The sequence below is a fragment of the Chryseobacterium turcicum genome, from assembly GCF_021010565.1.
Taxonomy (GTDB): Bacteria; Bacteroidota; Bacteroidia; order Flavobacteriales; family Weeksellaceae; genus Chryseobacterium; species Chryseobacterium turcicum.
Map to the genome: position 1 here is coordinate 173,015 of NZ_JAJNAY010000001.1, position 409,486 is coordinate 582,500.

376 protein-coding genes, 9 tRNA genes, 2 rRNA genes, 3 pseudogenes and 1 riboswitch (2 of these 391 cut by a window edge) are annotated in these 409,486 nt (G+C 33.6%); of the genes and pseudogenes, 211 read left to right on the forward strand and 179 right to left on the reverse strand.

Features of this window, described 5'->3' with window-relative positions:
- A protein-coding gene (locus tag LO744_RS00855; RefSeq protein ID WP_230666452.1) for an endonuclease III domain-containing protein crosses the window boundary here: on the reverse strand, positions 1 to 598 show its 5' portion. The gene continues 23 nt to the left of window position 1, outside the view; the window shows 598 of its 621 coding nt (coding positions 1-598); its start codon is at positions 596 to 598; its stop codon lies off the left edge, out of view.
- Positions 599 to 631: 33 nt separating this feature from the next.
- On the opposite strand from LO744_RS00855, the gene bcp reads away from it, so the two are divergent.
- Entirely contained in the window at positions 632 to 1,081 is a 450-nt protein-coding gene (bcp, locus tag LO744_RS00860) for a thioredoxin-dependent thiol peroxidase (protein ID WP_230666454.1), read from the forward strand.
- A gap of 89 nt (positions 1,082 to 1,170) precedes the next feature.
- On the opposite strand, the gene LO744_RS00865 is transcribed toward bcp, so the two are convergent.
- The 5 genes from LO744_RS00865 to LO744_RS00885 are packed head-to-tail and all read right to left on the reverse strand — an operon-like array spanning position 1,171 to position 5,386.
- Positions 1,171 to 1,710 (reverse strand): GNAT family N-acetyltransferase, encoded by a 540-nt coding sequence (locus LO744_RS00865; protein WP_230666456.1) that lies wholly within the window; start codon positions 1,708 to 1,710, stop codon positions 1,171 to 1,173.
- On the reverse strand, positions 1,673 to 2,341 hold the full coding sequence (locus LO744_RS00870; RefSeq protein ID WP_230666458.1) for a hypothetical protein: 669 nt from the start codon (positions 2,339 to 2,341) through the stop codon (positions 1,673 to 1,675). The genes LO744_RS00865 and LO744_RS00870 overlap by 38 nt, the downstream gene beginning before the upstream one ends.
- A 33-nt stretch (positions 2,342 to 2,374) precedes the next feature.
- Positions 2,375 to 3,454, reverse strand: coding sequence for a mannose-1-phosphate guanylyltransferase (locus LO744_RS00875; RefSeq protein ID WP_230666460.1), 1,080 nt, complete (start codon positions 3,452 to 3,454; stop codon positions 2,375 to 2,377).
- 2 nt (positions 3,455 to 3,456) lie between these two features.
- On the reverse strand, positions 3,457 to 4,047 hold the full coding sequence (locus LO744_RS00880; protein ID WP_230666462.1) for a SprT-like domain-containing protein: 591 nt from the start codon (positions 4,045 to 4,047) through the stop codon (positions 3,457 to 3,459).
- A gap of 1 nt (position 4,048) precedes the next feature.
- Positions 4,049 to 5,386: a TolC family protein gene (locus LO744_RS00885; RefSeq protein ID WP_230666464.1), complete on the reverse strand. Its 1,338-nt coding sequence runs from the start codon at positions 5,384 to 5,386 to the stop codon at positions 4,049 to 4,051.
- A 183-nt stretch (positions 5,387 to 5,569) separates the two neighbouring features.
- Here LO744_RS00885 and LO744_RS00890 point away from each other — a divergent pair, with 183 nt between their 5' ends.
- The 3 genes from LO744_RS00890 (at position 5,570) to LO744_RS00900 (ending at position 7,036) form a co-directional block, all read left to right on the forward strand.
- A complete protein-coding gene (locus LO744_RS00890; RefSeq protein ID WP_230666466.1) occupies positions 5,570 to 6,814 on the forward strand; it encodes a bifunctional folylpolyglutamate synthase/dihydrofolate synthase in 1,245 nt (414 codons plus the stop codon).
- A gap of 42 nt (positions 6,815 to 6,856) precedes the next feature.
- Positions 6,857 to 6,931 (forward strand) — tRNA-Val (locus LO744_RS00895).
- A 30-nt stretch (positions 6,932 to 6,961) separates the two neighbouring features.
- Positions 6,962 to 7,036: transfer RNA gene (locus LO744_RS00900), tRNA-Val, on the forward strand.
- Positions 7,037 to 7,077: 41 nt separating this feature from the next.
- Here the strand turns inward: LO744_RS00900 and LO744_RS00905 are convergent.
- The 5 genes from LO744_RS00905 to LO744_RS00925 form a co-directional block, all read right to left on the reverse strand.
- On the reverse strand, positions 7,078 to 7,965 hold the full coding sequence (locus LO744_RS00905) for a glycosyltransferase family 2 protein (RefSeq protein WP_230666468.1): 888 nt from the start codon (positions 7,963 to 7,965) through the stop codon (positions 7,078 to 7,080).
- A gap of 4 nt (positions 7,966 to 7,969) precedes the next feature.
- Entirely contained in the window at positions 7,970 to 8,935 is a 966-nt protein-coding gene (locus tag LO744_RS00910) for a glycosyltransferase family 9 protein (RefSeq protein ID WP_230666470.1), read from the reverse strand.
- A gap of 2 nt (positions 8,936 to 8,937) precedes the next feature.
- A complete protein-coding gene (locus tag LO744_RS00915) occupies positions 8,938 to 9,357 on the reverse strand; it encodes a SufE family protein (RefSeq protein ID WP_230666472.1) in 420 nt (139 codons plus the stop codon).
- A 111-nt stretch (positions 9,358 to 9,468) separates the two neighbouring features.
- Positions 9,469 to 10,575 (reverse strand): glycosyltransferase, encoded by a 1,107-nt coding sequence (locus LO744_RS00920; RefSeq protein WP_230666474.1) that lies wholly within the window; start codon positions 10,573 to 10,575, stop codon positions 9,469 to 9,471.
- Positions 10,575 to 10,799 carry a uroporphyrinogen decarboxylase gene (locus LO744_RS00925; protein WP_230666476.1) on the reverse strand — a complete coding sequence of 75 codons (225 nt, stop codon included), beginning with the start codon at positions 10,797 to 10,799 and terminating at the stop codon, positions 10,575 to 10,577. The genes LO744_RS00920 and LO744_RS00925 overlap by 1 nt, the downstream gene beginning before the upstream one ends.
- Before the next feature lie 151 nt (positions 10,800 to 10,950).
- On the opposite strand from LO744_RS00925, the gene LO744_RS00930 reads away from it, so the two are divergent.
- A complete protein-coding gene (locus LO744_RS00930; protein ID WP_230670442.1) occupies positions 10,951 to 13,482 on the forward strand; it encodes an ATP-dependent Clp protease ATP-binding subunit in 2,532 nt (843 codons plus the stop codon).
- Between the two features lie 137 nt (positions 13,483 to 13,619).
- Complete coding sequence (locus tag LO744_RS00935) at positions 13,620 to 15,407, forward strand: T9SS type A sorting domain-containing protein (RefSeq protein WP_230666478.1); 1,788 nt, start codon at positions 13,620 to 13,622, stop codon at positions 15,405 to 15,407.
- 48 nt (positions 15,408 to 15,455) lie between these two features.
- Here the strand turns inward: LO744_RS00935 and LO744_RS00940 are convergent, their stop codons facing one another.
- Complete coding sequence (locus LO744_RS00940) at positions 15,456 to 15,983, reverse strand: hypothetical protein (protein WP_230666480.1); 528 nt, start codon at positions 15,981 to 15,983, stop codon at positions 15,456 to 15,458.
- 158 nt (positions 15,984 to 16,141) lie between these two features.
- Here LO744_RS00940 and mnmA point away from each other — a divergent pair, with 158 nt between their 5' ends.
- Both mnmA and LO744_RS00950 read left to right on the forward strand, forming a co-directional pair.
- Positions 16,142 to 17,329, forward strand: coding sequence for a tRNA 2-thiouridine(34) synthase MnmA (gene mnmA / locus LO744_RS00945; protein ID WP_230666482.1), 1,188 nt, complete (start codon positions 16,142 to 16,144; stop codon positions 17,327 to 17,329).
- Positions 17,330 to 17,555: 226 nt separating this feature from the next.
- Positions 17,556 to 17,759, forward strand: coding sequence for a hypothetical protein (locus tag LO744_RS00950; RefSeq protein ID WP_079463457.1), 204 nt, complete (start codon positions 17,556 to 17,558; stop codon positions 17,757 to 17,759).
- Between the two features lie 56 nt (positions 17,760 to 17,815).
- Here the strand turns inward: LO744_RS00950 and LO744_RS00955 are convergent, their stop codons facing one another.
- The 3 genes from LO744_RS00955 to LO744_RS00965 form a co-directional block, all read right to left on the reverse strand.
- Positions 17,816 to 18,559 (reverse strand): LytR/AlgR family response regulator transcription factor, encoded by a 744-nt coding sequence (locus LO744_RS00955; RefSeq protein WP_230666484.1) that lies wholly within the window; start codon positions 18,557 to 18,559, stop codon positions 17,816 to 17,818.
- 64 nt (positions 18,560 to 18,623) lie between these two features.
- On the reverse strand, positions 18,624 to 18,896 hold the full coding sequence (locus LO744_RS00960; protein WP_230666486.1) for a 2TM domain-containing protein: 273 nt from the start codon (positions 18,894 to 18,896) through the stop codon (positions 18,624 to 18,626).
- Between the two features lie 23 nt (positions 18,897 to 18,919).
- Entirely contained in the window at positions 18,920 to 19,216 is a 297-nt protein-coding gene (locus LO744_RS00965; RefSeq protein ID WP_230666488.1) for a 2TM domain-containing protein, read from the reverse strand.
- 209 nt (positions 19,217 to 19,425) lie between these two features.
- Between LO744_RS00965 and LO744_RS00970 the strand changes: the two genes are divergently transcribed.
- Complete coding sequence (locus LO744_RS00970) at positions 19,426 to 21,249, forward strand: T9SS type A sorting domain-containing protein (protein WP_230666490.1); 1,824 nt, start codon at positions 19,426 to 19,428, stop codon at positions 21,247 to 21,249.
- 41 nt (positions 21,250 to 21,290) lie between these two features.
- Here LO744_RS00970 and LO744_RS00975 read toward each other — a convergent pair whose 3' ends face one another.
- The 4 genes from LO744_RS00975 to LO744_RS00990 all read right to left on the reverse strand — a co-directional run bounded on the left by LO744_RS00975 (position 21,291) and on the right by LO744_RS00990 (position 26,297).
- Positions 21,291 to 21,590, reverse strand: coding sequence for a 2TM domain-containing protein (locus LO744_RS00975; RefSeq protein WP_230666492.1), 300 nt, complete (start codon positions 21,588 to 21,590; stop codon positions 21,291 to 21,293).
- 5 nt (positions 21,591 to 21,595) lie between these two features.
- Positions 21,596 to 22,909 carry a 2TM domain-containing protein gene (locus LO744_RS00980; RefSeq protein ID WP_230666494.1) on the reverse strand — a complete coding sequence of 438 codons (1,314 nt, stop codon included), beginning with the start codon at positions 22,907 to 22,909 and terminating at the stop codon, positions 21,596 to 21,598.
- A gap of 200 nt (positions 22,910 to 23,109) precedes the next feature.
- The gene (locus LO744_RS00985; protein WP_230666496.1) at positions 23,110 to 23,757 is read right to left on the reverse strand and encodes a hypothetical protein; all 648 of its coding nucleotides are present in this window, start codon (positions 23,755 to 23,757) and stop codon (positions 23,110 to 23,112) included.
- Positions 23,758 to 24,074: 317 nt separating this feature from the next.
- Positions 24,075 to 26,297 carry a TonB-dependent receptor gene (locus LO744_RS00990; protein ID WP_230666497.1) on the reverse strand — a complete coding sequence of 741 codons (2,223 nt, stop codon included), beginning with the start codon at positions 26,295 to 26,297 and terminating at the stop codon, positions 24,075 to 24,077.
- Between the two features lie 265 nt (positions 26,298 to 26,562).
- Between LO744_RS00990 and LO744_RS00995 the strand changes: the two genes are divergently transcribed.
- Positions 26,563 to 27,066 carry a superoxide dismutase family protein gene (locus LO744_RS00995; RefSeq protein ID WP_230666499.1) on the forward strand — a complete coding sequence of 168 codons (504 nt, stop codon included), beginning with the start codon at positions 26,563 to 26,565 and terminating at the stop codon, positions 27,064 to 27,066.
- A 71-nt stretch (positions 27,067 to 27,137) separates the two neighbouring features.
- Here the strand turns inward: LO744_RS00995 and LO744_RS01000 are convergent, their stop codons facing one another.
- Entirely contained in the window at positions 27,138 to 29,267 is a 2,130-nt protein-coding gene (locus tag LO744_RS01000; protein ID WP_230666502.1) for a carboxy terminal-processing peptidase, read from the reverse strand.
- A 144-nt stretch (positions 29,268 to 29,411) separates the two neighbouring features.
- Here LO744_RS01000 and surE point away from each other — a divergent pair, with 144 nt between their 5' ends.
- The 4 genes from surE (at position 29,412) to LO744_RS01020 (ending at position 32,461) form a co-directional block, all read left to right on the forward strand.
- Entirely contained in the window at positions 29,412 to 30,182 is a 771-nt protein-coding gene (gene surE, locus LO744_RS01005) for a 5'/3'-nucleotidase SurE (RefSeq protein WP_230666504.1), read from the forward strand.
- An 81-nt stretch (positions 30,183 to 30,263) separates the two neighbouring features.
- Positions 30,264 to 30,929 (forward strand): GNAT family N-acetyltransferase, encoded by a 666-nt coding sequence (locus tag LO744_RS01010; protein ID WP_230666506.1) that lies wholly within the window; start codon positions 30,264 to 30,266, stop codon positions 30,927 to 30,929.
- Positions 30,930 to 31,111: 182 nt separating this feature from the next.
- A complete protein-coding gene (locus LO744_RS01015; protein WP_230666508.1) occupies positions 31,112 to 32,149 on the forward strand; it encodes a GMP reductase in 1,038 nt (345 codons plus the stop codon).
- 12 nt (positions 32,150 to 32,161) lie between these two features.
- Positions 32,162 to 32,461: a GNAT family N-acetyltransferase gene (locus tag LO744_RS01020; protein WP_230666509.1), complete on the forward strand. Its 300-nt coding sequence runs from the start codon at positions 32,162 to 32,164 to the stop codon at positions 32,459 to 32,461.
- 40 nt (positions 32,462 to 32,501) lie between these two features.
- On the opposite strand, the gene LO744_RS01025 is transcribed toward LO744_RS01020, so the two are convergent.
- Positions 32,502 to 33,386: a pirin family protein gene (locus LO744_RS01025; RefSeq protein ID WP_230666511.1), complete on the reverse strand. Its 885-nt coding sequence runs from the start codon at positions 33,384 to 33,386 to the stop codon at positions 32,502 to 32,504.
- A 119-nt stretch (positions 33,387 to 33,505) separates the two neighbouring features.
- Here LO744_RS01025 and LO744_RS01030 point away from each other — a divergent pair, with 119 nt between their 5' ends.
- Both LO744_RS01030 and LO744_RS01035 read left to right on the forward strand, forming a co-directional pair.
- Complete coding sequence (locus LO744_RS01030; RefSeq protein ID WP_230666513.1) at positions 33,506 to 33,862, forward strand: winged helix-turn-helix transcriptional regulator; 357 nt, start codon at positions 33,506 to 33,508, stop codon at positions 33,860 to 33,862.
- 590 nt (positions 33,863 to 34,452) lie between these two features.
- Positions 34,453 to 35,949 (forward strand): tetratricopeptide repeat protein, encoded by a 1,497-nt coding sequence (locus tag LO744_RS01035; RefSeq protein WP_230666515.1) that lies wholly within the window; start codon positions 34,453 to 34,455, stop codon positions 35,947 to 35,949.
- A 60-nt stretch (positions 35,950 to 36,009) separates the two neighbouring features.
- Here the strand turns inward: LO744_RS01035 and fabG (LO744_RS01040) are convergent, their stop codons facing one another.
- The 4 genes from fabG (LO744_RS01040) to LO744_RS01055 all read right to left on the reverse strand — a co-directional run bounded on the left by fabG (LO744_RS01040) (position 36,010) and on the right by LO744_RS01055 (position 40,453).
- Positions 36,010 to 36,753 (reverse strand): 3-oxoacyl-[acyl-carrier-protein] reductase, encoded by a 744-nt coding sequence (fabG, locus tag LO744_RS01040; RefSeq protein ID WP_066675951.1) that lies wholly within the window; start codon positions 36,751 to 36,753, stop codon positions 36,010 to 36,012.
- 107 nt (positions 36,754 to 36,860) lie between these two features.
- Positions 36,861 to 38,333: a WG repeat-containing protein gene (locus tag LO744_RS01045; protein WP_230666517.1), complete on the reverse strand. Its 1,473-nt coding sequence runs from the start codon at positions 38,331 to 38,333 to the stop codon at positions 36,861 to 36,863.
- Positions 38,334 to 38,339: 6 nt separating this feature from the next.
- The gene (gene rsmI, locus LO744_RS01050) at positions 38,340 to 39,017 is read right to left on the reverse strand and encodes a 16S rRNA (cytidine(1402)-2'-O)-methyltransferase (RefSeq protein ID WP_230666519.1); all 678 of its coding nucleotides are present in this window, start codon (positions 39,015 to 39,017) and stop codon (positions 38,340 to 38,342) included.
- A 2-nt stretch (positions 39,018 to 39,019) separates the two neighbouring features.
- Positions 39,020 to 40,453, reverse strand: a complete 1,434-nt coding sequence (locus LO744_RS01055) for a hypothetical protein (protein ID WP_230666521.1) — start codon at positions 40,451 to 40,453, stop codon at positions 39,020 to 39,022.
- Between the two features lie 60 nt (positions 40,454 to 40,513).
- Between LO744_RS01055 and LO744_RS01060 the strand changes: the two genes are divergently transcribed.
- The 6 genes from LO744_RS01060 to LO744_RS01085 all read left to right on the forward strand — a co-directional run bounded on the left by LO744_RS01060 (position 40,514) and on the right by LO744_RS01085 (position 49,180).
- Positions 40,514 to 41,104 carry a thymidine kinase gene (locus LO744_RS01060; protein ID WP_230666523.1) on the forward strand — a complete coding sequence of 197 codons (591 nt, stop codon included), beginning with the start codon at positions 40,514 to 40,516 and terminating at the stop codon, positions 41,102 to 41,104.
- A 60-nt stretch (positions 41,105 to 41,164) separates the two neighbouring features.
- Positions 41,165 to 43,612 (forward strand): bifunctional UDP-N-acetylmuramoyl-tripeptide:D-alanyl-D-alanine ligase/alanine racemase, encoded by a 2,448-nt coding sequence (locus LO744_RS01065; RefSeq protein ID WP_230666525.1) that lies wholly within the window; start codon positions 41,165 to 41,167, stop codon positions 43,610 to 43,612.
- Positions 43,613 to 43,614: 2 nt separating this feature from the next.
- The gene (locus LO744_RS01070; protein ID WP_230666527.1) at positions 43,615 to 45,771 is read left to right on the forward strand and encodes a patatin-like phospholipase family protein; all 2,157 of its coding nucleotides are present in this window, start codon (positions 43,615 to 43,617) and stop codon (positions 45,769 to 45,771) included.
- 5 nt (positions 45,772 to 45,776) lie between these two features.
- Positions 45,777 to 46,184, forward strand: coding sequence for an rRNA maturation RNase YbeY (gene ybeY, locus LO744_RS01075; protein WP_230666529.1), 408 nt, complete (start codon positions 45,777 to 45,779; stop codon positions 46,182 to 46,184).
- Positions 46,185 to 46,381: 197 nt separating this feature from the next.
- Positions 46,382 to 48,244, forward strand: a complete 1,863-nt coding sequence (gene mnmG / locus LO744_RS01080; protein ID WP_230666531.1) for a tRNA uridine-5-carboxymethylaminomethyl(34) synthesis enzyme MnmG — start codon at positions 46,382 to 46,384, stop codon at positions 48,242 to 48,244.
- Positions 48,245 to 48,358: 114 nt separating this feature from the next.
- Positions 48,359 to 49,180, forward strand: a complete 822-nt coding sequence (locus tag LO744_RS01085) for a class I SAM-dependent methyltransferase (RefSeq protein WP_230666533.1) — start codon at positions 48,359 to 48,361, stop codon at positions 49,178 to 49,180.
- Between the two features lie 759 nt (positions 49,181 to 49,939).
- On the opposite strand, the gene LO744_RS01090 is transcribed toward LO744_RS01085, so the two are convergent.
- A complete protein-coding gene (locus LO744_RS01090) occupies positions 49,940 to 51,130 on the reverse strand; it encodes a phosphoglycerate kinase (RefSeq protein ID WP_230666535.1) in 1,191 nt (396 codons plus the stop codon).
- Positions 51,131 to 51,745: 615 nt separating this feature from the next.
- On the opposite strand from LO744_RS01090, the gene LO744_RS01095 reads away from it, so the two are divergent.
- The 11 genes and pseudogenes from LO744_RS01095 to tsaB all read left to right on the forward strand — a co-directional run bounded on the left by LO744_RS01095 (position 51,746) and on the right by tsaB (position 62,412).
- Positions 51,746 to 53,326 (forward strand): DUF4139 domain-containing protein, encoded by a 1,581-nt coding sequence (locus LO744_RS01095; protein ID WP_230666537.1) that lies wholly within the window; start codon positions 51,746 to 51,748, stop codon positions 53,324 to 53,326.
- Between the two features lie 27 nt (positions 53,327 to 53,353).
- The gene (gene rpiB / locus LO744_RS01100) at positions 53,354 to 53,788 is read left to right on the forward strand and encodes a ribose 5-phosphate isomerase B (RefSeq protein ID WP_074230553.1); all 435 of its coding nucleotides are present in this window, start codon (positions 53,354 to 53,356) and stop codon (positions 53,786 to 53,788) included.
- Positions 53,789 to 54,026: 238 nt separating this feature from the next.
- Positions 54,027 to 54,839 (forward strand): hypothetical protein, encoded by an 813-nt coding sequence (locus tag LO744_RS01105; RefSeq protein WP_230666539.1) that lies wholly within the window; start codon positions 54,027 to 54,029, stop codon positions 54,837 to 54,839.
- Positions 54,840 to 54,978: 139 nt separating this feature from the next.
- Positions 54,979 to 55,236: pseudogene (locus tag LO744_RS01110) on the forward strand (thrombospondin type 3 repeat-containing protein); the annotation flags it as partial.
- A 582-nt stretch (positions 55,237 to 55,818) separates the two neighbouring features.
- Positions 55,819 to 57,969: a ribonuclease R gene (gene rnr, locus LO744_RS01115; protein ID WP_230666541.1), complete on the forward strand. Its 2,151-nt coding sequence runs from the start codon at positions 55,819 to 55,821 to the stop codon at positions 57,967 to 57,969.
- Positions 57,970 to 58,222: 253 nt separating this feature from the next.
- A complete protein-coding gene (locus LO744_RS01120; protein WP_230666543.1) occupies positions 58,223 to 58,903 on the forward strand; it encodes a LysE family translocator in 681 nt (226 codons plus the stop codon).
- 67 nt (positions 58,904 to 58,970) lie between these two features.
- Positions 58,971 to 59,894 (forward strand): S66 peptidase family protein, encoded by a 924-nt coding sequence (locus LO744_RS01125; protein WP_230666545.1) that lies wholly within the window; start codon positions 58,971 to 58,973, stop codon positions 59,892 to 59,894.
- A complete protein-coding gene (locus LO744_RS01130; protein ID WP_262908581.1) occupies positions 59,884 to 60,312 on the forward strand; it encodes a YraN family protein in 429 nt (142 codons plus the stop codon). Before LO744_RS01125 ends, LO744_RS01130 begins: the two co-directional genes overlap by 11 nt.
- A 79-nt stretch (positions 60,313 to 60,391) precedes the next feature.
- Positions 60,392 to 61,144 carry an SDR family NAD(P)-dependent oxidoreductase gene (locus LO744_RS01135; RefSeq protein ID WP_230666549.1) on the forward strand — a complete coding sequence of 251 codons (753 nt, stop codon included), beginning with the start codon at positions 60,392 to 60,394 and terminating at the stop codon, positions 61,142 to 61,144.
- 149 nt (positions 61,145 to 61,293) lie between these two features.
- On the forward strand, positions 61,294 to 61,614 hold the full coding sequence (locus tag LO744_RS01140) for a hypothetical protein (RefSeq protein ID WP_230666551.1): 321 nt from the start codon (positions 61,294 to 61,296) through the stop codon (positions 61,612 to 61,614).
- A 114-nt stretch (positions 61,615 to 61,728) separates the two neighbouring features.
- On the forward strand, positions 61,729 to 62,412 hold the full coding sequence (tsaB, locus tag LO744_RS01145) for a tRNA (adenosine(37)-N6)-threonylcarbamoyltransferase complex dimerization subunit type 1 TsaB (RefSeq protein ID WP_230666553.1): 684 nt from the start codon (positions 61,729 to 61,731) through the stop codon (positions 62,410 to 62,412).
- A gap of 13 nt (positions 62,413 to 62,425) precedes the next feature.
- Here the strand turns inward: tsaB and porW are convergent, their stop codons facing one another.
- From porW to LO744_RS01170, 5 genes are all read right to left on the reverse strand, one after another.
- A complete protein-coding gene (gene porW / locus LO744_RS01150) occupies positions 62,426 to 64,981 on the reverse strand; it encodes a type IX secretion system periplasmic lipoprotein PorW/SprE (RefSeq protein WP_230666555.1) in 2,556 nt (851 codons plus the stop codon).
- An 86-nt stretch (positions 64,982 to 65,067) separates the two neighbouring features.
- A complete protein-coding gene (locus LO744_RS01155; RefSeq protein WP_230666557.1) occupies positions 65,068 to 65,622 on the reverse strand; it encodes a Maf family nucleotide pyrophosphatase in 555 nt (184 codons plus the stop codon).
- Positions 65,623 to 65,722: 100 nt separating this feature from the next.
- Complete coding sequence (locus LO744_RS01160) at positions 65,723 to 66,241, reverse strand: KdsC family phosphatase (RefSeq protein WP_230666559.1); 519 nt, start codon at positions 66,239 to 66,241, stop codon at positions 65,723 to 65,725.
- 24 nt (positions 66,242 to 66,265) lie between these two features.
- Positions 66,266 to 67,021, reverse strand: coding sequence for an SIMPL domain-containing protein (locus LO744_RS01165; protein WP_230666561.1), 756 nt, complete (start codon positions 67,019 to 67,021; stop codon positions 66,266 to 66,268).
- A 28-nt stretch (positions 67,022 to 67,049) separates the two neighbouring features.
- Positions 67,050 to 67,802: a Rossmann-like and DUF2520 domain-containing protein gene (locus LO744_RS01170; protein ID WP_230666563.1), complete on the reverse strand. Its 753-nt coding sequence runs from the start codon at positions 67,800 to 67,802 to the stop codon at positions 67,050 to 67,052.
- Between the two features lie 168 nt (positions 67,803 to 67,970).
- On the opposite strand from LO744_RS01170, the gene LO744_RS01175 reads away from it, so the two are divergent.
- The 5 genes from LO744_RS01175 to lepA all read left to right on the forward strand — a co-directional run bounded on the left by LO744_RS01175 (position 67,971) and on the right by lepA (position 72,769).
- Entirely contained in the window at positions 67,971 to 68,522 is a 552-nt protein-coding gene (locus LO744_RS01175; protein ID WP_230666565.1) for an RNA polymerase sigma factor, read from the forward strand.
- Positions 68,523 to 68,540: 18 nt separating this feature from the next.
- Positions 68,541 to 69,260, forward strand: coding sequence for a hypothetical protein (locus LO744_RS01180; RefSeq protein ID WP_230666567.1), 720 nt, complete (start codon positions 68,541 to 68,543; stop codon positions 69,258 to 69,260).
- A 7-nt stretch (positions 69,261 to 69,267) separates the two neighbouring features.
- Positions 69,268 to 69,780 carry a hypothetical protein gene (locus LO744_RS01185; RefSeq protein ID WP_230666569.1) on the forward strand — a complete coding sequence of 171 codons (513 nt, stop codon included), beginning with the start codon at positions 69,268 to 69,270 and terminating at the stop codon, positions 69,778 to 69,780.
- A 93-nt stretch (positions 69,781 to 69,873) separates the two neighbouring features.
- A complete protein-coding gene (locus tag LO744_RS01190; RefSeq protein ID WP_230666571.1) occupies positions 69,874 to 70,884 on the forward strand; it encodes a hypothetical protein in 1,011 nt (336 codons plus the stop codon).
- An 88-nt stretch (positions 70,885 to 70,972) separates the two neighbouring features.
- Positions 70,973 to 72,769 (forward strand): translation elongation factor 4, encoded by a 1,797-nt coding sequence (lepA, locus tag LO744_RS01195; RefSeq protein ID WP_230666573.1) that lies wholly within the window; start codon positions 70,973 to 70,975, stop codon positions 72,767 to 72,769.
- 482 nt (positions 72,770 to 73,251) lie between these two features.
- On the opposite strand, the gene LO744_RS01200 is transcribed toward lepA, so the two are convergent.
- Entirely contained in the window at positions 73,252 to 73,602 is a 351-nt protein-coding gene (locus tag LO744_RS01200) for a hypothetical protein (protein WP_230666575.1), read from the reverse strand.
- 64 nt (positions 73,603 to 73,666) lie between these two features.
- Positions 73,667 to 74,302 carry a DUF1579 domain-containing protein gene (locus LO744_RS01205; RefSeq protein ID WP_230666577.1) on the reverse strand — a complete coding sequence of 212 codons (636 nt, stop codon included), beginning with the start codon at positions 74,300 to 74,302 and terminating at the stop codon, positions 73,667 to 73,669.
- A gap of 123 nt (positions 74,303 to 74,425) precedes the next feature.
- Between LO744_RS01205 and LO744_RS01210 the strand changes: the two genes are divergently transcribed.
- The 13 genes from LO744_RS01210 (at position 74,426) to LO744_RS01270 (ending at position 83,947) form a co-directional block, all read left to right on the forward strand.
- On the forward strand, positions 74,426 to 75,121 hold the full coding sequence (locus LO744_RS01210) for an NUDIX hydrolase (protein ID WP_230666579.1): 696 nt from the start codon (positions 74,426 to 74,428) through the stop codon (positions 75,119 to 75,121).
- Positions 75,122 to 75,646: 525 nt separating this feature from the next.
- Positions 75,647 to 75,982, forward strand: a complete 336-nt coding sequence (locus tag LO744_RS01215; RefSeq protein ID WP_230666581.1) for a hypothetical protein — start codon at positions 75,647 to 75,649, stop codon at positions 75,980 to 75,982.
- Between the two features lie 3 nt (positions 75,983 to 75,985).
- Complete coding sequence (locus LO744_RS01220; RefSeq protein ID WP_230666583.1) at positions 75,986 to 76,840, forward strand: hypothetical protein; 855 nt, start codon at positions 75,986 to 75,988, stop codon at positions 76,838 to 76,840.
- 3 nt (positions 76,841 to 76,843) lie between these two features.
- Positions 76,844 to 77,914 carry an adenylosuccinate synthetase gene (locus tag LO744_RS01225; protein WP_230666585.1) on the forward strand — a complete coding sequence of 357 codons (1,071 nt, stop codon included), beginning with the start codon at positions 76,844 to 76,846 and terminating at the stop codon, positions 77,912 to 77,914.
- A gap of 129 nt (positions 77,915 to 78,043) precedes the next feature.
- Complete coding sequence (locus tag LO744_RS01230) at positions 78,044 to 78,457, forward strand: ADP-ribosylation/crystallin J1 (protein WP_230666587.1); 414 nt, start codon at positions 78,044 to 78,046, stop codon at positions 78,455 to 78,457.
- A 2-nt stretch (positions 78,458 to 78,459) separates the two neighbouring features.
- Entirely contained in the window at positions 78,460 to 79,275 is an 816-nt protein-coding gene (locus LO744_RS01235) for a TIGR02452 family protein (RefSeq protein ID WP_230666589.1), read from the forward strand.
- The gene (locus LO744_RS01240; RefSeq protein WP_230666591.1) at positions 79,272 to 80,183 is read left to right on the forward strand and encodes an ADP-ribosylglycohydrolase family protein; all 912 of its coding nucleotides are present in this window, start codon (positions 79,272 to 79,274) and stop codon (positions 80,181 to 80,183) included. Before LO744_RS01235 ends, LO744_RS01240 begins: the two co-directional genes overlap by 4 nt.
- Entirely contained in the window at positions 80,173 to 80,685 is a 513-nt protein-coding gene (locus LO744_RS01245) for an O-acetyl-ADP-ribose deacetylase (protein WP_230666593.1), read from the forward strand. Before LO744_RS01240 ends, LO744_RS01245 begins: the two co-directional genes overlap by 11 nt.
- Before the next feature lie 111 nt (positions 80,686 to 80,796).
- Positions 80,797 to 81,483, forward strand: coding sequence for an SIR2 family NAD-dependent protein deacylase (locus tag LO744_RS01250; protein WP_230666595.1), 687 nt, complete (start codon positions 80,797 to 80,799; stop codon positions 81,481 to 81,483).
- A complete protein-coding gene (locus tag LO744_RS01255; protein WP_230666597.1) occupies positions 81,483 to 82,448 on the forward strand; it encodes an ADP-ribosylglycohydrolase family protein in 966 nt (321 codons plus the stop codon). Before LO744_RS01250 ends, LO744_RS01255 begins: the two co-directional genes overlap by 1 nt.
- A gap of 10 nt (positions 82,449 to 82,458) precedes the next feature.
- A complete protein-coding gene (locus LO744_RS01260) occupies positions 82,459 to 83,001 on the forward strand; it encodes an RNA 2'-phosphotransferase (protein ID WP_230666599.1) in 543 nt (180 codons plus the stop codon).
- Positions 82,998 to 83,201, forward strand: a complete 204-nt coding sequence (locus LO744_RS01265; protein WP_230666601.1) for a hypothetical protein — start codon at positions 82,998 to 83,000, stop codon at positions 83,199 to 83,201. Before LO744_RS01260 ends, LO744_RS01265 begins: the two co-directional genes overlap by 4 nt.
- Positions 83,198 to 83,947, forward strand: coding sequence for a metallophosphoesterase (locus tag LO744_RS01270; protein WP_230666603.1), 750 nt, complete (start codon positions 83,198 to 83,200; stop codon positions 83,945 to 83,947). Before LO744_RS01265 ends, LO744_RS01270 begins: the two co-directional genes overlap by 4 nt.
- Before the next feature lie 30 nt (positions 83,948 to 83,977).
- On the opposite strand, the gene LO744_RS01275 is transcribed toward LO744_RS01270, so the two are convergent.
- The gene (locus LO744_RS01275; protein WP_230666605.1) at positions 83,978 to 84,862 is read right to left on the reverse strand and encodes a cupin-like domain-containing protein; all 885 of its coding nucleotides are present in this window, start codon (positions 84,860 to 84,862) and stop codon (positions 83,978 to 83,980) included.
- Between the two features lie 452 nt (positions 84,863 to 85,314).
- Between LO744_RS01275 and LO744_RS01280 the strand changes: the two genes are divergently transcribed.
- Positions 85,315 to 88,071, forward strand: coding sequence for a TonB-dependent receptor (locus LO744_RS01280; protein WP_230666607.1), 2,757 nt, complete (start codon positions 85,315 to 85,317; stop codon positions 88,069 to 88,071).
- A gap of 66 nt (positions 88,072 to 88,137) precedes the next feature.
- On the opposite strand, the gene LO744_RS01285 is transcribed toward LO744_RS01280, so the two are convergent.
- Positions 88,138 to 88,635 (reverse strand): DinB family protein, encoded by a 498-nt coding sequence (locus LO744_RS01285; RefSeq protein ID WP_230666609.1) that lies wholly within the window; start codon positions 88,633 to 88,635, stop codon positions 88,138 to 88,140.
- A gap of 131 nt (positions 88,636 to 88,766) precedes the next feature.
- Between LO744_RS01285 and LO744_RS01290 the strand changes: the two genes are divergently transcribed.
- The 3 genes from LO744_RS01290 to feoB all read left to right on the forward strand — a co-directional run bounded on the left by LO744_RS01290 (position 88,767) and on the right by feoB (position 92,096).
- The gene (locus LO744_RS01290; RefSeq protein ID WP_230666611.1) at positions 88,767 to 89,684 is read left to right on the forward strand and encodes a GLPGLI family protein; all 918 of its coding nucleotides are present in this window, start codon (positions 88,767 to 88,769) and stop codon (positions 89,682 to 89,684) included.
- 182 nt (positions 89,685 to 89,866) lie between these two features.
- A complete protein-coding gene (locus LO744_RS01295) occupies positions 89,867 to 90,124 on the forward strand; it encodes a FeoA family protein (protein WP_230670445.1) in 258 nt (85 codons plus the stop codon).
- Positions 90,111 to 92,096, forward strand: coding sequence for a ferrous iron transport protein B (gene feoB / locus LO744_RS01300; RefSeq protein ID WP_230666613.1), 1,986 nt, complete (start codon positions 90,111 to 90,113; stop codon positions 92,094 to 92,096). The genes LO744_RS01295 and feoB overlap by 14 nt, the downstream gene beginning before the upstream one ends.
- A 58-nt stretch (positions 92,097 to 92,154) precedes the next feature.
- Here feoB and LO744_RS20365 read toward each other — a convergent pair whose 3' ends face one another.
- Positions 92,155 to 92,277, reverse strand: coding sequence for a hypothetical protein (locus LO744_RS20365; RefSeq protein WP_262908584.1), 123 nt, complete (start codon positions 92,275 to 92,277; stop codon positions 92,155 to 92,157).
- Between the two features lie 60 nt (positions 92,278 to 92,337).
- Between LO744_RS20365 and LO744_RS01305 the strand changes: the two genes are divergently transcribed.
- The 3 genes from LO744_RS01305 to LO744_RS01315 all read left to right on the forward strand — a co-directional run bounded on the left by LO744_RS01305 (position 92,338) and on the right by LO744_RS01315 (position 96,340).
- On the forward strand, positions 92,338 to 93,321 hold the full coding sequence (locus LO744_RS01305; protein ID WP_230666615.1) for a DUF4421 family protein: 984 nt from the start codon (positions 92,338 to 92,340) through the stop codon (positions 93,319 to 93,321).
- Between the two features lie 133 nt (positions 93,322 to 93,454).
- Entirely contained in the window at positions 93,455 to 94,837 is a 1,383-nt protein-coding gene (gene glmM, locus LO744_RS01310; RefSeq protein WP_230666617.1) for a phosphoglucosamine mutase, read from the forward strand.
- Positions 94,838 to 94,957: 120 nt separating this feature from the next.
- Complete coding sequence (locus LO744_RS01315; RefSeq protein WP_230666619.1) at positions 94,958 to 96,340, forward strand: tetratricopeptide repeat protein; 1,383 nt, start codon at positions 94,958 to 94,960, stop codon at positions 96,338 to 96,340.
- Positions 96,341 to 96,482: 142 nt separating this feature from the next.
- Here LO744_RS01315 and LO744_RS01320 read toward each other — a convergent pair whose 3' ends face one another.
- The 3 genes from LO744_RS01320 to LO744_RS01330 are packed head-to-tail and all read right to left on the reverse strand — an operon-like array spanning position 96,483 to position 98,445.
- Positions 96,483 to 97,367 (reverse strand): DMT family transporter, encoded by an 885-nt coding sequence (locus tag LO744_RS01320; RefSeq protein ID WP_230666621.1) that lies wholly within the window; start codon positions 97,365 to 97,367, stop codon positions 96,483 to 96,485.
- A complete protein-coding gene (gene aat, locus LO744_RS01325; RefSeq protein WP_230666623.1) occupies positions 97,354 to 98,007 on the reverse strand; it encodes a leucyl/phenylalanyl-tRNA--protein transferase in 654 nt (217 codons plus the stop codon). The genes LO744_RS01320 and aat overlap by 14 nt, the downstream gene beginning before the upstream one ends.
- A 60-nt stretch (positions 98,008 to 98,067) precedes the next feature.
- Positions 98,068 to 98,445, reverse strand: a complete 378-nt coding sequence (locus LO744_RS01330) for a DUF3127 domain-containing protein (protein WP_230666625.1) — start codon at positions 98,443 to 98,445, stop codon at positions 98,068 to 98,070.
- Between the two features lie 173 nt (positions 98,446 to 98,618).
- Here LO744_RS01330 and LO744_RS01335 point away from each other — a divergent pair.
- From LO744_RS01335 to LO744_RS01355, 5 genes are all read left to right on the forward strand, one after another.
- Positions 98,619 to 98,700: transfer RNA gene (locus LO744_RS01335), tRNA-Leu, on the forward strand.
- A 10-nt stretch (positions 98,701 to 98,710) separates the two neighbouring features.
- A tRNA-Gly gene (locus LO744_RS01340) sits at positions 98,711 to 98,783 on the forward strand.
- An 8-nt stretch (positions 98,784 to 98,791) separates the two neighbouring features.
- A tRNA-Leu gene (locus tag LO744_RS01345) sits at positions 98,792 to 98,873 on the forward strand.
- 530 nt (positions 98,874 to 99,403) lie between these two features.
- Complete coding sequence (locus tag LO744_RS01350) at positions 99,404 to 100,984, forward strand: helix-turn-helix domain-containing protein (RefSeq protein ID WP_230666627.1); 1,581 nt, start codon at positions 99,404 to 99,406, stop codon at positions 100,982 to 100,984.
- Positions 100,985 to 101,537: 553 nt separating this feature from the next.
- Positions 101,538 to 103,658, forward strand: a complete 2,121-nt coding sequence (locus tag LO744_RS01355; RefSeq protein WP_230666629.1) for an autotransporter outer membrane beta-barrel domain-containing protein — start codon at positions 101,538 to 101,540, stop codon at positions 103,656 to 103,658.
- A gap of 248 nt (positions 103,659 to 103,906) precedes the next feature.
- Here the strand turns inward: LO744_RS01355 and LO744_RS01360 are convergent, their stop codons facing one another.
- The 3 genes from LO744_RS01360 to LO744_RS01370 are packed head-to-tail and all read right to left on the reverse strand — an operon-like array spanning position 103,907 to position 105,797.
- Positions 103,907 to 104,359 carry a GNAT family N-acetyltransferase gene (locus LO744_RS01360; RefSeq protein WP_230666631.1) on the reverse strand — a complete coding sequence of 151 codons (453 nt, stop codon included), beginning with the start codon at positions 104,357 to 104,359 and terminating at the stop codon, positions 103,907 to 103,909.
- Entirely contained in the window at positions 104,352 to 104,975 is a 624-nt protein-coding gene (gene yihA / locus LO744_RS01365; RefSeq protein WP_230666633.1) for a ribosome biogenesis GTP-binding protein YihA/YsxC, read from the reverse strand. The genes LO744_RS01360 and yihA overlap by 8 nt, the downstream gene beginning before the upstream one ends.
- 60 nt (positions 104,976 to 105,035) lie before the next feature.
- Entirely contained in the window at positions 105,036 to 105,797 is a 762-nt protein-coding gene (locus tag LO744_RS01370; RefSeq protein ID WP_230666635.1) for an alpha/beta fold hydrolase, read from the reverse strand.
- A 269-nt stretch (positions 105,798 to 106,066) separates the two neighbouring features.
- On the opposite strand from LO744_RS01370, the gene mraZ reads away from it, so the two are divergent.
- The 20 genes and pseudogenes from mraZ (at position 106,067) to LO744_RS01470 (ending at position 127,428) form a co-directional block, all read left to right on the forward strand.
- On the forward strand, positions 106,067 to 106,525 hold the full coding sequence (gene mraZ, locus LO744_RS01375) for a division/cell wall cluster transcriptional repressor MraZ (protein WP_230666637.1): 459 nt from the start codon (positions 106,067 to 106,069) through the stop codon (positions 106,523 to 106,525).
- Between the two features lie 21 nt (positions 106,526 to 106,546).
- Entirely contained in the window at positions 106,547 to 107,440 is an 894-nt protein-coding gene (rsmH, locus tag LO744_RS01380; RefSeq protein WP_230666639.1) for a 16S rRNA (cytosine(1402)-N(4))-methyltransferase RsmH, read from the forward strand.
- A gap of 72 nt (positions 107,441 to 107,512) precedes the next feature.
- Positions 107,513 to 107,878, forward strand: coding sequence for an FtsL-like putative cell division protein (locus LO744_RS01385; RefSeq protein WP_230666641.1), 366 nt, complete (start codon positions 107,513 to 107,515; stop codon positions 107,876 to 107,878).
- Positions 107,862 to 109,853, forward strand: coding sequence for a penicillin-binding transpeptidase domain-containing protein (locus LO744_RS01390; RefSeq protein WP_230666643.1), 1,992 nt, complete (start codon positions 107,862 to 107,864; stop codon positions 109,851 to 109,853). The genes LO744_RS01385 and LO744_RS01390 overlap by 17 nt, the downstream gene beginning before the upstream one ends.
- A 72-nt stretch (positions 109,854 to 109,925) precedes the next feature.
- The gene (locus LO744_RS01395) at positions 109,926 to 111,386 is read left to right on the forward strand and encodes a UDP-N-acetylmuramoyl-L-alanyl-D-glutamate--2,6-diaminopimelate ligase (RefSeq protein WP_230666644.1); all 1,461 of its coding nucleotides are present in this window, start codon (positions 109,926 to 109,928) and stop codon (positions 111,384 to 111,386) included.
- 50 nt (positions 111,387 to 111,436) lie between these two features.
- The gene (locus LO744_RS01400; RefSeq protein WP_230666646.1) at positions 111,437 to 111,814 is read left to right on the forward strand and encodes a four helix bundle protein; all 378 of its coding nucleotides are present in this window, start codon (positions 111,437 to 111,439) and stop codon (positions 111,812 to 111,814) included.
- 36 nt (positions 111,815 to 111,850) lie between these two features.
- Positions 111,851 to 113,092 (forward strand): phospho-N-acetylmuramoyl-pentapeptide-transferase, encoded by a 1,242-nt coding sequence (gene mraY / locus LO744_RS01405; RefSeq protein ID WP_230666648.1) that lies wholly within the window; start codon positions 111,851 to 111,853, stop codon positions 113,090 to 113,092.
- Between the two features lie 64 nt (positions 113,093 to 113,156).
- A complete protein-coding gene (murD, locus tag LO744_RS01410) occupies positions 113,157 to 114,485 on the forward strand; it encodes a UDP-N-acetylmuramoyl-L-alanine--D-glutamate ligase (RefSeq protein WP_230666650.1) in 1,329 nt (442 codons plus the stop codon).
- A 72-nt stretch (positions 114,486 to 114,557) separates the two neighbouring features.
- Complete coding sequence (locus LO744_RS01415) at positions 114,558 to 115,796, forward strand: FtsW/RodA/SpoVE family cell cycle protein (RefSeq protein ID WP_230666652.1); 1,239 nt, start codon at positions 114,558 to 114,560, stop codon at positions 115,794 to 115,796.
- A 73-nt stretch (positions 115,797 to 115,869) separates the two neighbouring features.
- On the forward strand, positions 115,870 to 117,030 hold the full coding sequence (gene murG / locus LO744_RS01420) for an undecaprenyldiphospho-muramoylpentapeptide beta-N-acetylglucosaminyltransferase (protein ID WP_230666654.1): 1,161 nt from the start codon (positions 115,870 to 115,872) through the stop codon (positions 117,028 to 117,030).
- Positions 117,031 to 117,199: 169 nt separating this feature from the next.
- Positions 117,200 to 118,558, forward strand: a complete 1,359-nt coding sequence (gene murC / locus LO744_RS01425; protein ID WP_230666656.1) for a UDP-N-acetylmuramate--L-alanine ligase — start codon at positions 117,200 to 117,202, stop codon at positions 118,556 to 118,558.
- Positions 118,559 to 118,758: 200 nt separating this feature from the next.
- Positions 118,759 to 119,142, forward strand: coding sequence for a GxxExxY protein (locus LO744_RS01430; protein WP_230666658.1), 384 nt, complete (start codon positions 118,759 to 118,761; stop codon positions 119,140 to 119,142).
- An 86-nt stretch (positions 119,143 to 119,228) separates the two neighbouring features.
- Positions 119,229 to 119,351 (forward strand): annotated as a pseudogene (locus LO744_RS01435) (GxxExxY protein); the annotation flags it as partial.
- Between the two features lie 86 nt (positions 119,352 to 119,437).
- Positions 119,438 to 119,560 (forward strand): annotated as a pseudogene (locus tag LO744_RS01440) (GxxExxY protein); the annotation flags it as partial.
- Positions 119,561 to 119,653: 93 nt separating this feature from the next.
- Positions 119,654 to 120,574 carry a cell division protein FtsQ/DivIB gene (locus LO744_RS01445; protein ID WP_230666662.1) on the forward strand — a complete coding sequence of 307 codons (921 nt, stop codon included), beginning with the start codon at positions 119,654 to 119,656 and terminating at the stop codon, positions 120,572 to 120,574.
- Between the two features lie 118 nt (positions 120,575 to 120,692).
- Positions 120,693 to 122,078: a cell division protein FtsA gene (gene ftsA, locus LO744_RS01450; protein WP_230666664.1), complete on the forward strand. Its 1,386-nt coding sequence runs from the start codon at positions 120,693 to 120,695 to the stop codon at positions 122,076 to 122,078.
- Between the two features lie 82 nt (positions 122,079 to 122,160).
- A complete protein-coding gene (ftsZ, locus tag LO744_RS01455; RefSeq protein WP_230666666.1) occupies positions 122,161 to 124,071 on the forward strand; it encodes a cell division protein FtsZ in 1,911 nt (636 codons plus the stop codon).
- 176 nt (positions 124,072 to 124,247) lie between these two features.
- Complete coding sequence (locus LO744_RS01460; RefSeq protein ID WP_079463379.1) at positions 124,248 to 124,694, forward strand: GatB/YqeY domain-containing protein; 447 nt, start codon at positions 124,248 to 124,250, stop codon at positions 124,692 to 124,694.
- Between the two features lie 470 nt (positions 124,695 to 125,164).
- Positions 125,165 to 125,575 carry a BrxA/BrxB family bacilliredoxin gene (locus LO744_RS01465; RefSeq protein ID WP_191178923.1) on the forward strand — a complete coding sequence of 137 codons (411 nt, stop codon included), beginning with the start codon at positions 125,165 to 125,167 and terminating at the stop codon, positions 125,573 to 125,575.
- 329 nt (positions 125,576 to 125,904) lie between these two features.
- Complete coding sequence (locus LO744_RS01470) at positions 125,905 to 127,428, forward strand: GH3 auxin-responsive promoter family protein (RefSeq protein WP_230666667.1); 1,524 nt, start codon at positions 125,905 to 125,907, stop codon at positions 127,426 to 127,428.
- A gap of 32 nt (positions 127,429 to 127,460) precedes the next feature.
- Here the strand turns inward: LO744_RS01470 and LO744_RS01475 are convergent, their stop codons facing one another.
- The 16 genes from LO744_RS01475 to LO744_RS01550 form a co-directional block, all read right to left on the reverse strand.
- Positions 127,461 to 127,865 carry a hypothetical protein gene (locus tag LO744_RS01475; RefSeq protein WP_230666669.1) on the reverse strand — a complete coding sequence of 135 codons (405 nt, stop codon included), beginning with the start codon at positions 127,863 to 127,865 and terminating at the stop codon, positions 127,461 to 127,463.
- Positions 127,866 to 127,881: 16 nt separating this feature from the next.
- Positions 127,882 to 128,220: a hypothetical protein gene (locus LO744_RS01480; RefSeq protein WP_230666671.1), complete on the reverse strand. Its 339-nt coding sequence runs from the start codon at positions 128,218 to 128,220 to the stop codon at positions 127,882 to 127,884.
- 4 nt (positions 128,221 to 128,224) lie between these two features.
- On the reverse strand, positions 128,225 to 129,211 hold the full coding sequence (locus tag LO744_RS01485) for an endonuclease/exonuclease/phosphatase family protein (RefSeq protein WP_230666673.1): 987 nt from the start codon (positions 129,209 to 129,211) through the stop codon (positions 128,225 to 128,227).
- A 70-nt stretch (positions 129,212 to 129,281) separates the two neighbouring features.
- Positions 129,282 to 130,274, reverse strand: coding sequence for an endonuclease/exonuclease/phosphatase family protein (locus tag LO744_RS01490; protein ID WP_230666675.1), 993 nt, complete (start codon positions 130,272 to 130,274; stop codon positions 129,282 to 129,284).
- A gap of 6 nt (positions 130,275 to 130,280) precedes the next feature.
- On the reverse strand, positions 130,281 to 131,012 hold the full coding sequence (locus tag LO744_RS01495; protein ID WP_230666677.1) for a rhomboid family intramembrane serine protease: 732 nt from the start codon (positions 131,010 to 131,012) through the stop codon (positions 130,281 to 130,283).
- 4 nt (positions 131,013 to 131,016) lie between these two features.
- A complete protein-coding gene (mutL, locus tag LO744_RS01500) occupies positions 131,017 to 132,798 on the reverse strand; it encodes a DNA mismatch repair endonuclease MutL (protein WP_230666679.1) in 1,782 nt (593 codons plus the stop codon).
- A gap of 184 nt (positions 132,799 to 132,982) precedes the next feature.
- A complete protein-coding gene (locus tag LO744_RS01505; RefSeq protein ID WP_230666681.1) occupies positions 132,983 to 133,837 on the reverse strand; it encodes a YoaK family protein in 855 nt (284 codons plus the stop codon).
- A gap of 36 nt (positions 133,838 to 133,873) precedes the next feature.
- A complete protein-coding gene (locus LO744_RS01510; RefSeq protein WP_230666683.1) occupies positions 133,874 to 134,371 on the reverse strand; it encodes a hypothetical protein in 498 nt (165 codons plus the stop codon).
- Between the two features lie 146 nt (positions 134,372 to 134,517).
- Positions 134,518 to 135,927, reverse strand: a complete 1,410-nt coding sequence (locus tag LO744_RS01515) for a sensor histidine kinase (protein ID WP_230666685.1) — start codon at positions 135,925 to 135,927, stop codon at positions 134,518 to 134,520.
- 3 nt (positions 135,928 to 135,930) lie between these two features.
- Positions 135,931 to 136,638, reverse strand: a complete 708-nt coding sequence (locus LO744_RS01520; RefSeq protein ID WP_230666687.1) for a response regulator transcription factor — start codon at positions 136,636 to 136,638, stop codon at positions 135,931 to 135,933.
- 147 nt (positions 136,639 to 136,785) lie between these two features.
- Positions 136,786 to 137,067 (reverse strand): hypothetical protein, encoded by a 282-nt coding sequence (locus LO744_RS01525; protein ID WP_230666689.1) that lies wholly within the window; start codon positions 137,065 to 137,067, stop codon positions 136,786 to 136,788.
- 11 nt (positions 137,068 to 137,078) lie between these two features.
- Positions 137,079 to 138,149, reverse strand: a complete 1,071-nt coding sequence (locus tag LO744_RS01530; RefSeq protein WP_230666691.1) for a type I restriction endonuclease — start codon at positions 138,147 to 138,149, stop codon at positions 137,079 to 137,081.
- A 13-nt stretch (positions 138,150 to 138,162) separates the two neighbouring features.
- Positions 138,163 to 138,495 carry a YegP family protein gene (locus tag LO744_RS01535; RefSeq protein WP_230666693.1) on the reverse strand — a complete coding sequence of 111 codons (333 nt, stop codon included), beginning with the start codon at positions 138,493 to 138,495 and terminating at the stop codon, positions 138,163 to 138,165.
- Between the two features lie 119 nt (positions 138,496 to 138,614).
- Positions 138,615 to 139,280 carry a response regulator gene (locus LO744_RS01540; protein WP_230666695.1) on the reverse strand — a complete coding sequence of 222 codons (666 nt, stop codon included), beginning with the start codon at positions 139,278 to 139,280 and terminating at the stop codon, positions 138,615 to 138,617.
- A gap of 10 nt (positions 139,281 to 139,290) precedes the next feature.
- Positions 139,291 to 140,970 (reverse strand): tetratricopeptide repeat-containing sensor histidine kinase, encoded by a 1,680-nt coding sequence (locus LO744_RS01545; RefSeq protein ID WP_230666697.1) that lies wholly within the window; start codon positions 140,968 to 140,970, stop codon positions 139,291 to 139,293.
- 65 nt (positions 140,971 to 141,035) lie between these two features.
- Positions 141,036 to 141,218 (reverse strand): hypothetical protein, encoded by a 183-nt coding sequence (locus LO744_RS01550; RefSeq protein WP_230666699.1) that lies wholly within the window; start codon positions 141,216 to 141,218, stop codon positions 141,036 to 141,038.
- A 374-nt stretch (positions 141,219 to 141,592) separates the two neighbouring features.
- Here LO744_RS01550 and LO744_RS01555 point away from each other — a divergent pair, with 374 nt between their 5' ends.
- Positions 141,593 to 142,468 (forward strand): hypothetical protein, encoded by an 876-nt coding sequence (locus tag LO744_RS01555; RefSeq protein ID WP_230666701.1) that lies wholly within the window; start codon positions 141,593 to 141,595, stop codon positions 142,466 to 142,468.
- Positions 142,469 to 142,498: 30 nt separating this feature from the next.
- Here LO744_RS01555 and msrA read toward each other — a convergent pair whose 3' ends face one another.
- The 10 genes from msrA to LO744_RS01605 form a co-directional block, all read right to left on the reverse strand.
- Complete coding sequence (gene msrA, locus LO744_RS01560; RefSeq protein WP_394799520.1) at positions 142,499 to 143,059, reverse strand: peptide-methionine (S)-S-oxide reductase MsrA; 561 nt, start codon at positions 143,057 to 143,059, stop codon at positions 142,499 to 142,501.
- A 383-nt stretch (positions 143,060 to 143,442) separates the two neighbouring features.
- The gene (locus LO744_RS01565) at positions 143,443 to 144,408 is read right to left on the reverse strand and encodes an ROK family protein (protein ID WP_230666705.1); all 966 of its coding nucleotides are present in this window, start codon (positions 144,406 to 144,408) and stop codon (positions 143,443 to 143,445) included.
- 81 nt (positions 144,409 to 144,489) lie between these two features.
- A complete protein-coding gene (locus LO744_RS01570) occupies positions 144,490 to 145,698 on the reverse strand; it encodes a PepSY-associated TM helix domain-containing protein (protein WP_230666707.1) in 1,209 nt (402 codons plus the stop codon).
- A 45-nt stretch (positions 145,699 to 145,743) separates the two neighbouring features.
- A complete protein-coding gene (locus LO744_RS01575; RefSeq protein ID WP_230666709.1) occupies positions 145,744 to 147,861 on the reverse strand; it encodes a TonB-dependent receptor in 2,118 nt (705 codons plus the stop codon).
- Positions 147,858 to 149,066: a PepSY-associated TM helix domain-containing protein gene (locus LO744_RS01580; protein ID WP_230666710.1), complete on the reverse strand. Its 1,209-nt coding sequence runs from the start codon at positions 149,064 to 149,066 to the stop codon at positions 147,858 to 147,860. Before LO744_RS01580 ends, LO744_RS01575 begins: the two co-directional genes overlap by 4 nt.
- 131 nt (positions 149,067 to 149,197) lie before the next feature.
- Complete coding sequence (locus LO744_RS01585) at positions 149,198 to 151,333, reverse strand: TonB-dependent siderophore receptor (protein WP_230666712.1); 2,136 nt, start codon at positions 151,331 to 151,333, stop codon at positions 149,198 to 149,200.
- Positions 151,334 to 151,489: 156 nt separating this feature from the next.
- Positions 151,490 to 154,564 carry a preprotein translocase subunit SecA gene (gene secA / locus LO744_RS01590; RefSeq protein ID WP_230666714.1) on the reverse strand — a complete coding sequence of 1,025 codons (3,075 nt, stop codon included), beginning with the start codon at positions 154,562 to 154,564 and terminating at the stop codon, positions 151,490 to 151,492.
- 117 nt (positions 154,565 to 154,681) lie between these two features.
- Positions 154,682 to 154,903 carry a DUF2795 domain-containing protein gene (locus LO744_RS01595; protein WP_027382805.1) on the reverse strand — a complete coding sequence of 74 codons (222 nt, stop codon included), beginning with the start codon at positions 154,901 to 154,903 and terminating at the stop codon, positions 154,682 to 154,684.
- Positions 154,904 to 155,042: 139 nt separating this feature from the next.
- Entirely contained in the window at positions 155,043 to 156,065 is a 1,023-nt protein-coding gene (locus LO744_RS01600; RefSeq protein ID WP_230666716.1) for a GDP-mannose 4,6-dehydratase, read from the reverse strand.
- Positions 156,066 to 156,154: 89 nt separating this feature from the next.
- Positions 156,155 to 156,970 carry a T9SS type A sorting domain-containing protein gene (locus LO744_RS01605; RefSeq protein ID WP_230666718.1) on the reverse strand — a complete coding sequence of 272 codons (816 nt, stop codon included), beginning with the start codon at positions 156,968 to 156,970 and terminating at the stop codon, positions 156,155 to 156,157.
- A 100-nt stretch (positions 156,971 to 157,070) separates the two neighbouring features.
- Here LO744_RS01605 and LO744_RS01610 point away from each other — a divergent pair, with 100 nt between their 5' ends.
- Together LO744_RS01610 and LO744_RS01615 are read left to right on the forward strand one after the other, a co-directional pair.
- Entirely contained in the window at positions 157,071 to 157,868 is a 798-nt protein-coding gene (locus LO744_RS01610; RefSeq protein WP_230666720.1) for a DUF2797 domain-containing protein, read from the forward strand.
- Between the two features lie 23 nt (positions 157,869 to 157,891).
- Entirely contained in the window at positions 157,892 to 160,591 is a 2,700-nt protein-coding gene (locus LO744_RS01615) for an AsmA family protein (RefSeq protein WP_230666722.1), read from the forward strand.
- Between the two features lie 32 nt (positions 160,592 to 160,623).
- On the opposite strand, the gene LO744_RS01620 is transcribed toward LO744_RS01615, so the two are convergent.
- Positions 160,624 to 160,968 carry a hypothetical protein gene (locus LO744_RS01620; protein ID WP_230666724.1) on the reverse strand — a complete coding sequence of 115 codons (345 nt, stop codon included), beginning with the start codon at positions 160,966 to 160,968 and terminating at the stop codon, positions 160,624 to 160,626.
- A 162-nt stretch (positions 160,969 to 161,130) separates the two neighbouring features.
- On the opposite strand from LO744_RS01620, the gene LO744_RS01625 reads away from it, so the two are divergent.
- Positions 161,131 to 161,322: a hypothetical protein gene (locus LO744_RS01625; RefSeq protein WP_230666726.1), complete on the forward strand. Its 192-nt coding sequence runs from the start codon at positions 161,131 to 161,133 to the stop codon at positions 161,320 to 161,322.
- A gap of 133 nt (positions 161,323 to 161,455) precedes the next feature.
- Entirely contained in the window at positions 161,456 to 162,499 is a 1,044-nt protein-coding gene (locus tag LO744_RS01630; RefSeq protein WP_230666728.1) for a PA0069 family radical SAM protein, read from the forward strand.
- Positions 162,500 to 162,552: 53 nt separating this feature from the next.
- Here LO744_RS01630 and LO744_RS01635 read toward each other — a convergent pair whose 3' ends face one another.
- The 6 genes from LO744_RS01635 to LO744_RS01660 form a co-directional block, all read right to left on the reverse strand.
- Complete coding sequence (locus LO744_RS01635; protein WP_230666730.1) at positions 162,553 to 164,202, reverse strand: DNA repair protein RecN; 1,650 nt, start codon at positions 164,200 to 164,202, stop codon at positions 162,553 to 162,555.
- A gap of 71 nt (positions 164,203 to 164,273) precedes the next feature.
- The gene (gene porD, locus LO744_RS01640; RefSeq protein ID WP_230666732.1) at positions 164,274 to 165,173 is read right to left on the reverse strand and encodes a type IX secretion system protein PorD; all 900 of its coding nucleotides are present in this window, start codon (positions 165,171 to 165,173) and stop codon (positions 164,274 to 164,276) included.
- A gap of 38 nt (positions 165,174 to 165,211) precedes the next feature.
- Complete coding sequence (coaBC, locus tag LO744_RS01645; RefSeq protein ID WP_230666735.1) at positions 165,212 to 166,414, reverse strand: bifunctional phosphopantothenoylcysteine decarboxylase/phosphopantothenate--cysteine ligase CoaBC; 1,203 nt, start codon at positions 166,412 to 166,414, stop codon at positions 165,212 to 165,214.
- A 171-nt stretch (positions 166,415 to 166,585) separates the two neighbouring features.
- Positions 166,586 to 166,909: a DNA-directed RNA polymerase subunit omega gene (locus LO744_RS01650; RefSeq protein WP_066675352.1), complete on the reverse strand. Its 324-nt coding sequence runs from the start codon at positions 166,907 to 166,909 to the stop codon at positions 166,586 to 166,588.
- Positions 166,910 to 166,951: 42 nt separating this feature from the next.
- A complete protein-coding gene (locus LO744_RS01655) occupies positions 166,952 to 167,947 on the reverse strand; it encodes an outer membrane protein assembly factor BamD (protein ID WP_230666737.1) in 996 nt (331 codons plus the stop codon).
- 97 nt (positions 167,948 to 168,044) lie between these two features.
- Positions 168,045 to 168,674: a TetR/AcrR family transcriptional regulator gene (locus LO744_RS01660; protein ID WP_230670448.1), complete on the reverse strand. Its 630-nt coding sequence runs from the start codon at positions 168,672 to 168,674 to the stop codon at positions 168,045 to 168,047.
- A 94-nt stretch (positions 168,675 to 168,768) separates the two neighbouring features.
- On the opposite strand from LO744_RS01660, the gene LO744_RS01665 reads away from it, so the two are divergent.
- From LO744_RS01665 to LO744_RS01680, 4 genes are all read left to right on the forward strand, one after another.
- Complete coding sequence (locus LO744_RS01665) at positions 168,769 to 169,395, forward strand: TatD family hydrolase (RefSeq protein WP_230666739.1); 627 nt, start codon at positions 168,769 to 168,771, stop codon at positions 169,393 to 169,395.
- Positions 169,388 to 170,113 (forward strand): tRNA threonylcarbamoyladenosine dehydratase, encoded by a 726-nt coding sequence (locus tag LO744_RS01670; protein ID WP_230666741.1) that lies wholly within the window; start codon positions 169,388 to 169,390, stop codon positions 170,111 to 170,113. The genes LO744_RS01665 and LO744_RS01670 overlap by 8 nt, the downstream gene beginning before the upstream one ends.
- Complete coding sequence (rnpA, locus tag LO744_RS01675; protein ID WP_230666743.1) at positions 170,113 to 170,490, forward strand: ribonuclease P protein component; 378 nt, start codon at positions 170,113 to 170,115, stop codon at positions 170,488 to 170,490. The genes LO744_RS01670 and rnpA overlap by 1 nt, the downstream gene beginning before the upstream one ends.
- A gap of 134 nt (positions 170,491 to 170,624) precedes the next feature.
- A complete protein-coding gene (locus LO744_RS01680; RefSeq protein ID WP_230670451.1) occupies positions 170,625 to 171,236 on the forward strand; it encodes a DUF4126 domain-containing protein in 612 nt (203 codons plus the stop codon).
- A gap of 261 nt (positions 171,237 to 171,497) precedes the next feature.
- On the opposite strand, the gene LO744_RS01685 is transcribed toward LO744_RS01680, so the two are convergent.
- Positions 171,498 to 172,247: a nitrilase-related carbon-nitrogen hydrolase gene (locus LO744_RS01685; protein WP_230666745.1), complete on the reverse strand. Its 750-nt coding sequence runs from the start codon at positions 172,245 to 172,247 to the stop codon at positions 171,498 to 171,500.
- A gap of 99 nt (positions 172,248 to 172,346) precedes the next feature.
- Here LO744_RS01685 and LO744_RS01690 point away from each other — a divergent pair, with 99 nt between their 5' ends.
- From LO744_RS01690 to LO744_RS01705, 4 genes are all read left to right on the forward strand, one after another.
- On the forward strand, positions 172,347 to 172,784 hold the full coding sequence (locus LO744_RS01690) for a DUF6646 family protein (protein ID WP_230666747.1): 438 nt from the start codon (positions 172,347 to 172,349) through the stop codon (positions 172,782 to 172,784).
- A gap of 105 nt (positions 172,785 to 172,889) precedes the next feature.
- Positions 172,890 to 174,236 carry an RIP metalloprotease RseP gene (rseP, locus tag LO744_RS01695; protein ID WP_230666749.1) on the forward strand — a complete coding sequence of 449 codons (1,347 nt, stop codon included), beginning with the start codon at positions 172,890 to 172,892 and terminating at the stop codon, positions 174,234 to 174,236.
- An 80-nt stretch (positions 174,237 to 174,316) separates the two neighbouring features.
- Positions 174,317 to 174,390: transfer RNA gene (locus LO744_RS01700), tRNA-Asn, on the forward strand.
- A gap of 1,409 nt (positions 174,391 to 175,799) precedes the next feature.
- Entirely contained in the window at positions 175,800 to 176,210 is a 411-nt protein-coding gene (locus tag LO744_RS01705) for a hypothetical protein (protein ID WP_230666751.1), read from the forward strand.
- Between the two features lie 251 nt (positions 176,211 to 176,461).
- Here LO744_RS01705 and LO744_RS01710 read toward each other — a convergent pair whose 3' ends face one another.
- The 3 genes from LO744_RS01710 to LO744_RS01720 form a co-directional block, all read right to left on the reverse strand.
- The gene (locus tag LO744_RS01710) at positions 176,462 to 177,031 is read right to left on the reverse strand and encodes a hypothetical protein (protein ID WP_230666753.1); all 570 of its coding nucleotides are present in this window, start codon (positions 177,029 to 177,031) and stop codon (positions 176,462 to 176,464) included.
- Positions 177,032 to 177,082: 51 nt separating this feature from the next.
- Positions 177,083 to 177,622, reverse strand: a complete 540-nt coding sequence (locus tag LO744_RS01715) for a hypothetical protein (protein ID WP_230666755.1) — start codon at positions 177,620 to 177,622, stop codon at positions 177,083 to 177,085.
- Between the two features lie 103 nt (positions 177,623 to 177,725).
- The gene (locus LO744_RS01720; RefSeq protein WP_230666758.1) at positions 177,726 to 178,013 is read right to left on the reverse strand and encodes a helix-turn-helix transcriptional regulator; all 288 of its coding nucleotides are present in this window, start codon (positions 178,011 to 178,013) and stop codon (positions 177,726 to 177,728) included.
- A 163-nt stretch (positions 178,014 to 178,176) separates the two neighbouring features.
- On the opposite strand from LO744_RS01720, the gene LO744_RS01725 reads away from it, so the two are divergent.
- The 7 genes from LO744_RS01725 to LO744_RS01755 all read left to right on the forward strand — a co-directional run bounded on the left by LO744_RS01725 (position 178,177) and on the right by LO744_RS01755 (position 181,390).
- Positions 178,177 to 178,842, forward strand: coding sequence for an SH3 beta-barrel fold-containing protein (locus LO744_RS01725; protein WP_230666760.1), 666 nt, complete (start codon positions 178,177 to 178,179; stop codon positions 178,840 to 178,842).
- A 2-nt stretch (positions 178,843 to 178,844) separates the two neighbouring features.
- Positions 178,845 to 179,084: a hypothetical protein gene (locus LO744_RS01730; protein WP_230666762.1), complete on the forward strand. Its 240-nt coding sequence runs from the start codon at positions 178,845 to 178,847 to the stop codon at positions 179,082 to 179,084.
- A 12-nt stretch (positions 179,085 to 179,096) separates the two neighbouring features.
- Positions 179,097 to 179,576 (forward strand): hypothetical protein, encoded by a 480-nt coding sequence (locus LO744_RS01735; protein ID WP_230666764.1) that lies wholly within the window; start codon positions 179,097 to 179,099, stop codon positions 179,574 to 179,576.
- Positions 179,576 to 179,869 carry a hypothetical protein gene (locus tag LO744_RS01740; RefSeq protein ID WP_230666766.1) on the forward strand — a complete coding sequence of 98 codons (294 nt, stop codon included), beginning with the start codon at positions 179,576 to 179,578 and terminating at the stop codon, positions 179,867 to 179,869. Before LO744_RS01735 ends, LO744_RS01740 begins: the two co-directional genes overlap by 1 nt.
- Complete coding sequence (locus tag LO744_RS01745; protein WP_230666768.1) at positions 179,829 to 180,200, forward strand: hypothetical protein; 372 nt, start codon at positions 179,829 to 179,831, stop codon at positions 180,198 to 180,200. Before LO744_RS01740 ends, LO744_RS01745 begins: the two co-directional genes overlap by 41 nt.
- A 105-nt stretch (positions 180,201 to 180,305) precedes the next feature.
- Positions 180,306 to 180,713: a hypothetical protein gene (locus LO744_RS01750; protein WP_230666770.1), complete on the forward strand. Its 408-nt coding sequence runs from the start codon at positions 180,306 to 180,308 to the stop codon at positions 180,711 to 180,713.
- Between the two features lie 20 nt (positions 180,714 to 180,733).
- Complete coding sequence (locus tag LO744_RS01755) at positions 180,734 to 181,390, forward strand: hypothetical protein (RefSeq protein ID WP_230666772.1); 657 nt, start codon at positions 180,734 to 180,736, stop codon at positions 181,388 to 181,390.
- Positions 181,391 to 181,946: 556 nt separating this feature from the next.
- On the opposite strand, the gene LO744_RS01760 is transcribed toward LO744_RS01755, so the two are convergent.
- The 10 genes from LO744_RS01760 to LO744_RS01805 all read right to left on the reverse strand — a co-directional run bounded on the left by LO744_RS01760 (position 181,947) and on the right by LO744_RS01805 (position 192,773).
- Positions 181,947 to 182,525 carry a hypothetical protein gene (locus LO744_RS01760; RefSeq protein WP_230666774.1) on the reverse strand — a complete coding sequence of 193 codons (579 nt, stop codon included), beginning with the start codon at positions 182,523 to 182,525 and terminating at the stop codon, positions 181,947 to 181,949.
- A 4-nt stretch (positions 182,526 to 182,529) separates the two neighbouring features.
- Positions 182,530 to 182,781, reverse strand: a complete 252-nt coding sequence (locus tag LO744_RS01765; RefSeq protein WP_230666776.1) for a hypothetical protein — start codon at positions 182,779 to 182,781, stop codon at positions 182,530 to 182,532.
- Between the two features lie 5 nt (positions 182,782 to 182,786).
- Positions 182,787 to 183,278 carry a hypothetical protein gene (locus LO744_RS01770; RefSeq protein ID WP_230666778.1) on the reverse strand — a complete coding sequence of 164 codons (492 nt, stop codon included), beginning with the start codon at positions 183,276 to 183,278 and terminating at the stop codon, positions 182,787 to 182,789.
- Positions 183,278 to 187,528, reverse strand: a complete 4,251-nt coding sequence (locus tag LO744_RS01775) for a tape measure protein (protein WP_230666780.1) — start codon at positions 187,526 to 187,528, stop codon at positions 183,278 to 183,280. Before LO744_RS01775 ends, LO744_RS01770 begins: the two co-directional genes overlap by 1 nt.
- A gap of 128 nt (positions 187,529 to 187,656) precedes the next feature.
- Positions 187,657 to 187,920, reverse strand: coding sequence for a hypothetical protein (locus LO744_RS01780; RefSeq protein WP_230666782.1), 264 nt, complete (start codon positions 187,918 to 187,920; stop codon positions 187,657 to 187,659).
- Between the two features lie 15 nt (positions 187,921 to 187,935).
- On the reverse strand, positions 187,936 to 189,126 hold the full coding sequence (locus LO744_RS01785) for a DUF6371 domain-containing protein (protein WP_230666784.1): 1,191 nt from the start codon (positions 189,124 to 189,126) through the stop codon (positions 187,936 to 187,938).
- Entirely contained in the window at positions 189,126 to 190,472 is a 1,347-nt protein-coding gene (locus LO744_RS01790) for a DUF3987 domain-containing protein (RefSeq protein WP_230666786.1), read from the reverse strand. The genes LO744_RS01785 and LO744_RS01790 overlap by 1 nt, the downstream gene beginning before the upstream one ends.
- Positions 190,426 to 190,776 (reverse strand): hypothetical protein, encoded by a 351-nt coding sequence (locus LO744_RS01795; RefSeq protein WP_230666788.1) that lies wholly within the window; start codon positions 190,774 to 190,776, stop codon positions 190,426 to 190,428. Before LO744_RS01795 ends, LO744_RS01790 begins: the two co-directional genes overlap by 47 nt.
- On the reverse strand, positions 190,766 to 191,032 hold the full coding sequence (locus LO744_RS01800; protein WP_230666791.1) for a helix-turn-helix domain-containing protein: 267 nt from the start codon (positions 191,030 to 191,032) through the stop codon (positions 190,766 to 190,768). The genes LO744_RS01795 and LO744_RS01800 overlap by 11 nt, the downstream gene beginning before the upstream one ends.
- Before the next feature lie 427 nt (positions 191,033 to 191,459).
- Positions 191,460 to 192,773, reverse strand: coding sequence for a tyrosine-type recombinase/integrase (locus LO744_RS01805; RefSeq protein WP_230666793.1), 1,314 nt, complete (start codon positions 192,771 to 192,773; stop codon positions 191,460 to 191,462).
- A 369-nt stretch (positions 192,774 to 193,142) separates the two neighbouring features.
- Between LO744_RS01805 and LO744_RS01810 the strand changes: the two genes are divergently transcribed.
- Positions 193,143 to 193,216, forward strand: a tRNA-Asn gene (locus tag LO744_RS01810).
- Positions 193,217 to 193,447: 231 nt separating this feature from the next.
- Positions 193,448 to 195,973 (forward strand): DUF5686 family protein, encoded by a 2,526-nt coding sequence (locus LO744_RS01815; protein WP_230666795.1) that lies wholly within the window; start codon positions 193,448 to 193,450, stop codon positions 195,971 to 195,973.
- A gap of 68 nt (positions 195,974 to 196,041) precedes the next feature.
- On the opposite strand, the gene LO744_RS20435 is transcribed toward LO744_RS01815, so the two are convergent.
- From LO744_RS20435 to LO744_RS01830, 4 genes are all read right to left on the reverse strand, one after another.
- Positions 196,042 to 196,206 carry a bacteriocin-like protein gene (locus LO744_RS20435; RefSeq protein WP_394799503.1) on the reverse strand — a complete coding sequence of 55 codons (165 nt, stop codon included), beginning with the start codon at positions 196,204 to 196,206 and terminating at the stop codon, positions 196,042 to 196,044.
- Positions 196,207 to 196,395: 189 nt separating this feature from the next.
- Positions 196,396 to 196,653: a 50S ribosomal protein L27 gene (rpmA, locus tag LO744_RS01820; protein WP_034677604.1), complete on the reverse strand. Its 258-nt coding sequence runs from the start codon at positions 196,651 to 196,653 to the stop codon at positions 196,396 to 196,398.
- A 28-nt stretch (positions 196,654 to 196,681) separates the two neighbouring features.
- On the reverse strand, positions 196,682 to 197,059 hold the full coding sequence (gene rplU / locus LO744_RS01825; protein ID WP_230666797.1) for a 50S ribosomal protein L21: 378 nt from the start codon (positions 197,057 to 197,059) through the stop codon (positions 196,682 to 196,684).
- A 79-nt stretch (positions 197,060 to 197,138) separates the two neighbouring features.
- Positions 197,139 to 198,032: a GLPGLI family protein gene (locus LO744_RS01830; RefSeq protein ID WP_230666799.1), complete on the reverse strand. Its 894-nt coding sequence runs from the start codon at positions 198,030 to 198,032 to the stop codon at positions 197,139 to 197,141.
- Positions 198,033 to 198,107: 75 nt separating this feature from the next.
- Between LO744_RS01830 and LO744_RS01835 the strand changes: the two genes are divergently transcribed.
- The 5 genes from LO744_RS01835 (at position 198,108) to LO744_RS01855 (ending at position 202,631) form a co-directional block, all read left to right on the forward strand.
- Positions 198,108 to 198,650, forward strand: a complete 543-nt coding sequence (locus LO744_RS01835; protein ID WP_230666801.1) for a hypothetical protein — start codon at positions 198,108 to 198,110, stop codon at positions 198,648 to 198,650.
- 1 nt (position 198,651) lies between these two features.
- Positions 198,652 to 199,746, forward strand: a complete 1,095-nt coding sequence (locus tag LO744_RS01840) for an acyltransferase family protein (protein ID WP_230666803.1) — start codon at positions 198,652 to 198,654, stop codon at positions 199,744 to 199,746.
- A 74-nt stretch (positions 199,747 to 199,820) separates the two neighbouring features.
- Positions 199,821 to 200,402: a tRNA-(ms[2]io[6]A)-hydroxylase gene (gene miaE, locus LO744_RS01845; protein WP_230666806.1), complete on the forward strand. Its 582-nt coding sequence runs from the start codon at positions 199,821 to 199,823 to the stop codon at positions 200,400 to 200,402.
- 7 nt (positions 200,403 to 200,409) lie between these two features.
- A complete protein-coding gene (locus LO744_RS01850; protein ID WP_230666808.1) occupies positions 200,410 to 201,027 on the forward strand; it encodes a DUF502 domain-containing protein in 618 nt (205 codons plus the stop codon).
- Between the two features lie 227 nt (positions 201,028 to 201,254).
- Positions 201,255 to 202,631 carry a tryptophanase gene (locus LO744_RS01855; protein ID WP_230666810.1) on the forward strand — a complete coding sequence of 459 codons (1,377 nt, stop codon included), beginning with the start codon at positions 201,255 to 201,257 and terminating at the stop codon, positions 202,629 to 202,631.
- A 140-nt stretch (positions 202,632 to 202,771) separates the two neighbouring features.
- Here LO744_RS01855 and LO744_RS01860 read toward each other — a convergent pair whose 3' ends face one another.
- Positions 202,772 to 203,971, reverse strand: coding sequence for a PQQ-dependent sugar dehydrogenase (locus tag LO744_RS01860; RefSeq protein ID WP_230666812.1), 1,200 nt, complete (start codon positions 203,969 to 203,971; stop codon positions 202,772 to 202,774).
- A 109-nt stretch (positions 203,972 to 204,080) separates the two neighbouring features.
- On the opposite strand from LO744_RS01860, the gene LO744_RS01865 reads away from it, so the two are divergent.
- From LO744_RS01865 to LO744_RS01880, 4 genes are all read left to right on the forward strand, one after another.
- Positions 204,081 to 204,452, forward strand: coding sequence for a BlaI/MecI/CopY family transcriptional regulator (locus LO744_RS01865; protein WP_230666814.1), 372 nt, complete (start codon positions 204,081 to 204,083; stop codon positions 204,450 to 204,452).
- A gap of 2 nt (positions 204,453 to 204,454) precedes the next feature.
- The gene (locus tag LO744_RS01870; protein ID WP_230666816.1) at positions 204,455 to 206,038 is read left to right on the forward strand and encodes a M56 family metallopeptidase; all 1,584 of its coding nucleotides are present in this window, start codon (positions 204,455 to 204,457) and stop codon (positions 206,036 to 206,038) included.
- 154 nt (positions 206,039 to 206,192) lie between these two features.
- Positions 206,193 to 208,184 (forward strand): excinuclease ABC subunit UvrB, encoded by a 1,992-nt coding sequence (gene uvrB, locus LO744_RS01875; RefSeq protein WP_230666818.1) that lies wholly within the window; start codon positions 206,193 to 206,195, stop codon positions 208,182 to 208,184.
- A gap of 153 nt (positions 208,185 to 208,337) precedes the next feature.
- Positions 208,338 to 208,712, forward strand: a complete 375-nt coding sequence (locus tag LO744_RS01880; RefSeq protein ID WP_230666820.1) for a VOC family protein — start codon at positions 208,338 to 208,340, stop codon at positions 208,710 to 208,712.
- 66 nt (positions 208,713 to 208,778) lie between these two features.
- Here the strand turns inward: LO744_RS01880 and LO744_RS01885 are convergent, their stop codons facing one another.
- The 4 genes from LO744_RS01885 to LO744_RS01900 all read right to left on the reverse strand — a co-directional run bounded on the left by LO744_RS01885 (position 208,779) and on the right by LO744_RS01900 (position 211,685).
- On the reverse strand, positions 208,779 to 209,033 hold the full coding sequence (locus LO744_RS01885) for a DUF3820 family protein (RefSeq protein ID WP_230670454.1): 255 nt from the start codon (positions 209,031 to 209,033) through the stop codon (positions 208,779 to 208,781).
- A 15-nt stretch (positions 209,034 to 209,048) separates the two neighbouring features.
- On the reverse strand, positions 209,049 to 210,149 hold the full coding sequence (locus LO744_RS01890) for an AI-2E family transporter (RefSeq protein ID WP_230666822.1): 1,101 nt from the start codon (positions 210,147 to 210,149) through the stop codon (positions 209,049 to 209,051).
- Entirely contained in the window at positions 210,146 to 210,880 is a 735-nt protein-coding gene (locus LO744_RS01895) for a beta-carotene 15,15'-monooxygenase (RefSeq protein WP_230666824.1), read from the reverse strand. The genes LO744_RS01890 and LO744_RS01895 overlap by 4 nt, the downstream gene beginning before the upstream one ends.
- A gap of 70 nt (positions 210,881 to 210,950) precedes the next feature.
- The gene (locus LO744_RS01900; RefSeq protein ID WP_230666826.1) at positions 210,951 to 211,685 is read right to left on the reverse strand and encodes a hypothetical protein; all 735 of its coding nucleotides are present in this window, start codon (positions 211,683 to 211,685) and stop codon (positions 210,951 to 210,953) included.
- 46 nt (positions 211,686 to 211,731) lie between these two features.
- Between LO744_RS01900 and LO744_RS01905 the strand changes: the two genes are divergently transcribed.
- The gene (locus LO744_RS01905) at positions 211,732 to 212,709 is read left to right on the forward strand and encodes an aminodeoxychorismate synthase component I (RefSeq protein WP_230670456.1); all 978 of its coding nucleotides are present in this window, start codon (positions 211,732 to 211,734) and stop codon (positions 212,707 to 212,709) included.
- Complete coding sequence (locus tag LO744_RS01910; RefSeq protein WP_230666827.1) at positions 212,693 to 213,319, forward strand: aminotransferase class IV; 627 nt, start codon at positions 212,693 to 212,695, stop codon at positions 213,317 to 213,319. Before LO744_RS01905 ends, LO744_RS01910 begins: the two co-directional genes overlap by 17 nt.
- Before the next feature lie 190 nt (positions 213,320 to 213,509).
- On the opposite strand, the gene menD is transcribed toward LO744_RS01910, so the two are convergent.
- Positions 213,510 to 215,186, reverse strand: a complete 1,677-nt coding sequence (gene menD, locus LO744_RS01915; RefSeq protein ID WP_230666829.1) for a 2-succinyl-5-enolpyruvyl-6-hydroxy-3-cyclohexene-1-carboxylic-acid synthase — start codon at positions 215,184 to 215,186, stop codon at positions 213,510 to 213,512.
- 87 nt (positions 215,187 to 215,273) lie between these two features.
- On the opposite strand from menD, the gene LO744_RS01920 reads away from it, so the two are divergent.
- The 4 genes from LO744_RS01920 (at position 215,274) to LO744_RS01935 (ending at position 221,546) form a co-directional block, all read left to right on the forward strand.
- Positions 215,274 to 216,224, forward strand: coding sequence for an isopenicillin N synthase family dioxygenase (locus tag LO744_RS01920; protein WP_230666831.1), 951 nt, complete (start codon positions 215,274 to 215,276; stop codon positions 216,222 to 216,224).
- Positions 216,225 to 216,397: 173 nt separating this feature from the next.
- Positions 216,398 to 218,494, forward strand: coding sequence for a prolyl oligopeptidase family serine peptidase (locus tag LO744_RS01925; protein WP_230670459.1), 2,097 nt, complete (start codon positions 216,398 to 216,400; stop codon positions 218,492 to 218,494).
- Positions 218,495 to 218,853: 359 nt separating this feature from the next.
- Positions 218,854 to 220,980 carry a methylmalonyl-CoA mutase gene (scpA, locus tag LO744_RS01930; protein ID WP_230666833.1) on the forward strand — a complete coding sequence of 709 codons (2,127 nt, stop codon included), beginning with the start codon at positions 218,854 to 218,856 and terminating at the stop codon, positions 220,978 to 220,980.
- A 65-nt stretch (positions 220,981 to 221,045) separates the two neighbouring features.
- The gene (locus LO744_RS01935; protein ID WP_230666835.1) at positions 221,046 to 221,546 is read left to right on the forward strand and encodes a hypothetical protein; all 501 of its coding nucleotides are present in this window, start codon (positions 221,046 to 221,048) and stop codon (positions 221,544 to 221,546) included.
- Positions 221,547 to 221,597: 51 nt separating this feature from the next.
- On the opposite strand, the gene LO744_RS01940 is transcribed toward LO744_RS01935, so the two are convergent.
- Genes LO744_RS01940 through LO744_RS01950 form a run of 3 tightly spaced genes read right to left on the reverse strand, consistent with a single transcriptional unit; the run spans position 221,598 to position 224,840 of the window.
- Complete coding sequence (locus LO744_RS01940; RefSeq protein WP_230666842.1) at positions 221,598 to 222,758, reverse strand: FtsX-like permease family protein; 1,161 nt, start codon at positions 222,756 to 222,758, stop codon at positions 221,598 to 221,600.
- Between the two features lie 5 nt (positions 222,759 to 222,763).
- Entirely contained in the window at positions 222,764 to 223,411 is a 648-nt protein-coding gene (locus LO744_RS01945) for an ATP-binding cassette domain-containing protein (RefSeq protein ID WP_230666844.1), read from the reverse strand.
- Positions 223,404 to 224,840, reverse strand: a complete 1,437-nt coding sequence (locus LO744_RS01950) for a DUF4836 family protein (protein ID WP_230666847.1) — start codon at positions 224,838 to 224,840, stop codon at positions 223,404 to 223,406. The genes LO744_RS01945 and LO744_RS01950 overlap by 8 nt, the downstream gene beginning before the upstream one ends.
- Before the next feature lie 852 nt (positions 224,841 to 225,692).
- Between LO744_RS01950 and LO744_RS01955 the strand changes: the two genes are divergently transcribed.
- The 4 genes from LO744_RS01955 (at position 225,693) to LO744_RS01970 (ending at position 228,716) form a co-directional block, all read left to right on the forward strand.
- On the forward strand, positions 225,693 to 227,084 hold the full coding sequence (locus tag LO744_RS01955) for an RtcB family protein (protein ID WP_230666849.1): 1,392 nt from the start codon (positions 225,693 to 225,695) through the stop codon (positions 227,082 to 227,084).
- Positions 227,085 to 227,169: 85 nt separating this feature from the next.
- On the forward strand, positions 227,170 to 227,868 hold the full coding sequence (prfH, locus tag LO744_RS01960) for a peptide chain release factor H (RefSeq protein ID WP_230666858.1): 699 nt from the start codon (positions 227,170 to 227,172) through the stop codon (positions 227,866 to 227,868).
- Positions 227,855 to 228,367 carry a tetratricopeptide repeat protein gene (locus LO744_RS01965; RefSeq protein ID WP_230666860.1) on the forward strand — a complete coding sequence of 171 codons (513 nt, stop codon included), beginning with the start codon at positions 227,855 to 227,857 and terminating at the stop codon, positions 228,365 to 228,367. The genes prfH and LO744_RS01965 overlap by 14 nt, the downstream gene beginning before the upstream one ends.
- A 25-nt stretch (positions 228,368 to 228,392) precedes the next feature.
- Positions 228,393 to 228,716, forward strand: a complete 324-nt coding sequence (locus tag LO744_RS01970) for a hypothetical protein (RefSeq protein ID WP_230666862.1) — start codon at positions 228,393 to 228,395, stop codon at positions 228,714 to 228,716.
- On the opposite strand, the gene LO744_RS01975 is transcribed toward LO744_RS01970, so the two are convergent.
- Entirely contained in the window at positions 228,703 to 229,608 is a 906-nt protein-coding gene (locus LO744_RS01975; RefSeq protein ID WP_230666864.1) for an IS1595 family transposase, read from the reverse strand. The genes LO744_RS01970 and LO744_RS01975 overlap by 14 nt on opposite strands.
- A 184-nt stretch (positions 229,609 to 229,792) precedes the next feature.
- On the opposite strand from LO744_RS01975, the gene LO744_RS01980 reads away from it, so the two are divergent.
- The 3 genes from LO744_RS01980 (at position 229,793) to LO744_RS01990 (ending at position 231,681) form a co-directional block, all read left to right on the forward strand.
- Positions 229,793 to 229,975: a hypothetical protein gene (locus tag LO744_RS01980; protein ID WP_230666866.1), complete on the forward strand. Its 183-nt coding sequence runs from the start codon at positions 229,793 to 229,795 to the stop codon at positions 229,973 to 229,975.
- 79 nt (positions 229,976 to 230,054) lie between these two features.
- A complete protein-coding gene (locus LO744_RS01985; protein WP_230666868.1) occupies positions 230,055 to 230,687 on the forward strand; it encodes a hypothetical protein in 633 nt (210 codons plus the stop codon).
- Position 230,688: 1 nt separating this feature from the next.
- Positions 230,689 to 231,681, forward strand: a complete 993-nt coding sequence (locus LO744_RS01990) for an enolase C-terminal domain-like protein (RefSeq protein ID WP_230666870.1) — start codon at positions 230,689 to 230,691, stop codon at positions 231,679 to 231,681.
- A 78-nt stretch (positions 231,682 to 231,759) separates the two neighbouring features.
- Here the strand turns inward: LO744_RS01990 and LO744_RS01995 are convergent, their stop codons facing one another.
- The gene (locus LO744_RS01995) at positions 231,760 to 232,047 is read right to left on the reverse strand and encodes a cytochrome C (RefSeq protein ID WP_230666872.1); all 288 of its coding nucleotides are present in this window, start codon (positions 232,045 to 232,047) and stop codon (positions 231,760 to 231,762) included.
- A gap of 28 nt (positions 232,048 to 232,075) precedes the next feature.
- Complete coding sequence (locus LO744_RS02000; RefSeq protein WP_230666874.1) at positions 232,076 to 232,369, reverse strand: c-type cytochrome; 294 nt, start codon at positions 232,367 to 232,369, stop codon at positions 232,076 to 232,078.
- Between the two features lie 296 nt (positions 232,370 to 232,665).
- On the opposite strand from LO744_RS02000, the gene meaB reads away from it, so the two are divergent.
- Positions 232,666 to 233,661 carry a methylmalonyl Co-A mutase-associated GTPase MeaB gene (meaB, locus tag LO744_RS02005; RefSeq protein WP_230666876.1) on the forward strand — a complete coding sequence of 332 codons (996 nt, stop codon included), beginning with the start codon at positions 232,666 to 232,668 and terminating at the stop codon, positions 233,659 to 233,661.
- A 92-nt stretch (positions 233,662 to 233,753) separates the two neighbouring features.
- Here the strand turns inward: meaB and LO744_RS02010 are convergent, their stop codons facing one another.
- Positions 233,754 to 234,299: a DUF4251 domain-containing protein gene (locus tag LO744_RS02010; RefSeq protein WP_230666879.1), complete on the reverse strand. Its 546-nt coding sequence runs from the start codon at positions 234,297 to 234,299 to the stop codon at positions 233,754 to 233,756.
- 105 nt (positions 234,300 to 234,404) lie between these two features.
- On the opposite strand from LO744_RS02010, the gene LO744_RS02015 reads away from it, so the two are divergent.
- Both LO744_RS02015 and LO744_RS02020 read left to right on the forward strand, forming a co-directional pair.
- Positions 234,405 to 235,208, forward strand: a complete 804-nt coding sequence (locus LO744_RS02015) for a M48 family metallopeptidase (RefSeq protein WP_230666880.1) — start codon at positions 234,405 to 234,407, stop codon at positions 235,206 to 235,208.
- A gap of 114 nt (positions 235,209 to 235,322) precedes the next feature.
- Positions 235,323 to 235,634, forward strand: a complete 312-nt coding sequence (locus LO744_RS02020) for a hypothetical protein (protein ID WP_230666882.1) — start codon at positions 235,323 to 235,325, stop codon at positions 235,632 to 235,634.
- 37 nt (positions 235,635 to 235,671) lie between these two features.
- On the opposite strand, the gene LO744_RS02025 is transcribed toward LO744_RS02020, so the two are convergent.
- The 10 genes from LO744_RS02025 to LO744_RS02070 form a co-directional block, all read right to left on the reverse strand.
- The gene (locus LO744_RS02025) at positions 235,672 to 236,310 is read right to left on the reverse strand and encodes an outer membrane beta-barrel protein (RefSeq protein ID WP_230666884.1); all 639 of its coding nucleotides are present in this window, start codon (positions 236,308 to 236,310) and stop codon (positions 235,672 to 235,674) included.
- Entirely contained in the window at positions 236,294 to 237,109 is an 816-nt protein-coding gene (locus tag LO744_RS02030) for an ABC transporter ATP-binding protein (protein ID WP_229982849.1), read from the reverse strand. The genes LO744_RS02025 and LO744_RS02030 overlap by 17 nt, the downstream gene beginning before the upstream one ends.
- Positions 237,109 to 237,861, reverse strand: coding sequence for an MlaE family ABC transporter permease (locus LO744_RS02035; RefSeq protein WP_066675213.1), 753 nt, complete (start codon positions 237,859 to 237,861; stop codon positions 237,109 to 237,111). The genes LO744_RS02030 and LO744_RS02035 overlap by 1 nt, the downstream gene beginning before the upstream one ends.
- A gap of 103 nt (positions 237,862 to 237,964) precedes the next feature.
- Positions 237,965 to 239,335, reverse strand: a complete 1,371-nt coding sequence (locus LO744_RS02040) for an exopolysaccharide biosynthesis polyprenyl glycosylphosphotransferase (protein WP_230666890.1) — start codon at positions 239,333 to 239,335, stop codon at positions 237,965 to 237,967.
- A 34-nt stretch (positions 239,336 to 239,369) separates the two neighbouring features.
- On the reverse strand, positions 239,370 to 239,999 hold the full coding sequence (locus LO744_RS02045; RefSeq protein ID WP_230666891.1) for a 7-carboxy-7-deazaguanine synthase QueE: 630 nt from the start codon (positions 239,997 to 239,999) through the stop codon (positions 239,370 to 239,372).
- 6 nt (positions 240,000 to 240,005) lie between these two features.
- Positions 240,006 to 240,890: a bifunctional 5,10-methylenetetrahydrofolate dehydrogenase/5,10-methenyltetrahydrofolate cyclohydrolase gene (locus LO744_RS02050; protein ID WP_230666892.1), complete on the reverse strand. Its 885-nt coding sequence runs from the start codon at positions 240,888 to 240,890 to the stop codon at positions 240,006 to 240,008.
- Positions 240,874 to 241,212, reverse strand: a complete 339-nt coding sequence (locus tag LO744_RS02055; RefSeq protein WP_230666893.1) for a type II toxin-antitoxin system RelE/ParE family toxin — start codon at positions 241,210 to 241,212, stop codon at positions 240,874 to 240,876. The genes LO744_RS02050 and LO744_RS02055 overlap by 17 nt, the downstream gene beginning before the upstream one ends.
- Positions 241,202 to 241,420: a hypothetical protein gene (locus LO744_RS02060; protein ID WP_230666894.1), complete on the reverse strand. Its 219-nt coding sequence runs from the start codon at positions 241,418 to 241,420 to the stop codon at positions 241,202 to 241,204. The genes LO744_RS02055 and LO744_RS02060 overlap by 11 nt, the downstream gene beginning before the upstream one ends.
- 41 nt (positions 241,421 to 241,461) lie before the next feature.
- Entirely contained in the window at positions 241,462 to 243,102 is a 1,641-nt protein-coding gene (pgi, locus tag LO744_RS02065) for a glucose-6-phosphate isomerase (RefSeq protein WP_230666895.1), read from the reverse strand.
- 248 nt (positions 243,103 to 243,350) lie between these two features.
- The gene (locus tag LO744_RS02070; protein ID WP_230666896.1) at positions 243,351 to 244,262 is read right to left on the reverse strand and encodes a DUF4349 domain-containing protein; all 912 of its coding nucleotides are present in this window, start codon (positions 244,260 to 244,262) and stop codon (positions 243,351 to 243,353) included.
- A 204-nt stretch (positions 244,263 to 244,466) separates the two neighbouring features.
- On the opposite strand from LO744_RS02070, the gene LO744_RS02075 reads away from it, so the two are divergent.
- Complete coding sequence (locus LO744_RS02075) at positions 244,467 to 245,825, forward strand: acyl-CoA dehydrogenase family protein (RefSeq protein ID WP_230666897.1); 1,359 nt, start codon at positions 244,467 to 244,469, stop codon at positions 245,823 to 245,825.
- Positions 245,826 to 245,913: 88 nt separating this feature from the next.
- On the opposite strand, the gene LO744_RS02080 is transcribed toward LO744_RS02075, so the two are convergent.
- The 3 genes from LO744_RS02080 to lon form a co-directional block, all read right to left on the reverse strand.
- Positions 245,914 to 246,291 carry a DoxX family protein gene (locus LO744_RS02080; RefSeq protein ID WP_230666899.1) on the reverse strand — a complete coding sequence of 126 codons (378 nt, stop codon included), beginning with the start codon at positions 246,289 to 246,291 and terminating at the stop codon, positions 245,914 to 245,916.
- A 110-nt stretch (positions 246,292 to 246,401) separates the two neighbouring features.
- Positions 246,402 to 247,514 (reverse strand): AI-2E family transporter, encoded by a 1,113-nt coding sequence (locus LO744_RS02085; protein ID WP_230666901.1) that lies wholly within the window; start codon positions 247,512 to 247,514, stop codon positions 246,402 to 246,404.
- 75 nt (positions 247,515 to 247,589) lie between these two features.
- On the reverse strand, positions 247,590 to 249,998 hold the full coding sequence (gene lon, locus LO744_RS02090; protein WP_230666904.1) for an endopeptidase La: 2,409 nt from the start codon (positions 249,996 to 249,998) through the stop codon (positions 247,590 to 247,592).
- A gap of 258 nt (positions 249,999 to 250,256) precedes the next feature.
- Here lon and LO744_RS02095 point away from each other — a divergent pair, with 258 nt between their 5' ends.
- The 15 genes from LO744_RS02095 to LO744_RS02165 all read left to right on the forward strand — a co-directional run bounded on the left by LO744_RS02095 (position 250,257) and on the right by LO744_RS02165 (position 267,981).
- Positions 250,257 to 252,398, forward strand: a complete 2,142-nt coding sequence (locus LO744_RS02095; protein WP_230666906.1) for a peptidylprolyl isomerase — start codon at positions 250,257 to 250,259, stop codon at positions 252,396 to 252,398.
- 128 nt (positions 252,399 to 252,526) lie between these two features.
- Complete coding sequence (locus LO744_RS02100; RefSeq protein ID WP_230666908.1) at positions 252,527 to 253,477, forward strand: MlaD family protein; 951 nt, start codon at positions 252,527 to 252,529, stop codon at positions 253,475 to 253,477.
- A gap of 11 nt (positions 253,478 to 253,488) precedes the next feature.
- Positions 253,489 to 254,820, forward strand: coding sequence for a (Fe-S)-binding protein (locus LO744_RS02105; RefSeq protein ID WP_230666910.1), 1,332 nt, complete (start codon positions 253,489 to 253,491; stop codon positions 254,818 to 254,820).
- An 83-nt stretch (positions 254,821 to 254,903) separates the two neighbouring features.
- Complete coding sequence (locus tag LO744_RS02110; protein WP_230666912.1) at positions 254,904 to 255,689, forward strand: (Fe-S)-binding protein; 786 nt, start codon at positions 254,904 to 254,906, stop codon at positions 255,687 to 255,689.
- Between the two features lie 31 nt (positions 255,690 to 255,720).
- Positions 255,721 to 256,851, forward strand: a complete 1,131-nt coding sequence (locus LO744_RS02115; protein WP_230666914.1) for a hypothetical protein — start codon at positions 255,721 to 255,723, stop codon at positions 256,849 to 256,851.
- Positions 256,852 to 256,875: 24 nt separating this feature from the next.
- Positions 256,876 to 257,364 carry a hypothetical protein gene (locus tag LO744_RS02120; protein ID WP_076562001.1) on the forward strand — a complete coding sequence of 163 codons (489 nt, stop codon included), beginning with the start codon at positions 256,876 to 256,878 and terminating at the stop codon, positions 257,362 to 257,364.
- A gap of 173 nt (positions 257,365 to 257,537) precedes the next feature.
- Positions 257,538 to 258,677, forward strand: a complete 1,140-nt coding sequence (locus LO744_RS02125) for a glycosyltransferase (protein ID WP_230666916.1) — start codon at positions 257,538 to 257,540, stop codon at positions 258,675 to 258,677.
- Complete coding sequence (locus tag LO744_RS02130) at positions 258,674 to 259,936, forward strand: MATE family efflux transporter (RefSeq protein WP_230666918.1); 1,263 nt, start codon at positions 258,674 to 258,676, stop codon at positions 259,934 to 259,936. The genes LO744_RS02125 and LO744_RS02130 overlap by 4 nt, the downstream gene beginning before the upstream one ends.
- A 356-nt stretch (positions 259,937 to 260,292) precedes the next feature.
- A complete protein-coding gene (gene asnB / locus LO744_RS02135; RefSeq protein ID WP_230666920.1) occupies positions 260,293 to 262,194 on the forward strand; it encodes an asparagine synthase (glutamine-hydrolyzing) in 1,902 nt (633 codons plus the stop codon).
- A 34-nt stretch (positions 262,195 to 262,228) separates the two neighbouring features.
- Positions 262,229 to 262,735 (forward strand): hypothetical protein, encoded by a 507-nt coding sequence (locus LO744_RS02140; protein WP_230666922.1) that lies wholly within the window; start codon positions 262,229 to 262,231, stop codon positions 262,733 to 262,735.
- Positions 262,736 to 262,825: 90 nt separating this feature from the next.
- Complete coding sequence (gene serS, locus LO744_RS02145) at positions 262,826 to 264,094, forward strand: serine--tRNA ligase (RefSeq protein ID WP_230666924.1); 1,269 nt, start codon at positions 262,826 to 262,828, stop codon at positions 264,092 to 264,094.
- Positions 264,095 to 264,457: 363 nt separating this feature from the next.
- Positions 264,458 to 265,099: a hypothetical protein gene (locus tag LO744_RS02150; RefSeq protein ID WP_230666926.1), complete on the forward strand. Its 642-nt coding sequence runs from the start codon at positions 264,458 to 264,460 to the stop codon at positions 265,097 to 265,099.
- A 150-nt stretch (positions 265,100 to 265,249) separates the two neighbouring features.
- A complete protein-coding gene (locus tag LO744_RS02155; protein ID WP_230666929.1) occupies positions 265,250 to 265,906 on the forward strand; it encodes a hypothetical protein in 657 nt (218 codons plus the stop codon).
- Between the two features lie 117 nt (positions 265,907 to 266,023).
- Positions 266,024 to 266,626, forward strand: a complete 603-nt coding sequence (locus LO744_RS02160) for a porin family protein (RefSeq protein ID WP_230666930.1) — start codon at positions 266,024 to 266,026, stop codon at positions 266,624 to 266,626.
- A gap of 449 nt (positions 266,627 to 267,075) precedes the next feature.
- Positions 267,076 to 267,981 (forward strand): hypothetical protein, encoded by a 906-nt coding sequence (locus tag LO744_RS02165; RefSeq protein ID WP_230666933.1) that lies wholly within the window; start codon positions 267,076 to 267,078, stop codon positions 267,979 to 267,981.
- A 75-nt stretch (positions 267,982 to 268,056) separates the two neighbouring features.
- Here the strand turns inward: LO744_RS02165 and LO744_RS02170 are convergent, their stop codons facing one another.
- The 9 genes from LO744_RS02170 to LO744_RS02210 all read right to left on the reverse strand — a co-directional run bounded on the left by LO744_RS02170 (position 268,057) and on the right by LO744_RS02210 (position 277,923).
- Positions 268,057 to 269,073 (reverse strand): alpha/beta hydrolase fold domain-containing protein, encoded by a 1,017-nt coding sequence (locus LO744_RS02170; protein WP_230666935.1) that lies wholly within the window; start codon positions 269,071 to 269,073, stop codon positions 268,057 to 268,059.
- Positions 269,074 to 269,084: 11 nt separating this feature from the next.
- Positions 269,085 to 269,846 carry a sulfite exporter TauE/SafE family protein gene (locus tag LO744_RS02175; RefSeq protein ID WP_230666938.1) on the reverse strand — a complete coding sequence of 254 codons (762 nt, stop codon included), beginning with the start codon at positions 269,844 to 269,846 and terminating at the stop codon, positions 269,085 to 269,087.
- Positions 269,837 to 270,289, reverse strand: coding sequence for a FixH family protein (locus LO744_RS02180; protein ID WP_230666940.1), 453 nt, complete (start codon positions 270,287 to 270,289; stop codon positions 269,837 to 269,839). The genes LO744_RS02175 and LO744_RS02180 overlap by 10 nt, the downstream gene beginning before the upstream one ends.
- 10 nt (positions 270,290 to 270,299) lie before the next feature.
- Positions 270,300 to 271,754: a cytochrome c oxidase accessory protein CcoG gene (ccoG, locus tag LO744_RS02185; RefSeq protein ID WP_230666942.1), complete on the reverse strand. Its 1,455-nt coding sequence runs from the start codon at positions 271,752 to 271,754 to the stop codon at positions 270,300 to 270,302.
- A 93-nt stretch (positions 271,755 to 271,847) separates the two neighbouring features.
- Positions 271,848 to 272,726: a c-type cytochrome gene (locus tag LO744_RS02190; protein ID WP_230666944.1), complete on the reverse strand. Its 879-nt coding sequence runs from the start codon at positions 272,724 to 272,726 to the stop codon at positions 271,848 to 271,850.
- Positions 272,727 to 272,736: 10 nt separating this feature from the next.
- Positions 272,737 to 272,934, reverse strand: a complete 198-nt coding sequence (locus LO744_RS02195; RefSeq protein ID WP_230666946.1) for a cbb3-type cytochrome oxidase subunit 3 — start codon at positions 272,932 to 272,934, stop codon at positions 272,737 to 272,739.
- 18 nt (positions 272,935 to 272,952) lie between these two features.
- The gene (gene ccoN, locus LO744_RS02200) at positions 272,953 to 275,211 is read right to left on the reverse strand and encodes a cytochrome-c oxidase, cbb3-type subunit I (RefSeq protein WP_230666948.1); all 2,259 of its coding nucleotides are present in this window, start codon (positions 275,209 to 275,211) and stop codon (positions 272,953 to 272,955) included.
- Positions 275,212 to 275,216: 5 nt separating this feature from the next.
- The gene (ccoS, locus tag LO744_RS02205; RefSeq protein WP_230666950.1) at positions 275,217 to 275,438 is read right to left on the reverse strand and encodes a cbb3-type cytochrome oxidase assembly protein CcoS; all 222 of its coding nucleotides are present in this window, start codon (positions 275,436 to 275,438) and stop codon (positions 275,217 to 275,219) included.
- A gap of 109 nt (positions 275,439 to 275,547) precedes the next feature.
- Positions 275,548 to 277,923, reverse strand: a complete 2,376-nt coding sequence (locus tag LO744_RS02210; protein WP_230666952.1) for a heavy metal translocating P-type ATPase — start codon at positions 277,921 to 277,923, stop codon at positions 275,548 to 275,550.
- 90 nt (positions 277,924 to 278,013) lie between these two features.
- On the opposite strand from LO744_RS02210, the gene LO744_RS02215 reads away from it, so the two are divergent.
- The 11 genes from LO744_RS02215 to LO744_RS02265 all read left to right on the forward strand — a co-directional run bounded on the left by LO744_RS02215 (position 278,014) and on the right by LO744_RS02265 (position 287,989).
- On the forward strand, positions 278,014 to 278,727 hold the full coding sequence (locus tag LO744_RS02215; RefSeq protein WP_191178812.1) for a Crp/Fnr family transcriptional regulator: 714 nt from the start codon (positions 278,014 to 278,016) through the stop codon (positions 278,725 to 278,727).
- Between the two features lie 59 nt (positions 278,728 to 278,786).
- Positions 278,787 to 279,602, forward strand: a complete 816-nt coding sequence (gene panB, locus LO744_RS02220) for a 3-methyl-2-oxobutanoate hydroxymethyltransferase (protein WP_191178811.1) — start codon at positions 278,787 to 278,789, stop codon at positions 279,600 to 279,602.
- Positions 279,602 to 279,931 (forward strand): hypothetical protein, encoded by a 330-nt coding sequence (locus LO744_RS02225; RefSeq protein ID WP_230666954.1) that lies wholly within the window; start codon positions 279,602 to 279,604, stop codon positions 279,929 to 279,931. Before panB ends, LO744_RS02225 begins: the two co-directional genes overlap by 1 nt.
- 7 nt (positions 279,932 to 279,938) lie before the next feature.
- Positions 279,939 to 280,616, forward strand: a complete 678-nt coding sequence (locus LO744_RS02230; protein WP_230666960.1) for an RluA family pseudouridine synthase — start codon at positions 279,939 to 279,941, stop codon at positions 280,614 to 280,616.
- Positions 280,617 to 281,043: 427 nt separating this feature from the next.
- Positions 281,044 to 281,144: riboswitch (TPP riboswitch) on the forward strand.
- Positions 281,145 to 281,201: 57 nt separating this feature from the next.
- Complete coding sequence (gene thiS, locus LO744_RS02235; RefSeq protein WP_191178808.1) at positions 281,202 to 281,408, forward strand: sulfur carrier protein ThiS; 207 nt, start codon at positions 281,202 to 281,204, stop codon at positions 281,406 to 281,408.
- 11 nt (positions 281,409 to 281,419) lie between these two features.
- Complete coding sequence (gene thiC, locus LO744_RS02240; protein WP_230666962.1) at positions 281,420 to 283,231, forward strand: phosphomethylpyrimidine synthase ThiC; 1,812 nt, start codon at positions 281,420 to 281,422, stop codon at positions 283,229 to 283,231.
- Positions 283,228 to 283,815, forward strand: a complete 588-nt coding sequence (locus LO744_RS02245) for a thiamine phosphate synthase (RefSeq protein WP_230666964.1) — start codon at positions 283,228 to 283,230, stop codon at positions 283,813 to 283,815. The genes thiC and LO744_RS02245 overlap by 4 nt, the downstream gene beginning before the upstream one ends.
- 714 nt (positions 283,816 to 284,529) lie before the next feature.
- Positions 284,530 to 285,144 (forward strand): thiamine phosphate synthase, encoded by a 615-nt coding sequence (gene thiE, locus LO744_RS02250; protein WP_230666965.1) that lies wholly within the window; start codon positions 284,530 to 284,532, stop codon positions 285,142 to 285,144.
- Between the two features lie 26 nt (positions 285,145 to 285,170).
- Positions 285,171 to 285,947 (forward strand): thiazole synthase, encoded by a 777-nt coding sequence (locus LO744_RS02255; RefSeq protein ID WP_230666967.1) that lies wholly within the window; start codon positions 285,171 to 285,173, stop codon positions 285,945 to 285,947.
- 92 nt (positions 285,948 to 286,039) lie between these two features.
- Complete coding sequence (thiH, locus tag LO744_RS02260) at positions 286,040 to 287,158, forward strand: 2-iminoacetate synthase ThiH (protein WP_230666969.1); 1,119 nt, start codon at positions 286,040 to 286,042, stop codon at positions 287,156 to 287,158.
- A gap of 120 nt (positions 287,159 to 287,278) precedes the next feature.
- Complete coding sequence (locus LO744_RS02265; protein WP_230666971.1) at positions 287,279 to 287,989, forward strand: HesA/MoeB/ThiF family protein; 711 nt, start codon at positions 287,279 to 287,281, stop codon at positions 287,987 to 287,989.
- Between the two features lie 212 nt (positions 287,990 to 288,201).
- Here the strand turns inward: LO744_RS02265 and LO744_RS02270 are convergent, their stop codons facing one another.
- The 3 genes from LO744_RS02270 to LO744_RS02280 are packed head-to-tail and all read right to left on the reverse strand — an operon-like array spanning position 288,202 to position 293,398.
- Positions 288,202 to 290,331, reverse strand: a complete 2,130-nt coding sequence (locus LO744_RS02270; RefSeq protein WP_230666973.1) for an outer membrane beta-barrel protein — start codon at positions 290,329 to 290,331, stop codon at positions 288,202 to 288,204.
- 55 nt (positions 290,332 to 290,386) lie between these two features.
- On the reverse strand, positions 290,387 to 292,513 hold the full coding sequence (locus LO744_RS02275) for a TonB-dependent receptor domain-containing protein (RefSeq protein ID WP_230666975.1): 2,127 nt from the start codon (positions 292,511 to 292,513) through the stop codon (positions 290,387 to 290,389).
- Between the two features lie 36 nt (positions 292,514 to 292,549).
- A complete protein-coding gene (locus LO744_RS02280) occupies positions 292,550 to 293,398 on the reverse strand; it encodes a DUF5694 domain-containing protein (protein WP_230666977.1) in 849 nt (282 codons plus the stop codon).
- Positions 293,399 to 293,567: 169 nt separating this feature from the next.
- Here LO744_RS02280 and LO744_RS02285 point away from each other — a divergent pair, with 169 nt between their 5' ends.
- From LO744_RS02285 to LO744_RS02295, 3 genes are read left to right on the forward strand one after another with little or no spacing between them, the layout of a single operon-like run.
- Positions 293,568 to 293,915 (forward strand): hypothetical protein, encoded by a 348-nt coding sequence (locus LO744_RS02285; RefSeq protein WP_230666979.1) that lies wholly within the window; start codon positions 293,568 to 293,570, stop codon positions 293,913 to 293,915.
- Positions 293,912 to 294,928, forward strand: a complete 1,017-nt coding sequence (locus LO744_RS02290; protein ID WP_230666982.1) for a sensor histidine kinase — start codon at positions 293,912 to 293,914, stop codon at positions 294,926 to 294,928. The genes LO744_RS02285 and LO744_RS02290 overlap by 4 nt, the downstream gene beginning before the upstream one ends.
- Positions 294,915 to 295,598, forward strand: a complete 684-nt coding sequence (locus tag LO744_RS02295) for a LytR/AlgR family response regulator transcription factor (RefSeq protein ID WP_230666984.1) — start codon at positions 294,915 to 294,917, stop codon at positions 295,596 to 295,598. The genes LO744_RS02290 and LO744_RS02295 overlap by 14 nt, the downstream gene beginning before the upstream one ends.
- 10 nt (positions 295,599 to 295,608) lie before the next feature.
- Here the strand turns inward: LO744_RS02295 and LO744_RS02300 are convergent, their stop codons facing one another.
- Positions 295,609 to 296,469, reverse strand: a complete 861-nt coding sequence (locus tag LO744_RS02300; RefSeq protein ID WP_230666986.1) for an AraC family transcriptional regulator — start codon at positions 296,467 to 296,469, stop codon at positions 295,609 to 295,611.
- 110 nt (positions 296,470 to 296,579) lie between these two features.
- Here LO744_RS02300 and LO744_RS02305 point away from each other — a divergent pair, with 110 nt between their 5' ends.
- Entirely contained in the window at positions 296,580 to 297,704 is a 1,125-nt protein-coding gene (locus LO744_RS02305) for an acyltransferase family protein (protein ID WP_230666988.1), read from the forward strand.
- Between the two features lie 76 nt (positions 297,705 to 297,780).
- On the opposite strand, the gene LO744_RS02310 is transcribed toward LO744_RS02305, so the two are convergent.
- Together LO744_RS02310 and LO744_RS02315 are read right to left on the reverse strand one after the other, a co-directional pair.
- Positions 297,781 to 300,048 (reverse strand): aconitate hydratase, encoded by a 2,268-nt coding sequence (locus LO744_RS02310; protein ID WP_230666990.1) that lies wholly within the window; start codon positions 300,046 to 300,048, stop codon positions 297,781 to 297,783.
- Between the two features lie 314 nt (positions 300,049 to 300,362).
- Positions 300,363 to 303,143 carry a bifunctional aconitate hydratase 2/2-methylisocitrate dehydratase gene (locus tag LO744_RS02315; protein WP_230666992.1) on the reverse strand — a complete coding sequence of 927 codons (2,781 nt, stop codon included), beginning with the start codon at positions 303,141 to 303,143 and terminating at the stop codon, positions 300,363 to 300,365.
- Positions 303,144 to 303,495: 352 nt separating this feature from the next.
- On the opposite strand from LO744_RS02315, the gene LO744_RS02320 reads away from it, so the two are divergent.
- From LO744_RS02320 to LO744_RS02355, 8 genes are all read left to right on the forward strand, one after another.
- Complete coding sequence (locus LO744_RS02320) at positions 303,496 to 304,263, forward strand: WG repeat-containing protein (RefSeq protein ID WP_230666994.1); 768 nt, start codon at positions 303,496 to 303,498, stop codon at positions 304,261 to 304,263.
- Positions 304,264 to 304,526: 263 nt separating this feature from the next.
- The gene (locus LO744_RS02325; protein ID WP_230666997.1) at positions 304,527 to 306,659 is read left to right on the forward strand and encodes a TonB-dependent receptor; all 2,133 of its coding nucleotides are present in this window, start codon (positions 304,527 to 304,529) and stop codon (positions 306,657 to 306,659) included.
- A gap of 277 nt (positions 306,660 to 306,936) precedes the next feature.
- A complete protein-coding gene (locus LO744_RS02330) occupies positions 306,937 to 307,683 on the forward strand; it encodes an HU domain-containing protein (protein WP_230666999.1) in 747 nt (248 codons plus the stop codon).
- Between the two features lie 6 nt (positions 307,684 to 307,689).
- Positions 307,690 to 308,217 (forward strand): acyl-CoA thioesterase, encoded by a 528-nt coding sequence (locus tag LO744_RS02335; protein WP_066678163.1) that lies wholly within the window; start codon positions 307,690 to 307,692, stop codon positions 308,215 to 308,217.
- A gap of 52 nt (positions 308,218 to 308,269) precedes the next feature.
- Positions 308,270 to 309,199: a 2-hydroxyacid dehydrogenase gene (locus LO744_RS02340; RefSeq protein ID WP_230667000.1), complete on the forward strand. Its 930-nt coding sequence runs from the start codon at positions 308,270 to 308,272 to the stop codon at positions 309,197 to 309,199.
- Between the two features lie 127 nt (positions 309,200 to 309,326).
- The gene (locus LO744_RS02345; protein WP_230667001.1) at positions 309,327 to 310,589 is read left to right on the forward strand and encodes a serine hydrolase domain-containing protein; all 1,263 of its coding nucleotides are present in this window, start codon (positions 309,327 to 309,329) and stop codon (positions 310,587 to 310,589) included.
- Between the two features lie 25 nt (positions 310,590 to 310,614).
- The gene (locus LO744_RS02350) at positions 310,615 to 312,387 is read left to right on the forward strand and encodes an Ig-like domain-containing protein (protein WP_230667002.1); all 1,773 of its coding nucleotides are present in this window, start codon (positions 310,615 to 310,617) and stop codon (positions 312,385 to 312,387) included.
- On the forward strand, positions 312,387 to 312,845 hold the full coding sequence (locus tag LO744_RS02355) for a heme-binding domain-containing protein (RefSeq protein ID WP_230667003.1): 459 nt from the start codon (positions 312,387 to 312,389) through the stop codon (positions 312,843 to 312,845). Before LO744_RS02350 ends, LO744_RS02355 begins: the two co-directional genes overlap by 1 nt.
- 8 nt (positions 312,846 to 312,853) lie before the next feature.
- On the opposite strand, the gene LO744_RS02360 is transcribed toward LO744_RS02355, so the two are convergent.
- The 5 genes from LO744_RS02360 to LO744_RS02380 all read right to left on the reverse strand — a co-directional run bounded on the left by LO744_RS02360 (position 312,854) and on the right by LO744_RS02380 (position 317,123).
- Positions 312,854 to 313,372 carry an NUDIX hydrolase gene (locus tag LO744_RS02360; protein ID WP_230667004.1) on the reverse strand — a complete coding sequence of 173 codons (519 nt, stop codon included), beginning with the start codon at positions 313,370 to 313,372 and terminating at the stop codon, positions 312,854 to 312,856.
- Positions 313,372 to 314,283, reverse strand: a complete 912-nt coding sequence (gene xerD, locus LO744_RS02365; protein WP_230667005.1) for a site-specific tyrosine recombinase XerD — start codon at positions 314,281 to 314,283, stop codon at positions 313,372 to 313,374. Before xerD ends, LO744_RS02360 begins: the two co-directional genes overlap by 1 nt.
- 14 nt (positions 314,284 to 314,297) lie before the next feature.
- Complete coding sequence (locus LO744_RS02370) at positions 314,298 to 314,729, reverse strand: deoxycytidylate deaminase (RefSeq protein ID WP_230667006.1); 432 nt, start codon at positions 314,727 to 314,729, stop codon at positions 314,298 to 314,300.
- 36 nt (positions 314,730 to 314,765) lie between these two features.
- On the reverse strand, positions 314,766 to 315,533 hold the full coding sequence (locus LO744_RS02375; protein WP_230667007.1) for an enoyl-CoA hydratase-related protein: 768 nt from the start codon (positions 315,531 to 315,533) through the stop codon (positions 314,766 to 314,768).
- 102 nt (positions 315,534 to 315,635) lie between these two features.
- On the reverse strand, positions 315,636 to 317,123 hold the full coding sequence (locus LO744_RS02380; RefSeq protein WP_230667008.1) for a catalase: 1,488 nt from the start codon (positions 317,121 to 317,123) through the stop codon (positions 315,636 to 315,638).
- 108 nt (positions 317,124 to 317,231) lie between these two features.
- Here LO744_RS02380 and LO744_RS02385 point away from each other — a divergent pair, with 108 nt between their 5' ends.
- The 5 genes from LO744_RS02385 to LO744_RS02405 all read left to right on the forward strand — a co-directional run bounded on the left by LO744_RS02385 (position 317,232) and on the right by LO744_RS02405 (position 321,929).
- Complete coding sequence (locus tag LO744_RS02385) at positions 317,232 to 318,182, forward strand: LysR substrate-binding domain-containing protein (protein ID WP_230667009.1); 951 nt, start codon at positions 317,232 to 317,234, stop codon at positions 318,180 to 318,182.
- A 231-nt stretch (positions 318,183 to 318,413) separates the two neighbouring features.
- The gene (gene metK, locus LO744_RS02390) at positions 318,414 to 319,694 is read left to right on the forward strand and encodes a methionine adenosyltransferase (RefSeq protein WP_230667010.1); all 1,281 of its coding nucleotides are present in this window, start codon (positions 318,414 to 318,416) and stop codon (positions 319,692 to 319,694) included.
- A gap of 81 nt (positions 319,695 to 319,775) precedes the next feature.
- Entirely contained in the window at positions 319,776 to 320,264 is a 489-nt protein-coding gene (locus tag LO744_RS02395; RefSeq protein WP_230667011.1) for a hypothetical protein, read from the forward strand.
- 183 nt (positions 320,265 to 320,447) lie between these two features.
- Positions 320,448 to 321,035: an RNA polymerase sigma factor gene (locus tag LO744_RS02400; RefSeq protein WP_230667012.1), complete on the forward strand. Its 588-nt coding sequence runs from the start codon at positions 320,448 to 320,450 to the stop codon at positions 321,033 to 321,035.
- Between the two features lie 198 nt (positions 321,036 to 321,233).
- Positions 321,234 to 321,929, forward strand: coding sequence for a YjjG family noncanonical pyrimidine nucleotidase (locus tag LO744_RS02405; protein ID WP_230667013.1), 696 nt, complete (start codon positions 321,234 to 321,236; stop codon positions 321,927 to 321,929).
- 49 nt (positions 321,930 to 321,978) lie between these two features.
- On the opposite strand, the gene trpS is transcribed toward LO744_RS02405, so the two are convergent.
- The 9 genes from trpS to ileS form a co-directional block, all read right to left on the reverse strand.
- Complete coding sequence (gene trpS, locus LO744_RS02410; RefSeq protein WP_230667014.1) at positions 321,979 to 322,947, reverse strand: tryptophan--tRNA ligase; 969 nt, start codon at positions 322,945 to 322,947, stop codon at positions 321,979 to 321,981.
- A 79-nt stretch (positions 322,948 to 323,026) separates the two neighbouring features.
- Positions 323,027 to 323,887, reverse strand: coding sequence for a hypothetical protein (locus tag LO744_RS02415; protein ID WP_230667015.1), 861 nt, complete (start codon positions 323,885 to 323,887; stop codon positions 323,027 to 323,029).
- 1 nt (position 323,888) lies between these two features.
- Positions 323,889 to 324,599 carry a hypothetical protein gene (locus LO744_RS02420; RefSeq protein WP_230667016.1) on the reverse strand — a complete coding sequence of 237 codons (711 nt, stop codon included), beginning with the start codon at positions 324,597 to 324,599 and terminating at the stop codon, positions 323,889 to 323,891.
- Between the two features lie 11 nt (positions 324,600 to 324,610).
- Positions 324,611 to 325,255: a SanA/YdcF family protein gene (locus LO744_RS02425; RefSeq protein ID WP_230667017.1), complete on the reverse strand. Its 645-nt coding sequence runs from the start codon at positions 325,253 to 325,255 to the stop codon at positions 324,611 to 324,613.
- An 89-nt stretch (positions 325,256 to 325,344) separates the two neighbouring features.
- A complete protein-coding gene (locus LO744_RS02430; protein ID WP_230667018.1) occupies positions 325,345 to 325,983 on the reverse strand; it encodes a lipoprotein signal peptidase in 639 nt (212 codons plus the stop codon).
- Complete coding sequence (locus LO744_RS02435; RefSeq protein ID WP_230667019.1) at positions 325,983 to 326,177, reverse strand: DUF2683 family protein; 195 nt, start codon at positions 326,175 to 326,177, stop codon at positions 325,983 to 325,985. Before LO744_RS02435 ends, LO744_RS02430 begins: the two co-directional genes overlap by 1 nt.
- A 54-nt stretch (positions 326,178 to 326,231) precedes the next feature.
- Positions 326,232 to 326,477, reverse strand: a complete 246-nt coding sequence (locus tag LO744_RS02440; protein ID WP_230667020.1) for a DUF6576 domain-containing protein — start codon at positions 326,475 to 326,477, stop codon at positions 326,232 to 326,234.
- 88 nt (positions 326,478 to 326,565) lie between these two features.
- Positions 326,566 to 326,946, reverse strand: a complete 381-nt coding sequence (locus LO744_RS02445) for a TraR/DksA family transcriptional regulator (protein ID WP_230667021.1) — start codon at positions 326,944 to 326,946, stop codon at positions 326,566 to 326,568.
- A gap of 59 nt (positions 326,947 to 327,005) precedes the next feature.
- Positions 327,006 to 330,395, reverse strand: a complete 3,390-nt coding sequence (gene ileS / locus LO744_RS02450; RefSeq protein WP_230667022.1) for an isoleucine--tRNA ligase — start codon at positions 330,393 to 330,395, stop codon at positions 327,006 to 327,008.
- Between the two features lie 423 nt (positions 330,396 to 330,818).
- On the opposite strand from ileS, the gene LO744_RS02455 reads away from it, so the two are divergent.
- Together LO744_RS02455 and LO744_RS02460 are read left to right on the forward strand one after the other, a co-directional pair.
- Complete coding sequence (locus tag LO744_RS02455) at positions 330,819 to 332,111, forward strand: phenylacetate--CoA ligase family protein (RefSeq protein WP_230670462.1); 1,293 nt, start codon at positions 330,819 to 330,821, stop codon at positions 332,109 to 332,111.
- A gap of 85 nt (positions 332,112 to 332,196) precedes the next feature.
- Positions 332,197 to 332,805 carry a hypothetical protein gene (locus LO744_RS02460; protein WP_230667023.1) on the forward strand — a complete coding sequence of 203 codons (609 nt, stop codon included), beginning with the start codon at positions 332,197 to 332,199 and terminating at the stop codon, positions 332,803 to 332,805.
- A gap of 37 nt (positions 332,806 to 332,842) precedes the next feature.
- Here the strand turns inward: LO744_RS02460 and LO744_RS02465 are convergent, their stop codons facing one another.
- Positions 332,843 to 334,087 carry an NAD(P)/FAD-dependent oxidoreductase gene (locus tag LO744_RS02465; protein ID WP_230667024.1) on the reverse strand — a complete coding sequence of 415 codons (1,245 nt, stop codon included), beginning with the start codon at positions 334,085 to 334,087 and terminating at the stop codon, positions 332,843 to 332,845.
- Positions 334,088 to 334,172: 85 nt separating this feature from the next.
- On the opposite strand from LO744_RS02465, the gene LO744_RS02470 reads away from it, so the two are divergent.
- From LO744_RS02470 to LO744_RS02510, 9 genes are all read left to right on the forward strand, one after another.
- On the forward strand, positions 334,173 to 335,690 hold the full coding sequence (locus LO744_RS02470) for an HAL/PAL/TAL family ammonia-lyase (RefSeq protein WP_230667025.1): 1,518 nt from the start codon (positions 334,173 to 334,175) through the stop codon (positions 335,688 to 335,690).
- Between the two features lie 83 nt (positions 335,691 to 335,773).
- Positions 335,774 to 336,505 (forward strand): 3-oxoacyl-ACP reductase FabG, encoded by a 732-nt coding sequence (gene fabG, locus LO744_RS02475; protein WP_230667026.1) that lies wholly within the window; start codon positions 335,774 to 335,776, stop codon positions 336,503 to 336,505.
- Between the two features lie 132 nt (positions 336,506 to 336,637).
- Positions 336,638 to 337,858, forward strand: coding sequence for a beta-ketoacyl-[acyl-carrier-protein] synthase family protein (locus LO744_RS02480; protein WP_230667027.1), 1,221 nt, complete (start codon positions 336,638 to 336,640; stop codon positions 337,856 to 337,858).
- A gap of 7 nt (positions 337,859 to 337,865) precedes the next feature.
- Entirely contained in the window at positions 337,866 to 338,120 is a 255-nt protein-coding gene (locus LO744_RS02485; protein WP_230667028.1) for an acyl carrier protein, read from the forward strand.
- A gap of 117 nt (positions 338,121 to 338,237) precedes the next feature.
- Complete coding sequence (locus tag LO744_RS02490) at positions 338,238 to 339,122, forward strand: LpxL/LpxP family acyltransferase (RefSeq protein ID WP_230667029.1); 885 nt, start codon at positions 338,238 to 338,240, stop codon at positions 339,120 to 339,122.
- 302 nt (positions 339,123 to 339,424) lie between these two features.
- On the forward strand, positions 339,425 to 340,963 hold the full coding sequence (locus tag LO744_RS02495) for a phytoene desaturase family protein (RefSeq protein WP_230667030.1): 1,539 nt from the start codon (positions 339,425 to 339,427) through the stop codon (positions 340,961 to 340,963).
- Between the two features lie 70 nt (positions 340,964 to 341,033).
- Positions 341,034 to 342,710, forward strand: a complete 1,677-nt coding sequence (locus LO744_RS02500; protein WP_230670465.1) for a C45 family autoproteolytic acyltransferase/hydolase — start codon at positions 341,034 to 341,036, stop codon at positions 342,708 to 342,710.
- A gap of 237 nt (positions 342,711 to 342,947) precedes the next feature.
- A complete protein-coding gene (locus LO744_RS02505) occupies positions 342,948 to 344,039 on the forward strand; it encodes a hypothetical protein (RefSeq protein WP_230667031.1) in 1,092 nt (363 codons plus the stop codon).
- A gap of 26 nt (positions 344,040 to 344,065) precedes the next feature.
- Entirely contained in the window at positions 344,066 to 346,078 is a 2,013-nt protein-coding gene (locus LO744_RS02510; RefSeq protein WP_230667032.1) for an FG-GAP-like repeat-containing protein, read from the forward strand.
- A gap of 63 nt (positions 346,079 to 346,141) precedes the next feature.
- Here LO744_RS02510 and LO744_RS02515 read toward each other — a convergent pair whose 3' ends face one another.
- The 22 genes from LO744_RS02515 to LO744_RS02620 all read right to left on the reverse strand — a co-directional run bounded on the left by LO744_RS02515 (position 346,142) and on the right by LO744_RS02620 (position 361,673).
- Positions 346,142 to 347,311 (reverse strand): DUF2062 domain-containing protein, encoded by a 1,170-nt coding sequence (locus tag LO744_RS02515; protein WP_230667033.1) that lies wholly within the window; start codon positions 347,309 to 347,311, stop codon positions 346,142 to 346,144.
- Positions 347,312 to 347,315: 4 nt separating this feature from the next.
- Positions 347,316 to 347,792 (reverse strand): hypothetical protein, encoded by a 477-nt coding sequence (locus LO744_RS02520; protein WP_230667034.1) that lies wholly within the window; start codon positions 347,790 to 347,792, stop codon positions 347,316 to 347,318.
- A gap of 89 nt (positions 347,793 to 347,881) precedes the next feature.
- Positions 347,882 to 348,253, reverse strand: a complete 372-nt coding sequence (locus LO744_RS02525) for a 3-hydroxyacyl-ACP dehydratase (RefSeq protein WP_230667035.1) — start codon at positions 348,251 to 348,253, stop codon at positions 347,882 to 347,884.
- Positions 348,254 to 348,258: 5 nt separating this feature from the next.
- Positions 348,259 to 348,876, reverse strand: a complete 618-nt coding sequence (locus tag LO744_RS02530) for an outer membrane beta-barrel protein (RefSeq protein WP_230667036.1) — start codon at positions 348,874 to 348,876, stop codon at positions 348,259 to 348,261.
- Between the two features lie 7 nt (positions 348,877 to 348,883).
- Positions 348,884 to 349,519, reverse strand: coding sequence for a hypothetical protein (locus LO744_RS02535; protein ID WP_230667037.1), 636 nt, complete (start codon positions 349,517 to 349,519; stop codon positions 348,884 to 348,886).
- Positions 349,485 to 350,111, reverse strand: coding sequence for a LolA family protein (locus tag LO744_RS02540; RefSeq protein ID WP_230667038.1), 627 nt, complete (start codon positions 350,109 to 350,111; stop codon positions 349,485 to 349,487). Before LO744_RS02540 ends, LO744_RS02535 begins: the two co-directional genes overlap by 35 nt.
- A 167-nt stretch (positions 350,112 to 350,278) precedes the next feature.
- Entirely contained in the window at positions 350,279 to 351,037 is a 759-nt protein-coding gene (locus LO744_RS02545) for a polysaccharide deacetylase family protein (protein ID WP_230667039.1), read from the reverse strand.
- Between the two features lie 18 nt (positions 351,038 to 351,055).
- Entirely contained in the window at positions 351,056 to 351,730 is a 675-nt protein-coding gene (locus LO744_RS02550; protein ID WP_230667040.1) for a hypothetical protein, read from the reverse strand.
- 10 nt (positions 351,731 to 351,740) lie between these two features.
- The gene (locus tag LO744_RS02555) at positions 351,741 to 352,802 is read right to left on the reverse strand and encodes a beta-ketoacyl synthase N-terminal-like domain-containing protein (protein WP_230667041.1); all 1,062 of its coding nucleotides are present in this window, start codon (positions 352,800 to 352,802) and stop codon (positions 351,741 to 351,743) included.
- A complete protein-coding gene (locus LO744_RS02560; protein ID WP_230667042.1) occupies positions 352,799 to 353,998 on the reverse strand; it encodes a beta-ketoacyl-[acyl-carrier-protein] synthase family protein in 1,200 nt (399 codons plus the stop codon). Before LO744_RS02560 ends, LO744_RS02555 begins: the two co-directional genes overlap by 4 nt.
- Before the next feature lie 80 nt (positions 353,999 to 354,078).
- Positions 354,079 to 354,336 (reverse strand): phosphopantetheine-binding protein, encoded by a 258-nt coding sequence (locus LO744_RS02565; protein ID WP_230667043.1) that lies wholly within the window; start codon positions 354,334 to 354,336, stop codon positions 354,079 to 354,081.
- A gap of 155 nt (positions 354,337 to 354,491) precedes the next feature.
- On the reverse strand, positions 354,492 to 355,031 hold the full coding sequence (locus tag LO744_RS02570) for a 3-oxoacyl-ACP synthase (protein ID WP_230667044.1): 540 nt from the start codon (positions 355,029 to 355,031) through the stop codon (positions 354,492 to 354,494).
- Between the two features lie 21 nt (positions 355,032 to 355,052).
- Positions 355,053 to 355,340 carry a type II toxin-antitoxin system RelE/ParE family toxin gene (locus LO744_RS02575; protein WP_230667045.1) on the reverse strand — a complete coding sequence of 96 codons (288 nt, stop codon included), beginning with the start codon at positions 355,338 to 355,340 and terminating at the stop codon, positions 355,053 to 355,055.
- Positions 355,337 to 355,588 (reverse strand): addiction module family protein, encoded by a 252-nt coding sequence (locus tag LO744_RS02580; RefSeq protein ID WP_230667046.1) that lies wholly within the window; start codon positions 355,586 to 355,588, stop codon positions 355,337 to 355,339. Before LO744_RS02580 ends, LO744_RS02575 begins: the two co-directional genes overlap by 4 nt.
- A gap of 39 nt (positions 355,589 to 355,627) precedes the next feature.
- Positions 355,628 to 356,776: a beta-ketoacyl synthase N-terminal-like domain-containing protein gene (locus LO744_RS02585; RefSeq protein WP_230667047.1), complete on the reverse strand. Its 1,149-nt coding sequence runs from the start codon at positions 356,774 to 356,776 to the stop codon at positions 355,628 to 355,630.
- Positions 356,777 to 356,836: 60 nt separating this feature from the next.
- A complete protein-coding gene (locus LO744_RS02590; protein WP_230667048.1) occupies positions 356,837 to 357,259 on the reverse strand; it encodes an acyl-CoA thioesterase in 423 nt (140 codons plus the stop codon).
- Between the two features lie 82 nt (positions 357,260 to 357,341).
- On the reverse strand, positions 357,342 to 357,722 hold the full coding sequence (locus LO744_RS02595; protein ID WP_230667049.1) for a GxxExxY protein: 381 nt from the start codon (positions 357,720 to 357,722) through the stop codon (positions 357,342 to 357,344).
- 157 nt (positions 357,723 to 357,879) lie between these two features.
- Complete coding sequence (locus LO744_RS02600; RefSeq protein WP_230667050.1) at positions 357,880 to 359,142, reverse strand: ABC transporter permease; 1,263 nt, start codon at positions 359,140 to 359,142, stop codon at positions 357,880 to 357,882.
- A complete protein-coding gene (locus LO744_RS02605) occupies positions 359,132 to 359,884 on the reverse strand; it encodes an ABC transporter ATP-binding protein (RefSeq protein WP_230667051.1) in 753 nt (250 codons plus the stop codon). The genes LO744_RS02600 and LO744_RS02605 overlap by 11 nt, the downstream gene beginning before the upstream one ends.
- A 1-nt stretch (position 359,885) precedes the next feature.
- The gene (locus tag LO744_RS02610; protein ID WP_230667052.1) at positions 359,886 to 360,881 is read right to left on the reverse strand and encodes a BtrH N-terminal domain-containing protein; all 996 of its coding nucleotides are present in this window, start codon (positions 360,879 to 360,881) and stop codon (positions 359,886 to 359,888) included.
- A gap of 2 nt (positions 360,882 to 360,883) precedes the next feature.
- On the reverse strand, positions 360,884 to 361,288 hold the full coding sequence (locus LO744_RS02615; protein WP_230667053.1) for a hypothetical protein: 405 nt from the start codon (positions 361,286 to 361,288) through the stop codon (positions 360,884 to 360,886).
- Between the two features lie 178 nt (positions 361,289 to 361,466).
- Positions 361,467 to 361,673, reverse strand: a complete 207-nt coding sequence (locus LO744_RS02620; protein WP_230667054.1) for a hypothetical protein — start codon at positions 361,671 to 361,673, stop codon at positions 361,467 to 361,469.
- 114 nt (positions 361,674 to 361,787) lie between these two features.
- Between LO744_RS02620 and LO744_RS02625 the strand changes: the two genes are divergently transcribed.
- Entirely contained in the window at positions 361,788 to 364,700 is a 2,913-nt protein-coding gene (locus LO744_RS02625; protein WP_230667055.1) for an insulinase family protein, read from the forward strand.
- A 129-nt stretch (positions 364,701 to 364,829) separates the two neighbouring features.
- Positions 364,830 to 365,378: a hypothetical protein gene (locus LO744_RS02630; RefSeq protein ID WP_230667056.1), complete on the forward strand. Its 549-nt coding sequence runs from the start codon at positions 364,830 to 364,832 to the stop codon at positions 365,376 to 365,378.
- Between the two features lie 159 nt (positions 365,379 to 365,537).
- Here the strand turns inward: LO744_RS02630 and LO744_RS02635 are convergent, their stop codons facing one another.
- The 6 genes from LO744_RS02635 to LO744_RS02660 all read right to left on the reverse strand — a co-directional run bounded on the left by LO744_RS02635 (position 365,538) and on the right by LO744_RS02660 (position 372,584).
- A complete protein-coding gene (locus LO744_RS02635) occupies positions 365,538 to 365,804 on the reverse strand; it encodes a hypothetical protein (RefSeq protein WP_230667057.1) in 267 nt (88 codons plus the stop codon).
- 88 nt (positions 365,805 to 365,892) lie between these two features.
- The gene (locus LO744_RS02640; RefSeq protein ID WP_230667058.1) at positions 365,893 to 366,336 is read right to left on the reverse strand and encodes an ABC transporter permease; all 444 of its coding nucleotides are present in this window, start codon (positions 366,334 to 366,336) and stop codon (positions 365,893 to 365,895) included.
- 64 nt (positions 366,337 to 366,400) lie between these two features.
- Positions 366,401 to 366,832 carry a hypothetical protein gene (locus LO744_RS02645; protein WP_230667059.1) on the reverse strand — a complete coding sequence of 144 codons (432 nt, stop codon included), beginning with the start codon at positions 366,830 to 366,832 and terminating at the stop codon, positions 366,401 to 366,403.
- A complete protein-coding gene (locus LO744_RS02650) occupies positions 366,832 to 367,971 on the reverse strand; it encodes a beta-ketoacyl-ACP synthase III (RefSeq protein ID WP_230667060.1) in 1,140 nt (379 codons plus the stop codon). Before LO744_RS02650 ends, LO744_RS02645 begins: the two co-directional genes overlap by 1 nt.
- Positions 367,972 to 367,973: 2 nt before the next feature.
- Entirely contained in the window at positions 367,974 to 368,888 is a 915-nt protein-coding gene (locus LO744_RS02655; RefSeq protein WP_230667061.1) for a dialkylrecorsinol condensing enzyme DarA, read from the reverse strand.
- A gap of 42 nt (positions 368,889 to 368,930) precedes the next feature.
- Positions 368,931 to 372,584 (reverse strand): MMPL family transporter, encoded by a 3,654-nt coding sequence (locus LO744_RS02660; protein WP_230667062.1) that lies wholly within the window; start codon positions 372,582 to 372,584, stop codon positions 368,931 to 368,933.
- A gap of 190 nt (positions 372,585 to 372,774) precedes the next feature.
- On the opposite strand from LO744_RS02660, the gene LO744_RS02665 reads away from it, so the two are divergent.
- The 7 genes from LO744_RS02665 (at position 372,775) to topA (ending at position 389,152) form a co-directional block, all read left to right on the forward strand.
- Positions 372,775 to 373,767 carry a hypothetical protein gene (locus tag LO744_RS02665; protein ID WP_230667063.1) on the forward strand — a complete coding sequence of 331 codons (993 nt, stop codon included), beginning with the start codon at positions 372,775 to 372,777 and terminating at the stop codon, positions 373,765 to 373,767.
- Positions 373,764 to 374,903 (forward strand): EpsG family protein, encoded by a 1,140-nt coding sequence (locus LO744_RS02670; RefSeq protein ID WP_230667064.1) that lies wholly within the window; start codon positions 373,764 to 373,766, stop codon positions 374,901 to 374,903. Before LO744_RS02665 ends, LO744_RS02670 begins: the two co-directional genes overlap by 4 nt.
- A gap of 16 nt (positions 374,904 to 374,919) precedes the next feature.
- Positions 374,920 to 375,957, forward strand: coding sequence for an acyltransferase family protein (locus LO744_RS02675; protein WP_230667065.1), 1,038 nt, complete (start codon positions 374,920 to 374,922; stop codon positions 375,955 to 375,957).
- 344 nt (positions 375,958 to 376,301) lie between these two features.
- Positions 376,302 to 381,122: a PKD domain-containing protein gene (locus tag LO744_RS02680; protein ID WP_230667066.1), complete on the forward strand. Its 4,821-nt coding sequence runs from the start codon at positions 376,302 to 376,304 to the stop codon at positions 381,120 to 381,122.
- Positions 381,123 to 381,728: 606 nt separating this feature from the next.
- Positions 381,729 to 385,175: a T9SS type A sorting domain-containing protein gene (locus LO744_RS02685; RefSeq protein ID WP_230667067.1), complete on the forward strand. Its 3,447-nt coding sequence runs from the start codon at positions 381,729 to 381,731 to the stop codon at positions 385,173 to 385,175.
- A 214-nt stretch (positions 385,176 to 385,389) separates the two neighbouring features.
- Positions 385,390 to 386,535, forward strand: coding sequence for a hypothetical protein (locus tag LO744_RS02690; protein ID WP_230667068.1), 1,146 nt, complete (start codon positions 385,390 to 385,392; stop codon positions 386,533 to 386,535).
- Between the two features lie 46 nt (positions 386,536 to 386,581).
- Positions 386,582 to 389,152 (forward strand): type I DNA topoisomerase, encoded by a 2,571-nt coding sequence (gene topA / locus LO744_RS02695; protein ID WP_230667069.1) that lies wholly within the window; start codon positions 386,582 to 386,584, stop codon positions 389,150 to 389,152.
- 217 nt (positions 389,153 to 389,369) lie between these two features.
- On the opposite strand, the gene LO744_RS02700 is transcribed toward topA, so the two are convergent.
- Together LO744_RS02700 and LO744_RS02705 are read right to left on the reverse strand one after the other, a co-directional pair.
- Positions 389,370 to 390,344 (reverse strand): nitrilase family protein, encoded by a 975-nt coding sequence (locus LO744_RS02700; RefSeq protein WP_230667070.1) that lies wholly within the window; start codon positions 390,342 to 390,344, stop codon positions 389,370 to 389,372.
- A gap of 19 nt (positions 390,345 to 390,363) precedes the next feature.
- On the reverse strand, positions 390,364 to 391,197 hold the full coding sequence (locus tag LO744_RS02705) for an AraC family transcriptional regulator (protein ID WP_230667071.1): 834 nt from the start codon (positions 391,195 to 391,197) through the stop codon (positions 390,364 to 390,366).
- A 259-nt stretch (positions 391,198 to 391,456) separates the two neighbouring features.
- Here LO744_RS02705 and LO744_RS02710 point away from each other — a divergent pair, with 259 nt between their 5' ends.
- The 17 genes from LO744_RS02710 to LO744_RS02790 all read left to right on the forward strand — a co-directional run.
- Positions 391,457 to 392,527, forward strand: coding sequence for a formimidoylglutamase (locus LO744_RS02710; protein WP_230667072.1), 1,071 nt, complete (start codon positions 391,457 to 391,459; stop codon positions 392,525 to 392,527).
- 187 nt (positions 392,528 to 392,714) lie between these two features.
- On the forward strand, positions 392,715 to 393,716 hold the full coding sequence (locus LO744_RS02715; protein ID WP_230667073.1) for a glycosyltransferase: 1,002 nt from the start codon (positions 392,715 to 392,717) through the stop codon (positions 393,714 to 393,716).
- A gap of 106 nt (positions 393,717 to 393,822) precedes the next feature.
- Positions 393,823 to 394,953 (forward strand): glycosyltransferase family 4 protein, encoded by a 1,131-nt coding sequence (locus tag LO744_RS02720; protein ID WP_230667074.1) that lies wholly within the window; start codon positions 393,823 to 393,825, stop codon positions 394,951 to 394,953.
- Positions 394,954 to 394,983: 30 nt separating this feature from the next.
- The gene (locus tag LO744_RS02725) at positions 394,984 to 395,826 is read left to right on the forward strand and encodes a polysaccharide biosynthesis/export family protein (protein ID WP_230667075.1); all 843 of its coding nucleotides are present in this window, start codon (positions 394,984 to 394,986) and stop codon (positions 395,824 to 395,826) included.
- A gap of 3 nt (positions 395,827 to 395,829) precedes the next feature.
- Positions 395,830 to 398,319, forward strand: a complete 2,490-nt coding sequence (locus LO744_RS02730; protein ID WP_230667076.1) for an exopolysaccharide transport family protein — start codon at positions 395,830 to 395,832, stop codon at positions 398,317 to 398,319.
- A gap of 205 nt (positions 398,320 to 398,524) precedes the next feature.
- Entirely contained in the window at positions 398,525 to 399,418 is an 894-nt protein-coding gene (gene porG / locus LO744_RS02735) for a type IX secretion system protein PorG (protein WP_230667077.1), read from the forward strand.
- Between the two features lie 6 nt (positions 399,419 to 399,424).
- Complete coding sequence (gene uppS / locus LO744_RS02740; RefSeq protein WP_079465575.1) at positions 399,425 to 400,174, forward strand: polyprenyl diphosphate synthase; 750 nt, start codon at positions 399,425 to 399,427, stop codon at positions 400,172 to 400,174.
- Positions 400,175 to 400,202: 28 nt separating this feature from the next.
- Positions 400,203 to 402,740 (forward strand): outer membrane protein assembly factor BamA, encoded by a 2,538-nt coding sequence (gene bamA, locus LO744_RS02745; protein ID WP_230667078.1) that lies wholly within the window; start codon positions 400,203 to 400,205, stop codon positions 402,738 to 402,740.
- 4 nt (positions 402,741 to 402,744) lie between these two features.
- Positions 402,745 to 403,290: an OmpH family outer membrane protein gene (locus LO744_RS02750; RefSeq protein ID WP_230667079.1), complete on the forward strand. Its 546-nt coding sequence runs from the start codon at positions 402,745 to 402,747 to the stop codon at positions 403,288 to 403,290.
- 73 nt (positions 403,291 to 403,363) lie between these two features.
- Positions 403,364 to 403,867, forward strand: coding sequence for an OmpH family outer membrane protein (locus LO744_RS02755; protein WP_230667080.1), 504 nt, complete (start codon positions 403,364 to 403,366; stop codon positions 403,865 to 403,867).
- A 69-nt stretch (positions 403,868 to 403,936) separates the two neighbouring features.
- Positions 403,937 to 404,422 (forward strand): acyl-CoA thioesterase, encoded by a 486-nt coding sequence (locus tag LO744_RS02760; RefSeq protein WP_230667081.1) that lies wholly within the window; start codon positions 403,937 to 403,939, stop codon positions 404,420 to 404,422.
- Positions 404,423 to 404,432: 10 nt separating this feature from the next.
- Complete coding sequence (gene rfbD / locus LO744_RS02765; RefSeq protein ID WP_230667082.1) at positions 404,433 to 405,293, forward strand: dTDP-4-dehydrorhamnose reductase; 861 nt, start codon at positions 404,433 to 404,435, stop codon at positions 405,291 to 405,293.
- 1 nt (position 405,294) lies between these two features.
- Positions 405,295 to 405,978, forward strand: coding sequence for a hypothetical protein (locus LO744_RS02770; RefSeq protein ID WP_230667083.1), 684 nt, complete (start codon positions 405,295 to 405,297; stop codon positions 405,976 to 405,978).
- 1,136 nt (positions 405,979 to 407,114) lie between these two features.
- Positions 407,115 to 408,631: ribosomal RNA gene (locus tag LO744_RS02775) — 16S ribosomal RNA — on the forward strand.
- A 298-nt stretch (positions 408,632 to 408,929) separates the two neighbouring features.
- Positions 408,930 to 409,003, forward strand: a tRNA-Ile gene (locus LO744_RS02780).
- A gap of 86 nt (positions 409,004 to 409,089) precedes the next feature.
- A tRNA-Ala gene (locus tag LO744_RS02785) sits at positions 409,090 to 409,163 on the forward strand.
- Between the two features lie 221 nt (positions 409,164 to 409,384).
- A 23S ribosomal RNA gene (locus LO744_RS02790) occupies positions 409,385 to 409,486 on the forward strand; it runs 2,659 nt beyond the window's last position.
- The 16S and 23S rRNA genes sit together here with 2 tRNA genes alongside, the layout of an rRNA operon.

Sequence of the window (409,486 nt, forward strand, 5' to 3'; positions counted from 1 at the left end):
TGATGAAATCTTTCTCTCCTTTTCCTCTTGCCGGGGAGTATTCTCTTCCATAAAAAATAATCTGTAAGTGAAGTTTATTCCAAAACTCTTCTTTCCATAATTTTTTGGCATCTTTTTCCGTTTCTACTACATTTTTCCCGGAAGTGAGCTTCCATTGCGTCATTAATCTGTGAATGTGTGTATCGACCGGAAAAGCAGGAAATCCGAAGCCTTGGCTCATGACTACAGAAGCTGTTTTATGCCCTACTCCTGCCAATTCTTCAAGTTCTTCATAGGTTTGAGGGACAACTCCATCATGTTTTTCCAAAAGTTGCTCTGCCATTTTTTTCAGATTCTTAGCTTTTGTATTCGAAAGTCCGATTTCTTTGATGAGTTCTTTAATTTCAAAATCCTTCAGTTTTGCCATTCTCTGTGGTGTTCCTGCTACCGCAAAAAGCTCTGGAGTTACCTCATTTACCTTCTTATCGGTAGTTTGCGCTGAAAGTGCAACAGCAACCATTAGCGTATAAACATCTGTATGGTCTAAAAAAATAGGAACAACAGGATATAATTTTTCCAATTCTTCCTGAACGAGTGTAGCTCTTTGCTTTTTTGTCATTTAACCATTAAATTTGAACAAAAATAAATCATTATGTTGAAAGTTGGAGACAAACTACCACAATTTGAAGGAATAAATCAGGACGGAGAAACCATTAATTCTGAAAAATTGCTTGGAAAAAAATTAGTCATTTTCTTTTATCCTCAAGCCAGCACTCCGACTTGTACTGTTGAAGCGTGTAATTTAAGCGATAATTATTCGGAATTGGAAAAAGCAGGATTTCAACTTTTGGGAATTAGTGGAGATTCTGTAAAAAAACAGAAAAACTTCCACAGCAAGTTTTCTTTTCCTTACGATTTAATGGCAGATGAAAACCGTGATGTTATTGAGAAATTTGGCGTTTGGAAGGAGAAAAAAACGTTTGGTAAAACCTATATGGGAATCGTGAGAACCACTTTTATTTTCGATGAAAATGGAATTTGCACACGAGTAATTGAAAAAGTAACTTCTAAAACGGCGGCGGCGCAGATTTTGGAGGGATAAGTCTTAAACACGAATTGCACGAATGTTTTCACTAATTTCACAAATATCTTGTGCTAATTCGTGAAAACATTTGTGATTTTAGTGTTTAGCTATTCTGTTTCGTAATACATCAACTCTTCCGGGTCATTTGGGATTGTCACCATTTTTTGGAATTTTAATCCTAATCTTTCAATTAATTTTTGAGACGAAAAATTGTCTTTTGAAGTGATTGCCGAAATTTTATGTAACCCAAACTCTTCCATTCCTAGAGTTTTTAATTTCTGAGCAGCTTCAAACATCAAACCTTTACCTTCATATTCTTCAAGGATAGAAAACCCAATATCTACAACATCCAAGCCTTCTCTTTCAAAGATTCCCACACTTCCGATTTTAGTTTTATTTTCTTTTAAAAGAATAATAAAATTACCAAAACCTAATTTTTCTATTTGCGGTAAAAATTTAGATTTAATGTAATTTTCGGCATCAGAAAGAGAATTGATATTTTTATTCCCAATAAACTTTATAAAATTAGGCATATTATAAAGCTGAAAAATAATATCAGCATCATCTACAGAAACAGGACGAATCAAAACTCTTTCTGTTTCGTAGAAATTATTTTCTTTTTTTGGCAGGTTGCTTTTTAGGCTCATTTTTAGGTTCTTCTTTCTTTTCTATTTTTAAAAGACGTGGGTTATTTGTACAGTTTTTAGTATAAACTTCGATGTAAGTTCCGTTATCTTTAATATCTGAAATTACCCCCGTAGATTTATTGACCGTTAATGTAAAATGTGTTTTCTGATAAGGACATTCTTTTGAAGTAATCTTTCCTAGATTAAGATAATAATTGGTTTTATCTTCGTTGTAATTGGCTGCAATATCTACGAATTGCTCATCGATAAAATAGCCTTCTAAAACAGCCGACAACGCAGCTTCTTCAACATTGTCAATCTTTCCGATAAACTCTTTTAATTCCTTTAAATCAGTTAAATAACTTATCTTTCCTCCTACAGAAGAAACAATATAATAAAAACTTTCTTGTCCCGGCCTGAAATTAAATCCCACAAATTGAGGAAGATAATCCTGTTTGGTTCCTGAGACTTTTACTTCTTTATTTTTGCCATAGCTGTTATTAACCAATACCCAAAAATCAACTTTGCTATTGGGAATAATTTTGCCCAAAACACTATCAATATTTGAGAATTTCTTCTTTTCCTGAGAAAAAACAGAGATTCCCAAAAAGAAAAAAATAAAAAGAAAAGTAAAAGTTGTAATTTTTTTCATAGCTTGAAATGCGGACAGAAACTATGCCAATAGTTACATAAATTTCTCTCCTTTTTTAAGGCTTTTTAAATCTAAAACGTATTCTTTAATGTGCTGATCGTGCTCTCTCGGGCAAATTAGCAATACTTTATCTGTATCTACAACGATAAAATCTTTCAAACCGTCTATTACAACTGCTTTATTGTTTTTCACATGAACAATATTCCCTGTAGAATTGTAGGTAAGCACCGTTTTGATATTGACTGCATTTTCATTTTGGTCTCTATCGCTGTTTTCGAAAACTGAAGTCCATGTTCCAAGGTCACTCCAGCCTAAATCAGCAGGAATTACATGTACATTTTTAGCTTTTTCTAAAATCCCGTTATCTATTGATATTTTCTGAATTTTAGGATAAATAAGTTCTATACAGCTTAGTTCAGCTTCAGCATTGTATTCACAAGCTGTAAACTGCTGAGTCATTTCCGGAAGAAACGTTTCAAAAGCTTTATGAATAGATCTTACATTCCATATAAAAATTCCGGCATTCCAAAGGAAATCTCCACTTTCAAGGAAGCTTTTAGCAATTTCAAGAATCGGTTTTTCGGTGAATGTTTTAACTTTATAATAGTCTGAATCTTTTTTATCAACAAACTGAATATATCCATAACCCGTATCTGGTCTTGTCGGTGTAATCCCTAAAGTCACCAAATAATCATGAGTTGATGCAATATTAAATGCCAATTCTACTTTCTCTAAAAAGACATCTTCTTTTAAGATTAAATGATCTGCAGGAAGCACAATCATCGTAGCATTGGGATTAATTTCAGCAATCTTATTTGCCATGTACAGATTACAAGCTGCGGTATTTTTCATCAGAGGCTCTCCTACCACATTCTCCTCAGGAATTTCTGGTAACTGCTGATGAGAAAGCGCTACATACTCTTTGTTGGTTATTACAAATATATTTTCGTTAGGAATAGCTTTACTGATTCTGTCATACGTCTGCTGAATCATGGTACGGCCAGTTCCTAGAATATCCTGAAATTGTTTGGGGAATTTTTGTGTGCTCAGAGGCCAGAATCTACTACCGATTCCTCCTGCCATAATCACACAGTATTTATCTGATTTTAACATATTTAACTGCATTTTTTCACCCTGGCCAAAGGTTTGAAAGAATATTTTCGTCCCGTAACCAAATTCACACAAAGATAGTTTTTTTTAATAAGACCTTCCAACAAATACTTTTCGCTTCGATAGATGAAATTTTCGCCCTTATAAAGCTTTTCTACATAAACCTCATCATCATCTTGATTTTCAATATGAAAATATTTTACCAAATCTGGGCTTGCCATAAAATTGGCTTTTGGAGATTGCGAAAATTTAATAATAATGGGTTTTAAATCTTCTTCATAAACACCTACACTTTCCAAAAGCATTTGCCTGAAGGTATGTTTCCATTCGGTACCGTGAGGAGCAATTCTCCTTCCGAATTTCTCGAAAGCAATAAGATGAGCCAACTCATGGGTTAATACAAAAAAGAAAAGTTGCGGAGCTAAAGTAGAATTGATGGTAATTTCGTGCGAATGATCACGTAATTTCCGGTAATCCCCAAGCTTCGAATTTCGATTTCTAGTAACTTTTATGTGAATAGAATAATCTGAAAACCATTTCCTTAAATACAAAAGTGTATTTTGAGGTAAATATTTTTCTAAAGACTGAATAGACATGTTACAAAGTTAGCGGAATCCCTGAATAGAACCTCAATAATTTAAGACTGAAAAGATAATTAAATTTTGCCTGTTCCACAGAACCTTGCGCATTGGCATAATTGTTTCGGGCAATATTCAAATCATAAATTGTCGTACGGCCTGCTGTGTAACTTTTGTCTGCAAAATCCATCGCCAACTTGGTGCTTTTTGCAGCTTCTTCTGCCGCAAGATATATTTCATAGTTAGCATCTGCATCAAACTGAGCTTGCTGTACACTTTGTCTTAACGTTTGTTTTTGTTGGTCTAAGGTAGTTTTAGCAATATTTTCATTAATTTTTGACTGCTCTACCTGAAGTTTTGTAATCCCTTTATTGAAAATCGGGATATTTAGACTCACTCCACCTTGTTGCCCAAAGTTATCCTTGTACTGCTGGAAAAAACCAGGCTCTTTTGCGGCATTTCCAAATTCATCATACCTTTTATTCAATAAATTCCTATAAAAAGTTCCAACTCCTACACTCGCAGTAAGGGTTGGCCAGAAAGACGTTTTGGTGACTTCTGTCTGAGCTTCCGCCGATTTTATTCTTATTTGCGCAGCTTTTATCTGTGGTTGACTTTCGTAAGCGATATTTAGCACATCATCTACAGAAATTAACTGAGGAGTCAATTTATCCTCAACTTCCACATCTTCCACGTCAAAATCTTTGTAATCTTTTAACTGAAGTAACTGTGCCAAAGCAAACAAACTTCTTCCAACATTAATTTCTGCCGTTTTTAAATTTTGCTTTTCTCTTGCCCAAGCTGCTTCTGCTTCCGCCATAATCGTTTGAGCCGTAGTTCCTACTTCAGTCGTTATTTTTGCTCTGTCATACTGCTTTTTTGCATTTTCTGTGGCACTTTGAGAAATTTTCACAATTTCCTTGTTCAGTAAAGTCGTTAAATATTGCTGAGCAATCTGAAGCGAGATATCATTTTTAATGTTTTCAATATCATACTGACTTGCTTCTACATCAAACTGAGATTTTCTGATTGTTTTTTCAAGCCTTCCATTATTGTAAATTAAAATATCAGCTCCAATGTTTGCCGAATTACTGAATTGATCGTTTCGGATACTTGTCGTTCCTAAAGAAGCTTGTCCGAAACTCACATTATTTCCCATGCTTGCGCTTACAGAAGGAAGATAGTTTTTTTGAGAAATTTTAAGATTAGAATCCTGAATCTGTTTTGAATATTCATTCTGTATCACCTGAAGATTGTGCTTTACCGCATAGTCTACACATTCACGCAAAGACCATTTCTGCTGAGCATTTAATCCCGCAAAGGCTAATCCCAAAACAATCGTCAAAACTTTTTTCATAAGGAAATATTTTATTTTTTTTCAAATGGAGTAGCTATCTTTAAGAGCATTTTTCTACGAGAAAGTCTTTAAACAACGATTCCTTGGTTGGCTTTTTTAGCATTAGACGCTAAGATTACAAAAAAGTTACAGATTTAGAAAATTATTGTTTCATTTTAATGAAAGTTTTGAGAATTTTGTACCATGACAAACGCACAATATCAGGAAGCCGTAGAATGGCTTTTCGTTCAGGCGCCAAACTATCAAATAGATGGAGAGAAAGCGTACAAACCCGGACTTGAAAATATAACAAGACTCTGCGCTTTTTTTGATAATCCACAAGATAAAATAAAATGCATTCATATTGGCGGAACCAACGGAAAAGGGTCTACCAGCAACATGTTGTCTTCTGTTCTTCAGGAAGCAGGCTACAAAACTGGTTTGTACAATTCGCCACATCTTATTGACTTTACAGAACGTATAAAAGTTGACGGTAAAAACTGTGACAGAGAATTTGTCTACGATTTTATTTTAAAACTACAAAAACTTCCGGAAGATATCCTCCCTTCTTTTTTTGAATTTACGACCATTATGGCATTTGAATATTTTGCTCAGCAAAAAGTTGACTTTGCGATTATTGAAGTTGGTTTGGGCGGAAGATTAGATTCAACTAATATTATTAAACCTCTGATTACGGCAATTACGAATGTGCAACTCGACCATCAGAATATTCTTGGAGACACCATTGAAGAAATTGCCTATGAAAAAGCAGGAATTATAAAAGCTGACACCCCAATAGTTTTTGGAGACGATAATGAAACAGTAAAAAACATCATTAAAATCAAAGCAGCTAAAGAAAACGCTCCGTTTATTGATGCTACTTTATTAAAAACCGAGCTAAAATCTGATTTGAAAGGTAACTATCAAAATAAAAACATTAAAGTCGTTGTAGGCTTAATTGAAGGATTGAGAAAACTAAACTACCCTATCTCAGATGAAAATATTGAAAACGGACTTTTAACCGTTCATCAAAACACCGGATTTATCGGTCGTTGGTTTGAATTTTCCCAAAATCCTTTGACTATTTGCGATACAGGACACAATCAGGCCGGTTTAGAGTCTGTTTTTGAGCAGTTAAATTCTATTGAAAAACACAAGCATATCGTTTTAGGTTTTGTGAATGACAAAAAAATAGATGATGTAATGACTCTACTTCCTGAAAATTCTAAATTTTATTTTGCAAAACCATCCATCAACAGAGGAAGACATCCTAAAGATTATGAAGATTTGTTGATTGACGCAAAAATTTTTTATAAAATTTTTGATTCGGTACAAGAAGCCTATCTTTCTGCAAAACAACAATGTACAAAAGAAGAAATGATTTTTATTGGTGGAAGCAACTTTGTTGTTGGAGATTTTTTAGAAAAAAATTTGGAGAATTGCGAATAAGTCGTATATTTGCACCACTCTAAACAACGATAACGTTGCAAGGGGCGATTAGCTCAGTTGGTTCAGAGCATCTGGTTTACACCCAGAGGGTCGGGGGTTCGAATCCCTCATCGCCCACAAAGGTTCCTAAAACCTTTAAAAAATTTAGGGCTCTTAGCTCAGTTGGTTCAGAGCATCTGGTTTACACCCAGAGGGTCGGGGGTTCGAATCCCTCAGGGCCCACAAAAACTCTCAGATTTTTCTGAGAGTTTTTTATTTTACTATTATCTCATTTTTTGCAGAAGCAAAGTCAGTTTGTAAATATCTAAATATTTTACATTCGGATTCTCAGACAGTAAATTTTTGAGAATTATCTTTTTAACTAATCCTTTATATAAAAAAATAAAAAGTTTAGAAAAACCAAGATTCTTTATTTTTCTTGCCATCCTCAACACTTTAATATCCTTAATATAATTTTCATTTTCCACGAGTTGAGAAAGCTGAAACAAAGAATTCATAGCAGTTTCTGTTTTAGATAAGAAAACCTCATTGGGAGTATCGTCAACATGAATTACAGGATTGTTTATTGCTGAAAATTTTACATGATTCAGTTCCATTTTTTTGGCAAAAACATAATCTTCGTAACCATAATTGGCTAAAGTTTCATCAAATTGAAATTTTATAAAAGTATCTCTCTGAATAATAAAATTGACTGTTTTAAAAACAGAAAAATCTGAGGTTCGGTCACCAGAAAAAATTTCTCTTTCTACAGAATATTTGTTTCGTAACGTTTTTGAATAAGCAGAATCTATTTTGAAATTACCGTAAATAACTTCTACTCCCCTATTCTGCTCTATTTCCTGTAAATAATTTTTAAGAAAATCAGTGGTATCGATTTTAGCATCACAGTCCAAAAAAAGCAGATAATCTCCTTTTGTATGCTTTAAAAATAAATTTCTAATCTTAGATCTTCCAATATTTTTATCGAGGAAAATAAACTGATTTGCGTAAACTGAAGCTTCTTTGTAGATTTCATTGAAATGATTGTCTGAAGCATCATCAATAAGGATAATTTCGGCTTCTATTTGATGCGTTTGAATTTCTTTTCGAAGAGCAGCAACCAGATTCCTTATATCAAAATTATAAACCGGAATACACACAGAAATCTTCATTCTGCTATATTTTTTCTATAATCTGTTGCACATTAATTTCCTCCAGACACGCCCAATCGCCACGGTAACATTCTTTATCACCAAAAACCGAACAAGGCCTACACGTAAGGTCATTAATCTGAACAACATCATTTTCGCTTTGTCCGAAACCTAAAAATCCGGCATACGGATGAGTTGACCCCCAAACCGAAATACAACGAGTTCCTACAATACTGGCTAAATGCATATTAGCTGAATCCATAGAAATCATTACTTCAAGTTGAGAAATCCTGTTCAGTTCTTCTGAAAGATTAAGTTTTCCTGCTAAACTTTGAGTATTTGGGATTTGTCTTTCCCAGCTTTCAAGAGTTTCGGTTTCTTTTTTTCCTCCTCCGAAAAAGTAAATGGTATGTTTTTCTGCTAAAATTTTTACAAGCTCAAAAGATTTTTCCAAAGGAAGCATTTTTCCTGTATGTTGAGCAAAAGGTGCAAAACCAATTCCCAATTTCTGAGTAAATTTTGGTCTTAACTGATGTGAAAGCTCAACCTTAAACCCCATGTCACGAAAAACATCCGCATAGCGTTCTACTGTTCTTTTAAGTTGAATTTTATCTAAATTCCAAATATCAGTCAGGTTTTCTTTTTCCTCTTTCCCTTTGTTGATTTTAAAAACCTTTAAACCTTTTCTTACATAAAATTTATTTAATATTTTAGAACGGATAACATCGTGTAAATCAGCAATATAATCTGGATTATAGCGCTTTAATAATTCTTTTCCCAATCGTCTTATTCCAAAAAAACCTTTATACTCATCAAGGTCAATCCCATGGAATATAACATTCGGAATATCAGCAAATAAGCTCTCAAAATTATTTCGTGAAACTATTACAATTTCAACGTCAGGGTTTTGTTCTAAAAACTCACGGAAAACAGGCACTGTCATAGCGACATCACCAAAGGCGGAAAAACGGTATGCTAAAATTCTGGTCACAACTAAGATTTCAGTTGATATGCGACTGCATAAAATTTAATTTGCTTTGTCATCGCCATCAATCCATTAGCTCTGGAAGGCGACAAAAACTCTTGTAGCCCGATTTCAGAAATAAATTCAAAATCAGAATCCAGGATTTCTTGGGTAGAATGACCGCTGTAGATGCTTACCAGTAAAGAAACGATTCCTTTTGGAAGAATTCCGTCTGAATCTGCATTGAAAAATAATTTTCCATCTTTAAATTCAGCATCAATCCACACCTTACTTTGACAACCTTTAATCAAATTTTCATCGATTTTTTTATCTTCTGAAAGTCCTTTCAGCTCTTTACCCAAATCTATGATATACTCATATTTCTGCTCCCAATCTTCAAGAAAAGCAAATTCGTCGATTATTTCCTGCTGTTTTTCTTTAATAGTCATTCTAAACAATTAATTTCCGCAAAGATAACCAATTTTAAAAAGATGATTAAGCATGAAGATTTATTTGTAATGATTTTAAACGCCAAACTAAACCGATTTTTTTTAGCTTAATCAAAGAAATTTTTGAGATGCTTTTTCAAAAACCTCAAGCAATTTTACTTCTTCATTTTCCCAGCAAAGAATATTTGCCGATTTTTCAAGCTCATTTTGATAATTTTTTCTGCCTTTATCTAAAACTTTTTGAATTGCCAAGGCTATACTTTTGGGTTGATGATTTTCAATAATCTCACCTACATCAAACTGTTTTTTAATATTCAACATTTCCGGAAGACCTGACATAATCAAAGGAACTCGCGCCTGAATACAATCTAAAACCTTATTTGGAAGTGAATAAAGGTAACTTTCGCCCCCATTTTCTTCAATACTCATCCCAATATCTGCCGTAACCGTAATTTTTCTTAAATCTTCGGGCAATAATTTTCCTAAAAACTGAACTTTATTCTGAAGATTTTCTTTGATAACTAAATCTTCATATTCTTTTTTCATGGGGCCGTCGCCTGCAATTTTAAAAATAACATTTTCGAGATGATGCATCGCCAAAATAGCCTTATCAATTCCCCGAAAAGGGTTAAGCGCACCTTGATACAAAAGTATTTTTGGATTATTTTCTGGAATTTCTATTGAAAAATCAATTTTTCTTGGCGCATTCTGTACCACAACAGGCTCAATTCCATATTTATTCTGAAACCAACTTGCATAACTTTTACTTGCCGTAATCATGAATTTTAAATTCGGAACAATTTTATTCTGAAGATAACGCCATAATTTCTGAGACATTTTTCCTTGAACAGCGGGCATTTCAGAGAAAATTTCATGACTGTCGAATACTAAAGGAATATTTAATTTTTTAGCTAAAAGATAATTGGGTAATAAAGCATCCAAATCATTGGCAAGAAGAATCGTATGCTGATTTGCTTTTTCATAGAGTTGCCAATAAAGCAGCCAATTAAACTCAAAATAAGCAGTCTTTAAAGTTTTAGAAAGAATATTTATTCTCGAAAAAGGATAAGGACGTATCATTGCCTCTTTCCCACCCCAGTCGTTACCTATCAATTCAATTTCATAGCCATTTTCATGAAGTGTTTTACAAACTTTTTCAATTCTTTGGTCGGTATAAAGGTTACTGAATGCAGAAATTAATATTTTTTTTCGAGTCATTATTTCTTTTTTGCAATCAGTAAATGATACACCTGCACAAAACAAATAATTCCGTTGGGAATAATAACCGGCCAGAGCATTCCGCTGAAAATTCCGTAGATAACAAAACAGAAGCAGCCAATAAAATTAACAATCCTAATTTTTCTTAAATCTTTAAGAATAAAACTCAAAACGATAAAAATTGAAGCGGCGTAACCAATGTATGTAGCAATCTCAGTACTCATGAGGAAAATTTAATGATAACAAACTTAGTCATTTTCAATAAGATAAAAAATATTTTTCTGCCATAAAGTCATTAATTGTTTTTTGGTAAAATATTTGTAATTTAGTTATTGAATATAAAGCAATTCTGCTTTTATTCTAATGAGATACATTATGGATTATAAGTTTTCACAAGGTTTGAGCCAAGTGTTCAAGCAAAGCAAAAATGAAGCTAAGCGGCTGAAAAGTGAATTTCTTAATACAGAACATCTACTTTTAGGTATTATAAAAACAGAAAACTCTGCAAAAGAAATCCTTCAAGGGCTTAATGCCGATTTAACACAGATTAGAAGAAAAATTGAAACTCTAAATACAGCAAGTCTAAATCCTATTTCTGAGGAAGTTACCAATATTTCATTCACCAAAATGGCAGATCATTCCATTAAGCGTGCAGAGTTAGAATGCAGACAATATAAAAGCAACGAGATCAATACCGTTCACTTGCTTTTGGGCATTTTATATAAATATGAGGATCCTACGTCAAGTATTTTGGGAGCTTACGACATTGACTATGAAGGAGTTTCAAGAGAATATCAAACAATGCTTAAAAATTCGGGACAGACGCCTCAGAATTCAGCTTACGATGATGATGACGATAAAGAAGAATTTGAGCAGATGAGAAAACCTACAGGAAACTTGGGTTCTTCGAAAAGTAAAACTCCAACCTTAGATAATTTTGGTAGAGACCTTACTTCTTTGGCAAGAGACGGAAAGCTAGACCCTGTAATCGGTCGTGAGAAAGAGATTGAAAGAGTTTCTCAGATTTTATCAAGAAGAAAGAAAAACAATCCGTTGTTGATTGGTGAGCCTGGTGTTGGTAAATCTGCCATCGCTGAAGGTTTGGCTTTAAGAATTCAACAGAAGAAAGTTTCTAGAGTTCTTTTTGGTAAAAGAGTGATCACTTTAGATTTGGCAAGTTTAGTTGCCGGAACAAAATACCGTGGTCAATTTGAAGAGAGAATGAAAGCCATCATGACGGAACTTGAAAAAAACCGTGATGTCATTTTATTCATTGACGAGCTACACACCATTGTTGGTGCAGGAAGCTCTACAGGAAGTTTAGATGCTTCGAATATGTTTAAACCGGCTTTAGCAAGAGGTGAAATTCAATGTATTGGTGCGACAACTCTTGATGAATACCGTCAGTATATTGAAAAAGATGGCGCTTTAGAAAGAAGATTCCAAAAAGTAATGGTGGAGCCTACTTCTATTGATGAAACGATTCAGATTTTGAATCAAATCAAAGATAAATATGAAGAGCACCATAATGTTGTCTACACTGAAGAAGCTATTTTGGCGTGTGTCAATCTGACAGCAAGATATATTACAGATCGTTTCTTACCAGATAAAGCGATTGATGCAATGGATGAAGCAGGATCTCGTGTTTACATCAAAAACATGAAAGTTCCTACTGCCATCATCGATTTTGAAAAGAAAATTGAAGACATCAAAGAATTAAAACAAAAAGCTGTAAAAGCTCAGGATTATCTGGAAGCAAGAAAGCTGAAAGATGAAGAAGAGCGTTTGCAAATGGAGCTTAATTCTGCTCAGGACCAATGGGATAAAGATGTAAAAGAGAAAAAAGAAATCGTATCTGAAGAAAGTGTTGCCGAAGTAGTTTCTATGATGAGCGGTGTTCCTGTAACGAAAGTTGGGAAAAACGAGCTTGATAAATTAGCCGGAATGGATGCCAATCTAAACGGAAAAGTTATCGGTCAGGAAGACGCTGTGAAAAAAGTAGTAAAAGCGATCCAAAGAAACAGAGCCGGATTAAAAGATCCAAACAGACCTATTGGAACATTTATTTTCTTAGGAACAACAGGTGTTGGTAAAACGGAACTTGCAAAAGTAATGGCAAGAGAACTCTTTGATTCTGACGAAGCATTGATCAGAATTGATATGAGTGAATATATGGAGAAATTTGCTGTCTCAAGATTGGTTGGTGCGCCTCCAGGATACGTTGGTTACGAAGAAGGTGGTCAATTAACTGAAGCAGTAAGAAGAAAGCCTTATGCAGTTGTTCTTTTAGATGAGATTGAAAAAGCGCATCCTGATGTATTTAATATCTTGTTGCAAATCTTAGATGAAGGTCATGTAACGGACAGTTTAGGGAGAAAAATCGACTTTAGAAATACAATCATCATTCTTACCTCAAACATCGGAACAAGAGATATTAAAGACTTTGGTGACGGTGTAGGTTTTGGAACGAATGCTAAGAAAACCAGTTCAGACTCAAGAACGAGAAGTACGATTGAAAATGCACTTAAAAAAGCATTTGCTCCGGAATTCTTAAACAGAATTGATGATATTGTCATCTTCAACTCTCTTCAGAGAGCTGATATTTCTAAAATTATCGACATCGAATTGGGTAAATTGTATTCTAGACTTGAAAAACTAGGTTATAAAGTAGATTTAACTACCGAGGCCAAAGATTTCATCTCTGAGAAAGGTTGGGACAAAGACTTTGGCGCAAGACCATTGAAGAGAGCTATCCAGAAGTATATTGAAGATTTATTGGCAGAAATGCTGGTTAACAAACAATTAACTGAAGGTGAAACAGTAACTTTAGATGTAAATGAAGCTAAAGATGCCTTAGAAGGAAAAACTTCAAAGCCCAAAAAACCGGCTGAGAAGTCACAATCTTAAAATAATTAACTTATTATAAATGAAAGCATTGGGAATTTCCCGGTGCTTTTTGTTTTTATAACAATTCATTATGATAATTCACAACTGTTTGTATATTTGTATAAACCTTTAATAATCATAAAAATATAAAGTTGAAGATGAGACCAAAAAATCTACTATTTATCTTATTCTCCTCAAGTCTTTTTGCACAGAGTTTTAATTACGAAAGAGAATGGGCTACATATTTCGGAGGGACTAACACCTATCTTACAGGAATTTATGAAGACAACTCATCTAATATCTCCGCAGATGTCATCACTACTTATCTAAATCCTACCGGAGGAAGTACTCCTGTTTCATATTATAATCAGTTTGTAACTTCTGGAAATCAAACATATATAGGCAACAATCCTAATAATTTATATGGGAAATTTTCATCTCCAGGAAACCTTTTACAAGCAGAATATAAAATATATTATTTGCCCACATCAAGGCAAGCCACCTATTTTAGAGATAATCTTGGAAACAGATATGATATTGAACATAACATTACTGCTTATACAGCACTTCCATCGGGAGTATGGCTACCCAACAATAACGAGTCAACTGATGTAATTTTTGCTAAATACGACGCCAATAATAATCTTTTATGGAAAACCTACATTCCCGGCACCGGAGATTTTCACAATTTTGAAGTAGACAGCAACGGAAATATTTATATCGTAGGTTATACTAAATGGCAGACCTTGGCAGATTTTGGCACTTTTCAACCGGATTTTAAAACTGTTTATGATGCCTCTGGGATACTTTTATCCAATACCTATATTCTAAAATTAAATCCTCAGGGTCAAAAATTATGGGCAACATACACGCCTTCCAGTTCAATAACCGGGATAACAGTTTACGAGAATAATCTTTATATTATTGGAAACAATGATTTAAATACAACAGAAGCAACATTATCCACTCCCAACACTTTTCAAATTGCAAAAGCAGGACAGTTTATTTCAAAAATTGACGGAATGACCGGACAAAGAATTTGGGGAACTTATTATGGTACACCAGGAAATATGATTGATGCAGGTCTTTCTGATATAAAAGCCGACGAAACTGGGGTATACGTAACAGGAATGACTTTTGGTATAATGGGTGATAGTTATTATGCTACAGAAGGAGCCTATAAATCTCAGACAGCCGATGGCTTTGATATGTTTATTACAAAATTTAATCTTACAGGAAACAGAGTTTGGAGCACCTACATAGGAACTAATGGTTACGATTCTTACTCCGGAGACAGAGGACTTGATGTAAAAAACGGCAAATTGCTTTTTACAGGATTACATCAGGGAAATTATAATATTGCAACCGCTGGAGCTTTTATCAGCACAAAACCTAATCCCAATAGCGAGGATTTATTTTTTGGCACTCTAGATACCAATACTGGAAATCCAGATTTTATTTCTTATTACGGAGGTACTACAACTAATCCTTTGGAAGGTGCTGATGTGAGGTGTAGCTTTTCAAAATCATCCAACGGATTTTACCTGTATGGATCAACATATCGAAACAACGGTTTTACATCACCAAATGGTTATCAGCAGGGAATTATATATCCACAGGGAGTTACAATGGGGCGTTCCGGATATGTTGCCAAGTTCAATCCAAAACTTCTCTCTACCTCTGAAGTAAATTCGTCTGAAGATTTTGTCCTCTATAACAATCCAAATAACGGAAATTTCAGTTTAAAAGGCTCTGTATTAAATAAAGAACCACATATTATCAGTATTCACGATATGTCTGGAAGGTTAATTTATACTAGAACTTTTCAAAAAAGCAAAGAAGAGCATTTTAACCTTGAAAATCAACTTTCTAAAGGAAATTACATTCTATCAATAAAAAAGTCAGATAAAACTTTAGTAAAAAGCTTCAAATTAATAATTAAATAGTAAAGCAAAAGCATCAGAAAAATCTGATGCTTTTTTTATTTAAATCTATTAAAGTCCCACCACAAAACCTACACTAGGAATTAATCCGCCAGAAAAAACACTGCTGTTTTCTTTATACAAGACATTGTACATCAAACCAATTTGCATGAAAGAATTATTCCCGATTTGCTGCATATAACCACCACCTAAATACAAGGCAGTTTCCTGCTGATTATTTTTGTAATCGTAATATTTATCTTCATAATTGATGAAAAAATGCTGCATGCTTCCACTTACATAGAAAGACCTTGCAAAATAATAATTTACAAAAGGGCCAAAACCAAACATCGTAGACTTATAAAAATCTGACGTTTGCCATGATACACTTCCTACCAAACCGGCTTCTAAATCGTTTGTTAAGCGATACCCGACTCTTGGAGCAACTTGTAGATTAAAGTAAGAATTGCTTCCAAAACCTACGCCTAAACCGCCTCCGAAAGTCCATTTATTGGGTTCAGCGGTTGGTTTTCCTACTGCAATTTGAGAAAATGATAATCCGGAAATAAGAATCATTGAAGAAATAAATAGCTTTTTCATATTAAATATTTTTTTTTGTGAAATTTATCAAATATCATTTTGGTGATACTATCGTTTTTATCGATGTATAAAATTATCATTTTTTTTGTGAATAGTATTATTGTAATTTTGCCGCTCAACTAAGAACTCCCGTTAAGAGTTTCGTAAAATTGAAATATATGAAAGTAGTAGTAGGCCTCTCTGGAGGTGTAGATTCGAGTGTTACCGCATATTTGCTACAACAGCAAGGTCATGAAGTAGTCGCTCTTTTTATGAGAAACTGGAACGACGCATCGGTAACTTTAGAAGATGAATGTCCGTGGATTGAGGATAGTAATGATGCTTTAATGGTTGCTCAAAAACTGGGAATTCCTTTTCAGGTAATCGATATGAGCGAGCTTTATAAAGAACGTATCGTTGATTATATGTTTGAAGAATATCAGAAAGGAAGAACTCCAAATCCTGATGTTTTGTGCAACAGAGAGGTAAAATTTGATGTTTTTATGAAGACGGCAATGTCTTTAGGTGCCGATAAAGTGGCTACAGGACATTACGCAAGAGTAGATTCTACTTTTGACGAAAACGGAAAAGAAATCTTTCATTTGTTAGCAGGAAAAGACAATAATAAAGATCAGTCGTATTTTCTTTGTCAGCTGAATCAGGAACAATTATCTAAAGCCTTGTTTCCTATTGGTGAACTGACGAAGCCTGAAGTAAGAGAAATTGCTCGAGAAATGGAATTGGTAACCGCTGATAAAAAAGATTCTCAGGGACTTTGTTTTATCGGAAAAGTAAGCCTTCCACAGTTTTTACAACAACAATTGGTTCCTAAAGAAGGTGAAATTGTAGAAATTTTCAAAGACTCTCCCCTTTTCGCAGCAGAAACTCCAAGTTTTTCAACTAAAGAAGAAGAATTAGAATTTTTAAGCCAGAAAATCAATTATAAAAAAGCCGACGGAAAAGTGATTGGAAAGCATCAAGGTGCCCAATTTTTCACAATCGGACAAAGTAAAGGGCTAGGAATCGGCGGACATAAAGAAAGTTGTTTTATCGTATCGAGAGACATGGAAAACAATATTATTTTCGTTGGTGAAGGTCACAGCTTCCCAGGATTGCATAAAAAAGCGCTGAAAATTGATAATTCTGAACTGCATTGGGTACGTGAAGATCTAAGATTAAAAAATGGTGAATCGATGGAAGTAATGGCGAGATTCCGTTACAGACAAGAGCTTCAGAAAGCAACGATTTATCAGTTTGAAAATAGTTTTTTTGTAGAATTTGAGAAGCCTCAATCTGCGATTGCAGAAGGACAGTTTGCAGCTTGGTATATCGATGAAGAACTTTTAGGAAGCGGCGTGATTTCGTAATTTAGTCCTGAATTTTAAGATATTATTTTTAACGCAAAGATTTTAATTTTTAAGCTTATTATTTTAAAGAGCAAAAAGTGGCGACAGGTCGCTGATGAAGCTTGAATAAAACGAGTGCCTTATAAAAAAGGACATTATTTGTCAAAATCAAACTTTGGAAAAGTTTTTTGTAACATATTTCAGATTATACTACTTACTCAGTATAAAACAATTAAAAATATACATTATGAAAACGACTTTAAAAAATCAGTATGCTTACGTTAATCAAATTTTAATCGCAGTAGTATCTGCAACTTTAGGCTACAACCTTTATCAGGAAATTGTACATCCCGAAAATTCAAGATTAACATTAAGTATTATCTTGGTAGTTTTAACTTATATTATGGTTGAAAAATACGGTTATAAACCAGAAAAGGAAATTCAGAAATAATGATAAATATAGAGGTTTGAAGAGATTCAAACCTCTATTATTTTTAATTCTCCTCATTAATTAACCAGCCATTCTTTAAAATCTTTTACCCTTTCACGACTCACCGTAATTTCTTCTTTTGGCTGAAAATTGAGCTCCACTTTATAATTGGGTGACGTATGAATATTTTTAATGTAATCTGAATTCACAATAAACTGCCTGTTGACACGGAAAAACTTCTTATCATCAAGCACATCAGTCAATTCATCTAAAGTAAATTCTGAAGAATAAACCCGATCCTGAGTCTGCAGATAAACAATTTTATTTTCACTGAAAAAGCAGCTTATTTCTGGTGTTTGTACAATTTTTAGATTATAACCAATCTTTACCAAAATTCTCGAAAGTATTGTTTTTTCCTTTTTTATTAATTGCTTAATTTCTTGTGAATTCACCAACAGATCTGAAGGTAAAAATGATTTGAATTTTTCGATTGCTCCGGCAAGATCTTCTTCCATAATAGGTTTTAAAAGATAATCAATACTGTTGAGTTTAAAAGCCTTCAATGTGTACTGATCAAACGCCGTGGTATAAATAATAAAAGCTTTAGTAGAAACTTTCTCAAAAATATCAAACGATAGACCATCTCCCAAGACAATGTCTGAAAAAATAAGTTGCGGATGCTCATTTTCTGCAAACCAATTCACCGCTTCTTCTACAGATTCAAGGTTGGCAACCAATTGCAAATCAGGAAAAAGACTCAACATTCTTTCCAGTTTTCTTGCTGCCGGTTTTTCGTCTTCGATGATGACTGTTTTAATCATTTTTTGGTTTTAGTTTAATTTTAAATAAAAATAATTAAATCTTTCCTTTATCACAAAAGGGATGTTAAAAATCTACTGGTTTTTTATTTTTTCTAAGTTCTTCTTCCATAATTTTATTTTCCCATTCAGCATCAAAAGCAAAAAGATTAACCGCTTTTATGCCTAAAATGATTGCCCAAATAATCAGAATAATTGATACATGAAAAACATGATCTGTTCCCGAATATTTTATAAAATGTCTGATAGTAATAAATCCGGAAACGATAAAAAACCACATACAGTTTTTATAAAATGATTTTAAATCTTTCACTCTTTTTTGTGCGCTATTATAGTCCATTTTATTAATTTTCAAAGGGTTAATCACAATGATTTCAAGTTTTTTCTATCCTCCTCCATCAATTCTTGTATTTTTTTCTCTTCCCAATTTTTACCGATTCCAAAAGTGTTTACTGCATGGATGGTAAGCCCCAAACCCCATCCCAACATTGGCCAGTAAAACCATAAATATTCAGGTGATGTTAAAAGATTTACAATCAATAAAAAAGGAATAACCATACAATAAGAAGTAAGATTACCATAGAAACCTTTTAGATCTTTTACTCTTTTTGCTGCTTTTCTGTACGCTAAATTTTCTTTGTTTAATGATAAATTTTCCATGATTTTTTATTTTTTAAATTAATATTTATTTGTTTTCTTGAGACAAATGTAGAACAGATTACTGCATCAAATCAATTTAATATGACCGAGCTGTAGAATTTAATAACTGAACTGTAAAAATGAAATATGAACAGATTAATAAACAAAAATTATTAAATCACATTTAGAAGATTTTTATATATTTACACCACCATCAAACGAGAATATATATGAAACAAACATTACTAAAAATAACCAGTATTTTATTATTTACAATTTCATTAAATTCAGTTTCAGCACAGGAATACGAAAGAATTTGGGGAACGTATTTTGGTCCTGCAGGTAGTGATATTACAGGGGATTATGCTCCTCAGGGAATTATTCTCGATTCTCAAAAAAATATGCACTTAAAAGGGGATGTTTTCTCTAATAGTCAATATACTGCTTCTTACTATAATCAATTTGTTATTGCCGGAGGTGGAAATTATTATACCTCAACAAACCAAATAAATAATGGTTTTAGTACCCGAATTACACCTACAGGAGCGGTTGATTATTTTGGTTATCATGCTTACCATGCCACTGCATTTAATCAGGACCTCGAATTATTAATGGCAATTGACAATCAAGACAACAAAGTTTACAGATATTTGGGAGCTTCAACATCTACTATCAATCCAACAACAGGTACATGGTTACAGTCAAATCCTCAAACGTCTTTGAAGCAAATGCTCGTGAAAAAATCACCCAACGGATCGATACTCTGGGCAACATATTTACCTGATGATACTTTCTATGCTAATGTGATAACAGATTCTGCCGGAAATATTTACATTACAGGATCAACCATTCAGCAAAATATAAGCACACCGGGTGTTTTTCAGGAAGATTTTGATGTAATTTATTCTCAAGGAAATATTCAGAGAAATTATTATTTAACTAAACTAAATTCAAATGGAGAGCTCATCTGGTCAACCTATTTTCCTACCGGAATCATTTCTATGAAGTATTATGACGGTGCACTGTACATGATAACAACAACCAATACCAATCAATCACTCAATACAATAGCTACTACAGGAGCATTTCAAACAAATACTTCAACTTTTTCTATCACAAAAATAAACGCTCACAACGGACAAAGAGTATGGGGAACGTATTATGGTCCTTCAATAGGAACATCTCTTAGTTTTTTATATGATTTGTCTGTAAATGAAACGGGAATCTATATTGCAGGTACCGATTATAATTGGAACAACTCCCATTTTTTTGCAACACAGAATGCTTATAAAACACAGGTAACAGGTGGTTCAGATTTATTTCTTTCTAAATTTTCGCATAATGGAAATAGAGTTTGGAGTACTTATTTTGGAGGAAATGGTGATGATTTAAATATTTTCGATAAAGTAATTGATCTCAACGGACATGAAATATTCATCTCAGGAATTACAATGGGATCAACAGATAATATTGCTACTCCGGGATCTTATCAAAGCGCGCCTCAAAGTTTAGCCAGTAATATGACCAATAATTTCTTTGCTAAATTTAATTCTTCAGGAAATTTAGATTGGTGTTCTTACTATGGGGGAAGTTCAACAAATACTCCTTATCTGAAATCTATCAATGTAAAATATGATAATAATTCTTTGTTTCTTTTCGGAAATACCAATTCTAACGTTGGCTATACAACAGAAGGAGCTTTTATGCCCTATAGAAACCCAAGTACAACAACAGAAAACACAGGCTATATTGCAAGATTAAATAATAAAAACGAGCTATCTCTTGAAGAATCGAATACTAAAAAAGACTTGATTTTGTACAACAATCCAAATAACGGAAAATTTAGTATTTCCGGAAGTATCTTACACAATGAATCATGCTCCATCGCAATTTATGATATGTCTGGAAAGCTTATCGTTAAAACGAATTTGGACCGTAAAAAAGAACACCAATTTGATTTACAAAGTCTTTTAACCTCAGGAAATTATTTAGTACAAGTGAATAATCAAAAAGGAGAAAAACTCCAAGTATTCAAAATGACCGTAAAAAAGTAATTTAATGACTAAAAAAGCCAGCATTTTTCAATGCTGGCTTTCTATTTATTTTTATCCATTAACTCTTTGATTTTCTTTTCTTCCCATTTTTTGGCAAAGTTAAATCTGGGCAGAAAAACAAATAATGCATGAGCCAAAAGACCTACACCCCAAAATGCAGCTGTAATGAAATTTTTAAACTGAAAATAACTCTCATTTGGTTTTAAATTAATGTAATTATAATAAACAATCAAAAGGTTTACAGCTACATAAGAAAATAAATGTCCGTAGAAACCCCTCAATCTTTCTACCTGTCTTTTTGCCTGTTGATAATTGATATCATTTTCGTCAAATTTTTCCATTGTTTCTATTTTTTCTGTTTATCCATAATTTCCTGGATCTTTTTTTCCTGCCAAGATGTCCCGATTCCAAATACCTGAAAAGCATGAGAAGCCACACCCACACCCCATCCTAAAAGCGGCCACCAAAACCAATAATAATGATTTTGAGTATAAATGTTTACAAAAATAAGGAAAGGAATAACCGTGCAGTAGGAAATAAGATTTCCATAAAAACCTTTAATTTCTTTTACTCTTTTCTTTGCTCTTTCGTAAGCTTTATCTTGGCTTTTTGTATCGAAGCTTGCCGGATTTCGTTTTTCAGATAATATCGGAAGTTTTACTTTAAAATAATCTTCAGATTTTTCTATAAAAACATTCTTTTTCGTCAATAAAGAATATCGCTGAACAATATTCGCCAAACCAATCCCTGCGCTTTCTTTAAGCTGCTCTCTTACCTGCAAATTGTTTTCTATGCACAAAGTATCATTTTCAGAAAAAACCTTAATTAATAAGGGTTTTGAAGATGTTGCGAAGTTGTGTTTAATACTATTTTCTAATAACAATTGAAGCGAAAGAGGAACTACAAACCTTCGCATGTCTTCTTTTTTAACATTAAATTCGAAATTTACGCTGTCTTCAAAGCGTGTTTTCAGCAATTGACAGTAGATTTTTGCAAATTCAATCTCATCTTCTACGGTAACCAATTCTTTATCCTTTTGTTCTAAAACATATCGGTAAATCTTTGACATTGAAGCGGTAAACTTCTGAGCCTGGCTAGGATTTTCGTCTATTAACGAGCTTAAAACATTTAAAGAATTAAACAAAAAATGCGGATCGAGCTGATTTTTAAGACTTTCAAATTGTGCATTGGCAGATTTTGCAATCAACTTCTGCTCTACCACTTCTTTTTTAGAAGATTTTTTAAGCTCTTCCATAAAGCCTTTTGCATGAAGAAAAGCCGAAATCAATAAAGCAACATTGATCATAAACCAATTGATGAAATTGTATTTTCCGGAGAAAAACACTTCCGCTGTAGCCGCCTTTTGAATCACCACAACATTGATATAATTACAGAAATACACCAAAATAAAATTGGCAATAAGAATTGAAACAATGCTTAAAATTGCTCTTTTCGTTGTCGCTTCAGACCACGGAAATTTTTTGTTGAGTAAATCATTAATCAAGCCATTTCCGATTCCTATTACAAAAGAATACATCGCCGAAATAAGCAAGGTTAGCGAAAAATTCTCGATATTTTTTTCTTCTGTAGAAAGGAAAAAGAAAATCAGAGAGGTTACCAGAGACACCCAAAATAAAATGATAAAATCTTTACGTTTCATTGGTCAATTTATGTTTCAAAAGTAGTTTTTAGTTATCAATAATAGTATATGATTCAGTTTTTTAAGTTTAGAATCTCTTTCAACAATTTAAATATTGAGTTAATATTCTCGCAGATTAAGCAGATTTTTCAACTTTTATCTGCTTGATCTGTAAAATCTGCGAGAGCTATAATATCTCAGTGTATTTTAAAAATTAAAGATTATTTTGTCGGCTGATTAATAAAATATTCAGCTTCTTCTTTCCCCCAATTTGGATCTAAGTTTGTTTTCGGTTTAAACGAATTAAATTTTTCTAAAGCGACTTTAAACATTTCCATGCCTTTTGTTTTGCTTCCACCGTACTGTTCTGGTGTAAAATAAATATCTTCCGCTTTGATAAGCGTTACTCTTGGATTATTTGGGTTCAACTTTTCAGCTTTCGTAAGTTCTTCCTGAGCTTTCATTCCAAAAGTCATGTATCTTTCCTGTGGATTGACCATCATTTTCAAAGAATAAATCATTTTTTGAAGCAAATGGATCTCTGAATTTTCTTTGTCAACACTTTCTGCCGCATCAATATATTTTTGTGCTTGATCAGCAACAGCATCCAAATCCTGCATCTTTCCTTCTCTCATCAACACTCTTCCTTTTTGGATGTAAGAAAAAGCAGCATAATAATTTGGAAGCCATTTTGTGGTTTCTTTTTCAGCGATTCTCTGAAAATCGTTTGCTAAAATCTGGAAATCTTCCGGTGTTTTGCAAGCCTCAATTTTAGCGATTTTTTCTGTCATTATTTTTTCATAATTAGCCTGAGCAAAAGATAATAAACTCATACAAGCTAAAGCAAAACTTAAAATGTATTTTTTCATAGTTTCTAAATGGTTTTAATGTTATTTTTTTATTTAAAATTAATTTATTCTGATATTCCGTTTGTAGTAAAATTTCTTTTTAACGCAAAGCCCGTGATTTTTTTTTAATGGTTTGAAAATATTTACCATTCGCAAAGACGTTTGACTTCATAGAATCTTCGATTTCACTCAGCTAAGACTGAAAATATTTTTAAAGAGTTCAGAAAATGAAAATCTCAGATTTTCAATCTTATGTGTTCTTATCAACGTTATTATTTTAACTAAAACTAATGTGACTCATGTGTCTAAAACCTTTTGTTACTTTTGCGGTTAAAAATTTAAAGGTTATTATTAATTGCATCCTGAGTTTTATCGACTCCGAAACTGATAAACATTCCTACAAAAACAAACTTATTAACCGGCGGAACAACTGCAGAACTTCTAGATCCGTTTTGTGAGAAATTGTAGCCATAAACATTTTTAGTTCCTAAAATATTTGAAACACTTAAAACGAAAATAGTAAATGCTTTTGAATCTTTTTTACCTAAATTCGGAAGATAATTAAAGCTTACATTCAGAGCGTTATAGTCTTTCAGTCTCCCTTCATTTCTTATAACATTCACATCATTTTGTGTTACAATGTCGTAAAAAGGTCGTCCTTTAGCATAAGTATAAGAAAGATTGACTCCGGTTTTCCATTCTGGGATAAATCTTTTGGCAACTACTGAAAGCGTGTGTTCTGCTGCAAAATTGGGCTTTAAACTTACCGGATAATTCAGAAAGTCACGTTTAGAATCCAAGAAAGAATAACTGATCCAATAGTCTATATTTTCGAATGTTTTTTTGTCTCTCCAAAATACTTCAAGCCCTTTTGCAAAACCATTTCCATTGTTATTGAAAGCAGTTTGCACTTGCTGATTTTGGTTAGAGTCCGGAACAATATTCTGTGTTTTTATTAAATCGTCATATTTTTTATAAAAAGCTTCAAACCTCAAACTTCTTCCTTCCGTAGATCTTTGAACCTGAAAAATATAATGTTGCGATTTTTGAAAGCCTAAATTTGCAGATGAGTTAATGTATTTACTTTCAGGGTTTTGAAAGAACAATCCGTATGCGAAAGAAGTGGTCCAGTCTTTTGCCAAGCGATACGCCAAAGCAAAGCGCGGTGCAATATTGTTTTTATTCAGGTAAGAAGAATTTTCAGCTCTTACTCCGATTTTTGCCGATAAATTGTTGTTGAAACCTAAATCTGTTTCCACAAAACCTGAAGAAATCAAATCGCGGTAATTTTTATTGACTTCTCCGAAATTTAGCTTTTCATTCGCATAATTTAATTCAAAACCACCTCGCAAAGCACTTATTTTATTGATTTTTCGGTCTACAATTGCTTTAAAATTGATATAATCTCCGTCATTGAGTAATCGTGTTTTTTCTGACTCCGTTTGATTGGTTTCTGTAGAAAAATCTAAATCGGACTGATTATAAGAATAGGAAGCACTTGTATTAAAAAGATACCGCCCGAATTTCTGCTTAAAAGACAAATTATGATAGGTATTTTCGCCTTTTAATCTTACCAAAGCAAAATCGTATCCCGGTTCTAAACTTTCTGTTTTTACACTCATTTTATTGCTATCAAACATTCCGTAATATTTGAAAAATCCGCCAGACTTTGTTTTGATTCTAAAATTAGCATCTGCGTTTAACCCTCGTGGTGCATCAATAAAATCGGTATTAAAATTAAAAACGTCCTGCATCAAACCTAAATTGGAATATCCTAAAGTCGCTCCATAAGAATGACTTTTATTTTCACCTAATTTTTGGAAACCTCCGTTTAAAAATATTGGCGACACACCAAAATCGTAAGAACTCTGATCGGGAAGGTCTACACTTTCAAGCATCAAAGCTCCGGAAAGCGCTTGTCCGTACAAAGCAGAATATCCACCACTCGAAAAAATGTTTCCTTTAAAAAGTGATGTATTAAAACGGTCTCTTCCTGCAATTCCGGGAATTGAACTGGAAAAATAATTGTTGATTAAACTTCCATCCATAAAGATTTTAGTTTCGGTTCCTGTTCCGCCACGAACGAATAAACCTTCCGTTTCGCCTACTTTCTGCACTCCTGGCAGATAATTTAGAGCGGAAGAAATTTGTCCATCGGCTCCTGCAGTGGTATAAATATCGATTGGCGTCAATAAGGCGGTCGCTCTTTTTCTGTCGCTTGCTTCGATAGAACCTGCGGAAACAACCACGGCATCTATTTCGTTAATTTGCTCTTTTAGTTCTGTATTTACAGAAATTTCTTTATCCTCAATTAAAATAGGTTTTTGAACTTCATTGTATTTTGGATGTACGAAAGTCAGGATATGATTACCTTTTTCAGATGTTTCGAAAGAAAAATTACCTTCCTGATCTGTTGTAGCTCCGTCGTAGGTGTCTTTTAGAGTAACATTGATTTCACCTACTCCTTTATTTTTAAAAGTTACCTTTCCCGTAATTTTTGTCTGAGAAAAACTCAGAGCAAAAAAGAAAAAAGAGATTAGAAATAATAGTTTTGTTTTCATGGCAGTTTTAATTCGAATCAAAAGTAGGATGAATTTTAATAGCTTTAAATTTTTTGTTACTGAGCTGTAGAATTTAGAAACTGAATCGCTTTTTTGATTTTATTCAAGAAAAATAGACTCTAAAAATATCAAAGTTTTGATTGCTCCATTTTTTCTAAATCAAGTTCGGTATCAAGATTGTAATCTATCTATTTAATCATTTCAAATCATAAACTATTCTGAAATAGTTAATTAAATTTATTAACCAACCTTTAAATATTAATTTATGAAACTACAAACATTAACATTACTAGCAAGTTGCGTTTTATTGGCAGCTTCTTGCAGTTCTAGTAAAACCTACAATGTTCTGGCAAAAAGTGAAACAAAAACAGGCGGAACTGCAAAATTTACCCAAGATGGAAATGAAGTGATTATGAATTTAGAAGTAACCCATCTCACACCGGGAATTCACGCAGTACACATTCATGAAAAAGGTGATTGCTCTGCTCCTGATGCAACTTCTGCAGGTGGGCACTGGAATCCTTCACAAAAAGATCATGGGAAATGGGGAAACTCTAGCTTTCATATGGGTGATATCGGAAACCTTGTTGCCAACAGCGAAGGAATAGCAAAATTGACTTTTAAAACCGATAAATGGTGCCTCGATTGTGTAGACGAGCAAAAAAACATCATCGGAAAAGGGATTATTATTCATGCCGATGAAGATGATTTTAAAACTCAACCTACGGGAAATGCAGGCGGAAGAGTGGGATGTGTAGAAATAAAATAATCTTCTCTGCACTTTGAACAAAAAAGCGGCGCTAATCGATGATTAGCGCCGCTTTTTTTAAGTAATTGATCTTAGCCTTTAGCTTTCATATCTGCAACGATATTCATCGCTTCCTGCAGGTAAGAATCCTTTCTAAGATTTTTGATCCACATTTCAGATTTCTTTTTGAAAACTTCATCCTTTTTCTCTCTTTCGATTTCCGCAGGATACATTTCAAATTTTAATCCGTTATCAAATTTCGTTAGTTTTTTGAACTTTTCAATTTGAGACTTTCTATGTTTCATCAAGTCATTAAACTTATTGATATTTAATGTAATCGTTTCTTCTTTGTCTAATTGTTCTCTCCATTGAGCAGACTCTAATAGCAACTGATAGTTTGTATTTTTTGCCATTCTATCATTGCTTGCATTTTCTAAAGCTTTCACATCAAAGTAGCTCAACTTCTGGAAAGTAGCACTCGGAATTTTGTCCCATGCTAAAGCAAAATCATCATATCTTTCCCCAATTTCTGCATAAGTAAAGAAGTCTTTCATCTTAATATCAGAAACAATTCCTTTTCTTTGGTTAGACTCACCTGTTATTCTGTAGAATTTCTGAATCGTCAGTTTTAAAGATCCAAAATCATCTTCTGAGTTTAAAAATCTGTTTAGATCTACAAAAGTTTGTACCGTTCCTTTACCATAAGATTGAGGCGAACCTACAATAATTGCTCTTCCGTAATCCTGCATTGCACCTGCCAAAATCTCTGAAGCCGAAGCTGAAATTTCGTTTTGCATAATTACTAAAGGACCCGTCCAAATTGGAGTTTCCTGCTTATTTTTTAACGTCTGAATTTTTCCGTTTCCATCTTTTACCTGAACATAAGGACCTGCATTCATAAATAATCCCATGATGTCACCAACTTCAGTTAACGAACCACCACCGTTATTTCTAAGATCTAAGACAATTCCTTCAATATTCTGAGCCTTTAGCTTAATGATTTCATTTTTGATGTCATCAGAAGCATTTCTTCCTTTTTCATCTTCAAAATCTGCATTAAAGCTTGGAAGGTTGATAAATCCGTATTTTTTTCCGCCTGGTGAATTGACAATAATACTTTTTGCAAAAGTATCTTCTATCGCCACTTCTTCACGAATCATTGTAACTTCTACAATGGTTTTATCTTTTTTCTGAACCGTCAAAGTAACCGGAGTTCCTTTTTCACCTCTGATTAATCGTACTGCCTCATCAGAAAGCATTCCTACAACGTTTACGTGGTCTTCTTTAGGATTAGATTTTACTTTTAAAATTTTATCACCATCAGACAATTTTTTAGATTTCCAAGCTGGCGCACCAATCGTCAATGCTCCTAAATAAAGATTTCCTTTTTTCTCCTGAATAATAGCCCCAATTCCGATTACTTTTCCTTTAAACTGAGTATCAAAATCTTCTTTGTCTTTCGGAGAATAATAGTTGGTATGTGGATCAAAAACTTCTGTATAAGCGTTCATATACACCGAAAACCAATCCATTTTCTTTCTCTTTTTGAATCTGGTAAATGTTTCTTTCACCAAATCTTTTACTTCATCTGTCGCTTTTGTCAACTTTTGTTGAGGCGTAAGAATCTCAAGCTTAATGGTATCTTTCAGCTTAAATTTCTGTACAGAATCTTTCTTTTCTTTCTGAGCTTCTTCTTTGCTGTTCATCGATTCAATTTCCTGAAGGATATTGTATTTGATGAATTTTTTCCACTCGTTGTATTGCTCTTTTTGATCAGCAGGAACTTTCTTCAATTTAGACTCTAAAGTAAGCGTTTCGTCTTCATTTAGATTAATTGGCTTGCTGAAAATCTCCTGTGTTAATTTATCAATTTCATCTACTCTTTGATACAACCTGTCAATCGTCAGTTTATAAAACTGCAAATCTCCCTGATTGATATAATCATCAAGTTTGGTTTCATGTTTACCAAATTCTGTCATATCAGACTGAAGAAAATATCTTTTTCCAGGATCAATCATTTCAAAATAATGCTTGTAAACATCTTTTGAATAGGCATCATTAATAGGTTTTGGGCTGTAATGTAAATATGAAAGTGTGTTTTTAACGCTCACCATTATCGTCTGCATTTTCTCATCGTCATTCTTTGGCGAGTTGAAACAAAACATAAGACTTGTTAATGGAATAAAGAGTAGAAATTTATTTAGTTTAAAATTTTTCCACATAAATCTGTAATATATTTTTATTTAAATTCTTTAAAATCATTTAATAAGTAGCATTTATTGAATGACTGTTACAAACTATCAAATTTAATACCTTATTTACAATTATCAATTAGTTTTAAGTAATTTTGTTAAAATTAAATTTTTATGGAAAAACCACTTATTCTGGTAACAAATGACGATGGTATTACAGCTCCGGGTATCAGAAATCTTGTAGAATTTATGAATGAAATAGGAGACGTAATCGTGGTTGCTCCCAACTCGCCACAAAGCGGAAAAGGTCATGCAATTACCATAAACTCTACCTTAAGCTATGAAGAAGTACAGCTTGAAGGTCCACAAACCGATTATTCGTGCAGCGGAACTCCGGTAGACTGTGTGAAAATGGCTTTAGATAAAATACTTCCAAGAAGACCGGATATTGTAGTTTCTGGGATTAATCATGGTGCCAATTCATCTATCAATGTAATTTATTCGGGAACGATGTCTGCAGCGGTAGAAGGTGGTGTAGAAGGGCTTCCTTCAATCGGATTTTCACTTCTAGATTTCAGCTGGGAAGCAGATTTTACACAAGCTAAAGAATATATTCAGGAAATTGTAAGAAAAACTTTGGAAAACCCTATGCCTAAAGGTGTTGTTTTGAATGTAAATATTCCGAAACTTCCAAAAGAAGAAATTAAAGGAGTAAAAATCTGCAAGCAAGCCAATGCAAAATGGGAAGAAAGCTTTGACGAAAGAATCAGTCCTCATGGCAAAAAATACTATTGGTTAACAGGTCATTTCAACAATATGGATAAATCAGAAGATGCTGATGAAACCGCTTTGGCAAATGGATATATCTCAATTGTTCCGGTAAAGTTTGATATGACCGCTTACGAATACATGAATACTCTTCGTGAAGTAATGGATTTTAAGTAATGTCAACTTGACTATAATGCTTTTTTAAAATAAAAACTTTGCATTAAAAACTTAATGATTACTATCAAATCCATTTGAACAATGTACAAAAAACTAGATAATCCTGTCTATCATTCACTTAATGAATATCATGAAAAGTTTTGCTTAAACTTTGGAGATTCTAAATTTTACAACCCGGAAGTTGCTGCTTTTGGAGGTTCATTAAACATTGCAAAAGAAAATGACATCACAGAATATTCAAAAATCTGTGATGACTTTCTTATTTTCGGACTTAAACCTGAATTGGGCAATTTTAAAACCGAAATATCTCAGCTTATTTGTGACCAATACGTTTTAGAAAATAAAATTGAGCTTGATTATACCGAAGAAATTATCGAGCTTCAGAGCGAAAATCACGAGGAATTATTAGCTTTTGTTAAGACATTTTATCCGTATTATTTCAAAAACAGAATTCCGGAATTAGGACGATATTTCGGAATTTTTAAAGATGATAAGCTCGTTGCTGTCACAGGCCAAAGAATGCAGATGAACGATATGACAGAAATAAGTGCCGTAATCACGGATACAGATTACTTGGGAAAAGGCTTTGCAAAACAGTTGGTCGCTTTTGTTTCAAATACCATATTTGAAGATAATAAAACTCCTTTCCTGCACGTTGCTGAAAACAATCTCGGAGCAAAGAAACTTTATGAAAAGCTTGGCTTTGATTGGAGAGGCAAAATAAATTTATGGGGCGTGAAAGTTTAAAACCTTATATTGTTTTTCCCACAGATTACGCAGATTTTCACAGATAATTGCGCATAAAATATGTGTTGACCTATTAAATCTGTGGGAGAGATATTTTTCTCACAAATAAATTATAAAATCATTTCTTTTAAGCTTTTCTATCAATCTTTTCACTAAATTTATTTCAATTAATTTTCCAAATTATGCGAATAGAATATGATATAAAGCTTGGTTTTAAAGACGTTATGTTTAGACCTAAACGTTCTACCCTAAAATCTCGTTCAGAAGTAAATTTAAACCGTGAGTTTACTTTTCTTCACACCCAAAAAAAATGGAAAGGCACACCCATTATCGCCGCCAATATGGATACGGTAGGAACTTTTGAAATGGCTGTAGAGCTGGCTAAAGATGAAATCATCACAGCTATTCATAAACACTACACCATTGAAGAATGGAGTCAGTTTCTTAACAACCAGCCTGAAAATATTTATCAATACATCGCTTTAAGCACAGGAACCGGTAAATCTGATGAGGAAAAAATAAAAACCATCCTCGAAAACCATCCAAAAATAGAGTTTCTCTGCATTGATGTTGCCAACGGATATTCTGAGCATTTTGTTGAATTTGTAAAGAAGGCAAGAGCCAATTTCCCCGATAAAATTATTATTGCAGGTAATGTGGTGACTGGTGAAATGGTAGAAGAACTTCTTTTAGCAGGTGCAGATATTATCAAAGTAGGTATTGGTCCCGGTTCTGTATGCACCACGAGGGTGAAAACTGGTGTTGGATATCCTCAATTATCAGCAATAATTGAGTGTTCTGATGCTGCACATGGTTTGAAAGGTCATATTATTGCCGATGGAGGTTGCAAAGTTCCTGGTGATGTAGCCAAAGCATTTGGTGGCGGAGCAGATTTTGTAATGCTCGGGGGAATGTTTGCCGGCCACGATGAAAGTGGTGGTGAGATGATTGAAGAAAATGGCAAAAAGTTTAAGCAATTCTACGGAATGAGTTCTAAAACAGCAATGGACAAGCATTCGGGAGGTGTTGCAGAATACAGAGCTTCGGAAGGTAAAACCGTGAAAGTAGCTTATAAAGGTTCTGTTTCTGAAACGGTGAAAGATATTTTAGGCGGAGTGCGCTCCACCTGCACTTATGTAGGCGCTTCTACCTTAAAAGAACTGTCAAAACGAACTACTTTTATCAGAGTTCAGGAACAGGAAAATCAAATATTTAATTAATAAATTTAAAACATGATGGAAATAAAACACATTCAGGACAATGAAAAAGGCAGATTTACAGTCAATGTTGACGGCAATGAAGCAGGTTATTTAAAATATGACATTATGCCCAATGGAAGCCTTAAAGCTAACGGAACATTGGTCTACGATGATTACAGAGAACAGAAACTGGGAAGACCTCTTTTCGATGCTTTAGTTGACTATCTAAAATCTGAAAACAAAAAAGTATTTCCTACTTGTCCCTACGTAGTTTCTATGTTTAAAAAACATACTGAACTATCAGATTTATTGGATAATGATTATAAAAATTAGTCATAAAAAAGGTCGGAAATTTCCGACCTTTATTCTACAATTAAACTAGATAACCAAACTTACCTGAGCTGAAATCTTCAAAAGCTTTTGCAAGTTGTTCTTGAGTGTTCATTACAAACGGACCGTAATGCGCAATTGGCTCATTCAATGGCTCACCACTCATCATCAAAACGATGGTATTATCTGATAAACCTTCTAAAGAAAAAGTTTCGCCATTATCATTTTCAAACATCGCAAAGGTATTTTGCTCTAAAATCTCGTCATCATTTACTTTTATACTTCCTTCAATTACCAAAATTGCGGTATTATAATTTTTAGGAAAAGTAAAATCTCCTTTACTACCTTTCTCTAATCTTGCATTAAACAGATTGATTGGTGAAAATGTAGTTCCCTTACCTTTTTGGCCTTGATATTCTCCAGCAATTACATCTACATAGCCTCCATTTTCCAAAGGAACTTTAGTCATTGTATCAAAATACAAATCTTGGTATTTAGGCTCTGTTTCTTTGTCTTTTACAGGTAAATTAACCCACATCTGAACCATTTGAAGATTACCCCCCATTTTAGACCACTCTTTTTCATGATGTTCTTTGTGTAAAATTCCTGAACCAGCGGTCATCCATTGTACATCGCCTTCGCCAATAACACCGTGATTGCCCAAGCTGTCTCCATGCTCTATTTTTCCTTTATAAGCTAAGGTTACGGTTTCAAAACCTTTGTGTGGATGCGCTCCTACTCCTCTCGGAATTTCTCTTGCATCAAAATGAATATCAGCATTATAGCCTACCGCGAAAAAAGGGTCCATTCTTCTTCGCGAAATTTTATTTCCAATAAAAGAGGTGGTATAAAATGCATCTCCTACCCAAGTGAAAGTTTCTGGCTTTAAAACAGTTTCTATTCTTCGTATATTTTTTGTTGTTTCCATTTTTATAAACTTTAATTATTTTTTGATTAATTTTATTACACAAATTTATGGCTAATAGCATATTTTAGCCCTATCTGTTACCTTTTGGTAAGTACTAACTTTTTGGTAACTAATCGTATATGAAAAAAATAAAAAGCGACCCGCCCGACTGCACCCCCAACCTTCTTGCCATGAGAGATACATTGGAAATTTTAGGTGGAAAATGGAAATTGCTTATTTTGCATTACCTCACTGCAAGAGAAGATTCTCTGAATACCTTTAATAAAATTGAAAAAGATATCGAGGGAATTTCGGCAAAAGTTTTGTCTAAAGAGCTTAAAGATTTAGAAGCTAATCTTCTCATCACAAGAACGGTGCAAAAAACAAAACCTGTTACCGTAAAATATTCTATTTCAGAATATGGAAAAACGACAGAAAAGGTCATAAAAACACTTGTAGAATGGGGCAAAAACCATCGTACCCAATTAATTGATTAATAACAATAATAAATAAAAACATCTGATAAACCCTTTAAACAAAGGTTTATATAAATAGAGGGCAAAATGAGGGGTAGATATTTTGCTCTTGTTTTCGCTTTTTCTTCTATTTGTACCGTTCAAAAAAAAACTAGAATCCGAATGATGGAGAAAAATTAATCTCCGGAGATTTTTAAACCTATTGAGTTTAAAATCTTCGGGGATTTTTTATTTTGTAAATTTAATTTTATAATAAAATATGACTCTTTTCCTACTCCTCATTTATCAAAAGTTTAATCAATTTATAAGTTGTAATAAGTAATTTATTCTGCATCGGTTTTTAATTTAAAATGAATTTAAAAACCATATATCCTAAGGTACATTGAGTGTAAACAGTAAACTTCTTTTATTTTTCAGTAAAAAAGGAGAATTATTTTTTATTAATTTATTGAAATTAAGCTGGCTGGCGCCGTTTATATTTCAATAACTCACTTTATAATGGCACAATAGTTGTGCAAAAAATATTTCGTTAAAAAAAGACCGAAACACCCATGGATAGGACGTTTTGTTCATTTTGTGATTTAATAAATTAATAATACCAAATTATTTAAATGGGTTACTTCCATTCTTTCAAATATTTATTTAGTTTTATTCTTTTGAGCAATTGTTATTATGCTCAAAGCCAGTCTGATGTTGATTTTTTGGTAAAACAAATCAACACGATTCATTTATCCGGACAATCTGACCAAGTTTTTGAAGCTTCGCAGAAACTTATTAAATTATCTCATATTTCAAAAAATGATAAAGGACTATCGTATGGCAATTATTTTTTAGCGTCATATCATCACGACCATGCCAATTTCAAACAAAGTATTGATTATGCAAAAGAAGCACAAAAATATTCTTCTTATCTAGAGAGTAATCAATCCCATGCTGCTAATATTTCGTCCTTATTAGGGGGAAATTACCTACTTCTCGAGCTTTATACCTTATCATTTAAGAATTACAGAAAAGCGCTTGAAATCTTAAAAAATAAAGAAAATAAAACAGCTTCAGATTCTCTTATAGAAAGCACTGTTTATTCTCATTTGAGCTATATCTACGATAATATAAATAAGCCCGACTCTACGTATTATTATTTACGGAAAGAAGCTAAAATTCTTAAAAGAATCAATTTACAGAACGCTTACATTCAAAAAGGTTGTTCGGGTTTAGGCTTCGGAAATTATTATCTAAGTCAGAATAAAGAAGATTCTGCACAATATTATTATAACAAGTCGTTAGACTATTTTAAAAATAAGATACATCCTTGCAAAACGGAATCGTTAATAGGTCTAGGAAATCTATATACGGCTCAAAAAAACTATCCTAAAGCCCAAACTTTCTATGATTTGGCTTTAAAGAGTTTTAATCTGCATCATTTTCCTGATATTTTAAGCGAATTATACAAGAAAATTGCAGAGTTGAAAATCTCTCAGGGCAATCTAGAAGAAGCAAAATACTATCAGAACCTTTACCTTCAAACCCACAAGAAGCTGGATGACAGAATGAAAAAAGAAAGAGATTTTGTTCTGAGCGAAGCTATGAAAGAAGAAAAAATAAAGCACAATCTTGAAGTAAAAAAAACTCAGAGAACGACTTTTATTATTATCTCTTTAATGGTTTTAATTGCTGTATTTATTATTATTTATCTTCTTAAAAAATCAAAATCTAAGAATCTGGAATCTATTGAAATCACAAAAAAACTGATTAAAGAAAAAGAAATCACAGAACAAGAAACCCATAAACTGAAACTACAGGTAAATGAAGCCTTCGAAGAGATTATACAGCTCGCCAAAGATAATAGCCCTTCATTTTACACAAGATTTCAGGAAGTGTATCCCAAATTTCAGTCTAAAATGCTTTTGCTTAATGAAAACCTGAAACCCAGCGAGCTCACTTTTTCAGCGTATGTTTATCTTGGGTTTACTACAAAAGAAATTGCAGATTATACTTTTAAAGCCATAAAAACAATAGAAAACAATCGTTATAATTTTAGAAAAAAAATCAACCTTTCTCCTGAAAAAGACCTTCAGGTATGGCTTAGAAACTACATCGATACAGAATAATAAAAAAATCCCTTCCATAAAGCTTATGAAAGGGATTTTATATTTTAGAATAAAATTTTCTTAAGTCAACATTCCTCCGTCAACGTTTAAAACCTGACCTGAAATATAAGAAGACATTTCGCTTCCGAAGAAAACACAAGCATTCGCTACATCTTCAGGCTGTCCTCCTCTTTTCAAAGGAATTCCTTCTCTCCATCCCTGAACGGTTTTTTCGTCTAAAGCAGCCGTCATTTCAGTCTCAATAAATCCTGGTGCAATAGCGTTACAACGGATGTTTCTAGAACCTAACTCTAAAGCAATAGATTTTGTAAATCCAATAACTCCAGCTTTTGAAGCCGCATAGTTTGCCTGTCCTGCATTACCTTTCACCCCTACTACAGAAGTCATATTGATGATAGAACCTGATTTAGCCTTCATCATTGGCTTAATTACTGCTTTCGTAAGGTTGAATACAGAATCTAAATTTACTTTGATAATCGTATCCCAATCGTCTTTTGACATTCTCATTAATAAGTTGTCTTTGGTAATTCCTGCATTGTTTACCAAAATATCGATTTTACCAAACTCAGCCATCACATCATCTACCAATTTTTGTGCAGCATCGTAATCTGATGCATCAGACTGATAACCTTTAATCTGAGTAACAGAACTTAAAGCAGTTTCCAATTCTTTCGCTTTTTCTACAGAACCGGCATATGTAAATGCTACTTTTGCACCTTGTTGAGCAAAAATTTCAGCAATTCCCTTTCCGATTCCTCTTGTAGCTCCGGTAATTAGCGCTACTTTTCCTTCTAATAGTTTCATATAATGATTATTTATTTTAAAAATCCAAATAACTTGAGTGGTTTAAAATTATTCAGTTTGCAAATATATAGATTTTGTTTTTGCGAATTTTAGCTCAAATTTATATTCTAAAACATCAATTTTTCTTCTGAAGAACTAAAATCAAGCACTTCCGATTCTTTATCTTTTATAAGCGTAAGCTTTTTGTTGTCTGCAGAATATTTGTCGTAAATCACCTCTTTTAGAGGCTCATTTTTAAGATTGGTAACCCCAAATTTATCTCCTTTTTGTACCACCACTTCATTTCCTGAAAGAAAACTTACAATATCATCATAGATAAAAGGAACAATCTCATTTCCTTCCTCATCAAGCATTCCGTAAAGGTTTTCTTTATTTTTACAGATGATTGCAGGATAAAACTGAAATGGTTTTATAGAAACAATATCTTTAATCGGTGTGTAAGATTTTTCTTTTGGAGAAAACTTATAATAAACTTCGTCTTTTTTAACAATTACATTATTAAAGAAGATTTTCTCAATCTGAAATCTTTCATCCAAAACACTTTCAAAATTCTTATCTAAAAGTCTTTCTTCGTTATCCTTGCTTACAAAAACATAATCTTCACCCTTTATTTTAAAACCTTCTACCACATCATATTCTTTAGGTAAAATAACTTCTCCATTTACTTTAATAACAGCAATTTTAGGGTTTTGAGCGTCTTTCAGCGTTTTAAAAATACCGTTAAACAAATGATTTACATAATGGTATTCGGTAGGGAAAACCGTTTTTTCTGCTTTAGAAAAAACGCTTACTTTATTGTCTTTAATAAGGTAAATATAATTTCTCCCTACAAAAGCCTGTTCGTAGATATTTTCTGCTAAAACCTGCTCATTTTCATCTACAATTCCATACTTATTTTTAGAAATATTTTTCGTGATTAAAAAAGGATAGCCATTAATATCTTCGATGTAATGATTTGAAAATTGACTCACCGTTTTACCATCGATATCAATCACATCTCCAGTTTTAGTACCGGTTTTCAAATAGACTTTTCCTTTGTAAAACTTTAAGTTTTCCTTGAATTCTCTATCAGAAACCTGTTGACCGTCAAAATTATAAATAAACCAAAGTTTATCTTTTTTAATGAAAAATCTACTGTCGTTTGCGAATTCTATTTTATCCTGATCCGGAATAATCTGTTTTCCATTGTAGTCATAAACGCCATCTTTTCCATCTTTTGATATAATCAAACGGTCTTTATTTTCCCAAGTTCTATATTTAAATTGATCTAAAGGAATCAGTTGATTTCCCTTTCCGTCAATTAAAGCTGTTTTTCCGTTTGCTTCACCCTCTTTTACTTTCAAAATAAATCGTTCTTTCGAAAGACGGAGAATTTCACTTTTAAAAGGATAATTAAAAGAAATCTCTCCTAGAGAATCTATTATAGAAATACTTCCTGTATAAGGATCGGTAATAATTCCGTACCCATTGGTATAAAAGCGTACCTCTTTCCCAACTTGTTTAGACAACAATATCTCTTTATATTGATTGCTCTGTGCCGAAAAAATACCTGAAAGCAGAATGAAAACTATTTTTTTCAATGAAATTTACTTTAAAGAATTATTTACAATCAGCACAATTTCTCCTTTTAAAGTTTTGCTTTTAGAGAACTCAATTAATTCATCGATAGTTCCCCTCTTAGTTTCTTCAAATTTTTTCGAAATTTCTCTACTCAAGCTCGCTCTCGTCTCTTCACCGAAAAATTCTTTGATTTGCTCCAAAGTCGTATTTATCTTGTGCGGACTTTCGTACAAAACGATGGTTTTTTTCTCTTCTGCAAGCTGTTTCAGCTTTGTTTGTCTGCCTTTTTTTGGAGGAAGAAATCCTGCAAAAAGAAATTCATTATTTGGCAAACCCGAAACCACCAAAGCTGGTATTAACGCAGTTGCACCGGGAAGACAAATCATTTGAATATTGTGATCTGATCCTGCTTTCGCCAATAAATAGCCGGGATCTGAAATTCCAGGAGTTCCTGCATCCGTAATAATAGCAACGTTTTGACCGTTTTTAAGATCAGCAATCACTTTTTCTGTTGCCTGATGCTCATTATGAAGATGGTAAGACCTTAAAGGTTTTGAAATCTCAAAATGCTTCAATAAAACTCCCGAAGTTCGGGTGTCTTCACATAAAATATAGTCTACTTCTTTCAGCATTTTAACCGCTCTGAAAGTCATGTCTTCAAGATTTCCGACCGGTGTCGGAACAAAATATAAAATACCGCTCAAAATTATAAAAATTTATTTTCTACCAATACCCAAAGTCTTTGGGCATACTCATCTACTTTATCCCATTTTCTGTCATAATACAGCTCGCTAAGAAACTCTTTTGCCTCCTCGATGTCTTTGCATCTGTTCAATTCAGAAATTGATGCATTCAAATCGGTCTGGCTTCCGTTAAAAAGCACCTTTGTAAAAGCAATTCTGTCATTCAGATCAAGTCTAAATTCCGGTCTTTGCTTTTCCGCTTCCATAAATTGGGTCGGGATATTTGTTTTTATCAAACTTCCTGTATCTTCTTTTATAACTGGAATCTCAACTTTTTCATGCGGAGTTTCTCTTTCTAAAGGATCATCATCAAATAAAGTTTGAATTGATTTTAAACCTCTTATATTAGCAAGTTTTATTTTTTGATTCTGATGATATTCATCCAGATTTTCAAAACTTTCGTCAGATTTCGGAACTTCTGTTACTCTATCAGATTTTGGTTTATCAATATCTAAGATTTTTCGTCTGTCAGAGTCTTCCGTTTTCAACTCCACTTCTTCTTCAGCAACGTCATTATCTTTTTTAATTTCGCTTAAAATAGATTCTACGTTTGAACTTTCACTGATAATCTCATCATTTTCATGATTAAAGATTGACGAATATTCAGTTTCTGCTTCTTCAATCAAAATTTCATCTTCGTTGTTTTCAGTTTCAAAAACATCGGTAATAATTTGATTTTTGCCAGATTCATTTTCAGAATTAGAATTTTCTTCTTCAATAATTTCGCTTAACTGATTAGTGAAAACTACTTCTTCCTTGGTAACTTCCTCATTAAAGATTTCTTCATTAAAATCATCATCACTTTCCGGCTGAGAATCTTCCAAAATCCTATCTTCATCTACAAAACTCAAAACACGATTTGTATTTTCTGAAGACTCATCTTCATCAATTTCATTGAGCTGATTATTGAAAACAGCTTCTTCTTCCAATTCCAAATGATCAGAAATTTCATCGGAAACAAAATTTTCGTTGGCTTCCGGCTGATTTTCTTCAGCTAAATTGACAATAATTTCGTGATAATCGCTTTCAATAATTTCATTCAACTGATTATTAAAAATAGCTTCCTCTTCTTCCACTTCAAATTTAGTTTCAGCTTCAGAAAAAGATTCATTTCCTATTTCGTTCAGTTCATTATTAAAAATCGCTTCTTCTTCGGTCACCAAATAATTTGAAACCAAAGATTCATCTTGTTGAAAAACGGAAAAATTTGAATTTTCTCGTTGATAATCTCCCAGATTTTTATCCAACAACTTCAAAAAAGCAATTTTTTCCACTAGATCATTCAAGAGATCATGTTTCGAAATCAGTTCATCAACATTGTTTATTCTGCCCAAAATATCAATGATATTCTTGGATTCAAAAAAAATCTTATCCTTTAAATCTTGAATGTTCTGCATCGTAGATTCTTATTAAAATTGCTTACTTTTGATGTTAAAATATTACGGCTAATTTAACAAATGTTTTTAGAAAATACAATTAATCATTCCAAACAAAGTGGTTGGATGGAAGTTATTTGTGGCTCAATGTTTTCCGGAAAAACCGAAGAGTTGATCCGAAGACTGAGGAGGGCAGAAATGGCGGGGCAAAATGTGGAAATTTTTAAACCTAAAACCGATACGAGATATTCTGATGAAGATGTCGTTTCGCACAACAAAAACAAGATTCGCAGTACTGCGGTAGAAAACCCTAATGAAATTATTTTATTGGGGTCAAATTGTGATGTAGTGGGAATAGATGAAGCTCAGTTTTTTGACGAAAGCATTGTAGATATTGCCAATCAGTTGGCAAATAGCGGAATTCGTGTGGTCATCGCAGGGTTAGATATGGATTTTCTGGGACGACCTTTCGGGCCAATGCCTCATTTGATGGCAACGGCTGAATACGTTACCAAAGTGCATGCAATTTGCAGAAGAACAGGAAATCTCGCCAATTACTCAATGAGAACTTCTGAAGGAAAAAATTTGGTAGAACTCGGAGAAACAGAATCTTATGATGCGGTAAGCCGAAGAGTTTTTGTGGATGAAGTGTTAAACAAAAAAGATAATTAAGTATATTAGATTTTTAGAATTCAGTAATAAAATTTGAATTAATAAGGAGAAAAGGCACCAATGAACTATACAGTAAATCAAATTGCAGAAATCACCAATGCTAAAGTTATTGGTGAGGGAGAATTATTAATCAAAAATATCGCTTTTGATAGCAGAATTATTTATTCTACTAAAAATGCTGCGTTCATTGCCATCAACACTCCAAAAAATTCTGGGGAAAAATTTATTGAATCGGCAATTGACAGAGGAATCAATGTTATTATTTCTGAACATCACTATGCTCAGTTTGAAAATGTAACCTGGATTATTATTGAAAATTCAGTAGAATTTCTTCAAAAATTAGCACAATATCATTTCAAAAATTCTTCTATAAAATCTATTGGAATTACGGGAAGTAATGGAAAAACTATTTTAAAAGAATGGCTTTATCAATGTCTTTGGAATGAGTTTCCGACCGTAAAAAGCCCTAAAAGTTTTAATTCTCAAATTGGTTTACCCCTTTCTTTGCTTCAAATAAGTAATGCTCACGAGCTAGGCATTTTTGAAGTCGGTATTTCTAAACCAGATGAAATGATTAACCTGGAAAATATTTTTCAGCCTCAAATTGGCTTACTGACCCATATAGGAACTGCACATCTTGCCAATTTCAAATCTGAAGAAGAACTAATTGATGAAAAAATACAGCTTTTCAAAGATTCTGAAGTCATTATTTACAACGGTGATAATACTTTGGTTGACAAAAAATTAAACGATTTATATTCAAGTAAAAAATTAATTTCTTACGGGCTTTCAGATTCTAATCAGGTTTACTTTAAAAATAGCATCTCAAAAGATGAAAAGTTTACCATTCAATACTTCAATGAAGAAATTTCCTTTCCTGTTCATCAAAGAGATGAAGCGACTTTAACGAATGTTTTAGCGCTGATAACTATTTTGAAGGAATTAGGTATAGAAAATCAAAATATCATAGAAAAAATCAATGCTTTGAAATCTGTCGAAATGAGACTTGAAGCGATTGAAGGAATTAAAAACAATATTGTCATTAATGATTCTTTTAATCTAGATTTAGACTCTCTTAAGACTGCCCTTCAATTTTTAAATGAATATAAAAAACCTAAAAAATCTTTGGTTCTAACCGATATTGTCGGTGTTAATTCAAATTCACAAGAGTTGTATGAAGAAGTTTCAGAATTGGTTAATGAGCAAAAATTTGATTCTGTTTTCCTAATTGGTGACGAAATATCAAGATTTAGTGATTTATTTAAATCTAAAACTCATACTTTCATTAATACTCAGGAGTTAATTGACAGTAAATATCTTACAGAAATCGAAAATCAAATCATACTTCTCAAAGGAGCAAGAAAATTTGAGATTGAAAAAATCAAAGATGTACTTGAGCTTAGAAAACATGATACGGTTTTAGAAATCAATCTTAATGCACTTTTGCATAACATTAATTATCATAAATCTTTACTTAAACCAGCCACAAAAATGATGGCAATGGTAAAAGCAAACTCTTATGGATTAGGAAGTTATGAGATTTCAGAATTTTTACAGCATCATCATATTGATTATCTGGGCGTTGCTTTTGTGGATGAAGGGGTTGAGCTTCGAAAAAAAGGAATTACTGTTCCTATTGTTGTGATGAATCCTGAACAACACAGCTATGAGACCGTGATTCAATATAATTTAGAACCGGAAATATACAGTTTTCGTGTTTTAGAATTATTTTATGAAGCTCTTCAAAAGTCAGGGTATGATAAAAACTACCCTATTCATATTAAGCTGGAAACAGGAATGCATCGTCTTGGTTTTAAAGATTTTGAATTAGATGATTTAATTGAAATTTTAAATAAAACAACCCTAAAAGTTCAAAGTGTTTTCAGTCATCTTTCATCTTCTGATATGCCGACTGAGAAAGAATTTACTTTACATCAGCTGGAAACTTTTGAGAAAAACTCATCGTACTTAATTAAAAAATTAGGATACACTCCTATTCGACATATTCTCAATTCTTCAGGAATTACAAATTATACTCACCATCAATATGACATGGTAAGAATTGGGATAGGAATGCTTGGAGAATCACCTAATAACGAAATACAAAAACAGCTACATTCTGTGGTAAGCTTTAAAACGGTAATCTCACAAATTTCTTTAGTAGAAAATGGAGAATCTGTAGGATACAGCAGAAGATTTAAAGCAAATCATCCTACTAAAATAGCTACAATTCCCGTGGGTTATGCAGATGGAATTCCTAGATTAATAGGAAACCAAATCGGAAGCGTAGGTGTAAATAAAACTTTAGCTCCTATTGTGGGAAGCATTTGTATGGATATGATGATGATTAATGTAGACCATATTCCCAATGTAAAAGAAGGTGATAAAGTGACCGTTTTCAATGCAAAACCAAGTCTTAAAGAATTTGCAGACTATTGCAAAACCATAACTTATGAAGTATTAACCTCCATTTCACCACGTGTAAAACGGATTTATATAAAAGATTAACTATGAGAAAACTCCTCACTTTTCTATTCGCATTTCAAATGCTTTTGATACAGTCTCAGGTAAAGAAAGATTTGGTGATTCCCAAAAATCCTAGAATAGGACTTTCACTTGCAGGTGGTGGAGCGAAAGGTTTTTCACATGTAGGAGTTCTCAAAGTATTAGATTCTTTAGGCGTAAAAGTAGATTATATCTCGGGCACAAGTATGGGTGCTATCGTTGGAGGTTTATACGCTTCCGGATATTCTGGTAAAGAGATTGAAAAAATAGTAATGGATACCGATTTCTATTCATTAATCAGAGATCCTAAATCAAGAAAAGAAAGTACTTTTTTTAATAAATCTGTCGACAAATATCTTTTTTCTATTCCTTTAAAAAACGGGAAAATAACCCTTCCCTCTTCTATCAGTTCGGGGCAAAAGAATGTTTATCTTTTGAAAGAGCTTTTTAAAAATGTTTCCAACGTCAATGATTTTTCAAAACTTCCTATTCCATTTATGTGTGTTGCCACCAATCTCGAAAGTGGAAATATGCAGATTTTGGAAAGTGGTGATTTGGTACAATCGATTATGGCAAGTTCTGCCTTTCCATCATTAATGGATCCTGTGAAAATTGGAGACAGCATTTATATCGACGGAGCGATGACTGTTAATTATCCTTCAAAACCTTTAAAAGATAAAGGAATTGATATCGTAATTGGAGTCGATTTAAATCAAGATTTATCTAAGAGAGAAGATTTGAATAATATCATTTCTATTTTGAATCAGGTCATAGATTTCGGCATTCAGAAAGATACAAGAAGACAGTATAAATATACTGATATCAATATAAAACCTAACCTTACCGGAATGACTGCTACAAGCTACGACGACAAGAAAAAAATTCTTGATAGCGGCTATGTAGAAGGATTAAAATATGCTGCGGTATTAGACCAACTACCAAAACGGGAATTTGACCGCCTAAGACAAGCTGTAAACCCTATATATTCTAACGTCTACAAGATTGACAGTATATCGATTGATGGTGGTAAAATATACGGTAAAAACTATGTTCTCGGTAAAATGGGTCTTCGTCTACCATCGATGCAAACGTATGGAAGCATAAACAAAGGTTTAGACAAATTAGTTGCCACCAACAACTACCGCTTTATCAATTATGACATCGTTACCGAAAATAATTTTAACTATTTGAAATTATATGTCACCGAAGATGATGCCCGACATTTTCTGAAACTAGGACTTCATTATGACGAAATTTTCAAAACCGGACTTCTACTCAACTATTCAGCCAAAAGGCTTTTATTCAAAAATTCAACCCTTTCTTTAGATGTCATTGTAGGAGATAAACCGAGATATTATTTTAACTATTTTATAGACAACGGGTATATTCCTGGCTTTGGTATTTACTCTTCGGGAATGAGTTTTGATTTAAAAAACAATTTAAACATAAATACAGACAAATGGGAATGGCTCCGCAATGAAGTCTACATTCAATCGGTATGGAAAGATAAATTTGCAATCGGAACAGGAATGAGCCATGACTATTTCGAAGCAGAAATTAATGGCTTAAATAAACGCTACAACCGCTTCCTAAATCCTTATGTATTTCTAAAAAGCGATACTCAAAATGATAGAGATTTTCCTACAAAAGGGTTCTACCTTAACGCTGAAGGAAAAGTTATTGATTTATTAAAATCTGAAGTTGACAAGAGGCTCATTCAGGTAAAAGCTGATCTAAGAATTAATCTTCCGATTACAAAACAATTAAGTTACCACCTCAATCTTTATGGAGGAATTACCATTGGTGAAAATCTTCCAGAATATTATCAATACAGATTAGGAGGAATGTTTGAACAGAATATCATCAATTTCAAAAATTTTTCAGGATTTTATTTTGCACAGCTTAATACCAATAATGTAGTTTCAGTTTCAAATGATTTACAATTTAAATTTTATAAAAACTTATTTTTGAGCGGAAATTTTTCTTTCGCCAATCTTTCAGACGACATCAGTTTTGAAGATGCTGTAAAAGTAAATTACAGTTCAGTAGGAGCAACTTTAGGATATAAATCTCCGTTTGGACAAATAAAACTAAACTTCAGTCATTCATTAAAAAATAACCAAAAAGGCATATTCAGTGTTATATTAGGGCACTGGTTTTAAAAAAAATGATACAATTCTTTTACGAAAATTTACCCGAGTCGGTAAATACAGAATACACAACTTGGCTGGAAGACATCATTCTTTCAGAAGGCAAAAAATTGGGAGAAATCAATTATATTTTTTGTGACGACGAATATTTATTAAAAGTCAACCAAGATTATCTACAGCACGATTACTACACAGACATCATCACTTTCGACTATGTGAAAGGCAAAACAATAAGCGGAGAGATTTTCGTATCTTTGCAGCGCATTTTAGATAATGCTTCTACTCTATCCAAAAATTATGAAGAAGAACTCAGAAGAGTCTTAGCCCATGGCATTCTTCATCTTTCTGGATATAAGGATAAAACCGAGGAAGAAGAACAGCTAATGCGAGACAAAGAAGATTTTTATATTGCAAAATATAATTAAATCTTTTTAGAGCTTATTCCCGCTCTCCGCACTCGCTATTTTCTTTTTTCAAAGAAAATGAGCTCAAACAAATGCTGCGATCGGGGCTAAAAACAAACCCCATTACAAGCAATTTTAGCTTGCTAATTTAAATAATGTTTCACGTGAAACATTTATACAAAAGATTAAAATTTAAGGCTTAAAACAAGCAATAAAATATGATTTCAGAAATATATGATGTAATTGTAGTCGGGGCAGGTCACGCAGGTTGTGAAGCTGCTGCTGCTGCTGCCAATTTAGGTTCAAAAACTTTATTGGTTACAATGAATATGCAAACCATTGGGCAAATGAGTTGCAACCCGGCAATGGGAGGAATTGCCAAAGGACAAATCGTAAGAGAAATAGATGCGATGGGTGGTTATTCAGGAATTATTGCAGACAAATCTGCAATTCAATTTAAGATGCTTAACCTATCAAAAGGTCCCGCAATGTGGTCTCCAAGAACACAAAATGACAGAATGCTTTTTGCAGAAGAATGGCGTTTCGCATTAGAAAATACACCAAATCTTGATTTCTTTCAGGATATGGTAAAAAGTTTAATTATAGAAAATAATAAAGCAGTTGGTGTGGTAACTTCTTTAGGAATTGAAATCAGATCCAAATCTGTTGTATTAACAAACGGTACTTTTCTAAATGGTTTAATTCATGTTGGAGATAAACAATTAGGAGGTGGAAGAATGGGTGAGCCAAGAGCTTTTGGTATCACCGAACAATTGGTTTCTTTAGGTTTCGAAGCTGGAAGAATGAAAACCGGTACTCCACCGAGAGTAGATGGAAGAAGTCTCGATTATTCTAAAATGGAAGAACAAAGAGGAGATCTAAATCCTCAAAAATTCAGCTACTTAGACAGCCCTAAGTTAACCAAACAATTAAGCTGTCATATCGTTTATACCAATGAAGCAGTACACGATATTTTACGTGAAGGTTTTGATAGAAGCCCAATGTTCAATGGTACAATTCAAAGTTTAGGACCTAGATATTGCCCGAGTATTGAAGATAAAATAAATCGTTTTGCAGAAAGAAACAGACATCAACTATTCGTAGAACCAGAAGGATGGAAAACTGTAGAAATCTATGTAAATGGTTTTAGTTCTTCTCTTCCGGAAGATATACAAATCAAAGCAATGAAGCATATTCCAGGATTTGAAAATGTAAAAGTATTCAGACCAGGCTATGCTATTGAATATGATTACTTCCCTCCTACTCAATTAAAGCATACTTTAGAAACAAAATTAATTGATCATTTATATTTTGCAGGTCAGATAAACGGTACAACCGGTTATGAAGAAGCTGCAGGACAAGGCTTAATGGCTGGTATTAACGCACACAATAAAGTTCATGAAAAAGATGAATTTATCCTTAACAGAGATGAAGCATATATTGGTGTCTTAATAGATGATTTAATTACAAAAGGTACTGAGGAACCTTATAGAATGTTTACCTCAAGAGCCGAATATAGACTTCTTTTAAGACAAGATAATGCAGATATTAGATTAACTGAAAAAGCATATCACTTAGGTTTAGCAAAAGAAGAAAGATTAAAAAGAGTTGAAGAGAAAATAGCTAAAAGTCAGGAACTTGAAACCTTTTTACGAGAAACTTCTTTAAAGCCTGGAATCATTAATCCTATTCTTGAAAGCATGGAAAGTAATCCTGTAGATCAAGCATACAGAGCATCACAATTCCTTACAAGGCCCAATATTACGCTAGAAAAACTAGATGAAATTGATACAATTAAAGAATTTACTTCAAAATATAATGACGAAGTAAGGGAACAAGCCGAAGTAAACATTAAGTATAAAGGCTATATCGAAAAGGAAAAAGAAAACGTTGCAAAGCTTAATCGCTTAGAAAATGTAAAGATTCCTGAAGATTTCGATTATTTGAAGATATCAAGTTTATCTGCAGAAGCTAAACAAAAAATGAATAATGTGAGACCAAAAACGGTAGCACAAGCCGGAAGAATAAGTGGCGTCTCACCAGCCGATATCAACGTTTTACTAATCTATTTAGGGCGTTAAATACAAAATGTTTCACGTGAAACATTTATAAAATAAAAGCGAAAATTAAGGTATTTATGAGCTTATTTCAAAACTCAGAATACCTTAATTTTTAATTTAAAAGAATATAACTCAATGAAAATAAAAGATTATTTTCTTACTCAGGAAATATTTGAAATAAAAGAAACAGAGACAAAGGGAGTTTTCAAAACCTCCCCTATTCCATCGAATATTTCTAAATATTATGAAAGTGAAGATTACATTTCTCATCATCAAGATTCAGGAAGTTTAAAGGAAAAATTGTATAAATTTTTACAGTCTTTCAATTTACAATATAAAAAAACAATTCTTTTAGACAGAATTAAGAAAGGATCAAAAGTATTAGATTACGGTTGTGGAGCCGGAGAGTTTGTAAAATATATTGAAAACGATTTTGAAACTTTTGGCTTTGAACCAGATGCAGATGCTAGAAAAGCTGTAAAAGATAAAATTTCAAAAGCTACAATCCTGGATAATATCAATACAATTGAAGATTATAGTTTAGATGCAATTACACTTTGGCATGTTTTCGAGCACGTGGAAAATCAGGATGAAATGCTCGAAATTTTTAATAGAAAATTAAAAGAAAAAGGATTATTAATAATAGCTGTTCCCAATCCTACTTCTTACGATGCAAAACATTACAAAGAATATTGGGCTGCATATGATGTACCAAGACATATTTATCATTTCTCCAAAAATGGTATGGAAAATTTAATTTCTAAAAAACCTAATTGGAAGATGAGAAAAATAAAACCTTTGGTATTAGATGCCTACTACATCTCTATGTTGAGCGAAAAATACAAAAAATCTCCCCTATTTTGGCTAAAAGCTATCATCTACGGAACGATTTCTAACGTAAAAGCCCTTTTTTCTAATGAATTTTCAAGTTTGATATACATTATCGAAAAAAAGTAGAAAATCGATTTTTAAGGTGTTTCTTAAGGTCAATTTTCATCAATTTTAGCTTAAAAAAATAAAACTCAGGATAATTTCTTGAGTTTTTATTTTTTTAAGCCACTCCCCTACTCTAAAATTTAATTTTATATTTTCAAATAATTCGACTTTTTAAAAAATAAAGATTTCAATTCTAAAAATATTAATAAAATGTTAGTAAATGGTATAATTAGTAAAAAGAAAAAATACTTTATAGCTAAAACTAACCTCATGAGAATCGCATAGATTTTTTTTTATTACTATTTATACAGGATAACAGAAAGAAAATAGTACAATTTGAAAAAAGAAAATTCGAATAAAATTGAATTTTACTTTGCTGAGAAGATTACACCGAATAACAAAATATAGCAATAGTTTCGATTTCAAATTAAGCCTCTGAGAATCGCATAGAAATTTTTTAGTTGATACTTATACAGTACAAGAGATAGAAAATAGCACAAATCAAAAAAAAAAAATATAGCTAATTTAATTTTTGATAATACTTGAAAAGATTGTCAGGTTTATAGAAATATAGCTTAGTTGAAAATTCAAACAAAGCCTCTGAGAATCGCATAGAATTTTTTTAATCGACAACAATACAGTATATCAGATAGAGAAAGACATAAAATTTTTATCGTAGTTCACAAAAAAGAATGAAATACCTAAAAAATCAAATCAATCTAAAATTGGAAAAGAAAAAGTCTGCTATTGTATAGCAGACTTTAAATATATTTTATAGGTTTAGTTATTTATAGCAGCAACACCAGGAAGTTCAAGTCCTTCTAAACTTTCAAGCATCGCTCCTCCACCTGTAGAAACATAACTTACTTTTTCACCATAACCAAACTGTTTTACAAAAGCAACACTGTCTCCTCCACCTACAAGAGAAAAAGCACCAAGTTTCGTTGCTTCAGCAATACTATCTCCTAAAGCTATAGTTCCACCAGCAAAATTCGACATTTCAAAAACACCTATGGGTCCATTCCAAAGAATGGTTCTAGAATTTAACAATACATCATTAAATTGATCTCTAGATTTCATACCTGCATCAAGTCCCATCCATCCTTCAGGAATTTCGTAAATATCAACTTCTTTTCTTTCAGTATCATTATTGAAATCTTCAGCAATAATGGCATCCGACGGAAGATATACTTTTACATTATGCTCTTTTGCTTTTCCTAAAATTTCAAGCGCTAGAGGTAATTTATCTTCTTCAACTAATGAATTTCCAATTTTACCACCCAAAGCTTTGATGAAAGTAAATGCCATTCCACCACCAATAATCAAATTATCTACCGCAGGTAAGATATTTTCTATAATGGTAATTTTAGTTGAAACTTTAGAACCACCTAATATAGCTGTAATAGGTTTTTCACCACTTTTCAGTACTTTATCGATTGCCTGAAGCTCTTTAGCCATTAATAAACCGAAGAATTTAGTTGAGTTAAAAAATTGAGCAATCACCGCAGTGGAAGCATGAGCTCTATGAGCAGTACCAAAAGCATCGTTTACATAAGCATCTCCTAGTTTAGAAAGTTTCTCTGCAAAAGCTTCATCTCCATTTTCTTCTTCATTATGAAAACGTAAATTCTCTAATAATAGAATTTCTCCGGTTTTAAGTTCTGAAGCAGCTTGCTCAGCCTTCTCTCCTACACATTCTTCAACAAATTTTACTTCCTGGCCCAATACATTAGACACTTCATCAACAATATGCTTTAAAGAAAACTCATCTTTAACCTCTCCCTTAGGTCTTCCTAGGTGAGCCATCAAAATTACAGAACCGCCATCTTTAAGAATTTTATCAACTGTAGGTTTCACAGCCATAATTCTCGTATTGTCTGTAACTTTAAGCTGATTATCCTGCGGAACGTTAAAATCTACTCTTACCAGAGCTTTTTTTTCCTTAAAATTGAAATCATTGATTGTTTTCATATCTAAATCTATTTTTTTTTCAAATGGAATCGCCATGATGAGTCAAAATCCTGAGTTTTTCGGGCTCAGAACAAATTCATCAATTATTTTAAATTTTTGTTTGACAAATGTAAGATTTTAAAGTCTCGCAAAAAATCGAATCTTTTAAAAGTTTTCAAAAAATTCTAAACAAACGTAGCACCCACCAATCAACACTATCATCTTTTTTTTTAAAAGAAAGAATGAATAATGTTGTTGTGTATTGTTAGTTTCGGGGATAACTTTGATGCTAAAAGTTGATAACATCTAATTTTTAGGTAATTCAGATTTAATTAACAAAATAAAATGCTGAAAATCTGTATTTTCGGGTAGTTACTAACAATTCTTGATAACTTTTCCACTATACTAAATCTTGATAACTGATTTATGGAAAAACTATAGAATACTCTTATAAAAGTTTTTGAAAATTTTTAACGAAATATTTGGAAGCAACTTTCATTAAGAATTTTTTTTTAGAAAAAAAAGATTAGTTTTAAGAAAGTTTTCCACACTTATTAACAATGCTTTTAACATTTTGTTAGAATTTAACTAACAATTGTGAAAAACTCAAAAAATGATAAAAAATAATTTAAAAATATGCTGAAAATCAATATATTAACTTTTGTAATGATTGTTTATAACTGTTTCGGACAAGAAAATTACACTGTGACGACTTCAAAAATTAAAGAAGCTAAAATCTATTCAAACGGTGGAATGCTCAGACATTTTTTTTCTGCAGAGGTCTCTACAGGGAAAAATTTTATCATTATCAAAGAATTTGGAAGAAATAATGGGATGGACATTTCATCTTTTAAGCCAGATAAAAAAATTAATCTTATCCGCTACGAATCTTATAACAATAACCCTTCGCAGTATGCAGAAAAAATAGGAAAAAGTAAGAATGTTGAATCTGTAAATGATAGTATTGAGTTTTACAAGAAGACTAACAAAAAAATTGAGCAGGATCTTACTCTTACCAGAAATTCTATAGGGATTGTTCAAAAAAATCAAACATTAGGAAATCCTTCTTCTGCTGAAATTTTAAAAATGATCGAATTCAATCAAGCTACTCTCAAAAATTTATACAACGAAGAGATTGATTTACAGGCAATTATTGCTAAGAACCAGTCAAGAATTTCAATTTTAGAGAATAAAAGATATGTCTCTTCAAAAAATGATGAAACTTCTAATAGCAATATCATCGTTCTTCAAATTACAAGTGATAAAAAGCAAACAATTAATTTTGAAGTAAATCAAGTAATACAAAATGCAAATTGGAGACCTTATTATATTATTAAATCAAATGGAATTAAATCACCATTGAAAATTTCTTATAAGGCCAAAATTCAACAAAATACTGGTTTGGAATTTAAAAATATTCCAATAAAACTAATCAACGGAAGTTTTAGTTCAGAAGATAAACCTTATGAACTAGACCGTTGGTTTCTGAGAACAGAGCGGGATTATTATGTTTCTAATCAGGCATTTCAAAGACCGAAGAGTAATGAGAAAACTTCTAACGTAGCCGAATATGCAGTATTGGGAGACTCTAGATCAAGAATTTCACAGAGAACGATGAAAACTGAAATTTCCTTAGATAAGAATATCGTACTTCCTTCAGATGTTGAAGTGACAGAAGATTTAAGCGAGTTTGAGGCAACTACTCATTATAAATATTTTTCAACTCCAAAATTAGAAAATAAGACTTTTCTTCTGGCTTCTATAAAGGATTACTCAAAATATAATTTCTTACCTGGAAGTGCAGATATTTTTATGGAAGATATGCAGATTGGTACCGTGAATATTGATACTAATCAGCTTACGAGCGAGATGCTGATTAGTCTTGGTACCGATCCTAATATTCTAACGAAAAGAGAACTTGTTAAAATAGAAACTAAAAATTTAGGTGAAAAAGAAAAGCTGCAAAATTATGCTTACGAGATCACAATTAAAAATAATAAAGACACTGCTATTAATCTTGAACTAAAAGATCAGATTCCGCTTTCAATGGCTGAAAATATAAAAATAGAAGTGACTAATCCTGATCATGCAGATTATGATAAAAGCACAGGTTTCTTAATCTGGAATTTTAATATAAAACCTAATGAAACAAAGAAGATTAAATTTGGATTTAACGTAACTTTGCCAAAAGATTTAATGACTGCAGATATAAAATAAAAGTAAAAATAAATTTAAAAGTAAAAAATGAAAAGAAAAATTGCTATTGCAGCGGATCATGCAGGTTTTGAGTATAAAGAATATTTGAAACAGCAGTTACAAGACGAATTTGAAATTCAGGATTTTGGAACCCATTCTCTTGAAAGTGTAGATTATCCTGATTTTGTACATCCTGCAGCTTCTTCTGTTGAAAATGGAGACAATGAACTAGGAATTTTAGTATGTGGAAGCGGGCAAGGCGTACAACTTTCTGCTAATAAACATCAGGGAATTCGTTGTGCACTCTCTTGGATGCCAGAAATTGCGGCCTTATCTAAACAACATAATAATGCCAATATGGTTGCATTACCTGCAAGATTTGTAGCTAAAGAATATGCTTTGGAAATTGTTAAAACTTTTTTGAATACAGAATTTGAAGGAGGAAGACACCAAAACAGAGTAGATAAAATAGCATTCTGCTAAATTGATAAAGGCTTGTAAATCAGATTTCAAGCCTTATTTATTTTTTATTTTATATATTTGCACTGTCCAACAAGATTTACCAAACTGTTGATTCCTCTAAAATTTCAGATATTTTTACTAAAGATTATCAGAAAATTTTTCTCCTTTCTTCTCCATTTTTGTTTTAAATTTAACTTAAACTTTCATTGTAGATTTTCTAAATGAAAACTTATATTTTTGAGTAAAGAATTTTAAAATTTTGATAAAATTTGTATTTTCATTTTTAATGTTGTTGAGTTTTTTGTGTTTTCGGGCACAAGAGCAAGACACTGTAAATATTGATGAAATTAAAGATGTTGTACTTTTAGGATTTAAATCTAAATTTGATTGTGAGAGATATTATAATCAAGAAAAAGAGATTTATGAAAAACAATTTAAAGAACTCGAATCAGTAAATCTTGAACTTCTTTTTAACGAATTCTCTAAGCTAGAAATTTTTAACGAAATTAAAATAAACCCGAGAAAAATTCTAATTCTAAATCCTGAAATAACGATAATAAATGTTTCTTGTGGTTTAGATTCGGATATAAATTGCCCTCGATTTGAAAACAATATTCTGTTTGATCTTTATCAGAAATTTTGGAATAAAAAGAATTATGAAAAATTTCAAAAAGTTTTTAAAAATAAAAGTATAATTCCTCTTATTGGAATACCCTTTATGTCTTTTAAAGATAATATGATTAATAAAAATAATTTTCTTAAAAGTAATCGTATTAAGCTTGTTTATGAAGGTGTTTATACTGATTTGAATAGTAAGAAAACAAAATTTTACTATTCTTCAAATGAAAAGCGTGTAGAAAATTTAGAATTACATAAAAGTAAGGATTCAAATAAAATATTATCAGAAAATTATATTCATTTATATGTAAAATTATTGCCTTACTCAAATGATAATTTTCCTAATACGTATAACATTTATATCAATATTTCTAATGAAGAAAATAAAGCTTTCGAAAGAATTTTTTTATATCAATTTAAAGATAGAAAGTGGAAATTATTAAAGAATAAATAAATTATAAATTACAAAGATGAAATTTTATTATACATTCTTTTTCCTTTTTATTTTTCTGTGTTGCAGTTCACAGGAAATTATTGACAAAGAATCTTTCAAAAAATGTAAGCAAGAATTCAGCAAAAAAATCTGTCTTTCTGATGAAGATGGAGACGGTGTTTTATTTTATTTAGACCTTTGCCCGAAAGAAGCAGGATCTGCAGAAAATAATGGTTGTCCGTGGCAAAATATTGACGGTGATGAAGTATTAGATAAAGATGATGCTTGTCCTTCAGTTGCTGGACCTCCAGAAAATAATGGTTGTCCGTGGCCGGATACAGATGGAGATGGTATTTATGATAAAGATGATGCTTGTCCTACAGTTCCAGGGCTTGCAGAAGAACAAGGCTGTCCCAAAAAAGTTTACCAACCTTATAGGTATTCAAAAGAAGAATTAGAGAAAGTAAAAAAGATATTTTTAGAAGAAACTAAAAATATCAATTACGAAAAGCTGGCAGATTTTATTTTTAGTAAAATAAATTTAAACTCAGTTAAACACAAAATCATAACTCTACAAATTGCAAGTTTTTCACAAATGGGGGGATGTGGGATGGATGAAACTGACTATTCTCCTGTCAATTTAAAAGTAAATTTAGCATCAGAATTATTTTGGAATGAAAATAATTTTAGAAAATTTGTAAATAAATTTCCTTCGAAAATTGTATTTCCATACAGTGAAAATGAAGATGTAAATAAAAAAGTACAGTCGTATAAAAAGATTTATTCTAAAAAAAATGACGAAATAACTTTTTACAACGCAAAAAATAATTTTAAAGAATTAAATAACAAGCAAATTAATCCTTATAAAAGTTTTCATATAGACATTTTCTTTGAAGAAAACGATGAAATTTTTATCAAGATCAATGAATATTCAGAATTAAAACGAAAATATTTCCGATTGAAAGCAAAAGGAAATATCTTTATAGAATTAAATTAAAAAATGGCAAAAAAGAAAAAATATATAAGCGAAAAAAATGATCATAAATTAATGGAAATCGGAAGATTAATCATGAGATTTATGAATCAAAATCAAACCAAATTATACAACTACAAACAAATCTCAGACGGTGTAGACCATAAAAATCCCAGACAAAGGGAAATGGTGATTCAGGCTTTACACAAGCTTTTATCAACCCAGAGAATTAAAGAAACCGAAAAAGGAAAATTCAGTATTAACTTAAAAATTGAAGGAACTTTAACGGGAACCATCGATTTTAACCAATCTGGAAATGCTTACGTTACGGTAGAAAATATGAAAGATGATATTTTCATCCACTCAAAAAACGTAAAGGATGCATTACAGGGCGATAAAGTATTGATTGTTACTTACAATTTTAAAGGTAAAAAACTGGAAGGCTCTGTTTTGGAGGTTTTAGAACGAAAAAGATCAGAATTTGTAGGAACTTTTCAATTGGTTGCTCATAAAGAATTTGGGTTTGTAGTTTGTGATAAAAAAACAATAAACACAGATATTTTTATCCCGAAAGGGAAAATAAATGGTGCTGAAGATGGCAATAAAGTCGTTGTAAAAATGACGGAATGGAAACCTGGAGACAAAAATCCTGAAGGAGAAATTTTGCAGGTTTTAGGAAATCCGGGAGATCACGAAACTGAAATTCACTCTATTCTTGCAGAGTATGGTTTGCCGTACGAATTCCCTGAAGAAGTGGAAAGAGATGCCGATAAAATCGACCGCAGCATTACCGCTGAAGAAGCCGCAAAACGTTGGGATATGCGTGATGTTTTGACCTTTACCATTGACCCGAAAGACGCCAAAGATTTTGATGATGCATTATCGATGAGAAAGCTAGAAAATGGAAACTGGGAAGTTGGAGTTCACATTGCAGACGTTTCTCATTATGTAATTCCCGGGACTATTTTGGATGATGAAGCGTACGAAAGAGCGACGTCAGTTTATTTGGTAGACCGTGTGGTACCGATGCTTCCAGAAGTTTTGAGTAACGATGTTTGTTCGCTTCGTCCGAATGAAGATAAATATACTTTCTCAGCTGTTTTTGAGCTAAATGATAAAGCAGAAATTCAGAAAGAATGGTTTGGAAGAACGGTTATTCATTCAGACAGAAGATTCTCTTATGAAGAAGCTCAGGAAAGAATTGAGACTAAAGAAGGCGATTTACAAGAAGAGATTAATATTCTTGATGATTTAGCAAAAATTATGCGTGCTGCACGTATCAAAAACGGGGCAATTACCTTTGACAGAAGTGAGGTTCGATTTAATTTAGATGAAAATAATCAGCCGATCGGCGTTTACTTTAAAATCAGCAAAGATTCAAATCACTTGATTGAAGAATTCATGCTTTTGGCGAATAAAAAAGTGTCAGAATTTGTCTCACTGAAAAAAGGAAGTCCAAGTGGAAATACCTTTATTTATAGAATACACGACGATCCGGATCCTGCGAAATTGGAAGCTTTAAGGGATTTTGTTTCTACTTTTGGATATAAGATAGATTTGGCAAACACCAAAAAAGTCGCTGAATCGTTGAATACTTTATTGAAAGATGTGAAAGGAAAAGGCGAAGAAAATATGATCGAAACTTTGGCGATGCGAAGCATGAGTAAGGCGGTTTATTCTACCGAGCCGATTGGTCACTACGGTTTAGGATTTGATTATTACTCGCATTTCACCTCTCCTATCCGTCGTTATCCCGATTTGCTTGCCCACAGATTGCTACAGCATTATTTGGATGGAGGAAAATCTCCAGATAGATATGAGCTGGAAGAAAAAGCAAAACACTGTAGTGCAAGGGAACGTTTGGCAGCCGATGCAGAAAGAGATTCTATCAAATTTATGCAGGTAAAATTCATGGAAAAACATCTGGGAGAAACTTTCACGGGAGTTATTTCAGGAGTTGCAGAATTTGGTTTCTGGGTTCAAATTCCTGAAAATGGTGCTGAAGGTTTAATTAAATTGCGAGATTTAATGGATGATTCTTATACGTATGACAAAACTACACACGCAGTGTACGGATCTCGTACAGGAAACAGATATCAATTGGGAGATCAGTTACAGATTAAAGTTGTAAAAGCTAATTTAATTCAAAAACAACTTGATTTTAAGATTGTGGAGTAATTTCAACATTTAAAATCATTACATATAAAAAGATCACATTTTGTGGTCTTTTTTTGTTTTAAATAAGGAGAAAAATTAAAAGGTACTGATTATTATTTGCTCTTTAAATTGACGTATTTTTTAGAAATTGATGCCTTAAAAAAAATATTTAATGCATAAACAGATATTTTGTTAAAATTAAAACCTGATATATCCTCTTTTTAAACTTAAATAAAAATATAATCTTTAAATTTGGAATTGAAACAATTTTTAAATGTTTGAACTCATATTTTCTGCCATAGGTTTAGGCTTTATGCTGAGTCTCGTATTTATCGGGCCTATATTTTTTCTGTTGATTGAAACCAGTTTTACAAGAGGTCCGAAGCATGCTTTAGCACTAGATTTTGGTGTTATTACGGCAGATTTATTATGTATTATTGCAGCCTATTACGCCAGTGCAGATATTGTTGATCTTATCGACAAGCATCCAGGATTTTACAGAATTACCTCTATACTTATCCTCACCTACGGAATTATCATGATGGTCACCAAAACCAAGATGCATATGCCCGGGGAAGAAAAAATAATCAGCCAGAATTACTTTAGAACTTTTATCAATGGTTTTTTACTAAACCTTTTGAATGTTGGGGTAATTCTTTTTTGGTTGGTGACAGTGATTGGGGTAAGAAACCAATATCCAGATACAGAAACGTTGATTCTTTATTTAACCATTGTTATTGCCACCTATCTTTTGATTGATTTTGCTAAAATTTTTCTGGCGAAACAGTTTCATGACAGGCTTACGCAAAAACTGGCAAATAATATTAGAAAAGGAGTTGGCGTTGTTTTAATTATTTTCAGTTTTTTCATATTTCTTCAGAGTTTCAAAATGTTTAATCAGTTTGACAAACGATTAGAAGAAGCTGAGAAAAAGGAATTAAAATATAGAAAATAAAAAAATAGATACGCTTAACGCAATAATAATGAGTAAGATTTATTTTAAATAAAATAATGATTCGTCTATGAAAATATTTCCCAAATCACTTAAAAAAGGCGACAAAATAGCTATCATTTCTCCTGCAGGTTCTGTAGAGCCAACTCAATTGGAAAAAGGGATAGAAATGATTAAAGCTAAAGGTTTTGAACCTATTTTAGGCGAAAATCTTTATACCAAATTTTCTAATGGCTATAATTATGCAGGGACTGAAGCGGAAAGACTAAATGATATCAATTGGGCTTTAAATGATTCTGAAATTTCTGCAATCTGGGCTTCAAGAGGCGGTTATGGTTGCCAACATTTAGTTCAAGGTTTAAACTTAAAAGAGTTTACCAAAAATCCGAAATGGTATATTGGGTATTCTGATAATACAGTGATCCAAAGTTATTTGTTTAAAAAAGGCTTTGCTTCCATTCACGGACAAACGATTAAAACTTCGAGTTTTGGAGTAACTGAGGAAAGCTATGATTTACTTTTTGATATTTTAGAAGGTAAAAAGCCAAAATACAGCTTAGAATCGAATCAATTTAATAAACAAGGAAATATTGAAGGCGAATTGATTGGAGGGAATTTAGCCCTCATTTATGCGCTTTTGGGAACTAAATATTCATTTGATTTTAAAGATAAAATTTTATTCATCGAAGATATTGGGGAAAACTTCTATGCCTTAGATCGAATGATAATGAGCCTTGAATTGGCCGGAGTTTTTACAAAAATAAAAGGTTTAATTGTTGGCGGAATGACCAATATGGGAGACGAAAAAGACAACAAACAATACGAAGAAAGTTTTGACGAGTTTGCCTATAAACTTATCTCAGAAAGAATTTCAAAGTATAATTTTCCTGTCATTTTTGGTTTCCCTAATGGACATATCAAAGATAATCGACCGTTGATTATTGGAAGTGAGATTAAGATGAAGGTTGAGGATAAGGTAAAGGTTGCGTTTTAAATTCACTCTTAAACTCCCAAAACTCTCCCACTCTCAAACTCAAAATATGGCAGATCACAACGAACTTGGTAAGAAAGCAGAAAATGTAGCCGCCGAATATTTACAGAAAAAAGGCTACAAAATTCTGGTGCGAAACTTTCGTTATCAAAAATCTGAAATAGATATTATTGCCGAAAAAGAGCATCAGATTATCGTAGTTGAAGTAAAAGCAAGGTCAACCGATTTTTTTATTCTTCCGCAGGAAGCGGTTACAAAAGGGAAGATAAAATCTATTGTTACTGCTGCTGATCATTTCATGGAAGAATTTAATAAGAATCAGGAAGTAAGATTTGATATTATTTCTGTGCTTCCCGACAAAAAAGGAAACTTAATTATAGAACATATTCCAGATGCTTTTGAAGCATTTGATGCAAATTAGCTTCTTGCTTTTGGCAGATAGTTATTTGCTTTTAACAAAATTAGCCAGAAGCTAAAAGCTAATGGCAAACAGCAAAATTATGAAAACAATACTCATCACCGGAGCTACTTCAGGTATAGGAAAATCTACTGCAGAACTTTTAGCAAAACAAGGAAACAGAATCATTATCTGTGGAAGACGACCAGAAGCATTAGAATCTGTAAAAGCTGAATTATCTGTATTAACCGAAGTGTTTAGTTTAAAGTTTGATGTTAGAAATCTTGAAGAAGTTGAAAACGCAATTGCATCACTTCCAGAAGAATGGAAAAATATTGATGTATTAATTAATAATGCAGGAAATGCACATGGTTTAGAACCTCTTTCCGCAGGAAGTACTCATGATTGGGATTCTATGATTGACGGAAACGTAAAAGGTCTTTTATACGTTTCTAAAACGCTTATTCCGATGATGAAAGAAAGAAATTCGGGACAAATTATTAATATCAGTTCGGTAGCGGCAAGGCAAACGTATGCAAATGGCGTGGTTTATTGTGCAACTAAAAAAGCCGTTGATGTGATTTCTGAAGGAATGAGAATTGAATTGACGGAATTCGGAATCAGAGTCACCAATATTCAGCCGGGAGCTGTAGAAACAGATTTTTCTTTAATAAGATTTAAAGGCGACCAAGAAAGAGCCGCAACCGTTTATGCAGGTTATGAAGCTTTAAAAGCAGAAGATATTGCCGATGCAATTGCCTATTGCATTAATGCTCCACAACACGTTACGGTTTCTGATATGACCATTTATCCAAGTGCACAGAGCGAACCGAGAACAATTTACAGAAAAGGGTAATTGGAATTTGAGAATGGTTTAATTTGAGAATGTGAAAATGAGACTCTTCCCTATTCTATTGTTCTTTTGCTTTGCTTTTGGTTTTTCTCAGGAATATTCAAAAACAGGAAAAACAACTGCTTTCTCAAACGGCAAAACTTGATTCTTTAATGCAAAATAATGATTCAAAGATTCTAGATTTGTTTGCTATTGATGTTTCTTTCGGTCATTCTAATGGCTGGATTCAGAATTTAAATGACTTTAAAAAAGATTTTTCTTCCAAAAAAGTGGTTTATAAAGAAATAAGGCAAACCGAAGTTTCTGAAATTAAAAAGTTTAAAAATACATTCAGCATCAGAAGGAAAATAAAGGTTTCAGGGTTGTATCAAAGTGAAGATTTTGAGATGAAATTATCGCTTCTTGAGATTTGGATTAAAGATAAATCTATGTGGAAATTGTGGAGCCGACAAAGTGTGGAAATAAAGCCATAAATTTGCAAAAATTCAAATGGATTTTTTATAAATGTTTCAACTTGTAAATAATTCTTACAAGTTTGTTAATCATTACTGTTCAGAATTTCCGAACAGCTCAAAATAATCAAAAAAATGAAAATATTATACCTCGAAACTTCCTCCAAAAACTGTTCAGTAGCCATTTCTGATGATGAAAAACTACTTTGCTCAACTGAAGAAGTTTCAGAAAACTATAAACAGAGCGAATCGCTCCACACTTTTGTAGAATGGGCTTTGGAAGGCGCCGAACTTACAATGAAAGATATTGATGTCGTTTCTTTAGGAAGAGGTCCGGGTTCTTATACTGGTCTTAGAATTGGTGCGGCTTCGGCAAAAGGTTTTTGCTACGGACTTAAAATTCCTTTGGTTGCCGTTAATTCTATGGAAAGCATGGTAGAGCCTTTTTTAGGACAAAACTATGAATTAATCATCCCTTTGGTCGATGCAAGACGAATGGAGGTTTATACCGCTGTTTATAACGGAATTTCAGGTGAAGAGCTCAGTCAGACTGAAGCTAAAATTTTAGATGAAAATTCTTTTGAAGAATTTAAAGATAAGAAAGTTCTTTTTGTGGGTGATGGAGCATTAAAAGCAAAAGAAGTATTGCAACTTCCGAATGCAGAATTTAATACTGAAATCTATCCTTCTGCTCAGTATTTAATAAAGAAAACGTTAGAAAAAATAAAGAATGAAGACTTTGAAGATATTGCTTATTTCGAGCCTTTTTATCTGAAAGATTTTCATGGTGTAAAGAAAAAAAGTAAAAGCGAAGAATAATCTTCGCTTTTTTTTATTTACTCATTGGTTTCACTTCACCAGAGGTTTGCTGTAGCTTTTGCATAGAATTATTTACTGCTTTTTTCGGAATATTGTTATTATTCTGAGGAGGAGTATTTTTCATTGGCTGAGCAGCTGAATCACTAGTAATGAAATTACTGGTTTGAGATTGCTGAATATTATTAGCTTGTCCCGGGCCGTTAAATGGACTATTAGGAGTCTTATTTCCCTTATTATCCGTCGCTTGGAATGCAATATCGCTTTTCAGATAATTGAGCATTTCTTTAGCTTTAATTCCTTCAGGAGTTTTAGCATAATTCAAAATAATTTGTTCAAGCTGGAGAATCATTACTTCTTTTCCACCTGTTTTTCCTGCATTGAAGGCATTCAAAAGATTCAGTTTAGGAATTAATGCATCTTTAGGAAACTTGAGAATTACCTGTTCTATTTTGCCCTGACTTTCTGCAAATTTTTCAGATTCATACAGTGCAAAAGCCATTTTATATTCGTTTTCAACTTCTTCAGATGATTTTACGAAGGTATTATTTTTAGGATTTCTTGCAAATTCTGCAAAAGAAGAATAAGGATAGTCGGTTAATAAAATCTGTTTTGCGCGGGCTGAAGCCTGAGGGTCTTTCTCATAATTCATCGCAAAAATTTCATATAATGCCTGAAGCATTACCTTCTCCTCTGGTTTTACATCAACCAAATCATAAAGCGTTTTTGTTGCTAAAGGCGTATTGGTAAAATAATTCTGATACATCACGCCAAGGCCTAATGAAGCGGTATCTCTATCCTTTTTTAGCTGAGATAATTTACCGGCATCTGCAGGAATTTGCTCAATATAAAAAGAAGGCTCAAAACGTCTCGGATTGGGAGCTGAAGTAACTCCTAAAGCTTCATTTTTCATATCTTCCAGTGAAGCCATCTTTTTAGAAAAACGCCAGTTATCAACCAATGCACGGTCTCCCCAAACTTGTTTAAAGGTAGAGGTACCTTTGCTTACGGTACCGGTGTTTCCAAAATAAAAGCCTTTGGCTGTAACCCCAAAATCTTCGAAAGAATTTGAACTGTTTGCAAAAAGAGAATTGGCGTTGTAATCTCCGGTATCAAAACCTTTGCTTCTCTCAGCACGCCTTCTTTCCTGTTCTTCTTTTTCTTCTCTTATTTTTAGTTTGTCAATATATTTTGCAAAATAATCAGTTTTCTGTACATCGGTCATTTTTGCCAAAGAAAGAATACTGTCATTTTTCTTAATTAAATAATAGTTTTTAGAGATTTTTTTAATGTAGCCTGATTGATCTTGCAGTAAGATTCTCGAAGGTTCGTACGTCATAGAAGCCAACGCAGAATCGTAGTAAGCTCCGGCTCCTATATAATCGTTTTTATCTAAATAATTTTTACCAATCTCGTAGTAAGCCAAGCCTCTCACCTGCCCATCAGAAACTTTTTCGAGCAATGATTTTCTGAAAAACTCCTGCGCTTCTTTTTTCTTACCCGCTTTGTTGGCCATTAGACCTAAAGCATAATAAAATTCGTTTTTTCGAGACCCATAAGTTCCTTTTTTACTTATTTTTTCGAGATAATCTTTCGCGCCTTCATAATTTCCTTTTCCGTTGAATGTTTTGGCAATTTCAATCTGAGATTTTACCTCAAACTCAAAATCATTAGCATATTTATAAGCAGCTAAAAAGCTTTCTCTTGCCAAATCTTGTTTTCCTTGTTCTTGTAAAACTTGACCTCGTAAAAATGCAATTCTGCTTTTTAGTTTTCTGTTTCCGTTCAGTTCAAAAGCACGGTCTAATTCTTTGATAGATTCTTCTTTTTTTCCGGCATCCAAAAGAGATTCAGCATAATAAATACTCAATAATTTATCATGATCCTTGCTTAATTTTTCACCTTTAAGTTTATTGAAAATTTCGTCAGATTTATGATAGTTTTTAATTTGAGAATAAGCTAAAGCTTCATAAATATGTGCTAACGGAAGCCTTTTGTCTTCTTTCATATGGGTGAAAACATAGTTTAAAGCATCCAAAGCTTTAATTGATTTTCCCTGATAAATTCTAGACTGAGCCAAAATAATATAAGCATCAAAAATAGTTTTGTTTTGCTCCTCTCCTTTTCTGATGACCGAATATTTATTAATGGCTTTTAAAGCTTTTGCTTCAGCAATTTCCAAAACACTAGCTCCTTTATTTTGTTCCTGATTATTAGGGGCTTGAGGTTTGTTCCCGGGCATTCCCGGTGCGCTTCTTGCATTTTGTTGCGGGCGGTTTACTTCCGCCATTTTCATAGAATTTTCTGCAAACACTGAAGATTGTCCCAAATCACTTCCTAGAGGTTGTTCTTCGTAGGTTAGTATAGGAATATATGGCGCATAAAAATTGTCTTTATGGGCTTTGTCTCTTTCTGTAAACTCACTGTTTAAAGCATCTTTGGCATTAAACAAGGTGTTGTAATATGTTGAAAATCCTTTCAAAAACTTTGATCTCGCTTCTGGTTTTTTCACTTTCGTGCCACAGGAAACGACGATAATCGCTACTAAAAGAAATACTATATTTTTTTTCATTATTTTAATATAACTCGCTAATTTACTTTTTATTATCAGCAGTTTGATGATTTTGTAAAAATAATAAAATTTTATTTTGAAAATACTTATAATTTTCGCAATATTTTATAAACTAAATGAGTTGGAAGTCCCATAATGGTATAAAAGCTTCCGTTTATTTTTTTGATTTTTGCCATTCCCAACCATTCTTGGATGCCGTAACTTCCTGCTTTATCGAATGGTTTGTAGTTTTTAATGTAAAAATCGATTTCCTCATTAGAGATTTCCTCAAATTCTACATCTGCAACATCCGTTTCTGTGATGGTTTTATCTAAAGTTTTAATCGTAATTCCTGTGTAAACCTGATGTGTTTTTCCTGATAATGACTGAATCATTTCTTTTGCCTCCATTTCATCTTTTGGCTTCCCAAGAAATGTGTTTTCATTGGTAACAACCGTATCGGCAGTCAATAAAACTTCATCTTTTTGAAGAATTCTGAATGCATTGGCTTTTAATTCAGATAAATAAGCTGCGGCTTCTTCTATTTTTATATGTTCAGGTAAAATTTCTTCACAGTCAATTTTTACAACTTCAAAATCAAAACCTAAATTTGATAGTAGCTCTTTCCTTCTCGGAGATTGCGATGCTAAAAGTATTTTCATTGATATTTATAAATGATAAACAGTTAATGGTAAATGATATTTTATATTTCAAAAAAATAGATGATTGATTGTAAGTCTTTTATCTTTTCTTTCATCTCTATTATACAGATTGGGTATTATCATCGTGCCATTTTCCCTGAACTTTCATTACCTGCTCAATAACATCGCGTACTGCTCCACTTCCACCTTTGGCTTGTGAAATATAGTCTGCAATTCCTTTGATTTCGGGAACGGCATTTTCAGGACACGTTGCAATTGCTGAATTCTGCATCATGTGAAAATCAGGAAGGTCATCTCCCATCGTTAGAATTTCTTCATTTTTAAGATTATATTTAGCTTTAAAAGCTTCATAATCTACCATTTTATCATGAGACTTTGCATAGTAATCCTGAATACCCAAATAATTGATTCTGTGTCTTACCATTTCGTCATTTCCACCTGTGATTACTCCAATTATATAATCGTTTTTTAAAGCTTTTACAACAGCATAACCATCCAAAACATTCATTACCCGGCTCATATTTCCACCTGGCATTAAATAGACACTTCCGTCTGTGAATACGCCGTCTACATCAAATACAAATGCTTTTATATCTTTTAATTTCTCTTTATAACTCATTTTAAACTTTAAAAATATTTTTATTTAGTCGAGATTGTAAGTAAGTCTTACAGTAATTCTCGCTGATTTTTCTTTACTTGAAGTGTCAAAATTTCCACCATAACTATCTTCATCGGTAGAACCTTTTGCTGTAATTTGGAAGACTCCCATAGAAGCATCTTTTAGCTTTCCTAAATCTCCGTCTGCACTTTTTACAATTTTTTCTGCTCTTTGTTTGGCGTCTTTTGAGCCGGCTTCTATTAAACTGTGTTTCAGAGATGCAAGGTCAGAATAAGTATATTGTGCCGAAGAGGGCTCAAATTGTACACCGCTATTGATTAATTCTGCTGTTTTATCAATCACACTTTCAATCTTCTTCATCAAAGCTGGGTTTTTCTTAGCTCTGAAAAACACACTTTGAGTAGCTTTGTAGCCATCAAAAATATCTTCAGATTTTTCAGCCCCGTCTGCTTCTTTTGTCGTCACTGTACGGTAAGACCTTGAAAAGTTTACTCCGCCAAAAGCAAACTCTCCTGCTTTAAACCCTTTGCTGTAGAAAAATGCCTTTACTTTTTCTTTATCCTGCGAGATTAAATTGTAGGCTTCTTTTGCGTCCATTGCACTGGCGTCGAAACTTCCACCCCAACTTATTTCGTCGGAAATAAAATCTTTAGAACCAAGACCTGTAACGGATATTGTATCTTGTTTTAAATTTCTGTTTTTAAAACTTGAGCCTAAAACAAAAGCGGTGATAACGATGGCTGCTCCAATGATGAGGGAACGGATAATGTTTGTATTCATTTTTTTGGTTTTCCTCAAAGTTAAAACTTTATGGCAATTGATACATTTTTTTAATCGATTGATTCATTGTTTTATAAATCTCTAAACTTTCATCTTTTAATAACTGCTCGTGTAATTCTAAAACTCTTTGGTCATTTCTTACGGCTGGTCCTGTTTGTGCTGATTTGGGTTCTATTTCAGAGATTTTCTGAACGGTTTCATTAATTAAAGGCAAAAAATAATCAAACGGAATTTCCTGAGCATCTGAAATTTCTTTAGCTCTTGCAAAAAGATGATTCACAAAATTGCAGGCAAAAACTGCTGTTAAATGAATGTATTTTCTCTTTTCATGAGAACTTTCCATTACATTTTCAGAAATTTTGGAAGCTAAATCTGTTAAAGTTTTCTGGTCTTCTTCATTTTCAGTTTCAATAAAAAAAGGAATTTTTTTGTAATCTAAATCTTTAGATTTTGAAAATGTCTGTAAAGGATAAAAGCTTGATTTTCTGTACTCCCCTATTAATATTTCTTTAGGAAGCGAGCCTGAAGTATGAGCAACCAAAGCATTTTTTTTAATAATAATTTTAGAAACATCTTCTACAGAACTATCACTTACGCAAATAATATATAAATCTGCATCTTCCAGTTTTTGTGTGGAATAAGGGATATTTAATTCTAAAGAAATTTTTTGAAGTTCTTTTTCATTTCTCCCAAAGATTTGGGCTAAAGAAATACCATTTTGAGTGAAAGCTTTTGCCAAATGATAGGCAACATTCCCAGAACCGATAATGACTGTTTGCATAAAACAAAGATAAGAGTTTTTAGTTTTGGAAGGAAAGTTGAATGATAATGGATGTTTTCGAATAAATATTATTGATATAAATCTTAAAAGTTAATATATTGGACTCAAAATTGAATAAGTAATTTAACTTTTAGATATTTTTGTAATCCAAAACAATGAAAGCATCTTATGAAGATTAAAGACGCAGAGATTATTGCGCTGATGCAAGACCCACGAACACTCGAAAAAGGTATTCGCGTGTTGATGGATGCTTATCAAAGTAGATTATATTGGCATATCAGACGTATTATCGTAGACGGAGACCTTGCTCAGGATACTTTACAGGAAACATTTATTAAGGCATACCAAAACTTTCATCAGTTCAAGAATGACAGCCAGCTGTACACTTGGCTCTACAGAATTGCAACCAATGAAGCTTTGCAACAGATTAATAAACTGAAAAAAATGCAGAAAACCGATGAAGATCCTGAATATTACATGCAGAATCTGGTTGCTGATAATACACATAGTGATGCCGAAGAAATTCAAATTTTTTTACAAAGAGCCATACAAAGCCTGCCCGAAAAGCAGAAACTGGTATTTATGATGCGGTATTATGATGATTTGCCTTACGAAGAAATATCTAAAATTGTTGATATGTCGGTAGGGACTTTAAAAACAAATTATCATTACGCCAAACAGAAAATAGAAGAATATATCAAAGAAAATTACGAAAGATAATTTTTGAGAAAAAAAATCATGAAAAATTTTGATCTAGATAATTTAGAACGCAAAAACATTTATAAAACTCCTGAAAATTTGTTTGAAAATATTCAGGAAAAGGTGTTGAGCGAAAGAAAAGGTTTTGATCTAGATACCTTAGAACGCAAAAATATTTATAAAACTCCTGAAAATTTATTTCAAAATATTCAGGATAAAGTATTGAGTGAAGTAAAAGATTTTAATTTAGAAAAATTAGAACGCAAAAACATTTACACGGTCTCTGAAAATATGTTTGAAAATATTCAGAACAGAGTGATGAGTGAAATTAAAAAGGATAAAAAAGCACCAATTTTCAAACTGAATTGGGCTTATGCAGCTGCCGCATCTTTAGCGCTTATTTTTGGAGTCACATTTGTGTATGAAATAAACTCAGATTCTTCGGCAAATGGAAATATAAAAGACAGTTATGCTAATAGTATAACATTGCCTAAGAAAGAAAGTCAGATAGCTTACGAAACTTTAGCCTCAGATTTAACTTCGGTAGAAAATCCGAATCAAAGAATTGATAAACAGGTGAGTATAAAACCAATGGTTTCGCAGGTCATTCATAATGATTCAAGAAAGCAGAATAAAAAAGCAGTAAAAACTGCCAATGAAATCCATATGAATGAATATTTAGAATCGCTTAACAATTCGGAAATAGCAGAATTGGCAAACAATTCTAGTCAGGATGTTTATTTAGATTTATATAATTAAAAGAAAGATGAAAAAATTATTATTTACACTTTTTATTTTCTCAAGTTTTGGGCTCAGTGCACAAATCAAGGATTATGATTGGAAGAAAATGAATCCCGATCAGCGAAAAGAGGTAATAAACAATCTTTCGCCGGATGAAAGAAAAGCGCTTCTTACCCAGTTCAGAAATAATATGGTTGTTGATATGCTGGATGTTGCGCCACAAGATAAAGCAGAGTTTACTGCGATGTACAACGAATATTTAGATAATCAAAAACATATAAAGAGCCAATTTGATTCAAATTTTGATCCCGAAAAACTTTCAGAAGATGAAGCAAAAGTAAAACTGCAGCAAAGTTTTGAAGTAGGTCAAAAATTATTTGATAACAGAAAAAAATATGCAGAAAAAATGCAAACGGTCATTCCTTGCCAAAAGGTCTTGAAGCTTTTTCAATCTGAAGGCATGATGAGAGATAAAATGAATGAAAAAAAGCCTCATGGTGATAAAAGAAATACTTCAGGAGCAAAGCAAGCTCCATAATAGTTTATTTTTTTAATGTTAGACGACCCTCGCGATTGATTGTGAGGGTCGTTTAATTTTCAAGAAAAGCCTATTTTTGCGAAAAAAATAATTATGAAAAAAATATTTTTGATTGTATTATCTTGTATGGCAATCTTATCATTTTCTCAGGCTACAGAAGCCATTAAGTTTAAAGGCAATATTAGTAGATTTAGTGATATCACTTATAAAGGTTTTAAGGTTCTAGATCAAAGGCAAGATAAATCAATTGGAATGATACCTTTTGGTGAAAATAAAGAAATGAAGGAGGTGGTTTTTCCTACAACTCCACAAAATGATTTTAAAGCTTGGTATGATAGAGGAAATACTTTAGGAGGAAATAATGAATTGGTTCTTATTTTAAAGAGATTGAAACTTTCAACAGGAGAAAGTGATGGAAAAAAAACACTAGGAAAAATGGATTTTTCTGCTCAAATATTCCAAAAAGAAGGAGACAAATACAAGTTTCTATATAAAAAAGATACTGTTTTTACTTTTCAAGATAAAGAAGTTTCAGAATTGATGGTGAAAAATATTCCAACAATTTTTTCTATTTTTATTAAAAAAGCTTACACTTTAGAACCTATTCAAAATGCAGTCACATTAAATGATCTTTCTGATTATGAGTTATTTAGAAAAAGTAATTATGAAGCCTTTAAAAATGAACAGTTAAAGGATGGAGTATATTTAGATTTTACCTCATTTTTCAATCAAAGTCCGGTACAAGGAAATTATGTTTTGGAAAAAAACGATAAAGGAGAAGTTGTGAAAGCAATAAAAGTTGAAAATGGTAAAAAAGAAAAAATATCTACTTATAAAATGTTTTCTTATGTTGAGAATGGTAAGGCTTACAAAAAAACAATGTCAGGCTTCATAGAAATCAATAAAAATGAAAATGGATTTTATATCATAGCAAACAGAGGCGATATTTTTCAGGCGCAATACAGCAATACTTATGGGATGTTTGGTTTAATAGGTGTGGTTGCTGGTTCTATCGACCAAGCTGTTAAACAAAAGAAAATGAAAAATAATGATAAAAAAGAAATTTACATAGATCCTTTGACGGGAGAATATGACTTTTCTTAGGAATAAATTAATTAATTTCATTGCTTAGAGATTAAGAGAGACAATTTGTCTCGCATTTTATTATCTTTGCAAATTACATAGTTCTTAAATGAAAAACATACGAAATTTTTGCATAATCGCTCATATCGACCACGGTAAATCTACTTTGGCAGACCGTCTTTTGGAGTACACCAACACAGTGACCCAAAGAGAATTACAATCTCAGACGCTTGATGATATGGATTTGGAAAAAGAACGTGGGATTACGATTAAATCTCACGCCATCCAGATGGATTATGAGCTTAATGGCGAAAAATATATACTAAACCTTATCGATACACCGGGACACGTAGATTTTTCTTACGAAGTTTCCCGTTCAATCGCTGCTTGTGAAGGTGCACTTTTAATTGTAGATGCTGCGCAAAGTATTCAAGCACAAACGATTAGTAATTTGTATTTGGCTTTAGAAAATGATTTAGAAATTATTCCAATCCTTAATAAAATCGATCTTCCGTCTGCTAATCCTGAAGAGGTTACCGATGAGATTATGGGGCTTATAGGATGTAAATATGAAGATGTTCTTCGTGTTTCTGGGAAAACCGGTGAGGGTGTTCATGATTTATTGGAGCAGATTGTAAAGAGAGTTCCACCACCAGTAGGAGATCCGAAAGCTCCGCTTCAAGCGTTGATTTTTGACTCAGTTTACAACCCGTTTAGAGGTATTGAAGCCTATTTTAAAGTTGTAAATGGAAGTATTTCCAAAAACGAAAAAATAATGTTTTTCGCAACAGGAAAAGAATATGGAGCTGATGAAGTTGGAACTTTAAAATTGAAACAAGTACCGAAAAAAACCATAGAATGTGGTGATGTAGGTTATATTATTTCCGGAATTAAAGATGCCCGCGAAGTAAAAGTGGGAGATACCATTACTTCTTTTGTGAATCCTGCAGATGGTCCTATCGATGGTTTCGAAGAAGTAAAGCCAATGGTTTTTGCCGGAATTTATCCAATTGAATCAGAAGATTTTGAAGAACTAAGATTTTCGTTGGAGAAATTAAGGCTGAATGATGCTTCTTTAGTTTTCGAACCTGAAAGCTCTGCGGCTTTAGGTTTTGGTTTCCGTTGCGGATTCTTAGGAATGCTTCACATGGAAATTGTACAGGAACGTTTGGACAGAGAATTCAATATGGATGTAATTACAACCGTTCCCAACGTGTCTTATTTAGGATATTCTAAAAGAGAACCTGAAGTTCCAATTTTGATTAATAATCCTTCTGAAATGATTGATCCCAATCTTTTAGACAGAGTAGAAGAACCTTATATCAAAGCTTCAATCATTACTAAATCTGATTTTGTTGGATCTGTAATGACACTTTGTATTGAGAAAAGAGGAGAGATTGTAAATCAATCTTATTTGACGGCTGATAGAGTAGAATTAACGTTCAATATGCCTTTGGCAGAAGTTGTTTTCGACTTTTATGACAGGCTGAAATCTATTTCTAAAGGATATGCTTCATTCGATTATTCGCCAATCGGAATGCGTGCTTCGAAATTGGTAAAAATGGATATCTTGATCAACGGAGATATGGTAGATGCTTTATCTTCATTGATTCACGATTCTAATGCGTATTACATCGGTAAAAAAATGTGTGAGAAACTTCGTGAATTGATTCCGAGACAGCAGTTTGATATTGCTGTTCAGGCAGCTTTAGGAGCGAAAGTTATCGCAAGAGAAACGATTAAAGCGCTTAGAAAAGATGTTACCGCAAAATGTTATGGTGGTGATATTTCAAGAAAACGTAAACTTCTTGAAAAGCAGAAAGAAGGTAAAAAGAAAATGAAGCAGATTGGTAGAGTAGAAGTACCACAATCGGCATTTATGGCTGTTTTGAAGCTGAATGATTAGGAAGTTAAAAGAGCCAAGTAAAAAGATAAAAGTAAAATCCGCAGATGTTTTCTGCGGATTTTTTTATTCAACAAATCCTTCATGAAGCATTTTTCTTATAATATTTTCATCAACAGAAATTTCGATTTCATTTGATTCGGCAGTTCCAAATTTGATTTTTGCTTTTCTTTTTTCTCCCTTTTTAAAATATGGACAAGAATAAATTAATATCTCATCAGGTTTTAATTCAAAATATGAAATTTTTTGTAATTCGCTTCCCCGAAATATGTAATTACTATTTCTTACATATCGAAATTGAGTATTATTTAAAATCCAAAGATCAACACTTTTAGCATCGGTAGGAATTTTTAAAACCTTAGTGGATATATTTTTTATAATTACAGGAAAAGCCTTGTATCTCTTTATTTCGTTCGTTTTATAATATTGTTTATAAAGAGGAATTGTATCTTTTTCTCTGACAAGAATTGATAAATTTTTACTGTTTAAGAAGGCTGCAAAAACTTCGTTAGTTTCGAGAATTTTAATCTTTTCTGTTTTGAAGAAAGATTGTTGTGACAGCTCAATAGAATCTTCAATTTTTTTTCTTGTTTTTGAATATCATCATTATAAGGTGTCGCTGGCGGCTTAATATATTTGTAATATTTTACTACAATTTGAGGACGAATTTCACCAATATAAATCAGTGATGTGCCTCGGTGAGTTAAATTTTCATTAAACTCTTGAAAAGTCAGTTTCTCATCTTTCGGGAAATCCAAAACAATATTTTCCGTCAGGTTTTTTTCTTCTTTGCAAGCTGTCAGTAATACAATTAAAATCAAAAGGAATTTATTCATTCAAAGCTTTTTCTAAGAATTTTGAATATACAAAAAAACCGCTTCAACTGAAACGGTTTAGATTTTACTTTTTCGTAAATTTTATTTCCATTGTTTTATACTCTTTACCTGTTTTAGAATCAGGGCCGTACATTTCTAATGTTTGATGGGTGTCATCTACAAAAGTGTAGACTTCCCTCATATTACAGTCTTTTCCGGGTCTTGTAGGGTCTGTCATTTTTCCTTTAAATTCGATTGATTTTTTGTCTGCATTCCATTCGCCTTCCATGTTCATAATACCGGTTCCCATGTTATCAATCCAGGTGCTTACAAATTTCTTTTTAGCATTGTCATAACCCGTAATACTCATTCCTTCGAAAGGCATTCCCATAAAATTTCCTTTATGTTCGCTGGTTTGATAGCGACCATCAAAAATCATTTTATTGCTTGTTGTTGATGTGCTTGTCATAGGTTTACCGCCATCTTCCATCCACATTGTGTTTTCTCCAGACCAGACTCCGTCAGATTTTGCCAGCATTTTTTGCATGTCTCCGGGTGTTGCAAATTCCATCCATGCTTTGTTTACGGTGGCAGAATCTACAGGTTTCCATTCTTCATTGGCAATTGAGTCGTTTCCACTTGACGTTTTTACATCAATTTTTGCTTTATCACAAGCTATAAACAGAAAAGCAGTGCATGCTGCGAATAATAAATTTTTCATAATAGATTAGTTTTAAGTTGATTATAAAATTAATAAAAAATAGTATCTGAAAAATTATTATTTTATTCTTGAAATTGATATTTCTAATGATTACTTTTGTGTACTCATAACGCAAATTAAATTATGGATTCTCCAAAAAAACTACAGGACATTAAAGTTGCTGTTGATGCCGTTATTTTCGGATATTTTGATAAAAAAGATCTTCAACTTTTGTTGATTAAAAGGAATATTGATCCCTTCAAAGGAGGTTGGGCGCTTCCAGGCGGTTTGGTTTTAGATGACGAAAACCTCGATGATGCTGTAAAAAGAGAACTACAGGAAGAGGCAGGCATAAAACCCGATTTTCTGGAACAACTCTATACATTTGGTAACGTAGGTCGGGATCCCAGAAATAGAGTGGTTTCTGTGGCTTATTTGGGCTTGGTGAATCCTTCTTATCATGAATTATTTGCAGATTCTGATGCTGAAGATGCGCAATGGTTCAGTGTTAATCAGCTTCCAAAATTAGCTTTTGATCATCAAACGATAATTGATATTGCTTTAAAAAGATTGAGAACAAAAATTCAGTATCAACCGATTGGTTTTAATCTTCTCAATGAAGAATTTGTATTTTCTGAGCTTGAAAACCTTTATAAAACTATTGTTGGTCAGGAAATCGATCGTCGAAATTTTAGAAAAAAAATTATGAGTTACGGGCTTTTGAATGAAACCAATAATTTAAAAAAAGAAGGAAGTGGAAGACCGGGAAAATTGTTCACTTTCAATCAGGAAAAATATAAAGAATTGGAAGAACAGGGATTTTATTTTGAAATCAAATAGCTTTTTAAACACGAATGACACAAATATTTTTCACTAATGATTTTTGTGTTATTGTCATTCATAATGAAGCGAAACGGAATGAAAATATCAAAACATGAAAATAGATTCTTGCTTCGTCAGAATGACAAATTTTGTGAATAATCTTAATACAATTCCGTATTTAAACATCAATAGGAACGGACTTTAGTCCGTTTTTCAATTCAAAGTATATCAAATTGGCTTTAGCCAAAACTTAAGTATAAAATAATCAAATGTGTCATTTGTGAAAAACACTTGTGCTATTTGCATTTAAATAAAATAAATTTTAATTACTGAAAATCAATCAGTTGTCTTTATTCGTGTAAAATTAACGCAAATAAATTTGGTTAGTAAAATTATATTGTTTTACATTTGTGTAACAATAACGCAATTATGAAATGCACTTTAGAAAAGTTTCAGAAAAAAGATTAATAATTCGAAAAGAATTAAGGCAAAACTATGCAGTTTTAAATTAGTGTGAAATAAACGCAAATAAGAAAATGAGCTATGGAAGAAGACTTAAAACCCAGATTCATCGAGTCATTACAAAGAAATAACGACAAGATAAGAGAAGATCGAGCCCGAACTATCGGAGAAGATTCAGAGTTGATATACAGGCGAAAAGTAGAAGACATCGAACTGAAAATAAAAAGACTGGAAAGAGAACAAGAAGGTCTTATCGACATTAGTCCGTTAGATAAAAACAGTTTAACATTCGCAGATTTTCAGCCGGAAACATTTGTTCAGAGAGACATTGAATTATCATTAACAATAAGAAATTTAAATATTCAACTAGATGTTTCGGTAAAAAGGTTTGAGTATTTATTTGGCAAAAAATTTTAAGTTATGGGAAGTACAAGATATGACATAGACGCTCGTTTTGACAGAGCCAGAAAAGAAGGATATGCATCAAAATCTGCAAGTGAAATTTTTACGCAGAATGCAAAAAGAAGAGCACACGAATCTATGAATCCTAATGGAATTTCTTTTAGGGAATCAAGAGATTCTTCAGTACACCCGAATTCTGTTCCAATTATTTTGGGATTAGACGTTACCGGAAGTATGGGGCATATTCCCCATGAATTAATTAAAGAAGGTCTTCCAAAATTAATGGGTGGAATCATCCAAGGCGGTGTTCCCGATCCTGCACTTTTATTCTTGGGAATTGGCGATCATGAATGTGACGGTTATCCTTTGCAAGTTGGGCAATTTGAATCTGGAGACGAAGAACTGGATATGTGGTTGACAAGAACTTATATAGAATCTGGAGGTGGCGGAAATGCCGGAGAAAGTTATCTGCTTGCTTGGTATTTTGCCGCTTTTCATACCAGAACTGATGCTTTTGAAAAAAGAAATCAAAAAGGATTATTGTTCACTGTGGGTGATGAACCTTGTTTGAAAACGCTTCCCGCTTCTGCAGTCAGAGAAATTATGGGAACGGGGCAGCAGACTTTCAAGCACACTGAATTATTGGTAGAAGCTCAAAAGAAATATGAGGTTTTTCACATCAGTGTTTTGCATTCCGGACAGGCAATAAATGCAGATAAAGGCTGGAAAGATCTTTTGGGGCAAAACTGTTTGTCTATTGAAGATTACAGAGATGTTCCGAATGTAATTAAAGAAGTAGTTTGTAACAGATTTAAAGATCAATTTAGTAAAACTAAAGATTTAGGTGGTTTTAATAACATTCAAATGTTTTAAAAAATGAAAACAGCACAACTCATTATAGGCTTAGGTTTTGGTGATGAAGGGAAAGGAATCACTACAGATTTTCTGGCTCGGCAAAATCCTGAGTCTGTAGTTATTCGTTTTTCTGGCGGTCAGCAAGCGGCGCATACTGTGATGATTGATGATAAAAAGCATGTTCATTCGAGTTTTGCGAGTGGTGCGTTGCGAGGTTTGCCATCTTATATTACAGAACACTGTACAATTCATCCTACTTTTTTATTTAATGAAAGGGAAGAATTAATTCAAAAAAACGGAAATATTGAGTTGCATATTCATCCTTTGGCAAAAGTAACGACGCCTTTTGATGTTTTTAGCAATAGAAAAAATGTCAAAAATTTAGAACACGGAACCTGTGGAAAAGGAGTGGGCGCAACGATGAAAAGAAACGAAAGTCCATTTAAATTATTTGCCGCAGATTTAATCGCTCCTCAATCAATGTTGATTGAAAAGCTAAAAGGAATTGCCAATTATTACGGTTTTGAAGAAGGAGAAGAAATACAAAATGCATTACAAGATTTTTTAGAAGCAATTGATAAAATTGAATGGAAAATAGAAGGTTATGATTATTTAAAATCATTTAGCAATCTTATTTTTGAAGGCAGCCAGGGAGTTTTATTAGATATGGATCATGGTGTTTTTCCGAATGTAACGTATGCGCATACAACTTCAAAAAATGCCTACGAAGTTTGTAAATTGTTGGAGATTAAAAATATTGAAATGTTTTATGTGACAAGATCTTACTCAACCCGTCACGGAAGCGGTTGGATGAGCAATGAAAAGGAAATAGTATTAAACAACAATGAAGAGGAAACCTGTATTTTTAATGAATATCAAAAGGAATTGCGCTTCGGAGATATAGATTATGATTTGCTAAATTATGCGTTAAAATTGGATGAAGCTTATGTTTTTGCTCAAAAGAAAAATTTGGTGGTGACTTGTCTAGACCAACTGGATGAAGAATTTAAAATAGAAAATCTAAAGGTAAAATTTGATAAGGTTTTTGGATCTTATTCTCCATATTCGAAGGATTTTAAAAGAATTAATTGATAAAGTTAAATAATTAAACGTAATAGCTAATTCAATAGGAATGGGCTTCAGCCCATTTTAAAATGAAAAAAATAGGAAGGCTTTAGCCAAAACTTAAATAAAAAAAATAATAATAAAAAAAGCACAGGAATGAAAACTATAACATTATTCAGACCAGTCGGCGAGAAAGAAATGATTTTAATTATCGAAACTCATTACAAAAAATTTCCTCCGAGATTAGAATGGCAACCGATTTTCTATCCAGTTTTAAACGAAGAGTATGCGTCCGAAATTGCAGAAAAATGGAACACGAGAGACGAAGCAGGAAACTATCTTGGTTTTGTAACCAAATTTGAAGTGCTGGAAGATGATGTGAAAAAATATCCTGCTCAAAATGTAGGAGCCAAAAATCATAATGAATTATGGGTTCCTTCAGAAGAATTAGAAGTTTTTAACCAAGCAATTATAGGGAATATTGAGGTTGTAAAAGTATTTATAGGGAAAGATTTTAAAGAATCTGTAAATACTGATATAGAGAAATTATTAGTAAACATAAAAAACTAACGATGACAAATAAAGGAATGGCAAAAGATACATTAGATATCTTAGCTAAGAAATATTATATAAACGAACACAACGAAAAAATAAATATAGAAAATGAACTAGAAACTTCCACAAAAGGAACAATTTTGTTTTCATCAGAAGAACTTTCTGAAATAGTGAAAAATGAATTTCCAGAAACTAATTTTGAAACACAGTTTGAAGTCTGGAAATGCAGTTCAGTAAAAGCAATTTTACAATTAGCTGAAGAAGAAAATCAAGAAAAACTGATGTGTCTGAATTTTGCATCAGCAAAAAATCCGGGAGGCGGTTTCATCAATGGAGCAGAAGCTCAGGAAGAAAGCTTGGCGCGAACTTCTGGATTGTATGAAAGTTTACTTCAGGGCTGGAAATATTACGAAACTCATCGCGCTATGGAATCTTGTTTTTACACCGATACGATGATTTATAGTCCGAAAGTTCCAGTTTTTAGAAAAGATAAAGGTGAATTGTTATTAAAACCTATTTTCTGTAATTTCATCACATCTCCGGCAGTGAACGCAGGTGTTGTTAAGAAACAAGAACCAGAAAAGGCTCATGAAATTTTCGGAGCAATGGATATGAGAACAGATAAAATGCTGGCTTTGGCTCTACATCAAGGAAATGAAACCTTAATTTTAGGAGCTTGGGGATGTGGCGTTTTTAAGAATAATCCGAAAGAAATTGCAGAGTTATTTAAAAAGTGTCTTCAAGGAAAGTATAAAAATAAATTTAAGAGAGTGGTTTTTGCAATTCTCTCGAAAAAGGAGGAAATGATACAACCGTTTGAAGAAATAAAATGAAAACAGATAAACTCTCACATGCTTCGAAATCACTTACAGGAATTTCCATAGGTGACGCTTTTGGTGAAAGTTTTTTCGGAGAAGAAAGCGTAATGAAGACTTATATCCATCAAAGAATTTTGCCTGAAACATCTCTTGATTTTACGGATGATACTATTATGTCAATTGCAATTTTTAAGTCTTTAGAAAAATATGGAGAAATTAATCAGAATTTTCTAGCAGAAGAGTTTACAAAAAATTATTACTTAGATATAAACAGAGGATATGGACCTTCGATGCATCAATATTTCAGAGCTGTAAAAAGTGGAGAAAACTGGAAGAAAGTTTCTTATTCTAAATTTGAAGGACAAGGTTCGATGGGAAATGGTGGAGCAATGAGAGCTTCGGTAATAGGAGCTTATTTTTACGATGATTTGAAATTATTAAAAATAAATGCGGAGCTTTCATGCGAAGTCACTCATGCAAACAAAGAAGCTATAGAAGGCACAAAAACAATTGCTTTGGCTGCTGCTTTTGCAGTTCAGGAAAAATTAGGAATCTCAATATTCACTCCAGAAAATTTCATTCAAAAAATTCAAAATGAATTGGAAGATTCTGATATGAAAAGCAAATTGAATAAAGTTCTTCACTTGAATGGAAATCCAAGCGTTGAATTATTGGTAAAAACTCTAGGAAACGGAATAAAAATGACCGCTCAAGATACAGTTCCGCTTGTTGTTTGGATGCTTTCAAGATATCGACATAATTTTGAAGAATGTCTTTGGAAGACCGTTTCAGCATTGGGCGACAGAGATACAACCTGTGCCATGGTTGGAGGAGTAAGTATTTTATGTTGTGATGAAAATACGATTCCGGATTGGACAAAAAACATAGAAAACTGGCCAAAAAGCAAATATTATGAAAATTGAATTAACAAAAGGCGACATCACCAAAATAAAAGCAGACGCTATCGTCAACGCTGCTAATTCATCCTTGCTTGGAGGAGGCGGAGTTGATGGAGCAATTCATCGTGCAGGCGGACCTCAAATTTTAGAAGAATGTAAAGAGATAAGAAATAGGCAAGGAAAATGTAAAACAGGAGAAGCTGTGGAGACAACAGCTGGAAATCTTTCTGCAAAATATGTCATTCACACAGTGGGGCCGATTTGGAATAATGATGAAGAGAAATGTTCGAAACTATTGGCAAACTGTTATAAAAATTCATTGAAATTAGCTGAAAGCCTTGATGTAAAAACGATTGTTTTTCCCAATATCAGCACAGGAGTTTATAGGTTTCCAAAAGAATTGGCTGCAAAAATTGCTATTGAAGAAATTAGAAATTTTGAATCAAAGATTGTTGAGAAAGTTATTTTTGTATGCTTTGATGAAGAAAATGAAGAGATTTATAAAAAATTATTAGACAGTAATTAAATGTTCTGATTCAGAATTGTCTCGCAGATTAATTTGATTTAGTGTAATGTTAATATAAAAAATCTGCATAATTTGCTAAATCTGCGAGAGATTTAAATTAAGATTAAACAAATGAAAAAACTAACCATATTAACTGGCGCCGGAATCAGTGCCGAAAGCGGAATAAAAACATTCAGAGACGGAGATGGTCTTTGGGAAAATCATAGCATCACAGATGTGGCAAGTCCCGAAGGATGGCGTAAAGACAAAGCTTTGGTTTTGGAATTTTACAACCAGAGACGCCGCCAAATTCATGAAGTGGAGCCAAATGATGCACACAAACTAATAGCCGATTTAGAAAAACATTTTGATGTTCAGATTATCACGCAAAATATCGATGATTTGCACGAAAGAGCCGGTTCTACCAATATTCTTCACATTCACGGAGAATTGTTAAAATCTTGTTCTTGCAATAATAAAGGACTTATTTATGACCAAAAAGACGATATTAATATCGGAGATAAGGCAGAAGACGGAGCTCAATTGCGACCTTTTATCGTTTGGTTTGGGGAAGATGTTCCCTTGATGAAGGAAGCGACAGAAAAAGCAAGTGAAGCAGATATTTTCTTGGTTATCGGAACTTCATTGCAGGTGTATCCGGCTGCAGGATTGCTTCACGACATTAAAGATGATTGTTTGTTGATTGTTATCAATCCCAACGAAACAGGTTTCGGATACGGACAAAGAGCTGTTGTCATGAAAGAAACCGCCACAAAAGGAATGAAACTCTTGTTTGATAAGCTTGTAAATTTAGCATAATGGAAAATGTAGTAAAAGCGGGAATTTTCGGAGTTTGTATTGGTGATGCTTTGGGTGTTCCTGTGGAATTTAGAAGTAGAGAACAATTGAAACGTTCACCAGTTACAAAAATGAGAGCTTTAGGAACTCATCATCAACCTTTGGGAACTTGGAGTGATGATAGTTCTTTAGCCTTATGTCTTGCAGAAAGTCTTTGTAAAGATTATGATTTGGAAGATATCGCGACAAAATTTTTGCAATGGTACAATGCGGAAATCTGGACTCCGCATGGAAGGGTTTTTGACATTGGGATTGCAACCTCGCAAGCTATTCATAGAATAAGCAAAGGTGTTTATCCCACTTTATGTGGTGGTACAGGTGATTTCGACAACGGTAATGGTTCTTTAATGAGAATTATGCCATTATTATTCTACATTAAGGATTTTCCAATTGAAAAACGTTTTGATATTGTCAAAGATGTTTCTTCAATCACACATGGTCATATTCGTTCTGCGTTGGCATGTTTTATTTATTTGGAATTGGCTTTAGAAATTCTGAAAGGAAATGATAAGTGGGAAGCATACAAAACGATGCAGAAAACGGTTTGGAATTTTTTAAATGAAAATCCTATTTGTTCTCAAAATGAAATGGATAAATTCCACAGAATTTTAGAACTAAAAGTTGGGGAATATGATGTAGCTCCTCTACATACTTTGCAAGAAGGTGAAATCAGTTCAAGCGGCTATGTTCTTCACAGTTTAGAAGCCTCATTATGGTGTTTTTTAAACTCAGAAACTTATTCAGAAGCGGTTTTGAAAGCGGTCAATTTAGGAGAAGATACCGATACAATCGGAGCAATTACGGGAGGTATTGCAGGAATTTATTATGGCTTTGAAAATATTCCTCTAGATTGGATTGAAGAATTGGTGAGGAAAGATGATATTGAAAATGTATGTAACAAATTAGAAAACAAATTAATGAAATAAAAATACGATTATGAACGAAAAACATAAGAAAAAAACAAGCAAATTTCTGAGCTACGTTCTCAGACATCATCCCGAATTGATTAATTTGAATTTAGACGAAAACGGATGGGCAAATGTTGATGAATTGATTGCAAAATCAACTAACGATTCTCAAGGTTTTACTTTCGAAGAATTGGATGAAATTGTAGAAACAAACGACAAAAAAAGGTTTATTTTTAATGAAGATAAAACCAGAATCAGAGCTAATCAAGGGCATTCAATTGATATTAATCTGGCTTTAATTTCTCAACAGCCTCCTGAATTTTTGTACCACGGAACGGCTCAATGTAATATTGATTCCATTTTAGAAAAAGGAATTGAAAAAAGAAGCCGACAACATGTTCATCTGAGTCAGGATAAAGAAACTGCAAACAAAGTTGGAATGCGCCACGGAAAACCCATTATTCTAACCATCAATACACAAAAAATGTTTGAAGATGGAATAAAATTTTATCTTTCTGAAAATAATGTATGGCTGACAGATTTTGTGGATGCAAAATATATTTCGCAATGACAAGTCAAGAATTTGAAGAAGAGGTAAAAGGCTTTTCTATTAAGAAAGATGATTTAAAAGAAAAAGTTGATGAGCTATTTGGTAATGGGGCAGGAACAATACATATTTTATACTTCATTGTTGAGCATAAGAACTGTAAATTGATAGAAGCAATGGAAATTATTGAATATAGCCCAAATTATTATAAAAGATTTAAATGAAAAGAACATTAGTTATAGGTGACATTCACGGTGGATTCAAAGCTTTGAAACAGGTTTTGGAAAGAGCGAATGTCACGGAAGATGACACATTGATTTTTCTTGGAGATTATGTAGATGGTTGGAGTGAATCGTCTCATATTATTCAGTTTTTAATAGAACTTTCAGAAAAACAAGAATGTATTTTTATTAAAGGAAATCATGATGTTTGGACTGAAGATTGGCTGTCTTTAGGAAGTGCTCCCGATATTTGGCTTTTCAACGGAGGACAAAGTACGGTTGATAGCTATTCTGAATATTCTCTGGAAGAATTAGAAATTCATTTGGCGTTTTTTGAAAAAATGAAAAATTTTTATACTGATGAAGACAACAGATTGTTTATTCATGCGGGATATTCATCTATGCATGGTCCGGAAAAAGAGGTGTATTCAAGCAATTATCGTTGGGATAGAACGCTTTGGGAAACCGCTGTTGGCATGGATAGAAAATTAGAGAAAAACTCAAAATTGTATCCGAAAAGATTGCTTCTATATAAAGAAATTTTCATCGGTCATACTCCGACTTTACATTTAGGAATTGATAAACCCGTCAACAAAGCCAATGTATGGAACCTTGATACAGGCGCAGCTTTTACAGGAGCATTGTCGATTATGGATATCGATACCAAAGAATTCTGGCAAAGTGACATTCTTCCATCTTTATATGCTAATGAAAAAGGAAGAAATAATTATATAGTCAAATTAAAATAAAAAATACGCTCCAATTTGAAGCGTATTTTTCTATTTTTTAGGTAATCCTCTTTTTAGAGCATAGTGGGCTCTTTCAACCGCTTTTTTCTCTTTCCAATCCATATAGCGTTTTTTGTAACGCCCTTTCATAAAGTTGTCAAAATTTCTTTGAACGGTAAGATTCCACAAAGAATTAGCTTTTACGGCCCAAGATTTATCCCATGCACGAAGCGAAAGTGAGAAACTGCCATCCAGATATTTCATCCAGTGCCACCATCCGGTTGGCATGAATAGGGTGTCACCGTGCTCTAAGAAACATTCAATACCTTCTACACCGTCTAATGCAGGGAATTTTTCAAAATCAGGATTTGAAATATCATAATCCTCCAAAGCATAAGTAGCGTAAGGTAATTTGTACAATCTGTCTTTCCATTTATATTCAAAAAGCAAAACATGTTTTCTTCCATTGAAATGGGTATGAAAAATGTGAGCTAAATCAATATCAAAATGTAAAAAAGTGACCGAACCTTTTCCTCCAAAAAACATAGAAGGATATTTATCTAGAAAACCACCCATCAATTCTTTCGGCGGGATGTATTCATCAAGTAATTTCGAAGCATGTTTAATAGGGTCGAAAAAGAAAATTCGTAGATCGGTAGGCTCTCTTTGAATGAGGTCTATGTAATCTGCAAATTTCATCTCAGTAGTCGGTGTATTAATAGGAGCTGCAGGATCAGCTTTTTTGCTGTCATACAAAGGAACTGTAATATCTCCTACCACTTCTTTCACATAATCCATCGTCCATTTTTGATAGGCTGGCCATTTTCTGGCCATATTTTTTATCACCACCGGCTTTCTTGGGATCAGATATTTCTCGCGGAACTCTTCTTGAGTAATATCGTCAACAATATCTATAGGCTTTAGAATAACCCCCATTTTTGTAAATTTTATATTACAAAATTATTAAATATTTACTTACGGAAAATGATTTAAGATGTTTTTAATCTATGACCTTAATCACATTTTTATTAAGTCGAAATAAAAATTACATGAATTTGAATTGTTTAAACTGTATTTTTTAAGCTAAATTCTTGTTTTTATTCATGTATTTGTGAATTTACAGTTGTTTTTTTGAAGGTACTGTCATAAAAATATGTTAAGATTTAAAAGAATGGAAAATCAATACAATTTATCACTATGTTTGTAGGTATAAAAATGAGATTTAAATATTTCAATAAAATTATATCTCTAAAAAGTGTAACAAAAGACATTAATAAATAACTAATTACTTAAATAATAAATTTTGAAATCGCTGTGAATGCTAAATACCCTCATCAATTAATGTTCGGCGATTCCAAATACTCTTTAAAAAATATAAAAATATTGATATGAAAAGACAAATTTACCTTTTTCTGATGGTCTTTTTCTCGGTGATAACGTTTGCTCAAAAAACAGTTTCTGGGAAAATTACTGATGAAGATGGGGTGGCAATACCAAGCGCAAGTGTAACGATTGAAGAACCCGGAAAAGACGCAATTCTTGCCTACGGAATTACCAATTCTAAAGGAGAATATAAAGTTTCTTTTACCTCTTCAGAATCAAATGTAGATTTAAAAGTAAAAGCCTTTAACCAAAAGCCTTTAACCAAGCAAATTACGAACAGCGATCAGACGCTTACATTCAAATTGCAGTCTGAAGCAACTGAAATAAAAGAAGTACAGCTAAAAACAAAGATGATTACATCGAGAGGTGATACTATTGCTTATGATTTGAAAGCTTTCGACCATAAGAACGATCGTACTTTGGCAGATGTAATGAGAAAAATTCCAGGAATTGAAGTGAAAACTGACGGAACAATTCTCTTCCAAGGGAATGCCATTAATAAATTTTATGTTGAAGGTAAAGATTTGATGGAAGGTGGCTATGGTACCATTACAAACTCATTACCAAAAGATGCAGTCGCAAAGCTTGAAGTTTTAGAAAATCACCAGCCTGTAAAAATGTTACAAGGGAAAATTCCTTCTGATGCTGCAGCAATTAACATTAAACTAAAAAAATCGGTTACAATGACCGGTCGAGGAGAAGTAGGCTCCGGATTTGGTGATCCATGGCTTTGGAATTTGAAATTAACCCCAATGTTTTTCAGTAAAAAGCAGCAATGGGTTGTTAATTACAAGACCAATAATATGGGAGAGCAAGTAGAAAATGAAGGAAATATATTAGCTTTTGGAAGTTCTTGGGAAGGAAGAAGAGGAAATGCTTCACAAAATACATGGTTGAATGTAGAAACGGCAAATACACCTAATCTTCCAGTTAAAAGATATTTATTTAATAATGTACATTACCTTTCTGCAAATTATTTAACGAATATTGATAATAAAAAAGAATGGGAACTGAAAGCAAATGCAAATTATACAAATAATTCTGTTGAAAGGGAAGATCAGGTGGAAACTATTTTTTCAAACGGTTTGTCTACAGTTAATACTTCTACCAGAAATAATTTTTATACAGATAAGTTGAAGGGAGAATTAATTTTTACTAAAAATGCTAAAAAAGGATTTTTTAAAAATACAACCACTTTTTCTCAATTTTGGAATGCTGACAGAGCTGTAGCGTTAAGGAATAACGGTATTGGAAATCAAGCTACAGAATCTCCTACATCTTCATTTCAAAATTCATTGAGTACTATTATTCCATGGAAAGAAAAGATGGTTAATTTAAAATCTTATATTAATTATCAGGATGACAGACAGACTTTAGAGGTTTCACCTGCAAGTTACATGCAGTTTCCATATCTGAAGCCAAAGGCTAATGAGAATGATCCTGATGAATATGGATTCATCAATTTTGCACCTGGAACAAGCGCTATTCAGAATTTCAGAATTAAGACTTTGGATACTTCACATTCTGCAAACATTAGTTTCACGACAAAAGGGTGGACTTTTACTCCACAAATTGGGGTAGACTTCTCAACAGATAAATTAAATACAAACTTTGATGGTTTGGCAGTACCGACTGGGCCAGGTGATGTTCAGCCTGATTTTTCAAGTTCTGTTTATGAAAATAACTTGACTTTTACGGAAACAGTTCCATCAGCTTCTGTGGGAATTAATTATAAATCAGACGCATGGAGCATATTTGCTAATGTACCAGTAAACCTAAATAATATTAAAGCGGAAGATGATTTAAGGAAAGTTTCAAAATCTTTAAATAAGACAACTTTTACACCGAATGCTTTTATTCAGTATTCATTTGCTTCTTTCTTTAAAGCAAGTTTAAGTGGAAATATAAGTAATAATTTTGGAGATATTCAAAGTGCTTACGCAGGATATATGTTGCTGAGCCCTTCTGGTTTCAATGTGATGGATGCTAATAACCCGATCCCAGAAATTAATACAAAATCTGCAGGTTCAAGATTAGAATACAGAAATCCGCTGAACAATTTATTTTTTAATGTAAATTATAGACTCAGCGATACAAAAAGAAACTTATTATCTTCTCCAGTTTTAGATCCAACAACAGGATTTACTTTAATTCAATATAAAAATCAGGACAATAGCTCTACAAGCAATAGTTTTAGTGGTGAGATAGGAAAATACTTTCCAAAATTTAAATCGAATATTTCATTAAATTATAGAAATTCAAATACTGTTTCGGATGCATTTTTTAGTAATACTGAATATGAAAAACAATACGAAAGCAAAAACAATAGCCAATCTTATGGTCTTAAATTCAACAATACCTACTTCAGTTGGATGAGCATAGATTATAATGTAAGCATTTCTAGAACTAAACAAGAAAACATAGGGCTTCCTGAAGGAAGAAAGTTTGCTCCAAATAAAGGATTCAACCATAATCTATCAGCTTTCATTTATCCGTTAGAGAATCATAGTATAGGCTTCAATTGGGATCAGGTAAACTCAAGTGATGGTACAAGAAAGTTTGATAATGCATTTTTTGATCTTTCATATCAGTTTGCATGGTCTGCAAAGAAAATTGACTTTGAATTGAAATGGATGAATATTGCAAATCGAAGAGTATTCGAAACATATAATATTCAAGCTTCAAAAAATGCAGTAGAATATACAAGGATTCAACTTCGACCAAGCCAAGTAATGTTTACAGTAAAATTCAACTTTAAATAAATGATAAAAACCAATCTCCTCGAGATTGGTTTTTTGTTTTAAAATCTTACAAAGATTTATTGTAACCTAAAAATTAGGGTTATCCGCTGTAGGGCCATAACTTCCCGGTAGTTCAATATCATTTAGTCTGTAATACACTCCCAGTTGTGCTCTGTGATGCGAAATCTGATTTAAACTGTGGCGAATGGCTTCATATTTTGTCCATGATGCCAGTTCATGACCATCGTTTTTCAAGGCCCATCTTGGTTCTAAATCATCTTCAGAAGCTTTATCCAGTGCTTCCATACTTGTTGTATGGTTTTCTTCTAAAACGTTTAAAAGTTCGTCTTTTGTGTTGAAGTGCTTAGGTTCCATACCGCTTTTGGCAAAATCAAGTTCGGAGGAATTGAGCATAAATCCCGGCCAGCCAAAAACTTCCGTAATATGGGTGGCAAGGTGCATCATTTTCATACTTTTAGGATGCGGTTTGTACTCATTTTTATCATTTGGAAAGATTTCTAAAAATCGTTTTGTCGTTTGATACTCAGCATTAAGCTCGTTTTTTAATTGTTTCAAAGTATCCATATTTATTTTTGTTTAGGTAAGCTTAAATTTAAAACTTTTAAAAGAGCTAAAAACTTTTTTTTGATAAAAGATGAAAAAAATCTGTAACAAAAAACAACTAATGCGAACTAATTGAGTAAACCTTTTATATAATGAAAAATATATTTTCAATCCTATTTGTTGCCGTTTTTGCTTTTGCAAATGCTCAGGAAACAGCAAACCGATTTTTTTATGAATTGACTTTTAAGCCGAAAAAGGATTCTACAAAAATTGATAAAGTAATTGCTACTTTAGATATAACAAGTAAAAAATCAATCTATCAAGATTACACAGTGGCAGCTCAGGATTCTATTATTAAATTAGCTGTTGAGGAAATGGAAAAGACTAAATCTTTTAAAGATATGTCTAAGCTTATTAAAATGCCAAAATTTTCATACAAAATTGTGAAGACATATCCTGAAATGAAAGAGCAATTTATAGATAGAATAAGTATGAACTTATTTGGTTATGACGATAATATAAAATTTAATTGGAATATTCTTCCTGAAAAAGAAAAAGTAGGAGAATATAATACCCAAAAGGCGACAACCGATTTTGCAGGAAGAAAGTGGACTGCTTGGTTCAGTACAGATATTCCTTTTCAGGATGGACCTTATAAGTTTTATGGATTGCCTGGATTAATTGTTAAGATTGAAGATGCAGAAAAAGATTATTCTTGGAAATTAAGTGGTAATAAGAAAATTGAAAATTACGAAGAATTATCTTATTCAGAAAAAATTAACGCAAAGTATGGAATGTCAAATTCGGTAACTCCTACAACTAAGGAAAAGTTTGAAAAAGCATATGCTACATTTAAAAAAGATCCAATGGGGGAGTTTCGCCAGAAAATTACTCCAGAAATGTCTAGCATGAAAATGCCAGGATCTGATATAACAATTGGAGAAATGATGAAAAAACAAGAGAAAATTGCAAAAGATTTCTTTAATTCTAATGATAATCCTATCGAGAAATCAAATTCTGTAAGTGTGGGTACTCTTGAAAAAGTAGGTAAAGAAAAAGATAAAAAATAACATTCATTTCAACTTAATTATATTTAAAATAATCCCAAATGCAGTGATGTGTTTGGGTTTATTTTGCGAGATAATTGAAGAAACGATAATTCTAACTGCCTTTAAATATGAAAAGTAGCGTTATTTAGATTAAATTTAAATAGTTATATTTGCAATCACAAAAAATAAAGGTCTTGAAGGATATTCAATTACATACATTAAGCAGTTTTCCAAAAAATAAAATTGGTAAAATTATAGGCTATGATAATGATAATCTGAGCATGCCAACCAAAATTATAGAAATGGGGCTTCTTCCGGAAACTCTGTTTAAAATCCTTTATCAGGCGCCGTTTAATGGGCCGCTTTACATAGAATTTGGCGACGAAAAAAGTCGTATTGCTCTGCGTAAAGAAGAAGGAGATTTCATCATTGTAGAAGATTTGATTAATGCAGGAAAATAACAAAAAACAGATACTTTTAGTAGGAAACCCGAATGTAGGAAAATCAACCGTTTTTAATGCGCTATCAAACAAAAAGCAGAAAACGGGAAACTATGCTGGTGTTACGGTATCAAGCCATTCAGGGAACTATTCTTATAAAAACGAAGAAGTTGAAATTGTAGATCTTCCCGGATCTTACAGTATTTATCCGAGCTCTGAAGACGAGGCTATTTTCTCTGAATTTTTGATTGATGGGCAAAAAAAATATTCCGGAGTTGTTTATATTTTGGAGGCATTAAGCATCAAAAGAGGGCTTTTGTTATTCCAGCAGATTCAGGATTTAGGAATTCCAATGATTTTGGTTTTAAATCAGATTGATCAGGCTGAAAGAAGAGGAGTTCATATTGATGTTGACAAGCTTTCTCAGGCATTAAATATCAAAATTATTCAGACCAATGCAAAAGAACAGATAGGAATAGAAGCGATTAAAGAAGCCGTTTTTACCAATGATTTTGTAAAATCTGAAAAGTCAAGTTTTGAAATTCCTGCAGAGCATAAAAATATTTTAGATAAAAATGTAGAGAATGATTATCAGGCTTGGGTGAATCTTACACTTGCAAAAAAGTCAGATTCAGACTCAAAAAACATAGTTCCGAAAAGATTACAGGTTCAGGAAACGGTAAGACGTTACCAGAATATAGATAAGATTTTAGCGGATATTATTACTACAAAAGCTCAGTTTAAAGAACTTTTAACCGAGAAATTAGACAAAGTTCTTGTTCATAAATTCTGGGGTTATGTCGTTTTCTTGTTTATTCTTTTAATTATATTCCAATGTGTTTATTTTTTGGCAGAATATCCAATGAACTGGATTGACGAAGCTTTTGCTTGGCTTTCTGGCTTTGCAGGAGAACATCTTCCGGAAGGGCCAATTAATTCGTTGGTTTCACAAGGAATTATTCCTGGTCTAGGTGGAATTATCATCTTTGCTCCACAAATCGGAATTCTTCTGTATTTCCTTTATTTACTGGAAGATTCGGGCTACATGGCAAGAGTCGTTTTCCTGATGGACAGGCTTTTAAAACCATTTGGCTTAAATGGAAAAAGTATTGTTCCTTTAGTTTCGGGAACGGCTTGTGCAATTCCGGCAGTAATTTCTACAAGAAATATTGAAAATTTAAAGGAAAGATTGCTCACCATTTTGGTAACTCCGTTTATGACTTGCTCTGCAAGACTTCCGGTGTACAGCATTATTATTGGGTTGATTATTTCAGATAAAACCATTTTGGGAATTCAATATAAAGCTTTAGTGCTTTTAGGAATGTATCTATTAGGATTTTTCGTAGCTTTATTATCGGCTGCAATTCTTAAAAACTTTATTAAAGAAGATGGTAAAACATATCTTGTGATGGATTTGCCGACCTATAAAAAACCACTTTTTGGGTATGATTTTAAACTGGTTTTAGGAAAAGTCTGGGACTTTATTACCGGAGCCGGAAAAATTATCTTTATTGTAAGTATCATTATTTGGGTCTTGAGTTATTTCGGACCGAAACAAGCTCCAGATGAGTTTGTTGCAAGCGATGTTCATCTAGATCATTCTTATTTGGCTAAAATGGGGAAAGCTATTGAACCAGCAATTGCACCGCTTGGTTACGATTGGAAAATGGGAGTGGGAATCCTGACGAGTTTCGTAGCCAGAGAAGTTTTTGTGGGAACAATGTCTACTTTATACAGTTTGGATGACGATGCGCCGGAAGGAAAAGTAATTGACAAAATGAGACACGATATAAAACCGAATGGCGAGAAAGTTTTCAATTTTGCAACGGGGGTTTCGGTGTTGTTGTTTTATGCATTTGCAATGCAGTGTGTTTCTACACTGGCAGTAGTCTACAGAGAAACCAAAAGCTGGAAATGGACTGGCTTTCAGGTGGCAATGATGACCGGTTTGGCATATTTTGTGTCGTTGATAGCTTATCAAATATTAAAATAATGGATACTTCATTAATTTTTCAATATATCATAATCGCTCTTTTGGTGGCTTTTGCCTGTTATTCTTTATATAGATTTATCAGGAAGAATTTTTCACCTAAGAAATTCAGTTCCAAAAGATCGGGTTGCGATAAAGATTGCGGATGTTCGTAGAAAATGTGAATTATTTGTAGTAATTTCATATTCTAAAAGAAAACTTCAATTTGAATTCAAAAGCAGTCTCTGTTTTTTTACTAAGTCTCTTGAGTTTTTATTTAAAAGCACAAACAGACAGTACAAAAATTAAGTCTTACGCTGATCAGGTAATGATTCGTGTAAATCTTGATACGAATATAGAAAACTATACTTTTTCAGAAGGAGGCGAAGACAATTTAAAGCAAACTATACTTGCCATCAATAACAAAACAAAGGCTTCCTTCTCTGTTGATTATAAAATCATAAGTGCAACGCTATCTTTTGCTCCACGGTTTTTCCCAGGAAATAATGATAATGAAAGAAAGGGAAACAGCTCTTATACCGATTTCAGATTTCGGTTTTTTCCTGAAAGATTTGTACAGACCGTTTATTATAAAAATGTAAAAGGTTTTTATATTGAAAATATGCAGGACCTTCTTCCGGGTTGGCAAGAAGACAGAGATTCTTATATTCAATTTCCAGATTTGAGGGTTCAGACTTTTGGTGGTTCTACAGCTTACATTTTAAAGAAAGGTTTTTCGCTAAAAAGCCTTTACACACAAGGTGAATGGCAGAAAAATAGCATTGGTAGCTGGGTTCCGTTTTTAGATTATGATTTTACGATTTTCAGGAATACCATTAATGGGCTAAAAAGTAAAGAGTATCAATATAATTTCGGTGCAAACATCGGATATTTTTACAATTGGGTGATTGCCGAAAAAGTGAGTGTTGCCCCATACTTAACCGTAGGCTTGGGTGGAAAATTGACAAGTTTTAAAGATACTTTAGAAAATGGATCAAAAGGGCCTAAGCAAAATGAACAATATCTAACAGTAAAAGGATCCGGAGGTTTGCGTATAGGGTACAATTCAGATCGTTTTTTGTTTGGTGGAATGCTCAATTTTAATGCTACAGCATATAATGAAAAAGAAAATTCTACCGTTGAAAATAACAATACCTATGGGCTTCTTTATATAGGATACCGCTTTCCGCCTCCGAAGGTTGTAAAAAGAAATTACGATAAAATTAAGAAAAAGATTCCTATCTTATAAGTTAACTGTCTTTTGAGTATCTTTGCAAACGCAAAAAATTAAAATATAGATAATCTTTTTTTTCTAAAGATTTAAAAATAAAAATGCATTTTGCGTACAAGTTAATCACTAGAAAAATAAAAATATTAATTAAATGTCATTAATAAAAAGTATTTCAGGAATTCGCGGAACAATTGGCGGAAAAGTGGGCGATAATTTAACACCACTTGATGTTGTAAAGTTTGCTTCTGCTTTCGGAACCTGGCTTCAAAATCAAAAAAATAAAAAAGATTTAACACTAATCATCGGTCGTGATGCAAGAATTTCTGGCTCGATGGTCAACTCTTTAGTGACAGCAACGTTGCAAGGATTGGGAATTAATGTAATAGATTTAGGACTTTCTACAACCCCAACGGTTGAGATAATGGTTCCTGAATTAAAAGCAGACGGTGGAATTATCCTTACCGCTTCTCACAACCCAAAACAATGGAATGCGCTGAAATTATTAAATGATAAAGGTGAATTCATCAACGGAGAAAATGGTGCTGAAGTGTTAGCTTTGGCTGAAAATGAAGATTTTAACTATGCAGAAGTTGATGATTTGGGTTCTTACGAAACAAGAGACGATGCTTTTGATATTCATATTCAGCAGATTTTAGATTTACCAATGGTAGATGTTGAAGCGATTAAAGCTAAGAAATATAAAATCGTTTTAGATGCTGTAAATTCTACAGGTGGAATTGCCATTCCAATGCTTTTAGATAAATTGGGTTGCGAAACCGTAAAATTATATTGCGAACCAAACGGACAGTTTCCTCACAATCCTGAACCGTTAAAAGAGCATTTAGGAGATATTTGTGAGCTTGTAAAGAAAGAAAATGCAGATTTTGGTGTTGTTGTAGATCCAGATGTTGACAGATTGGCTTTGGTTGACGAATTGGGTGAGATGTTTGGCGAAGAATATACTTTGGTAGCCATTGCAGATTATTTGTTGAAAAACAAAAACGGGGTAGCGATTTCAAATCTTTCTTCTAGCCGCGCTTTGAGAGATGTAGCGCAAACTCACAACTCAGAATACTTCGCAAGTGCAGTAGGAGAGGTGAATGTGGTAAACTTAATGAAAGAAAAGAATGCGGTAATCGGTGGCGAAGGAAACGGTGGAATTATCTATCCAGAACTTCATTACGGAAGAGATTCTTTGGTTGGTGTTGCTTTGTTTTTGACGCATTTGGCAAAAGAAAACAAAACAGTATCAGAATTAAGAGCGGGCTATCCAAGCTATTTTATGGGTAAAAAGAAAATTGAGCTTACTCCGGAAATTAATGTAGATGATCTTTTAACTAAAATGGAAAAAGAGTATCAAAATGAAGAGATTTCTACCATTGATGGTGTAAAAATAGATTTTGAAAACAATTGGGTTCACCTTCGTAAGTCGAATACAGAACCAATTATAAGAATCTACACAGAGGCCAAATCTCAGGAAGAAGCCGATAAACTGGGTGATGATATGATCGCAAAGATCAAAAGTTTGATTTAATTTTTAAATTAAATTCATCATTCTAAAAAAATTATTTATTAACTTTATAGTAATAAGATTTTCAGAAGCGAGTATTTGTACATCTCATATCTCTGGTCTTAAATCTTAAACTCGTTTATATTGGAAGAATATTTTGGAAATGAACTGGTAAAAAAGTTCGAAGAAATGATGGAAAATAATGATGAATTCTACTTCGATACAGAAGAGTTAGAAGACATCATTGTTTATTACTTGGAGCTTGGAGATTTTAATTATGCCGATATGGCGGTTAGTTTTGGTCTTAAACTCCATCCCAACTCTTTAGAAATCAAGATTAAAAAATTGGAGGTTCTACTAGAGTGGGAAGATTATAATATGGCGAAAGAATTAATCGACGAGTTAAAAGGCTCTTCTATGGAGCACACAGACTTTTTGGTTTGCTACGCCAAATATTATTCGAATTTGGGAAATCCTAAAAGGTCCATCGAAATCTGTAAAAAAGCCCTAGAATTGGGGGAAGAAGAAAATTTCCTCAACAATTTTATTGCAGATGAATATGTGAATCTTGGAGATCCCTTTAACGCACTTAAACATTATCAGCAAGCACTCAAAGAAGATCCAATTGATGAATATTCATTGGAGAATGCGATGGTCTGCTTTAATGATTTGAATAAGGGTGAGGAAGCAATTGCTTTTCTGAACGGTTATCTTGATGATTTCCCGTATTCAGAAGTGGCATGGAGCGAGTATGGGCAATATTATTTCAATAGAAAAAACTACGAAGAGGCCATTAAAGGTTTCGATTATATGTTGGCAATCAACTCCAGCGCAGTTGGAGTGTATGCGAGCAAAGCAGCCTGTTATGAAGCTTTAAATCAATATCAGAAAGCAATCGAGGTGTATGAAGAAATGTTGGAGTTGGAATATACAAAAGCATTTACTTTTTATAAAATCGGATTGTGCCAAAAAGCTTTAAAACAGCCGATAGTTGCTTTAAATTCTTTCCAGAAATCATTAAGAGAAGACCCTCAGTTTTATCTTGCGATGATGGAACAGTCTTACCTTTACGAAGAAATGGGTGGGATGCCGGAAGCGTTACACTATGCAAAAGAAGCAACATTATTGAATGACAGTAATCTAGATTATCAGAAAAGATTAGCATTTTTATTCATCGATTCTGGTAAATTTGAAGAAAGTCTTTCTTGTTTAAAAAAATTGATAGATGCAGAGCCTTCAAGGTTTTACAACTGGTATGCATATTCTGAAGTTTTGATGTTGGTAGGTGAGTATGAAGAGGCCGTAACGGTGCTTAATGCCGCTTTAAAACATCATTACAGAGCAGAATTGTTTTATCAATTAAGCAACTGTCAATTTATTCTTAAAAATAATGAGCTAGGTAGTGAAGCGCTAGAAAAAGCGTTAGAACTTGATGCTTCATTGATTACAGATATGCAGAAAAAATATCCGTACATCAAAGATGAGGTGAAAAAAGCAAAAGCGAAAGTTAAAAAGAAGAATTTATAGCCTGAAAGTTGGATAATGGAAGCTTTATATTTTAAATCTTCCTAAAATCGATTTTCAACATTTAATTTACATAATAAAATCCCGCATCACTGCGGGATTTTTATGTTTAGAATAATATTCGTGCATTCGTGGCAATTCTAATCTATTTTTTCACCCCTGTTTTAGCTCTTAAAAAGATTAATCCAGCAATTATGACACCTGTTCCTGAAAATTGTAAATAAGTGAGTTTTTCACCGTCTAAAATACCCCAGATAATAGCCACAATCGGCATTAGCAACGTAACAGTAGATGCAAAAAGTGGAGAGGATACTTTTAGTAATCTATAATTCATCATCATGGCCAATCCGGTTCCGAAAACAGAAAGTAAGCTTACAAACCCTAATCCAATCATATTTTGTTTGGTAAATGTAAATTCAGAAACAAAACCTGTAGAAAGTAAAGCGATGGCTGAAGGTATAAATAGGATGAAAGAAAATACAAAAGCCGATAAAACGGTAGAAGATACCTCCATTAATTTTGATTTTACAGTCGTTGTGCTCATTGCGTAACACAATGTAGCTAATAAAAGTAAGAGAATAGGAAATAATTTAAACTGAGCATTGTCGCCACCACCAAATGCGAGCAGGCAAACTCCGGTAAAGCTTATAAAAATTCCTGTCATCTGTCTTCTTGTTGTTTCAAATTTCCAAACTAAAGCTCCAACGATAATGACGAAAATAGGCATCATCGAATTGATAATTCCTGCAATACTGCTGCTGATTTCTGTTTCGGCAATAGGAAATAAGAACATGGGAATGAAATTACCTGTAAAAGCTGCTAAAATAAGCCATTTCAAATGTTTTTTAGGGAAAAGTTTATATTTTGAAATAGCAATAGGCATTAAGATAATTCCAGCAATTAAAACTCTTAAAGCTCCCACCTGATAAGGGCTGAAATGGTCTAAGGATTTTTTAATTAAAATAAATGAAGAGCCCCAGATGATGCTTAGTAAAATCAGAAGAAGCCATTTTTCTTTATCTGCGTTCATTGTTTTTGTGTAAAATTTTCAAAAAATCTTTTTTAGGAATCATTCTCGCTCCCAAACTTTCCAGATGGTCGGTGTGAGACTGACAGTCAATGAGTTCGAAGTTATTTTTATGGGTTTCTATAAAATGAATAAACCCTGCTTTGGAAGCGTTGCTCACCTTTGCAAACATACTTTCGCCACAAAATACTTTTCCTATTTGTATGCCGTAAAGTCCACCAACGAGCTCGTTATTTTGCCATACTTCTACACTTCGGGCAAGCCCATAACGGTGAAGAGTGTTAAATGTTTCCATCAGTTCATCAGAAAGCCAGGTTCCTTCCTGCCCTTTACGGCTGATTTCCTGACAATTTTTTATCACCTCTTCGAAGTTTTGATTTTCGGTAATGGTAAAAACTTTTTTGTCTAAAATTTTTCTCATCGACTTCGAAACCTTCAATTCTTCTGGAAATAACACAAATCTCGGGTCGGGGCACCACCAAAGAATTTCCTCTCCCGGATTAAACCAAGGAAAAATTCCGTTCTGATAAGCAAACCAAACCCTTTCTATAGACAAATCGCCACCAAAAGCAATAATGCCTTCGTGGCCGTCATATTGTTCCGGGTCGGGAAATGAAATTGTGTTTTCGTCTAATCGTACCATTATGATGAAAAAAAATCCCACTTTTCAAAAAGCGGGATTGGTATTTGATTTTATTTCTTATTAAAAAGGTAAATCATCGTCATCGTCACTTGCAAAAGGATTTTCGTTAGAAACCGGAGTTGCAGAATGAGAAGGCGCAGCTTGTGTAGGTTCTGAACCATTATCTAAAACTTTTTCTACTCTCCATCCTGTAATAGAGTTGAAATATTTAGTTTCTCCTTGTGGCGAAACCCATTCTCTACCTCTGATGTTGATTCCTACTTTTACATTTTCTCCTTCTTTCAATGTGTCCAACAAATTTATTTTATCTTGTAAAAATTCGATGTTGATTGGCTGCGGATATTGTTCTTGTGTAAGAATAACCATTTCTCTTTTTTGAAAACCACTTGCAAATGTTTGAACTTCAGTGATTTTCTTTACCGTTCCTTGTAATTCCATATCGTAAATATTAACGGTGTAAAAGTAATAAAATGAAATTTAAAAAGAAGGGTTTCAAATAAATTTCACAAAAATTTAATTTTTTTTTCAAAAAGATTTGGAGGTAAAGAAAAATGTCCTATATTTGCACTCAGAAAAACGAAAGAAGTTCTTTAAAATAACTCAATAATAATGCGGATGTGGTGTAATTGGTAGCCATGCCAGACTTAGGATCTGGTGCCGTGAGGCGTGGGGGTTCGAGTCCCTTCATCCGCACTACTTTATTGCGAAAATAGCTCAGCTGGTAGAGCACAACCTTGCCAAGGTTGGGGTCGCGGGTTCGAGTCCCGTTTTTCGCTCACATCACGCCCTGGTGGTGGAATTGGTAGACACGCAGGACTTAAAATCCTGTGCCTTCGGGTGTACGGGTTCAAGTCCCGTCTGGGGTACATAGAAAGACTGTTAATCATTGATTAACAGTCTTTTTTGTTTTTAAGAATAACCAACAAGGGGGTTAAATTAAAGTTTCTATTATATAATTTCCAAGTTTTCTCAATTTCATTCAACACACTAATTCACTTTTCTTTTACAATATTGCGTCTTAAAGTTAAGAATTGTACAATTTTTTTGATAATCTAAACAGCTTTGGTTTTTGAAAGTTCCTTTTAAAATTGAATACAAGACTCCAATTACATCAAATGGATGAGTTTCTTATTTTTTTCCTTGACTTTTTAATACAATTCTTAAAAAAGCTTAATCCTTAAATTTTAAACTTTTTTCTTTTGAAAATCTACAGGTGTGTGGTAAGTGTGTGGTGCTTTAATATGGCTGTGTTACTTGTGTGTGGTCTTCTGTTTTAAAATTTTCGCTTTATTGTGTTCCTTTATATAGTTTTTCTATAATTCATGGATTTACTTGATATTGATTCGGTATTTCTTAAGATTAATTGAAAAATTTATGGTAAGTAAAACACAATTGGATGATGAAAATATTAAAATTTGCAACTTTTTTGTATGCATTGATTTGCTTTGGGCAGAATAGGGTGAGTGAGGAAGTCTATCAATCAACAATTGATAGATATCAAAAGCCGTTTAAAATTTCTGATGAAAATAAAGGTCAAGGAAAATTAAGTCTTTCTAAAACTGAAGATGAGATTTCTAAGAGTTGTATGCATTTTTTCATAGGCTATTACTTTAATGGAAAATTTAGTAATAGTATTTTTTACGCCAAAAAAGCAGATGTATTATTTTTAAAAAGTAATAAAGTGGAAGAACATTTTATTGCCTCTTATTATTTATCTCTTTCTTATCAAAAATCAGGGTTTATTCAAAAAGCGGCGCAATATCTAAATGAAGCTGAGAAAACGGCTAAAAAACTTGGCAATCCTTATTATATTGCCATGGCTTTGAAGCTGAGGGCTACCTTTTTAGAAAACGAAAAAAAATTTAAAGAGGCAATACCTTATCATATATCTTACAATGCTTCTTTTCAGGAGAGTTTGAAAAAAGATTCTCACCATTCAATTTCTGAATTTACATTTTCAAAATGCTATTTGGCTTTCGATTACCTTATGATGGGTAATCTAGAAGGTGCAAAAAAGCAAATTTTACTTTTTGAATCGAGTAACGATATTTCGCAAATTTCCAATGAATTAAACTGGAGGTCTGAAATATATTATGTTTGTAAGGCTGTTATTGCGGCTAAAGAAAATGATAAAATAAGCGCGGCAAATTATTTTGATAAAGCAATTGATATTACTAGGAACAATGGAATGGATGACCGACTAACAGCCATATTAGAGCAGCGTTTAAAGCTCAATATTGATGCTTCTGAAACAAGAGAAAAGCTGTTTGCTGAATTTATAAAATGTAGAGACAATTCCAGAAAAGAAATCTTTAAAGTGGTTAATCAGGAGATGAATGGGCAAGGCGTCATTTTGGAACGGCAAAAAGAATATAAATACATTTTCATTGGTGTTGCGCTCTTTTTATCAATGGGTGTTTTACTATTTAAAAGAAGAAAAAGGAAAAAACAGAAAATATACTTTGAAGAAATTATAAAAGAGCTTGAAAGTAATAGAGAAAAGGCGAGCTCCATTGTAATAAAGGAAGAAATAAATAATGATATTGCTTCAGATTATTCCGATTCTAAATCACAAATTATACCTGAAACAACAAAAACAGATTTATTAAAAAAATTGGAACGCTTCGAGAAAGGAAATGCTTTTACGACTAAAAACTTTACCGTAAGCTGTTTGGTCAGTATTTTAGATACGAACCCGAAATACATCGTCAGTATTATAAAAGAACATTATGGGAAAACGTTTAATGAATATATTAATGATTTAAGGATTAAATATATTTTAGAATATTTACACGACAACCCAGAAAGTCTCAAATACAAGCTTACTTACCTTTCAGAGTTGGGAGGATTTTCTTCCCACAGTTATTTTACAAAAGTATTTACCAAGAAAAATAAAATTTCACCCTCAAAATTTATATTGGCTTTAAATGAAAAAAATATAAATGAAGAAAAAATAGACCGGAAAAAGGATGCTTAAAAAGTGAAGATTTATAGTTTTTTTACTAAAAAAAATCTGATTATCACAAATAAATAATCAAATTCATTAAAAGTGAATTTTGTTTAAAAATAATTTCAACTATTTGATTTTTAGCTAGTTGTTTGTTTTGTTGTCTTGTAAAATTCCAGAATTGTACCAGCTATTGTTTAGGAATGTAGGCGTTTATGCTCTTATGTTTGCAGTCTCAATGTTTGAACACAAAGAAAAATAATTTTAAAAATTCCCATTGTTATTTCTCTAAACATTGTACGATTCTAAAAACACCGTTTTATTATCCGGAGATAAAATAGTTTTAAAAATGAAAAATTTATTAAAAAAAACAGAAATGCTGAAAAAAAATATTTCGAACAAAAAAGCATGATTATTTAACTAAATGCTTATCACGATGAGTTTTATAAAAAACTTATTCTAAAACTAGACTGCCTACATTTTTGCAACTTTATTTCCTTCTTGTACTAGTTGGCGGCTAAACCATGAGACTCAAAGCTTGAGAAATATGTCTTTTGAGTAAAATTTTTTAAACACAGAAAAAATGAAAAAGCAAATATTTACAATATTGTTATTTTCTTCTGTACTTGCTTATTCGCAAGTCGGAATAAATACAGAAACTCCAAAAGCTACTTTGGATGTAACAGGTAAGCCTTCGGATATTTCTAAAATTGATGGTCTTATTGCCCCTAGACTTACTGGCTTAGAGCTTAAAGCTAAAGATGCTCTCTATGGTGCTGAGCAAAATGCAACTCTAATATATGTAACGGAGGCTTTAGTTGCTTCTGATACGAGTTCTAAAACAGCAAATGTGACGAGTATTGGATATTTTTATTTTGATGGAAATATCTGGCAAAAATTAACGGCAGCGAGTACGGGCAATGCCGGGAATGATTGGTCTCTTTTGGGTAACAGTGGTACAAACACCGATGTGTCTTCAGGTGTTCCAAATTTTATAGGAACCACCGATGCTGTAGATTTTGTGGTAAAAACAGACAATACAGAAAGAGAACGGATTTATAAAGCTGTTAATGCTGACAATTCTATCAAAAAAATTACAGGAGGAGACTTGAATGTGAACGGAATTACTGTAGGAAGAGGAAAGGGTAATAATTCTAATAATACAGTTGTCGGTTTACAGGGATTATCAGCAAATACAACGGGAGGTTTCAATACAGGCTTGGGTAGTTATGTATTGAGTGGTACTACTACGGGAACATCTAATGTTGCAATAGGTCATAGTTCTTTGTATGAAAATACAACAGGAGGAAGTAATGTATCTTTAGGAGCAAGCAGTTTGGTTTATAATACTACAGGAGGATCTAATGTCGCTATAGGTAAAAGTGCTTTGTCGAATCCACTTAATAAAACAGGAAGTCATAACATTGCAATTGGTACAACAACGGCAAATGCTCTAGAAGATGGTACAACGAATAATATAGCAATTGGTTCTCGCCAGCAATTAGCTAATGCAACAGGGAGTAATCAGCTTAATATTGGAGGTGTGATTTTTGGAACTGGACTTACGGGGAATGAAATAAACCCTGCCGGAAATATAGGAATTGGAACGAGTACTTTGAATCCCTATGCAAAACTGGACATTTCATCAAACAATCAAGGGATATTAACACCAAAGGTTAATCTTACAAGTATTACAATGGATTTGAATCCGGATGGGGATAATAATATAAGTAACCAGCCGGCAGGGCTATTGGTTTATAATAATGGAACAGCTTTGTCAAAGGGATATTATTTCTGGAACGGAACTGAATGGAGGGCTATTGATAGTAGTTCTGCAATATCTCCGTCAATTACTCAACTGCTTTGTTCGTCTGCCATTTTATCACCTTCTTCCTATACGGTGGGACAAGAATATACAGGAAACCTAAAAATTACCTATAGCGGAGGAAATGGAGGTTATTACTCTTCAGGAACTTCTGTTACTGTAAACGGTCTGGTTTTTACTTTGCGACCGGGTAAATTAGAATATGGTTCAGGGGAATTGGTATTCTCGGTTACATCTGCAGCTCCCACAGGACCTGTTTCAAATGATACAATGAATTTACCATTGAATTCAAGTCTTATTCCTTTTCTTACAGCGACTCAATCTTGTGCAGCTACAATCTTCAATCAAACTACGGCAGAAATAAAAACTATTGCAGCAGTGGGGTATGCAAGTCTTACTACTGATGCTAATGGAGCTATAGGACATACGTTTAGGCTAGCTACGCCAGATGGTCTTTATGCTATACGGGTATGGTTTAGAACAGCTACTCCTACAACATCGGCAAGACCACATGTACAGGTTTATAATAACTCTGGGCAATCAAAAACTTTGTACTGGAATTATAATACAACTTATGGGGGAAACATAGCTCAAACCGGAATATTACCGGTTCCTAGTGGAGTATGGGGTGGAGAAGAGGATCAAGGTAACAATTGGTATACACAAACGACAGGAAACGATATTAACTGGGGAAATGAAGGAATTATGGATGGTAATAATAATGGTCCTGAGTATAGAAGATATTCTTGGATTGATAACTCTGCAAATACCAAAGTGCAATATTCTGCTTACATTTATGCAGGGGCGCCTAACGGAGGGTCTACACGCCCTGATCAAACTAAGATATATATCAAAATTGAGCAGGTTACAGCACCATAAATAGATTAATTTCAAGTTTGAATTATTCCGAAAATTTAGAAACCATCTTCTTGGTTTTAAGCATAGTTTTTTTTCCATTAAAATTTGTGTTTTTCTGTGCCATAGGTATTGGTTTGCCTATGGCGCTTTTTTTAAAAAGACTGTTTTAATACGAATTAAAGCAAAACTAATCATCATTTTTTAAGTTTTTTATAATGAAAGCCAGAGTTTCTAAAACCCTGGCTTTTTATATGATGATGTAATCAGATTTATTTTCTAAACATTTCCGTATGCGGAATATTATCTTCCAAATATTTCTTGTCGGTTTCTTGAAATCCAAAACCAGAATAAAATCGCAAAAGATAGTCTTGTGCAGAAATTCTTACTTCAGAAGTTTTAAAGCGGTTTTCTATCGTTTCAACGGCATATTGTATCAATTGTTTGCCTAAGTTTTTTCCTCTTCCGTTTTCGGAGGTTAAAACTCTTCCTATAGAAGTTTCTTCGTATTTTATTCCTTTGTCAAAAATCCTGCAGTACGCCAATACGGTATGGTCTTCACGTTCTGCCCAAAGATGAAGTGCTTTTTGGTCGTATCCATCCAAGTCAGGATAAGGAGTGTCTTGCTCAACAACAAAAACATCTACTCTTGCTTTGATAATTTCATAAAGCTCAGGAGTAGTTAGTTCTTCAAAGCTTTTTATTTTCCAAACAATATTATTCATTAAAATTAACGCTATTATTTTCTAGAAACTCATTGGTGGTCTGTATGAAATTTAATATTTCATTACATCCAGCTTTCTTTTCGGCCGATGTAATATACAGTTCAGGTAGGTCTTCCCAGGTTTTATGCAACTCGATTTTATAATCTTCAACATTTTTTATGGCAATGTTGGGTTTCAATTTATCAGCTTTTGTGAAAACAATTGAAAACGGAACACCACTTTCACCACACCACTCGATAAATTCTAAATCAATTTTCTGTGGGCTGTGACGTGAATCTACCAAAACAAACAGATTTACAAGATTGTTTCTGTTTAAAATATAATTGTTGATTAGTTTTTCAAAATCTCTTCTCTGAACTTTTGATACTTTTGCGTATCCATAACCCGGTAAATCGGTAAGATACCAGTTTTCATTGATCAAAAAATGATTGATAAGCTGGGTTTTCCCTGGCGTACCTGATGTTTTTGCTAAATCTTTTCTGTTCATCATCGCATTGATTAATGATGATTTTCCTACATTTGATCTTCCTATGAAAGCATATTCCGGCAAATTGGGTTCTGGGCATTCCTGCCATTTTCCGCTGCTTTTTACAAAATCTGCTGTTTTTATAACCATTTTCTTGATTTTTTATTTAGAAAAATAAACCATTAAGAAAAGTCTTAATGGTTTATCGTTTTATACTTTGTCTTTTACCCAGTCGTAAAGAATTTCATTAAACTCATCGGGTTTTTCCATCATTGCTGCGTGCCCACATTTATCAATCCAGAATAAATCAGAATTTGGAATAAATTTGTGCATATCAATAGCTACTTCTGGCGGAGTTACATTGTCCTGTTTTCCCCAAATCAGACATGTTGGTCTTGAGATTTTAGGGAGGTCGTTGAGCATGTTGTGTTTGATGGCGCTCCTTGCTAGCATCACCGTTTTAATTCCTTTCATTCGGTCATTTACTACGCTGAAAACTTCATCTACCAACTCTTCAGTAGCTACCGAGGGATCATAGAAAACTTCTTCTGCCTTCTTTCTGATGTATGAACGGTCGTTTTTTCTTGGGAAACTGTCACCGAAAGCTCTTTCATATAAGCCCGAACTTCCTGTCAGTACAAGATTTTGTACAAGGTCTGGACGTGCTAAAGTTAAAATTAAACCTACATGGCCTCCCATAGAATTGCCTACAATGGTAACTGGTTTTCCAATATTGGTTTCTATAAATTTGATTACATATTTTGCAATCGTGGTGAGATTGGTATTGAGTACCGGCAAATCATAAATAGGTAATTGAGGAACGTAAACCTTAAATCCTTTTTCTGAAAAAAAATTCACCATTTTATCAAAATTACTCAATCCTCCCATCAGCCCATGCAAAAGCACAAGCGGGTGACCTTCTCCAGCCTCTATAAACGTATATTTCTTTTCTTTTTTTGTAATAAATCTCATAATGCCTCTCTAAGCCTTGCAAAAATACAAATTAAACACCAAAAAAATTTTGATATAACTAATATAAACTAAAAATAATATATGAAGACTATTGTTATGGTGTTTTTTACAATTCTTTTTGCTATGCCCTGAATACAATAGGACTTGCGCTAAATGGGGTAGGCTATTTTATCTCTCTGATATTCAATATTTAGTAAACTTATTAACATTAAGTCAAAAAGTGGGAAAAAGTGGGAGGATTTGGAAAAATATTTATAATTTTGTCCCAAATGAGGAATTTCATTGGAACATATGAATGCAAAATAGACGACAAGGGTCGCTTAAAAGTTCCTTCATCTCTTATAAAGCAGATGGAAGACTTTGAGGATAAAACCTTTGTGGTAAAGCGTTCTGTGTTTCAACCATGTCTTGAGGTTTACCCAATGAAAATGTGGGATAAGCTGATGGATAAGATAAATAAGCTGAATAAATTCATCAAAAAAAATGCTGATTTTATCAGAATGTTTACCGCCGGAGTGAAAACTGTGGAGCTGGATAGTGCTGGTAGACTGCAGATTTCGAAAGATCTTACCCTCTTTGCCGGTCTTCAGAAAGATATTGTGGTGACGAGTGCGGGAGAACTTTTTGAAATTTGGGATAAAGAAGCATATGAAAAGGTAATTGCAACCAATGAAGATGATTTTGCAAGCCTTGCAGAAGGAGTGATGGGAGCTTTTGATGAAGAATAATTAATTAAACACAAATATAACATGTATCATAACCCCGTTTTATTGAAGCAAAGTGTGGATGATTTGGTGACGAATCCTGACGGTATTTATGTTGACTGTACATTTGGTGGCGGTGGACATTCACGCGAAATTGTAAGCAGGCTTTCTGAAAAAGGAAAGCTATACGGTTTTGACCAAGATTTAGATGCGCTCAAAAATAATATCGATGATCCGAAATTTACATTAATCAATCAGAATTTCAGATTTCTTGAAAACTCTCTTTTAATGTATGGAGTGTCTAAAGTTGATGGTGTTTTAGCAGATCTTGGAGTTTCGTCTCATCAATTTGATGCAGGCGAAAGAGGCTTTTCTACGAGAAGCAATGCGCCGCTTGATATGAGAATGAATGTCATGCAGAGTCTTGATGCCAAAAAAGTAATCAATGATTATGAAGAAGAGGCTTTAGCGGATATTTTTTATTATTATGGTGAGTTGAGGGAAGCGAGAAAATTAGCTCGTGACATTGTTCATCACAGAAAAATTAAGACAATTGCAACCACTGAAGACCTGAAGAAACTGTTCAGTTACCTTCCGCCACATAAAGTGAATAAATTTTATGCGCAATTGTTTCAGGCAATAAGAATTGAGGTTAATCAGGAGCTTGATGTATTGAAGGAAATGCTGGTGCAGTCTTATAATGTTTTAAAACCGGGAGGTCGATTGGTGGTGATTTCTTATCATTCTCTGGAGGATCGTTTGGTGAAAAGGTTCTTGAAAAACGGAATGTTTGAAGGCGAGCCGCAACGTGATATCTATGGGAATTACGAAAAAACATTCGAGTTGGTAAAAACCAAAGCGATTATTCCTGATGATAAAGAAATTGAAGAAAACTCAAGAGCGAGAAGTGCTAAAATGAGAACAGGAATTAAATTATAAATAATGAGCAATGGGTAATAAGTAATTTATTAATAATTACACATTACTAATTACCTATTACTAAATAAACAAGTGGAAAAAAGAACAACAAATCGCCCTCAGAAAAGACTCACTTTTATAGATATTATAAAAGGAAACTTTCTGAATCGTGATGAAATAAAAATTCATTACAAATTTTTCTTGTTGTTGTTTATTTTAATGATGGCGATGATTTATAGCAATCATTTAGTCAATAAAAAAATAAAAATTGTTAACGCTTTAAAAGAAGAAACAGAAGAGTATAAATCGAGAAATGCTTACGCACAAAGCAAGCTCATAAAAGTAAAAATGGAATCTCAATTGGGCAAAGAAGTCGCCGCAGATTCGCTAATGACTTTAGAAAGTCACCCTCACAAATTGTTAATAAAATTAGACAGTAGTGATGCAAAAACAAAATGATTACGATAACAAAAGAAAAAAAACACTGCGATGGGGTTACCTCTTCGCAACTGTTGCTTTATGTGTATTCGTGATGTTTTTGGCTAGAATAGTTGTTCTTCAAAATACCAACGTTCAGGAAATTAAAGACGATTATATCAACAGCAATTACCGTACAGCAACTTTAAAGGCAGCTCGCGGAAATCTATTTGCTTCAGATGGATCTATTTTGGCAACTACGGTGATGCGTTATGATATTTTTCTTGATTTTAAAACGATAAAAGATACAGTTTACAGCAATAATATTGGTGCGTTGACAGATTCTTTAAGTAAAATGTTCGGAAAACCGAGAGCTGATTTCAGAAAAAGATTCGACGAACAGAAGAAAAAGAAAAATCAATATTACTCTTTAGTGAAGGGGTTAGATTTTGACCAATACGATAGAATTAGGAATTTTCCGATTTTTAAAAGAGGAAAAAATAAAGGCGGATTTATTGTTGACAGAAACTATAAAAGAGAACTTGCAACTTCAGAAATTGGTTCCGGAACAATAGGAATCGACAATGGGGTAGTAAAAGCTGGTCTTGAAGGTGCTTTCTCAAAATATCTTACCGGAACTGATGGAAGCAGATTAGAGCAAAGAGTTAACTCTTCTCAATGGAAACCAATTGATTTTTGGAAAGTAAATGAACCTACTGACGGAAAGGATGTTTACACAACTTTAGATCTTAGAATTCAGGATATTGCACATTCGGCATTAGAAAAACAGCTGATCAACTTTGAAGCAAAACACGGTACGGTAATCGTGATGGAGGTTGAAACAGGTAAAGTGAAAGCTTTGGTAAATTTAAGACAAACCGAACCGGGAGTTTACGAAGATGCTTACAATTATGCTTTAAAAGATAATATCGAGCCGGGTTCTACTTTTAAAACCATCTCACTTTTGGCAGCAATGGATGATGGTTTTATTGATGAAAATACAACGGTAGATGTTGGAAATGGAGTTTGGACCTATGCAAAACAGAGGATTTCTGATGGTCATGGTGGTGGAACTTACGATATCAGTGATGTTTTGGCAAAATCTAGTAACGTAGGAACTGCAAAGCTAATCACAAAATATTACGCAGAAAAGCCTCAAATTTTTCTTGATCATTTAAGAAGATGGAAACTATTTGATAAAATGGAAATTGAGCTACCGGGAATTACAAAGCCAAAAATAGTAACTCCGGAAAATAAAAGATGGAATGCAGCAACGTTGGCATCAATTGCTTACGGATACTCATCAAATATTAATCTTTTACAGTTAACAACTTTCTATAATGGGGTTGCCAATAAAGGGAAAATGGTAAAACCTCTTTTCATTGATAAAATAATGAAAGATGGGAAAACAATTTTTCAGGCGAAAGAAGAAGTAATTGTAAAGAAAATGGCATCAGATAAAGCAATTCAGATGATGACCAGTGCTTTAACAAAAGCGGTAGAAAAGGGAACAGGTAGAAGTATTTTTACTCCAAACCTAAAAATGGCAGGAAAAACAGGAACAGCAAGATTTGAATATTGGCTTCCTGGTCCAATGAAATATAGAGCTTCATTTGCTGGGTTTTATCCGGCAGATAATCCTAAGTATACTTGTTATGTGATGATTAGCGAGCCTAATACCGCAAAAAGTTTTTATGGGGGAACGGTTTCAGCACCGGTTTTTAAAGAAATTGCCGGAAAAACTTTCTTAAAAACACCTCAGAATATTGAGAAAGAAATGCTTGTCGACAGAAAGGTAAACCTTAATAAAATGGTGGAGCCTAATGTAAAAGTTACCGTTAGCAATAAGAAAATGCCAAGCATCGTTGGTTTAATCGGTAAAAACGTAATTCCACAATTAGAAAATTTGGGATATCGTGTAGACTTTAAAGGAGTGGGAAAAATTAAAGAACAATTCCCATTAGAAGGTACAACGATAAGCAAAAATCAGAGAATATATTTGTCTCTGCAGAATTAAAATAAAAAAAAAGAGTCCTGAAAGGACGATTTAATAAAGGATAGGTAATCCTATCAAATAAAAAACAAAGCAATGCAATTAGTTGAATTATTAAACAGAATTCCAGTTTTAGAAAGTCACGGTAATAATGATCGTGAGGTTTCTGCATTGGTTTTCGATAGTAGAAAAGTTTCCGAAGACTCATTGTATATTGCAGTAAAAGGAACAATTGCAGACGGACATTCATTTATTGCATCTTCTATTGAGAAAGGAGCAAAAACGATTGTTTGTGAAGAATTACCGAAAGATTTAGATGAAAATGTTACTTACATTAAAGTAAAAGACTCGTCTAAAACTTTAGGCCATCTGGCTTCCAATTTTTATGGAAACCCATCTCAAAATCTAAAACTAATTGGCGTTACAGGAACTAATGGAAAAACGTCTGTTTCTACTTTGCTTTTTGATGTATTTAAAAACTTAGGGTATACTTCAGCTTTATTGTCAACGGTAGAAATTAGAATTGGAGAAGAAATTATTCCTGCGACACACACAACGCCGGATGTGATTACCATCAATCAGATTTTAGCTAAAGCGGTGGAAGCAGGATGCGAGTTTGCTTTCATGGAAGTAAGCTCACACGGAATTTCTCAGAACAGAACGGAAGGTTTACATTTCAAAATTGCAGGATTTACCAATTTGACACACGACCATTTAGATTATCATAAAACGTTTGACGAATATTTGAAAACGAAAAAACGATTTTTTGATGAATTAAACGACGGAGCTATTGCCATCACCAATGTTGATGATAAAAACGGAAATGTGATGTTGCAAAATACCAAAGCAAAGAAAAAATCTTATGCTTTGAAAACAATTGCAGATTATCACGGAAGAACCTTGGAAGTTGATTTTAACGGAATGCTGTTAAACTTCAACGGAAAAGAATTCTGGACAACTTTGACTGGAAAGTTCAATGTTTACAATTTGCTTCTGGTTTTCGGAATTGCTTCAGAATTAGGCTTTCAGCAGGATGAGGTTCTTCAGGCAATTAGTGTTTTGAAAAGAGTTTCCGGAAGATTTGAAACCTTCAAGTCTGATGGTGGAATCTTCTTCATCGTAGATTACGCACACACACCAGATGCACTTGAAAATGTTTTAGACAGTATCAACGATATCAGAACTAAAAACGAAAGATTAATCACTGTTTTCGGTTGTGGAGGCGACAGAGATCACTCAAAAAGACCTGAAATGGGAAATATTGCTTCAAAGAAATCTACGTTGGCAATCATCACTTCAGACAATCCACGAACGGAAAATCCTACTGTCATTATTAAAGAAATTGAAGCAGGTGTTGAGCCTCAAAACTTCAGCAAATACACTTCAATTCCCGACAGAAGAGAAGCGATAAAAATGGCAATAAAATTTGCCGAGCCGAAAGATATTATTCTCGTAGCCGGAAAAGGTCACGAAAATTATCAGGAAATCAATGGTGTAAAGCATCATTTTGATGACAAAGAAGTAATCAGTGAGCTCTGGAAGCTTATGAGTAAATAAGATGAAGGATTGAAAGATTTAATTCATTTAAGAATTTAAAAAATTAAAAGATGACAAAAAATTTCGAAGATTTTCCTGTTTATCTGAAAAGTTTAGAATTAATTGAAAAAGTCTATCAATTTCTAAAATCTAAGGGTTTAGAAAAAGAATTTGAATTTAATAATCAAATTAAAAGAGCAAGTTTTTCAGTATCAAATAATATTGCAGAAGGCTCAGAATATAATAATAACAAGCAGTTTATTAAATATTTGAAAATTGCAAAGGGCAGTTGTGCCGAAGTTAGGAGTATGATGATTGTAAGTAAGAAATTGAAATTGGGAGAAGAAATTTTAGCAGATGAAATAATTAATCTGTCAAGAGAAGTATCATCTAATATTTCAAATTTTATTAAATATTTAAGTGTAAATATTGAAAAACCACAATCTTAAAATCTTTAAATAAATTAAATTTTTAAATCCAAAAGAATGCTATACTATCTATACGAATATCTAACAAGTCAAGGCATCCACATCCCCGGAATGGGAATGTTGAGGTACATTTCGTTTCGTGCAGGGATGGCAGTTTTGCTTTCACTAACGATTGCTTTGGTTTATGGGAAAAGTATCATCAATTATCTGCGAGGAAAACAGATGGGCGAGCTGGTGCGTGATCTTGGGTTAGACGGGCAAAAGCAAAAAGAAGGAACACCTACAATGGGAGGTTTCATTATTATTATTGCGACATTAATTCCGGTTTTACTGTTTACAAGAATTACCAATATCTACATCGTTCTTTTGATTATTACGGTAATTTGGATGGGAGCGATTGGTTTTATAGATGATTATTTAAAGAAAATAAAGAAGAATAAAGACGGATTAAGCGGGAAATTTAAAATTGTAGGTCAGGTTGGTTTAGGGCTAATTATCGGAGTTACAATGTATTTTCATCCCGATATTACGGTTAAAAGAAAATATGCAGATGCAAAAGTAGTCAACAGAAACAATGTTGAACAAAACTTTTCTCCTACAGAAAAAATTACGGTTTCTACCGTTCCTTTTACCAAAAATAATGAGTTCGATTACAGCGGAATATTATTTTGGATGAACGATAAAGATGCTCACGAATGGGCTTGGATTGTTTTTATTCCTATCGTTATTTTTATCGTTACAGCAGTATCAAACGGAGCTAATATTACTGATGGAATTGATGGGCTTGCCGCAGGAACGAGTACGATAATTCTGTTGGCACTTGCCTTTTTTGCATACGTCTCCGGAAACATCATTTTCGCAGATTATCTCAATATTATGTTCCTTCCGAATATGGGAGAAACCACCATTTTTGCCGTCGCCATGGTAGGTGCGGTAATTGGGTTTTTCTGGTATAATACCTATCCGGCTCAGGTTTTTATGGGCGACACGGGAAGTTTAATGCTGGGTGGTGTGATTGCTGTTTTAGCAGTTATTTTAAGAAAAGAATTGATGATTCCTGTATTGTGTGGGATTTTCTTAATTGAAAATGTCTCGGTAATGCTTCAGGTGGTTGTCTTTAAGTATAGAAAAAGAAAATTTGGGTTAGAATATGCCCAAAATAATAGATTATTTAAAATGTCTCCTTTACATCATCATTATCAGAAAGAAGGTTTTCACGAAAGTAAAATCGTTAACAGGATGATTATTATTGGTGTTATGTTGGCAATTGTGTGTCTCATTACATTGAAGATGAGATAAAAAATTAATTTAAAAATTGAAAGATTTAAGCATTAAATCTTTCAATCTCTAAATATAAAATTATATGAAAATAGTTGTTTTAGGAGGTGGCGAAAGCGGTTGTGGAGCTGCTTATTTGGCGAAGAAAAAAGGTCTGGAAGTATTTCTTTCAGATAAAAGTGCCATTAAAGAGCATTACAAACAATTTTTGACAGAAAATAATATTGAGTTTGAAGAGGGAAATCACAATGAAGAAAGAATTCTTAATGCAGATTGGATTGTAAAAAGCCCCGGAATTCCGAAAAAGACAGAAATAATCAATAAAATTCACCAGAAAGGTATTAGACTTTCTTCTGAAATAGAGTTTGCTTCAGAATTTACAGATGCCAAAATTATTGCCATCACAGGAAGCAACGGAAAAACGACAACGACGTCTTTAATTTACCATATCCTGAAAAACGACGGATTAAACGTAGGTCTAGGCGGAAACATTGGTCACAGCTTTGCAAAGCAGGTTGCCGATGAAAATCATGAATATTATGTTTTGGAAGTAAGTTCTTTCCAGCTAGATGATATTCAGAATTTCAGACCTTATATTTCTTTATTGCTGAATTTGTCTAAAGATCACCTCGATCAGTACAATTACGACTATGAAGAATATGCTTTGGCGAAATTCAGAATAACTGAAAATCAGGAGAATGATAATTTTTTCATCTACAATAAAGATGATGAAATGAGCAAAAATATTCTTGAGAAACTTGAAATTAAAGCGAAAATGATTCCTTTTTCAATGAATGAAAAATTGACTGAAGGAGGTTTTGTTGACGAAAATCAATTAGTAATCAAGCTAAAAGACGAGTTCTCTATGAAAGTTGACGAATTATCTTTATTGGGAAACCACAACGTAGCCAATAGTTTAGCCGCTTCAATTGCAGGTAAAATATTGGAAATCAATAATGAAAGTATCAGAAATTCTCTGATGACTTTTCAGGCAGTAGAGCATAGATTGGAATTTGTAGCTGAAATTGAGGGAGTAAAATATATCAATGACAGCAAAGCAACCAACGTAAATGCAGCATATTATGCTTTAGAAAGTATGAAAAATCCTACCGTTTGGATTGTTGGAGGCGTAGATAAAGGAAATGACTATGCCGAAATTGAAGATTTAGTTAAAAGAAAAGTAAAAGCAATTGTTTGCTTAGGTCTTGATAATGAAAAAATTATCGATTTCTTCAAAAACAAAAAAGAATTGATTTACAGTACTTCAAGTATGGAAGAAGCAGTAAAAGTATCAAAGTCATTATCAAAAAGCGGAGATACGGTTTTACTTTCACCTTGTTGTGCAAGTTTTGATCTTTTCAAAAGCTATGAAGACAGAGGCAATCAGTTTAAAGAGCAAGTGCTAAAAAATTAAGAATTAACAATGAATAGTTAAAAGTGAAAAGAAAAATTTTCATTATTAATTTTTCATTATTCATTTAATAACATGAACGAACAGAATATAGAAAACAGATTTGAATTTCTAAAGGGCGATAAAGTACTTTGGATGGTCATTCTTATGATCTCCATCTTCTCTATTTTCCCGGTATATTCTGCAAGTTCAAACCTTGAATATATTGTGAATAATGGGACCACCACTGGTCACGTGATGAAGCATATGTTCTTTGTGGTTTTAGGTTTGGCCATCATGCGATTGGTAGGAACGGTGAAGTACGAATACATGGGTAAGCTCAGCAGTATTATGTTGGGTTTAATGATTGTTTTGTTGATTGTAACAATGTTTACAGGGCAAACCATTGACGGAGCGAGTGCTTCAAGATGGCTGAAAATCCCGGGAACACCGATTTCATTTCAACCGTCGTCTTTTGCTTTTTTAATGTTGATTATTTATCTGTGTCGATATTTAACCAAGAAAATTACCCGAGAAAGACTTCCTATTGAGAATGTAATGTACATTTTTGGGCCTATTTTACTGGTTTTTGTGCTGGTCGCAAAAGATAATGGTTCTACGGCATTGATGATTTTAATGGTTTCGGTAATCGTTTTAGTAATCGGACAGCTGCACTGGAAATATATTGCAGGATTTATTTCGGCATCATTTATAGCGATTGCATTATTTTTATTAATTGCCTTAAATACCAATATGATTGGCGGAAACCGTGTTCATACATGGATGAGCCGTATCGAAACTTTCACATCAAGCAAAGCAAAATCTGCTGATGTAGATGATGAGAGTATAAAAGCAAAAAACTACCAGGTTATGCAGGCGAAAGCCGCCATCGTTCATGGTGGAATTACTGGAATGGGACCCGGGAAATCTGCTTTAAAACAAATGCTTCCGCAATCTGCATCCGATTTTATTTTTGCAGTAATTGTAGAAGAATATGGTTTAATAGGAGCCGGATTTCTCATCTGTATGTATCTGATTATGATTGTCCGGATTGTAATGATTGCGAGTAAAATGCCCGCATTTTTCGGCTCATTGCTCGTGCTCAGTCTCGGGGTGATGATTTTTATTCAGTTAGCCGTAAATATTGCCGTTGCTGTGAATTTGATTCCGGTTACAGGGCAGCCATTGCCGCTGATTAGTTACGGAGGAACATCGATGCTGGTAACCTACATTCAGCTTGGAATTATTTTAAATATAAGCTCAAGAATTCAGATATATGATGAAGAAGGAATGGGCAAAAAACAAAGCATTGTCGAAATAAACGACATTGCTTAAAGTCCTGAAAGGAAGATTTAACAAAGGATAGGATGCAATCCTATCAAAATAGAATCAATTAATTGATAATAAAATGAACAATCAATCAGCAAACAGCCAAAAGCCAAAAGCCATCCGCGTATTATTATCTGGAGGCGGAACGGGAGGACACATCTTCCCGGCAATTGCTATTGCAGATGAAATCAAAAGAAGATTTCCAGATGCTGAGTTTTTATTCATTGGAGCCAACGGAAAAATGGAAATGGAAAAAGTTCCACAAGCTGGTTATAAAATTGAGGGAATTGATATCGCAGGAATCGACAGAGGAAATATGCTATCTAATTTAGGTTTGCCTTTCAAAATTTTGAAAAGTTTATCTAAATCGAAAAGAATTATAAAAAGTTTTGCTCCCGATTTTGCAGTAGGAACAGGTGGCTTTGCAAGTGGACCAGCTTTGTATGAAGCAAGCAAAATGGGAATTCCGATTTTTATTCAGGAGCAGAATGCACATGCAGGAGTAACGAATAAAATTTTAAGTAAAAAGGCAAAAGCTGTTTTTACAGCTTATCCTAAAGTGGAAGGTTTTCCGGCTGAAAAAATAAAATTTTTGGGGAATCCGATTCGTGAGAATATTATTTCAGGAATGCAGGAAACATCTTCAGCTAAAGAAAAATTAGGTTTAGATAAAAATAAATTGACTATTCTCTCCGTGGGTGGTTCTTTAGGCTCAAGAACATTAAACAACGGTTGGAAAGAAAACCTTGAAAACCTGAAAGAAAAAGGCTATCAGTTAATCTGGCAAACCGGAAAATTAGATTATAAAGATATTGTTGATAGTTGTCAGTTGTCGGTTGATGGAAAATCTGACAACCAACAACCAACAACTGACAACCAAATTCAAATCAAAGAATTTATCAAGGATATGGAAACGGCTTATTCTGCAGCAGATGTCATTGTTTCCCGAGCAGGAGCGATTGCAATTTCAGAATTAGCGGTTGCACAGAAACCTGTTGTTTTGGTGCCTTTCCCTTTTGCGGCGGAAGACCATCAAACAAAAAATGCGATGAATCTGGTTGAAAAAAATGCAGCCAAAATGGTAAAAGATTCTGAAATGCAGGAGAAATTCTGGAATACATTATCAGAAATCTGCGAAAATGAAAACGTAAGAAAAGAAATGTCTGAAAATCTGAAATATTTTGCCAAACCCAATGCGGCAAAAGAGATTGTAGATGAGATTTTTAAAGAGATTAAGTAATATTAATGTTTGTCATTCTGAATGTAGTGCAGCGAAATGAAGAATCTAAATTGAGATTCCTCGTTCCTCGGAATGACAAAATGATGTTTAAAATAATAAAATAGAGATAAAAACGAATGAGAGGTTGTTAAATTTCAAATCTCAAACTTCAAATCTCAAATAAAACAGAATGAACAATTTAAAAACATATCAAAATTTTTACTTCGTGGGAATCGGAGGTATCGGGATGAGTGCTTTGGCGCGTTATTTTCATGCTTCGGGCAAAACAGTTTTGGGCTATGATAAAACCAATACAAAATTGACAACTGCTTTGATGAGCGAGGGAATTGATATTGTTTTTGAAGATGGTATTGACGAAAAAATTACGTCGCTTCAGAAAGAAGATACATTGGTGATTTATACTCCGGCAATTAAAAAGCTGGATATTTTAGATTATTTTAATGAACATCAATTTGAAGTTTTAAAGCGTGCTAAAGTTTTAGGTTTAATTACTCAAAACACAGATTGTATTGCAGTGGCAGGAACTCATGGAAAAACCACTACTTCAACTTTAGTAGCGCATTTGTGTAAAGAAGCAAACTTGCCTTTTTCATGTTTTTTAGGCGGAATTTCTGAGAATTTTAAATCTAATTTTCTATATAATGGTTCGCAGTATTCTGTGGTTGAAGCCGATGAATATGACAGAAGTTTCCTTAGCCTTTCTCCGGATTGGGCAGTGATTACTTCTACAGATGCCGATCATTTGGATATTTACGGTGATAAAAATACAATTGAAGAGGGTTTTAGACAGTTTGCAGCTTTAGTTCTGGAAGATAAGCAGCTTTTTGTAAGAAAAGGGATTGAAATAGGAAGAGCGCATAAAACGTATGCAGTTAATGAAGAAGCTGATTATTACTCAGATAATCTTCGTATGGATTATGATAAAATCTATTTCGATTTTCATACGCCAACAGAAACGATAAAAGATTTTGTTTGGGACGTTCCTGGAATTCACAATGTAGAAAATGCAACGGTTGCCTTGGCTATTCTTCATAATTTAGGAGTTGACTTCGACACTTTAAAAAAAGCAATTGCCAATTTTAAAGGAATTAAAAGAAGATATACAAAGCATATTTATCCAAGTGGTAAGATTTATATTGACGATTATGCACATCATCCGACTGAAATCAATGCAGTGATGGGTTCAATTAAAACGTTTTATCCGGATAAAAAATTATTGGTGGTTTTTCAGCCGCATTTGTTTAGCAGAACACGTGATTTTGCAGATGGTTTTGCAGAGAGTTTAGATAAGTCTGATGAATTGATTTTATTGGATATTTATCCGGCAAGAGAACTTCAGGAAAATTTTGAAGGCATTACTTCAAAATGGCTTTTAGAGAAAGTGAGTTTAGATAAAAAAGAGGTTTCTGATTTAGCAGAAGCTTTCAATAAAATAAAAGAAAAAGAATTTGATATTTTGCTTACCGTAGGTGCCGGAAATATAGATACGCTGTATGACCCGATTTGCGAGTGGCTGAGCGGGAAATAATTAGTTGAACACAGAGAACACAGAGGTATTTTTTATAATGCGAAAGAGGTTTCACAGAGCCGCTTCGCTTATAAAAGCATGAAAGTGACAGTTTTTACTATTTTATTCCTCTTACAAGCGAAGCGGCTTTGTGAGACTAATTAATAGGGTAAATTATAAAAACTTTGTGAACTTAGTGTTCAAAAAATAAAAACACCCAAATGAATGAAAATGAAATTTCCGCAATAGTAGTTGATTCAGGATTGAAAATTAACAAAGCACTAGGAGCCGGTTTATATGAAACGGTATATGAGCAGTGTCTTGAATATGAGTTGAAAAATAGAGGATTATTGGTTGAAAGACAAAAATTTCTTTCAATACAATATGAAAATTTAGAGGTTAAGAATGCTTTTAAAATTGATTTGCTAATTGAAAATAAGGTTGTTATCGAGATTAAAGCTCAGGAAGCTTTAGATAATTTTCACAATGCTCAATTATTAAATTATTTAAAATTGGGAAATTACAGATTAGGCTTATTATTAAATTTTAATTCTAAACTGTTTAAAACGGGAATTCAAAGAGTAATAAACGGATTTATAATATGATTGTTCAGCTTCTACAAGCGAAGCGGCTTAGTGAAACAAAAAAAAGAGATTAATAGAAAGAACTTTGTGAACTCTGTGTTCAAAAACAAAAAACAAGTTTATTAAATTATTTAAAATTAGGAAATTACAGATTAGGCTTATTATTAAATATTAATTCTAAACTGTTTAAAACGGGAATTCAAAGAGTAATAAACGGATATATAATATGATTGTTCAGCTTCTACAAGCGAAGCGGCTTAGTGAAACTAAAAAAGGAGATTAATAGAAAGAACTTTGTGAACTCTGTGTTCAAAAACAAAAAACAAGTTTATTAAATTATTTAAAATTGGGAAATTACAGATTAGGCTTATTATTAAATATTAATTCTAAACTGTTTAAAACGGGAATTCAAAGAGTAATAAACGGATATATAATATGATTGTTTAGCTTCTACAAGCGAAGCGGCTTAGTGAAACAAAAAAAAGGAGGTTAATAGAAAGAACTTTGTGAACTCTGTGTTCAAAAAAATAAAATGAAAAACAAGTACAGAATTTTAAAAATTGCCATCACAGTAATCATTCTTGGGTTCCTGCTGAGTTTCTCTTTGAAGAAATTTGGGGGTCAGAAGATTACGGACAATAAAATTTCTGTAAAAATGAATGAGAAAACTCCCGTATATTTTATTGATGAAAAAGATATTCGTGAGATTGTCAATAAAGAAAATCCATCAAGGAAAGTCGGAGATTTAAATATTCCGGAGCTGGAAAAGAAAATAAATGCTCTTCCTTCGGTTGACAGTGCGAATGTGTATTTAAATTTAAATGGAAAACTGAATTTAGATATCAAACAACGAGTTCCGGTTTTTAGGCTTAATTATAATGGAAAAGATTTTTATGTGGATGAAAAAGGCGTAGAATTTCCTATTTCCAGAACTTATTCTCATCCATGCATGCTGGTGACGGGTGATGTGAAAAAAGAGGAGTATGAAAAACTGGCTGAGTTGGTTGATAAAATTGACAAAGATGATTTCAGTAAAAAATATTTCATTGGAATCTCAAAATATAAAGACAGTTATAATCTTCTGACCAGTGAAGGAATTTATCGAGTGGAGATAGGAGATTTAGATAATATTGAATTAAAAGTAAAAGGTTTTAAAACTTTTGTAGAAAAATATCTGGTGTTTCAGGACCCGCAAAAATATAAGATGATTTCGGTAAAATATCAAAATCAGATTGTAACAACGCTGAATCCTTATTTTAAAGAAAATGATAGTATTTTAAAGGCGAGTCATAAAGATTTGGTAAAAGCTCCGGTTGCAGTTTCTTCCGTTAAAAAAGCAGAAATCAATCTAAAGCCGACAGTGAAAAAAGCGAGTTCGACTTCTTTAAAACCGAAAGAAAACACAAAACCAAAAGCGGTCGTCAAACCGAAAGCTAAGGTTAAAATAGAATAAAAAAAAGTCCTGAAGGGACGGATTAACAAAGAATAGGATAAAATCCTATCAAAATAAAATAGCAATTAAAATTGCCAAATATTAAAAAAAGTTGAATTAAATCAAATCAATATATACAATGGAAAATCAAGAGTATTCAGTAGGTCTTGACATCGGGACAACCAAGATTGTCGCCATTGTCGGAAGGAGGAATGCACACGGCAAGATAGAAATTCTCGGTGTCGGGAAGGCAAAGAGTCTAGGAGTTCATAAAGGTATTGTGAATAATATTTCGCAAACCATCAACTCTATTAAGGCAGCTGTGGCAGAAGCACAATCCAGTTCCGGAGTTCCTATTCATAAGGTCACTGTGGGGATTGCAGGGAAGCACATTCGCTCATTGCAGCACTCAGATTATATTATGCGCGAGAAGCCGGATAAATTTATCACAGACGACGACATCGAGGCATTAAAAGACCAGGTAAAAAAATTGGTAATGTTACCGGGAGAAGAGATTATTCATGTTCTTCCGCAAGAATATAAAGTAGATTCTGAAGGTGAAATTCAGGAGCCTGTTGGAATGCACGGAAAACGTCTGGAAGCCAACTTCCACGTTGTTGTAGGACAAATGGGAAGCATCAGAAACATTGCAAGATGCGTAAGAGAAGCTGGTTTAGAGATGGAGGCGCTTACTTTAGAGCCTTTAGCATCTTCTGAAGCTGTTTTGACTAAAGAAGAAAAAGAAGCAGGAGTAGCGATTGTAGACATCGGTGGTGGTACTACAGATATTGCTATTTTTAAAGATAATATTATTCGTCACACTTGTGTTATTCCTTACGGTGGTGGTATCATTACTGAAGATATTAAGGAAGGATGTTCCATTATAGAAAAGCACGCCGAGCAATTAAAGGTTAAGTTTGGTTCTGCAGTTCCTGAGTTGGAAAAAGACAGCACATTTGTAACGATTCCGGGACTACACGGTAGACCCGATAAAGAGATTTCTCTTAAAACTTTAGCACAGATTATCAATGCGAGAGTGGAAGAAATTTTGGAAATGGTCAATACAGAATTGAAAGCTTATGGAGCTTTCGAACAAAAGAAAAAACTGATTGCAGGAATTGTTTTGACAGGGGGTGGTTCAAATTTGAAGCATCTTCGTCAGCTGGCAAATTATACGACAGGTTTTGATAGTAGAATTGGTTTTGCAAATGAATACGTTGCGAATGATAAAAATCAGTATCTTAAAGGCCCGGAATTTGCAACTTCTATCGGTTTATTGATGGAAAGTTTAAAGATTAGAGATAAGAAAACAATTGCTGTAGAAGAAGAGGTTGAAGCTGAAGTTGAGAACAAAATTGAGCAAAATGTAGAGGAAATTAATAATAATGCTGAATCTCAAACTCTTGTAACACCTCAAGTAGAGGAAGAGGTTAAAGTTCCTGTACAAACATCAAGATCTTCGAAACCAACATTCGGACAGTCGCTGATGGAGAAAGTTAAAAAATTCTTTGAAGAAGTAGAATAAAAACTATAAATGATGCATGATAAGCGATGAATGATATTTTCATCAACGATCATAATCGATTATCAATTAGAAAAAATTAAATATGGAAAATATAGGCACACAAGGATTTTCATTTGATCTGCCAAAAGGAAATTCTTCGATCATCAAGGTTATCGGTGTAGGGGGCGGTGGAAATAACGCCCTAAAACACATGTACGAGAAAGGTATTCACGGGGTAGATTTCGTGATTTGTAATACCGATGCACAGACTTTAGATAATAATCCGGTTTCAAACAAAGTTCAGTTAGGAATTACCATTACTGAAGGTCTTGGAGCGGGTGCAGATCCTGAAGTAGGAGAAAAAGCGGCTATCGAAAGTATCGAAGAGATTAAAGCAGCAATGGGCCAAAATACCAAAATGGTATTCATCACTGCAGGAATGGGTGGTGGTACCGGTACCGGTGCAGCGCCAGTTATTGCTAAAGTGGCCAAAGATATGGGAATTCTTACGGTAGGTATTGTTACTGTACCTTTCAGTTTTGAAGGGAAAAGAAGACTTGATCAGGCTGAATTAGGACTTGATAAATTAAGAAATAATGTTGATTCATTAATTGTAATCAACAACGATAAATTAAGACAACAATTTGGTAACCTTGGGTTCAAACAAGGGTTCTCAAAAGCCGATGAAGTTTTAACTAATGCCGCAAAAGGAATGGCTGAGGTTATTACAGGTTATTTTGATGTAAACATTGACTTTAGAGATGCTAAATCTGTGCTTCAAAATTCTGGTACGGCATTGATGTCTACTGGTACAGCTTCAGGTGAAAATAAAGCCGAAGAAGCTGTAAGAAAAGCATTAGATTCTCCATTATTGAATGACAACAAAATTACAGGCGCAAGAAATGTACTATTGTTGATCAGAAGTGGTGTAGAAGAAGCTACCATGGACGAAATCGGAATCATCATGGATTATATCCAGAAAGAAGCAGGTCACACCGCTGATATTATCTTCGGGGTTGGTGCTGATGAAGAATTAGGTGATGCGGTAAGTGTATTGGTGATTGCTACAGGTTTTTCAAATGATAACCAAAAGTTTTCGGGTCCTACAGAGAAAATCAGAATTAGTTTAAATGATGCTTTGGAGGCTCCAAAATCTTCTCCTTTCAAAACAAGAGATGAGAGAGAGGTTGCACCAGAGCAAGGATATGACTTTGGAGGGAAAAATCTTTTCAGATTAGATGACGAAGATCATGACGGGCCACGTTTTAAAATGTCGTCATCTGAAAAAAAAATGATTATTGAGGATGAAAATGTAAAAACTGAAAGAAAGTTCTCTGATAGAGAGGAAGATACGTCAGAAAGCCATACTCAGGTTTGGAAAAATGAAGAATTAGACAATAATAACGATTCTCATTTGTTTTCTTTTGATGATGACCCTAATGATTTAGAAATTCAGTCTTTCTCTTTTGATTTTGAAAATAAGAGAGAAGAACCTACTGATAATTCTTTCAGCAATAGCTATTCTGACGAAAAAAAAGTTGAGTTTAACTTTACTGTTAATGAACCTCTTGTTGAGTCTAACTATGATTTTGGCCAGCCAAAAAACGAACTTGAATCTTCAGTAGTAATCGAGAGAAAAATAGAAGAAACCTTTCAGACAATGGAAACCTTCTATCAGACTCCTGAGCAGCCAAAAGTAGAAGAAAGATCACCCTTCCAGACTAGAGCAGAAATAGAAACACAGAAACAAGCCGATTCTGAATTTACTTTCGTCAATAAACCTGCAGAACAGGAAAGAGTGGTAGAGAGAAGAAATAAATTAAAAGAATTTAATTCTCGTTACCAGAATTTCGATATTGTGAATGAATTTGAATCTGTACCAGCCTTTAAAAGAAAAAATATTTCGATTGACGGTTCCAATGCGTCAGATCAAAATATCAACACGTATTTGTCTGATAACAACGGAAACATGCAGATCAGAGAAAATAGATTTTTAAATAAAGATGTAGACTAATTCAATTTGAAAATGGGCTAATTTGAGAATTTTAAAATTAGCGAGTTGTTAAAATAAAACAATTTTGTTGAGCTAAGCGAGTTTGTAATATGTTGATAATCATTTTTTAATTAAATGTTATCAAAGCATCAAGCATTTTCAAATTAATCCATTTTCAAATTTTCAAATTAATAATAATGAGTTTAGAATTAATAATAAGCGAAGCAATAAAAACAGCAATGAGAGCTAAAGACAGAGTGGCTTTAGATTCTTTGCGTGCTGTAAAATCTCAGATATTATTGCTGAAAACGGAAGCTTTAGGAGCTGAGGTTTCACCTGAACAGGAAATTGCAATTTTGCAGAGAATGATCAAACAACGTAAAGATTCTTACGAGCAGTTTACCGCTCAGGGAAGAAATGATTTGGCAGAAGTAGAAGAAGCTCAGATGAAAGTCATTGAGAAATTTTTACCTGCACAGTTATCTTCTGAAGAATTGGAAGCTGAAATTAAGCAGATAATTTCTGAAACAGGAGCTGAATCTATTAAAGATTTAGGAAAAGTAATGGGAATTGCTTCAAAAAATTTAGCCGGAAAATCTGATGGAAAAAGTATTTCCGAGATGGCTAAGAAGCTACTTTCATAAAGTTTCGGGGTTCGGGTTTTCAGTTTCGAGTTAAATTCTCGTACCACGTATCTCGCAACAATTAGGATATTCAACCTTTGCATATCGATTTGATTAACGAAGCCCGGAACTTTATGTTTCGGGCTTCATTTATTGTAAATACTTTATCGATGTTTTGTTATAAATTCTAAAAACTGAAGAGCAAACAAAGATAAAGGTGAGGGAATTAGATTGACAGTAGATCTTCTCTAATGTCTTGAACTATAAATTCAATAAGTTTTTTTTCATGGAAATAGCTTTTAGAACCATTGCAAATCTATCAAAAAAATAACAATATGTGTGTAATAAATTTAATTAATATTAAAAATTATTATTTTATTCTTATATGTTAATCGGGATTTATTTTGTTTATTAAATACTTAGATAGTTTTTATGAATTGTAAACACATTAGAAATGTTGTAAATTTGTAAACACTTAAAAAAAATAAGAAATGTATCCAACAGATTTAGTTATGCCTATGAAGGCTGAGCTTACAGATAAAGGTTTCGCAGATTTAGCAACTCCTGCACAGGTAGAAGATGCTTTAAAGCAATCAGGAACTACTCTTTTAGTAATCAATTCTGTATGCGGTTGTGCAGCTGGAGCTGCAAGACCAGGAGTTGTTTATTCTTTAACAGGAGAAAAAAAACCTGATCATTTAACGACTGTTTTTGCAGGTTTTGATAAAGAAGCGGTAGAAGCTGCAAGAAAGCACTTAGCTCCTTTCCCTCCAAGTTCACCATGTGTGGCGCTTTTCAAAGACGGAGAGTTGGTTCATATGCTTGAGAGACATCATATCGAAGGTAATCCTGCAGGAGCAATTGCTGCTAACTTACAGGCTGCATACGACGAGTATTGTTAATCTAACAATAATAAAGTTTATAGAGAAACCATTGCAATTTTGTGATGGTTTTTTATTTTATAATAATATCACTTCCGGAGTTGATGATTAAAAATACGAATGGCTAAACATTGGGTTGAGGTATTAATGATCATATTACACGGTAAAAATTAGGGAACCTTATCGTGGAATATGCTTTTATAAAAATTGATACTACTAATTTTCTTTAAAACTGTGTTTTATTTTGATAATGAGGTTTTTATGTTCTATTTTGTTGTTTTTTAATGTTTTAAATAAGATATAAGGGTTAAAAATTCTGATGGAATATAAAATTTATTATATTTGTCTTAATGGCAACGAAAGCACTTTTCAATACGGTAGTTAATTGGTTTATCAAGCAAAGGATAGATCAGATTCAGAATTTTATGGATTATCCTATCGATACCCAGAAAGGAATTCTGTTTTCTCAATTATTCCATGCAGAAGACACCGAATATGGCAAGAAATATGGGTTTAATTCGATATCAAGTTATCAGGATTTTAAAAATAAAGTTCCTATCGTTTCTTATGAAGAATTTGAGCCGTATGTAGAACGTGCAAGACAAGGGCATAAAGATGTAAGCTGGCCGGGCTACATCAAGCATTTTGCTAAATCTTCGGGCACAACTAATGCCAAAAGTAAATTTATTCCTATCTCTGCTGAAAGTCTGGAATACTGCCACCTGAAAGCAGGAAAAGATATGGTGTCAATCTATGCCAATAACCATCCTGAAAATCAGCTTTTCACCAATAAAAATTTGCGTCTTGGCGGTAGTTCTGAATTGTATGCCGATTTTAATACAAAATTTGGTGACCTTTCGGCCATTTTAATTGATAACCTTCCTTTTTGGGTAGAAATTACCACAACTCCGAGTAAAAAAGTTTCGTTGATGGGAGAGTGGGAAAGCAAGCTTAAAGCCATTGTTTCTGAAGTTAAAAATGAAGATGTAGGAAGTATTTTAGGCGTTCCCAGCTGGATGATGGTCCTTTTACAAAGAGTTTTAAAAGAAACGGATGTAAAAAGCGTTTCTGAACTTTGGCCAAACCTGGAAGTTTTCTTTCACGGCGGAATTAGCTTTAAACCCTATAAAGAGCAGTATAAACCGATTATCGGAAAAGATATCAATTACTATGAAATCTACAATGCTTCTGAAGGCTTTTTTGGAATTCAGGACAGATCAAATAGTGATGAAATGCTTCTAATGCTCGATTATGGAATTTTCTATGAGTTTATTCCTATGGATGAGTTTTACCATTCTAATCGTAAGGTAGTGAGTCTTGAAGGGGTAGAAGTAGGAAAAAACTACGCAATGGTAATTACCACCAATGGCGGACTTTGGAGGTATTTAATTGGAGATACGGTGGTTTTCACTTCAATCAGTCCTTTTAGAATAAAAATTACGGGTCGTACAAAACATTACATCAATGCCTTTGGGGAAGAGCTGATGATTACTAATGTAGAATCTGCGTTATCTAAAGCTTGTTCGGAAACTAAATCTTCAGTTACTGATTTTACCGGAGCTCCGATTTTTATGAAAGAAAATGAGGGGGGTGCCCACGAATGGATTTTTGAATTTAGTGAGCATCCTGAAAATTTAGAAGTGTTTACTGATATTTTTGACCGTCATCTTAAAACCATTAATTCAGATTACGAAGCCAAAAGATACAATAATATTACATTGAGAAAACCGGTGGTTCACATCGCTAGACCCAATCTTTTCTATTCCTGGCTTGAATCTAAGGGCAAACTGGGCGGACAAAACAAAGTTCCGAGATTGAGTAACGACAGAGAGTATATTGATCCTTTATTGGAGCTTAATAGAGTAAGAGTATAAAAAAACCGCAGAATTTCTGCGGTTTTTATGTTTTATTTCTTTAAATCTTCTTTCAGCTTTTTCGCACCGTCTTCTACTTTCTGAGCGCCTTTTGAAGCAGCATCTTTTACACCTTTGCTCACATCTTGAGCTCCCGATTTTAAGTCTTTTCCTACTTTATGGGCTTCGTCTTTAATATCTTTACCGGCTTTACTGATGTCTTCTTTTGCTTTTTGAGCCGTATTGTCTATTTTGTTACCTGCTTCATCTACGGTATTTTTAATATCGCTTTTCGCTTTATCTATTTTTGAAGTATCTACCAATCCGGTACCGACTTCTGTAGTCGTTGTAGTCGTTACAGATCCGTCAGGATTTTCAGTTTTTTCAGTTGTTGATGATTTTGTGCATGCAACAAATAGTGTAGACACAGCTACTGCTGCTAAAATGTGCTTTTTCATAGTGTATATTTTTTAATTATTCTGTTGTTTTTGTTTCAATTGATTTATTTTCAGCTGCTTTTAGTTTTTTCTCAGCTTCTGCTTTCTTTTTATTCTCTTTTTCAAGTTCTAGGGTAATTCTTTTTTCTTCCTGTTGCAATTTTAATACCTCTTTTAAAGAATCCTGATATTTCTGCGAAGACATTCGTATTTGTCTTGCAATATCTACAGAAGTAGCCCCTGGCGAAAAAGAATCTATTGCGGTCGTATCGTATTTAATTTTTAATTCCTGAGTGGTATCTACAACTGGTTCGCGTTTAGAACAGGCAAGTGTTAATAAAGATAAAATTAGACTGGCAAAAACTACATTTTTCATGCAACTAATTTAATAGAAATTCGGCAATTACAGGATAGTGATCCGATAATTTTACAGAATAATCTACCTTATAGCTTTTAGGAATAATGCTGCTCGATGCAAAAATATAATCTATTCTCAAAGGAAATTTATAATCATGGAAACTTGTAGAGCTGCCATTTCCGGCTTTTACAAATACATCATCTAAGTTTTTAACCAAATTATAATATTCCCAAGAATTAGGAACCGAATTAAAATCTCCCGCAAGAATCACAGGATAAGGGGAATGATCAACCGCTTTTCTGATTTTTCTTACCTGATCTTCGTGTGTTTTGAAAGTAGGAATCAGTCTTGAAAGTAAGGCTTCAATTTTATTTTTTTCTTGCTTCTCAGAGTTTTTGTCCTCCATTCCAAGCATATTTTTATTGAGTCTGAAAGGTTCCAGATAAACATTGATAACCCTTACTATTTTACCATTAATATCAATGTCTGCATAAAAAGAATTGCCTTTAGAATCGTCATTGATTAAATCTCCCTGTCTAATAATTTTATGTTTGGTTTTTAATATCACCGAAGGATATTTTATCAAATCACTTCTTACCGCTCTGTTGGTATCTTTTTCCTGAACCAAAATAATATCGGCATTTTGATCCGTAATATATTTTTTTACCTTACTCCAACCTGAGCTTCCATATTTTACATTAAATGTTAAAACTTTTAGGTCTGTTTTTGCGGAATCGATTTCGTTGTTTTTCGGTGAAAAGTTGACCCATCGTCTTACAGGATTATAAAAAATAAATGTTGAAAGAATAAAAACGAGTGCTATTTTCTTCTTTTTAATAATCCAAATTAGGGTAAATATCAGATGGGCAAAAATTAAATAAGGAAAACCGAGCGAAAGAAGATTGAGCTTGCTGAAATAATTGGGTGGTATCCAGGCATTCGCAAATGTACTAAGTAATAATATTAAAACTCCTAGATGGATGAAAAGTAAAAAAGGAAACCGCTTCATGAAACTCAAAATATCTGTTGAGTAACAAAAATTCTGCCAATCAGTGATTTATGAAATTTGAATAGCGATTTTAATCTATTTTGAAAGTAGCTATCACCGGAAAATGATCAGAAAGATTGACCGAATGGTCAACAGTATAGCTCACTGGTTTTATAGATTCTGAAGTGAAAATATAATCTATTCTTAAAGGATATTTATAATCGTGAAAGCTTGTTCCGCTGCCTCTTCCTACTTCATAGAAAGCATCTTTAAGGCCAGTTCCCAAGTGATAATATTCATAAGAGTTGGGAACAGAGTTTAAATCTCCTACTAAAATTACAGGATAGGGAGAATCTTCAATATTTTGGCGTATGGTTGCTATTTGTTCCTGATGTTTTTTAAACGTAGGAATTAATCGCTTTACAATACTTTTTACTTTTTGCTCGTCTTGCTCACTATTTCCGTTGAGTTTGACCATGCTTTTTTCAAATTTGAAAGGTTGAAGATAGGTATTGATGATGCGGTAGGTTTTTCCTTTGATTTCTATATCGGTTAATTCTACAGAAGCATTGAAGTCTTCATTGTACATGCCTGCAAATAACTCTTTATGAAATACTTGTTTGTATTTTGAGTAGGTCCCAACGATTGGGTTTTTATATTTTTTTTCTAAATTATTAAACTGATACTCGTAATCTGCATCTTCCTGAATTAATACAATATCAGCATTTTGTTCATTAATAAATTTCTCAATGTTTTCTGGACCAAATTTCCCCCCTTTTACATTGAAAGTAACAATTTTAAGATTTGCTGTTTCTTTACTTTCAGAAGAATAATTAACCCATCTTTTGACAGGATTCAAGAAAAATAAACCTAAAAACATAAAGACAAATGCTCTTTTTTTCCAGCTAAAAATCCAGAAAAAAGTGAGTAAAATATATCCGACTACCAAAATTGGAAAACCTAAAGGCAATAAATTAAACCAAGGGAAAATTTTTGGTGGAATATAAGCATTCAGTAAAACTCCTGTTAGCAGCAGTAATAATCCTAAATGTAGAATGAGAAATATTAGTCGGAAAATTTTCACAATCTGTTATTTGAATCGGTATAAATGTCTTTTCCAAATAAGAGCTAAAATAAATCCAACGATTGCACCTCCTACGTGAGCTAAATGCGCAATTCCCCCAACATTTCCGGTAACACCTAATGCTATAGAAACAACAATGACTACTGGTAGTACATATTTTACTTTTACTGGAACGGGAATAAACATGATGCCGATTTTTGCTTCCGGATATAAGGTAGCAAAAGCTGCGATAACCCCGAAGATTGCTCCGGATGCACCTACCATTGGTACTGAAATAATATCTTTTAAATTTTCTATTAATCCTTGTTGAACTAAAACAGCTTCTGGGTTTCCTCTAAATTGAACAGATTCTCCAGCTAGATAACTATTAATATCAAACCCAAAACTCTCTAAACTTCCTTTTATTTGTTCGACTTCAACAAAATTCCATAAATTGAATAAGAAAAAGGCACCCAGCCCACTTAAAAAATACAGAATTAAAAACTTTTTGTCACCCAAACTTTGTTCTAGTATGGGGCCAAAGCTAAACAGTGTCAACATATTGAATAAAATATGCATAAAACTTCCATGCATAAACATGTGAGTGATGATTTGCCAAGAGTGAAAAAAGGGCGAGAATGGATAGAACGCCGCTAAATATGCATTTACTTGATTGTTATTTAGAAGAGTCACTACAATAAATACAATAACATTTATTATAATCAAACCTCTGGTAAGTGGGGGTATATTATTAAACATCTATTTAAAATTTATTTTTAAAATCATTAAACGGAATTTCATAAAAACATCTTTTCCCGTTGGGTAAAAACTCAGGGAAACCAAGTGCTGTAAAATCTTTAATTAGCTGTTCGGCATCAATTTTATAGATAAAATCAAAACGTGATTTCGAATGCATTTTGTTCCATTTGTTTTGGTAAAACTGCATAAATTCTTTTTCGTTTTTATATTCTAAAATCTCAAAAAGACTTTCTAAAAACGTCATCACCTGAGATTCTTTCAAACCTTCAGGCACCGCTTCAATTCTTAACACATTTTCGTGAGCAATGTGCATATCAAAACCAATTTCGGGAAGATATTTATTAATTGATTTATACTTGGCCTTCTCGGTTTCATTCATGTGGTATTCCAACGAAAACAAAAGAGATTGACTGTTGTTTGTAGCTTTTTTAGATTTTTTATTATTTTCTGTTACCAAAAGACGGTGCATTCTGCCTAAATCAAGCATTAATGTGCGGTCTCCTTTATTGAAAAGCCAATATCCATTAGGAAGGCGCATTAAATCTTCGTCAAAGTCTTCATCTTCAAAAAGATTGATTTTTGAAGGTTCCGCAGAGATATTCTGATGGTACATTTCTGTAAGGTTCTGAATTTCTGCTTTTATAGACTGTCTTTCTTCTAAAAAAGGATTGTAATTGCGGTCAACAATAATTTCCGGCATTTTAAGGGTTCCGATATTATTGCTTTTGCTCGGAAAACTTTGATGCATTATCGCATCAAGTTTTGGGTCTCTTTCAAAATCAAGACTTGGTGCTACATTGTAAATTCCTAAAGAACGTTTGATGGTAGAGCGGAGTAGGGCGAAAATAAGATGCTCATCTTCAAATTTTACTTCCGTTTTTTGTGGATGAATATTAACATCAATCTTTTCAGGGTCTAATTCCAGGAAAAGAAAAAACGTAGGAATATATCCAGGTAAAAGCAATCCTTCAAAAGCTTCTTGAACGGCTTTGTTGAAATACGGACTTTTAAAAAATCTTCCATTTACAAAAAGGAATTGTTCGCCACGTGTTTTTTTAGATCCTTCAGGTTTTGCTACAAAACCATGAAGTTGGCACCATAAAATATCTTCTTTAATAGGAATCAGTTGTGGATGTAGCTTTCTGCCGAAAATATCGACAATTCGCTGCATCTGAGTTCCTTTTCTTAATTTAAAAATCGGTTCGTCATCATGAAAAAGAGAAAACTCTAAACCTTCATGAGCGAGTGCAACACGCTGAAATTCATCAATAACGTGTCGGAATTCAATATTATTATTTTTAAGAAACTTTCTTCTTGCAGGAACATTATAGAAAAGATTTTTAACTAAAAAATTAGAACCTTCCGAGGTTTGCACCGGCTCCTGAAACTGGAAAACTCCGCCTTCAATGTAAATATTGGTTCCTAAAGCTGCGTCTTTAAGTTTAGTTTTTAATTCTACCTGAGAAACAGCAGCAATAGAAGCCAAAGCTTCACCACGGAATCCCTTAGTTGCTATTTTAAAAATATCTTCAGTTCCTCTTATTTTTGATGTAGCGTGTCTTTCAAAAGACATTCTTGCATCGGTCTCAGACATTCCTTTTCCATCATCAACTACCTGAATAAGGTTTTTCCCCGCATCTCTTACAATCAGCTCTATTTTTGTTGCTCCCGCATCAATAGAATTTTCCAAAAGTTCTTTTACAATAGATGCAGGACGCTGCACCACCTCACCGGCTGCGATTTGGTTGGCTACATGATCGGGTAAAAGTTGAATAATATCTGACATAAATGAGTATGAACTTACAAAAATAAGCAAAGCAAACAAGATTTAAAATAATAAAACCCTGAATTAAGATTAAGTTATCCCGAACTTTTGCACAATTTTATTAACAAAAAGCCTCTGTTTGAAAAAACAAACAAAGGCTCCAAACTAAGTATATGCAATTTGTGCTGCTACTTTAAAATAATTGCTACATCATTTTTTCTTCTAAAATCAATTTAGATTTTTCCGGTCGTTTTTGTTTTACGACGACTTCGGCGCTTCCGTGTATTCTGTCGTATAAATAAGCCATCAGATTAGGCTTTTTATAAATCTTTGAATATCGGTAGTTGGTGTAGAAATGTCTTAGGTGAATTTTGTAAAGATCATACCCGATAACGACCACCAAACAACTACTGATGACATAAAATACACTGAATTCAAGATAATAATACGTTAAACCCGAAAATACAGCGCCCATCACATAAGCAAGCATTACGCTTGATAAAAGCTTTGCTCTTGCAATCAACTCAGGGTCTTTTCTGTATTTTTTGTGCGTAAACATAGACATTAGAATCCCCAAGTCGGTGGTTGTTCCGGTAAGATGGGTAGTTTTTACCAAAAAGTTTGAGATACTCGCCGTTAAACCATTCTGCAAACCCGTTGCAAAAAGCATTAAAGCGACTAGGTATTCTGCTTCTTCCAGCGTTTTCTGATAATAAAACTGACCGTAAATTCCTACTGCTAAAAGACATAAAATCTCAATAACAATAGGCATTGCGTGAGCAAAATACTTACTTTTTTTATTGAAGTTGATAACGAAAAAGTTGGCGGTAAAACTTCCGAAAAAGAATAAGAAGATCCAGGCTCCGACAACCGCAACCTGATTCCAGTTTCCTTTGCTTATTTCTGCTGCAAAAACAGCATAATGCCCTGTTACGTTTGAGGTAAATGAGAGAAATATTAATAGAGATGCAATATTTATAGTTCCTGCCGTAAAAGCAGTCAGCGTCCCCAGTTTTATGTTGTCTCCCAACGTCCTGCTGTTACTATAATTTCTTAACATTTTAATTAAATTTTAAATAGTGATACATTGAGAGTATTAAACTTCTACAAAGACTTCTGCAAGTCTGCCTCTTTCAGGCATAAACTCCGGAGTTCCCAATACCATTTCATGAGAAACCAATTCTTTACACTTTTTGAGGTAAGGATTTAAATCAAATTTTCCTTTGGTATTTTTATTTTTAAGCGAAGGCGAATAGTAGGCTTCTGTAATTTCTTCAGCTTCTACATAATTGTTGAATGCTCTCTGGAAGCTTCCTGAAAAAACATCGCAAACAACCTTGTGTACTAATTGCGGATACTTGTTAACAATAATTCCGTAGGCATCACAAAATTCCTGCGTTCTTATTTTGCTGAAAATGTTAGATTTTGTGGTGAAGAGAAGATCTCTGATAGAATCTCCCATGTCGTAACCCGATACCAGTAAAATTTTGTACTGAGTGTCATTTTCCTCTGCGTTTTTCTCTTTTAAAACTCTTTTTAAAATATTTAAAGATTCAAGAGAATAATCTGTTGCTATTAAAATGGTTTTGATCATATCTTTAGATTTAGTTATGTACTGTCTTTTTGATAATACAAAACTATATCTGTAAGATTAGAAGCTCTTTGGAACGAAATTAAAATGTAATTAAAGAGATTAAAATGAGATTAGAATTTCATTTAAAGAAAAGCTTCTTTTTGAAGCTAAGATGGGTTTTCTTCCTTCTGAGTACCGTAAATAGTAGGAAAACGCATTTGTACCGTAGTTCCCTGATTTTCGTGTGAGCTCACCAACAATTCTCCGTTGTGCATTCTCACAATATTTCTGGCAAGAGGAAGACCGATGCCATAACCTTCGTAATTTCGGGTATTGGAAGCCCGGAAAAAAGGATCATAGATTTTATTCATTTCAGATTCTGGAATACCGATTCCATTGTCTTTTATAATGATGTAAAGGTCTGTATCTGTAGCTCCCAACGACACTTTTACCTGTTGATGATTAGAATATTTGCAGCCGTTATTGATAATATTTGCAACTGCAAGATGAAGAAGCTGTTCATTCCCCTGCACTTTCAGTTTTTTAGGGTTATCAGGAAGCATACTGATGTCTAAGAAAATATTGTTTCGGGAATCTATTTTTTTTAAAGTCTCGATAACATCCCATAAAAGTTGGTCAATTCTTACTTTATCGATTTTTTGAATTCTACCGTCAAATCCGGTTTGGGCGATTAATAAAAGTGCTTTTATTTTTTTATCAAGCTTTTCGGCTTCGTCTAAAATAATCTCGAGCGTTTCTTTATACTCTTCTGCAGTTCGGTTGATAGAAAGTGCCACATCAGCTTCACCCATAATCGATGTAAGCGGCGTTCTGAGCTCGTGTGAAACGTTTCCAATCAAATGGTTTTGAGTTTCAAAAGAAGTCTCAATTCTGGTCAACATCGTATTGAATGTTTCAACCAATTCATTAAGTTCTTTGTTGCCTGGTTGAGGTTCTAGTCTTAAATGCAGGTTTTCAGAGCTGATTTCTTTTACTTTTCCAGTGATTTTTAAAATCGGTCTGAATAAGGTTTTAGACAAATAAAAAGAGAAAATCATGCTGAAAAATATCGAAAGAATCATACATGTGATCAGTGTTCTTTTTAAAAAACCAAGATAATGTACGACGTAGTGGTTTTTGGCTGAAGCAATGGCGATGTAATCTTTGTTTTGATATTTGAAAGTCTGACCGATATAATAAAATTCAGAATCGTTGTAATTGGCTTCACCAGATCTGATTATATTTTTAAAAAATGTGTCCGGAATATGTACTTCGTGGGAGATTTTTTTGAAATTTGAATCTGCCGGAATGGCAAAAACATAGTCTCTTTCCATCGGAAGTTCTTCGTCATTCCTGCTATTGAGAATGTAGTTTTCAGGAAGATCGAGATGTTCTTTGCTTTTCTCAATCTGTACAATTGTGGTTGTACGTATTTTTAACAATTCATAAAACCTTTGATGCGAAAAATTAACAATAGAAAAGTACACCGATCCCCCAAAAATCAAAATAACGGTTGTAAAAACAGCCATCAAAAGGATCATTGTTTTAGTTTGATTGGTAACGACTCTATTAAACATTTTCTAAGGTTTTTTTAAAACATATCCCATTCCTATTACGGTGTGGATGAGTTTGCTATCTTCTTGGTTATCTATTTTTTTTCGTAAATAATTGACATAAACATCCACAACATTAGTTCCCAGTTCGTAATTAACTCCCCAAACGGCATCTAAAATTTCGGCTCTTGAAATTACTTTTTCGGGATTATTGAGGAAATACATCAGAAGTTTATATTCTGTAGATGTTAAAGAAACCTCTTCATTGGCACGAATTACTTTTTTGGTGTAATCATTCACTATTAAATCTGAAGCCTGAAAAACATGCTCGTTATCAATTTCGTTTTCGGCAGCGTTTGGGGTATTAATTGGGCTGCTTCTTCTAAGCAGAGATTTTACACGGGCTACCAATTCGATAAACTTAAAAGGCTTTACGAGATAATCGTCGCCGCCATTTTCTAAGCCCAAGACAATGTTTTCTGAAGTTCCCAATGCGGTTAAAAAAAGAATAGGAACACTTTTGTTGGTTTTTCTGATTTCTTTGCAGACATCCAGTCCGTTCATTTCGGGCAACATAATATCGAGAATGACCAAATCGAAATCATTTTCCTGCACCAAACTGACGCCAGTGCGACCGTCAAATGCTACAGAAATTTCATATCCTTTTTCCTGAAGTCCTTTTTTAATAAAAGAGACTACGCTGGTTTCATCCTCAATCAGAACAATTTTTTTCATAAAAATAGTGAACTTCACAAAAATAGGAAAAAGATTATAAACGGGAAATTCTGTTTTTTGATTTTAGCTCAACAAAAAAGACGAATGTAAAATTCGCCTTTCGCTATATATGGAATGTGTTTTTAGTTTTTATTTGAAAATAGGATATTAATTACAGCCTGAGCAATATGATCTGTCTACATATTGTTTGCTGCTTCCGGTGTAATAATAGCAGCCGCCTCTTTTTCCAACATATAAAGTACGACCGTTATAAGTACAATCTTTGCTTGTAGAAGCAGTTGTAGTTCTTTTCTTTTTACTTTTTTTGCTATTCTTTTTAGGTTTTGTATTTGAAAATTCTGTTTTAGCAGTTGAATTTTCTTTGGCTAAAAAGTTAGCAGGTAATAATAATCCTAAACCTAAAAGGCTTGTAAATAGTAGCTTTATCATGGTTCTTAGTTTTATGAATAATTTTCTAATGTCTGATGTAGCTGCTCCCTGTAATTATATATTTCATCCAGGTTATTTAGCAACACTTTTTCTCCGGCATCTTTTCCGTTATGGAATGTTTCCAGATATTTATTTGCGGTATTAAAATGCAATCTGCAAAGAGGTTTTCGATTATTGTCATCCAGTAAAATCCCGAAATAGGACAAGGTATCTCTGTAAGCAATTCTTACAGAAGGAATTTTTTCTCTCAAAATAGCTTTTACAATCTGAAATCCTTCCAGTTCTTCTTCGGTAGTTACAATTTTAGAATCATTATTTTCATCGATTGATGGTGATGTTTTTATATCATCATCCTGCTTTTCAATTTGCTCATTAATGCTCAGTGCAGATTTTAGTCTGAAACTAATAGATTCGTTAATAGAAGTTGTTAATGCTTTTTTTGCATATTCTTTAAACGAAATCATTCGGTTTGCAGTTAAAGGTTTTTCAAAAAATCGGTTAACTAATAGTTTCACTAATTCATCAGACGGATTTTCTATTTCTTTTTCAAATTCTTTTCTGATGGCCTTGATGTATTTTAATGCTTCTGCAGAATCCAGAATACTTTCGAGGTTGTAATCTTTCTTGGTAAAGCTTTCCAGAATTTTAATCGAACTGTCTTTTAAGTCTTCAATATTGATGGTGAAAAACGGCTTTTCATCCATAATATTAGGCTTTTCAAGATCTGTATAAAAGTTGTAGACAATTCCGTTGGTGAGAACGCCGAATCTTGTTTTTGAAACATGATAATATCTGTGAAGTTGAGAATTGTGTGCATCAACATTTTCCTTCCAATGTTTGCATTCAATAATAAATATAGGTTCATCGTTGTTTTTGATAACGTAATCTACTTTTTCACCTTTTTTGGTACCAATATCACAAACATGCTCGGGAACAACTTCTGTAGGATTGAAAATATCATACCCCAAAATCTGTATAAAAGGCATTACAAAAGCGTTTTTTGTAGCTTCTTCTGTGCTGATTAGCTCTTTTAGGCCGACCACTTTTTGGTGTAGTTGTTCTAATTTAATTTTAAGATCCATAGTGTTATTATTTTTAAAGAGTTTCATCAACAATCTCTGCAGTTGGAGCATTCGTTTTTACAGAAGAAATTCCGATTTCCATGCTCGATTTTGAACTGTAATATTGGCTTTTTCCAATGATTTCACCGTTTCTTGCTTTCAGAACGAAATAGCTTTTATCATTTACAGCAACTCTTCTATCATACCTTGAATCATCTTGTGAATTGATTTTTACAGATTCAATTCCTTTATGACAGTTTGCTTTTATAGTGTAACCTTCACTGGTTAGTATAATTTCACCGTTTTCGGCTTTCAGATTAAATTGATATTCATCGTTTTTTCTTTTGCTGATCGTAAATTTTCCCATAATTGATTTTGTTTAATACCCCAAAAGTATAAACCTTTCAAAACCAATCCTTACGGGAAACCGTAAAACAAAAAACCTTTCAAAATATTGAAAGGTTTAGAATGGCTAATTAAGATGGGTTATATAATTCCTAAATCTTTGCAGAATGCAACCAATTGTTCATTATTGCTTATTCCCAAATCTTCTTTCAGGGTATTGAGCTTCTTTTCAATACTGCTCAAACTGTTGGGTTTTATATTATTGTTTTGTAGAAATACCGGAATGTTTTTTTGTAAAACCCCTTGAGAAAGTAGTGAGACTAAAGTAATATCGTAGTTGGTGAACTCATAATTATTTAATGTCTTTACGTCTTGTTTAAGGTCTAGGGAAAGATAATTTTCATTGTTATAAACGGAAGCAATTGCTTTTTTTAATTCTTTAGAATCGTGTCTTGCTTTTCGCACATAGCCGTTTATGCCATAATCATTAAAAAGCGAGTCGATTATTCCGGATTTATGTTCGGCGGAAAAAACAATAATTTTTAAATCAGGTTGCTCTTTTCGGATGGCTGAGATTAACTCGCGACCGTCTTTTAATGTTTGAGGATGATGGTCTTCTTCATAATAAAGATCGGTGATGAGCAAATCATACGGTTTTTTTTCGCGAATGGCTTTCTGAGCTTTTGATAAGGCATCATCACAATAGTAGACGTACTCAAAATTATCAATTTTGAGATCTTCTAAAGTTTTTTGCACTGAAATATTGATACTTTCGTGATCTTCGGAAATTAAAATTTTTTTAAACATTTTTATATTTTTAAGAAACGGGAAATGATATGTTAATCTTAAGCCCTTTTTCGGTTTTGGTTTCAAAAGTAATTTTTCCGTTGATGTTTTCTATACGGGAAACCGTATTTGATAGACCATTTTTAAAAATTAACTCATCAGAAACCCCAATTCCGTTATCTGTGTATTGAATATTAATTTGATTATTTATTCTTTCAAACTTAAAAATAACATTGCTTGCCTCACTGTGCTTTTTCATATTGACCAACAGTTCACGAATGACTTGGTAAACGTCAGCTTGAGTGGAATTGGTCGTGTCTTTCCAAGTTTCTTTTTGATTTCCAACGGTGAATGTATTGATTTTCTCATTTTTAAAAGAAGCGACTAATTTTGAAATTTTTTCGTGGAAAGCTTCATCGTGAGAATCAGGATTTTCGTAGGAGATATCTCTAGATTTTTCATAAACAAATTCCAATTCATCAAGCGCCTGTTCTTTATTGAAATCGTCTTGATTTTCAATTTTTGTCATCACCTGATAAATTCCGTTGGCAACGACGTCGTGTACTTTTTTGGATGTTTTAAGCTGTTGTTCTTTTAATTTGTTTTCAGATTCTAGTAGTAGTCTTTGTTTACGTTTTCTGTACCAAATTATTCCTGAAATTCCTGCAATTAAAGCTAAAATAGAAATACTATAATTTAAAATTTGCTGTTTAATAATCTGGTATTTTTTTTCAGAAATATCTTTTTGTAATTTTAAATTTTGTGCTTTATTTTCTTCAGTTTCAAAACGAATTAAAGCAAATTGATTTTTTGCAGAATTTCTTGCTAATGTGAGACTGTCATTAAGTGAAGTAAATTCGTTAAAGTATTTTACATAATCATTAGGATTTTGAATTATTAAGTTTTGTAATACTTCTAATTGATCGTCAGGATTTTTCATTTGCTTTGTCACTCTATATCTATCATTCGAATACATTCGTGTCTTATTAATATCCTTATTGTGGTAGTATTCTACAAAACTTGCCAAGACATAATTTTGTCCACTTACATCTTTTTCTTGTTTTCTTATCTTATACGACTCTTCATAGAGTGGTATGGGATTATAGTTATTATTGATTAAGTAATTTGCTTTTGCATAATTGTTTATAACACGAGCATAATCAACTTTATTAATTTTCGCTTTTTTACTTTTAAGAATATATTTAAAATGATTTAAAGCTCTGAAATATTCTTTTTTTTGTAAATATGAATTACCAATATTATTAAAATACGCTAATTTAGTAATAGTGTCATTTGATAATTTAATTGCTTTACCATAAAATTCTATAGCTTTATCATATTGTTTTAAATTTTCAGATACTATTGCTAAACAGTTATAGTTTGAAGAGAGTATTTCTAAATTTTCATTTTTTTTAGGAGACAAAATTTTATTTGCTTCGATAGATACTTGTTGGCTTCCATAGTAGTCGCCTTGGTTAGACATAATAATTGCCATATTTACTAACGATTTTCCAGCCATTAATGAATCTTTATTAATTAAAAACTCTTCTTTTGCAGAGTTATAATATTTAAATGCAACCTCTTCATTTGTCGCCTCTTTAGCCAAAACATAATTCTTATTAATTACGGTTTTTAGGGGAGTTTCGTTTTTTTCTACATCTTTACATGAGAAGATAAGATAAAGAATACTAAAAAGATAAAGTCGTTTCAAGTGTTATTAATTTAGCACTAAAATAAAAAAAAGAGCCGTAAGAAACGACTCTTATAAAAATTAAGTTATAATGGTGGTTTTTGACCACTTCCTCCACTTGTATCTCCTGGATCAGTTCCGGTTCCCGGATCAAATCCGGTTCCTCCTGAGTTTTGTACCGTTATCGGATCTTGGTTGTTATTATTGCAGTTTGTTGTATTTCCGTTTGAAAAAGCTAATCCCAGTAGCATCAATATAAGTTGTAACATTGTTGTAAAAATTTAAAATTTTGCATAAGTGTTCTTCCTTGCGAAACAGATCACAAGCAGTGGAACACGATTAAAAAATTGAAGCGCTTCTAAATTTTTGGGAAGTAAACCTTCAAAAACGGAAGAGAAACATCTGCTTCCCAACCCGGAGTTTTCTTCCGTTTTATCAGGTGATATTAGAAATCAGTTTTGTAGATTTGTTTTTGTAATTGTTTGTTTGTCACTGATTTCTGAGGCAAAGATGAGGCAAAGAACAGAGCTAGGGTTAGAAAGTTTTTGGAAAGTTTTTGGAAATTTTTTATGCTTTGATATACGGGAAACCGTAATGCTATTTTGTAAAAACTGCTTATTTTTTCACCATAATAACCATGAGTATGTCAAAATTTTTACTTGAAAAAAAGAAACTAATTGAAGATGTATATGAAAAAGCCGCAAAAGAGACTACAGAAACGTCTTTCAGTGGGATTTTGCTACATCTTGAGCAAGTTTTAAAAGATGATTTTGAATCATTGAGTTACAAAAGTTTTGAAAATTATTACAAAGCTTTGGTAGAGAATGGTGAAGATTATAAAATTAAACCTTCAATTTTAGATAATTTGAGCAACTATTTAGGATTTGATAGCTTTAATGATTATTGCTCTGGCTGGAAAAGTTTTGAATACAAGATACATCAGGCATTATCAAACTTGGTGATAACTGTTATAAACAAACCAATCATTAAGATGCCCGAATTTCTTACCAAACAAAGTAATTTAGGGATTTTGGGAGTACTTTTAGTAGGTGGTTTTTTTGCAGGAAATAAAATTGTAAATAATCAGCCTGTAATTATTTCTAAAGAAAGTGAAACCGCAAATATTTCTAAAGAAAATGCTCAGATTTTAGGAATTGTTCATATTCCGGTTAAAATGGAAAGTACTTTGTCTCAACAGTCACCAAGTATGTCTGTAAAGCAACAAAACTGTATGTATTGGGATGACAAAGAATATAAACTAGCCTACTGTGATGATAAAAACCCACAGATAGAATTGAAGCCGATAAATGAGACTCTCGTAGCATACTTCCAGAGAATTACTAGAAAAGATACTTTAACGGTAGACAATGCGTATGGAAAAGTTTGGTACTCTAAGCATAAAGGAAATGTTGAGTTTTTTACGAGCGATGGAGTAGATCCGAATAATGGAAGAGAATTAAGAAAAGCAACAGAATATATCATCGATAAATATGGCGGAATACAAGAAGAAGCGCAATAAAAAAAGCGAAGAAAAATCTCCGCTTTAATCTTATAGTAAATCTGTTTCCAGCATTCCTAATTCTCCGAAATATTTTTTGAACTTCTGAATTTTTGGCCCTACCACTGCGCTGCAATAAGGCTGTGTCGGGTTTTCATTATAATATCCCTGATGGTATTGTTCTGCTGGCCAGAATTTTTCAAAAGGTGTTAATTCTGTAACGTAAGCTCCTTGCCATCTTTCTGATTCCTGAGAGGTTTTAATCGCTTCTTCAGCCTTTGCTTTTTCAGCCTCGTCTTTATAATAAATGACTGAGCGATACTGAGTTCCGATGTCATTTCCTTGTCTGTTCAATTGAGTCGGGTCGTGAAGGAAGAAAAATACATCCATTAATTGTTCGTAAGAAATAATTGCAGGATCATACGTAATCTGCACCACTTCAGCATGACCGGTTTCTCCTGTACAAATTTCTTCATAAGTAGGATTTGCCTTATGGCCACCAGAATAGCCTGAAACTGCAGATTCTACGCCTTTTAAAATATTAAAACAGCTTTCTACACACCAAAAGCATCCGCCACCAAAAGTGATCTGCTGTAGATTATTTTTATCCATTTTTAAGTTGATTGTTTTGTTTAAATGTTCTTTTTTTGAAACTTTAATAAGCCTGAAAAAGGAAATCAAAATTATGAAAAAGTTTCTCATTTAAATAAGGTTTTAGTTTTTAAGAATAAATGATAACAATAGATTTCACAAATCATCAGTAAGAAATCTGGATGTGTTTTTTTACCGCAAAGCTTAATTTGAAAGTATCATTAAATAAGCCAGGAAAAACCACTGAATCTATTTGCCACGAATGCACGAATATTTTAAGTAGATTAAGAAAACAGTCGTGCATTCGTGGCTAAAAATATTTTCAGAGGAATTAAAAAATCTGTGGGAACTAGAAACAAAAAAAGCACCCAAAAGGATGCTCAATATTTTAAATTTAATTCAGATTATTTTTCCCAAACCAAAGCACTTGCACCAAGAATGGCTGCATCTGCTTCATCCAGTTCACTGAAAACCAATCTTACTTTGCTTCTGAAAATAGGAAGTAGATTTCTTTCCATATGAAGTTTGGCAGGTTTTAAAATGAAATCTCCAGCTTTTATTACTCCACCGAATAATAAAATCGCTTCAGGAGAAGAAAACATGACAAAGTTGGCCAAAGCCTCACCCAATTTCTGACCGGTATATCTGAAAACCTCAACCGCAACAGGGTCTTCTTTTAATGCACATTCGTGCACGGTTTTAGAATTGATAGACTCTTCCGGGTATTGATTAAGCATAGAATCCGGGAATTCTGCTCTCATTTTTTTTGCGGTAATGGCAATTCCTGTCGCCGAAGCATAAGCTTCTAAGCTTCCTTCAGAACCTGTGCTCCAGTGTTTTCTACCACCTGGCTTTACAATGGTGTGTCCCAATTCTCCTGCAAAACCGTCGTGACCGTAAATTAAATTTCCGCCAGAAACGATTCCGCTTCCTACACCTGTTCCCAGAGTAATCATGATAAAATCTTTCATCCCTCTTGCAGCACCGTACATCATTTCACCTAAAGCTGCTGCATTGGCATCGTTGGTCATTTTGCAAGGGCTATTAAATTTTGCAGTCATTAAGTCGGCAAAATTGATAATCCCTCTCCAAGGAAGATTGGGAGCGAGTTCTATTGTTCCTCTGTAATAGTTTGCGTTGGGAGCTCCCACACCGATACCTTCAATTCCACCTTCACAATGTTCATCAATCAATGGCTGAATCTGCTCGTGAAGAGCATCAACAAATTCTTCTGGTGTACCGTATTGGTCTGTTGGCAAAGAGCCTTTGGTTAAAATCTGACCTCTGTGATTGACGAGACCAAACTTAGTATTGGTTCCACCGATATCGATACCTAATGCAACCTGTTTTGACAAATCTACTACTGACATTTTCTTATTGTATAATTTCGAGGCAATAAATTTATAAAAAAGATTGTATTAATAGTTATTAAACCTAATTTATTTGAAAACTCAGATTGCTTTTTTTGCCTTTTTTCTTCTTCCCCACCAGATTAAAAATCCGGTTACAGGAAGTGAAGCACAAATTAAACTTACAATAAATGCAATGATTTTGGTTGGAAGCCCCAAAATAGATCCTACGTGAATATCATAATTGGCGGCAACCGTTTTTTCACCAAAGTTTTTGTCTTCGTGATTGTAAGTATGTAAAAGTTCACCCGTATTTTCATCAAAAATCAAACTACTGTTTTTGTGATAAGAATAAGAAAGGTGTTTTACAAAAACGGAGAAATTAGGATGCTCATGATCATCCATATGTGGATGCCCCAAATCGATTGCAAATCCGTAAGAGTCTGGATATTTTGCTTGAGTGGTAGAAATAACTTTATCTAAAGTAGTTTCGTTTCTAAGTTCTATCGGAGCTTTGGTTGTGATGTGCGAAAAGTCTGGATACACTGTATTTCCTCCGGAAAAAACAAAATAAATCATCATCTGAACAACAAGGAAGGCATAAAACAAACCGGTAATCGAAAAGATTAAAGCAAAAATAGAGGCGTAAAAGCCTAAGATATTATGAAGGTCGTAATTCTTCCTTTTCCAGCTTTTTATATTTTTCCATTTGAATGAAAAACGTTGTTTTCTTGCGGCTTTATTTTTTGGCCACCACAAAATAATCCCAGAAATCAACATAATGATGAAGATAATCACGGGAATTCCGACAACATATTTTCCCCAGTCTTGTTTTAATAAAAAGCTCCAGTGAATAGATTTTACGATTTGAAAGAAGCCCATTTTTTCGTCATAAACCTTTAAAACTTTTCCGGTGTAAGGGTTTACATATGCAGATTTGTAGATAGGAAATTCATCAAAATAATTCCAGGCTTCAGTGTTGTGCTCATACCACCAGAACTGGTAAGACATTTTTTTGTCTATCGGTACATTGACCCAATGAATTTTGTATTTTTCTTTCATCTGCTCATCTACCATTTTTTCTAAAACACGAATCGGCAGAATCTGTTTTTGTGCAATATTTTGCTCGTTGTGATAGATAACATCTTGACGGGTAAAATTTTCAACCTCATCTTTGAATACAAACAAAGTTCCGGTGATGGAAACAATAAATATAATCAGACCGATAGACAAACCAAACCACAAATGCAGTTTACCTGTCCATTTTTTGAAAAGACTCGGTTTCTTTTTAGGGTGGTGTTTTTTCTTCATAGAAAATTACAATGTGTAAATTTAAAATACGTTTATTCAAATCAATTAAAATCTATATTCGACCATGAAGGTTCCTCTCATTCCCAAAGCATTTACAAATTCAGAATCTCTGGCATTCCACCATGCAATTGCAGGCTGATAAGTAGTATTGAATAGGTTTTCTATTCCTAAAGAAAGCTTCCAGTTTTTATCGATCTCGTAATTTGATTTAAAATTAATAATCGTGTATTCCGGAACTCTTCCTTCGCCATAAGCATACAGACCTGTTTTTGAGTTAGGGCTGAATCTGTCTTGCTCAAAAGAATGAAGCATATCAAGACCTAAAGAAAGAGATTGGGTAGGTTTTACCTGAACATAGGCCAAAACTTTTGGTGCCGCAATTCTGCTGTTGTTTACTTTTGCAGAGTAATCACCATCGTCTTTAAGCGAAGTAATCCCTTCTAACCAGCTATAACTTCCACCGAAGTTGATCCATCTTGCAGGTGTAAAATGTAAGAATCCTTCAACACCATACACCACTTCAGGAGACCTTTGAATCGTAAAAGCTCTGTCTGCACCTTGTACAAAAGACGCTCCCAATTTTGAGGTACTTACGTAAGATGTTACTTCATAATTTAACCAATTCGAAATCTGTCCGGTAGCGCCAAATTCATAATTGTTTACAATAATTGGTTTGGCTTCTATTTGGGCTAGACTGCTTTGTGTAGAGGTTCTTAAAATTCTTCCAATCTCGTTGATAGAGTAAGATTGAGAGAAGCTTCCGAAAAGGTTGATTTGATTGTTAATATTATAACGAAGACCAATATTCCCAACCAAGGCATTGTATTTTAAATCTCCTCCGGTTACAAAAATACTTTTAGTGAAGGTTCCGTCACTTTTTACTGAAGAAAGTGTGTTGAAATCTCCTACATTTACTGTCATATTTTCGTATCTCAAGCCTCCTTTTATCGTTAATTTTTTCAGTAAATCAATTTTTAATAAAAGGAAAGGTGCGGTATTGATCATATCCATATCCGGTGTCCAGTATCTTCCGTCTTCAAGCTTTTGTACGGTTTTATCGTTGAGTAAATCCAGACCATAGATTACTTCAGCCTGAGAATTTGTGGCAGACCAAAGTTGGGTATCAAAATTGATTCTGGCGCCCATTTTTTTAGAAATAATATTCGATTGTCCGCCTCCGAAAAAGGTATCGCTATACCCGTAAACTGTTCTGAAATCCTGCATATAAGCATTAACATTCAATGCAGTAGAACCCCAAAAAAGATTTTTGTTGTCGTAGTTTATTCTGTAATTATGATTTCGCGGAGTTCCTTGCGGAGTAGTTTCTAAGCTTTTACCTTCACCTTCACCGATGGTTGGTGTAACGCCGTATTTTCCGGTTTTTATACCTAAATTTAAATCAGATTTTGAGGCATAACCCATGTAAGAAACTTCAATTCTTTGGTCATCATTAATATCATAACCCAATTTCAGCAATGCATTGTAATTATTCATTTGTGCTGTGCTGTAAGTGGGGCTTAGCAATACGCCATCACCATCTTTTGCATCACCGGTTCTTTCATACGCCAAAGAAGCTACATAATCGAATTTTTTGATTTTACCAGATAAAAGCTGGTTTGCTCTGAAGCCTAAAGTTCCACCGTAAGGCTGCCCGGTAATACCGACCTGAGAAATTCCCGATATTTTTTTATCTGTTTTATTTCTTTTAGTGATATAATTGATGATACCACCATCAGCACCATTTCCGTAGATTGATGAGGCTCCTTTTATAACTTCAATTCTTTCTATTGCCGAAGGATCGATAGATTTGATGTCTCTTGCACCGTTTCTAAGCGGAGTAGATTGAGGAATACCGTCTATAAGTACCAAAACCTGTCGACCTCTCAAGGTTTGCCCCGAATTAGAAGTCTGCCCAGAGCTTGGTCCTAAACTTGGTACGGTATATTGTAGGATATTAGAAATGTCTGAATTAACAGTCAATTGCGACTGAATCTGTTTTTCGCTAACAATTGTAATAGAGCTAGGTATTTCTTTGATGCTTTCCTTTTTTCGGGAAGCTGTAAGTACCACTTCATCTACATTTTTTACTTTTAAACTGTCTTTTTCCTGTGCAAAAACAGCGATTGTGCTAAGGCAAGCTACTGATAAAAGAGCCTTTTTCATAATGTTTTCTTTCCTTGTTTTTTACGTTTTCCCCACCATACCAAAAAACCGGTTATCGGTAATGAAGTGCAAATTAATCCTGTGATAAACCATAAGATTTTGCCGAAAATCCCGAAATATGATCCTACATGAATGTCATAATTGGCATTGGCGTATTTCTCAGCATTCGTTAGTTTCTGATGAGGTTTGTTCAATAATAGTTTTCCCGAATATTTATCGTAGAAAAGTTGGTTTCTTTCGCTATATCTGCCGTCTTGACCATATACAGTAACCGGAATGTTTTCCAGCTCTTTTCCTTTTTTGTTTTTTCCGTTTAATGGAATTCTGAAACTTGAAGACTGGCTGTATACTTTTTGAGTTTGAAGAATCGTAAGATCAAAAACCGAGTTGTTTTTTGTTAAAAGTGAATCTGGTGATTGTATAGCCTTTTCTTTTGGAAGTTCTAAGCTACCTGATAATGCAAAATTAAATGAGTTTTTCAGCCAAGGGTAAGCAAAATATAATCCCGAAAGGCTTAATAATAAAGCAATAAACGAAGCATAAAATCCTAACACATTGTGAAGGTCATAATTTTTGCGTTTCCAGGTTTTTACATTTTTCCAGTCGAATGAAAAACGACCTTTCCGCATTTTTTTGTTTTTTGGCCACCAAAGAATAATCCCTGTAATAAGCATGATGATAAACAAAACAACCGGAATTCCGACCACATATTTCCCCCAATCTGATTTTAAAAGTAAACTCCAGTGGATTGACTTCAAGATAGGGAAGAGGTCATATTTTTCGTTATAAATTCCTAAAATAGTACCGTTGTACTGATTAACATAGATGAGTTTATTGATTTTTACTTCATCAAAATAATTCCACGCCTTTTTGTCTTTCTCGTAAAAAGTAAATTTGTAAGATTTGTTTTTATCTAAAGGTATTTCAACTGCGCTTACCGGATATTTTTCATTGAGTTCCAAAGAAATTTTTTCTTTTAAAACTTCAATAGAAAGAGGTTTTTTATTTTCCGTTTCTGCTTTTACATAAATGGCTTCTTTTCTAAACTGATTCTGAATTTCATCTTTAAAAACATACATCGTTCCCGATAATGAAACAATGAAAACAATGAGGCCTACAGATAAGCCAAACCATAAGTGTAATTTGGCTGCCCATTTTTTATAGACACTCGGTTTCTTTTTATGATGATGATGCTTTTTTTTCATGAAATTTTTAAGAATGCGTAAATATAAGTCTTTCTGTTTTTATTTAGATTGATTCTATTTAATGCTGATTTTATCTAAATAAATCTGCCAAACTTCACTTGTAGTTTGGCAGTATTTTATGCAATTTTAAATTAGAACTTGTAGTTTAAGCTTAGAGATAAAGTTCTCAATCTCTGAGGGGTTACTGTAGACCATCCAGAGAAATATTTTTTATTAGCAATATTATCTAGTTTAAGAATGATGCTGTATCTTTCTTCTGTGTATGAAAGTGAAGAATTCATGATGATATAACTTGGAAGTGGGAATGCTCCCGCATTACCCCTGTTAAGGGTATAAAATCTACTTGCCGAATTCCCTCCGAAACCGATACCGAAGTTTTTCAGAGAACCGTCTTGTATTTTATATGTTCCCCAGAAGTTGATGAGATTTTTGGGCCCTGCATCTTCTGTTCTGTGACCAGGATATCCTTCTTCTCCTTTTACAACATTACTATCATTATAACTGTATCCTGCGATAATATTCATTCCCGGAATTGGGCTACCCAAAATACTCACTTCGAAACCTTTGCTGTCAACTTCACCTCCTTGGTTAACATTGGTGCCATTACCCATCACTTTATTTTTTACATTAATGCTGTAATAACTTGCTGTAATAGAGAATTTATCACCTGCTAAGTTGGCTTTTGTTCCCACTTCCCACTGATTGGCATGCTCAGGTTCAAAATAACGAAGCTCGTTGCTCAAAACATTTCCAAGATTATCAGTTATCTGTACCGGAGAAGGATCAACATTTTTAAATCCATTCATATAATTTCCGAAAATCGATACTTTGTCTGGAATAGGCTGATAAACCAAGCCTAATTTAGGTGAGAAAGTTGTTTTGTCTTTAGAGTCTTCAGTGGCATATGCACTTGCTCTTCCTGTAAAATGGTCCATTCTTAAACTTAACATTGCTGATAGGTTGGGTAAGATGTTTACCACATCAGAAATATAAGCACTGTATATTTTTGCTTCTGCATGACCTATTTCTTGTCCTGCTCCAGCTAATGCATTGTCAACGGCAGATTTGGTTAAAAACTTATCTTTAGTATCACTTTGGGCAACGATATTTACGGTACCATAGTCAATCCAGCCAGTTCCTCCTTGAATAAAATCTCTTTGGAAATAATCTAAACCTACGAGTAGTTTATTTTTAACATTTCCTAAGTTGAAAGTGCCTACGAAATTTTGCTGAATGCCTGTTGTATTGGTTTCACCTCCTACATCAGAAATGAATCTTGTGAAATCTTTCCCGTTAGATTGATCCCATAGGTATTGATAATATCCGTCAGTTTTTGAATTACTTCTTGAGAAAATGGTTTTTGATGTCCATTTATCAGATATTTTATAGTTGGCAGAGGCTTGTAGATTAAAGGTTGTATTATTAATCGTTAAATCATCACTGGTATAAGATTTTTTATAATTTTCTTTAAAAACTCCGATTGAATAAAAAGTTAGCGGATTATATCTATTTAAGAAAAGCATTGGTGCATTAGCAGACTCGCTTTTTTTGATTTCCGTGTTTACATAAAAAGTAAGCTTATCGTTAGCAATAAATTTAATAGAAGGAGCTACATAAAAAGATTCGCTAAAACCTGCATCTTGAAAAGTATTTTGTTTTTGATAAGCAGCATTTACTCTTGCAAATAAGTTTTTACTAAGCGGTGTATTTACATCGGCTGTCACTCTGTTTAGACCATAACTTCCGTTAATATAATTTACTTCACCTCCAAAATGATGATATGGTTTTTTGGTGATTACATTAATCAATCCACCATAAGAAATTACACTTCCTCCATATAATGTTCCAGATGGGCCTTTGATGGCTTCAATGGTTTCAGTTCCGGCAAGATCTAGTGTTCCGTTTGTGAGAGAAGGCATTCCGTTAGTTAAACTTGGCTGTAACGAAAAGCCTCTCATGGTATAATATTCTCCACCGTCATTTCCTCTTCCTGTAGATTCCCAAAGTCTGGCAATCCCAGTGACGTTTTTTAAAGCATCATTAAAGTTGGTAACAACCTGCTCTTTAATTACATTCTTATTGACAATATTATAAACCTGGGGATTTTCAATTTCCTTTAAAGGCATTTTGTTTACCGACTCTCTATCTCGAGTAATGTATCCTTGTACAATGACTTCATCGATTTTATTAGTTTTAACGGTATCTTTTTCTTGTGCAAAAATAAATACAGTTGATAATAATGAAGCTGAGATTAATAATTTATTCATTGTAATACCTAAATTTTCTGCAAATATATTCTTTTTAATTATTCTAAATAAAAGAATGAATTAATATTTATCATATTTTTTAATAAGTATTATTCTATAAATAACAAAAACCCACTTCAAATGAGGTGGGTTTTTGTGAAATCTATAATTTGTCTCTTATGCGGGAATTTCTCCTCTGTATAAGAATGAAATAATTTCTTTATTCATCTTGTCTACCATTTCGCTGAAAAGGTGGAAAGATTCTTGTTTGTAAATTACCAATGGATCTTTTTGTTCGTAAACAGCTCCTTGAGAAGATTTTCTCAAATCGTCCATTTCACGAAGGTGAAGTTTCCAGTTTTCATCAATGATTGATAAAGTGATATTCTTTTCAAAATCATTAATCAGGCTGTCACATTGTGAATCGTAAGCTTCTTTTAAATCGGTAACGATTGTTAACGTTTTTACACCATCGGTGAAAGGAACCTGAATCATTTTAAACATAGAACCTTGATTTTGATATACATTCTCAATAATTGGGAACGATTTTTCTTTCAACAAGTTCAGTTTCATATTATAATCATCCTGAGCTGCTTTGAATAGAATATTGGTAAGTTCCGGAATTTGTTTTGATTTAAAATCATTTTCAGAAACCGGAGATTCCATCGTGAAGTTTTTAATGATTTCAAATTCAAAATCTTTGTAGTTTCCTGTTGCTTTAGCTTTGGTTACAATAGAATTTGAAACATCAAAAATCATATTCGTAATGTCATACTTCAAGTGATCTCCGAACAATGCGTTCTTTCTTCTTTTGTAGATTACGTCACGCTGCTTATTCATTACATCATCGTATTCCAAAAGTCTTTTTCTTGTTCCGAAGTTGTTTTCTTCTACTTTTTTCTGAGCTCTTTCGATAGATTTAGAAATCATAGAATGCTGAATTACTTCCCCATCTTTATGACCCATTCTGTCCATCATTTTAGCGATTCTTTCAGAACCGAATAAACGCATCAAGTTGTCTTCCAAAGAAACGTAAAACTGCGAACTTCCAGGGTCTCCCTGACGTCCCGCTCTACCTCTCAACTGTCTGTCAACACGTCTAGAGTCGTGTCTTTCTGTTCCGATAATTGCTAAACCTCCCGCTTCTTTTACTTCTTTAGAAAGCTTAATGTCGGTACCACGACCTGCCATGTTGGTTGCAATAGTTACAACGCCTGGCTGACCGGCTCCGGCAACGATTTCTGCTTCTTTTTTGTGAAGTTTTGCATTCAACACCTGGTGTGGAATTTTTCTTAACTGAAGCGCTTTTGAAAGTAATTGTGAAATTTCAACAGAAGTTGTACCCACCAATACCGGTCTTCCCGCTGAGGTTAGTCTTTCAATTTCTTCAATTACAGCGTTATATTTTTCTCTGTTGGTTTTGAAAACCAAATCTTGTTTGTCATCTCTTTGAATCGGACGGTTGGTAGGAATTACCACTACGTCTAATTTATAAATCTGCCAAAGTTCTCCAGCTTCAGTTTCTGCTGTACCCGTCATCCCCGCAAGTTTGTTGTACATACGGAAATAGTTCTGAAGAGTAACCGTTGCAAAAGTCTGCGTTGCCGCCTCAATTTTTACGTTTTCTTTCGCTTCAATTGCCTGGTGTAAACCGTCAGAATAACGACGACCTTCCATAATACGGCCAGTTTGCTCATCCACGATTTTTACCTCTCCATCGATTACCACATACTCGTCATCTTTTTCAAATAAGGTATAGGCTTTCAATAATTGGCTCATAGTGTGAACGCGCTCAGACTTTTCAGCAAATTCAGCAAATAATCTTTCTTTCGCTTCAAATTCTTCTTCTTTAGATAAATTTTTAGCTTCTACTTCTGCAATTTCAGTTCCGATATCTGGAAGAACGAAAAAGTTAGCATCAGAGTTTCCTTGAGACATGTAGTCTACACCTTTGTCTGTAAGGTCAACCTGATTGTTCTTTTCTTCAATTACGAAGTATAAATCTTTATCTACAATCGGCATCTCACGGTTGTTGTCAGCCATGTATTGAGCTTCTGTTTTTTGAAGCAATGCACGGTTTCCACTTTCCGATAAGAATTTAATTAATTGTCTGTTTTTTGGCAAACCTCTGTAAGCCTGAAGTAATTTGAATCCTCCTTCTTTAGTGTTTCCTGCAGCGATTAATTTTTTAGCTTCATTAAAAATAGCAGAAACAGTTTTTTTCTGTACTTCAACAATTCTATCAATAGAAGGCTTTAAAATATCAAATTCTTGTCTGTCTCCTTGAGGAACAGGTCCCGAAATGATTAATGGTGTTCTTGCATCATCTACCAATACAGAGTCTACCTCATCCACAATCGCGAAGTTTAGTTCTCTCTGTACCAATTCTGTAGGCGAAGTTACCATGTTGTCTCTCAGGTAATCGAAACCAAATTCGTTGTTGGTTCCATAAGTAACATCTGAGTTGTATGCTTTTCTTCTTCCGTCAGAATTCGGTTGGTGATTATCAATACAGTCGATAGACATTCCGTGGAATTGGTACAATGGTCCCATCCAAGCCGAGTCTCTTTTCGCAAGATAGTCATTCACCGTTACTACGTGAACACCTCTTTCAGGAAGTGCATTTAAGTAAATAGGAAGTGTTCCTACCAAAGTTTTACCTTCACCGGTTGCCATCTCAGCAATTTTTCCGCTGTGAAGAATTACACCACCAATAAACTGCGTATCGTAATGCACCATATCCCAAACTACGGGCGTTCCGGCTGCATTCCATGAGTTTTTCCAAACTGCCTGATTTCCTTGTATTTCAACAAAATCTTTTCCAGCAGCGGCTAATTGCTTATCCCAATCTGTTGCGGTTACACGAATTTCTCCGTTTTGAGCCCATCTTCTTGATGTTTCTTTAATCAAGGCGAAAGCTTCCGGAAGAACTTGCAAAAGAACTTTTTCTTCAATTTCGTAAGAATCTTTTTTCAAAGCTTCTATTTTAGAAAAAAGCGCTTCTTTCTCATCAACATTGGTAGCGTTTTTTATTTGCTCTTTAATTTGTTCTATCTGCGCTGTGATACTGCTTGTCGCTTCTTTAATTTTTGATTTAAATTCAGCGGTTTTATCTCTCAAACCATCATCAGATAATTCTCCAACGCTTGGCTCAACAGCTTTGATTTTTGTTACAACTTTTTTTACTTCCTTTAGGTCCTGCGCTTTTTTGTCTCCCAAAAACCCTTTAAGAACTTTATTTAAAAAACTCATAGAATTTGATTTAAGCTCAAAGCTTATTGCTTTAAGCATATTAAAATTACACGCTTTGGTGTGTGTTATATATTTAAAAAAGCTTTAAGTATACTACCTAAAGCTCAATGCTTTTCATTAATATTCGTCTTCGTTCCAAAGATAATCTTCATCTGTTGGATAGTCGCTCCATATTTCGTCGATAGCATCATAAATCTCTCCTTCATCTTCAATTGCCTGAAGGTTTTCTACCACTTCCATTGGTGCACCAGTTCTGATTGCGTAATCAATCAATTCGGCCTTTGTCATCGGCCAAGGTGCGTCGCTTAAATATGAAGCTAATTCTAATGTCCAGTACATAATTTATTATTTTTTGCAAAAGTATAAAAATAGGTTATATTATAAACTTTTTTTATGACTTGATTTTCAATTCTTTTGTTAATTTTTATCTATATTTTACTACAAATGCCTGTATACTTGCAATCGCAGTAGATTGATGTCATTTTCTCAAAAACCATTCCACAAATTTTTTTGTGCCATTTTGGAAGTTGGTGGTAGGGTTGTAACCGATTAAATTTCGTGCCTTGGTAATATCTGCGCTGGTTTTTTGCACATCACCGGGCTGTAATGGCAGTATTTTTCTAATGGCAGTTTTATTAAGATTTTTTTCAATTTCTGACAGCATTTCCGATAACGTGACAACTTCGTTTTCTCCTAAGTTGATGATTTCATAGATTCCTGAGCTTTTCTCAAGATAAACCACTGATTTTAATATCCCGTCAATAATGTCATCTATATAAGTATAGTCTCTGGCTGTGTTTCCGTCACCATAGAAAGGGATTTCATTATTTTCTGAAATGAGTTTTGTGAATTTGTGAATCGCCAAATCAGGTCTTTGTCTAGGCCCGTACACTGTAAAAAATCTCAGCTGAATCATGTCTATTCCATAGAGACTGTGGTAAACATGCCCTAATATTTCACCGCATTTTTTTGTTGCTGCATATGGCGAAATAGGTTGGTCTACATTATCGGTTTCACAAAAAGGAATTTTTTCATTGTTTCCATAGACGCTTGAAGATGAGGCGCAAATGAGTTTTTTGATGCTAAATTGGTTGCACAGCTCCCAAAGATTCATCGTGCCACGTATATTGACTTCTTCGTACTCTAAAGGTCTTTCAATAGACGGTCTCACGCCAGCAAGAGCGGCTAAGTGTATGATTACATCAATTTTATGATTTTGAAATATATTTTCTAATCCTTTTTTATCTCTGATATCCTGAAAATATAAAGTGTAATATTCTGATGTTGAAATGGAAATTAGATGTTGAATATCGTTTTCTTTTTCAGAAAATTCAAAATCAAGGTTTTTTTCAAGAGAATCTAAAGTATTTTTAATTTTTATCTTATAATCGTAAAAATTATCAAAATTGTCAATGTTTATGACAGAATGTCCTTCTTTCAATAATTTTTCTATCAAATGAGAACCAATAAATCCACTTCCTCCTGTTACGAGATAAATCATTTGTTAAATTTGTTTTACAAATATATCTATAAACTAAAAAGAATCTCAGCTTTTGCTTGAGATTCTTTTTTTTAACTATAAATTTTTTATTACTTGATGATTATTTTTTGGGATACAGAAGCTCCGCCTTCTTCAATATTTAGAATATAAATTCCTTTTGACAAGTTAGAAACGTTTATTTCGCGTGTAATAATCTTGTTTATCATTAATCTTCCTGTTTGGTCGAAGATTTTTACGTTTTTATCAGCGTTTTTAGTGGAAGTAATGAAGATTTTGCCTTCAGTAACAGAAGTAGGATAAATATTAAATTCTTTTTTGATGTTTTCGCGAATTGCCAGACTGGTAGCGGTTCCCGTAAGCTTTATATCGTCAACCCTGAAGCCTGCATTAGAATCTAAAACATTAGTTATTCTTATTCTCAAATTAGCTGTTGCTGGGATTGTTCCGGCGGGGCTTATTAAAACCCAATTAGATGTTGCTGTTCCGGTGGGTCTTGTATAAGTTAGCGGTGTCCAAGTTGTACCATCTGCGCTTACCTCAATTGTAAGTTCGTTGTTTGCAGCGTTTGTGCTTTTATAGTGACCAAGTGTCATGGCAATACCCGTGTAGTTTGTGGTATTAATTCCTTCTACGATTAATGTTTTTACAGGGTTTCCTGAAAGTGTCGTTACATTTCCTAGATATCCACAACCATTTCCGCTTGCTCCGGTATACCCCTCTGATGGAGCAGATGTTCTTACATCAGCAGTACCAGAATAAACAATAGGGCTGCTGTTTTGAAATCCCGAATAAGCTGTTAACAAAGTGGTTGCTGTAGGATTTCCAAAGTTTTCTGAATAAATCGTGGCTTGTGCAAAAAGCAAAGATGTCAGTAAAATCGACAAAAAAGAGTACATTTTTTTCATTGTGTGTTTTTTTTTTTTATTAGTAGTTAAAGTACGAAATTGTTTTTAAATACCTGAAAAAAGTTTACATTTATATCTTTAACAAATAAATTTTTTTGAAATGTACTTTTCCGGACAAATATTGAAAATGACAACCCATGATGCGCAACCGATACAATATTATCTCAATCTTTCAGGAGATCTTATCCATATGAATGAATTGCTTGGAAAAGAATTAACGATAAAACATACCGGTTTTCAATGTGTAAATTGTGGATTAAATAAAACGATTTATAGAATGGGTTTCTGTAAAAGCTGCTTTTTCGAAAGTCCTTATGCGAGCGATACCATTATTCGTCCTGAGCTTTCTACAGCCCATTTAGGAATTGGTGAGAGAGATTTAGAAGTAGAAAAACAAATCCAATTGCAGCCACATACCGTATATTTAGCTTACACGGGTGATGTGAAAGTGGGAGTGACGAGAAATACACAAATTCCTACAAGGTGGATTGATCAAGGCGCAACATTTGCTTTACCGATTGCAAGAACAGAAAACCGCTACGAAGCCGGAATGATAGAAGTGGCCTTAAAAGAACATCTTTCAGACAAAACCAACTGGAGAAAAATGCTGCAGGATGATTTTGAAGGGGAGATTGATTTGGTAGATTTTCAGCAGAAAATAAAAGAATATTTTCCTGAGGATTTTCAGAAATTTTACTCTGAAGGTGAAGAGATGTGGAAGTTTGATTACCCGTTTGAGAAACCAGAAAAAGTAACTTCATTCACTTTAGACAAAAAGCCTGAGTTTACAGGTAAATTAATTGGAATTAAAGGACAGTATTTGAGTTTTGAAGGAGGGTATTTTATGAATGTGAGAGGGCATGAAGGATATGTGATTGAGTTGACTGTGAAAAATTAATATAATGTATTAAATATTAAATCATGAAAAAACCTTGGGTTAAAAAGCTTTTAATAGGTCTGGGAATTTTATTTGGAATCGTTTTGATTGCCAATTTCGGACTTAATATATGGCTTAAAACCCAACTTCCTGATTATATCAAAAAAAATACAGAGTACAAAGTTTCTTATCAATCTTTAGATGTTGATCTGGGAACCGGAAATATTTTTGCAACCGGAATAACGGTTAATAATAAAAACCCAAATAATACTGAGGTGATTGGTCTTCAGGGTACTATTGATACACTGAAGATTAGTCGTTTTGGTATTTATGATGCGTTGTTTAATAAGACCATAAGTTCTTCAGATTTACTGCTTTCAAAGCCTAATCTCAATATTATCCTTGCCAAGCCCAAAGATCAGAAAACGGGCAAAAAAACAAATCCAGTAAATTTTGAAAATATCAGAATTAATAAAGGAACAATCACTGTTTTTAAATATACCAAACAGAAATTCGTAGGCGTAAACGAGCTTGATTTGTTTGTTGAAAATCTTCAGATGACAGAAGAATCGGTAGAAAATAAACTTCCGGTTGTTTTTGATCGTTACAGTATTCGAGGTAAAGATTTTTTCTTCCAGCCGGACGATATTTACACCTTGAAAATTGATAATATTACCACAACAAACGGACAAATGTCGGTTGAAAACTTTCAATTAACACCGATTATCACATTTGAACAGTTTAAAAAATTATACCCTCAAAAACCTCAAATGATTCAGTTCAGTATTCCTAAAATGAATTTTAAGGATATTGTTCTGAAAAAAAATAAAGTTTCTCTTGCCAACGCAGACTTCCAAAGTCCTTTTCTGAAAGTGTATAAAACCGGATTTGTGGCATCTAAAAAAACTGAGAAAAAGAGAAATTTTGAGCTCAATTTAGAAGACATAAAATTAAGCAATGCTAAAATTCAAATTGTAAAACCAAACGAAACCGATTTATTTTATGCTGAAGATTTAAGTGTAAATGTCAATAAACTAGAATTTACCAAAGAAAGTTCGCAGGAAGTAATTCCTGTGCTTTATAAAGATTTTAAAATTGCAGGAAAGGGAATTTATTATAATGATCAGCAGGATGTTTCTATAGAGAATTTTAGTTTAAATCCAAAAGGCGGACAAATACGAAATATTGTTGCAAAACCTACCAATTCGCCAAAAATGGCAATGGATTTTAAAACAAATCTCATTCAGTTTGCGATTAACGATTTTAAATTTGTTGATAAAAAATTAAATCTTGATGTAAAAGATGTTTTAATTGACGGTCTCAACGGAAAAATTACTGAAGGAAAAGTGATTGCCAAGAAAAAAACAACCGTTGAAGGAATTCAGTTCCCGATTGTTGTGAGAAAAATTTCACTTAAAAATTCAAATATTACTTACGAAAGCAAAAAGCAACCGTTAACATTTAATGATTTAAATGCAACTGTAAATCAGCTTGAATTGGTTGAAAACAATGCCAAAAACGGGATGGCTGTCAAAGTAAAAGATTATGCTTTAACCACCAAAAACTTTGTTTACAAAACCGAATTCTACAAGATGAATGTTGGCGCTTTAGCTTTAAATAAGAATAAGATTGAAATCAATCAGTTTGCGATGATTCCTTTGGTTTCAAGGGCACAATTTATACGAATGATTCCTGTTGAAAGAGATTTATATGATATTAAAGTGAACCAGATTTCTGCATTGGGAAACTGGGATCTTTTTTCTGAAAACAAATCTATCAATGCGACAAACGTTACCATTAATTCAGCGAATGCCAATATTTTCAGATCTAAAATTCCTGCAGATGACCCTAAAATAAAACCTCTGTATTCGAGAATGTTGAGATCAATTAAAATTCCGATGTATGTTGCCAATCTTCAACTGAAAAATTCTTTGTTGGAATACGAAGAAGACACCCCAAAAAGCGACGGGCCGGGAAAACTGACATTCAGTAATTTTAATATGAATGTTAAAAACCTGAATTCTGCCAAAATGAAAGGGAAACCAACCAACGTACAAATAGACATCAACTGTATGTTTATGAAGTCATCTCCTTTGTCTGTAAATTGGGGATTTAATACAGCAGATCAAAGCGATCATTTTACCATTGCTGGAAACCTCGATAATATTCCTGCAACGGCGCTGAATTCGTTTGTTGTTCCTTATATGAGTATTTCTGCGACAGGCACCATTCAGCAGATGCTTTTTAATTTTAAAGGAAATCCGAAAGGAATTGGCGGAACATTCAATATTAAACACAAAGATCTTAAGATTTCTATTTTAGATAAAAAAAGCAAAGAGAAGAAAAGGCTTTTGAGTGCCGTTGCCAATGTTTTTATCAAATCAGATTCGGGTAAATTTCCGGAATCTGTGGTTGTGGAAGGAGTGGAAAGAGATCCTACAAAATCATTCTTCAATATGTTTTGGAAAGGTGTTGAGGATGGTTTAAAGAAAACGTTGGTCGGAATTAATGTTGACAAAACTAAAAAAACAGTAGAAGGAGCTGTGAAAACGGTGCAAGAGGTGAAGTCTAGTGTAAAAGAGGTGAAAAAATCGGTACGGCAAGCCAAGAAAGACGTCTCCAAAGAAATGAGCACATCAAAAAGTAATGTTTCTGAGCAGAAAAATGATCCTGAAAAGCCAAAAGAAAAAAAGGGTTTGTTTAAAAAAGTATTTAAGAAAAAAGAAACTCCCGAAACTGAATGATTTCGAGAGTTTGTATATAAGATTAGTTTGATTTAATATTCATCACTTTCATGAACCGGAATATCTCGTAAAAAAGTATCAAATTCTTCTCCGGAATAATTGCTTTCGGCACCGTAAGAATCAATAATAATTCCTAAATTCTTGTGATTGTCCTGCAAAACATACAAAGCAACATTGTCATCAGGGTTGCTGTCACCTTCAAAACGATAGGTTTTCAGAATAGACAACTCTTCAGGAAGGTAGTTTTTTTCAGAATTATCATATTTCATTTGGCATTGATCATTCATTCTAAATTCTTTGTGAATTCCCCTTTTTCTCAAGGTTTCCATGACCTGACTCAGGGTCGACATTTGATCATTGTTTTCTGAATTTTCCATAATAATATTTTTATTTGTTACTACAATTATTAAACCATACTTAAGGGGGGAAATTTTAATTCAGTTTTAACAAAATACATCAATAGATTAACGAAAATTGTTATGATTCAAATATAAAAAGGTACACTATTTGATATCTTACAATTCAAAATCGTAAAAAACATGAAAAAAGAAGTAGGAGTTTTACTGGCGGGAGGAGTCGGTCTTTTGGCAGTATTAAGTTTTATAAGCGTAAAGAAGATTTTAGGTAAAAAACATAAAAAGTACAACGAATACTATTCAGATCATCACAGACATTTTGATAAAAAAAATCATGATGATGATCATGGTATTGAGTTCTACGCCCTTAAGTAAGAAGTAATAAATAGATATAAATTTTTTCAAAATCCGGCATCCAATTTTTTTTGGTGTTGGATTTTTTTTGTGGAAAAATTGAGTGTTAAAATTGAGTGTTTTTAATCGAAAGGTTTATAATTTTACGTGATTAATGCAAAACGAAAATATCATAAAAGGTCAAGGTGCTCAGCGAAATGTAATCAACCGTTTCGACAGATTTACTTTTGAGCCTGAAGATGAAGATTTCGAAACCATTAAAACTTCTTTTACCGAAGTTTTTCCAAAAACCATTGTCAATCAGGTGAAAAGCCAAGATTTACCGATGGAATATTCTATGAATCCTTACCAAGGTTGTGAGCATGGTTGTTCTTATTGTTTTGCACGACCAACACACGAATATTGGGGTTTCAGCGCCGGAATTGATTTCGAAAGAAAGATTATGGTGAAGAAAAATGCTCCCGAATTATTAGAAAAATTTTTCAAAAAAAGAGGCTACAAACCAGAACCCATTTTAATGTCGGGAAACACCGATTGTTATCAACCTGCCGAAAGACAATTTGAAATTACCAGACAATTATTGCAGATTTGTCTTGATTACAGACATCCTGTAAATATTCTTACAAAAAATGCGTTAGTGCTTCGAGACTTGGATATTTTAAAACCAATGGCTGAGCAAAATTTAGTTTCTGTGTCGCTGAGTATTCCGACAATGAATGAAGATTTGCGCAGAAAAATGGAGCCTCGAACTAGTTCGACAAACAATAAACTGAAAGCGATAGAATTACTTTCTGAAAATAATATCCCTGTTAATGTTATGGTTGCGCCAATTATTCCGGGGTTGAATAGCGATGAGCCTTTAAGTATTTTAAAATCTATTTCAGATGCTGGGGCTCAGAGTTTTGGCTATACTTTGGTCAGGCTTAATGATACGGTAGAGCCTGTTTTTGTAAAATGGATTGAAACTCAGTTTCCGGATAGAGCCCAGAAGGTTTTAAACTTAATCCGTTCTATGCGTGGTGGAAATCTAGGTGACAAAAGCTATTTTGAAAGACAGAAAGGCAGCGGAAATATTGCAGAGATGATTCACAATACGTTCAAAATCGGAAGAAAAAAGTTTTTTGATGGGAAAGAATTTCCTAAACTTTCTACAGAAGGATTTACAGGAACGAAAGAACAACAATTGAGATTGTTTTGAGAATAAAAAAGACCTCTAAAAAAGAAGTCTTTGTATTTTATGGTAAGAATCTATTATCCAATTAATTCTTTTGCCTGTGTTAATGCGGCTTCGGTGATTTTACTTCCGGAAAGGAGCTGTGCAATTTCATTCAGTTTTTCTTCGTCGTTTAGAGGAATAATCGTTGACTGGGTTTTTCCGTTAACGTCCTGTTTTACAACTTTATAATTGTCATTACCTTTTGCGGCAACCTGTGCTAAATGAGAAATAACAATCAATTGCATGTCTTCAGACATTTCACGCATTAGATTTCCGATTTCTTCGGCTACTTTTCCTGAAACTCCGGTGTCGATTTCGTCTAAAATTAAAGTGGGAAGCTCGTCACTTTCAGCAATAATCTTTTTCACAGCGAGCATTACACGAGATCTTTCACCTCCCGAAATAGCAGTTTGAATAGGTTTTAATGGAAATCCTGAATTTGCTTGAAATAAAAGCTGAATGTTTTCTTTCCCAAACTGATTGTATTCGGCAGCTTCGCTGATTTCAATATCAACTTTAGCTTTTTCAAGTCCAAGTTTTTTAAATAAATCTTCTGCTTTTTTAATGAATACGGGGACGCTTTTCTTTCTGTTTTTTGAAAGTTTTTGGCTTAAAGCTTCCAGAGATTTTTCTTTTTTAGAAATGTTTTCAAGGATTTGTACAATGTAAGCTTCAATTTCTACCGTTCCTTTTTGTTCACCCGAAAGCTGATTTCTGATTTCTTTTAAATCTTCAATATCAGTAACATTGTGTTTAAGGAAAAGACTGTTTATTTTATTATTAAATTCTAAAAGCTGTGCTAGCGTTTCAGGATTGATTTCAATATTTTCGGCTTCATCTTCAAGTTCTGCAATGATATCCTTAATTTCTACAAAAGATGTTTCAAATCTCTCGTTAAGTTCTGCGAAATTGGTTGAAACTTCTGATATTTTCGAAAGTTTAGATTTTGCATCATTAAAAAAGGAGAAAATTCCTATTTCTTCCTGATGAAATCTCGACAAAAGCTGAGCTAGGTTTTCTGAAATCATTCCTGCATTTTCCTGCATAGAAAGCTGGTTCTGTAAATCTTCATAGTTTACATCATCCATTTTCAGGTCTTCAAGCTCATTCAAAAGAAATTGCTTATAATCACTTTCTTTCGTGCTTTCTGAAAGTTGAGTTTGAAATTTTTTTAGCTGAGTTTTTAAATTTTGGAACTCAGAAAAATCCTGCTGATAATTCTCAATCAGGTTTTTGTTATCAGAAAGTCCATCGATGATTTTAAACTGATATTCTGAAGTGAAAAGATTAGAGGTTTCAAACTGAGAATGAATATCGATTAGCTGAGAAGTCAGTTCTTTCAAAATATCCAAAGTCACCGGAACATCATTGATAAATGCCCTTGATTTTCCTGAAGGTAAAATTTCACGTCTGATAATGGTCTGATGCTCGTAATCGAGGTCATTTTCGATAAAGAATTTTTTAAACTGATTATTCAGTTCAAACTCTGTCTCAACGATGCTTTTATCTTCTGTTTTTGAAATTGATTTGATATCTGCTCTTTCTCCCAAAATCAACCTGAGGGCACCTAGAATAATCGATTTACCTGCGCCAGTTTCACCGGTAATTACCTGTAAACCATTTTTTAAAGACACATCGAGAGCATCAATAAGAGCAAAGTTTTTAATGTAAATTCTTGAAAGCATAGGTCAAAAGCAGATTACGTTTGTTACTGCAAATATAAAATTTAGAAGTCAGAATTAAAAAATTAAAACCCCTACTTCCATTTATTCCACTTAGATTCGGTATTCTTTGGAGAGAAAATAATCATCTGCTGTTTCAAAGTCCCGATGTTTATGGGTCCATTATTTCCAGAATTGAAAATATTGAATATCTCATCCGCTTTATTATCCATAAAAAGATTAAAGAAATAATTCTGCTGGAAAGAGTTTTCGTAGGTTTTCAGCTGTATTAAGGCATCAAAAATAATTTTCTTAGCTTGTGTTTGGTCTTGATTAAACAATCCGTCTAAACCAGCTCTGTGATACGTATAAATGGTAGAACGAAGTTGGCTCATATTAGGATTAAGAATTTCTCCAATTAAAATAGAACGGCTCCTAGGCTCATTAATCTGATTCCAACCTTCGTAATTTCTGTTTTGAGAATTTTGGGCAATCTGTTGTGCTTTTGAAAACCACTGAGTTCCACCCATTGACTGGAAGCTGTCTGCATCGTACCCTAAAATAACATAGACATAAAAACTGATGACATCAATTAAGTTTTTTCCCGAAAACTGTCTTTCGTTGAAAATAAGGTTTTCGTTTTCAACATATTCAAAAGCAAATCTGTTATCCTTAAGATTTAAAAGGGGAGATTCGTATGAACTGTTAAAAACAGGACGCACTGCCTGAATAACTATAGCGCCTTTATATTTGTTTCCGTCTCGTTCGCTGAGAACTATTGCAAAATTTGATTTTATTTTTTCAAAATTCTGAAGTTTTTTACCTGTCCAGCTTGTATTATTGATAAAATCTCTGAGACTTTTTTCCAAAGCTTTATAGACTTGTGTATTGCTTCCACCTAAGCTCTGAGAGTTTATCTGAACTGTCGCCAGAAGTTCCTGGGAAAAACTGAAATTGAATACAACGAGAAAAAAGAGTATGATTATTTTTTTCATTTGACAAATTAAAAGTTGAAAACGGAAATTTATAACATTTATTTTAAAAATTGAGCTTCAATACAATCGAGAATATCTTTAGCGACATTTTCTTTTGATTTTAAATCAAATTCCATTTTTTCTGTTGGTGTGAAAATCTTTATTTTGTTGGTGTCGTTTTTAAATCCAGCCCCTTCATCACGGAGTGAATTTAGAACAATCATATCCAGATTTTTCTTGGCGAGTTTTCCTTTAGCATTTTCTTCCTCATTTTGAGTTTCCAAAGCAAATCCTACCAAAAACTGATGCGATTTTTTCTCACCCATTGTTTTCAGAATATCTGGGTTTTTGATTAATTCAATCGTAAAAGTATCTTCATTTTTTTTAATTTTTTCTGAAGCTATTACTTTCGGCGCATAATCTGCAACTGCAGCACTCGCAATCCCAATATCGATGGTTTCGTAATATTCAAAAACTTTATCGAGCATCTCTTTTGCTGACGTAACGCGGTGTAAATCTATATTTTCATGTTTCTGTTTCAAAGAGCTAGGTCCTGAAATAAGAATCACTTTTGCACCTCTTTTTGCTGCTTCTTCGGCTAATGAAAAGCCCATTTTTCCTGAAGAATGGTTTCCTATAAAACGAACAGGGTCAATGGCTTCATACGTCGGTCCAGCTGTGATTAGTACTGTTTTTCCTTGTAGACATTTTTTTTTGTCAGAATTAAAGAACTCCTCTAATGTTGTTACGATGGTTTCGGGCTCTGCCATTCTTCCCTGGCCGACTAATCCACTTGCCAATTCTCCACTTTCGGCGGGAATTACAGTGTGGCCAAATTCTTCAGCAAGCTTAAGGTTATTTTTGGTTGAAGGATGTTGATACATGTCTAAATCCATTGCTGGAGCAATAAATACCGGGCATTTTGCCGACAGGTATGTTGCAATCAAGAGATTGTCACAAATCCCGTGAATCATTTTTGCTAAAGTATTGGCTGTACAAGGTGCTACAATCATTACATCTGCCCAAAGTCCCATTTCAACATGGCTGTTCCAGGTTCCATTATCACCGTAAAAATCACTGTAGACAGGTTTTTTGGAAAGGGTAGAAAGGCTTAGTTTGGTTACAAAATGTTCTGCATCAGGAGACATAATTACCTGAATTTCGGCTCCTTTTTTCACTAAATCTCGGATGAGGAAATGAATTTTATAAGCTGCTATTCCGCCAGAAACGGCAATCAGAATCTTTTTCCCTGAAATACTCATGTAGATTTTTTTAAAGGACTAATTTACTGATTTTTTCAAGAATGTCTTTATCTTAATGGTCTGCATTTTATCTGCCATTAAGAATTTAAGCAGAAACGATATATACAAACAACAAAAATCATAGAAGAAACGAATCTTCTATGATTTTATATTTTATAAGAATGAAATTTATTATTTTCTTTCTTCAGTCTTTCTGAAATAAATATCACCGTCTAACCATTCTTGGATAGCGATAGATGTTGGCTTTGGAAGCTTCTCGTAATGTTTTGAAATTTCGATTTGTTCTCTGTTTTCGAAAACTTCTTCCAAAGTAGAGTTGTGAACAGCAAATTCGTCTAATTTATTGTGTAATTCAGTACGGATTTCTGCATTGATTTGTTCTGCTCTTTTCCCCATGATCACAATAGCTTCATAGATTGAACCTACTTTATCTTCAATCTTATCTTTATCGTAAGTAATAGTATTTACTTCTGCTTTTGTATCTTTTACGCTCATTTTGAGAAAATTATTTTAATTATAAGATGGCAAATTTACGAATTATCTTTGGATTTTGAAAGTCGCCGCAGGAGGAGGTGTGTGTAACGCCGCACTGTCTCTCTGAATCTGCATTGCTTTCTTCTCGTTAGCGATTTGTTCTTTAAATTGCTGCTCTATTTTACTCTGTTCTGCAAGCTTAGCGGCAATTTTTTTCTGCTTTGCCGTAAGTATTGCCATTTTTTCTTCCATTTGTTTCTTAGCGACAACAAAATCTTTTTTCTCTTTTTCGAGTTTTTGTCTTAAATCTAAAGCCGTTTTAGAATATTCTGTATCTGGAAGTTCTTTTTCGACCTGTTTGGTAAAAGCCAATGCACTTTCGATACGCTCGCCTTTTAGTTCATAATTTGAACCTACAGCTAAATTATAACGTGCTTTCATCATGTAATCGTAGATTTTCGGACGAAGCTTTGTACTTGGGAAATCATCCAAAACATTTTCAAAAGTAGTTACAGTTGCTTTGTAATCTCCCATTTTGAAATATTGCTTAGCATTTTCGAAAGCCTTGAATTCTAATTTATAAGAAAGCTCATCAATCATTGTGTTGATGTTTTTTGATCTTTCAGAATTAGGATACGCGTTCAAAAATTCCTGAAGCTCATTAATTGCCAATTCTGTACTCGTTTGATCTAAGTTATAATCCATAGATCCATTGTAGTAACATAATGCAGACATATAAGCCGCCTCTTCTTTTCTGTTATCCTGAGGGAAACTTACCGAGAAGTTTTTAAACTGATTTCCTGCCAGTCTATAGTTTTTATCATAATAATTGGCATATGCAGAATTGAAAACCACATTGGGCGCATCATCTGTACCTGCTACCAAATTTGGAAGTCTGTCATAAAGTGCCAATGCGTTTTTCCATTTCTTTTTAGCAAAATTTTCGTTTGCAGCTTTAAGAATAAAGTTTTTGTCTGCACTTCTCAGCGCTTTTTCCTGCTGACTTTTGCATGATGCTAAAACAGCAATAGCGAAAATACCTAAAATATACTTTTTCATATAAAATGTAACAGTTTTCGGGTTTACCGACCTATTAATTTGCAAAAATATAACTTTTTTGCTAAAAGATTTTTTTTTATGATTATTTAACGTAAAATTAGTCTGCTGAGTAGCCCAAAACAGCAAAAGTATTCATTAAAAGATTCATTCTTACCTTTTTTTCAGCTTCTTTGGTGTATGATTCATCATCTTTGTGAGGTACATACAGTTCATAGAAATTCTTATTTCTGATGACAAATAAAGTAGAACCAATAATGGTTGTAAGAATATCCTCAGGTTTTGGTGTAAAGGTGAAAACTCCCGAAGTAACTCCTTTTTTGATGACTTCATCAAGTTTTTTTACAAAAAGCTGATAAAAATCTAGAAGTTCATCCTTAAGATTTTCTGTGTGTCGAAGTTCCTGTGTAACAAAACCATGGAAATAATTGTATCTGAAAAGTTGGCTTACGATATATTTTATCATTTCTTTCATCTGCATTTCTGGTCTGCCGTCTTTTATGGTATCAGCAAATTCTGAAAAATTTTCTCTTGTTTTTAGTACCCGATATTGATAAAGATAAGACATCATTTTTTCTTTAGAACCAAAATAATAAGAAATCATAGCCACATTGATGTTAGCCTTGGTGCAAATATCTCGTACAGATGTTCCCTCATATCCCTTCTTAGCGATAAGTTCTTCGGCAATATCAAGAATATGAATCTGTTTCTCAGAAAACTTTTTTCCCATAATCACGTTTTCAGTAAAGTTAAGACTTTTTAACATATCAGTAAACAGTTGTTTAAGAATTTTAATTCTTGCCTTAATTGTAGTATTTTTGAATATGGATTTTTTTGATTTTCATCATCATAAAAAAAATATAAGCCACGGAATTTACAATCTAGAATACGATGAAGCTTTACCGGAATTTCTTTATTCCATAGGAATTCATCCTCAAGATATTCAGTTGGAGAATATTGACAATCAATTTAATTGGTTGAATTCTAATATTGTTGAAAACTGTTTTGCAATTGGTGAATGTGGTCTTGATGGTTTGATTTCTATCGAACCAAAAATACAGGAACAGGTTTTTAAAAAGCAAATTGAAATTTCTAATGAGTTTAAAAAGCCTTTGATTATTCATTGTGTAAGAAAATTTTATGAAGTAATTTCTTTCAAGAAAATGGCAAATCAACCGATGATTATTCACGGATTTAACAAAAAACAGAGCATTGCTGATGATTTGCTTAAAAATAAATTTTATTTGAGTTTTGGAAAAGCTGTTTTGTATAATCTATCTTTGCAGAATGTTTTAAAGACAACTCCTTTAGAAAAAATATTTCTGGAAACTGATAATGAGGATTTTAATATTCAAGAGTTATATCTAAAAGTTTCAGAATTGAAAGGGATTTCTTTAGAAAAACTTAATGTACAGATTTTAGAAAATTTAGAAACGATTCAGCATGGATAAAGTTTGGCTTGAAAGAACAGAATTACTGATAAAAGAAGAAGGTGTTGAAAAATTAAACAAAGCAGCTGTTTTGGTTGTGGGTTTGGGTGGAGTAGGTTCTTTTGCCGCTGAGTTTTTAGCCAGATCCGGTGTCGGGAAAATGACAATTGTAGATGGTGATACTGTAGATATTACGAATATTAACAGGCAGCTTCCTGCTCTGCATTCTACTGTAGGAAAACATAAAGTAGATGTTGTTGCAGAAAGATTGATGGATATCAATCCGAATCTTGAGTTGATAAAAGTGAATGAATTTTTAAATCCTGAAAGAATGGCAGAAATTCTAGATGGTGGAAATTTCGATTATATATTAGATTGTATTGATAGCGTTAGCCCGAAAGTATCATTAATTATTGCGGCAAGACGCAGAAAAATAAAAATTGTAAGCTCGATGGGAGCCGGCGGAAAATCTGATCCTTCTAAAGTTATCGTTCGAGATATTCACAAAACTCAGCATTGTCATCTTGCAAGAGAAGTCAGAAAAAGACTTAAAAAAGAAAAAATTGATAAAGGAATACGTTGTGTGTTTTCAGATGAAATTCAGGATGAAGATAGCTTGAAAATGACCGATGGAACCAATTATAAAAGATCTTTTTATGGAACCATCAGTTTTCTTCCTGCAATTTTTGGACTGTACGCTGCTGCAGAAGTTATCAACCACTTACTGAAGAAAGATTAATGTCAGATTTTAAATATCCAAAACAAGAAAAGCTCAAAAAAGATACCGAGATTACTTTACTTTTTGCAAAAGGTAAATGGAGAAGTTGCGGAAATTTGCGAATTATCATTCTTAAAAACCATCAGGATTTACAAAATGAAAATGTAAAACTAGGAGTTTCGGTTTCTAAAAGATATTTTAAAAAAGCGGTGCACAGAAATCGTATAAAAAGACTTTTGAGAGAATGCTACCGTTTAAATAAAGACCTTTTTAAAGCAAGTTTTGGTGAAAAAACTATCGCTATGATGTTTTGGGTTTCGAATGAGCTTCCTGAAAAATTTCAGGTGGTAGAGGCAGAATTTATCAAGCTTTGTGAAGCTCAGAAAAAACAGCAATAAGATTTGCAATTAATCATTTTATTGTTACTATGAATATTGCGATTCTTTGGAGTGCAATTTTTTTTGTTTGAATAAACTGTAATTAGTTATCGATGTGCGTATTTTTTGTAGCTTTAAACAAACAATTGATGACCATGCTAGACCAAATTCCTTATCTTCCCTATGTTCTGAGTGCATTTATCGGAATCGGACTTGCTGCGGCAACCGGTTTTAGAGTATTTTTACCAATGTTTGCGGTGAGTTTAGCTTCTTATTTTCAATGGATTCCCATGAATGAAAGTTTTGAATGGCTTTCCGGTCTTCCGGCGTTAATTACCACAGGAATTGCCACTTTAGCAGAAATTTTAGCCTATTATATTCCAATTGTTGACCATTTACTCGATACCGTTTCTGTTCCGATGGCAACGATTGCAGGTTCTGTACTTTTTGCGAGTCAGTTTGCTGATTTAGGAACGTTTCCACAATGGGGATTGGCTTTGATCGCAGGAGGTGGAACTGCAGCAACAATCAGTTCGGGGTTTGCAGGAATTCGAGCTGCTTCTACTGCAACAACCGGAGGTTTGGGAAATCCTGTTGTAGGAACTACCGAAACAGCAGGTGCCGGGATTATGACTGTTTTGGCAATGGTTGCTCCGGTAATAGCAGCTTTTCTGGCAATTTTGATTGTAATTGCTGTGGTGATTTTAGCTAGAAAGGCTTTGAAGAAATTACGAAAACGAAAGGAAGTCTCGAATAGTAAGGTTTAAAAGTGATTAGATTTAAATGAAGATAGTTTATCTCGCTGATTTTGCTGATTGAGCAGATTTTTTTTTCTTTTTTATGTAAATCCGTTTTCACTAATATTCGATAATTTAACGCAAAGGCAAACAAAGAATATTAAAATTTGACTGTTTTACAAACTAAAGGGCGTAAACTTAGCAAAGAAATACAAAAAGATATAGAATATGAGAAATTGCGGACAAGCATTTCTTTTTATCTTCTTAATCTGCGAGAAATAAAACATCACATTATTTAATTTCAAAACAATCTCTATCATTCAAAAACTGAAAATGATTTCTGAAATCTTTAAGCTCTTCTAAATTTAACTCTGCTGAAACCAGATTTCCATTCTTCTGAGAAATTTCTTTGCCATCTGCAAAAAAACAATGGGAACTTTCCTTGTAAAAAAGATCATTTCCATCGGTTCCTATTCTGTTTAAACCGAATACATATGACAGATTCTCAATAGCTCTTGCTTTCAGTAAATGTTCCCAGGCTCCAACTCTTTTTTCCGGCCAGTTGGCAACATATAAAATAGCGTCATAGTCATCATTGTTTCTCGCAAAAACCGGAAATCTCAAATCATAGCAAACCTGCAACAGAAACCGAATTCCAAGATGTTCTACAATAGCTCTTTCTTTTCCCGGGGTATAGATTTTATCTTCACCTGAAAAGGAAAATAAATGCCGTTTATCATAAAATGTTACTTCAGAATTGGGTTTCACAAAATACATTCTATTAAAAAACTGATTGTCAACTTTTATAGAAGCACTTCCCGAGAATGCTGCGTTTTTCTCTTTTGAAATTTTCTTTAAAAATGCTAAAGATTCTTCATTTTTATCTGAAACTTCAGCAGCATCCATGCAAAATCCTGTAGAAAACATTTCTGGGAGAAGAAATAAATCTGCTTCTTGATTTTGTAGTTGGTTTTCAATTAATTGAAAGTTTTCGTTTTTGTTTTTCCAGATGATATCCTGATTTAAGCCTATAATTTTCATATTTCTATTTCAAAACTTGTATAAAATTACTGTTTTTAAATGGTTTCGGTTTTATATTTGCTGCAAATTGTGATTAGTAATAATTTAAAATTAAAGTCTATGAAGAAATTGGTTTTTATGTTGATGGTTTTTACCGGAGTGGCAGTCAGTGCACAAGCTTATACGGGAAAAGGCGACCAGAAAGTTAATTTAGGATTCAATGCATGGGGGTATGGTACTGGGATTTCCGCAACTTATGATTATGGTTTAAACCAACTTATATCTGTCGGAGCTGGTGCAAATGCTTATTTTGATGGTTACAAAGACAACAATAAAGACAATAGGGTTTTTATATTTGGAAGGGTTAATTTCCATTTAAGGGAAGCTTTAGAACTGCCTGAAAAATTAGATATTTATCCTGGAGTTGATTTGGGAGTGCTCGGAAGAGACTTTGGCATTGGTGCTCACATTGGCGCTAGATATTTCTTTACAGAAAAAGTGGGTGTTTTCGCAGAGGTGGGAAATAACGGAAGTCTGGGAGTTTCTTTCAATTTTTAAAAATTAGCCATAATATATGACAAAGCTTCTCATTTAGAGGAGTTTTTTTGTTTGGCATCCTTTTGATAATTATTACCTTTGCAAATTAAAATCTAAAAACAATTAATGGAATTAGCAATTAAGATCTTTCAATTTATATTAAGCATCTCTATCTTAGTAATTCTTCACGAGCTTGGGCATTTCTTACCCGCAAAATACTTTAAAACCAAAGTAGAAAAATTTTATCTTTTCTTCGACCCTTATTTTTCTATCGTAAAGAAAAAAATCGGTGAAACTGAATACGGAATTGGATGGCTTCCTTTTGGAGGTTATGTGAAAATTGCCGGAATGGTAGACGAAAGTATGGATACTGAGCAATTGAAGCAACCTGCACAACCGTGGGAATTCAGAGCTAAACCGGCTTGGCAGAGATTGATCATTATGATGGGTGGAGTTACCGTAAACTTCTTCTTGGCTTGGATTATTTACGGATGTCTTTCTTTCTTTAATGGAGAGACTTCTTTTGATACTGCTAAGGTCAATGCTCCGATGAATTATACGAGTGTTGCTAAAGGAATGGGTTTTCAGGATGGAGATAAAATCTTGAAGGTTGACGGAAAAACTCAGAATAATCTTGATAAACTAGCCTTAGACGTTCTTTTGAGTGACGAAATTACTGTTTTGAGAAACGGAAAAGAAGTGACTTTCCCTACGAATGATGATGGTAAAGCAATGGCTTTCAAAGATGAAAATCCTAGAGCATTTCTTACGCCAAGATTTCCTGCGGTAATTGATTCTATTTTTAATCCTAAAACGGCGCAAGCTGGTTTAAAGGTAGGTGACCAAGTGGTTGCTGTCGATGGAAAGAAAATTTCTTATTATGATGAATTTCAGGAGACAGTAAGAAACAACGCTGGAAAAGACCTTAAAGTAGACGTAATGAGAGGTGATGCAATTCAGCCGCTTGTTTTATCGGTATCTAAAGAAGGAACTTTAGGTTTGGCTTCTTATAAGCAATTGACTAAATTCTATGAAACAAAACATTTTACTTTTATAGAATCTATCGGAAGAGGTTTCACAAGAAGCATTGAGAGTTTGACTTACCAAGTGAAACAGTTTAAATTAATCTTCAACAAAAAAGTACAAGGATATAAAAAAGTTGGTGGGCCATTGGCAATCATCAAAAATATGCCTGTTGATAAAGCAAATGATGGAAGCGTATCTATCGACTGGACGGCTTTCTGGAGCTTTACGGCAATGTTCTCTGTTTGGTTAGCGTTCTTAAACTTAATTCCAATCCCGGGATTAGATGGTGGTCACGTTATTTTTACGTTGTATGAAATGATTGTTGGTAAACCAGTTCCGCAGAAAGTTTTAGAAAATGCTCAAATGGTTGGGGTTATCTTCCTGTTAGGCTTAATGTTACTGATTTTTGGAGCAGACATATTTAAAATTATCACCAATAAATTTTAAAATTTTTGAAAAAATAAATAAAAAAACTTGCGTGGTTCAAATATCAATCCTATATTTGCACCACTCTAAAAGAGGAACATTCCTCCTTAGCTCAGTTGGTTAGAGCATCTGACTGTTAATCAGAGGGTCCTTGGTTCGAGCCCAAGAGGAGGAGCCTGATAATCAAACACTTATAGAAATATAGGTGTTTTTTTATTTTACTACTTACAACAAATTAACAACAAACATTACTGGATAATCTTAGATACACAATTATTAAAATATAATTGAGCTTTTTGAACCTTTGAACCTTTTAAATACTAACAGCTTCATTATTAGCATTTAACGAATGTTTCAAAAGTTCATTTAAGTTCAAAAGGTTCATTCATTACGTTTGCTTCATCAAAAACCTAAGCAAGTTCATAAAAACGGATTTCCGTTACTTTTAAATATACGAATTTGGTACATTTTGATAAACCTGCAAATCTGCACTTTTATAATATCGTTTTTGGCGACATTTAAACACACGGGATTCCGGGTATTTAGTTTTCCATAAAGTTGTGGGAAACCTGCTCCACATAATTGTGGCTGAGGTTGTTCATAACTCTATTATTAACCTCATCAAATACGACTGTCCAAAATTGGACAAACGTTTGCTTGCCCAAAATGGCAAGCATTCTTTTAGCTCGTCCAATTCGTCCGATTTTGACCTGCTACGAATAATTTTCGTAGTAGCTTTTTAGGCGTTCAGTTCGTTCGATTCTGATAATATCTAAATGGTGAGAATTCAGCCTATTTAAAAAATGTTGTAAGTGATGTTGTAAATATTTTCTGAATATTATAATCTTCAAAATTATGATAATGAAGAAAATTAGATTCACTCCTCTCAATGACGACTGATTTACGCGCGCGTATGGACTCCGATAATTCAACGAGGAAAATTCTTCCTTTTTTTATTTTACTCCGGATTGATAAAAATATCAAAACGATCATTGCGCGCGTAGTGACTGCCCAAAAACCTTCAATATCCCATAAATACGGAAATATCCGCTTTTATGAAATCTCATTCACGCGCATACGTGTAGTGATAGGTAAAAAATCTCTGAACGGTAATAAAATCAGGATTCCTCACACATGCATAATGACTTCCAAAAAATCGGATGAAACCTAATAAACATTCGATTTCCTTCGCACGCGTTGTGACCTCGAAAAAATCTTGCCGACCCTGATAAAACAAGGAAATCATGTATTCATACAAAAGTGGCATTTACGCGCACGTTATGACCTGAATAAAATCTTCACAGCATCATTTCGCGCGCGTACGTTGTGATATGGAAAAAATCTTCAGAGCTTTATTTTAACCGGTTCCATACATGTAAGAAAACTTACTTTTATCTCGCGTGTATTGTGACTTCCAAAAAATCTAAAGAAGTACCATAAATACGGGAAAAGTCGTTTTTATGAAATAGGTGTTTTCAAGGATGCTCGCGCCTGCGTGTATGACCTCCCAAAAACCTTTAGAATGCACTGAGCGCAATTTTGCTTTCAGTGTGCTAAATCTCTTTTTAATTGTATTTTTGCTGTATGGATATATTAATAACAAAAGAATCAATGCAGAAGATTAAGACAACCGTTTTATCTGAACTGCCATTAAATGATGATCGAAAATCTTTTCTGGATAGTAGATTAACAATTGATAATCTTTTTATTTCCCTAAATAGTTTTACTACAAATCAAGAATATAACGCAAACTTATTTGTAGAGCTTAATTCGCCTGATTTTGGCACTGCTGAAGGATTTGTGAAATACGCAAATAATCGAATCGTATTAGCTGCAATGGCTGAAACTGTTGAAGCTGATAAAGAAATGAGGCTATCTCTTAATGGTCTATCAAATGAAGATCAAACAAATATTCTTATCGAGTTAAAAACAGATCCTGAAATCGATATCAAAAATTCTCTAATTTCCGATACATTAGAAGATAGATTGCTTTAATTCCAAAAAATTTTAGTAGCGAAAGAGGACAGCGGAAAATTCCGCTGTCCTAAATTTCTTTTTTATGGACTCTAAAAACCTATCATATCGATTCCTTAAAATTATGGAACCGGTTAAAGGGGTGTGCGGAAATATCCGCAGACTTATGTTCTTTTTATGGAGTCCGATAATTCAACCAAAGCTAATTTACTTCCGTTAAGAAGGTTTGGACATTTTTGTCCAGAAGTCCAAACATGGAGTCCGATAATTCTTTACTCATACTCTCTCCGGGATATTATTCCGTCATTAAACCATTTTTCATCCCTGATTTTTGCTGCTTTAAGTAATCTTGCGTATTTCTTTGTGGGAACGCCTTTGTAATGTGTTTTAAGATGCTTATTAAACATTACATTAAATGGGTATTCACTGAGGGCAAAATCATATTCTCTTTGCTGCTTAGAGTAGGTTTGTTTTTCATAAAAAAGATCAGGAAAAGCAGTTCTATGAGCAAAAACACCATTAAAAAGGTGCAATTTCCTGCCTGTTTTACCCGTTTTTGGGCAAATAAAGAACCATAAAAGACCATTTCCGAGGTTTGAAGGCTTAGAAATCAGCTCAATATTATAAGCTTTGCTCTCTCCGTTTCCTAAAACGTATGATATTTTTATCAATCCTGAAAACTCTCTCACAACAATTTCAAATCCGATAGATCCAGTTTTAGAACCGTTCACTTTGAAATTTAAAGTTCCAATATTATACGTATTCGGCAATAAAATTTTATTTGCAATCAAGCTTTTAATTGTCAACTGCTTTACGGTTTCAACTGTATCTGTAAATCTCATAGGTTATATTGAGCCTAAATTATTAAGGAACTTTGTATTTTATATTAACTATTACCATTCTTCGGACTTTGATAAATAATCTTTCAGATCAGTAACGAATTTATTTACGTTAGTGTTTGATACTTCAAAATAATTTTTCAGGGAAATCTTTCCTGTCTTATCAAATATTGATTTTCCAGAGAATGAGTTACCGCCGGTGAGATAAACTGCGCTGCTTGTCGGCTTGGTCGGGTCGAAATGATCTAATATAGGTTTAACCATTATTTTACCGTCCTTAAAATTCAATTCATAGACTATCATCATCAAAGACATAAGTGAGCCTCCTATTCTGGTGCCAGGTGCAGTGGTTCTGATTTTAATAAAAGAATATTCCACCTCATTTAATCCATCGCTTTTTAAATTCTCAAATTTTGTTTGAACAAAGATTTTAGTTTTATCAAATAGCTGCTTTTGGCTCATTTCCGGATATTCCAATACAATGTAATTTTTAGAATCATCATCTTTATTTACGAAGTTATTCGGAGTTAAAATAAATTCCTGAGCAATAGCCATATTAAAAGTAAACAGCGAAAGCAATAATAATTTTTTCATGTTACAAATTTTGCTCTAAAATAATGCTTTTCATTTACTGAGAATTACGGTTTTCTCCATCTGTGAAAAAAAAGTTCTTTTCGAGGCTACATTTTTCTACATTTCATACATTATCCGGATCGTCAACTATAATTTCACCAATATTTTTATAGGTTCCATCCTCTCTCTGAACGAATATTTTTTCAGATAGCTTCTTTTTAGTTGGAATGAATAAATCCCGAACATCTACATCTAATGTTTTCGCAATTGAAAGAAGTAATTCTTTTCGAGGCAAACTATCACCTTTTGTAAGATTTGTTATTGATGCCTCAGTAACATTTACCAATTCGGCTAATTTTTTACCGGTCATGTTTTTTTCTTTCAAAATTTCTCTAAGTCTTAAAATCTGCATGAATAAAGTGTTTGTTGTTGTGCAAAGATATAAAATTATAGTTAAAGTATAATTATTTTGAAAATAATTAAAGTTTTATTTGGTAGTTATTATAGTTTGTCTTACATTTGTATCAAAGAAAAGATAGTTACACTATAATTTAACAACTTAAAAGTAAGAAATAATGGCAACAATATCAACTTCAAGAGCAGAAAAAATCGCAAGAAACATTAACGCAATGGACGTGAATTTTAGCTACAGCGATGATATGAGAACTTACAGATTCTTTTCAAAATTAGAAAAGCAACTGAGAGAAATTCTTTCTACACTTTCTCAAGAAGATAAATTAATGATCGCTCAATTATGTAACGATGCTGAAGCCGCATTTTTCGGACTTAACAAAGAAGAATTAACAAAAACAGAAGATATGAAAACACCTACTACATCATTCAGAAAAACAGTAATGCTTAGAGCTTACCACATTATGGCCACAACTGGTAAAGAATGGGCTATCTGTCTAAAGAAGGCTTGGCAACTTTACCGCCTCAACAAAGAAATGCACAAAGGCGAAGTTACTTTCTACTTTGAGAAAAAAGATGGTTCGCTTAGAAAAGCAGTAGGCAGTTTGAAAATGGATTCTATCAACTACGAATTTAAAACAGACAATCAGCCGAAAGTAACAACTTTTACATATTTCGATATCGAAGCAAATTCTTTCAGAAGTTTTAAAATTGAAAACTTCATGATGGTAGAGCAGCCGAGAACCCCAGAAGTGAAAGCAACTGCAGTTCTAAAGAAAACACCTGCGAAATTAATTAGAATCAGAAGAACACACCTTAAAAGCGCATAGAAATGGAAAAACACCAGTGTATTATTATTGAAATGCAGAACGGGGCTTATTTATCTTATCTCAAACTTTGTGAAAGTCTAAAAGAAGCCCCCAGAGCTGAAATATACGATCAGATAAACGATTGCAAAGACAGTAAAAAACTATATCAAATTACAGTCTTTATAGAGAATGAAAGAAAAGCATTCGAAAATAGAACGCCACCAAAACACGCAAATTTCTTCACTAAATTATTTAAACTTTAAAAATATAAGATCATGAATACAAATACATTACCTACAAATACAGCGACTCAAAAAAGATTAAGCGCATATCAAAGTGAAATCAAGCCAATTTATAATAATGCTCAATTCTCTTTCTCAATGTTGGTATTTTGTCAGCAATTAATTACTTCGCTTTATGATTGCAAGTTAACCACAAAAGCAGAATATGATCAGTTTATGGTTGATATGTTTTATTCTTCAAAAGCAATAGATGAAAATCTGCAATCAAAGTACATGACAGATTCAATAATTGAACTTACAATTTTACTTTCAGAAGCAAAAACGCTTTACGAAATGGGTTCACTCTCTTACAGCGAATATCTATCAATGTTTTTAACTGTTAAAGGCAAATTTCAACAGAAATTCAAGCTGTTATCAAAAACATACTTAGTCCACCTTAGTGAAATGAGCAAGGCTAATTCAAGTCGTATTAATAAACTACGGGCATCTTTTGCCACACTAAACGATAACTAATGAAAAAAGCTTCAAAAATATCTGAGTACAAAAGACTATCTGCAATTATTGAAGCGAATAAAAGCCATTACGATAACGATTTGATTGATTTAAAAGAGTATTACACAAATTTTATAACCGTTATTGAGTACATAGACTGGCTTTTAAGTAAAATCATTTTGTTTTACAATCGGTATGATGATATAGAAATATCTGTCCCGGCACTGCGTGAAATTATCAGCTCACTAAACGATCACCTAAATAAAATAAATCATGAATCAGACAAAAAATATCTCAAGAGAAGAAAGTATTGATATTATACATGATAATATTCTTTTTACAGCATTCAAAAGACAGCTAATTGATGTATCAAATTTAATAGGCGGCACGAATCAGCATAAAACCGAAATACTAAACATGACAGTATTTGAAACGCTTCTTTTTAAGATGATGACAAAAGATGAAATGATACAAAATTTAGAGAAGCAAATTTGCGAATTATTGAAAAAGGTTTTTGAAAAGCGGATCAACCTTTATTCATACAGTCAGATAATTAACATCGATCAGCTACAATTAGCAGAAGAGATATACAATGAATGGATAAAAGCCTTAACAACTTTTAGAAACAATCATAAAGCAGCTTAAAAACATTTTGCCCTTTGAACCTTCATAATAATTTTTTAATCAGTCTTGCAGGCGTTGAGAATAATAGAATTACAAAGGGCAATTTTAATCAAAAAATAAGAAATCATGACAGTTCAATTCACAACACATAGAGGCGATAAAGTAGCCTTAAAAATGGTTAATGGCAATCAGATCAAAGTTTCCCTTAAAAACACAAACACGTTTCTCAATGAGAGTGATCTTACAAAATTAGAACAATCGATTTATAAAATACAAAAGAATTTTGACGCCGTATATTTTGCTGATCTGCAGACTTGCCGACGTACGTATTCAAAAAAAGTAATAGAGAAGTTTTCAGATGAAAGACTTTTTTCATTAGCCAGGTTTAACGATAAAAATCCTCCATACTTTAAAACTTTCACTCTAAATCTAAGAACTGAATTATTTAAACGTCACGGATTACCGAAAGCAAATTACAAATTGACTTTTAAGCAGAAGTCATTTCTTTTTGCAAATGGACTCAAAAGAAACTAATAATCACTAAAATAAAACTTATGAATATTTTAATAGGCTGGTGCCAAGATTGCAAAGGCATCAAAATCGCAATGCCGGATTCGTATAAGAAGAATAGAGCAAGCTTTGAAATTATCGATGATTTAAAAGGCGATTGTGGCGATGATCTCACAACATCAAAGACAGTTTTTAATCGTATAAGCAAGCAAAATGATTTAATAATCAGAACAATGTCTCTCGATGAATTTTCAAAATGGAACGCGCATATTTGTGGCTGTACAAAGATTTGTAAAAAAGTAAAAACCTTTGATGATGCATGTTTGATTTTAGGCATCGAAAATACGATACCAGATTATTCATTTCTACCTCAATTAATAAAAGTTAGAATGATAGCCATGTATAAACTTATCATTGTCACAAAGGCATTAAATGAAGGTTGGGAACCTCAATATGAAAATCAAAAAAATTACTGCGCTTATTATCCAACCGGCTTTTATAATTCAGATCAAGAATTTCCTCATCATCATGAATTCGGGTGCGATGATTCTTATAAAATTTCAAACATAGATTATAACGGCGGTGTTCTGTTAATGTTTAAAGATTTTGGTCTGGCGGATTATGCAGGCGTACAATTTAGAGACTTATATTTGGATTTATATCAATACCCAGAATCATACTTGAATCGTTATCAAAAATAATCTATAAAACCCTTTTCAAGCGAGAAGGGTTTTTAATTTTTCCCATTCAGGACATAATTAAATACATATCATTTGTTATGTAACATATTTAGAAGTGGGATTTTAGCACTACTGAGTTTTTGATGAGGTATTCACCAAATTAGGTGAAAACTCTAATACGGGAAATTTCATACGTTCACCATAAGGGTGAACCCTGACTATAATTTGTCGGTCTTTTTGAACTTCTGAACCTTTATAGGCTTAAATGCATGAATAACAGTGTTTTAACAAAATTATAAAAGTTCAATTGATGTCAGAAGGTTCATTTGCAACTGTGGAGAACCTCAAATTCTATACGTGTAACTTTAGATTCACACATTTTCAAAATCAAATTAACAGTTTAATTTTCACGTTAGAAATTAACGTATTAGTTTAATTGTACAATTTTTTATGTACATTTTAGATGCACGGATTTACGGGTATGTAAAAACTACCCTTGCCCAATTTTGGGCAGGCGTAAATATTCCGACAATTATTTACAAAATAAAAACCTCCCATTTCTGAGAGGCTTAATAACTTAATTTGAATCGTATCTTAAATTATTGGGAACATAGGCAGTTCCATCAATATTAAAGCGAATTAACCACGCTGAGGTAACTTGACCGATCTTTGTATGCTTTCTCAAATCTTCTGAAAATTGGTTCAAATCTTCTGCTAATTTTAAATGTCGGTTGTAGAGTTCAATATCCTTTTCTTCGGAAATAAAATAACTGTGTAATCTTTCGATTTCTTCTTCAGCACCTTCTTTGACAAGTATCTTTCCTTTTTTGCAATATACGTATGGAGAAAATATTGTGTTTCTTAATCCAGGATACAACGTTGAGAATAAACCAATATCTTCAACCCACGAAATATGCTCTTCTAATTGCTCCTTTTTTCTGAGCTTTTCACTTCTGGTGGATGCAATTTTTTCAATTGTATTTTCTGAAAAAGCCGATTGAATAAGAGAATTTATTTCATCATCTGTGAGCTCAACTTCTTCCTCTTTCCATAGTTCAAGAATATCTGTCATTACTGTTACAGTTCTCGTAATATTACTTGTATCGTCTGCAATCTTTAGATTGTTTGATGCTATTTTGATTTTTTGTGATTTCATTATTTTATTTTTTGTTTTTTAAATAATCTTTAACGTCTTCAAGATTGATAAGTGATTTTACATCTTGATTTTCAGGGTTCGTGTTCTGATTATTTATTTCATTTTGAAATTCTGTTAAGGCTTCCGGATTGTCTGCGAAATGTTTCCGGATATTTTCCATCATTTCGTTTTTTGGTTCCGCGCCTGCTTCTTTTTTCGGTTCTGGCTTTGGCGGCCACTCATCGAGATTAATAAATTTTGAATAATCTGCAATCATTGTTTCTATTTTTTATAAATTTTAATATTTCCTGAATGTTTTATATTGCTGTTTCCATAGCTGTAAATACTTACTGAAGCATTTGGCGTGCTGACAATTTCAATTTCTGCATCATCTAACAGATTAATTTTCAATATTGCATGATCGAAAACGGTTATAGTTGCCTTTGATTTATGTCTAATAATAACCTCAGCAACCGTAAATCCTGCATAAGAAAGACTCACATCTGAATCCCCAAAAAAAGCCGTTTTCAATTTTGGAACTGTGACAGTTTTAAATATTGCTTTATGATCAGTAAAAAGCCCATAAGGATTACTTTCACCCTTAAATTTTCTTAATGTTTCCAGATTGGGGAAATCGTTTTGTATTGCCCAATCGTCACCATCAAAGTACATTCTGCAAAGATTTTGTATAGAAGAATCTTTTTTCATTTCCTCGTGCCACGGCTGACAAATTTTATTATTAGCCGCCATCTTAATTATTTCTTTTGTTTTCATTATGGTACACCTGCTAAGGATTTTTTCATTTTAGAGTTCATTTCTGTAAGAGTTTTATCAATTGTATGTAAACGTCTTGTATTGATCTCGATTTGAGAAAGTAGGGCTGTTTGAGCTCCTGCAATTACGTTATGCGCTTTTGCTACTTGCAGCAAAGCAACAATGTTGATTCGCATTGCGTTAAATTGCGCTTCCAATGCTCCGGCGGTTTTTTCTGTCATTCCCTTAATTGAGCCTTTGATTCCTTCTGGGGTTGCCATATCCAAATCTTTGAAAATCTCGGAATAAGCTTCTATAAATTCCTTTCCTTTGGTGGAAGCTGTAAGAACTTGCGCTCTCAGATCATCAATTTCATCTTTTGTAAGTCCGTTAAATGTTCCATTTCCATCTTTGTCAAAACCTGCAGCCTTCAGAATATTATCATAAATCGGAGCCATCTGAGTCTCAAGAACTTTATTGAGCTGATTTCGCATGATGTTTTTAATCATCTCGTCAAAAGCCTTATTAATGTTGTCGATTCCTTCCACGCCTTTTCCGAATGCCTCAATTAGAGCATCCCCTATATTGGCTGCCATTTCCACAACATCGACCTGAAGAACATCCCGGATAATTGCATCTTTAATTTCCTGAATCTTTCGGAGATTGTCCTGCTGCTGTTGATTGTAATCATTGATTTTATCTTGATCAGCTTTTTTCTTTTTTGATTCAGTATTTTTCATTTCCTCCAAGACTTTCTGTTGTTCTTGTAGGTTTTTTATCAATTCTTTTTGCCCGTCGTATTTCATGGCTCCGAAAGCTTTTTCCGCCGCAATAGCTAAATTTGTATAGGTTTCTTCTAAACTATCCAAAGTGCCTTGTAAGCCCTTTATTTCCTTTTCAAGTTTCTTCCTTTTATTGCCTGCTATCCAAGTGAACAAGGAAACAACAGCACGAATTACAGTATAGATAATGGAAATGATAGCCGTGATCCAGTTTGACCACGAAGCGTTATCAAGTGCAGATTTTACAGCCGTTACAGTGGAATCAATCGCTTGCATCATCATTATACCCATCGTTGTGACCTGTTCGATAGTATCAATTGCATCATTTGCGGCATCACTCATGTATTCCCTTGCAGGTGCTAACGTGGAAATAATACCCTTTGCGGCTTTTAATGTTCCTTTGATTCCGTCAGAAGCTCGTTCAAAACTTGAGAATGCTTTTTCTCCTGCTTCTTCTGATTCGTTCCCGAATGCAGAAAACAATTCCTTTACAGATGAAAGAAGTCCTAAGAATGGATTCTCATCTGTAATTTGCTGTTTTGTCTCCTTTAAGTTTTTAAGAAGAATTTTAAAATCTACAGGCGTTAATACATTTGCAAGATTTCCCTTTTGCGCTTCCAATTGCTCAAGTAGAACCTGCATTTGATAGGCTGTAAGCTCATCAATATTGCCATACAGTGCCATCCATGCTTGAGACTTTGTTAGCTCATCTACGGCCAATTGTGAAATTTCCTCTTTTGATTTTTTATTAACCGATCCAGCAGTTTGTTTTTGCTGTTCAGGCGAAAGATTAGCATCAGAGTTGATTTTTTTTATAGCATCGGCTGCATTCTTTTCGATTTGAATTTTTCTTTGACTATAACCCTCATGTTCTGTGAGTAATTCTTGATATTGATTTTGTTCTGCTTGCTTAATTTCATTTAGTTGATTGAAAATTTCAGTTTTGAAACCGGATGCAATTTCTTGATCTGTAAGTTTGTATAATTTTTCGTTCAGGAAATCAATCTTTTCAGTAGCTGTTTTCATTTTAACCAAATCCTTATCCATGTCTTCGGTGAATTGGGTAAATGGGTCTTTCGTTCCGTTTAGGCTTGCAAGAATAGTTTTTAATTTAGACCAGTTTTCCAATTCTCCTTCAGTTATTACACCTGCTTTAAATTTTCCGTCTAAATCTTTGTAAAGATTATTAATGTCTGTATAATAACTATCTCCTTTAAGTTTAGGGAACATGGCTTTTGCGACTTCTTCGCCGTAATGCGACGCCATCTGATAACGGATTTTCCATTGTCTTTCCGTTTCGGCTATCTCTTCATCAAATGTTTGAATCTGGATCTCTTTTCTTTTGGCTGCGAGTTCTTGATTAGTTTTTGCAAGTCTGCTCTTCGCTTCTGAAACCGAGACATTCTCACCTGTTAATAGTGGATTTCCTTTTTTATCTTTATCATTTCCGTACTTATCAACTTTACGAAGTTTGACAATTCCATTTTCAACACTTGCGAGCGCATCAGTTATCAATTGTGCCTTTCTCTCTAAATCCTTAATGCTTCCATCAGGGATGATCTCGGCTAATTGCTTGTTATCAGTTTTAGCTTTTTTCGGGCTTAAAAGATCATTATATTTTTCGATTTGCAAACGGTAAGCGTTCCATGCTTTAGAGCCTACAACTGCTTTTGCTTTTAATGCTTCAAGGCGGTCTATTTCTCCTTTGTACCACTCCTCAGTTCCTTTCATAGGAGCATCTGAAAGCAATGTTTCACCGATACCGCTCCATGCCTTGAAAGCTTCTTGATCTCCTTTCTTTTTGGATTCTGCAATTCCTTTTGTAACATCATTAACCAGCCAATCAAACTGTTTTTTTGTCTCTGCACTTGTCTTTAAGGCTTCTTTTGCTGGATTGTAAGTAGAATAATCGACACCTTCTTCAAGTTTGTATTCTCTATACATACCAGCGCCGATGTTTTCTTTTTTGGCGTTTTCGGCTCTTAGCTTTGCGTTTTTTGCATATTGTTTCTCATAGGCATCCTGCTTTAAGACTAAATCAAGATCTGCCTGAGCCTTTTTCTTAGAAAGTTCTTCAAGTAATGCTGCTTTTCCTTTTGCAATAGCCAATTCCTTCATTCTGGAAACCATGACGGAATAAGCTTCGTTTAATTTATTAGTCGCTCGATATTCACTATCAATAGTACCAACAAATGCCTTATTTGTTTTTGTTAAATTGTCGTATGCTTTTTTGCGCATATCAAGTGTTGAGTAACTTGATTTAAGTATAGCAATCTCTTTTTCTACTGCTCCAACAATTTGCTCTGAATTCTTTTTGTAAGCTTTTGCAACGGAATCACTAACGCTTTGTTGATATTCTAATGCAAGAGTAAGCTTTTCAGCTTCTTCTTTGGCTTCGTAATTTGCAGTTCTAAGATACACTAAGGCTGCAACTACAGCAGCAATTCCAGCCGCTAAAGCAACATAAGGGTTCCTGATAACAGTTAGATTGAATAAAGCTTGAGCATCTGCTGCAGTACGAATGCTTACAGCTAATGACATCCATATTCTTACTGTTTCCATAGAAATGGAAAGTTTTTGTAAATAATTTGTAGTTATCAATACGGCACGGTACGTACCATACGCAGCAACAAGAGTCGAAATAATCTGAATTACATCTTGATAATGTTCTACCATATAAATTAATGACTGAATACCATCTGAAAGCAAACCTTCTTGGCTCTCCCCGATTTTATTCAACATCTGATCCCATGCATCACCTAAATTTGCAACCTGACCGGAAAGAGATTTAGATTGCTTTTCCATAAGGTTGAAAAACATACCTCCTTCATTTGTTAAAGAAAACAGAACATCCTGAACGTCTTTGAATCCGATTTTACCAGCAGAAACCATCGCCGAAATTTCGCCGGTTGTTTTATTGAATTTTTTGGCGAGTTCGGCAACCATTGGAATACCTGCCTCAGTGAATTGACGAAGGTCATCACCCATTAATTTACCTTTCGCCCTCACTTGGCCATAAACTAAATTAATTCTGGAAAGCGGAACCGAAAGACCAGCTGCAATATTACCCATACGAGTAAGTGTATCTACAACTTCACTTGCCGGAACCTGAAAAGCGAGCAATTGTTTTGCTCCTGCTGATACATCTTGTAATGAAAATGGTGTTTTGGCAGCAAGCTCAACCATTTCGCCCATTAAGGATTTGGCTTCCCCTGCATTGCCGAGCATTGTCGTAAATGCAATCTCGGTTTTCTGAAATTCTCCCCTAACATTAATAAGCTCCATTACGAAACTTTTAATTGCACCAACAGAGAAATAAGAAGCTATTCCGATTGAAAGATTCTTAAATGCAGAATCCATGTTTCGGGTTTCATTTTGAGTATCTCTTGTAAGTCCTACGATATCACGGCGCATGGAATCCACGTCTCTGCGCCATTGTGTTAAGTCGATTCCTGCACCGAAATGCAGTGCTCCTTGACTTGTATTCATTATTTTTAATTTATCATAAGGGGTTATCCTTATGCGTTTCTATACATACTTTTAATATTTTTTTTAGGGTTAAACTTTATTTTCGGAAATCACTGCCATTTGTGGATTATGGCAGTGAATATTATTTTTTAGCTCTTTTTGCGAGAAATTTCGTACTGATGAAGCAGTGGGTTGAATTCTTTCAAAACTTCAAGCCAAATAGCATCTGTTTTTTGAATAGTTTCTTTGCTAATATCGCACTCGCCCTCAAATGCTAAAGACAATTCAGCAATCTCTTTTGCTGTAAGGCGACTTTGTATTATTTGCCTCGTTATTGGAAGCTCTCTATAATATTTCAGAGCAAGCTCTATCGCTTCTGGGCTATTTAACGGATATTCGGGATTTATTTCCATCTGATTTTTTTTAAATTAATATGGTGTTGAATCAGCAAGGAAATAATATCCTGCTTTTGAATAGTCAATTATTTGCTTCATCTGCATTATCAGAAGTAAATCTTTTCCGTCACTGCCACTTATGCCTTTGATTTCATTTAAGGAAATCAATAATTCTCTTTGTGTTCTGCTGTCATTTTCTGGAATGATCTGTTTTGCTAATTGTGATAATTCAGAGGAATCGATTTGCAAACCTCCTTTTAATCTTTCTAATTCATTAACTTGTTGATTATCTACTTTTCCACCATTTAGTGAAGCAAAATCAATTTCTTTTTTTGTTTGCTTTTCTTCCGTTGCAGGAATTCCCGTTTTGGGTTCTGGTTCAATTACTTCTTTCGGACTTTCTGCGAGCTGCTGCAAGACTACATCTGCCAGATCATAACCTTTAGGAAATTTTTTATTTTCAAGCGCATCAGAAACAGTAATATTAAATCCGGTATCATTCAAGCGGTTTGAAATTTCATTCCAAATAGTTTCCCCAACATCAGGAAACGCAAAAACTTCTTTTCCGGTCAACGGCTCCAATACTTCATATTTGAAATTCCCCTTTCCACCGACTGCGAGCCATAAGTAAGATTCATCAACCAAACTCATTATAATAGCCGTTTTTTCGCTCTCAACTATTGCAATAGGCTTTTTATTAGATGGTAATAAATGAAGCCCAAAAAGGCATTGTTTGTGATTAAAATCCTTTAATTTTAAAACGGTGTGAATATTTGTAAAATGCGGAAACGGTTCCTGTATACGTTTTCCCGTTTCCTCATTGTATAGCATTATTTTACCATATCTCGGACGATCCAAATTATCAATTTGCCAGAATACCGTTGCGCCTTCCCAATGTCTTGAGCTTCCGACCTTGTATAAATTGAAAACCTCATCAACTTTCTTAGAATCGAATTTTGATTTTAAAAACTTTAGGAACTTGTTATTTTCGTTCTTAAATGATTTTCCAACCAAATTGGACGGATGATAATCGATAGGCTTTAAAACCTGCGTTTCCTGCTTTACAATCTCTTTACTTTCACTATCAAACCATTTTGTGCAGGAGTGACAATAACCTTTTTCCGGATTTTCCTTGCTCGGTGCAAATTTCCCATCTCTATTATTTTTCCCACACGGACAAAGTTTTGCAAGTTGGGTTCTATTTCGTGCGAAATTAGTTTCCATTAGTTCAGGACTTTTTGATAAATTCCATGTGACATTTTAGAAAAATACTTCTCACTATTAAAGAATCTTTTTGCGGTGGATTTGGAAATCCCTTTCTTTTCAGCATGCAAAATCCCATCAGACAATTGAAACGGTGAAGGTAACTCGTTGTAAAGGTCTTGCTTGTCTTTACTCAAGCTGCTGAGGCTGTCTGTATTGGAATAAATAAGATCACGAACCTTCAAAGCTTGAGCGGTGAAATATTCCGTTAATTTGATTGCTTTTTCTGCAGTATCTAAACTCATTAGAAATTCATCTGCATTGCCATTTATCCACTCGGAAACATGAAGAATCAAACAGAACCTCAATAAATAATCCTGCATTTTTGCACCGATACTTTGAGATTCTTCATCGTCATTTATCAATTTACTTTCGTTATCATTCTGCCATTGAATAACTCTTTTTCTGGCATCGGTTGACATTTTCACGAGCTGAGGTTCATTTCCTCCAAATCTGTCAATTCCGAAATCTAATTTTCTGTACAAATCACCAAGCATATTACACCAATCATCATGTAACGAAATATCAATATTTTCCTCATTCCATGTGTTCGCCTTTATTTCTTCCGGATAGATAAATAAAATTCTGTCTGTTAATCCGTTTTCTTCCTTGCCTTTAAAAGCGTTTTTAAGTTTCATTGGCTGAATAGTTCCGGCAATGCTCGCAAATGGATTTTTTACGTTCAATTGTTCCTTTGACATTCTGTTCACCTTCAGATCCATACCTGACCACAAAGACAAATACATTTCCTCGCTGCTTCCACTCGAATATCTGTTTATGTTTTTCAACCATCCCAGAATTTCATCAACGAAAACCCCAAGACCTCTTTTATTGATAGAAAGCTGATGCGCTAAAACCTCCGTTGTAAAATCATTTAATAGGTAATTTATACACTCCGGCTTTTTTAAATCAGGATCTCGATCTTCATTAGATTTTGCCTTTTCGGTTTCATAGTATAACAGCTCCTTTTTATACTCCATGTAATTTTTATAGTCGATATCTGAAATTGGAGAAAGAACTTTTTTGAATGGTCTTGATTTATTCGCTCCTGGTCTTCCAATAGTGATCAGAAAAATATTTGCACCTGATGTAAAATCTTGTTTAAGTTCTATTCTTCGAGTGTTACCAATTGCGATTGATAAAGCGTAGAGAATTGCGGCAGATGTATAATCCGAAGGATAACCAAGCCCAATCTCCATTTCATTAATGTAATTCTGAATAAGTTCCGGGTAAATTTCCAGAGGAAAGGAAAGTCCTTCTTTAATTGCTTCCTTCTTCGGTTGTATTAGGTTGACGATGTCCAGCATGAGTGCGATTTTTTAAAGTTGCAATGAATCCGGGATTTGCTGTCAAATAATTGGCAGGTCTTCCGGTTACTCGGCATTTTGTTTTGAATAACTCTACAATCAACCCCTCGTCAAATAACATTTGCTTATATCTGCATAGGTTTTTGTGAGGAATTCCAGTAGCTTTTGAAGCCATGGAGCAAGTAGCGGTATTACGTTCAAGGAATTTTAAAAAACGTTGCTTTTCGTCTTGAAAATATGTATCTTTACTGTTCTTCTTGACTTGCTCTATACTGTGGTGGTGTGGGGCTTTTTTATTTTCCATCACTAATCCATTTCTCAAGTTCTTCAGAATCAAAATAGAGTTTCTTACCGATCTTAGTAAATGGAATTTCCTTAGAACTCACCTTAGTGTAAACAGTGCTTTTTGCGTATCCTAAATAATCGCAAGCTTCTGACAATGTCAAGCGTTTTTTTGTTTGGTTTGGAAGTAGTTTTGCAACTAATGCAGTTAATGCATCGATTTTGTCCTCAATGTTCTCAACCTTTTTAGGGAGCTGCTCAAATGTGATTGTACTCATTTTTAGAATTTTACAGTTAATGTTATACCCGTAATTGTTTCAATTCCAAAAACTTTTCCTAATTTTGAAGAATGTTTTTAACGCCTGCGAAGCAAAAAACTACCAATCAAATTGGAAAAGTCCCGGAATCAGTTCGGGATTTTTTATTTAAAGTAACACTTTAAGTAACTTGTCTTAAATTGTTAATAGCAAATGTATTATAAAAGAACAAACACCGCAACGCATTTTAACATTTATTTGCCGTTGTTTTTACATAAAACTGTTTTTAAAGCGTCTTTTATTACACAATGTTCTTTTAAGTACCTTTTAGTATTTCTATAAAATGAACCTTTTGAGCCAATTTTGAACTCTTTAAATTTATTTAATACACTGAAAATTAACTTATTAAGCAATACAAAGGTCAAAAGTTCAAAAAGTTCATTTATAATTACAGTTCTAAGTTCTTAAATAAGCTATTTATTTTTTCTTCTTTAATTTCACTTGAGAATGCATTTAAGTAATTATTTGTGGTCGATAAATTATTATGTCCTAAAGCCTGCTTAATAAATTCAGTTGATGTATTACTATTCATTAATTGAGTTGCGAAGGAATGCCGCGCCCAATAGGTGGATATTTCGGACGTAATATTATTTCTTTCAGCAACTTTTTTGATATGCTGATTAATAAACCGAGTAAAGGCGTTAATGCTCTTTTTAACATCGATTGCGCTCATTCCCTTCTGGATTATAGGAAATACATAATCTGTCTTTATTCTGGTTGTTCCGTACTTCTCAAAAATAATATTATGAAAATCGATTGTAGGAACTACGATTGCACTTTGATTGCTCTTGGTGGTTTTTGCTGTTTTAGCCCGGACAAAGGAAAATTCATTTGCGGAAATATTTGACCACCTCAGCAATGCAATATCCTTTATGTTCATTCCATTGGATAAGTAGGAGAAGAAAAAGAAATCCCTCGCCTTTTCTTCCTCATTGGTTAAATCTGCAGCATGGAATAATTTTTTAAGATCATCAGCATTTAAAGCCTTCTTTACTTTTTTGGATGCAGGTATTTTATACCCGTCTTTATTGTCTCGGTTGTGAAATGGGTACTGTCTTACTGAAATAATACTTTTACCCACGGCCATATTAAACAAGGCTCTCAGAGGTCTCAAATAGATTCCGACAGTAGCGTTTGATTTCTCATTCTTAAACATCCATTTCTCATAATTACTTAGCCAGTCCGGATCTACTTCCGAAAATGTGAAATCTGAATTGTATTTTTTATGTTCTCGGAAAAGTAACAGAGATTTTAAACTACTATCATAATTCGAGGCGGTTCCGACCTGATCATTTTGGTTGAATTCCTCTATTGCACGCTCATAGAAATCTGTTATTAAATTTCCTTCAGTATTATTCACTTTAAATAAAAGCTTCTCGAAATTATCAAATGAAAATATTTCAAGGCTTTCCGCTTTTGCGGTGGTCTGGTCCATGAATACATCCATCGATTTTCTAATAGGTAATATTTTACTTTCAGATAATAAATATTCCTTTGATTTCTTTCCGGCTTTTATTTCGGTGAAATTTATTATTTCGTTCCATTCTGATTCCGAGAACCAAAATGGCGAAGTGTACATTTTTCGACGTTTAGAAGCTTGCTCAATGTTCCGATTATACACTGATAATCGGATATTATTCTTACCTTCTTTGTTGGAAAAACGCTTGTCGAAATAATAATTTATTGTAAAATCTTTGTTCATTCAGGAACTATTTACAACAAAATTACAACATATTTATGCAATTAACAATAAATAATAGCAAACAACAATAAGAAAAATATCCGCAAAGCCTTATGTATAGGACGATTAAACAATAAAAGAAAATAAAAATAATTAAAAGATTCTGACTGTTAATCAGAGGGTCCTTGGTTCGAGCCCAAGAGGAGGAGCAAAAAAGACTTACATTACTGTAGGTCTTTTTTGATTTTAATACTTTTATGTTTCAAATTATTTTAAAATTTAAATTGCTGAAATATAATCTGATAGCACTTTTCAGGTGATTTTGGTAAAAAAATATTTGCTTGATATTATTTTTCATATTATCTTTGCAGCACCTTAAAAGAGGAACATTCCTCCTTAGCTCAGTTGGTTAGAGCATCTGACTGTTAATCAGAGGGTCCTTGGTTCGAGCCCAAGAGGAGGAGCAAAAAAGACTTACATTACTGTAGGTCTTTTTTGATTTTAGATCTTCCTATTATATAAGTTCTGGTTTTTATCAAATATCAGGCTTAAGCTTTCTCAGGGCGTAATATTCATAGCTTTTTTTCGTTACATTTGCAGTTTTACAGATAAACACAAGAGTCTTTAAAAAACTTTTAATTTTAATAATAAAACAGCATAGTTTTTGTTTAAACCATTGCTCGAAGATACTCATGATGTCAACCAATCAATTTAAATACGGTTTTTTATACATATCCCTTTTTATAACCAGTCTTTTTCATGCTCAAAATACAGCAAGCGGAAAGATTGTAGATGCTAAGACTAACAAAGAAATCAATGCGGTTGATGTCTTTATCAATGACAGCAATACACCTGTTCTTACAACGACTTCAGGGAGCTTCACTGTACAGTCTGACGGTCTTATTTACAAACTTAAGTTTCAGAAAAAAAACTATGCTTTGGAAAGTGTAGAAATCACTCCCGATAAAAGCACGAATCTTATTGTTACACTCTCTTCAGAGAAAGTAAGCAGTATTGAAGAGGTTGTTATTCATAACGAGAAAACGAAATTTAAAAATAAAAAAGAAAATCCGGCATATCGTATTATGCAGGAAGTCTGGAAGCGCAAAAGAAATAATGGTCTTGATAAATTTGATACTTACACGTATAAAGAATACGAAAAAATTCAGTTTGATGCCAATAATCTCGACAGCGCATTTATGCATAAGAAAATCTTCAATAAATTAGATTTTATTTTTGATTATGCAGATTCTACTGCAAGAGGAAAGATGGCGCTTCCTATTTTCTTAAATGAATCTATTTACAATCACTTTGGAGAGAATAGACCGAGTAAAAAAAACAAAAAACTCTTAGTAGCTCAGAAAACTTCAGGTTTTCAGGATAATCAGGTTATTTCTATTACGGCTAAAAATCTTTACCGTGACATCAATATTTATGATAATACTTTAAATTACTTCGATATCGGCTTTCCAAGCCCGGTCGGAACTGATGGTTTTAGTACGTATGATTATAATTTGACGGATACGGTCTCCATTCGTGGTGAACGAGCTTATAAAATACGCTATCAGCCTAGGAGAACTGAGGTTTTAGCTTTTCAGGGATATCTTTATATCGACACCGATTCTTATGCGGTTTTAGAGGCTACTTTAAAGTCTACCAATAAAATCAATGTCAACTTTATCAATTCTATTTCTACAGAATTGGTGTATGATAATCCTGATGATGAAACATTTTTACCTAAAAAATATGTCACAGAGATAGAAATGACTCCTTTTTCGAAAAAGAAAAGTGCAAAAAGTGTTATTGCTAAACGGTCTGTAGACTATTCTGACTATGATTTTAATAAACCTTTAGCAGATGCTGTTTTCACAAGAAAAAAAGAAGAATATGATGACCGATTTGTTGATAAGGATGATGATTTTTGGGTAGGCGCAAGACCAGACTCTTTGTCTAAAGAAGAAAAAGGCGTTTATGAAATGCTTGATAGGCTACAGCAGACTCCAAAATTTAACAGGATCCTTAAGCTTACCGAAACATTAGCATCTCGATATTATAATGTAACTAAAGGCATCGATTTGGGTCCGATCACATCAATCTACGGAAAGAATGAAGTGGAAGGTGACAGGATTAGATTAGGCGCAAGGTCATATTTTGGGCAAAATGACCCTTGGAGAATAGAATTTTACAATGCATATGGTTTTAAAGACCAGCAATTCAAGTATGGCGTAGAAGGTCGATATATGTTTAATAGAGTCAATCGTTTTATGGTGGGTGCTGGAACAAAAAGAGATATTACGCAGCTGGGTGTACAATTGACAACGGAAGACGGTATTCTTTCGCGCTCATTTGCTTCTTCAACGGTTTTTGCGAGAGGAGAAAACGCATCTCTAAGTTCAGTAAACCAAACCAGTGTTTTTACTTCTATTGAACCTTGGAAAAACTTTCAGGTAAGAATTGATGGAACAATGCAAAGTATTAAATCTGCTAATCCTTCAGGTTTTAGCTTGATGTATTTCAGAAATGGTGATTTAAGAAAAACGACAAATGATTCTCATGTTACCATTAGTTTGATTGCAAGACCGGGAGCTACTTTTTCTCAAACCGGAGTTGACCGATACGAGCATGGAACTTTGGCTCCGACCATTGTTTTAAAATATACAAGAGGGATTGAAGGTTTGTTTAATGCTGACTTTAATTATAATAAACTGCAGTTTATGTTTTATAAACCCATTCTTTTGGGAAGTTGGGGAAAAACATTGCTAAATTTTGAAGCGGGTAAAAACTTTGATACGGTTCCTTTAGCTTTACAAAACATAATTCCTGGAAATCAGTCTTATGGTTTAGTTCCAAATACGTTTGCTCAATTAAATTATTATGAATTCGTTGCAGATACCTATTCTACGCTCCACATAGAGCATCATTTTAATGGGAAAATACTTTCTTATATTCCTTTGATTAAGAAATTGAAGTTAAGGGAAGTTGCATTCATTAGAGGGGCTTACGGATCTTTGAGTGATGCTTCGAAAAATATTAACGTTGATAATCTAAAATATTCTGCTCCCGATCAGCAAGTGTATTATGAATACGGATTTGGTATTGAAAATATAGGTTTCGGAAACATCAGAATTTTCCGTGTAGATTTTAACTGGAGAGGAAATTATCTTGACCGACCAGATGTTTCCAAATTTGGAATTAAGGCTGGTTTTCAATTTGGGTTTTAGAAAAATTTATATCTAAAAAATGATAAAGCTTCAGTAGATAACTGAAGCTTAAGAAATAAGTTATTTTTTTAACAATCACAAGGCGTATCAAGAACAGAATTCATACAATTTTGCTTTTGCCATGCTGTCCATGTGCACCACTCGGAACACCAATCAGCTGGAATCGGACATTTTAGCAGTCCTCCTGAAATGTGCTTCAACTCTTTTTTTGTTAGTTTTTTCAAATTTTTCATAGAATTTTGTTTTAATTTGTTGCCTACTCTATATGCTTTTCGGCTATCGCAATTTGTGTGTGATTGCAACAAATATATAAAATTTCTATAAAAGGGGAAATATTTTTATTGATTTTAACAATTTGATATTAAATACAAAAATCCTCAACAAAAATGCTGAGGATTTTATTTTATAAAACGCTAATTTAATTATGCGTTTGGTTCAATAGATACGTATGATCTGTTGTTTGCTTTCTTTCTGAAAACTACTTTACCGTCAACAAGAGCGTGCAAAGTGTGATCTTTACCCATACCAACATTTTCACCTGGGTGATGTTGAGTACCTCTTTGTCTGATAATAATGTTACCAGCAATAGCGTCTTGTCCACCGAAAATCTTCACACCTAATCTTTTAGAATGAGATTCTCTACCGTTTTTGGAACTACCAACTCCTTTCTTATGTGCCATTTTATTTTAAGGTTTTTTGGTTAAACAATTATTCTGCGCTTTCAGCGTCAGCTTTTTTAGTTGTTTTTTTAGCAGGCTTCTCTGCTTTTTTTGCGTCAAATCCTGTAATTCCAGTAATTTTGATCTGAGTTAAAGATTGTCTGTGACCGTTCTTTACTTCATAACCTTTTCTTCTTTTCTTTTTGAAGATGATTACTTTATCAGCTTTTACGTGTTCAAGGATCTCTGCTTCTACAGTGATACCGCTTACAGCTGGGGCGCCTACCGTGATTGCTCCGTTTACAGTAAGTAAGATTTTATCGAAAGATACTTTTCCTCCTTTATCTCCTTTCAAACGGTTCACAAACAACTTCTGGTCTTGCTCAACTTTATATTGAAGCCCTGCTATTTCTACAATTGCAAACATTGTCTATAAATTTTTAGTTAATTCGAGGTGCAAATGTACTGATTATTTTATTAGTAACAATGTGATTTTGAGAAATTTTCTACTTTCTGTGTAAATTTAATTCCAACTGGTTGTTTATGGTTTTATACTTTTGGGCTAAAGATTCTTCAAAGTACTTGATGATTTCTGCATTGCTGGCTAATTTTGTACCTGATTCTGTCGTTACTGTCATCGAATTATTAGGATTAGCCAAATCAAGCTTAATATCTTTTGCAGGGTCATTTTTATACGCCATAAATAGCTTTTTATATTGAGCCGGGCTTACTTTTACTCCTTGAAACTCATTTTTAGCTTCTTTTTCTAATGCTGAAATGTACTCCCAAGAATGATCATCTGCTTTCAGTTTTTTACTTCCTTTTAATAAAAACTGATGTGATTTCGTTTTGTCTTCCAGTTTTACAATTAAGCCAGGCAACCCATGAAATTTATACGGACCATCAGGGAATGGCAAGTCTTTAGAAAACCAGGCTTCCCAAATTCTTCCTCCAAAATTTGCAGTCGCTTTCTGGCAGTTATAATTTTCTATTTTTTGTGTCTCCGGAAGAATCTGCCATTTTAAAACTGGAGTTTCCTCAACAATCATATTGGTCTCCTCAATATTTGTAAGCCATGTTGTTTTAAAACTGGGATATGACTTTTCTATTAAATAAGAAATATTCCATTCGTCTGTGGTAGAAGAATAGCTGATGCTGTTGGGGGTAGATTTTCTTTGTTGAATAATCGAATTGTTCATAATCGAATCACTCGCAAATTTTGCCTGTCCATAAAAATAAGATTTGGTCGGAAAAATGTCAAGGTTTGTAAATTCTTTTTTTAGGCTGTCAGTTTTTGTGGAATCAATTCTAAACTGATATTCGTAAGTGAAACGGTTTCCCTGTGCAGATAGATTTAGGAAGGTAAGAAAAGCCAAAATGAGGCTGAAATTTAATTTCATACTGTTGTGATTATTTCTCCAAATATAGAAATTAAATTACTTCTGTTTTATTTGTACTTTTGGAAAAAACTTTCAATGAAAATAATTTTAAGCATTCTACTGTGTCTATCACTTGCATCATGTACTGTTTATGGGGTAACTAATGATTATAAAAAACTTTCTGATGAAGAGAAATCTAGTGTCGTTTCTCTCAAAAATTTTGATGACACAAATACAAAGAACGTTTACAAAATAAATGGAAGCCAGCTTAAAGAAGAGTTAAAAAAATACCCAAAATCTTTGGTTTACATTTTCTCAAATGGTTGCACATCTCAATATTGTCTTCCGATGTCAAATTATGAAAGATTTGCCAAAGAAAATAACTACAAACTTTTCCTTGTGATGGAAGGCTATGCACATCTTTATAAAACAACAGGACAGCGCTCTGAGGTTTTTAAAGAACAACTCTATTCAATTGATAATGACTTTTACAATTCTTGGTATTCTGTAAGATATCACAGGCTTTTTGAAAACGAATTGCGTAGAATTGAGAAAAAAGCAAAGCCAACTTGGGAAGGAAGTCTATATTTCTTCAATTATGATACCTTAGAAAAAGTAACAAAAGACTTACCTCAATAATATGAACAGAGACCTCTATATTGATTTTGCGAAAGGTTTAGCCACACTTTCCATTATATTTATTCACACCGCATTTTGGTCGGGGCAGTTTTACATTATTCCGGAAATTCGTGTGTTTTCGTTGGTTTTTGATGTCGCAATTTTTTATGCTTTAAGTGGAATCACCTCAGGAAATAATATAGAGAAAACGTTTTACAGACTATTAAAACTACAGATTACGTATATGATTTTTGTGACGTTGCTGTTCTTTTTAGATTATTTCTTTAAAATATTCGGGCTCACCTTTTTCTCACTAGAATGGCTGCAAAGTTTCTATTCAACATTTGGGTCAAAATATTCGGCAACGAGTATTTCTACAGCTCCTCAATGGCAGAATTTAGGAAATTGGTATCTTCATGAGTATCGTAATGCAGATACTTTTCCTGTTGTAATGGGAAGTTTTTGGTATCTTAAAGTCTATTTTATTTTAACGGTTTTTGGAGTTTTAATTTTAAAATTCTTTCCGAAACATGTTAATTGGTTTATCGGACTTTGTGTCGCGCTAACTTTATTATTTAATATTTTCCCAGACATTTATCCAAGCGGACAAGTTGGGTATGTTGCTTTTTATATGATGGTTTTCCTTGTCGGAAACAGAATGAGAGGCAAAAAAATTCCTACGAAAATGATTCCTGTTCTTTACGGATTGGTGGCTGCGGCTTTGGCTTGGATGTTTTGGTATTTTGGGGACGAAATATTTTTTAAAATCAACAAGAAAAAATTTCCACCGCAAATACCTTATATTATCTGGACGTTGTTCTCATTGACGACTTTGTTTGTTTTATACAACAGATTAAAGATTACCAAAGAGAGTTTTATTACGTATATTGGTAAAAACGCCATTTTCTTTTATTTCGGACAGGGAATCAGCTCGTCATTGGTTTATTTCCTTGTCGTTCCGATGAAAGAATTGATGCCTTGGTGGGCTTTAATGGTTATTATTTATGTTATTAATGTCATTTTAGCGTTTGTTATCGCAACAGGTTTGAAGAAATTTGATGTTTTTGGATGGAAGGTTTTAGAATTTTTAAGAAAGAAAACCGCTTCACAAAACTAAATTTACTACGGAATTTGAAACAAAAGGATAATTCTTATTGCAATTTATTTTAAATTTACAGAAATTTTTAAACTATGTTTAAGTTGAAACTTCCTACCGATCCAAGGTGGGCAAATATTGCAGAGGATAACATTCAAGAAATTTTAACCGACCATGCGTGGTGCGAGCAAAAAGCTGCTACCAATGCCATCGGATTGATTACCATGCTTCCCGAACGTCCAGATATCGTGAAGGAACTTTTGGCAATTGCACAGGAGGAACTTGAACATTTTGGGCAGGTTCTTGAAATCATCACAAAACGAGGCTATACTTTTGGACGTACAAGAAAAGACGATTACGTTAACGAATTGGTCAATTTTATCCAAAAAGGAGGGCATAGAGATACTTTAATTGTCGATAAAATGCTTTTTGCAGCAATGATTGAAGCCAGAAGCTGTGAAAGATTTAAAGTTTTAACAGAAAACATTAAAGACGAAGAGCTAAAAACCTTCTATAAAGAATTAATGATTTCTGAAGCCAATCATTATACCACATTTATCGGTTTTGCAAGAGAACTTGGTGAGCCAGAACAAGTAAATAAACGATGGGAAGAATGGCTGGAATATGAAGCGAGCATTATAAAATCTTACGGAAACAAAGAAACGATACACGGATAAAAGCAAATTGAAAAAAACGACTTTTGAAAAACTGACTAATTTTTTTCTGAAAAACTTCTTTCAGGGATTGTTGATTATTGGCCCTATCGGATTGACCATTTTCGTAATTTGGTATGTGATAACGTCGATTGACAACATTATTCCGTCGGTTGCAAAAGAAATTCCGGGGTTGGTTTTCGTTTCTACTTTGTTGATTACTGCTTTGTTGGGGTATTTAGGAAACAAATTTGTAGTCGGAAGATTCTTTGTAGATGCTGTGGATAGAATTTTAGAAAAAACTCCAGGTATTAAACATATTTATTCGCCAACAAAAGATGTAATGTCTTCATTTGTCGGCGATAAGAAAAAATTTAGCGATCCTGTTTGGGTAAAAACCAACGAAAATCCAGAAATCTGGAGGATAGGATTTCTTACTCAAAAAGATATGGCAGATGTACACAAAGACAATTTTGTTGCCGTTTATCTTCCACATTCTTACGCTATTTCTGGCTGGGTGATTGTCACCGAAGAAAAAAATATCAAACCTGTTGTAGGAATGTCTGCAGCTACTGCTATGAAATTTGCAGTAAGCGGCGGTGTGGCAGGTTTTCATTCAGATGAAAATATATTTAAAGCTCCTGAGTAAATTTCTTTTTACTCGCTTTACACCTGTTTTTAAGCATTTAATTTTGAGACGCTTAATAAGAAAATTTAAGCCTAGAGATTTATAGAACCGTTTTTGTGTTTTCTTTATAAGTCTTAAATCTTTAAATTTTTTTAATGTTTAAATGCAGTTTTTAAAATACATCTGATGCTTTGAAATTTATTTCAAACCAATTTTTCGTTAAAATAAAAACTTTAAAAATATATCACATGGAATTACCCTATGCAGAACCGTTTCGTATTAAAATGGTGGAAGAAATCCGTCAATCTACGAGAGAAGAAAGAGAAGAATGGCTGAAAGAAGCTAAATTTAATTTATTTAATCTAAAATCTTCACAGGTTTATATTGATCTTTTAACAGATTCAGGAACCGGAGCAATGTCTGACAGACAATGGGGAGCTTTGATGACTGGAGACGAAAGTTATGCAGGTTCTCGTTCGTTTGAAGAATTGCACAACACGGTACAAAAAATTACAGGTTTTAAATATTTATTGCCAACTCACCAAGGTAGAGCTGCAGAAAATGTTTTGTTTTCGGTTTTGGTAAAAGATGGGGATGTCGTTCCCGGAAACTCTCATTTTGATACGACAAAAGGGCATATCGAAATCAGAAAAGCCCACGCAATCGACTGTACCATTGATGAGGCTTTTGATATTAATGATCTTCATCCTTTTAAAGGAAATATTAACCTTGAAAAGTTAGAAGAAGTTTACAAATCTCATCCAAAAGAGCAAATTCCGTTCTGTTTGGTGACCATTACATGTAATTCATCAGGAGGACAACCTGTTTCTCTTGAAAATATGAAAGCGGTAAAAGCACTTTCAGACCAATACGGAATTCCTGTATTTTTTGATTCTGCAAGATTTGCTGAAAATGCTTACTTCATCAAAAAAAGAGAAGCTGGTCAGGAAAATAGAAGCATCAAAGACATTTGCAAAGAAATGTTCTCTTACGGAGAAGGGATGACGATGAGTTCTAAAAAAGATGGTTTGGTAAACATCGGAGGATTTATTGCTTTAAATAATGAAGAAGTTTTCAGAAAAGCTTCAAATTTTACGATTATCTATGAAGGTTTCATCACCTATGGTGGAATGGCTGGAAGAGACATGGCAGCTTTGGCAGTTGGTCTTAATGAAGCAACAGAATTTGCTTATTTGGAAAGCAGAATTTCTCAGGTAGAATATCTTGGAAATAAGCTTATTGAATACGGAATTCCTGTACAGAAACCAATCGGCGGACATGCTGTTTTCATCGATTCATTAAACTTCTTACCGAATGTTTCTCGTGCAGAATATCCTGCGCAGACGTTAGGTTTGGAAATTTACAAAGAGGCGGGAATCAGAACAGTAGAAATCGGAACTTTATTGGCAGACAGAGATCCTGCAACCAGAGAAAACCGTTATCCGAAATTAGAATTAGTTCGTTTGGCAATTCCTAGAAGAACCTATACCAATAATCACATGGATTATATTGCAGCAGCAGTGAAAAATGTTTACGAAAGAAGAGAAGAAATCTCAAAAGGTTACAATATTACTTGGGAGCCTGAAATTTTAAGACACTTCACGGTTCATTTAGAGGAAGCTTAAATTGATTAAAATAATTGATACAAATTCGGGCGTAAAATCTTTGGTTTTGCGCCCGAATTATGTTTGATAATGTCTTTTTGATAGGATTTTATCCTATCCTTTGTTAAATCGTCCCTTCAGGACTCTCTCTCTCTTTAAATTTATTTCTTAGAGATTTTATACAATTTTCCGCTGTCGGTAACTCCGTAAAGATTTCCGTCAGCACCGTTCAAAACATCTCTGAATCTTTCTTTTTGATCTAAAAGCAAACGTTCTTCGCCAACGACTTTATTGTCTTTCAAAACAATTCGGTTGATATGTTGTCCGCTCAGGCATGCAATGAATAAATTATTTTTCCATTCCTCAATATTTCCGGTATAGAAAGTGACTCCGCTTGGCGAAACTACGGGATCCCAATAATAAACAGGTTGTTCGGTGCCTTCTTTTTGGGTCGTTCCGTTATTGATTTTCTCTCCAGAATATTCAATTCCATAGGTTACATTACCCCAACCATAATTTTTTCCGGGTTGTATTAAATTAATTTCATCTCCACCTCGTGGTCCCATTTCAATATCCCAAAGCTGACCTTTTTCATCCAAAGCCAAACCTTGCGGACTCCTGATTCCGAACGCATAAATTTCTGGCTTATAACCAGGTTTTCCAATGAATGGATTTCCCGGAGCAGGTTTCCCGTCTTTCGTTATTTTTAAAATTTTTCCTAAATAATTATCGGTTTTCTGGGCATAAACTCGAGTTTCTTTATCTGAACGTTCACCTGTGCTTACAAAAAGATGTCCGTCTTTATCAAAAACCAATCGGCTTCCGTAATGTTTGTCACCATCATAAGTTGGAGTTGCACGGAAAATTACTTTTACATCAGAAATATTTTTAAAATCAGATGAAAGTTTACCTTTTGCAACGGCAGTATGATTTCCGCCTTCATAAGGTTCAGAATAAGAATAGTAAATTGTATTATTGTTTTTAAAATCTGGATCGAGAGCCACATCAAGCATTCCGCCTTGGCCTTTTGCATCTACTTTAGGGAAGCCTTCAATTTTAGAAATTTGTTTTCCATCAGTAGAGACCATATTCATAAACCCTGTTTTTTCGGTAATTAAAAATCTTCCGTCTGGTAAGTTGATAATTCCCCAAGGTCTGCCTAAGTCTTTAGTGAGAACTTCTACATTATAAGGAGTTGTGTTTTTTACTGGGGCAATGCGGGTTTGACCTTCAAAAGCGGGTTTGTAATTGGTATTAGGTTTTTCTTCTTTTGCTGAAGGTTCGCTTGGTTTACCTTTTCCCTGACAAGAAACAATCGTGATGGTTGATGCTAATAAAATGGGGGAGAGCAGTTTTTTCATAATTAAATTTAGATTGGTTTCTAAAGTGAAAGGAAAAATAATGCCACAAAAAATTGCGCAATTAAAATTTTGTTCTACATTTGTAGAATAGAATTTAATCTTGTAGAATATGGATGAGATAAAACTGACAAACTCCGAAAAAATATTGATGGATATTCTTTGGGAAAAAGAAAAAGCATTTTTGAAGGACATTTTAGAGTCATATCCTGATCCTAAACCGGCAACTACTACCGTTGCAACCCTCCTTAAAAGAATGCAGAATAAAAATTTGGTAGGGTTTACACTTTTTGGGAATTCGAGAGAATACTTCCCGAAAGTGGCAAAAGGAGCATATTTCAATGATGAAATGACTTCTATGATTGACCGTTTTTTCAACAGCTCGGTAACCCAATTTGCTTCATTTTTTACTTCCAACTCTAAGCTGTCGCAAAAGCAATTGAAAGAACTTCGGGATATTATCGATGAGCAGATAAAAAAATAGTCATGGAAACAATTATTTTAAAAATAATTCTGTGCTCGGGAGTTTTGCTCGGTTTGTATCATTTGTTTTTAGCAAAAGAAAAAACATTTGTTTTTAACCGATTCTATCTGATTTTTGCTTTGATTTTCTCATATACCATTCCTTTTGTTACCATTGAAACTCAAACAAAATTAATAAAAAAACAGACTGTATTTATTTCTGAAAAAGCGCAGCAAAACGTAGATTATATTGCTATGCCAAATGCTCAGGAAAGTTTTGATTATACACAATTAGTACTTGTCGTTTACGGAATTGTAAGTTTAATTTTCCTTTTAAAATTTCTTTTTTCCCTTTTAAAAATCAAAAATATTAAAGGACAGAAATTGAAGTACAGAAACCGAAATATTAAATTATTGCTGAAGAAAAATGCACCTTTCAGCTTTTTCAATACAATTTATGTTTCTAAAGAGTATTTTAAAGATGAAATTATTGACGAAAGTATTTTTCTGCACGAGGAAATTCATGTAAAGGAAAAGCATAGTTTGGATATTATTTTCGTGGAAATTTTAAAGATTATTTCATGGTTTAATCCCTTCGTTTATTTCTATCAAAAAGCAATAACGACCAATCACGAGTTTCTTGCTGACAAGGGAGTAATCAACACCAATAAAAACATTAAAGATTATCAGGAATTGATTTTAAGCGAAGTTTTAAAACAGCAAAATCTTGCACTGATTCAGACTTTTAATTTTAACAATACCAAAAAAAGATTTATTATGATGACAAAGAAAAATTCAAAATTTGCAAAAACAAAAATGCTGCTGACAATCCCTGTATTGGCTATTGCGGGATTTATGTTTGCTGAAAAAACGATTAAAACCATCGATTTACACGAAGTGAAATCACAACAGGAAAATGATGGTGTTTCTCAGCTTATTTCTGATGCTCCTATCGTTGAATATAATCAAATTATTAAAAAGTATTCTACATTTTTAGACAACCATGAGTATGCTAAATTTGAAAGAAAAGTAACTGTAGTTGATAGAGAAAAGCTTTCCCAGCTTTATAAAAAACTGACAGATAAACAAAAGGATGAAACGGCTCTCGTTTTCTTTGAACAGAAAGGCAAAAATGTAATGGGATTCAAAGGACAAGAGGTAACTTTAGCATTAAGAGATACAATTTCACCTCCAAAAAATAAGGAAGCAAAACTTACAGATCTAAAAAGTGTTTCAGATATATCAGAGAAAAAAATAGCACAAGATATTTCTACTACTGCGGAAGGAATAGCTGCAAATGTTACACCTGCAGAGTTTCCCGGAGGGATTAATGAATTAAGAAAAAAATTGTCTTACAATTTTGATACAAGCTCTTTACAAGGGAATAGTGAATTAATTAGGACAGATATTTTCATGACAATAGATGAAAACGGGAAAGCAATTAATATAAATGCAATAGGACAAAATGAAAAATTTAACAATGAAGCAGTAAGGGTTGCCAAATTGCTTAATGAAAATGTGACTTGGGTTCCCGCAAAAAAAGATGGAGAACCAGTAAGATACCAATATAAACTTCCATTAGCAATGCAATTTGCTGCGAACAAATAAACACAATAAACATATAGAATCGCAAATCGAGTGCTATTATCAACCGTAAAGTATAATACTTTACGGTTTTTTTATAAACTCCTTCAATCCAAAATTCATAATTTTATGACCTTACTCTTCATCTTCGCATTTTTTTATTTCCTAAATTTGTTCTATGCAATTCAAACTTCAATCAGAATATCAACCTACAGGAGATCAGCCCAAAGCCATTGAGAAATTGACTGCCGGAATAGAAATCGGCGAAAAATATCAAACTTTGCTTGGGGTAACGGGTTCCGGGAAAACATTTACTGTTGCCAATGTTGTGAATAACGTACAGAAACCAACGTTGGTTTTGGCGCACAACAAAACTTTAGCAGCGCAGCTTTTTATGGAATTTAAAGAATTCTATCCTGAAAATGCGGTTGAGTATTTTGTGAGTTACTATGATTACTATCAACCTGAAGCTTATATTGCAAGCTCAGGAACGTATATAGAAAAAGACTTAAGCATCAACGAAGAGGTAGAAAAATTACGTCTTTCTGCGATTGCAAGTTTGCTTTCAGGAAGAAGAGATATTTTGATTGTTGCCTCAGTATCATGTATTTATGGTGTTGGAAATCCTGCTGAATTTCATAAATCATTAATTTCTCTTGAGATTGGTGAAAAAACAACGCGTACAGCATTGCTTCATTCTCTAGTTAATGCGTTGTACTCTAGAACGTTGGCTGACTTTCAGAGAGGAACGTTTCGTGTGAAAGGAGATGTAATTGATGTGTTTCCAGCCTATGCTGATAATGGAATAAGAATTCAGTTTTTTGGAGATGAAATTGAGAAAATCCAAAGTTTTGACCCTGTTTCGGGGAATGTAACCTCTAATTTTGACCAAATTCAGATTTATCCGGCCAATCTTTTCGTAACCACAAAAGAAACACTGAATGGTGCGATAAAAAATATACAGGATGACATGGTAAAACAGGTCGACTTCTTCTCAGAAATCGGAAAACCTTTAGAATCAAAAAGACTGCAGGAAAGAACAGAATTAGACCTTGAGATGATTAAAGAATTGGGTTATTGCTCAGGAATTGAAAATTATTCGCGTTACCTCGACGGAAGGCTTCCTGGGTCGCGCCCTTTCTGTCTTTTAGATTATTTTCCAAAAGATTTCTTAATGGTGATTGATGAAAGTCACGTTACCGTTCCACAGGTTCATGCGATGTATGGCGGTGACAGAAGTCGTAAAGAAGCTTTAGTAGAATATGGTTTCCGACTTCCTGCAGCGATGGATAACCGACCGTTGAAGTTTGAAGAATTTGAAGCCATTCAAAATCAGGTTATCTATGTTTCGGCAACTCCTGCAGATTATGAGTTGGAGAAAACCGGTGGTGAATATGTGGAGCAGATTATTCGTCCGACAGGGCTTTTAGACCCAATTATTGAAGTAAGACCCTCTTTAAATCAAATTGATGATTTGATGGAAGAGATAAATAAACGTGCTGAAATCGATGAAAGGGTTTTAGTAACTACTTTAACCAAGAAAATGGCTGAAGAATTGACCAAATATTTCACAAAATTCGGGATTAGAACGAGATATATTCACTCTGATGTTGAAACTTTAGAACGTATTCAAATTATGCAGGATTTACGTCTCGGTGTTTTTGATGTCTTAATTGGAGTCAATTTATTAAGAGAAGGTCTTGATTTACCGGAAGTTTCTTTGGTTGCGATTTTAGATGCTGATAAAGAAGGGATGTTGAGAAGCCGAAGGTCTATGATTCAAACTGTGGGCCGTGCTGCGAGAAATGTTAATGGTAGAGCCATTATGTATGCCGATAAAATTACCAAATCGATGCAGGCTGCTTTAGATGAAACCGAATATCGCCGTGCAAAACAGATACAGTATAATGAAGAACATGGAAAAGTTCCGACAGCATTAAATAAAAAAATCTCTGAAAACCTTGTGGGAAGAAGTAAAGATTTCCCTGATGAAAAATATACTCAGAAAGAGATTACGCAGAAGGTTGCCGAAGTAAAAGCAACGTATGCTACTGAAGACATTGAAAAAATGATTGCCCAAAAGCAAAAAGAAATGGAAGGTGCTGCAAAAAGCCTTGATTTTATAAAAGCAGCTAAACTAAGAGACGAAATTGCCGCTTTAAAAGCATAATCAATTAAATTGTTGATGGGTTTTGATTGATAGATTAAAAATCTTTGATTTTCTATCATGTGAACTTTAAAAACGATGCGTCTAAACTATAAATATTTCTTTTGTGACTTTTGTGGTTAAAAAAACTGCATTTACATAAACTAAAACGATACAATGAAAAGAGTAACAGGAATTGGAGGGATTTTCTTCAAATGCAAAGACCCGATTAAAATGAGAGAATGGTACAAAACCCACCTCGGAATCAATACGAATGATTATGGAGCAACATTTGACTGGAAAGAAATGTCTGATTCTGATGCAAAAGGTTCTCTTACCTGGAGCCCAACCAAAGAAACAACGGAGTATTTTGAGCCTTCTAAAAGGGAATTTATGATTAATTATACCGTTGAAAATTTAGAAGCTTTAGTTGAAGAATTAAAAAAAGAGCAAGTGACAATTCTTGATGAAATTGCCGTGTATGATTTTGGAAAATTCGTTCATATCCTTGATTTGGAAGGAAACAAAGTTGAACTGTGGGAGCCAAAATAATTTATTTCTTGCTTGAAAATATATTCGGCGGTACTTTATGGTATCGCCGAACTTTTATAATAATCTTTAAAACTTATAAATCTTAGTTTTAGGTTTTTCATAATTTACTTTTCCACCGCGAAGAGGCGTAAGCAAATCCATCAAGCCATTTAGTTTTATTTCATAAATGGTAGAAAGCTGCATCCCCAGTTTTCCGGGCGGCATTCCTTGCCGTTGAAACCATTCCAGATAACTTATCGGAAGGTCAGCTAAAACGGTGTCTTTATATTTTCCAAAAGGCATTTTTACGACACATATTTCCTGTAAAATTTCAGGATTTATTCCCTGCTCCATTTTTTAAACGATTAAATCAATTTTATTTTCTAAGTCTTCACCTTTGTCTTTATCTGAAAGTTGAAGTTCAGGTATTTCTTCATCCGAAAACTCATTTCTATACACCTGAATAAGCAGTAAAGTTAATGAAATAAGAATAGGACCAAAAACCAATCCCATAAATCCGAAAAGATTCATCCCCATAATGATTCCGAAAACCGTATTTAAAGGATGAATATCTTCTAATTTCTTAAGCAGTGTAAAACGAAGCACATTATCAGTTAGTCCTACAACAATTAAACAGTATAATCCAAGACCAATTCCTTGTCCGGTTTGACCTTCTGCAATCATAAAAATACAAATAGGTACATAAACTATTCCCGCTCCTACAATAGGAATCATGGATGCGACTGCCGTTAATGCAAACAATAAAATAGGACTTGGTGCGCCAAAGATAAAATAACCAATCAAAGCAATGATACCCTGTCCTAAAGCCACAACAGGAAGGCCGATGGCATTTGCTATAATCAGTTTTCGCATTTTTTCACCAATTAAAGAGACGTTTGCTCTTTTTAAAGGAGCTGCGGAAGCTAAAATTCTTTCGAAAAATCTTGGCTTCTCAAACATAAAATAAAGGATGAAATACATCGACATAATGACTGTGAGTGTATTAAAAGTTCCGCTTAGTGCTGAGGTAGAGTATTTTCCGGCAAAGCTTTGCACCTTGGTCATATTTTCTTTACTCAGAATATTGATACCCGTCTCTTTATCAACGAAATCATGAATTTTGTTAACGAAAATATTAAATTTTTCCATGTACGCTTGTGCATTCCCAAGCTTTTCAATTAATAAATCTACAATAAAATAGACTGGGAGAATAAGGATAATTAAACTCGCCAACATAAGAACTAAAGTAGAAGCCCAAGGTTTCCATTTTCGTTCTTCCTGCAGGTAAAAATTATAATTTCTACAGACTACATAAATGGTAATTGCTCCCAAAACAGAAGGGATAAATAGTGCAAGATTAAAGCAGATTAAACCTGCTAAAATCAAAATAATAACAAGTAAGGAAATTTGCTTTATAACTACACTGCTGATTTGGTTTTCTTTGTTATGTGGTATCATTTATTATATGTTATTTGTCGTGGTTTACCTAAATATGCACAGTATGCGGAATACATAGCGATATAGATAAATGGTAAAGTAAAAATTATACCAATACAACATAAAATAATTCCGGCAACACTAATTAGAATCCCTAAAAAAGCAGTTCCTATAAATACGCTATAATTTTCTTTAGCAATATTATATGTTTTTGAAATTGCGTCCATAGCATTAGCATTTTCAAATAATAGAATAGGGTAGCCTAAAAGAAACAGCGGATAAACAAAAAAGACAGGAATAACACACATCGCAACAGAAACCCACAAAATAATATTGGTAATCAAGCTGTACAATAAAATATTACCTAGATTTTGACGATATCCGATAAACAAATCTGAAAACTCAATAGGGACTTTCGTATTGAATTTATTAGCAATATAAATTAAACCCACATAAAGAGGTGACACAAGAATACTCAATAAACCTGAAAATGAATAATAAAGAGACATCCCCGGCCTGTCAATTAAAATACTTCTATAGTTGTCTTCAAAGTCGCTAAAATCACTGTAATTTGACCAGGAACCGAATCCTGTAATAGATTGTATCACAAAATCTGCAATAAAATAAATAATCATCATTACCAAAGCATAAAGAAAAACGCCTTTATACATTTCGAAAGCATGAGAAATAATTGAGCTGGTATTTCGTTCAGGAGCTGAGCCTTGCTGGTCAAATTCGTTAAATTCTGACATGGTGTTTATTTTTAATGTTTCTCAAATTTAACTTTTTTTAAGAACAAAAAGACACCATTTTTAGCAAAAATTAAGCTTCTTCTGTGAAGATTGTTTTATACAGCGAATAAATCATCGCATTCCAAAATGGAAAAGTAAACAATGCACCAACCAAAAAGACCGCAAATCCGACATATTTAAATAAAACCGCAACGATTGTACACACCAAGATTTCAACGAAATACATTTTAATTGCTTTCCAGCTTAAAGAGATTCCTTCAAAAATAGTTTTATTCTGGAAAAACATCAACGGGGCGATGAATAATGTTATCATAATCCATAAAAGAGGGAAAACGACGGTAACTTTAAGCATGTCACACACTAAAAACCAAAAAACAAAATAAGAAGTATATCTAAAAAAATTCAATCCGTTGTATCCAACAAATAAATCTGACATTTCAATCTGTTCTTTTAAGTCAATTTTTCGGTAAATTTGAAAAAATCCTAAGTTTAATGGATATAAAAATGCTGAAACAATAAGTATTCCTAATGTAGTGTAACTATAGTTTGGGCTTGATTTTATAGTTGCTAACTCTTGATTCAGAGTGTCAATTCCTTTGGGTCCTACTTGTAAATATTCTAAGAAAGCGCTTGAAAACTGATTGTAAATTCCAAACCTATTTTCAATATAAAGATAAGCTGCAAAGAAAACAGAAAAGTAAATTATTGAAAATAATAATTGGTACACCAATGTTTTATTCCAATAAAAAAATGCCTGTTTTAGGATAAAATCGATTCCCGGTTTTTGAGGATATTGCTTCTGCATGAAAATATTTTGTGCAAAAGTAAACATCAATAACTACTTTTGCGGAATGTTTTTGACGAATCATCAAAAATTTATTGAAATGGACGAACTTTCACACCAGAAAGTTCCCTTTTTCTTTATCATAGACTTCCTGGTCGATAAAGTTGAGGTTTTCAATGAAAAAGAAATTATAGAAAAGGGGTTGTTGATTGATTTTCAGTTGTTTTCGAACGTAGAAAAACAAGACGCTTTACAAAAAAAAGTTATATGGAAATCATTTCCGGAGTCATTAGAAAGCTTTAAAAAAGGCTTTAATCACGTTCAAAATAATATTCGCTTAGGAAATTCTTATTTAGCCAATTATACCCGAAAAACGAAAATTGAGACCAATCTCAGTTTAGAAGAAATTTTTCATCATTCTCAGGCAAAATACAAGGTCTTATATAAAGATTTTTTCGTATTTTTTTCTCCTGAAACTTTCGTGAAGATTGTGGATGATAAAATCGTGACATATCCTATGAAAGGCACGATTGATGCTTCTGTAGAGAATGCTGCTGAGGTTTTGAAGAACGATAAAAAAGAGAAAGCTGAGCATTATACGGTGGTAGATTTGCTGAGGAACGATTTGAGCATGGTTGCTGACGATGTGAAGGTTGATAAATTTCAGCATATTGATTTTCTGAAAACAAAGCAGAAAGATTTGTATGCCATGAGTTCAGAAATTTCAGGAAACTTAAAACCTGAGTTTAAAGGAAAAGTGGGAAGCATTATGCAGAAACTTTTGCCTGCAGGTTCTATTTTAGGAGCGCCAAAACCTAAAACGTTAGAAATTATCCTTGAAGCGGAAGGTTTTAACAGAGGTTTTTATACAGGAGTTTGCGGTTGGTTTGATGGTGAGAATTTAGATAGTTGTGTAATGATTCGTTTTATTGAGAAAGAAGGCGAGCAGCTTTACTTCAAAAGCGGTGGCGGAATTACACACATGAGCAAGTTAGAAGACGAGTACGAAGAAATGAAAAATAAAATCTATGTTCCAATTTATTGAAAGTATTAAAGTAGAAGATCAAGAGTTATTCTTACTAGAATTTCATCAGAAGCGTGTGAACGAAACTTTCGCCCATTTTGGGAAAGAAGGTTCTATTGATTTGGCTAAGATTTTTAAGGATCTTGAGCACGATGAAGACGGTTTATACAAACTGCGACTTGTTTATGACCTTGATAAAAAATTCAGAACGATGATGATGCCTTATGCAATTCCTGAAATTCAGGATTTTCAGTTGGTTGAAAACAATAGTTATGATTATTCTTTTAAGTTTGAAGACCGCAAAGAGCTTGAGAAAATGAAGACAAAATCTAAGGCTGAAGAAATTATTATTGTTAAAAATAATCACATCACAGATACTTCATTTTCAAATATACTATTCCAAAAAGGGAAAGATTGGTTTACGCCATCAACTTATCTTTTAAATGGAGTGCAAAGACAGCATCTTTTAAAGAAAAAGAAAATAAAAGAGGCAGAAATTACGCTGCAGAATATCAAAGAATTCTCACATTTTCAATTGATTAATGCAATGAATGATTTTGATGATATGTTTATTTATCCTATTCACAAGATTAGCAATCTACCGAGAAATAATGATTATTTAGATATTTAGTTTTTTCAACTAAAAGCAATAAAAAAAGCAGATTTATGAATTTATAAATCTGCTTTTTTTTATTAAAATTTTCGAAAAGTTTATCATTTTAAGTTTAAATCATCTTTTTTAAGAATTTGATTAAAAAATCTATAGAGTTTATCTTAATGACCCTTAACAACTTAATTCTTCTTAATGGTCCAAAACGTTTTTAATTTTCCTTTAAAAAATTAAAATAAGCTTTCTGTGTATCAGCATTGGTTTTACCTTGTGTATTGACTTCCATTATTCTAGGTTGAGAGTCTGGCTTAAAGAAATTTTCAAAAACTCGGTCTAAAGTTCCATCATCATCCACTTTTACATATGAGAAACCAAAATGTTTAGCCAAAAACTCTGCATGTTTATGATGTTTGGTAGAAATAAATTCATCAACAGTATTTGAGTTGGCGTTTCCTGGTCCGGGAATGATTTTAAAAATATTTCCTTCCCCATTATTAAAAATGATAATTCTTGTAAACGGCGGAATATATTGATTCCACAAGCCATTGATGTCGTAGAAAAAGCTTAAATCTCCTGTAATCAATAAAGTAGGGTTTTTATTTTTGATGGCAAATCCCATGGCTGTAGAAGTAGAGCCGTCAATTCCGCTTGTTCCGCGGTTGCAGTACATTTTTCTCTTCCCAAAATCAAATAATTGAGCATAGCGGATTGCCGATGAATTGCTGAAATGGATATTGTAATTCTCAGGAATACTCTGTGAGGCCTTATTAAAGAAATAGAAATCTGAAAATTCGGTTAAGTTGATATAATCGTTATGTTTTTTATCTTTTTTATCTCTTAAAACATCCCAAAGATTATAATAAGGTTTTGGTTCTAAATTGATGAAATTTAATAATTTAGAAAAGAAAAGTTCAGGTTTTATTTCTATTTTCTGAGTTAGAGCAAAATACGTGTCTGGCTGCCAAACTTCATCCAAATGCCAATGTTGTTTCGGGTGTGCACTTCTCAAAAATTGTTTTACTTTTTTAGAAACCACATTTTGTCCAACGGTAATCAGTAAATCGGGTGCGTAAGTTTTGAAATCCTCTTCGGTAAATGCGAAAATATATCGGTCAATATGCCTGAAAAATTTCTCATGATATAAATTTGAATTAGCCTCGCTTAAAACAACAACCGAATGATTTTTAACCAATTGGGTAAGTTGATTTTCTAATTCCGGACTGTAACCTTTTGTTCCAACCAGAATCATAATTCTCTGTGAGGTATTCCAGTCTGCCACTAAATTTGAAGGCATTTCGTACTCTTTCTTTTTAATGGTCTTTTCAACCTGAGGAAAAGTAGGAAGTTCGGAAACTAAATCATATAAAGGTTCTTCCAGAGGAATATTGATATGAACCGGACCTTGCTTTTCAAAACAAAGCTCGATAGCCTTTTTGATAAGGTCTGAATTGATATTTTCTGCGTCTTCTTGACTGTCTTCTACAAGTTGAAAATCTCCGTAAGAGTGCTGATGAAAAAGATTATTTTGTCTGATTGTTTGCCCGTCAAAAAGGTCAACATAATCAGTAGGTCGGTCTGCTGTTAAAATCAGCAGTGGAATATTCTGATAAAAAGCTTCGGTAACTGCAGGATAATAATTGGCCGCTGCAGAACCACTGGTACAGGTAATTGCCACAGGTCTCTTCTCGCTCATTGCCATTCCAAGAGCGACAAAGGCTGCACTTCTTTCATCAATGATGCTGAAACAGTTGAAATCATCTATCTCTGAAAAATGTATCGCCAAAGGAGCATTCCTAGATCCTGGAGATATTATAACGTCTAAAATTCCGTATTGGTGAAGGATATTGGCAAGTACCTGAACACTTCTTTTAGCAGAATATTTTTTCATAGAGCAAATTTAGTTTATAAATAATGAATTCTAAAATCATTTAATTTAAAAAATCAGTAAATTAGCGCCACGTAAAATTTCTATAAAATGGATAAAATACCTAGTGTAGACCTGCGTGATTTCCTTTCGGACAACCCGGAACGCAAACAGAAATTTGTAAATGAAATCGGAAAAGCTTACGAAGAAATTGGTTTTGTAGCCTTAAAAGGACATTTCCTAGACGACAAACTAGTAGGTGGCCTCTATGGAGAAGTAAAAAACTTCTTTGAACTTCCCACAGAAACTAAACAAAAGTACGAGATTCCCGGAATTGGGGGACAAAGAGGCTATGTTGGTTTTGGTAAAGAAACCGCAAAAGGTTTTAAAAAAGGAGATTTGAAAGAATTTTGGCATTTCGGACAATACGTTTCGGATGACTCAAAATACAAAAGCGAATATCCCGACAATGTAATCGTAGACGAACTTCCACAATTTAATGAAGTAGGTAAAGAAACTTACCAGATGCTTGAAAAAACAGGAAAATATGTTTTGAGAGCTTTGGCGTTGTACCTTAGTCTTGATGAGTTTTATTTTGATAATAAAATTGCAGAAGGTAATTCTATTTTGAGACCAATTCATTATCCGCCAATTACTCAGGAGCCGGATGATGCGGTAAGAGCAGCAGCTCATGGAGACATTAACTTAATTACTCTTTTAATGGGTTCTCAAGGGAAAGGTCTTCAGGTACAAAATCATAAAGGTGAATGGATTGATGCGATTGCAGAACCAGACGAACTAATGATTAACGTTGGAGATATGCTTTCGAGACATACCAACAATAAATTGAAATCTACGATTCACAGAGTTGTAAATCCGCCAAGAGAATTGTGGGGAACTTCAAGATATTCTATCCCTTTCTTTATGCATCCAGTAAGCGGAATGTCGCTGAATGCTTTAGAAAATTGCGTTGATGAAAATAATCCAAAGTTATATGAAGATACAACTGCCGGAGAATTTTTACACGAAAGATTAATTGAATTGGGGTTAATCAAAAAATAAGCTTTTTTAAGATATAAAGCAGAGACCTCTATTTGTTTAGAGGTCTTTTTTGTGCTGCAAACTTTGGATAAATTCTCATGAAGAACCACTACAAAAGTCACTCAATGTAGGCTTTTGTATTCCCACAAGTTTGCGTATTTTTGAGAAAATCCTTCATAATGAATTTTAAACCTATGTTATTAACTGCCGGAGTTTTATTTTCGGCTACAGTTTATGCTCAAAAAATGACTTATCCTAAAGCAATCAAAGGAAATCAAACAGATACTTATTTCGGAACAGCCGTTGCAGATCCGTACAGAGATTTAGAAAATGATTCAGAACTTACCAAAAAATGGGTAGATGAAGAAGTTGCTTACAGTCAGAAATATTTATCTCAAATTCCATTCAGAGAGCAGATTAAAAAACAATTAACAGATATTTGGAATTACGAAAAAATAGGTGCACCTTTCAAAGAAGGAGACTTTACGTATTATTATAAAAACGACGGTTTGCAGGCACAGTCTGTTTTGTACAGAACCAATAATAAAACAAAAACAACAGAAGTTTTCTTAGACCCGAATAAGTTTTCAGATAAAGGAACGACATCGCTTTCTAGTTTATCTTTCAACAAAAAAGGAAACTTAGCAGCCTATTCGATTTCTGAAGGCGGAAGCGACTGGAATAAAATCATCATCATTGATGCTATTACGAAAAAGCAAATCGACGAAACAATTGTTGATGTAAAATTCAGCGGAATTTCTTGGCAGGGCGATGAAGGATTCTATTATTCAAGCTACGAGAAGCCGAAAGAAGGAACCGTACTTTCTGGAATGACAGATAAGCACAAAGTTTATTTTCATAAGCTAGGAACTAAGCAATCTGCTGATCAGCTAATTTTTGGTGGAGATAAAACGCCGAGAAGATACTTAGGAGCGGGAGTTTCTGAAGATCAGAGATATTTGATTATTTCTGCGGCAAATGCAACCAACGGAAACGAATTGTACATTAAAGACTTAAAGAAAGGCGGCGATTTCGTTCAGGTCAATAAAGGATTTGATATCAATGTAGATATCGCGGATACAGATGGTGACAACCTTTTCATTTTTACCGATAAAGATGCACCCAATATGCGTTTGGTGAAAACTACCATCCAAAACCCTTCTCCTGAAACTTGGAAGGACGTAATTCCTGAAACAGAAAATGTACTGTCTGTTTCTGGCGGTGGCGGTTATTTCTTTGCTACGTATATGATTGATGCAATCGATCAGGTGAAGCAATTTGATAAAACAGGAAAGCTGATCAGAGAAATTTCTCTTCCAGGAAAAGGAAATGTTGGAGGTTTTGGAGGTAAAGAAACAGAGAAAGAATTATATTATTCTTTCAGCAATTATATTACACCCGGAACTACTTATAAATTCAATGCAGATACCGGAAAATCTGAAATTTACCAGAAACCTAAAGTGAAATTTAATCCTGAAGATTATGTTTCAGAGCAGGTATTTTATACTTCAAAAGACGGAACAAAAGTTCCGATGATGATTAATTATAAAAAAGGAATAAAGCTGAATGGTAAAAACCCTACAATTCTTTATTCTTACGGTGGTTTCAACGTTAGTTTGCAACCTTCTTTCTCTGTAGTTAATGCAATCTGGATGGAAAACGGTGGAGTTTATGCTGTTCCAAACATCCGTGGTGGTGGTGAATATGGTAAAAAATGGCACGATGCAGGAACGAAAATGCAAAAGAAAAATGTATTTGAAGATTTCATCGCAGCAGGAGAATATTTACAATCGAAAGGGTATACTTCAAAAGAATATATGGCACTTTCAGGAAGATCAAATGGTGGACTTTTAGTTGGGGCTACGATGACGATGCGTCCAGATTTGGCTAAAGTTGCCTTTCCAGGAGTTGGAGTTTTAGATATGTTGAGATACAACAAATTTACCGCTGGAGCAGGTTGGTCTTACGATTATGGAACTGCCGAAGACAACAAAGAAATGTTTGATTATTTAAAATCATATTCTCCGGTTCATAATGTAAAAGCAGGAACTTGTTATCCTTCAACAATGATTATTACAAGTGACCATGATGATAGAGTAGTTCCGGCGCATTCATTCAAATTTGGTGCAGAATTACAGGAAAAGCAAAAATGTGCAAACCCTATTTTATTAAGAATTGAGAAAAATGCAGGCCATGGTGCAGGAAGAGCAACAGACCAAGTAATCAGTGAAAATGCTGATTTAATTTCTTTTGCTTTATACGAAATGGGCATTAAAAAACTTGGAAAATAAATTTTAAGATTATTAAAGACTCTAAAATTAAAGCGAGATTGTATATTACAGTCTCGCTTTTTTATTTTATGGTATTAAGAATAAAAAGTCCTGAAGGGACGGTTTAACGAAGAATTAGGATGAAATCCTATTAATTCATACACATTAATTGAATTTAAAAACATTTAAATCATATGAGAGAAAATCAAAGATTTTCAAAAACTTATGTGCTCTTTTATCCAGAATGATAATAAAAATCCCTGTGACTCATGTGTTAAAATCGGTATTTTTTATATATAAATTCCTTGTTATCATCCTGAAAACCAATCGCAAGACATTCCCACAAAAATGCGTATTTTTAAAACTTTAAATCTGAAGAAATGAGAAGGGAAATAAAAAACAAAATTCCTCAATTTAATATATCTGAAAAGCAGCAGGAAATCTATCAATTTGAAAAAGATGGGCTTGAGCTGAAATCAAAATACACGGCAGAAGACGTAAAAAATAAAGACATCACCGACAGTTGTCCGGGTGTTGCACCTTATTTAAGAGGTCCTTATTCTACGATGTATGTTCAGAAACCTTGGACGATTCGTCAATATGCAGGATTTTCTACAGCTGAAGAATCTAATGCTTTTTACAGAAGAAATTTAGCAGCCGGACAAAAAGGTCTTTCCGTGGCTTTTGATTTGGCAACACACAGAGGGTATGATTCCGACCATGCAAGAGTGGTGGGTGACGTTGGTAAAGCTGGTGTTGCGATTGATTCTGTGGAGGATATGAAAATTTTGTTTAATGAAATTCCTTTAGATGAAATATCGGTTTCAATGACGATGAATGGTGCGGTTTTACCGATTTTGTCTTTCTACATTGTTGCCGCAGAAGAACAGGGTGTCTCTCAGGATAAGCTTTCTGGAACCATTCAGAATGATATTTTGAAAGAATTTATGGTGCGTAATACCTATATCTATCCACCAACACCTTCCATGAAAATTATCGCGGATATTTTTGAATATACTTCTAAAAATATTCCAAAATTTAACTCTATTTCTATTTCTGGATATCATATGCAGGAAGCTGGAGCAACCCCGGTTTTGGAAATGGCTTATACATTAGCTGACGGTTTAGAATATGTAAGAACCGGAATAAAAGCTGGAATGAAAGTGGATGATTTTGCACCACGACTTTCATTTTTCTGGGCTATCGGAATGAATCATTTCATGGAAATTGCTAAAATGCGTGCGGCAAGATATATTTGGGCAACGCTTTTAGAGCAGTTTAATCCTCAAAATCCTAAGTCTTTAGCTTTAAGAACACATTCACAAACTTCAGGTTGGTCTTTAACAGAGCAAGAACCTTTCAATAATATCACGAGAACAGCTATTGAAGCATTGTCTTCGGCTTTAGGTGGAACGCAATCTTTACACACCAATGCTTTGGATGAAGCGATTGCTTTACCAACTGATTATTCGGCAAAAATTGCTAGAAACACACAGATTATTCTTCAGCAGGAAAGCGGAATTTGCGACGTGGTAGACCCGATGGGCGGAAGTAATTTGGTTGAATCTTTAACTCAGCAAATGATTGAAGAGGCCATGAAATATATCGATGAGGTAGAAAAAGAAGGGGGAATGACAAAAGCCATCGAAGCCGGAATTCCAAAGATGAGAATCGAGGAAGCGGCTGCAAGAAAACAGGCTAAAATTGATAGCAGTGAAGAGTTTATCATCGGTGTTAATTCATTTAAATCTGCTTTAAAACAGACTCCAATTGAGATTTTAGATATCGACAATACTGAAGTAAGAAGAAAACAGATTGAAAGATTAGATTCAATTAAATCTACCAGAGATTCTGAATCGGTTGAGCAAATTTTAAATGAAATCCGTGAATCTGCAAAAACAGGAAATGGAAATCTTTTGGCATTATGCATCGAAGCGGCTCGCAGAAGAGTGACTTTAGGTGAAATGAGTGATGCCATGGAAGAAAGTTTCGGACGTTACAAAGCCAACATCAGAACGATACAAGGAGTTTATGCTATGAATGCAGGTAAAAATGAATACTTCGGAAAAGCACTTGAGCTTACTCAAAAATTTGAAGAAGCTGAAGGTCGTCGCCCAAGAATTATGGTGGCAAAAATGGGACAAGACGGTCATGACCGTGGTGCAAAAGTAGTAGCAACAGCCTTTGCTGACATGGGATTTGATGTCGATGTTGCGCCATTATTTCAGACTCCGGAAGAAGTTGCCAAGCAGGCAGTAGAAAATGATATTCATATTTTAGGGGTGTCTTCTTTGGCAGCGGGTCACAAAACATTGGTTCCGCAGGTTGTAGAAGAATTAAAAAAACTCGGAGCAGATGATATTACAATCGTTGTAGGAGGAGTAATTCCGCAACAGGATTATGAGTTTTTATATGCAAACGGAGCCGACTTTATTTTTGGCCCGGGAACGAATCTTCCTAAATGTGCAGTGGATATTTTGAATAGATTTCTGAGTAACATAATTTAACATTTTATTAAATCTCAAATTGCACAATTTTTGCTATGTAAATAATAAACAAAAAATAAAATACCATGGCTTATACAGTAATTTCAGTATTTCCAGAAACTGTAAACACAGAGGAAGTAAAATCAGAATTAATGAATAACGGATTTCTAGAGTCAGATATCATTGTTTCTAAATCGATATTGGATGAAGAATCGTTAACGAATGAATATGAAGATGATGAAAAAACAAAAAGTTTTTGGAATTATGTTTTTGTAAACGATAACGATATTTTAGCCGCATACAGTAAAGGAAGTATGGGCAAAATCAACTTGATTGTGTATGCTGCTAATCTTACAGATGCGCAGAATGCAAAAAAAGTATTAGATAAGTTCGGTGCATTAAAAATTTATAACAAGCCTTCTTTTAGTGAGAGAAATTCTGAAAAGACAGATTTACCTGAAGATGTTTATAATGGAATTATTGCAAAGGCAAGGCATAATATTTATTTCTTAGATAAAGAAAGAGTGTATTATCCACACAGTAGAGGAATGGGCGATACAATGGATAGCCAAGGCTCTAAAGATTAAAATAAAGACTTTATAAAAAATAAAAACGACCATCACACGATGGTCGTTTTGTTATATTTTCCAGGATTTTATCAGCCATCGGTAAATAAGAATATTGACGAAGAAATAAACCAATATCGGGATGATGATAATGACCACCCACAGGAAAGGATTGATATACAATGAAAGCAAGCCGTTAGAAACATCAGATTGCGCAATAAAATATTGTCCTGCAGCAAGCAATCCTAAGCTTAAAATTAAGACAAACATTAAGTTGATACTGAATCTTTTGCTGATGTCACTCACCATTTTCTTAGGCGAATATCCTAAACTGTTTTTAATGGAAACCTCTTCCTGCTTTTCTAAAAACTGAATTTTTATAAAGCTTACAATAATGTAGAGGCATAAAGCAAAGATGAAAACCCCTAAAACAGCAATGATTTTTAAAACTAAAAATAGCTTTGATTTTATTTTTGCCGAACGAAGACTTTCCTGATTAGATTCGTAGCCATTTTCTTTCATTTTAGCAACCAAACCTTCATCACCAGAATCTTTTACCTGCACCAAAACTCTGTTGTAAATTTTAGGCTGTGTTGTAAGCTGAGGTTTTTCTGCAATATTCAGAGAGTCAAGAAATTTTTTCGGAATCAATACAGAGTGTATTCTGTCTGAAAGTCCTACCATTTTTCCTTTATACGTCTTGTTTTGTTTGTTGACGGTAATATTGATGTTGATTTCAATTTTCTTGGCAAAATCTTCAGAAATCTGCGGAAGGCCTTGGTTTAAAGCAAATCCGTAATTGTAAAGATTCAGATATTCTCTTGAAATAATAATTGGGATTTCGTCTCCTTTTACCTGAAATTCTTCATCTGTCAAATCAGAGTCAATAGCTTTTAAATCTAAGCCTTCAAAGTACAAATCAGTATAAAAAGGAATAAAATCGCCACCATTTGCCGAAGCTTTAAACTCGTTGGCAGAAAAAGGATAAATTGCTTTTACTTCAGTCCAGGTTTTAATTTTTGAAATATCATTTTCATTAAAGCCTAAAAGTTCTTTTCTTCCAATATTATCAGGAGTTATCTTTTTGCTAAATGTCAACCAATAATTACTGTCGCTGCTTTTACTTCCAAAAAGGCGATTCGCATTTTCATACAGTTGAAGGCACGATAAGACCAAAATAAAGGCGATAAATAGCCCTGCGTAGAGTATAATTGAATTAAAAATTTTCTTCATAAGCGTTATAGATGAAGAATTTGATAATCATGCTCAAATGGAAACTCATTCAATTCAAAAAAGATGACCGAGCTCCCGCTTTCTTCGGAAACTTCATTAATTAGTGAAAAGGCAATTTTTTTATTATTCAAATCCAAATGACTGAAGCATTCATCATAAATAATAAAATCTGTAGGATTAATCAGGCTTCTCACAATGGCACTTCTTTGGCGTTCTCCATACGAGCAGTTTTCGGCTTTTTTATTCAGAAGGTTTTCTATTCCCAGTCTTTTGGCATATTCTTCCATTTTTGGAATAAATTGTTTTCGGTCTTTATTAAAAACACGAAGCAGAATATTCTCAGAAATACTAAGGTCTTTTATCAACCTTACATCTTGAAAAAGCAAACTCACTCCCTCTTTTCTGTTTTTTACAATTTCTTCCAAATGCAATTTTTTTACCGCTTGCTGGTCGTATTTTATATCGCCTTCATATTGAAAATGAGTACCCAGCATTGCCGTTGCCAATGTAGATTTTCCACTCCCAGAAGGTGCAACAATCAGAAGCTTATTTCCTTTTTGAAAAGAAATATTCTTATTCCAGATTTCAGACTGTTCGATATTTCTGGGAGTGAAATATTTAGGGAAAATGTTTTCTAATACTAAATTAGTCATTCATTATAAAATAATACAGTGCGTTTTCGTCTTTCTTGTCTAGAGTGATGACCGATTTAGAAACTAAATTACCGGCGTTTTCTTTAGATTCGTTTGATATCTCAATTACTTTTGCAGGTACAGTTTCTCTTCTGTTGTAGTCGCTTCCATCAGACCAAGAATATGCGGTGATTCCTGTTTTTTTGCTTAGCTTAGAATTTTTTGCAGCCTTTTTAGCTTGAAACTGTGCATTAATGCTTTGGTCATCAGAGAAAATTACCTGATTGTCTACAATGGTGTATTTTTTACTTTCGCCTAAAGGACCTTGAAGCAACGAAGTAAGAACATCTTTTTTCTTAGGGTTAAAGCCTAAAACCACAGCTCTTTTGTCGCTGTAATATCCCAAAGAGTCTGGATGGTTTTCTTTCATATCCATATAAGCATAGTCTCCGGTGAAAGTAGTCGTAATATCTTCTAAAGTTTTATTGGTAGAAGCTAAATAATGGTTTACAGTAGCTTCAAAACCAGCTTCTTTAATCAGATATCTCATAAAATCTAAACTAAAATAACCGATAGAAAAAGACTTCGCATTATCAAGTTCTACATTTTTTACAAGATCATAGTTGATGTTGTTTTTACTATAATATTTCTCAACAATCTTTTTCATATCGCTGTTGAAAAACGTTTTGGTATCCATTTCTACTTTTCCTTTATCGAAGCTAAAATCAAAACCAATACCCGAATCTTTAATCAGTTTATTAACGGCAAGAGTTTCTATATATCCTTTAGAAACATAGCTTGCAACTGCTCCAAGATTCATCCATCCGCTCACATCTTTCCCGCTTACCAAAGATTCGTTTACCTGATCGATGATTACTTTGTTTGACGTTCCTTTTCTTGCCCAAAAATCAGTAAAATATTTTTCGTTAAGTTTCGCAGCACCACCCAAAGAATCATATCTCGAGTATGAGTTGAAAGATTTCTCTGTCGACATCATTGCCATATCACCTTTGATGCTTCCCGTCAGTTTGCCATCTTCAAAAATAAAATCTTTTTTGTCGATTGTTATTTTAGTTTTGGAAAGATCAGACATGCTTTTTTGAAATTTAGCTTTATCGCTAATCCAGAAAAATGCTTTCACATCTGGGTCCGAATTAGATTTTCCAGGCTCTACCATAATGTAAAGAGGCTTGTTGGTATCGATGCCAGACTCTTTTGGTTTACTGATTAATTGCAAAAGAACTCTCCCTTCATCATTAAGGTTTTTCTTCTCTTTCAGAATCTTTTCAACCGGAATTTTATCAGAAATAGAATTTAAATTCACTCTCGATAAACCTAAAGTCGTATCAGTCGTGTATTTTAAAATGTCGTCATTCTTATTAGAATTACAAGAAAATAGAATCGCAAATGCAAATGCGCACAGTAGGGATTTCATGAATGTGTTTTTCATATATTTTTTTCGTTATGTAAAACAAATATACTATTTTCGAGGTAATGGAAATCATTAATAAGTGAGAAAATAAATAGATTTTAATTTTGTTTTTCAAAAAAAAGTATATCTTTGCATCTGAAAATCAAGTTTAACCATTTAAAAAACAACGAAGCAATGTTCAAATACAATCAACATACATCAGTAGGATTGCCTTTTGCAAAGGCGAGGCTTCGTGGTTTGGTACCTTCTTAGAACAACAGTATAATGAAATATCAAAACCCGAAGTCGTAAGATTTCGGGTTTTTTATTGCACAATATTTCAAACTCAAAACAAGTTTCCCCGAAATCTTTTATACCATTTCTATTTTAAATTTATTAGAAATAGATTGAGCTCCTACGGAGTTCCACTGTGTGCTGTATAATTTTCTACTACACAGATATTGCTCCCTTGGAGCACTTAATGAAAAGGTCTATTCTAAGATTAAATGGTATTATATTTTATTTTAAATGTTCACATTAAAATTTTTATGCTCCGTAGGAGCAATATCTGTGTAGCGACAATTTGGTAAGTAGTGAGAGAACTCCGTAGGAGTTCAATCTTCTTGAAGAATATTTTTTAAAATAAAATGCTTTTTAGGAGCTGTTTCCCGCTGTCCACTGTATCTTTTTTGCCAACGCTTTTTTCAAGCCACCGCAAAAAAGGATGCCGTTTCCATCGGGGCTAGAACAAGCTCCTGTCAATCAAAACCTAACGGGTTTCAAAAACCCGTTAGGTTTAAACAAATCAACTAGAATTATAGTTGAAAAAAATATTCGATGCGAGAATGTCTAACATCTTGTGTCTAATATCTAACATCTTATTAAAAAACAATGGGAAATTTAAAACTTAAAGGAAAAGATATATTAAAATTAGGATATCCAAATAATCAAAGCGTTAATATCGCTTTGGAAGTCATGAAAAGAAATTTTGCAACCAAAAATATTCATTATGTAAAATCTCTTTTAAAGGAAATCCAGCAAAATCCTGAAAATTTCGAGAAAGATTTAACCTTCGGACAAATTGCTGAAGCTTTGCTTTCATCCAAGAAAACGGAAAAAAGAATGCTCAATTCAAACCGAGCAACATTCAATATTTTCGGAAATAATATTTCTGATGAAGCCAAAAATCAGTTGTACACCGCACTGAAATTGCCAATTGCAACACAAGGTGCTTTAATGCCCGATGCACACAGCGGTTACGGACTTCCAATCGGTGGAGTTCTCGCCGTTGAAAATGCCGTCATTCCTTATGGAGTCGGGATGGATATCGGCTGTAGAATGTCGCTCAGTATTTTGGATACACCTATTTCATATCTAGACGGAGCAAGAGACAAATATGAAAAAGCGCTTGCCGAACATACCAAATTCGGGATGTATGAAACGCATAAATCTCACGTCGACCACGAAATTTTCGATAGAGATACATTCGATTTAATTCCGATTTTGAGAAGATTAAAAGGAAAAGCAATCAAACAAATGGGAAGTTCCGGTGGGGGAAATCACTTTGTGGAATTCGGAGAGGTTGAAATAACGGAGGAAGATAAACAAATCAATATTCCAAAAGGAAAATATCTGGGAATTCTTTCACACAGCGGTTCGCGTGGGTTGGGAGCCGAGATTGCGCAATATTATTCGAGAGTGGCGACAGAGCAATGTCCGTTGCCGAAAGAAGCTCAAAACTTTGCTTGGCTGGATTTGAATACGCATCTCGGTTTAGAATATTGGACCGCGATGAATCTCGCAGGAGATTATGCTTCGGCTTGTCACGATGATATTCACCGAAGATTGGTGAAAGCAGTTGGTGGCCGAGTAAAAGCCAGAATTGAAAACCATCACAATTTCGCCTGGAAAGAAATCCATAACGGTAGAGAAGTGATTGTTCATAGAAAAGGAGCAACTCCCGCCAACGAAAATGAATTGGGAATGATTCCCGGTTCGATGACGGCAAAAGGTTTCATCGTGCGAGGAAAAGGAAATCCAGATTCATTGAATTCAGCTTCTCACGGTGCTGGAAGAGCTCACTCGAGAGGTGAATGCAGAAGTCTTTTTACTCAAAATGATATTAAAAAAGAATTAAAACTCAAAAATGTCACTTTAATGGGCGGAAATACCGAAGAGGCACCAATGGCGTACAAAAACATCAATGAAGTGATGAACGCACAAAGCGAATTGGTTGATATTCTGGGAACTTTCCAACCAAGAATCGTGAGGATGGACAAATAAAATGGTTGTTAGTTTTTAGTTGATGGTTGTTAGGATTTTTAACACCATCAACTGACAACCATCAACCGTCAACAAATTAAAAACAATGGACAAAATAATACAAATAACCTCAGGAAGAGGACCTTTAGAGTGTCAATGGGTCGTTGCTAAAGTTCTGAAGGTTTTCCTTGAGGATGCAAAAAATAATAAAATAGACTACGAAATTATTCATCGAGAAAATGGCGATGAAAACCTTACTTTAAAATCTGTAACCTTACTTTTAAAATCAAAAAATGTAAACGAATTTTTAAAAAATTGGTTAGGAAGTATCTTGTGGACAGGAAAAAGTACATTCAGAAAACTGCATAAAAGAAGTAATTGGTTTATCGGAGTTTTTGAACTGGAAGGTTTGGAGAAAATTCAGTTTAATGAAAAAGATATTCAGTTTCAAACCACAAGAAGCCAAGGAAGTGGTGGACAAAACGTGAATAAAGTAAACACCGCCGTTCGTGCTACCTATTTGAAAACCGGACAAAGTGTTTTCGTGCAAGATTCGCGTTCGCAACTGGAGAATAAAAAACTTTCGATTGAGAGGCTGAAAGAAAAAGTTTTGGAGCAGAATATTATTCAGCTTCAAAAGCAAATGCAGGAAACGTGGAACAATCATTTGAATGTGCAAAGAGGAAATCCGGTAAGAGCCTTTTCCGGAACAGATTTTAAAAAGAACTATCAGGAAAAGTCTTTCAAAAAAGAAAGAAATCAACTGAAAAACGAATTAAAAACCTACAGAAATGACCTTAACTAAAAGTAAATATTATTTCGAAGCTTTAGATAATTATCCTTACAACTTACCAGATTGTCTGGAAGCGTTAAATTATGCCCTGTCATATGATTCTGAGGATGCAGACAGCTTGTGTTTGATGGGAAGAATCTATTCTGAACAATTAAAAAATTATGAAATAGCTAAACAATATTTTGAAGAAGCGATGCTATGTGATATTACCAATTTAAATGTTCCGCAGTATTATATTAAGTGTCTTTTGGATAATGAAGATTTGCAGGAAGCCGAAAAGTTGATTAACTATTCTTTGAAAATAAAAGGAATTGATAAAGCAACCTTATGGTTTTACAGAGCGCTTCTTTCAGAGAAAAGAGGAAGTTTTCCAAATGCTCTGAAGTTCTTAACTGAGGCAGAAAAGTATTGTTTTACATCTCACAGTTTTGAGGCCGTAAAAGAGCGTAAGAAATTCATTAAGTCTAAAACGCCAAAGAAAAAATCTAAAAATAAGAAGGAGACGAAATAAGTCTCCTTTTTTGTAAATTTAATTTATGAAACACTATTTATTTTTGATTCTATTGCTATTGATTTCCTGCAAAAAGAACGAAGCGAGAAAAGAAATAATCCAAAAAGATGAAACTTTGGACTTGAAGTATGAAGTTTTGAATCAGCTTATTACTGACCAAATTAGAGAAGACAGCATTAATGGTATTTTAAATTACAACATTTATAATATTGCAGTTAAGAGAATTTTTTTTGAAGAATTAAATGAGAACGAAGAACCACCGCCTCCTGTTTTTGCGTTAAATTTCTCATATGATTCCATTTTTGTAATAAAAGATTATGTATATCCGTTTTTCATCATACTGCCGTAATGTTAGCAATAATGAGCCTTTCGAAGAGTTGGTCTCCAAAATATCTTCGGTTTAGTTTGTAGATAAATTCATTTAAGTATAGTTGTAAGTACTTTCTTTTGATTTTATGATAATTTCCCAATAAATTTCGCTTCGCATTGCTGATGGTAATATGAACCCATTTTAAAATCTCTTCCGTAGTTTCTTTGTCCGATTTTTCTGTAATATGAAGCTCAACAAAATCAGAAATATCTACGTAAGATGTGCTTTTATCAGTGAAAACAATACTTTCATTATCGATACATTCTTTAATGGTTTCATTAATTTCTAAGGAAAGATGCGTTTCTAAAACTTTAGCCTTAAAATACCTACAAGAACTAGATTTTTCTCCAGTTTCAAGATTCTCCAAAGGGGTAGATTCAGCCATCACAGCAACGTTTTGTTTGCCTGCTGCACCTCTGCCTCGAACTCCTTTTTCTTGTTCAATCTCGCTGGATTCTACCGTGAAATATCCTTCATCAAACTCTATCATCCCTTCCAAAGTATATCTTTCATCGCGGGTTCCCATGGCTTTTCTTAGTTTATGAACCATTGCCCAAACTGGCTCATAACGCTTTAATCCTAATTGTTTCTGGATTTCTTTAGACGAAAAACCTTTCTTGGTAACGCTCATCAGAAACATGGTTTTGTACCAAACTAAAAAAGAAAGATTTGAGTTCTGCATAATCGTACCGCTCTTCAAGGAAATCCTTTTACGACACTTTTTGCATTCGTAGCTCCAGATACTTTTAATCCAGAAATGCTCATTGTGACCGCATTTACAAACAACCCCAATTTTATCTCTCTGCTCTTTAAAATGAATTTTGCAATCTTCCTCAGTACCAAAATGAGCTGTAAAACTAAATATATCCATCTAACTTATTAAACTATAGGTAAATATACGAAATTATGGACAATTACGGATATACATATAAAAGATTCATCTTACTATAAAAATCAAGATAGAAACTTAATAAATTTTAATTTCCAAAAAAATAGAATCAAGAAGAAATTAGATTTTGTAACAACCGACGAAATTTTGAATTTAAGCATAAAATATGAACGAAATTTTTGGAAACAGTTTCGAAAAAAATATGGAAAAAAATGCATTCAAACTTTTTCTGTTCCTTTCTTTAATAAGAATAAAACGGCTTGCATTGTACAAAATTCAATGTCTTGTGGACGATTATATGGAGGAGGAAGTACATCAATCTATAAAAAGAAAGATGGAAAATGGGTAAGAGTTAACACTTATAATCTTTGGGTAAGTTGAAATTAAAAGGAGAGGAAATAAGTCTCCTTTTTTTGTAAATTTAAAATATGAAAAATTTTATTTTCCTTTTATTGTTTCTTATGCTTTCGTGCAAAAAAGATGAGCATGTTGTAAAAATACTTCCAAAAGATGAAACTCTCGATTTGAAGTATGAAGTGCTAAATCAATTAATAAATATGTTTGAGGCTAAAAATTCTGAACATAATTATGTTTATAATATATCATTAAAAACAACGGATTTTGACGCATTATTTTACAATGATAATGGGCTGTATCCGCCTCCTTCCCGGCCAAGTTTTGGAATTGAACCAGTATATGATGGTGCAATTTTCTTAAAAAGTGATTCTATATTTTATCAAAAGCAAGCTGAATTATTTCGTAGTTTTAAATTAGATAAGAAAAGAATAAATCGGAAATTGGAATATACCAATGCTGATGAATTAGAAAAGTTGAAGAATGTAAAAGGTAGTTATTTTTGGAAAGAATTTGGAAAGAAATATAAAAATAAATGCCTCAAAACATTGTGCATTCCTTTTTTTAATAAGGACAAAACGGTATGTATAGTTTTGGATTCTAGTCTTTGTGATTCTTTAGAAGGAGAATACTTTCATATGGCTATTTATAAAAAAGTACAAGGTAAATGGACAGAAATCAGTTCATATAATTATATCATAGGATAAAATGAAGATAGATTTTACATTAAAAAAGCTTCATTTAAAAGAAACATTTTCTATTGCTTATGGAAACTACAATCATCGTGATGCATTGTTGATAGAGCTTTCTCATCACAAATGTAAAGGTTACGGAGAATGTGTTGCGATTGATTATTATCAAATTAATCTTCAGGATTTTATTTTTAAATTAAAAGCAATTAAGCACCAAATTGAAGCTCAGAAAATCATTCATCCTAAAGATTTTTTTAAATATTTATCAGATTTGAATCTTCATTCTTTTTTACTTTCGGCTTTAGACTGTGCGTATTGGGATTTGTTTGGAAAGCTTGAAAATAAGGGCTTTTTAGAATTAAATAATCTTCCTTCTGAAAATTTAGTTGAAAGCTCAATCACGATTTCTATCGGAGATATTAAAGAGCAAATTAATAAAATCGAGAAAAGTGATTGGACTCAATTTAAAGTAAAATGCAAAGGTTTACATAAAAACGATATTGAAAAGTTATTACAATTAAATAAAAATATTGCTTTAGATTCTAATGCAAGTTTTACAGATGAAGATTGTATTTGGCTTCAGGAGAATGTTGATATTCAGAAGTTTTCTTATTTGGAGCAACCTCGCCCGATTGATTGTTATAAAATTTTAAATAAAGAAGGTTTTGCCAATTGGATGGCAGATGAAGATTGTCAGAATATTGATTCGCTTGAAGAACTCATTCCATATTATAAAAGCATCAACATCAAATTAATGAAATGTGGCGGATTGACTCCTGCATTAGAAATGATAAAAAAAGCTAAAGCATTAAACTATAAAATAATGATTGGCTGCATGACAGAATCAACCGTTGGGATTTCAGCGGGATGTCTTTTAACCGGACTCGTTGATTTTACAGATTTAGACGGAGCTAATCTAATATCTAATGATTATGCAACCGGAAATTTTGTCGAGAATGGTAAAATTGTTCTATCCGAAAAACCGGGTTTGGGAATTGATTTAAAGTGAATTGTCAATTAGTTTTTCTGTCAATTTTCACGCTGAGTGAAAACCTTTTTAACCAAAAATAGACTTTCAAAAGAAAGTCTATTTTTTATTTACAGAAATCAAATAATCATAGACCATTTGATGTTGTTCATCATTCAATTTTGCTTTTGGCGCCATTCTGCTTAAGGTTTTAATCCATCCTTGGTCGTCATGTTTTGCAGGGTCAGGTAATTTGTGACATCTGTTGCATGAGTTTTCAAAAACAGTTTTACCTTGCGCCAAATGTTCAGCTGAGGTAAATTTAGGTCCGCTTACTGCTGTACTTTTAGGTCCGCATGAAACCATAAAAGTTAATCCTAAAATCATACTTAAAACTAATTTTTTCATGATGATATTTTTGGTTGGTTGAGTCTTTTTATTTCTTCACAGAAACCAGATAATCATAAACCCACTGATGCTGCTCGTCGGTTAATTTTGCTTTTGGTGCCATGGCATTCATAATTCCTACCCATTGTACTGACGTAAATTGTGTGGGTTCGTATAATTTATGACATCTATTGCAGGCGCTTTCAAAAATTGTTTTCCCCTGAGCAATTTGTTCTGCGGTGCTCGTTGCTGATTTTGGAGCTTCAGTTACAGGTGTTGCTTTGGGAGTACAAGATGCTAATAAGACAAGGATAAGGGTTGCTGCTGCAAATAGACTTTTCATATTGTTTTTTAATTGTTTAAAACAAAAATAGCGAATTTTGTAAGTGATTGGTGTAATGCGATATAATTTAGAAGTATTAAAATTAATTGTGCATATCCGTCTTTAAGCATAACGCTAAAATTAGCAGTCGTTTTGTCATTCCGCAGGAATCTCAACACATTGAAAATTAATCAGTTTAGATTCCTACGGAATGACAAACAAGCTGTTAAAAATTAAGTTATTATTAATTACGGACATCCATAAAATTAATATACTTTTTCTCGGATTTTGCAGCTTATTTTTATATTTTTGAATGAATGAAAATTTCAACAGAAGACTTTATAGAGGGGATTAAATCAGGCAATAAACGTTTGATTGCAAAAGCCATTACTTTAGTTGAAAGTACCAAACCTGAACATCGCAGTCAGGCAGAAGAGCTTTTAAAAAAAATACTTCCATTAACAGGAAATTCAATCAGAGTAGGGATTACAGGAGTTCCCGGAGCCGGAAAATCTACTTTTATAGAAAATTTCGGAAGATTGGTGATTTCAAATGGTAAAAAAGTGGCGGTTTTAGCAATTGACCCAAGTTCTGCGATTAATAAAGGCAGTATTTTGGGCGATAAAACCAGAATGGAAGAATTGTCAAAAGAAGAAAATGCTTTTATTCGTCCTTCGCCAAGTTCCGGTTTTCTGGGCGGAGTTGCCAATACGACTTTTGAAACCATGATGATTTGCGAAGCTGCCGGCTATGATTATATTTTAATAGAAACCGTTGGAGTAGGGCAGTCTGAAGTTTTAGTTTCAGATATTACCGATGTTTTTTTGTTTCTAAAAATTATTGGCGGTGGAGATGAGCTTCAAGGTATTAAGCGTGGAATCATGGAAATGGTCGATATTATTTTCATTAATAAAGTAGAGGAAAGCAATCTGCAAAAAGCTAAAAATACCAGGCTCGAATTGAAGCGGGCATTAGATTTTCTTCCATCAAAAGAAAAAGACTGGAAAGTGCCTGTTTTACTTGGCTCTGCCTTATATAATGAAGGATTGAAAGACGTTTATCAGAAAATAGATGATTTCATTACGTTAAAAAAGAATACCAAACGTTTTGATGAAGTTAGAACACAACAGTTTGAAAAACGCTTTGAATATTGGGTTCAGGAATATATTTTAGCGATGATGAAAAAAGATAATTCTGTAGAGGAAGCTTATATTCAGCATAAAAAAAATGCTTCAGACCAGATTTCTAACCCAAGTACTGAAGCAAAATTATTTGTAGAAAAGTTTTTAAAAGATTCGAGATCTGAGATTTGAGTTGCGAGTTTCAAGATCCGAGTTTTTTCGATTCGGAAAATATTTAATGATATTTTTTGCATTCAGTCTCGTATCACTAAACTCGAACCACATTAAAGCTTCTCCTTTTCTTTTGTTTCTTCGTTTTTAGAAATGTAACCATCATAAGAAATAGGTTGTCTGTCGTTACTTCTTATTGAGGTTGATGCTTTTCCGTTTTTATAAATTTCAATATTGATATCGGAAACGTTTTTTACATCTTTTGGCTTGATTTTGTACACCCAATTTCCTTTTTTGCTTTGAGTTTTAGTCACTTCATAATCTTTTGAGGTAAATCTATAGCTGTTGTCAGAGGTTCCGTATGTTGAGGTAAAAGCTCGTCCAAAGTAAGGAAGTGTAACCTCCATGACTCCTTTTTTAATTTCGATGCCATAACCTTGACCTGAAATCTGAAATGTACGAAGTTGAGCTGCATTTGGCATTGAGTTGACAACATTAATAACATCATAACTCGTAGGGTTTGCTTTTTCAGCATAAAAAGTAAACTCATCTGAACTGACTAAATCGTTTACCATTTGAGGATCTGCATTTTGTGAAGCACAATTTTGAAAAAGAGCTAGAAAAGCAAATAAAGATATTATTTTTATGTAATTTTTCATGACAATAAATTTAGTAAATTTATACATCAAAATGTGTGCAAAAACAAAATTCTAAATATTTTTTGGAATAGAAATTGTTAAGGTTCATTTATAATAAGCATAATTATGAAAATTACTCATCTTTTAGGAATAGGAGCTATAGCTACAGCGGTTATTGCGTGTACAACAAACCCAATGACAGGGAGACAGTCGATACAAATGGGGCAATTAAACCCAGAAATTACTGCATCTGCCGTTCAACAATATCAGCAAACCCTTAAAGAATCTAAAGTTGTTACTGGAGCTCAGGCTCAAATGGTAAAAAATGTAGGAAATAAAATAAAGTCTGCAGCAGAGAGGTATTATGCAAGTATCGGACGAAGTTCTGATTTGGCAGATTACAAATGGGAATTTAATTTATTACAAGATAATCAAATCAACGCTTGGTGTATGCCGGGTGGTAAGGTTGCGGTTTACACTGGAATTCTTCCTGTTACTAAAGACGAAACAGGTTTGGCTGTTGTAATGGGACATGAGGTTTCTCACGCATTGGCGGGTCACGGTAATGAAAGGATTTCTCAGGCGATGATTGCTCAGGGATTGGGAGGAGCTACAGGTCTTATAAAGAGCCAAAAAGTTGCTCAGATTATTCAAACGATTTACACACCCACTTCACAAGTTGTTTTATTGAAGTATGGTAGAAGTCAGGAATCTGAAGCAGATGAAATGGGATTAAACTTAATGGCGATGGCGGGATATGATCCACGTCAGGCAATTCCGTTTTGGCAGAGAATGGAAGCTTCATCTTCAGGAGCGAGACAGCCAGAGTTTTTATCTACTCACCCAAGTCCAGCAACAAGGGTTGCAGATATTCAAAAAGATTTGCCTAAAGCTTTAGAATATTATAAAACTGCTGGAGGAAAAATTTAATGTAAATAAAATTTCAATGCCTAAATAATTTTGTAGGTGACTGAAATTTTTTTAAATATTATCAATTTTCTTTTTAAGTTTATAAACGAATGTTCACCTTCAAAAAACACTATTATGAAAAGTATCTCAGTAATAGGATTGATACTTCTTGCAGTATCTGCCTTGCTTTTTTACCTAACTACAGATTTTACGGTTGAGAAAATTACTCTCTCGCATGTAATGGGAGTTATGGCAGGAATTGGAATAGGTTTAATATTTGGTGGAATGATAGGGTATGTGAGTAAGGGAAGGGCGATAAAAGCTGAAGCCAAAAGAAGGGAGTTTAAACAACTTCAAAAAGAAAAAGAAGAATTGGAGAAGAAGGCTCTCGAAATAGAAAAACGTAAAGCCGAGCTTGAAAGAGAAAATAAAAATCCTCAAATTTAATTTGAGGATTTTTTTATGTTTTTAAATTTGATTCAATTTAGAATTTGTATCCCAAACCAAGTAAGAACATGCTTGACCTGTTGTCGTAGTCAATTTCCTGGCTTGAGCCTGCTACATTGTTGATGAATTTTCTTTGGTCTTTAGAAAACGCACCTTCATATCTTGCTGTAAGGATTACTTTTTTTATTTCGCTCTGAAAACCTAACTGATATCCTACCGTAAATTCTTTAGCATTTACTTTCTGGATAAAATTATCAAAGTTATCATCTTTAGCTAAGTTGAAGCTTCCTACCGGTCCAGCATAAGCACTTAGTAAATTACCCAAAAGATTTACTCCTACTAAAACAGGAATATCAACTCTTGAGTTTTTTGCTTTAAGGGTTGTTTGAGCTGCATTAGCATCATTTTGTACCGTAAATTCATTGCTGAAATTAGTATAATAAATTTCTGGCATTAGATATAATGCTGTAGGCAAATCAATTTTCAAAGATAGTCCTACGTTGAAACCTGTTATGTTTTTACCTTTTTGCTCAACTGCGTTGGTTGCTGCAGATTTTAAATTCTTCCATGAAGCTGAGCTTGTAGGAATTACTGCATTGGCTTTTGCCGCTAAAGAAATTTGTGCTGATGCAAAAACTGAAAAGCCTATTAATGCTGCACTAATTAATTTTTTCATTATCGTCTATTTTTGTAATGGTATTTTCAATCGTCTTATTATTCTCCAATAGATACTCTCTCAATTCCTTAAATAATTCTGATGAATAAACGAAATCGATTAGATTTTTATTGCCTGCAGTAATCAGAATGTCTTTATTACCTTCCCATTCTTTTATGCCCAATCTCAGATATACAATTTTCTCGCCAATTGTCATTACCGAGTTCATATCATGGGTATTGATGATGGTTGTAGTGTTGTATTCTTTGGTTATTTCAAGCAATAAATCATCAATTACATTAGATGTATAAGGGTCTAGCCCTGAGTTGGGCTCGTCACAGAACAGATATTTTGGGTGATTTACAATCGCTCTTGCAATCGCCACACGTTTCTGCATCCCTCCGGAAATTTCTGACGGAAACTTTCGGTTAGCTTTATCTAAATGTACTCTTCCAATAACTTCAAAAACTCTTCTTTTCTTTTCTCGAAATGTTAAATTGGTAAACATATCAAGAGGAAACATGATGTTTTCTTCAACCGTTAATGAATCAAACAAAGCACTTCCTTGAAATAGAGTTCCGATTTCAGAGCGTAGATGCTGTTTTTCTTCACGGTTCATCACATTAATATCTCTTCCGTCAAATAAAATTTCTCCAGATGAAGGTTGATAAACATTTAGTAAACTTTTAAGAAAAACGGTTTTTCCGGATCCACTTTGTCCTATTATAAGGTTTGTTTTTCCTTTTTCGAAGTTGGTTGAAATTCCTTTAAGCACTTCAACATCACCAAAACTCTTTTTAAGATTTTTTACCTCAATCATCAGCTTAATATTAATTGTGTTAAAATTAATTCGGAAATAATGATAAATACCATCGTCCAAACTACGGCTTGTGTACTTGCTCTACCTACTTCTAGTGAGCCACCTTTCACAAAATATCCAAAATAAGAAGGAACGGTAGCAATTACAAATGCAAAAACAATTGTTTTGGCAAATGCATAGAAGATAAATAAATTAGGCATATACATTTGAATACCTGTAATATAATCTGCTGTCGTCCAGTTGCCTGTAAGGATTCCTGCAATATAACCGCCGCCAATACCAAAAACGATACTGATTGCAATTAATAAAGGGTTGAAAATAAGACAGGCAATAATTTTAGGTAAAATTAAAAAATTGGGAGAGTTTACTCCCATAATATCCAAAGCATCAATCTGCTCGGAAACACGCATTGTACCGATAGTAGATGCGATATATGAACCTACTTTCCCGGCTAAAATTAAACTGATAATAGTAGGAGCAAATTCTAGTACCAAAACTGCTTTGGTTGCATATCCTACAAATGCTGGAGGAATTGGGAACGACGATGCATCAAAATTGTTAAACATCTGAATGGCAACTACGGCTCCCACGAAGATAGACGTGAAAATAACCAACCCAAACGAGTTGACTCCCAAGTCATTGATTTCTCGCATAAAAAGCTTCCAAAAAACTCTCATTTTCTGAGGTTTCTGAAGAGATTTACCTATAAGAATCATGTATTCTCCTACGGCTGTAAAAAACTTTTTTAACATTCTGCTAAATTAGGCTATTTTTATTTAATTTGTTTAAAGCTGAGATTAAGGCTAAACCTTTGTTTAATCGCAAAAATCTAAATTATTGTTACTAAACCTCGTCTTATTTTGCTTTTTTATCTCCCGTTATCACCAGTAAAATGGTCTTTAAAATAATCACGATATCTAAAGTGAAGCTCCAGTTTCGGATGTAGAATGCGTCGGCAAGAATTCTCTTGTTCATTTCTATTTCTACATCTCCTGCGTCGCCTCGTAAACCGTTTACCTGAGCTAAACCTGTAATTCCTGGATTGGAAAGACTTCTTAAGCTGTATCTTCTAATTTTAGGCTTGTAATAATTATCTACAGCCAACATGTGTGGTCTAGGTCCTACAATAGACATTTCACCTCTCAAAACATTAATAAACTGTGGCATCTCATCAAGGCTTGTTTTTCTTAAAAACTTTCCTATTTTGGTAATTCTAGAGTCGTTTTCACTTGTTGTTTTAGATGCAGAATCGGCATTAACGACCATTGTTCTAAATTTAAGACAATTAAAAACTTCTTCATGGAAACCATATCTTTTCTGAACGAAAAAAACGGGGCCTTTAGAGCTTTTTTTAATTAAAATTGCAATAATGGGAAATAACCACGAACAAATGAATAGCAAAACAGAGACCGAAAAAATAATATCAAAAATTCTCTTAATTAAAAAATTAGAATAATAATCTAAAGGATATTTTGCCTGAGTTAAAATCGGTTGGGTTTGAATATATCCCAAATCATAAAAGAAAAAGTTGTTTTTCGAAATATTAGGAATCAGTGAGATGTGTACTTTGTTGGCTTCTGCTAGTTTGAACATCTTATTTTCCATTTCATTAGTAAACGAATTTTCTGTCGGAAGAAATAAGGTATGGATTCCATTTTTTTTCCAAAATTCTACAAGATTTTCAGTATTTACTTCAACTGAGTTGTAATGAAATATTTTGTAACCAAAATCTTTTCTGTCTTCAATTATTCTTTTTAAAACCTCAGTTGATTTATTTTCATTTAGAAACATCACATTCCTATGGTTGACTCCCATGGTTCTGATGTATCTTATCAAAAAATAGACAGTAGATTTTAATAAAAATATAAAAACAAAAAGATAAAGCGAGAGCCAAGTTAGTTCTGAACCAAAAAACTGATTGTTACTCACTTTTCTAATCAAAACCAAACCTATGATAAATAAGAGAAAGTGAATGATAATACGCTCTACAAATAGAATATAGGTAAGATTTCTTGATATATTATAGATTTTCGTCCTTCCGCTTAATAAAACCCAAAATAAAATGACAAGAAGTAAGGGGAAAGAACTTTCATACCATAGCTCCTGATTATGTACCAAACCCTTAGAAGTGCTTACGAAGTAAAATACAAAAACACTTGCAAGAACCAAAAGGTCGAGCAATATGATAATTGATTTTAGATAACGGGAATATCTTATTCTTTGCATCTTCTAATGAAAGGCAGAGGCTAATATAAACAATTTACGGAATATTCAGGTATTTATGTGTCTGAACCGATGCTTGCCAACGTGGGTTTGCAAGGATAAAATCGGTCATCTTTGGATACATCTCGTCTCGTTTGCTCCATTCGCTCTGAAGGTATAATCTGCAGTTTTCTGAAACTTTGGTAGCCTGTTCTTCAGCAAATTTAAAATCATTATTATTAAAAATAATCATTTTCAGCTCATGCGCTTTTTGATAGATTTCTTCTTTTGGAAGTCCTGTTTTCTTGGGTGAAAGAGTAATCCAATCAATTTGTCCGCTCAGAGGATAAGCCCCCGAGGTTTCAATATGAATGGTGCAACCTAATTCTTTTAATTTAGAAGTCAAAATATCTAAATTCCACATTAAAGGTTCGCCACCAGTCAAAACAATCGTTTTACAATGTTTTGCGGCGGTTTCTGCAATTTCTTCAGCATTTATCAGGGGATGTAGCGTAGGATCCCAGCTTTCTTTCACATCACACCAGTGGCAACCAACGTCGCATCCACCTAGTCTGATGAAATAGGCCGCTTTTCCTGTGTGGGCGCCTTCTCCCTGAATAGTGTAAAAATGCTCCATCACCGGGAGCATTTTACCTTCTTTTAATAATATATCTTCTTCTTTATTCATTTCAAATTAGTCGTTATAGACCGATGTTTTGTAAGCGATGATGGTATTTTTCATCAACATTGCTCTTGTCATAGGACCTACTCCTCCAGGTACGGGAGTTATCCAGCTTGCTTTTTCTGCACAGCTATCAAAATCTACGTCACCTGCCAAGTAATATCCTTTTGGAGAGTCATTGTCAACTCTTGTAATACCTACATCTACAATCACGGCTCCGTCTTTTATCATTTCGCCTTTCAAAAAGTGAGGGTCGCCTAAAGCGGTAATTACGATGTCTGCTTTTTTAGTATATTCTTCGATATCTTTGGTGTAAGAGTGAGTCAAAGTAACGGTAGAGTTTCCAGGAAAGTCTTTTCTACCCATCAAAATACTCATTGGTCTTCCTACAATTTTACTTCTTCCGATAATTACACAGTCTTTACCTTTCGTTTCGATATTATATCTTTCTAGTAAGGTTAAAATTCCAAACGGAGTCGCAGGTAAGAAAGTGTCCATTTCCAACGCCATTTTTCCAAAATTTGTAGGGTGGAAACCGTCAACATCTTTTCTTGGGTCAATAGCATTGATAATTTTTTCCTGATCGATTTGATCTGGCAAAGGCAACTGTACGATAAATCCGTCAACTGCTTTAGACTTATTAAGCTCGTCGATTTTTTCCAACAATTCTGATTCAGAAACTGTGCTTGGAAATTTAATTAAACTAGATTGAAAGCCTACTTCCTCACAATCTTTTACTTTAGCATTTACATAGGCCTTACTTGCACCGTTGTTTCCAACAAGAATCGCTACCAAATGAGGTGCTCTTCTTTTGCTTGCAAGAATTTTATCAACTTCAACCTTGATTTCTGCTTTTATTTCCTTGGATACTTTTAATCCGTCAAGAATTTCTGCCATTTTTACTTTTATTACTTTTTATTATTAGATTTTTAAGGATATTTTCCGGATTCTGATGAGTGCAGAAAACGGAAAGGATATTTACAATTTGTTCTTTCTCATCAATGTCAAAAAGGACTAAATAAGGAAGTTTCTTTAAAGGGGCTGCCCTTGTATTTCGATATTTTACGGCAAAGAAAGGATTTGTTTGTAGAGATTTATAAGCATCAACTAATTTTTTCCTAAAGCTTTTTGCTGCAGATTGAGATTGTATTTTGTAATATTTAATAGCATCATCAATATTATTGCTTGCAATAGGTGAAACTAAGATTTTAAATGCCATACTTTTCTGAAACCTTTTTTAATGATTCAAATGCATCTACAAATTGTGACCTGTCTTGTTCTAAAGCCTCATCGATTGTTTTTCTCATTTCATCCGTCACTTTAAAATAATCTTCATCTTTCTCAAAACTGATTTTCATTTTCTGTAGAAGATTTTGAATTAACGTTTCTTCTTCTTTATCTTTAAAATGTATTGTAATGCTACTCATTTTCTTTATTTTAAATCAAAATTAATGAAAATCTACAACAGTTATTTATTAGATTTATAATAATTTATCAACCCGTTCGTAGAACTATCATGAGAGCTAATTGCTTCAGTGTTTTCAAGTTCTGGTAATATTTTGTTCGCTAAAACTTTTCCTAATTCTACCCCAAATTGGTCGAAACTGAAAATATTCCAAATTACGCCTTGTACAAAGATTTTATGCTCATACAATGCAATTAATTGGCCTAATGAAAAAGGAGTTAATTCATTGAATATGATTGAATTGGTAGGCGTGTTTCCGTGGAAGACTTTATAGTTTAGTAGGAAATCAATTTCTTCTTCAGATTTTCCTGACGCTTGTAATTCTTCTTCAACTTCCTCCTCGTTTTTACCGAAGGCTAAAGCCTCAGTCTGAGCAAAAAAGTTAGCTAATAATTTGTCCTGATGGTCAGAGACCTTATTTGGGCTTTTGGCATAGGCAATGAAATCAGCCGGAATCAATTCTGTTCCTTGGTGAATCAATTGATAGAAAGCATGTTGTCCGTTTGTTCCCGGTTCTCCCCAAATGATTGGTCCTGTTTCATATTCTACGAATTCTCCGTTTCTGTCGACACATTTTCCGTTACTTTCCATATCTCCTTGCTGAAGATACGCCGCAAATCTGTCTAAATACTGAGAGTATGGTAAAACTGCATGGCTTGTTGCTGCATAAAAATTACGATACCAAATCCCCAATAATCCCATTAAAACAGGAACGTTTTCAGAAAAATCTGCTGTTTGGAAATGTTGGTCAGTATTTTCTGCTCCTTTTAATAATTGTTCAAAATTTTCATATCCTACAGAAAGTACAATACTTAATCCAATGGCACTCCACAGTGAATATCTTCCACCAACCCAGTCCCAGAATTCGAAGATGTTTTCTTCTGCGATTCCGAAATCTTTAACCGATTGAACATTAGTAGATAAAGCAACAAAATGTTTTGCCACATCTTCCTGTTTTCCTGCTTTTAAAAACCAGTCTTTTGCAGAATTTGCATTCGTCATTGTTTCTTGAGTCGTAAATGTTTTCGAAGCAATGATGAATAAAGTGGTTTCAGGATTTAAGTTCTTCACCACTTCAGCGATATGATTTCCATCGACATTTGAAACAAAATGAACATCTAATCTTGTTTTAAAATGTTTCAATGCAGAAACTACCATCACAGGCCCCAAATCTGAACCTCCGATTCCGATGTTTACCACATCTGTGATTTCTTTTTCGCTAAAACCTTTGTGCTCTCCTGAAATAATTTTTTCAGAAAAAGCTTTCATGTGATTTAAAACTCTTTTGATTTGAGGCTTAATATTTTCACCGTCAACCAAAATTTCCTTATCAGAAAAATCTCTTAATGCCGTATGTAAAACCGCTCTTCCTTCAGTTTCGTTGATTTTATCACCCGAAAACATTTTAGAAATAGCATCCTTCAACTGACATTCTTCTGCAAGAGTCAAAAGAAGTTCTTTTGTTCTAGAATCGATTAAGTTTTTAGAATAATCGAATAAGAAATTGTCTTTTTTAATAGAAAACTCTTCAAAACGGTTTGGGTTATACTGAAAAAGACTTCTCAGTTCAAAATCATTGTTTCCAAAATGTTCGTCTAGAGCTTTCCAGCTTTGAGTATGAGTAGGATTTATTTTAGATAGCATATTTAGCGTTAGATTAAAGGTTTTTTAGAAATTTATTTGAATAAAATTGTCTAAAATCCCCGTTGATAAATTCTGATTTGCAAATTTACGGAATTTTCGTGCAATGATGTTAATTGAGGATTAAAAATCGTTTTGAAGTCATTCTATGTAAATTCAAAATTTAAATTTTACCCGAAAAAATAAAACCTCCACAAAATGCAGAGGTTGGAAAAATCTATGTGGATAACCATAAGGTTAGGATGCCAAGTTTACTCTTCGTGGGCTTGAATTGATTTTTTATTAGACTTATTTTTTCTGTAAAAATAAAATGCAATACCTGCAATAATTATAATGGGCCAAATCGCTACCAATCCAACAAGAATTTTTTGAATTAAATAAAACCCTTCTACAAAAGCATTTTTTGCATCATAGATAAAATTGAATTTGTATTTATTATCGATGTTTTTTGAGTTTGTAACAGCAATTTCTGCAATTCTAAGTTTGGGTTCTTTAATAAAAAGGTCAACGGTGCTGTATTTCAGATTGTCGGTCACATCAAGATTTGCCAATTTCTGTTGATTTTCTTCCGACATGTTTTCGTCACTCATTTTCACTTTATCTTTTGTGGTTTTGAGTTCAGAAATATTCTCGCTGGTTTTCTTTATTCTTTGTCCTTCCATTTCAGCATATTTAATGCTTGATGTCACATCTTCTGCATTGATAATTCTAGAATTCAGGAAGAGTTTTTTATCATTAATTAAGGTTAAAAGTTCGCCTAATTTTGCCGTAGGAACTCTTACCTGCAGTGTGTTTTCTGTCTGATATTTTTTCACCAGCATCGCTTCTTCATTAGAAGTATTATAAGTGTCTTCTGAAACAACTCTGCTTTGCAAATTACTATGAGTAACAAATCCGCCAAGTTCCTGTACCGATTTTTCGATAGAAATGGTTGCATCATACACGTCTTTTACTTCCATGTCAACATTTGCTGTTTTGATGAATTGCTTGTCTTTCACAGACATGGTTGCAACTGAGGAGACACTGTCTGAAGTATTTAATACAGCAGAATCTGCAGATGTTGATACTTCGTAATCACTTGTGGTTGCCTCGCCTTTTTTACATGAATAAATTCCTAATAAAAGTACGGTTGCGATGGTTAATCTGATGTGCGTCGTTTTCATGATATTGATTTTTAATGTTTTTGCTTCATCCAAAGTTCCAGCAGAATCGTTTGTAATGTTTGAATATTGCAGGTAAATATTTTGTAAATAATTATTTAATTTAAATATTTGAAATTGAGTGTTTTGTAAAAATGCTTAAACAGTTTAAGAAGTATTTCGGATTGATTTTTGCTGATGTTTTACAAATTAAACCACAGAAATAATATGTCAAATACTTTTTCCAAAATCAGAAACGCTATAGAATTATTCCGATCAATAGATTTTGATCAGTTAAGTGCTATTTCTCAAAAGGTAGATTTGCCAAAACTGATGCAGAGTTTTTCTAAATTAGATAATAAACAGTTGCAGGGTTTGTCTAAAATGCTTGATCCCAACAAAAAAAGAAAAGAACTTCCGCCTATTGATGGTGATTTCTACGATATTTATCATACGTTGACTCCCGAACAAAGAGAAGTACAGCTGAAAGTAAGAGCATTTATGGAAAAAGAAGTTAAACCTTTAGTGAATCATTATTGGCTGAGAGATGAGTTTCCACATGAGCTGATTCCGAAATTTCAAAAGCTGGATATCTGTGGTGTGACATATGAAGGTTACGGTTGCAAAGGCATGCCTTTTTTAATGGAAGGAGTGATTGCGATGGAAATGGCAAGAATTGACGCTTCAATTGCAACATTTTTCGGGGTACAATCTGGTTTGGCAATGGGCTCCATTTATATTTGTGGTTCTGAAGAACAGAAGCAAAAATGGCTTCCTCAAATGCAAAAGTTCGAGAAAATTGGAGCTTTTGGATTGACTGAGCCTGAAGTAGGTTCTGGAGCAGCAGGAGGTTTAACGGTTACCTGTAAAAAAACTCCTGAAGGTTGGATTCTAAATGGCGAAAAAAAATGGATAGGGAATGCAACGTTTGCCGACATCATTATTATCTGGGCAAGAGATTTAGATGATGGAGAAGTGAAAGGTTTTATTGTTGAAAAAGATAATCCAGGGTTTTCAGTTGAAAAAATTAAAGGAAAAATGGCGCTTCGAATTGTGCAAAATGGATTGATTACATTAAAAGATTGTTTAGTGACTGAAGAAAACCGTTTGCAAAATGCCAATTCATTTAAAGATACTGCAAAAGTTTTGAGAATGACCCGAGCCGGAGTTGCTTGGATGGCGACAGGTTGCGCAAGAGGAGCTTACGAGAGTGCTTTAGCTTACACAAGAACACGAGAGCAGTTTGGAAAGCCGATTGCTTCTTTTCAAATGATTCAGGGACATTTAGTAGAAATGTTGTCGAATCTGACGGCGATGCAGACGATGGTGTTCAGGCTTTCTGAAATGCAGGATGAAGGGATTTTAAAGGATGAGCACGCTTCTTTAGCTAAAGTTTTCTGTACGATGAGAACGAGAGATGTTGTTTCCAGAGCACGAGAAGTGATGGGCGGAAACGGAATTTTACTAGAATATGATGTGGCGAGATTTGTTGCCGACTCAGAAGCTATTTATTCTTATGAAGGAACAAAAGAAATCAATTCACTGATTGTTGGTCGGTCAATTACCGGTTTCAGTGCATTTGTATAAAAATAAATGGTGAATGGTCAATTCGCTTTGCTTGTCAATTTTTGAAATTCACTTGCGAAATCAAATTCACTATTCACCATTGACTTTTCTATTTCAGTAAATCCCGATATTTTTCTTTGTTATCGATAATTATCCAAAGGTTTATTAAAAAAAGAACTCCTGCAATAGACATTCCCATTGTAGATTTATCCATCATAAAATTATGAATTACAATTCCTACCATGACGGGTAAAATAACAATAGCACCTAAAGCTCTAGTTTTTGGAAAGATAAATAATAAACCGCCAATAATTTCTACAATACCCACTAAAGGCATCAACCAGAAGATTTTTCCAAACGCTGCAAAAAGTTCCATTTGCTCGGGGCTTGGTTTTTCCATGGGCATGTAATTGAAGAACTTGTTTAATCCTGCATTAATGAACATTAATCCAAACAAAAGGCAGATAATAAGTTTAATAATTTTCATAATGTTATTTTTCATTAAAATTAAATAAAATTCTATTTCGTTATGAAAAAATCAAATAATTATTAAAATGGAAGAAAATTATTCATTATTTATTACCAATTACTCATGCCCTAATCCATTTCCTTTAAAGTAATGTTTTTAGAGATTTTGTAAGATTTTTTCTTTTTATGAGGCTTTTCTTCCTCACCCAGTAATTTTCCCCAAGGTTTTAAACCATCAACTCTTTCAAAAATAATTTTGATGATGGCAATTGCCGGAATACAAAGAAACATCCCCGAAATTCCCCAAAGATGCTCGCCTAAAAGAATTCCGATGAAAGAAAACAAAGCGTTGATTTTCACCTTTGAACCCACTACAAAAGGAAGGACGATATTTCCGTCGATGGCATGAACGATTACATAGCCAATCGCTACATAAACACAAGTAGAAACTGTACCTGTTGCAAATGCGATAAAACACGATACTAAGAGTGAAATTGCAATTCCTATATAGGGAATAACGTTTAATAATCCGGTTAAGACACCCAGTAAAATAGCATACTTTACTCCTAAAATAGTAAGGACTGTTGTTGAAAGTACAGAAACAATAATTACCTGCAGGCAAAGTCCTATGATATATCTTTTAGTCATGATTCTTACTTCCGAAACGACTTCCTGAACGCTTGCTTTATGTTTTTCGTTGAAAACATTAACGATGAAATTATTTAAAATTCGTCTATAATTTAAAATAAAGACAAAAAACAGAATAAAAAACGCTAAAAAGCCCAAACTCGTAGAAAAAACACTAAAAGTAAAACCTAAAATAATTCCTGATGAAGATAAAAGCTTGCTTAAACCTTGGTCTAAATAATCGAGTTGCTCATTAATCTTCACATTAAAAGTCTGTGATACCCAATTTTGCAGATTATGAAAAACCAAATTAAACTGTTTGCTGAGATGTGGAAGGTCTTTGCTGAAACTTGATAGTTGTGAGCCGAAGAAAAAAATCATTCCAGTAAGAATAATCAACATCATCATTACCGAAATAATTGTCGAAACAGACCTTGGAAAGCTTAATTTTCGCTCCATAAAATTAGCTAGCGGTAAAAAAAGCATAGCCATTAAAAATGCTAAAAAAAATGGTGCTAAAATGCTTTGCCCCAGTTTAATAAGATAACCGATTCCGATGATGGAAATCACTGCTAATGCAAGTTTTAGAAGAAATGGAAGTTTTATAAAATTCATAATTGATAATCTGCCGTATAAAAATAATAAAACCTCACCGTTTTCAGATGAGGTTTTACGTTTATTGTTGAAAATTTATTTTTCGATTGCTAGTTCTAGTACTTCTTTCATCCAGTTGACGTAGTTTACTTTCAGATTTTTCAGGTAGTCCTGTTTTATTTCTTCTACGTCTTTTCTGTTGGCTTCACAAAGAATCACTTCTTTGATTCCTGCTCTTGTTGCAGCGAGTAGTTTTTCTTTAATTCCACCTACAGGAAGTACTTTTCCTCTTAGTGTAATCTCGCCGGTCATGGCAAGATGAGGTTTTACTTTTTTGTTTTTAAAAGAAGAAACCATAGAAGTAAGCATGGCAATTCCCGCAGAAGGTCCGTCTTTTGGTGTTGCTCCTTCTGGTACGTGAACGTGGATGTTTTTCTTTTCTAAATCCTCTTCACTGATTCCTAAATCTTCATGCTTTGCTTTGATGTATTCTAGGGCAATTGTTGCAGATTCTTTCATTACCGTTCCCAGATTTCCGGTCATCGTAAGATTTCCTTTTCCGTTGCTGGTAATACTTTCAATGAATAAAATATCTCCACCTACACTCGTCCATGCCAATCCGGTTACTACTCCCGGAACATCTGTTAATTCAGACAAGCTTTTTGGTCTTGGAACACCTAAAATTTCGTCAACTTTATCAACGGTAATTTTAGCATCGTATTCTCTTTCCAAAGCGGTTTGCAAAGCAACCCAACGTGCGATAGCAGCAATTCTTTTTTCTAAAGTTCTTACGCCACTTTCCGAAGTGTGTGCCTCGATAATATGTTTTAATTCAGGATTTCCAAGTTTGAATGACTTTGCAGTCAAACCGTTTTCTTCCTGTTGTTTTTTTATTAAATGTCTCTTGGCGATTTCAATTTTTTCCTCTAGAGTATAGCCTGCAATCTGAATGATTTCCATTCTGTCTAAAAGCGGAGTCTGGATGGTAGAAAGTGAGTTAGCTGTTGCTAAAAACATCACTTTAGATAAATCATAACCCATTTCTAAGAAGTTATCATAGAAAGAGCTGTTTTGTTCAGGGTCAAGTACTTCAAGTAATGCTGAGCTCGGGTCGCCGTGCATTCCTTTTCCTACTTTATCAATTTCGTCTAAAACAATCACTGGGTTTGAAGTTCCCGATTTTTTAATAGACTGAAGAATTCTTCCCGCCATTGCACCGATGTAGGTTTTTCTATGACCGCGAATTTCGCTTTCGTCATGAAGTCCGCCCAAAGAAACACGCACGTATTTTCTTCCCAAAGCATCGGCAACCGATTTTCCGAGAGAAGTTTTACCAACTCCTGGAGGGCCTACCAAAAGTAAAATTGGCGATTTCATGTTATTTTTTAATTTTAAAACAGCCATGTGTTCTAAAATTCTTTTTTTAATATCTTCTAAACCAAAATGAGCTTTATCTAAAACTTTTTCAGCCTTTTCTATATCAAAAGTATCTTTTGTGAAAGTTTCCCAAGGTAAATCTGTAAAGAAATCTAAATAGTTTCTCTGAACATTATAATCCGGAGAATTAGGATTCTGACGCTGTAGTCGAGCAATTTCTTTTTGGAAATGTTCTTCTACTTCTGGTTTCCAGTTTTTGTCAGCCCCTTTTTTTACTAAATCTTCAATATCGCTTTCAGGGCCGCCTCCCAATTCGTCTTGGATGGTTCTGATTTGCTGATTTAAGAAATATTCTCTTTGTTGTTTGTCTAAATCTTTAGAAGTTTTTTGATGAATTTGATTTCTCAATTCCAATTTTCTGAAGTCCTCATGCATCATTTCGTAGCACTTATTGGCTCTTTCCATCAGACTTTTTTCTTCCAAAAGCTTTTGCTTTTCCAAGTAAGGAAAATTAGCATTTGTACTCACAAAATTCAACAAATCTTCGTTGTTGCTGATGTTTTTTATAGCAAAGTTGGCCGCATTCGGAATATTAGGGTCTAGCTCAATGATTTTTAGAGCTAAATCTTTAATGTTTTCCAACAACGCTTCGTATTCCTCTTTATTTTTAGGCTTTGTATCTTTTAATTTAGTGATTTCAGCTTTAAAATAAGGTTGAGAATCTACAACTTTTTTAATTTTAAATCGATGAAATCCTTTGGTAATAGCGGTAATATTTCCTTCCGGAAGTTTAATAATCTTAATGATTTTCGCTAAAGTTCCTGTGTGGTAAAGGTCTTTCTCGGTAGGCTGTTCTACATCAGATTTCTTCTGGCTTACAATTCCGATGTAATCACCGTTTTGTTGTGCTTCTTCAAGTAATTGTATAGAGGTCTTTCTTCCTGCAGTGATAGGAATTACAACATTCGGAAACATCACCATATTTCTTACAGGAAGTATAGGGAAAATGTTTTGCTCAGAGCTTTTCTCGTTATCTATATCCAAATCAGAAAGGTTGATTTCTTCAGCTACAATATTAAAACCGTCGCCAAGAATATCATCAAAATTTATATCTTCAAATTCTGTCATAATAAATCGAATGACAAATTGTCATCTTCAGTTTAAGTCGTTATAATGATAATTTACAATATGCTTAGAGAAAGCAATATGTATGAACTGTATATAAAGTTGACAATATTAATGCCATTTGTTAATCAACAAAAAATACGGTCAAAATTTCCATTTTAAGCGTATTTAAATTTTAAAAATTAAAAACACCACTTATATTTCTGTAATTTCTTAAAAATGTGTATTTTCGCACACTGATATAAAAACTATATTTACAAAATGGCAATTTTAGGACAGATTAGGAGTAGACCTTGGCTTTTGATGGGAATGATCGCATTGGCGCTTTTAGCGTTTTTGGTAAACCCGGAAAGCCTTGATAAGGTTTTTGGTAAAAACCCTGATGTTTTAGGAAAAGTAAATGGTGAGAAAATTACTCGTGAAGAGTATAATGACCAGCTTTTCGTATTACAACAGCAAGCGGATCAACAAGGGCAGCCGAAAAATGGTCTAGAAGAGCAGGCTTGGCAATTATTGGTGCAATCAAAGTTGGTAAAACAACAATTTGAAAAAATGGGCTTTGAAATGACAGATGATCTGTTTTGGAATCAGCTTCAGTTTGATCAAATGTTTGCGCAAAACCAACAGCTTTTTGACGAAAAAGGTAATTTCAAACTCCAGGAATTAAAAAAAGAAATTGAAACCCTACAGAATACAAACCCTGAAGGATACAATCAATGGTTGAAAACTAGAAAAACTATTGAGTACAGAATTATGGCAAGACAGGTTTTTGCTAATGTTTCTGCAGGTATTACTACAGGTAAAAAAGAAGCTGAAGAATTGATGAAAGAAAGAGATCAGCTTGCTGATATCGATTTTGTGAAAGTTGATTACGCTTCTTATCTTCAGAAAAATAAAATCAAAGTTACGACTGAGGATTTAGCAAACTATATCAAAGCGCATACGGTAATGTTTAAAACAGAGCCAAGCAGAAATTTAGGAATTGCATTTTTCCCTTCTCAGCCTAGTCCTGCGGATGAAGCTGCTGTACAGAAAGAAATTACTAAAATATTTTCTGGAGGTACTGATGCAAGTAATGGAAAAGAAAATTTCCAAAATACAACCAATGATTCAATGTTTGTAATGGCAAATTCAGATATGCCTTACAACAATACATATGTTCAGGCAAATCAAATGCCTCAAGGGTTACAAGGGAAAATCGAAACTGCAGCAATTGGTCAGGTTTTCGGACCTTACAAAGAGCAGAATCTTTATGTATTATCTAAATTAATAGATAAAAAACCTTCTGATTCTACCTTGTCAAACCATATCTTAATCGCTTACAAAGGTGCTGAAAGATCGACAGCGACAAGATCTAAAGAAGAAGCTAAGAAAATTGCTGACAGCTTAATGGCTGCGATTAAAGCAAACCCTGCGAAATTTGCAGAAGGTCTTAAGCTTTCTGATGAGCCAGGTGCTGTTGAAAGAAAAGGTAGTGTGGGATGGACGACTCCTCAAAGTCAGTTTGCTCCAGGATATTTAGCATTTTTGGCTAATAACCCTAAAGGTTCTACAGGTTTAGCTGAAACTGAATTTGGGTATCACATTATCAATGTAGAAGATAAAAAAGCTGGAACAATGGGCTACAAAATTGCTCATATTGTAAAAACAATCAAACCTTCTGAAGCTACAGAAGCTGAAGTTGATAAAAAAGCAAGAAGATTTATCCAGCAAATTCAAGGGAAGTCTTTCAACGATTTTGTGAATATTGCTAAAAAATCAAACTATCAATATTCTAATGCTAAATCAGCAAAAAGATTTGATGGTCAGCTTCAAGGTTTAGGAACTGATAAAGATGGTGAGATCATTGCTTGGGCTTTCGATAAAAAGAGAGAAAAAGGTGATACAGAATTCTTTACTGTAGAAGGAACCGGAGATAAAGTGGTTGTTTACTTAAACGGAAAACAAGAAAAAGGTCTTGCAGATCCAGAATCTGTAAGAGATCAGATAGAAACAATCGTTCAAAATAAATTAGCTGCTAAGCAGATTTCTGAAAAAATCGGTACTGCAGGTAGTTTAGATCAGGTTGCTACAAAATTTGCTACTACAAAACAATCTGCACAGGTTAATATGCTTAACCCTTCTGTAGCAGGTTCTATGGAGCCTAAAGTTGCAGGTGCTGCATTTGGTATCGCAAAAGGAAAAGTTTCAAACCCAATCGAAGGAGGTACAGGTGTTTATGTTATCGTTAAAAAGAATGAAACGATTAATAAGCAACCAGGCGATGTAAAACAATTTACAGAGTCAGTTACTCAAAGAAATGCAGGAATGTTTGGTCAATCTTGGTTAAAGAGCTTGCAAGACAATGCAGATATCGATGATTACAGAATTGAAATCTGGAGTAAAATGGGAAATCAACAGTAGGATTTTAATCTGAAAAATATAAAAGCGCCAAAGTAATTTGGCGCTTTTTTTGTATTTAACCCACTGCATTAAAGAGAAACATTAATTTAAAATGTGCTATATTTGCTACATTAGAAAAAATTTACCAAGTGAAATTCAGTAAAGAATTAAAGGCTGGTTTAATCGCGATTTTAGCTATTGTTGGCTTCGTGATTTTATTTCAGTTTATGAAAGGCAGAAGCCTTTTTACTACCGACAATATATTTTACGCAAAATATGATAATGTGGAAGGACTTACGCAGTCTTCTCCAGTTTCCATTAATGGTCTGAAAGTAGGGCAGGTTGATAAAATCATTCCTCAGACGACTAGTGACGGAAAAATACATTTCATCGTAAAGGTTACCGTAGATAATAATTTTGAGTTTTCAAAAAACTCTAATTTAGAAATTTTTGAGCCAAGCTTAATGGGCGGTAAAGAAATGAGAGTAAATCTTTTTTATGGTGGTCCTACTGCAAAAGATGGAGATACTTTAAAAGGGGCTTTCAAATTAGGAATGATGAACAGCCTTTCTTCACAAGTAGGTCCTGTAAAAGATCAATTACAAACTGTTTTGCATAGAGTAGATTCTTTGATGGCCAATGCTAATCAGGTAATGAATGCTCAAAACAGAGAAGAAATCAAAGTATTGCTTCACAACCTGAACAAAACGGTAGGAGCATTAGAAACTACAGCAGGAAGTGTAAACAAATTGGTTGGTAACAACGATCCTAAACTTCAGAAAGTTCTTGATGAAGCTAGTTTAACCATGAAAAGTGGTAAAACAACTTTAGATAAATACGGAAATCTTGCAGAAAGTATCGATACAAAACAACTGAATCAAACAATTGCCAATTTAGATCAAACTGTTGGAAAGTTAAACGGTGTGATTTCGGGTATTGACAGAGGTGAAGGTAGTTTAGGAAAGATTATGAAAGATGATCAGTTATACAATAATCTGAATTCTGCATCAACTAATCTGAATTCATTGCTTGAGGATATGAAAGCCAATCCTAAGAGATACATTAATTTCTCAGTTTTCGGTAAAAACAGTAAAGACTAAACATCTACTCTATGCAGTATCTTGATAATGTAATTTTTCTGATCTTACTGATTGCTGGTTTTGGGCTTTTTGGAAAAAGTCTTCTGAAAATCTACAGAAACATCAGGTTAGGACGAGAAATAAACCGCAGCGACAGAAAATCTGAACGTTGGGAAACCATGGCGAGAGTTGCTATGGGACAAAGTAGAATGTCAGCAAGGCCTGTAGCAGGTATTTTACACCTTTTTGTGTACGTTGGCTTCGTGATTATTAATATCGAATTGATCGAAATTATCGTTGACGGAATCTTCGGAACTCACCGTTTTCTAGCGACAATTTTCGGACATACTTTCTATAATTTTTTCACAGCAACTTTAGAAGTGTTAGCACTTTTAGTAATCGTTGGGGTAGTGCTTTTCTTTATCCGTAGAAATTTCTATGGAGTGAAAAGATTAACAATGAAAGAACTTTTCGGATGGCCGAAAAACGATGCCAACTGGATTTTAATCATTGAGTTTGCTTTAATGATGGCTTTCTTTACCATGAATTCTTCAGACTTCATTCTACAACAAAGAGGAGTTTTGGCAGCACATGGAAGCTTTCCGATAAGTGAAATGACTCTGGTTCCGTTTTTAGAAATTTTCAGTTTTGACAATATATTTTTAGAAATTGTTGAAAGAGGAGCTTGGTGGTTCCACTTCATAGGGATTCTGTTCTTTATGAATTACCTTTATTATTCTAAACATTTACATATCATTCTTGCGTTTCCAAGTACTTGGTATGCTAATCTTGATTTGTATGGAAAATTCAATAACCTTGAATCGGTTACCAAAGAAATAAAATTGATGATGGATCCTAATGCTGATCCTTACGCAGCTCCGGCTGAAGGTGCTGAAGAAGCTCCCTCAAAATTTGGTGCTGAAGATGTTTTTGATTTGAACCAGGTTCAGTTGCTGAATGCCTATTCTTGTACAGAATGCGGAAGATGTACCTCTGTTTGCCCTGCCAATGTAACAGGTAAAAAATTGTCTCCTAGAGCTATTTTAATGAAGACGAGAGACCGTTTGGAAGAAGTAGGTAGAAATATTGATAAAAACGGAAAGTTTGAAGACGATGGTAAAAAATTGTTGAACGACTACATCTCTAAAGAAGAACTTTGGGCTTGTACTACTTGTAACGCTTGTACTCAGGCTTGTCCGATACTTTTAGATCCGCTTTCTATTATTTTCGAAATGAGAAGATTCTTGGTGATGGAGCAATCTGCAGCGCCACAGGAATTAAATCTGATGATGACGAATGTAGAAAACAATGCTGCTCCTTGGCAATACAATCAGGCAGACCGTCTGAACTGGGCAAAAGACTAATTAATTTAACAATGTAGAAATGTAACGATGTAACAATCATTGGTAAACTGTTACACTGTTATATTGATAAATTTGAAACTGATATGGATTTCACTATAAAAACAATGGCAGATTATGCTGCCGAAGGAAAATCTCCGGAAGTTCTTTTCTGGGTAGGTTGCGCTGGAAGTTTCGATGACAGAGCCAAAAAAATAACCAAAGCATTCTGCAAAATTTTAAATAAAATAGGCGTTGAATTTGCTGTTTTAGGACAGGAAGAAAGCTGTACTGGTGACCCCGCAAAACGTGCCGGAAACGAATTTGTTTTCCAAATGATGGCAATGACGAATATTGAAGTTCTGAATGCTTACGAAGTTAAAAAAATCGTAACGGCTTGTCCGCACTGCTTCAATACACTTAAAAATGAATATCCTAGTTTAGGTGGAAACTATGAAGTCATTCATCATACTCAATTTTTAAAAGAATTGATGAATGAAGGCAGACTGAAGATTGAAGGCGGAAGTTTTAAAGGTAAAAAAATCACATTTCACGACCCATGTTATTTGGGAAGAGCCAATGATGAGTATGAAGCGCCAAGAATGCTTTTAGAAAAGCTGGATGCCGAGTTGGTTGAGATGAAACGTTGCAAAACCAATGGTCTTTGCTGCGGTGCAGGAGGTGCACAGATGTTTAAAGAACCTGAAAAAGGTAAAAAAGATATCAATGTTGAAAGAACGGAAGAAGCGCTTTCTTTTGAACCAAAAATCATCGCTACAGGTTGCCCTTTCTGCAACACAATGTTGACAGATGGTGTAAAGCATTTTAATAAAAACCACGAAGTTGAAGTAAAAGATATTGTAGAACTTTTGGCAGAAGCCGAAGATTTGTAAATATATTTCCAGAAAGGATAAATCTTGAGTTATGAATTTAAAATGGGGTTTATCCTTTCTTTTTTTTATTATAGGTTTAAGTTTTCTTACTTTTTCCTGCTATCAAAATAGAGTGTACGACTGGGATATGCCCGGTTATTTAGGCAGTGTATATTCTTGGGAATTTCCCGATGATGCAAAAAAAGTACAGGAAACAGTATATTCTGATATTGAAAAAGAGGCTTCAAAAACAGAGTTTAACGATATTCTTCATTATAATCACGCCAACGAAGTTTTCTATGCAGATTACAAAGCTTTTGACGAGCAATTGCCTTACTATAAGATTAAGATTGGTTATAATGCTGCAGTGTATGCATTATACAAATTAGGATTTACAGGGCCTCATTCGGTGCTTTTGGTCAATATTTTTTCTTATTTTATTTGTGGTTTGCTGGTATTTTATGCTTTAATGCAATTCTTTCCCAAAAATTATTTTATAGCACCGCTACTTACTTTATTGGTTTTCTGGTTTCCTTCGGTAAGAGATATGGCACAAAATCCTACACCGGATATGTTTGTTTTTGTCTTTCTGATGCTTTTCATTATTAGTCTGCTTCAAAAAAAATCAGAATTATTACAATTTATTTTCCTTCTTTGCTGCGTTTTAATCAGGCCAGATTATGTTTTGTTTGCAATGAGTTATCTTTTTGCAGCTTTAGTTTATAAATATTTTAAAGAGAATAAAAAGATTGATTACAGTATAATTATTCAGGGATTTTCAATGGCGATTATTTATGTTGCTATTATTAAATACTATAATTATCCGGGCTGGAAAGACCTTTTTTATGACAGTTTTTTCTACAGAAGACCGGTAATTTCAGCTGAAAAGGCAGACTTTACGTTTGAAAGATATTTTGATTTTATCATATTTAAAATTATCAACTTCAAAAAAATAACTTTAGCTTCTGTCACTTTACTAGGGGCAATTTTTTATTTTTCAAAAGATTGGTGGATTCGAATTTTAGGGTTACTATTTTTCGTAAATATCTACATCAAATTTGTATTCTTCCCTGACAGTGCAAATCTGAGGTTCTTTATAGGGTTTGTTCTTCTTCTTTTTATCACACTTCTTTATGCGCTCAGCAAAAAATACAATGGTTTCCAACTCAGGAAAATTCCGTAATTTTACTCTTTAAATTTATTCAGAATGAAAATTGAAGAATCTAATATTGTTGAAGCAAACGATTACAGAGTTATTATATATCCCGCATCAAGACCTTTTACCACAAAAGAAGCCAAAGTAATTACCGAAAAATTATATGATTTCTTAGCAGGTTGGGCAGCACACGGAAAACCACTTTCGTCATCTTTTAAAATTGAAAAAAATCAGTTTATCGTCATTTGTGTTGACGAAGAAAAAGAAATGGCTTCTGGTTGCAGCATCGATGCTTTAGGGAAAATTATGAGAGAAATCGACGAAGAATACCAATTGGGATTGTTCGACAGAATGAAAGCGAGCTTTGTAGAAAATGGAGAAGTAAAAACATTAAAGCTTATTGATTTTAAAAATAAAATCAGAAGTGGTGAACTTTCAAAAGATATCGAAGTTTTTGATTTCTCAAAAAATACTTATTTAGAGTTTTTAGGAAACTTTTTATTGCCATTTAGCAAAAGCTGGGCGGTTACCATAAAATAATTCTTAACGAAATAATGATAATTCCTCTTGGCTTCTGATTGTTAGAAACCGATGAGGAATTTTTGATTGATAAGTTTATTATCATAATTAAATAAATATTTCAAAATTTTAAACAGCGGATTGTAAGTCTATTCTCTTTTGTCTATTTTCTTTCATCTACTTACTACTTTTCAATGCCTAAAATTTTATTTCTCACCACTGCGCACAATTATGACGATGACAGAATCTTTTTTCATCAGGCGAAAGAATTGATTGCATCTGGTTTTGAAGTGAAAATTTGCAGTTTAACATCAGGTTTTAAATCTGTTATTGAAGATATTGAAATAGAATCTTTTGATGTTTTAAATGAATCTATTCAGTCTAAAATTGATAAGTTTACAGAAGTTTGTAACTCTTATCAGCCAGATTGTATCGTCTGTTCTGAACCGATTGCCGTATTTGCCGCAAACAAATTCCGTAAAACAAAAAAAGTAAGCGTTGTATACGATATCACAGAATGGTATCCTGCAATGTCGATGCTTCAGAATTACCAATTTCTGATGAAATGGATTCATGGATTTAAATTTTTCCTGATTCAATTATATGCAGGATTTCTGAGTACTCATTTTATCTTTGGTGAAGAGACTAAAAAGTTTCCTTTAGCTTATTTTTTTCCTTTTAAAAAGAAAATCATTCTGCCGTATTATCCGCACGAAAAATTTGTTTCTGAAAACATTAAAAAACTAAGTACAGACCAAATTACACTTTGCTACACTGGTGCCATTTCAGAAGATAAAGGAATTGCCAATTTTTTCAACGCTGTTGAAGAATTAAAAAAAAGAAATTCACAGTTAAACATCAAAATACTGATTGTTGGTGCGACAAGAAAGAACGAAGACGAGGTTTGTTTCTCAGAAATTCTTACTAAATCTTCAGTGAAAAATATTGAAATCAGAAAACCGACCTCTTTCGAAGAATTTACAAAAGCTTTTGCTGATGCTGATATTTGTTTTGACTTAAGGAATTTTAATTTTGAAAATCATCATTCGCTTCCCATTAAACTTTTCTATTACATCGGAGCCGGAAAACCCATTATTTATTCAGATTTAAAAGGCATCAGAAAACATATGGATGTTTCTCATTTTGGATATTTAGTTAACCCTAAAGATTCTAAAAAGATTGCAGATTATATTGAATTTTATCTTAAAAATCCAGGATTATATAGCCTTCACGCTACTAACGCAGCAAAAGAATTTAAGAAGAATTACAATTGGAATGTCATCAAAAATTCTTTTGTTAACTTTATTAAAAACTCATTACCAAATAACGCATGAAGCAGCTCAAAGTTGTTCAGACTTTCATCTCCAGGTTTCTGATTTTGATACTGAGCTTTGGCTTGGTCATCTTTTCTACCAATATGTGGGGAAGTGAAGGAAAAGGAACCATTTCGATTGTGATTGCAAATGTTGCGATGGTAAGCTTTTTCAGCAGTGTTTTTTCGGGAAGCAGCACTTCTTATTTTGCCCGGAAATTTAAAATAGAGCAGGTTTTAGTGTATTCATATCTTTGGTCGGTCATTATTGGTATTGTGGTTCCGCTGATATTTAGTTTTGCTTCCATTCAAACAGAGTTTCTTTATTATTTAATTGCCATTTCTGTATTTTCTTCACTTTTATCAACCAATATCAGTTTGTTTATTGGAACACAAAATATTAGATTTTTCAATATTTATACGGTTCTACAGCAACTTGTTCATGTTCTGTTTATCATCATTCTGATTTATATTATTAAACTGAAAGATGTTTCCGTTTATTTTTTGGCGCAGATATTTTGCCTGATATTCTTATTTCTTACAAGTCTTTTTTTAATTCTTAAAAAATGTAAGTTTTCAGAATTTTCCTTTTCAAAATCTGTCTTTCTCAATATGCTCGAATACGGCTGGAAAACCCAGTTGAGTGCATTTATTCAGTTTTTAAACTACCGGCTTTCTTTTTATTTTTTAGAATCCTTTGAAGGAATCGCTGCTGTAGGAATATTCTCGATAGGAATCACTTTTTCAGAGGCAATATGGACGATTACAAGAAGTATCGCAGTGGTTCTTTATTCGGATGTTGTAAACAGCGAAAACAGGGAAGAATCTATTGTTAAAACCAAATCTTCACTAAAACTTTCATTTACCCTGATGCTTATTTTTGTTTTGGGTATTTTGATTATTCCCGGTTTTCTTTACACACAGATTTTTGGGAATGAATTTGGTGAAACCAAACAAATTATGCTTTTATTAGTCCCCGGAATTTTTGCCATTGCTGTCAGTGATATGATTGGGTATTATTTTTCAGGAATTAAAGAGCTTAAAATATTAAATATAAAATCGATTGTCGGATTATTGATTACGGTTGGGTTCTCATTTTTTGCCATTCCGAAATGGGGAATTTGGGGCGCTTGCTTGGTGACAACTTCTTCATACGTTGTTTCGGCAGCAATTCTATTTTGGAAATTTTATCAGTCTACCGATTTTAAAATTAAAGATTATATCATTTCAAAAGATGAAATTACTTCTCTTGTTAATACTTTTTCTAAAAAAGGTAATTGATATTTTCTTGGATAGAATTTTAATGGCAAATCCTTTAGTACATAACAAAAAAGCTTAAAATGTCTTTTAACCGCAAAAGAACCAAAAGAAATGATTGAAAAAAAAAGACATTCAAAAGTTTATAAAATGTAATTTTTTCACTTTATCACTTGTTTTTGTTAGCTTTTGGACAACTTTCCATTATAAAATCTTTTGTCACTTTTGCGGTTAAAAAATGTCATGTACTTAAGTCAAATCCTTATTTTTACCAATCAATTAAGAGTTTTCAAATATGGTTTTGAAAATAAATAATAATATATTTTTTATTATGTTGAATTTCAGTCCATCAACTGTCAACTAAAAACTATCAACAAATTATGTGTGGAATCTGCGGTTATTATTCATTCAGGAAAGAAATTTCGTCTAAAAATATTTTAGAGATGAATAATGCAATTCGCCATCGCGGTCCGGATGATGAAGGGTTTTGGATTTCTGATGGTTTTTATGGTAAATCTTTCTCCGGCAACGATTCGATCGCAAAAATAAAAGAAATTTTTCCCGTATTAAACGAACCTTCTTCGAAAATTGCTTTAGGTTTTCGTAGACTTTCAATTGTAGATTTGTCTGAAAAAGGGCATCAACCGATGCTTTCAGATGATGAAAAATTGACAATTACCTTCAATGGTGAGATTTATAATTTTAAAAAAATACGGAAAGAGCTTGAAGGTTTAGGTTTTCGTTTTAATAGCAATTCTGATACAGAAGTTATCCTGAAATCTTACGAAGAGTGGGGGGCTGAAATGTTTTCTAAATTCGATGGGATGTTTGCGATTGCTTTAATCGATTTAAACAAGCAAAAAATCATTTTAGCGAGAGATAGAGTGGGCTTAAAGCCGCTTTTTTATTTTAAAAATAACAATGCTTTAGTTTGGGCTTCCGAAATAAAATCGCTTTTGAAAAATGAATACATCAGACCGGAAATTAATTGGAATGGAGTGTACACGAATTTCCTTTTTCAAACTACTTTGGCTCCGGAGACGTGTTTTCAGAATATATTTTCGTTAGAACCCGCTTCTTTTTTAGTTTTAGATTTAAATGATTTCTCAACTTCAAAACAATCGTATTGGAATTTTCCTATTCAAAGAAATGAAAATATTACCGAACAAGAAGCCGTTGCAAAAGTAGATGAATTACTTTCTGAAAGTGTGAAAGAGCAACTTTTTGCCGATGTTCCGATAACAAGTATGATGAGTGGCGGAATAGATTCTACGCTGATTACGGCGAAAGCCAAACCGTTTAAAAATGATATCAACGCGTTCACCATTTCTTATCAGTTTTCGGAAAGTGAAGTGAAAAATGCTTCTTTAATGGCTGAAAAAATTGACATTCAGCATGAGGTGAAAAAAGTTTCTGATGAAGAGATTTTAAACCAATTAAAAGAAAATATTCAACATTTTGAAGAGCCTTACAGCAGTCTTGAGGTATTGATGAATGCTGCTGAATTTGCGAAAAATGAAGGTTTTAAAGTTGTTTTAAGCGGAAATGGTGCTGATGAACTTTTTGCGGGATATTCACATTCTTTGAAGCTTAATAAATGGCTTTCGATGAGAAAGTTTAATGCTGTCCGTCATTTTATTTTCACCAATGATGATTTTTCAAGAAAAGTAAAAAACTATTTTTCTCAAGACGATATGCTTGATTTTTTCAGACAAAGTCAGGTCGGGATGAAGCCTTTTGAGGCTAAAAATGTGTTTTCAAAAGATGTTTTTAATTTTATTCAAACCAATTTAAAAAGCAAAAAATTATCTGAAAGCAAAGATTATCAAGGACTTTTTGAATATGATATGAAATATTCTCTGTCTTCGCATCATGTTTTCAGAGATGATTTGAGTGCGATGAAGTATGGTGTAGAATTCCGATATCCTTATTTGAGCAACGATTTGATTGATTATGTTTCTTCTTTGCCGGAAAAATTACGGTACAACGGAATTCAGAATAAGCCGCTTTTAAGAAAAGTTGCCGAAAAATATCTTCCATCAGAAATTTTAAAAATGCCAAAGCGCGGATTTTCTTTTCCATTGGCTCATTTCATTAAAACCGAACCAAAAGTAAGAGCATTTATCATTGAAAATTTGAATAACCTTAAAAAACGCAATTTTGTCAATGCTGAAGTGATTGATGAATGGTGGAATCATCAAAAAAGTGAGTATGATTGTGTAAAAATCTGGCAATTGGTTACTTTTGAGCTTTGGTATCAGAAATATTTTGAAAATCACTAAACTTATTTTTCATTAATAATTTATCTTTGTAAGAATGAAGAAATTATTTCTTGTTTTAACGCTTATCAGTATCACGCTTCTCAGCTGCGGAAGTGATGAAGATTCTCTGCAGAAAATAGACCAGCTTTTAAATCTTTATATTAAAGATTCTTCTGGAAAAGACTTACTAAAACCTACGGAAATTGGTTCTTACACTGGGATTTCTTTTATTGATAGATTAGCAGAAAAAGATAACGTAAGTGTAAGCTACAACCGAAAAATGCTTGCCGATTCTACCTATTACCTTGAATATCTTGCTGGGGCTACAAGACAATTTGTAGAAGATGATTCTGATGGAAATAAAATTTATAAATCTGAAATTCAGGTTTCTTTAACGAAGAAAATATCAGATACACAGAATGCACCTATTGTTCAGGATAAACTTGAAATATTTTATCGTTCCTCTCCGAATGTTTTTGAAGTTTCGAGAGTGCTTTATAATAACCAATTGGTATTTACAAAAGTTCCCGACCAGCCAAATGTGGCTACAATCATAAAATAATCTTAAATTTGCACGAACGGTTCAAAGTTCGGGGTTCAAAGTTCAATGCAACTCAACCTTAAACCTTAAACTTTTAAACATTAAACATTTATGTTACAGGTTAATTTTTTGCGCGACAATAAAGAACGCGTTTTAGAAGGTCTTCAAAAAAGACAATTCAAGAATCTTGAGTTGGTAGACGAGGCTATCGTTACCGATGAAGAAAGGAAAAAAATTCAGTTTGAATTAGATTCACAACTTTCCGAAATCAATAAAATTTCCAAAGAAATTGGTATTTTAATGAAAGAAGGAAAAAGAGAAGAAGCTGAAGCATCCAAATCTAAAACAGCACAGTTTAAAGAGTCGAGTAAAGAATTACAGGTACAGCTTGAAAACGTTGAAAAATCTTTGCTTACTATTTTATATCAGATTCCAAATGTGCCTTACGAATTGGTAAAAGCTGGAGTTGCTGCAGATGATAACGAAATTATTTATCAGTCTCATGATGTAGAAGGTTTAGGTGAAGGGGCAATTCCTCACTGGGAACTGGCAAAAAAATACAATTTGATTGATTTTGAATTGGGAGTTAAAATTGCAGGAGCTGGTTTTCCTGTATATTTCGGGAAAGGAGCAAGATTGCAGAGAGCTTTAGTTCAATATTTCTTAGATAAAAATACAGATGCAGGTTATCTGGAAGTGAATCCGCCACACGTTGTGAATGAAGCTTCAGGTTATGGAACAGGTCAGTTGCCGGATAAAGAAGGACAAATGTATTACATCAACGCAGATGATTTATATTTGATTCCTACAGCGGAAGTGCCGGTAACGAATTTATACCGTGATGTTTTGTTGGATGAAAAAGATCTTCCAATTATGAATACTGCATTTTCTCAGTGTTATAGAAGAGAAGCTGGAAGTTACGGAGCTCATGTAAGAGGTCTGAACCGCCTTCACCAGTTTGAGAAAGTAGAAATTGTAAGATTAGAGAAACCTGAGAATTCTTATGCTGTTTTAGAAGAAATGGTAGAGCATATCAAGTCTATTTTAGAAGATCTTGAGTTGCCGTACAGAGTTTTAAGGCTTTGTGGTGGAGATACAGGTTTTGCTGCTGCCATGACTTATGATTTTGAAGTGTGGAGCGCTGCTCAGGAAAAATGGTTGGAGGTAAGCTCAGTTTCTAATTTTGAAACCTTCCAGGCAAATAGATTGAAATGTCGTTACAAAACAGATGGAAAATCTCAGTTGGTGCATACGTTAAATGGTTCTGCAATGGCATTGCCAAGAATTATGGCTGCTTTGCTTGAAAATAATCAAACTGCAGAAGGAATTAAATTGCCAAAGAAAATCGCTGAATATGCGAGATTTGAATTGATTAACTAATGTTTTAGCATTATTAAATAATATTGAAAGCCATCCGATTCGGGTGGCTTTTTTTGTGGTTTTAAAAAATTTGAGATGTTAATGCTTTAATTTAAATTCTCTAATAAGAGATAAATTATTTTTTCAAAAGATTTTATGAAAGAATAATTTCGATGTTATGAAATATTTTTTTTATGATTTTTTTTAATTAAATCATTGATATTTTTGTAGTTATGTTTGTTTTTGTAATCTTGTTTTTTTGAAAATCATATTACTTATTTACTGTTTTTAAATTTTATATTTCAAATTTAAAAGAATAATTATAATATTTATTTCACATATGAATGTAATTATCTATATTTGTGGCACCAAAAAAAATAATTTATGAAAAAAATTCTTATCCCATTATTGGGCTTAGTTATGGTTGTTTCTTGTGCAGATGACAACAATACAATTGATAGTTCTAATGTCACTGATAACAGTAAGATTACAGCAGATACTGCAAATCGTATTGAGAGTAACGAGTTTACAAAAAATATTCTAGGTGACAACTTCATGGCTAGTGATGGTAAAACACTTGCGCCAACCATTAAAGAAAGAATGATTGCTGAGTTTACTGCTGCTAACAAAAAGGCTCCAACGGTTCACGGACCTTACACTGCAACTGTAGCTGTACCTGGAGCTAATCCCACAGATGTTAAAATTAGTTATGCTCAAGTAGGAAGTACATATCCGGGAACGGGAGTGTATATGTCAGATGTTTATAATTATTACCTCCGTGCTCAACTTCCTGCAGAAGCAGCAACGGGATGGATTGATTCTGTTGATAATCCGGGTTATTCGAACTATACTACACAAACCATAGGATTCAATTCGAATATGTCTACAGCAAACGGTAATAAATATGTAGTTGCTAATACTTATACAATGGTTTTAAAACATAATATGGTAGGACAATTAATCAACGCAGTAGTTCCAGCTGCCTCAGGTCCTAAAACATTTACCTATTATTATTTAACTCTTTAAAAGTAAATTACTACTATAAATCAAATATGCATAGAAAATAGTTCATAATTGATAATGTATCATTTACGAATAATATAATCTATGTTTAAAATTCTAATAATTATGAAGAGGTTTATTTTTAAACCTCTTTTATAATATAAGCTATCAAAAATGATATATAAAAAATACATCTATATAATATTTGCTGGAATAATGTTTATGTCTTGTTCACATGATGATATTTCGGAAGAATTAGAGGTTGATAATATTGTCACTGATAATACTGTAACCAGGGTAGAAGATATTAGGACTCTAGAAAAAGCACATTTTCAGAAAGAAGTTCAATTTTTAGAAGATGAAAAAGTCTATAAGTCGAAAGAAGAAATAATTGCTGAGTTTACTATTATTAATAAAAAGGCTCCAACAGTTCATGGACCATTTACACAAACTGTTCGTAAACCAGCTTATTCATCAAGACCAGGGGGTAATCAACCTTTTACAGCCAATATAATTTACAATGGTGTGGGTTCCTATCCTGCAAGTGGTAGTTATGTTGCTGAGATTTATGACTACAAATTTAAGATAAGGTTGCCACCAGAAGCATTTCATGCTTTTACTGAATCAATTGATGTAATTGGATATTCTAATTATACTACTCAAACAGTGGGTTACAATGCTCAGCCTCCTATTATTGAAAATGGGGCACTATATTTTAATGTAAATACATATGGGATAATTTTAAAATATAATTATGTAGGCCAACTTATAAATTTTCCTATTTCAATTACAGATAATAAAACATTAACCTATTATTACTTGACAATGTAATATGGTTTTGCGACTCTTAATTTTCTTACATTTAGCAATAGATTGACCAGTTATCTATAATAGTAAAACACTAAAACAATATACATTGGTTTTTAACGTTATCAAAAAAAATAAAATATGAGATTTTCAAAATTAATTATACCTCTTTTATTAGTTGTGGCAAGTACTGCAAAATCACAAAAATTTGGAATAAAAGCTGGTGCTAATTTTTCAAGTCTTTCTAAAGGATTTGATTATCAGGATACTAAAATTCTTGTAGGAGCTAACGCAGGTGTTTTTGCTAACATACCTCTTTTTAGTCAATTTAACTTCAAACCAGAAGTAATTTATAATGGTTTGGGTTCAAAAGTTGAATATGCCCAAAATCAAATCGGAAGCGAGTACACTAGAAGATTAAATTATATATCGGTTCCCTTAATGGTGGAATACAGATTTATTCCTAAGGCTTTTTTGGAAGCAGGTCCTCAGTTGAGTTATATGGTTAGCGCTAAAGAAAAATACACCTTACTGAATGGATCTGAAGCAACTGCAAGCATTTCCAAAGATTTCATTAACAAGTTTGACCTTGGAATTGGAATTGGAGCAGGATATTATTTTACAGAGAAGATTGGCGCGAATATCCGATATGTTGCAGGAATTACAGATATTTATAAATACAATGATGGTGATGCAGTAAGAAATAATAACATTCAGTTAGGATTGATGTACATTATCAATTAGATTTTCACTAACGTGAGTAAAGAAGTTCTTAGAGTAGCTAAATCAGAAAGTTATCAGGTTTATCGCAAGATAATTCACTACATCACTAATTTATTGTAAAATTTAAAACAAACGACAATAAAGAATCCGTTTCACAACAAAGATAGTGATTCGGATTTTTTATTATGGGTAACATTCAATAAAATGATAGATTTTATTCTTGAATAGTCTAATGATTGTGCTAGATAGATTTTTGAATATAAATATAATTCAAAAAAAGGGAAAAGTATATAACCCTAATTCGACCCCTTTACTCCTGCAAGATTTAATTATATGAAAGGTAAATAAACCTTGCAATTTTTTGTGGCTTTCTTTATGTAATATTTGTAGATAAGATGATGGTTTTCAGTGTTTAAATAATTCTTATTTTAATGAAAAAAAAGAGTATTTTCGCTTTCTAATTTTTAACGATGAAAAATAATTTTAAATTTTTACTTGCCATTTTTACGGCATTTGTGCTTTCTTCCTGTAGTGGAGGAGATTCTGAGGATTCAACATTTGTAAATGTTCAGAACCCCACTCCTTCAGCACCTCCGAAAACGATAACTCTGCGTACAACAACGGAAATATTTCCTACCTCTGCGATTTTCAGAGCATCAATTGTACAACAGGATGGTCAGGGAGAAACTCCTGGTTTTGTTTATGGTACTATACCAAACCCTACGGTCATCAACAATGCTTCTGTGACAACTATAGCACAAGGTTCTACCAATTTTGACATGAAATCCGGAACATTACAGCCCAATACGACCTATTATGTGAGAGGGTTTATAAAAACAGGTGAAGGTATTTATACATACACTGCGGAAACGAGTTTTAAAACCACAGGCTATTTCGGACCTGGAGGCGGATATGTAGGTTATGATAAAGGCGAATATGTAAATGGATGGAGATTTATGGAAATTCATCCTACAACACTTAATTACAGTTCTGGCGGAGTAGGAGGACAATGGGGAAATATGGGGACATTTATTTCCGGTACTTATCCTGATTTCGGAAAAGGCCTTGAAAATACGAATATTATTATTAGTGCAAATTCTGGCGCTAACTGTGCTGCGAAACTTTGTGATAACCTTGTGCTGAATGGACAATCCGATTGGTTCCTGCCTTCAAGTCAGGAATTGTTAACACTTTATAAAGAACTAAAGAAGGGAAATATCTCTATAAGCTCGAGTGCATGGTCCTCTACGCAAATTGACGGAAACTCGGCGTATTCTATTTATTATCAAACATTCGGACTTCCTACTCCTGAAGTTATTTTATCATCAAGCCTTAAAAGTATGGCAACTACTATACTTCCGGTAAGAAGGTATTAGATATTTCTGTAAATAATAGATTCATATAAAATTTAAGCTGCTCTATATGGGCAGCTTAAATTATTTTTATGATTTTTATTTCAACGTCCACTTCACAAAATCATTCATCACTTCTTCCCAATGTGGTTTTTCATGATTGGGTTTTCCATTTTCTACTTCAAAGAAATTGTGTTCGAGATTTAGATATCTTTTAAGGGTTAGATTATCTTTGTTTTCTTTAATAAAATAAAGCGGAACAAGGTCATTCAAATCACTTGCAATATCATGGGTTCCATAGGCTAAATAAATTGGTTTTTTGAACTGTAACCAATCATCTAATAAAGAAACTGAGAAAGATTTCCAAGCAAGAAGTTCCGGCTTTTCTGCCAGCTTTTTCGGGTTGTAGGCATCTCTGAACATTTGATATTCTTCTTCAATTCCTTTGTCTGCCGCTTCCCATGAAATTTGTTTTTGCTCAGCTTGTTTTCGGTATTCTCTGATATTCTGATCAATTCTGCCAAACGGATTGGCTGAAAATAAACCCAGCTTAGAAACATTTTTATTGGCAATCGCGATTTTAGTTGCTACTTTTGAACCTTGTGATGAACCTGCAACAATTAATTTTGAACGGTCTACCCACTTTTGTTTATTTAAAAATTTCAGAACCTTCTGAGCACGGTTTACATAGTTTTCTAAGTAATCTGCTTTTTGAAACTCGAGAGTCGGTCGATTTTTATCTTTAGAATTTCCAAAATACCAATAAGATTCGTTAATATCTTTTTCGTCTGCAATCAAAGGGGTTTTTGGCATTGCAATAATCACTAAATGATAGTTTTCTACAATATTTTCTACATCAAAATTGGTAATTCCGCCACCAATAATCCAAAGCCCTTCTTCTTTTGAATTGACATAAATGGGGTAGGGCAGAGAACCTTGACACCACAGGAATACTGGTTTTTTATGATCTAATTTTGTATCATAAACAATAAACTCAATGGTATCATCTTGATTTGAAACCTCAAAAGCCGTTGATTGGTTATTGATTATTTTTCCCTGTTGAGAGATAAAAAATTGAGACAGAATTATACATAAAAAACTAATTCTAAGCTTCATAAAATGATCGATTAATGACAGGTTGCCTGGTTATGTTTATGGTTCGGGTCTGTATTATGACAATTCACATCATGTTCTGGAGAAACCTTCATTGCTTCCGATGGGGGAGAAATGTAGGGTATTCCAAGTTCGAGACCTCTTAGAATAAACAATCCACCAAGGATAATCATTACAACAGGAATGAATTTTAACACTTTAATTCTAAAGGTCTGACTAATTAAGTTTCCTACTAAAACGACGGTAAACATAAAAGGAAGTGTTCCCAATCCAAATAGCGCCATAAAAGAAGCTCCTTGCCAGATTCCTCCACTTGCAAGACTTGCGGTAAGAGCCATGTAGACCATTCCACAGGGTAAAAATCCGTTAAGAACTCCTGTAGTGAATCTTGAGCGGTAATCTGCTTTCTGCAGAAGTTTTCCCAAGTTTGATTTAATTTTAAAAAGAAACTTAGAGATAAATGGAATTTTTGAGGCAAAATCTTTTCCGCCAAATGAAAATAAAGCCATAATAATCAGCAAAACTCCCACTCCAATCGTAAGATATTGCTGAAATCCTGCCATTTCAAATCCTTGTCCTATAATTCCTAATATTGCTCCTAAAAATGCATAGGTCGCAATTCTGCCAAACTGATAGGTAAGATTCTGAAGGTAGTAATTCGTTGCCTGCTTTTTGGTTAAACCCATTGATAACGCAATGGGGCCACACATTCCGATACAGTGAAAACCTGATGCGAAGCCTAAACCAATTGCAGATATAATCAATGCTATTTCCATATCACATCATAATCAAGTCTGTAGTCGATTTTATCTTTAATCCAATGAAGTCTTAAGGTATAATTTCCGTGTTTCAAAACTGCAGAAGGAATGATAAACGCTTTATTTGCATCTAATTTTACCGTTTTTTTAACATCTAAATTCTGGTCATCAGACCTGTTCAGCACAAAACTTACCACAGAATTTGAGTTGTCGATATCTTTCGGAAATGTTAATTTAATTCCTTCAGGTGATTGAGAATACGTTGGTTTTTCTTCAAGCTCATCTGCTCTTTTTTTAGCATCAATTACAGATTGGTAAAGAAGTTCTTCTTCGTAATACTTGTCGGTTACCATTTCTGAGTTTTTCTGTCCGTTTGGAAAAAGAAAAATCATTGATAAAATAAATATAATAAATGAGGCTAATGCTAAAAAAACGCCGTGTCCCCAAGTGAAATTTTTCATAATTTAAAATTTAAAACTGTAATTTAAAAGGTCCTTCGAAATACGTTTGATAAGAATCGATTAACTTTCCTTTCATATCATAAACGCCGATGGTAATGTTCTGTTTAGACAAATTCATTTCCGCTTCCGGAAAGCTGATGTTGATGGTTCCTTTTGAGATTTTATCACGCTCAACTATAATTTTGCTTGATGCGCTGTACCCAACTTCTGCATGAGCAGGGTCTATTACTTTAATGGTAACAATCTTTTTATCGTTGGTTTTATTAAGGAAAGTATAGTTATAGGTATTGATGATTTTCCCTTCTTTTACAAAGAATGTGCTCCCTGCCGGTTTGATGAATTTTGCTTCCATCTCACCTCGGCTTGAAAGTAGATATCCTAAAAATCCTACCAATAAAACCAAAACAATGGCGAAACCTTTCATTCTTCCTGTAAATTTATACGGAGCTCCGGTTTCTATTTCTTTTTCGGATGCATATCGTACCAAACCTTTTGGCAGACCTACTTTTTCCATGACTTCGTCACAAGCATCGATACAAGCGGTACAGTTAACGCATTCTAACTGTTGTCCGTCTCTGATGTCAATTCCGGTAGGGCAAACGACAACACATTGGTGACAGTCGATGCAATCTCCTTTTCCTTCCGCTTTTCGGTCTTCACCTTTTCTCCATTTAGAACGGTTTTCACCCCTTTTAAAATCGTAAAATACGTTGATGGTTTCTTTGTCTATTAAAACTCCCTGTAATCTTCCGTATGGGCAAACCAATGTACAAACCTGCTCTCTGAACCATGCAAATACAAAGTAAAAAGCTGCCGTAAATAAAATCATTACGATAAAGTTGGTAGGATGGGCAAATGGTCCTTCAGAAACAATGCTAAATACTTGCTGATAGCCCACGATGTACATAAACATAAAATGGGTAATGATTAATGAAATAATCACGTAAACTGACCATTTTAAGCTTCTCTTCCAGATTTTTTCTGAGTTCCACTCTTGTCTGTCCAACTTCATTTGCTTATTTCTGTCTCCTTCAATCAGGTATTCTATTTTACGAAAGATAGATTCCATAAAAATTGTCTGAGGACAAATCCACCCGCAGAAAATTCTTCCGAACGCAATCGTAAAAATAATAATGAAAATAAGAGATGCAATAGCACCTAAGGTAAGGATGAAAAAATCTTGCGGATAAAAAGGCTGTCCTGCAATAAAGAATTCTCTATCGATAACGTTAAACAAAAAGAAAGGATTTCCGTTAACTTTTATAAAAGGAACGGCAAAATAGACCAAGAGCAGAATATAACTTACGAGATTTCTGTAGTTGGTGTATTTACCTTTTGGTTTTTTTGGAAAAACCCATCTTCTTTTTCCGGATTGTTCCATGGTGCCTATAGAATCTCTATAGGTTTCAGGGTCTAAAACCTGTCCCTGCCCACCGCGAGTGATGTCTTCATCTATTTTTGACATTTTAGTATGTTTTTAAAAACGAAAAAACATAATTCGTTACTATTTTTATCTAATAACAAATTATGTTTTTCATATGCTTTATATTTTTTTTAATTACTGTTTTTCCCAATGAGCCTCATCACCGTATGGTGGTGCACCTCCGTCTTTAGGAGTAATCGGCTTTTTAAGCTGGTTGATAGAGTAAACATAAGCGGCAACATTCTGAATGTCTGTACCTGTTAATACTCCATTTTTACCCCAAGCCTGCATTGCTGTTCCTGTAACCCCATTATCTACAACATGGAAAATGTTTTTGAATAATGTTTTCTCAGGTTGGTTATGCCAGAAATTATCTGTCAAGTTAGGTCCAATACCTCCTTTACCACCGTCTGAGTGACAAGATACACAGTTACTTTTGAAGATTTCTTCACCTGCTGCGATATTGTCTTCAGAGAAAACTGCCGTTTCTATAGTAATCGGCGGCTGGCTTTGGTTGTAAATTTCAATCGCTGCCATTTGCTCTTTATATTCAGCATCATATTCGCTTATTGGGTGTGCAAAGTCTGTAAAAGCGTATGCACAGATATAAACGATACAGAATACAGTTCCGAAATAGAATAAACCTAACCACCATTTTGGTAATTGATTATCCAATTCCATAATCCCGTCGAAACCGTGGTCAATCAAAATATCTTTCTCGTGAGAGTCTGATTGCTTTTTGAAAGCAGCTTCATATTGTCTTCTTAGGAAAGGAATTTTCTTTTCTGCTAAATAAGCAGCCTTTTCTTCAGCCGTTAATTTTTTAAATTTATTGTTCTCAATCAAATCTCCGATGGCACCGTGAATGTATGCTAAGATAGCACTGATTACAACAGTTCCCCAGAAATATGGTGAAGCTAAAAACGAGTAGCTCTGAACAAATAAATAATAAAATATTACTAATAATACTGTTATTATTAAAATGTTTACAACAACCGGTGTTCTTTGTCTCATAATAAATAGTTTAATTTTTTAAATTAAAATCATCTTCGTCATCCCCAAGTGGAGCTTGCTCTTCTTCTTTGTAATATTTTTTAGGCCTGCTAAAAACATAGATTATCAAAGCTACGAAAAACAACATAAAGAAAATCAGAGCCAATGTTTGATACAAACCTGCATTTTCAGTATTGGATAAAATATCTTTAAAGTTTTGAGGAATCATAGTAAGCTTTTAATTTTATTAGTTACTAGCTGTTTTTATTTCTGTCGTTTTAATATCAGTACCCAATCTCTGAAGATAAGCGATAAGAGCGATAATCTCTTTTTTCTCTAGTTCTCCTTTAGGTTTGTTTTCATACACTTTTTTCACGTCAGCCGCTTCTACAAAGATATCTTTTACAATTTTTGCTGCCTGATTGTCTGCCCATTTATCTGCAGTGTCAATCTGAGCTTTTGTATAAGGTACATCGTAAGTGTTTTTCATAAACTTGATTTTGTCTACCATTTGAGAACGGTCAAGATTATTTGAAATCAACCAAGGGTAACGTGGCATAATAGAACCTGCAGACGTTTGTCTTGGGTTATACATATGCTTGTAGTGCCAAGAACTTGGGTTTTTACCACCTTCTCTATGTAAATCTGGTCCTGTTCTCTTAGATCCCCAAAGGAATGGTCTGTCGTAAACAAATTCTCCAGCTTTAGAGTACTGTCCGTTTTTACCGTTAAATCTTACAATCTCATCTCTGAATGGTCTTACCATTTGTGAGTGACAAGCGTTACAACCTTCACGGATATATAAATCTCTACCTTCAAGCTCAAGCGGTGAATAAGGTTTTACCGCAGAAATAGTAGGTACACTTTTCTTTAATGATAAAGTAGGAATAATCTCTACCATACTTCCTATAGAGATAGTAAGTAAAGATAAAACAGTCATCAAAATTGGCGTTCTTTCTAACCAAAGGTGAAGACCTTCTCCTTCTTTACGTCTGTTTCCAATGTTAGCCAAAGCTGGTGCTTCTGCAGGAACTTCTTTTTGGAATGATCCTTTTTTGATTGTCATGTAAACATTCACTACCATTAAAAGACCTCCTGAAAGATAGAATAATCCACCTAAGAATCTCATTTTAAAGTAAGGAATAATTGCAGTTACAGTATCTAACCAGTTTTTCCACAATAAAGTTCCGTCTGGGTTAAATTGCTTCCACATCAAACCTTGCGTAAATCCAGCAATATACATTGGTACAGCATAGAAAATAATTCCTAAAGTACCCAACCAGAAATGCCAGTTTGCTAATTTTATAGACCACATTTTGGTTCTCCACATAATTGGTACCAAATAATAGATAACACCGAATGCCATGAAACCATTCCATCCTAATGCACCTAAATGTACGTGACCGATAACCCAGTCTGTAAAGTGACCAATTTTATTGATGTTTTTTGTTGCCAAAAGAGGCCCTTCAAAGGTTGCCATACCATAACAAGTAACAGCTACAACGAAGAATTTCAAAATAGGATTTTCTCTTACTTTATCCCAAGCTCCTCTTAAGGTAAGAAGACCATTCAGCATTCCTCCCCAAGATGGTGCGATCAACATGATTGAGAAACCTGTTCCCACTGCTTGTGCCCACGCTGGTAAAGCTGTATACTGAAGGTGGTGAGGACCAGCCCAGATATATACGAAAATTAATGACCAAAAGTGAATGATTGATAACTTGTATGAAAATACAGGTCTGTCAGCCGCTTTAGGTAAGAAATAATACATTAAACCTAAAACAGGTGTTGTCAATACGAATGCTACTGCATTGTGACCATACCACCATTGTACGATGGCATCTTTAGCTCCTGCATACGCAGAATAAGATTTCCAACCAGAGAACGTTAAAGGTACTTCTAAGTTGTTGAATATGTGAAGCATCGCTACAGCAACCCAAGTTCCTAAATAGAACCAAATGGCTACGTAAAGGTGTCTTACTCTTCTTTTTGCAATCGTTAAAATCATATTCGCTCCGAAAATGATCCACGAAACTGCGATTAATATATCGATTGGCCACTCGTGCTCAGCATATTCTTTTGAAGTATTGATCCCCATAAAGAATGTGATAAATGTAGCAACAATCATAAATTGCCATGTCCAGAAATGAATCCACGATAAAGTATCGCTGTACATTCTAGTTTTTAATAATCTTTGTGTAGAGTAGTAAACCCCTACATAAACGATATTACATACGAATGCAAAGATTACCGTGTTGGTGTGTAGCATTCTTATTCTACCAAACCCTAACGCACCGTTGGTATTAATTAACCCTTGTATGTTTCCTGATGCCAGACTGTTGATTGTTGTATCGTCAGTTCCAAACAAAAACTCAGGAAGCTCAGGATAGAAAAGCATCAATGCTGCCGTTAGCCCAAACACGAAACCTATAATTCCAAAAACTATGGTCGCGTATAGGAATGCCCGAACAATACTGTTGTCATAACTAAACTTTTGTGTCTCCATATTAACTATTCACTTTTTTCTTCAAATTTATTATTATCTCCTTTTTCCTTATCGTTGTTGTTGCCAGTGTCTTCTTTCTCCTTTACAATATCGGAGTCAAAAAGTATTCTTACAGCTGGAGACTCATCATCTTCGAACTGCCCTTTTCTGGCGAAAACTATAAATACGACCAGAAAAACTACAGCCAAAGAAACACTGCATAAGATCATTAAATATAGAATATCCATTTGACAACAAAATTAACCTATTTTCGGGGTTCAAAATTAGTGAAAAATAATGACATTAATCACGAAATACGGGCTTTGGCTAATTTAAAATCAGTCTAAATAAGGGGTTTTAAGGCTGTTTTTTGAAATATTTCCTCCCAAGAATCCAAGTGGAAATCGTTGTGAATGAAATAACAGTGATTGAACTTGCTGGCATAATTAAAGCTGCAAATAGCGGGCTCATGTTTCCGGTGACGGCAAATGTTAAACCTACAACGTTGTATAGAAAGCTAATAAGGAAGGTGATTTTTACAATCGTAATCGAGCCTTTGCAAACGTTCAGATAGTTGTCAAGTTGTGATACTTTTTCTCCATTCATGATGACGTCAGAAGATGGTGTAAAGCTGTTGCTGTCGTCAGAAATAGCGATTCCTACGTTACTTTGCTTTAAAGCTCCGGCATCATTTAGACCATCACCAAGCATGATAACTTTTAAACCTTTGTCCTGAAGATCTTTGATGTAATTCAGTTTGCCTTCTGGGTTTTGGTTAAACGCCATCGCCGTGTAATTGGGGATAATCTCCTTAAGCTGATTTTCTTCAGAAGCATTATCGCCGCTCAGAATGAAGATTTTATAGTTGGTAAGTTTTGTAAAAAGATTTTTAAGGTTTTCTCGATACTCATTTTTAAAAATAAATTTACCGATAAACTCGTTGTTTTTACTGATGTAGACTGCTGTTTCAAGATTTTTAGATTCCTGATTGTTGTATTTTGCAGAACCTATTTTGTAGATATTTCCTCTTACACTTGCTTCGTATCCTTTTCCTGAGATTTCTTCAAAATTGTCAACGGGGAAATAGTCGTCTTGCACTTCTAAAAAGTCATACAAGGATTTAGAAAGCGGATGGTTTGAGTTTTTTACTAGACTTTTAATGTTTAATAAATCAAATTCCTGAATTTCAGAACCTTCGTATCTGATGTTTGATTTTTTTCTGTGTGTAATGGTTCCTGTTTTGTCGAAAACTAAGGCGTCAACTTTTGCAATTTTTTCAATCGTTAACGTGTCTTTTACGTAAAATTTATTTCGACCTAAAATTCTCATAATGTGACCGAAAGTAAATGGAGAAGACAGTGCTAAAGCACAAGGGCAAGCGATAATCAAAACCGCAGAAATAACCTGGAACATCGTTTCCAAATCAATAAAATACCAATAAATACCGGCAACAAGTGCAATTCCTAAAATAATAAAGGTGAAATATTTACTGATGTCGTTAATTAAAGTGTCGAGTCCTGTTTCGTGTTTTTTGAAAGCTTCTTTATTCCAAAGTTGAGTAAGATAGCTTTGGTCAACGTTTTTAATGACTTCAAGTTCAAGAGATGAGCCGATTTGTTTTCCTCCTGCGAAGATTTTATCCCCCGGATTTTTAGAAATACTTACACTTTCCCCTGTGATAAAACTATTGTCGATATTTCCACTTCCGCTAATTAAAATAGCATCTACAGGAATGATTTCGTGATTTCTTACTAAAATTCTGTCACCAATTTTGATTTCTGAAAGTAGAATATTTTCCTGCTTCCCGTTAAAATCAACCTTAGTTACCGCAATCGGATAAAACGATTTGTAATCTCTATCGTAAGAAAGCGAGCTATACGTTCTTTTTTGGAAAATTTTCCCTAAAAGCATGAAAAATAGAAGTCCGCACAAGGTGTCAAAATATCCTGGGCCGTAATCAGTGGCGATTTCGTAGATACTTCTTCCGAATAAAACAAAAATTCCTAAAACAATAGGAACGTCAATGTTGACGATTTTGTTTTTTAAACCGTACCAAGCAGATTTGTAATAGTCTGATGCCGAATAAAATACAACCGGAACTGAAAGTAAGAACATTAAAACTCTGAATAAACCTTTGTAATGTTCCATCCAGTAGTCTTCTCCGCCGATATATTCAGGGAAGGCTAAAAACATTCCGTTACCAAAAGCAAATCCGGCAATTGCTAGTTTTATCAGTAAAGATTTGTCTAGGTTGTCTTCGTTTTTGTCAACGGTCTCAAGATTAATAGCAGGTTTGTATCCAAGATTGGTTAAAAATTTAGCTAAATCGCTTAATTTTAATTCATTATGATTAAAGGAGACCTGTAAGGTCTTTCTTGTAAAGTTTACCTGAGAATAATGAATGTCTTTGTGTAAAGTATGAAGGCTTTCTAGTAACCAAATACAAGAAGAGCAATGGATTACCGGAATTCTAAACGTGACAAGGCTTGTGTTGCCTTCAGAAAAATCGGTGACTCTGTCAAAGATTTCTTTGGTGTCGAGATAATCAAATTGTGAAGAGTTTTCTTCAGGTCTGATGCCCGCTTTTTTATTTAATTCGTAAAAATTACTAAGATTATTAGTATTCAGAATTTCATAAACAGATTTGCAGCCCGTACAGCAGAAAATTTTTTCGTCAAAAGAAATTCTTTCCTTTTCTATCCCTTGTCCGCAATGAAAACAGTTCTCGCTCACCTTCATAAATTATTGACTTACAAAATTATAACATTTTTTTTTTGTTTATCGATTTAAAATGTTCTATTTTTGTGACAAATGTCATAAAAAATGTCGCAGGAACAACAAATTGCTATTGAGGATAGATTTGCAAGAGTTTTTAATGATAAATCGTTTAAGGAAAGGCTAAACAGCGCAGATTTTGAAAAATATTTTAAAGCTAAAAAAAGCTTGAGTTTTCAGAAGAACGATATTATTTTTGAGGATGGAGAAACACCAAGAGGAGTGTATTTTTTGGAAAAAGGAGCAGCGAAGCTTTCAAAATCAGGAGCTTTTGGTAAAGATCAAATTTTAAGATTTATTAAAGAAGGAGATATCATTGGGTACAGATCTTTGCTTTGCGGAGAAAATTTTCAGGCTAAAGCTGAGGCGATGACTGATATTGAAGCTACTTTTTTACCTGCAGAAATTTTTATGTATTTGCTAGAAGTAGATTCGCAATTATCTTTTGTAATGCTACAAAAAATAGCTTACGAATTGGGAGAGTCTTCTAATACCATTACATTTCTTGCTCAAAAAACTGTAAGAGAAAGACTTGCGGAAATTCTTATTCTTTTAGAACAAAAATTAGGAACTGATCCTGAGGGTTTTATCAAAATTTCTTTAACGAGAGAAGAGATTGCAAACATCATCGGAACGGCTACCGAAAGTGCTATTCGATTGATTTCAGAATTTAAAGGTGACAGTCTCATTGAAGTAGACGGTAGAAACATTAAAATTCTCAACCACGATAAATTAATGAAACTAGGACACGTAGTTTTATAAAATCAAAATATCTAAGTCGGCGAAAGCCGACTTTTTAACTTTAAACAATCATATATATTATGTCTGTTCATTCCGAAATTAAAAGAGTTACTACTGAAACCTTACGAAAAATGAAATTCGATAAGGAGAAAATAACAATGCTTACCGCTTACGATTTTACAACCGCAAAAATGGTTGACGCCGGTGGTGTAGATACCATTCTTATCGGTGATTCTGCGGCGAATGTAATGGCGGGTTTTGAAACAACACTTCCCATTACGTTAGATCAAATGATTTATCATACTCAAAGTGTGGTAAGAGGAGTAGAGAGAGCATTGGTAATTGCAGATCTTCCTTTCGGAACGTATCAAAGTAACCCTGATATCGCCTTAGAATCTGCTGTTAGAATGATGAAAGAAGGTGGTGCTCACGCAATTAAAATTGAAGGGGGAAAAGAGATTTCAAAATCGATTAAAAAAATCATCAATGCCGGAATTCCTATTATGGGACATTTGGGATTAACGCCGCAGTCTATTTATCAGTTTGGAACCTATAAAGTAAGAGCTAAAGAAGAAGCTGAAGCTGAAAAACTAATCAACGATGCAAAATTGCTTGAAGAATTAGGCTGTTTTGGAGTTGTTCTTGAAAAAATTCCAGCAGATTTAGCTAAAAGAGTAACTGAAAGTATCTCAATTCCAACAATCGGAATCGGAGCAGGGCCTCATTGTGACGGGCAGGTTTTGGTATATCATGATATGGTGGGAATGAATAAAGGTTTCTCTCCAAAATTCTTAAGAAGATACCTCGATTTATACACAGAAATTACAGGAGCCGTTTCTCAATACGTGAAAGACGTGAAAGGTTCTGATTTTCCTAACCAAAATGAAAGCTATTAATGAAAAATAATTTACAAGCAGTACAAGGTGTCATCTCTATTTTAGCAATTATTTGTTTAGCAGTAGGATGGTTTAAACTTTTCCCAGATAATATTAATTATTTTCTATCGGCAAGGTTATTTTATATTTTAATAGGAATAAGCTTTGTTGTTCAGGGAAGAATGTTGACATTGACCAATCCTAAATTTGTTTATCCTATGTATGCAGCAGCTGGTTTGTGTGTTATCGGAGCATTTTTACCCATTGATTCAAGCCTTAACGTAATAAAAACAATCGGCCTTTTAGGAGGAGTGGTGATTTCTTTTATAAGCAGGTCACAGAACCGTTAATTTGAATATGGAAGAACAGATTGTTTTTGAAGACAACCATCTCTTAGTCATCAACAAAAAAGTCGGTCAGCTTGTGCAGGGCGACAAAACAGGTGATGAACCTTTGCTGGATTTAATTAAAAACTTTATAAAAAAAAGAGATAATAAACCCGGAAATGTGTTTTTAGGCTTGGTACATCGTATCGACCGACCAACTTCTGGTTTAGTAATTTATGCTAAAACCTCAAAAGCACTTTCGAGATTGACTCAGATGGTTAAAAACCGAGAAATTGAGAAGACGTATTGGGCAGTTGTAGCGAAAGAAATGATTCCTCAAACTCAAAAATTAGTTCATTATTTGCAGAAGAACGAAAAAAATAATAAAGCGATTGTCTTTACAAAAGTGACTGAAGGTGCAAAAGAGGCAATTCTTACCTACAATGTTATCAAAACTTTAGATAATTATCTTCTTTTGGAAATTGATTTGGAAACCGGAAGACATCATCAAATCAGAGCACAGTTATCAAAAACTGGAATTCCGATTAAAGGTGACTTAAAATACGGTGCACCCCGTTCAAATCCTGATGGAGGTATCAATCTTCATGCAAGAAAACTTCAGTTTATTCATCCGGTTACAAAAGAACCGGTAACGATTGTAGCTCCGGTTCCGCAGAATGATGCGATTTGGAGAGCTTGCGAAGAATAAATATTAAATAAAAATAAGTTATAAAATGGAAATTAGAGACAATCTGATTTCCATTTTTATTTTCTTACAAATGTAAAGTTCAGTTTTACTTTTCCACTTTTTAAGAGCTTTTTCCCGCTTTTCACTCTATCTTTTGGGTTACGCCTCCGCTTCGCTCCGCCGCAACCCAAAAGGATGCCGTTGCAATCGGGGCTAGATTGGAAGTGATTTGTTTAAATATCTGAAAATCAAGTACAAAATTTGTCATTTTATAAGGATTTCAACTCGAATCTTTCCAATATAAAATAAAAAGACATCTGCGTAATCTCTAAAATCAACGAGATAAAAAAAACAATATTTTCAAATATTTAAAACTTCCAGCCTCCATCATCCAACTTCCATCTTTTTCAAAAAATTTTGCACATTTCAAAAAAATAATTACCTTCGCTCCGAACTTTAGGGGTGTCTGTTGACAAAACAGGCTGAGACTTTACCCTTTGAACCTGATTTCTAGATCATACTAGCGTAGGAAAAAGTGAGATGACTTTGCTGTACATTCTATTGTACAATGATGGGCATTCCTAAAGTGTATTTAAAAATTTAGGAATGGAGCTCACAATCAATCACACACTAAGAAATTTTGATGTACTTCCCAAAACGCTGGAAGCACTTATCGCTATGGAATTACCTGAAAAGAAAAAAGGTATTGCCGTAGCGCTCAACAATCGCATAATTCCGCAGTCATTCTGGGCGGAAACTATTCTCAACAACAAAGATTCAATTTTAATTATCACTGCTACACAAGGCGGTTAAAAAATATTTTTATGGCTCATAAAATCACACGTTCGCCGTTTCCGAACTCAAAAAAAGTCTATGTTGAAGGGAAAATTCACCCAATTAATGTAGCGATGCGCGAAATACATTTAAGTCCGACAAAACTTACGAACGGAACTTTAGAACACAATCCACCAGTTACAGTCTACGATACATCAGGACTTTACACCGACGAAAATTCTGAAATCGATATTGAAAAAGGACTTCCAAGAATCAGAGAACAGTGGATTTTGGATAGAAATGATGTAGATGTTTTAGATGGAATTACTTCAGAATACGGAAAAGCTCGTCTTGCCAATTCAAAATTAAATGAACTGCGTTTTTCGTATAATCACCAACCGAAAGTTTCTAAAGAAGGGAAAGAGGTTACGCAATTGTATTATGCCAAACAGGGGATTATCACCGCCGAAATGGAATATATTGCCATTAGAGAAAACCAAAGAATCGAGCAATTAGATACTGTTTCAAAAGACATGGCTTTTCAACATCAGGGAAATAGTTTCGGAGCTAAAACGCCTAAAACTAAAATCACTCCCGAATTTGTAAGAGACGAAATTGCGGCGGGAAGAGCAATTATTCCCAATAATATCAATCACCCCGAAAGCGAACCGATGATTATCGGACGAAATTTTTTAGTTAAAATCAATGCCAATATCGGAAATAGTGCGGTTTCATCGAGCATCGAAGAAGAAGTTGAGAAAGCTGTTTGGGCTTGCAGATGGGGAGCCGACACGATTATGGATTTGTCAACCGGAAAAAACATTCATGAAACCCGTGAATGGATCATCAGAAACAGCCCGGTTCCGATTGGTACAGTCCCCATTTATCAGGCTTTGGAAAAAGTGAAAGGAGTTGCCGAAGATTTAACTTGGGAGATTTTTAAAGATACTTTGATTGAACAGGCAGAACAAGGGGTTTCATATTTCACGATTCACGCCGGAGTTTTGTTGAGGTATATTCATCTAACCGCAAAACGTGTGACGGGAATTGTCTCGAGAGGTGGTTCTATTATGGCAAAATGGTGTCTTTTTCATCATAAAGAAAACTTTTTGTACACTCATTTTGAAGAAATCTGCGAAATTATGAAAAAATATGACGTTGCTTTTTCTTTAGGCGACGGTCTTCGTCCGGGTTCTATTGCTGATGCGAATGATGAAGCTCAGTTTGCAGAATTGGAAACTTTAGGTGAATTGACAAAAATTGCCTGGAAACATAATGTTCAGGTAATGGTAGAAGGTCCTGGTCACGTTCCGATGCATATGATTAAAGAAAACATGGATAAGCAATTGGAAGTGTGTGATGAAGCGCCGTTTTATACTTTAGGTCCTTTAACGACCGATATTGCACCAGGTTACGACCACATTACTTCCGGAATTGGAGCGGCGATGATTGGCTGGTTCGGTTGTGCGATGTTGTGTTATGTGACTCCGAAAGAACATTTAGGGCTTCCCAATAAAGATGATGTAAAAGTTGGAGTGATTACTTATAAATTAGCGGCTCATGCAGCAGATTTGGCGAAAGGCCATCCCGGCTCACAATACAGAGACAACGCTTTGAGTAAGGCAAGATTTGAATTCCGATGGGAAGATCAGTTTAATCTTTCATTGGATCCGGATACCGCAAGATCTTATCATGATGAAACGCTTCCTGCAGATGGAGCAAAAGTTGCGCATTTCTGTTCGATGTGTGGACCAAAATTCTGTTCAATGAAAATTACACAGGAAATCCGTGAATCTGCAGAAAAAGGAATGTTTGGCAAATCTCAGGAATTCATCGAAAAAGGTAAAGAAATTTATATATGATTATTGTAATTACTCCTGAAGAATTAGTTGAAAATGAAACAGAGATTATCAATAAACTGTTTCAGGAAGGTTTGGATTTGCTTCACTTGAGAAAACCATTTATTAATGAAGATGAAATGACGAATTTTATTCAGAAAATAGATTCGAAGTTTCATTCTCAGTTGGTTTTACACAGTCATTATGATTTGGCAGAAATTTTTAATATTTCGAGATTTCATTTTAGAGAAATTGACAGACTAAATAATTTGTATAAATCTTTTACAGATAAAATAATTTCAACTTCCGTTCATGATATTGAAGCTTTTAATGAATTGAATGAAGAATGGGAATATGCTTTTATAAGTCCGGTTTTTCCGAGTATTTCTAAAAAAGGATATGGCGAAAATTCAACTGTTTTAAATGATCTTAAAAACCGGAAAAATCAAAATGTAAAATTAATTGCTTTGGGAGGAATTAATGAAAAAAATATGAACGAAATTTTTGAATACGAAATAGATGGAGTGGCTTTGTTAGGGGCAATATGGGAAAATGATGAGCCACTACATGTTTTCAGAAAATGTAAAGAAAACTTCAATAATTTATAAAGAATTTAAAATGTTTTTTGCCGTAAAAGTATCAAAAGAAATGATTGAAAAAAGCAACGAATTCAAGAATTTTTATAATAACAACTTTGACAAAGGTAATACGCTTGAGAACAAAACTTTCTCAAAATTTTTGGGATGTTAATTTAACGTGAACTCGACAATACTTTATTGATTTTCAACTATTAGCTATAATGCTTTTTCACGCAAAGTTTTTATTTAAACTAATCTTGATTTTAAGGAGCAAAGATTATCGAACAAGTCGATTAAGCTTGAAATATGCATGAGCTTTATCAAATCAATTCATTGATTCATCTTTGCTCCTTAAACTAAAACATGAAGAAAAATAAATCTTTGCGTGGAAAAATTCAAATAATCATTTTTTAACAAAGTATTGTAAAGAAAAGCTGTCGATTTTAAGGTCAAAAAGTTATAAACTATCAAGTATTGTAATTAGTAATTTGAAAATCAAGTGATTACTGTCGAGCTTGCATTGATTTAGTAGATGACAAAAAATCCCCAAAAAGCCTACAGATTTCCACAGATTTTTTTAGTCAGCAATAAAAATCTTTGATTTTTTAAACTTATATGTTCTTATCAACGAGATGTATTTTACTAAACTAATATGGCTTATGTGTCGAAAAAATTTGCAGCTTAAAAAATGTCAAATATTAATACAAATTAATCTCTTTTGCTGAGGTTTTATTCAAATTAAAAATGGAAAAATTACAATATATATCACAAGGATTTACAATTGAAGATCAGGAATTGAATATCAGAAAAGCACTCGATAACGGAATAAAATGGATACAGGTTCGTTGGAAAAATGCTGCTGAAAATGAATTGATCAAACTTTGTGAAATTTCAAGAAAAATATGTTCAGATAATCAGGCTGTTTGTATGATCAATGATCATATTCATATTGCTAAAATGGTCGATGCAGACGGTGTTCATCTAGGTTTAAAGGATGAAGAAATAGTAACAGCAAGACAAATTTTAGGTGAAAACAAAATCATTGGCGGTACTGCAAATACGTTAGAAGATATCCTTCAAAGAATTGATGAAAACTGCGATTACATCGGTTTAGGACCATTAAGATTTACTTCAACGAAAGAAAAATTGAGTCCGATTTTAGGTTTTGAAGGTTACGAGAAAATTATCAAAGAATTACAATCAAAATCATTAGAAATCCCAAAAATATTCGCAATTGGCGGAATCATTTTAGAAGACATCGAAAGATTACAACAAATCGGAATCTACGGTGTGGCGGTTTCGGGACAAATTACCAATCAGCCATCTATTATTAACCAATTTAAATCAATCATTCAGTGATTGATGGACTTTAAAAAAATTAGCACATGAAAAATCAACCTTTAATTATAGCAGACAGAACCTTTGAATCGAGATTGTTTTTAGGAACCGGGAAATTCGGAAATCTTTTAGAAATGACAGATTCTATCATCGCTTCCGGAAGCGAACTGATGACAATGGCTTTAAAAAGAATCGATTCTCAATCTTCAGAAGATGATTTGTTGAACGCCTTAAAACCTACAAAATCTCACCTTTTACCCAATACTTCCGGAGCAAGAACTGCTAAAGAAGCAGTTTTAGCAGCACAATTGGCAAGAGAAGCCTTAGAAACCAATTGGGTAAAGCTGGAAATTCATCCTGACCCCAAATATCTGTTACCCGATCCGATTGAAACGTTGTACGCTACAGAAGAATTGGCAAAACTAGGATTTGTCGTGATGCCGTACATTCATGCAGATCCGGTTTTGTGTAAACGTTTGGAAGATGTAGGAACTGCTGTGGTAATGCCTTTGGGAGCACCGATTGGAACGAATAAAGGGTTAAGAACGTTAGATTTTTTAGAAATTATTATTGCTCAAAGCAATGTTCCGGTTGTGGTAGATGCCGGAATTGGTGCCCCTTCCGACGCGGCGAAAGCGATGGAAATGGGTGCTGATGCGGTTTTGGTAAATACAGCAATTGCGGTTGCCAGAAATCCTGTGAATATGGCATTGGCTTTTAAAGAGGGCGTAATTGCGGGAAGAAGAGCTTTTGAATCAGGTTTGGGAGCGATTGCACAGCACGCAGAAGCATCAAGTCCGCTGACTTCTTTTTTGTTTGATTAAAGCAATGAATAAAAGAGTCTTGAAGGGACGATTTAATAAAGGATAGGATAAAATCCTATCAATAAATTAAAGACAACGGATAGCAGAATATTATGAAGAGTTTTAAAGATTTTTTTGAAAAATATCAATGGGATGAAGTAAGGTCAAGGCTTGAAAAAGTGACGCTATCTGATGTGGAAAACAGTCTTCAGAAAAAGAATAAAACCATAGACGATTTTCTGAATTTTGTTTCGCCTATTGCTGCTCAAAAGCTCGAATTAATGGCGAAAATGACACAGCAACTTACCCAAAAACGTTTCGGAAAGACGATTCAGTTGTATGCGCCGTTGTATCTGAGTAATGAATGTCAGAATATTTGTACATATTGCGGTTTTAGTTTAGATAACTCGATTAAAAGAAAAACGCTTTCTGACACAGAATTGATGATTGAGGCCACGGTTTTAAAATCGATGGGAGTGAATCACGTTTTGCTCGTAAGCGGAGAGGCAAATAAAATAGTTGGAATTGATTATTTTCTGAATGCAGTTCGCTTGTTAAAACCTCATTTTGCTAATATTTCTATTGAAGTTCAGCCTTTGTCAGAAGAAGAATATCGACAGCTTCATGAAGCAGGCGTGAATGCCGTTTTGGTCTATCAGGAAACCTATCATCAGGAAGTTTATAAAGAGTATCATCCAAAAGGAAAAAAATCAAACTTTAATTTTCGTTTAGAAACACCAGACAGAATCGGCAAAGCTGGAATTCATAAAATGGGATTGGGTGTTTTGCTCGGTTTAGAAGATTGGCGCGTTGACAGTTTTTTCAACGCGCTTCATATCGATTATCTTCAAAAACAATATTGGAAAAGTAGATATTCAGTTTCATTTCCGAGACTTCGACCTGCAGAAGGAATTATAGAACCCAATTTTATCATGACTGATAAAGATTTATTACAATTGATCTGTGCGTATCGAATTTGGAATGAAGATTTGGAAATTTCTATTTCAACAAGAGAAAATGAGAAATTCAGAAATCATATTATTTCATTGGGGGCAACAGCGATGAGTGCGGCTTCAAAAACCAATCCCGGTGGTTATGCGGTGGATAAAGAATCTTTGGAACAGTTTGAAACCAGTGATGAAAGAAGTATGGATGAAATTAAAAGTGTCATTAAAAAATCCGGTTATGACCCAATAATGAAAGATTGGGATTCTGTGTATAGCGGAATTTAAATGTCGATATAATAAATTAAAAGATGCTATCATTTGCTGAATGAAATGCTCTTGCGAACAAAAATGTGCAGAAAAATTTTAAAAATTAACCTAGCGTCTTTGCGTTAAAATTAAAAGGAAGTGAAAAACGAAGATGTTTTTGCCCGCTATAGCCGACAGATTTTTATCGAAGAAATTGGTTTAGAAGGTCAAAAAAAAATAATGAATGCTAAAGTTTTGGTGATTGGAGCAGGAGGTTTGGGAAGCCCAGTCATTCAATATTTGGCAGCTGCGGGAGTGGGAACTTTAGGGGTGGTAGATTTTGATGAGGTGGAATTGCATAATTTAAACCGACAAATTGTTCATAATGAAAATTCTGTTGGAAAATCGAAAGTAAAAAGTGCGGAAGAGTTTGTAAAAAAGCTTAATCATCAAGTGAGTTTCATAAGTTTTGAAAATAAGATTGATGAGTCTAATGCTTGGGAAATTATTTCGCAATTTGACATTATTATTGATGGTTCGGATAATTTTAAAACCAGATATTTAGTGAATGATATTTGTGTGAAATTAGAAAAACCATTGGTTTACGGAAGTATTTTGGGCTTTTCGGGGCAGGTTGCTGTTTTCAATTGTAATGGGAGTAAAAATCTAAGAGACTTATTTCCTGAACCTCCTTTTGATAAAAATCTTCCGGATTGCGATAGCCTTGGCGTTTTAGGAACCTTACCGGGAATTGTAGGCAGTATGATGGCAGGTTTAACATTAAAACTTATCACAGATTTGCCGTTACCATTGAATAAAATAACATTGATTGATACCCTAAACTGGAGATTTCAGACGATAGATTTCTAAATGTAAATCTCAAGTATAAAAATTCCACTCCTTTGGAGGGGTGGCGAAAATTCAAAGAATTTTTGACGGGGTGGTTTAATATTGTCAATTTTAAAGTGAACGGCGAATTGTTAAGTATAATATATTCAGCTAAGAACCATTAAAAAAAGCAAAAAAAAAACGGACTAAAGTCCGTTTTCTGTGATGAATATTATAGTTAAATATTTGTTGAATTATTGTCCCTGCTGTAAAATTCCTCCGTTGCTGTCACCTTGTGAGGTTGACTTAATCATATTAGGGTCTTCTTTTGCCAACTTGTTTTTAGTAGGAATTTTATAGTTTACGGTAATTCCAAAACTTCTGCTGTCGTATTTGTTGGATGTGAAAACATTTCCTTGAGTAGACACGGCTTTAATCACACTTTTATTTTGATTAAACACATCTCTTGCATACAATGAAAGGTTAAGACGGTCAGCCATAAACTTTTTAGAAACCGTAAGGTCAAAAGCATTGTTTAATGGTTTTTCAATTTCAAAATAATAGAAATTTCCCCCTTTTGGAATCACATTATAATTCGCCTGAAGTCTGATGTCTTTAGGAAGAATAAATTGTCCCATTAAGCTGAAAATCCAGAAACCTTTTGATTTAATATCGGGCATTTCCTGAATCTGATAGCCAGTATAAACATATAATAAGTTCATTTTATCAGGATTCACATTAAATTTCATCAACTCGCTGAAAGGAGTTGTAAACAGCATAAAGGGAATTGGCATTCCAAAATTAAAGTTGTGCGTTCTGATGCTATTTACTTGTACCTGTTCGTTGGTGATAAAATTGCCTTCTCTGGAAACTTTCTGTACAATTTGATTTTTTACCCAACTCGTGTTGTAGCCGATGTAAGCATAATCAAATGCACTGATTTTGATTTCTGCATTGTCAAAAATTGTTGGCTGTAAATTTGGGTTACCGTTGGTTGTAACTGTTTCTGTCGAAAGTATATTGTTATTCGGATTTAGGAGTGAAACACTTGGCAAACTGATTTTTTTGTTATAATTGACATTAACGAAAAGCTGTTTCATCAAATTATACTGCACACTTGCATTCGGAAAAACCTTAAATTTTTTGAACGGATTTAAATTGCTTTCCTTTAAATTATCATTCTCATCATAGAATCGTGTAATTCCTGTGATGTCATAATTTTCGGCTCTTGCTCCGGCGATGAAATCAAACTTTTTCAAAGTGGTCTGAAATTCTAAATAAGCAGAAGTAGTTTGTCTTGTGTAATCTAGATTAATAAGACTTCTATCTTTTGTTTCAAAATCTTGCTGGTCATATAATCCGCCAAAACTCACTTTGCCATCATCTAAAATTTTCAAAGGCTGAGAGTAATCTACTCTGAAATTATATAAATTAAATAAAGAAGAGTTGTTTAAAGACCTGTCACCAATTTGATTAAATTCTGAATCACTGTTGGTATAGATTGCTTTGAAATCAAGCTTTTTGTTTTTATCTGTAAACTTTTTCTGATAGGTTGCCGCAACTTCCTGTCTCAATCCTTTAGTATCACTGGAATAATTGGATCTAGAAACTCCATTGATGAACTCGTCAGCAATAACATCTGCACCTCCATTATTATGATTGATATCGTAGTTCAATAATAATCGGTCTTTTCCAAGTTCGAAAGTGAACGCAGAATTCATATAATAAGTTCTTCCCAAAGAATTAGAGTGATTTCTGGCAAGCGCATCCAATTCAGAAAGCGATAAACTTTCACGGTAGTATTGACCTAAATTGACCTGCCATCCAAACCATTTGTTTCTAGAGTTTAAAGCGATTGAATTATTAAATCTACTTCTATATTTATCATAGCTTGAAAAACGATATCCACCGTTGTATACTGCAGTAAGGTAATTTTTTGCCGATTTGCTTGTGATAATATTTAAAATGGCACCTCCTGAAGTTGCTGGGAATTCTGCGCCAGGTTGCGTAATAATTTCAATTCTTTCTACTGAGTTGGCAGGCATACCTTCCAAAAAAGCATTCAATTCGTTGCTGGAAATATTCAGTGGGCGACCATCCATGTAAACGTCCAAAGGTTTTCCTTGGTACATCATTCCTACCATATCAGAAACTACTAAACCGGGAAGTTTTTTGACGCCTTCCATTAGTGAACCTGAATTTAAGCTGGGCTGTTCAGAAAAATCAAAAATTGTACGGTCAGCTTTCTGTTCAACGGCTTTTTTAGTTTTAGTAATAACTACAGCTTCAATTTCTTTTTCTTTGGTTTCTTTATTATCTTTAGTTTCTTGTGCGAAACCTAAAGCTGAACCTAAAATTGAAAGAGCAAATAAAGTTTTCTTCATGATGTGATTAAATCTAATTAATTAGACAACAAAAAAATAAATTTGTTACAAAATTCTATTGAGCTCTGTCTTTTTCTTCAAAATTGATACTTTTCATGCTTCGTTTCTTTTTACTGTTTCCTAAGGTATAATTGACGTTTAAACGGAAGCTTCTGCCATCCCAATAATTATTGAAATGCTGCGAATTGTCTGCATAATACATATCTCCACGGTATCTCTGCGCAAAAATATTGGTTACCGTAGCATTGATTTGTAACTGTTTTTCCATCAAAGAAACTTTTATTCCTGAGGTAAGATTAGAAAAATTATGAAATGAAGAGTTAACGTTTTTATAGGGCATATCCTGACTGTAATTTAGAAAGAAGAAGACGGTTTTGTTTTTATTAATTGTGAAGGTATTATTAATGGAATAACTGATTGAATAGCCGTTTTTAGTTTCAGCTTCAATATCAAATACTTTTGAATCTGTAAGCGAACTGTTCAGTGAAAGACTTGTTTCCCAGAATTTGAAAAATTTGTCGGTGTAAGAAGCATTAAAACCATAAAAATTATTGTTGTAATAATTAAGATAAGTTCCGATTTGGGAAAGACCATCAATCAATGAAATTTGCCCGAAACCATTTTTAAGTTTTAAATAATAAATACTTGCCGAAAATTTGCTATTATAGATATATCCCAATTCCAGATTATTGATGTAAGAAGGCTTAAGCAAAGGGTTTCCTGAAGAATAAGAGTAAGGGTTTTCGTACCATCTGAAAGAATTCAGATTGCTCATACTTGGACGGTTAATTCTTCTTGAATAGGAAAGACTAAAAACATTTTTCTCCTTTTTATAGGAAACAAAAGCCGACGGAAACCATTGTCCATAATTATAATTATTGCCTAAATTGGTAGACGGAGTGAAGCTTTGTGCCTGAGTATTTTCGTAACGAATTCCTGCTTTGGTTTCCCAATGTTCTCCGAAACTTTTGGCATAGCTAAAATAAGCAGCATAGTTTTCTTCCTGATATTCAAAAAGGTTGGCTTTTTGTACATCCGGAATGTTTTGGTTATTGATAATGTTAAAATATTGAAGGTCGGTAGAGTTTTTAAACTGATTAAACTTTAGTCCGGTTTCAATCGTTCCAAAAGAAAACGGAAGTTCTAAATCTCCTTGCAAAGAGAAAACCTGCGGATTTACAATTGATTTTGTATTAACATTCTGAATGGAATTGTCACTCAGTTTCAATGTGGAAAAGTTAACGTCTGTATCAGAATTATTTTTAAAAAAGTTTCCTGCAAAGCTCAGTTTCTTCCCAAGTGAGTCTAATTTTAAATCATAATAAGCACTCAAAGTATGCGTAGGAAGTTTTTCGCGGTGAAAAGTCTTCGTTATAAGATTTTCTACAAATAAATCGGGGTTTATATTTCTTGTTTCATTCAGAATATCCATCCCAGATTGTTGGTGGGCATAGATGTATTCTATTCCTATTTCAGAGTTTTTATTAAACTTATACGAGAGATTTAGATTAGGTGTTAACTCTTTCCACATATCTTTTCTTACTGACCGGCTGTAGTTTTGAGAAGCTCCTAAAATGGTGTAATTTTCTTCAGAACGTTTTGCGCCGTCAATATAGCTTGTTTTTAATGATAAACTGAGCTTTTCAGATTGATAATTCAATGTTCCTGTAGAATTTCCGCTCGAATATGTTCGTTGATTCAAACCTGTATTCAAAGAACCGCTCCATCCTAAGTTTGGATTTTTCTTAAGCACGATATTAATTAATCCACTGTTTCCCTGAGCTTCATATTTTGCAGGTGGAGTAGTAATCACTTCTATTTTATCAATATTTTCCGAGCGAATGGTTTTCAGATAATTAATAAGATTAGTTCCTGAAAGATTCAGCATTCTTCCGTTGACCATTACATTGACACTGCTCTTTCCTGTGATCGAAATAGTACCTAAATTATCATCTACTTTCAGCATCGGAACATTAGCTAATGTTTCTGCACCATCCATTCCCTGTGAAGCTACAGAGGCTTCAACGTTGAAAATAAGACGGTCAGCTTTTCTTTCAAGAAGTAGTTTTTTCTTGCCATTAATGGTAACGGTTTCTATATTTTTCAGTTTTAAAGTATCTTGCTTTTGGGCAAAAGAAGAAATATATAGGAAAGAAGCTGCAATAATGAATGTCTTTTTCATAAGAAACGGATGGTTTAGATTGATGAGGTAGGAAGATTATTTTTTTGAGTCTAAAGATGAAAATTCAACATAATCATATTCCGGAGAAATCGTGAAGAGCTGTCTGAAAACTGTAGCATGACCATTTCCTGCAATCACTAAAATTCTATCTTCAGGTGTTGTTGGGATGCTCTGAATTTTTCTGAACATTCTAAGATTTCTGTTGTACCAATATAAAGCAAGCAAATCTGCGCCATCATGCTCTCTCAATTTAAAATCTCCTGTCAAATAGGCTCCGTATTCATATTGATGGTATTCTTTACTGTTCATATATTTGAACATCTCAAGAAGTGATTTAAAGTTTTTTCGCTCTGTATTTTTAATAAAAGTATTATACTGCTGAGAAATGCAGTCATCATTCAAAAAATCATAATCTTTAAGCATGTTTTTAAAATATAAAGAATCTGTCTTGCCAAATTTTTCTATAAATCCATCCAACACCGAATTCGCATCAATACTGTGCAGTTCGTTGATTTTAAGTTCTGTTGCAAGGCGCATAGCAAGCTGATAACGCTCGTCTCTTTGGTCTCTGTGTTTACCGTCTTTATATTCTTTTAGTTTTTCATTGGCTTTCCAGTCTGGCCAAGCTTCAATAGCAATTTTTGTAGGCTTAAATTTTTTGATGTAATTGATTAATTCCGTTACTTCGGCTGCAGTTTTAGGTTCTAAAACATCTACTTGGTCACTTTTTTCTGTTTTATGAGCATCTTGATTGGGATAATCAAAATGAAATGAACCAACAACCAAAACTTTGGTTTTCGCATCTGGGAAATATTCTGAAGGTTTTTTCTGTCCGAATAAAAATGTTGATACCGTTAATAAGCTTAGTAAAATGTATGATTTCATAATTGTTTGTTTTAAATATTTTTGACAAATTTATATCTCACATCAATTTGATAAAATAGGGTTTCGACAAAGCGCAGAATATGTCAGTTTAAAATATTTTCATCGGAAAAAAAGTGCTGTTTGTCGATTTTGGAGGGTCTGGCTATGCTATTGTATTTATTTTTGGTGAATGAAAAATATAATCCTCCTTTTGAGTTTTGCTTTTATGCAGCTTTTTGTAGGTAATCACCGAGTTGATGTTTGGAAGACAATTACGATAGCTCCCAAAGAAAGTTTTGATATCGATAAAGTAAAAGCACCGGTAACCTTAGAAATAAAAAATCTTTCAGATGAGAAAATTACTTTAGTTTCTACGCTCGATATACCGAATGAAATAACAGCAAAATCTGAATTTAAATACAGATTGCCCAAAAAAGCTATATTAAGGTTAGAAAATCGAAATACAACTCCCGTTTCGATATATTTGCATTATTCTTCTTCTAAAAGCATAATCGTTAATAACAAAGAGCTACGATGAAAAAAAATCAAATCTTCTTTCTTCACATTTTCTATTGGATTCTTAATCTTACTTTTTCGATTCTAGTGCCGATGTTAGCATGGAAAACTGAACATTCTTTACTGAATGTCACATTTTTTATGGTTAGTTTTATCGTTTTTTATATCAATTATTTTTATATCGTTCCGTTTTTCTTTAATATCAAAAAGCTGTATTTAACGATCTTTGGTTTTTTTATTAGCGTTGGTTGTTTTGTAGTCTTTAGGTATTTGGCAGAAGAATTGATTTTGCCGTTGTTTATCGGACATGGTAATTATGCTGAAGGTACTTCGCTTTGGTTTTACTATTTTGATAATGTTTTTTATAGTTCAAACACATTGTTCATTAGTACTGCGCTGGCTTTATTCAATATATTTTTTAAAAGGGAGGATGAGCGTCAACAATTAATTCAGGAAAAACAATCTGCCGAACTCAAAGCTTTGAAAACACAGATTAACCCGCATTTTATTTTTAATTCGCTTAATAATATTTATTCTTTGGTATTTCAGAACTCCGAAAAAGCTTTGCCTGCAATCGAAGAACTTAGCAAGCTGTTGCGGTATTCAACAAAAGATTTAGAGCAAGATTTTATTCCTTTGGAACGAGAAATCGGGTATGTGGAAAGTTTGATTGAGCTTGAAAAATTGAGAATAAAAAACCCTGAAAAAATTACTGTATTAAAGCATATTAAAAATCCAACTTTGAAAATTTCACCGATGTTAATTGTTCCTTTTGTTGAAAATGCTTTTAAACATGGTGATTTTAGAAATAAAGGTTTTGAAATGAAAATTTCAGACAATAATAAGGTTCTGCATTTTTATCTTTTAAATTTTAAAAAAGAAAGAATGAAAGATTCTGTTTCTGGAATTGGAATTGAAAACGTAAAAAAACGCCTTGAAATTTTATATCCCAAAAAACATACATTGAATATCATTGAAACGGAAACTGATTTTACCGTAGATTTAAAGATAGATTTAAAGAATGAAGAAAATTAAATGTATTATCGTTGATGACGAGCCGCTTGCTGTTTCACTTCTTGAGAATTATGTTGAAAAAATTCCGTTTCTTGAGCTTATCTTTTCGTCGGAAAATCCTATTGAAGCTTTAGAATTTATTCAAAAGAATGAGGCAGACCTTGTTTTCCTAGATATTCAAATGCCGGAATTAACAGGAATAAATTTCATGAAAATTGTAGGCGATAAAATGAAATATATTTTGACAACAGCGTATTCAGAATATGCTTTGGAAGGATATGAGCATCATGTTGTAGACTATCTTTTGAAACCGATTTCTTTTGAACGTTTTAATAAAAGTGTTTTGAAAGCTCAGGAGCGATTTCCTTTAGATGAAACCAAAGAGGTTAATCATTTTTTCGTAAAATCTTCCGGCCAACAACATAGAATTAATTTTGAGGATGTTTTTTATGTGGAAAGTATTAAAGATTATGTCAATATCAAGACCCAAAACCAGGAGTATATTGTTTTAGATACTTTAAAATCCCTCGAAAATAAGCTTCCTGCAAATTTTATAAGAATTCACAAATCTTTTATTTTAAATTTAGATAAAGTGAAAAGTTTAAGTTCAAAGAAAGTCATATTAATATCTGAACATGAAATTTCGGTGGGAGAAATGTATAAATCTAATCTTTTAGATAAATTGAAATAAAAAAGCAACGTTAGTTCTGTTTTTCTATTGCTGAATTAGTCTTACGATATTCTGTGGGAGTCATATTTTTTGCTTTTTTAAAAATCCTGTTAAAGTAAGGAATGTCATTAAATCCGGTGGCGATACAAATTTCTGAAACCGACATTTTAGTTTTTATAAGCATTTGACACGAAGATTCAATGCGGAAATCTGTAAGATAGGTGACAAAAGATTTTCCGGTCATTTTTTTGAAAAATAAACAGAACGTCGATTTTGGCATTCCTGCAATTTGAGCAACCTCATCTAATGAAATGGCTCTGTGAGATTGGTTAAGAATGAACATGTAAATTTCGTGAAGCTTATCTTCATTTTTTCTTTCTTTAGTGTGGCTTACAATAGTTGTCGATTCGGAAGATGAAATATGATTTAAAATTAAAATCATACTAGATAAACGCTCAGCCGGATTTTGAGAAGGCATAGATTTTAAAAGTTTCTGCAGTTTGTTCTGAGTTTCACCGTGAAAAGACAAAGCATTCATGTTTTCCTCAATTTTTGCTACACTTTTGCTAAATTCAGGATAGAAGTTTTTTAAATTAGTCAGAAATTTACTCTTAAAGAAAATGCACATGTTTTCTATTTTGCCTTCTTTGTCATGTGTATTTTTATCAAACGACCAGCAATGAGGAATATCAGGCGGAATAAGAATAATTTCACCCTCAGAAAAATTTTCAACAACATCCCCAATAATCCTGGTGCCAGAACCTGTGATGATGTAGGCTAATTCCCAAGTCTCTTGCTGATGCAAAGGAACCTGCTTATCAAATTTAGTATGTACATGTTCAAAACTAAACGTTTCATTAGACTTACTTGGATAATATTTAGGCTTTTTCATTTATAATTCATAAAATTAATCTTTATTTTAGAATATAAGACAAGAAATTAAATCAATCGGACAAATACTCAATCTTTATTGTCACTATTTTTGACCAATTTTTAATTATTATGGAACTCACCCAAACAAAACCTCACTACGAAATTCTCGACGGATTGCGTGGTGTCGCAGCAATAACTGTTGTTTTCTTTCATGTTTTTGAAATTTTTTCAAACGGAGACCACACCAAACAAATTATCAATCACGGTTATTTGGCGGTAGATTTTTTCTTTATGCTTTCGGGTTTTGTGATAAGCTATGCATACGATAATCGTTGGAATACAATGACTTTAAAAGATTTTTTAATCAGACGTTTAGTCAGGCTTCAACCGATGATTATTATCGGTTCATTAATTGGGGCTTCACTTTTTTATTTCCAGTATTCACCGGATTTAGGCTGGGGAGAAATTGCTGAAACGCCAATATGGAAAGTTATTCTTGTGATGATGATTGGGATGACCGTTTTTCCTGTCGGAAAGTCTCTAGACATTCGGGGTTGGGGCGAAATGCATCCTCTAAATGGACCCAGCTGGTCACTTTTTTATGAATATATTGCCAATATTGTCTATGCTTTAATTTTGAGAAGATTATCGAAATTAGTTTTAATCATTTTGATGATTGTTGCAGCAGGATTTACGATTCATTTGGCGTTTACCAATCCGAACGGAGATATTATCGGTGGCTGGTCTATAGATGATTCTACACAGCTGAAAATTGGTTTTACAAGATTGGCTTTTCCATTTATTGCCGGAATTGTTTTGGCTAAAACTTTAAAACTAAAATTTACTCCAAAAGCATTTTTTACGACAAGTGTCCTTTTAGTTGCTGTTTTGGCTTTCCCGAGATTGGGAGGAACGACAGCGCATTGGCAAAATGCGTTGTATGAATGTTTTGCTTTGATGATTGTATTTCCGTTAATAATTTGGCTCGCTGCGGGAGGAAAGGTGATTGGTAAAACGGCTAATAAAGTATGTAAATTTTTAGGTGATATTTCTTATCCGCTATACATTACGCATTTTCCTATTGCTTATGTTTTTTATGCTTGGGCAGTGAATGGTAAAAATACGATGGAAACTTCTTGGCTTCAAGGTTTATTAACAGTTGTAGTTTCGATAATGATCGCATATGTTTCAATGAAATGCTATGATATTCCTGTAAGGAAATGGCTTGCTGCTAAGCTGATTACTAAAAAATAGTTTTTATTGGAATAAATAATCATTAAAAAACCACTCAAGAAGTTGAGTGGTTTTTGCTAAATATTTTTAAGAAATTTTAATTTTCCTGCTGCTTAATTAAGTTCAACGCAGAACCTGCTTTAAACCAATCAATTTGTTGAGCGTTATACGTATGATTTGCCAAGATAATATCTTTGGTTCCATCAGCATGTACAAACTCTAAAGTCAATTGCTTTTCTGGAGCAAACTGATCAAGGTCTAAGAAATTAACCGTGTCGTCTTCTAAAATTTTATCATAGTCAGCTTCATTAGCGAAAGTTAATCCCAACATTCCTTGTTTTTTAAGGTTTGTTTCATGGATTCTTGCAAATGATTTTACTAAAACAGCTTTTACACCAAGATGTCTCGGCTCCATTGCGGCATGCTCTCTTGAAGAACCTTCACCGTAGTTTTGGTCTCCCACCACAATAGTAGGAACGCCTGCAGCTTTGTAAGCTCTTTGTACAGCCGGAACTTCACCATATTCACCCGTCAATTCATTTTTAACGTGGTTGGTTTCCATGTTGTAAGCATTTACGGCTCCAATCAACATGTTGTTTGAGATATTATCAAGGTGACCTCTGTATTTCAACCAAGGTCCTGCCATAGAAATATGGTCAGTGGTACATTTTCCGAAAGCTTTTATTAAAACTTTTGCTCCAGTAATATTTTTACCATCCCAAGCTGGGAATTCTTCCAATAATTGAAGTCTGTCTGAAGTGGGGCTTACGTTCACCTCAACACTAGATCCGTCTGCTGATGGCGCTTGATATCCGTTGTCATCTACAGCAAATCCTTTTGCTGGTAATTCAAAACCTTTAGGCTCATCAAGCTTAATTTGTTCGCCAAATTCGTTGGTTAACGTATCAGTAATTGGATTGAAATCTAATCTTCCTGAAATCGCTACAGCAGCAACCATTTCCGGAGAAGCTACAAAAGCATGGGTATTTGGGTTTCCATCGGCTCTTTTTGCAAAGTTTCTGTTGAAAGAGTGAATAATTGAGTTTTTCTCGCCTTTATCAGCGCCTTCTCTATCCCATTGTCCGATACAAGGTCCACAAGCATTGGTAAAGATTCTTGTATTTTCAAATTTTCTGAAAGAATCTAAGAAACCGTCTCTTTCTGCTGTAAACTTCACTTGCTCAGAACCTGGATTGATTCCTAAAATAGCTTTTGGTTTTACCCCTTTTGCTACGGCATCTTCCACAATAGAAGCGGCTCTCGAAAGATCTTCATAAGAAGAGTTGGTACACGATCCGATTAATGCCCATTCTACCTCAAGAGGCCATCCGTTAGCTTCAGCTTTAGCTTTGAATTCAGAAACTGGAGTCGCTAAATCTGGAGTGAAAGGTCCATTTAAATGAGGAGTTAATTCTGAAAGGTTGATTTCAATTACTTGATCGAAATATTGTTCAGGGCTGGCGTACACTTCTGCATCACCCGTTAAATGTTCAGCAATTTTATCGGCAGCATCTACAACATCTTGTCTTCCTGTTGCGGCTAAATATCTTCTCATGGAGTCATCATAACCAAAAGTTGAGGTTGTCGCTCCAATTTCAGCACCCATGTTACAGATGGTACCTTTTCCTGTTGCTGAAAGAGATTCTGCACCTTCTCCGAAATATTCTACGATGCATCCTGTTCCTCCTTTTACAGTAAGAATTCCTGCAACTTTTAGAATAACATCTTTTGCGGAAGTCCAGCCAGACATTTTACCTGTTAGCTTTACTCCAATTAATTTTGGCATCTTCAACTCCCAAGCCATTCCTGCCATTACGTCTACGGCATCTGCACCACCAACTCCGATGGCAACCATTCCTAAACCTCCTGCATTTACAGTGTGAGAGTCGGTTCCAATCATCATTCCTCCTGGAAATGCGTAATTTTCTAAGACAACTTGGTGAATGATTCCGGCTCCCGGTTTCCAGAAACCAATTCCGTATTTATCACAAACTGAACTTAAGAAGTTGAAAACCTCAGAGTTTTTATTAATACCTTCCTGTAAATCTGCTTCAGCGCCCACTCTTGCCTGGATCAAGTGATCGGCATGAGCAGTTGACGGAACAGCTACTTTAGTTTTTCCAGCCTGCATAAATTGTAAAAGCGCCATTTGCGCAGTGGCATCCTGCATTGCAACTCTGTCTGGTGCGAAATCTACGTAAGAGTTTCCTCTTTCATATTCTTGGGTTGCATTTCCTTCCCATAAGTGGGTATAAAGGATTTTTTCTGAAAGTGTTAATGGCTTTCCCGTAATTTGTCTTGCCACAGCAATTCTTTCTGGGTAACGCTCGTACACTTTTTTGATCATGTCAATGTCGAAAGTCATATCTTAATTTAATTTTTCTTCTTTTTTAATAAGCTTTTCCATTCTTTAAATAAGGTTTAAAGCGGAAAACAATTCTATAATCTCATGCATCAAATACTGTTCCTACCATCCCTAAAAAGAGATAAATATGATGAATGATTGAGATTATTTATACCTATGAAGTTAAGGAAAAATAAAATTTCAGTTGTTGATTTATATCAAAATAATTTGGTAGAGTCTTAAATAGAAATGTTCTAAACAAAAATGGAAGACTTCAAAAAGAAATCTTCCATTTTAATTATTTAAAAAGCCTTGCGACTTTAATTTAAAATCTATTAGTGACCAACGGTTACCAATTCTTTAATTGATGGAACGAAAGTCGTTAAATCAATACCTTCAACCGCAGCTTTGTACTCGTCGATATTTGGAATTCTACCAATAATCGCAGACAATACAACTACCGGAGTTGATGCTAATAAAGATTCACCTTTTTTACGGTCAGAATCTTCAACCACTCTTCCTTGGAAAAGACGGGTAGAAGTTGCTAAAACGGTATCTCCTTTTTCAGCTTTTTCCTGGTTACCCATACAAAGGTTACAACCTGGACGCTCTAGATACATCATGTTTTCGTATTCTGTACGAGCTTCACCTTTAGGCGCATTGTCATTAAATTCAAAACCTGAGTATTTTTCTAATAATTCCCAGTCACCTTCTGCTTTTAATTCGTCAATGATATTATAAGTAGGAGCAGCCACTACAAGCGGTGCTTTAAATTCTACTTTACCATTTTGTTTTTCGATGTTTTTAAGCATCTGAGAAACGATTTTCAAGTCACCTTTGTGAACCATACAAGAACCTACGAAACCAAGGTCAACTTTTTTCTCACCTCCGTAGAAAGTAAGGTCTCTGATGGTATCGTGCGTATATCTTTTAGAAACGTCGTCGTTGTTTACATCTGGGTCAGCAATCATTGGTTCAACAATAATGTCTAAGTCAACAACTACTTCAGCATGATATTTTGCATTAGCATCCGGAGTCAATGCAGGTTTGTCACCCGTTCTGATTTCCTCGATTCTCTTATTTGCTTTGTTAATTAGACCTTGAAGAACGTGGTTATGATTATCCATTCCTTTATTAATCATAATCTGGATTCTGCTTTTTGCAATTTCCAATGATTCAATTAACGTATCGTCTTCAGAAATACAGATAGAAGCTTTCGCTTTCATTTCTGCAGTCCAGTCTGTAAATGTAAATGCTTGGTCAGCCGGAAGAGTTCCGATGTGAACCTCGATAATTCTACCTTGGAAAACGTTTTCTCCGTCAAATTGCTTCAACATTTGTAATTGAGTAGCATGTACAACATCACGGAAATCCATGTGTTCCTTCATGTTGCCTTTGAAAGTCACTTTTACAGATTCAGGAATCGGCATTGAAGCTTCACCTGTTGCCAAAGCTAATGCTACAGTTCCAGAGTCCGCTCCGAAAGCAACCCCTTTAGACATTCTTGTGTGAGAGTCACCTCCGATGATGATTGCCCATTCGTCAACCGTAATATCGTTTAGAACTTTGTGAATAACATCTGTCATTGCGTGATATTCACCTTTCGGGTCACGTGCAGTGATTACTCCGAAATCGTTCATAAATTTCATTAATTTAGGAATATTAGCCTGCGCTTTTTTATCCCAAACTGAGGCGGTATGACAACCTGACTGATAAGCTCCATCTACGATTGGAGAAATCACGGTTGCTGCCATAGATTCTAATTCCTGAGAAGTCATCAAACCTGTTGTGTCCTGAGAACCAACAATGTTTACTTCAACACGAACGTCTGAACCAGCGTGTAATAATTTACCTTCAGTAACACCAACTGCGTTTCTGTTGAAGATTTTTTCAACAGCAGTCAATCCTTGTCCTTCGATAGAAATTTCTTTAGAAGGAGCGAAAACTGCAGGAGCTGTAATTCCTAACGTTTTTGCAGCAAAAGTTTGGATTTTTTTACCAAAAACGATAGCATAAGAACCACCCGCTTTGATAAATTCTAATTTTTGAGGAGTAAATGATTTTGAAATATCTTTCAATTCAGTTTCTCCGTTATATAATTTCTTTTCTTTAGTATTGATAGTTAAAACAGTTCCTGTAGCGATAGAGTATTTTTCTTCTAAAACAATATCACCATTTTCGTTACGAACAGGGTTTCCGTTTTCGTCCATTTTTTTCACCCAGTTTTGTAGGTCAATTCCGATACCTCCGGTTACATCAACTGTCGTTAAGAAAATTGGAGAAATACCATTTGTTCCAGCTACAATCGGAGCGATGTTTACGAAAGGTACATAAGGACTTGCTTGTTTACCTGTCCAAAGTGCAACGTTGTTTACTCCCGACATACGAGAAGAACCAACACCCATTGTTCCTTTTTCTGCGATAAGCATTACGCTTGCATCAGGATGTTGAGCTTGAAGCATTTTGATTTCGTCCTGAGCTTCAGGTGTAATCATACATTTTCCGTGAAGTTCTCTGTCTGAACGAGAGTGCGCCTGATTTCCTGGAGATAATAAATCTGTTGAAATATCTCCTTCACCAGCGATGAAAGTCACTACTTTAATTTCTTCTGCAACTTCAGGAAGTTTAGTGAAAAACTCTGCTTTTGCATAGCTTTCCAAAATATCTTTAGCGATTACATTACCAGATTCGAAAGCTTCTTTCAAACGCGCTGTATCAGCATCATACAAGTAAACCTGAGTTTTAAGAACTTCAGCAGCCGGTTTTGCAGTTGACTCATCATTTCCTAAAGCTAAATCAAGAAGAACTTCGATAGAAGGTCCTCCTTTCATATGAGATAGTAATTCGAAAGCGTAAGCTGGCGTTATTTCTTCTAATACAGATTCACCTAAAATAATTTCTTTTAAAAATTGAGCCTTTACCCCTGCAGCACTTGTTGTACCCGGTAAAGTGTTGTAAATAAAAAATTTAAGAGAGTCAGCTCTGTATTCGTTTGCTGTATCTTTAATTTGCTCAATAATTGCGCTTAGTAAATCTGCGCCGTCAATTGGTTTTGGGTGGAGACCCTGTGCTTTTCTTTCTTCGATTTCTTGGATGTAATCCTGATAAATATTCATAATTCTAGAAGTCTTTTCATTTTTAAACGCGTCTTCGGTACTTAATGAGATTCCTAATACGCATCACTTTCAAATTGTTTTACGAATTATTCGTAAATCTTTCTAAGTTTGTTACCGGAAGTTGAAGCTGTCTAATGAAAATCTTTTCTGAAATAAAAATGTAACAGATAAGAACTGGTGTTATTTTTTTAGATTTATCAAAAAAATCTTCAAAATTTAGTTTTCCGTTGTTAAACACTTAAAAATGTTTCCAAATTTACGAAATTTTACTATTTTGTACGGGTGAAATTATTTAGATTCTTTATAAATATGAATTTTATATTTTCTATTTTTAACACAAAATAAACATAAGATGATTTTAAGGAAATTGAAGTTGAGTTTTTTAATACTATATTCTATTTTTGCTTTTTCGCAATCTAAGCCTTTGAAAAGAAATAATGTAAGTAAATCTAAAACAGCGATTAAGTCTAATACTGTTAATGATGCTTCAACGAAACTTCCGGTAATTAATGAAGAAGTTCCATTGTTGATTCCGCAAAAAAAGAATGGTAAATCGGGTTTTGTTAATCAAAAAGGAAATTTTGTAATTCAGCCAGAGTATGATTTGGTGATGTTTTTTGGTGAAGATTGTAACCTTTTAAACTCATCGAATGAGAAAGTGAGAAAATTTGGAAGCAGTGATTTTGCGACGGTAGAAAAAAATAAGATTGCTTTCAGAATCAATAAATCAGGCAAAAAAGTTTATCAATATAAAGATGCTGACTTAGGAAAATGTAAGCTAGAATTAAAAAAAGCATTATTTCATGCTTATATTTTAAAAGGAAAATATGGCATTATTGAAGATTCAAAGTTCAAAAACCCTTCAGACCAGAGTCAATTTACCATTTATCCAAAATATCAATATCTCTACATTTTGGAAGGTGACGATGTTTCTAATCCTATGATTGTAGCGACTTATAATGATAAATTTGGGGTGATTGATGTTAATAACAAAATCATTATTCCGTTTGAATATGCCGATATCAAAAGAAACTACAGCTGGAAATTGGGGAAAATGTTTGAAGTCACAAAAGATGATAAAAACTATTATTACATCGATTCCTACAATCGTTCTTACTGAGTTTTTAAACGCTGAATTTTAATCATAATTTCAAAAGATTTCAAGTCAAATATTTTTAGTAGTTTTGCCGCTGAAATAAAGGGGTGCTCCAAGCGGGCTGAGATTATACCCAATGAACCTGGAACGGGTAATGCTGTTTAGGGAAATTAGATGAGCAATGAGTAATAAGCAATTAGTAATACATAAATTACTTATTACCAATCACTCATTACTTATATCATAATCGCCCCTTTTATTCCATTAAATTTTTAAAATTTATAAGAATGAAAGGATTGTTTTTTTTAGGACTTACCGCAAGTTCCTTGAGTTTTGCACAAACTCTAAATAATGACTCTCTGAAAGTCAGAGAAATTGAGGCTGTTAACTTTACCAAAAGACTTCCTGTTGCCAAAGAAATCATCAATGTTCAGAAAGACCTTGATGGTAGAAACCTCGGACAAGATTTACCTATTCTTTTAAAAAATCAAACTTCAATCATCTCTACTTCCGATGCTGGAAACGGGGTAGGTTATACCGGATTTAGAATTCGTGGAGTTGCAGGAAGAGGAATTAACGTGATGATGAATGGTGTTCCGTTCAACGATTCTGAAAGTCAGGGAACTTTCTTTGTGAATGTTCCTGATTTGACTAGTTCGGCATCACAAATTGTGATTCAAAGAGGTGTGGGAACTTCCAATAATGGAGTTTCTGCCTTTGGAGCAAGTATTAATGTGATTTCAAAAGAACCTGAAGAAAAGTTTTATTTTAAAACAGATGATAGTTACGGTTCTTTTAATACGTACAAATATTCAGCTGAAATTGGCTCAGGAAAGTTCTGGAAAGACCGTCTTTCTGTGATGGGAAGATATTCTTATATTCATTCTGATGGATATATCGACAGAGCTTTTTCAGATTTAAATTCATATAATTTTACAGCATTATTTGAAGAAGGAAAAACAAAACTTCGTTTGATGGCTTTTGGCGGCAAAGAAAAAACGTATCAAGCCTGGAACGGAATCGACAGACCAACTTGGGAAACAAATCCTAAGCTAAATTATTCTGGCCAGTACACAGACCTTTTCACAGGTGAGGAAAAATTCTATGATAACGAAACCGATAATTACAGACAAAATCATTATCAGTTTTTGTGGGAACAAAATATTAATGAACGTTGGAATCTTGAAACAACTTTGCATTATACAAAAGGAAGAGGGTTTTACGAAAATTATGTAAGGGTAAACGAAGAAGATGAGGATGCAACGCATTATTCTAACTATAATCTTCCTGTGTTTGAGCTAAATGGTGCTCCTGTAAATCAAACTGATTTTATTAGAAAAAAATGGTTGAATAATGATTTCTACGGCTTGGTTTCTACTTTGTATGGGAAATTTGAAAATGTAGATTTAAATTTTGGTGTAGTTGGAAATCAATATTACGGAAGGCATTACGGAAATGTTACCGGAGTATATTTTCCCAATATCAATGAGTTTGAATATTACAGAAATCGTTCGGTAAAAACTGAAGTAGCAGGTTTTGCCAAAGCTTTAATTAAAGTAAATGATTTTGAATTCTTTGGAGACCTTCAATTAAGAAATATCGATTATGATACAAAAATCTTAATGGAAGGTGATGGTGAAGGTGCAAATCTCAATAAAAACTGGTTGTTTTTTAATCCAAAAGCGGGAGTTAATTATAAGTTGGGTAAAGGAAAAGTGTTTTTCTCTTATGCTCATGCGCAGCGTGAACCGAATCGTGATGATTTAATCTCTAATAATGATGTGAAATCAGAAAAACTTCACGATTTTGAAGCAGGATTCGAAAAACAATTTGGTAAAGTAGCTTTTACAGCCAATCTTTATTATATGTATTATCTGAATCAGTTGGTTTTGAATGGTCAAATCAGTAACATCGGTGAGTTTATCAGAACCAATTCAGGGAAAAGTTACAGAAGAGGAGTTGAGATTGGAGCTTTGGCAAAACTTTCAAAACAATGGGAAATCTCAGGAAATGTAAGTGTAAGTCAAAATCGAAACCTGGATTTCAGAATTAAAAATAAAACACAAATTACAGAACTTGGAAATACAGAGATTTCTTTTTCGCCAAATTTAATTGCTAATTTGAGTCTGAAATACAATCCAACTAAAAATTTCCACTTTGCTTTGATGAATCAATTTGTTGGAAAACAATATCTGGATAATACAGAAACCCAAAGTTTACAGCTTGATGATTATTTACTTACAGATTTTAATGCGCAATATGATTTTAAAATTGCAAAACATGAAGTTGCTTTAAAGCTTTTGGTTAATAATATTTTTAATCAGAAATATGTAAACAACGGTTATGTCTACAATGGTCCGGTTTATTTTTCTCAGGCGGGAACCAATTTTATGTTCGGAATCAGCTGGAAAATTCAATAATTTAAAAGTAAACACCATTTCACATTATTATATTTCAAGTTAGTTCAGATTAAATTTTTTAAGGCTGCTTCGGCAGTCTTTTTCTATTTAATAATTAAAAAATTGATAGAAAAATTATATAGAGGAAAGTGTTAAGTGCTTGAAAATTATCGGATGTTTGACTTTTGTGTAAAAAAAAATTGTTCAAATCTGTGGAGTCCGTGGGAGATTCAAATCTCAATATATCCTAAAAACAAATCTCCAAAAAGTCATGAAAAAGTCATAAATTTGCCACCAAATGAATATTTCATCTTACATTTTAGACTATTTGAAACAGTTTGGAACCGTTACTGTTCCAAAATTTGGTGTATTTTCTCTGGAAAATTCTAAAGCAGTCATCAACTCAGAAAACGGAAGTATTCTTCCGCCTTCCACAAAAATTGCCTTCCATTCTGATTATCAGGTTTTATCTGATGATTTGGTAGGTTTTATCAGTAATCAAAAAACAGTTTCAAAAGAAGCTGTTGAAAATGAATTGCAAATTCAAACTGATTTTTGGAAGAAAAAACTTCAAGCCGAGCAGGTTTTGGAAATTCAGAATCTAGGAACTATTTTTATTGAAGATGGAAAACTTCATTTCAAAGGAAATAGACTTGAATCTGACCACCCTGATTTTTATGGGTTAGAAGAAATTAGATTTTCTGATATCAATGAAGGAGACTCTTTCGAAAGCCCTAAAAACACTGAGAAAGATTATAAATTTAATAAATCAATTCTGTGGATTTTCCTTTTTATCATCCCAGTTTTAGGAATGTTGTATTTAGCCTATACTCAACAAGAGCTTCTCTTTGGGAAGAAATCTTTTGATGATGTGTCAATACAAACCAAAACGAAGAGAATTGAAAAGAAAATACCTGTAGTAGTAATAGATTCGGCACAGATAAAAAGAGCAGATTCTATAAAAGCTTTTAAAACGGATTCTTTGAAAAAAGATTCACTAAAACAGGCTGCAAAAACTTGGAGACCAAAATCCAATAAAAAGTAAATCAAAATGGCAAAAATAAAAAAAGCGTCAGAATCTCTGACGGTAATGACCAATATTGTACTTCCCAATGATACCAACCAGTTGAGAAACCTTTTTGGTGGAGAATTATTGGCAAGAATGGATCGTTGTGCTTCTATTTCTGCAACCAGACATTGCGAAAGAAGAGTGGTAACCGCATCTGTAAACCACGTTTCATTCGACCATCCAATTCCAGAAGGTGGAATTGTTGTGATGGAATCTAAAGTTTCCCGCGCATTCGGAACTTCTATGGAAATTTATGTGGATGTTTGGTTAGACGACCCCATCAATCATAAAAAGATTCAGACCAATAAAGGGATTTATACTTTTGTGGCGGTTGATGAATTCAATAGACCGATTCCAATTCCACAAATGGAGCCGGAAACCGAGCTTGAAATAGAAAGATTTGATGCAGCGTTAAGAAGAAAAGAATTATCGCTAATTCTTTCGGGAAGAATGAAACCAACAGATTCTGTAGAATTGAAGAAGTTATTTGCAGGAGAAATTGAACAATAATTTACAACGGAAGAATTTTTCTTCCGTTTATTTTTAAATGTAAGTTACAGAAATGAGAATCTTATTATTAGATAAAAATCACCCTCTTATTACCGAACAGCTTTTAGCGAAGAATTTTATTTTGGAAGAAGATTTTACGTCTTCGTATGATGAGGTGTGTGGTAAAATTCAAAATTATGACGGAGTAATTATCCGAAGCAGAATTCCTTTAGACCAAAACTTTTTAGAAAAAGCAAGCAATCTGAAATTTATTGCAAGAGTAGGAGCGGGAATGGAAAATATTGATATTCCCGTGGCTGAAAAATTGAGAATTCAGTTAATTAATTCTCCGGAAGGAAACCGAGATTCTGTTGCTGAGCACGTGGTGGGAATGCTTTTAATTTTAATGAACCGTCTTTTCATCGCCTCAAATGAAGTGAAAAATGGAATTTGGCTGCGTGAAGAAAACCGTGGTGATGAATTATTAGGAAAAACGGTTGGCCTTATCGGTTACGGAAATATGGGAAAAGCTACGGCAAAAAGACTCTCGGGTTTTGGGTGTAAAGTGGTTTTTCATGATATTCTTCCTAATCTTTCTGACGAATTTGCAACGCAGGTTTCTTTGGACGAATTAAAGGAAAAAGCGGAAGTTTTAAGCTTGCATATTCCAATGACAGAGGCAACTCATTATTTAGTGGACGCTGGTTTTATTAATGAAATGAAAAACGATTTCTATTTCGTTAATACGGCAAGAGGAAAAAATGTAGAAACGAAGTGTTTAGTTGAAGCTTTGAAGTCTGGAAAAGTAAAAGGTGCTTGTCTTGATGTTTTAGAATACGAAAAAGCTTCTTTTGAAAATTTAGAATTAGAAAATGAAGATTTGCAATATCTTTTAGCCTCTGGAAAAGTAATTGTAACCCCTCATATCGCAGGCTGGACTCACCAAAGCAAAGAGAAATTAGCTCAAGTAATTGTAGATAAGATTATAGCATCATTTTGCTAGTTCAAAAATTAACGAATTAGATTACTCTTTTACCGTGTGAAATTTTGTGTTAAATAATTCATAATTGACAACTGCCTTTTCATATTTGAATGGAGTTTTATTAAATTGCCGTTCATTTTTTGAACTCATGAAGAAGCTTAACCTCGTATTTGTTACCACACTATTTTTATTTCTATTTTCCTGCAAAAATAAATCTGAAAACAACGCTGCAACAGCGGAATCTACCACTAATCTTCCTAACTATGGAAATGTAGACTTGACGAAGGTTTTTGCCTCAGGTGATTTCAATCTCGTTGATAAAGACTACGCGGTAAGTTATATCGACCAATATTATAAAAAGGTTTGGGAAAAAGGAAATTTAAGTGGAAGCTTTTTGGTAGCAAAAGGAGATGAGATTTTGTATGAAAACTACAGAGGTTTTGCACGAGAGGGAAATCAAAATCCTATAGATAAAAATACAGCATTGCATGTCGCATCCGTTTCAAAAACTATGACGGCAATGGCGATGATGAAATTAATCGAGGCTGGAAAAATAAAATTATCAGACCATCTGACGCAATTTTTTCCTGCATTTCCCTATCCTAATGTGACTGTTCAAACTTTATTAGACCAAAGAAGCGGACTTCCGAAATACGAATATTTCATTACTAAAATTCAGCCTGCCCCTGCAGAGCTTTCAAAAAATTATATTACCAATCAGGATGTTTTAAATATGATTATTAAATACAAACCTGATTTGGCTAGAGATACCAATACAGGTTTTATGTATTGCAATACCAATTATGCGCTTTTGGCTTTATTGATTGAGAAAATTACCAAAACACCTTTTCCTCAAGCAATGAAAGAGATGGTTTTCACGCCCCTGAAAATGACAAATACCTATATTTTTCAGGAAAAAGATATTCCTACGGCATCGCAGTCATTTTATTTTGGTGGAAACAAATTGTATCCTTTAGACAGATTAGACCTTATTTATGGTGATAAAAATGTTTATACAACACCAAGAGACCTTTACAATTTCTCAAAAGCGATGTTTTCAAAAGATTTTTTAAAGCCAGAATTAATGCAGATGATTTTTACGCCTTACAGCAATGAAAAGGCAGGTCAAAACAATTATGGTTTAGGTTTTAGAATGAAAATTTTTGATAATGGAGAAAAACTAACCTATCACAACGGTTGGTGGCATGGTACAAATTCGGTTTTTGCCCATCTTTTAAAATCAAAAGTGACCATTATAGCGATTGGAAATAAATATTCGGGAAGAGTTTATTCCGCTTTGGCTTTGTCTGGTTTATTTGAAGATTTTCCACCTCAGAAAGATAAGCTTCACAGTATTATGAATGATAATCAGGACACTTTGAAAACAGGAACTGAAGTTTTTGGAGAATAATGTTTATTTTTGCTCAAATAATTTCATGAAAAGATTTCTTCTTTTATTCATTATCGGAATTCTTGTACAATCTTGTGCAAGAGTGGGCTCGCCAATTGGAGGTCTTAAAGATACATTGGCTCCTCAGGTGATAGGTTCAAATATAGATTCTTCAAGGGTCAATGTAAGAAGAGATATCAAAGAATTGCGTATTGATTTTAATGAATACATTACTTTAAAGGATATTAATAAAAATCTTAATATTTCTCCACCCATAAAATATAATAGAGTTCTTCCTTCAAATATTGCCAATAAGTATTTGATTATTCAATGGAAAGATACTTTACAGGCAAATACAACCTATAATTTCAATTTTGGAAATGCAATCGTTGATAACAGTGAAGGCAATGTATTGAGATATTATAATCTTGCTTTTTCTACGGGCGAAAAACTAGACGATTTATACATAAGTGGGGTGGTGAGCGATGCTTTAGCTTTAAAAAAGAAAAGCAGTTCTGATAATAAAATGGTAGTTGGTCTTTACCAATTAAAAGATAGTATGGACTATAAACAGAAGCCATATTACATTACAAAAGTAGATGATGACGGTTATTATGAATTAAATTATCTTGCTAAAGGAAAATATAAGATTATTGCTTTTGATGATGACAACGAAAACTCTATTTACAATCCTGGAAAAGAGAAAATAGCATTTCAAAAAGATACAGTTGTTGTTGAAAAGTCTATTTCAGGTTTAAATTTAAAATTATTCCCGTCTAAAAAACCATTTAAAAATCCTGAATTAAAAGAAATGCCAGGAGGAGTTTTGATGGCTTTTGAAGGGAATCCTGAAGAAGTGAAAGTCCTTTCTCTAAATGAAAAATTGAAAGACATCAAAGTAACCCACAAACCCAAATCAGATTCTGTAAAGATTTGGTTTGATGCTGTAAAAAGCGATGTTGGGCAAACTGTAAACGAAAAATTAGAATTCAGTTACGATACTGCCGCAAAGAAAGATACTGTGGTTGTCTTTTATAAGTATAATAAAAAGAATGTGATGGATGTTGTCAGTGAAAACGGTGGTGGTTTGTTACCTCCAAAAACTGATTTCAAAGTTTCGTCTACTTACCTTATCGATAAGATTAATCCAGAAAAATGGACTTTGAAAATCGACAGTACGATTGTACAGCCATTTACGGCAAAAATATCTGAGACCAATCCTTATCAGATTTTGATAACATCAGACTTTGTTTCAGGAAAAAAATATCAGTTGACCATCCCAAAAACGACAGTCTCTTCTTTTTATGATAAAAATTCTGAATCAAAACGTTTTGATTTTGAAGTTGATAAAATTGAAAATTATGGAAATTTATCGGTTATATTGCAAAATGCACCGACTAAAAAATATTGGTTACAGTTATTAGATTCTTCAGAAAAAGCAATATACCAGCAATATACCAGCGGAAATTCAGTAGTATTTGATGTGCTAAAACCTGCAGAATATATTATCCGTATTTTGGTTGATAACAACGAAAACGGGTATTGGGACCCTGCCGATTTTGAAACGTCTACTTTTGCGGAAGATGCTTATACTTATTATAAGACTGCAGTTATTCGACCTTTATGGACGTCAAAAGAAACTTGGGATTTGACAGATACACGAGTATTAGACATCAGTAAATTTGGTACCGCTACCAGTGCCGCGAAGGCTCAGTCTAAAGAAAATAAATCAACGATAAATCCATCCAATAATAACTCTATTCAGAATACTAATTCTGGAACTCGAGGTGCAAATAATGACTTACAATTGAGAAGATAATGCAAAAGTTTAAGAAAATAGTTTTTTGGTGTTTGGTAGGTTTTGCTATGATTCAGTTTATTCCGGTGGATAAAGTAAATAAACCGGTAGATCAAAGCAAAAATTTTATTAAGGTTGAAAATGCTCCGAAAGAAGTAGTTACACTGCTTAAAAACGCATGCTATGACTGCCATTCCGATGAAACGGTTTATCCTAAATATGCATATGTAGCTCCGTTTTCATGGTCGATTAAAAGCCATGTGAACGATGGTCGAAAATATTTAAATTTCTCAATCTGGGAAACGTATAATCAAGATTTGAAGCACAAAATGCTTACCCGAGCAATAGAGATGGTTGACAATAAAATGATGCCAATGCCTGCCTATATTATTTACCACGAAAAAGCCAACCTTTCGACCAATGAAAGAAAGCTGTTAAATGTTTATTTTCAAAAAGTATTAGATTCTAAAAAATACTAAAGAAGCAATTAGCTGAAATTTTTCAAATACTCTTCAAAGAATTTTTTCTGAGAATCAAAAGCGATGTCATCGAGATTAATTTCAGAAAAAGAAATCCACTGTGTTTCAGAAATTTCAGATAATTCTATATTAACTTCAAATTTTTCAGAAACTCGATATTCATAAAACAAATCAATGGTATTGTAGTCAATTTCTTTGTATTGATATACGTTGGGAAGACTCGTTAGGTATTTTAGATTTTTAATGTCAATTTCAAGCTGTAATTCTTCAAAAAGTTCTCTTTTACAAGTGTTTTCAGCGCTTTCTTTCGGGTCTACAAATCCTCCAGCTAAATCGAGTTTACCTTTTTTAGGCTCTTGATTTCTTCTGGTTAAATAGATTTCATCTCCACAGCGAATGACTACAGCGACAGCTCCGGCAACATTATTATATAAAGTGAAGCTGCACTCAGGGCAGCTCCATTTTTTTTCTCCGTCCCAATGAAGGGTTTTATTTCCGCAATTCGGACAAAATTTTAATATTTTCATTAAGCACTATTAGAATTTCTCGGGTGATAATTTAAAATTACATCACGAAGTTCTTCTGTTTTTAAATGGGTGTAAATTCCGGTTGTTGTAATGCTAGAATGTCCCAGCATTTCTTGGATATAACGTAAATCGGCTCCGTTTTGCAATAGATGTGTAGCAAAAGAATGTCTGAATGTATGTGGAGATATTTTCTTGCTCACTCCTGCTTTATCGGTAAGTTCTTTAATGATTATAAATACAATCACACGAGACATTGAAGTTCCTCTGCTATTAAGGAAAAGCGTGTCTTCGTATTTCTTGTTGATTTTATTTTTAGAACGTACCTCAGCAATATATTCCTTCAAAAGTTTTGCAGTGAACTGTGCCAAAGGAACAAAACGTGTTTTGTTGCCTTTTCCAATCACTTTTATATAGTTTTCTTTAAAATTAATATTAGATATTTTAATTTCAATTAATTCAGAAACTCTCAGTCCACAACCATAAAGCACTTCAATAATACAGTGATTTCTTTTGCCTAAGTCTGAATTACTATCAATAGCTTCAATAATTTTTTCAATATCAGCAAGACTCAAAGTATCAGGTAAATATAAACCAAGTTTTGGTCCTTCCAATAAAGTTGAAGGATTGTCATCACGGATTTCATCTTCAAGTAAATATTTGAAAAAAGCTTTAATGGAAGATATCCATCTTGCTTGTGACCTTTCACTGAATTTTTGCTTAGACAATGTGAAAATATATTCCTGAAGATTATCATACGTAATCTTTTCAGGACCAGTGTTTTCAAGGTCGTCTATTGCGTAAGTTTGAAGTTTCTTGATGTCGCGGATATAAGCATCAAGTGTGTTCTCTGAAAAATTTCTTTCAAAGCGAAGAAAAATCTCAAAATCTTTAATTTTTTCATCCCAAGTCATTGTGTTGTGTTTTTTTAAATTTTTAACTCCTTTTCTGAAACCTGTATTATTTCAATTTGATGTTCTTTTAAGAAAATAATTCCCTCATCATCTGAGTAAGCATTAATATAAACTAATCTTGAAATTCCGGCCTGTAAAATCAGCTTACTGCATTCTTTACAAGGTGATAAGGTAAGGTACAATGTTGCACCCCGAGCAGACTGTGTAGAGCCTGCTAGTTTCAAAATAGCATTTGCTTCTGCGTGTAAAACGTACCAGTGCGTTTTGCCTGTTTCGTCCTCACAGCAGTTCTCAGAACCCGATGGGGTACCATTGTATCCATCAGAAATAATCATCCTATCTTTTACGATAAGAGCTCCTACTTGTTTTCTTTCACAGTAGGAAAGTTTTGCCCACTCCTGAGCCATTTTTAGATAAGCTTTATCAAACTTATTATACATCTGCATCGGTTATTTTTTCGAAATAATTTGTGATAAGGAATATTAGAAGCTAGGCTTTCTTTTTTCAATAAAAGCTGAAACTCCTTCTTTTTTGTCTTCTAAATCAAAAAGCTCGCCAAAATATTTAATTTCAGCTTCAAAACCTTTATCAGTATCAGACAGGTTGGTTGCTTTAATAGCGCGGGAAATTGCCATTGGAGAATTGTTAGCAATTATTTTTGCTAATTCTTCTGTTTTAGAAAGAAGCTCACCAATAGGGAACACTTCATTTACCAAACCAATTTCTTTTGCCTTTTGTGCAGGAATCATTTTTGCTGAGAAAATCATTTCATTGGCAATTCCTTTTCCTACTAATTTTGGAAGTCTTTGGGTTCCTCCATACCCAGGAATAAGTCCTAAAGTTACTTCCGGAAGACCCAGTCTAGCATTATCTGATGCATATCTGATGTGACACGCCATCGCAAGTTCTAAACCACCTCCCAAAGCGAAGCCATTTACCGCAGCAATTACAGGCTTTGATAGGTTTTCTATTTTATCAAAAAGAAAAGTTTGCCCATTTTTAGCAAGCTCTTCTGCTTTTTCCTGATTAAAGTTACTAAATTCTTTTATATCTGCACCGGCAACGAATGATTTTTCTCCACTTCCGGTTAAAATAATTACTCTTACTTCATTGTCAGATTGTAATTCATCCAATGCAGTGCTGATTTCTTTTATGGTTTGTGCATTTAATGCATTTAAACTTTCTGGTCTGTTGATTGTAATTACAGCAGTTTTCTCGTCCTTCTTTATCAGTATATTTTCGTAAGTCATTATTTCCCTTAATCTTTAAGAACTTGCAAATTAAAAATTTTTTACAAATAAAAAGGGAAAAAAATGACTTTTTTCCCTTTTAAGTGTTTATTATTTAATAGTTTACTTTAAATGATTCATCATATTGGCGTCTATATTGACACTTAATCCAGATGCCACTTTCATGCCAAGCTCAATATTTGCCCTGAAAAAATGGCACAATTGGCGGTTGATAATCTCGTCTTTTTTAGGTCCGTCAATTCCTCTCATACTACCTATGATGTTGTTTACCAGGTGTTCTCTATCTTCCTGACTCATTGCTTTTGTGTATAAAAGGCCAGGTTGAGTGTAGTGGTCGTCATCATTTTCATTTCTGTTGAAGTTAGCGACATGATTACTATCTAATTCGTATTCGAAATTTTTGTAAGAAGAATCTGGCTGGATGTCATCAAAACTGTTTGGGTGATAGTTTGGTTTATCCTGATATCCACTAGAATCTGCCATAAATCCGTCTCTTTGGTAGTTGTTAACTGCGAAAGGGCATCTGTTGACTTCAAGATGATGAGCGTTTACACCAACTCTGTATCTGTGAGCATCTGGGTAAGAAAATAGTCTTCCCTGAAGCATTTTGTCGGGTGAAAAACTAATTCCGTTGATTAAATTACTTGGAGAGAATGTTGATTGTTCTACATGGGCAAAATAATTGACAGGAACTTCATTCAGCTCCATTTCGCCAACTTCAATTAAAGGAAAATCACCTTGGAACCATACTTTGGTTACATCAAAAGGATTCCATCTGAATTCGTTTGCCTGCTCTTCGGTCATTACCTGGATATACATCGTCCATTTCGGAAAATCACCATTGTCAATAGCATTGCAAAGGTCTTCCTGTGCAAAATCGGGATTTTCACCAGCCATTTTTGTAGCATCGGCATCATTAAAGTTTTTGATGCCTTGTTTTGTTTTAAAATGAAATTTCACCCAAACTCTTTCGTTTTTATCATTAATCATCGAAAAAGTGTGAGAGCCAAACCCGTGCATATGCCTAAAACCATAAGGCGTACCTCTGTCTGACATTAGAATAAGAACTTGGTGTAGTGATTCAGGATTCAAGCTCCAAAAATCCCACATCATGGTCGCGCTTTTCAAATTGGTTTTTGGAACTCTTTTTTGAGTATGTATAAAATCTGGGAACTTTTTAGCATCTTTAATAAAGAAAACCGGGGTGTTATTCCCTACTAAATCCCAATTTCCGTCTTCAGTATAAAATTTTAAAGCAAATCCTCTAGGGTCTCTTGCGGTATCTGCACTTCCTTTTTCACCACCCACTGTCGAAAATCTAGCAAACATTCTGCATGAATTTCCAACCTTTGAAAATATTTTGGCTTTGGTATATTGTGAGATGTCATGAGTTACAGTAAGCGTTCCGTATGCACCACTTCCTTTAGCGTGCACAATTCTTTCCGGAATTCTTTCTCTTACAAAATGTGCAAGATTTTCCTGTAAAATAAAATCTTGTAGCAATACCGGGCCACGTGCTCCTACTGTTTGAGAGTCTTGATGTTCATAATAAGGCGCTCCGCTGCCTGTTGTTAATTTTTTATTATCCATATAGTTATAATTTGAGATTGTTTTCCATTTTTCACTATCAAATTTAGTTGAATTTTTAATTGCTTCTGCCAAAAACATTATATCTTTGTCATAGATAATATTAATCAAATGAACATTCAGCAATTGGAATATCTTATCGCTGTAGATAAGTATAAGCATTTTGGGAAAGCCGCTCAGGCGTGTTTTATCACTCAGCCAACATTAAGTGCAATGATACAGAAGTTTGAAGATGAGCTGGATGTAAAGGTTTTTGACAGAACAACCCACCCCATCAGAACTACTGATGTAGGACTGCAAATTATAGACCAAGCTAAAGTAATTATCGAGGCTGTAAATGAGCTTAAAAACAAAGCTAATTTATTAAATAATATTTTAGGAGGAACGATTAACTTGGGGATTATTCCTACGGTTTCGTCGTTTATTTTACCTACAGAAATTTTCCATTTTCTACAAGATAATCCTAAAGTGCAGATGAACGTAAAGGAGATGACAACGGATAACATTATTAAAGCCTTGAAAGCTGGAGAATTGGATGCCGGAATTATTTCTACGCCTTATGACAATGCCAACGAATTTTATCAGGACTTCTTATTTAATGAAGAATTGATGATTTACAGTTCGGATACTGAAACGAATAAAAAAAATACATTTATCGTTCCTGAAGAATTAAATGTAGAGAAAGTTTGGCTTTTGGAAGAAGGTAACTGTCTTAGAAATCAGTTTGAAAATATTTGTCATTTAAAGGAAAATACGTTGAAGCCTAAAAATTTAGATTTCTTAGCCTCAAATATTCAGACTTTGGTACACATGGTTGACAAAGTGGGAGGAATCAGTATTTTACCTGAATTAGCTTTAAATCAACTTTCGGAAGAGCAGAAAAGTAAAGTGTATAGATTTAAAAAACCTTTCCCATACCGAGAGATTAAAATTATTTATTATAAACCTACTTTCAAGCAAAAAATCATTGATGAGTTGAGTTCATTTATAAAATCATCTTTAGAAACGAAGCTTAATTTTCATAATGCTCCAAAAGATTTTGTAAGCATTAAGCCTCAATAATCAAATTGAGAGACCATACAAAGCATGTTTCAATAAAAATATAATAATCGAATAAAATTTTTGAGTATTAAAAAATAGTACTTAACTTTGCAAACGTTTATTAACGAGGAAAAATTTGACCTGATTGCAACCTCTCTAAAAAAATGCTAAAACAGTAATTCTTTTTTAGCATTTCCGGGCAATTATTCATTTTTTCTTCACATTTTTAATTTAAAAAATACAAAGAATAATATGTCTTATTTATTTACATCTGAATCTGTTTCAGAAGGACATCCGGATAAAATTGCCGATCAGATTTCCGACGCACTTATCGATAACTTTTTAGCATACGACAAAACTTCAAAGGTAGCTTGTGAAACTTTGGTCACTACAGGACAGGTTGTTTTGGCAGGAGAAGTAAAATCTGATGCTTATTTAGATGTGCAGACTATTGCAAGAGAAGTAATCAACGGAATTGGGTATACAAAAGGAGAATATATGTTCAACGGTGATTCTTGTGGAGTAATTTCTGCAATTCACGAGCAGTCTCCAGATATCAATCAAGGGGTTGACAGAGTTGCGGCTGATGAAACTTTCGAAACTAAAGCAAATGCTCAAGGAGCAGGAGATCAGGGAATGATGTTTGGTTATGCAACCAACGAAACAGCAAACTATATGCCTTTGGCTTTAGATTTGGCACATACTATTCTTAAAGAACTTTCTGCAATCAGAAGAGAAGATTCTGAAATTAAATACCTTCGTCCGGATGCAAAATCTCAGGTTACCATCGAGTATTCTGATGATCACAAACCGGTAAGAATAGATTCTATCGTTGTTTCTACTCAGCATGATGACTTCGCTGCTGAAGAAGAAATGCTCAATAAAATTAGAGAAGACATTAAAACTATTTTGATTCCTAGAGTTAAAGCTTTGCAGACTGAAGAAATCAAAGCTTTATTTAATGATCAAATTAAATATCACATCAATCCAACAGGAAAATTCGTAATCGGAGGTCCTCACGGAGATACAGGTTTGACTGGAAGAAAAATCATCGTTGATACTTACGGTGGAAAAGGAGCTCACGGTGGTGGTGCTTTCTCTGGAAAAGATCCTTCAAAAGTAGACAGAAGTGCAGCGTATGCTACAAGACACATTGCTAAAAACTTAGTTGCAGCAGGTATTGCAGATGAAGTTTTGGTACAGGTTTCTTATGCTATCGGTGTTGCTGAGCCTTGTGGTTTATATATCAACACGTACGGAACTTCAAAAGTGGCTATAAATGATGGTGAGATTGCTAAAAAAGTATCTACAATTTTCGATTTGAGACCTTATGCCATCGAGCAAAATTTAAAATTAAGAAATCCTATCTACCAAGAAACCGCTTCTTACGGTCACATGGGAAGAGAGCATTTCGTTGCAGATAAAACCTTTAATAAAGGTCACAAAAATGAGTTGACTCTTACCGATTTAGAGTTCTTCACATGGGAGAAGTTAGACAAAGTAGAAGAAATTAAATCTGCTTTCGGAATTTAATTCTTCTTTTCGGTATAGAAACTGCTTTAACATGAAAATGCTAAAGCAGTTTTTTTTATTTTTACACCTAAATATTTTACAATGAATATGCGATTTGCAATCACAGTACTTTTTCTCTTTTTTGTCGGAACTTTGGTAAAAGCTCAGTATACCGTGCATAAAATGATTAATGTAGGCTATGTTTACCAAAATCAAAGTTTCGGTGAAATAGGTGGGAAGTTGATGTTTCTTAAGAATGATGATGTGATTTATCGTTTAGGAGCTTCTGCTTTAATGGGTTCTGCGAATTCTCAGTTTGCCATTATGCCTAAAGTACAAGGTGATATTTTGCTAAATTTCGAAAGAAATGTAGATTTCTATCATTCATATTATTTTCTTGCCGGAGTGGAAGGAACCAATAAATATGTGGCTCCCAAGATTGGAGTTACCCTTTTTGGAATTTTAGATTTAACTGGTGGTTATGCTTTTCCTATTGGAAATTCTGGTTTAAATGGAAAAGAATTGAAGGGAGTAAATGTAAATTTCACACTAAATATTCCTACGGCCTTCTTACATGATATGCTAAAGTGATTTTTTTTAAATAATTCTTTATAATATTTAATAATTAGTTAACAGTTATTAAAATTTTATTTATATTTACAGCATAATTTGATGCTTATAGATAAGACTTTACTCTAATACCGTTTTGGCCAACTAAAATAACTTGATCCTAATCAGGAAAATGTTTGTCGCGGATAATATATGAGAAGAGTTATGAAATCAACCGATAGTCTATTAATTTCTCTGTACCAAAAAGGAGATGAAGAAGCATTATCTACCTTAATCCATCGCCACCAAAGAGATTTATTTACTTTTATTTTGTATAAAATAAATGATCAGGATCTTGCGAATGATATCTTTCAGGATACTTTTATTAAAATTATTGTAATGCTTAAAGAAGGGCGTTATAATGAGGAAGGGAAGTTTATTCTTTGGGCAAAAAGAATTGCTCAGAATCTTATTATCGATTATTTTCGGGCAAAAGCAAAAAATATAAAAGTTTCAGAGACCACTTTTGAGAATGATGAGTTTTCAATTTTTGATTTGATTAAAGAGCCTTCTGAAAATATTGAGGATCAATTGGTAAGCCTACAGATTCAGGAAGATTTGCTTAAAATGTTACAGTTTTTACCAGAAAACCAACAAGAGGTGATAAAACTCAGGTTTTTTGACGGATTGAGTTTTAAAGAAATCGCAGACCATACAGATATGAGTATTAATACGACTTTGGGGCGTGTACGCTATGCATTAATCAACCTGAGAAAAATAATGGAAGAAAATAATATTGTCCTGACGAGATAATAATTCAATATTTTTCACGTTTTAAAGAAAAAGTAATTTTTGCCTATGAAAAATAACGACTCTTTAAAATTGAAAAGTTTGAAACCAAAAAAACAAACAATTGATTTCTTGCTTAGCTTCTCAAAAAATCTTGAAGTGGTGAAGATTAAAAATAATCATATCCATCTTTCAAAAAATTAATCATTAATTTTGTGCTGTATGAAAATTCAGCACATTTTTTTTGACCTCGACAATACCCTTTGGGATCACCGAAGAAACGCCTATTTAACCATTAAAAATCTTTTCGAAAAAGAAGAAATCACTTTAAAATACAACATTGATTTTGAAGAATTTCATTCTGTGTATCACGAAATCAATGAAAAGCTTTGGGAGCAAATCAGAGATGGTGAAATTGATAAAGAATACCTCAGAAAACACCGTTTTTACGATACTTTTAACCGTTTTGGCATAGATGATTTAGAATTGTCGATGTATTTTGAAGAACACTTTTTAGATAAAATCCTTAATTATAATCATTTGGTAGAAGGAGCAGAATATATTTTAGAGTATTTGAAAGCTAAAAAGTATACACTTCACATTATCTCAAACGGTTTTCAGGAAGTAACGGAGCGGAAATGTATTCTTTCTAAGATTGACCATTATTTTCAAACCATTACTAGCGCAGACTCTGTTGGGGTAAGAAAACCCAATCCTGCTATTTTTGAGTATTCTTTAGGGCTTTCTAATGCTAAGAAAGAAGAAAGCATTCTCATTGGAGACGATTGGATTGCAGATGTAACTGGCGCTCAAAAATTCGGAATGGATGTTATTTTCTTTGATGTTCTAAATGAAAATCCACAACAGGAAAATTTAAAAGTAATAAAACATCTTTTGCAGATAAAAGAATATTTATAAAACGAAAGCCTTTCAAATCGAAAGGCTTTTTATCATTAAAAATTCAGGATTAAATTCCTAAACTTTCTCTTACTCTTTTAATCGTTTCTGTAGCGATTGCTCTTGTTTTTACAGCGCCTTCTTGAAGTTTTGCTTCCAATTCATCAAGATTGTTCATGTAGTAAGAAAATAATTCTCTTTCTTTTTGGAATCTTGTAAGAATTAAATCTAAAAGTTCTTTTTTAGCATGACCATAACCGAAATTTCCGGCTAAATATTTTGCTCTTAATTCTTCTGTTTGTTCAGAAGTAGCAATCAATTCATAGATGGCAAAAGTTTTATCGGTTGATGGGTCTTTGGGTTCTTCTAAAGATTTAGAATCACTTTCAATGCTCATTACCTGCTTTTTTAGTTCTTTTTCAGGTAAGAAAATATTGATGATGTTTCCTCTCGATTTAGACATTTTGTGTCCGTCAAGTCCAGGAACATATTTTGTATCTTCCTGTAATTCAGCTTGAGGTAAAACTAAAATTTCACCCATTTGATTATTAAATCTTGAAGCTACATCACGGGCAATTTCCAAATGCTGAAGTTGGTCTTTTCCTACAGGAACGATTTCTGCATCATACAGTAAAATATCTGCCGCCATCAAAATAGGATAGGTAAACAAACCTGCATTTACATCTTGTAAACGGTCTGCTTTATCTTTAAATGAATGCGCCAGAGTCAATCTCTGATAAGGAAAAAAACATGATAAATGCCAAGAAAGTTCACAGGTTTCAGGGATGTCGCTTTGTCTGTAAAAGAATGTTTTTTCGGTATCAAGTCCACAAGCAAGCCAAGCCGCAGCAATTTCGTAGGTGTTTTGTTTTAGTTCTTTTGCATCTTTAATCTGCGTCAACGAATGTAGATTCGCAATAAATAAAAAAGATTCGTTTCCTGACTGCTTAGAAAGCTCTACTGCAGGAATAATTGCACCCAAAAGGTTTCCTAGGTGCGGAGTTCCGGTGGCTTGAATGCCGGTAAGAATTCTTGACATTTGTTTAAAATTATTTCTACAAAAATAAGGAAAATTTAGAATTTATCTTGTTTAAAAACTGTTGTAGAGATGTTTTAAATTATTTTTTCAATTCAATTTTATAATAAAAAGTGAGAACCCTTAGGCGCCAAAGTGTTAGGGTTTGTTCTGCAGCGATGAGATCATTTTCTGAGCTAATGATTAATTGGTCACGGAAAGAACCGATAAATTTTGACCAATATTCATCTTTGGAATCTTTCAATAAAAAATAAAATCCAGCATCGCCAAATTTTTTCCCTGAAGAATCTAAAATTAATTCGCCATTTTCTCCAACCGTTGGAACCATGAAAACCGTTGCATTTCCATTAGGAAGTGGAAAAACTGCTTTTACACAGGTTTTGCCTGAGGGCAAATTACTGATTCCGTAAGCTCCAGAATAAATAATTTGTCCGCTAGATTCAATTGAACGAAACCAAAATGTATATTTTATTTCATTCGATTCTAAATCAATAAGGTTGATTATTTCGCTTTTTAACGATTCTGAATCCACAATATTCTTGGTGGGAATATTCAATTGATTAATTCTGTTACTGAATAATTTATTAATCAGAATCCCGAAAAATTTAAAAAAAGGATTCCATTTTACAGAAAAATTTAAGTTGTAATTTGCGGTATTTTCATAAAATGCGATTACATTTTTGGATAAATTTGCGAATTCAGTATCTGATAAATTCAAATTTAGCATTGATGGAATAATGCCTTTTGCTTTCGAATTTTTTTCTACAAATAAGTTTTCTTTTTCCGCAAATTGATGGATGAAATCTTCTCCAATTATATCTAAATTTCCAAAAGGACCCATCAGCCAAGGAAAATCATCGGGTTTAATTTTTCTTCCGCATATAATTACCCATTGTTGTGTAATCCAATCCTGAATTTTCTGCATAGGATAAGCAAATCTCATTTTAATTGATTTTGAGATTTGGGATAATATTGCGTCTTCCGTTCCATTCACCAAATTCTGAAAGGGGTTTGAAACGTAAGGTTGTAAATTCGAAATGAAAATCTTTTCTATCTCTTTCTTTCATCGCATTCATGTGTCTTTTAGGTTTGGGAACTTTACTGTGTCCGTGAACCATATCTGTCATTTCTTTTTGTGTTTTCCAAATTGAAAAAGTGGAAACTATATTTGGAAATTTGATAGAAGCTAAGGATAAGGTTGTTGACGGATGGTCGCGAACCAATTTTTCAACAGGTCTTCCCCAATGGATAAATCTTGGGATTTCCAAAAACTTCATTCGGGCAATGGTAACCGCAACGACTGGAGAGTCTGGATTTTCAAATTCTGTTGCTTCTTCAGGAATTTCAAACTTGTTGAATTTTCCCCATTTTCTCATGATAGTTAATCTCGTATGCCAACCTTTAGATAAGATTTTTCCACAATTATCTTTAAGCAAAAAATTGTCGATGTCACTTTCATTTTCCCACTGAGCAAATAGGGCGATTTGTCTTATCAGCATTCTTGATGGTGAAAAAATAGGTGAACCGAGAGTCATCGCTGTCATAATTTCTGCATGAATCAAACCTTGGATGTTTTTTGGCTTCGGTGGAAACAAATGAATTTTTAAAGCATAAAAATAATTCGTTTTTACTAAATGATAAGTGAATACGCTCATATCCAATAAAACTAAGGAATCAAAATCTTCTCGCCTCCAAACTTCGGCTCCACACCAAATATAAAATCCAAAAAAACTTTTGCTCGAGCCAGTTTTTCTCTTGCATTGGTTTTTAAACCTGCATATTTATTGACATCTTTTGCATTGTAGCCCCACGCTTCAATATTGTTTTTTCTTGCGAGATAAACGGCTCTTTCGTTATGAAATCTTTGTGAAATAATAATGTAAGAGTTTTGTCCGAAAATTTCTTTCGCTCTTAAAACAGAATCTAATGTTCTGAAACCTGCAAAATCTTCAAAAATCTTATCTGCGGGAACTCCGGCTTTGATGAGTTCGTTTTTCATTTCTTCAGGCTCGTTATAATCTTTCTGAGAATTATCACCGCTTACAATAATGTTTTGGATTTTTCCTGATTGATACAATTCTGCAGCTGCTTCAATTCGGTTAACAAAGTAAGCATTCGGTGCTCCATTTGACAGTGTTTTACTCGTTCCTAAAAGAAGTCCGGTTTTTTCATTTGGTAAAGTTGAAATATTAGAAGTTACATAATTTTCCGTTTGATCTTTAATCGTAAAATTTGCCCAAATGATAAAAATAATTCCTGCCACAAAAAGAAGCAGGAATATTTTGATTGTATTTTTAATAATTTTTCTCATACATTTTAAACCTTGAAGGGTGTATAAAAGTATGAAATCCCTATGAGTTGTCAATACAAAAACCGATAAAGATTATTGGATTAAATATTTTAAAATTCAAGTCCGTTTGGTAAAGCTTTTTTTCTGAAAATTAATAATAAAGCTGCTCCCACGGTAATGGCTGAATCGGCAACATTAAAGATGTATTTAAAGAATTCAAGGTGTTTTCCGCCAATTAATGGCCAGCTTTCCGGAACGTACCAATCGACCAACGGAAAGTGAAGCATATCGACAACACAACCTTTCATAAATGTAGAATATCCTTCACCAAAAGGAACCAGTTTAGAAACTCCGCCATAGCCAATCCATTGATTGACGTTTTCGTCATAAACCATTCCGCTGTCGAAAATTAATCCATAAAACATTCCATCAATTAAATTTCCAATAGCTCCTGCAAAAATAATAGCCATCGGAATAATCAGATAGTTAGATTCACCTCTTTTCAGCCACTTATTAAACAAGTAAATCATTCCGCCAATTAGAAATATACGAACAATCACCAAAAAATATTTGCCAAGCATTCCTCCAAAATGAAAACCATAGGCCATGCCTGGGTTTTCAACAAATGTTAATTTAAAACCTGGAAAAACAGAAACGCTGTCGTTAAGGTTAAAATTTGTTTTGATATAAATCTTTGAAGCCTGATCTATTAATAAAATAAGAAAAGTGATGAGTACAATCTTCTTCATTACCTATTCGTCTTTGGTTTGTCTTTAAAATTCTTATCGGTATTTTCTTTTTTAACAGGAGTTTTTCTCTCAAAAGTTTGAGTTTTTGCGCCTCTTGTATGAAATTTTTCATATCGAATTCCCATTTCTTTCATCATGCTTTTTAGCGCATTCAGTTCCATTTGGTTTTTTGGGTGTACAATTAATGCTTCCATTTTAATTTAATTATTTGTAGTCTTGCTAAAGCGTAAAGTTCTAGCAGTGCTTATTTAATGCTTAGAAAGTTCGTCGAGTCTTTTTCTATCTTTTGCAGACAGGTCGTCGATTCCGTTCTTTCCCATTTTGCTCAGAAGTCTGTCGATTTCCTTTTCTCTATCTCGTTTGTCTGAATTGAATTGTTGATCGATTGTCAGATTTTTAGGCTTTTCTGGGTAGAATCGGTTTTTGATTCGATCTTTATTAAAAAACCATACAGCGACAACGAGGATAATTCCTAAAATCAAAAATTCGGTCATAGATATAATTAAAAAATAGGTTTATAAAATGTCTTTAAAAACAAATTATAAACCCAATTAATTATTTACAAAAATAAGATAAAAATAATTATCTCTGCATATTTTTAGCTTCTATGCTTAAAGTAGCGTGCGGTACTGCCAAAAGTCTTTCCTTTGGAATCAGTTTCCCTGTTACTCGGCATACGCCATACGTTTTGTTTTCTATTCTTATTAAAGCGTTTTTTAGATCTCTTACAAACTTTTCCTGTCTTCCTGCCAAAATAGAGTTTTGCTCTTTGCTTAGCGTTTCTGCACCTTCTTCAAAAGCTTTGAAAGTAGGTGATGTATCGTCGGTACCGTTATTTTGATCATTGATAAAGCTTTCTCTGATAAGCTGTAAATCTTTCTCTGCTTTATCTATTTTTTCTTTAATTATCTTTTTAAACTCTTGTAAATCAGAGTCGTTGTATCTTACTCTTTCGTCTTGCATTGTCTTTTTCTTTTTTAATAAATTTATGATTTGGAAATTGAAAAAACAATAGTTAAATATTAATTTTTTTCAACATTCACTTTAAATTTAATCTCATCGATATCGATTTCGTTAAAATTTGAAAGTGAAGATACAATTTCTATTTTATTTGACAAGACCTCAGATGAAATATATTCTTCATTTTGTTTAATCTGCTCCAAAAACGGAGTTTCTTCTTCCAAAACGATGCTTATTCTGTCTGTTAACTCAAAATCTTTCTCTTTTCTTAGATTTTGGATCCTGTTGATAAATTCTCTTGCGATACCTTCAGATTTCAATTCATCAGTCATCTTCAAATCTAGTGCCACAGTTGTTTTTCCGTCTGAAGTTACCGTCCATCCCGGGATATCTTTAGTAGAAATTTCAACATCTGCAGTTGTTATTTCGTAGCCTTGAATTTCGATGCTTCCTTCTTTTTCTAAAGATGAGATTTGCTCAGCAGAAAAATTAGTAATTTCATTACCAACAGCTTTCATATCTTTTCCAAGTCTAGAACCTAAAGTCTTGAAGTTAGGCTTAATCTGTTTTACAATTAAATGTGATGCTTCTTCAGCATTGATTAACTGTAATTCTTTAACGTTAACTTCTTGTTTAATTAATTCTGCAACCGCTAAAATTTGCTCTTCCGTTCTCTTATCCAAAACAGGAATTAAGACTTTTTGCAATGGCTGACGCACTTTTACATTTTCCTTTTTTCTCAATGAGAAAACCATACTTGTAATGTTTTGTGCCAAATGTGTTTTCTCTACCAAATCCTGATCGATTAAACTTTCATCTGCAACTGGGAAGTCTGTTAAGTGTACAGATTCAAATGTTTCTTTTCCTGTTACTTTATTCAAATCCTGATACAATTGATCCATAAAGAACGGAGCAATGGGTGCCGATAATTTGGCAACAGTTTCAAGACACGTATATAAAGTTTGGTACGCAGAGATTTTGTCATCAGAATAATCTCCTTTCCAGAAACGTCTTCTGCACAATCTTACATACCAATTTGATAAATTATCATTTACAAAATTGCTGATTGCTCTTGCAACTCTTGTCGGCTCATAATCTTCGTAAAATGCTTTTACTTCTTTTATTAAAAGGTTTAATTCAGATAAAATCCAACGGTCGATTTCCGGTCTGTTTTCAACATCTTCTTCAGAGTAATTAAATCCGTCAACGTTTGCATATAAACTAAAGAAAGAATAGGTATTGTAAAGTGTTCCAAAGAATTTTCTTCTTACTTCATCAATTCCTTCTTTATCGAATTTCAGATTTTCCCAAGGATTCGCATTCGAAATCATATACCAACGTGTTGCATCTGGCCCGTAATCTGAAAGCGTTTCGAATGGATCAACTGCATTTCCTAAACGTTTAGACATTTTCTGACCGTTTTTATCCAAAACAAGTCCGTTACTCATTACATTTTTATAAGCAACTGAATCAAAAACCGCCGTTCCGATTGCGTGAAGTGTGTAGAACCAACCACGAGTTTGGTCAACTCCTTCCGCAATAAAATCTGCTGGGAAAGCTTTATTGTTGTCTATTAATTCTTTATTTTCAAAAGGATAATGCAACTGTGCATAAGGCATTGAGCCGGAATCAAACCAAACATCAATCAAATCGCTTTCCCGGTTCATCGTTTTTCCTGAGTCTGAAACCAAAACAACTTTATCAACGATGTTTTTGTGTAAATCAATCAAATCATAATTTTCTTCAGACATATTTCCGATTTCAAAACCTTTGAACGGGTTTTCAGTCATCAATCCTGCTGAAATAGACTTTTCGATTTCGTTGTATAATTCTTCTACAGAACCAATTAATTTCTCTTCTTTTTGGTCTTCTGTTCTCCAGATTGGCAATGGAATTCCCCAATATCTAGAGCGGGAAAGGTTCCAATCATTTACATTTTCCAACCAATTGGCAAAACGACCTTCTCCGGTAGCTTTTGGCTTCCAGTTGATGGTTTCGTTTAATTCTACCAAACGGTCTTTTACTGCCGTCATTTTTACAAACCAAGAATCTAATGGATAATATAAAACAGGTTTGTCGGTTCTCCAGCAATGAGGGTAGCTGTGAACATATTTTTCTACTTTGAAGGCTTTGTTTTCTGTTTTCAACAAAATCGCCAATTCTACATCCCAAGATTTTTCAGGTGCAGTTCCTTCATCGTAATATTCGTTTTTAATATATTTTCCTGAAAAAGTTTCAGGAACATTGTTTCCTTTGATAAATTTACCTTGAAGGTCTACCAACGGAACCAAATTATCATTTTCATCTTTTACCAACATCGGCGGAATTCCCGCATCTTTGGCAACTCTCGCGTCATCTGCACCAAAAGTAGGAGCGATGTGTACGATACCTGTTCCATCTTCTGTAGTCACAAAATCTCCTAAAATCACTCTGAAAGCGTTTTCAGGAGTATCGTTTGGCGTAAACCAAGGAATTAATTGCTGGTATTGAGTTCCAGCAAGTTGTTCTCCTGTAAATTCTTTTAAAACTTTAAAAGGAATTGTTTTGCTGTCTGAAGTATAGTTTGCTAAATCTTCATCACTTCCCTCAACGAATTTTTTACCGAAATTCTTTTCCAATAAAACTCTCGCCAAAACAACAGTTACAGGTTCGAAAGTATATTGGTTAAAAGTTTTTACAACAACATATTCAATATCTCTTCCTACCGCCAAAGCTGTGTTTGAAGGCAAGGTCCAGGGAGTTGTCGTCCAAGCTAAAACATTTACATCTCCGTCAATATCATTAAATAATTTGGAAGAATCTTTTTTAACTTTAAACTGAGCAACAATCGTTGTATCGGTAACATCACGATACGTTCCCGGCTGATTCAGTTCGTGAGACGAAAGTCCGGTTCCCGCTTTTGGAGAATAAGGTTGAATGGTATATCCTTTATACAACAATTCCTTGCTGTACAATTGTTTTAGCAACCACCAAACGGTTTCCATGTATTTTGATTTGTACGTGATGTACGGATCTTCCAAATCTACCCAATATCCGATTTTTTCGGTTAGGTGATTCCAAACATCAGTGTAACGCATTACTGCTTCACGACAAGCTTTGTTGTAATCTTCAATCGAAATTTTTTTGCCAATATCTTCTTTCGTGATTCCAAGTTCTTTTTCTACTCCTAATTCCACAGGAAGTCCGTGTGTGTCCCAACCTGCTTTACGGAAAACCTGTTTCCCGTTCTGCGTTTGGTAACGACAGAAAATGTCTTTCAATGCTCTCGCCATAACGTGGTGAATTCCCGGCATTCCGTTTGCTGAAGGTGGTCCTTCGTAAAACACAAACTCAGGATTTCCCTGACGTGTTTCTACACTTTTTGCAAACGTGTCGTTTGCTTTCCAGAATTCCGAAACATTCTCGGCTACGTCTATAAGGTTGAGGTTTTTATATTCTTTAAATTGGCTCATTGTAATTTCTCAATTTCGTTGATTAATCAAGTTGGCAAATTTAGTGATTTTTGTCGGTTTATAATATATGTTTTATTTTGATATGGTCTATTGAAAATTTTGCTAAAATGAAACTGTTGTTTAATATGAATTTTCAATGGTGGAATTGTGAATTTTTAAAGGAAATTACATCAATCATTTATTCAATAGAGGTGGGCTTTAGCTCGCCTTCAATTTTGTTAAGCATATTTGGCTTTAGCCAAAACTTATTTTCTTTCGCCAGTTTTGCAGATGAAGCAGATTTATTAAAATATAATTGTTAGCAAAATCATCTGTGAAAATCTGTGGGAAACTATAAATCTAGGGAGCTTTTCATAGATTTTTAATTTTCTGAATGTCTCAATCTTTTCATTTTAATTAAATTTGTCTTCTAAATTTACACTATTGGAACTTTTCCCAACTATCGAGAAAGCAAACATTAACGATATAAAAATATTTCAGGAAGAAAAACTGAAGAGTTTACTGTGTTATCTTGAAGCTAATTCACCTTTTTATCAGAGATTGTTTAAAGAAAATAACATCAAGGTTTCTGATATTGAAACTTTGGAAGATTTACGGAAAATTCCAACGACTTCGAAAAATGATATTCAGCAAAATAATGATGATTTTTTCTGCATTCCACAAAATAAAATTGTTGACTATAGCACAACTTCCGGAACGCTTGGTGACCCTGTAACTTTCGGATTGTCTGATGATGACCTTGAAAGACTGGCTTATAACGAAGCGATTTCTTTTGCCTGCGCGGGAATTCAGGAAGGAGATGTCGTACAGATGATCACAACCATCGATAAAAGATTTATGGCTGGTCTGGCTTATTTTTTAGGATTGCGAAAAATGGGAGCAAGTGTTGTAAGGATGGGGCCTGGAATTCCCGAGCTTCAGTGGGATTCTATTTTTAGGTACAAACCAAAATATTTGATTACCGTTCCATCATTCTTATTAAAAATGATTGATTACGCCGAAAAACACGGAATTGATTATAAAAACTCAAGCGTTTACGGAGCCGTTTGTATTGGTGAAAGTATCAAAAACCAAGATTTTACAGATAATATTCTTTCACAAAAGATAAAGGAGAAGTGGAATATTCAATTATATTCCACTTATGCTTCTACAGAAATGAGTACGGCTTTTACAGAATGCGAATTTCAAAATGGAGGCCATCAACATCCTGAATTAATTATTACAGAAATTCTTGATGAAAATGAAAATCCTGTACAAGAAGGGAAAAGCGGAGAATTAACCATTACCACTTTGGGAGTTGAAGCATTGCCTTTGTTGAGATTTAAAACGGGAGATTTAGTGAAAGCGCATTACGAGTCTTGTCAATGCGGAAGAAATACAATGCGATTAGGTCCTGTTGTTGGGAGAAAGCAACAGATGATTAAATATAAAGGAACGACTTTGTATCCGCCTGCAATGAGTGATATTCTAAATGATTTTAATGGAATTCAATGTTATCAAATTGTTATTCAGTCGAATGAAATTGGATTGGATGAAATTATTATCAAGATTAGCACAGAAAGAGAAGACGACCATTTTGAAGGAGAAGTAAGAGATCATTTCAGAGCAAAATTAAGGGTAAGCCCAAAAATTGAAATTATCGATCTTGATATTTTATCTAAAACTGTTTTTAATCAGAATAGCCGAAAGCCGATTAATTTTTTAGATTTAAGATAAATTCAAATAAAAAGGAAATATTGTTAATTACTTAAAATTTTATTGACAGTGAACGCCTATCTTTGCCGGAAATTTTTTATAAATTATGAAAAAACTATTCCTGATGTTGTTTTTCGCAATTGCATCAACAACTTTTGCTCAGAACCAAATTAATTTTGTTTCCGGAAATAATTTTGATTTTTTGAAAGACCAAACTGAGGTAAATGTTCAGTTGAAATTTGATAACGCAACTTTTCAAGAAGGTAATTTAACTGAAGCTCAGTATATCGAAAATAAAAAAGGTGATATTTCTGGAAGAAAAGGTGAAAAAGTATGGAATAATTGGATTTACCAATGGGATAGATTCAAAACTTCAGAATATTTAGAATATTTTTTTAAAGGAATTAATGCTAAATCAAAAAAGGTGACTTTTGGAAATGGTAGCAAGGCAAAATATACCTTGATAATAGACGCAAAATGGGTTTATGCAGGTTGGTACGGTGGAATGATTGGCTCGCAAGAAGCAAAGCTTACCGCAGATTTACTATTTGTAGAAACAGATAATCCTTCTCATGTAGTTATGAAATTACAAGCAGATAAGATTCAAGGAAAAAAAATGAATAAAGATTTCTCTTGGGAATATGGTAGAATCGCTGCTGCATACGAGATTACAGGAAAAAAACTTGGAATCGAAATCAAAAAAGCTTTAAAATAAAACAAAAAGCGGTCTGAAGATTTTCAGACCGCTTTTTTTATGCTTGTTGCTTTTCTGCTTTTATAAAGTTGGCAAGGTTTACGACTGCCGTGTCGTGTATTCTCACAAAAGTATTTTTCTTATCCCAAACATAACCTGCTAAAACAGCACAGATTTTCCTTTTTACATCAGGATTTTCGGGTTGGTGAAAAAATAATTCCTGAAGATTTCCGGTGTACCATTCTTTTACATAGGTGGTGAAAACATTTACACCGTACAAAATATAGTCTGAATATTCTTTTTGCCAATCGATTTTCTCGCCATTCAATTGTCTGATGGCTAATTTTGCAGCCAACATTCCCGATTCTGTTGCGAAAGCCATTCCTGAAGAGAAAACAGGGTCTAGAAATTCTGAAGCATTTCCTGTTAAGGCAAAACCGTCTCCATAAAGACTTTTTACCGAACAAGAATAATCTTTTAAATGTCTTGGTTCAAAAAGAAATTCTACATCACCAAAACGTTTTACATAATAATCAGAAAGGGAAATTGCTTTTCTTAAAGCTTCTGTAGGATCTCCGTTTTCAGATAGTTTTTCGATATAATCAGTAGGGCCAACAATTCCTATACTGGTGTTTCCATTAGAAAAAGGAATTACCCAAAGCCAGACTTCAGTTTCTATAATGTCAAAAGAAATTAAAGTGCCTTCTTCACCTTCTTCTCTGTTAATATCTTCTACATGGGCGAACATTGCAGAGTGTGGAGATAATTTTGACGGTTTTTCAAGGTCTAAAAGTCTCGGTAAAACTCTTCCATAACCGCTGGAATCAATCACGAATTTTGCATGAATTTCTTTTGTGTTTCCGTTCTTGTCTTTTACAGTCGTAATAGAATCAGTTCCATTAAACTCGATTCCAATAACTTCGGTTTCAAATTCAAGATCAATGCCTTTGTTGATGACTTCCTGAGCTAGAGTATTGTCGAAATCAGCTCTTGGAACCTGCCATGTCCAGTCCCAACCATCTCCGAATTTGTTGCTGAAATCAAAAATACAGACCTCATTTCCTCTCATAAAACGTGCTCCCATTTTTTTTTCGAAGCCCATTTTATCTAAAGCAGGAAACAATCCGGCTTCATCAAAATGATCCATCACTCTGGGAATAAGGCTTTCGCCAACGACTAGTCTTGGGAATTTTGTTTTTTCAACAACTTTCACATTGATGTTGTTCTTCTTTAAATAAGCAGAAGATACACATCCGGAAGGTCCAGCTCCAATTACTAAAACATCAACAATTTCTTTGTCCATTTGTTTAATAAAACTTTTATCTTTGCGCAAAATTAGTGACAATTAATTACATTTTACAAAAATTATATATTATTACTTTTAATTGATGAAAATAAATAACTTTTTAGAACTGAGAGATTTTCAAAGAATTATTATTGAAAATGAAAGCATTGAATTGGATTCTTCACTTCTCCAGAGGGTGAATGAAAGCTTTTCTTTTCTTAAAGAATTTTCAAAAAACAAAGTAATTTATGGAGTAAATACAGGTTTTGGGCCGATGGCTCAGTTCAAAATCAGTGATGAAGACACCCACCAACTTCAGTACAATTTAATAAGAAGCCATTCTTCGGGTATTGGAAATCCGCTTCCTGCAGATGAGGTAAAAGCTTGTATGCTAGCAAGATTGAATACGTTATCATTAGGGAATTCTGGCGTTCATGAATCTGTAGTTAATTTGCTTAAAGAATTGATTAATAGAAATATTACGCCATTGATTTTCGAACATGGTGGCGTTGGTGCAAGTGGTGATTTAGTTCAGCTGGCGCACTTAGCTTTAGTTTTAATCGGTGAAGGTGAAGTTTTTTATAAAGGTGATAGGAAATCAACCAAAGAAGTTTTTGAAATTGAAGGTTTAGAGCCGATTCAGGTAGAAATAAGAGAAGGTTTAGCGTTAATGAACGGAACTTCTGTGATGACTGGAATTGGAATTGTAAATGCATATAAAGCCAATCAGTTAACTGAAATTTCATTAAAATTATCTTGTGCCATCAACGAAATTGTTCAGGCATATGATGACCATTTCTCAGAAGTGCTGAATGGAACGAAGCTTCACGCAGGTCAACAGAAAATTGCAGAAAAAATGCGTGCTCATTTATCTGATAGTACATTAATTAGAAAAAGAGCCGACCATTTATATACTCATTTTGAAGAGCAGGAAAAGGTTTTCAAAGAAAAAGTACAGGAATATTATTCTTTAAGATGTGTTCCGCAGATTTTAGGCCCGGTTTTAGATACTTTAGAATACACAGAAAAAGTATTAGAAAACGAAATCAACTCGGCAAACGATAATCCAATTATCAATGTGAAAGATCAGCATGTTTATCATGGCGGAAACTTCCACGGAGACTATATTTCTTTGGAAATGGATAAATTGAAAATCGTTGTTACGAAATTGACGATGTTGGCTGAAAGACAATTAAATTATCTTTTAAATTCAAAAATCAATGAAATTTTGCCTCCATTTGTGAATTTAGGTAAATTAGGATTTAATTTCGGAATGCAGGGCGTTCAGTTTACAGCAACTTCTACAACGGCAGAAAGCCAGATGTTGTCGAATCCGATGTATGTGCACAGTATTCCTAATAATAATGATAATCAGGATATTGTAAGCATGGGCACCAATGCTGCAGTGATTTGCAGAAAGGTAATCGAAAATGCTTTTGAAGTGTTGGCTATTGAAGCGATTACTATTGTTCAGGCAATAGAATATTTGGGTTACCAAGATAAAGTTTCATCTAAAACAAAAGAATTGTATGATGAAATTAGAAAAATTATTCCGGCATTTTCTAATGACATGATTATGTATCCATATATTCAGAATGTTAAAGATTATCTGAAAAAATAATATTAAAAGAAACCCGAAGGGTTCAATATTCATAGCCGTAGGTGGAACCTATGGAAACAAAAAATTAGTTTAAAAAAATACACATGAAATGTGCAATCATAACAGGTGGTTCTCGAGGTATCGGAAGAGCAATCTGTATAAAACTGGCAGAAGAGAAAAATTATCATATTTTAATTAATTATACATCAAACGAAGCTGCGGCAAAGGAAACTTTAGCTAAAGTGCAGGAATTGGGCTCAACAGGTGAAATCCTGAAATTTGATGTCGGAAACGCTGAAGAAACTTTAAAGGTTTTGGGAGAATGGCAGGAAAATAATCCAAGTTCAGTAGTTGAGGTTATCGTAAACAATGCAGGAATCACAAGAGACGGTTTGTTTATGTGGATGCCGAGTGAAGATTGGAACTCGGTGATTAATACGAGTTTAAATGGTTTTTATAACGTTACCAATTTCTTCATTCAAAAGTTGCTGAGAAATAAATACGGTAGAGTTATCAATATGGTTTCTGTTTCTGGGGTGAAAGGAACAGCAGGGCAAACCAATTATTCTGCTGCAAAAGGCGCTTTGGTCGGAGCTACAAAAGCTCTGGCTCAGGAAGTTGCAAAAAGAAATATTACGGTGAATGCAGTAGCGCCAGGTTTCATAAAAACAGATATGACTCAGGATTTTAATGAAGACGAATTGAAAGCAATGATTCCCGCAAACCGATTTGGTGAAGCGGAAGAAGTAGCGGATTTGGTTGCATTTTTAGCATCCAGAAAATCTTCGTATATCACGGGTGAAATTATTAATATTAACGGAGGAATTTACTCGTAATAATCTAACAATGTAATAATCTAACAATGTACCAATGAGATTCTTCACTTCGTTTAGAATGACAGAATTAATAATGGTCACATATATAAAATTGTTACACTGTTAAATTGATAAATTGTTACATTTTTTAACATGGAAAATAGGGTAGTCATTACCGGAATGGGAATTTATTCTTGCATCGGCACTTCTTTGGAAGAGGTGAAAGAATCCCTGTATCAAGGAAAGTCGGGAATTGTTTTAGTAGATGAAAGAAAAGACTTTGGTTTTAGATCGGGTCTCAGTGGAGTTGTTCCCAAACCTGATTTAAAGAATCTTTTAAACAGACGTCAACGTGTAAGCATGGGCGAGGAAAGCGAATATGCTTATTTAGCAACACTTGATGCCTTGAAACATGCCAATATCAATCAAGACTTTTTAGACCAAAACGAAGTCGGAATTTTATATGGAAATGACAGCGTTTCAAAAGCAGTTGTAGAGTCTATCGATATTGCAAGAGAAAAAAAAGATACGACTTTAATGGGTTCTGGTGCGATTTTTAAATCGATGAACTCAACCGTAACGATGAATCTTTCTACTATTTTTAAATTGCGCGGAATTAATTTAACCATCAGTGCCGCTTGTGCAAGCGGTTCTCATTCTTTGGGATTGGCTTATATGATGATTAAAAATGGTTTTCAGGACATGATTGTCTGTGGCGGTGCTCAGGAAACCAACAAATATTCAATGGCGAGTTTTGATGGTTTGGGTGTTTTTTCGGTAAGAGAAAGCGAGCCAGCAAAAGCATCAAGGCCTTTCGATTCTGAAAGAGACGGATTAATTCCAAGCGGTGGTGCCGCAACTTTAATTGTTGAAAGCCTTGAGTCTGCACAGAAAAGAGGTGCAACTATTTTAGGCGAGATTGTTGGTTACGGTTTTTCTTCAAACGGAGGACATATTTCTACTCCGAATGTTGATGGCCCGGCTTTAGCGATGAATCGAGCTTTGAAACTGTCTGGCTTAAACGCTGGAAATATTGATTATATCAATGCTCATGCAACATCAACACCACTTGGGGATGTGAATGAAGCAAAAGCTATTCACGAGATTTTTGGAAGCGAGGTGCCGGTAAGTTCTACAAAATCTATGACCGGTCACGAATGTTGGATGGCGGGTGCAAGTGAAGTAATCTATTCTATGTTGATGATGCAGAATGATTTTGTGGCTCCGAATATCAATTTAGAAAATCCTGATGAAGATGCCCAAAAGATAAATTTAATCTCCGAAACTAAAAATCAAAAAATTGACGTATTTTTGTCGAATTCTTTCGGATTTGGGGGAACCAATTCCGCATTAATCGTTAAAAAATTTGAATAAAGAAAACATGGAAAGAGAAAAAATTGTTGCCATTGCTAATGATTTTTTAATCAATGAATTTGAGGTAGATGGTGACGAAATCACTAATGATGCCCATTTCAAGAAAACTTTGGGTCTAGACAGTTTAGATTATATAGATTTGGTAGTCGTTATCGAATCTAATTTTGGTGTGAAATTGGGTGAAGGAGACTTTAAAGATATTATTACTTTTGACGATTTCTACTCGACAATAGAACATAAAATTGCTAACAAAAACGCATAACTATAGATTAAAATCTACTTTAAAAATGTAACAATTTATCAATTTAACAGTTTACCAATATTTTTTAAGCTTAATAATTGTTACACTATTAAATTGATACATTGTTAAATTGAATTTATGAACAAGTGGAAAGGCAAGTCTAAAGGCACAATCTTAGGTTACAGAATCTTTGTGTGGTGCATTAGAAATATCGGAATCCGAAGCTCTTATTTTGTTCTTTATTTTGTTGCCTTCTACTATTTTTTATTCGAAAAAAAGAGCAACAAATATTATAGATATTACTTCCAGAAAAGACTCAATTACGGTTTTTGGAAAACAAAAATCTCCTTATTTAAAAGTTATTTTACTTTCGGAACAATTCTGATTGATAAAACTGCTATTTCTGCAGGATTAAGAAACAAATATACCTACGAATTTGACGGAATAGAAAATCTTAGAAATCTTTTAGCTGAAAAAAAAGGCGGTGTTCTCATCAGTGCTCACATTGGAAATTTCGAAATTGCAGAGCATTTTTTTGCTGAGATAGACTTCGATTGTCAAATTAATTTAGTGACAACAGACCAGGAAGTTACCATTATCAAAGAATATCTCGAAAGTGTTTCTGTGAAGCAAAGCAATATCAAATTCATCTATGTAAAAGACGATATGTCGCATATTTTCGACATTAATGAAGCTTTGTCGAAAAACGAACTGATTTGTTTTACGGGCGATCGTTATTTCGAAGGTTCAAAATTTCTTGAAGGAGAGTTACTCGGAAAAAGTGCTAAATTTCCGGCAGGCCCTTTTATGATTGCTTCCAGATTGGGCGTTCCTGTTGTTTATGTTTACGTGATGAAAGAAAAAAATCTTCATTATCATTTGTATGCAAGAGTCGCTGAAAACGTCAAAAAACGTGATTCACAAGGACTTTTAAACTCTTACACTCAAAATTTAGAATCGATGATTCAAAAATACCCCCTTCAATGGTTCAATTATTTTGACTTTTGGGACGATATTGATTAATTTTTTTAGGGCAGCTATTTCCTCCTTCCGTTCCCGCTTTTTTGCTCGTCGCATCCTGAGCATTGCCGAAGGGCTCCTCGCAAAAAGAGCTCCACTCAAGTCGGGCTGCGACAATTCAGCGTTAAAAAAGCCTTGTCAAGGTTTTAAACCTTGACAAGGCTGATGATATACAATTTAATGTTTTAAAATTGCAAAATATTGCGTATTTTGCTGAGCAAAGCGCCCTTGCGAACGAAAAATGTTTTCAATACTTTTAAAGAAAAACTTTGCGACCTTTGCGTTAAATAAAACTAATATTTTCTTTGAAAAAAACATACGACATATTGATTATCGGCAGCGGAATAGGAGGTCTTGTTTCTGCGCTTATTTTGGCGAAAGAAGGCTTAAAAGTCTGCGTTTTAGAGAAAAATAATCAGTATGGCGGAAATTTACAGACATTTTCCCGTGATAAATTAATTTTCGACACCGGAGTTCATTATTTAGGCGGACTTTCAAAAGACCAGAATCTACACCAATTTTTTTCTTATCTGGAAATAATGAATGATTTGCAGCTCCAGAAAATGGATGAAAATGGTTATGATAAAATAACTTTCGGAGACGATGAAATTGAATATCCACACGCACAAGGTTACGATAACTTTGTAGAGCAACTATCTAATTATTTTCCGGAAGAGAAAGAAAATTTAAAAAATTATTGCGAAGAAATTCAACGTGTTTGTAATCAGTTTCCAAGGTATAATGTGATTGGAAAAGATAATTACAACGAAGAAATTCTTCATTTAAACACAAAAAGATTCATCGAGTCGATTACTCAGAATAGAAAACTGCAATCTGTTTTATTGAGTTCCAATTTTTTATATGCGGGAGATTCCGAAAATATTCCGTTTTACGTTCATGCTTTGACGGTAAATTCTTACATTCAAAGCGCTTACAAATGTGTAAAAGGAGGAAGCCAGATTTCAAAGCTTTTAATCCGAAAATTAAGAGAATATGGAGCCGATGTTCATAAACATTCGGAAGTTTCAGAATTTGTATTTAATGAAAAGAATGTCTTAAGTGCTGTAAAAACAAAATCGGGGAAAGAATATTTTGCAAAACAATTTATTTCAAATATTGAAATTCGGTCTTTAACTAAAATAATCGGTGAAGATAGACTGAAGAAATCTTTTTTAAACCGAATCTTAAGTTGGGAACCTGTTTCATCGTGTTTCAGTGTTTATTTGGCCTTAAAACCTCAAACAATTCCCAATTTCAATTATAATATTTACCACTATTCATCTGAAGAATTGGTTTGGAATGCTTATCGTTACGACAAAAAAGCGTGGCCCGAAACCTATATGCTTTCTTCCACGCTTTCAAAATATCATCCTGAGTTTGCAGAAAGCTTAACGGCCATTTCTTATATGGATTTTGAGGAAGTTAAAGCTTGGCAAACTACCGTAAATACGGTTGCTGAAGAACACGAAAGAGGAAAGCAATACGAAAAATTTAAGCTGGAAAAAGCAGAAAAAATGATTGATGCTTTAGAAAAGAAAATCCCGAATTTAAGAGATTCCATAAAAAATATTTATACGTCTTCTCCTTTGTCTTACCGAGATTATATTGGAAGTTTTGAAGGAAATATGTACGGTTACATTAAAAGTTCAGAAAACCCCTTGAAAACGATGGTTTCTCCCCGTACAAAAATAGATAATCTTTTTCTTACAGGGCAATCTGTTAATATGCACGGCATTTTGGGCTGTACAATCGGAGCATTTAATACCTGCGCAGAAATTTTAGGGAAAGAAAGAATTGATGAATGTTTGACACAAATGATTAATAAGAATAAAAGTGAAAAATAATATACAGTTTGTCATTCTGAAGGAAGCAAAACGCAGGGGAGAATTTCTGCTTTCTTTGTTTAAATTATTTATTTTTAATAATAAACAACCGTTTTTTTTCTTTTTAAACCTTATCCTCATTCTAAGTCTTAGTTCTTGCGGAATCAGAAAATCAATCAAACACATTCCGGATGTAGAACAATATGCTTTAGAAATCCCAAAAGTCAATACGATTAATGATTCTACTTTTAGTTTTAATCAAAATTATTTAACCAAAAATAAGCAACAGCTTTGGGAATTGTATGTCAAAGGGAATCCTTTGCAGTTAGGCTATAACAATGGTGCTTTAACGCAAAATTTATTGCAGAAACAGGAAGAGATTTTCTTTTCAAAAGTAGAAGGTTTCGTTCCTTCAAAATTCAAACAGAAATTATTGAGAGGCTTCATGAAATGGTACAACAGGAAAATGTATCTCAACGTAAGAGAAGATTTTCAGGCTGAATTATACGGTTTGTCTCAATATTCGTCAGATAAATATGATTTTATTGCTCCAAAATTCAGAAGAGCAATGTATTTGCACGGTGCGCACGATATTGGTCATGCAATGCAGGATTTGATGGTTGTTGGCTGTACTTCACTTGCCGTTTGGAACGAAAATTCGGAAGATGGTGATTTGTTGATTGGAAGAAATTTTGATTTCTATGTAGGTGATGAATTTGCTAAAAATAAATTAATAGAATTTGTAGAACCTGAAAAAGGAATTCCATACATGTCGGTAAGTTGGCCTGGAATGATTGGCGTGGTTTCAGGGATGAATAAAGAAGGAATTACAGTAACCATCAACGCCGGAAAATCTAGAATTCCTTTGACGGCGAAGACTCCAATTTCGTTTGTCACAAGAGAAATTTTACAATACGCGAGAACTATTGACGAAGCAATTGCGATTGCAAAAAAGCGAAAAGTTTTTGTTTCAGAATCTATTTTGGTAGGAAGCGCAAACGATAAAAACGCTGTGATTATTGAAGTTTCACCGGATAATTTTGGAGTTTATAAAGTAGAAAATTCGAGTGCCATTTTTTGTACCAATCATTTTCAATCTGATGCGTATAAAGATGATAAAAGAAACCAAAAGCAAATAGTAGAAAGTCATTCTGAATACCGCTACGAAAAGCTTCAAGAGCTTTTGCAAGAAAATAAAAAACTGAATCCCGAAAAAATGGCTTCTATTTTAAGAGATAAATCAGGTTTGAAAGATGAAAAGATTGGTTATGGCAATGAAAAAGCGATTAATCAGCTTTTGGCACATCATGCTGTTATTTTTTCGCCACAGAAAAAACTGGTTTGGGTTTCTTCAAATCCGTATCAGTTGGGAGAATTTGTCTGTTATGATTTAAATGAAATTTTCTCTGATAAAAGATTAAAAAATGGTGAATTTGCAAAGTCAGATTTAAATATCGCAAAAGACCCTTTCGTAGATTCTTTGGAATTTGAGAATTATGAAGAGTTTAAATTTGCCCATTCTGAAATACAAGATGCAATTGATTCGGATGATACGATTCTTACGGATGATTTCATTCCGCATTATCAGTCTTTGAATCCTGATTTTTGGTTGGTTTATTATCAGGCAGGGAAATATTATTTTAAACAAAAAGAATATTCAAAGGCAAGAACAGAATTTGAAAAAGCACTGACAAAAGAAATTACGACAATCCCCGACAAAGAAAATGTAGAAAAATATTTGAAGAAAGTGGACAAATATGTGAAATAAACCTTTTTTAGAACAAAATATTTTATTGAAATAGGGCTATGAGAAGAAATTCTTGTAGCTTTTTTAGTTTTAGTTAAATTATGTTTGTTGTCGTATTTTCTTCTGTTTTCAGTAAATTTTGTATTTTTTAATTTGTTTCATTGAATTATTCTAAATATAATTATTTGTTTTTTGTGAAAATGTTTGGTAGTGAATGTGTTAAATATTTATATTCGTTTTTCCAAAACTATTGAATTAATGAAGAAAATTTATTTTTTAATTTTATCTTTTTTGCTCCTTCTTTCTTGTAAAAATGATGAAAAAATGGAAGCCGTAGAAGCAGAAAGTCCGTTTGTGAACTTTAATATTGATGCGGTTCCCTATGCAAAACTGTCAACATATTCTTTTTTTACGGGAGATTTAAAAAACTTAAATCCATCAAAAAAAGTGATTCCTTATGAACCCGCAAGCTCGCTTTTTACAGATTATGCCCTAAAAAAGAGATTTATTTGGATGCCAGAATCTACGAAAGCAACTTATGCTTCAGATGACCAATCGTTAAATTTTCCTGTGGGAACAGTTTTAATTAAAAACTTTTATTACAATACTGTTCAACCCGGAAATACCACGAAAATCATTGAGACAAGATTAATGATTAAAAAAGCTAGCGGTTGGATATTTGCTGAATATTTGTGGAATGATGAGCAGACTGAGGCCAATTTGGTAACAGGAGCTGATTTTACAAGCGGAAGCTCAAAAAATGTTACATTTAAGAAAACGAATAATGATATTGTCACCACAGCATATAGAATTCCTTCAGAATCGGAATGTTATGCGTGCCATAAATTGGATAATCAACCGGTTCCAATTGGTGTGAAGCCTCAAAATCTTAATGTTTCCTATAATTATCCCAACGGACTCAAAAATCAATTACAGAAGCTTGTTGATGAAGGTTATTTGCAAAGTTATCCTTCAAATATCGTTTCTACAGTTGATTACAGAGATACCAGTAAACCGCTAGATATTCGATTGCGTTCATATGTTGATATCAATTGTGCACATTGTCATCAGGAAAAGGCTCGTTGTGATTATAGAGCGATACGACTGAGCTTTAATAAAACTGCCAATTTTGCAAATATGGGAGTTTGTGTAACTGCAGATGAGCCTATCGACCAATCTTTAGAAAGGATTATTACTCCGGGAAATCATAATAAATCGATAATGGATTATAGACTCAATTCTGTAGATGAAAGTATGAGAATGCCTTTATTGGGAAGAACGGTGGTACATGATGAAGGAGTAGAGCTTTTGAAACAATGGATTAATTCTTTGAATCAAAACTGTCCATAAAACTAAAACCAAACTAAAAAATAACCATGAAAAAAAAACTATCCTTTTTTGTTGTATTATTTAGTATAACATGGGGAAATGCACAATTAACCTGTGCTACAGCAGTAAATCTTACCCCCGGAACGCATACTGCTCCTACAATCACAGGTACACCTCTCACAACAGCATGTACGCTTGCGGGGATTGGAAATGCCGCATTATGGTACAAATATACAGCCACTCAAAATGGTAATATTACTGTTTCTACAGCTTTACCAGGACAAAATGTGGATACAAGACTTATCGTTTTTCAAGGAAATTGCGGAAGCCAGACCTGTGTGACTGCAAATGATGATTTTCTAGGCTTACCTTCTCAGGTTACTTTTACCGCAACAACCGGAACAACTTATTATATCACTTTTGATAGTAGGTGGACTAGTTCTGGGTTTAATTTTTCAATTGCTGAAACTATTCCTTTACCAAGTCGATTATCATTTACTCAACAGAATATAAATGCGCCAGGTATTTATAATCATTGTGTGGTAGACATGAATGGCGATTATTTGGATGATATTGTATCCGTGGTAAATAATACGCAGATTGTAATTGCATATCAACAGCCCGGAGGTACTTTTAATGAAGTATCATATACAATTCCTTATACTGACGTTTTGCCATATTGGAGTATTGCAGCCGGAGATTATGATAATAATGGGTTTAATGACCTAATCTATGGTTCGGGCAGTGGGATTGCTTTTGTAAAAGCCAATGCAACAGGAACGGGCTTCACCATAGACAGGAAGCCTCAATCTTTTCTTACGCAGCGTACCAATTTTGTAGATATTAATAAAGACGGAAAACTAGATGCTTTTGTCTGTGATGATAATGCTCCCAACAGATTCTATATGAATGACGGAACCAATATGAATCATAATCAGGGCGGTATGGGAGATTTTCCTTCAGGTGGTAATTATGGTTCCATTTGGGTTGATTATGATAATGATGGCGATATGGATTTATTTATCGCAAAATGCAGCGGTGGAGGTTCTGGGCCTGGTGGAAATATTGATGAGCTTCATCGAAATAACGGGAATGGCACTTTTACCAATGTTGCTGCAGCGGCTAATATGGCAAATCCTGTTCAGACTTGGTCTTCAGCTTGGGGAGATTTTAATAATGATGGCTGGATGGATGCTATTGTAGGGATGAATTCCACAGCGAATGGAGCCAGCAAGGTGATGAAAAATAACGGGGATGGAACCTTTTCAGATGTTTCTGTGGGCTCGGGTTATGATACTACAAATGGTTTAAGCAGAGAATATGTTGCCTATGATTTTGATAATGATGGGTTTTTGGATGTTTTAGGAGCCGGAAACAATATTATGTTCGGTGATGGGAATTTGCAATTTACTCCTAATGCAACAGCTTATAATTTGAATTACAACAACAGACCCGTTGGGGACCTTAACATTGATGGTTTTCTTGATATTCAGAATGGAAATAGCATTATGCTGAATGCTGGAAACACTAATAAATGGCTAAAAGTAACTTTGCAAGGAACGCAAAGCAACAGAAACGGAATTGGTGCAAGAGTGGAAATTTATGGTGCTTGGGGAAAACAGATTCGAGATGTACAAAGTGGGGTAGGATTCAGAAATATGAATACATTGAATACGCATTTCGGGATTGGTCAGGCTACTGCCATTACAAAAGTGGTGATAAAATGGCCTTCCGGATTGGTTGATATCATCGATAATGTTACGCCAAATACAACCCTTCACGTAATAGAAGGAGCCAGTTTAGGAACTAAGGAGGTAGAAGATACTCAAAACCTATTGACGGTATATCCAAATCCTGTTCTTGATATTCTTAATTTTAAATCTAACAAAAACTTTACTCCGGTTGATGCAAAAGTGTATGAACTTAGTGGGAAAATGGTTTTACAGACAAAAATTGAGAAAGAATCAATTTCTGTTAAACAATTAAGTTCGGGCAATTATGTATTGGTTTTAATCGATAAGAATGGAAAAACGTATTCTCAGAAAATAATTAAAAAATAAGATTCAATTGTAACTTTAAATTAATTCTGCAAAGTCGAAAGGCTTTGCAGTTTTTTATGAAAATTAATTATTCTTGGGGCTTATTTTATTTAGAAACAGAAAAGCTGTAATTCCTGAAATTACAGACATTGTACTCGCTAGAATAAAACTGCCAATAATGTATTGCAACAAATTATTTTTCACTAAATCGAAATTCAAATCTTGACTTAAAATATTAGAATCTCCCGAAATGAAAGGCGCTCCCAAAAAGAGTGAAGCTGCAATGATAAACGGAATAAATGGTGGCAAACTAACGTTAGAAGCTACAAAAGCTAAAACTTTATTGAGTTTGAAAAGGACAGATAAAGAAATTACCAATAATGTTTGAAATCCCCAAAACGGAGAAAGTCCGATGAAAACACCAAGAGCTATGGAAAATGCTTTGACGCGGTTGCTTCCGTCGCTTTCCAGAACATCTTCCTGAATAAATTTTTTAAAACTTTTTTTTCTGAAATTATTAATGAAATTTCTCGGAATAATATAAAGCAAAGTAATCGTTACTAAAATCGTATTCAAAATACTGATTCTCGTAAAATCTTTAAATGGTCTGAAATGAGAAACCCTTTCTGCAGGGTCATATAAAACCTTGATGGGAACATTTTTTACAGGAACGTGTCTCCAAGCTGTTCTTACAATAATTTCAATCTCAAATTCAAATTTTGGAGTAAAATATTTTTTAGGAATTTTATGTAAAGGATACAATCGATAACCAGATTGTGTGTCTTCAAGCTTTATTCCGGTCTCAAACCAAAACCAAAAATTAGAAAAACGATTCCCAAAACTGCTTTTTTTGGGGATACCGTCTTGTGACATATTTCGGTTTCCTATTAATAAAACATCTTGGTTTTCGTTTAATAAATTTTCTACAAAAACAGGTATGTCATCAGGATAATGTTGTCCGTCTGAATCGATGGTGATGGCATAATCATAACCTGATTCTTTTGCTTTTCTGAAACCTATTTTCAGCGCATTTCCTTTTCCTTTGTTTTCTGATAGATTAATAATCGTAATCGAATATTTTTCTAAAATCTGTAAAGTAGAATCGGTAGAGCCATCATTGATAACGATAATATTTTCGGTGTAATCTAAAACACCGTCAATCACTCTTTTCAAAGTTTTTTCGTTATTGTAAGTAGGAATTAAAACGCAGATTTTCTTTTCGGAAATTGCATTTTGTACTTCAGGAAGGGTCATTGTTTTATTTTAGCATTGCTTTTTCTGCGTCTGTCATGGTCTTAGACTGCGTTGCGAACTTCTTGATATAAGTTTTTAGCGCTGCATTTTGTTTGCTGTAATTATTTAAGAGAAAGGCTTTGTCGTCTTTTAAACTTCCGCGATATCCTACAATCTTAGGAATGTTTTCCTGAACGCTCATTCTTATAACTCTCAATTCGGCGTTATTCGGATTACTTTTAATAATACTTTCAAGACTTGTCGCTCCAGATTTTACGAGTGCTTTTCTGTTTTTGGTTACAATTTTGGCCTCCATTATTTTCGCAGCAGCTTTATAACCTGTTGTTACCGCATCAGAACCTGTTTGCTTTTCAGCAATCGTAATAAAGCTTTGCGTATTTGCCGTGGAAGAATTTGCTTTTTCATAGCTATTTCTCAAATCTTCAAGGTCTGATTGAAAGAACAGAAAAAAAGCGGTCAGAAACGAGAAAATAAGTTTCATATGGAGATAATTTTGTTTTTAATGGTCATATGGAATCGCAGTCTTTTTCATTGAAATTTGTGCTCCAAAATATTTAGCGATTTCATAGTCTATTTTTTATAGTTTACCGACATTTTTAATGCAATAGTCTCGCCAAAAGAAGTCACGTTTTTTACTTTAATTTCTTCTTCGCCTTCCTTAATATCCAGTTGTAAAGTTAAATCCGGCGTTTCAAAAGGATTGATAATTGCCATAAATTTGACGTTGGAAGCCGATTTTAGAAATAATTTCTTGCCTGTAAATTCTTCGGTCAGTTCTTTTACAATCTGCATCATACAAACCCCTGGTGTTACAGGATTTCCTGGAAAATGTCCTTTAAAAATATCGTGATTTTTGTTCAGAGAAATATGAGCAGTAAAACTTCCGTTTTCTGCTTTTTCGTGAGATTCTAAAGTGTAAAAATCGGTGAGAATAGTTTGCATTACAATTATTTTTTCATGTTAAATGTATAGTAAAGTCCTGCTTGAAAAACTACATTGGCATGTTTACCCTGATAATTATTGATAGTATGTAAAAAACCATGTTTTACTCGTGCTTCAACACCTAAATTTTGAGTAATGTCATATCCACCTCCTGCGGTGATTCCTATATCGAAATCATAAGAAGGATTAAAATCTTTTTCGACAACAATATCAACGGTTGGTCCTACAAGAACATTAAAGTTTTTAAAATAAAATTTATTTATAAGTTGAGTCCCAAAATACGAAATTTTATATTCATTTCTCGTATGTTTTATAGGAGTTTCGACTTTTGAGCCTTGCCTTGAATAATTAAATTCTGGTTGTAAAGCATAAAATTTGGCGAGTCTTATATTTCCGAAAAAACCGATATAGAAATCAGTACGATTTGTAAATTTATAGGGAATTTCAACAGGAGAATAAGAATCTGTACCCTCATTGAACTCAATTTCTCCATTTTGAACAGTCCCTTTTCCTTGAGTAAAATGGGTGAAATTTGCTCCAGCTCTTAATCCAAGCTTAAAAGTTACTTGTGCAAAAGACAAACTTGAGAAAAATAAAAAGGCTAAGAAATGAATTTTTTTCATGAATGGTTTATTCAGTTTCAGTGATTTGAAATAGTTTTATATTGATTTTGAAATCTTTATGTTGAAGATTCAAACTATCGGCGAAGATAGGTGTTTTTGCATCAAAAGTAAAATCGATTTTCTCCTTATTGTTCTTGGTATAAATGATTTGTTTAAGCATATTATTTTCTTTGTTGAAAAATAAATAATAGTTTTTCTTATCAATTTTTGAAAGATAAATTTTAGAATTTTCATTTTCAAAACTTTCATGTACAGCATATTTTTGCTTTAAAAGTTCCTGAAAATCACTTTTCAAAAAATTAATAACGATTTTTTTATCTAAATCAGGAAGAACGTAATTTAATTTAAAATCATTTTCTGAAACTTCAAAGTCAATCAATTTATTTCCAAAGTCTGAAGTTAATACGACACGATGGGTTGTTTCGCTGATTTTTTTTAGAATTAAAATTCCGCTGACGTGATTTTTATAAATATCCATTTGGCATTTATAAACGTAATCTTCTTTTGATGAAAAATATAGATTTTCAACCGTTTTTTCTGAATTAGAAACAGATTTTACATCGGTAAGCTTGTACGTTTTACACGAAACCAGCAGCAAGCAAATCAGACTATAAAGAAAACTCTGAAGCAGGAATCGGCGCATTGATTTTTGTGTTTTTGAACATAATATTGGTCGTGTCACCTGAAGCTTCCGTCATATTAACCTGCGAAACCGTCGTCTGATTTTTAGGAAAATGAAGCTCAATTTGCTTGATATATTTCAATAATTGAGCCGATTTCGGAGTAAACTTTGCGATGTTGGAGGTTCCGTTTTTAAAATAGGCAACCGCAAATTCTGGGTCACTAAACATTTTTCCGTTTGAACTTCCTACAATCAGTTTATTGATTTTTTCAAAAGTTTTGCTCTTTGCATCCACGGAAGATTTCTTTCCCTGGTCGTTGATGAAGATTTTATTATCCTTAAAAATAATGCTGTATTGATATGGTTTTGTGTATTTCCAGCTTAATGTATTTGGTGATTTTAAAGACATTTTTCCATAAGTAACAATGCTTTTATCCAAAAAATCCATCTTTTTGGTTTGCGTAAAGTCGCTTTGTAAAGTCTTTATTTCTTTTGTTTCTGATGAAATATTAGAGACAAACGCTTTTATTTCCGCACTTGTCATCGCTGTGTTTTGTGCAAAAACAAAGCCTGAAATTAATAAGAATGCTCCGAGAGCTATATTTTTTATCATTATTTTTATTTTAAAATCTAACTACAAAAGGCACAAACGTTTTTTATAACACATAAGTTACTTGAAAGTTCGCAATTCGACTTGTTAAAAGAACACATTAGTTTTTGAAAATCTTTGATTTTCGCCTTATGTGAACTTCTATTTTCAAAGTATTAAACTTAAAAAAACTAATGTGTTAAAGCTTTTGTGGTTAAAATATTATCAATTCTAAAAGTTGAATACTTTTCACGTTCCAAAAATAGTAATAAATCTACCAAAACATTGTACGTTTTTTCTGATGTGTCGTGAAGCAGAATAATGCTGCCTTTTTTTAAGTTTTTGGTGACTTTTCGATGAATTTTTTTCTCATTTTCTGTAATCGTATCTAAAGAACGAACATTCCAGCCGATGCTTTTCTTATGAGTTTTTTGGATTGCTTTTGCAATATTCGGATTGGTAACGCCAAAAGGAGGTCTGTATAAATTGGTTTTGATATTTCTGACTTTCATCATTACTTCATCACATTTTTGAATTTCTTCAATCATCTTTGAAGTGGATAAAAAACCAGTATTATTAGAATGTGAAAACGTATGATTCCCAATGGTATGACCTTCAGCAATGATTCTTTGAAACGTTTCGGGATATTTTTCGATTTGTTTTCCGATACAGAAAAAAGTCGCTTTGATATTATTCTCTTTTAGTAAGTCTAAAAACTTCGGTGTAAACTCGGTCGGTCCATCATCAAAAGTCAAAGCCACTTCTTTGATTTTTGTTCTTTTATGGGTAAAACTGTTGACAAAATAGCTTAATGTGATGTCGAATGAACCCCAAATAACAACCGCTGAAAATAGGATGAAGCAAAAGATGTAAACCCAAAATGTAGCCTGAAATGCATAGATAAAAACGTTGCAGAAAATGTAAAAAACAATGAATGGATAATGTTTCATTTTGACTGGTTTTTTAAATTATTCTATTAATCTGCTGTTCAATAATGTTTTTCGACCTTCTTTATCGATAAAATATTTCTTAATCCATAAACAGTCTCTGTTATAAACATATTGATAATTAAGCACAACCGCATCTTTAAAATCATAATCTTGAAGAATAATATTTTCGTCTTTTAATCTGATAGACTTTGTCTTATTTTCTATAATGTTCTTGCATTTATCATAAGAAAAGCTATTCATGCTACCTGTTATGTAACCTAATGATCCGTTAAATTGCCGTTCATACTGTTTTGAAATAAGTCCCTCCTTATTATATTGATAAGTTTTTGAATATACAGAGAGAATTCCGTGTTCTGAGGTTAATTGATTTTTATCATTGTAAAAATAATTAATCTCAGAATCGCGCATTAAATTACCAGTACTTGAATAGGTATTATTAATAGTGTCTTTTTCCAAGATTTCTATCGAGCTATCAATTTTAGTAGTTGAAATTAAAGAGTCATCCTCAAATATTTCTTCTAAAAAAGGTTTTCCGTTTTTCAAATGATAAACAGTAGTTTGATTTGAATGACTATTAATGATTGCTACTTTTGAGTACTTAATCCAATTTGGATTTTCCTCTAAAACTTTTTGGCTATAAAACGACTGAGGTATTAAAATGAATAGAAAACAGATTAAAGAGTAGTATTTCATCTTTTTAGATTTAAGTTTTCTCTAAGAAAACTAGACTATGGTCATTTCCTCCTAAGTGATTATAAAGAAGTATATTTTTAATACTTTCTTTTTTTATATTATTAATCATCATCACTTCAGGAATTTCCTGATTTTTTAAAATATGACAGGCCATAAATGTTGAAAACCCATTTGCTGTATTGAATTCTCCACTCAAATGCTTGTAATATAATTGTGATGAATTTGGAAATATTTCCGAAGCATTTTTATAATAAACATCAGATTCAGAATCTCCACTAAATCCTAAAATAACAGCATCAATATCCTGAGTTGTTAATTGAGTCTTTGTTAAAAAATCTTCAATGAATTTTTGAGTTTCATTTAAATCTAATTGATTAATAATTTGAATATCTGTAAGTTTAGCATAAGTGCTTTCTGTTTTTTCTTTTCCTAAAACAAAAAAACTAGAACCTTCTCCCCAAATAACTCCATCAGTTTTTGAGTTTAAATAATCAACGGGAAAATTTTCTTCTTTTTTGATGGTATTGTTTAATTTGTACAATTCCATTGTTCTATCGGTTTGTTCGTCTGTAGAACCCACCAAAATGTTTGAAGCTTCATCATCATTGATTTGAAGTTGAGCATCCAACAGAGAAAATTCTAGAGAAGAAGAGGTGTTGACGTATGTGAAATTATAGCCGTGACATTGCAATCCCAAAGCGATTTGTCCTGCAACGGTATTGTGAGTCGATTGAATAAAATAAGTAGGAGTCAGAAATTCTTCATTATTTTCCAAAACATTTTTAAGAAATTTTTCAGAGTCTTGTGAACAACCCATTCCTGTTCCTACAATTACAGCATCAGGATTTTCTATTCCGGCTTCTTTTAGTGCGAAGTGGGAAGCTACGGAGCTCATTTTTACAGTTTTAGACATTCTTCTGCTTGCTGCAGGCGGAATGAATTGTTTGTAATTGGGCTCAATAGCTTTTAAAATCTGAGCTGAATTTTCAGGTTTTAAATTACTGAAAAAGTTTTCGTTTAAAGTGTCCTGAACCGAGATGCAGGCTGCACTGTTGATGTAAACGGGGCTCACGATTTTGAAAAAATTAAGGTTGAACAATTTCCTCCAAACCCAAACGAATTGGAAAGAACGTGATTGATGTTTTTTTCTTTCAATTCTGTAACGGGTTTTAAGTCAAATTCTTCCATTTTTGTTTTAAAATTCAAATTTGGGAAAATGACGTTGTTTTGCATTGCCAAAATTGAATAAACAGCTTCAATTCCTGCAGCAGCAGCTAAAGTGTGACCTGTAAATGCTTTTGTAGAACTGAATTCCGGAACTTGATTTTCTCCAAAAATTCTTATCATCGCAATTCCTTCCGACAAATCGTTGTTTGGTGTTGCCGTTCCGTGAACGTTGATATAATCGATGTTTTCCTTCTCTAAACCAGAAACTTTCAATGCTTTTTCCATTGCTAGATAAGCACCTTGTCCGTTTTCTGAAGAAGCGGTTTGATGATGTGCATCATTGGCGTTTCCATATCCTGAAAGATAGGCTAAAACCTTTTTGTTTTCTTTTTTTACCAATTCGTCAGATTCCAAAATAATAAACGCGGCTGCTTCACCAAGATTCAGACCTTTTCTGTCGTTGTCGAAAGGGGTGTTGTAAGAATCTGTAAGAATCATTAACGTGTTGAATCCATTTAAAGTGAATTTTGAAAGAGAATCTGTTCCGCCAACAATCACACGGTCTAAAACGCCATTTTTAATGAGTTTCGCACCCATCATAATTGCATTGGCAGCTGATGAACAAGCAGTACTGATGGTAGAAACCATTCCTTTCAAGCCTAATGATTCTGCAATGGCAAGCGATGAATTTCCTGCATCGTGAGCGTCAATGTATTTTTGCTTTTCAGGGAAATCTTCGTAAGAATAGAAATATTTTTCGGTAACGTCCATTCCGCCCACGCTTGTGGAAGAAATAAGCCCGGTTTTGTACTCGTTAACATCCGAAATTTTGGCACTTTCTACGGCTTCTTTAGCGGCAATCATTCCTAATAAAGCGGTTCTTGTCGCATTGTTGTCTTCAGCAAGCTGAAGTTTCTGCACTAAGGCTTCATTAGATAATTTTATTTCGCCCGTTTTGAATTTTCCGGAAAGACTGGTTTCAAACATTTCGATATCTGAGATACCATGTTTACCGGTCGTTAGCGAAATAAAATTTTCCTCAACATTGTTACCAATGGAGGAAATAATGCCCATTCCTGTAATGGCAATTTTTTGACTCATCTTTTACCAAATGTAACAATGCATCAATGTAACAGTTTACCAATTGCTAGACTGTTATATTGATACATTGGTATATTAATTTATTTTGTTCTGTTTTCTTCGATGAATTTTGCCATCACCTCGATAGATTGGAAGATTTCTTTTCCTTTTTTAGGGTCAGATAATTTAATTCCGTAGTCTTTGTCAAGAAGTACAATTAATTCTAGAGCGTCGATAGAATCTAATCCAAGACCACCACCAAAAAGAGGGTCTGTATCTTTAATTTCTTCTATTGCAACGTCTTCAAGATTAAGAGTTTCGATGATTTTGTTTTTTAATTCTAATTTTAAATCTTCCATAAAAATTAATTTGAAAATATGTTAATTAGATAATTTGAAAACGTTTAACAAAATATTAAATTTTAAATAAAAAAAATATTTTGTTAAATAATTGCTGTACTTAATTATGATAATATCTTTCATTTTCAAGTTAGCACATTTTCAAATTATCAAATTTATAATGTGAGCAAATATACAAAAGCTTTATAACTTTCCTGATATAGTTCGACCCAGCCACACAAGACTTTTTCGGCTTTTTTTGATTGCATAATTTGTGCCGCATAAGTGTTTAAAAACTTTTCATCAAATTCATCCAAAACAAAAAAAGCATTTTCGGTCTGCATTTTATGTTTAATGCTGATTTCGCCTACACAAATATTGGGTAAAGTGTAAACAAAAACGGCAGGACTCGGGAAATAATTGTCCTGAGAATTGATGCTTTCCTGATATTTAAAATCGGTATCGAGACTTGATGATTTGTTGGCGAAAACTAAAGCTGTTTTGCTGTTGTCTTGGTCTTTTAAAATCATTTCGGAAGCAAGAAAAGCCAGCTTACTCAAGTTATCCATCTTATGAAATTTTGGATAATTGATTTCTAAACTTTTATAAGCTTCTTTCGCAAAATCTGAAAAATTTTCGGTTTGAGTTTCAAAAATAATTTCGTTGTTGAGAACAATTTTCGAGTTTTCTATAGTGCAAATATCTGTTTTCTTCATTAATAAGTTTCAATAAAAGTATTAGGGCTTTCGTTCTGGGTTTTGATGCGTGTTGAAAACAGAGAAGACGATAATTTCCTTTTCAATAACTTCAAAAATGATAATAAAAGGGAATTTTTGAATATACGCTTCACGTAAATTTTCTTTTTTCAAAGGAAAATGCAGTGGATTATTTTGAATTCGTGAAAAATAAAATTCGACTTTTTGCGTAAATTTTTTTCCAAGACCAATTTGCCTACTTTCATACCATAATGCAGCTTCAAGTAAATCAGCTTCAGTATTTGGAGATAAGGATAGGTGGTAAGTCATAATTTATCCATCAATCTTGCTTTCACCTCTTCCCAAGAAGATGTTTTTGATTCACCCTTCAGATATTTTTCACGCTCTTCTTCAATCCGGTCATATACATAGTCCGGAACTTGTGGGTATTCTGAAGTTTCTAATTCTGAATCTTCCTCTTCAGCCTCAATTATTGCATTGAAAATGCGAAGAATACGCTCATCTGCTTCATCAATAAAATTGTGAATTCTTTTTCTGATTTCTAAAGTAGAGTCCATTTCCTAAAACTTTAATTCTATCAAAATTACAAAATTATTTTATGCTTTCTCCAAAACAATTGCCGCATTACAGCCACCAAAACCTGATGCTGTTTTCAGAATATATTTAATTTCTACTGGTTGATTTTCTTTGATAATATTTAAATCTTGAGAAACTCCCATTTCTTCAAAGTTTTTAGAAGGAATTAAGGTTTTGTTTAAAGCAGATTCCATTGAAATAATGCTTTCTAACAATCCTGCCGCGCCCAAACAATGTCCGTAATAGCCTTTCATACTGTTTAGAGGAACGTTTTGTAAATCCATCCTGTTGAAAGCGATGGCTTCCATTTCGTCGTTGTAAATTGTTGCTGTTCCGTGAGCGGAAATAAAATCGATTTTTTCGGCTGAAACTTTTGCTTCTTTCATTGCATTTTGAATGCTTGCAAACAATCCGTCACCAGTTCTTGAGGGTCCGGAAATATGATTGGCATCATTAATGGCAGAATCGCCTAAAACTTTAAACCTAAATTTTTCAGTTTGATTTAATTCTGAAGTAATATAAATCGCTGCAGTTGCTTCACCCAGATTAATTCCGTTACGGTTTTTGTCGTACGGTTTGCAAGGTTCAGTTCCGATTGCCTGAAAAGAATTAAAACCTGAAATCACAAACTCTGAAATTTCGTCTCCGGCAAGTACAAAAGCGTTTTTGTATTTTCCTGCCTGAATCATATTTTTCGCTACAGAAATTGCCATTACGCCAGAAACACAAGCATTAGAAACGACGATAGGTTTAGTTTTAAATCCGAAAAAATCAGCAATCTTTTGAGCTAAACTTGAAAGGAAAACTCCTTCCGGTAAAGTTGTTTGATTTTTTAAGATACTAATGTTTCCTTTTGTTGTAGATAATATAAAAGCCGTTTCATCTGAAATTGAATGTCTTTCTACCAAAGGTTTTATACTTAGTAAAAACATTTTTTCAAGTCTTGTGAAATTTTCCTTGCTACTCTGAGCGGAGTCGAAGAGTTTATTGAATTCTTCCTCCAATTTTTCATCATCAATTTTAGAAACAAAAAAAGCATCTTGATTATCGATGACTTTATGCAAAGCGACACCAGATTTCCCTTTTAAAAGTGCTTTCCAGTTTGATTGAACGTCAAAACCTAAAGGGGTGACGCAATTATAATCTGTAATGTAAATTTCTTTGTTCATTTATTAGTGAAATTTTCGAGTCATATTTTGAAAAGCCAAAAGCTAATAGCCAATTGCCAACTATAATTCCATTTTGTCTTTCCAAGCCTGAAAAAACTCAGGGTTGTACAAGCATAAATTATTATCAGAATCCAGAAAAACCTGAATGGTTTCTCCGCTGCAAACCAATTGATTATTCTGATTAAAAATCTCGTATTTGTAAATCAGTTTCGCTGAAATAGAATTGACGAAAGTGGTTACGATGTTGAATGTTTCGCCATATTTTAAAGGTAGGAAATGTTCGCAAGTGCTTTTCACAATTGGCGTTACAAATCCTGCTTTTTGAATGTCGAGATACGTCAAACCGTGCTGTCTTCCGAAGGCTTCTCTTCCGTCCTCAAAATAGACGATATAATGACCGTGCCAAACGATTCCCAGCGGGTCTGTTTCGTTGAATCGTACACGAACTTCTTCGGTACAATTTAAATTTTCTTTAGACTGCATTTTGTTTTCTTTTTTTACCACAAAGGGCACAAGGGTTTTCACAAAGGACACAATTTTTTAAATTATCTCTTAATATAACAAGTCAAATTGTTCCGTTGATTAATCTCTTAACGCCATTTTTAAACAAAACCGAGTTAAAATTAATAAGTAAACCCAATTTGCAATTACTTAATTTTAAATAGGTTAAAATTTGAGCGATATGAATGTCATTTAAGGATTCTACAGATTTTATTTCTACAACAACTTTTCTTTCAACCAAAAAATCTAGCCTGTAACCAATATCAAGTTTTATATCTTCATAGATTAAGGGCATTGGTTTCTGTTTTTCTATCAGTAATCCCGACTTCTTTAATTCGAAGTACAAACATTCTTCATAGGCACTTTCCAAAAGCCCAGCTCCGAGTTGTCGATGAACTTTTAATCCGGCATCAAAAATAATTTTTGAAATCTCATTCTCATTCATATTTGTGTTTTTAGTGGTTAAGCGTTATTTTTTTAAACTGCTAATTTTTCACAATAGACATAAAGGTTTTAAAGTTAAGTTCTTTTTTAAATAAAAATATTCAATTCACCCTTGTGCTCTTCGTGAAAAATCCTAGTGTTCCTAGTGGTTAAAAAAGTTAAACACTATTTTGTTTTCGATCATAAAATAATGAGATGGTAACCATCGCAATGTAAAATAAAAATAAGAAGGTCAATTCTTTCGCAATTTCACCGATTCCGCTGTTTCTTAAAATAATATCGTAATACGCATTCAAACCCCAATTCATTGGAGAGAAAGCAGCGATTTTCTGCATAAATTCTGGCATTAAAAATACCGGAACCCAAATACCGCCAATTGCAGCCAACACAACAACCGAAGTTGCTCCAAATGGGGCAGATTGCTCCTGAGTTTTTGCTACAGTTCCTAGTAAAACGCCAAATCCGATTGCTGCTAACCCTGCGAATAAAGTCACAATAATTAAATGAAACATTTTTCCGGTCACGTCAAATTGTGGCAAATCCATATAGGGGAAAAGCCAAATACCGACTGCAACCATTAATAAAAATTGAATGATGCAAATAATTAAATACGTGAATGTTTTTCCTAAAATATGAATGTAGTACGGTGTTGGGCTCACACGAACTCTCACGCTCGTTCCCTGACTTTTTTCTTTAACTAAATTTATAGACAAAGGAACGACAATAAAGAAAATCGCAAACAATGCCCAAGCCGGAACGTTGTGCTGAACGGAATTCGGCATTAGTTCTTCCTTGCCTTTGTTTGGCGTGATTTCTTTGAAGGTAATTAAGCTTTTATTTTCAAGGTCTTCGGTTGTTCCTAATTGGTCTTGGAAGGCTTTGTAGATTTTTTTATTCTCGATTTCGAAAACCATTTTATTGATGGCATTCATCACAGAATTTTTAAATCCTGCATTGGTTGCTGGGTCAAAATAAAGATGAATGTCTTTTGCCTTTGAAGCGACAACTTTTGTGGCAGTAGAATCACTTTCCAAGCCAAACGAGCTTACAATGGTCTGAACTTTAGAATCAATATTTGAATTTAAATCTTTCGTTAAGTTTTTTGGAATAACAATCGCCATTTGATAATCTCCTGTGAAAACAGCTTTCTCAGCCTCTTTTTCATTGTAATTGGTAATCAGTTCAAATGTTTTGCTGGTTTCCAGTTCTTTTTTGATGACTTTGGAAACTTCAGATTGATCTTGATCAATAAAAATAATTGGAATTTTTGAACCTTCAAGATTTTTAAAAGTAGAATCCTGAATTAATGTGATGGTAATAATCAGAAGTAACGGCATTAAAAATATAATGACAATTCCCCCTGAATCTCTTTTCAGCAACTGAATTTCCTTGATGAAACTTCTCCACAATTTATACAACATCTCTCAATTCTTTTCCGGTTAATGAAATGAAAACATCTTCTAAGTTTTCTGCGTTGGCAACTTTTTCTACCAATTCTTCAGGTGTTCCTGTTGCGTGAATTTTTCCATGGTCGATAATGGCGATTTTTGTACAGAATTCCTCCGCTTCAGAAAGGTGATGCGAAGTGTAAATAATGCATGTTCCTTTTTTATTTAAATCTAAAAGATAATCGATGATTGCTTTTTTCGACTGTACATCAACGCCAACTGTTGGTTCGTCTAGAAACAAAACTTTCGGATTGTGAAGTGTTCCGGCAATCAGATTGCAACGGCGTTTCATTCCTCCTGAAAATTGGTCAACTTTTTTATCTGCAAATTTCGTTAAACCCATCAATTCTAAAGCTTCAGCGATAGATTTTTGCAAATACGATTGTTTCAAACCATACAAACTTCCAAAAAACATCAGGTTTTCTTTCGCTGTTAAAGTAGGGTAGAGCGCATATTCTTGCGGAACTACCCCAATAAGTTGCTTAATTTTTGTGCTGTCTTTTTTAGGAGAAAGTCCGTTAATCGTAAAACTTCCTGATGTTGGTTTAATTAAACCTGAAAGCATAGAAATCAAGGTGGTTTTTCCGGCGCCGTTTGGTCCGAGAATTCCGTAGATTTCGTTTTTATCGATGTTTAAAGAAATGTCATTAACCGAAAAATCTTCCGAATTTTTGTATTTCTTGTAAAGGTTTTCTATTTCGATGATATGTTCCAAACTAAATTGCTTTTCTCAGTTTTTTATAAAAATCTTCCTCCAAATCGGCAATATGAAGCATCGATTTTGAAAGCTGATTGTAAATATCATTTTTTGAATTTCTATTCTTATAAACTCGGGCAATATCTACGGCGAAATCTCTCCAAAGGTCACCGATTGCGGTAATTTCTTTAGATAATTCTTTCAGTTCGTCATTTTTAAGAATGACAGCAGCTTCTTGTAAAAAAGCCCCATAAATAAATCTGAAACCGCCACCGCCGGTTCCGATTTCTTCCTGCATTCTAATCAATTGTCCGAGGTAATGATTGGTCACTTTTGTACCTTTTTTCTCTGCCCATTTCGGGATGCTTCTCGCTACCCAGCGCATTGCTTTTACACCAATTAACGGAACGGGAGCAAGCATATTTTTACAGGTATCTTTAATTCCTTTTTTAATGGCTTCCTCCAAATTTACATTTTCAGGAATGTGAGTTGGAAAGTACATATGACCTTTTGGAGCAAGCGCACCTTTTGCGTAACGTACTTTTTCAAGTTCAGCTTCTGATAAAGTCGTTGCAAAATCCATCACAGGGTCACTTATTAAGAATTTGCCATTTTCTTTTCCGTAAACGACTAAATTGTGAGCGTTGAAATGAAATTTATATTCTTCAGGAAAGTAGGTAAGGTTGAAAACTCCAACCTGTAAGCCTGTAGGGATGTTTTGTTCTAAATTTTTTTCTAATGCAGCTTGTGCATCTTTAGGATTTGAGAATTTTATTCTTTTTATTTTAATTCCCAATCTTTTTGCTGCTTTGCTAAAAATTGCTCCGGGCATCGGTCTATAGCTAAATCCGGGTGAAAAATTGACTTTCAAAAAAGGAAGATATACAAAAAATAAACCTGAACCGATTCCGAAAATCATGGGTTCGCTGAGTTTCAAACCTCTGTTGAGGAGTAAGTTGGAGGCAACACCGTTTTCGCAATGAGCAGTTTGATGGTGTTCAAAATTAATCTTCATTTTTATTTACCGTTGAAGTTTTTTAATTCATCTACCGAAATTCCGAATGCATCGGCATATTTTTTTAGGGTAGAATCGCTGAGTTTTTTAAAAATTGAGGGTTTGGTATGTCTTTTTACGGTCCATTGCCATTTGTCAACATAGGCTGCAAGTACCTGAAAATCCATTTTATTGAGTTCCATAAAATAGATGATTGGGCTTACGATATTGTTGGCAACATTTTGTCTTGCTTCTTCAATTCTTTCGCTTATTAAAGCTAAAGATTCGTCTAAAGCTGCTTTTTTAGCATCCCAACCAATGCTGTTTGCGGTTGTATAGTTGTTATTTTCATCAGTTACATATAACACTTCGGTCATGTTGGCTGATTTCAAGTTACTTTCGTCCTGAGGGAGATCTTGTTTTTTCACCTGAAAATATTTCTGTTAATTATGTTATCAATCAATTGGCTAAAATAATAAAAATGCAGGACATAAGATTGTGTAATTTTTTTTGACTAATTCTGAAATGAAAATATAAGACCCTATTAAAAATAAAAATGCGCCAAGAAAAATCTCGACGCGCTAACAATAAATATATAAGTGAATTTTATTGACGTACTCTCTGTAATTTTTTTGTTAAAGAATGTGCGGGAAGATAGATTGCAGATATTGCTAAAAATAGCATGGTCATCATTGCAAAAAATTCTGTAAACCTCATCGTCATGCTGGGTTCTTTCACATCACCATCCATCAGAAAGCCTATGGTTGTAATAATTGCAGATACAGTAAGGATGTTTAAAAGTTTTCTTTTCATTGTTTAGATTTTTAAATTGTATATCAAACGCAGGTGAACTTGTTTTATTGTGTAAATGATTTGTAACGAAACAAAAGTTGTAAAGACTAATATAGTCAAATAATTAATTTCAATATGAAGAAAATTTTTATTTCTCTTTCTCTTTTTGTGATGTTACATGCTGCAGCACAAAAATTTGAAACGCAGAAACAAACGGATGCTCAAGGTTACAGCTTCGAAACAGTGAAGAATGACCAGTCTGGAGTAAGAGTGTATACTTTGAAAAATGGGTTGAAAGTATATCTTGCTAAAAATGACGATGCACCGAGAATTCAGACTTATATTCCGGTAAGAACAGGTTCTAATAATGATCCTAGCGACAATACCGGTCTTGCTCATTATTTGGAGCACATGGTTTTCAAAGGAACTTCACATTTGGGAACTCAGGATTGGGCAAAAGAAAAAGCTATTTTAAAGCAAATCTCTGATCTTTACGAACAGCACAAAGCAGAAAAAGATCCTGAAAAGAAAAAAGCACTTTACAAAAAAATAGATGAGGTTTCTCAGGAAGCTTCAAAATATGCAATTGCAAACGAATATGATAAAGCAATTTCATCTTTGGGAGCAACAGGAACCAACGCTCACACTTGGTTAGACGAAACAGTTTACAAAAACAATATTCCTTCGAATGAGCTTGAAAAATGGCTTAAAGTTGAAAAAGAACGTTTTTCTGAATTGGTTTTAAGATTGTTCCATACAGAATTGGAAGCCGTTTACGAAGAATTCAACAGAGCACAGGATAACGACGGACGTTTGGTAAATTATGCATTAATGGATGCTCTTTTCCCAAAACATCCAAACGGTCAGCAAACAACCATTGGAACTTCAGAACATTTGAAGAGTCCTTCAATGGAGGCAATTCACAAGTATTTTGATACGTATTATGTTCCTAATAACATGGCGGTCGTTTTGGTTGGAGATTTAGATTTCGACAAAACGATTAAAATGGTAGATCAGTATTTCGGTACATTCAAATACAAAGAATTACCGATGAAGAAAATGGTCTCTGAAGCACCAATGACTTCTATTGTATCTAGAACCGTTAAAAGCCCATCTACGCCAAGAATGACAATTGCATGGAGAACCGATTCAAACGGAACTCAGGAAGCTAAATTGGCAACTTTAGTAGGTGAAATTTTAAGCAATAACGGAGACGCAGGTTTAATCGATTTAAATATCAACCAAAAACAAACAACTTTAGGAGCAGGAGCGTATGCAAGTCCTCTTAAAACATACGGTTCATTTAATATGTATGTTACTCCGAAAGATGGACAAAGCTTTGATGAAGCTAAAAAATTACTTTTCGCTCAGATTGATTTAATTAAAAAAGGTCAATTCCCAGATTGGATGCTGAAAGCTATCGTTAATGATATGAAAGTACAGCGTATGAAAGGTTGGGAAACTGCAGACGGTTTGGCAACGACACTTTACGGCGCTTATATTGGCGAAAGAACTTGGGAACAAGAATTAGACGAAATCAATCAGTTTGAGAAAATTTCAAAAGCTGATGTAGTAAAATTTGCCAACGATTTCTTTAAAGATAATTATGTTGTTATTTATAAGGAAAAAGGGGTTAATGATAAATTAGTTCGTGTAGAAAACCCAGGAATTACACCTATTAAATTGAATAAAAACGCACAGTCACCTTTCCTTAAAGATATTTTGGGTACAAAGGTTACAGACAGCAAACCTCAGTTTGTAGATTATAAAACAGCAATTGCTACAACTCAGATTAAAGATAAAAAAGTAAGCTTTGTCAACAACAAATACAATAAAGTTGCACAGGTAAGCTATATTTTCCCTTTCGGAACGGATAACGATAAGGAACTTTCTTTAGGGGTGGGCGTTTTACAGTATTTAGGGACTGATAAATACACTCCGGAGCAATTGAAAGAAGAATTCTACAAATTAGGAATTTCAAACAGCTTCAGGACTTCAAATGACCAGACCATCATTACATTGAGCGGTCTTGAAGGAAACATGAAAAAAGGAGTGGAATTATTAAACCACTGGTTGAAAAATGTGAAAGCAGACCAGGATGTTTACAATAAAACAGTAAAAAATATTCTGGAATCTAGAGATGTTGCCAAAAAAGACAAAACAAGAATTATGGCAGCTCTTTCCAACTATGCTAAATATGGGAAAGATTCTAGAATGACGGATATTATTTCTAAAGAGCGTCTTCAGAATATCAATGTTTCAGAATTGATGGCTAAGATGAAAACGTTGAATAATTATCCTTACGAAGTTTTCTTATATGGAGAAAATCAGAAAGATTTAGAGAAAGCGGTAAAACCATTTATTGCTAATGCAAGCTTGAAACCTGCAACAGCTAAAGTATATGCAGAACCTGCAACTCAAGGTAAAGTATATTTTGCGAACTATGACATGGTGCAAATGGAAATGTCTAAAGTAGCAAAAGGAAGCAACGTTAACTTAGCCAACTTTGGTAAGGCGAATGTTTTCAACGAATATTTTGGTAGAGGTTTGTCTTCTATCGTATTCCAAGAGATTAGAGAAAGTAAGTCTTTGGCATATTCTGCATACGTTTCTTATGCTAATGCTTCAGAAAAAGATCACCCGAACTATGTAACCAACTATATCGGAACACAGTCTAATAAATTACCTTTAGCAGTTACTGCAATGGATGAATTGATGGCTGATTTTCCACAAATTCCGGCTCAGTTTGAAAACTCAAAAGGTTCAGCTTTAAAGCAAATTGCATCAAACAGAATCAATAGAACGAATATTTTCTATAATCAATTGGCTCTTAAAAAACTGGGAGTAGATTATGATATCAGAAAAGATATTTACTCTGAAATTCAGACCTTGACATTGCCTCAGTTAACAGGTTTTTATAACACAGAAATCAAACCATTACAGTATAATACTGCCATTATCGGGAAAAGAGAAAACCTGAATATGGAGTCTATCAACAAAATGGGAGCGTTTAAAGAAGTAAGTTTAGAAGAAATCTTTGGATATTAATTTTTCATTAATATAAATTGTTTGAAGTGAGGCAGAAATGTCTCACTTTTTTATGCTTTATAACGGTTAAAAAAGTTTGTACATTTGATGTTATAAGAAGAATAATAAACAAATCAATTACTAGAGAGCATGGGAAATAAAAAGCTAATTTGGAGTCTATTTGCTTTCGGTTTATTTTTTCTGTTTCTTGCTTTTAAATTTTTTATTTCAGAATTACCGGATAAAAATAATATTGTAAAAGTCAGCGGACTTCTAGAAAACGATATAAAAAGAGAATCCGGAAGACGTGGAAAAAAATCTTTAATTATTAAATTAAAAAACTATCCCGAAATTGATTTCATGATAGGAAGCGTTGCTTTAGATGAGATTGATTCTGAGGAATTAATAGATGAGAATAAAGCAGGAGATTCTATTACGTTTTTCGTCGAAGAAAAAGATTTCAGAAGAAAGGTTTTAAAAACTGAAAAAATCCCGTTTCCAGAGAATATTCTTCATCCTGAAAAAATACATATTCTTGAAATTAAAAATAGTAAATCAAATTATCTGTTGCTGGAAGATTATCGTAAAGCAGCTTTAAAAAACAATTATCTGGGAGTTGCCTTTTTTGGGATTTTGGGAATACTAATGTTTATTGCAGGCATCAAATTAATACAAGTTCAAAAAAATAAGGAAATGTAATGTGAGGTAAAAATATCTTACTTTTTTCTGATACCCGTGTCAAGGTTTTAAACCTTGACACGGGTATTTTTGATTGAATTTAAAGCGTAAAATATACGATGTAAGTTGCTTAAGAAAATTTCAAGAGAAAGATGTTATCCCTCAATTTTTAGCATTAATTTACCTTCTCTTATATTTCAGTTGTATCAAAAGATAAATTTCTCCTTTTTCTAAATCATTGCACCATGTTCGCTCAGTAACCACAGCATTGTTGTATAGAGCTAATTTCTCCATGTTTTCATAATATTCTATTCTTTCTGAGGTTTGATGTTTGAAAAAAGAAATCAGATTTACCTCATCTCCAACTTGTGGCGCTACAGGAAACTCTACAGAATTTTCAAACTTAAATTCAATGTCGTATGAATAGAATCTTACTTGTATGCTCATAATTATATTTTTCTCAAATATATCGACAATTTAATCAATAAAAAAAGCCAACTCTAAAGTCGGCTCATGTATTTTATAATGCAAGTTTTTAGGATTCTATTTCCTGAATAAATATACTTATTTCGGTACGAATCAAGAGCTTTTCATCCAGAAAAGTTTCACAGAAAATCTGGCAAATATTGTCGTATTGTGAGATTAATGATGCTTTAGAAATAATCTTATCGCCAACTTGAGGCAAGCCAAAAACTTCAATTTTCTTGATGTTGGTAATGAATCCAATCACTTTCGTGTTCGATTCCGGGTTTTCAAAAAAGCTTTGTCCGAGAATCGATGATGAGGTTTGTGCAGAATGCTCAATCAACCCAGCTTCCACAAATTCATTGTTGTGTACAAAAATATTATCTGCCTTAATTTCAAAAGAAGTCACCACTTTTTCCGGAGTAAGCTCCAGAATATAGTCTGCCATCAACATCGGGTTGCGATGAGGCAAAAAATGATGAATGTTGATGAGGTTTTCTTCTTTTAGCTGCATTTTGTATGTTTTAAACCTAACGGGTTTCTGAAACCCGTTAGGTTTGTATTCTTATTAGTAAAAACTATTTTACTACTGTTTTCATTTCTGATTTGGCGATAACTTCATTGTCGATTTTAGTAACGATTTCTACCAAAGTTACACCCATCATTTCGTTGATGATTTTTACCTCAGAAACCAATTGGTCTTCAGTCTTAGGTAACGTTTCAGCTTCAAAGGTTTTAATAGCGCCGATATATCCTGTAGGAGCTTCTTTTCCTAAAAGATAAAATTTATATCCTGTATGAAGCGCTACACTTTGTGCTTGATGCTCTATTAATCCTGAAGCCTGAAAAACTCCTTCGTGTACAAAAATATTGTCTTCTTTAATGGTAAATCCTGAAACTAAATGCTCTTCAGAATATTCTGAAATACTATTGACCATCACAAAAGGGAATTTCTGCGGAATTAAATTTTCTACAAAATTCTGGTCGGTTGTAGGTAAAGAAACATCCATTAGCAAACAGTTAATAATGCACATGAATAGGCAAATCTTCCACTCTCGGGAATACAAAGAAGTACTTTTTCACCTTTCTTTAGATTTCCGGAATTCATTATTTGCTCTACGGCAACGAAAATAGATCCCGCGCCAATATTTCCGATGTCTGACAGATTGTAAAACCATTTTTCCCAAGGGAAATCAAGACCTACATTAGCGAACTCTTCTTTTAATCCTTCCTTAAAGTATCCTGAAGAAATGTGTGCTAAAACGTGATCGATAGAGTCTGGATCAAGCTGATGTTTATCAAACGAAGCTCTCAAACTTTCGGCACCTTTTACCAAAATATATTTATCAAGAATTTTAGTGTCTTGTTTTAAAGCAAAAATAGACTGTTTCAGCCATTCGTCAGAAGGATAATCTGCCCAAGATTTCAAACTTCCGTCTTCTTGCTTTTCACAACCAGAGTACATGCATGCTTCGATTTCGTGAGCGTAAGAATAGAAGTCAATCCAATCAATTTTTAAAGAAATTTCGTTTTCTCTAGGTTTATTTTCCAATAAAAATGCTCCGGCTCCGTCAGATAGCATCCATCTCAAAAACTCTCTTTTGAAAGCTACGATAGGTCTTTCTTCTAAAAGTTTTAGATTTTCAGCTTCATGATCAAATTTATCTGCGGTCATCCACGAAGACATTCTTTCAGAACCTACGCAGACTGCATTGTTTTTAATTCCGGCTTTTACATTTAAGAAACCATAATTTAGGGCATTCATCCCAGAATTACAAAGTCCGGTAGCGGTATTTATTTCAATAGATTTTCCGATGTTAAGCTCACCATGAACCATAGATGCGTGAGAAGGCTGAATCTGATCCGGAGAAGTAGTTCCCACAGATAATAATGTCATATCTTCTTTTTTGAAGTTTTCATCAAAAAGACCTTCCACGGCTTTTGCCGTAATCTGTGCGTTGGTGTGGGTTGGCTGTCCGTTTTTATCTAAAGCGTAGTATCTTGTAGTGATTTTGTTATTCCTTAGAATTAAAGCTCTCGCCTTAGAAGGCGTATTATTGACCAAGCCAAGATAGCTCTCCATTTCATCATTAGAAACCGGCTCATTGGGCAAGTATGTGGATGCTTTTGTTATAAATACGTCGTACATTTCTATTTTAAATTAATTCCTTGTAAATATTTTTTCTGTTTTTGTCTTTTTGTCCATAGAATTGGAGCGAGCAAGATATGAAAAATCAACACGATGGGTGAGATAATCCAAATTGCTGCCATCAAATATACCTTAAAGAATTTTATCAACAATGGTCGTTTTTCTTTTTTCTTGATAATCAGATTAGACCAAATCGTAAAAATTTTGTTGCCTACTTTTTCTACTCTTACCAAAAAAGGTCGTATTTCTACAGCTCCGTTTTTCACCAATTCGGGTTGCAGATTGGCGAAGTTGTTATTCTCAAAATGGTTTTCAATTATCTTGCCATATTTTCCCGCACCATTGATTTCTTCATCTGAAACTCCGGCAGCCGGTAAAATTCCTGATTTTTCTTTTTGTCCGGTTGTCATCCAGCGTAGAATCGTCAAGACGCTTGTATAATTGTCTCTACGGTCTACCAATGCAATGTTTCCAATTAATTTAGCTTCAAGATTTTTTAAATATACTTTGAGCTTTTCCTGAGAAAGCATCCACATGTTTCTGGTTGCTGAAATGGTAACAACGGGTGTGTTTCTGAAAATGTTTTCTGCAAAACCGCTTTTCAAAAATGAAATAATCGGAATAGATGGCGTAAGATACCAAACCTGATATCCAAATAATATCAAATCAAATTTTGTATTTAAAACTTCTTCGGGTGGAGGAAGAATCTCGCTTGGAATCTGCAGATAAGATTCTGGAAAAGTATTAAAAAAAACATCACTCGGCCACGGAAAAGGAAAATCTTTTTTGAGCTGAATGTTGTAATAGGTAACGTTGTATTCGTCTTTTTTATCTTCAAACGGTTGCGCGATATTTCTTACAATATCTTCCAGCTGTCCGGTTTGAGTATAATAAATAACGAGTATATTTTTTTGCATTAATATTTTTTATGGATTACAAAAATATGATTTTCAGAGAAATTATACATATCTAAATACTTTTATTGATTCTGATTCAAATATTTGCTTGAAATTTTCGTTTTCAAAAGTTTGATTCTTACTATTTAAGAAGATAATGGTCTCTGGTAAATCTTTAACATCTTTAAGATTAAAATTCTCGTCAGAAATTAAAAGAACATCAGCTTTCTTATTGACTTGAGCTAAGTTATCAAGATATTCTATTTTTCTTCTTTGTACCAAATAATTATTTTTTGCAACCGATTTTTTTTCGTTATCATTAATGAAACTGAAAATTTTTCTTCCAGCTTGTTGTAAGGTCAGTAAGATATCTTTCTGCCCAAAATCATCTGCAATATGAAGGATGGTTGCATCATTCGGAATGTGTTTGTTGAGCTCAAAATAAACCGATTTGTTTTTGTTGAAGTCGTCTTTTACAGGTTTTACCACTTCATTTTCTTTATATAAATAGCTTAAAAACAATTTCTTTTTAAAATAGTCTTCGTCTTCTAGCTCATTTCGCAACTGGGCAAATTCTTCACGGAAATAAGCGTTGATTTTTTTTGTTCTTTCTGAATAATCTTTACCAAAATTGACATCGTCTTTTTTAATTCTGTCACCCACTTTTACCGTAATACTTCCGTCGTAAATAATGAAGTCTCCTTTTGGCTGTACTTCAGAATTTCCGTGAATGTAAAGTGGTAAAATATCCAATCCAAATTCTTCAGCTAAATAAAAAGCTCCTTTGTGGAAACGTTTCACATCGTTGGTGTAAGACCTTTCTGCTTCTGGAAACACAACTAATGAATAACCTTGGTCAATTTTTTCTTTTAATTTTTCTTTTCCATTTTCTATCCCTTGAGAAACTGGAAAAAAGCCCAAAGCTTTTACCAATTTGCCAAAAACAGGAGAATCCCAAACCCAATCATTGACCAAGTAAACAATTTTATGGGTTGTCATTGCAATTGCTAAAGTATCAAGAAATGAGGTGTGATTAGCAATAATAATTGCTGGTTTACTAAAATCTTCGTTGGGATTTGTAATCACTTTTTTCTTTACAAAAGGCGAAAGATGTAAAACTGATTTCAAGAATAATGCAATCGCTTTTTTAATCGTGTTGAGTGTTTTTCCTTTGGCGTTTTTAATAAAGAAATGCCCGAAAAATGAGAAGATTATTCCACCTAAACCGTAATAGATAAATGAAAAAACTGAACGCAGAAACAGTCTTAATGTGATTGGTGATAAACCTTTTTTCTGTCTGTTAATAATCAAAAATCTAAACCAGAAAGGGTATAAAATAGTGGTAATTGCGATTACAGAAAACATTCCAATCAAAGCAACCAAAGCTAAAGAGTGTAAAGCAGGGTGTTTTGCGAAAATTAAAGAACCGATAGATAAAATAGTAGTAAAAACCGCCAGAATAATTGATGTTCTGTAAGTCGGAAGTTCATTTTTACCAGTCGTATGCTCTTTCTGCATTGCTTTGGTAAGGAAAATACTGAAATCATCACCGACTCCAAAAACCAAAGTACAGACAACGGTACTGAAAATATTTAATTCCAAACCTAAAAAATAAAGAATTCCAGCCGTGACAACTCCCGTTAAAACAATCGGAAACATCGTTAAAAGAGAAAGCTCAAAATTCCTGAAGAAAACAATAATCGTTAAAACAATAGCTAAAAGAGAATAATTAATCAATGTATTAAAATCTCTTTTCAGTAAGCCTAAAAAGTTCTCATTCATCTGTTGACGGTCGATTGCCAAAGCTTCATGACTTTTTTCAACATCTTTTATAAATGCATCTCGGTCTTTCTCATCTACTTTTACAACATTCGAAACGGTATAAAAACCATTTTCATTGCTTAAAAATTCTGATATTTGGAATGCTTTTATTGAGGAGTAATCTTTTAAGCTTAAAGTAGAGTACGATTTGTTTAAATTTTCATTAAACTGATTAAAAGCAGTAGCATTAAAACCAAACTTGTTTCCATTATTTATTAATTCCGAGATGGTTTCGTCTTTCCTGTTTTTATTCCAAAACTGATTCCATTGGTCTACTTTTTTTTGTTGGTCTTTTTCTGAGAGGACAACGTTACCAATCGAGTTGTAACTTAAAATTTTTCCTTCCTGTTTTTCCTTTTCTAAAAATCGACTCAGCTGAGAGTTTCTTGCCAACGCTTCACTTTCAGAATTTCCGTAAGAAATCGTGTAAATTGATTTTGAAGTAATGTCGGACAGTTTTTCAAGCTTGGCTTCACTTATTTTTAAATCTTTTGGAATGTAATTTAAATCGCCAATATCTTCATTAAACCCAACGTGTCTGAACCCAAAAAGACAGGCAATGATAATCAGAGAACAGCCGATAATCAAAGGTTTATTTTTTTCGTAAGGATAACTTCCTATTTTATCGATGAAATTGTTGTTGGTTTTTTCTTTTTCTGCTTTCGGATGATACAGTTGCGGAACAATAATTAATGCTGCAAAAGAAGACAGGAAAACAGTAATGGAAGCAAAAAGACCTAAATCTTTTAAGGCTTCAGAACGAACGAAAACCAAACATAAAAATGAAACCGCTGTCGTTGCACTACTCAGAATAATGGGTTGTGTGATTTCTTTATAAAGCTCTTCAATATTATTGTTGTGCTTGTAATGCGTGAGAATATGAAGGGCGTAATCAATGGTAATCCCGATGAGAATTGCACCCACGCTGAGCGAAATTGCCGATATTTTATCTTTAATAAAATACAAAATCATTAATGAAATGAAAACAGCAAAAACAGTCGGCAAAAATACAATTAACGGGGTAAAGAAATTTCTGAAATAATAAATCAGTAAAATCAAAAGAACCGTCATCGAAATAATAACCGTATTCTGAATGTCTTTCTTGATTTGTTGAGCATTGGCAACAGCAATCACAGGCGAACCAAAATAACTGATTTCTGTTTTTCCTTTAAAGTTTTTGTTGATGTCGTCTTTGATTTCGTTGAGCTGATTGACAAAAAGCTCGTTGTTTTTGGTGTCATTGCTTTTGTTTTTCGGGTCGATAAAAAGCAATAGATTTTTCCCATCTTTGGTAATGATATAGTTGTCTTCGAGCTTGAAATCTTTACTGATGTTGAGCGCATTGAGTTTTTTGATACCAAGAAAAGTTATTCCGAGAGGGTCTTTTTTGATGAATTCTTTGGTTACAAGACTGGTTGGCGAAACGAGAGAGACATAATTGCTCTCCACTTGCTTTGCAATACTATCTTTATTGAGCTTTCTTCCGATTTCAGCGTAATCTTTTTCATTTAAAAACAAAGGAAGATTTTGGTTGACAAAATCGAAAGTTTCTGAAATTTCATTGTCATTTACTTTTCCCTGAACTGAGCCGATGTATTTTTTTAAAGGCTCAATTTTATTTAAAAAAGTATCTGCAGTTTCCGAAAGCTGAAAGTTGTCGTCTTTAGATTTTTTCTCAATAATGATGATGATTTTGTCTGAAAAGTTAAGTTGTTGTAGAACTTTTGCAGTTAAATCTGATTTTTCGTTTTTAGGGATAATTTGATTAATATCTTCTTCAAAATTGATTTTCGAAGCGAAAAAGCCACAAATGATAAGAATTCCCAACGCAATAGCGATAGAAATAAAACGATTTTTGGAAATCAGATAATATAATTGGATGAAAAAACGATGCATGAACTTCTTAAATCAAGTTTGCAAATTTAAATTTTTCGGGAGTAGTTCAAAACAATTATTTGATAAGTTTTAACTGTAAATCAATAAAATATTGAATGTAAAATGAAAAAAACTTATACTTTTGTAAAAATTCCCTCACTGTTAAGTTATATTTAGCAGGAAAATGTTCTTAAAGACACAACAGTTTTGTATGTTGAAAATATTTGATGAAAAATTATCCGGATTTCTGTTTGTAGTAATTTTACCATTTCTGCTATTTTTCATGTCCTATTATGGATTTGAGTCTTCTTATGCAAAATTAAAATTGATGGAGAAACCTCCAGATTTTATGTTTTCTTCAGTATACGCTTATAGGGTTATTCCAAACTTCCTGATGATGGAGGTTTTTGCTTTCTTTAATTTTTTTGTAGATAAATATTTATTCTCGCTAAAAGGTTTTTTGCTGAAAAATGGAACTTTGTTTTATCACAGTATTTTTCTTATTAATGCTTTCTTTTTTGTTATTTCTTCATGGGTTTTAAATAAGATATTAAATTTTAATTCTGAATTTTCTAATAAAAATCTTAGCAGGATTATTCATTTGCTTGCCATTTTTTTTATTGTAATTGTGCAGTATGTGCCGACAAATTGTGATTTAATTTCTATATTTTTTTATTTAGCAGGAGTTTGGTTTACTTTAAAATATTACCATCACCGGAAAAAGATAGATTTTGTTTTATTATGCTTTGTAATTGTTATTTCTACATTTGTGAGAGAGACTTCATGTCTTAATATCGCATTTTTTGCAGCCGTTTTTATTGATTTTAAAAGGTTAAAGAATATTCTTTATTTGAAAGAAATTTTCTTTTTAATTATTTCTTTTGTTTTGCCTTATTTTTTATTGAAAATAATGATTCCGCAGAATGCCTCTTTTTTTGAAGGCGTTTATCTCGTGAAAAATTTTACAAGTCTATTTAATCTTGCCGGTTTTTTGTTTGGTGTTTTAGGGTTTTATTTTGTTTTTCAATTAGCAAATATAGAGCAGCAAACAATTTTAAAAAAATATTTATTCTTTTCTTTACCTTATTTGGGAATGATTACTTTAGTCGGACTTTTTTGGGAGTCTAGACTCTTTTTGCCGCTTATTCTTTCGGGATTTGTGGTTGTGTCTCATCAGTTTAAAAATATTCAATTGCATAAATGAGTTTATTACATCCATATTATATTATAGCAATTATTTACATGCTTATTTTCAGCTTTCAGGAAGTTTACGTAAAAAAAGTAGAAAAAAAATGGCTTTGGTTTTTGGCGGGCTATCTTATCATTATAGCAGGATTAAGGAATGAAGTAGGGCCAGATTATGGAAGTTATATTGGAATTTATATTTATTCTGATACCAAAGATTATGTAAGTATCTTTATGAAGGCTTTGTTTATGGAGGGGCCACAACCGATGGAGCTTGAGTGGTTGTTTGTGCTTATTAATAAAATTCTTATAAATGTCTTCAATGCTCCTTTTTATATGCTGACTTTGGTAATTGCAGCAATTACAATTATTCTGAAAGTTGAATATATTGATGATAATACGTTTTATCCTTTTACATTTATATTATTTCTTTTTATTCCAGGGTTTTTTGTAGGAGAGAGCGGGCAAATTAGGCAATGTTTAGGCACATATGCAGTTTATTATGCAATACGCTTCATTAAAGAAAAAAACCTTTGGATGTATCTTTTGTGTATTTATTTAGCTGCAGGAATTCATAATGTTTGTTACTTGTTTTTGCCAATGTATTGGGTAGCTAGAATCCCTATGAACAAATTTTGGATGCTTACTTTAATTATTGCTTCAATTTTTGCTTCTCCTTTTGAAATATATAAAGTTTTTGGTGGTTTTTTGGATAGTATTGCCGGAGATAATATGCTTGTCGTGGGATTCAATGGATATATGGATGAGAGTGTAGAAAGATTAAATGGTGGTTTTGGTATTCCGGAGGGTATGATGATGATTCTTACTTTCTTTCTGTTTTGCTTTGACACACCAATGAAAGAAAAGTTTCCTTATTATGAATATCATCGAAACTATGCTGTTGTAGGAATTTGTTTCTATTTTATTTTTCGTAATAATCCCATATTTTCGTCTCGTTTGGCAGGGACGTTTATCATTTTTGCTTATATTTTGATACCCAATGCTATGTATGTTGTATCGCTTAATAAGAAAAAGATTATTCACTCATTTATTATCGCTTTAGTATTATTTTATTTTGTCGTTTTTTCTAGTTTTCAAAATATAAAATCAGGAAGATTTACAATTGATCTCTATAAAAATCATCTTCTCCCATAATTTAAAATTTAAAATAATGAAAAAAGAAAGGATTTTAGTACTAGATGGTCTAAGGGGGCTTGCTATTTTACTGGTTTTTTTGTTTCATGGATATTATGTTTGGGATATATTTTACCCATATAAAAAAATGTTTTCTGAGAATATAGTATTTAAATATGGTAGTCTTGGGGTGCAGTTGTTTTTTTTAATATCAGGTTTTGTTATTCTGATGTCTGTTGAAAAAACTTCTGGGTTTGTAAAGTTTATTAAAAACAGATGGCTTCGGCTTTTTCCAAGTATGTTGATTTGTAGTGTTTTCATATATTTAACTGCCGGATTTTTTCATGAAAGACCTTTTGGTATTCCAGAGTTAAAATCACTTTTACCTGGTGTTTTATTTATTAACAATGGTGTTTTAGAAAAAATTGTCGGAACCAATTTTCCGGTTTTAGAATTGTCTTTCTGGTCTTTGTACGTTGAGGTAAAGTTTTATATTATTTTCGGTGCCTTGTTTTTCGCTTTCAACAGGCGTGTAGCATTAATCGGTATTTTTCTGTTATACATATCGGCTTTAGTCTTACAGATTTTGTGTTTTCATGAATTATTATTTGAGAATACATGGATTAAAATGTATGTTGGTACATTTATTCATTTTGGATGGTTTGTTGTAGGCGCTTTAACGTATATCTATTATTATCATCGAGATAGGAAATATTTATTTATAATCCTTTTTGTTTGGATGTGCTCATTATGTTATGGGTATAAGTTTCAGGATTTAATGTTGCTTATCTATTTGATTGCATTGAATTTAATTTTTTTTGGAGCATTATTTTGGAAAAGATTAAACCTACTGTTCTCAAACCGTTTTTTTCAATTTATTGGATTTATTAGTTACCCATTATATCTATTGCATGAAAATATGCTGATATCATTAATTATTAAAATTCACAATCAATATCCCGAAATTCCACCTTTACTATTACCTGTTTTTTCTTTCGTATTTATCGGTTTTCTGGCATATATAATTGCAAAATACTTAGAGCCATTTTTAGTTAAAATAGCAGTGAAGTTGTAGTTGTATACTTATCTATTCAATTAGGTGTTTTTTTATCATTTTTAATCATTCTGTGAAGAAGGGCGTTAAAAATGGAGCTTTTTTTATAGTTAAAGTTTTTTTTAAGATTAAATTCATTCAAATAATGGTCAATATTGAGCTCTGAAATTCGGAGATTCACCTTTTGTATATTATAGAATTTACCCTAATTACAATACTTTTAAGTATATGAGATTACAGTAGGGTCTCAAAAATTTAATTTAATTATCCATAATTAGTGATAAATTAGTATATTAGAAGAATATTTTACTAAGGAGTTATCCGAAAATCCTTAAATAGAGTAGGAATAATAAAAACACATTACGATGAGAAAATTAATTTTATTTTTTCTTTTATTTTGTGCATTGATAGTCAATGCGCAATCTACATTGTCTAGGTTCAATGTTGTTGTTTCTGGAAATAACACATTAGCTTTTTCAGACTCAAGTACAGGAAATCCCACTACTTTTGCATGGGAATTTGTCGGTGGAAATCCCGCCACATCTACAATCTCTAACCCTGTTGTGACGTATGCAACACCAGGGATTTACATTGCTAAGCTTACCGTGAGTAACGCTTCCGGAAGTTCTGTTTCTACAAGAACAGTAAAAATCACTACAGGAAATATAATTGACCTTAGTACAGGGAGGAATGATGATGGAAGTATTATGGCTGAGGCTGGTGCAGCAGATGGCGACTGGACGTATACCGATCCCAATGGAGTGATAAGTACGCCAATTACACGTCATGCTAATGTATCGGGTTGGGCTTCTGCGTCTACGGGTGGAGTAGCAGGAATTACAAGATGGATTACGGGTAATAATGTGATTCCTGGTGATCATTATTATGCTAGTAAAGAATTTGAAATACCTGAAGGAGTAACGACAGCCGTATTAAATGTAAGAACCTTATCATTTGTCCGAAGTTGGACTTATCTGGTCAAGAAAAACACTGACGGAACAGAAAGTGAGACTTTGATCACTAATACAGTTTGGCAGAGTGATGGTGCTAAAGGATGGCTAAACAGCAGGAATCCGGAAGTTATTAATTATCCTTTAACTGCGGGTAAATACTTTATTAAAGTCAAGGTATTTACCAACAATACGGGACAAAGACAAGCTACGGATACCAATGCTAATGTGAATTTTGGAAATGCTATTATAATATCTCCAATCGCAGAGTTTTCCGCCACACCGACTTCTGTATTTGTAGGGAATAATGTGCAATTTACAAATATGTCGCAGGGAACACTTTCTTCTTTGTTATGGAAATTTGAAGATGGAGCAAATGTATTAACTGCAACTAATAATAATCCTACTGTTGTTTTTTCTACTGTAGGAAACCATTATGCAGAATTAAATGCAGATTACGGAAATAGCTTGCTTTCCTCATTAAGAATAAATAATTATATTCAAACTACTCAAGTTGATGCTCCTATAGTTGCTGTTACGCAACCTTCATGTAGCCTTCCTTCGGGAGCAATTACAGTTACGTCACCTACTTCGGGAGTCACCTATAGTTTTGATAATGGAGTCACTTTTCAATCATCTAATACACTTTCGGGATTGCCTTCTGGAACTTATTTAGTTCGAATAAAGAATAATGGAGGTGTTGTCTCTCAATCAACAAGTGCTGTGATTAACCCTGTGTTGAATGCTCCCGACAATCCTGTATTAAGTATTACTCATCCATCTTGTGTTGTAACTACGGGTACAATTACCGTTACCTCACCAAGTACAGGGGTTGAATATAGTTTTGATGGTGGAGTAAATTTTCAGACTTCTAATACTAAAACGGGTATTTCTACAGGAAGTTACACTATTGTAGTTCGAAACAGCGCAGGTTGTACATCATCCCTCAATGCTGTCATAAATACAACGGATTGTCGTGATTGGACGAAAGCTCCGAATAGCTATGTTTTTGATCCGTCACAAAATAATGATGGCTTATATATTCCTGTAAAAAAGGCATATGAAATGTGGAAGAAGGATGCGTTTTTAAGCACTTCAGTACTTCCAAATGGAAATATTACCGCAGATGTGCTTTGGGAAGATAATCATGGTTTGATTAAATCAGATGTGAATTATGCTTTAGAGATTTTGGGCTCTGGCGAAAGTGCTAAGATAAAAGTGCCTGTAAACAAATCTAAAGAAGGGAATGCTGTTGTCGCTTTTAGAGTAAATGGGGAGATTTTTTGGTCTTGGCATGTTTGGGTTACCGATGATCCCACAAACGGATCTACTTATAAAAGCTATACCAATGTTAGAAGGGAAAAAAGTAACGGTACAATAGAGGTAATTCCCGATGTAGAGTGGGGATGGATGGATAGGAATCTTGGAGCAATCTCCAATTCTAATACTTCTGAAGATTGGAATAAAAGTGGCGGTCTTCTATATCAATGGGGAAGAAAAGATCCAATTCCAACTTTAGTTTATAAAGGAGATGACTTCTACGAAGTTTCAGGCTCTATCGGAAGGGTGCGTCATAGACAAGCAAAAAACTTTACAGGTGCTGTTAATTTCGATGATCTGAGACAGTTTGTGCCGGTTTCGAATGCTACAGTTGATAATAATATCAAGCTTTCGGTAAAAAATCCTTTAAGTCTTATTTATGTTAATAAAGACGATAATTCGGGACCTGCGTATTATAATAATAATGCAAATCTTATGATCAACTGGTTTGGAAAAACTGCTACATTGCCAGATAGTAGACTTACCGAACTCAATCTATGGTCAGACAATTCCAAAGGAAAAATTGTAACAAATTATAACTTTCACAGTGCTAATGCGCCTTATCGCAACAAATCATCGTTTGATCCATGTCCTAACGGATGGAGAATTCCTTCGATGTTGGTTTCAAATCTAGCCTCTGGTTCTTATGTTGATGATATTAGAATTGACTATTCTCCATTTGGAGTAAGAACTGATTTGGGAAAATCGATATTCGAATCTAGCGGTTATCATATCATTAAACCTAATGATAATAGCGTACCTGCATTTATGACCGGATTTAAATTGTATCCAAATATAGGATTTGATTTGTCTAATGCCGGAGGATTGAATATGGGAGTTTTTCCCGGAACCGGGGGAATAGCAATTAATGCTCATGGAGGGCAGTATTCAGATCAACATCATGTAGGTTTGTGGACGGCTACGATGGTGCGTCATTTTGATGTAACTCCCGCTGTAGGATCACGATTATTATACATGATTCCGGATAAAGGTCAATCAGATATTCCGGATTCTGCAAATTCTACCATTAAAGGAAGATATTGGTATATGCCTACTAATACAGTAAAAACCTCAGATGCTAATGGTTGCAGATGTATAAAAGACCCTTTGTATGCTGTGAATAGTTATGATTTTCCTACCGAATATATAACTTCTAATTCTGAATATACTGTTGGATTAGATAATCCAAACACTTATCAGGTTGTAAAAGATGCGGTGGCTTCTGTTGTTGAAATTCCAGTAAGTAAGGCATTTTCTGTTCAGAGTCAGTTGCTTAATAATCCAGATGTTTTAAATGTTTCTAACTTTAATGCTTTAAAGGTTAATGTTCTATGGTCGACTAATGCAGATTTGATTAGTACGGTAAGTATTACCAATCCTTCGCCGGGTTCATTGGCTGATTTAGCAAACTCTAAAATTGTTGTTAATGTGAATCCTAACCAAAGTGGAAATGCCGTGGTTACTCTGCATAATGGAAGTATTACAAATCCTGTTTATTGGTCATGGCACATTTGGGTGACAGATACCGCGATAGGATCTAATGTTTATGCCACCGAAACACCTAATGCCACGGCAACTAATTACATAAATTATGTTCCAAAAGGAGATGTTTTAAAAACAGAATTTATGGATAGGAATTTAGGAGCCACCGATGCTTTTCCTACAGTTGTAAATCCTTTAGCGCCTACGGTTGAGGAGTATTCAAAAATTAAAGCTTCTGCAGGATTGCAGTATCAATGGGGAAGAAAAGACCCAATTCCTTCATTTCAATATGCCGACAGATCTTCGTATGATATATTTTTAGGAAATGCGAGTTTAACCGGAGCAATAGCATATACTACGCTTAATGCTACGACATACAATAATATGTCAGGGAGTTATATTGTTCCTTACAATACCTATACAAATACTTCGAATGCGAATGTCTTAGCAGGTGATAAAGTGAGTGATAAAGTAGCGAAAGTGCTTTCTTACTCAGTAAAAAATCCTTTGGTTTATATGATTCCAAGTTCTTTTGCGCCACGTAACAATGCGATTCCTAATTATACAAATGGAACAGACTGGTTGTTGGATGAACCTAATGTTGCTGCTGACCGATGGGGAAGAGGCGGTAAGAAATCACCTTTCGATCCTTGTCCTGAAGGATGGAGGGTTCCCGATCTTACCGGAGTTGCACTTATTTCTAATAAGGATTTTGGGATATCTCCTTGGTATAAAAAAGATAAAAATGTCGCAACGAGTTATAATTTAGTGACTGATTATTTAGGAACACAAGTGAAGAATTCGGGTAATGCAAGTGTTGGTTTTGTTTTTAATAATTCAGAATACGCAGTAGGAAATTATCCTAATGCAGGGTCACGTGGTTTCAGAAGTGTAATGGCAAATCAAAGTCCTGTTGGTACTTACACGACGAATAATTTTCAGTATTCTGGGGTTTGGACAGCTGCTTTGGTTTCAAATTATCTTGGCAGACCAATCAATATCCTATTTGATGCAGCTTCAGTCACTGATCGCTTCATTGCTTTCCATGATAACAATGATCCGTATTTTGGGATGAACTGTCGATGTGTAAAGGTTAACTATAATCAAGACGGATTGGAAGAAGGGCCTATTCCTGCAATTCCTGTGACGCCAGGAGCTGTAATGAAAGCCTCCAATGTTTTCAGTAAATCTGAAATTTCAGAAAAAGTAAAAGAAAATAAAATTGTTCTTTTCCCAAATCCTGTGAAAGATGTTCTTTACATTAAGGCTACTGAAAACAAAGAGTATCACTATCAAATTTATAACGCTTCAGGGCAACTGGTAAAATCTGGTAAATTTGAAAATACACAAACTAGTGTTTCTTCATTGGTTCAAGGTGTTTACTTGGTGAGAATTAATAATTCTGAAGCTTTAGTTAAAATTATAAAGAATTAACGTTTTTGTGATTTTAAATTTCATGATATTTTAAGCTTAATAAGCAAAATAAATATTACGAAAACTTTTTAAAAGAGAAATAGAATAGCTGTATAATACCGCAGATTTCATAATTTTAAGAGATTAAAATTTGAGTTTGCTGGATATTTGAAAGCTGTTTTGTTTCTCTTTTTTTTATTTTTGATGGTGTCGTCAAGATTGACGGTGTATAGATTTTCTTATATCTATATTTTTTTATTGCGCTATTTTTATTAATTTTAAAAATATTGTAAATATGAGATTCATCTCCAACTTTACAAAAGTATTTACTGTTTTAAGCTTTATTTTACTTAAAGGTATTTTCATTTCTCAATTTATTTTCACTTAAAGTTTGATTAATTATTAATGAAACTTAACTCAGACTCATGTATTTATATGAGTCTGATATTGTATTTTTGTGCCCGAAATAAATGGAGCTAAGTTTTCATACATAAGTGAATATGTTTATTTATTGTGTAAAATAATTTGGTTATATTTTTTTATTTTATCAATATTTTAAATTTATGTTATGTTTTTGTGAATTTTATTTTTAGATTGCATAGTCAAATCACATAATTAAATTACAATATGAATAGAAAATACTTTTACAGTATTGCAGTGGCTTTTTGTTTCTTTTCTGCTGATGCTCAGTATCTTTTAGAATCTAAAAAAACAGGTTCTGATCCTGAACTTATAGCATTGAATTTAAAAACAGACATTTTGGGTAATCGAATTTCGGATCAAAGTAACGGAATTGCCCAAATAATAGCTGCGAAAGATTGGATGAAGGCTCCGAATAGCTATATTTTTGAACCTTCACAAGAGAATGACGGAATCTATATTCCTGTAAAAAAGGCTTACGCCATGTGGGCTGGCTATGAATTTTTAGGCTATTCCAGTATTCCCAATGGTGTCATTACCGCTGATGTGCTTTGGGAAGATAATCATGGTTTGATTAAATCAGATGTGAATTATGGATTAGAGATTTTGGGCTCAGGAGAAAGTGCTAAGATAAAAGTACCTGTAAACAAATCTAAAGAAGGGAATGCTGTTGTCGCTTTTAGAGTAAATGGGGAGATTTTTTGGTCTTGGCATGTTTGGGTTACCGATGATCCCACAAACGGATCTACTTATAAAAGCTATACCAATGTTAGAAGAGAAAAAAGCGATGGTACACTAGAAGTTATTCCTGATGCAGAATGGAAATGGATGGACAGAAATTTGGGAGCCTTAAGCAATTCCCTAACGGCAGATGATTGGAATAAAAACCAAGGTCTTCTATATCAATGGGGAAGAAAAGATCCTATTCCGTCTCTGGTTGACAGGGGTAATGACTTTTACGAAGTTTCTGGCTCTATTGGAAGAGTACGTCATAGGCAGGCGAAAAATTTCGATAACGCACAGAATTTTGATAACTTGAGACAGTTTGTTCCCGTTTCGAATGCTACGGTTAATAATAATATCAAGCTTTCGGTAAAAAATCCTTTAAGTCTTATTTATGTTAATAAAGACGATAATTCGGGACCTGCATATTATAATAATAATGCAAATCTTATGATCAACTGGTTTGGAAAAACTGCTACATTACCAGATAGTAGACTTACCGAACTCAACCTATGGTCAGATAATTCCAAAGGAAAAATTGTAACAAACTATAACTTTCACAGTGCTAATGCGCCTTATCGCAACAAATCATCGTTTGATCCATGTCCTAACGGATGGAGAATTCCTTCGATGCTAGTTTCAAATCTAGCCTCTGGTTCTTATGTTGATGATATTAGAATTGACTATTCTCCATTTGGAGTAAGAACTGCTTTGGGGAAAAATTCTTTCGAATCTAATCGTTATCATATCATTAAGCCAAACGATAATAATGTACCTGCATTTATGACCGGATTTAAATTGTATCCAAATATAGGATTTGATTTGTCTAATGCCGGAGGGTTTGATATGGGAGTTTTTCCTGGAACCGGAGGGATAGCAATTAATGCTCAGGGAGGGCAGTATACAGATCAACATCATGTAGGTTTGTGGACGGCTACGATGGTGCGTCATTTTGATGTTACGCCAGCTGTAGGATCTCGATTATTATACATGGTCCCCGATAAAGGTCAAACTGATATTCCAGATTCTGGGAACCCAACGATTAAAGGAAGATATTGGTATACGCCAACAGCTTCGGTAAAAACCTCAGATGCTAATGGTTGCAGATGTATAAAAGACCCTTTGTATGCTGTGAATAGTTATGATTTTCCTACCGAATATATAACTTCTAATTCTGAATATACTGTTGGATTAAATAATCCAAACACTTATCAGGTTGTAAAAGATGCGGTGGCTTCTGTTGTTGAAATTCCAGTAAGTAAGGCATTTTCTGTTCAGAGTCAGTTGCTTAACAATCCAGATGTTTTAAATGTTTCTAACTTTAATGCTTTAAAGGTTAATGTTCTATGGTCGACTAATGCAGATTTGATTAGTACGGTAAGTATTACCAATCCTTCGCCGGGTTCATTGGCTGATTTAGCAAACTCTAAAATTGTTGTTAATGTGAATCCTAACCAAAGTGGAAATGCCGTGGTTACTCTGCATAATGGAAGTATTACAAATCCTGTTTATTGGTCATGGCACATTTGGGTGACAGATACCGCGATAGGATCTAATGTTTATGCCACCGAAACACCTAATGCCACGGCAACTAATTACATAAATTATGTTCCAAAAGGAGATGTTTTAAAAACAGAATTTATGGATAGGAATTTAGGCGCCATCGATGCTTTTCCTACAGTTGCTAATCCTCAAGCTCCTACGGTTGAGGAGTATTCAAAAATTAAAGCTTCTGCAGGATTACAGTATCAATGGGGAAGAAAAGATCCGATTCCTTCATTTCAATATGCTGACAGATCTTCGTATGATATATTTTTAGGAAATGCGAATTCAAGTGGAGCGATAGCATATACTACGCTTAGTGCTACCTCATACAATAATATGTCAGGAAGTTATATTGTTCCTTACAATACCTATACAAATACTTCGAATGCAAATATTTTAGCAGGTGATAAAGTGAGTGATAAAGTAGCGAAAGTGCTTTCTTACTCAGTAAAAAATCCTTTGGTTTATATGATTCCAAGTTCTTTTGCGCCACGTAACAATGCGATTCCTAATTATACAAATGGAACAGACTGGTTGTTGGATGAGCCTAATGTAGCCAATGACCGATGGGGGAGAGGCGGTAAGAAATCACCTTTCGATCCTTGTCCTGAAGGATGGAGGGTTCCCGATCTTACCGGTGTTGCCATTATTTCCAATAAAGACTTTGGGATGTCTCCGTGGTATAAAAAAGATGAAAATGTAGCAACGAGTTATAATTTAGTGACTGATTATTTAGGAACACAAGTGAAGAATTCGGGTAATGCAAGTGTTGGTTTTGTTTTTAATAATTCAGAATACGCAGTAGGGAATTATCCTAATGTAGGATCGCGTGGCGTAAGAAGTGTAATGGCAAATCAAAGTCCTGTTGGTACTTACACAACGAATAATTTTCAGTATCCTGGGGTTTGGACGGGAGCTATGAATTCTAATTATCTTGGCAGACCAATTAATATCTTATTTGATGCAGCTTCAGTCACTGATCGTTTTATTGCTTTCCATGATAATAATGATCCGTATTTTGGGATGAACTGTCGATGTGTAAAGGTGAACTATAATCAAAACGGATTGGAAGAAGGGCCTATTCCTGCAATTCCTGTAACTCCAGGAGCTGTAATGAAAGCCTCCAATGTTTTCAGTAAATCTGAAATTTCAGAAAAAGTAAAAGAAAATAAAATTATTCTTTTCCCAAATCCTGTGAAAGATGTTCTTTATATTAAGGCTACTGAAAACAAAGACTATCACTATCAAATTTATAACGCTTCAGGGCAACTGGTAAAATCTGGGAAATTTGAAAATACACAAACCAGTGTTTCTTCATTGGTTCAAGGTGTTTACTTAGTGAGAATTAACAATTCTGAAGCTTTAGTTAAAATTATAAAAAGGTAATTTAACTTACTTTTTGTGAATATAAATTTCATTTTCGTGATGTTTTATGCTTTGTAGGCAAATAAAATATCACGAAAATTTTAAAAGAGAAATAGAATAGCTGTAGAATACCGCAAATTTCATAATTTTGAGAGATTAAAATTTGAGTTTACTGGTTATTGGAAAGCTGTTTTGTTTCTCTTTTTATTTTTGGTAAATTCACAAACACACAAGATTGAAAAAACTTCTGTATTATTTTAATAGTAAGATTTTTATTTATCTCATCATTATCGCAACAGCTGTGTTTGCGATGGTATTTACGTATTTTCATAATATAAAATCCGACGGGTATATTTTGGGCGATTGGCTCATTAATTATGAGGATGGTGGTTTCAAAAGGCGCGGCCTTTCTGGAAGTTTCTTTTTCCTTTTACAAGATTTATCCGGATTTAGGCTTCATTATTTAGTATATGGTTTTCAGGTAATTATTATTTCACTTTTCTTTTATTATTATTTTAAGCTCATTCAGTATAAGGAAGCTACTTTTTTATATCTATCGCTTTTATTATCATCAGTTGGCTTTGTGGGGCTTTTTAATTGTGTAGATTATGTAGGAAAAAAAGAATTTATTGTATTTTTTCTTTTTACCTATTTCGTTTATCAATTAAATCAAGGCACTTTGTCAAGAATTAAAGAATACTTGATCTGTTTTGGTCTTTTCTTGGCTATGTTTTTTCACGAAATCACACTTTTTTTTATTCCTTACTTTCTGATTGCATTATATCTTAAAACTCAAAAAATTGAATGTAGACGATATTTAAAATATATTCTCGCTGTTTTCATTCCTGCGATTATCATTGTGGTATTTGGAAAAGAAATCAATGAAGGGCAGTCTTTAGAAATTCTTCAAAATCGTGGTGTTATCCTTACTCGAGGTATTTTCTTTTGGCATATTGATGAGAGGCAGTATATAAAAGATCATCTCTATGAATATCTTCTTTATATTTTAAGTTTTGGATTTAGTGTTTTTCATCTGTGGTTTTATTTAAAATATCAAACAAACCGAAAGGTTTTATCTATCGCGCTTGTCTTCGCTTTCCTTTTCTCGCTTCCGTTATTTTATTTGGCAATTGATTGGGGGAGATGGATGTACATACACATGATCTTTATTATTGTTCTTTTCGCCTTATTATTAAAGGATTCCGAATCTTCTCTAGCTTCCGAAAAGTTGATTGTAAACCAGAAATTTTGGATTACTTTATTCATTATAATTATCTCATTAATTTACAGAGTTGAGATGTCGGGAAGAGGTTTTACATTCGAAGGTTTTTTCTACAGAACCTTAATTGCGCCATTTGAACTTCTAAATAAAATGATTTAACGAGTTCATCTAATAAAAAATCTTTACTTTTGCAGAAATTTTCAGTATGTCGAAAAATTTAGTAATCGTAGAGTCCCCAGCCAAAGCAAAAACCATTCAGAAATATTTAGGAAATGATTTTGAAGTAAAATCTAGTTTCGGACACATCCGGGACCTTCCTAAAAAAGGAATGGGAATTGACCTGGAGACCTTCAGTCCCGATTACGAAGTTTCTCCCGACAAAAAGAAATTAGTAACAGAGCTTAAAGCTTCTGTGAAAAAAGCCGAAATGGTTTGGCTGGCTTCCGATGAAGACCGCGAAGGAGAAGCGATTGCATGGCATTTGGCAGAAGAGTTAAAACTAAAACCAGACAATAGAAAGAGAATCGTTTTCCACGAGATTACCAAAAATGCGATTCTTAAAGCCATCGAAAATCCAAGAGATATTGACCAGAACTTAGTCAATGCTCAGCAGGCAAGAAGAGTTCTCGACAGAATTGTAGGTTTCGAAATGTCTCCTGTACTTTGGAAAAAAGTAAAACCAGGACTTTCTGCAGGGAGAGTACAGTCGGTTGCAGTAAGATTGGTGGTAGAGCGAGAAAAAGAAATTCGTGCTTTTACTCCAAAAGTAAGTTTCAAACTAGACGGAATTTTCTTAAACAAAACATCTCAGGAAATCGCTGCAAAGCTTAAAAAAGATTTCGAGAAAGAAGAAGAAGCCGAAAAATTCTTAGAACTGGCAAAAACCGTTGAGTTTAAAGTTTTAAATGTAGAAACAAAACCTGGTAGCCGTTCTGCATCTGCACCGTTTACCACATCTACCCTTCAGCAGGAAGCTTCTTCAAGATTAGGTTATAATGTAACCAACACGATGCGTCTTGCACAGAGATTATACGAAGAAGGATTCATTACTTATATGAGAACCGACTCGGTAAACCTTTCTCAGGAAGCAATAGAAGGTGCAAAATCTCAAATTATATCAGAATACGGAGCAGAATACTCTGCACCCAGAAATTATACCACAAAATCTTCATCTGCACAGGAAGCTCACGAGGCGATCCGCCCGACAGATTTTTCTGTTAAAACAATTGCAGATGCTCAACTAAGCAAGTTATATCAGTTAATTTACAGAAGAACATTGGCTTCTCAGATGTCCAATGCTAAAATTGAAAAAACAGTAATCGAAATTGGTAATGCTAAACTTCCGCAACATTTTGAAGCGCAAGGTGAAGTTATTATTTTCGACGGTTTCCTTAAAGCATACGGAATTGTAAAAACGGAAGATGAAGATGAAGAAAACAACGAAAAATTGTTGCCAAAAGTAACAGTTGGTGAAGTTTTAAGTTATAAAAAAATTACGGCACAGGAAAAGTACACAAGACCAAGCGCAAGATATACAGAAGCAGGATTGGTAAGAAAACTTGAAGAACTGGGAATTGGCCGCCCGTCAACATATGCACCCACGATTCAGACGATTCAAAACCGTGAGTATGTAGACAAAAGAGAAATTGAGCCACAAGTAAGAGAGGTGGTGAAAATCTCTTTAACGAATGATAAAATTAAAAAAGAAACTCTTGAAGAAAAATTCGGGGGCGATAAAAATAAATTTGTTCCTACTGACATCGGAGAAGTTGTAAATGATTTCTTAACCAATAATTTCAGTGAAATTCTAGACTTCGGGTTTACCGCAAGCGTAGAAGAAAGCTTTGACGAAATAGCAAGCGGTGCTCAGAAATGGAAAGAAATGATGGCTGATTTCTACTCAAAATTCCATCCGAGAATTGCTGATGTAGAAGAAAATGCAGACCGCGCCAACGGAGAAAGAATTTTAGGAGTTGACCCAAAAACAGGTAAAAATGTTCATGCAAGAATCGGAAGATTTGGAGCCATGATTCAGATTGGAGAGCAGGATGATGAAGAAAAACCAATTTTCGCATCATTAATGGCTGGACAAAATATTGCAACCATCAATTTGGAAGATGCTTTGGAGTTATTCAAATTACCTTTCGAACTTAATAATTTTGAAGATCAGCCGGTCTCAGTGGGTGTTGGTAGATTTGGTCCTTATGTAAAATGGGGCGACACGTATATCAGTATTCCTAAAGGGGAAGATCCGCTTTCTATAGACCAGAAACGTGCAGAAGAAATCATTGCCGAAAAGAAATTAGCCGACGCACCGATTGCTTCATACAAAGGTGAACCGATTACCAAAGGAACAGGAAGATTTGGACCTTTCATTAAGTATAAAAGTATTTTCATCAACGTTCCGAAGAAATATAATTTCGAAAACCTTTCTCAAAGCGACATCAACGAGTTGGTAGAAGCTAAATTGGAAAAGGAAGCCAACCGTTATATTCAACAATGGGAAGCTGAAAAGATCTCCATTGAAAACGCAAGATGGGGCCCTATCGTAAAACATGGAAAGAATATCTATAAAATTCCAAAGAAGAAAGACGATACCAAATACGAAGCAGACGAACTGACTGATGTTTCTCTTGATGAGGTTAAAAAATGGATTACAGCACAAGACCCTAAAGCTTTTGCTGAAAAGAAAAAACCTGCAGCGAAGAAACCAGCCGCAAAAAAAGCAACAACAACGAAGAAAGCTCCTGCTAAAAAACCGGCAGCGAAGAAATAAAAAACAAATTAAGGCTTATGTCAATCAGCCTCCAACCTTGTCAAGGTTAATATTCACAATGAAAATAACCTTGACAAGGTTCTATAAGAAAAGCACAGATTTTTGGTCTGTGCTTTTGTATTTGAGATAATGTAGTGAAAATATTAGTTTGTTGTTGTAATGGTAATCAGTATGAATATTACCATTGTTTTCTTAAAAAGAAACATTTAGAAAATTCTTAAATAAGATTATTATCTTGTTTATTGTCAGCATTAAGCCATGCTACATTCTGTTCAGAAATATGTTCTGCACCGATAATATTTTTATATAATTCAGGTCTTCTAGCTTTGAGGTATCGGTTTCCGCCTGCAGATTGAAGTGATTCAGCAGTTATAGTTGCCATCGCTATATCTGAACCTAATACGATACATTCCGCAACGATATTACCAAAAGGATCTACAATCATAGAACAGCCGTTTTTCAGTTGATCATCATCCATTCCAATGGGGTTTGAAAACACACAATACATTGCATTGTCAAATGCTCTTGCGGGTAGCCAATTCATTAACCATTCTCTTCCTTTCGGGCCATTAAATTCTCTGCGCAATTCAGTACTTTCTTGTTCTCTATTGTACCAAAGGTTATTATCTACAAAACCTGCGCCTGGTCTTGGTGATGGGGTACACATCGTGACATGTGGCATTAATAGCACATCTGCTCCCAAAAGTTTAGTAGCTCTTACATTTTCAATAATATTATTGTCATAGCATATAAGTATCCCAAAGTTCCAGCCATACAGATTAAATACACAATAAGCATTACCTGGGCTAATATGCGGATTGATGAACGGATGAAGCTTTCTATATTTAGCCACAATACCGGTTTCATTAACGCAAACGTATGCTTTGAAAATATTGTCATTTTCGTCTTTTTCGAATAGACCTGCGCATACTGTAATTTGATTTCTGGAAGCAATTTCGGTAAGTGCTTTAATGCTTGGGCTCTCCGGAAGATATTCTGAAATATCAAGTAAAGCCTGTCTGTCTAGATGTCTCGCAAAAGTGTAACCTGTAACTGAACATTCATGAAAAACAACAACTTTTGCACCTTGAGAAGCAGCTTTACTTGATAGATCTGCAATTTGTGATAAATTATATTCCTTGTCGGCACTTTTATTCTCAAACTGTGCTGTTGCGATAATTAAATCTTTCATTATTTTTTTTTCGACAAATTTAGATTGTCAAAATAACCTCCGATTGTACATTTTCGTCAGGTAATACAATAACATTTACAGCAAGATGTGTAGACTTTACATGGTAAGTGGTTGGGGTAAGGCCTGTTATTTTTCGAAACTCTCGTATCAAATGTGCCTGATCAAAATAACCAGCATCAAAAACATTTGATGTAAAGTTATACTTATTACCAGTTCCTTTAATTTCACCTAGAAAGTGATGAAGCTTTATGATACTTCCTAATTTTTTAGGTGCTATACCCACCAAACTATGAAAGGCCCTTTCAATATTACGCTGATTATAACCTGTAAAATCAATAAGTTCTTCAGCTTTAAAAAGTCCGTTACGTTCCATTATCCAATTTGTTGCAGCCATTACCATAGGATACAAGCGGCTTTCAAACTCTTTTAATAATTGACTGAAAAAATTATTTAAACTTTCTGACATCTCCAAATTAGATGATTTTTCGTAAAGAAAATTATCTGAAGTTTTTACACTATTCCCTAAAACAGATTCCAAATCAACTATTTTATTTTTTAGCTCTCCAGCAGAAGTGTTTAGTATTTTGCTCATTCCAAAAGGTCTGAAAACCGCAATGATTAACTTTAATGAACCTACTATCTGCAATTCTCTGTAGTCCGTAATTTGTCCATAACAAAATATTTTTGGGAGCTTAATTCCGTCCCTGTATAAGGCACCAGAACCGATAGTGAAAACAATCCCTGTATTGCCATCAGCAAATGTTCGAAAAAGACCATTCTCAATATTTATTAAATCTAAAAAAAGGTAATGCTTAATATAAGGGATTAAATTGGGAGATGAAATTATCTGCATAAGGAATCATTTCTTTTATTTCATAAAAATATGTTCGTAATAATAGAAGTTATTTTCTCTAACAAAAATAATATTTATTAATTCAACAATGGTTAAAATAGTCTTATTCATAGTAGACGATATTTTAAAAAAAACTTCCCTATTTATTGACAGAGGAATAATAAATAATAAATACAGATTTTCAAAAATTATTTCTCGTCTTTTTACTCTGAACTCATGTTATTTTAATATTTTTGAAGTCATTAAAGGAATTTGAAGCATGAATTTTGAAGATTTTATCATCTCCCCCAGAAATTTCAAAACAGAAAACTGGCAAATAGGAAATAAGATTACCAAAGAAATAAAAGAAAGCAGTATTGTGCTTTTATTTGTTTCTGACTATAGAGGTGCCAATGGTGATGCCGAAGTGCAAGATTTTACGGCGGTAAGAAAAGAATTTTACAAACTTTCTCAGCTCGATTTTGAAATTCCGGTGGTAGATTTGGGAGACTTGATTTCCGGAAAATCGGTGCAGGATTCTCACTATATTTTACAAGAAGTTTTATCGGCTTGTCATTATAAAGGAGCTATTCCTGTGATTATTGGTGGCTCTAATGATTTTGCGTTCTCGTTATTTTCTGGTTTAAATTTTCACCAGAATAACATTAATTATACTCAGATTAGCAATATTATTTCCCTAAATCAGGGCGAAATGATTAATGAACATACTTTTTTAAGTAAGATTTTAGGGTCGAAAAGCTTTTCCATTAAAAACTATCATCATTTAGGATATCAAAAACATCTTAATGAACAAGATTCTATAAAGCTCATCAAAGAAGTAGAGTTCGAGATCGTGCGTCTTGCCGAAATGATGAATTCTACAGAGAAAACCGAGCCTTTTTTTAGAAAAGCAGATTTGGTAACGGTAAATTGCGATGCGATTGAAAGTTTCAGTGATGCTTTTTCGATGAATCCGCAGGTAAATGGTTTAAACCGAAGAGAAATATGTGCTTACATGAAGGAAATCGGTTTAAGTGAGAATCTGAAATCTGTAGGGATTTTTAATTATAATATTTACTCTGATAATCAGCTCAATCATCAGCTTTTGGCACAAATGCTTTGGTATCTGATTGAAGGTATTAATATACAAAGATCGCATCCTAAAGAAAGACATTACGAAATGTATTATGTTTTGATAGAAGACCGACAATATGCTTTCAAGCGCGATACATTCAGTAATCTTTGGTATTTTGGAGATGATGAAAACATCGAAAACTGTATCCCGTGCTCAAGAAGAGATTTTGATGAAGCCAAAAAAGGGTGGTTAGACGCAAGGTTTACAAAAATCTAAGAGAATGTTTACATTTAAATGAAAATAATTTGTCTCGCAGATTCTGCTGATTTAGCAGATTAATATCTCTGCTTTTAATCTGCTAAATCTGTGTATTCTGGGAGAATTATATAAAAACTGATTGAAAAAAAATCAAAAGCCAATCATACAGAATTTAAATTAATAAAACTTAAACAGGCTCTAAACCATGAAAAACGTTCTCTCAAAAGTTTCTGTCATTGTTCCGGTTTATAATGTTGAAAACTATCTCGTAAAATGTCTTGATTCTTTGGTGAATCAAAGTCTTCAGAATATTGAGATTGTGGTGGTGAATGATGGAAGTAAAGACGGTTCGGAAAGTATTATTCAGCAATATTCAGAAAAATATCCTGATAAAATAAAAGCTTTTAGTAAAGAAAATGGAGGCTTAAGTGATGCTCGTAATTTTGGGATTGAAAAAGCAATTGGCGATTATTTAGGGTTTGTTGACAGTGATGATTATGTTTCGGAAATGATGTTTGAAGAAATGCTGATTCTTGCCGAAAAACATAATGCCGAAATGGTAATCTGTAATATTCAGAAAGTAGATGAAGAGGGAAGTGTTACCCAGAAACTGACACAGATACCCAATATGCCGGAGAAAATTGTTTTAGAAAGCAATTTTTCTATTTTTTCAGATTTGAGTTATTTTGCATGTAATAAATTATTTAGGCGGGAGCTTTTTGCCCATAAAAGATTTAAAAAAGGAGTTCATTTTGAAGATATTCAGTTGATTCCTCAGCTTTTACTGGAGTGTAAAATAGTGGCTCAGACTCAAAACTTTCATTATCAATATTTAGAAAGAGCAGATTCTATTACAAAAACCCACAATGAAAAAGGGTTGGATATTTTAAAAGCAGTAGAAGATGTGGAAGCAAGCTTTAAAACTTCAAAATACGCTTCAAAAGCAAAAGAATTGAGAGGTTTTCAAATTTTGGAAGGTATTTATACCTTTTTGGCCTATCTCGCTTTTGTGAAAAATGAAACCCTATTTTACAAAATGTCTCAGGAATTGGAAGATTTTATAAGAAAAAGAGATGTTAAAATGAAAGATATATTGTGTTACAGTCGTTTTGGTAAAAATTATCTTTTATCTTTACCCCTGAAAAAAACTATATTTTATCTGCTTTTTTTTGCCAGACAGAAAAAACTAATAAGGAAACTAGTATAGACACAAATAAAATTTCCGGTATTTTTGAAATAGATTTTTGAAAGTGTACTCTTTTTAAAATTTCATTTTAATACTTACGGGACGACAAAGGCTCAAAAAGCAATAGATGAAAAATTTTGAACTATTCTTGAATGAAACAGGCATTTCTATTTTTTACATAAAATTAGGATTAGGTTTCCTATCTTCTTTTCTAATCACTTTTTTTTCGATTCCTACAATTATTAAAATTTCAAAACGTAAAAACCTGATGGATGAGCCCGGTGTAAGGAGCTCTCATCTCAGGAAAATCCCTAATTTGGGTGGTATTGCCTTGTTTTATTCGATAGGAATCTGTACCTCAATTTTTGCGTACGAAATTTTCGATTTATACAAATTTCTTTTTGCTTCGCTCATTATTCTGCTTTATGTTGGGATTATGGACGATATTGTTGTGATGCGTGCTTACAAGAAGCTCATTGCACAGATTGTAGTGTCAGTTTTTATTGTGATTGGCTCGGATGTGAGAATTAGAAGTTTGTTTGGAATTTTTGGAATTTATGAGATTCACTATTTGGTAAGTGTGATTTTTTCCATCATTACATTTATTATTCTCATCAATGCTTTCAATCTTATTGACGGAATTGATGGTCTTGCCGGTGGTTATTCTCTTATTTGCAGTGCTCTTTTCGGGATTAGTTATTATCGTTTAGGAGAATACAATTATCCTTTGGTTATTTTATCGACTGTTTTAATTGGTGCTGTACTGGCATTTTTATATTATAATTTATCAAACTTGAGGGCCACTAAAATATTTATGGGAGATACCGGGTCTATGCTTTTAGGATTTTTATTGGCATTTACGTGTATCTGTTTTATAGATATTTTTATCGATAAGAAAATGGCGGGTGTCCCAAGGTATCATTTGAAATCGGCTCCTGTCATAGCTGTTGCTATTCTTATCTTGCCTATTGTTGATACTTTAAATGTCATTATAGTAAGACTTTGGAATAAAAAATCACCCTTTGAAGCCGATAAAAATCATATTCACCACAAGCTCCTTAAGCTTAATCTCACGCATAGAAGAGCGAGTTTTTATATTATATGCTACTATCTGTTTATTGTGACCATTACCTATTATTTGAGACACATCAATGTGAATTTATTATTGGTGATTATTCTATTTTTAGGTTTTCTTGGAGCTTATATTCCAGACATTATTGTACTAATGCGGAATAATAGGCTGAAAACTGATAATTAAATTCTATTTTTACAAACTACATTTATTACGATGAAAATTTATAAGTATTTCCTATTTTTAATTTTGCCTTTTGTTTTGGTTTCCTGTATCACAACGAAAGATGTGAAGTATATGCAGCCAAGTGAAAGTCTTGTTATCAATGAAGAGGGATTAATTCCCTACAATACTCCTGTTTACAGGGTTACTAAAAACGATATGTTGACTTTGAATATTGTGACAACTCCTAAAGGTGATGCAGCACAGTTTTATTCTTCTTTAAATACTTCAGCAGGAGGGACTAATAATATTTCATTTAGCGGAGGCGGTGGAAATGGTACAGGAGGTAATGCGATGATTTATTTTAATGGCTTAAAGGTTGATTCTAAAGGAGATATATTGGTTTTTGGTATAGGATATATAAAAGCAGAAGGAAGAACGATAGAAGATATTACTCAGGAACTTCAGCTTAAAGTAAATGAAAACTTTCAAGAAGGAAAATCTGAGGTAAGACTTAATACCGACGGGATAACCTATTATGTTTTAGGGGATATTGAAACAACTGGAATTACAGGCGAAAAAAAGGTTCACAAAAATACATTAACATTAACAGAAGCCATTGCTATTAATGGAGGTTTAAACAGAACGATAGACCGTAAAAATATCGTGGTGTATAGAAAACTACCCGAAGGTATCAAAAAAGCTAAGATCGATCTTACAAGAGAAGATGTGATGAATTCTCCATATTTTTATGTGCAAAATGGAGATGAGATTTTTATTACAACTCAAAAAAGAGCGCTCAACGGTTTTGGAAAAGATCCTATACAGACGCTTATCAGCGGAGTTTCTGTGATTACTACCGCGTTATCAATTTATCTACTTATTAAAAATCTTTAATGTATGATTCCAGGAAAAGAAGCTTCAGTAGGTAAAAATGAGCCGCAGAAAGAAAAGTTTGGATCATTTGCTTTATTTGATATAGAACACTTTTTAAGAAAAGTTCTGCGAAACTGGTATTGGTTTGTACTCATGCTTTCTATGGGTTACGCTGTATCTTGGTTTTATGGCAAGTACTATGCGCAGAATGTTTATGCATCAGATTTAAAATTAAGTATTTCAAGCAATACCGCCAGCTACTTTACACCAAGTCAGTCTATTAATTTTATTTGGGGACAAACGGGTAATCAGGATGGTATTTATTTGAAAAAAATGTTGCTGTCTAGATCCCACAACGAGTTTTTGGTGAAAGAATTAGGTCTTTTTGTAAATTATACGACTAAAGGAGTCATAAAATCTACTTATTTAGATAAAAATGATTCGCCTGTATTTTTGGAAGTAGACCGAAAGCACTTGCAACAAGTCAATTATCCAATTACTTTAACTCCTAAAGGGGGAGGCGCTTACAGAGTAAGTTTACCGGAAGAAGGGCAGTCGGGTTATTTATATTCTTATGATTTTGAAGGCTTTCAAGGGATTGAAAATTTCGCAAGACCTGGTGATAAAACAATTAGAGTAAACGAGTGGTACACGACCCCTAATCTTAGATTTAGATTGATTCCCAACCCAGTGTCGCCTTCTATAAGCTATGAAAATATTATTGTCAATCTTTCTACAGTAAACGATGCTGTAAATGGTATTGTTTCTACTGTGGGTGTTGATTTTGATAAAGAAATTAATAGCATTATGATTATCTCTAAGACAGGTTTTAATCTAAATGGTACCGTTAATTTTCTTAATAAATCTGTAACTGAGCTTCAGAAAAAAAGATTTAATGATAAAATACAAGTTGATCAAAATACAGGAAAGTATTTGAAAAATAGCTTGGCAGATATTAGAAAAAAACTAGATTCAAGTGCAGCATATCTTAACTACCTGAAGGTTTCAGAGCAGCTCTATGATATCACCAACAGAGACGAAAAGTCTTTGCAAAAAATAAAAGATCTGGAAGCTAAAAAAGCTGACATACTGAGTAAAATGAATTCTTTAAACAGTATCAGGAATTCTGTAGAATCTCAAGGTTTCGATAAAATGATAAGTCCTTCTGCAGCAGGTTTTGATGATGGTCTTTTTACAGCATCTGTTTCTGAACTAAAAGCGCTTTATCTTAAGAAAAGAGAATTGTTATCAATTTATACTCCTAATTCGGAACCTATTAAAGAAATAAACCGTTTAATTGGTGAGGCAAAAGCAAATTCTTCAGGATCTCTTAGAAATGTTCATACCGTATATATTACTGAACTTAGTAAAATTGATAAACAGATTGTAGAGGCAAGCTCAGATCTTACGACCTATCCTGAAAAACAAAGAAAATATCTTGACGCAGAAAGAGGCTATAATATGATTGAGGCCACTTACAACAGTTTGCTAAGCAGACAGAATGAAAGCCAGATGAGGCTTGCAACCAATCAGTCGGATATTACAGTTATTGACCCGGCAAAAAATCTGGGGCAAGGACCTATTGGGCCTAATGTGAAGGGGGCAAAAATGACAATTATGGGCGGCTTTCTTATGCTTCCGCTTATTTTAATTCTTTTGGGAAGTCTTTTTGATAGTAAAATAAGAAATATTAAAGAACTGATTAGTGCCACCAAAATCCCATTATTGGGTGTGATTGGCAATAATAACACTGAAAATATGCTTACGGTTATTAATACTCCAAAATCTTCAGTTGCAGAAGCCTTCAGAGGTATTAGAGCAAATATGAGATTTCTATCCGGAGAGGATGATAAAAGTAAGGTGATTTTGGTGACTTCATCTGTCGGTGGAGAAGGTAAAACATATGTTTCAATAAACTTGGCTTCCGTTTTAGGTCTAAGTGATAAGAAGACAATCTTATTGGGAATGGATTTAAGAAAGCCTAAAATTTTTGGTGATTTTAATATTGATAATAAGTTGGGGATTTCAAATTATCTTACAGGAGAAACAACTATTGACCAGATTATTAATAAAACGAATATTCCAAATCTTGATGTTGCCACTTCAGGGCCGATTCCTCCAAATCCTTCAGAGCTTTTAATGAGCGAACGAAATGTAAAGTTAATTGAAGAGCTAAGAAAACTTTATGATTTTATTATTATCGACTCGCCTCCTGTGGGACTTGTTGCTGATTCTTACGAATTAATGAAGTATTCTGATGCTAACTTATACATCGTACGTCACGAATATACCGAAAAGTATATGCTTAAAATGATTACTGAAAAGTATCACAATGACGAAATCAAACATTTAGGATTTGTTTATAATGATTATGTTACCAAGCAGGGATATGGCTACGGTTATGGCTACGGCTACGGTTATGGGTACGGATATTTTGATGAAGATAAAAACTATACAGAACCATTGTTAATTAAAATAAGAAACAAAATGAAAGCTTTTTTTAATAGAAAATAACAATATTTGTTGAAGTCGATTTGTTATTCATGTATAGCATCAGAAGTATTAAAAAAAGAATAAATTTCCCTCTTTTCCGTTTACTTTATAACAAATTATATTTTTTTGTTTATTTTTAACTAAACATTAAGATTATCATTAATATAAAAATGTTTTATATTTGCAAAAATTAATTTTTAAAATAACCATAAATCCATATTCTTTTATGAATAAAAAATTATTGTTTAGCTTCCTTACCCTCCTAGGAACGGTGGTAAGTTTAAAAGCACAACGAAATGAATTGGGAATTCGCTTAGGGATGAGTAATCTTGTCGGCGATATAGGGAAAACCAATTACATTTTGCAGCAACCTTTGGATTTGGATAGAGCTTCAGAATGGGGCGTTCCTTTTTATGGTGGTATTTTATACAGATTTAATTTTAACCCGCATCAGACCGTTAGAGTAGATTTAGGTTATAATCAGGTGCAGTTTAGCGATAAGGCAGCAAAAGAAGAGTACAGAAGAAACAGAAACTCATTCGGTAAAAACAATGTTTACGAAGCGAGCATCATGTTTGAGTACAATTTCTTCCCGGTAAATAATGAGCAGCTGAGTATGTTGAGCCCTTATATTTTTGGGGGATTTGGAGGTTTAATGTTTGATGCTCCAAAAGCAACTTTAACTCATGATTTCAGAAGAAATGCAGATGGTGTAGCACAGGCTCCAATCAACGAATTAGATTTTGTTACCACTACAGAATATTCTATGGGTAAAAAAACAGTGGCACAAATTCCTTTCGGAGTTGGTTTAAAATATAAATTCAATCACGGATGGGCTGTTTTTGCAGAAGCTACTTTCAGATATAGCTTAACAGATCAGCTTGATCACAGCAAGATTCTTGCAAAAGATGTGATTAGTAATTATAATGCAGATATTTTAAGCCCTACAACCGGAGGTTCTTTGCTACAAACAGGAAATTACTATGGGGTTTCTAAAGAAAGAGAAGCTACTTTTATAAAAAACAGAACGGTAGGTGATCCCGACTCTAGAGATTGGATGAATACTTTTAGTTTAGGATTGACCTATTCTTTTGGTAGACCACCATGTTATTGTGATTAAGAAACTATGTCGTTGATAAAAAAACAAATAAATTCTGAGAATTTACCGAAGCATGTAGCCATCATTATGGATGGTAACGGAAGGTGGGCAAAATCTCGAGGTGAAGAAAGATCTTTTGGTCATAAGAATGCTATTAATGCGGTAAGAAATGCTATAAATGCGTGTAACGAAATCAATATTCCTTACCTAACCCTTTATACATTTTCTTCAGAAAATTGGAATAGACCCTCTGATGAAGTAAGTACTTTAATGAGCTTGCTTGCTGAGACCCTTTTACTAGAAGCTGAAGAGATTTTTACTAAAGGTTTAAGAATGCATGTCATTGGTAATTTAGATAAATTGCCCGTGATGGTAAAAGATCAGTTGCTTAGCGTTGTGGATCTTACAAAAGAAAATACAAAAGGAAATTTAGTACTCGCAATAAGCTATGGCTCACAAAACGAGATACTAAATGCCGTAAAAAATATAAGCTCCGATGTAAAAGAAGGAAAGCTAGAGGTGGAGAATATTGATGAAAAATTATTTGAAAATTATCTTTATACAAAAGATTTTCCACCAGTAGATTTATTAATCAGAACAAGTGGCGAAATAAGGATAAGTAATTTTTTGCTTTGGCAGATTGCTTATGCAGAACTTCAGTTTCTCAATGTTCTGTGGCCAGATTTTACAAAAGATATTTTCTTCCAATGTATTGTTGATTATCAAAATAAGGAAAGAAGATATGGTCTTACAGGCGACCAAATTCAAATTCAGTAAATTTTAAGAAAAGAAAGATTACGATAAAATGAAGTTTAGACTATTACCCATCATTATGTTTGCTGCTTCTGCACATTTTTATGGACAGGTAACTCCACAAGACAGTACAAAGGTTAACGCTGCTACTGTTATTGCAGAAAATCAAACAGGAACTTACACGCTGAAGGACATTGTTGTTGATGGGGTAAAAAAATATACGCCAGCTCAGATCTTTAGATTTACAGGCTTATCGAAAGGTGAGACAGTGGATATTCCGGGGCAGAAGGTAAGTAATGCAATCAAAAAACTTTGGGATTCTCAATCTTTCTCTGAAGTTGAAGTTTATGTAGAAAGTATTGAAGGGCAGACCGTTGTTCTAAGATTTTACCTACAAGATTTGAAAGATCTTGGAGAGGTTAAATTTACAGGAAAAGGGATCGGAAAGTCTAAAAACGAAAAATTAGCAAAAGACAATAATTTAAAGCCAGGAACAAAGATTACTCAAAATCTTGTTTCAAGCCTTAAAACAAATATCCCTAAGGACTACGTTAAAAAAGGTTTTGCGGATGCTAAAATCACGATTCAGGATAAGGTAAATTTGAGTGATCCTAACCTTGTAGACTGGACGATTAATGTAGATAAAGGAAAAAGAATAAAAATCAGCCATATCGAGTTTGAAGGAAACGAAAGTGTAACTGATGCAAAACTTAGAAACAAAGCTTTCAAAGAAACCAAACAAAAAAGATTTGGTATCGGTGGTATTTTGAAATCTTCGAAATTTGTTGAGCAGAAATATCAGGAAGATAAACAGAATTTAATAAATTATTACAACTCTTTAGGATATAGAGACGTTGCAATCGTATCAGATTCTGTATGGAGAAATAAGAAAAATAACTTCGAAATTAATGTTAAACTAAAAGAAGGTAAAAAATATTACATTGGTGATATTACATTTACCGGAAATACAGTATACCCTACAGAATATCTTCAAAGAATTTTAGGATATAAGAAAGGAGATATTTATGATGCGGTAGGTTTTAACAAGAAAGTAGGAGAAGACGGCGGAAAAGAAGACGATTCTGATATCAAATCGATATATATGAATAATGGTTACCTTTTCTCAAACGTTACTCCTGTGGAAAAATCGGTTAATGGGGATGCCATTAATCTTGAAATAAGAATCAATGAAGGGGAGCAGGCAACTTGGAACAAAGTAACATGGTCTGGTAATACAACCACTCATGATCATGTAATTTTGAGAGCTTTAACAACCAAGCCCGGAGAGTTGTTCATGAAAAGAGAAATCAAAAGAACTTATTTTGATTTAGCTTCAATGTCATTCTTTGATCCTCAACAAATAGGCCAGGATATTCAGCCAAATCAGCAGGATAATACCGTTGATATCGGATGGAAGTTAGTAGAAAAAGGTTCTTCTCAGGTTCAGTTGCAGGCTGGTTACGGTGGTAACAGTTTCATCGGAACTTTAGGGCTTACTTTCAATAACTTTTCATTGAGAAACTTCCTGAAACTTAAAGACTTCAGACCTGTACCTCAAGGTGATGGGCAAACATTATCTATTCAAGCTCAAGCAGGACAATACTTCCAGAATTACGGGGTTTCATTTACAGAACCTTGGTTGTTTGGGACAAGACCTACAGCGCTTTCTGTAAGTTTAAACAATTCAAGAGTTAATTATAACAAAGTTTCTGGACCAGATCAGAGATTAAATATTTTCTCGGCAACTGTAGGGTTAAATAGACGTTTGAAATGGCCAGATGATTATTTCTCTTTATACACAGGGATTCAGTTTCAAAAATATAACTTCAGCAATTACCCTTTTGAGTTTGGTGATACCACAGAATTGTATGGTAATGCGAATAACTTAAGTTTAAATATCGGATTAAGCAGAAACTCGGCAGGTATAGATCCTATTTTCCCAACAGTGGGTTCAAATATTGAATTGTCAGGTAAATTTACACCACCATATTCATTGTTTAGTAATAAAAATTACTCAACGATGTCACCTACCGAAAAATATAAGTGGATGGAATTTTACAAAGTGAAGTTTAAAGCTGATGTTTATAATGAAGTTATCGGAAAATTAGTTTTAAGATCTTCTGCTGAGATGGGCTTTATGGATGGGTACAATAAAGAATTGGGTGCACCGCCATTTGAAAGATTCTATGTAGGAGGAACTGGCCTTTTTGGAGGTCGATTTGATGGTAGAGAACTAATTCCATTGAGAGGGTACGAAAATGCTTCTACCTATGGTGGAGAGCCAGAAGATATTACTCAAAGAGGTGGAGGTACTATTTATAACAGATTTACGTTAGAATTAAGATATCCGATTTCATTAAATCAAACTGCCAAAATCTATGCACTTACTTTCGCAGAAGGAGGTAACGTTTGGAACAAATGGGCAGATTACAACCCGTTCCAGCTTAAAAGATCAGTGGGTGTGGGAGTAAGAGTTTATATGGGAGCATTTGGTTTAATAGGATTTGATTTCGCTTACGGATTTGATAAAACAATCAGTGGTGATGTATCTGGTGGTAGAACACACTTCTTAATGAACCAATCTTTATAACAGTATGAAAAATTTTAAAACTCTTTTCACTTTAGCGGTAATTTTGCTTTTTAGCTTTAGCAATGCTCAGAAATTAGGAGTCATTGATACCCAATATATTTTGGATAAGATGCCTCAGTATAAAGAAGCAGAAGCAAGACTTAACTCTCAGATTGATACTTGGGAACAGGATATTAAAAACCTTCAATCCCAATATGAGCAAAAAAGAGCTGCTTTCGAAAGTGAAAAAGTTTTATTAATTGGCGATCAGCTTAAGCTTAGAGAAAAAGAAGTCTTAGATCTGGAAAAAAGTATTCATACGACGCTCAGTTTAAGATTTGGAAAAACAGGGGAAATCAATCAGCTAAGAGCTAATTTGGTGGAACCTTTTGAAGACCAAATTTGGGGAGCTGTAAAAACCATGTCAGAGAAAAATGGCTTGGGCATAGTTCTTGATAAAAATAGCCATGTAAATGTAGTTTTCCTTCAGCCAAGATATGATTATACAGATAAAGTGTTAACAATCTTATTGAAAGGAACTGAAAAAGAAAAGAAAACTAATAAAAAGTAGTAAAAGTTTTAGTAAGACTTAACTTTTACTTAAATTTAAAATCTAAAAACAAATTAATTATTTATTACCCGTTATGAAAAAATTAAGTGTATTATTTGCAGCAGCAATGATGGTTGTATCTGTTGGTATGGCAAAAGCGCAAAAAATTGCTACTCTAGACTTAGTAAGTGTACTTAATGCAATGCCTGAAAAGAAAAAAGCAGATACAGATCTTAAAGCTTTCCTTGATGCGAAAGAAGCTGAAATAAAAAAGAAAGGTGATGCTATGCAAACAAAATATGCGTTGTATACAAAAGAAGCTCCTACAAAAACTGAAGCTGAAAACAAAGCAAGACAAGAGGAAATGCAAAAGTTACAGGCTGAAGCTCAGCAAATGAGCGAAAGAGCACAAAAAGATCTTGCTGAAAAAGAAAAACTAGCTTACGCTCCTATAGAAAAGAAAGTGATGGATGCAGTAAACAAAGTGGCAAAAGCAAGCAGCTATGAGTATATAATGGATGTAAATTCTGCAGGTCTTATCTATAAAGGAGGTCCTGATGCTACTGCAGCTGTTAAAAAAGAATTAGGTCTTCAATAATTTCTGAAATTAACAAAGATTTATAAAAACTACCACTTCATTTAGAAGTGGTTTTTTTATTTTTGCGCTATGGAAAAAGAAGTTTCAACAACCGTAAAAGTAAGATTTAGTGATTGTGATCCAATCGGGCATTTAAATAATGTGAAATATCTCGATTATATGTTCAATGCAAGAGAAGATCATGTAGAAACATATTACGGTTTTACTTATGAAGAATATACTAAAAAAACAGGTTGTACCTGGATCGCCATTCAAAATGAAATTGCTTACCTAAAAGAAGTAAAATACAATACTCAGGTCGTTATCAGCAGTAAAACAATAGAGATAGGAGACCGCATTTCTAAAGTAGAAATTTTAATGAAAAGCCTCGACGAGAAAACTGTTCATGCGGTGCTTTGGGTAACGGTAATTTATTTTAATTTAAAAACCAGACGTTCCGAAATTCATCCTGAAGATATCAAAGTAAAGTTCGGCGAATTCTATGTTGATCTGGAGCAGAAAGACTTCCAGTCTAGAGTTAAGTGTTTAAGATCACAAAATGCAAAAAATTCATAAAACAAATCAAATGAAAAAAATACTTGTTATAGGCAGTAATGGGCAATTGGGAAACTGCATCAGAAAAATTGCTCCCGATTTTGAAAATAACTATGAATTTATTTTTACAGATTCTCAGTCTTTAGATATTACAGACGAAAATCAGATTAATGATTTCTTTTATAATCAAAAACCCGATTTCTGTATCAATGCTTCAGCGTATACTGCGGTAGACCTTGCCGAAAAAGAAACTGAAAAAGCTTTTGCGGTGAATGCCGAAGGAGTAGAAAATTTGGCTAAAGCTTGTGCAGATTACAAAACAGTCTTCATTCACGTTTCTACCGATTATGTATTTGATGGTGAAACCAACTTAGACTATTCTGAAGATGACTTTACAAGTCCTATCGGTGTGTACGGAGAATCTAAACTGAAAGGTGAAGAATTGGCGTTAGAAAATAATCCCAAGACCATTATTCTAAGAACTTCTTGGCTGTATTCAGAGTTCAACAAAAACTTTGTGAAAACAATGCTTAACTTATTTTCACAAAAAGAAGAGTTAGGAATTGTTGGTGATCAGTTTGGGCAACCTACGAATGCTAACGATTTGGCGGAAGCCATTATGAGCATTGTAGAAAATCCAAACAAAACTTTTGGAGTCTTCCATTTTTCAAATTACCCTGAAACCACATGGTTTGAGTTTGCAAAAAAAATTGCTGAGTTCTCTATGTCACCAATAAAGCTCAATGCATTGACAACAGAGCAATATCCAACTCCGGCAAAAAGGCCAAAAAGGAGCACGATGTGTCTCGATAAAATAGAAACTATCTACAAAATTGAGCCAAAACATTGGGAAAACAGCTTAGAAGATTGTGTTAATATACTTTCAAATTAAAATGAAGATAAAAAATACAGCCCTATTCATTTTTATGATGACAGTTGCATTCATGAATGCCCAAAATGTTTATTTATCTAAAGTTGAAAAAACAAAAGAAAATAAAGATAAATATTTTTTTAAAATTGACCCCACAAAATCTGATGCAGAATATTTGGGTGAAATTGATGTACAAGGGTTTTCAAACGATGACGCTACGATATATACTTCCATTTTAAAAAAAGCAAAAGAAATAGGAGCCAATGCTTTTTCTTATAAACCATTTGAAAGTGTAGACGAAAAAACGCAGCCATTTAATCCGGCAAACTACCAATTAGGACTTTATTATATTACAAAAGACGAGCTTTCAAAACCGTCAGATGTAATGTATTTTTTCTCGTCATCTTCAAAACCGCAGACCATTAGCATCAACAAAAAAGATTATGTTTTACAGCCAAGGTCATTTATTGCAATCAAAGGTATCCCGGGAGAGATTTATACAATCTCTACAAAAAAATTCTTAGGCTCTACCATTAAGATTTCTGTCAATGAAAATTCTCAGGCTCAATATTTTCAAATTTCATCTGCTAAAATTAAATCCAACACTTACGGTGAACCCGGGATTAATCTGAAATCAGGCGATATCATGGGACTCGACAAATCATTTGGAGATTTTCTAAGAATGATTTATACCGAAAATAATTAATAAACTTCTCAAATACCATATCTTACCTCCGATTTCCTTCGGAGGTATTTTTTTTAGGAGCTTAATCCCGCTGTCCACTATATCTTTTTTCTCCAAAGCTTTCCTCCCGCAAAAAAAAGGATACCGCTCCCATTGGGGCTAGGAGATACTATATAATAAAGACTTTTTAGTTTACTCATTCGATTTTCAGCAATCATTAGAATCGCTCTCCATTTTTTCACCAGCCTTACGCCACCACCAACAAAAAGAATCGCAACAACAGCAACTAGAACAATAGAATGGTATTAGATTCCCCTCCCTCGGAGGGGTGTCGAAAAATCTTTGATTTTTTGATGGGGTGGTTTTCCGTTTCAACTCTCCATAAAACGTTATTTTTCCTAAACCTAAACCTAAACCTAAACCTAAACCTAAACCTAAACCTCCAATCTCTATCCATCACTCCATAGGAGTGCTATCTGTGTAGAAAAAAAGTAATGACTACAATTAAGCGCTTCGTAGAAGCGCCATCTTTGTAGCCCCATGATATTATTAGATTATGAGCTCCGTAGGAGCGAGACCAACACACCAACACACCAACACACCAACACACCAACACACCAACACACTAAATTATTCATCCACCGAACCAGTCGTTTAAGCTTCAATATGAATTGAAATTAAACATAATGTTAAATAAATTAGGATTGTGTTTATAAAAAGTTCTACTTTTGCCCCACTGAAAAACGAAAGTATGTCAGTAGCGCAGAAGCCACTATTTATATAGTTTAAAAAGACAAAACTAATATCCACTTTAAGATATAGAATCAAAAAAAGCTTTTAAGATTTTTAGTAATAAAGATTGCGAGAGTTAAAAAGATTAGTATCTTTGCAGTCCGGTAAAACGGGAAGCGCAGGAGTAGATAGATTAGGTGTTGATAGAAGGATTTAGGGTCATCAAAAAACTTTAAAATTTCTTCAAAAAACATTTGGTCAATTAGTAATAATTTTTTACTTTTGCACACGCAAATCGATACTGAAAACGACAGAAAATGTAGGTATCGTAAAAAGCGAGAGAGAAGAGATCATTGAAAAATAATATACAACCAAGTAAGGAAAAACTAAAGCGTCAATTAACTTTGAGTGAGTCAGACAAACATACAATGGAGAGTTTGATCCTGGCTCAGGATGAACGCTAGCGGGAGGCCTAACACATGCAAGCCGAGCGGTATTTGTCTTTCGGGACAGAGAGAGCGGCGTACGGGTGCGGAACACGTGTGCAACCTACCTTTATCAGGGGGATAGCCTTTCGAAAGGAAGATTAATACCCCATAATATAATGATTGGCATCAATTATTATTGAAAACTCCGGTGGATAGAGATGGGCACGCGCAAGATTAGATAGTTGGTAGGGTAACGGCCTACCAAGTCAGTGATCTTTAGGGGGCCTGAGAGGGTGATCCCCCACACTGGTACTGAGACACGGACCAGACTCCTACGGGAGGCAGCAGTGAGGAATATTGGACAATGGGTGAGAGCCTGATCCAGCCATCCCGCGTGAAGGACGACGGCCCTATGGGTTGTAAACTTCTTTTGTATAGGGATAAACCTTTCCACGTGTGGAAAGCTGAAGGTACTATACGAATAAGCACCGGCTAACTCCGTGCCAGCAGCCGCGGTAATACGGAGGGTGCAAGCGTTATCCGGATTTATTGGGTTTAAAGGGTCCGTAGGCGGATCTGTAAGTCAGTGGTGAAATCTCATAGCTTAACTATGAAACTGCCATTGATACTGCAGGTCTTGAGTAAAGTAGAAGTGGCTGGAATAAGTAGTGTAGCGGTGAAATGCATAGATATTACTTAGAACACCAATTGCGAAGGCAGGTCACTATGTTTTAACTGACGCTGATGGACGAAAGCGTGGGGAGCGAACAGGATTAGATACCCTGGTAGTCCACGCCGTAAACGATGCTAACTCGTTTTTGGGTCTTCGGATTCAGAGACTAAGCGAAAGTGATAAGTTAGCCACCTGGGGAGTACGTTCGCAAGAATGAAACTCAAAGGAATTGACGGGGGCCCGCACAAGCGGTGGATTATGTGGTTTAATTCGATGATACGCGAGGAACCTTACCAAGGCTTAAATGGGAAATGACCGGTTTAGAAATAGACTTTTCGCAAGACATTTTTCAAGGTGCTGCATGGTTGTCGTCAGCTCGTGCCGTGAGGTGTTAGGTTAAGTCCTGCAACGAGCGCAACCCCTGTCACTAGTTGCCATCATTAAGTTGGGGACTCTAGTGAGACTGCCTACGCAAGTAGAGAGGAAGGTGGGGATGACGTCAAATCATCACGGCCCTTACGCCTTGGGCCACACACGTAATACAATGGCCAGTACAGAGGGCAGCTACCAGGCGACTGGATGCGAATCTCGAAAGCTGGTCTCAGTTCGGATTGGAGTCTGCAACTCGACTCTATGAAGCTGGAATCGCTAGTAATCGCATATCAGCCATGATGCGGTGAATACGTTCCCGGGCCTTGTACACACCGCCCGTCAAGCCATGGAAGTTTGGGGTACCTGAAGTCGGTGACCGTAACAGGAGCTGCCTAGGGTAAAACAAGTAACTAGGGCTAAGTCGTAACAAGGTAGCCGTACCGGAAGGTGCGGCTGGAACATCTCATTTTAGAGCGTCTTCGGACGATAAAAAATAAGGACACAATGTGTCCATGCACTTACTTAAAGAGAAGCTTTAGTTTTTATTTGGTTGATATATAAGTATAAGTAAAAAGGTTAAAGTAAAAAGAGCCAAGTGTAACAGCTTGTATTAATTACTCATTACCAATTATTTATTACTTATAATATATATAAGAAATACAAAACCCACTAGAAATTAGTATTAGGGAAGAGAGATTGAGTATGAAGAAGAGAAAAAAGAGATATGCAAATATTACTTATTACTCATCACCCATTACTCATAACAAAGTCTCGTAGCTCAGCTGGTTAGAGCGCTACACTGATAATGTAGAGGTCGGCAGTTCGAGCCTGCCCGAGACTACTAATTTAAATAGAGGTTAGAATCTAGAAATTAGAAGTTAGTTTTTTACTAATCTCTAACTTCTAACTACTAACATCTAAACTAGCGGGGAATTAGCTCAGCTGGCTAGAGCGCCTGCCTTGCACGCAGGAGGTCAAGGGTTCGACTCCCTTATTCTCCACATTGTTATAGTAATATAACATGATTTATGGTTTAATTTTAAGAAGCAAATAGAGCCAAAAACAATATTTTGCGAATTAGATCAGAAATAGCATAAAGATCATTGACATTAACGGTAAAAATATCACAAAGAGAAAACCGAGCGCAATTAAGCGTTTGAGTTTACAAAAATATTTTAGCAGCAATGCTAAAGCAAAAATACTGAACTAATTAATAATTAGGAAAGAAATCGTTAAGGGCGTATGGCGGATGCCTAGGCTTTCAGAGGCGACGAAGGACGTGGTAAGCTGCGAAAAGCTGCGGGGATTGGCACACACGAATTGA

Excerpts from the sequence above, each read along its gene's own strand:
- bcp (WP_230666454.1), top strand. The coding sequence starts at position 632 with ATGTTGAAAGTTGGAGACAAACTACCACAATTTGAAGGAATAAATCAG.
- LO744_RS00865 (WP_230666456.1), bottom strand. The coding sequence starts at position 1,710 with ATGAGCCTAAAAAGCAACCTGCCAAAAAAAGAAAATAATTTCTACGAA.
- LO744_RS00870 (WP_230666458.1), bottom strand. The coding sequence starts at position 2,341 with ATGAAAAAAATTACAACTTTTACTTTTCTTTTTATTTTTTTCTTTTTG.
- LO744_RS00875 (WP_230666460.1), bottom strand. The coding sequence starts at position 3,454 with ATGTTAAAATCAGATAAATACTGTGTGATTATGGCAGGAGGAATCGGT.
- LO744_RS00880 (WP_230666462.1), bottom strand. The coding sequence starts at position 4,047 with ATGTCTATTCAGTCTTTAGAAAAATATTTACCTCAAAATACACTTTTG.
- LO744_RS00885 (WP_230666464.1), bottom strand. The coding sequence starts at position 5,386 with ATGAAAAAAGTTTTGACGATTGTTTTGGGATTAGCCTTTGCGGGATTA.
- LO744_RS00890 (WP_230666466.1), top strand. The coding sequence starts at position 5,570 with ATGACAAACGCACAATATCAGGAAGCCGTAGAATGGCTTTTCGTTCAG.
- LO744_RS00905 (WP_230666468.1), bottom strand. The coding sequence starts at position 7,965 with ATGAAGATTTCTGTGTGTATTCCGGTTTATAATTTTGATATAAGGAAT.
- LO744_RS00915 (WP_230666472.1), bottom strand. The coding sequence starts at position 9,357 with ATGACTATTAAAGAAAAACAGCAGGAAATAATCGACGAATTTGCTTTT.
- LO744_RS00920 (WP_230666474.1), bottom strand. The coding sequence starts at position 10,575 with ATGACTCGAAAAAAAATATTAATTTCTGCATTCAGTAACCTTTATACC.
- LO744_RS00925 (WP_230666476.1), bottom strand. The coding sequence starts at position 10,799 with ATGAGTACTGAGATTGCTACATACATTGGTTACGCCGCTTCAATTTTT.
- LO744_RS00930 (WP_230670442.1), top strand. The coding sequence starts at position 10,951 with ATGGATTATAAGTTTTCACAAGGTTTGAGCCAAGTGTTCAAGCAAAGC.
- LO744_RS00935 (WP_230666478.1), top strand. The coding sequence starts at position 13,620 with ATGAGACCAAAAAATCTACTATTTATCTTATTCTCCTCAAGTCTTTTT.
- LO744_RS00940 (WP_230666480.1), bottom strand. The coding sequence starts at position 15,983 with ATGAAAAAGCTATTTATTTCTTCAATGATTCTTATTTCCGGATTATCA.
- mnmA (WP_230666482.1), top strand. The coding sequence starts at position 16,142 with ATGAAAGTAGTAGTAGGCCTCTCTGGAGGTGTAGATTCGAGTGTTACC.
- LO744_RS00950 (WP_079463457.1), top strand. The coding sequence starts at position 17,556 with ATGAAAACGACTTTAAAAAATCAGTATGCTTACGTTAATCAAATTTTA.
- LO744_RS00955 (WP_230666484.1), bottom strand. The coding sequence starts at position 18,559 with ATGATTAAAACAGTCATCATCGAAGACGAAAAACCGGCAGCAAGAAAA.
- LO744_RS00960 (WP_230666486.1), bottom strand. The coding sequence starts at position 18,896 with ATGGACTATAATAGCGCACAAAAAAGAGTGAAAGATTTAAAATCATTT.
- LO744_RS00965 (WP_230666488.1), bottom strand. The coding sequence starts at position 19,216 with ATGGAAAATTTATCATTAAACAAAGAAAATTTAGCGTACAGAAAAGCA.
- LO744_RS00970 (WP_230666490.1), top strand. The coding sequence starts at position 19,426 with ATGAAACAAACATTACTAAAAATAACCAGTATTTTATTATTTACAATT.
- LO744_RS00975 (WP_230666492.1), bottom strand. The coding sequence starts at position 21,590 with ATGGAAAAATTTGACGAAAATGATATCAATTATCAACAGGCAAAAAGA.
- LO744_RS00980 (WP_230666494.1), bottom strand. The coding sequence starts at position 22,909 with ATGAAACGTAAAGATTTTATCATTTTATTTTGGGTGTCTCTGGTAACC.
- LO744_RS00985 (WP_230666496.1), bottom strand. The coding sequence starts at position 23,757 with ATGAAAAAATACATTTTAAGTTTTGCTTTAGCTTGTATGAGTTTATTA.
- LO744_RS00990 (WP_230666497.1), bottom strand. The coding sequence starts at position 26,297 with ATGAAAACAAAACTATTATTTCTAATCTCTTTTTTCTTTTTTGCTCTG.
- LO744_RS00995 (WP_230666499.1), top strand. The coding sequence starts at position 26,563 with ATGAAACTACAAACATTAACATTACTAGCAAGTTGCGTTTTATTGGCA.
- LO744_RS01000 (WP_230666502.1), bottom strand. The coding sequence starts at position 29,267 with ATGTGGAAAAATTTTAAACTAAATAAATTTCTACTCTTTATTCCATTA.
- surE (WP_230666504.1), top strand. The coding sequence starts at position 29,412 with ATGGAAAAACCACTTATTCTGGTAACAAATGACGATGGTATTACAGCT.
- LO744_RS01010 (WP_230666506.1), top strand. The coding sequence starts at position 30,264 with ATGTACAAAAAACTAGATAATCCTGTCTATCATTCACTTAATGAATAT.
- LO744_RS01015 (WP_230666508.1), top strand. The coding sequence starts at position 31,112 with ATGCGAATAGAATATGATATAAAGCTTGGTTTTAAAGACGTTATGTTT.
- LO744_RS01020 (WP_230666509.1), top strand. The coding sequence starts at position 32,162 with ATGATGGAAATAAAACACATTCAGGACAATGAAAAAGGCAGATTTACA.
- LO744_RS01025 (WP_230666511.1), bottom strand. The coding sequence starts at position 33,386 with ATGGAAACAACAAAAAATATACGAAGAATAGAAACTGTTTTAAAGCCA.
- LO744_RS01030 (WP_230666513.1), top strand. The coding sequence starts at position 33,506 with ATGAAAAAAATAAAAAGCGACCCGCCCGACTGCACCCCCAACCTTCTT.
- LO744_RS01035 (WP_230666515.1), top strand. The coding sequence starts at position 34,453 with ATGGGTTACTTCCATTCTTTCAAATATTTATTTAGTTTTATTCTTTTG.
- fabG (WP_066675951.1), bottom strand. The coding sequence starts at position 36,753 with ATGAAACTATTAGAAGGAAAAGTAGCGCTAATTACCGGAGCTACAAGA.
- LO744_RS01055 (WP_230666521.1), bottom strand. The coding sequence starts at position 40,453 with ATGCAGAACATTCAAGATTTAAAGGATAAGATTTTTTTTGAATCCAAG.
- LO744_RS01060 (WP_230666523.1), top strand. The coding sequence starts at position 40,514 with ATGTTTTTAGAAAATACAATTAATCATTCCAAACAAAGTGGTTGGATG.
- LO744_RS01065 (WP_230666525.1), top strand. The coding sequence starts at position 41,165 with ATGAACTATACAGTAAATCAAATTGCAGAAATCACCAATGCTAAAGTT.
- LO744_RS01070 (WP_230666527.1), top strand. The coding sequence starts at position 43,615 with ATGAGAAAACTCCTCACTTTTCTATTCGCATTTCAAATGCTTTTGATA.
- ybeY (WP_230666529.1), top strand. The coding sequence starts at position 45,777 with ATGATACAATTCTTTTACGAAAATTTACCCGAGTCGGTAAATACAGAA.
- mnmG (WP_230666531.1), top strand. The coding sequence starts at position 46,382 with ATGATTTCAGAAATATATGATGTAATTGTAGTCGGGGCAGGTCACGCA.
- LO744_RS01085 (WP_230666533.1), top strand. The coding sequence starts at position 48,359 with ATGAAAATAAAAGATTATTTTCTTACTCAGGAAATATTTGAAATAAAA.
- LO744_RS01090 (WP_230666535.1), bottom strand. The coding sequence starts at position 51,130 with ATGAAAACAATCAATGATTTCAATTTTAAGGAAAAAAAAGCTCTGGTA.
- LO744_RS01095 (WP_230666537.1), top strand. The coding sequence starts at position 51,746 with ATGCTGAAAATCAATATATTAACTTTTGTAATGATTGTTTATAACTGT.
- rpiB (WP_074230553.1), top strand. The coding sequence starts at position 53,354 with ATGAAAAGAAAAATTGCTATTGCAGCGGATCATGCAGGTTTTGAGTAT.
- rnr (WP_230666541.1), top strand. The coding sequence starts at position 55,819 with ATGGCAAAAAAGAAAAAATATATAAGCGAAAAAAATGATCATAAATTA.
- LO744_RS01120 (WP_230666543.1), top strand. The coding sequence starts at position 58,223 with ATGTTTGAACTCATATTTTCTGCCATAGGTTTAGGCTTTATGCTGAGT.
- LO744_RS01125 (WP_230666545.1), top strand. The coding sequence starts at position 58,971 with ATGAAAATATTTCCCAAATCACTTAAAAAAGGCGACAAAATAGCTATC.
- LO744_RS01135 (WP_230666549.1), top strand. The coding sequence starts at position 60,392 with ATGAAAACAATACTCATCACCGGAGCTACTTCAGGTATAGGAAAATCT.
- LO744_RS01140 (WP_230666551.1), top strand. The coding sequence starts at position 61,294 with ATGCAAAATAATGATTCAAAGATTCTAGATTTGTTTGCTATTGATGTT.
- tsaB (WP_230666553.1), top strand. The coding sequence starts at position 61,729 with ATGAAAATATTATACCTCGAAACTTCCTCCAAAAACTGTTCAGTAGCC.
- porW (WP_230666555.1), bottom strand. The coding sequence starts at position 64,981 with ATGAAAAAAAATATAGTATTTCTTTTAGTAGCGATTATCGTCGTTTCC.
- LO744_RS01155 (WP_230666557.1), bottom strand. The coding sequence starts at position 65,622 with ATGAAAATACTTTTAGCATCGCAATCTCCGAGAAGGAAAGAGCTACTA.
- LO744_RS01160 (WP_230666559.1), bottom strand. The coding sequence starts at position 66,241 with ATGAGTTATAAAGAGAAATTAAAAGATATAAAAGCATTTGTATTTGAT.
- LO744_RS01165 (WP_230666561.1), bottom strand. The coding sequence starts at position 67,021 with ATGAATACAAACATTATCCGTTCCCTCATCATTGGAGCAGCCATCGTT.
- LO744_RS01170 (WP_230666563.1), bottom strand. The coding sequence starts at position 67,802 with ATGCAAACAGTCATTATCGGTTCTGGGAATGTTGCCTATCATTTGGCA.
- LO744_RS01175 (WP_230666565.1), top strand. The coding sequence starts at position 67,971 with ATGAAGATTAAAGACGCAGAGATTATTGCGCTGATGCAAGACCCACGA.
- LO744_RS01180 (WP_230666567.1), top strand. The coding sequence starts at position 68,541 with ATGAAAAATTTTGATCTAGATAATTTAGAACGCAAAAACATTTATAAA.
- LO744_RS01185 (WP_230666569.1), top strand. The coding sequence starts at position 69,268 with ATGAAAAAATTATTATTTACACTTTTTATTTTCTCAAGTTTTGGGCTC.
- LO744_RS01190 (WP_230666571.1), top strand. The coding sequence starts at position 69,874 with ATGAAAAAAATATTTTTGATTGTATTATCTTGTATGGCAATCTTATCA.
- lepA (WP_230666573.1), top strand. The coding sequence starts at position 70,973 with ATGAAAAACATACGAAATTTTTGCATAATCGCTCATATCGACCACGGT.
- LO744_RS01200 (WP_230666575.1), bottom strand. The coding sequence starts at position 73,602 with ATGAATAAATTCCTTTTGATTTTAATTGTATTACTGACAGCTTGCAAA.
- LO744_RS01205 (WP_230666577.1), bottom strand. The coding sequence starts at position 74,302 with ATGAAAAATTTATTATTCGCAGCATGCACTGCTTTTCTGTTTATAGCT.
- LO744_RS01210 (WP_230666579.1), top strand. The coding sequence starts at position 74,426 with ATGGATTCTCCAAAAAAACTACAGGACATTAAAGTTGCTGTTGATGCC.
- LO744_RS01215 (WP_230666581.1), top strand. The coding sequence starts at position 75,647 with ATGGAAGAAGACTTAAAACCCAGATTCATCGAGTCATTACAAAGAAAT.
- LO744_RS01220 (WP_230666583.1), top strand. The coding sequence starts at position 75,986 with ATGGGAAGTACAAGATATGACATAGACGCTCGTTTTGACAGAGCCAGA.
- LO744_RS01225 (WP_230666585.1), top strand. The coding sequence starts at position 76,844 with ATGAAAACAGCACAACTCATTATAGGCTTAGGTTTTGGTGATGAAGGG.
- LO744_RS01230 (WP_230666587.1), top strand. The coding sequence starts at position 78,044 with ATGAAAACTATAACATTATTCAGACCAGTCGGCGAGAAAGAAATGATT.
- LO744_RS01235 (WP_230666589.1), top strand. The coding sequence starts at position 78,460 with ATGACAAATAAAGGAATGGCAAAAGATACATTAGATATCTTAGCTAAG.
- LO744_RS01240 (WP_230666591.1), top strand. The coding sequence starts at position 79,272 with ATGAAAACAGATAAACTCTCACATGCTTCGAAATCACTTACAGGAATT.
- LO744_RS01245 (WP_230666593.1), top strand. The coding sequence starts at position 80,173 with ATGAAAATTGAATTAACAAAAGGCGACATCACCAAAATAAAAGCAGAC.
- LO744_RS01250 (WP_230666595.1), top strand. The coding sequence starts at position 80,797 with ATGAAAAAACTAACCATATTAACTGGCGCCGGAATCAGTGCCGAAAGC.
- LO744_RS01255 (WP_230666597.1), top strand. The coding sequence starts at position 81,483 with ATGGAAAATGTAGTAAAAGCGGGAATTTTCGGAGTTTGTATTGGTGAT.
- LO744_RS01260 (WP_230666599.1), top strand. The coding sequence starts at position 82,459 with ATGAACGAAAAACATAAGAAAAAAACAAGCAAATTTCTGAGCTACGTT.
- LO744_RS01265 (WP_230666601.1), top strand. The coding sequence starts at position 82,998 with ATGACAAGTCAAGAATTTGAAGAAGAGGTAAAAGGCTTTTCTATTAAG.
- LO744_RS01270 (WP_230666603.1), top strand. The coding sequence starts at position 83,198 with ATGAAAAGAACATTAGTTATAGGTGACATTCACGGTGGATTCAAAGCT.
- LO744_RS01275 (WP_230666605.1), bottom strand. The coding sequence starts at position 84,862 with ATGGGGGTTATTCTAAAGCCTATAGATATTGTTGACGATATTACTCAA.
- LO744_RS01280 (WP_230666607.1), top strand. The coding sequence starts at position 85,315 with ATGAAAAGACAAATTTACCTTTTTCTGATGGTCTTTTTCTCGGTGATA.
- LO744_RS01285 (WP_230666609.1), bottom strand. The coding sequence starts at position 88,635 with ATGGATACTTTGAAACAATTAAAAAACGAGCTTAATGCTGAGTATCAA.
- LO744_RS01290 (WP_230666611.1), top strand. The coding sequence starts at position 88,767 with ATGAAAAATATATTTTCAATCCTATTTGTTGCCGTTTTTGCTTTTGCA.
- feoB (WP_230666613.1), top strand. The coding sequence starts at position 90,111 with ATGCAGGAAAATAACAAAAAACAGATACTTTTAGTAGGAAACCCGAAT.
- LO744_RS20365 (WP_262908584.1), bottom strand. The coding sequence starts at position 92,277 with ATGAAATTACTACAAATAATTCACATTTTCTACGAACATCCGCAATCT.
- glmM (WP_230666617.1), top strand. The coding sequence starts at position 93,455 with ATGTCATTAATAAAAAGTATTTCAGGAATTCGCGGAACAATTGGCGGA.
- LO744_RS01320 (WP_230666621.1), bottom strand. The coding sequence starts at position 97,367 with ATGAACGCAGATAAAGAAAAATGGCTTCTTCTGATTTTACTAAGCATC.
- aat (WP_230666623.1), bottom strand. The coding sequence starts at position 98,007 with ATGGTACGATTAGACGAAAACACAATTTCATTTCCCGACCCGGAACAA.
- LO744_RS01330 (WP_230666625.1), bottom strand. The coding sequence starts at position 98,445 with ATGGAATTACAAGGAACGGTAAAGAAAATCACTGAAGTTCAAACATTT.
- LO744_RS01350 (WP_230666627.1), top strand. The coding sequence starts at position 99,404 with ATGATGAAAATATTAAAATTTGCAACTTTTTTGTATGCATTGATTTGC.
- LO744_RS01355 (WP_230666629.1), top strand. The coding sequence starts at position 101,538 with ATGAAAAAGCAAATATTTACAATATTGTTATTTTCTTCTGTACTTGCT.
- LO744_RS01360 (WP_230666631.1), bottom strand. The coding sequence starts at position 104,359 with ATGAATAATATTGTTTGGAAAATAAAAAGCTTTGAAGAACTAACTACT.
- yihA (WP_230666633.1), bottom strand. The coding sequence starts at position 104,975 with ATGGTTATAAAAACAGCAGATTTTGTAAAAAGCAGCGGAAAATGGCAG.
- LO744_RS01370 (WP_230666635.1), bottom strand. The coding sequence starts at position 105,797 with ATGAGATTTATTACAAAAAAAGAAAAGAAATATACGTTTATAGAGGCT.
- mraZ (WP_230666637.1), top strand. The coding sequence starts at position 106,067 with ATGAGGAATTTCATTGGAACATATGAATGCAAAATAGACGACAAGGGT.
- rsmH (WP_230666639.1), top strand. The coding sequence starts at position 106,547 with ATGTATCATAACCCCGTTTTATTGAAGCAAAGTGTGGATGATTTGGTG.
- LO744_RS01390 (WP_230666643.1), top strand. The coding sequence starts at position 107,862 with ATGCAAAAACAAAATGATTACGATAACAAAAGAAAAAAAACACTGCGA.
- LO744_RS01395 (WP_230666644.1), top strand. The coding sequence starts at position 109,926 with ATGCAATTAGTTGAATTATTAAACAGAATTCCAGTTTTAGAAAGTCAC.
- LO744_RS01400 (WP_230666646.1), top strand. The coding sequence starts at position 111,437 with ATGACAAAAAATTTCGAAGATTTTCCTGTTTATCTGAAAAGTTTAGAA.
- mraY (WP_230666648.1), top strand. The coding sequence starts at position 111,851 with ATGCTATACTATCTATACGAATATCTAACAAGTCAAGGCATCCACATC.
- murD (WP_230666650.1), top strand. The coding sequence starts at position 113,157 with ATGAAAATAGTTGTTTTAGGAGGTGGCGAAAGCGGTTGTGGAGCTGCT.
- LO744_RS01415 (WP_230666652.1), top strand. The coding sequence starts at position 114,558 with ATGAACGAACAGAATATAGAAAACAGATTTGAATTTCTAAAGGGCGAT.
- murG (WP_230666654.1), top strand. The coding sequence starts at position 115,870 with ATGAACAATCAATCAGCAAACAGCCAAAAGCCAAAAGCCATCCGCGTA.
- murC (WP_230666656.1), top strand. The coding sequence starts at position 117,200 with ATGAACAATTTAAAAACATATCAAAATTTTTACTTCGTGGGAATCGGA.
- LO744_RS01430 (WP_230666658.1), top strand. The coding sequence starts at position 118,759 with ATGAATGAAAATGAAATTTCCGCAATAGTAGTTGATTCAGGATTGAAA.
- LO744_RS01445 (WP_230666662.1), top strand. The coding sequence starts at position 119,654 with ATGAAAAACAAGTACAGAATTTTAAAAATTGCCATCACAGTAATCATT.
- ftsA (WP_230666664.1), top strand. The coding sequence starts at position 120,693 with ATGGAAAATCAAGAGTATTCAGTAGGTCTTGACATCGGGACAACCAAG.
- ftsZ (WP_230666666.1), top strand. The coding sequence starts at position 122,161 with ATGGAAAATATAGGCACACAAGGATTTTCATTTGATCTGCCAAAAGGA.
- LO744_RS01460 (WP_079463379.1), top strand. The coding sequence starts at position 124,248 with ATGAGTTTAGAATTAATAATAAGCGAAGCAATAAAAACAGCAATGAGA.
- LO744_RS01465 (WP_191178923.1), top strand. The coding sequence starts at position 125,165 with ATGTATCCAACAGATTTAGTTATGCCTATGAAGGCTGAGCTTACAGAT.
- LO744_RS01470 (WP_230666667.1), top strand. The coding sequence starts at position 125,905 with ATGGCAACGAAAGCACTTTTCAATACGGTAGTTAATTGGTTTATCAAG.
- LO744_RS01475 (WP_230666669.1), bottom strand. The coding sequence starts at position 127,865 with ATGAAAAAGCACATTTTAGCAGCAGTAGCTGTGTCTACACTATTTGTT.
- LO744_RS01480 (WP_230666671.1), bottom strand. The coding sequence starts at position 128,220 with ATGAAAAATGTAGTTTTTGCCAGTCTAATTTTATCTTTATTAACACTT.
- LO744_RS01485 (WP_230666673.1), bottom strand. The coding sequence starts at position 129,211 with ATGAAGCGGTTTCCTTTTTTACTTTTCATCCATCTAGGAGTTTTAATA.
- LO744_RS01495 (WP_230666677.1), bottom strand. The coding sequence starts at position 131,012 with ATGTTTAATAATATACCCCCACTTACCAGAGGTTTGATTATAATAAAT.
- mutL (WP_230666679.1), bottom strand. The coding sequence starts at position 132,798 with ATGTCAGATATTATTCAACTTTTACCCGATCATGTAGCCAACCAAATC.
- LO744_RS01505 (WP_230666681.1), bottom strand. The coding sequence starts at position 133,837 with ATGTTAAGAAATTATAGTAACAGCAGGACGTTGGGAGACAACATAAAA.
- LO744_RS01510 (WP_230666683.1), bottom strand. The coding sequence starts at position 134,371 with ATGATCAAAACCATTTTAATAGCAACAGATTATTCTCTTGAATCTTTA.
- LO744_RS01515 (WP_230666685.1), bottom strand. The coding sequence starts at position 135,927 with ATGTTTAATAGAGTCGTTACCAATCAAACTAAAACAATGATCCTTTTG.
- LO744_RS01520 (WP_230666687.1), bottom strand. The coding sequence starts at position 136,638 with ATGAAAAAAATTGTTCTGATTGAGGATGAAACCAGCGTAGTCTCTTTT.
- LO744_RS01525 (WP_230666689.1), bottom strand. The coding sequence starts at position 137,067 with ATGATAAAGCTACTATTTACAAGCCTTTTAGGTTTAGGATTATTATTA.
- LO744_RS01530 (WP_230666691.1), bottom strand. The coding sequence starts at position 138,149 with ATGGATCTTAAAATTAAATTAGAACAACTACACCAAAAAGTGGTCGGC.
- LO744_RS01535 (WP_230666693.1), bottom strand. The coding sequence starts at position 138,495 with ATGGGAAAATTTACGATCAGCAAAAGAAAAAACGATGAATATCAATTT.
- LO744_RS01540 (WP_230666695.1), bottom strand. The coding sequence starts at position 139,280 with ATGTTTAAAAAAATTTTAATTTCCGAAGATCACGAAAGTATCAATATT.
- LO744_RS01550 (WP_230666699.1), bottom strand. The coding sequence starts at position 141,218 with ATGTTACAACTTATATTGATGCTACTGGGATTAGCTTTTTCAAACGGA.
- LO744_RS01555 (WP_230666701.1), top strand. The coding sequence starts at position 141,593 with ATGTCAAAATTTTTACTTGAAAAAAAGAAACTAATTGAAGATGTATAT.
- msrA (WP_394799520.1), bottom strand. The coding sequence starts at position 143,059 with ATGGATAAAAATAATCTACAGCAGATCACTTTTGGTGGCGGATGCTTT.
- LO744_RS01565 (WP_230666705.1), bottom strand. The coding sequence starts at position 144,408 with ATGTCAGTAGTAGATTTGTCAAAACAGGTTGCATTAGGTATCGATATC.
- LO744_RS01570 (WP_230666707.1), bottom strand. The coding sequence starts at position 145,698 with ATGAAGAAAAAACACCACCCTAAAAAGAAACCGAGTCTTTTCAAAAAA.
- LO744_RS01575 (WP_230666709.1), bottom strand. The coding sequence starts at position 147,861 with ATGAAAAAGGCTCTTTTATCAGTAGCTTGCCTTAGCACAATCGCTGTT.
- LO744_RS01580 (WP_230666710.1), bottom strand. The coding sequence starts at position 149,066 with ATGAAAAAAAAGCATCATCATCATAAAAAGAAACCGAGTGTCTATAAA.
- LO744_RS01585 (WP_230666712.1), bottom strand. The coding sequence starts at position 151,333 with ATGAATAAATTATTAATCTCAGCTTCATTATTATCAACTGTATTTATT.
- secA (WP_230666714.1), bottom strand. The coding sequence starts at position 154,564 with ATGAGTTTTTTAAATAAAGTTCTTAAAGGGTTTTTGGGAGACAAAAAA.
- LO744_RS01595 (WP_027382805.1), bottom strand. The coding sequence starts at position 154,903 with ATGTACTGGACATTAGAATTAGCTTCATATTTAAGCGACGCACCTTGG.
- LO744_RS01600 (WP_230666716.1), bottom strand. The coding sequence starts at position 156,065 with ATGATTTATCTCGTAACAGGAGGAAGTGGATTTATTGGTTCTCATTTG.
- LO744_RS01605 (WP_230666718.1), bottom strand. The coding sequence starts at position 156,970 with ATGAAAAAAATGTACTCTTTTTTGTCGATTTTACTGACATCTTTGCTT.
- LO744_RS01610 (WP_230666720.1), top strand. The coding sequence starts at position 157,071 with ATGTACTTTTCCGGACAAATATTGAAAATGACAACCCATGATGCGCAA.
- LO744_RS01615 (WP_230666722.1), top strand. The coding sequence starts at position 157,892 with ATGAAAAAACCTTGGGTTAAAAAGCTTTTAATAGGTCTGGGAATTTTA.
- LO744_RS01620 (WP_230666724.1), bottom strand. The coding sequence starts at position 160,968 with ATGGAAAATTCAGAAAACAATGATCAAATGTCGACCCTGAGTCAGGTC.
- LO744_RS01625 (WP_230666726.1), top strand. The coding sequence starts at position 161,131 with ATGAAAAAAGAAGTAGGAGTTTTACTGGCGGGAGGAGTCGGTCTTTTG.
- LO744_RS01630 (WP_230666728.1), top strand. The coding sequence starts at position 161,456 with ATGCAAAACGAAAATATCATAAAAGGTCAAGGTGCTCAGCGAAATGTA.
- LO744_RS01635 (WP_230666730.1), bottom strand. The coding sequence starts at position 164,202 with ATGCTTTCAAGAATTTACATTAAAAACTTTGCTCTTATTGATGCTCTC.
- porD (WP_230666732.1), bottom strand. The coding sequence starts at position 165,173 with ATGAAAAAAATAATCATACTCTTTTTTCTCGTTGTATTCAATTTCAGT.
- coaBC (WP_230666735.1), bottom strand. The coding sequence starts at position 166,414 with ATGAGTATTTCAGGGAAAAAGATTCTGATTGCCGTTTCTGGCGGAATA.
- LO744_RS01650 (WP_066675352.1), bottom strand. The coding sequence starts at position 166,909 with ATGAGCGTAAAAGATACAAAAGCAGAAGTAAATACTATTACTTACGAT.
- LO744_RS01655 (WP_230666737.1), bottom strand. The coding sequence starts at position 167,947 with ATGAAAAAGTATATTTTAGGTATTTTCGCTATTGCTGTTTTAGCATCA.
- LO744_RS01660 (WP_230670448.1), bottom strand. The coding sequence starts at position 168,674 with ATGGGAAAAAAGTTTTCTGAGAAACAGATTCATATTCTTGATATTGCC.
- LO744_RS01665 (WP_230666739.1), top strand. The coding sequence starts at position 168,769 with ATGGATTTTTTTGATTTTCATCATCATAAAAAAAATATAAGCCACGGA.
- LO744_RS01670 (WP_230666741.1), top strand. The coding sequence starts at position 169,388 with ATGGATAAAGTTTGGCTTGAAAGAACAGAATTACTGATAAAAGAAGAA.
- rnpA (WP_230666743.1), top strand. The coding sequence starts at position 170,113 with ATGTCAGATTTTAAATATCCAAAACAAGAAAAGCTCAAAAAAGATACC.
- LO744_RS01680 (WP_230670451.1), top strand. The coding sequence starts at position 170,625 with ATGCTAGACCAAATTCCTTATCTTCCCTATGTTCTGAGTGCATTTATC.
- LO744_RS01685 (WP_230666745.1), bottom strand. The coding sequence starts at position 172,247 with ATGAAAATTATAGGCTTAAATCAGGATATCATCTGGAAAAACAAAAAC.
- LO744_RS01690 (WP_230666747.1), top strand. The coding sequence starts at position 172,347 with ATGAAGAAATTGGTTTTTATGTTGATGGTTTTTACCGGAGTGGCAGTC.
- rseP (WP_230666749.1), top strand. The coding sequence starts at position 172,890 with ATGGAATTAGCAATTAAGATCTTTCAATTTATATTAAGCATCTCTATC.
- LO744_RS01705 (WP_230666751.1), top strand. The coding sequence starts at position 175,800 with ATGGATATATTAATAACAAAAGAATCAATGCAGAAGATTAAGACAACC.
- LO744_RS01710 (WP_230666753.1), bottom strand. The coding sequence starts at position 177,031 with ATGAGATTTACAGATACAGTTGAAACCGTAAAGCAGTTGACAATTAAA.
- LO744_RS01715 (WP_230666755.1), bottom strand. The coding sequence starts at position 177,622 with ATGAAAAAATTATTATTGCTTTCGCTGTTTACTTTTAATATGGCTATT.
- LO744_RS01720 (WP_230666758.1), bottom strand. The coding sequence starts at position 178,013 with ATGCAGATTTTAAGACTTAGAGAAATTTTGAAAGAAAAAAACATGACC.
- LO744_RS01725 (WP_230666760.1), top strand. The coding sequence starts at position 178,177 with ATGGCAACAATATCAACTTCAAGAGCAGAAAAAATCGCAAGAAACATT.
- LO744_RS01730 (WP_230666762.1), top strand. The coding sequence starts at position 178,845 with ATGGAAAAACACCAGTGTATTATTATTGAAATGCAGAACGGGGCTTAT.
- LO744_RS01735 (WP_230666764.1), top strand. The coding sequence starts at position 179,097 with ATGAATACAAATACATTACCTACAAATACAGCGACTCAAAAAAGATTA.
- LO744_RS01740 (WP_230666766.1), top strand. The coding sequence starts at position 179,576 with ATGAAAAAAGCTTCAAAAATATCTGAGTACAAAAGACTATCTGCAATT.
- LO744_RS01745 (WP_230666768.1), top strand. The coding sequence starts at position 179,829 with ATGAATCAGACAAAAAATATCTCAAGAGAAGAAAGTATTGATATTATA.
- LO744_RS01750 (WP_230666770.1), top strand. The coding sequence starts at position 180,306 with ATGACAGTTCAATTCACAACACATAGAGGCGATAAAGTAGCCTTAAAA.
- LO744_RS01755 (WP_230666772.1), top strand. The coding sequence starts at position 180,734 with ATGAATATTTTAATAGGCTGGTGCCAAGATTGCAAAGGCATCAAAATC.
- LO744_RS01760 (WP_230666774.1), bottom strand. The coding sequence starts at position 182,525 with ATGAAATCACAAAAAATCAAAATAGCATCAAACAATCTAAAGATTGCA.
- LO744_RS01765 (WP_230666776.1), bottom strand. The coding sequence starts at position 182,781 with ATGATTGCAGATTATTCAAAATTTATTAATCTCGATGAGTGGCCGCCA.
- LO744_RS01770 (WP_230666778.1), bottom strand. The coding sequence starts at position 183,278 with ATGAAAACAAAAGAAATAATTAAGATGGCGGCTAATAATAAAATTTGT.
- LO744_RS01775 (WP_230666780.1), bottom strand. The coding sequence starts at position 187,528 with ATGAATACAAGTCAAGGAGCACTGCATTTCGGTGCAGGAATCGACTTA.
- LO744_RS01780 (WP_230666782.1), bottom strand. The coding sequence starts at position 187,920 with ATGGAAATAAATCCCGAATATCCGTTAAATAGCCCAGAAGCGATAGAG.
- LO744_RS01785 (WP_230666784.1), bottom strand. The coding sequence starts at position 189,126 with ATGGAAACTAATTTCGCACGAAATAGAACCCAACTTGCAAAACTTTGT.
- LO744_RS01790 (WP_230666786.1), bottom strand. The coding sequence starts at position 190,472 with ATGCTGGACATCGTCAACCTAATACAACCGAAGAAGGAAGCAATTAAA.
- LO744_RS01795 (WP_230666788.1), bottom strand. The coding sequence starts at position 190,776 with ATGGAAAATAAAAAAGCCCCACACCACCACAGTATAGAGCAAGTCAAG.
- LO744_RS01800 (WP_230666791.1), bottom strand. The coding sequence starts at position 191,032 with ATGAGTACAATCACATTTGAGCAGCTCCCTAAAAAGGTTGAGAACATT.
- LO744_RS01805 (WP_230666793.1), bottom strand. The coding sequence starts at position 192,773 with ATGAACAAAGATTTTACAATAAATTATTATTTCGACAAGCGTTTTTCC.
- LO744_RS01815 (WP_230666795.1), top strand. The coding sequence starts at position 193,448 with ATGTCAACCAATCAATTTAAATACGGTTTTTTATACATATCCCTTTTT.
- LO744_RS20435 (WP_394799503.1), bottom strand. The coding sequence starts at position 196,206 with ATGAAAAATTTGAAAAAACTAACAAAAAAAGAGTTGAAGCACATTTCA.
- rpmA (WP_034677604.1), bottom strand. The coding sequence starts at position 196,653 with ATGGCACATAAGAAAGGAGTTGGTAGTTCCAAAAACGGTAGAGAATCT.
- rplU (WP_230666797.1), bottom strand. The coding sequence starts at position 197,059 with ATGTTTGCAATTGTAGAAATAGCAGGGCTTCAATATAAAGTTGAGCAA.
- LO744_RS01830 (WP_230666799.1), bottom strand. The coding sequence starts at position 198,032 with ATGAAATTAAATTTCAGCCTCATTTTGGCTTTTCTTACCTTCCTAAAT.
- LO744_RS01835 (WP_230666801.1), top strand. The coding sequence starts at position 198,108 with ATGAAAATAATTTTAAGCATTCTACTGTGTCTATCACTTGCATCATGT.
- LO744_RS01840 (WP_230666803.1), top strand. The coding sequence starts at position 198,652 with ATGAACAGAGACCTCTATATTGATTTTGCGAAAGGTTTAGCCACACTT.
- miaE (WP_230666806.1), top strand. The coding sequence starts at position 199,821 with ATGTTTAAGTTGAAACTTCCTACCGATCCAAGGTGGGCAAATATTGCA.
- LO744_RS01855 (WP_230666810.1), top strand. The coding sequence starts at position 201,255 with ATGGAATTACCCTATGCAGAACCGTTTCGTATTAAAATGGTGGAAGAA.
- LO744_RS01860 (WP_230666812.1), bottom strand. The coding sequence starts at position 203,971 with ATGAAAAAACTGCTCTCCCCCATTTTATTAGCATCAACCATCACGATT.
- LO744_RS01865 (WP_230666814.1), top strand. The coding sequence starts at position 204,081 with ATGGATGAGATAAAACTGACAAACTCCGAAAAAATATTGATGGATATT.
- LO744_RS01870 (WP_230666816.1), top strand. The coding sequence starts at position 204,455 with ATGGAAACAATTATTTTAAAAATAATTCTGTGCTCGGGAGTTTTGCTC.
- uvrB (WP_230666818.1), top strand. The coding sequence starts at position 206,193 with ATGCAATTCAAACTTCAATCAGAATATCAACCTACAGGAGATCAGCCC.
- LO744_RS01880 (WP_230666820.1), top strand. The coding sequence starts at position 208,338 with ATGAAAAGAGTAACAGGAATTGGAGGGATTTTCTTCAAATGCAAAGAC.
- LO744_RS01890 (WP_230666822.1), bottom strand. The coding sequence starts at position 210,149 with ATGATACCACATAACAAAGAAAACCAAATCAGCAGTGTAGTTATAAAG.
- LO744_RS01895 (WP_230666824.1), bottom strand. The coding sequence starts at position 210,880 with ATGTCAGAATTTAACGAATTTGACCAGCAAGGCTCAGCTCCTGAACGA.
- LO744_RS01900 (WP_230666826.1), bottom strand. The coding sequence starts at position 211,685 with ATGCAGAAGCAATATCCTCAAAAACCGGGAATCGATTTTATCCTAAAA.
- LO744_RS01905 (WP_230670456.1), top strand. The coding sequence starts at position 211,732 with ATGTTTTTGACGAATCATCAAAAATTTATTGAAATGGACGAACTTTCA.
- LO744_RS01910 (WP_230666827.1), top strand. The coding sequence starts at position 212,693 with ATGTTCCAATTTATTGAAAGTATTAAAGTAGAAGATCAAGAGTTATTC.
- menD (WP_230666829.1), bottom strand. The coding sequence starts at position 215,186 with ATGAAAAAATATTCTGCTAAAAGAAGTGTTCAGGTACTTGCCAATATC.
- LO744_RS01920 (WP_230666831.1), top strand. The coding sequence starts at position 215,274 with ATGGATAAAATACCTAGTGTAGACCTGCGTGATTTCCTTTCGGACAAC.
- LO744_RS01925 (WP_230670459.1), top strand. The coding sequence starts at position 216,398 with ATGTTATTAACTGCCGGAGTTTTATTTTCGGCTACAGTTTATGCTCAA.
- scpA (WP_230666833.1), top strand. The coding sequence starts at position 218,854 with ATGAGAAGGGAAATAAAAAACAAAATTCCTCAATTTAATATATCTGAA.
- LO744_RS01935 (WP_230666835.1), top strand. The coding sequence starts at position 221,046 with ATGGCTTATACAGTAATTTCAGTATTTCCAGAAACTGTAAACACAGAG.
- LO744_RS01940 (WP_230666842.1), bottom strand. The coding sequence starts at position 222,758 with ATGAAGAAAATTTTTAATTCAATTATACTCTACGCAGGGCTATTTATC.
- LO744_RS01945 (WP_230666844.1), bottom strand. The coding sequence starts at position 223,411 with ATGACTAATTTAGTATTAGAAAACATTTTCCCTAAATATTTCACTCCC.
- LO744_RS01950 (WP_230666847.1), bottom strand. The coding sequence starts at position 224,840 with ATGAAAAACACATTCATGAAATCCCTACTGTGCGCATTTGCATTTGCG.
- LO744_RS01955 (WP_230666849.1), top strand. The coding sequence starts at position 225,693 with ATGGGAAATTTAAAACTTAAAGGAAAAGATATATTAAAATTAGGATAT.
- prfH (WP_230666858.1), top strand. The coding sequence starts at position 227,170 with ATGGACAAAATAATACAAATAACCTCAGGAAGAGGACCTTTAGAGTGT.
- LO744_RS01965 (WP_230666860.1), top strand. The coding sequence starts at position 227,855 with ATGACCTTAACTAAAAGTAAATATTATTTCGAAGCTTTAGATAATTAT.
- LO744_RS01970 (WP_230666862.1), top strand. The coding sequence starts at position 228,393 with ATGAAACACTATTTATTTTTGATTCTATTGCTATTGATTTCCTGCAAA.
- LO744_RS01975 (WP_230666864.1), bottom strand. The coding sequence starts at position 229,608 with ATGGATATATTTAGTTTTACAGCTCATTTTGGTACTGAGGAAGATTGC.
- LO744_RS01980 (WP_230666866.1), top strand. The coding sequence starts at position 229,793 with ATGAACGAAATTTTTGGAAACAGTTTCGAAAAAAATATGGAAAAAAAT.
- LO744_RS01985 (WP_230666868.1), top strand. The coding sequence starts at position 230,055 with ATGAAAAATTTTATTTTCCTTTTATTGTTTCTTATGCTTTCGTGCAAA.
- LO744_RS01990 (WP_230666870.1), top strand. The coding sequence starts at position 230,689 with ATGAAGATAGATTTTACATTAAAAAAGCTTCATTTAAAAGAAACATTT.
- LO744_RS01995 (WP_230666872.1), bottom strand. The coding sequence starts at position 232,047 with ATGAAAAAATTAGTTTTAAGTATGATTTTAGGATTAACTTTTATGGTT.
- LO744_RS02000 (WP_230666874.1), bottom strand. The coding sequence starts at position 232,369 with ATGAAAAGTCTATTTGCAGCAGCAACCCTTATCCTTGTCTTATTAGCA.
- meaB (WP_230666876.1), top strand. The coding sequence starts at position 232,666 with ATGAAAATTTCAACAGAAGACTTTATAGAGGGGATTAAATCAGGCAAT.
- LO744_RS02010 (WP_230666879.1), bottom strand. The coding sequence starts at position 234,299 with ATGAAAAATTACATAAAAATAATATCTTTATTTGCTTTTCTAGCTCTT.
- LO744_RS02015 (WP_230666880.1), top strand. The coding sequence starts at position 234,405 with ATGAAAATTACTCATCTTTTAGGAATAGGAGCTATAGCTACAGCGGTT.
- LO744_RS02020 (WP_230666882.1), top strand. The coding sequence starts at position 235,323 with ATGAAAAGTATCTCAGTAATAGGATTGATACTTCTTGCAGTATCTGCC.
- LO744_RS02025 (WP_230666884.1), bottom strand. The coding sequence starts at position 236,310 with ATGAAAAAATTAATTAGTGCAGCATTAATAGGCTTTTCAGTTTTTGCA.
- LO744_RS02030 (WP_229982849.1), bottom strand. The coding sequence starts at position 237,109 with ATGATTGAGGTAAAAAATCTTAAAAAGAGTTTTGGTGATGTTGAAGTG.
- LO744_RS02035 (WP_066675213.1), bottom strand. The coding sequence starts at position 237,861 with ATGTTAAAAAAGTTTTTTACAGCCGTAGGAGAATACATGATTCTTATA.
- LO744_RS02040 (WP_230666890.1), bottom strand. The coding sequence starts at position 239,335 with ATGCAAAGAATAAGATATTCCCGTTATCTAAAATCAATTATCATATTG.
- LO744_RS02045 (WP_230666891.1), bottom strand. The coding sequence starts at position 239,999 with ATGAATAAAGAAGAAGATATATTATTAAAAGAAGGTAAAATGCTCCCG.
- LO744_RS02050 (WP_230666892.1), bottom strand. The coding sequence starts at position 240,890 with ATGGCAGAAATTCTTGACGGATTAAAAGTATCCAAGGAAATAAAAGCA.
- LO744_RS02055 (WP_230666893.1), bottom strand. The coding sequence starts at position 241,212 with ATGGCATTTAAAATCTTAGTTTCACCTATTGCAAGCAATAATATTGAT.
- LO744_RS02060 (WP_230666894.1), bottom strand. The coding sequence starts at position 241,420 with ATGAGTAGCATTACAATACATTTTAAAGATAAAGAAGAAGAAACGTTA.
- pgi (WP_230666895.1), bottom strand. The coding sequence starts at position 243,102 with ATGCTATCTAAAATAAATCCTACTCATACTCAAAGCTGGAAAGCTCTA.
- LO744_RS02070 (WP_230666896.1), bottom strand. The coding sequence starts at position 244,262 with ATGAAAACGACGCACATCAGATTAACCATCGCAACCGTACTTTTATTA.
- LO744_RS02075 (WP_230666897.1), top strand. The coding sequence starts at position 244,467 with ATGTCAAATACTTTTTCCAAAATCAGAAACGCTATAGAATTATTCCGA.
- LO744_RS02080 (WP_230666899.1), bottom strand. The coding sequence starts at position 246,291 with ATGAAAATTATTAAACTTATTATCTGCCTTTTGTTTGGATTAATGTTC.
- LO744_RS02085 (WP_230666901.1), bottom strand. The coding sequence starts at position 247,514 with ATGAATTTTATAAAACTTCCATTTCTTCTAAAACTTGCATTAGCAGTG.
- lon (WP_230666904.1), bottom strand. The coding sequence starts at position 249,998 with ATGACAGAATTTGAAGATATAAATTTTGATGATATTCTTGGCGACGGT.
- LO744_RS02095 (WP_230666906.1), top strand. The coding sequence starts at position 250,257 with ATGGCAATTTTAGGACAGATTAGGAGTAGACCTTGGCTTTTGATGGGA.
- LO744_RS02105 (WP_230666910.1), top strand. The coding sequence starts at position 253,489 with ATGCAGTATCTTGATAATGTAATTTTTCTGATCTTACTGATTGCTGGT.
- LO744_RS02110 (WP_230666912.1), top strand. The coding sequence starts at position 254,904 with ATGGATTTCACTATAAAAACAATGGCAGATTATGCTGCCGAAGGAAAA.
- LO744_RS02115 (WP_230666914.1), top strand. The coding sequence starts at position 255,721 with ATGAATTTAAAATGGGGTTTATCCTTTCTTTTTTTTATTATAGGTTTA.
- LO744_RS02120 (WP_076562001.1), top strand. The coding sequence starts at position 256,876 with ATGAAAATTGAAGAATCTAATATTGTTGAAGCAAACGATTACAGAGTT.
- LO744_RS02125 (WP_230666916.1), top strand. The coding sequence starts at position 257,538 with ATGCCTAAAATTTTATTTCTCACCACTGCGCACAATTATGACGATGAC.
- LO744_RS02130 (WP_230666918.1), top strand. The coding sequence starts at position 258,674 with ATGAAGCAGCTCAAAGTTGTTCAGACTTTCATCTCCAGGTTTCTGATT.
- asnB (WP_230666920.1), top strand. The coding sequence starts at position 260,293 with ATGTGTGGAATCTGCGGTTATTATTCATTCAGGAAAGAAATTTCGTCT.
- LO744_RS02140 (WP_230666922.1), top strand. The coding sequence starts at position 262,229 with ATGAAGAAATTATTTCTTGTTTTAACGCTTATCAGTATCACGCTTCTC.
- serS (WP_230666924.1), top strand. The coding sequence starts at position 262,826 with ATGTTACAGGTTAATTTTTTGCGCGACAATAAAGAACGCGTTTTAGAA.
- LO744_RS02150 (WP_230666926.1), top strand. The coding sequence starts at position 264,458 with ATGAAAAAAATTCTTATCCCATTATTGGGCTTAGTTATGGTTGTTTCT.
- LO744_RS02155 (WP_230666929.1), top strand. The coding sequence starts at position 265,250 with ATGATATATAAAAAATACATCTATATAATATTTGCTGGAATAATGTTT.
- LO744_RS02160 (WP_230666930.1), top strand. The coding sequence starts at position 266,024 with ATGAGATTTTCAAAATTAATTATACCTCTTTTATTAGTTGTGGCAAGT.
- LO744_RS02165 (WP_230666933.1), top strand. The coding sequence starts at position 267,076 with ATGAAAAATAATTTTAAATTTTTACTTGCCATTTTTACGGCATTTGTG.
- LO744_RS02170 (WP_230666935.1), bottom strand. The coding sequence starts at position 269,073 with ATGAAGCTTAGAATTAGTTTTTTATGTATAATTCTGTCTCAATTTTTT.
- LO744_RS02175 (WP_230666938.1), bottom strand. The coding sequence starts at position 269,846 with ATGGAAATAGCATTGATTATATCTGCAATTGGTTTAGGCTTCGCATCA.
- LO744_RS02180 (WP_230666940.1), bottom strand. The coding sequence starts at position 270,289 with ATGAAAAATTTCACTTGGGGACACGGCGTTTTTTTAGCATTAGCCTCA.
- ccoG (WP_230666942.1), bottom strand. The coding sequence starts at position 271,754 with ATGTCAAAAATAGATGAAGACATCACTCGCGGTGGGCAGGGACAGGTT.
- LO744_RS02190 (WP_230666944.1), bottom strand. The coding sequence starts at position 272,726 with ATGAGACAAAGAACACCGGTTGTTGTAAACATTTTAATAATAACAGTA.
- LO744_RS02195 (WP_230666946.1), bottom strand. The coding sequence starts at position 272,934 with ATGATTCCTCAAAACTTTAAAGATATTTTATCCAATACTGAAAATGCA.
- ccoN (WP_230666948.1), bottom strand. The coding sequence starts at position 275,211 with ATGGAGACACAAAAGTTTAGTTATGACAACAGTATTGTTCGGGCATTC.
- ccoS (WP_230666950.1), bottom strand. The coding sequence starts at position 275,438 with ATGGATATTCTATATTTAATGATCTTATGCAGTGTTTCTTTGGCTGTA.
- LO744_RS02215 (WP_191178812.1), top strand. The coding sequence starts at position 278,014 with ATGTCGCAGGAACAACAAATTGCTATTGAGGATAGATTTGCAAGAGTT.
- panB (WP_191178811.1), top strand. The coding sequence starts at position 278,787 with ATGTCTGTTCATTCCGAAATTAAAAGAGTTACTACTGAAACCTTACGA.
- LO744_RS02225 (WP_230666954.1), top strand. The coding sequence starts at position 279,602 with ATGAAAAATAATTTACAAGCAGTACAAGGTGTCATCTCTATTTTAGCA.
- LO744_RS02230 (WP_230666960.1), top strand. The coding sequence starts at position 279,939 with ATGGAAGAACAGATTGTTTTTGAAGACAACCATCTCTTAGTCATCAAC.
- thiS (WP_191178808.1), top strand. The coding sequence starts at position 281,202 with ATGGAGCTCACAATCAATCACACACTAAGAAATTTTGATGTACTTCCC.
- thiC (WP_230666962.1), top strand. The coding sequence starts at position 281,420 with ATGGCTCATAAAATCACACGTTCGCCGTTTCCGAACTCAAAAAAAGTC.
- LO744_RS02245 (WP_230666964.1), top strand. The coding sequence starts at position 283,228 with ATGATTATTGTAATTACTCCTGAAGAATTAGTTGAAAATGAAACAGAG.
- thiE (WP_230666965.1), top strand. The coding sequence starts at position 284,530 with ATGGAAAAATTACAATATATATCACAAGGATTTACAATTGAAGATCAG.
- LO744_RS02255 (WP_230666967.1), top strand. The coding sequence starts at position 285,171 with ATGAAAAATCAACCTTTAATTATAGCAGACAGAACCTTTGAATCGAGA.
- thiH (WP_230666969.1), top strand. The coding sequence starts at position 286,040 with ATGAAGAGTTTTAAAGATTTTTTTGAAAAATATCAATGGGATGAAGTA.
- LO744_RS02270 (WP_230666973.1), bottom strand. The coding sequence starts at position 290,331 with ATGAAGAAAACTTTATTTGCTCTTTCAATTTTAGGTTCAGCTTTAGGT.
- LO744_RS02275 (WP_230666975.1), bottom strand. The coding sequence starts at position 292,513 with ATGAAAAAGACATTCATTATTGCAGCTTCTTTCCTATATATTTCTTCT.
- LO744_RS02280 (WP_230666977.1), bottom strand. The coding sequence starts at position 293,398 with ATGAAATCATACATTTTACTAAGCTTATTAACGGTATCAACATTTTTA.
- LO744_RS02285 (WP_230666979.1), top strand. The coding sequence starts at position 293,568 with ATGAAAAATATAATCCTCCTTTTGAGTTTTGCTTTTATGCAGCTTTTT.
- LO744_RS02290 (WP_230666982.1), top strand. The coding sequence starts at position 293,912 with ATGAAAAAAAATCAAATCTTCTTTCTTCACATTTTCTATTGGATTCTT.
- LO744_RS02295 (WP_230666984.1), top strand. The coding sequence starts at position 294,915 with ATGAAGAAAATTAAATGTATTATCGTTGATGACGAGCCGCTTGCTGTT.
- LO744_RS02300 (WP_230666986.1), bottom strand. The coding sequence starts at position 296,469 with ATGAAAAAGCCTAAATATTATCCAAGTAAGTCTAATGAAACGTTTAGT.
- LO744_RS02305 (WP_230666988.1), top strand. The coding sequence starts at position 296,580 with ATGGAACTCACCCAAACAAAACCTCACTACGAAATTCTCGACGGATTG.
- LO744_RS02310 (WP_230666990.1), bottom strand. The coding sequence starts at position 300,048 with ATGACTTTCGACATTGACATGATCAAAAAAGTGTACGAGCGTTACCCA.
- LO744_RS02315 (WP_230666992.1), bottom strand. The coding sequence starts at position 303,143 with ATGAATATTTATCAGGATTACATCCAAGAAATCGAAGAAAGAAAAGCA.
- LO744_RS02320 (WP_230666994.1), top strand. The coding sequence starts at position 303,496 with ATGATTTTAAGGAAATTGAAGTTGAGTTTTTTAATACTATATTCTATT.
- LO744_RS02325 (WP_230666997.1), top strand. The coding sequence starts at position 304,527 with ATGAAAGGATTGTTTTTTTTAGGACTTACCGCAAGTTCCTTGAGTTTT.
- LO744_RS02330 (WP_230666999.1), top strand. The coding sequence starts at position 306,937 with ATGAATATTTCATCTTACATTTTAGACTATTTGAAACAGTTTGGAACC.
- LO744_RS02335 (WP_066678163.1), top strand. The coding sequence starts at position 307,690 with ATGGCAAAAATAAAAAAAGCGTCAGAATCTCTGACGGTAATGACCAAT.
- LO744_RS02340 (WP_230667000.1), top strand. The coding sequence starts at position 308,270 with ATGAGAATCTTATTATTAGATAAAAATCACCCTCTTATTACCGAACAG.
- LO744_RS02345 (WP_230667001.1), top strand. The coding sequence starts at position 309,327 with ATGAAGAAGCTTAACCTCGTATTTGTTACCACACTATTTTTATTTCTA.
- LO744_RS02350 (WP_230667002.1), top strand. The coding sequence starts at position 310,615 with ATGAAAAGATTTCTTCTTTTATTCATTATCGGAATTCTTGTACAATCT.
- LO744_RS02355 (WP_230667003.1), top strand. The coding sequence starts at position 312,387 with ATGCAAAAGTTTAAGAAAATAGTTTTTTGGTGTTTGGTAGGTTTTGCT.
- LO744_RS02360 (WP_230667004.1), bottom strand. The coding sequence starts at position 313,372 with ATGAAAATATTAAAATTTTGTCCGAATTGCGGAAATAAAACCCTTCAT.
- xerD (WP_230667005.1), bottom strand. The coding sequence starts at position 314,283 with ATGACTTGGGATGAAAAAATTAAAGATTTTGAGATTTTTCTTCGCTTT.
- LO744_RS02370 (WP_230667006.1), bottom strand. The coding sequence starts at position 314,729 with ATGCAGATGTATAATAAGTTTGATAAAGCTTATCTAAAAATGGCTCAG.
- LO744_RS02375 (WP_230667007.1), bottom strand. The coding sequence starts at position 315,533 with ATGACTTACGAAAATATACTGATAAAGAAGGACGAGAAAACTGCTGTA.
- LO744_RS02380 (WP_230667008.1), bottom strand. The coding sequence starts at position 317,123 with ATGGATAATAAAAAATTAACAACAGGCAGCGGAGCGCCTTATTATGAA.
- LO744_RS02385 (WP_230667009.1), top strand. The coding sequence starts at position 317,232 with ATGAACATTCAGCAATTGGAATATCTTATCGCTGTAGATAAGTATAAG.
- metK (WP_230667010.1), top strand. The coding sequence starts at position 318,414 with ATGTCTTATTTATTTACATCTGAATCTGTTTCAGAAGGACATCCGGAT.
- LO744_RS02395 (WP_230667011.1), top strand. The coding sequence starts at position 319,776 with ATGAATATGCGATTTGCAATCACAGTACTTTTTCTCTTTTTTGTCGGA.
- LO744_RS02400 (WP_230667012.1), top strand. The coding sequence starts at position 320,448 with ATGAAATCAACCGATAGTCTATTAATTTCTCTGTACCAAAAAGGAGAT.
- LO744_RS02405 (WP_230667013.1), top strand. The coding sequence starts at position 321,234 with ATGAAAATTCAGCACATTTTTTTTGACCTCGACAATACCCTTTGGGAT.
- trpS (WP_230667014.1), bottom strand. The coding sequence starts at position 322,947 with ATGTCAAGAATTCTTACCGGCATTCAAGCCACCGGAACTCCGCACCTA.
- LO744_RS02415 (WP_230667015.1), bottom strand. The coding sequence starts at position 323,887 with ATGAGATTTGCTTATCCTATGCAGAAAATTCAGGATTGGATTACACAA.
- LO744_RS02420 (WP_230667016.1), bottom strand. The coding sequence starts at position 324,599 with ATGAGCGTATTCACTTATCATTTAGTAAAAACGAATTATTTTTATGCT.
- LO744_RS02425 (WP_230667017.1), bottom strand. The coding sequence starts at position 325,255 with ATGAGAAAAATTATTAAAAATACAATCAAAATATTCCTGCTTCTTTTT.
- LO744_RS02430 (WP_230667018.1), bottom strand. The coding sequence starts at position 325,983 with ATGAAGAAGATTGTACTCATCACTTTTCTTATTTTATTAATAGATCAG.
- LO744_RS02435 (WP_230667019.1), bottom strand. The coding sequence starts at position 326,177 with ATGGAAGCATTAATTGTACACCCAAAAAACCAAATGGAACTGAATGCG.
- LO744_RS02440 (WP_230667020.1), bottom strand. The coding sequence starts at position 326,477 with ATGACCGAATTTTTGATTTTAGGAATTATCCTCGTTGTCGCTGTATGG.
- LO744_RS02445 (WP_230667021.1), bottom strand. The coding sequence starts at position 326,946 with ATGCAAGACGAAAGAGTAAGATACAACGACTCTGATTTACAAGAGTTT.
- ileS (WP_230667022.1), bottom strand. The coding sequence starts at position 330,395 with ATGAGCCAATTTAAAGAATATAAAAACCTCAACCTTATAGACGTAGCC.
- LO744_RS02460 (WP_230667023.1), top strand. The coding sequence starts at position 332,197 with ATGAAAAAACTATTCCTGATGTTGTTTTTCGCAATTGCATCAACAACT.
- LO744_RS02465 (WP_230667024.1), bottom strand. The coding sequence starts at position 334,087 with ATGGACAAAGAAATTGTTGATGTTTTAGTAATTGGAGCTGGACCTTCC.
- LO744_RS02470 (WP_230667025.1), top strand. The coding sequence starts at position 334,173 with ATGAAAATAAATAACTTTTTAGAACTGAGAGATTTTCAAAGAATTATT.
- fabG (WP_230667026.1), top strand. The coding sequence starts at position 335,774 with ATGAAATGTGCAATCATAACAGGTGGTTCTCGAGGTATCGGAAGAGCA.
- LO744_RS02480 (WP_230667027.1), top strand. The coding sequence starts at position 336,638 with ATGGAAAATAGGGTAGTCATTACCGGAATGGGAATTTATTCTTGCATC.
- LO744_RS02485 (WP_230667028.1), top strand. The coding sequence starts at position 337,866 with ATGGAAAGAGAAAAAATTGTTGCCATTGCTAATGATTTTTTAATCAAT.
- LO744_RS02490 (WP_230667029.1), top strand. The coding sequence starts at position 338,238 with ATGAACAAGTGGAAAGGCAAGTCTAAAGGCACAATCTTAGGTTACAGA.
- LO744_RS02505 (WP_230667031.1), top strand. The coding sequence starts at position 342,948 with ATGAAGAAAATTTATTTTTTAATTTTATCTTTTTTGCTCCTTCTTTCT.
- LO744_RS02510 (WP_230667032.1), top strand. The coding sequence starts at position 344,066 with ATGAAAAAAAAACTATCCTTTTTTGTTGTATTATTTAGTATAACATGG.
- LO744_RS02515 (WP_230667033.1), bottom strand. The coding sequence starts at position 347,311 with ATGACCCTTCCTGAAGTACAAAATGCAATTTCCGAAAAGAAAATCTGC.
- LO744_RS02520 (WP_230667034.1), bottom strand. The coding sequence starts at position 347,792 with ATGAAACTTATTTTCTCGTTTCTGACCGCTTTTTTTCTGTTCTTTCAA.
- LO744_RS02525 (WP_230667035.1), bottom strand. The coding sequence starts at position 348,253 with ATGCAAACTATTCTCACCGATTTTTACACTTTAGAATCTCACGAAAAA.
- LO744_RS02530 (WP_230667036.1), bottom strand. The coding sequence starts at position 348,876 with ATGAAAAAAATTCATTTCTTAGCCTTTTTATTTTTCTCAAGTTTGTCT.
- LO744_RS02535 (WP_230667037.1), bottom strand. The coding sequence starts at position 349,519 with ATGCGCCGATTCCTGCTTCAGAGTTTTCTTTATAGTCTGATTTGCTTG.
- LO744_RS02540 (WP_230667038.1), bottom strand. The coding sequence starts at position 350,111 with ATGATAAAAAATATAGCTCTCGGAGCATTCTTATTAATTTCAGGCTTT.
- LO744_RS02545 (WP_230667039.1), bottom strand. The coding sequence starts at position 351,037 with ATGAAACATTATCCATTCATTGTTTTTTACATTTTCTGCAACGTTTTT.
- LO744_RS02550 (WP_230667040.1), bottom strand. The coding sequence starts at position 351,730 with ATGAAATACTACTCTTTAATCTGTTTTCTATTCATTTTAATACCTCAG.
- LO744_RS02560 (WP_230667042.1), bottom strand. The coding sequence starts at position 353,998 with ATGAGTCAAAAAATTGCCATTACAGGAATGGGCATTATTTCCTCCATT.
- LO744_RS02565 (WP_230667043.1), bottom strand. The coding sequence starts at position 354,336 with ATGGAAGATTTAAAATTAGAATTAAAAAACAAAATCATCGAAACTCTT.
- LO744_RS02570 (WP_230667044.1), bottom strand. The coding sequence starts at position 355,031 with ATGAAGAAAACAGATATTTGCACTATAGAAAACTCGAAAATTGTTCTC.
- LO744_RS02575 (WP_230667045.1), bottom strand. The coding sequence starts at position 355,340 with ATGACTTACCACCTATCCTTATCTCCAAATACTGAAGCTGATTTACTT.
- LO744_RS02580 (WP_230667046.1), bottom strand. The coding sequence starts at position 355,588 with ATGGACTCTACTTTAGAAATCAGAAAAAGAATTCACAATTTTATTGAT.
- LO744_RS02585 (WP_230667047.1), bottom strand. The coding sequence starts at position 356,776 with ATGAACAAAGAAATTTACATTACAGATTATAATTGCGTCACCCCTTTA.
- LO744_RS02590 (WP_230667048.1), bottom strand. The coding sequence starts at position 357,259 with ATGCAGTCTAAAGAAAATTTAAATTGTACCGAAGAAGTTCGTGTACGA.
- LO744_RS02595 (WP_230667049.1), bottom strand. The coding sequence starts at position 357,722 with ATGAATGAGAATGAGATTTCAAAAATTATTTTTGATGCCGGATTAAAA.
- LO744_RS02600 (WP_230667050.1), bottom strand. The coding sequence starts at position 359,142 with ATGTTGTATAAATTGTGGAGAAGTTTCATCAAGGAAATTCAGTTGCTG.
- LO744_RS02610 (WP_230667052.1), bottom strand. The coding sequence starts at position 360,881 with ATGAAGATTAATTTTGAACACCATCAAACTGCTCATTGCGAAAACGGT.
- LO744_RS02620 (WP_230667054.1), bottom strand. The coding sequence starts at position 361,673 with ATGAAAAGAAAACTTTTAAACATCCTTACTGTATCTGCAATTATTACA.
- LO744_RS02625 (WP_230667055.1), top strand. The coding sequence starts at position 361,788 with ATGAAGAAAATTTTTATTTCTCTTTCTCTTTTTGTGATGTTACATGCT.
- LO744_RS02630 (WP_230667056.1), top strand. The coding sequence starts at position 364,830 with ATGGGAAATAAAAAGCTAATTTGGAGTCTATTTGCTTTCGGTTTATTT.
- LO744_RS02635 (WP_230667057.1), bottom strand. The coding sequence starts at position 365,804 with ATGAGCATACAAGTAAGATTCTATTCATACGACATTGAATTTAAGTTT.
- LO744_RS02640 (WP_230667058.1), bottom strand. The coding sequence starts at position 366,336 with ATGCAGCTAAAAGAAGAAAACCTCATCAACATTCATCATTTTTTGCCT.
- LO744_RS02645 (WP_230667059.1), bottom strand. The coding sequence starts at position 366,832 with ATGGATGTTTCTTTACCTACAACCGACCAGAATTTTGTAGAAAATTTA.
- LO744_RS02650 (WP_230667060.1), bottom strand. The coding sequence starts at position 367,971 with ATGTACGACGTATTTATAACAAAAGCATCCACATACTTGCCCAATGAG.
- LO744_RS02655 (WP_230667061.1), bottom strand. The coding sequence starts at position 368,888 with ATGCAAAAAAATATACTCGTTATTTATTATACTCAAACCGGACAGCTG.
- LO744_RS02660 (WP_230667062.1), bottom strand. The coding sequence starts at position 372,584 with ATGCATCGTTTTTTCATCCAATTATATTATCTGATTTCCAAAAATCGT.
- LO744_RS02665 (WP_230667063.1), top strand. The coding sequence starts at position 372,775 with ATGTTGAAAATATTTGATGAAAAATTATCCGGATTTCTGTTTGTAGTA.
- LO744_RS02670 (WP_230667064.1), top strand. The coding sequence starts at position 373,764 with ATGAGTTTATTACATCCATATTATATTATAGCAATTATTTACATGCTT.
- LO744_RS02675 (WP_230667065.1), top strand. The coding sequence starts at position 374,920 with ATGAAAAAAGAAAGGATTTTAGTACTAGATGGTCTAAGGGGGCTTGCT.
- LO744_RS02680 (WP_230667066.1), top strand. The coding sequence starts at position 376,302 with ATGAGAAAATTAATTTTATTTTTTCTTTTATTTTGTGCATTGATAGTC.
- LO744_RS02685 (WP_230667067.1), top strand. The coding sequence starts at position 381,729 with ATGAATAGAAAATACTTTTACAGTATTGCAGTGGCTTTTTGTTTCTTT.
- topA (WP_230667069.1), top strand. The coding sequence starts at position 386,582 with ATGTCGAAAAATTTAGTAATCGTAGAGTCCCCAGCCAAAGCAAAAACC.
- LO744_RS02700 (WP_230667070.1), bottom strand. The coding sequence starts at position 390,344 with ATGAAAGATTTAATTATCGCAACAGCACAGTTTGAGAATAAAAGTGCC.
- LO744_RS02705 (WP_230667071.1), bottom strand. The coding sequence starts at position 391,197 with ATGCAGATAATTTCATCTCCCAATTTAATCCCTTATATTAAGCATTAC.
- LO744_RS02710 (WP_230667072.1), top strand. The coding sequence starts at position 391,457 with ATGAATTTTGAAGATTTTATCATCTCCCCCAGAAATTTCAAAACAGAA.
- LO744_RS02715 (WP_230667073.1), top strand. The coding sequence starts at position 392,715 with ATGAAAAACGTTCTCTCAAAAGTTTCTGTCATTGTTCCGGTTTATAAT.
- LO744_RS02720 (WP_230667074.1), top strand. The coding sequence starts at position 393,823 with ATGAAAAATTTTGAACTATTCTTGAATGAAACAGGCATTTCTATTTTT.
- LO744_RS02725 (WP_230667075.1), top strand. The coding sequence starts at position 394,984 with ATGAAAATTTATAAGTATTTCCTATTTTTAATTTTGCCTTTTGTTTTG.
- LO744_RS02730 (WP_230667076.1), top strand. The coding sequence starts at position 395,830 with ATGATTCCAGGAAAAGAAGCTTCAGTAGGTAAAAATGAGCCGCAGAAA.
- porG (WP_230667077.1), top strand. The coding sequence starts at position 398,525 with ATGAATAAAAAATTATTGTTTAGCTTCCTTACCCTCCTAGGAACGGTG.
- uppS (WP_079465575.1), top strand. The coding sequence starts at position 399,425 with ATGTCGTTGATAAAAAAACAAATAAATTCTGAGAATTTACCGAAGCAT.
- bamA (WP_230667078.1), top strand. The coding sequence starts at position 400,203 with ATGAAGTTTAGACTATTACCCATCATTATGTTTGCTGCTTCTGCACAT.
- LO744_RS02750 (WP_230667079.1), top strand. The coding sequence starts at position 402,745 with ATGAAAAATTTTAAAACTCTTTTCACTTTAGCGGTAATTTTGCTTTTT.
- LO744_RS02755 (WP_230667080.1), top strand. The coding sequence starts at position 403,364 with ATGAAAAAATTAAGTGTATTATTTGCAGCAGCAATGATGGTTGTATCT.
- LO744_RS02760 (WP_230667081.1), top strand. The coding sequence starts at position 403,937 with ATGGAAAAAGAAGTTTCAACAACCGTAAAAGTAAGATTTAGTGATTGT.
- rfbD (WP_230667082.1), top strand. The coding sequence starts at position 404,433 with ATGAAAAAAATACTTGTTATAGGCAGTAATGGGCAATTGGGAAACTGC.
- LO744_RS02770 (WP_230667083.1), top strand. The coding sequence starts at position 405,295 with ATGAAGATAAAAAATACAGCCCTATTCATTTTTATGATGACAGTTGCA.